The organism is Paraburkholderia sp. DD10, assembly GCF_049177125.1.
Lineage (GTDB): Bacteria > Pseudomonadota > Gammaproteobacteria > Burkholderiales > Burkholderiaceae > Paraburkholderia > Paraburkholderia terricola.
The window spans coordinates 1,818,561-2,278,303 of the sequence record NZ_CP185392.1; the positions used below are offsets into that span (position 1 = coordinate 1,818,561).

412 protein-coding genes and 16 pseudogenes (2 of these 428 cut by a window edge) are annotated in these 459,743 nt (G+C 62.7%); 162 read left to right on the forward strand and 266 right to left on the reverse strand.

Annotation, left to right across the window (positions count from 1 at the left end):
• From ACOCG7_RS08255 to ACOCG7_RS08265, 3 genes are all read left to right on the forward strand, one after another.
• Positions 1-250, forward strand: partial view of an isocitrate lyase/PEP mutase family protein gene (locus tag ACOCG7_RS08255; RefSeq protein ID WP_073429944.1) — the 3' portion only. 632 nt of this gene lie to the left of the window's left edge; 250 of the gene's 882 nt are visible here — the last part of the coding sequence; its start codon lies off the left edge, out of view; it ends in the stop codon at positions 248-250.
• A 316-nt stretch (positions 251-566) separates the two neighbouring features.
• Positions 567-2,006: an MFS transporter gene (locus ACOCG7_RS08260; protein WP_073429945.1), complete on the forward strand. Its 1,440-nt coding sequence runs from the start codon at positions 567-569 to the stop codon at positions 2,004-2,006.
• Positions 2,007-2,010: 4 nt separating this feature from the next.
• Positions 2,011-2,445: a GNAT family N-acetyltransferase gene (locus ACOCG7_RS08265; RefSeq protein ID WP_073429946.1), complete on the forward strand. Its 435-nt coding sequence runs from the start codon at positions 2,011-2,013 to the stop codon at positions 2,443-2,445.
• Between the two features lie 33 nt (positions 2,446-2,478).
• On the opposite strand, the gene ACOCG7_RS08270 is transcribed toward ACOCG7_RS08265, so the two are convergent.
• The 4 genes from ACOCG7_RS08270 to ACOCG7_RS08285 form a co-directional block, all read right to left on the reverse strand.
• On the reverse strand, positions 2,479-3,357 hold the full coding sequence (locus ACOCG7_RS08270) for a 2OG-Fe(II) oxygenase (RefSeq protein WP_073429947.1): 879 nt from the start codon (positions 3,355-3,357) through the stop codon (positions 2,479-2,481).
• A 94-nt stretch (positions 3,358-3,451) separates the two neighbouring features.
• A complete protein-coding gene (locus ACOCG7_RS08275) occupies positions 3,452-3,931 on the reverse strand; it encodes a nuclear transport factor 2 family protein (protein ID WP_073430014.1) in 480 nt (159 codons plus the stop codon).
• A 77-nt stretch (positions 3,932-4,008) separates the two neighbouring features.
• Entirely contained in the window at positions 4,009-5,211 is a 1,203-nt protein-coding gene (locus tag ACOCG7_RS08280; protein ID WP_073429948.1) for an AAA family ATPase, read from the reverse strand.
• Between the two features lie 71 nt (positions 5,212-5,282).
• Positions 5,283-5,570: a hypothetical protein gene (locus tag ACOCG7_RS08285; protein ID WP_073429949.1), complete on the reverse strand. Its 288-nt coding sequence runs from the start codon at positions 5,568-5,570 to the stop codon at positions 5,283-5,285.
• 1,368 nt (positions 5,571-6,938) lie between these two features.
• Between ACOCG7_RS08285 and ACOCG7_RS08290 the strand changes: the two genes are divergently transcribed.
• The 4 genes from ACOCG7_RS08290 (at position 6,939) to ACOCG7_RS08305 (ending at position 13,914) form a co-directional block, all read left to right on the forward strand.
• The gene (locus ACOCG7_RS08290) at positions 6,939-8,375 is read left to right on the forward strand and encodes a sigma-54 dependent transcriptional regulator (protein WP_073429950.1); all 1,437 of its coding nucleotides are present in this window, start codon (positions 6,939-6,941) and stop codon (positions 8,373-8,375) included.
• A 350-nt stretch (positions 8,376-8,725) separates the two neighbouring features.
• A complete protein-coding gene (locus ACOCG7_RS08295) occupies positions 8,726-10,417 on the forward strand; it encodes an MFS transporter (protein ID WP_073429951.1) in 1,692 nt (563 codons plus the stop codon).
• A 241-nt stretch (positions 10,418-10,658) separates the two neighbouring features.
• Entirely contained in the window at positions 10,659-11,006 is a 348-nt protein-coding gene (locus ACOCG7_RS08300; protein WP_083086365.1) for an NIPSNAP family protein, read from the forward strand.
• A gap of 241 nt (positions 11,007-11,247) precedes the next feature.
• Positions 11,248-13,914, forward strand: coding sequence for a mechanosensitive ion channel family protein (locus ACOCG7_RS08305; protein ID WP_073429953.1), 2,667 nt, complete (start codon positions 11,248-11,250; stop codon positions 13,912-13,914).
• A gap of 76 nt (positions 13,915-13,990) precedes the next feature.
• Here ACOCG7_RS08305 and ACOCG7_RS08310 read toward each other — a convergent pair whose 3' ends face one another.
• From ACOCG7_RS08310 to ACOCG7_RS08360, 11 genes are all read right to left on the reverse strand, one after another.
• Positions 13,991-16,255: an ATP-dependent DNA helicase gene (locus ACOCG7_RS08310; protein WP_421375091.1), complete on the reverse strand. Its 2,265-nt coding sequence runs from the start codon at positions 16,253-16,255 to the stop codon at positions 13,991-13,993.
• Complete coding sequence (locus ACOCG7_RS08315) at positions 16,252-18,009, reverse strand: VRR-NUC domain-containing protein (RefSeq protein WP_421375092.1); 1,758 nt, start codon at positions 18,007-18,009, stop codon at positions 16,252-16,254. The genes ACOCG7_RS08310 and ACOCG7_RS08315 overlap by 4 nt, the downstream gene beginning before the upstream one ends.
• Positions 18,010-18,095: 86 nt before the next feature.
• Positions 18,096-19,052, reverse strand: a complete 957-nt coding sequence (locus tag ACOCG7_RS08320) for a nucleotidyl transferase AbiEii/AbiGii toxin family protein (protein WP_114164497.1) — start codon at positions 19,050-19,052, stop codon at positions 18,096-18,098.
• Positions 19,015-19,440, reverse strand: a complete 426-nt coding sequence (locus tag ACOCG7_RS08325; protein ID WP_083086358.1) for a DUF6088 family protein — start codon at positions 19,438-19,440, stop codon at positions 19,015-19,017. Before ACOCG7_RS08325 ends, ACOCG7_RS08320 begins: the two co-directional genes overlap by 38 nt.
• Positions 19,441-19,582: 142 nt before the next feature.
• Positions 19,583-20,179 carry a LutC/YkgG family protein gene (locus ACOCG7_RS08330; RefSeq protein WP_421375095.1) on the reverse strand — a complete coding sequence of 199 codons (597 nt, stop codon included), beginning with the start codon at positions 20,177-20,179 and terminating at the stop codon, positions 19,583-19,585.
• Complete coding sequence (locus ACOCG7_RS08335; protein ID WP_073429958.1) at positions 20,166-21,557, reverse strand: lactate utilization protein B; 1,392 nt, start codon at positions 21,555-21,557, stop codon at positions 20,166-20,168. The genes ACOCG7_RS08330 and ACOCG7_RS08335 overlap by 14 nt, the downstream gene beginning before the upstream one ends.
• The gene (locus ACOCG7_RS08340) at positions 21,554-22,297 is read right to left on the reverse strand and encodes a (Fe-S)-binding protein (protein ID WP_073429959.1); all 744 of its coding nucleotides are present in this window, start codon (positions 22,295-22,297) and stop codon (positions 21,554-21,556) included. The genes ACOCG7_RS08335 and ACOCG7_RS08340 overlap by 4 nt, the downstream gene beginning before the upstream one ends.
• 203 nt (positions 22,298-22,500) lie before the next feature.
• Entirely contained in the window at positions 22,501-23,247 is a 747-nt protein-coding gene (locus tag ACOCG7_RS08345; RefSeq protein WP_073430016.1) for a FadR/GntR family transcriptional regulator, read from the reverse strand.
• Between the two features lie 223 nt (positions 23,248-23,470).
• Positions 23,471-24,655, reverse strand: a complete 1,185-nt coding sequence (locus ACOCG7_RS08350; RefSeq protein WP_421375098.1) for a pyridoxal phosphate-dependent aminotransferase — start codon at positions 24,653-24,655, stop codon at positions 23,471-23,473.
• Positions 24,656-24,816: 161 nt separating this feature from the next.
• Positions 24,817-26,301 carry an RNA polymerase factor sigma-54 gene (locus ACOCG7_RS08355; RefSeq protein ID WP_073429960.1) on the reverse strand — a complete coding sequence of 495 codons (1,485 nt, stop codon included), beginning with the start codon at positions 26,299-26,301 and terminating at the stop codon, positions 24,817-24,819.
• A gap of 88 nt (positions 26,302-26,389) precedes the next feature.
• Positions 26,390-26,815, reverse strand: coding sequence for a hypothetical protein (locus ACOCG7_RS08360; protein ID WP_143031985.1), 426 nt, complete (start codon positions 26,813-26,815; stop codon positions 26,390-26,392).
• Here ACOCG7_RS08360 and ACOCG7_RS08365 point away from each other — a divergent pair.
• Entirely contained in the window at positions 26,805-27,143 is a 339-nt protein-coding gene (locus tag ACOCG7_RS08365; protein ID WP_073429961.1) for a BON domain-containing protein, read from the forward strand. The two genes, ACOCG7_RS08360 and ACOCG7_RS08365, sit on opposite strands and share 11 nt — an antisense overlap.
• A gap of 166 nt (positions 27,144-27,309) precedes the next feature.
• Here the strand turns inward: ACOCG7_RS08365 and ACOCG7_RS08370 are convergent, their stop codons facing one another.
• The 6 genes from ACOCG7_RS08370 to ACOCG7_RS08395 all read right to left on the reverse strand — a co-directional run bounded on the left by ACOCG7_RS08370 (position 27,310) and on the right by ACOCG7_RS08395 (position 30,706).
• Complete coding sequence (locus ACOCG7_RS08370; protein WP_073429962.1) at positions 27,310-27,762, reverse strand: PA2169 family four-helix-bundle protein; 453 nt, start codon at positions 27,760-27,762, stop codon at positions 27,310-27,312.
• A 147-nt stretch (positions 27,763-27,909) separates the two neighbouring features.
• Positions 27,910-28,491 carry a hypothetical protein gene (locus ACOCG7_RS08375; protein WP_073429963.1) on the reverse strand — a complete coding sequence of 194 codons (582 nt, stop codon included), beginning with the start codon at positions 28,489-28,491 and terminating at the stop codon, positions 27,910-27,912.
• An 88-nt stretch (positions 28,492-28,579) separates the two neighbouring features.
• Complete coding sequence (locus ACOCG7_RS08380; RefSeq protein ID WP_073429964.1) at positions 28,580-28,924, reverse strand: DUF1488 domain-containing protein; 345 nt, start codon at positions 28,922-28,924, stop codon at positions 28,580-28,582.
• Complete coding sequence (locus ACOCG7_RS08385; protein ID WP_073429965.1) at positions 28,921-29,484, reverse strand: DUF4142 domain-containing protein; 564 nt, start codon at positions 29,482-29,484, stop codon at positions 28,921-28,923. The genes ACOCG7_RS08380 and ACOCG7_RS08385 overlap by 4 nt, the downstream gene beginning before the upstream one ends.
• Before the next feature lie 96 nt (positions 29,485-29,580).
• Entirely contained in the window at positions 29,581-30,132 is a 552-nt protein-coding gene (locus ACOCG7_RS08390) for a type 1 glutamine amidotransferase domain-containing protein (RefSeq protein WP_073429966.1), read from the reverse strand.
• A 223-nt stretch (positions 30,133-30,355) separates the two neighbouring features.
• A complete protein-coding gene (locus tag ACOCG7_RS08395) occupies positions 30,356-30,706 on the reverse strand; it encodes a chemotaxis protein (protein ID WP_073429967.1) in 351 nt (116 codons plus the stop codon).
• Between the two features lie 160 nt (positions 30,707-30,866).
• On the opposite strand from ACOCG7_RS08395, the gene ACOCG7_RS08400 reads away from it, so the two are divergent.
• Entirely contained in the window at positions 30,867-32,162 is a 1,296-nt protein-coding gene (locus ACOCG7_RS08400; RefSeq protein WP_073429968.1) for a DNA topoisomerase IB, read from the forward strand.
• Here ACOCG7_RS08400 and ACOCG7_RS08405 read toward each other — a convergent pair.
• Complete coding sequence (locus ACOCG7_RS08405; RefSeq protein WP_073429969.1) at positions 32,105-32,401, reverse strand: hypothetical protein; 297 nt, start codon at positions 32,399-32,401, stop codon at positions 32,105-32,107. The two genes, ACOCG7_RS08400 and ACOCG7_RS08405, sit on opposite strands and share 58 nt — an antisense overlap.
• Here ACOCG7_RS08405 and ACOCG7_RS08410 point away from each other — a divergent pair.
• The 8 genes from ACOCG7_RS08410 (at position 32,400) to pdeR (ending at position 43,366) form a co-directional block, all read left to right on the forward strand.
• The gene (locus tag ACOCG7_RS08410; RefSeq protein ID WP_159442574.1) at positions 32,400-32,537 is read left to right on the forward strand and encodes a hypothetical protein; all 138 of its coding nucleotides are present in this window, start codon (positions 32,400-32,402) and stop codon (positions 32,535-32,537) included. The two genes, ACOCG7_RS08405 and ACOCG7_RS08410, sit on opposite strands and share 2 nt — an antisense overlap.
• Positions 32,538-32,683: 146 nt before the next feature.
• Positions 32,684-32,821, forward strand: coding sequence for a hypothetical protein (locus ACOCG7_RS08415; protein ID WP_167363305.1), 138 nt, complete (start codon positions 32,684-32,686; stop codon positions 32,819-32,821).
• 251 nt (positions 32,822-33,072) lie between these two features.
• The gene (locus tag ACOCG7_RS08420; protein WP_073429971.1) at positions 33,073-33,600 is read left to right on the forward strand and encodes a PRC-barrel domain-containing protein; all 528 of its coding nucleotides are present in this window, start codon (positions 33,073-33,075) and stop codon (positions 33,598-33,600) included.
• A gap of 178 nt (positions 33,601-33,778) precedes the next feature.
• A complete protein-coding gene (locus ACOCG7_RS08425) occupies positions 33,779-34,189 on the forward strand; it encodes a DUF3175 domain-containing protein (protein WP_073429972.1) in 411 nt (136 codons plus the stop codon).
• Between the two features lie 166 nt (positions 34,190-34,355).
• Positions 34,356-35,675 (forward strand): cation:proton antiporter, encoded by a 1,320-nt coding sequence (locus ACOCG7_RS08430; RefSeq protein ID WP_073429973.1) that lies wholly within the window; start codon positions 34,356-34,358, stop codon positions 35,673-35,675.
• Between the two features lie 87 nt (positions 35,676-35,762).
• The gene (locus ACOCG7_RS08435) at positions 35,763-36,341 is read left to right on the forward strand and encodes an FUSC family protein (RefSeq protein ID WP_073429974.1); all 579 of its coding nucleotides are present in this window, start codon (positions 35,763-35,765) and stop codon (positions 36,339-36,341) included.
• A 97-nt stretch (positions 36,342-36,438) separates the two neighbouring features.
• Positions 36,439-41,142 carry a DEAD/DEAH box helicase gene (locus ACOCG7_RS08440; RefSeq protein ID WP_374710321.1) on the forward strand — a complete coding sequence of 1,568 codons (4,704 nt, stop codon included), beginning with the start codon at positions 36,439-36,441 and terminating at the stop codon, positions 41,140-41,142.
• A gap of 220 nt (positions 41,143-41,362) precedes the next feature.
• On the forward strand, positions 41,363-43,366 hold the full coding sequence (gene pdeR, locus ACOCG7_RS08445; protein ID WP_073429976.1) for a cyclic di-GMP phosphodiesterase: 2,004 nt from the start codon (positions 41,363-41,365) through the stop codon (positions 43,364-43,366).
• A 54-nt stretch (positions 43,367-43,420) separates the two neighbouring features.
• On the opposite strand, the gene ACOCG7_RS08450 is transcribed toward pdeR, so the two are convergent.
• The 3 genes from ACOCG7_RS08450 to ACOCG7_RS08460 all read right to left on the reverse strand — a co-directional run bounded on the left by ACOCG7_RS08450 (position 43,421) and on the right by ACOCG7_RS08460 (position 47,365).
• Positions 43,421-44,305, reverse strand: a complete 885-nt coding sequence (locus ACOCG7_RS08450; RefSeq protein ID WP_073429977.1) for a crotonase/enoyl-CoA hydratase family protein — start codon at positions 44,303-44,305, stop codon at positions 43,421-43,423.
• A gap of 419 nt (positions 44,306-44,724) precedes the next feature.
• Complete coding sequence (locus ACOCG7_RS08455; protein WP_421375106.1) at positions 44,725-45,828, reverse strand: malate/lactate/ureidoglycolate dehydrogenase; 1,104 nt, start codon at positions 45,826-45,828, stop codon at positions 44,725-44,727.
• 73 nt (positions 45,829-45,901) lie between these two features.
• Entirely contained in the window at positions 45,902-47,365 is a 1,464-nt protein-coding gene (locus ACOCG7_RS08460; protein WP_073429979.1) for a M20 family metallopeptidase, read from the reverse strand.
• A 192-nt stretch (positions 47,366-47,557) separates the two neighbouring features.
• Between ACOCG7_RS08460 and ACOCG7_RS08465 the strand changes: the two genes are divergently transcribed.
• Positions 47,558-47,869, forward strand: coding sequence for a superinfection immunity protein (locus ACOCG7_RS08465; RefSeq protein ID WP_073429980.1), 312 nt, complete (start codon positions 47,558-47,560; stop codon positions 47,867-47,869).
• A gap of 73 nt (positions 47,870-47,942) precedes the next feature.
• On the opposite strand, the gene ACOCG7_RS08470 is transcribed toward ACOCG7_RS08465, so the two are convergent.
• Complete coding sequence (locus tag ACOCG7_RS08470; RefSeq protein ID WP_073429981.1) at positions 47,943-48,215, reverse strand: YodC family protein; 273 nt, start codon at positions 48,213-48,215, stop codon at positions 47,943-47,945.
• Positions 48,216-48,288: 73 nt separating this feature from the next.
• On the opposite strand from ACOCG7_RS08470, the gene ACOCG7_RS08475 reads away from it, so the two are divergent.
• On the forward strand, positions 48,289-48,675 hold the full coding sequence (locus ACOCG7_RS08475; RefSeq protein WP_421375108.1) for a hypothetical protein: 387 nt from the start codon (positions 48,289-48,291) through the stop codon (positions 48,673-48,675).
• A 23-nt stretch (positions 48,676-48,698) separates the two neighbouring features.
• Here ACOCG7_RS08475 and ACOCG7_RS08480 read toward each other — a convergent pair whose 3' ends face one another.
• The 3 genes and pseudogenes from ACOCG7_RS08480 to ACOCG7_RS08490 form a co-directional block, all read right to left on the reverse strand.
• On the reverse strand, positions 48,699-48,899 hold the full coding sequence (locus ACOCG7_RS08480) for a hypothetical protein (RefSeq protein WP_073429982.1): 201 nt from the start codon (positions 48,897-48,899) through the stop codon (positions 48,699-48,701).
• A pseudogene (locus ACOCG7_RS08485) lies at positions 48,889-49,095 on the reverse strand (TetR/AcrR family transcriptional regulator); the annotation flags it as partial. The pseudogene ACOCG7_RS08485 and the gene ACOCG7_RS08480, both read right to left, overlap by 11 nt.
• A gap of 71 nt (positions 49,096-49,166) precedes the next feature.
• Positions 49,167-49,649 carry a cupin domain-containing protein gene (locus tag ACOCG7_RS08490; protein ID WP_073429983.1) on the reverse strand — a complete coding sequence of 161 codons (483 nt, stop codon included), beginning with the start codon at positions 49,647-49,649 and terminating at the stop codon, positions 49,167-49,169.
• 556 nt (positions 49,650-50,205) lie between these two features.
• Between ACOCG7_RS08490 and ACOCG7_RS08495 the strand changes: the two genes are divergently transcribed.
• From ACOCG7_RS08495 to ACOCG7_RS08545, 11 genes are all read left to right on the forward strand, one after another.
• Complete coding sequence (locus tag ACOCG7_RS08495; protein ID WP_310135240.1) at positions 50,206-51,039, forward strand: HalD/BesD family halogenase; 834 nt, start codon at positions 50,206-50,208, stop codon at positions 51,037-51,039.
• A gap of 43 nt (positions 51,040-51,082) precedes the next feature.
• The gene (locus ACOCG7_RS08500) at positions 51,083-51,604 is read left to right on the forward strand and encodes a GNAT family N-acetyltransferase (protein WP_159442575.1); all 522 of its coding nucleotides are present in this window, start codon (positions 51,083-51,085) and stop codon (positions 51,602-51,604) included.
• 14 nt (positions 51,605-51,618) lie between these two features.
• On the forward strand, positions 51,619-52,878 hold the full coding sequence (locus tag ACOCG7_RS08505) for a hypothetical protein (RefSeq protein ID WP_193615296.1): 1,260 nt from the start codon (positions 51,619-51,621) through the stop codon (positions 52,876-52,878).
• A gap of 3 nt (positions 52,879-52,881) precedes the next feature.
• Positions 52,882-54,069: an NAD(P)-binding domain-containing protein gene (locus ACOCG7_RS08510; RefSeq protein WP_073429985.1), complete on the forward strand. Its 1,188-nt coding sequence runs from the start codon at positions 52,882-52,884 to the stop codon at positions 54,067-54,069.
• Positions 54,070-54,163: 94 nt separating this feature from the next.
• Entirely contained in the window at positions 54,164-55,183 is a 1,020-nt protein-coding gene (locus ACOCG7_RS08515; RefSeq protein ID WP_073429986.1) for an AAA family ATPase, read from the forward strand.
• Positions 55,184-55,211: 28 nt separating this feature from the next.
• Positions 55,212-56,081, forward strand: a complete 870-nt coding sequence (locus ACOCG7_RS08520) for a DUF58 domain-containing protein (RefSeq protein ID WP_073429987.1) — start codon at positions 55,212-55,214, stop codon at positions 56,079-56,081.
• Positions 56,078-57,019, forward strand: coding sequence for a calcium incorporation protein MxaA (locus tag ACOCG7_RS08525; protein WP_143031982.1), 942 nt, complete (start codon positions 56,078-56,080; stop codon positions 57,017-57,019). Before ACOCG7_RS08520 ends, ACOCG7_RS08525 begins: the two co-directional genes overlap by 4 nt.
• Positions 57,016-58,014, forward strand: coding sequence for a vWA domain-containing protein (locus ACOCG7_RS08530; RefSeq protein ID WP_073429988.1), 999 nt, complete (start codon positions 57,016-57,018; stop codon positions 58,012-58,014). The genes ACOCG7_RS08525 and ACOCG7_RS08530 overlap by 4 nt, the downstream gene beginning before the upstream one ends.
• Positions 58,011-58,568, forward strand: coding sequence for a hypothetical protein (locus ACOCG7_RS08535; RefSeq protein ID WP_073429989.1), 558 nt, complete (start codon positions 58,011-58,013; stop codon positions 58,566-58,568). Before ACOCG7_RS08530 ends, ACOCG7_RS08535 begins: the two co-directional genes overlap by 4 nt.
• Positions 58,569-58,576: 8 nt before the next feature.
• Positions 58,577-59,659 carry an MxaL protein gene (locus ACOCG7_RS08540; RefSeq protein ID WP_227470941.1) on the forward strand — a complete coding sequence of 361 codons (1,083 nt, stop codon included), beginning with the start codon at positions 58,577-58,579 and terminating at the stop codon, positions 59,657-59,659.
• Complete coding sequence (locus ACOCG7_RS08545) at positions 59,652-60,647, forward strand: isopenicillin N synthase family dioxygenase (protein ID WP_421375114.1); 996 nt, start codon at positions 59,652-59,654, stop codon at positions 60,645-60,647. Before ACOCG7_RS08540 ends, ACOCG7_RS08545 begins: the two co-directional genes overlap by 8 nt.
• A gap of 116 nt (positions 60,648-60,763) precedes the next feature.
• Here the strand turns inward: ACOCG7_RS08545 and ACOCG7_RS08550 are convergent, their stop codons facing one another.
• Positions 60,764-61,684, reverse strand: coding sequence for a LysR family transcriptional regulator (locus ACOCG7_RS08550; RefSeq protein ID WP_073430022.1), 921 nt, complete (start codon positions 61,682-61,684; stop codon positions 60,764-60,766).
• 250 nt (positions 61,685-61,934) lie between these two features.
• Between ACOCG7_RS08550 and ACOCG7_RS08555 the strand changes: the two genes are divergently transcribed.
• Positions 61,935-62,708 (forward strand): SDR family oxidoreductase, encoded by a 774-nt coding sequence (locus ACOCG7_RS08555; protein ID WP_244745150.1) that lies wholly within the window; start codon positions 61,935-61,937, stop codon positions 62,706-62,708.
• A 42-nt stretch (positions 62,709-62,750) separates the two neighbouring features.
• Here ACOCG7_RS08555 and ACOCG7_RS08560 read toward each other — a convergent pair whose 3' ends face one another.
• The 8 genes and pseudogenes from ACOCG7_RS08560 to ACOCG7_RS08595 form a co-directional block, all read right to left on the reverse strand.
• Positions 62,751-63,599 (reverse strand): isocitrate lyase/PEP mutase family protein, encoded by an 849-nt coding sequence (locus ACOCG7_RS08560; RefSeq protein ID WP_244745152.1) that lies wholly within the window; start codon positions 63,597-63,599, stop codon positions 62,751-62,753.
• 185 nt (positions 63,600-63,784) lie between these two features.
• Positions 63,785-64,210, reverse strand: coding sequence for an OsmC family protein (locus ACOCG7_RS08565; protein WP_073429993.1), 426 nt, complete (start codon positions 64,208-64,210; stop codon positions 63,785-63,787).
• 198 nt (positions 64,211-64,408) lie between these two features.
• Positions 64,409-64,865, reverse strand: a pseudogene (locus ACOCG7_RS08570) (carboxymuconolactone decarboxylase family protein).
• A gap of 109 nt (positions 64,866-64,974) precedes the next feature.
• Positions 64,975-65,829 (reverse strand): MurR/RpiR family transcriptional regulator, encoded by an 855-nt coding sequence (locus tag ACOCG7_RS08575; RefSeq protein ID WP_421375117.1) that lies wholly within the window; start codon positions 65,827-65,829, stop codon positions 64,975-64,977.
• Between the two features lie 156 nt (positions 65,830-65,985).
• Entirely contained in the window at positions 65,986-67,404 is a 1,419-nt protein-coding gene (gene aspA / locus ACOCG7_RS08580) for an aspartate ammonia-lyase (RefSeq protein WP_421375119.1), read from the reverse strand.
• 100 nt (positions 67,405-67,504) lie between these two features.
• Positions 67,505-68,962 (reverse strand): aspartate/glutamate racemase family protein, encoded by a 1,458-nt coding sequence (locus tag ACOCG7_RS08585; RefSeq protein ID WP_421375121.1) that lies wholly within the window; start codon positions 68,960-68,962, stop codon positions 67,505-67,507.
• Positions 68,959-70,236 carry a dicarboxylate/amino acid:cation symporter gene (locus tag ACOCG7_RS08590; RefSeq protein ID WP_421375123.1) on the reverse strand — a complete coding sequence of 426 codons (1,278 nt, stop codon included), beginning with the start codon at positions 70,234-70,236 and terminating at the stop codon, positions 68,959-68,961. Before ACOCG7_RS08590 ends, ACOCG7_RS08585 begins: the two co-directional genes overlap by 4 nt.
• 178 nt (positions 70,237-70,414) lie before the next feature.
• Positions 70,415-71,329 (reverse strand): LysR substrate-binding domain-containing protein, encoded by a 915-nt coding sequence (locus ACOCG7_RS08595; RefSeq protein ID WP_421375125.1) that lies wholly within the window; start codon positions 71,327-71,329, stop codon positions 70,415-70,417.
• 207 nt (positions 71,330-71,536) lie between these two features.
• Here ACOCG7_RS08595 and ACOCG7_RS08600 point away from each other — a divergent pair, with 207 nt between their 5' ends.
• The 5 genes from ACOCG7_RS08600 (at position 71,537) to ACOCG7_RS08620 (ending at position 75,696) form a co-directional block, all read left to right on the forward strand.
• Positions 71,537-72,316 carry a GntR family transcriptional regulator gene (locus ACOCG7_RS08600; protein ID WP_421375127.1) on the forward strand — a complete coding sequence of 260 codons (780 nt, stop codon included), beginning with the start codon at positions 71,537-71,539 and terminating at the stop codon, positions 72,314-72,316.
• A complete protein-coding gene (locus ACOCG7_RS08605) occupies positions 72,313-74,046 on the forward strand; it encodes a fumarate reductase/succinate dehydrogenase flavoprotein subunit (RefSeq protein WP_421375129.1) in 1,734 nt (577 codons plus the stop codon). The genes ACOCG7_RS08600 and ACOCG7_RS08605 overlap by 4 nt, the downstream gene beginning before the upstream one ends.
• 9 nt (positions 74,047-74,055) lie before the next feature.
• On the forward strand, positions 74,056-74,301 hold the full coding sequence (locus ACOCG7_RS08610; RefSeq protein ID WP_073430002.1) for a 4Fe-4S dicluster domain-containing protein: 246 nt from the start codon (positions 74,056-74,058) through the stop codon (positions 74,299-74,301).
• A 103-nt stretch (positions 74,302-74,404) separates the two neighbouring features.
• Positions 74,405-75,400: a HEAT repeat domain-containing protein gene (locus tag ACOCG7_RS08615; protein ID WP_421375132.1), complete on the forward strand. Its 996-nt coding sequence runs from the start codon at positions 74,405-74,407 to the stop codon at positions 75,398-75,400.
• Complete coding sequence (locus ACOCG7_RS08620) at positions 75,400-75,696, forward strand: DUF971 domain-containing protein (protein WP_310120879.1); 297 nt, start codon at positions 75,400-75,402, stop codon at positions 75,694-75,696. Before ACOCG7_RS08615 ends, ACOCG7_RS08620 begins: the two co-directional genes overlap by 1 nt.
• Positions 75,697-75,746: 50 nt before the next feature.
• On the opposite strand, the gene ACOCG7_RS08625 is transcribed toward ACOCG7_RS08620, so the two are convergent.
• From ACOCG7_RS08625 to ACOCG7_RS08635, 3 genes are all read right to left on the reverse strand, one after another.
• The gene (locus ACOCG7_RS08625; protein ID WP_073430005.1) at positions 75,747-76,793 is read right to left on the reverse strand and encodes a sulfonate ABC transporter substrate-binding protein; all 1,047 of its coding nucleotides are present in this window, start codon (positions 76,791-76,793) and stop codon (positions 75,747-75,749) included.
• A gap of 142 nt (positions 76,794-76,935) precedes the next feature.
• The gene (locus tag ACOCG7_RS08630; protein ID WP_421375134.1) at positions 76,936-77,562 is read right to left on the reverse strand and encodes a hypothetical protein; all 627 of its coding nucleotides are present in this window, start codon (positions 77,560-77,562) and stop codon (positions 76,936-76,938) included.
• A 372-nt stretch (positions 77,563-77,934) separates the two neighbouring features.
• Entirely contained in the window at positions 77,935-78,207 is a 273-nt protein-coding gene (locus tag ACOCG7_RS08635) for a hypothetical protein (protein WP_421375136.1), read from the reverse strand.
• A 17-nt stretch (positions 78,208-78,224) separates the two neighbouring features.
• Here ACOCG7_RS08635 and ACOCG7_RS08640 point away from each other — a divergent pair, with 17 nt between their 5' ends.
• Positions 78,225-79,814 carry a glycoside hydrolase family 28 protein gene (locus tag ACOCG7_RS08640; RefSeq protein WP_421375138.1) on the forward strand — a complete coding sequence of 530 codons (1,590 nt, stop codon included), beginning with the start codon at positions 78,225-78,227 and terminating at the stop codon, positions 79,812-79,814.
• A gap of 452 nt (positions 79,815-80,266) precedes the next feature.
• Positions 80,267-80,515: a hypothetical protein gene (locus tag ACOCG7_RS08645; RefSeq protein ID WP_073430007.1), complete on the forward strand. Its 249-nt coding sequence runs from the start codon at positions 80,267-80,269 to the stop codon at positions 80,513-80,515.
• A gap of 51 nt (positions 80,516-80,566) precedes the next feature.
• Here the strand turns inward: ACOCG7_RS08645 and ACOCG7_RS08650 are convergent, their stop codons facing one another.
• Positions 80,567-82,846, reverse strand: coding sequence for an amylo-alpha-1,6-glucosidase (locus ACOCG7_RS08650; RefSeq protein ID WP_154873134.1), 2,280 nt, complete (start codon positions 82,844-82,846; stop codon positions 80,567-80,569).
• A gap of 510 nt (positions 82,847-83,356) precedes the next feature.
• On the opposite strand from ACOCG7_RS08650, the gene ACOCG7_RS08655 reads away from it, so the two are divergent.
• A complete protein-coding gene (locus ACOCG7_RS08655; protein WP_421375141.1) occupies positions 83,357-83,944 on the forward strand; it encodes a transposase in 588 nt (195 codons plus the stop codon).
• 39 nt (positions 83,945-83,983) lie between these two features.
• Here the strand turns inward: ACOCG7_RS08655 and ACOCG7_RS08660 are convergent, their stop codons facing one another.
• The gene (locus ACOCG7_RS08660) at positions 83,984-85,249 is read right to left on the reverse strand and encodes an IS256 family transposase (protein ID WP_421375143.1); all 1,266 of its coding nucleotides are present in this window, start codon (positions 85,247-85,249) and stop codon (positions 83,984-83,986) included.
• A gap of 160 nt (positions 85,250-85,409) precedes the next feature.
• Here ACOCG7_RS08660 and ACOCG7_RS08665 point away from each other — a divergent pair, with 160 nt between their 5' ends.
• Complete coding sequence (locus ACOCG7_RS08665) at positions 85,410-85,964, forward strand: transposase (RefSeq protein WP_421375145.1); 555 nt, start codon at positions 85,410-85,412, stop codon at positions 85,962-85,964.
• A gap of 111 nt (positions 85,965-86,075) precedes the next feature.
• On the opposite strand, the gene ACOCG7_RS08670 is transcribed toward ACOCG7_RS08665, so the two are convergent.
• Complete coding sequence (locus tag ACOCG7_RS08670; RefSeq protein ID WP_073432126.1) at positions 86,076-86,366, reverse strand: DUF1488 domain-containing protein; 291 nt, start codon at positions 86,364-86,366, stop codon at positions 86,076-86,078.
• Between the two features lie 399 nt (positions 86,367-86,765).
• Here ACOCG7_RS08670 and ACOCG7_RS08675 point away from each other — a divergent pair, with 399 nt between their 5' ends.
• Together ACOCG7_RS08675 and ACOCG7_RS08680 are read left to right on the forward strand one after the other, a co-directional pair.
• Complete coding sequence (locus ACOCG7_RS08675) at positions 86,766-88,769, forward strand: sigma-54-dependent Fis family transcriptional regulator (RefSeq protein ID WP_421375147.1); 2,004 nt, start codon at positions 86,766-86,768, stop codon at positions 88,767-88,769.
• Between the two features lie 151 nt (positions 88,770-88,920).
• Complete coding sequence (locus tag ACOCG7_RS08680; RefSeq protein ID WP_073432124.1) at positions 88,921-89,229, forward strand: 2Fe-2S iron-sulfur cluster-binding protein; 309 nt, start codon at positions 88,921-88,923, stop codon at positions 89,227-89,229.
• 54 nt (positions 89,230-89,283) lie between these two features.
• Here the strand turns inward: ACOCG7_RS08680 and ACOCG7_RS08685 are convergent, their stop codons facing one another.
• Genes ACOCG7_RS08685 through ACOCG7_RS08695 form a run of 3 tightly spaced genes read right to left on the reverse strand, consistent with a single transcriptional unit; the run spans position 89,284 to position 90,394 of the window.
• On the reverse strand, positions 89,284-89,475 hold the full coding sequence (locus ACOCG7_RS08685; protein ID WP_073432123.1) for a YqaE/Pmp3 family membrane protein: 192 nt from the start codon (positions 89,473-89,475) through the stop codon (positions 89,284-89,286).
• Between the two features lie 26 nt (positions 89,476-89,501).
• Positions 89,502-89,696 carry a DUF1653 domain-containing protein gene (locus ACOCG7_RS08690; protein ID WP_073432122.1) on the reverse strand — a complete coding sequence of 65 codons (195 nt, stop codon included), beginning with the start codon at positions 89,694-89,696 and terminating at the stop codon, positions 89,502-89,504.
• A 53-nt stretch (positions 89,697-89,749) separates the two neighbouring features.
• A complete protein-coding gene (locus ACOCG7_RS08695) occupies positions 89,750-90,394 on the reverse strand; it encodes a helix-turn-helix transcriptional regulator (RefSeq protein WP_073432121.1) in 645 nt (214 codons plus the stop codon).
• A 295-nt stretch (positions 90,395-90,689) separates the two neighbouring features.
• Between ACOCG7_RS08695 and ACOCG7_RS08700 the strand changes: the two genes are divergently transcribed.
• From ACOCG7_RS08700 to ACOCG7_RS08720, 5 genes are all read left to right on the forward strand, one after another.
• A complete protein-coding gene (locus ACOCG7_RS08700) occupies positions 90,690-90,908 on the forward strand; it encodes a hypothetical protein (protein WP_073432130.1) in 219 nt (72 codons plus the stop codon).
• A 534-nt stretch (positions 90,909-91,442) separates the two neighbouring features.
• Entirely contained in the window at positions 91,443-91,724 is a 282-nt protein-coding gene (locus tag ACOCG7_RS08705; RefSeq protein WP_073432120.1) for a hypothetical protein, read from the forward strand.
• 138 nt (positions 91,725-91,862) lie between these two features.
• Positions 91,863-92,135 carry a translation initiation factor IF-1 gene (gene infA, locus ACOCG7_RS08710; RefSeq protein ID WP_007177610.1) on the forward strand — a complete coding sequence of 91 codons (273 nt, stop codon included), beginning with the start codon at positions 91,863-91,865 and terminating at the stop codon, positions 92,133-92,135.
• A 479-nt stretch (positions 92,136-92,614) separates the two neighbouring features.
• A complete protein-coding gene (locus ACOCG7_RS08715) occupies positions 92,615-93,190 on the forward strand; it encodes an ANTAR domain-containing response regulator (RefSeq protein WP_073432119.1) in 576 nt (191 codons plus the stop codon).
• 10 nt (positions 93,191-93,200) lie between these two features.
• The gene (locus ACOCG7_RS08720; protein WP_421375153.1) at positions 93,201-94,352 is read left to right on the forward strand and encodes a CmpA/NrtA family ABC transporter substrate-binding protein; all 1,152 of its coding nucleotides are present in this window, start codon (positions 93,201-93,203) and stop codon (positions 94,350-94,352) included.
• 13 nt (positions 94,353-94,365) lie between these two features.
• On the opposite strand, the gene ACOCG7_RS08725 is transcribed toward ACOCG7_RS08720, so the two are convergent.
• Positions 94,366-95,820 carry a sensor histidine kinase N-terminal domain-containing protein gene (locus ACOCG7_RS08725; RefSeq protein ID WP_073432117.1) on the reverse strand — a complete coding sequence of 485 codons (1,455 nt, stop codon included), beginning with the start codon at positions 95,818-95,820 and terminating at the stop codon, positions 94,366-94,368.
• Entirely contained in the window at positions 95,817-96,488 is a 672-nt protein-coding gene (locus tag ACOCG7_RS08730) for a response regulator (RefSeq protein ID WP_083086414.1), read from the reverse strand. The genes ACOCG7_RS08725 and ACOCG7_RS08730 overlap by 4 nt, the downstream gene beginning before the upstream one ends.
• A gap of 139 nt (positions 96,489-96,627) precedes the next feature.
• On the opposite strand from ACOCG7_RS08730, the gene ACOCG7_RS08735 reads away from it, so the two are divergent.
• The 4 genes from ACOCG7_RS08735 to ACOCG7_RS08750 all read left to right on the forward strand — a co-directional run bounded on the left by ACOCG7_RS08735 (position 96,628) and on the right by ACOCG7_RS08750 (position 101,780).
• Positions 96,628-97,716: an ABC transporter substrate-binding protein gene (locus ACOCG7_RS08735; RefSeq protein ID WP_073432116.1), complete on the forward strand. Its 1,089-nt coding sequence runs from the start codon at positions 96,628-96,630 to the stop codon at positions 97,714-97,716.
• Between the two features lie 100 nt (positions 97,717-97,816).
• Positions 97,817-99,586, forward strand: coding sequence for an ABC transporter permease (locus ACOCG7_RS08740; protein ID WP_073432115.1), 1,770 nt, complete (start codon positions 97,817-97,819; stop codon positions 99,584-99,586).
• Positions 99,579-100,646 carry an ABC transporter ATP-binding protein gene (locus ACOCG7_RS08745; RefSeq protein ID WP_073432114.1) on the forward strand — a complete coding sequence of 356 codons (1,068 nt, stop codon included), beginning with the start codon at positions 99,579-99,581 and terminating at the stop codon, positions 100,644-100,646. The genes ACOCG7_RS08740 and ACOCG7_RS08745 overlap by 8 nt, the downstream gene beginning before the upstream one ends.
• Before the next feature lie 57 nt (positions 100,647-100,703).
• Positions 100,704-101,780 (forward strand): porin, encoded by a 1,077-nt coding sequence (locus ACOCG7_RS08750; protein ID WP_073432113.1) that lies wholly within the window; start codon positions 100,704-100,706, stop codon positions 101,778-101,780.
• Positions 101,781-101,898: 118 nt separating this feature from the next.
• On the opposite strand, the gene rhaS is transcribed toward ACOCG7_RS08750, so the two are convergent.
• The 6 genes from rhaS to rhaM form a co-directional block, all read right to left on the reverse strand.
• Positions 101,899-102,906: a rhamnose ABC transporter substrate-binding protein gene (gene rhaS, locus ACOCG7_RS08755; protein WP_073432112.1), complete on the reverse strand. Its 1,008-nt coding sequence runs from the start codon at positions 102,904-102,906 to the stop codon at positions 101,899-101,901.
• A gap of 56 nt (positions 102,907-102,962) precedes the next feature.
• A complete protein-coding gene (locus tag ACOCG7_RS08760) occupies positions 102,963-103,976 on the reverse strand; it encodes an ABC transporter permease (protein WP_073432111.1) in 1,014 nt (337 codons plus the stop codon).
• A complete protein-coding gene (locus ACOCG7_RS08765; RefSeq protein ID WP_073432110.1) occupies positions 103,969-105,027 on the reverse strand; it encodes an ABC transporter permease in 1,059 nt (352 codons plus the stop codon). Before ACOCG7_RS08765 ends, ACOCG7_RS08760 begins: the two co-directional genes overlap by 8 nt.
• Positions 105,024-106,553, reverse strand: coding sequence for a sugar ABC transporter ATP-binding protein (locus ACOCG7_RS08770; RefSeq protein ID WP_347143493.1), 1,530 nt, complete (start codon positions 106,551-106,553; stop codon positions 105,024-105,026). Before ACOCG7_RS08770 ends, ACOCG7_RS08765 begins: the two co-directional genes overlap by 4 nt.
• Positions 106,554-106,641: 88 nt before the next feature.
• Entirely contained in the window at positions 106,642-107,535 is an 894-nt protein-coding gene (locus ACOCG7_RS08775; protein WP_073432108.1) for an amidohydrolase family protein, read from the reverse strand.
• A 49-nt stretch (positions 107,536-107,584) separates the two neighbouring features.
• Positions 107,585-107,908 carry an L-rhamnose mutarotase gene (gene rhaM, locus ACOCG7_RS08780; protein ID WP_073432107.1) on the reverse strand — a complete coding sequence of 108 codons (324 nt, stop codon included), beginning with the start codon at positions 107,906-107,908 and terminating at the stop codon, positions 107,585-107,587.
• 135 nt (positions 107,909-108,043) lie between these two features.
• On the opposite strand from rhaM, the gene ACOCG7_RS08785 reads away from it, so the two are divergent.
• Positions 108,044-109,042 carry a LysR family transcriptional regulator gene (locus ACOCG7_RS08785; protein WP_073432106.1) on the forward strand — a complete coding sequence of 333 codons (999 nt, stop codon included), beginning with the start codon at positions 108,044-108,046 and terminating at the stop codon, positions 109,040-109,042.
• 48 nt (positions 109,043-109,090) lie between these two features.
• Here ACOCG7_RS08785 and ACOCG7_RS08790 read toward each other — a convergent pair whose 3' ends face one another.
• From ACOCG7_RS08790 to ACOCG7_RS08820, 7 genes are all read right to left on the reverse strand, one after another.
• Positions 109,091-109,873: an SDR family NAD(P)-dependent oxidoreductase gene (locus ACOCG7_RS08790; RefSeq protein ID WP_073432105.1), complete on the reverse strand. Its 783-nt coding sequence runs from the start codon at positions 109,871-109,873 to the stop codon at positions 109,091-109,093.
• A 50-nt stretch (positions 109,874-109,923) separates the two neighbouring features.
• A complete protein-coding gene (rhmD, locus tag ACOCG7_RS08795; RefSeq protein WP_347143494.1) occupies positions 109,924-111,102 on the reverse strand; it encodes an L-rhamnonate dehydratase in 1,179 nt (392 codons plus the stop codon).
• Positions 111,103-111,150: 48 nt separating this feature from the next.
• The gene (locus ACOCG7_RS08800; protein WP_073432103.1) at positions 111,151-112,479 is read right to left on the reverse strand and encodes an MFS transporter; all 1,329 of its coding nucleotides are present in this window, start codon (positions 112,477-112,479) and stop codon (positions 111,151-111,153) included.
• Between the two features lie 85 nt (positions 112,480-112,564).
• Positions 112,565-113,317 carry an SDR family NAD(P)-dependent oxidoreductase gene (locus ACOCG7_RS08805; RefSeq protein WP_073432102.1) on the reverse strand — a complete coding sequence of 251 codons (753 nt, stop codon included), beginning with the start codon at positions 113,315-113,317 and terminating at the stop codon, positions 112,565-112,567.
• A gap of 254 nt (positions 113,318-113,571) precedes the next feature.
• Positions 113,572-114,006, reverse strand: coding sequence for a lysozyme inhibitor LprI family protein (locus tag ACOCG7_RS08810; RefSeq protein WP_235004991.1), 435 nt, complete (start codon positions 114,004-114,006; stop codon positions 113,572-113,574).
• A 42-nt stretch (positions 114,007-114,048) separates the two neighbouring features.
• Complete coding sequence (locus ACOCG7_RS08815; protein WP_073432101.1) at positions 114,049-115,305, reverse strand: MFS transporter; 1,257 nt, start codon at positions 115,303-115,305, stop codon at positions 114,049-114,051.
• A 278-nt stretch (positions 115,306-115,583) separates the two neighbouring features.
• Positions 115,584-115,883, reverse strand: coding sequence for a hypothetical protein (locus ACOCG7_RS08820; RefSeq protein ID WP_347143495.1), 300 nt, complete (start codon positions 115,881-115,883; stop codon positions 115,584-115,586).
• 766 nt (positions 115,884-116,649) lie between these two features.
• Here ACOCG7_RS08820 and ACOCG7_RS08825 point away from each other — a divergent pair.
• Positions 116,650-116,976, forward strand: a complete 327-nt coding sequence (locus tag ACOCG7_RS08825; RefSeq protein ID WP_073432099.1) for an H-NS histone family protein — start codon at positions 116,650-116,652, stop codon at positions 116,974-116,976.
• A 21-nt stretch (positions 116,977-116,997) separates the two neighbouring features.
• On the opposite strand, the gene ACOCG7_RS08830 is transcribed toward ACOCG7_RS08825, so the two are convergent.
• The 3 genes from ACOCG7_RS08830 to ACOCG7_RS08840 form a co-directional block, all read right to left on the reverse strand.
• Positions 116,998-117,510 carry a low molecular weight phosphatase family protein gene (locus tag ACOCG7_RS08830; RefSeq protein WP_073432098.1) on the reverse strand — a complete coding sequence of 171 codons (513 nt, stop codon included), beginning with the start codon at positions 117,508-117,510 and terminating at the stop codon, positions 116,998-117,000.
• 224 nt (positions 117,511-117,734) lie between these two features.
• On the reverse strand, positions 117,735-117,938 hold the full coding sequence (locus ACOCG7_RS08835) for a hypothetical protein (RefSeq protein WP_073432097.1): 204 nt from the start codon (positions 117,936-117,938) through the stop codon (positions 117,735-117,737).
• A 129-nt stretch (positions 117,939-118,067) separates the two neighbouring features.
• Complete coding sequence (locus tag ACOCG7_RS08840) at positions 118,068-118,754, reverse strand: J domain-containing protein (protein WP_073432127.1); 687 nt, start codon at positions 118,752-118,754, stop codon at positions 118,068-118,070.
• A gap of 460 nt (positions 118,755-119,214) precedes the next feature.
• Between ACOCG7_RS08840 and ACOCG7_RS08845 the strand changes: the two genes are divergently transcribed.
• The 8 genes and pseudogenes from ACOCG7_RS08845 to ACOCG7_RS08880 all read left to right on the forward strand — a co-directional run bounded on the left by ACOCG7_RS08845 (position 119,215) and on the right by ACOCG7_RS08880 (position 128,520).
• Positions 119,215-119,877 carry an NAD(P)H-dependent oxidoreductase gene (locus ACOCG7_RS08845; RefSeq protein WP_347143496.1) on the forward strand — a complete coding sequence of 221 codons (663 nt, stop codon included), beginning with the start codon at positions 119,215-119,217 and terminating at the stop codon, positions 119,875-119,877.
• A gap of 566 nt (positions 119,878-120,443) precedes the next feature.
• Entirely contained in the window at positions 120,444-120,659 is a 216-nt protein-coding gene (locus ACOCG7_RS08850) for a transcriptional regulator (protein ID WP_073432095.1), read from the forward strand.
• Positions 120,660-120,861: 202 nt separating this feature from the next.
• Positions 120,862-121,785 carry a ferritin-like domain-containing protein gene (locus ACOCG7_RS08855; RefSeq protein WP_347143497.1) on the forward strand — a complete coding sequence of 308 codons (924 nt, stop codon included), beginning with the start codon at positions 120,862-120,864 and terminating at the stop codon, positions 121,783-121,785.
• A gap of 13 nt (positions 121,786-121,798) precedes the next feature.
• Positions 121,799-123,254 (forward strand): annotated as a pseudogene (gene iaaH, locus ACOCG7_RS08860) (indoleacetamide hydrolase).
• A 23-nt stretch (positions 123,255-123,277) separates the two neighbouring features.
• Positions 123,278-124,081, forward strand: coding sequence for a CDP-diacylglycerol diphosphatase (locus tag ACOCG7_RS08865; RefSeq protein ID WP_347143498.1), 804 nt, complete (start codon positions 123,278-123,280; stop codon positions 124,079-124,081).
• Positions 124,082-124,244: 163 nt separating this feature from the next.
• Positions 124,245-125,333, forward strand: a complete 1,089-nt coding sequence (locus ACOCG7_RS08870) for a fatty acid desaturase (protein WP_421375164.1) — start codon at positions 124,245-124,247, stop codon at positions 125,331-125,333.
• Positions 125,278-126,507: a tyrosine-type recombinase/integrase gene (locus ACOCG7_RS08875; protein ID WP_347143500.1), complete on the forward strand. Its 1,230-nt coding sequence runs from the start codon at positions 125,278-125,280 to the stop codon at positions 126,505-126,507. The genes ACOCG7_RS08870 and ACOCG7_RS08875 overlap by 56 nt, the downstream gene beginning before the upstream one ends.
• Positions 126,508-127,479: 972 nt before the next feature.
• On the forward strand, positions 127,480-128,520 hold the full coding sequence (locus ACOCG7_RS08880; protein WP_347143501.1) for a hypothetical protein: 1,041 nt from the start codon (positions 127,480-127,482) through the stop codon (positions 128,518-128,520).
• Positions 128,521-128,588: 68 nt separating this feature from the next.
• Here ACOCG7_RS08880 and ACOCG7_RS08885 read toward each other — a convergent pair whose 3' ends face one another.
• Positions 128,589-129,461 carry a hypothetical protein gene (locus ACOCG7_RS08885; protein WP_347143502.1) on the reverse strand — a complete coding sequence of 291 codons (873 nt, stop codon included), beginning with the start codon at positions 129,459-129,461 and terminating at the stop codon, positions 128,589-128,591.
• The gene (locus ACOCG7_RS08890; RefSeq protein ID WP_347143503.1) at positions 129,458-131,194 is read right to left on the reverse strand and encodes a caspase family protein; all 1,737 of its coding nucleotides are present in this window, start codon (positions 131,192-131,194) and stop codon (positions 129,458-129,460) included. The genes ACOCG7_RS08885 and ACOCG7_RS08890 overlap by 4 nt, the downstream gene beginning before the upstream one ends.
• Before the next feature lie 39 nt (positions 131,195-131,233).
• On the opposite strand from ACOCG7_RS08890, the pseudogene ACOCG7_RS08895 reads away from it, so the two are divergent.
• A pseudogene (locus ACOCG7_RS08895) lies at positions 131,234-131,389 on the forward strand (helix-turn-helix domain-containing protein); the annotation flags it as partial.
• Between the two features lie 36 nt (positions 131,390-131,425).
• Here the strand turns inward: ACOCG7_RS08895 and ACOCG7_RS08900 are convergent.
• The 7 genes from ACOCG7_RS08900 to ACOCG7_RS08930 form a co-directional block, all read right to left on the reverse strand.
• Entirely contained in the window at positions 131,426-132,595 is a 1,170-nt protein-coding gene (locus ACOCG7_RS08900) for a hypothetical protein (RefSeq protein WP_347143504.1), read from the reverse strand.
• An 883-nt stretch (positions 132,596-133,478) separates the two neighbouring features.
• A complete protein-coding gene (locus tag ACOCG7_RS08905) occupies positions 133,479-133,985 on the reverse strand; it encodes an H-NS family nucleoid-associated regulatory protein (protein WP_416448106.1) in 507 nt (168 codons plus the stop codon).
• Positions 133,986-134,165: 180 nt separating this feature from the next.
• Entirely contained in the window at positions 134,166-135,164 is a 999-nt protein-coding gene (locus tag ACOCG7_RS08910) for a hypothetical protein (RefSeq protein WP_347143505.1), read from the reverse strand.
• Positions 135,161-136,999, reverse strand: coding sequence for a hypothetical protein (locus ACOCG7_RS08915; protein WP_347143506.1), 1,839 nt, complete (start codon positions 136,997-136,999; stop codon positions 135,161-135,163). The genes ACOCG7_RS08910 and ACOCG7_RS08915 overlap by 4 nt, the downstream gene beginning before the upstream one ends.
• The gene (locus tag ACOCG7_RS08920) at positions 136,996-138,276 is read right to left on the reverse strand and encodes a metallophosphoesterase family protein (protein ID WP_421375168.1); all 1,281 of its coding nucleotides are present in this window, start codon (positions 138,274-138,276) and stop codon (positions 136,996-136,998) included. The genes ACOCG7_RS08915 and ACOCG7_RS08920 overlap by 4 nt, the downstream gene beginning before the upstream one ends.
• 33 nt (positions 138,277-138,309) lie before the next feature.
• Positions 138,310-139,575, reverse strand: a complete 1,266-nt coding sequence (locus ACOCG7_RS08925; RefSeq protein ID WP_421375170.1) for an IS256 family transposase — start codon at positions 139,573-139,575, stop codon at positions 138,310-138,312.
• A gap of 152 nt (positions 139,576-139,727) precedes the next feature.
• Positions 139,728-140,525: a Dam family site-specific DNA-(adenine-N6)-methyltransferase gene (locus tag ACOCG7_RS08930; protein WP_347143508.1), complete on the reverse strand. Its 798-nt coding sequence runs from the start codon at positions 140,523-140,525 to the stop codon at positions 139,728-139,730.
• Positions 140,526-140,861: 336 nt separating this feature from the next.
• On the opposite strand from ACOCG7_RS08930, the gene ACOCG7_RS08935 reads away from it, so the two are divergent.
• Positions 140,862-142,127, forward strand: coding sequence for an IS256 family transposase (locus tag ACOCG7_RS08935; RefSeq protein ID WP_347143509.1), 1,266 nt, complete (start codon positions 140,862-140,864; stop codon positions 142,125-142,127).
• A gap of 40 nt (positions 142,128-142,167) precedes the next feature.
• On the opposite strand, the gene ACOCG7_RS08940 is transcribed toward ACOCG7_RS08935, so the two are convergent.
• The 7 genes from ACOCG7_RS08940 to ACOCG7_RS08970 form a co-directional block, all read right to left on the reverse strand.
• Positions 142,168-142,575: a hypothetical protein gene (locus ACOCG7_RS08940; RefSeq protein WP_347143510.1), complete on the reverse strand. Its 408-nt coding sequence runs from the start codon at positions 142,573-142,575 to the stop codon at positions 142,168-142,170.
• Positions 142,576-142,760: 185 nt separating this feature from the next.
• Positions 142,761-143,423, reverse strand: coding sequence for a uracil-DNA glycosylase (locus ACOCG7_RS08945; protein ID WP_347143511.1), 663 nt, complete (start codon positions 143,421-143,423; stop codon positions 142,761-142,763).
• Complete coding sequence (locus ACOCG7_RS08950; RefSeq protein ID WP_347143512.1) at positions 143,420-144,559, reverse strand: nucleoside triphosphate pyrophosphohydrolase family protein; 1,140 nt, start codon at positions 144,557-144,559, stop codon at positions 143,420-143,422. Before ACOCG7_RS08950 ends, ACOCG7_RS08945 begins: the two co-directional genes overlap by 4 nt.
• 3 nt (positions 144,560-144,562) lie before the next feature.
• Positions 144,563-145,189 carry a hypothetical protein gene (locus ACOCG7_RS08955; protein ID WP_347143513.1) on the reverse strand — a complete coding sequence of 209 codons (627 nt, stop codon included), beginning with the start codon at positions 145,187-145,189 and terminating at the stop codon, positions 144,563-144,565.
• On the reverse strand, positions 145,189-145,656 hold the full coding sequence (locus ACOCG7_RS08960; RefSeq protein WP_347143514.1) for a TIR domain-containing protein: 468 nt from the start codon (positions 145,654-145,656) through the stop codon (positions 145,189-145,191). The genes ACOCG7_RS08955 and ACOCG7_RS08960 overlap by 1 nt, the downstream gene beginning before the upstream one ends.
• A 195-nt stretch (positions 145,657-145,851) precedes the next feature.
• Positions 145,852-146,514 (reverse strand): hypothetical protein, encoded by a 663-nt coding sequence (locus tag ACOCG7_RS08965; protein ID WP_347143515.1) that lies wholly within the window; start codon positions 146,512-146,514, stop codon positions 145,852-145,854.
• A gap of 2 nt (positions 146,515-146,516) precedes the next feature.
• Positions 146,517-147,677 carry a toll/interleukin-1 receptor domain-containing protein gene (locus ACOCG7_RS08970; RefSeq protein WP_347143516.1) on the reverse strand — a complete coding sequence of 387 codons (1,161 nt, stop codon included), beginning with the start codon at positions 147,675-147,677 and terminating at the stop codon, positions 146,517-146,519.
• A 778-nt stretch (positions 147,678-148,455) separates the two neighbouring features.
• On the opposite strand from ACOCG7_RS08970, the pseudogene ACOCG7_RS08975 reads away from it, so the two are divergent.
• Both ACOCG7_RS08975 and ACOCG7_RS08980 read left to right on the forward strand, forming a co-directional pair.
• Positions 148,456-149,290, forward strand: a pseudogene (locus ACOCG7_RS08975) (DUF932 domain-containing protein).
• A gap of 124 nt (positions 149,291-149,414) precedes the next feature.
• Positions 149,415-151,641, forward strand: a pseudogene (locus ACOCG7_RS08980) (ParB N-terminal domain-containing protein).
• On the opposite strand, the gene ACOCG7_RS08985 reads toward ACOCG7_RS08980, so the two are convergent.
• Genes ACOCG7_RS08985 through ACOCG7_RS08995 form a run of 3 tightly spaced genes read right to left on the reverse strand, consistent with a single transcriptional unit; the run spans position 151,636 to position 153,563 of the window.
• Positions 151,636-152,406: a hypothetical protein gene (locus ACOCG7_RS08985; RefSeq protein WP_347143517.1), complete on the reverse strand. Its 771-nt coding sequence runs from the start codon at positions 152,404-152,406 to the stop codon at positions 151,636-151,638. The pseudogene ACOCG7_RS08980 and the gene ACOCG7_RS08985 overlap by 6 nt on opposite strands.
• Positions 152,399-153,091, reverse strand: a complete 693-nt coding sequence (locus tag ACOCG7_RS08990; RefSeq protein WP_347143518.1) for a P-loop NTPase — start codon at positions 153,089-153,091, stop codon at positions 152,399-152,401. The genes ACOCG7_RS08985 and ACOCG7_RS08990 overlap by 8 nt, the downstream gene beginning before the upstream one ends.
• Before the next feature lie 10 nt (positions 153,092-153,101).
• Complete coding sequence (locus ACOCG7_RS08995) at positions 153,102-153,563, reverse strand: hypothetical protein (RefSeq protein ID WP_347143519.1); 462 nt, start codon at positions 153,561-153,563, stop codon at positions 153,102-153,104.
• A gap of 934 nt (positions 153,564-154,497) precedes the next feature.
• Between ACOCG7_RS08995 and ACOCG7_RS09000 the strand changes: the two genes are divergently transcribed.
• Positions 154,498-154,698, forward strand: coding sequence for a hypothetical protein (locus ACOCG7_RS09000; RefSeq protein ID WP_347143520.1), 201 nt, complete (start codon positions 154,498-154,500; stop codon positions 154,696-154,698).
• A gap of 10 nt (positions 154,699-154,708) precedes the next feature.
• Here the strand turns inward: ACOCG7_RS09000 and ACOCG7_RS09005 are convergent.
• Positions 154,709-155,787 (reverse strand): annotated as a pseudogene (locus tag ACOCG7_RS09005) (IS630 family transposase).
• Positions 155,788-156,063: 276 nt separating this feature from the next.
• On the opposite strand from ACOCG7_RS09005, the gene ACOCG7_RS09010 reads away from it, so the two are divergent.
• Positions 156,064-156,588 carry a cyclophilin-like fold protein gene (locus ACOCG7_RS09010; RefSeq protein WP_347143521.1) on the forward strand — a complete coding sequence of 175 codons (525 nt, stop codon included), beginning with the start codon at positions 156,064-156,066 and terminating at the stop codon, positions 156,586-156,588.
• 264 nt (positions 156,589-156,852) lie between these two features.
• Entirely contained in the window at positions 156,853-157,596 is a 744-nt protein-coding gene (locus ACOCG7_RS09015; RefSeq protein ID WP_347143522.1) for an SDR family oxidoreductase, read from the forward strand.
• Between the two features lie 123 nt (positions 157,597-157,719).
• On the opposite strand, the gene ACOCG7_RS09020 is transcribed toward ACOCG7_RS09015, so the two are convergent.
• Entirely contained in the window at positions 157,720-158,646 is a 927-nt protein-coding gene (locus ACOCG7_RS09020) for a LysR family transcriptional regulator (RefSeq protein WP_347143523.1), read from the reverse strand.
• 238 nt (positions 158,647-158,884) lie between these two features.
• Between ACOCG7_RS09020 and ACOCG7_RS09025 the strand changes: the two genes are divergently transcribed.
• On the forward strand, positions 158,885-160,507 hold the full coding sequence (locus ACOCG7_RS09025) for a GMC family oxidoreductase (RefSeq protein WP_347143524.1): 1,623 nt from the start codon (positions 158,885-158,887) through the stop codon (positions 160,505-160,507).
• Between the two features lie 56 nt (positions 160,508-160,563).
• On the opposite strand, the gene ACOCG7_RS09030 is transcribed toward ACOCG7_RS09025, so the two are convergent.
• Positions 160,564-161,748: a porin gene (locus tag ACOCG7_RS09030; protein ID WP_347143525.1), complete on the reverse strand. Its 1,185-nt coding sequence runs from the start codon at positions 161,746-161,748 to the stop codon at positions 160,564-160,566.
• Positions 161,749-162,509: 761 nt separating this feature from the next.
• On the opposite strand from ACOCG7_RS09030, the gene ACOCG7_RS09035 reads away from it, so the two are divergent.
• Both ACOCG7_RS09035 and ACOCG7_RS09040 read left to right on the forward strand, forming a co-directional pair.
• The gene (locus tag ACOCG7_RS09035) at positions 162,510-164,009 is read left to right on the forward strand and encodes an aldehyde dehydrogenase family protein (protein ID WP_347143526.1); all 1,500 of its coding nucleotides are present in this window, start codon (positions 162,510-162,512) and stop codon (positions 164,007-164,009) included.
• Positions 164,010-164,231: 222 nt separating this feature from the next.
• A complete protein-coding gene (locus ACOCG7_RS09040; protein WP_347143527.1) occupies positions 164,232-165,554 on the forward strand; it encodes an MFS transporter in 1,323 nt (440 codons plus the stop codon).
• A 545-nt stretch (positions 165,555-166,099) separates the two neighbouring features.
• On the opposite strand, the gene ACOCG7_RS09045 is transcribed toward ACOCG7_RS09040, so the two are convergent.
• Positions 166,100-166,309, reverse strand: coding sequence for a rubredoxin (locus tag ACOCG7_RS09045; RefSeq protein WP_073430591.1), 210 nt, complete (start codon positions 166,307-166,309; stop codon positions 166,100-166,102).
• 108 nt (positions 166,310-166,417) lie between these two features.
• Positions 166,418-168,529: a 3-hydroxyacyl-CoA dehydrogenase NAD-binding domain-containing protein gene (locus ACOCG7_RS09050; protein ID WP_347143528.1), complete on the reverse strand. Its 2,112-nt coding sequence runs from the start codon at positions 168,527-168,529 to the stop codon at positions 166,418-166,420.
• A gap of 362 nt (positions 168,530-168,891) precedes the next feature.
• On the opposite strand from ACOCG7_RS09050, the gene ACOCG7_RS09055 reads away from it, so the two are divergent.
• The 3 genes from ACOCG7_RS09055 (at position 168,892) to ACOCG7_RS09065 (ending at position 171,799) form a co-directional block, all read left to right on the forward strand.
• Positions 168,892-170,061 (forward strand): thiolase domain-containing protein, encoded by a 1,170-nt coding sequence (locus ACOCG7_RS09055; RefSeq protein WP_347143529.1) that lies wholly within the window; start codon positions 168,892-168,894, stop codon positions 170,059-170,061.
• 4 nt (positions 170,062-170,065) lie between these two features.
• Positions 170,066-170,503 carry a Zn-ribbon domain-containing OB-fold protein gene (locus ACOCG7_RS09060; RefSeq protein ID WP_347143530.1) on the forward strand — a complete coding sequence of 146 codons (438 nt, stop codon included), beginning with the start codon at positions 170,066-170,068 and terminating at the stop codon, positions 170,501-170,503.
• Between the two features lie 129 nt (positions 170,504-170,632).
• Positions 170,633-171,799: a lactonase family protein gene (locus ACOCG7_RS09065; protein WP_421375179.1), complete on the forward strand. Its 1,167-nt coding sequence runs from the start codon at positions 170,633-170,635 to the stop codon at positions 171,797-171,799.
• Between the two features lie 94 nt (positions 171,800-171,893).
• On the opposite strand, the gene ACOCG7_RS09070 is transcribed toward ACOCG7_RS09065, so the two are convergent.
• Positions 171,894-172,730 carry an SDR family NAD(P)-dependent oxidoreductase gene (locus ACOCG7_RS09070; RefSeq protein WP_347143532.1) on the reverse strand — a complete coding sequence of 279 codons (837 nt, stop codon included), beginning with the start codon at positions 172,728-172,730 and terminating at the stop codon, positions 171,894-171,896.
• 304 nt (positions 172,731-173,034) lie between these two features.
• On the opposite strand from ACOCG7_RS09070, the gene ACOCG7_RS09075 reads away from it, so the two are divergent.
• The gene (locus ACOCG7_RS09075) at positions 173,035-174,135 is read left to right on the forward strand and encodes a CapA family protein (RefSeq protein ID WP_347143533.1); all 1,101 of its coding nucleotides are present in this window, start codon (positions 173,035-173,037) and stop codon (positions 174,133-174,135) included.
• Positions 174,136-174,182: 47 nt separating this feature from the next.
• Positions 174,183-174,959, forward strand: coding sequence for an SDR family oxidoreductase (locus ACOCG7_RS09080; protein WP_347143534.1), 777 nt, complete (start codon positions 174,183-174,185; stop codon positions 174,957-174,959).
• Between the two features lie 40 nt (positions 174,960-174,999).
• Here the strand turns inward: ACOCG7_RS09080 and ACOCG7_RS09085 are convergent, their stop codons facing one another.
• From ACOCG7_RS09085 to ACOCG7_RS09140, 12 genes are all read right to left on the reverse strand, one after another.
• Positions 175,000-175,791 (reverse strand): IclR family transcriptional regulator, encoded by a 792-nt coding sequence (locus ACOCG7_RS09085; protein ID WP_235004909.1) that lies wholly within the window; start codon positions 175,789-175,791, stop codon positions 175,000-175,002.
• A gap of 259 nt (positions 175,792-176,050) precedes the next feature.
• Entirely contained in the window at positions 176,051-176,845 is a 795-nt protein-coding gene (locus ACOCG7_RS09090) for an enoyl-CoA hydratase/isomerase family protein (RefSeq protein ID WP_347143535.1), read from the reverse strand.
• Positions 176,846-176,919: 74 nt separating this feature from the next.
• A complete protein-coding gene (locus ACOCG7_RS09095) occupies positions 176,920-177,645 on the reverse strand; it encodes an enoyl-CoA hydratase/isomerase family protein (protein WP_347143536.1) in 726 nt (241 codons plus the stop codon).
• A 56-nt stretch (positions 177,646-177,701) separates the two neighbouring features.
• On the reverse strand, positions 177,702-178,745 hold the full coding sequence (locus tag ACOCG7_RS09100; RefSeq protein ID WP_347143537.1) for a CDP-6-deoxy-delta-3,4-glucoseen reductase: 1,044 nt from the start codon (positions 178,743-178,745) through the stop codon (positions 177,702-177,704).
• A gap of 46 nt (positions 178,746-178,791) precedes the next feature.
• Positions 178,792-180,927: an acetate--CoA ligase family protein gene (locus ACOCG7_RS09105; RefSeq protein ID WP_347143538.1), complete on the reverse strand. Its 2,136-nt coding sequence runs from the start codon at positions 180,925-180,927 to the stop codon at positions 178,792-178,794.
• A gap of 190 nt (positions 180,928-181,117) precedes the next feature.
• A complete protein-coding gene (locus ACOCG7_RS09110; RefSeq protein WP_347143539.1) occupies positions 181,118-181,972 on the reverse strand; it encodes an SMP-30/gluconolactonase/LRE family protein in 855 nt (284 codons plus the stop codon).
• 71 nt (positions 181,973-182,043) lie between these two features.
• Positions 182,044-182,778 (reverse strand): SDR family oxidoreductase, encoded by a 735-nt coding sequence (locus ACOCG7_RS09115; RefSeq protein WP_347143540.1) that lies wholly within the window; start codon positions 182,776-182,778, stop codon positions 182,044-182,046.
• Positions 182,779-182,846: 68 nt separating this feature from the next.
• A complete protein-coding gene (locus tag ACOCG7_RS09120; RefSeq protein ID WP_073430605.1) occupies positions 182,847-183,818 on the reverse strand; it encodes a sugar ABC transporter substrate-binding protein in 972 nt (323 codons plus the stop codon).
• A gap of 279 nt (positions 183,819-184,097) precedes the next feature.
• Complete coding sequence (locus ACOCG7_RS09125; RefSeq protein WP_347143554.1) at positions 184,098-184,481, reverse strand: type II toxin-antitoxin system VapC family toxin; 384 nt, start codon at positions 184,479-184,481, stop codon at positions 184,098-184,100.
• 40 nt (positions 184,482-184,521) lie between these two features.
• Complete coding sequence (locus ACOCG7_RS09130) at positions 184,522-184,716, reverse strand: type II toxin-antitoxin system Phd/YefM family antitoxin (protein WP_347143541.1); 195 nt, start codon at positions 184,714-184,716, stop codon at positions 184,522-184,524.
• A gap of 76 nt (positions 184,717-184,792) precedes the next feature.
• Positions 184,793-186,037 carry an ABC transporter permease gene (locus ACOCG7_RS09135; protein ID WP_347143542.1) on the reverse strand — a complete coding sequence of 415 codons (1,245 nt, stop codon included), beginning with the start codon at positions 186,035-186,037 and terminating at the stop codon, positions 184,793-184,795.
• Positions 186,038-186,039: 2 nt separating this feature from the next.
• Positions 186,040-187,584, reverse strand: coding sequence for a sugar ABC transporter ATP-binding protein (locus tag ACOCG7_RS09140; protein WP_421375184.1), 1,545 nt, complete (start codon positions 187,582-187,584; stop codon positions 186,040-186,042).
• Between the two features lie 338 nt (positions 187,585-187,922).
• On the opposite strand from ACOCG7_RS09140, the gene ACOCG7_RS09145 reads away from it, so the two are divergent.
• Together ACOCG7_RS09145 and ACOCG7_RS09150 are read left to right on the forward strand one after the other, a co-directional pair.
• Positions 187,923-188,675, forward strand: coding sequence for a hypothetical protein (locus ACOCG7_RS09145; protein WP_347143544.1), 753 nt, complete (start codon positions 187,923-187,925; stop codon positions 188,673-188,675).
• Positions 188,676-188,752: 77 nt separating this feature from the next.
• Complete coding sequence (locus tag ACOCG7_RS09150; protein ID WP_421375186.1) at positions 188,753-190,087, forward strand: NAD-binding protein; 1,335 nt, start codon at positions 188,753-188,755, stop codon at positions 190,085-190,087.
• A 257-nt stretch (positions 190,088-190,344) separates the two neighbouring features.
• On the opposite strand, the gene tcuB is transcribed toward ACOCG7_RS09150, so the two are convergent.
• The 3 genes from tcuB to ACOCG7_RS09165 form a co-directional block, all read right to left on the reverse strand.
• Positions 190,345-191,517 (reverse strand): tricarballylate utilization 4Fe-4S protein TcuB, encoded by a 1,173-nt coding sequence (tcuB, locus tag ACOCG7_RS09155; protein ID WP_347143546.1) that lies wholly within the window; start codon positions 191,515-191,517, stop codon positions 190,345-190,347.
• Positions 191,504-192,916: an FAD-dependent tricarballylate dehydrogenase TcuA gene (gene tcuA / locus ACOCG7_RS09160; protein WP_347143547.1), complete on the reverse strand. Its 1,413-nt coding sequence runs from the start codon at positions 192,914-192,916 to the stop codon at positions 191,504-191,506. The genes tcuB and tcuA overlap by 14 nt, the downstream gene beginning before the upstream one ends.
• Before the next feature lie 119 nt (positions 192,917-193,035).
• Positions 193,036-193,968, reverse strand: coding sequence for a LysR family transcriptional regulator (locus tag ACOCG7_RS09165; protein WP_347143548.1), 933 nt, complete (start codon positions 193,966-193,968; stop codon positions 193,036-193,038).
• A gap of 477 nt (positions 193,969-194,445) precedes the next feature.
• Between ACOCG7_RS09165 and ACOCG7_RS09170 the strand changes: the two genes are divergently transcribed.
• A complete protein-coding gene (locus ACOCG7_RS09170; protein ID WP_347143549.1) occupies positions 194,446-195,648 on the forward strand; it encodes an MFS transporter in 1,203 nt (400 codons plus the stop codon).
• 104 nt (positions 195,649-195,752) lie between these two features.
• Here the strand turns inward: ACOCG7_RS09170 and ACOCG7_RS09175 are convergent, their stop codons facing one another.
• The 7 genes from ACOCG7_RS09175 to ACOCG7_RS09205 form a co-directional block, all read right to left on the reverse strand.
• The gene (locus ACOCG7_RS09175; protein ID WP_347143550.1) at positions 195,753-197,117 is read right to left on the reverse strand and encodes a cytochrome c; all 1,365 of its coding nucleotides are present in this window, start codon (positions 197,115-197,117) and stop codon (positions 195,753-195,755) included.
• A 32-nt stretch (positions 197,118-197,149) separates the two neighbouring features.
• A complete protein-coding gene (locus ACOCG7_RS09180) occupies positions 197,150-199,408 on the reverse strand; it encodes a xanthine dehydrogenase family protein molybdopterin-binding subunit (RefSeq protein WP_347143551.1) in 2,259 nt (752 codons plus the stop codon).
• A complete protein-coding gene (locus ACOCG7_RS09185) occupies positions 199,405-200,010 on the reverse strand; it encodes a (2Fe-2S)-binding protein (protein ID WP_347143552.1) in 606 nt (201 codons plus the stop codon). The genes ACOCG7_RS09180 and ACOCG7_RS09185 overlap by 4 nt, the downstream gene beginning before the upstream one ends.
• A 485-nt stretch (positions 200,011-200,495) precedes the next feature.
• On the reverse strand, positions 200,496-201,656 hold the full coding sequence (locus tag ACOCG7_RS09190) for an ABC transporter permease (protein ID WP_347143553.1): 1,161 nt from the start codon (positions 201,654-201,656) through the stop codon (positions 200,496-200,498).
• Between the two features lie 98 nt (positions 201,657-201,754).
• Positions 201,755-203,293, reverse strand: coding sequence for a sugar ABC transporter ATP-binding protein (locus ACOCG7_RS09195; protein ID WP_421375191.1), 1,539 nt, complete (start codon positions 203,291-203,293; stop codon positions 201,755-201,757).
• Between the two features lie 42 nt (positions 203,294-203,335).
• Entirely contained in the window at positions 203,336-204,304 is a 969-nt protein-coding gene (locus tag ACOCG7_RS09200; RefSeq protein WP_347143555.1) for a sugar ABC transporter substrate-binding protein, read from the reverse strand.
• Between the two features lie 78 nt (positions 204,305-204,382).
• A complete protein-coding gene (locus tag ACOCG7_RS09205) occupies positions 204,383-205,861 on the reverse strand; it encodes an NAD-dependent succinate-semialdehyde dehydrogenase (protein WP_421375193.1) in 1,479 nt (492 codons plus the stop codon).
• Positions 205,862-206,651: 790 nt separating this feature from the next.
• On the opposite strand from ACOCG7_RS09205, the gene ACOCG7_RS09210 reads away from it, so the two are divergent.
• A complete protein-coding gene (locus tag ACOCG7_RS09210) occupies positions 206,652-207,428 on the forward strand; it encodes a glucose 1-dehydrogenase (RefSeq protein ID WP_347143767.1) in 777 nt (258 codons plus the stop codon).
• A gap of 105 nt (positions 207,429-207,533) precedes the next feature.
• On the opposite strand, the gene ACOCG7_RS09215 is transcribed toward ACOCG7_RS09210, so the two are convergent.
• Positions 207,534-207,809, reverse strand: a complete 276-nt coding sequence (locus ACOCG7_RS09215) for a DUF4148 domain-containing protein (protein ID WP_347143766.1) — start codon at positions 207,807-207,809, stop codon at positions 207,534-207,536.
• A 300-nt stretch (positions 207,810-208,109) separates the two neighbouring features.
• On the opposite strand from ACOCG7_RS09215, the gene ACOCG7_RS09220 reads away from it, so the two are divergent.
• From ACOCG7_RS09220 to otnK, 5 genes are all read left to right on the forward strand, one after another.
• Positions 208,110-209,003 carry a LysR family transcriptional regulator gene (locus ACOCG7_RS09220; RefSeq protein WP_347143765.1) on the forward strand — a complete coding sequence of 298 codons (894 nt, stop codon included), beginning with the start codon at positions 208,110-208,112 and terminating at the stop codon, positions 209,001-209,003.
• 346 nt (positions 209,004-209,349) lie between these two features.
• A complete protein-coding gene (locus ACOCG7_RS09225) occupies positions 209,350-210,537 on the forward strand; it encodes an MFS transporter (RefSeq protein WP_347143764.1) in 1,188 nt (395 codons plus the stop codon).
• A gap of 237 nt (positions 210,538-210,774) precedes the next feature.
• Positions 210,775-211,692, forward strand: a complete 918-nt coding sequence (locus ACOCG7_RS09230) for an NAD(P)-dependent oxidoreductase (RefSeq protein ID WP_347143763.1) — start codon at positions 210,775-210,777, stop codon at positions 211,690-211,692.
• Complete coding sequence (locus ACOCG7_RS09235) at positions 211,689-212,570, forward strand: NAD(P)-dependent oxidoreductase (RefSeq protein WP_347143762.1); 882 nt, start codon at positions 211,689-211,691, stop codon at positions 212,568-212,570. Before ACOCG7_RS09230 ends, ACOCG7_RS09235 begins: the two co-directional genes overlap by 4 nt.
• 155 nt (positions 212,571-212,725) lie before the next feature.
• Positions 212,726-213,994, forward strand: a complete 1,269-nt coding sequence (otnK, locus tag ACOCG7_RS09240) for a 3-oxo-tetronate kinase (RefSeq protein WP_347143761.1) — start codon at positions 212,726-212,728, stop codon at positions 213,992-213,994.
• Between the two features lie 27 nt (positions 213,995-214,021).
• Here the strand turns inward: otnK and ACOCG7_RS09245 are convergent, their stop codons facing one another.
• Entirely contained in the window at positions 214,022-215,440 is a 1,419-nt protein-coding gene (locus tag ACOCG7_RS09245) for an aldehyde dehydrogenase family protein (protein WP_347143760.1), read from the reverse strand.
• Positions 215,441-215,667: 227 nt separating this feature from the next.
• Here ACOCG7_RS09245 and ACOCG7_RS09250 point away from each other — a divergent pair, with 227 nt between their 5' ends.
• Positions 215,668-216,597 (forward strand): LysR substrate-binding domain-containing protein, encoded by a 930-nt coding sequence (locus ACOCG7_RS09250; protein WP_073430629.1) that lies wholly within the window; start codon positions 215,668-215,670, stop codon positions 216,595-216,597.
• A gap of 121 nt (positions 216,598-216,718) precedes the next feature.
• Here the strand turns inward: ACOCG7_RS09250 and ACOCG7_RS09255 are convergent, their stop codons facing one another.
• From ACOCG7_RS09255 to ACOCG7_RS09285, 7 genes are all read right to left on the reverse strand, one after another.
• Entirely contained in the window at positions 216,719-217,684 is a 966-nt protein-coding gene (locus ACOCG7_RS09255; protein WP_347143759.1) for a D-glycerate dehydrogenase, read from the reverse strand.
• A 72-nt stretch (positions 217,685-217,756) separates the two neighbouring features.
• A complete protein-coding gene (locus ACOCG7_RS09260; RefSeq protein WP_347143758.1) occupies positions 217,757-218,554 on the reverse strand; it encodes an HpcH/HpaI aldolase family protein in 798 nt (265 codons plus the stop codon).
• Between the two features lie 64 nt (positions 218,555-218,618).
• Positions 218,619-219,278: an aspartate/glutamate racemase family protein gene (locus ACOCG7_RS09265; protein ID WP_347143757.1), complete on the reverse strand. Its 660-nt coding sequence runs from the start codon at positions 219,276-219,278 to the stop codon at positions 218,619-218,621.
• Between the two features lie 89 nt (positions 219,279-219,367).
• Positions 219,368-220,210: a hypothetical protein gene (locus ACOCG7_RS09270; RefSeq protein WP_347143756.1), complete on the reverse strand. Its 843-nt coding sequence runs from the start codon at positions 220,208-220,210 to the stop codon at positions 219,368-219,370.
• A 269-nt stretch (positions 220,211-220,479) separates the two neighbouring features.
• The gene (locus ACOCG7_RS09275; protein ID WP_347143755.1) at positions 220,480-221,862 is read right to left on the reverse strand and encodes an MmgE/PrpD family protein; all 1,383 of its coding nucleotides are present in this window, start codon (positions 221,860-221,862) and stop codon (positions 220,480-220,482) included.
• 213 nt (positions 221,863-222,075) lie between these two features.
• Entirely contained in the window at positions 222,076-223,098 is a 1,023-nt protein-coding gene (locus ACOCG7_RS09280; protein ID WP_347143754.1) for a zinc-binding dehydrogenase, read from the reverse strand.
• A gap of 103 nt (positions 223,099-223,201) precedes the next feature.
• The gene (locus ACOCG7_RS09285) at positions 223,202-224,494 is read right to left on the reverse strand and encodes an MFS transporter (protein WP_421375199.1); all 1,293 of its coding nucleotides are present in this window, start codon (positions 224,492-224,494) and stop codon (positions 223,202-223,204) included.
• Between the two features lie 1,600 nt (positions 224,495-226,094).
• On the opposite strand from ACOCG7_RS09285, the gene ACOCG7_RS09290 reads away from it, so the two are divergent.
• Positions 226,095-226,523, forward strand: a complete 429-nt coding sequence (locus ACOCG7_RS09290; protein WP_347143752.1) for a hypothetical protein — start codon at positions 226,095-226,097, stop codon at positions 226,521-226,523.
• Between the two features lie 181 nt (positions 226,524-226,704).
• On the opposite strand, the gene ACOCG7_RS09295 is transcribed toward ACOCG7_RS09290, so the two are convergent.
• The 18 genes and pseudogenes from ACOCG7_RS09295 to ACOCG7_RS09380 all read right to left on the reverse strand — a co-directional run.
• A complete protein-coding gene (locus ACOCG7_RS09295) occupies positions 226,705-227,718 on the reverse strand; it encodes a relaxase/mobilization nuclease domain-containing protein (protein ID WP_421375202.1) in 1,014 nt (337 codons plus the stop codon).
• 1 nt (position 227,719) lies between these two features.
• On the reverse strand, positions 227,720-228,253 hold the full coding sequence (locus ACOCG7_RS09300) for a plasmid stabilization protein (protein ID WP_416448130.1): 534 nt from the start codon (positions 228,251-228,253) through the stop codon (positions 227,720-227,722).
• Between the two features lie 8 nt (positions 228,254-228,261).
• Complete coding sequence (locus tag ACOCG7_RS09305) at positions 228,262-229,797, reverse strand: LPD7 domain-containing protein (RefSeq protein ID WP_347143749.1); 1,536 nt, start codon at positions 229,795-229,797, stop codon at positions 228,262-228,264.
• A gap of 60 nt (positions 229,798-229,857) precedes the next feature.
• Complete coding sequence (locus tag ACOCG7_RS09310; RefSeq protein WP_421375205.1) at positions 229,858-231,747, reverse strand: PriCT-2 domain-containing protein; 1,890 nt, start codon at positions 231,745-231,747, stop codon at positions 229,858-229,860.
• Positions 231,744-233,483, reverse strand: coding sequence for a type IV secretory system conjugative DNA transfer family protein (locus ACOCG7_RS09315; RefSeq protein ID WP_347143747.1), 1,740 nt, complete (start codon positions 233,481-233,483; stop codon positions 231,744-231,746). The genes ACOCG7_RS09310 and ACOCG7_RS09315 overlap by 4 nt, the downstream gene beginning before the upstream one ends.
• A complete protein-coding gene (locus tag ACOCG7_RS09320) occupies positions 233,480-233,821 on the reverse strand; it encodes a hypothetical protein (RefSeq protein WP_421375207.1) in 342 nt (113 codons plus the stop codon). The genes ACOCG7_RS09315 and ACOCG7_RS09320 overlap by 4 nt, the downstream gene beginning before the upstream one ends.
• 81 nt (positions 233,822-233,902) lie before the next feature.
• Positions 233,903-235,021: a P-type DNA transfer ATPase VirB11 gene (virB11, locus tag ACOCG7_RS09325; protein ID WP_421375209.1), complete on the reverse strand. Its 1,119-nt coding sequence runs from the start codon at positions 235,019-235,021 to the stop codon at positions 233,903-233,905.
• On the reverse strand, positions 235,018-236,247 hold the full coding sequence (virB10, locus tag ACOCG7_RS09330) for a type IV secretion system protein VirB10 (protein ID WP_347143744.1): 1,230 nt from the start codon (positions 236,245-236,247) through the stop codon (positions 235,018-235,020). The genes virB11 (ACOCG7_RS09325) and virB10 (ACOCG7_RS09330) overlap by 4 nt, the downstream gene beginning before the upstream one ends.
• Complete coding sequence (locus ACOCG7_RS09335) at positions 236,240-237,064, reverse strand: TrbG/VirB9 family P-type conjugative transfer protein (protein ID WP_347143743.1); 825 nt, start codon at positions 237,062-237,064, stop codon at positions 236,240-236,242. Before ACOCG7_RS09335 ends, virB10 (ACOCG7_RS09330) begins: the two co-directional genes overlap by 8 nt.
• Positions 237,061-237,777 (reverse strand): type IV secretion system protein, encoded by a 717-nt coding sequence (locus ACOCG7_RS09340; RefSeq protein WP_347143742.1) that lies wholly within the window; start codon positions 237,775-237,777, stop codon positions 237,061-237,063. Before ACOCG7_RS09340 ends, ACOCG7_RS09335 begins: the two co-directional genes overlap by 4 nt.
• Positions 237,774-237,995: a hypothetical protein gene (locus ACOCG7_RS09345; protein WP_347143741.1), complete on the reverse strand. Its 222-nt coding sequence runs from the start codon at positions 237,993-237,995 to the stop codon at positions 237,774-237,776. Before ACOCG7_RS09345 ends, ACOCG7_RS09340 begins: the two co-directional genes overlap by 4 nt.
• An 11-nt stretch (positions 237,996-238,006) precedes the next feature.
• Entirely contained in the window at positions 238,007-238,702 is a 696-nt protein-coding gene (virB5, locus tag ACOCG7_RS09350) for a P-type DNA transfer protein VirB5 (RefSeq protein ID WP_347143740.1), read from the reverse strand.
• 16 nt (positions 238,703-238,718) lie between these two features.
• On the reverse strand, positions 238,719-239,900 hold the full coding sequence (locus ACOCG7_RS09355) for a type IV secretion system protein (RefSeq protein WP_347143739.1): 1,182 nt from the start codon (positions 239,898-239,900) through the stop codon (positions 238,719-238,721).
• Positions 239,897-242,365 carry a VirB4 family type IV secretion/conjugal transfer ATPase gene (locus tag ACOCG7_RS09360; protein ID WP_347143738.1) on the reverse strand — a complete coding sequence of 823 codons (2,469 nt, stop codon included), beginning with the start codon at positions 242,363-242,365 and terminating at the stop codon, positions 239,897-239,899. Before ACOCG7_RS09360 ends, ACOCG7_RS09355 begins: the two co-directional genes overlap by 4 nt.
• A 1-nt stretch (position 242,366) precedes the next feature.
• Complete coding sequence (locus tag ACOCG7_RS09365) at positions 242,367-242,687, reverse strand: VirB3 family type IV secretion system protein (RefSeq protein WP_347143737.1); 321 nt, start codon at positions 242,685-242,687, stop codon at positions 242,367-242,369.
• Positions 242,688-242,704: 17 nt separating this feature from the next.
• Positions 242,705-243,070 carry a TrbC/VirB2 family protein gene (locus ACOCG7_RS09370; protein ID WP_416448129.1) on the reverse strand — a complete coding sequence of 122 codons (366 nt, stop codon included), beginning with the start codon at positions 243,068-243,070 and terminating at the stop codon, positions 242,705-242,707.
• Between the two features lie 26 nt (positions 243,071-243,096).
• Positions 243,097-243,738 (reverse strand): lytic transglycosylase domain-containing protein, encoded by a 642-nt coding sequence (locus tag ACOCG7_RS09375; protein ID WP_347143736.1) that lies wholly within the window; start codon positions 243,736-243,738, stop codon positions 243,097-243,099.
• Positions 243,739-243,740: 2 nt separating this feature from the next.
• Positions 243,741-244,202, reverse strand: a pseudogene (locus ACOCG7_RS09380) (hypothetical protein); the annotation flags it as partial.
• A 41-nt stretch (positions 244,203-244,243) separates the two neighbouring features.
• Here ACOCG7_RS09380 and ACOCG7_RS09385 point away from each other — a divergent pair.
• On the forward strand, positions 244,244-244,564 hold the full coding sequence (locus ACOCG7_RS09385) for a tyrosine-type recombinase/integrase (protein ID WP_421377595.1): 321 nt from the start codon (positions 244,244-244,246) through the stop codon (positions 244,562-244,564).
• 48 nt (positions 244,565-244,612) lie between these two features.
• Here ACOCG7_RS09385 and ACOCG7_RS09390 read toward each other — a convergent pair.
• From ACOCG7_RS09390 to ACOCG7_RS09400, 3 genes are all read right to left on the reverse strand, one after another.
• Positions 244,613-245,430 (reverse strand): IS5 family transposase gene (locus ACOCG7_RS09390; protein WP_235004984.1). Its coding sequence is split into 2 segments (ribosomal slippage): positions 244,613-245,088 and positions 245,088-245,430, totalling 819 coding nucleotides; the frame shifts between segments, so codons are not numbered across the junction.
• Between the two features lie 484 nt (positions 245,431-245,914).
• Positions 245,915-246,235, reverse strand: a complete 321-nt coding sequence (locus tag ACOCG7_RS09395; protein WP_006051390.1) for a type II toxin-antitoxin system RelE/ParE family toxin — start codon at positions 246,233-246,235, stop codon at positions 245,915-245,917.
• A 5-nt stretch (positions 246,236-246,240) separates the two neighbouring features.
• Positions 246,241-246,477: a ribbon-helix-helix domain-containing protein gene (locus tag ACOCG7_RS09400; RefSeq protein ID WP_006051389.1), complete on the reverse strand. Its 237-nt coding sequence runs from the start codon at positions 246,475-246,477 to the stop codon at positions 246,241-246,243.
• 376 nt (positions 246,478-246,853) lie between these two features.
• On the opposite strand from ACOCG7_RS09400, the gene ACOCG7_RS09405 reads away from it, so the two are divergent.
• From ACOCG7_RS09405 to ACOCG7_RS09430, 6 genes are all read left to right on the forward strand, one after another.
• On the forward strand, positions 246,854-247,045 hold the full coding sequence (locus ACOCG7_RS09405; RefSeq protein ID WP_073431894.1) for a hypothetical protein: 192 nt from the start codon (positions 246,854-246,856) through the stop codon (positions 247,043-247,045).
• A 188-nt stretch (positions 247,046-247,233) separates the two neighbouring features.
• On the forward strand, positions 247,234-247,857 hold the full coding sequence (locus tag ACOCG7_RS09410) for an SET domain-containing protein (protein ID WP_084561507.1): 624 nt from the start codon (positions 247,234-247,236) through the stop codon (positions 247,855-247,857).
• 1,426 nt (positions 247,858-249,283) lie between these two features.
• On the forward strand, positions 249,284-250,117 hold the full coding sequence (locus ACOCG7_RS09415; RefSeq protein ID WP_083086313.1) for a DUF932 domain-containing protein: 834 nt from the start codon (positions 249,284-249,286) through the stop codon (positions 250,115-250,117).
• A 124-nt stretch (positions 250,118-250,241) separates the two neighbouring features.
• Positions 250,242-252,500, forward strand: a complete 2,259-nt coding sequence (locus ACOCG7_RS09420; protein WP_421375216.1) for a ParB/RepB/Spo0J family partition protein — start codon at positions 250,242-250,244, stop codon at positions 252,498-252,500.
• Between the two features lie 95 nt (positions 252,501-252,595).
• A complete protein-coding gene (locus tag ACOCG7_RS09425; protein WP_073431892.1) occupies positions 252,596-252,841 on the forward strand; it encodes a hypothetical protein in 246 nt (81 codons plus the stop codon).
• A 149-nt stretch (positions 252,842-252,990) separates the two neighbouring features.
• Positions 252,991-253,173, forward strand: coding sequence for a DUF6900 domain-containing protein (locus tag ACOCG7_RS09430; protein WP_421377597.1), 183 nt, complete (start codon positions 252,991-252,993; stop codon positions 253,171-253,173).
• A gap of 268 nt (positions 253,174-253,441) precedes the next feature.
• Here ACOCG7_RS09430 and ACOCG7_RS09435 read toward each other — a convergent pair whose 3' ends face one another.
• The 5 genes from ACOCG7_RS09435 to ACOCG7_RS09455 all read right to left on the reverse strand — a co-directional run bounded on the left by ACOCG7_RS09435 (position 253,442) and on the right by ACOCG7_RS09455 (position 259,168).
• Positions 253,442-254,164, reverse strand: coding sequence for a hypothetical protein (locus ACOCG7_RS09435; protein ID WP_421375218.1), 723 nt, complete (start codon positions 254,162-254,164; stop codon positions 253,442-253,444).
• Positions 254,157-254,861, reverse strand: coding sequence for a P-loop NTPase (locus tag ACOCG7_RS09440; protein WP_073431889.1), 705 nt, complete (start codon positions 254,859-254,861; stop codon positions 254,157-254,159). Before ACOCG7_RS09440 ends, ACOCG7_RS09435 begins: the two co-directional genes overlap by 8 nt.
• Positions 254,862-254,870: 9 nt before the next feature.
• Entirely contained in the window at positions 254,871-255,323 is a 453-nt protein-coding gene (locus ACOCG7_RS09445) for a hypothetical protein (RefSeq protein WP_073431888.1), read from the reverse strand.
• 1,124 nt (positions 255,324-256,447) lie between these two features.
• Positions 256,448-257,848 carry an ISNCY family transposase gene (locus tag ACOCG7_RS09450; protein WP_421375221.1) on the reverse strand — a complete coding sequence of 467 codons (1,401 nt, stop codon included), beginning with the start codon at positions 257,846-257,848 and terminating at the stop codon, positions 256,448-256,450.
• 309 nt (positions 257,849-258,157) lie between these two features.
• Positions 258,158-259,168 (reverse strand): IS110 family transposase, encoded by a 1,011-nt coding sequence (locus tag ACOCG7_RS09455; RefSeq protein ID WP_073432975.1) that lies wholly within the window; start codon positions 259,166-259,168, stop codon positions 258,158-258,160.
• A gap of 228 nt (positions 259,169-259,396) precedes the next feature.
• On the opposite strand from ACOCG7_RS09455, the gene ACOCG7_RS09460 reads away from it, so the two are divergent.
• Positions 259,397-260,208, forward strand: a protein-coding gene (locus ACOCG7_RS09460; RefSeq protein ID WP_114161924.1) for an IS5 family transposase whose coding sequence is annotated in 2 segments (ribosomal slippage) — positions 259,397-259,736 and positions 259,736-260,208 — 813 coding nt in all. Because the reading frame shifts where the segments join, the coding sequence is not laid out codon by codon here.
• Positions 260,209-260,398: 190 nt separating this feature from the next.
• On the opposite strand, the gene ACOCG7_RS09465 is transcribed toward ACOCG7_RS09460, so the two are convergent.
• The 15 genes from ACOCG7_RS09465 to ACOCG7_RS09535 all read right to left on the reverse strand — a co-directional run bounded on the left by ACOCG7_RS09465 (position 260,399) and on the right by ACOCG7_RS09535 (position 283,371).
• A complete protein-coding gene (locus ACOCG7_RS09465; protein WP_174430476.1) occupies positions 260,399-260,791 on the reverse strand; it encodes a hypothetical protein in 393 nt (130 codons plus the stop codon).
• 24 nt (positions 260,792-260,815) lie between these two features.
• Positions 260,816-262,057 (reverse strand): hypothetical protein, encoded by a 1,242-nt coding sequence (locus ACOCG7_RS09470; protein ID WP_174430475.1) that lies wholly within the window; start codon positions 262,055-262,057, stop codon positions 260,816-260,818.
• A 61-nt stretch (positions 262,058-262,118) separates the two neighbouring features.
• Positions 262,119-263,303 carry a hypothetical protein gene (locus tag ACOCG7_RS09475; RefSeq protein WP_421375224.1) on the reverse strand — a complete coding sequence of 395 codons (1,185 nt, stop codon included), beginning with the start codon at positions 263,301-263,303 and terminating at the stop codon, positions 262,119-262,121.
• A gap of 21 nt (positions 263,304-263,324) precedes the next feature.
• Positions 263,325-264,554: a hypothetical protein gene (locus ACOCG7_RS09480; protein ID WP_174430473.1), complete on the reverse strand. Its 1,230-nt coding sequence runs from the start codon at positions 264,552-264,554 to the stop codon at positions 263,325-263,327.
• 132 nt (positions 264,555-264,686) lie between these two features.
• Entirely contained in the window at positions 264,687-264,941 is a 255-nt protein-coding gene (locus tag ACOCG7_RS09485) for a hypothetical protein (protein WP_174430472.1), read from the reverse strand.
• 337 nt (positions 264,942-265,278) lie between these two features.
• A complete protein-coding gene (locus tag ACOCG7_RS09490; protein ID WP_421375226.1) occupies positions 265,279-265,503 on the reverse strand; it encodes a M24 family metallopeptidase in 225 nt (74 codons plus the stop codon).
• Positions 265,504-265,513: 10 nt separating this feature from the next.
• The gene (locus ACOCG7_RS09495; RefSeq protein WP_421375228.1) at positions 265,514-265,894 is read right to left on the reverse strand and encodes a type VI immunity family protein; all 381 of its coding nucleotides are present in this window, start codon (positions 265,892-265,894) and stop codon (positions 265,514-265,516) included.
• 164 nt (positions 265,895-266,058) lie between these two features.
• Positions 266,059-267,489, reverse strand: a complete 1,431-nt coding sequence (locus tag ACOCG7_RS09500; protein ID WP_421375230.1) for a DUF746 domain-containing protein — start codon at positions 267,487-267,489, stop codon at positions 266,059-266,061.
• Positions 267,490-267,529: 40 nt separating this feature from the next.
• Positions 267,530-268,492 (reverse strand): peptidylprolyl isomerase, encoded by a 963-nt coding sequence (locus ACOCG7_RS09505; protein ID WP_421375232.1) that lies wholly within the window; start codon positions 268,490-268,492, stop codon positions 267,530-267,532.
• 10 nt (positions 268,493-268,502) lie between these two features.
• Entirely contained in the window at positions 268,503-270,335 is a 1,833-nt protein-coding gene (locus ACOCG7_RS09510) for a ShlB/FhaC/HecB family hemolysin secretion/activation protein (RefSeq protein ID WP_421375234.1), read from the reverse strand.
• Positions 270,335-272,401 (reverse strand): filamentous hemagglutinin N-terminal domain-containing protein, encoded by a 2,067-nt coding sequence (locus ACOCG7_RS09515; protein WP_421375236.1) that lies wholly within the window; start codon positions 272,399-272,401, stop codon positions 270,335-270,337. Before ACOCG7_RS09515 ends, ACOCG7_RS09510 begins: the two co-directional genes overlap by 1 nt.
• Positions 272,402-272,616: 215 nt before the next feature.
• Positions 272,617-273,081: a DUF2846 domain-containing protein gene (locus tag ACOCG7_RS09520; protein ID WP_421375238.1), complete on the reverse strand. Its 465-nt coding sequence runs from the start codon at positions 273,079-273,081 to the stop codon at positions 272,617-272,619.
• Positions 273,082-273,307: 226 nt separating this feature from the next.
• Positions 273,308-273,601, reverse strand: a complete 294-nt coding sequence (locus tag ACOCG7_RS09525; protein ID WP_421375240.1) for a contact-dependent growth inhibition system immunity protein — start codon at positions 273,599-273,601, stop codon at positions 273,308-273,310.
• Positions 273,598-282,159, reverse strand: coding sequence for an RNase A-like domain-containing protein (locus tag ACOCG7_RS09530; RefSeq protein WP_421375242.1), 8,562 nt, complete (start codon positions 282,157-282,159; stop codon positions 273,598-273,600). Before ACOCG7_RS09530 ends, ACOCG7_RS09525 begins: the two co-directional genes overlap by 4 nt.
• Before the next feature lie 477 nt (positions 282,160-282,636).
• Positions 282,637-283,371, reverse strand: coding sequence for a response regulator transcription factor (locus tag ACOCG7_RS09535; protein WP_421375244.1), 735 nt, complete (start codon positions 283,369-283,371; stop codon positions 282,637-282,639).
• Between the two features lie 829 nt (positions 283,372-284,200).
• Between ACOCG7_RS09535 and ACOCG7_RS09540 the strand changes: the two genes are divergently transcribed.
• Both ACOCG7_RS09540 and ACOCG7_RS09545 read left to right on the forward strand, forming a co-directional pair.
• Positions 284,201-284,440 (forward strand): transposase, encoded by a 240-nt coding sequence (locus ACOCG7_RS09540; RefSeq protein ID WP_421375246.1) that lies wholly within the window; start codon positions 284,201-284,203, stop codon positions 284,438-284,440.
• On the forward strand, positions 284,340-284,648 hold the full coding sequence (locus tag ACOCG7_RS09545; protein WP_421377683.1) for a hypothetical protein: 309 nt from the start codon (positions 284,340-284,342) through the stop codon (positions 284,646-284,648). Before ACOCG7_RS09540 ends, ACOCG7_RS09545 begins: the two co-directional genes overlap by 101 nt.
• Positions 284,649-284,825: 177 nt before the next feature.
• On the opposite strand, the gene ACOCG7_RS09550 is transcribed toward ACOCG7_RS09545, so the two are convergent.
• A complete protein-coding gene (locus ACOCG7_RS09550; RefSeq protein ID WP_421375248.1) occupies positions 284,826-286,010 on the reverse strand; it encodes a hypothetical protein in 1,185 nt (394 codons plus the stop codon).
• A 60-nt stretch (positions 286,011-286,070) separates the two neighbouring features.
• On the opposite strand from ACOCG7_RS09550, the pseudogene ACOCG7_RS09555 reads away from it, so the two are divergent.
• The 4 genes and pseudogenes from ACOCG7_RS09555 to ACOCG7_RS09570 all read left to right on the forward strand — a co-directional run.
• Positions 286,071-286,164, forward strand: a pseudogene (locus ACOCG7_RS09555) (IS5/IS1182 family transposase); the annotation flags it as partial.
• A gap of 333 nt (positions 286,165-286,497) precedes the next feature.
• Positions 286,498-286,780 (forward strand): annotated as a pseudogene (locus tag ACOCG7_RS09560) (hypothetical protein); the annotation flags it as partial.
• A gap of 394 nt (positions 286,781-287,174) precedes the next feature.
• The gene (locus tag ACOCG7_RS09565; protein ID WP_421375250.1) at positions 287,175-287,564 is read left to right on the forward strand and encodes a VOC family protein; all 390 of its coding nucleotides are present in this window, start codon (positions 287,175-287,177) and stop codon (positions 287,562-287,564) included.
• Between the two features lie 333 nt (positions 287,565-287,897).
• Positions 287,898-288,704: an IS5 family transposase gene (locus ACOCG7_RS09570; RefSeq protein WP_083081298.1), complete on the forward strand. Its 807-nt coding sequence runs from the start codon at positions 287,898-287,900 to the stop codon at positions 288,702-288,704.
• 333 nt (positions 288,705-289,037) lie between these two features.
• On the opposite strand, the gene ACOCG7_RS09575 is transcribed toward ACOCG7_RS09570, so the two are convergent.
• A complete protein-coding gene (locus ACOCG7_RS09575; RefSeq protein WP_421375252.1) occupies positions 289,038-290,063 on the reverse strand; it encodes an IS110 family transposase in 1,026 nt (341 codons plus the stop codon).
• A gap of 176 nt (positions 290,064-290,239) precedes the next feature.
• Here ACOCG7_RS09575 and ACOCG7_RS09580 point away from each other — a divergent pair, with 176 nt between their 5' ends.
• From ACOCG7_RS09580 to ACOCG7_RS09600, 5 genes are all read left to right on the forward strand, one after another.
• Positions 290,240-290,857, forward strand: a complete 618-nt coding sequence (locus ACOCG7_RS09580; RefSeq protein WP_421375254.1) for an ATP phosphoribosyltransferase regulatory subunit — start codon at positions 290,240-290,242, stop codon at positions 290,855-290,857.
• 372 nt (positions 290,858-291,229) lie between these two features.
• Positions 291,230-292,498, forward strand: a complete 1,269-nt coding sequence (locus tag ACOCG7_RS09585; RefSeq protein WP_421375256.1) for a hypothetical protein — start codon at positions 291,230-291,232, stop codon at positions 292,496-292,498.
• A gap of 146 nt (positions 292,499-292,644) precedes the next feature.
• On the forward strand, positions 292,645-293,667 hold the full coding sequence (locus tag ACOCG7_RS09590) for an IS110 family transposase (RefSeq protein ID WP_083085584.1): 1,023 nt from the start codon (positions 292,645-292,647) through the stop codon (positions 293,665-293,667).
• A 364-nt stretch (positions 293,668-294,031) separates the two neighbouring features.
• On the forward strand, positions 294,032-295,624 hold the full coding sequence (locus tag ACOCG7_RS09595) for an integrase catalytic domain-containing protein (RefSeq protein ID WP_176035856.1): 1,593 nt from the start codon (positions 294,032-294,034) through the stop codon (positions 295,622-295,624).
• A gap of 271 nt (positions 295,625-295,895) precedes the next feature.
• Positions 295,896-296,072 (forward strand): hypothetical protein, encoded by a 177-nt coding sequence (locus tag ACOCG7_RS09600; RefSeq protein WP_421375259.1) that lies wholly within the window; start codon positions 295,896-295,898, stop codon positions 296,070-296,072.
• A gap of 307 nt (positions 296,073-296,379) precedes the next feature.
• Here the strand turns inward: ACOCG7_RS09600 and ACOCG7_RS09605 are convergent, their stop codons facing one another.
• The 3 genes from ACOCG7_RS09605 to ACOCG7_RS09615 all read right to left on the reverse strand — a co-directional run bounded on the left by ACOCG7_RS09605 (position 296,380) and on the right by ACOCG7_RS09615 (position 298,558).
• Positions 296,380-296,781 (reverse strand): hypothetical protein, encoded by a 402-nt coding sequence (locus ACOCG7_RS09605; protein ID WP_421375261.1) that lies wholly within the window; start codon positions 296,779-296,781, stop codon positions 296,380-296,382.
• 41 nt (positions 296,782-296,822) lie between these two features.
• Positions 296,823-296,990, reverse strand: a complete 168-nt coding sequence (locus ACOCG7_RS09610; RefSeq protein ID WP_161553734.1) for a hypothetical protein — start codon at positions 296,988-296,990, stop codon at positions 296,823-296,825.
• A gap of 113 nt (positions 296,991-297,103) precedes the next feature.
• On the reverse strand, positions 297,104-298,558 hold the full coding sequence (locus ACOCG7_RS09615) for an IS4 family transposase (protein WP_421375264.1): 1,455 nt from the start codon (positions 298,556-298,558) through the stop codon (positions 297,104-297,106).
• 88 nt (positions 298,559-298,646) lie between these two features.
• Between ACOCG7_RS09615 and ACOCG7_RS09620 the strand changes: the two are divergent.
• Positions 298,647-299,404: pseudogene (locus tag ACOCG7_RS09620) on the forward strand (IS5 family transposase).
• A gap of 246 nt (positions 299,405-299,650) precedes the next feature.
• Here ACOCG7_RS09620 and ACOCG7_RS09625 read toward each other — a convergent pair.
• The 21 genes from ACOCG7_RS09625 to ACOCG7_RS09725 form a co-directional block, all read right to left on the reverse strand.
• Positions 299,651-300,700 carry a relaxase/mobilization nuclease domain-containing protein gene (locus ACOCG7_RS09625; RefSeq protein WP_421375266.1) on the reverse strand — a complete coding sequence of 350 codons (1,050 nt, stop codon included), beginning with the start codon at positions 300,698-300,700 and terminating at the stop codon, positions 299,651-299,653.
• Position 300,701: 1 nt separating this feature from the next.
• Complete coding sequence (locus ACOCG7_RS09630; protein ID WP_073432629.1) at positions 300,702-301,223, reverse strand: plasmid stabilization protein; 522 nt, start codon at positions 301,221-301,223, stop codon at positions 300,702-300,704.
• A gap of 10 nt (positions 301,224-301,233) precedes the next feature.
• Positions 301,234-302,790 carry an LPD7 domain-containing protein gene (locus tag ACOCG7_RS09635; protein ID WP_421375268.1) on the reverse strand — a complete coding sequence of 519 codons (1,557 nt, stop codon included), beginning with the start codon at positions 302,788-302,790 and terminating at the stop codon, positions 301,234-301,236.
• A 45-nt stretch (positions 302,791-302,835) separates the two neighbouring features.
• The gene (locus ACOCG7_RS09640; protein ID WP_421375270.1) at positions 302,836-304,740 is read right to left on the reverse strand and encodes a PriCT-2 domain-containing protein; all 1,905 of its coding nucleotides are present in this window, start codon (positions 304,738-304,740) and stop codon (positions 302,836-302,838) included.
• On the reverse strand, positions 304,737-306,521 hold the full coding sequence (locus ACOCG7_RS09645) for a type IV secretory system conjugative DNA transfer family protein (RefSeq protein WP_421375272.1): 1,785 nt from the start codon (positions 306,519-306,521) through the stop codon (positions 304,737-304,739). The genes ACOCG7_RS09640 and ACOCG7_RS09645 overlap by 4 nt, the downstream gene beginning before the upstream one ends.
• The gene (locus tag ACOCG7_RS09650) at positions 306,518-306,919 is read right to left on the reverse strand and encodes a hypothetical protein (RefSeq protein ID WP_073432622.1); all 402 of its coding nucleotides are present in this window, start codon (positions 306,917-306,919) and stop codon (positions 306,518-306,520) included. The genes ACOCG7_RS09645 and ACOCG7_RS09650 overlap by 4 nt, the downstream gene beginning before the upstream one ends.
• Before the next feature lie 15 nt (positions 306,920-306,934).
• Positions 306,935-308,062 (reverse strand): P-type DNA transfer ATPase VirB11, encoded by a 1,128-nt coding sequence (virB11, locus tag ACOCG7_RS09655; protein WP_347143654.1) that lies wholly within the window; start codon positions 308,060-308,062, stop codon positions 306,935-306,937.
• Positions 308,059-309,276: a type IV secretion system protein VirB10 gene (gene virB10 / locus ACOCG7_RS09660; RefSeq protein ID WP_073432618.1), complete on the reverse strand. Its 1,218-nt coding sequence runs from the start codon at positions 309,274-309,276 to the stop codon at positions 308,059-308,061. The genes virB11 (ACOCG7_RS09655) and virB10 (ACOCG7_RS09660) overlap by 4 nt, the downstream gene beginning before the upstream one ends.
• Positions 309,269-310,087, reverse strand: coding sequence for a TrbG/VirB9 family P-type conjugative transfer protein (locus ACOCG7_RS09665; RefSeq protein WP_347143652.1), 819 nt, complete (start codon positions 310,085-310,087; stop codon positions 309,269-309,271). Before ACOCG7_RS09665 ends, virB10 (ACOCG7_RS09660) begins: the two co-directional genes overlap by 8 nt.
• Before the next feature lie 14 nt (positions 310,088-310,101).
• Positions 310,102-310,863, reverse strand: a complete 762-nt coding sequence (locus ACOCG7_RS09670; RefSeq protein ID WP_347143651.1) for a type IV secretion system protein — start codon at positions 310,861-310,863, stop codon at positions 310,102-310,104.
• On the reverse strand, positions 310,853-311,017 hold the full coding sequence (locus tag ACOCG7_RS09675; protein ID WP_167363322.1) for a hypothetical protein: 165 nt from the start codon (positions 311,015-311,017) through the stop codon (positions 310,853-310,855). Before ACOCG7_RS09675 ends, ACOCG7_RS09670 begins: the two co-directional genes overlap by 11 nt.
• 23 nt (positions 311,018-311,040) lie before the next feature.
• Complete coding sequence (gene virB5 / locus ACOCG7_RS09680; RefSeq protein WP_090518883.1) at positions 311,041-311,748, reverse strand: P-type DNA transfer protein VirB5; 708 nt, start codon at positions 311,746-311,748, stop codon at positions 311,041-311,043.
• Between the two features lie 2 nt (positions 311,749-311,750).
• Positions 311,751-312,929 carry a type IV secretion system protein gene (locus tag ACOCG7_RS09685; protein ID WP_421375276.1) on the reverse strand — a complete coding sequence of 393 codons (1,179 nt, stop codon included), beginning with the start codon at positions 312,927-312,929 and terminating at the stop codon, positions 311,751-311,753.
• Positions 312,926-315,397: a VirB4 family type IV secretion/conjugal transfer ATPase gene (locus tag ACOCG7_RS09690; RefSeq protein WP_421375278.1), complete on the reverse strand. Its 2,472-nt coding sequence runs from the start codon at positions 315,395-315,397 to the stop codon at positions 312,926-312,928. Before ACOCG7_RS09690 ends, ACOCG7_RS09685 begins: the two co-directional genes overlap by 4 nt.
• Position 315,398: 1 nt before the next feature.
• Complete coding sequence (locus ACOCG7_RS09695) at positions 315,399-315,731, reverse strand: type IV secretion system protein VirB3 (protein WP_421375280.1); 333 nt, start codon at positions 315,729-315,731, stop codon at positions 315,399-315,401.
• A 13-nt stretch (positions 315,732-315,744) separates the two neighbouring features.
• On the reverse strand, positions 315,745-316,086 hold the full coding sequence (locus tag ACOCG7_RS09700) for a TrbC/VirB2 family protein (protein WP_347143647.1): 342 nt from the start codon (positions 316,084-316,086) through the stop codon (positions 315,745-315,747).
• Between the two features lie 35 nt (positions 316,087-316,121).
• Positions 316,122-316,769, reverse strand: coding sequence for a lytic transglycosylase domain-containing protein (locus tag ACOCG7_RS09705; RefSeq protein WP_421375282.1), 648 nt, complete (start codon positions 316,767-316,769; stop codon positions 316,122-316,124).
• Positions 316,766-317,344: a hypothetical protein gene (locus tag ACOCG7_RS09710; RefSeq protein WP_244745210.1), complete on the reverse strand. Its 579-nt coding sequence runs from the start codon at positions 317,342-317,344 to the stop codon at positions 316,766-316,768. The genes ACOCG7_RS09705 and ACOCG7_RS09710 overlap by 4 nt, the downstream gene beginning before the upstream one ends.
• Entirely contained in the window at positions 317,337-318,185 is an 849-nt protein-coding gene (locus tag ACOCG7_RS09715) for a ParA family protein (RefSeq protein ID WP_244745211.1), read from the reverse strand. Before ACOCG7_RS09715 ends, ACOCG7_RS09710 begins: the two co-directional genes overlap by 8 nt.
• 494 nt (positions 318,186-318,679) lie before the next feature.
• Positions 318,680-318,982, reverse strand: coding sequence for a hypothetical protein (locus ACOCG7_RS09720; RefSeq protein ID WP_347143645.1), 303 nt, complete (start codon positions 318,980-318,982; stop codon positions 318,680-318,682).
• Positions 318,979-319,233: a helix-turn-helix transcriptional regulator gene (locus tag ACOCG7_RS09725; RefSeq protein ID WP_073431763.1), complete on the reverse strand. Its 255-nt coding sequence runs from the start codon at positions 319,231-319,233 to the stop codon at positions 318,979-318,981. Before ACOCG7_RS09725 ends, ACOCG7_RS09720 begins: the two co-directional genes overlap by 4 nt.
• Positions 319,234-319,505: 272 nt before the next feature.
• On the opposite strand from ACOCG7_RS09725, the gene ACOCG7_RS09730 reads away from it, so the two are divergent.
• Positions 319,506-319,751, forward strand: coding sequence for a hypothetical protein (locus tag ACOCG7_RS09730; RefSeq protein ID WP_073431762.1), 246 nt, complete (start codon positions 319,506-319,508; stop codon positions 319,749-319,751).
• A 320-nt stretch (positions 319,752-320,071) separates the two neighbouring features.
• On the opposite strand, the gene ACOCG7_RS09735 is transcribed toward ACOCG7_RS09730, so the two are convergent.
• The 8 genes from ACOCG7_RS09735 to urtB all read right to left on the reverse strand — a co-directional run bounded on the left by ACOCG7_RS09735 (position 320,072) and on the right by urtB (position 327,815).
• Positions 320,072-321,106 (reverse strand): porin, encoded by a 1,035-nt coding sequence (locus ACOCG7_RS09735; RefSeq protein WP_084561497.1) that lies wholly within the window; start codon positions 321,104-321,106, stop codon positions 320,072-320,074.
• An 81-nt stretch (positions 321,107-321,187) separates the two neighbouring features.
• Positions 321,188-321,733 carry an amino acid synthesis family protein gene (locus ACOCG7_RS09740; RefSeq protein ID WP_073431761.1) on the reverse strand — a complete coding sequence of 182 codons (546 nt, stop codon included), beginning with the start codon at positions 321,731-321,733 and terminating at the stop codon, positions 321,188-321,190.
• On the reverse strand, positions 321,730-323,145 hold the full coding sequence (locus ACOCG7_RS09745) for an amidase family protein (RefSeq protein ID WP_347143644.1): 1,416 nt from the start codon (positions 323,143-323,145) through the stop codon (positions 321,730-321,732). Before ACOCG7_RS09745 ends, ACOCG7_RS09740 begins: the two co-directional genes overlap by 4 nt.
• A gap of 54 nt (positions 323,146-323,199) precedes the next feature.
• Positions 323,200-324,378 carry an ABC transporter substrate-binding protein gene (locus tag ACOCG7_RS09750; RefSeq protein ID WP_073431759.1) on the reverse strand — a complete coding sequence of 393 codons (1,179 nt, stop codon included), beginning with the start codon at positions 324,376-324,378 and terminating at the stop codon, positions 323,200-323,202.
• A gap of 18 nt (positions 324,379-324,396) precedes the next feature.
• Complete coding sequence (locus tag ACOCG7_RS09755) at positions 324,397-325,140, reverse strand: ABC transporter ATP-binding protein (protein WP_073431758.1); 744 nt, start codon at positions 325,138-325,140, stop codon at positions 324,397-324,399.
• Entirely contained in the window at positions 325,127-325,861 is a 735-nt protein-coding gene (locus tag ACOCG7_RS09760; protein ID WP_073431757.1) for an ABC transporter ATP-binding protein, read from the reverse strand. Before ACOCG7_RS09760 ends, ACOCG7_RS09755 begins: the two co-directional genes overlap by 14 nt.
• Positions 325,861-326,934, reverse strand: coding sequence for a branched-chain amino acid ABC transporter permease (locus ACOCG7_RS09765; protein ID WP_073431756.1), 1,074 nt, complete (start codon positions 326,932-326,934; stop codon positions 325,861-325,863). Before ACOCG7_RS09765 ends, ACOCG7_RS09760 begins: the two co-directional genes overlap by 1 nt.
• A gap of 5 nt (positions 326,935-326,939) precedes the next feature.
• Positions 326,940-327,815, reverse strand: coding sequence for an urea ABC transporter permease subunit UrtB (gene urtB / locus ACOCG7_RS09770; protein ID WP_073431770.1), 876 nt, complete (start codon positions 327,813-327,815; stop codon positions 326,940-326,942).
• A 173-nt stretch (positions 327,816-327,988) separates the two neighbouring features.
• Between urtB and ACOCG7_RS09775 the strand changes: the two genes are divergently transcribed.
• The 3 genes from ACOCG7_RS09775 to ACOCG7_RS09785 all read left to right on the forward strand — a co-directional run bounded on the left by ACOCG7_RS09775 (position 327,989) and on the right by ACOCG7_RS09785 (position 330,502).
• On the forward strand, positions 327,989-328,339 hold the full coding sequence (locus tag ACOCG7_RS09775; protein ID WP_073431755.1) for a helix-turn-helix domain-containing protein: 351 nt from the start codon (positions 327,989-327,991) through the stop codon (positions 328,337-328,339).
• Between the two features lie 64 nt (positions 328,340-328,403).
• Positions 328,404-328,733, forward strand: a complete 330-nt coding sequence (locus tag ACOCG7_RS09780) for a helix-turn-helix domain-containing protein (RefSeq protein WP_073431754.1) — start codon at positions 328,404-328,406, stop codon at positions 328,731-328,733.
• Between the two features lie 344 nt (positions 328,734-329,077).
• Entirely contained in the window at positions 329,078-330,502 is a 1,425-nt protein-coding gene (locus ACOCG7_RS09785) for an amidase family protein (protein WP_073431753.1), read from the forward strand.
• A 54-nt stretch (positions 330,503-330,556) separates the two neighbouring features.
• Here the strand turns inward: ACOCG7_RS09785 and ACOCG7_RS09790 are convergent, their stop codons facing one another.
• Positions 330,557-331,393, reverse strand: a complete 837-nt coding sequence (locus ACOCG7_RS09790) for a FadR/GntR family transcriptional regulator (protein WP_073431752.1) — start codon at positions 331,391-331,393, stop codon at positions 330,557-330,559.
• 230 nt (positions 331,394-331,623) lie between these two features.
• On the opposite strand from ACOCG7_RS09790, the gene ACOCG7_RS09795 reads away from it, so the two are divergent.
• From ACOCG7_RS09795 to ACOCG7_RS09850, 12 genes are all read left to right on the forward strand, one after another.
• On the forward strand, positions 331,624-332,853 hold the full coding sequence (locus ACOCG7_RS09795) for an acyl-CoA dehydrogenase family protein (protein ID WP_421375289.1): 1,230 nt from the start codon (positions 331,624-331,626) through the stop codon (positions 332,851-332,853).
• A 58-nt stretch (positions 332,854-332,911) separates the two neighbouring features.
• Positions 332,912-333,190, forward strand: coding sequence for an acyl carrier protein (locus tag ACOCG7_RS09800; protein WP_073431751.1), 279 nt, complete (start codon positions 332,912-332,914; stop codon positions 333,188-333,190).
• Positions 333,191-333,317: 127 nt separating this feature from the next.
• Entirely contained in the window at positions 333,318-334,208 is an 891-nt protein-coding gene (locus ACOCG7_RS09805) for a 3-oxoacyl-[acyl-carrier-protein] synthase III C-terminal domain-containing protein (RefSeq protein WP_235004978.1), read from the forward strand.
• Positions 334,209-334,210: 2 nt separating this feature from the next.
• On the forward strand, positions 334,211-335,158 hold the full coding sequence (locus ACOCG7_RS09810; protein WP_073431749.1) for a 3-oxoacyl-[acyl-carrier-protein] synthase III C-terminal domain-containing protein: 948 nt from the start codon (positions 334,211-334,213) through the stop codon (positions 335,156-335,158).
• 25 nt (positions 335,159-335,183) lie between these two features.
• The gene (locus ACOCG7_RS09815; RefSeq protein WP_421375292.1) at positions 335,184-336,791 is read left to right on the forward strand and encodes an acyl-CoA ligase (AMP-forming), exosortase A system-associated; all 1,608 of its coding nucleotides are present in this window, start codon (positions 335,184-335,186) and stop codon (positions 336,789-336,791) included.
• Positions 336,788-337,996 carry a pyridoxal-dependent decarboxylase, exosortase A system-associated gene (locus ACOCG7_RS09820; RefSeq protein ID WP_073431747.1) on the forward strand — a complete coding sequence of 403 codons (1,209 nt, stop codon included), beginning with the start codon at positions 336,788-336,790 and terminating at the stop codon, positions 337,994-337,996. Before ACOCG7_RS09815 ends, ACOCG7_RS09820 begins: the two co-directional genes overlap by 4 nt.
• Before the next feature lie 24 nt (positions 337,997-338,020).
• Positions 338,021-339,106 carry an acyl-CoA dehydrogenase family protein gene (locus ACOCG7_RS09825; RefSeq protein ID WP_073431746.1) on the forward strand — a complete coding sequence of 362 codons (1,086 nt, stop codon included), beginning with the start codon at positions 338,021-338,023 and terminating at the stop codon, positions 339,104-339,106.
• Between the two features lie 25 nt (positions 339,107-339,131).
• Positions 339,132-339,740, forward strand: a complete 609-nt coding sequence (locus tag ACOCG7_RS09830; RefSeq protein WP_073431745.1) for a GNAT family N-acetyltransferase — start codon at positions 339,132-339,134, stop codon at positions 339,738-339,740.
• Positions 339,737-340,807 (forward strand): 3-oxoacyl-ACP synthase, encoded by a 1,071-nt coding sequence (locus ACOCG7_RS09835; protein ID WP_421375295.1) that lies wholly within the window; start codon positions 339,737-339,739, stop codon positions 340,805-340,807. The genes ACOCG7_RS09830 and ACOCG7_RS09835 overlap by 4 nt, the downstream gene beginning before the upstream one ends.
• Complete coding sequence (locus ACOCG7_RS09840; RefSeq protein ID WP_421375297.1) at positions 340,797-341,723, forward strand: 3-oxoacyl-[acyl-carrier-protein] synthase III C-terminal domain-containing protein; 927 nt, start codon at positions 340,797-340,799, stop codon at positions 341,721-341,723. Before ACOCG7_RS09835 ends, ACOCG7_RS09840 begins: the two co-directional genes overlap by 11 nt.
• A gap of 315 nt (positions 341,724-342,038) precedes the next feature.
• The gene (locus ACOCG7_RS09845; protein ID WP_084561496.1) at positions 342,039-342,827 is read left to right on the forward strand and encodes a LuxR family transcriptional regulator; all 789 of its coding nucleotides are present in this window, start codon (positions 342,039-342,041) and stop codon (positions 342,825-342,827) included.
• Positions 342,828-342,989: 162 nt separating this feature from the next.
• On the forward strand, positions 342,990-343,754 hold the full coding sequence (locus tag ACOCG7_RS09850) for an acyl-homoserine-lactone synthase (RefSeq protein ID WP_421375299.1): 765 nt from the start codon (positions 342,990-342,992) through the stop codon (positions 343,752-343,754).
• 2 nt (positions 343,755-343,756) lie between these two features.
• Here the strand turns inward: ACOCG7_RS09850 and ACOCG7_RS09855 are convergent, their stop codons facing one another.
• The 3 genes from ACOCG7_RS09855 to ACOCG7_RS09865 all read right to left on the reverse strand — a co-directional run bounded on the left by ACOCG7_RS09855 (position 343,757) and on the right by ACOCG7_RS09865 (position 345,720).
• Complete coding sequence (locus tag ACOCG7_RS09855) at positions 343,757-344,323, reverse strand: hypothetical protein (RefSeq protein WP_421375301.1); 567 nt, start codon at positions 344,321-344,323, stop codon at positions 343,757-343,759.
• A gap of 812 nt (positions 344,324-345,135) precedes the next feature.
• Positions 345,136-345,309 carry a hypothetical protein gene (locus tag ACOCG7_RS09860; RefSeq protein WP_159442600.1) on the reverse strand — a complete coding sequence of 58 codons (174 nt, stop codon included), beginning with the start codon at positions 345,307-345,309 and terminating at the stop codon, positions 345,136-345,138.
• A gap of 183 nt (positions 345,310-345,492) precedes the next feature.
• Positions 345,493-345,720, reverse strand: coding sequence for a helix-turn-helix transcriptional regulator (locus ACOCG7_RS09865; RefSeq protein ID WP_073431739.1), 228 nt, complete (start codon positions 345,718-345,720; stop codon positions 345,493-345,495).
• Between the two features lie 86 nt (positions 345,721-345,806).
• Between ACOCG7_RS09865 and ACOCG7_RS09870 the strand changes: the two genes are divergently transcribed.
• Positions 345,807-346,934 (forward strand): IS630 family transposase, encoded by a 1,128-nt coding sequence (locus tag ACOCG7_RS09870; protein ID WP_347143628.1) that lies wholly within the window; start codon positions 345,807-345,809, stop codon positions 346,932-346,934.
• Positions 346,935-347,433: 499 nt separating this feature from the next.
• Here the strand turns inward: ACOCG7_RS09870 and ACOCG7_RS09875 are convergent, their stop codons facing one another.
• Positions 347,434-347,757 (reverse strand): hypothetical protein, encoded by a 324-nt coding sequence (locus ACOCG7_RS09875; protein WP_421375304.1) that lies wholly within the window; start codon positions 347,755-347,757, stop codon positions 347,434-347,436.
• A gap of 452 nt (positions 347,758-348,209) precedes the next feature.
• The gene (locus ACOCG7_RS09880; protein WP_421375306.1) at positions 348,210-349,235 is read right to left on the reverse strand and encodes a hypothetical protein; all 1,026 of its coding nucleotides are present in this window, start codon (positions 349,233-349,235) and stop codon (positions 348,210-348,212) included.
• 317 nt (positions 349,236-349,552) lie between these two features.
• On the opposite strand from ACOCG7_RS09880, the gene ACOCG7_RS09885 reads away from it, so the two are divergent.
• Together ACOCG7_RS09885 and ACOCG7_RS09890 are read left to right on the forward strand one after the other, a co-directional pair.
• A complete protein-coding gene (locus ACOCG7_RS09885; RefSeq protein ID WP_421375308.1) occupies positions 349,553-350,005 on the forward strand; it encodes a helix-turn-helix transcriptional regulator in 453 nt (150 codons plus the stop codon).
• Positions 350,006-350,008: 3 nt separating this feature from the next.
• Positions 350,009-351,336, forward strand: a pseudogene (locus ACOCG7_RS09890) (type II toxin-antitoxin system HipA family toxin).
• 83 nt (positions 351,337-351,419) lie between these two features.
• On the opposite strand, the gene ACOCG7_RS09895 reads toward ACOCG7_RS09890, so the two are convergent.
• The 4 genes from ACOCG7_RS09895 to ACOCG7_RS09910 form a co-directional block, all read right to left on the reverse strand.
• Entirely contained in the window at positions 351,420-351,674 is a 255-nt protein-coding gene (locus ACOCG7_RS09895; RefSeq protein WP_412534873.1) for a hypothetical protein, read from the reverse strand.
• Positions 351,675-351,976: 302 nt separating this feature from the next.
• On the reverse strand, positions 351,977-352,651 hold the full coding sequence (locus tag ACOCG7_RS09900) for a response regulator transcription factor (RefSeq protein ID WP_073431734.1): 675 nt from the start codon (positions 352,649-352,651) through the stop codon (positions 351,977-351,979).
• Positions 352,641-354,842, reverse strand: a complete 2,202-nt coding sequence (locus ACOCG7_RS09905; RefSeq protein WP_421375310.1) for a PAS domain-containing sensor histidine kinase — start codon at positions 354,840-354,842, stop codon at positions 352,641-352,643. Before ACOCG7_RS09905 ends, ACOCG7_RS09900 begins: the two co-directional genes overlap by 11 nt.
• A gap of 220 nt (positions 354,843-355,062) precedes the next feature.
• Positions 355,063-355,449, reverse strand: a complete 387-nt coding sequence (locus ACOCG7_RS09910) for a response regulator transcription factor (protein WP_083080818.1) — start codon at positions 355,447-355,449, stop codon at positions 355,063-355,065.
• Between the two features lie 468 nt (positions 355,450-355,917).
• Between ACOCG7_RS09910 and ACOCG7_RS09915 the strand changes: the two genes are divergently transcribed.
• The 5 genes from ACOCG7_RS09915 (at position 355,918) to ACOCG7_RS09935 (ending at position 359,937) form a co-directional block, all read left to right on the forward strand.
• Positions 355,918-356,274: a DUF4148 domain-containing protein gene (locus ACOCG7_RS09915; RefSeq protein ID WP_073431732.1), complete on the forward strand. Its 357-nt coding sequence runs from the start codon at positions 355,918-355,920 to the stop codon at positions 356,272-356,274.
• Between the two features lie 55 nt (positions 356,275-356,329).
• Complete coding sequence (locus tag ACOCG7_RS09920) at positions 356,330-356,665, forward strand: hypothetical protein (protein WP_073431731.1); 336 nt, start codon at positions 356,330-356,332, stop codon at positions 356,663-356,665.
• A 172-nt stretch (positions 356,666-356,837) separates the two neighbouring features.
• Positions 356,838-357,284, forward strand: coding sequence for a hypothetical protein (locus ACOCG7_RS09925; protein WP_244745234.1), 447 nt, complete (start codon positions 356,838-356,840; stop codon positions 357,282-357,284).
• A 24-nt stretch (positions 357,285-357,308) separates the two neighbouring features.
• A complete protein-coding gene (locus ACOCG7_RS09930) occupies positions 357,309-357,560 on the forward strand; it encodes a DUF2933 domain-containing protein (RefSeq protein WP_244745236.1) in 252 nt (83 codons plus the stop codon).
• 133 nt (positions 357,561-357,693) lie between these two features.
• Positions 357,694-359,937 (forward strand): copper-transporting P-type ATPase, encoded by a 2,244-nt coding sequence (locus tag ACOCG7_RS09935; protein ID WP_244745238.1) that lies wholly within the window; start codon positions 357,694-357,696, stop codon positions 359,935-359,937.
• Positions 359,938-359,995: 58 nt separating this feature from the next.
• Here the strand turns inward: ACOCG7_RS09935 and ACOCG7_RS09940 are convergent, their stop codons facing one another.
• The 12 genes from ACOCG7_RS09940 to ACOCG7_RS09995 form a co-directional block, all read right to left on the reverse strand.
• Positions 359,996-360,313 carry a P-II family nitrogen regulator gene (locus tag ACOCG7_RS09940; RefSeq protein WP_083080827.1) on the reverse strand — a complete coding sequence of 106 codons (318 nt, stop codon included), beginning with the start codon at positions 360,311-360,313 and terminating at the stop codon, positions 359,996-359,998.
• A gap of 101 nt (positions 360,314-360,414) precedes the next feature.
• Positions 360,415-360,729, reverse strand: a complete 315-nt coding sequence (locus ACOCG7_RS09945) for a hypothetical protein (protein ID WP_244745240.1) — start codon at positions 360,727-360,729, stop codon at positions 360,415-360,417.
• Between the two features lie 132 nt (positions 360,730-360,861).
• Positions 360,862-361,041: a hypothetical protein gene (locus ACOCG7_RS09950; RefSeq protein ID WP_227470417.1), complete on the reverse strand. Its 180-nt coding sequence runs from the start codon at positions 361,039-361,041 to the stop codon at positions 360,862-360,864.
• Between the two features lie 270 nt (positions 361,042-361,311).
• Entirely contained in the window at positions 361,312-361,647 is a 336-nt protein-coding gene (locus ACOCG7_RS09955) for a copper-binding protein (RefSeq protein WP_114164440.1), read from the reverse strand.
• A complete protein-coding gene (locus ACOCG7_RS09960) occupies positions 361,644-364,847 on the reverse strand; it encodes an efflux RND transporter permease subunit (RefSeq protein WP_244745242.1) in 3,204 nt (1,067 codons plus the stop codon). Before ACOCG7_RS09960 ends, ACOCG7_RS09955 begins: the two co-directional genes overlap by 4 nt.
• Positions 364,844-366,388 carry an efflux RND transporter periplasmic adaptor subunit gene (locus ACOCG7_RS09965; protein ID WP_244745244.1) on the reverse strand — a complete coding sequence of 515 codons (1,545 nt, stop codon included), beginning with the start codon at positions 366,386-366,388 and terminating at the stop codon, positions 364,844-364,846. The genes ACOCG7_RS09960 and ACOCG7_RS09965 overlap by 4 nt, the downstream gene beginning before the upstream one ends.
• 11 nt (positions 366,389-366,399) lie before the next feature.
• Positions 366,400-367,695 carry a TolC family protein gene (locus tag ACOCG7_RS09970; protein WP_244745246.1) on the reverse strand — a complete coding sequence of 432 codons (1,296 nt, stop codon included), beginning with the start codon at positions 367,693-367,695 and terminating at the stop codon, positions 366,400-366,402.
• A gap of 93 nt (positions 367,696-367,788) precedes the next feature.
• Complete coding sequence (locus tag ACOCG7_RS09975) at positions 367,789-368,148, reverse strand: hypothetical protein (protein WP_073431722.1); 360 nt, start codon at positions 368,146-368,148, stop codon at positions 367,789-367,791.
• A gap of 449 nt (positions 368,149-368,597) precedes the next feature.
• Positions 368,598-369,077 (reverse strand): DoxX family protein, encoded by a 480-nt coding sequence (locus ACOCG7_RS09980; protein WP_421377600.1) that lies wholly within the window; start codon positions 369,075-369,077, stop codon positions 368,598-368,600.
• A gap of 8 nt (positions 369,078-369,085) precedes the next feature.
• Positions 369,086-369,862: a DNA-binding domain-containing protein gene (locus tag ACOCG7_RS09985; protein WP_342346034.1), complete on the reverse strand. Its 777-nt coding sequence runs from the start codon at positions 369,860-369,862 to the stop codon at positions 369,086-369,088.
• A gap of 1 nt (position 369,863) precedes the next feature.
• On the reverse strand, positions 369,864-370,754 hold the full coding sequence (locus ACOCG7_RS09990) for a DUF692 domain-containing protein (RefSeq protein ID WP_244745249.1): 891 nt from the start codon (positions 370,752-370,754) through the stop codon (positions 369,864-369,866).
• Between the two features lie 13 nt (positions 370,755-370,767).
• Positions 370,768-371,088, reverse strand: a complete 321-nt coding sequence (locus ACOCG7_RS09995) for a DUF2282 domain-containing protein (RefSeq protein ID WP_244745251.1) — start codon at positions 371,086-371,088, stop codon at positions 370,768-370,770.
• Positions 371,089-371,222: 134 nt separating this feature from the next.
• On the opposite strand from ACOCG7_RS09995, the gene ACOCG7_RS10000 reads away from it, so the two are divergent.
• Together ACOCG7_RS10000 and ACOCG7_RS10005 are read left to right on the forward strand one after the other, a co-directional pair.
• Positions 371,223-371,882 carry a sigma-70 family RNA polymerase sigma factor gene (locus ACOCG7_RS10000; RefSeq protein WP_244745254.1) on the forward strand — a complete coding sequence of 220 codons (660 nt, stop codon included), beginning with the start codon at positions 371,223-371,225 and terminating at the stop codon, positions 371,880-371,882.
• Entirely contained in the window at positions 371,879-372,532 is a 654-nt protein-coding gene (locus ACOCG7_RS10005) for an NrsF family protein (protein ID WP_154875033.1), read from the forward strand. Before ACOCG7_RS10000 ends, ACOCG7_RS10005 begins: the two co-directional genes overlap by 4 nt.
• 21 nt (positions 372,533-372,553) lie before the next feature.
• Here the strand turns inward: ACOCG7_RS10005 and ACOCG7_RS10010 are convergent, their stop codons facing one another.
• Positions 372,554-373,555, reverse strand: coding sequence for an SDR family oxidoreductase (locus ACOCG7_RS10010; protein ID WP_244745256.1), 1,002 nt, complete (start codon positions 373,553-373,555; stop codon positions 372,554-372,556).
• Positions 373,556-373,848: 293 nt separating this feature from the next.
• On the opposite strand from ACOCG7_RS10010, the gene imuA reads away from it, so the two are divergent.
• Positions 373,849-374,556, forward strand: coding sequence for a translesion DNA synthesis-associated protein ImuA (gene imuA, locus ACOCG7_RS10015; protein ID WP_073431715.1), 708 nt, complete (start codon positions 373,849-373,851; stop codon positions 374,554-374,556).
• The gene (locus ACOCG7_RS10020) at positions 374,486-375,955 is read left to right on the forward strand and encodes a Y-family DNA polymerase (protein ID WP_244745258.1); all 1,470 of its coding nucleotides are present in this window, start codon (positions 374,486-374,488) and stop codon (positions 375,953-375,955) included. Before imuA ends, ACOCG7_RS10020 begins: the two co-directional genes overlap by 71 nt.
• 90 nt (positions 375,956-376,045) lie before the next feature.
• Here ACOCG7_RS10020 and ACOCG7_RS10025 read toward each other — a convergent pair whose 3' ends face one another.
• The 27 genes and pseudogenes from ACOCG7_RS10025 to ACOCG7_RS10155 form a co-directional block, all read right to left on the reverse strand.
• Positions 376,046-376,204, reverse strand: a complete 159-nt coding sequence (locus ACOCG7_RS10025) for a hypothetical protein (RefSeq protein WP_244745260.1) — start codon at positions 376,202-376,204, stop codon at positions 376,046-376,048.
• A gap of 28 nt (positions 376,205-376,232) precedes the next feature.
• Entirely contained in the window at positions 376,233-376,976 is a 744-nt protein-coding gene (phbB, locus tag ACOCG7_RS10030; RefSeq protein WP_114164429.1) for an acetoacetyl-CoA reductase, read from the reverse strand.
• Positions 376,977-377,138: 162 nt separating this feature from the next.
• Entirely contained in the window at positions 377,139-377,711 is a 573-nt protein-coding gene (gene phaP / locus ACOCG7_RS10035) for a TIGR01841 family phasin (RefSeq protein ID WP_244745261.1), read from the reverse strand.
• Positions 377,712-377,958: 247 nt separating this feature from the next.
• A complete protein-coding gene (locus ACOCG7_RS10040; protein ID WP_073429157.1) occupies positions 377,959-378,159 on the reverse strand; it encodes a hypothetical protein in 201 nt (66 codons plus the stop codon).
• 682 nt (positions 378,160-378,841) lie between these two features.
• The gene (locus tag ACOCG7_RS10045; RefSeq protein WP_244745263.1) at positions 378,842-381,064 is read right to left on the reverse strand and encodes a TOMM precursor leader peptide-binding protein; all 2,223 of its coding nucleotides are present in this window, start codon (positions 381,062-381,064) and stop codon (positions 378,842-378,844) included.
• A 112-nt stretch (positions 381,065-381,176) separates the two neighbouring features.
• Positions 381,177-381,530 carry a BMA_0021/BMA_0022 family TOMM bacteriocin gene (locus ACOCG7_RS10050; RefSeq protein WP_083080862.1) on the reverse strand — a complete coding sequence of 118 codons (354 nt, stop codon included), beginning with the start codon at positions 381,528-381,530 and terminating at the stop codon, positions 381,177-381,179.
• A gap of 1 nt (position 381,531) precedes the next feature.
• A complete protein-coding gene (locus tag ACOCG7_RS10055; RefSeq protein ID WP_083080863.1) occupies positions 381,532-381,897 on the reverse strand; it encodes a BMA_0021/BMA_0022 family TOMM bacteriocin in 366 nt (121 codons plus the stop codon).
• A 34-nt stretch (positions 381,898-381,931) separates the two neighbouring features.
• A complete protein-coding gene (locus tag ACOCG7_RS10060) occupies positions 381,932-385,993 on the reverse strand; it encodes a TOMM system kinase/cyclase fusion protein (RefSeq protein ID WP_421375322.1) in 4,062 nt (1,353 codons plus the stop codon).
• On the reverse strand, positions 385,990-386,991 hold the full coding sequence (locus ACOCG7_RS10065) for an FHA domain-containing protein (protein WP_083080867.1): 1,002 nt from the start codon (positions 386,989-386,991) through the stop codon (positions 385,990-385,992). The genes ACOCG7_RS10060 and ACOCG7_RS10065 overlap by 4 nt, the downstream gene beginning before the upstream one ends.
• A gap of 419 nt (positions 386,992-387,410) precedes the next feature.
• The gene (locus ACOCG7_RS10070) at positions 387,411-388,403 is read right to left on the reverse strand and encodes a GlxA family transcriptional regulator (RefSeq protein WP_421375325.1); all 993 of its coding nucleotides are present in this window, start codon (positions 388,401-388,403) and stop codon (positions 387,411-387,413) included.
• Entirely contained in the window at positions 388,387-388,545 is a 159-nt protein-coding gene (locus tag ACOCG7_RS10075) for a hypothetical protein (RefSeq protein WP_421375327.1), read from the reverse strand. Before ACOCG7_RS10075 ends, ACOCG7_RS10070 begins: the two co-directional genes overlap by 17 nt.
• A 389-nt stretch (positions 388,546-388,934) precedes the next feature.
• The gene (locus ACOCG7_RS10080; protein WP_421375329.1) at positions 388,935-389,630 is read right to left on the reverse strand and encodes a DUF2968 domain-containing protein; all 696 of its coding nucleotides are present in this window, start codon (positions 389,628-389,630) and stop codon (positions 388,935-388,937) included.
• Positions 389,631-389,689: 59 nt separating this feature from the next.
• Positions 389,690-390,355: a DUF2968 domain-containing protein gene (locus tag ACOCG7_RS10085; protein WP_421375331.1), complete on the reverse strand. Its 666-nt coding sequence runs from the start codon at positions 390,353-390,355 to the stop codon at positions 389,690-389,692.
• Between the two features lie 165 nt (positions 390,356-390,520).
• Positions 390,521-390,709 (reverse strand): hypothetical protein, encoded by a 189-nt coding sequence (locus ACOCG7_RS10090; RefSeq protein ID WP_421375333.1) that lies wholly within the window; start codon positions 390,707-390,709, stop codon positions 390,521-390,523.
• 108 nt (positions 390,710-390,817) lie between these two features.
• The gene (locus tag ACOCG7_RS10095) at positions 390,818-392,635 is read right to left on the reverse strand and encodes an OmpA family protein (RefSeq protein ID WP_421375334.1); all 1,818 of its coding nucleotides are present in this window, start codon (positions 392,633-392,635) and stop codon (positions 390,818-390,820) included.
• A 3-nt stretch (positions 392,636-392,638) separates the two neighbouring features.
• A complete protein-coding gene (locus ACOCG7_RS10100; protein ID WP_073429167.1) occupies positions 392,639-392,929 on the reverse strand; it encodes a hypothetical protein in 291 nt (96 codons plus the stop codon).
• Positions 392,930-392,983: 54 nt separating this feature from the next.
• The gene (locus ACOCG7_RS10105) at positions 392,984-393,334 is read right to left on the reverse strand and encodes an H-NS family nucleoid-associated regulatory protein (RefSeq protein WP_073429168.1); all 351 of its coding nucleotides are present in this window, start codon (positions 393,332-393,334) and stop codon (positions 392,984-392,986) included.
• Between the two features lie 157 nt (positions 393,335-393,491).
• Positions 393,492-395,330, reverse strand: a complete 1,839-nt coding sequence (locus ACOCG7_RS10110) for a tetratricopeptide repeat protein (protein ID WP_154875041.1) — start codon at positions 395,328-395,330, stop codon at positions 393,492-393,494.
• Positions 395,331-395,364: 34 nt separating this feature from the next.
• Positions 395,365-395,685, reverse strand: coding sequence for a hypothetical protein (locus ACOCG7_RS10115; RefSeq protein WP_083080885.1), 321 nt, complete (start codon positions 395,683-395,685; stop codon positions 395,365-395,367).
• 25 nt (positions 395,686-395,710) lie between these two features.
• Positions 395,711-396,601 carry a peptidylprolyl isomerase gene (locus ACOCG7_RS10120; RefSeq protein ID WP_186814144.1) on the reverse strand — a complete coding sequence of 297 codons (891 nt, stop codon included), beginning with the start codon at positions 396,599-396,601 and terminating at the stop codon, positions 395,711-395,713.
• Positions 396,602-396,661: 60 nt separating this feature from the next.
• Positions 396,662-397,801: a DUF2827 domain-containing protein gene (locus tag ACOCG7_RS10125; protein ID WP_154875043.1), complete on the reverse strand. Its 1,140-nt coding sequence runs from the start codon at positions 397,799-397,801 to the stop codon at positions 396,662-396,664.
• A 114-nt stretch (positions 397,802-397,915) separates the two neighbouring features.
• Entirely contained in the window at positions 397,916-398,557 is a 642-nt protein-coding gene (locus ACOCG7_RS10130) for a hypothetical protein (RefSeq protein ID WP_073429172.1), read from the reverse strand.
• Positions 398,554-399,678 (reverse strand): DUF2827 domain-containing protein, encoded by a 1,125-nt coding sequence (locus ACOCG7_RS10135; protein ID WP_073429173.1) that lies wholly within the window; start codon positions 399,676-399,678, stop codon positions 398,554-398,556. The genes ACOCG7_RS10130 and ACOCG7_RS10135 overlap by 4 nt, the downstream gene beginning before the upstream one ends.
• Positions 399,672-400,814 (reverse strand): DUF2827 domain-containing protein, encoded by a 1,143-nt coding sequence (locus ACOCG7_RS10140; RefSeq protein WP_083080893.1) that lies wholly within the window; start codon positions 400,812-400,814, stop codon positions 399,672-399,674. Before ACOCG7_RS10140 ends, ACOCG7_RS10135 begins: the two co-directional genes overlap by 7 nt.
• 132 nt (positions 400,815-400,946) lie before the next feature.
• Positions 400,947-401,639: an OmpA family protein gene (locus tag ACOCG7_RS10145; protein ID WP_421375339.1), complete on the reverse strand. Its 693-nt coding sequence runs from the start codon at positions 401,637-401,639 to the stop codon at positions 400,947-400,949.
• 221 nt (positions 401,640-401,860) lie between these two features.
• Entirely contained in the window at positions 401,861-411,460 is a 9,600-nt protein-coding gene (locus ACOCG7_RS10150; RefSeq protein ID WP_421377602.1) for a hemagglutinin, read from the reverse strand.
• Positions 411,461-411,832: 372 nt separating this feature from the next.
• Positions 411,833-412,879 (reverse strand): annotated as a pseudogene (locus ACOCG7_RS10155) (YadA family autotransporter adhesin); the annotation flags it as partial.
• Between ACOCG7_RS10155 and ACOCG7_RS10160 the strand changes: the two are divergent.
• Positions 412,812-413,039, forward strand: coding sequence for a hypothetical protein (locus tag ACOCG7_RS10160; RefSeq protein WP_159442567.1), 228 nt, complete (start codon positions 412,812-412,814; stop codon positions 413,037-413,039). The pseudogene ACOCG7_RS10155 and the gene ACOCG7_RS10160 overlap by 68 nt on opposite strands.
• A gap of 59 nt (positions 413,040-413,098) precedes the next feature.
• On the opposite strand, the pseudogene ACOCG7_RS10165 reads toward ACOCG7_RS10160, so the two are convergent.
• Positions 413,099-413,359 (reverse strand): annotated as a pseudogene (locus ACOCG7_RS10165) (hypothetical protein); the annotation flags it as partial.
• A gap of 40 nt (positions 413,360-413,399) precedes the next feature.
• On the opposite strand from ACOCG7_RS10165, the gene ACOCG7_RS10170 reads away from it, so the two are divergent.
• Positions 413,400-413,720: a hypothetical protein gene (locus tag ACOCG7_RS10170; RefSeq protein WP_310117676.1), complete on the forward strand. Its 321-nt coding sequence runs from the start codon at positions 413,400-413,402 to the stop codon at positions 413,718-413,720.
• 233 nt (positions 413,721-413,953) lie between these two features.
• Here the strand turns inward: ACOCG7_RS10170 and ACOCG7_RS10175 are convergent.
• Both ACOCG7_RS10175 and ACOCG7_RS10180 read right to left on the reverse strand, forming a co-directional pair.
• A pseudogene (locus ACOCG7_RS10175) lies at positions 413,954-414,754 on the reverse strand (ESPR-type extended signal peptide-containing protein); the annotation flags it as partial.
• Positions 414,751-415,506, reverse strand: coding sequence for an EAL domain-containing protein (locus tag ACOCG7_RS10180; RefSeq protein ID WP_073429177.1), 756 nt, complete (start codon positions 415,504-415,506; stop codon positions 414,751-414,753). The pseudogene ACOCG7_RS10175 and the gene ACOCG7_RS10180, both read right to left, overlap by 4 nt.
• A 565-nt stretch (positions 415,507-416,071) precedes the next feature.
• On the opposite strand from ACOCG7_RS10180, the gene ACOCG7_RS10185 reads away from it, so the two are divergent.
• Together ACOCG7_RS10185 and ACOCG7_RS10190 are read left to right on the forward strand one after the other, a co-directional pair.
• Positions 416,072-416,653, forward strand: a complete 582-nt coding sequence (locus tag ACOCG7_RS10185; protein WP_073429178.1) for a recombinase family protein — start codon at positions 416,072-416,074, stop codon at positions 416,651-416,653.
• Positions 416,654-416,938: 285 nt separating this feature from the next.
• Positions 416,939-418,147, forward strand: coding sequence for a galactosyl transferase GMA12/MNN10 domain protein (locus ACOCG7_RS10190; protein WP_421375342.1), 1,209 nt, complete (start codon positions 416,939-416,941; stop codon positions 418,145-418,147).
• A 73-nt stretch (positions 418,148-418,220) separates the two neighbouring features.
• On the opposite strand, the gene ACOCG7_RS10195 is transcribed toward ACOCG7_RS10190, so the two are convergent.
• The gene (locus tag ACOCG7_RS10195; protein ID WP_154872688.1) at positions 418,221-418,919 is read right to left on the reverse strand and encodes a response regulator transcription factor; all 699 of its coding nucleotides are present in this window, start codon (positions 418,917-418,919) and stop codon (positions 418,221-418,223) included.
• A 608-nt stretch (positions 418,920-419,527) separates the two neighbouring features.
• On the reverse strand, positions 419,528-420,172 hold the full coding sequence (locus tag ACOCG7_RS10200; RefSeq protein WP_154872686.1) for a recombinase family protein: 645 nt from the start codon (positions 420,170-420,172) through the stop codon (positions 419,528-419,530).
• 700 nt (positions 420,173-420,872) lie between these two features.
• On the opposite strand from ACOCG7_RS10200, the gene ACOCG7_RS10205 reads away from it, so the two are divergent.
• Both ACOCG7_RS10205 and ACOCG7_RS10210 read left to right on the forward strand, forming a co-directional pair.
• The gene (locus ACOCG7_RS10205; RefSeq protein ID WP_073429181.1) at positions 420,873-421,643 is read left to right on the forward strand and encodes a response regulator transcription factor; all 771 of its coding nucleotides are present in this window, start codon (positions 420,873-420,875) and stop codon (positions 421,641-421,643) included.
• A 387-nt stretch (positions 421,644-422,030) separates the two neighbouring features.
• Positions 422,031-425,180, forward strand: coding sequence for an error-prone DNA polymerase (locus ACOCG7_RS10210; RefSeq protein WP_421375345.1), 3,150 nt, complete (start codon positions 422,031-422,033; stop codon positions 425,178-425,180).
• Positions 425,181-425,249: 69 nt separating this feature from the next.
• Here ACOCG7_RS10210 and ACOCG7_RS10215 read toward each other — a convergent pair whose 3' ends face one another.
• Entirely contained in the window at positions 425,250-426,140 is an 891-nt protein-coding gene (locus ACOCG7_RS10215; RefSeq protein ID WP_083080916.1) for a LysR family transcriptional regulator, read from the reverse strand.
• Positions 426,141-426,267: 127 nt separating this feature from the next.
• Here ACOCG7_RS10215 and ACOCG7_RS10220 point away from each other — a divergent pair, with 127 nt between their 5' ends.
• Both ACOCG7_RS10220 and ACOCG7_RS10225 read left to right on the forward strand, forming a co-directional pair.
• Positions 426,268-427,008: an SDR family NAD(P)-dependent oxidoreductase gene (locus ACOCG7_RS10220; protein WP_154872682.1), complete on the forward strand. Its 741-nt coding sequence runs from the start codon at positions 426,268-426,270 to the stop codon at positions 427,006-427,008.
• A gap of 67 nt (positions 427,009-427,075) precedes the next feature.
• A pseudogene (locus tag ACOCG7_RS10225) lies at positions 427,076-427,195 on the forward strand (methyl-accepting chemotaxis protein); the annotation flags it as partial.
• Between the two features lie 14 nt (positions 427,196-427,209).
• Here the strand turns inward: ACOCG7_RS10225 and ACOCG7_RS10230 are convergent.
• From ACOCG7_RS10230 to ACOCG7_RS10245, 4 genes are all read right to left on the reverse strand, one after another.
• Positions 427,210-427,692: a hypothetical protein gene (locus ACOCG7_RS10230; protein ID WP_154872711.1), complete on the reverse strand. Its 483-nt coding sequence runs from the start codon at positions 427,690-427,692 to the stop codon at positions 427,210-427,212.
• 114 nt (positions 427,693-427,806) lie between these two features.
• Entirely contained in the window at positions 427,807-429,348 is a 1,542-nt protein-coding gene (hpnR, locus tag ACOCG7_RS10235) for a hopanoid C-3 methylase HpnR (RefSeq protein WP_154872709.1), read from the reverse strand.
• A gap of 222 nt (positions 429,349-429,570) precedes the next feature.
• On the reverse strand, positions 429,571-429,843 hold the full coding sequence (locus ACOCG7_RS10240; RefSeq protein ID WP_421375348.1) for a hypothetical protein: 273 nt from the start codon (positions 429,841-429,843) through the stop codon (positions 429,571-429,573).
• 51 nt (positions 429,844-429,894) lie between these two features.
• Positions 429,895-430,050, reverse strand: a complete 156-nt coding sequence (locus ACOCG7_RS10245; RefSeq protein ID WP_186814038.1) for a hypothetical protein — start codon at positions 430,048-430,050, stop codon at positions 429,895-429,897.
• A gap of 320 nt (positions 430,051-430,370) precedes the next feature.
• Here ACOCG7_RS10245 and ACOCG7_RS10250 point away from each other — a divergent pair, with 320 nt between their 5' ends.
• The 7 genes from ACOCG7_RS10250 (at position 430,371) to ACOCG7_RS10280 (ending at position 440,141) form a co-directional block, all read left to right on the forward strand.
• Positions 430,371-430,544, forward strand: coding sequence for a hypothetical protein (locus ACOCG7_RS10250; protein WP_421375351.1), 174 nt, complete (start codon positions 430,371-430,373; stop codon positions 430,542-430,544).
• 131 nt (positions 430,545-430,675) lie between these two features.
• Positions 430,676-431,605, forward strand: a complete 930-nt coding sequence (locus tag ACOCG7_RS10255; protein ID WP_154872678.1) for an alpha/beta fold hydrolase — start codon at positions 430,676-430,678, stop codon at positions 431,603-431,605.
• Positions 431,602-433,014, forward strand: a complete 1,413-nt coding sequence (locus ACOCG7_RS10260) for a hypothetical protein (protein WP_421375353.1) — start codon at positions 431,602-431,604, stop codon at positions 433,012-433,014. The genes ACOCG7_RS10255 and ACOCG7_RS10260 overlap by 4 nt, the downstream gene beginning before the upstream one ends.
• A 59-nt stretch (positions 433,015-433,073) precedes the next feature.
• Entirely contained in the window at positions 433,074-433,535 is a 462-nt protein-coding gene (locus tag ACOCG7_RS10265; protein WP_073429190.1) for a BON domain-containing protein, read from the forward strand.
• Positions 433,536-434,562: 1,027 nt separating this feature from the next.
• Positions 434,563-439,338, forward strand: a complete 4,776-nt coding sequence (locus tag ACOCG7_RS10270) for a YadA-like family protein (RefSeq protein WP_421375355.1) — start codon at positions 434,563-434,565, stop codon at positions 439,336-439,338.
• A gap of 81 nt (positions 439,339-439,419) precedes the next feature.
• Entirely contained in the window at positions 439,420-439,587 is a 168-nt protein-coding gene (locus tag ACOCG7_RS10275; RefSeq protein ID WP_421375357.1) for a hypothetical protein, read from the forward strand.
• Positions 439,584-440,141, forward strand: a complete 558-nt coding sequence (locus ACOCG7_RS10280) for an OmpA family protein (RefSeq protein ID WP_421375359.1) — start codon at positions 439,584-439,586, stop codon at positions 440,139-440,141. The genes ACOCG7_RS10275 and ACOCG7_RS10280 overlap by 4 nt, the downstream gene beginning before the upstream one ends.
• Positions 440,142-440,303: 162 nt before the next feature.
• Here the strand turns inward: ACOCG7_RS10280 and ACOCG7_RS10285 are convergent, their stop codons facing one another.
• Both ACOCG7_RS10285 and ACOCG7_RS10290 read right to left on the reverse strand, forming a co-directional pair.
• Positions 440,304-440,618, reverse strand: coding sequence for an antibiotic biosynthesis monooxygenase family protein (locus ACOCG7_RS10285; RefSeq protein ID WP_073429191.1), 315 nt, complete (start codon positions 440,616-440,618; stop codon positions 440,304-440,306).
• 173 nt (positions 440,619-440,791) lie between these two features.
• Positions 440,792-441,010 (reverse strand): hypothetical protein, encoded by a 219-nt coding sequence (locus ACOCG7_RS10290; RefSeq protein ID WP_083080937.1) that lies wholly within the window; start codon positions 441,008-441,010, stop codon positions 440,792-440,794.
• A gap of 101 nt (positions 441,011-441,111) precedes the next feature.
• On the opposite strand from ACOCG7_RS10290, the gene cynR reads away from it, so the two are divergent.
• On the forward strand, positions 441,112-442,020 hold the full coding sequence (gene cynR / locus ACOCG7_RS10295) for a transcriptional regulator CynR (RefSeq protein ID WP_083080939.1): 909 nt from the start codon (positions 441,112-441,114) through the stop codon (positions 442,018-442,020).
• Between the two features lie 15 nt (positions 442,021-442,035).
• Here the strand turns inward: cynR and ACOCG7_RS10300 are convergent, their stop codons facing one another.
• Positions 442,036-442,656, reverse strand: coding sequence for a TetR/AcrR family transcriptional regulator (locus tag ACOCG7_RS10300; protein WP_421375362.1), 621 nt, complete (start codon positions 442,654-442,656; stop codon positions 442,036-442,038).
• Between the two features lie 82 nt (positions 442,657-442,738).
• Here ACOCG7_RS10300 and ACOCG7_RS10305 point away from each other — a divergent pair, with 82 nt between their 5' ends.
• A complete protein-coding gene (locus ACOCG7_RS10305; protein WP_083080942.1) occupies positions 442,739-443,872 on the forward strand; it encodes an MBL fold metallo-hydrolase in 1,134 nt (377 codons plus the stop codon).
• Between the two features lie 319 nt (positions 443,873-444,191).
• Positions 444,192-445,226: a glycosyltransferase family 9 protein gene (locus tag ACOCG7_RS10310; RefSeq protein ID WP_421375364.1), complete on the forward strand. Its 1,035-nt coding sequence runs from the start codon at positions 444,192-444,194 to the stop codon at positions 445,224-445,226.
• A 49-nt stretch (positions 445,227-445,275) separates the two neighbouring features.
• On the opposite strand, the gene ACOCG7_RS10315 is transcribed toward ACOCG7_RS10310, so the two are convergent.
• Entirely contained in the window at positions 445,276-446,145 is an 870-nt protein-coding gene (locus tag ACOCG7_RS10315; protein ID WP_083080945.1) for a hypothetical protein, read from the reverse strand.
• 373 nt (positions 446,146-446,518) lie between these two features.
• On the opposite strand from ACOCG7_RS10315, the gene ACOCG7_RS10320 reads away from it, so the two are divergent.
• The 4 genes from ACOCG7_RS10320 (at position 446,519) to ACOCG7_RS10335 (ending at position 451,097) form a co-directional block, all read left to right on the forward strand.
• Positions 446,519-447,499, forward strand: coding sequence for a chromate resistance protein ChrB domain-containing protein (locus tag ACOCG7_RS10320; protein ID WP_421375366.1), 981 nt, complete (start codon positions 446,519-446,521; stop codon positions 447,497-447,499).
• Positions 447,496-448,680 carry a chromate transporter gene (locus ACOCG7_RS10325; RefSeq protein ID WP_421375368.1) on the forward strand — a complete coding sequence of 395 codons (1,185 nt, stop codon included), beginning with the start codon at positions 447,496-447,498 and terminating at the stop codon, positions 448,678-448,680. Before ACOCG7_RS10320 ends, ACOCG7_RS10325 begins: the two co-directional genes overlap by 4 nt.
• 33 nt (positions 448,681-448,713) lie before the next feature.
• A complete protein-coding gene (locus tag ACOCG7_RS10330) occupies positions 448,714-449,973 on the forward strand; it encodes an MFS transporter (RefSeq protein ID WP_227470422.1) in 1,260 nt (419 codons plus the stop codon).
• 140 nt (positions 449,974-450,113) lie between these two features.
• Positions 450,114-451,097 (forward strand): YncE family protein, encoded by a 984-nt coding sequence (locus ACOCG7_RS10335; RefSeq protein ID WP_084561413.1) that lies wholly within the window; start codon positions 450,114-450,116, stop codon positions 451,095-451,097.
• 80 nt (positions 451,098-451,177) lie between these two features.
• Here ACOCG7_RS10335 and ACOCG7_RS10340 read toward each other — a convergent pair whose 3' ends face one another.
• Positions 451,178-451,531, reverse strand: coding sequence for a hypothetical protein (locus tag ACOCG7_RS10340; protein WP_073429200.1), 354 nt, complete (start codon positions 451,529-451,531; stop codon positions 451,178-451,180).
• Between the two features lie 326 nt (positions 451,532-451,857).
• Between ACOCG7_RS10340 and ACOCG7_RS10345 the strand changes: the two genes are divergently transcribed.
• From ACOCG7_RS10345 to ACOCG7_RS10360, 4 genes are all read left to right on the forward strand, one after another.
• Entirely contained in the window at positions 451,858-452,391 is a 534-nt protein-coding gene (locus ACOCG7_RS10345) for a DUF4142 domain-containing protein (protein ID WP_073429201.1), read from the forward strand.
• 4 nt (positions 452,392-452,395) lie between these two features.
• Positions 452,396-452,767 (forward strand): cupredoxin domain-containing protein, encoded by a 372-nt coding sequence (locus tag ACOCG7_RS10350; protein WP_073429202.1) that lies wholly within the window; start codon positions 452,396-452,398, stop codon positions 452,765-452,767.
• A 23-nt stretch (positions 452,768-452,790) separates the two neighbouring features.
• Positions 452,791-453,495, forward strand: a complete 705-nt coding sequence (locus ACOCG7_RS10355; RefSeq protein ID WP_073429203.1) for an RNA polymerase sigma factor — start codon at positions 452,791-452,793, stop codon at positions 453,493-453,495.
• Positions 453,496-453,568: 73 nt separating this feature from the next.
• Entirely contained in the window at positions 453,569-453,943 is a 375-nt protein-coding gene (locus tag ACOCG7_RS10360) for a hypothetical protein (RefSeq protein WP_073429204.1), read from the forward strand.
• A 66-nt stretch (positions 453,944-454,009) separates the two neighbouring features.
• Here the strand turns inward: ACOCG7_RS10360 and ACOCG7_RS10365 are convergent, their stop codons facing one another.
• On the reverse strand, positions 454,010-454,423 hold the full coding sequence (locus tag ACOCG7_RS10365) for a hypothetical protein (protein WP_073429205.1): 414 nt from the start codon (positions 454,421-454,423) through the stop codon (positions 454,010-454,012).
• Between the two features lie 247 nt (positions 454,424-454,670).
• Between ACOCG7_RS10365 and ACOCG7_RS10370 the strand changes: the two genes are divergently transcribed.
• Complete coding sequence (locus ACOCG7_RS10370; protein WP_421375372.1) at positions 454,671-455,873, forward strand: acyltransferase family protein; 1,203 nt, start codon at positions 454,671-454,673, stop codon at positions 455,871-455,873.
• Between the two features lie 59 nt (positions 455,874-455,932).
• Here ACOCG7_RS10370 and ACOCG7_RS10375 read toward each other — a convergent pair whose 3' ends face one another.
• The 4 genes from ACOCG7_RS10375 to ACOCG7_RS10390 all read right to left on the reverse strand — a co-directional run.
• Positions 455,933-457,198, reverse strand: coding sequence for an IS256 family transposase (locus ACOCG7_RS10375; RefSeq protein ID WP_421375143.1), 1,266 nt, complete (start codon positions 457,196-457,198; stop codon positions 455,933-455,935).
• A 139-nt stretch (positions 457,199-457,337) separates the two neighbouring features.
• On the reverse strand, positions 457,338-458,045 hold the full coding sequence (locus tag ACOCG7_RS10380; protein WP_073429207.1) for a transcriptional regulator NanR: 708 nt from the start codon (positions 458,043-458,045) through the stop codon (positions 457,338-457,340).
• Positions 458,046-458,192: 147 nt separating this feature from the next.
• A complete protein-coding gene (gene oiaK, locus ACOCG7_RS10385) occupies positions 458,193-459,650 on the reverse strand; it encodes a 3-oxo-isoapionate kinase OiaK (RefSeq protein WP_310315472.1) in 1,458 nt (485 codons plus the stop codon).
• A protein-coding gene (locus ACOCG7_RS10390) for a ribulose-bisphosphate carboxylase large subunit family protein (protein WP_073429208.1) crosses the window boundary here: on the reverse strand, positions 459,647-459,743 show its end. The gene runs 1,148 nt beyond the window's last position; only the last 97 of its 1,245 coding nucleotides appear in the window; the start codon falls outside the window, past its right edge; the stop codon is at positions 459,647-459,649. Before ACOCG7_RS10390 ends, oiaK begins: the two co-directional genes overlap by 4 nt.

The window sequence follows — 459,743 nt, forward strand, 5'->3', positions numbered from 1 at the left end:
CGTGATCGGCGGCAAGACGCCGGTGCAATCGCGCGAGGCGCTCGCGCAACTCGGCTACGGCATCGTGCTGTACGCGAACGCGGCGCTGCAAGGCGCGGTGCTCGGCATGCAGCGCGCGCTCGGCACGTTGAAAAACAACGGCCGCCTCGACGAGGACGCGACGCTCGTCGCGCCGTTCAGCGAACGCCAGCGGCTCGTCAACAAGCCGCTGTACGACAAGCTCGACCGCGAGTACGCCGCGAAAGACTGAGCGACGCGCGCGCTCGTGTTTCCGGCCGACCGGCGCGCAGGGAGCGCGCCGGTCGCCTCGGGCGCCGGGCGACTGCCCTGGCCGACGATGCAACAGCGATTACCAGGTTAGGATTCAAGGCCGGCGACGAGGCGCGTCCCTTCAATGGAGCGTTATTCGCAGCCGCGATCCTGTCGCGCATTCGCGTCGTCCGAAGGCCGGAAACACCTCTTCGAAAGGTAGTCGCAAGAACCATGAAATCCAGACCCTCTCTCCGAACCTGCCTGCACCTTCACGACATTCATGAGCCCGCACGCCGTGCGGCGGAGACAGCGCAATGACCGCCGGCGGCACACGCAACGCGCATGTCGGCTGGCTGCCGTATATCGTCGCGGCCACCTTCTTCATGGAGTACCTCGACACCACCGTGATCGCGACGGCGCTGCCGCAGATGGCGCAGTCGTTCGGCGTCGGACCGAACAGCCTGAGTCTCGGCATGACCGCCTACATGCTGGCGCTCGCGATCTTTATTCCGGCGAGCGGCTGGGTCGCCGACCGCTGCGGCTCGCGCACGGTGTTCGTCAGCGCGATCGCCGTGTTCACGGTGGCGTCGGTGTTGTGCGGGCTGTCGCAGAACGTCGTGGAGTTCACGGCCGCGCGATTGCTGCAAGGCATGGGCGGCGCGATGATGGTGCCGGTGGGCCGCCTGATCGTGGTCCGCAGCACCGAGAAGAGCCGCATGATGCAGGCGATCTCGACCATCACGTGGCCCGCGATCGCCGCGCCGGTCATCGGGCCGCCGGTGGGCGGCTTCATCACGACCTATGCGTCGTGGCGCTGGATCTTTCTGCTGAACGTGCCGTTCGGCCTGGCGGCGATGGCCGTCGCGTTCGCGCTGGTGCCGAACCTGCGCGGCAGCGAACGCAAACCGCTCGACGTGGTCGGCTTGTTGCTGAGCGGCACGACGCTCACGGCGATCCTGTACGGCGCCGAACTGGCGAGCCAGCCGGGCGAAAATCCGTGGGTGGCCGCGGCGGTCATCGGCGGCGGGTTGCTGATGGGCGTGCTGGCGTTCCAGCATGCGAAGCGTCACCCGCATCCGCTGATCGACGTTTCAACGCTCAAGATTCCCACCTTTTCCGTGACGGTCGTGACGGGCTCGTTCACACGCATCGGCATTGGCGCGGTGCCTTATCTGATGCCGCTGCTGTTTCAGGTGGGCTTCGGCTTGTCCGCGTTCAAGTCGGGCTTGCTGCTGCTCGCGAGCGCGCTCGGCAACCTCGGCATGAAGGCGCTGACCACGCGCATTCTGCAACGTTACGGCTTCCGCATGGTGTCGATCGTCGACGTCGCGGTGGCCGGCGTGTTCATCATCGCGTGCGGGCTGTTGACGCCGGAGGTGCCGCTTGCCCTCGTGCTGTTCGTCGTGTTCATCTACGGCGTGGCGCGTTCGATGCAATTCTCGACGCTTGCCACGCTGGCCTACGCCGACGTCGCGCAGCCGCAGATGAGCGCGGCAAGCACGCTATGGAGCGCGGCCGCGCAGATGACGATCGGTCTCGGCATCGCGTTCGGTGCGGTAGCGCTGCGCGCGGCGGCGTTCTTCAACGGCGAGACGACGGGCCGCATCTTCACGCTCGACGATTTCCGTCTCGCGTTTCTGTGCGCGGGCGTGCTGACGCTGGTGTCGGTGATCGGCTATATGGGCCTCGCGCACGACGCCGGCCAGAGCATCGGCGGCGGTTCGCGCGGCGCCGAAGATCCGGCCAAAGGGTGATGACGTGCAAGCAGCCGAACTAACGATTTCGAGCGACAAGGCCGACCTCGACATCGAGATGATCCATGCATTCCTGTCACGGCAAACAGCGTGGGCGCAGGGCATGCCGCGCGACACGCTGGAGCGTGCGATCGCGGGCTCGCTATGTTTCGGCGGCTATGTCGGCGGCAGGCAGATCGCCTTCGCGCGCCTGATCACCGACGAGGCGACGTTCGCCTACCTGTGCGACGTTTTCGTGCTGCCGGACTATCGCGGCAAGGGCTATGCGTCGGCGTTGATGAAGCACGTTTTCGCCAGCCCATCGCTCACGGGTCTACGCAGAATCGTGCTGGTGACGACCGACGCACATCATGTGTACAGGCCGCACGGCTTCCGTGAACTGGCGAACCCCGAGCGTTATATGGAGTTGCACGATCCCGACGTCTACAAGACGGCATAACCGCATGCAGCGCCGCGCAATGTAGAAAAAAGATCAGCCATAAGCACGCTCGCGCATCCACTTCGTCATGATCCATTTTTCGCCGCTGAGCACCGGCGCGCCGCCGTGCAAGGTCAGCGGGTCGAGTTGACGCGAGCCGTTCATATAGCGGAAATACACCGCGCCGCCCTGCTTCGCCGCGACCGAGAGGCGCGCTTCCGGAAAAATCGTTTCGCCGCCTTCGGGCACGTCGTTCAGATAGATCACCAGCGTCGCCACGCGCTGTCCGCCCTGCGCGGTATGCACCGCGCTGCCGGGTTGATCGGGCGGAAAGTAGTCGAAATGCGGGCGGTATTCGCCGGTCGCGCCGTAGCGCAGAATCTGCAGTCCTTCGCCGTTCTCGACCGGCCAGTTCATCAGGTTCGAAATGCGCCGCTCGATCCGCTCGATGAACGCGTCCTCGCCACGTTGATACCAGATGCCTTCGCTGGTGCGGTTGCGGATCACGTCTTCCCTGCCGGTGGCCGGGTCGACAATCGTCGAACGTTTCAACCGATGCCGCGAGCGCTCGATCATCTCACCGCACTCGTCGGGCGAAAGAACATCCGCGAACACGATCAACTCGGGGCGCTCGCAGCGCATCAGCACGCGGACGTCGCGATCGTGCGCGCGAATCACGTTGCCCCGCGCGACCGGCGACTGATCGTATTGGTAAGCGTGCGGCGCGGCTTTCGTCAGCACGGCCTCGCTCGCGCCGGCGGCCACGTTCGCCGCGTTCGCCGCTTTCCGGCCGAACGCGGCGTGCACGGCGGCACGCGCGGCCTCGTCGGCAAAACCGGCTTGCACCATCGCGTCGATCATCGAGTCCATGCTGCAGCCGCGCGCGACGTTGCTGACCAGCCATTCCTGCCATGCGGCATCGACTACGGGCATTGGAACTCCCATTCGTCCAGATGACGAAAATACTGCATCGACTGGCTGCGGCGTGGCAAGCGCAACACCAGGCGTGGCAAGCCTGGCCGTCGTATCAGGCGCTGCGCTGCCTGCGCCGATACAGATCGAGCCCTCGACGCGCCTGCGTCCTGATCGCCCGTTGGACCAACGGCGACCAGCCGAGCAGCGTGCCTCTGACGCCCATCGCCTGGCGCATCCACGACCACAGATCGAACGTGTCGCGATGCTCGACGATGCGTCCGTCGTGAAACACGAAACGCGCGTCGATCCGGTTGACCACCGGGCGGCCCGTCTGACTGAATACATAACTGGCTGTCCAATGGGCACGACCGTTCGTGTCATCGGCGTCGACGCCCTCGAAGGTCAGCGAGAAATCCTGTGCGCGCGCAACCAGCAGACGCCACATGTCGCGCACTTCCTCGCCGCGCAACTCGCCGAATGCGGGGTCGCTGAAAACAGCGTCGTCGGCATAGCAGGCGACCATGGTTTCGGCGTCGCGCCGCTGGAAGGCGGTGTAGAAACGCTCGATCAGTTCGGTGTTGGGGTGACTCATTTTTGTGTCGAAGAGCATGGTTGCGGGGATCGTATGAACGCATTGTAAGCGCAGGCATTCAACCTGACGCCATGCGTTCAATGCCCCGGCTTGAACCGCCGCGGCAAGCCCGGCGATATCGGAAGCAGACGGCCGAGCACGCCTTTGCGGCGCTCGGCGGCGGCCGGCCACAGCATGTCGGCAAGCAGCCCGATGCCGCGCGCCAGCGCGCTGTCTTTCGCCGACGTCACGAGCGGCACGCCGCGGTTGAGCGCCTCGTTGGCCTGCCGGTCGTCACGCGGAAGCTGATGCGCGACCTTCGCGCCGAGCGTGTGTTCGAGTGTCGGCAGGTTGATCGGCGCGTTCTTGTCGTATTGATTCACCACCACCCGCACCTTGCTGGCCGGATAACCCAGTTCCTTGAAGATGTCGAGCATGCGTCGGCCGCCGTGCAGGTAGAGCAGATTCTGCCGCACCACCATGCAGATCGCATCGCTCGCGTCGAGTGCGCGGATCGTCAGCGGATTGAGGCTTTGCCCGACATCGATCAGCACCGCGTCGTAACGTTCGCGCACCAGCGCGAGGATGCGCTCCAGTTGCGCGGGCAGCAACTCCGCGGCCTTGAGCGGATCGCCCGCGCCCGCGAGCACGTCGAGGTTCGCGTGCACATGCATCACGCATGATTCGAACAAGGCGGCGTCAAGGAACTCGATCCGCGAGCACAAATCGGCGAGCGTGATGGGCGGCGGTTTGTCGGCCACGAGCAGGCTCGCATCGGCGAACTGCTGGCTCAGGTCGATCAGCAGCACGCGCCGGTTGCCGGGCGCGGCGAGCGAGTAAGCGAGATTCACGGCGATCAGCGTCGTGCCGCTGCCGCCCTTGCTCGATGCAAGCGAGACGACGCGTCCGGCGCGGCGCATATCCATGTTCTTGTTCGCGGCGATCCTGGTGAGCGCGGCGGCGATCTGATGGGCGTCGAGCGGCCACGGCAGCACATGCCGCACGCCGATGCGCGCCGCCACGGCAAGCAAGGCGGCCGGAGGCGCCGGCGTCACCAGCATGCAATGCAAGGTCGGGGTGCAGGCCAGCGCTTCCTCGACGCCGTCCAGTTCGCGCGCGCCCAGATGCACGTCGTCGACGATCAGCAGATCGGCGCTTCTGATCGCGCGGGCGTGCACGCGCAGTTGCCGCGCCGTGCCGTGCGCCGCGCGCAGCCGGTACGGCACGCCGCTTTCGTCGAGGCGCGCGATGATGTGCGGCGCGCGTTCCGTGCTGGACGAAAGCAGAAAGACGTCGATCATGCGGGGTCTCCTCCGGTCTAACGCCGTTCGGTTGACGATGCCACGCCGATCACGATCGACGCGTAAGCACTTCAGTCTTCGAAATCGGATGGCTGAATGCCCGCCTCGCGATCGCGCGTCCATTCGGGCGACGCCGGCATCTCGAACATCGCGTCGCGCAGCGCCTCGCGCTGAATCTCCGCCTGAGCCTTGCGCTTGAGCGCGTCGGCGATCACGAGCGTCTGCAGATCGATCGAAGGCGTGGCGAACAGCGCGCGTGGCGGCGCCACATGCCGTTGATAGCGGACATCAGCGGTACGCACCGTGGCTTGACGGTCCAACGACGATGCGATGGTCGGCTTGCTGGTCAGTCTGTTCATGACAACCCCCAATGTGTTGCCCCCTTCCCGGGGCCGTTTGCGGGTGGACCGTGCTCGCGCAAATGCGCGGCACGGCGCCCGGTTCAGCTCGTAACACGCGCCTCTCTATGAAGGCTCCTGGCCCGTTCTCCCCGCTTCCTCGCGCCGGCTGGTCCTGGCCGAGCGCTGCCCCTTCCCTGTTCCATGCATCGATCGCGAACCGCATGAGCGCGATGCCTGTCGTTATTGTTTCAACTGCGGCTTCAACTACGGCTTCAACGTCGGCTGCAACTTCGGTTCCATCCAGTCGGACGAAAAAAGTGGCGGGGCCGCGTTCACGTTGTCCGTTCGCGAACGACCGATATCTGTATATCGGCAGTTCGCCCCGCTTTATTGACATCCGTTTTTCAATGGCCCCGCCGCACCCTCGCAAAACGCACTGGCTTCCCCGGCCGCGCTTGCGAAGTCTTTATTTGCCGCCGGTCTGCTCCAACCGCTGCTTCCCCGTGCGTCACATCGGGCGGCAATGCTTTCGCTGTGAATCGCTTGGTGCAACGCCCATGCCATGCGGGTCGAAAGCCTTGTCGCACGGCGATCCGCACCGCGGCGCAGACGGCCGGGCCGCCCCTTCCGGCCGCCGTTGATTCGTATTCGACACACGATTGAGTCCTCCGTCGAAGCGTTGCGCATGAACCTGGCACGCCAGGGTCTCCGGCGGCGGCGCGCCAGCCCGCTTGCAGCAGACCTGGACCGCAAGCGTCGGTCATTCGTGCCGATGCGGGTGGGCATTCAACGCTAGCGGAGCAGGCGGCCCGATATGTCGCACGCTTGAGACACGGCGCATGGCTGGACGCCAGGTCGGTTTCGCCATGCCGCAAGGCGACCTGCCGCGATGTGTGCGATAGCGCTCATAACGAATTTGGCCGGCTATCGTCGAGCGGCGCCACAGACAACATCGGCGCGAAAAATCCTTTCTGAATCCCTATTTGTTTGTATGGCATTCGAATGATCTTTCGCTTATGGTTAAGTCACGCGCCGCCTAGAGCGCCTGTATCAGATCAACGAGGTCAACGAGGTCAAGAATCGGTTGTAGTGATTCGGGGATGAAAACGCCGGGCAGGAGCCAGCACGACCGCTGTTCCGCTGTCCGCCCGACGCGTAGCACCTCGCGGCTCATGCCGCACGCATCACGCCCCCGCCATTGCCGCTACCGTGAATCCGTCACCGCCGGGCTGCCCGCAACCGGGCTCGATCGCCGTGACGAAAATCCATGCCCGGGTCCGTTCACGCGGAAGCGGGCTAGCTTGGTTGGCCGAGGATCGGCGCGCTTGCCGGCCTGGCGAGTAGGCCGAACTGCAGTGCTGAGAGCAGCATCGAACCGGGGGTAACATGAACACGACTGGCACACCTGTCGACACCGAACGCACCGTTCTCTATGTGTCGAGCTTGCCCGATCAAAAACTCGCGGACTTCCTCGCCGCGTCCGGCTGGCATGCCGTGCACGCCAAGACCGCGGCCGCCGCCGAGCGCATGATCGAACGCGGCAACATCAAGGTCGGCCTCGTCGAATTACCCGGCAACTGCACATCCCAGCATCTGTCCGCGCTCGCGTCATGCATGCGCCGCGTCGAAACCAACTGGGTCGCCCAGATCGCGCCGGGGCAGGCCGACAATGAACTGGTCGGCCGCTTCATCCTCGACTATTGCTTCGATTTCGTCACGCGGCCCTGGCTGAACGAGCGGCTCGTGTTCGCGCTCGGCCACGCGCATGGGCTGTCGAACTTGCGGCATGTGGAGGTCGCGCCGGAGCCGTCGCTCGGCCGGCACGGCATGGTCGGACAATGCGAGGCAATGCAGCAGTTGTACCGCCGCATCGACAAGTGCGCGGTGACCGAGGCGCCGGTGTTCGTCGCCGGCGAGTCCGGCACCGGCAAGGAACTGACCGCGCGGGCCATTCACGACCGCTCGCCGCGCGCGGGCCGCCCGTTCGTCGCGATCAATTGCGCGGCGATTCCGCCTAGCCTGCTGCAAGCGGAACTGTTCGGCCACGAACGCGGCGCCTTCACCGGCGCGCTTCAGCGCAAGATCGGCCGGATCGAGAGCGCGCACGAAGGCACGCTCTTTCTCGATGAAATCGGCGACATGCCGCACGAGTGCCAGGCGGTGCTGCTGCGCTTCCTGCAGGAAGGCACCATCGAGAGGCTGGGCGGCAACGCCGTGATCAACGTCGATGCTCGGGTCATTTCGGCGACCCACGTCGACCTGGACAAAGCGGTCGAGGACGGCCGGTTCCGCTCCGACCTGTATCACCGCCTGTGCGTGCTGCGCCTCGTGGAGCCGCCGTTGCGCGAGCGTGGCGGCGACATCAAGCTGCTCGCCAACTATGCGCTCAGCATGTACAAGCAGGACGGCGCGCGCAAACTGCGCGGGCTGTCGAGCGACGCGATCGTCGCGATGTCGAACTATCCGTGGCCGGGCAACGTGCGCGAGCTGATCAATTGCGTGCGCCGCGCCGTCGTGATGAGCGAGGGGCGCTTCATTACCGCGGGCGACCTCGGCTTGCCCGAGGCCGACAACGCGCCCGCCGTGACGCTGGCCGAAATCCGCAGCAAAGCCGAAAAAGATGCGATCGAGCATGCCTTGCAGCGGCACGGCTACAAGTTGTCCGAGGCCGCCGCCGAACTGGGCATTTCACGGGCAACGCTGTATCGGCTGATGCATGCGAACCGGCTGCATCAGGAACCGGCGGCCTCGCGCGCGTTGAACGGCAGCGGCGGCACAGGCGCCGACGACGAGGCCGAGCGGCGGGCGCATTCGCTCGCTTGAACTCGGAGCGCCGCGCGCCTGAACTGGTTTTGTGGGGGATGTGGGACCCGTCACGGCGTGAGCTGGCTTGCCGGGGTTGCGGTTGCGAGTTGCGAGTTGCGAGTTGCGAGTTGCGAGTTGCGAGTTGCGAGTTGCGAGCTGCGAGCTGCGAGTTGCGAGCTGCGAGTTGCGGTTGCCGGTTGCCGGTTGCCGGTTGCCGGTTGCCGGTTGCCGTTGCCGATTGCGGCTTCCCGTTGCGGTTGCCGGTTGCCGGGTTGCCCGGCCTTTCCCGACCACGCAGGCCTCGCGCGCCTATCGGATCCCTCCTGGCGTTGCTATGCTGAAAGCCGTTCATCCAGACGGGAGCGGACTTGGCCGATCAGCACATCGCGGCGCGCGCGCACCGCCACTCCTCCGCCCATCCCGCTCAGGCCAGTCCGTGCGATGCCCTCGTGATCCGCGCGCAGCCCGCGGGCTCCGGCCGCCCAAGCCGGCGCAAGAAGCTCGCGCTGGCCGCGACCATCCTCGGCTCCAGCATGGCGTTCATCGACGGCTCGGTGGTCAACGTCGCATTACCTTCGATTCAGACCGAACTGCACGCCAGCGTCGCGGCGATCCAGTGGGTCGTCAACGCGTATCTCCTGTTTCTCGGCGCGCTGGTGCTGGTGGGCGGCTCGCTCGGCGACAAGCTCGGCCGGCGCACCGTGTTCGTCGCCGGGATCAGCCTCTTCACGCTGGCGTCGATCGGCTGCGGACTCGCGCCGGGCGCCGGCTCGCTGATCGCGGCGCGCGCGGTGCAAGGCATCGGCGCGGCGCTGCTGGTGCCGAGCAGCCTCGCCATCATCGGCGCGGTGTTCGACGACGCGGAGCGCGGCCGGGCGATCGGCACATGGGCGGGCGTCGGCTCGATCACGTCGGCGCTCGGGCCGGTGGCGGGCGGCTGGCTCGTCGACGCGTTCTCGTGGCGCGCCATCTTCTTTCTGAATGTGCCGATCGCCTGCGCGACCGTCGCACTGGCGCTTGTCGCCGTGCCCGACAGCCGCCAGGAGGACGACGGCCAAACCCGCGCGCACGGGCGACGTATCGGCGAAACGCCGCCGCGGCTCGACTGGCCGGGCGCGGTCACGGCAACCGCGGGGCTCGCCGGGCTGACCTACGGACTCACCCTCGCGTCGACGCGCGGCTTCGGCGACGGCTGGGTGCTGGCGTCGATCCTTGGCGGCGTGCTGGTGCTGGCCGGCTTCGTCGCGCTCGAAGCCAACAGCCGCAATCCGATGGTGCCGCTCGACGTGTTCCGTTCACGCGATTTCGTCGGCGCGAATCTCGTCACGCTGCTGCTCTATTTCGGCCTGAGCGGCGCGCTGTTCTTCCTGCCGTTCACGCTGATCCGCGCCGAAGGCTACAGCGCGACCCAGGCGGGCGCGGCATTGCTGCCGGTGCCGGTGACGATCGGCCTGCTGTCGCGCTTCACGGGCGGTCTGACGGGTCGCTACGGGGCGCGCGTCCTGCTGAGCGTCGGCCCGATGATCGCCGCACTCGGTTTCGCGATGTTCGCGCTGCCCTGGATGCGCGACGGATACTGGCGCGGCCTGTTTCCGGCGCTCGCCGTACTGGGGCTCGGCATGACGATCACCGTCGCGCCGTTGACGACCACGGTGATGACGTCGGTGTCCGCCGCGCGTACCGGCGTCGCGTCGGGCATCAATAACGCGGTAGCGCGGGTGGCGAGCCTGCTGGCGATCGCAGTGCTGGGCATCGTGTTCGTGTGGTCGCACGATGCCGCGCTCGGGACGCGGCTCGATGAATTGCATGCGCCGCGAGACGTCCGCGAGGCGGCACGGCTCACGCAGATCGGCATGGCCGCGCCGCCGACGGCCCGCGCAACGGCTGCGCCGAACGCCGCCATGCGGGCCGAGGTGACGCGCGCTCAAGCCGATGCGCTCGCGGCGGCGTTGCAGGCGGTTGCGCTGGTATCGGCGGTGTGCGCGTTGGCCGGCGCGGCGCTGGCGGTGTGGACGATCCGCAAGACGAGCGGCAAAGCGGCCGCGCCGCATGCGCGCTGAAGCGCGAGCATCGAGACGCGGCGCTGTTTGTGTTGCGTGGTGCGTGGTGCGTGGTGCGTGGTGCGTGGTGCGTGGTGCGTGGTGCGTGGTGCGTGGTGCGGGCAGCGAGCAACGATCAACGCACCACGCCAGCCCACACTTCAGAAAGCAGTGAAACGTCACGCTCGATGAGTCGCCATACTGGCGTACCGGTGCCCGTTCAGGCCACTTCCACCCACCCTCACTCGACCAGGGTTTTCACATGACGCTGACCTGTTTCATCCGCTATCAGATCGATCCATTCCAGCGCGATGCCTTCGACGAATACGCGCGCAACTGGGGGCGCATTATTCCGCGCTGCGGCGGTCATCTGATCGGCTATTTCCTGCCGCACGAAGGCACCAACGACATCGCCTGGGGCCTGGTCGCATTCGACAGCCTCGCGGCCTACGAGACCTATCGCGCAAGGCTGCGAACCGACGACGAAGCACGCGAGAATTTCAGGTTCGCACAGACCAGGCGTTTCATCTTGCGCGAGGAGCGGACTTTCACCGAGGTGGTGGAGGGCACGCTCGGCGTGGCGCCGGTTCGCGAGGCCGGGGCGGCCTAAGCACGCGCGGCGGGGACGCGCGTGCGCCGCGCATCCCAGGCGCATTCGCGCCAGTGCGGTTTGACAGGCAAGCTTTCTGCTACCGGTGCTTGCGCTCGACAGGCCGGCAGAACGGCGGGACCCAGGACGTCCCATCGAGGAACTTGTACGACCAAAAAGGTGTCGGTTCATCATCACCCCGCCGAACCGGTCCTCGTGTCGCGGCACCGCCGCCCGCACCTTGCCTCCCGCCTTGCACCCTATGCGCAAACTACTTCACGTCTGGTTTTTCATTGTTCTGGTCGTCGGCGCTTCGCCGGCCGTCGCCGCGCTGGTGCAAGCCGCGCCCGCCTCCGAGGCCTCCGGCGCGGCGGTCACGCTGACGCCCGAGCAGGCCCGCCAGGCCCTCGCCGTCCTCAACGATCCCAAACGCCGCGCGCAGGTCGCCGATACGCTGCAAGCCATCGCCGCAGCCGGCGCCCTGAGCGCACCGCCCGCCGCCGCGGCGGGGGCATCGGGCGCCTCCGCGCCGGCTGCGGCAAGCGGTGCCGCCGCCCTTGTTCCAGCCGCCTTCAAGTCCAATGGACTGGCCTCGCAACTGGCCCGTCAAGGCGCGCATTGGGCGGTCCACCTTGGCGCCTCGCTGCGCAGTTCGGTCGCGGCGCTGCTCGACGTCGCCTCGGTGCGCGCCTGGTGGAACTGGCAATCGACCAGCTCGCAGGCGCGCAGCACGCTGGTTCACGTCGCGTGGTCGCTGCTTGCCGCGCTGGTGCCCGCGCTCGTGCTGGAATGGCTCGCGCGGCGGCTGTTGCGGCGCACCTATCGGGCGATCGCCGCGCGCCGCGAACAGAGCGATCAGGACGACGCGCCGCAAGCCGACCTGCCCGTCGATGTCAGGCCGCAGCCCGCCGATGCGCCGAACGCCGCGCCGCCGCTGCCCGCTTCGTCCGCGTCGGAAGCTGAGACCGAGGCCCGGATAAAAGCAGAAGCGATGAAGGCCGGCGCATCCCCCGCCGCTTCGCCCAGGGACGATGCCATCCAGGCCAAAGGCAAACAGAAGGCGGTGCATCACTGGACGCTCCTGCAGCGCCTGCCGCGCGCGCTGTTGAGCATGGCGCTGCGGCTGGTGCCGCTCGCGGTGTTCGTCGGCGCGGCGAGCGCGCTGATGTCGATCCTGATCGACGACGGCTCGCCGCAAGACCGCGCACTCGAGCCGCTGATCGACATCTACGTGCTGTGCCGCGTGGTCGTGATCGTCAGCGGCTCCTTTCTGCAACCGGCCGCGCCGCGCTTGCGCCTGTTGCGCATGAGCGACGCGTGGGCCGCCTTCATGCACCGCTGGATCGTGCGGATCGTCAGCGTGATCGGCGCGGGTTCGGCGCTCGCGGAGATCGCCCGGTCGCTCGGGTTGAACGATGCGGCGCATCTCGCGCTGATGAAAGTGGTCGCGCTCGCCGGCCACATCCTGATCTCGATCCTGATCCTGCAATGCGCGAAGCCGGTCGGCGAACTGATCCGCCAGCGCTTCGCCGCGCGCGAATCGCTGCGGATGTTCGGCAATGCCCTCGCGGATGCGTGGGCGTGGCTCGCGGTATTCGTCGTGATGGCGCTGTGGTTCATCTGGGCGCTCGACGTGCGGAACGGCTATCAAACGCTGCTGCATCTGGGCGGCCTGTCGCTGGCCGTGCTGGTGGGTGCGCGGGTCGTGTCGATCGTGATCTTCGGCGGGCTGGCCCGCTTCTTCGATGCGCAGGACGACGCGGAGAAGTCGCTCGTGCATCGGCACGCGTATCGCTACTACCCGCTGATGCGGCGCATCGTCTCGTGGATCGTCGGCGTGGCCACCGTGCTGGCGCTGTTGCAGGTGTGGGGCGTGGACGTCGGCGATCTGTTCCGCAACGGCACCGTGGGGCATCGGCTCGCCTCGGCGCTCGCCACGATCGGCGTGGCCGCCGTGATCGCGCTGCTGGTGTGGGAAAGCGTCAACGTATCGGTGGAACGGCGGCTGGACCGCTGGACCACCAGCGGCGACCTGGTGCGCGCCGCGCGCCTGCGCACCTTGCTGCCGATGCTGCGCAGCGCGCTGTTCTGCGCGATCGCGCTGGTGGTCGCGCTCACCGGCCTGAGCCAACTCGGCGTGAACATCGGGCCGCTGCTGGCGGGCGCGAGCATCTTCGGCGTGGCGCTCGGTTTCGGCTCGCAAAAACTCGTGCAGGATTTCATCACCGGCATTTTCCTGTTGATGGAAAACGCGATGCAGGTCGGCGACTGGGTCACGCTCGCGGGCGTGTCGGGCACCGTCGAATATCTGTCGATCCGCACGGTGCGGCTACGCGGCGGCGACGGTTCGCTGTACACGGTGCCGTTCAGCTCGGTATCGACGGTCAACAACACCAACCGCGGGCTCGGCAATGCCGCGGTGAAGGTGAACATCGTGTTCGGCCAGGACGTCGATCTGGCGATCGACACGCTCAAGGAAATCGGCGCCGCGTTACGCGAGGACGAAAAATTCAAGGACGGCATTCTGTCGGACTTCAGCTTCTGGGGCGTGGATGCCGTGGACGGCTCGGCGGTGACGCTGGCGGGCCAGATGCAATGCCGCGACAGTGCGCGCTGGGGCGTGCAGCGCGAGTTCAACCGGCGCATCGTCGACCAGTTCAGCGCGCGCGGCATCGTGATCGCGAATCCGCAACGCAATTTGCTGACGTGGGACGCGCGGAGCGCGCCGGCGAGAATCGAGCCGAAGGATGCGCCGGACGACAAGCCATCGAGCAACACACCGAACAAAACGCCGGCTGCCGGCGCTTCGGTGAAAGCGGCCGCCGGGAAGGCCGACGCGCCGGTGGAGGACCAATTGCCGGTGGACCCCAAGCCGGCCGGCGGGCCGGGAACGCCGGGCAATCCGGGGCCGACGTCGCCGCATGAATGACCCGAAGAAGCGCACGAATCGAAACCCGAGGGGTTCGCAGCGCAAGGTTTCGCGTGCGCTGCGACGGCCAAAAACGCTATCCCATCCCCCACCACCGCGGCAACAACCTGCGCACCTCGGCCCGCCGATACCGGTCATCGATCAGATGCACGACGCCGCGATCCTGCTCCGTGCGAATCACCCGCCCTGCCGCCTGCACGACCTTCTGCAAGCCCGGATACAGATACATGTAGTCGTAACCGTTGCCGAACTTCGCTTCCATCGTGCGCCGCATCTGCTCGTTGACCTCGTTGATCTGCGGCAAGCCGAGCGTCGCGATAAACGCGCCGATCAACTGCTGGCCGACCAGATCGACGCCTTCTGAAAACGCGCCGCCGAGTACCGCAAAGCCGACGCCCTGTTGCATCGTGCGAAAACGTGCGAGAAACGCGTCGCGCGCCGCTTCGTCCATGCCCGGTTCCTGCGCCCACACCGGCAACTGCGGATGCCGCTCGCGCATCATCGCGACCACCTGTTGCAGATACTCGAAGCTGCTGAGAAAGCCGAGGTAATTGCCCGGCTGCGCCGCGTACTGCCGTGCGATCAACTCGACGATCGGCACGAGCGAACGCTCGCGGTCGCGCCAGCGCGTCGACACGTTGGCGGCCACGCGCACCTGCAACTGCTCGGCGCGAAACGGCCCGTCCACTTCGAGCCATTGCGTCTGCTCCGGCAGCCCCAGCGTGTCGCGATAGAAATGATGCGGACTGAACGTGCCGGAAAACATCACCGTGGTACGGGCGGCGGCATAACGCGGCGCGAGAAACGGCGCGGGGATCACGTTGCGCACGCATAGCGTGGCGCTGGTCTTGTCGCGTGGAGCGTGGCGATCCGTGGCGAGCGTGATGTCGAAAATCGAATGCGCGCCGAATTGCTCGGCCAGCGCGACGAAATGCATCGCGTCGAAGAAAAAACGCAGCGACGCGTCGTCGATGGAAAGCGGCGCTTCGGCGAGTTGATCGGCGACCGCGCCGATCAGATTCTGCGCGGCCGACAGCAGTTTGCCGGGCACCTCGGCATAGACCTGGTACGTGTCGGTCTGCGCGCGCCTGAGCGCGTTCCACTCGCGTTGCAATCGTTCGAGCGGCTTGCGCAACACGGCCGGCGCGGTCTTGCGCGCGAGCCGGAACGCCGCCTGATCGAGCGACGCGCTATACATTCGCCGGGCGCGCTCGAGCAGATTGTGCGCCTCGTCGACGAGCACGCCGACGCGCCACTGGTTGATCTGCGTGAGCGCGTACAGCATTGCGCTGCCGTCGTAGTAGTAGTTGTAATCGCCGACCACCACGTCGGCCCAGCGCGCCAGTTCCTGCGCCAGATAGTACGGGCAGACGTCGTGAGCGAGCGCCGCTTCGCGCACCGCCGCGCGGTCGAGCCGCGGCCCTGCCAGCGCCGTGCCGCGCGCCGCATCGAGCCGGTCGTAGAAGCCGCGCGCAAGCGGACACGAATCGCCGTTGCAAGCCTTCTCGGGATGCTCGCAGGCTTTGTCCCGCGCGACGAGTTCGAGCGTTCGCAGCGGCAAGCGCTCGGCGCCTCGATGCAAGGTCTCGATTGCATCCAGCGCCAGCGCGCGGCCCGGCGTCTTCGCGGTCAGGAAAAAGACGCGGTCGATCTGCTCCGACGCACACGCCTTGAGCAACGGAAAAATCGTCGCGAGCGTCTTGCCGATGCCGGTGGGCGCCTGCGCCATCAGCGGCTTGCCGTCGCGCGCGCAGCGATACACCGACACCGCCAGTTCACGCTGCCCGCTGCGAAACCGCGCATGCGGAAATTGCAGTCCGCCGAGCGCGGCGTTGCGCGCCGCGTGATGCGCCTCTTCCTGCACGGCCCAATCGAGAAACCGCTCGCACTGTTCGACGAAGAAAACCTCGAGTTCACGCGCGGTATGCGTTTGCGTCAGCAGCGTTTCCTTCTGAGTGCCTATATCGAAGTACACCAACGCCACCGTCAATTCGCCGAGCCCGCGCGTGCGGCACAGCAAATGACCATAGACGAGCGCTTGCGCCCAATGCAGCGTGCGGTGGTTGGCGGGCATCCGTTCGAGCGCGCCGCGATGGGTCTTGACCTCTTCGAGGCGGTTCGCCGCCGGGTCGTAGCCGTCGGCGCGGCCGCGCACGGTCAGGCCGCGATGCGTGCCCGTCAGCGTGATCTCGCTTTCATAGCCGCTCGCGCGCCGCCCGGCGACCGTCACGTGGCCCGCCATGCCTTCGAGAGACGTGGGCGCGGGCGTAAAGCGCAGATCGAGATCGCCGCGCCTCGCGGTGAATTCGCACATCGCCCGCACGGCGACCACGTAAGTCATGCGGCAGCCTCCGTGCCGGCCGTTGCGCCGGTTTCATTCTGCGCGCCGGCTTCATCGGCCCAACGCACGTCGAGCACGCGCACCGGCATGCCGTGCTGCGCGCAGTACGCGAGCCAGCGAATCTGGTTGTCCTGCAAGCGGTCGCCGGGTCCCTTCACCTCGATCAGTTCATAGCGGCGCTCGGCGGGCCAGAAACGGATCAGGTCCGGCAAACCGGAACGATTACCGCGGATATCGCGCAACAGCCGCTCGAACCATAGCTTCAGATGCGCGGCCGGCAGACAGTCGAGCGCCAACGCGACGAGCTCCGGCGTGAGCAGCCCCCAGAACACGAACGGTGACTGCACGCCCGCCTTGCCATGCAGATGCCGCAGAATCGTTTCGCGATACGCACCGCTCTCCAGTTGCGCGAGGCACGCCGCGAACCGGTCCGCGCGACGCGCATGAAAATCCGGCGCATGCAGATCGGCCGGACCGCGCTGGAACGGGTGAAAAAACGCGCCGGGCAACGCCGCGAACACCGGCTCCCAGCACAACAGGCCGAACAGCGAGTTGATCAGCGCGTTCTCGACGTAATGCACCGGCGCGGCGTCGGAAGTCAGATGATCGCGTGCGACGTATTCGACCGCTTGCGCGGCCGCGGGCCTCGGTAGTACGAGCGTGCTGCGCTCGACCGGCCGCGCGGCCGGCACGCGGTCGACCCGCTCGCCGCGCTTGCGTTGCAAACGCGGCAGCATGCGCGCGACGCGCTGCGCTTCTTCGTCGCTTTCGGGCGCGGCGGCGGCATGCACGGCCAGCGCGAAGGCTTCGTCGAAGCGTTCGTTGCGCTCCAGCACGCGCATGCGCCGATGACGCGCACCAGGCCACGCGCAGACCTCATAAACGGCCAGCGCGGCGGGCCAGTTCTGCTCGCGCTCGCAATGCTGGCCGATGCGAAACAGCAGCTTCGCGCGACGCGTTTCCAGCCAGGGGTACGAGGTTTCTACCGCGCTGACTGCGGCGACCAGTTCGTCGATCGCTTGCGGCGCCGTCTCGCCGATGAGCAGCCATTCGAGCGCTTCACGGCACGCATGCAGCGCCAGATAGGCGTCGACGTCCGCGCGTTGCTGGAAGGCTCGCGACGAAGGCGCGAACGCGACCTTCTCGTACTGGAACACGCCGAGATCGGCCAGCACGAACTCCGACCAGCTCTGTTGCAGATTGCCGAAAAACATCAGCCGCAGACGCTCGCAAAGCGGCGCAATGGCGACCTGCAGCACGCGGTCGGTCGTCTGGTCGTGCCACATCGACAGCGGTTGCGCCGTGCTCGCGTGTGCTTCGTCGTCTATGTTTTGGTGGAACGGTCGCAGCGCTTCCAGCAGATCCGCTTTGCGCAGGTTTTTCGCGCCGGGCACCCATGCGATGGCATCCGCGAAGATCAGCAGCAACTCGGGGCGCGTGGTGAGCGCAAACAGATCGTCGAGTGTGAGCGGCGGTTCGGTCTCGACCCAGCCGAGCGCCGCCAACGGCGCGGCCGCCTGCAACGGGCAGCCGATCTCTTCATAAGACAGCCGGCTCGCGCGGAAGAGCGTGCCCTTGCGCATCAGCATGCGCACCAGCAACGCGCGCGATGCTTGCGGCAAGGCGGCGAAAGCACGCAGGAATGCCTGCTCGTGCGCATCCAGCAGGTCGTCGTAGCGCTCTGCGAGCCACGCGAGCGCGCGCTCGAAGTTCAGCAGGTAGTAAGGGGGGTTTGAAGGGGCATCTGTTGCCACGGGCTTTCACGGAACCTGTATGTTTATACAGTGATCATAGCAAAGTCCGTGGCGGGGTCATGCGGTTCAATGCACGATGTGTGTTGTCAAAGCGCCGCCAGAAGCTTGGTCGAGGCCTGCTTGAATACCGCGAATGCCTCTTCGAAAGTAGGCCGGACCGTTCCATAGATTAGCGGCAGCAGCACATGCTGGTATTCGCGCTTCGTCTGCTCTTCTGTTTCCGCCGTGATCAGGCTCGCCGTCATGCATTGCTTCGGGTTCTCAACGAACGACGCGTGCCGGTGAAACTCCCCGCGGTCGTATTCGACACAGTCCTTGAAGTGGGCAGCCGCCCGATCGACCAATTCAGCATTCGAGCAGACGATGCAATGGACGTCGTAGATGTGGCGCACCAACGCCTGATCCCATTTCTCGCGTACGCCAGCGCGGTGTTCCGCGTGACGCCGCAAAAACGACAGGACTTTCTCCGCAAGCGTTTCTTCAACGGCGACACACGACATCTCAGTTGGCTCGCCCTCACGATTCGCCCAACGGTCTGTCAGGTACCCGAGAGGTTTCCGCACGACGGCGAAGCTCGGCGTGCGCACTGTCAACTCAAGACTCAAATGAGGCCGCAAGCTGGTGTGCGTGGTATAGCGTGACTTGTAGTGCCAGCCCGACGCGAAGTAACGGTTTCCGTTCAGTGCACGCTGTTCTTCTTCGATTGCGCCAAAGCCTATGGCCGTCATCGCCTTGATGACGGCGTCTTTCAGTTGGCTGAGATGGTTTCGCACACCACTTTGCGACAGCCCGTGGTCGCCCCGGAGGATGACCTTCAAGTCGACGTCCTCGGACATTCGCTCGATCAGGCCGTGGGCTTTCGACAGACTCGTTCCGCCGCAAAACACAAATTGAATGTGCGGATGCCGCAGTCTCGCCAACGCGTGCAACGCGTCGGTGACATGGATGTCTTTCTCGAGAACAAACGCGGAGAGATTTCCAGCGAGTCCCTCCGCCGTAATGGAATCAATAAGCTCTTTCTGTTCTTCTGAGATTATTTTCATATTGAACAGTTTTCTTGCCGAAACCCAGTTTCCGCACGATGCGGCGATTGCCGGTATTGACCACGGTTGCCGCGGGCAGTTGGGTCGTTTTTCCCGCGTTGTACAACTCGACCTGCTTGCTCGGATAGACCTTTACGCCCAGCCTGCCGAGAGCCTCTTCAGCCAGAACTTCAACCGGCTGAACCGGAATAGGCTCGCCGGAGAGAACACTGCGCTTGGCTTTTGCGTACACGCCGACGCCGAGCTTAACGATGACCCCGCTCTCGATCAGACTGCGCAGCGCCCGGCCAAGCTGCGCCTCGCTGCCGAGACGTGCGAAGTCGGTCCGCAGGAACACGTCGGACGCTCGCTTGGCAATCGCTATCTTGAGCCGGTCTTCGAGATACATGGCAAACTCCGCTCATCATGTTCGGCTTAAAGCACCCGCAACCGTTTGATTATAAACAAATAAAAAATCCAATACCGCTCACGAGGTGAGTATAGCACGTCGTCACGGAGAGATCGTATGGGCGTGGCAGCCGAGCCGTCCGCTAACCCTTTCGCGGCTGCGCCACCCACACCACCGTCAACGACCGCACTCCCTGCGCGCCCCGAATCAGCACGCCTTCGATATCCGCCGTTGCCGAGGGACCAGTAACCAGCGCCGCATACCGCGCCTCGCGAAGATCGTCGCGTCGATACACGTCCTGCAAACCGTCGAGCAATTGCGCCGGATCGAGCAGCACCACGAGATGCTGAACGATGTACCCGAGCGCGTTGACCACGTACTCGCGTTCGCTCAACCACACCGATCCGGTCTCGGCGACGCCGAAGCGCGCCCGCACCACGCCGACGTCGATGTCTTGCAGCGAGGCCGGCTCCGTGTCGGCTGTCAGGTCACGCGTGCCGGGCACTTCCGGTGTCGCGGATGTCACGGACGCGGCATCGCCGAATCGCTCGCGGATCAACGCAAGCACGTCGCCGGCCGCGGCCGCCTCGACGCAGTGACCGCCCATTGCCTGCAACGCCGCGGCGAAACGCGCGCGCAAATCACCGCCTGCCGCGTTGAACAACGGCACCTCGGGCCGCGGCCGCGCGCTCGGCTGGGCCTGCCGCACCTTCGCCAGAAAAGCCTCACGCGTTGCCATCGCCGCCTCCACGATTTTTCTTGTACCAGGCGTGGAAGGTCAGCTTCGGCGCCTCGGGCAACTCGCGTTGCTTGCCCCAGATATTGAGCGGGTTATACAGCACGAAATTCGGCAGCCGCCGCAATGCGCTGCCCATCGACGACACCGTCGCGCGATACAAGGTCGGGCTCGCCAGCAGCCGCCCCGCCATCTTCAACACTTCCTGCTTCACGAACGGCACTTCGTGACGCTCGGCGATCACCGCCCGCCATTTGTAGATCTGCTCGTGAATATTGATCTTCACCGGACACACGTTCGTGCAACTGCCATTGAGCGTCGATGCGAACGGCAACGCGCTATAGCGCTTCAGATCGAAGGTCGGATTGATGATCGCGCCGATCGGCCCCGAGTAGGTGCCCCCATACGACAAGCCGCCGCTGCGCCGGTACACCGGGCATGTGTTCATGCACGCGCCGCAGCGAATGCACTTGAGCGAGTACCAGAAGTCTTCCATGGCGAGCCGCTCGGAGCGGCCGTGGTCGACCAGGATGAAATGCATTTCGGTGCCCGGACGCGGCGCACGAAAATGCGAGGTGTACTGCGTGATCGGCGAGCCGAGCGCGCTGCGCGAGAGCATGCGGACGAATACGCCGAGATCCGACACCTTCGGAATCAGCTTCTCGATGCCGATCGACGCGATATGCAACGGCGGCACGTTCGCGGACAGATCCGCGTTGCCCTCGTTCGTGCACACGACGACCGTGCCCGTCTCCGCCACCGCGAAATTGCAGCCGGTCATGCCGGCCGTTTTCTCGCGCACGAAGTACGGCCGCGTATTCATGCGCTGGCTTTCCGCGAGATAGTGAATGTCGCTATTGCCCGGATCGGTGCCGATGGTGCGGCCGAACAGTTCGGCCACATCGGCGCGCAGTTTATGGACCGCCGGCACCACCATATGGCTCGGGTCCTGATGATCGAGCTGCTGGATGCGTTCGCCGAGATCGGTCTCCATCACCGTGATGCCGCGCGGTTCGAGATATTCGCGCATCTTGCATTCGTCGGTGAGCATCGACTTGCTTTTGACGAGCGTGGTCATGCCGCGCTCCGACATGATCTGGTGCACCAGCGCGTTGTGCTCTTCCGCTGTCGCGGCCCAATGCACTACCACGCCATTGGCCTCGGCTGCCGCGGCAAACTGTTCGAGGTAATCGGACAGATGCGAGAGCGTGTGTTCCTTGATGCCCGACGCGAGTTCGCGCAGCGTCTCCCATTCGGCGATACCGTGCGCCTGCGCATCGCGCTTCTCGCGCAAATCCCACAGACGCTTGTCGTGAAACGCGACGTGCTCCGTCTTCTTGATGAACGCGCCAGCGGCTTTCGCGTGATCGATCCGGCTCATGCGCGCGCTCCGTTGAGCACCTGCGCGATGTGGATGAAGCGCGCGTCGGCTTTCATGCGTTCCGCACAGCCTTGCTGATGCATCAGGCACGACATGTCGCCGGACACGATGTATTCGGCGCCCGCATTCAGATGATCGCGAACCTTGTCCTGCCCCATGCGCACCGATACCGGCTCCTCGGTCACCGAGAACGTGCCGCCGAAGCCGCAGCATTCGTCGGGCCGCGCGAGCTTGACGAATTCGATGCCCTTCACGCCTTCGAGCAAGGTGCGCGGCTTCGAGAACGGCGTGCACGCCACTTCCGAGACCGACGCTTCCTTCAGATGCCGCAACGCGCTGCAACTGTTGTGCAGACCCACGCGATGCGGAAACTCGGCCCACGGAAATTCGCGCGCGCCGACCACGTCGTGCAGAAACTCGACGAGTTCGTAGGCGCCGGCGCGGACCTTTTTGACTTCGTCGGTCTGTTCGAGCGCGGTGAGATGCTCGCGCACGTGATGGATGCAGCTTGCCGACGGCCCGACGATATAGTCGTAGCCGGCGAAGTTGCGCACGAACACCCGCTCGGCGCCGGCTGCCTCGGCGTGCGCGCCGCTGTTCGCCATCGGCTGGCCGCAGCAGGTTTGCTCCTGCGGATAATCGACCTCGATGCCGAAGCGTTCGAGCAATTCGAGCGTGGCGATCCCCACCTCGGGATAGAACGCGTCGATGAAACACGGGATAAACAGCGCGACTTTCATAAGTTCATTGGGGAGATAAACAGCCGCCCTGTCCGGTTCCGCATCGCCCGGCAGCAAGACTGGTAATGTTGGTCTGACCACGAACTATAGGGAAGTCCCCGCGAGGCGTCAATCTGAAATCGGGCTGGAGAAGATTGAAGGCGAAGCGCCGCAACCGCTCACCTGTCGATGAAGGCCGCCGGGGCGCGGCCAGGCACGGCGGGTCAGGAAACCACGCTCGACGAAGACTTCGCGGCGTCTTCCTTATACATCTCGCGCACATACGCCAGATGACGCTCGGTGGCCTTGCGCGCCTTTTGCGGGTCGCGGGCCATGACGGCGTCGTAGATGGCCTGGTGCTGGCTCATCAACTGTTTCTCCATCGCGTCGTCGTAATCGATCAGCCGATGGTATTGGCGCATGCCTTCGCGAATCAGCGTATGGATGCCGTGCATCACGTGCGCGAGCGCGATGTTATGGGTGGAGTCGGCGATCGCGAGATGGAACGCGGCGTCCAGTTCCGCCAGATTCACGCGGTCGCGCGACAGCGAGCCGGCCTTCAACGCCTCGAATGCACGGGTGATTTTTTTCAGGTCGGCGGCGCTGGCGCGCTCGGCGGCATACGCCGTCGAAATCGATTCGAGCCCCTGGCGCAACTCCAGAATATCGGCGCTGGTGCGCGGGTTTTGCAGCAACAGTTCGGCGAGCGGCTTGGAGATGATCGGCGCGGTGACGTCGACCACCGTGAAGCCGCCCCGCCCCGACGTTTCGATATAACCGTCCGCCTCCAGCCTGATCAGCGCCTCGCGCAACGAAGGCCGCGACACGCCGAGTTGCGTGGCCAGATCGCGTTCGGCCGGCAGGCGGTCGCCGGGCATCAGCGAGCCGTCCGAGATCAGTTGCTTGATCTGGTCGGACACGACGTCGGAGAGTCGTTTGCGCGTGAAGGACTGGATCGGGGCGAAGGGCATGGGCAGCGTTTGGCGAAGCCGGTTATCAAAGCACAACGAGGTGGAAAACAGCAGCCTGGGACGCGGCATGGATGAAGCGCGTGAACGTGCCGTCGAGAGTCGGTGCCGTCCAGGGACGCGTCAATTATAGCGGTCAACGGCCCGCGGCGAAGCTCGCCGATGAGCCCGGCAGCGCGGATAAAAACAGCCGCCGCCCGCTTCCATCCGCGGTCGAATGAAACGCTTACGCGCGATTCAACCCCACGACGAACGCCTCGATCCGCTCGCATGCGTCGATGAGCTGCGCCTCGTCGACCACGAAGCCCAAGCGCACGAAGCCATTCGCGGTCTCGCCGAAAGCGCTCGCGTCGAGCAGCGACACGCCTTGCGCGCGAAATAGCCGCCACGTGAAATCAACCGTATCGAGGCCGGTGCCGCTGACGTCGACCATCATAAACATGCCGGCTTCCGGCAGCAGGCAACGCAAGCCCGGCACGCGGCGCAGTCGCTCGAACACCACATCGCGCCTGCGCCGGTAAATGTCGCGCATCTCGGCGGCAATGTGCGCCTTGTTCCGCACGGCCGTCAGCGCGGCTTCCTGGATGAAGCCCGGCAAGCCATACAGCATCGCGAGCGCCAGCCGCCCCATGTGCTCGATCAGCACCGCCGGTCCGATTGCCCAGCCGACGCGCCAGCCCGCCATCGCATGCGATTTCGACAGACTGCCGAGCGTCACCGTGCGCTCCGCCATGCCGGGCAGCGCGGCGATGCTCACATGCTCGCGCTCGAACGTAAGATCGGCGTAGACCTCGTCCGACAGCACCCACAGATCATGCTCGCAGGCGAGCCGCGCGATGCGTTCGAGATCGGCGCGCTGCATCACCACGCCGGTGGGATTGCAGGGCGTCGCGAAGAAAATCGCCTTGGTGCGCGGCGTGACGGCTGCTTCGAGCGCGTCACAGTCGACATGAAACGCTCGCGCGGCATCGACCGGCACCGGCACCGGCACCAGCGTCGCGCCCGCGACGCGCACGCAAGCCTCATAGGTGAGATACATCGGCTCGGGGACGATCACTTCATCGCCCGCTTCCAGCAGACACAGCGACGCGGCGAACACGCCGTTCTGCGCGCCCGCCGTGAGAATCACGTTGGCGGCGCTGACCTCGCAACCGGTCATGCGCGCGTGTTCCGCGGCAATCGCCGCGCGCACCGGCTCGCGGCCCGACACCGCGCTGTAATGCGTGTCGCCCTCGCGCAAGGCCTCGACCGCGCGCTCGACGATCGGCGCGGGCGTGGGGAAGTCGGGGTCGCCCACGCTCAGCACGATGACGTCCTCGCCCCGCGCGAGCGCTTCCCACGCGGCGCGATGGATTTCCCACGCGGACGTGCGCCTGCCTTGCAAACGCTCGACCAGATTCGAGTACTTCATGGCGCTCATCCCGTTCAACCGAAGCCGCCAATGTAATGGGGCGGGTGCCAAACGTCCAGCGACGATGGAGCAACCCCGCGCAAGGACGAAAAAAAGCCACGCGATCAATCAGCCTCGCGTGGCCCTTCAGCGCGGCCCCGTTTGCACGGGGCGAGGTGCGCCTAAATCTGGCGGCGTAGTTCCGCCGGCGGCACCTTCATCAGATGCCGGTATTTCGCTACCGTGCGGCGCGCCACCAGCACCCCCTGATCGGCGAGCATCCTGGCCAGCGTGACGTCCGAGAGCGGATCGCGCGTGTTTTCCGCGGCGATCATTTCCTTGAGCAGCGCGCGCACGGCCGCGGCCGAGCAGGTGCCGCCGCTTTCCGTGCCGAGTTCGCGCGGGAAGAAATGCTTGAATTCGAAAATGCCGCGCGGCGTGGCCATATATTTGTTGCCGGTGGCGCGCGAGATGGTGGATTCGTGCAGGCCGAGTTCATCGGCCACGTCGCGCAGCACCATCGGCTTGAGCGCGATTTCGCCGTACTGGAAGAAGGCCTTCTGATGCGCGACGATGCATTCGGCCACCCGCTGAATCGTATCGAAGCGCTGCTGCGCGTTGCGGATCAGCCAGCGCGCCTCCTGCAACTGCTGCGCGAGCGGCGAGCGGCTCGCGCCGGCCGACTGCGCGAACAGTTCCGCATACATGCGGTGGATACGCGCGCGCGGCTGCACCGCCGGGTTGATCGTCACCACCCACTTGTTGCGCACCTGGCGCACGATCACGTCCGGCACCACGTAGTTGTCTTCGGTACGGCCGTAGCAATTGCCCGGCTTCGGATCGAGCTTGCGCACCAGCGCGCAGGCCACTCGCAATTCATCGGCGCTGCAGCCGATCTGCTTTTGCAGTTCGGCCTGTTCGCGGCGCGCGAGCCGTTCCAGATGATGCTCGACGATTTGCCGCGCCACGTCGCGCCCCGGCGTGTCGGCGGGCAAGGCGTTCACCTGTAGCAACAGACACTCGGACAGCGAGCGCGCGCCGAGGCCCGGACGGTCGAGCGACTGCACGAGCCGCAGCGCGACGAGCAATTCTTCCTCGGTCAGTTCGGGTTCGAGATCGACGCTGTCGGCAAGGTCCGCGAGATCCTGGCGCAGATAGCCGTCGTCGTCGAGCGCCTCGATGACGAAGCGCGCCACCGCGCGGTCGCGATCGTCGAGCCGATAGAGGCGCAGCGCGTCGTGCAACTGCTCGCGCAAGGTCGGTTGCGAGCGCGCCCATTCGGCGGGATCGCTGCCGTCCGAATCGCCGTTCTGGCGCGTCGAACCGCGGGTGTTGTAATCGCCGGAAAAGTCGCCGGGCATCTCGTCCTGGCCCGCGCTTTCGAGCGTCTCGCTGACGGCGCTCTCAGCCGGCAACGGGTCCGGCTCGACGGCGGCGACCGTATCGGCCACCGGCAGCACGCCGGCGCCGTCCTCGTCGGGCGTGGCGCCGGCAAGCGCCACATCCTCGGTCTCCGACGAGTCGTATTCGAGGAACGGATTAGTGTCGAGCGCCGTGCGCAACTCCTGCTGGAACTCCAGAGACGACAACTGCAACAGACGCACGGATTGCTGCAGGCGCGGCGTGAGTGCGAGAGACTGCCTTGTGCGTAGTTCAATTGAAGGCATTGTAGTGAGGTCCCGTTAATGAGCTGATCGTGGTGAGTGACCTCTTCAGAGCAACTGTCATACCAACTCGCGCAACGCCCTGTTTTTCCTACGCTTTGCTTTTTTCGGGCGCGCGAATTGCGCAGGCCGCGAGCGCCATTTTTACAAGCACCCGGCAATTTCCGGTCCGCGTCCCGGCATCGCGCGCGAAGACGCGCCCGACAGGGCTGCCGCTCGCTTGTCCGTTCATCGACGAACCCCGGCATGCCTCCGCACGCGCGATGACGGCGCGCCCTCGCCTACGGGCATGAAGATTGCGGAAAGGCACGATGTGGACGGACATGGCTGCGCGCATGAAGCGCAGCGCGCTACCCAGGAGCGCGGCAATGTCCGGTGTCGATAACGGGGGCCCGGAAGGAACCGTAGCGGCAACGGCCCCACGCGACTCATCGGCGGTTTTTCGCCGCGATCGATCGCAGGTAACAAGACCGCAATTTTCATCAACACCAGAAGGAGAAAGAAACATGAAGACCATTCAAGTCCTGAAGACCGCTGGCAGCATCGCATGTGTCGCCTTCGCCTTGAACGTGAGCGCGCAAACGAACGACTCGATCCGGCCGGTAGCGTCCGAGACCATGGGCGAGCACATCAGCGACGGCACCATCACCACCAAGGCCAAGGCCGATCTGCTGGCGACGAAGAACCTCAAGTCGACCCATATCCACGTGAAGACCCGCAAGGGCGTCGTTTCGCTCACGGGGACGGTGCCGTCGGCCGAGGAGCGTTCCGCGGCCGAAGAGGTCGTGCAGAACGTGAAGGGCGTGACGAGCGTGAAGAACCATCTCAAGGTCGCCGCCGAATAAGATCGGGATCGACAACGAGCGCCGATATCGAAGACAAGGCGCCGGCTTCTGGCCGGCGCTTTTTTCGTTTGAACAAGGCGTTCCAGTAAAAAAGCCGTCACGCGGACGGCTTTCCGTTCATGCGGCCGGCGCCGGACAACGCGCCGGCCGCCCTGAACAGCGTCGATTACCGGTTAGCCGCCGCGTACTGATCGCGCAGCGCGCGCACGCGGTCGTGGTTTTGCAGCACGCCCTGATATTGCCGCTCGACTATCGCGCGGACGTCCAGCGGCAGCTCCTTTTCGAGCGCGTCGTGATAGCGCTTCTTCGCGACATCCTCGCCCCGCTCGCATTCCACCAGAATCGCGTGATCGCTGCGATCGGCCACGGCCGACTTCACGTCGACCCAGCCGCGATGCAAGGCGCCGCCCACGCTGCCGCCCGTCTCGGGCTTGCCGCCCAGACCCTGAACCGTGTCCTGCAGTTCGCGCGCGCCGAGCGCGCAGGCGTCGGCCGCCGACACGAAGACCGTCTTCAATTGCGGATCGTGCGCATCCTCGGCGGCCTTGCGGAAACCCTTCTCGCCGTCCTTCGACGTTTCGATCAGATCGTTCAGCACGGAAACAACGTTCGTAGCCATTCAATACCTCCTGGGTTTCGTTGATCGTCGAATCCGCAGCCAGGCACTTGCGTGCGGCAACGGCGTTCGCTGTTGCTACCCGCATCAGACGTGCCTGCGCTTGCCCGCAAGCTGACGCGCGCGAACTTCCGGTCTGCGCAGTCCCGATCAGGCGCGCTTCTCGCTGTACTCGTCGAGCGGCACGGGTTCCTTGAGCGGATCGAAATCGGCCCAGCGTCCTTGCTGCCAGCGCCCGCTTGCCCGCTCGATCGCCGCGCCCCCCGCTTCGCGCAAGACGCGCGCGGCGTCGAGCTGATTGTCGGGCGAAACATGCACGGCGACGAGCACGCCCGAATCGCGCAACTCATGGTGGACGGGTGGAAAGCCGTTTTTCTCGCCGTCGAGGGCGGTGCGCGCCATCGCGCCCATCAATGATCCGACGTAGGCACCGACGCCGGCCGCGATCAGCGAGACGATAAACGGCGCGGAAAACGCCGCGAAAATGCCGACGCCCACCACCGCGCCGACCACGGCGCCAATGGTGACGCCCAGACCCGCGCCCTTGGGCGCCCCCTTCGCGCCCGGATCGGTGGCGCTATCGCCGCCGATCGGATAGCGCGCGTGCTGGCCGCGCGGATTGACGAAAAACAGGGTGACGTCTTCTTCGACGAACCCTGCGTTGAAGAGCTTTTGCGCCGCTTCCTCGGCGGCGGGGAAAGTCGTGAAGCGCGCTGCGACGATGAGTGACATGAGGCCTCCTTGCATCGTTAATGGCGTCTGCGGACCATGCCGCCGCGCTGTGTCGCTCCGCCCAGCGCGCGGCCGGCATGCACCGGGGCTACCCCGCGGTGCCGCAATCCGGGTCCATGCCTTCCACCCTGAACAGTCCGCTATGCAACACTACGCTTTCGCCGCCGTTCTGGTCGAGCGCTTCCGCGCAGACCGAACGGATGCGATGGCGGCCGCGCTCGAAGGCGGCCATCAGCGCGCCTTCCAGCAAGGACTCGGCGCCGAAATGATCTTCCAGCGCCTCAGCGGTGATCTCGCACACAACCGGCTCGCCTTCGACACGCGCGGTGAAGCGCACCCTCAGATTCGCTCCGTCGAAGGTCGGTTCGTCGTCGGGAAAGGTGATCTGCATAAGGGAATCCTCATAGGCCGGCCGCGGCAGGATTGCGCTCATGGCGAACCCTTCATGGCGCCGGCGAGTTGCTGCGCCATCGCAAGATGATGCTTGATGGTGGGCAGCGCGTGCTGCGCCGCGGCCTTCAATTGCGCGTCGGTGCCGCTGCGGCCTTCCTGCTCGAAGAGGTCGACCGCTCTCTGATGCGCTTCCAGTCCGATCTGCTCGACGTAGGCCTGATCGAACTCCTTGCCCTTGAGCGTCTGCAGTTTACCGACCAGCGCGGAGTCGGCGGCCGGCGCCGCGGGGAGCCGCTTCTTCGCGGCGAGCACCGCCATGCTGCGCGAGAGTCTCATGTGCTCGTCGATCATCTGCTGCGCGAATTGCTTCACCTTCGGATCGCTTGAATTCTTCAGCGCCATCTTGCTGGCGGCGATTTCGGTGGCGTCGGCCTGGCCGGCGTTCTGCATGAACTGCTGATCCGCCGGCGAAAGCACGGTGCCGCCGGCCGGCGCTTCACTGGCCGGGGCGTCGCTCGCCTGCGCATGCGCGGTGCCGATCGATGCCACGGCCAGGCCCAGCGCCACGGTCATCACTTGTAGGGAATACTTGGGTTTCATGCATTTTCTCCCTGTTCGACGGAGCCGGCGCGCAAGCTCGATGGTCGACGGGGCGCGGCATGGCAACCGGCGCGCGCCTCGCGCATCGCAGCTCGCCTAGGCAGCGTGCCGCTTCGCCAATTGCGCGATCAGCGTCTTGTTGAAAGCGGGAATGTCGTCGGGTTTGCGGCTGCTGATCAGATTGCCGTCCTCCACGACCTCCTTGTCCACCCACGTGCCGCCGGCGTTGCGAATATCGTCCTGCAGGCTCGGCCAGCTCGTCACCGTGCGTCCCTTGATGATCCCCGCCGAGACCGGCAACCACGTGCCGTGGCAGATCACCGCGATGGGCTTCTTCGCGCTATCGGCGGCCTTCACGAAAGCCTGCGCCTGCGGCAGCGAACGGATCGCGTCGCCGTTGACCACGCCGCCTGGCAGCACCACGGCGTCGTAGTCGTCCGCGCTCGCCTTGTCGAACGTGGCATCCACCTCCACGGTGTCGCCTTTGTCGACGTGCCTGAATCCCTGGATCTTGCCGGGCTTCGCGGAAATGACGTGCACCGTCGCGCCCGCCTCGGCGAGCGCGCGTTTCGGCTCGATCAACTCGGCCTGTTCGAAACCGTCCACGGCGAGTACCGCTACCTTGTAACCATTCAACGTGTTTGCCATGCATGCTCTCCTTCGTTAGTGCGGGACCAGGCGTAGCGCGCGGCGTGGTCCCCTGCTTGCTGCTGGATCAGCAAAAGATGTGCCTATTGTCGACGTGCTAGCTCCACGCGTTCGACCGCAGCGCCTCGGCGTCGGGCCGCGCTTGCCGGCGCGGCGCGGCTCGACGCGGCGCTCGCGTTGCCGCTGGTCGCAACACGCGGGAACCGCTCGTTCTTGTCGACGGCTAGACACCGCTCGGATCTTCGTCGAGGCCGTCGTCGTCGGTAAGCTGCGGGTCGGCCGGGCCGATGATGCGGTCGGGCTCGATGTCGCGGTCGGCCTCCAGCGTGGAGTCACCGTCGGCGGCCGCCCGCTCGCCGGTGCCGGCGCGGTCGGTGTCGCTGCCGAGTTCGGCCTCGCCGGTCTCGAGCGCATGGTTGTCCAGCTCGGTGTCGACATCGAATTCATGACGCTTGGCGCCGGCGATATCGCTGCCGCTGTCGGACGAATCGCTCGGGCCGAGTTCGCCCGTCGTGCCCGCGGTGGGCTTGACGACGTTTTGCGGCTCTTCATCGGGATTCAGCGTGCTGCTCATGACGATCTCCTTGGTCTGTTGATGACGCGTAGCAAAGGTTCGCAAGGACCGTTCCGCCCGCTCGTGCCACGGCGCGCGAAACGGGCGGCAGGCATCGACCTTGCTCTAGCCATTCACCGGCGCACAGCGCGCCTCACGCTTGAAACTTCTACCCGCGACCATGGCCGCCACCATCAAGCCGTTGCAACGACCCCCCGAGCGCGAACGCGCCGCCGACAGCGCGCGGCAAGCGACGGCGGCCGCCATGCCGCCGGGCTTGCGGCACGCGGACGACAGCCGGCCCGGCTATACGCGCCAGCGTGAAAAGGACGGCTTCGCGTATTTCGACGTCGACGGCCAACGCATCGAGGACGAAGACGAAATCCAACGCATCAATGCGCTCGCGATTCCACCGGCTTACGAGAACGTGTGGATTTGTCCCGACCCGCGCGGCCATCTCCAGGCGACCGGGCGCGACGCACGCGGACGCAAGCAGTATCGCTATCACCCGCGCTGGCGCGAGACGCGCGATGCCGACAAATACGAGCGCCTGGCCGAGTTCGGCCGCGCGTTGCCGCGCATCCGCGCGCGCGTCGCACGCGATCTGAAACGCCCCGGCATGCCGAGCGACAAGGTCATCGCCGCGATCGTGCAGTTGCTCGACACGACGCTGATTCGCATCGGCAGCGTGGAGTACGCGCGCGAGAACCAGTCGTACGGTTTGACGACGCTGCGTAAAAAGCACGTGAAGATCGAGGCAGGCCACTTGCGCTTCAAGTTTCGCGGCAAGAGCGGCATCGAACACGAGGTCACGGTGAACAATCCGCGCGTCAAGCGCATCGTTCGGCGCTGCGCCGAACTGCCCGGACACGACCTGTTCCAGTATCTCGACGAGGACGGCACGCGCCGCACGGTAGGCTCGACCGATATCAACGACTATCTGCGCCGCGCGAGCGGCGCGGACTTCACCGCGAAGGACTATCGAACGTGGGCCGGCAGCGTCTACGCGATGGCCGCGCTGCGACGGCTGGTATGCAGCAGCGCGGCGGAAGCGCGCCGCCACCTCGTCGCCACCGTCAAGGACGTCGCGGACTTGCTGCGCAACACGCCGTCCGTATGCCGGCGCTGCTACATTCACCCGGCCGTGATCAGCGCGTTCGAAGCCGACGAATTGCGCTGCTTGCCGGAGGGCAAGACGCGCCGGGGATTGAAAGTGGATGAGGCGGCGTTCGCCGCATTGCTCGCGCGGGCGGAGAAGCGCGCGGCGAAACGGGCGCGTCAGTCGGGCGCGAAAGGCCGCAAGGCGCGCGAGGCGGAAGTGGCCGACAGCGTCAACGGTTCGCTCACCGCGTTGCTGAAGAAGTCGCGCGTGGCGCGCAAGCGTAAAGACGCCGGCGCTTCACCCGGCGCGAAAGCGCATCAAGCCTCTTCTTCGAACGCGGCCATCACGAGCCACACGTCGCGCTCGCCATCGTGAATCTCGGCGGCTAGCGCGTAAGGATCGCGCGGCCCGCATACGCGTTCGAGCGCCTCGTGCGCGACTTCGCCGTTATCGAACACGCGTTCCGACAACGGCCGCACTTCCTGTTTCCCCTCGAACATCCGCTGGTTCCTGCGATATATGAGCGTCTCGGACTTCCAGTTGCGAAAGCATTCGCGCACGTGACTGAAATCGCCACCGCAGATATTCATCTGGTAATGAATTCGTTGGACCATGATCGTTCTCCCCGATGCCGCCCTGCATGCGCGTTCTCTTCATGACTTCATGACGAAAGTCACACTGCATGCATCGCTCGCATCGATACAGCCGGAGCAATACCGGTTGTTGCCACTTGCCTCCATGCGCGAATGAACCTTGTGTACCGCCACCGCGGCGGCTCGCACTGTGTGTCCAGCATTCAGCAAGGGGTATGCCTCGCACGAACGCGGCGGCGGCGCGAATGGCTTTGGCATGCGGCGTGCGTGATCTTCGTCGCCACGTTCCTCAGGGAGAAAACAATGCAAGCCAAGCCGACACCCGACGACGCAGCCAACGCACCGGCATCGGAAAACGATCACGGCCAACCCGCCCCGCCGACCGACGATCGCGATCTGCCCGAACTGCCGGACCCCGCCGAAGTGGGAGAAGACGGCTGAACGTTTCACCGCAATGAACCACGCAATGAAGCCTTGCGGTAGCGGTGCAATCATCAGTTCAGTCCGTCCATTCCGACGAAATAATTGCAAACGCGTCAGCATGCTTTACGCGTTCGCCCTGCCTGGATTTCAGACGTTCTCATACGCGGCGCAACTCACTTTCGTCATGGGCGGCCGTGGGACAAGCCGCCTGGAAGGAACGCGCGTTGCTGGGTCCCGCATACATCATCAACCCTTAGAGGAGGCTCATCATGGTCCATCAAACACAGACGCAAGGCGGCGCAGGGCAAAGCCAGGGCGCGCGTATCGTCGGCAAGGGCGCCGCGACCGCGGAAGGTCCGGGCCCCGACGTGATGGCGGCGGATACCCTCGACGACAACACCGTGCTCAGCAGCGACGGCGAGGACATCGGCAACATCAAGGACATCATGCTCGACGTGCGCTCGGGCCGCATCGCCTACGCGGTGATGTCGAGCGGCGGTTTCCTCGGCATCGGCGACAAGCTGCTGGCGATTCCCTGGAGCGCGTTGACGCTCGACACGGACCAGAAATGCTTCGTGCTCAACATGACGGCTGAACGCGTGAAGACCGCACCGGGCTTCGACAAGGATCACTGGCCCTCGATGGCGGATCAGAGCTGGGCCACGAGCGTGCACCAGTACTACGGCACCGAACCTTATTGGGGCCGCGACCGGTTCACGCGACGCGACGACGTGGGCGTCGGCGACATTCCTCCCGGAGCGTCGGATGCGCCGGAGGCCGGCGGGGTGAAGCTGTAACCCGCACGCCAATCGCGGACGGGTGCGACGAAAGTCGAGTTTCGGCACCCGTCCGCTTTTCATGCGCCGGCTCGCCGCCTGGGCGGCAGCCGGCGCATTTCACTTCGCCTTAGCGAATCGCCGCATCGGCGATCGACGGTAGACGAGCGCGAAGCCAGCCTGACAAGGAGGCGAAATCATGGCCACCCGGAAAGCCACCGGCAAATCGAAACGCCCGGTTGCGCGCGGCAAGTCAGGACGACCGCCACGCCAACGCCATGCGCATGCGCACGCGGCGCATCGCGCCAAAACAGCCAACGGAGGCGGCGCGAAGAGTCCGCGCAAGTGGTCGCATCACGTGATGGAAACCAGCGACGCGATGGACCTCGAACACAATATTTTCAAAACCGGCAATGCCCAGGAGATTGCGCAATCGCTCAAGCAGTCGTCGACGAAAAGCCGCCGTCGCAAGGGCACGCCGTTCCAGTCGGCGATGTCGATGCTGAACTTCTATATCAATCGCGCGGGCAGGAATTTGCCCAAGACGCGCCGCAGTACCTTGCAACAGGCGAAGCGCAAGTTGCGCGAGGCGTTCGGACGCGCGCCTTGATGCGGCTTGATGCGGCTTGATGCGGCTTGATGCGGTTTAATGCGCAGCGAGTGCGACGCGTGTCCTGAAGAATGCCCCGACGCGCGCTGGCGCGGCGCGTTTTCCGCGCGCGTCTTTCAATCGGCCAGGCATGCGTCATCCGCACGCCGGCTCTCACCGGATCCTCATGCACGAAACGTTGTGGTTTCTCATCGTCGGCGCGGTGCTCGTCTTCATGGGCGTGGCGGCGACGACACTGCGGCGCCTGCCCGTCAGCGCCGCCATGTTCTACCTCGCGATCGGCTACGCGCTCGCATCGCCCGGCCTCGGCCTGTTGCACCTCGATATGGTGGCCGACGCGCATCTGCTGCGCACGATCACCGAAGTCGCGCTGCTGGTGTCGCTGTTCGCCATCGGCCTGCGCTTGCGCCTGGGCGTGCTGGAAAAACTCTGGACCGTGCCGCTGCGCCTCGGCTTCCTCGCGATGCTCGCCACCATTCCGCTGCTGACGCTCTTCGGCGTGTACGTCCTGCAACTCGGTTGGGGCCCCTCGCTGCTGCTCGCGGCGATCCTCGCGCCGACCGATCCCGTGCTCGCACACGACGTGCAGGTGCGCGACCCCGGCGATCACGACCTGCTGCGTTTCGCGCTCTCCGGCGAAGGCGGCCTCAACGACGGCATCGCGCTGCCCTTCGCGCTGCTCGGCCTCGCTCTATGCGCGGCGCCAGGCGCCGATGCGTCCGAGGTGCTGAACCTCGAACTCGCGGGCCGCATCGCATGGGGCGTGGCGGGCGCGATCGCGATCGGCGCCCTGCTCGGCTGGGCCACGACGCACGCGGTCGCCTGGCTGCGCACGCGCCATGCGCAGGCGCTCGGTCTCGAAGGCTTTTTCGCGCTCGGTCTGATCGAGCTTTCGTTCGGTACGGCACAACTCGCGCATACCTATGGCTTTCTGGCCGTGTTCGCGGCAGGCGTCGCGATGCGCCGCGTCGAGCATCGCGCGAGCGGCGCGGTCTCGCCTCGCCGGGCGATCGGCACTGTGGATTCCGAGGACGTCGACGCAACCGCGGCCAACCCGAGCAAGGCGCACGCGTATATGGCGGAGTCGGTGCTCGGCTTCACGATCGAACTCGAACGCATCGCCGAAGTCGCGGTCATGGCGATGGTCGGCAACGTGCTCGCCACGCTGCAAGCGCCGCTCGTCACGTGGCGGACGGTGGCGCTCGGCGCCGCGCTGTTTCTGCTCGTGCGGCCGGTAGCGGTGGAGCTGTCGCTGATCGGATCGAGCGCGACGCCCGCGCAGCGGCGTTTGATGAGCTGGTTCGGCATACGCGGCATCGGCTCGTTCTACTACCTCGCGTATGCGCTCGAACACGGCGCGGCGGCGGACGTCGTTCCGCTGGCGCCGCTCACGTTGTCGGTGGTCGCCGCTTCGGTGGTGATTCACGGCGTCTCCGCCACGCCGCTGATGAACTGGTATCACCGGCTGCGCAGCGGGGACGGTTAGGGGGACAGTGAGCGGCGACAGTGAGCGGGCGCGCAGTCACTAGAATACGGAACCTTCCCGCTGCGATCACGCGTCCCGACCCATCCGATGAGCTCAACCGACAAGCCCACACGCGGCGCGCGCGCGTCCGAGGCCAACTCGCTGTTTGCGTTTCTGAAGTCGCTGCCGCTCAACGAGCGGCTGACCGAAGGCTGCGTGATGGCCGTGCAAGCCGTTGCGGGCGCCAGTCTCGCCTTCGCGATCGGCCGCGCGCTGCACACCGAACAGGCTTTCTGGGCCGCGATCACCGCGATCGCGGTCAGCCAGCATAGTTATATCGACACCCGCAAGCTGTCGCGCGATCAGTTCATCGGCGCGATGGCGGGCGGTGTATGCGGGCTGCTCGGCGCCGCGCTGGGCGGCGGTCATTTCGCGGCCTATGCGGCCACCGTGGCGGTGGCGATCGTGATTTGCTGGGTCGTCAACGTGGGCAGCGCGGCGCGTCTGGGCGGCATCACCGCGACCATCATGCTGCTGGTGCCGGGCATCGGTCCCGCGTGGGACATCGCGCTGCTGCGCCTCGGCGAAGTGACGCTCGGCACCGTCTGCGCGCTGCTGGTGGCCTGGCTGATGTCGTCGATCGAGCAGCGCTGGTTCGGCGGAACGGGCAAGCAAACTGAGCCCTGATTACGCTTGCGCCGGTGCGCTCTCGGCAAAGCCCGCAAAACCTGCGAGACTCGGTTCTGGATCTCGCACTACGCCGTTTTTTCGCGGCTCTCTGGATATGGCACGTCGCGCCCCCAACTACGCAGGCATGACTTCGGCTTCGACCTCCGCCGCCGCCTTGCGCGCGGCTTCCGCGGGACCCGCGACCGCGGGCCCTGCCCAGGCTGACGCGGTGGATTCCCCCATCAGCGCCGCCACGGCCCGCGCGCTCGACGACTTCCATCCCGCGGTCGCCGGCTGGTTTCTGAACACGTTCCCCGGCCCCACCGACGCGCAGGCCGCCGCCTGGCCGCAGATTCGCCGAGGCCGCTCGACGCTGGTCGCCGCGCCGACCGGTTCCGGCAAGACCCTCACCGCGTTCCTCTCGGCGCTCGACGATCTCGTCCATCAGGGTCTCGCCAACGGCGGCGCGTTGCCGGACGAAACGCTGGTGGTCTACGTGTCGCCGCTCAAGGCGCTCTCGAACGACATTCGCCTCAATCTGCAAATGCCGTTGCAAGGCATCGCCGCGGAACTCGACGCGCGCGGCCTGCCGCCGCTGGACATCCGCACCGCCGTGCGCACCGGCGACACCACGCAGCAGGAACGCAGCGCGCTCAGAAAGCGCGCGCCGCATATTCTCGTCACCACGCCCGAATCGCTCTACGTGCTGCTCGGTTCGGACTCGGGCCGCCGCATGCTGTCGACGGTGCGCACCGTGATCGTCGATGAAATTCATGCGCTGGCCGGCAGCAAGCGCGGCAGCCATCTCGCGCTCAGTCTCGAACGGCTCGACGCGCTGTGCGCGCGGCGCCTGCCGCGCATCGGCCTGTCGGCCACGCAAAAACCCGTGAGCGCGGTGGCGCGCTTTCTGGTGGGCGGCGCGAGCATCGACAGCGGGCTGCCCGCCGACTGCGCGATCGTCGACGTGGGCCATATTCGCGCGCGCGACCTCGCGCTGGACATTCCCCCGGTGCCGCTCGAAGCGGTCATGCCGAACGAAGTCTGGGAGCGCGTCTACGACCGCCTCGCCGAACTCGTCGCGATGCACCGCACCACGCTGATTTTCGTCAACACGCGCCGCATGGCCGAGCGCGCCGCGCGTCATCTGACCGAGCGGCTCGGCAAGGAAGCGGTGGCCGCGCATCACGGAAGCCTCGCCAGGGAACATCGTTTCGATGCCGAGCAGCGCCTGAAACGCGGCGAGTTGCGCGTGCTGATCGCCACGGCTTCGCTGGAACTCGGCATCGATATCGGCGACGTCGATCTGGTCTGCCAGATGGGTTCGCCGCGCGCGATCGCGCCGTTCCTGCAACGCGTCGGTCGGTCGGGGCATCACGTGGGCGGCATGCCGAAGGGGCGGCTTTTTCCGGTTTCGCGCGACGATCTGATCGAATGCGCGGCGCTGCTCGATTGCGTGCGGCGCGGCGAACTCGACGCGCTGCGGATTCCGCGCGCGCCGCTCGACGTGCTCGCGCAACAGATCGTCGCGGAAGTGTCGAGCGCCGAGTGGAACGAGGATGCGCTGTTCGAGATGATGCGGCGCGCCGCGCCCTACGCGGAGCTGGAGCGCGAGCAATACGACGCGGTGCTGCGCATGCTCGTCGAAGGCTATACGAGCCGCAACGGCCCGCGCGGCGCGTACATCCATCGCGACGTCGTGAGCGGCACCTTGCGCGGCCGGCGCGGCGGCAAGCTGGTCGCGGTGACCTCGGGCGGCACGATTCCCGAGAACGCCGACTATGCGGTCGTGCTCGAACCGCAGGCGATCAATATCGGCACCGTCAACGAGGATTTCGCGGTCGAAAGTCTTGCCGGCGACGTGTTTCAACTCGGCAATGCGTCATACCGGATTCTGCGGATCGAGAGCGGCCGCGTGCGAGTCGAGGACGCGCAGGGCCAGCCGCCGAACATTCCGTTCTGGCTGGGCGAGGCGCCGGGGCGCAGCGATGAACTCTCGCTCGGCGTGGCGCGCTTGCGCGAGCAGATCGGGCGCTGGCTCGATGGAGAGGAGGAGCCCGCGACGGTTTCGCACGGCGAGCCGTCGTCGACGCGCCGGAACGCGAAGCGGCCGGCGTTGTCGGCGACGGCGAAAACGCGCGCAAAGGCGGCCTCGGCTGTTGTCGAAACGCGGGATGGGGGATCGGCGGAATCGGCATCGTCGGCGGCAATCGCCGCCGACGCGCCGCCCGCCGCAACTGCCGCAATTGCCGCAACCGACCCAACGATGACCGCCCGCATCGAACGCGCGATCGACTGGCTCGTCGATTCGCTCGGCCTCGACGAAGCCGCCGCGCGCCAGATCGTCGACTATCTCGCGCGGGCGCGCGCCGCGCTCGGCGTGCTGCCGACGCAAGACACGCTCGTCATGGAGCGCTTCTTCGACGAATCCGGCGGCACGCAGCTCGTGATCCACTCCCCGTTCGGCAGCCGCGTGAACCGCGCGTGGGGTCTCGCGCTGAGGAAGCGGTTTTGCCGCAACTTCAACTTCGAATTGCAAGCCGCCGCGACCGAAGACGCGATCGTGCTCTCGCTCACCGGCAGCCATTCGTTCGTGCTCGACGAAGTGTGGCGCTATCTGCATTCGAACAGCGCCGAGCATCTGCTGATCCAGGCGCTGCTCGACGCGCCGCTGTTCGGCGTGCGCTGGCGCTGGAACGCGACCATCGCGCTCGGCTTGCCGCGTTACACCGGCGGCCGCAAAACCGCGCCGCAATTGCAGCGCATGCGCAGCGAGGACCTGCTCGCGAGCGTGTTCCCCGAGCAGGCCGCGTGTCTGGAGAACATCGTCGGCGAGCGCGAACTGCCGCGTCATCCGCTGGTGGATCAGACCGTCGACGACTGTCTGCACGACGCCATGGACAGCGAACACTGGATCGCGCTGCTGCGCCGTATCGAACAGGGCGACGTGCGGCTCGTCGCCCGCGATCTGCCGGCGCCCTCGCCGCTGGCCGCCGAAATCCTCACCGCCAAGCCGTACGCCTATCTCGACGACGCGCCGATCGAGGAGCGCCGCACGCAAGCCGTGCTGAACCGCCGCTGGACCGATCCCGCCAGTGCCGACGACCTCGGCGCGCTCGACGCCGCCGCGATCGACAGCGTGCGCGACGAAGCCTGGCCGCAGGCGCGCAACGCCGACGAGATGCACGAAGCGCTGACGGGCCTCGCCTGCATCACCGAGGCCGAAGCGCATCGCAACGAAGGGTGGCCGGCTTGGCTCGCGTCGCTGGCCGAATCCGGCCGCGCCACGCGCCTGAACATCGCCGGCACGCACACGACGCTATGGCTGAGCGCCGAGCGCCTGACCTGCTTCGAAGCGCTCTATCCCGACGCCGCGTTCGCGCCGCCGCTCACCGCGCCGAAGGGCTACGCCGACGCATGGAACGCCGACGACGCCCTGCTCGACGTGTTACGCGCGCGGCTCACCGGCTTCGGCCCGCTGCCGGTGAACACCATCGCGCAGGCGCTGGGGTTGCCCGCGGCATCGGTCGAACGGACCTTGACGCGTCTCGAAGCGGAAGGCTACGTGATGCGCGGCCGCTTCACGCCCCGGGCGACGGAAGAAGAATGGTGCGAGCGTCACCTGCTCGCGCGGATTCACCGCTACACCGTCAAACGCTTGCGGCGCGAGATCGAACCGGTGGAACGGCACGACTTCATGCGCTTCCTGTTCGAATGGCAGCACTTGACGCCGGACACGCGCAGCGAGGGACGCGACGCGCTCGCCGCGGTGCTCGAACAACTGGAAGGCTTCCAGGCCGCGGCGGGCGCATGGGAAGAAGACATCCTGCCCGCGCGCGTGAAGGCCTACTCCAGTACTTCGCTTGACGAACTATGCCGCGCCGGCAAGATCGTCTGGACCCGGCTCACCGAGCGCGCGCGCAGCGCCGCCGGACCCGTGCGCGGCACGCCGATCGTGCTGCTGCCGCGAGCGCACATCCGCGTGTGGAGCGCGCTGATCGACCCGTCGAGGCAACCGGAGTTATCGGCGCGCGCGCAAAGCGTGTACGACGCGCTGTCGCAACACGGCGCGATGTTCTTCGACGAACTGCTGAGTGAAGTTCGCGTCCTGCGTATGGAACTGGAAAACGCGCTGGGCGAACTCGTGGCCGCCGGCCTCGTGAATTCCGACAGTTTCGCGGGCTTGCGCGCGTTGCTGAAGCCGGTCGCCAAACGCAACGCTTTTTCCGGCAGCCGGCGCGCGCGCGCGAGCGCGCTCATCGGCGGCATGGACGACGCGGGACGCTGGGCGCTGCTCAGGCGCGGCAGCGCCGCCGCCGCGTCTGCGGAAAGCACGCCGGAGCGGCGCCGGCAGTTGCCGCCGGAAGTACTCGAACACGTCGCGATGACGTTGCTGCGCCGCTATGGCGTGGTGTTCTGGCGCCTGCTCGAACGCGAGGCGGAATGGCTGCCGCCGTGGCGCGATCTGCTGCGCGTTTTTCAACGGCTCGAAGCGCGCGGCGTGATTCGCGGCGGGCGCTTCGTGAACGGCCTCGCCGGCGAGCAATTCGCGCTGCCCGAGGCGATTCCCTTGCTGCGCGAGGTGCGGCGGCACGCGAACGACGGTGCGTTTGTCTGTGTCGCCGCGACCGATCCGCTGAATCTCACGGGAACGCTGCTGGTGGGCGAACGGGTGCCGGCGGTTACGGGAAATCGTATTTTGTATCGCGACGGTGTCGTTATCGGCACGCTCGTCGGCGGGGTTTTCTGGTTCGAAGCTTCGGTCGAGGCGCTTCCGGCGGAGCGCGAACGGGCGCGCGGGTGGCTGGCGCGCAGGTTTTAGGGTTTTTCCCGCGACGCCACGACGATTGCACCGGAATCGTGCCGTGAAGTGAGCCAAAGCGCGCCAAAGCGCGCGGCCGCGCAATCGTCAAATCTTTATAAGCCTGAATGCTGCCGCTTCGCTACAATGAGACCAGTCTCAATTAAGTATGATGAAGAGACTGTTTGCCGCCAACCGGCCTTGATCAACGGCCGCCGGCATACACCGCCCGGGGATTCTCATGAACGACGACCAACACGACCAGGTGCTATTCGCCCAGTTCGGTACGAGCAGTCCTTGCTGGCGTCTGTCGAGCGACAGCAACGCACTGGAACTCGCGCCGGTCACCGGGGACGTGCCCGCCCATGTCGCCATTCCGCTGAATCCCCAGCAGGCTTCGCAAGTCCGCTGCCTCACCGGCGTCACTTCCCACCTCGTGCTCGACGTGCGTCTGTTCGGCGAGCCGCTGCGTCTGCATCTCGTCGGCAAGAAGCTCAATGGCAACACCTGGGCGGGCACGGCGTCGGCTTACGACGACACCGAATCGGTCGCGCGCGATCTGGTGCACGGTCTTTCGTTCGCCGAACAGGTCGTTTCCGAAGTCAATTCCGTCGTGGTGATCGTCGACCGGCATGGGCGCATTCAGCGCTTTAACCGGCTCGCCGAGGAACTCACCGGCGTGAAGGAAGAGAACATCGTCGGCCGCAACGTGTGGGCGCTTTTCATGTCCACCGAAGACGGCGCGGCGTCGAGCCAGAACATCGCCGGCTTTTTCAATCGCGGCGTGTCCTACGAAGTGGAGCGGCGCGTCAAGACGGTGCGCGGCGAGCGGCTCTTTCTGTTTCGCAACAAGTTCGTTCACAGCGGCAGCGGCGTGGACGAACAATTCCTGATCTGCTCGGGCACCGACATCACCGACGAACGGCTCGCCCAGGAACGGCTCATCGAACTGGCGAATACGGATTCACTCACCGGCCTCGCCAACCGCAATGCGATCCAGGACAAGATCCGCGCCGCCATCGAGCAAGCGGCCCCCGGCGAGGCGGTCGGCGTGCTGTTTCTCGATCTCGACAACTTCAAGCGCGTCAACGATCACTACGGCCACGTGTTCGGCGACCAGTTGATCCGCGACGTGTCGGCGGCCATCAAGACCTGTCTGAACGAGGGCGACGCGCTCGCGCGCCTGGGCGGCGACGAGTTCATCGTGCTCGCCGCCAAGGGCACCGCGAACCTGCTCGAAGTCACCGCGCAGCGCATTCTCGAACGCCTGCGCACCGCGTTCAGTCTCGGACTCGTCGAGGTCTACACAGGCTGCTCGATCGGCATCGCGCGCTATCCGGAACACGGCGAGAGCCTCGAATCGTTGATTCGCGCGGCGGACACCGCCATGTACGTCGCCAAGGACGAAGGCAAGCGCACCTACCGCGTGTTTTCGCCGGTCATGAACCGCAAGGTGGCGGAGTACATGTGGCTCGACACCAATCTGCGGCGCGGCATCGAGGAAGGTCAACTGTCGCTGCACTACCAGCCCAAGCTGTCGCTCACCACCGGCGCGGTGCAGGGCGCCGAGGCGCTGGTGCGCTGGAATTCGCCGGAGCGCGGGCAGATCATGCCGGCCGAATTCATCCGTTACGCGGAAGAATCCGGTTTGATCGGCGTGCTGGGCCGCTGGGTCATGGAAACGGCCGCGAAACAGGCGGCCAAATGGAAAGCCGCCGGCTACAACCTGCGCATCGCGATCAACGTGTCGGCGCGGCAACTGGTCGATACGGCGGTGGTGCGGCATTTCAGCGAGGCGCTGCAGCACGCGAACCTCGACCCCTGCCTGATCGACCTGGAACTCACCGAGAGTTGCCTGATCGAGGACGAAGCGGCGGCCATCGATCTGATCACGCAGTTCCGGCAAATCGGCGCCCAGGTTCATCTGGACGACTTCGGCACCGGTTATTCCTCGCTGTCGCAACTGGGCCGCATTCCGCTCGACGTAATCAAGCTCGACCGCAGCTTCGTGCGCTCGATCAACGCCGACACCAAGGCGCAAGCGCTCGTGCGTTCGATGGTGGCCGTCGCGCAGGAACTGGATTTCAAGGTGGTCGCCGAAGGCATCGAGACGGAATCCGAGGAAACGTTCATGAAGGGCCTGGGCGTGGATTACGTGCAGGGCTTCCTGTACGGGCAAGCCATGCCCGCCGCCGAATTCGAGCGCTGGTTGCAGGACAGGCAGAAGCTCAGGCTGATCGCCTGAGCTTCCGCGCCGCGCCCCCTTGCGCGGCCCGCTGTCGCTACGAGCGAACGCCGCTCACGCGAAACTGGCGGTGCTGGCCGTCTGCCGCAGATTCGCGCTGCGGCGGTTTTGCAGCATCACCAGCCGCTCCATGAAGGCGAGATCCTTCTCTTCGATCGTGAACGCGGCGTCCACCCAGTCCTCGGTAATTTCCATCAGTTCCGCGCGCGACAGTTGCAGCACGCGCTGACGTGCGCGCAGCATCGCGCGGATGCCGTTCATCTTCGGCTTGAGCGTATCGATGAACGTGCGCGTCGCCATATAAGCGTCGCCCGGCTCGAATAGCTGATCGACCAGCCCCTTGCCGAAGTGCCATTCCGCCGTATGCGATTCGCCCACGCCGATCAGCTCCTCCGCGAGCCGCATGCCGGCCTTGCGCGCCACCAGCGAATAGCCGCCCATGCCGGGGAACAGGTTGAAGGCGATTTCGGGAAAGCCCATGCGCGCGTCGTTCTGCGCGAGCAGGAAATGATGGGCGAGCGCCGCCTCGAATCCGCCGCCGAGCGCGGTGCCCTCCACCATCGCGATCGAGATCGCGCCGGTGTCGAAGCCGCGCGCCGCCGCGTGGACGCAATCCACGCAAGCCCGCGCGTACGAGAGCAGCGCCTGGCGCTTGCCGGAGCGGATTGTGTCGGCGAAGAAATCGAGGTCGCCGCCGACGTTGAACATGGTGGGAATCAGCGAGCCGGTAACCCAGAAGTCGATCGGCAAGCCCGAGTCTCGTGCTGCCTGCGCGAGTCCCAGAATATCGTGCACCAGATCGAGGTTGAAACAGGGGCGCGGCTGCGCCCGCAACATCATCCACATCACGTTACGGCCTTCTTCGTAATAAGCGGAGATTTGCGACAGATTGCCGGCTTCGAGGAACGGGCGGCAGGCGTGGTGGTTATGCAGATTCATTTTGAACGGTCCTTTAAAGTTAAAACAACGGCATTGCCATGCGAGCCTAAATCAGACCGGAATCGATTGGGAGCGGGGTAACCAACAGATGATTGCAAGCAGTGCCGCAAGCCGCGTCAGGCGGGGCTCTCAGGGCAGGCGGCAGGCTGGGGAAGCAATACGGGACGCAAACGCTTGCGCACCGGAGATGAGCGAAATTAGACGGTCAATAGGCGCATGACCGCAATCGGATTAGTGAACGCGCGTAAGCGGAATTTGTTGCCGATTCGAAAGAAAACGAAATACGCGCGGTTTAGGTAATGCAATCGAAAATAAAGCTTGTGGGGTTTAACTTTTATTTGTGGTCCAACAGACGGACTATTCGACCCCGATAAGCGGACGCGGGCGCTCCGCCGCGCCCGCGCTTGCCCCAGGCGGCGTTACCGCAAGCGCGCGGACCAGCCCTCGGCGTCCTGCTCGCTCATGCCGACGGTCAGCGCCGCCGCGCGAATCTGCGCCCACGTCGCGGGGTCCACCGGAATGCCTTCGGCCTCGCGTTGGGCGCGCATGATGCGCTCCGGTTCGCCCGGCTCGTAGAGACGATCGACGCCGGTCGCGAGCGGCGAAGCCTTCACCCAGTCGATGAATGCATCGGCCTCGGCTTGCGCATCGGGTGCGTCGAACGCGGCGGGATCGATGATCACCGACAGCATGCAGTTGATAATCGCGTTGGTCGTGCCGAGCGTTTCCGTGTGCGTGGTGAAGCCGCCCGAGAGCGCGCCGCCGAAAATCTCGCACATCGCCGCGAGCCCGAATCCCTTGTGGCCGCCGAATGGCGTGAGCGAACCGAACGGCGCCTCGTGCATGACCTTGGGTTCGAGCGTCGGCCGGCCTTCGTGATCGATCAGCGCGCCGGGCGGCACCGCTTTGCCCTGGTTATAGGCGACCCGCGTCTTGCCGTACGCCACCGTGCTGGTCGCGAAGTCGAGCACGAGCGGCGGCTTGCCGGGCCGCGGATACGCCGCGCAAAACGGATTGGTGCCGATGCGGCGATCCGCGCCGCCGAACGGCGCGACGAGCGGATCGCCCGCCACGTTGACGAAGTGGAACGACACCAGCCCGGCGCGCGCGCATTGCTCGGCCCAGTGGCCGATGCGCCCGATGTGATGCGCGCCGCGCAAGCCGACCGCGCAGATGCCGAGGCGCCGTGCACGCGCGATGCCCTGCTCCATGGCCTCGAACGCCACCACCTGGCCGAAGCCCTTGCCGCCTTCGACCGTCAGCACGGCGCCCACGTCCTTCACCACCTCGGCATGCCGGTTCAGTTGCAGTTGCGCGTCGGCGAGCGACGCCACGTAACGCGGGATCATGCCCACGCCATGCGAGTCGTGGCCGGTCAGGTTCGCCGCCACCAGATGATCCGCGACCAGTTCCGCCTCGCGCGGCGCACTGCCCGCCCGCGCCCAGATCGCCTTCACGTAGGCGTGCAATTGATCGGCCGGAATCCGGGGCGTGGCAAGTCGGGCAGTCTGGTTTTCGTTCATTCAGATCGATGGCGTGAGTGGCAGGATCGAAACAAGGATCAAAGCGCGGATCGACAGGAACCCGCACGAGCGCTCAAGGCGCGGCGGCGATCACTTCGGCCACCGCGGCCGTGAGCTTCTTGCCGTACGGCACGTGCAAAAACTCGTTGGGCCCATGCGCGTTCGACTTCGGCCCGAGCACGCCGCACACCATGAACTGCGATTTCGGGAAGCCCGCCTTCAGCACGTTCATCAACGGAATCGTGCCGCCCTGACCCATATAGGCGACGTCCGCGCCGTAGTGTTCGCGCGACGCGTCATTCAACGCCGTGGCGAGCCACGGCGCGAGATCCGGCGCGCTCCAGCCGCTCGCCGCACCCGCGTCCGGTTTGAACGTCACCCGGGCGTTGTACGGCGGATCGAATTCGAGCAGCGCCTTCAACTCGGCGACGGCCTTGTCCGCTTCGATCAGCGGCGGCAGCCGCAGCGACAGCTTGAACGCCGTGCGCGGACGCAGCACGTTGCCCGCGTCCGCGAGCGCGGGCAAGCCGGCCGCACCGGTCACGGAGAGCGACGGACGCCACGTCGAATTGAGCAAGGCTTCTTGCGGATCGGTGGTGGTGGGCAGCACCTGGCGGCCGTCCTGGCCGCAGGCCCACGGCAGTTTTTTCCAGACGTCGTCGCCGAGAATCCGCGCGGTGGCTTCCGCTTCACGCAGACGGTCTGCCGGGATCGGGCAGTGAAAACCCTTCGGCAGCAGCGTGCCGTTGGCGGCATCCTCCAGCCGGTCGAACAGTTGCCGCATGACGCGGAAGCTCGACGGCGCGATGCCGCCGTAACCGCCCGAGTGAATGCCTTCGTCGAGCACCTGAACCTCGAGGTCGCCGGCGACGAGGCCGCGCAGCGAGGTGGTGAGCCACAGTTGATCGTAGTTACCCGCGCCCGAATCGAGACACACGACGAGCCCGACCTTGCCGAGCCGTTCGCGCAGCACGTCGACGTAGGGCAGCAGATCGTAGCTGCCGGACTCCTCGCAGGTTTCGATCAGGCCGACGCAGCGCGGCCGCTCGACGCCTTGCGCGTCCAGCGCGGCGAGCGCGGTGAGGCTCGCGTAGATCGCGTAGCCGTCGTCGGCGCCGCCGCGGCCGTACAGCTTGTCGTTTTCGAGCTTGGGGGTCCACGGGCCGAGGTCGTTGCGCCAGCCGTCGAATTCAGGCTGCTTGTCGAGGTGGCCGTACAGCACGATGGTTTCCTCGCTGCCCGAACGCGTCGCGGCGGTCTCGAAGAAAATCACCGGCGTGCGGCCCGGCAGGCGGATCACTTCGAGCTTCAGGCCCTTCACCGGCTGCTGTTCGGCCCATTGCGCCGCGTCGGTGACCACGCGCTCCAGATAGCCGTGCTCGACCCACTTTGGGTCGAACGCCGGGCTCTTGGCCGGCACCGCGATGTAGTCCGTCAGCGCGGGCACGATCTCGTCGTTCCATTTGCGGTCGACGAATTCGCGTAGCGTGTCGGGGTTGATGCGCTGGGTCTGCTGGGTCGTATCGTCGGAGATCATGGTGGCGGTCCGTTGCGGTTCGTTTCGATGAAACGCCCATGATAGTCCCGATGCCAGGCAGGCTGCAGTCCCGCTGACTGAATGCCCGCGCCTGCCGCATGGCGAGCCGCGCCCTGGGGTTCGCATGAAGCTGCGTGAGTCGCGCAATCGCGCGACAATCAACGCATAGCTCGCCTATTGGGAGCCGGTTTCATGGACGGCAATCTATTGGTTCAGGCCATCGCGGCGGCGCTCGTTCTCGCGCTGTATTTTCTGCCGGCGATTCTGGCCGACCGGCGCAAGCGTCATGACGTGCTCACGCTCGCGCTCTTCAATGCGTGCCTCGGCTGGACGGGTTTCGGCTGGCTGCTCGCGCTCTACTGGTCGTTGCAACCCAACCCGCCGAAGAATCTCGCCGGACAGATCGTGGAGACGCGAAAGATCGTGCGGATGCGCGCGTTTTCATCGGCGCTTCTAATGCGCGTGCAACGACGCGCGACGGCGCGAGAGCGCTCGGAGAAGTAGATCAGAAGGAAGTAATCGGGCGCGCCGATCGGCCGATCGCGCGCCAGGCGAAAGCCGGAAAATATCCGGCCGATCAGGCGGCCCGGCCTACCCGGTTCCACATGACCGAGGCGGCGGGGATCGAGCGCGGCTCAGTGCGTACGCTCGCGGGCGAGAACATCTCGCGGCGCAGTTCGCCCTGTTCGTCGAACCACTCGCACATCAGCCATTCGCCGGGATTGAGCGCCACCGCACCCGCATAGGTGACCGTCATGCGCGGGCCGCCTTCCTTCAGCGTGACAACGTCGCCCACGTTAAAGCGTGCGGCTGCTGGAATCTGGAGTGCGTCAATGGTGGCGGTTGGCATATTTCAATCCCCTGGGAAACCGTCGAGCGGTATTAAGTCATTGCGCTGGGCTTTTCGACATTAAAGGTTGCTGATGGAAACTCTAAAAAGTTTGCCAAGATTAACAATCGAATTTAATCACCGCAAGTGCTTTTTAATCACATCGTTTTCATCGGCAGTACAAGGAGTATCGCATGCGAAGGCTCGTCGGATGAAACGGGGAAAACCCTTCAATGCGCCACTGGGCGCGCTCTGTGCGGCACCGCACGGTCGCAGGATTTACTGCGGCCGTATGACGCCGCGAGTAAAAAATGCGATGCGTGTTTCGTCATATCAAAAGCATGATCGATCCGCGCCACGGGTTTATTCCCGTTCGCGGCGCAAAGCGCAATTACCTGTGAACGCCCCGATCACCGGCAAATGCGCCGTGGATAAATGCACTTTGTTTAAGACGCGTGATTATCCCGCACTGCACCGTTGAAAACGATTACGCATTCGGTATTTTTAAGCCGGGCGTGCGGCGCGGCGCAGTACAAATTGCGGATGAGCACCAGCAGCACGCTTGAACCGATGCCACGCCAGCATGAGCAACGCATTGATCGCGAGGCTGAGCTGGAACGCATGCGCGTAGGCATCCGCCGTCGCGCGGCCGTCGATCGCGCCGAAGAACGCGCCGCTGATCGCCGCGGTGCCGAACGCGGGCACGCAATGCCTCGTCGCCGGGTTGCATCTCCAGCGTGGTATTGGTAATGAAGCAACTGCGCTTGCCGGTCAGCGCGCACGCGAGCCGCGCGTAATGCAGCAAGGCGTTGCGTAGCGCCTCTTCCGGCGCGGTCGGCGGGTCGGGGCGCTCGGTGAGGCGCGCCACCCAGCCTTCGGCGTAGTGATCGAGCGCGGCCAGCGATGCGTCACTCACTGCAACACCGGTATCAGACGCCTCGATATCGGCCCAAATAATCGTCCGCGTAAGCCTCAGTCCGGCATCCCATCATGGTCCCCGAGGGGTCTGGTGGGCCAGTCCATCCAGCGGTCCGCGCGAGTCAGTTCGTGCGCCTCATTGAGCGGGTAGCGAATACGGTTGTCGTCGCGCGGACGTTCGCCGATCACCATCAGCCTGACTTCGTCCTTCGTATTGTTGATGAAGGTGTGGCAGATTCCAGTGCCTGCCGGAAACGCGACGGAATCGCCTTCGGCAATGCGGTGAAGCACGCCGTCGATCCACACATCGGGCTTGCCTTCGAGCACGTACACGAACTCCTGCTCGGTGCTTTCGGCGTGCGGATAGGAGGTCCGCCGTCCGGGCAGAAGCCTGACATGATGAATGCCGATACGCGTAATGCCGAGTGCGGCGGAAAGCGGCGCGTCCAGCGCCATTGGCTCGGTATCGCCGCGATAGGAGTGTGGATCCGGTTCTTCGAGTTCGGTCCAGTGTTTGATGAAATCGGGTCGGCTCATCGGTTGATCTCCTTCAGGACGAACGTCGATGATAGCGGCTCCCGGAAAGGACAAAATTAGTTCGCGGCGCGCGGCATTTTGAATGTGGGCAGCAACCGTGGCGAACGGCCATTTTGGCCGACTAGCGACAACGAAATGCGGTTAGCGTTTATCGATTCCACGCGACTATCAAGTGGGCGACTACCAAGTGGATCGTATATGCACAAAAGAAGTTCGACGCAACGCCGAAATCGCCAATTGCGCTGCAAAGCAATATTAAGCGTTCCATTATAGAGATCCAGTTTGTCACGGGCCTTTTCGCACACTGTGCGGTGTATTCGTGACACTTTGTGTTTCAGTGATTGGGAGTACGGTTATCGATGCGATCCTTGTCAGGTTCTCGTGCCGATCCGGAAACATTTGGCACCCGGTTTCACACCCTTTCTTAAAGCGTTCCGCTTTTGGCTCGTAAGTTGCTTATGCTTGGCCCCGAAAAGCGCCCTTCAGGCACCAGCTGGGTCTTGTCCGATGTCGCGACAGGAAATTTGCATATTCACTAATGACATGGAGCGAGTCCATGGACGCACCCGAAATTGACGGAGCACGTGACCATGGCGTACAGCAGCGCACAGCGGACAACTGGGCTGCCGACTTGTACAGTATCGTTATGCCGCAGCAATACGACTGGAACATACTCCAGCAAATGCGCGAGCAATTTATGCGATTTGGGTATATTCGGTTATTCGAATTTATCTCGCCTGCTGGGTTGAAGCTGATAAAGAACGAGCTTGATGAACTTGCTCAACTCGCGATACGCAAGAGTTTTGAAATGCCAGGCTATGCGACGCCGCGAAGTCTCTCGGCGCTCGGCGGATCGATTATCAAGGCTCATTCACCGTTTCTCTATAGCCTTTATCACCATTACGCATTGCGCAACTGCGTGGAAAATATCGTCGGCCGCACGGTCTATTCGTGCACGCATCCCGAAGAATTCATGGTCGCGAATTTTCTCCATCAACGCGGTGATACGCACGGCTGGCATCTGGACGACCCGCCCTATGCGCTCGTGATATTTGCCGAACTGCCTAGTGAAAATGGCGGCGGCGAGCTCGAGGTCGTGCCGAACTGGACCGACCTGTGCCGTCGCAAGCATCGCAGGCAGGACGAAGCGATCGGCGACCTTGTCGCGTGGGCGGAGGAAAACGGTCTCGTTGACCGCCATCGCCATCAGGCCGGCGACGCCTATCTGCTGCGCGCCGACATGAATCTGCATCGCGTCGCACCGCTCGTGCGCGCCGGCGAGCGGCGAGCCGTCGTCAACCTTGCGTTTCAATGCACCGCCGTCATGGAATACGGCTCGACAGCTGACATGCTGTATGGCACGGAGAGCGATCATGCAGCGCGCTCGTGACGATGACGGAGCCACCGGCCACATCCGCAATCTGGCGTCGAGAGTGGAAGCAGTGGCGGCATCGGCTTCGCACTCCGTCAACGCGCGCGCCGACGCAGTCGCGTGGCGCTGGTCCAGCTTCGAGCAACTGCCAGTCGCGCACCTCTACGCGGCGATCAGCCTGCGGGAAAGCATCTTTGTCGTCGAACAGAATGTGCCTTATCTCGACGCGGACGGACGCGACCCGCATTGCCGTCATTTAACCGGCTTCGTCGATGGCCGGCTCGTTGCGTACGCGCGCGTGTTGCCGAAGGATCTGTTCGAGCCGGGCTTTTTTAGCTTCGGCAGAGTCGTGGTACATCCGGAGCATCGTCATGCCGGTATCGGCCGCGAACTTGTCACGCTCGCGCTCGCACATCTTGATGAAGTTCGCGGCAATACCCCTGTCAAGATATCGTCGCAATTCTATCTGAGGGAGTTTTATCAGTCGTTCGGTTTCGCGCCGCAGGGCGAACCGTACATCGAAGACCGGATCCTGCACATTGGAATGGTTCGCGGGCACTCTTCTCCCGGAGGGCGTCCATGAAAACGGTGGCCGCTATGCTTGGTAGAGCGCGGCTGCGCGTCAGCTCGCGGGTCTATCCCTGGCTTGCCGCAGCCTGGCCCATCGCGATCGTCTGGTCGCGCGCGGCCGCGTCCGCCGAGGCCGCGCTAGCGGCAAGCTTCGGCCTTGCCGCTAGCGCGTCACTACTGCCGGCTGTTGCAGTCAAAATGATTCGCACCGAGGACGCTATCGGGTTACGTTTCGCGCGCGTCACGCCTGGCCGGCTCGCGAGGCTGGCGCTGCACGCGCCTGTCGTACTGGTCGTGGCGACCCTGGTTGGCACAGCGACGGGGCAGCGCTTACTCGACGCCATGACCTTCGTCATCGCGACCGCCGCTTCGGCGGCTCTGCAATCTCTTGCATTCCGGTTTGCGTACCACGGACGCGGCGAGCGGACGAGCAACCTCGTTCTTGCGCTTGCCGTGGCGGCATGGCTCGTCGCCAGCGTCGTCGTCGAACCGGCCGTGCGATATCTCGCGGTGACCGGTGCGGCCGTCTATTTAGCGGACCTGCTCGTCGGCGCGCTCGCCGATCTTCGTTCGTTCTGGTTTCCACGCGCAGGCGTCGGCGTGTTTTTCGGCTCGTTTAATCCCGTGCACAACTCGCATCTGCGGATGATCCGCGACGCACTGGACGGGCGTCGTTTGGACACGATCTATGTGCATTGCACGACCGTGCCGAAACTGCATCGGCAGGCGCTCGAACGCGGAGAGATAGCGATGTCGCGCGAGGCCGGCATGCGCATCTATTCGAAAACCTCGTCTGCGGATCCTGGCAAGAACTACTTTCCGACGGGCAATCGCTTTTACGATTACGAAGTCCGCAGGGAACTGCTCAGGGCGGCATGCGGCGATGCCGGCCTCGCGCAACGCGTCGAAGTGCTGGATCTGCCGGACATCTACGACAAGGAAGGTTTCGTCGGCGTGTTGCGCGAGGTCCGCAGACGGCATCGAGGTCAGCCGTTGCATGGCTTGCATGGCAGCGATACGGGCGGCATGTGGGTCAGGAACCTGTTCGACGATTGCGGCTGGGTCTTTCCGTGCGCAGTCGTGCGCACCGACGGCGTGTCGGCCACAGCGATTCGCAGCGGCGCGACGGGCCTGACCTCGGAAACAGTCGAGCGGTTTCTTGTCGCGACTGGCTCGGGACAGGACTTCGTGTTCGCATCCGGATATTGCTTCGAGCACGTCCGCAATCCGGATCGCGATGTCCGTGTGACAGGCGATTGTCCCGCCGCATCTACCACGATGGAGTGACGCATGCAAGCCAATGTTGATATCGCCATCGTAGGAGCCGGCCCGTTCGGGCTGTCGATCGCCGCTCACCTGCGCGGCAGCGGCAAGTCGTTGCGGATATTCGGCACGCCAATGCAGATCTGGCGCAGACACATGCCCAAGGGGATGATGCTCAAGTCCGCTGGTTTTTCGTCGACGATCTGCGATCCGGGCCGAACCTTCACGCTGCGCCACTACTGCGAACAACAGGGCATTCCATATCACGAAGTCGGACTACCAGTGCAATTAGATACGTTCTCGGCATATGGGCTGGCGTTCCAGCAACGTTTCGCGCCCGGTCTGGAAGATGTGCCGGTCGAAACGATCGACGCGTGCGCGGAGGGTTTTGCGCTGCAACTGGCGAACGGCGGCTCATTCAGCGCGCGCAAGGTCGTGCTGGCCGTAGGCATCGACCATTTCCGTCATATTCCCGATGTGCTCGCGCATCTGCCGTCCGAGCGCCTGTCACACAGCGGCGAGCATCGCGAACTGGAGCGGTTTCGCGGACAGCGCGTGCTCGTGCTTGGCGCGGGCGCGTCCGCATTCGATCTCGCGGTATTGCTAGAGGATGCCGGTGCGACGGTCCAGCTGATCGCGCGGCGTTCAGCCGTCAGATTCAACTACGACGAGCCGCTAAACCGTCCCTTGCTCAAGCGCGTTTCGATGCCGATGTCCGGCGTCGGTCCGGGCTGGAAGCAGCGTACTTGCACCGACATATGGCCGTGGCTATACCGCTATTTCCCTGACGAGCGCCGGCTGCGGACCGTGCGGGAATTTCTCGGCCCCTCGGTCGGATGGTTCATGCGCGAACGGGCGGAGGCCGTCTCCCAACTGCTTGGCTTTGAAATCGAAGCGGCTCGCGCTGACGGAAACCAGGTGGAGTTGGAATTGCGAGGCCAGGATGGCAAGCGCCGCGTCGTAAGCGGCGACCACCTGATCGCGGCGACCGGCTACCGCAGCGATGCGCGCCGCCTGCCGTTTCTCGCGCCACGGATCGTCGACCGGCTCGCATTAATTGGATCGACGCCTCGTCTCTCCGCGCATTTCGAATCGTCCGTGCGCGGTCTGTATTTCGTCGGGCCGGTGTCGGCGACCAGCTTCGGCCCGGTCATGCGCTTCGCCTTCGGCGCCGTCTTCACGTCGCCGAGAATTGCGCGGCATCTCGCCGCCTGATGCCCGCGCCGAGAGGTAGCGATAAACAGCAGGTATCAGATACACAGCCAGCGTGCAGCAACCACTCAACCGACGTCCAGAACGGAGAAACCGGATGCTCTCTGAAGAAGCGTTGCAGGACTGGCGCAGCGACGCGCTGCAACTGGAAGCGGCCGTCGCGCAGGCGGTCATCGGGCAGCAGCAGGTGATACGCCTGATCACCGTCGCGTTGTTCGCGCGCGGACATGTGCTGCTCGAAGGCGACGTGGGCGTCGGCAAGACCACGCTGCTGCGTGCTTTTGCGCGGGCGATCGGCGGCGAGTTCGAACGCGTCGAGGGAACGATCGACCTGATGCCTGGCGATCTCGTCTACCACACCTACGTGGACGCCGAAGGCGCGCCGCGCATCGACCCCGGCCCGTTGCTGCGTCATGGCGAGCGGCTCACGACGTTCTTCTTCAACGAGATCAACCGCGCGCGGCCGCAGGTGCAATCGCTGCTGCTGCGCGCGATGGCCGAGCGGTCGGTATCCGCATTCAATCGCGAACATCACTTTCCGCACATGACGGTATTCGCCGATCGCAACAAGGTCGAAAAGGAGGAAACCTTCGAACTGGCGTCCGCCGCGCGCGACCGCTTCATGTTCGAACTGAACATGCCGACGCCCGCGGACCCCGCCATTCGCAGCCGGCTCGTTTTCGACCCGCTGTTTCACGACGTCGACACGGTGCTTGAACAGTTGCCCGCCGGCATGCTGTCGTGGCGTGAGCTGAATGCGGTGGCCGCGTCGATCCAGCGTCATGTGCGCGCAAGCGAGACGATCGAGCGATACGTGCTGCAACTCTGGGAGGCCACCGAAAAACCCGCGCAATACGACATCCGGCTCGGCGACGTCGATATCGACCGGCTGATACTCGCAGGCGCCAGTCCGCGCGGAATGAGCGCGCTGCTGCGCGCGGCGCGCGTGGTCGCGTGGCTGGCCGAACGCGCCTATCTGATTCCCGAGGACATCCATGCGGTGCTGCCGGCCGCGCTCGGCCATCGCGTGTTTTTTACACCGATCTACGAACTGCGCCGTGCGGAACTGGCCGACGCGTTGGTGCAGGCGATCATGCGCCGCGTCGCCGCGCCATGATGCCGATCGACACGGCGCGAGCGACGCGATGAGTGCGATCCACGAATTCCATTACCGGATGCCATCCCGGACAGGCGGATATCGCCCCGGCTCGCATCACGGTTCGAGCGTGGGCGGCGGCCAGGCTTTTGCCACGCACGCGCGGCTTTTCGACCATCCCGATCCGCGGCGTCTCGATCTGCGCGCGAGTCTGCGGCACGTTGGCCGCGACTGGCTGGTTCGGATGCAGCGGCAACGCACGGCCGTCACCGTGCATGCGGTCGTCGACGTATCGGCATCGATGTCGTTCGGTTCGCGCCGGGCGAAGCTCGAGGTCGTCGGCGACTTTGTCGATTCACTGGGACGCAGCGCGTTTCGGGTCGGCGATGCGGTCGGCCTGCTTGCGTTCGATACCGGTTTGCGCGACGACCTGATGTTGCCCGCGCGCCATCATCGCGGCGCCGGCGCCGCGATGCGTGCGATGCTGTCCGAAGGCGGCCGGCCGGCACTGCGCCGCGAGGGCGACGGCGCGACCGGTTTGCGTCGCGCGGCCGAAAGGCTCAGCGGACGCCAGGGACTCGTGTTTGTCGTATCGGATTTCCACTGGCCACTCGACACGCTGCGCGCATCGTTCGATCTATTGATGCCGGCCCTGCTGGTACCGATCGTCGTGTGGGATCCGTTCGAACTCGAAGCACCGCAAGAGAACGCGCTAATGATGATGCGCGACGCCGAATCGAACGGGCGGCGCACGTTATGGATGCGCCCGGCGCTACGTGCACAGTGGCGTAATGCGGTCGCACAGCGACGCGCGCGGATCGATGCGCTGTGCACCGCGCATGGCGTGCGGCCTTTTTACCTGACCGGTCCGTTCGATCCGCAGGCGCTGTCGCGTTACTTTCTGGAGTTGACGGCATGACGCGGCGAGTTTCCTTCTTGCGGCCACAGGTGGGCGACCGCGTGTCGCTGACGACGCGCGTCGCCGCGCTTCTCTGTATGTTCGCCTCAGCGTGCTTTTCATACGGCGCCCTTGCCCAGCAAAACGTAATCGCGGCAACAGCTCAGCCGCGCAGCTTCGGTTATCTGCTCGGCGATGTGATTTCGCAGCGTGTCCTGCTTCGCGCGAACGACCGTCCGTTTGAACCGGCGACACTGCCGCCGCTCGAACGCACCGGCGCGTGGCTCGAGCGGCGCGCGGCGAAGGTCGAAACGGATGCCGGCGGCGAGCGCTGGCTGGTGCTTGAGTATCAAGTCATCAACGCGCCGCAGACCCTCACCGCGATCACTCTGCCTGCCTTGATGCTGCGAGCCCCCGTCGCTTCGAGCCCGGCGTTGGCGGTCGCCGCGTGGCCGGTCAGCGTCGCGCCGCTGACGCCGCGCAGCGCGTTCGCGCAGGGTTCGCTGCAGGACATGCAGCCCGACCGTCAACCCTCACCGTTGCCGATCGCCCCGCTGCGCCAGCGCCTGATCGCGTCGCTGGCGGTGTTGGCTTTCGTTGCATGTGCGTGGCTTGGGTGGTGGCTGTGGCGCAATCGCCGCGATGCGGGCCGCTTGCCGTTCGCCCGCGCGTGCCGCGCGCTGGAGCGCCTCGACGCGGTGCAGGTCGACCGCGAACCCGACGCGTGGGTGTCCGTGCATCGCGCACTGAACGAGGCCGCCGGACAGGCGCTTCACGCAGGAACGTTGGGCGCGCTGTTCGTCCGCGCACCGTATTTGAGCCCATTGCGCGAGCGGCTCGAACGCTTCTACGCACAGTCGGGCGAGCGGTTCTTCGCAGTTTCGCCGACGCACGAGCCGTATCGGCTTCTCGAACTGGCCCGGGAGCTTCGGCTTGCCGAAAGGCGTCATCACCGATGACCGCCATGCTCGCATTTTCGTCGCCGTGGATGCTGGCGTTGCTGCCGCTCGCGCTGCTGCCGTTATGGCCCCGGCGCAGCGACACACTGATGTTTTCGCACGTCGACTGGCTGCCGCGCGACCGGCTCGGGCATGCCGCCGGCATCGCACTGAAGGCGATTGCGGTCGCGACGATGGCGCTGATCGTGATCGGACTTGCCGATCCACAGCGGCCGGAGCGGCAAGTGGCGCGGATTGCGCGCGGCGCGGAAATCGTCGTGCTGATGGACCGCAGTTCGAGCATGGACGCGATCATCCCGCCTGCCGGCGTCAAGGCCGCAGGTGCATTATCGGAAGGCATGTCGAAGAACCACGCCGCGCGTGAGGTGCTGACGAAGTTCATCGACAAACGCAACGACGACCGCGTTGCGTTCATGATGTTCGGCACGAGCCCATTGCTCGTCATGCCGCTCACTCGCGACAAACAGGCGATCGAGAGTGCGGTGGCGAGTACCGGCATCGGCCGGGGCATGCCGGATACGCGGCTCGACCGTGGGCTGCTGGCGGCCGTCGGTCAGTTCGACCAGCGCGATTACAACGGCAATCGCGTGATCGTGCTGGTCTCCGACGGCGGTGCGCGACTCGACGCCGCGATGCGCGAACGCATCGCGGCGAGTCTCACGCGCAATCGCATCACGCTTTATTTCATTTACATTCGCAGCAGCGCGAACAGCGCGGATCTGAATGCGATCAAGCCGGGCGACGAGTCGTCCGAGGAGGCCGCACTGCATCGGTACTTCCAGTCGCTGAAAACGCCGTACCGCCTCTATCAGACGGATGACTCCGGCGCGTTGGCGGCTGCGATGGCCGACATCGACGCGCAGCAGCACTTCCCCGTGTCGTATCTGGAGCGCGTGCCCGCTGGCAGTCATGGCTCGCTGTGCTTCGGGGTCGCGCTCGCGGGCTGTGCCTTGCTGGTCGGGTTGCGCTTCGCGGTATTGAGGAGCTGGTCATGAAGCGACGCACGGTTCATGCGGGCTTTGCGGCGCTTGCGCTGTGCTGCGCGGCGTTGGCCGGCTATCAGGGCTGGCGTCTCGTGGATGCGCTGCGCGGCAACGCGGCGGTGTTGCGCGCCGCGACGGCTGCGCGCAGCGTCACCGGCGCGGGAATCGACCGGACCGCGCGAGTGCGGCTCGCACAGGCCGTCGCGTTGTCGAAAACGGGAGAACACGATGCGGCGTCGAAGCTCTACAACGGTCTGATCGATCGCGCGCATCTCGACGAGACCGGGCGCACGGCGTTGTTCGATCTCGCCAACATGTACCTGCGTGAGGCGATCGCGGCGGGGACCGCGAACCCGCTCGCTTCCGCGCCGCTGATCGAACTCGCCAAGAACCGTTATCGCGAACTGCTGCGCGCCTATCCGGCGGACTGGGACGCGCGCTACAACCTCGAGCGCGCGCTCTGGCTGCAACCGGAGACCACCGAAGCGTTCGGCGACGGCCATGAGCCCCCGGCGTATCGGCGCGCGCTGACCGTGCCGGACGTCGTGTTGGGGGATCTGCCGTGAAAGACGCGATGGGGAAAGCGATAAAGCCGGCCGTGCCGCGCGTGTTCGGCTACCGGCAATACGCACTGGTTGCCGCGCTTGCCCTGCTCGCCGCCGCGTTGTGGATGCCGAAGATTACGTTGATGCGCGAACGCTTCGACTACGTCGTCACGTTCGACATCACGCAAAGCATGAACGTCGAAGATGTGACGCTAAACGGTGTGCGTACGAGCCGTCTTGCGTATGCGCGCGCGGCGATGCGCGATGCGCTGCGGCGGATGCCGTGCGGATCGCGCATCGGCTGGAGCGTGTTCACGGATGCGCGCGCGCTGCTGCTGTTGCCGCCGGTCGAGGTATGCGAACACTACGACGCGCTGCTCGCGTCCCTCGACGGCATCGACGGCCGCATGCGCTGGGCGAACGCGAGCCGCATCGCCAATGGCGGCCTTTATTCGGCGATACGGCAGGCGAAGCAGATCGGCGACCACACAGCGGTGGTGTTCGTAACCGACGGTCAGGAGGCGCCGCCGCGTCCGCCGTCCGAAACATCGCTGCCGGGCATCACGACGGGCGACGTGGGCGGCTGGCTGATCGGTGTCGGCGGCGAGCGGCCCGCACCGATTCCCAGAACCGGCAACGACGGTCGCCCGGCGGGCTTCTGGCTCGCCAGCGAGGTAGTCCAAACGACGGCGGTGTCCCCCGCACGGCCTGGCGCGCCCGCTGCCGTGAGCCGGGAAGAGTTGTCGCAGGTGCGCGAAGCGTATCTGCAAACACTGTCCGGCCAGATTGGCTTCGGCTATCGCCGGCTGTGGACGCCCGCCGCGCTCGGCGACGCCCTGCTCGACTCGCGCTTTGCGCAACGCGCGCCGATCGCCGTTGATCTGCGCTGGTGCGCCGCCGTGGCCGCGTTGCTGATGCTGGCGATCACGTTCATGCCGGAGATTCGCGTGCCGCGCGCGGCGAGGATCGGGCAAGCCGGCGCCCGCCGACTCGCGACAGCGGTCACCGCTTCGAAGACCGGACGAGCGGTCATGGTTTCACGCAACGATGCCTATTCAGCCGTACACCGGCCGTTCCAGTCCGGTTTCATCGAGGAAAGACACGATGAATGACACCGCCATCCCCGTTATCGATATCGGTGCGCTGCGGCGCCTGGACCCAGCCGGCAGCCGGCGGATTGCCGCGCAACTGGGACGCGCGTGCCGTGAGACCGGGTTCTTCTGTATCGTCAATCACGGCGTGCCGGAGGCCGCGATCGATGCCGTGTTCGAGCACGCGGAGACTTTCTTTGCCCTATCGGTCGAAGAAAAAATGAAACTGTCGCTTGAACGGCATAGCCGGTGCTTCCGCGGCTATGCCCCGCTGCTGTCGGAACTGGCGGACGGCAAACGCAATGCGTATGAGCTGATGGAGTTCAGTGTCGAATTCGCGCCAAACCATCCCGATGTCGTGTCCGGCAAGCCAATGCATGGACCGAACCTCTGGCCGGCGCTCCCCGGCTATCGCGAGGCGTTGACATGCTATATCGGCCATATGGTCGGGCTCGGTTTCGATCTGATGCGAGGCATCGCGTTGAGCCTCGATTTGCAGGAAGATTTTTTCCGGCTCGCGTTCAATGACCGCCCCTTCTGGCAGTTTCGCACCGCGCATTACCCGGCCCCCAAGGATCTGCCGCAAATAGCTTCGATTCCTGCGTCAGCAGAAAAGCTCGCACAAACAGAGATTGGGGACTATAGCTGCGGTGCGCATACCGACTACGGCTGTCTGACGATGTTGGTTGCAGACAGCCCAGGGCTCGAAATTCAGACGCGCGATGGGTGCTGGACCAGCGCACCGACACTGCCCGGCGCATATGTTTGCAATATCGGCGACATGCTCCAGTATTGGACCGGAGGCCGTTATGTGGCGACGCGCCATCGTGTGAATACCGCATGCGAGCGCCTCTCACTGCCGTTCTTCTTCCAGCCCGACTACGAGACCCTCGTCGTACCGCTCGGCCAGGTTAGGGGCGCTTCCAATAATGCTTCCGCGCCGCTGCAATATGGGCCCTATGCCTTCCGGAAATACCAGGAGATTTATCCGGGGGCGAGACTCCGGTAGCTGGCTGTGCGGCCGCCTTTATCCCGGTCTCCACGCTTTCCCGCGTCCGTTCGGTTATCTCGAACCGCATCGGTCGCCGCTGTGCGACGAAAGACCGACGCCCTGATCGACCGGCTTCATTCGCCCGCACCCGAATCGCAAACGAGTTGCGCTTTCAAGAGCGCATCGAGCCAGTCGGCGAACACCTGAACCCTGCGCGACAGATGTTGCCGATGCGGATAGAGCAGGTTCATCGGCATTGGCGCAGCCCGGTATTCGGGCATCACCTCGATCAGTTCGCCCGCACGCAGATGCTGTTGCACGTCATAGGCAGGAATCTGGATCAAGCCAAGTCCTGCAAGGCAGCATGCGATATACGCCTCCGCGCTGTTGACGGTCACGCGGCCCTGGGTTGTCAACGTTCTGACAGTCTCGCCATCGAGCCATTCCCAGGGCGCGATACGCCCGCTCGTTGGCGACGCATAGTGAACGACCTGTTGGGTTGTCATGTCGCCGGGGGTGCAAGGCGTACCGTGCTGGGACAGATAGAGGGGGCTCGCAACATTGATGAGTGGCAGATCGCCCATCGGACGCGCGATCATGCCGGACTCGTGCGGCTTGCCCACGCGCAGCACGCAGTCGACGCGTTCTTCGATGAGGTCGATCGTGCGATCGGTCAGGCTGAGCGTGATGTCGATTTTCGGATAGGAGACGAGGAATCCCGGCAGTGCGGGTGCGATGATCAACCGGCCTATACGGCCTGGCACGTCGATGCGCAAGACGCCGCCCGGCCCCACCGATGTCTGCCGAAACAGGTTCTCGGTCTCCTCTACATCGGCGATCAGGCGAAGACAGCGTTCATAGAGCGCCGCGCCGTCCTGTGTCGGCGACACCTTGCGCGTTGTCCGATGCAGCAAGCGGGCGCCGATCCGTCCTTCCAGTTCCTGGATCGCCGCGGAAACCGACGAGCGGGGCAAGCCGAGCGTGTCCGCCGCGCGCGTGAAGTTCGCACATTCGACGACGCGCGCGAAGACGCGAAACAGGTCAATACGATCCACGTTCGCTCCCACCTTCGCGAGCGCGCGGCTCGCCGTCGTATCGAGCTTTCCGCAGGGGATGCAGTCCATCGGTCCGGCACGCGCGCGCGCCGCCGGTCTCACTTATCGTCATGTGCAGGCACGCCCTTCCACTGTTCGACTTTTCTGACCAGTGATGTCAGAAACAGTAGGTTTAAATGATTTTCCTGGAATATATCATCGAGCAGGATGAGAGGCTGCATAGGGCGGCTTCGGCACTGGGGGATGAAACATGGCAGACCACAGCATCAAAGGCAAAACCGTCGTCATTGCGGGCGGGGCGAAAAATCTCGGTGGGCTGATTGCACGGAATCTCGCCGCGCAGGGCGCCAGGGCAGTGGCGATCCACTACAACAGCGCGAGCTCGAAAGCCGCGGCGGACGAGACACTTGCCGCGATCGAGTCGGCGGGTGCCACGGCAGTCGCTTTCCAGGCCGATCTGACCTCGGCCGGCGCGGTCGAGAAGCTGTTTTCGGATGTCGTCGCCGCCGTCGGCCGCCCCGATATTGCAATCAACACGGTAGGCAAGGTGTTGAAAAAGCCGTTCGTCGATATCACCGAGGCCGAATACGATGAAATGACGGCGGTGAATTCCAAGTCTGCGTTCTTCTTTCTCAGAGAGGCAGGCAAGCACGTCAACGACAATGGCAAGATCGTCACGCTCGTCACGTCGCTGCTTGGCGCGTTCACCCCGTTTTACGCGGCCTATGCGGGCACCAAGGCGCCGGTCGAACATTTCACACGCGCGGCGGCCAAGGAATTCGGCGCGCGGGGCATCTCCGTAACGGCCGTCGGTCCCGGGCCCATGGACACGCCGTTCTTCTATCCCGCCGAAGGCGCGGACGCGGTGGCTTACCACAAGTCGGCCGCCGCACTCTCGCCGTTCTCCACGACTGGTTTGACCGACATCGGGGATGTGGTGCCCTTCATCCGCCATCTGGTCAGCGACGGGTGGTGGATCACGGGGCAAACCATTCTGATCAACGGCGGTTACACGACCAAGTAAGTGGGCGAATGAAATCTCGCTCTGTCTCTTTCTGACGCCGTCTCAGCGTGGCTTCTGCCACTTCTGCGCGGCCGTGCTGAAGAGCTGGTTGATTTCGTTGCCGCTCACCGCGTCTTTCGTGTAATTGAAAGTGCCGTGATCGCGCATCTCGTGCGCCGCGCGCAGAAACGCGCCCAGCGCGGCACGAGCGAGCGAGCCGCCGACGCTCACGCGGCGCACGCCTAGCGCCCGCAGTTCGTCGAAACTGAGCACCACGCCTTGCAGTCCCATCAACACATTCACCGGCCGCTCGAGCGCGCCCACCACGGCGGCGATCTCGTCGCGCGTCTTCAGACCGGGCGCGTAAAGCACGTCCGCGCCGGCTTGCTGGTAAGCCTGCAAACGCCGGATCGTATCGTCGAGGTCGGGGCGGCCCACCAGATAGTTTTCCGAGCGGGCCGTGAGCGTGAACGGAAACGGCAGCGCGCGAGCCGCGACCACCGCGGCGCGCACGCGCTCCACGGCGGCCTCGAACGGGTAGACCGGTTCGTCGGCTCGGCCGGTCGCGTCCTCGATCGAGCCGCCGACTACCCCTGCCGCCGCCGCTTGCGCGATGGTTTCGGCGCAGTCCTCGGGTGCGTCGCCGAAACCGTTTTCCAGATCGGCGCTGACCGGCAGATCGGTGGCGCCGGCGATTTCGCCGAGGTGCACCATCATCTGCGCGCGGCCGATGGCGTTATCCGGCAAGCCGCGCGAAAACGCATAGCCCGCGCTGCTGGTGGCGAGCGCCTTGAAGCCGGCCAGCGCGAGCAGCCGCGCGCTGCCGATGTCCCACGGGTTCGGGATGATGAAGGCTTCGCCGGCTGTGTGATACGAACGGAAGAGCTGAGCTTTTTCTGATTGCGTTGTCATCTGCGGTTCCATGAAAGACCGACCCGGCCCGGCGCATGATCGCGGCGCACTGGCGGATCGTTGAGATTGCCGGTCAACGGGTAAAAGCCGGCGGCGGGTTTCGCCCCGCGCGCCGGCCGCATTGCGTCGACGGCCTGAGAAAGCCTGGGAACAGCAAGAACCCGGGTACGCACCCAGGCGCGAACTCAGGTTTCGAGTTTGGCGTCCATCGTGATCGTGGCGTTCAGAACCTTGGACACCGGACAACCCGCCTTGGCGTCCGCGGTGGCCTTGTCGAACGCGGTTTTGTCGCCGCCGGGAATCTTGACCGCCACGTCCAGATGCACGGCGGTGATGGCAAAACCGCCGCCCTCCTTATCGAGCGTGACGGTGGCCGTCGTGCCGATACGTTCGGGCGTGATGCCGGCCTTGCCCAGTTCCGCCGATAGCGCCATCGAGAAACACCCCGCGTGCGCAGCCGCGATCAGTTCTTCGGGATTCGTGCCGATGCCGTCCGCGAAGCGCGTGGAAAACGAGTACTGGGTCTCCTTGAGTACGCCGCTGTCGGTGGAAATCGAGCCCTTGCCGTCTTGCAGGCCGCCTTGCCAGACTGCTGATGCCTTGCGCTTCATCGCTCTCTCCTGTTTGTGCCCTGCTTCGCGCGCTCCACGACCTGAGCTGATGCCCGCCGCAACGGTCCCGCCCGAATGTTCCGCGGTGTCGGCATGGGTCGCGAGTCTCGCGCGGCGCGGTGGGCGCGGGCGTGGACCGGACTTCATCATAGGCGCTTCCGTGCGTCGGCGTCATGACGGGCGGCATGCTGCACTGCGCTACCCGGCGAAGGGCAAGCTGTCCTGCCCGGCCGCCCGCATGTCGAACACGTTGAGCGTCATCGCGACCAGCGCGTAGTAGCCGAGCAGACCCACCAGGTTGATCACCACCTGATGCCCGAAGCGCTCGACGGCCTTCGCATAGGTCGCATCCGATACGCGTTGAGTGTCGTACAGTTCGCTCGCGAAGTCGTGGACCAACGCGTCGTCGGCATCAGCGAAAACCGGGCGCCGCCGTGACCAGACTCGCCAGTTCCGACAGGCGCAGCGGCAAGCCTGTCCGATAGCGGCAGAACGCGCCCAGGCGCTGCGCGTGTTGCGCGAGTTCGGGACTATGAATCCAGCCGAGAAACGGACCGTTCAGATTGCCGCGCGGCCCGGACAAAATCTCGTCCAGAACCGCCTTCTGTTCGGGCGTGGCATCGGACGGTTCGAAATGAGGCAAACGTTCGGTCATCGTCGGTCTCGCAAGTTGCAGAGTTGTTTTCAAACGGCGGCAAGTGCGCTGTCGATGGCATCGAGCAACGCTGCCTGACAGCGAAGATCAACAGTTTCAGACGCGAAACTCAGGGGACGTAGGCGCCCTTGGCATGCAGCGACTGTTCGGCGATGGCGAGTTGTTCGACCGCATCCGTGCCTTCGAGCGCGAGCAGATGCGCGACCAGCGACTCGGCAATCGCCGTGGCCGCGACCAGTGACGGAAAGAACGACGGACTCTCGTGCGAAAAAATCAGCACCTTGTCCGCATTGAGCGCGATGGGGGAGACCGCGCTGTCGGTGATCGCAATCAGCTTGCTGCCCTTTTCCAGTGCGGCTTCCGCCACGCGCGCGGCCTCCACCGAATACGGCGCGAAACTGATGACGATGGTCGCGCTGTCGCGTTCGACCGTGCGCAGTTGCATTTCCAGCGTGCCGGCCTCGCCGTTGAGCAGCGACACCGACGAACGGAACAACCGGTAGCCGTACACGAGACCGAACGCCACCGCGTAACACGAGCGAAAACCCGCCACATGCACATGCGGCGCGCGCCGCAACAGCCGCGCCGCTTCCACGATCACGCGACCATTGTGCGCGGCGGTGACTTCGAGATTGTGCTGCTGTGCGACCAGCAGATTGTTCGCCAGGGCGTCTTTGGACTTGACGAGCGAACGCGCACGGCTGGTGAGCGGCTCGGGCCGCGTGCGCACGCGCGCGACGAACAGGTTGCGCAATTCGTTCCAGCCGGGAAAACCGAGTTGCTGCGACAAACGCACCAGCGACGCCGGTTGCACCTGGGCGCGCTCGGCCACCTTGCGCATCGACGAGACCGCGACTTCGTCGGGATGATCGAGCAGGAAGGCCGCCCCCATCTGAAACTGCGGACTCAGTTCGGAGAAGCGCGCGCGGATCAGGGCGGCAAGCTGGTCGAAGCTGTCTGGCATGCGATGGTCCGGGCAAGCGGCCGAGAAAGATGACAACAAATGTTACCACCCGGTGCATCGCATCCAACAGCGCTGTCACCGGGATGCGGGCTCGTCGGCATGGCATGCCGGCAACCGAAGCGGAACCCGCCCAGCCCCGGCGTGTGAATCACCGGATCAGTCGAATGCGATCGCCTGGCGCGGCTGGGTCAGCATGGCGGGTTGCAGGATCTCGTCGAGTTGCGCTCGCGTGAGAAGGCCGCGCTCGACAACGATTTCCGCGACGCCTCTGCCAGAGATGAGTGCCTGCTGCGCGACCTGGGTCGCATTCACATAGCCGATGTACGGGTTGAGCGCGGTCACGATGCCGATGGAGTTCTCGACGAGGGCCTGCAGTCGTTCGCGGTTCGCGGTAATGCCGTCCACGCACTTCGATGCCAGCGTGAGACAGCCCGCCCGCAAATGCGCAACGCTCTTGAAGAGGCTGTGTGCGATCACCGGCTCGAACGCATTCAGTTGCAACTGCCCCGCTTCCGCCGCGAAGGTGACGGTCACGTCGTTGCCGATGACTTCGAATGCAATCTGGTTCACCACTTCGGGAATAACCGGGTTCACCTTGCCGGGCATGATGCTCGAGCCCGCCTGAACGGCAGGCAGGTTGATTTCTCCAAAGCCCGCACGAGGACCGCTCGAAAGCAGCCGGAGGTCATTGCATATCTTCGAGAGCTTGACCGCCACGCGCTTCAGCACGCCCGACAATTGCACGAAGGAGCCGACGTCTTGCGTGGCCTCGACGAGATTCGGCGAAGTGGTGACCGGAATTCCCGTGATGCCGGCAAGATGGCGACACACGAGCGGCGCGTAGTCGGGCGACGTGTTAATGCCAGTGCCAATTGCCGTTGCCCCCAGATTGATTTCGCAGATCAGCGTCGAAGCCTCCATCAAGCGCGCTTCGTCCTCGCCGAGCATCACGGCGAACGTGCTGAACTCTTGACCCAGCGTCATGGGCACGGCGTCCTGCAACTGGGTCCGCCCCATCTTCAGGTCGTTTTTGAATTCCTCCGCCTTGCGCTCGAATGAAGCACGCAGCACAGCCATCGCGTGAACGAGTTGGACAATGCCCATGTAAGCCGCGATTTTCAGTGCAGTCGGGTAGACATCGTTGGTGCTTTGCCCAAGATTGACGTCCTCGTTGGGGTGTAGCGCCGCGTAGTCGCCGCGTCCATAGCCGAGGTACTCGAGCGCGAGATTGGCAATCACCTCGTTGGCATTCATGTTCGTGGACGTGCCGGCACCGCCCTGAATGACATCGACCACGAACTGGTCATGTGCGACGCCGCTACGAATCGCCTGGCACGCTTGCACGATGGCCTTCATCTTGTGGTCCGGCAGCAAACCTAGATCGTGATTGGCCAACGCGGCTGCTTCCTTCACGCTGGCGAGCGCATTCACCAGATTCGGGTAAGTCGAGATGGGAATACCCGTGATCGGGAAGTTCTGCAGCGCGCGCAGGGTATGCACGCCGTAATAGGCCTCGTCGGGGACGGGTAGATCGCCAAGGAGGTCGTGTTCGATACGTTCAGTGCGGCTTGACATGTGATGCTCCGATGCAAAAAAAGGACGAACCGGGCGCCGCCCAGTTCACGAACCGAGCGGAGAAATCGCTGTTTTTCAGGGCCCGAGGGCTGATGCGCGCTCAGTCGGCGGCGCCCATCGCGTGCGCGACGCACTGCCGCGCGAGCACTTCGGTGGGGTCGACGAGCCGCACGCGCACGCCATTGCCGCTGATGAATTCACCGTCCGGAAGAAGCATTGGAAGCTCGGTGCATCCCAGCACGATGACTTCGACGCCCTCGGCAATCAGTCCTTCGACGGCCGCGGCAATGTCCTCCTGGCACTCGCCGGTCGTGAAGCCGGCTTTAACGCCCTTCTTTCCGTAGATGGCGTCCATCACGCGCGCCTGCAGTGCGGGGCGTGGCGCCACCTGCCGCAGTCCCCGCGATTCGAGCGCCTTTCGGTACACGCCGCTGTCGATCGTGCCCGACGTCGCCAGCACGCCGACATCGCGCAAACCGGGAAACGCCTCGCGCAGATAGTCAACGGTGACAGTGAGCATGTTGACGATGGGGATGCCGAGATACGGCTGAATCCGGTCGACGAACGCGTGGGCCGTGTTGCATGGAATGGCGATGAGGTCCGCTTCACCGTCTTCGAGCTTCTTGCACGTCGCGTAGAGCGAAATGGTCGGGTCCGCGCCGTTGCCGACAAGGTTCTCCGTTCGGTCGGGAATCTGGGGGTTCTGTTCGACCAGCAATTTGATGTGATCCTGGTCGCGCGACGCCGGGGTATTGCGGACGATCTTGTTGAGGAAATCAATGGTCGCAGCGGGGCCGACACCGCCCACCACGCCGACCTTGAAAACCGTATCGGGCGAGCTGGATCGGTCTGAGACGACATATTGCGCATACGCCATGTTCGAGTCGACGAGCGGCACTTTCAGCGGACCCATTTCCTCGGCCACGAGCGCAATCTCCGTCATGCCCGGCACGATCACATCGACGCCCTGATCGGTCAGGTCATCGCAGGCGGCACGCAGCAGCGCGACGGCACGGCCGCCCAGATTGCCGCTTTTGATGCCGTCGGCACCATAGACGGCTTGCGTCACGAGGTCGGTATCGCCGAGTGCGCGCGGGTGCACGACCTCGAATCGCGGAGCGGGAAAGTACCGTTCAAAGAGCCGCATTTCGCGCACGTAGTCGGATGCGAGCACGCCGATACGTTTCGCGTCGGGAAACTTGCGCTGAACATGGCTGCGAACCGCGTCGACAATGTTCGCGATCGGCAGACTCGTATTTGCCTTCAACTCGTCGATGAAGGTATGACTGAGAAAGCATGGCAGCACGATCGTGCTCACGCCGCGCTTCTCGAAATCGCGGATCATGTCGAAGATATAAAGCTTGCGCTCCGTGGTGGCGGCGCTGCCGGAACCCGAACCCCTGAACGGACGCTGCTCGAAAATGATGTCGGCATGTTCGGCGTCGGACAAGGCCGGCGTCGCCTTCACCAGTTTGAAAAATACGTCGGCACTGGCCAGTGGACCCAGGCCGCCCACCACGCCCAGCTTGCGCCTGCTCTTCATCAGCGCGGCGCTCATCGAGCCTCGACCTCCGCCGGCTCGAACGCCATGTCGTCGGGCGCCGGTTCACGCGCGGCCTCCCATTTCGCGATCACGGCGGTGGCGACGCTGTTGCCGATCACGTTGGTCATCGTGCGGCCCATGTCGAGAACCTGGTCGATGGCGAGAACCAACGCGACGCCGGCAGCGGGCAGATGAAACATCGGCGCGACAGCCGCGACCACCACCACCGACCCGCGCGGCACGCTTGCCATTCCCTTGCTGCTCAACATGAGAATCAGCAGCATGAATATCTGCTGCGAAACGGGCATATCGACACCGAAGGCCTGGGCGATGAAAATCGCCGCGAATGCCTGGTACATCATCGAACCATCGAGGTTGAATGCGTAACCCAGTGGCAGCGTGAAGCCGACCACTTTCTTGTCGACGCCGAACTTCTCCAGTTGCTCGGTAAGACGCGGATAGGCCGCCTCGCTGCTCGCGGTGGAAAAGGCGATCATCGCCGGCTCGCGCACAGCCTTCAGCAGACTCACCACTTTGCGACCGAGAAACGCATATCCGATGGCGATGAGAATGGCCCACAGTACGAACAGCCCAAGATAGAACGAGCCGATCAGCTTGCCGTACGTGTAGATCACGTCGAGGCCGCGCAGCGTCACCGTCGATGCGATCGCACCGAACACCCCGAGCGGCGCGGCGCGCATCACGTAGTTCGTCAGCCGCAGCATGACCGGGACCATCCCGTCGATCGCCTGAATGACGATGCCGACACGCGAGTCGCGCTTGAGCGCGCTGAGACCGACGCCAAGGAAAAGCGAAAAGACCAGGATCTGCAGAATGTCGTTGCGCGCCATCGCATCGAACAGGCTGGTTGGAAACGCGTGCGTGACGACGTCCTTGACGTTCAGCGCCGAGGTGTTGAGGCCGGTGCTCACCTCGCCGGCACCCACCGTCAGATGCAGTCCGGCGCCAGGTTGCAACGCATTGGCCATGACGAGGCCGATGCCGAGCGAGACGATCGACGCGCTGACGAACCACGCGACCGAGCGCAGTCCGATACGGCCGACGTCGCCGTTGCTATCCATCCCCGCGAGGCCCGAGACGAGCGTGGCGAAAACGAGCGGCGCGATGACCATCTTGATCAGTCGCAGGAAAATATCCGTGACGATGGAAAAGTAACCGGCCACTGCTTTAAGGGTAGCGGGGTCGGTGACGGACGTGTGGCACACGTAGCCAGCCAGGATCCCGAGAAGCATCGCGGCTGCGATGCTCAGAGTAAGGCGATTCTTCATGTTCATCCGTCCCTGTGGCGGCGCCGGCGGCCGAAGTGACCGCCACGCGCGAAAGAAGGGATGAGAGCGACGCGGGCAGCGCCGCTTTCATCGTGGAACGGATGGTAGAGAGGTCAAAAAAAACGCTAATGCTGTTGCGGCATGCGCTCATGCGCGTTTCGCATAACGTTGGAAAACCCTATTCCAGCGCCGCCGCGCCGGCGCCGAGATGATGCCAGAGCGTGTCGAGAAATTCGCTGCGATTGGTCGAGTCGCGGTAGGCGCGTAGTTCGATCTGCAACTGCCAGTTCGCGGGTCCCGCCGGAACGAGTTCGCCATCGGCAAGTTCCCTTGCGATGGTGCTTCTCGGCAGCCACGCCACCCCCTCTCCTTCCATTACCAGCTTCTTGAGAACCTCCGCCATGTCGGACTCGTAGTGCAGACGCAATGACAACGCGTCCGAGGTCCGCTTCAACAGCAGGGCCTGGCACCGTCCAAAGTAGCTCGTCTCGGTGTAGGAGATAAGCGGTAGCGGACGCTGCTTCGTCCCCGGCAGGCGGAACTTCGGGCCGGCCCGCTCGTTGGGTCGGCTGGCCGGCATCAGGGTATCGAGACCGACCGTGACATGCTCGTACCTGGCGGGATCCAGATGCAGAGGCAGTTCAGGATGATGATAGGCGAACATCAGCTCGCAGTTGCCGTTCACGAGCATGAGAATCGAGTCGTGAACGTTTGTCGGGATCACACGAGCACGCACTTCGCCGAATTGAGGAGCGAGCGCCTTGAGCCACGTCGGCAGGAAGTTCAGAGCGATGGTGTGCCCCGCGCAAATCTGCAGGCTCTTGCCCGCGATGCGCTGCTCGGTACGGATGATGGCCCGCGTATCGAATAGCCGGGCCAGAATGTCTTCGGCGACTTCGCGAAACAGTTGGCCGGCGGGTGTGAGGACCGGCGGAAAGCTGCTGCGGTCGATCAGCTCGGCGCCGACCCATTGTTCAAGCGACTGAATCCTGCGACTAAAGCCCGACTGAGTGACATTGCGAAACTCCGCTGCCCGCGAAAAGCTTTGGTACTGGGCAAGGGCGATGAAATCTTCTATCCATTTGATTTCCATTTGAGCCTTCGGGTCAGCCTTTGACGGAGGCCCGATTGTAGCCGGTGCGCGAGTCCGCGAAGTCATGCAATCGATTTGAAAGCGGACAGCGACTCCAACGCGTCACCGCAGAAAAGCAAACCACAAATTCTTGGTTCGCCCGCCAACGCTCCGTCACTAGACTGTGAAGCAACTTGTCATAACAAGTACAGGCAACCCGACGACACCATGCAACAACCCACCCCGGCCATCGTGCTGCCCCTTCCCGCGCCGCCGCTCTACGAGCGGATCAAGACGGAACTGCGACTGCGCATCCTGAACGGCAGTTATGCCGCGCACGCGCGGATGCCGTCTGAAAACGAACTGTGCGCGATGTTCAACGTCAGCCGCATCACCGTGCGCCAGGCGCTCGGCGATCTGCAGAAAGAAGGCCTTGTCTTCAAGCTTCACGGCAAGGGCACCTTCGTCTCCAAACCGAAAGCCTTTCAGAACGTCAGCGCGTTGCAAGGCTTCGCCGAAGCGATGTCGTCGATGGGATGCGAAATCGTCAACCAGGTCAGACAGATCCGCTTCATCGCCGCCAACGCGCGAATCGCCGGTCGCCTCGATCTGCCGGAAGGCGCAAAGGTCGCCGAAATCCGTCGTGTGCGGCTGCTCGATCGCGAACCGGTCTCGCTCGAAATCACGTGGGTGCCGGAAGCATTGGGCAAGCGCCTAGCCAACGCCGACCTCGTCACGCGCGACATCTTTCTGATTCTGGAGAACGATTGCGGCGTGCCGCTCGGCCACGCCGACGTCTCGATCGACGCCATTCTGGCCGACGACGAAATCGCCGCAGCATTGAGCGTGGACGAAGGCAGCCCGGTACTTCGGATCGAACGCCTCACGCACGCCGCGGACGGCACGCCGATCGATTACGAATACCTCTATTTTCGCGGCGACGCGTTTCGCTACCGCTTGCGCGTCGACCGTCAAAAAGAACAGAACAGCACAAGGAACACGCAATGAACACACACGTGATCGAGTACGACGTGGTGGTGGTGGGCGGCGGGACCGCCGGTCCGATGGCCGCCGTCAAGGCGAAAGAGCAGAACCCCGATCTCAAGGTGCTATTGCTCGAAAAGGCCAACGTCAAGCGCAGCGGCGCGATTTCGATGGGTATGGACGGCCTGAACAACGCGGTCATCCCCGGCCATGCGACGCCCGAGCAATACACGAAGGAAATCACCATTGCCAACGACGGCATCGTCGATCAGGCGGCCGTGTACGCCTACGCCCGGCACAGCTTCAAGACGATCGAGGAACTCGACCGCTGGGGCGTGAAGTTCGAGAAAGACGGCACCGGCGACTACGCGGTGAAGAAAGTGCACCACATGGGCTCGTATGTCCTGCCCATGCCGGAAGGTCACGACATCAAGAAAGTGCTCTACAGGCAGCTCAAACGCGCGCGCGTCGCGATCACCAATCGCATTGTCGTTACGCGCGTGCTGACCGATGCGCAAGGACGCGCGTGCGGCGTGCTGGGTTTCGATTGCCGCACGGCGGATTTTTACGTGGTGCGCGCCAAGGCGGTCATTCTCAGTTGCGGCGCCGCCGGCCGGCTCGGCTTGCCCGCGTCCGGCTACCTGATGGGCACCTATGAAAACCCCACCAACGCCGGCGACGGTTACGCGATGGCTTATCACGCCGGCGCTGCGTTAGCCAATCTCGAGTGTTTCCAGATCAACCCGCTCATCAAGGACTACAACGGCCCCGCCTGCGCTTATGTGACCGGCCCGCTTGGCGGTTTCACGGCGAACGGCAAGGGCGAACGCTTCATCGAGTGCGATTACTGGAGCGGTCAGATGATGTGGGAGTTCTATCAGGAGTTGCAGAGCGGCAATGGTCCGGTGTTTCTGAAACTCGACCATCTCGCCGAGGAAACCATCCAGACCATCGAGCAGATCCTGCACACCAACGAGCGCCCGAGCCGGGGACGCTTTCATGCGGGACGCGGCACCGATTACCGCGAGCAGATGATCGAAATGCACATCTCCGAAATCGGCTTTTGCAGCGGCCACAGCGCCTCCGGCGTCCATGTGAACGAGCGCGCCGAGACCACGGTTGCCGGTCTCTACGCCGCCGGCGACATGGCCGCGGTGCCGCACAACTATATGCTCGGCGCGTTCACCTATGGCTGGTTCGCGGGCCGCAACGCCGCGCAATACGTCGAAGGCCGTGAACATGCGGCCCTCGATAGCGAGCAGATCGACGCCGAGCGGACACGCATCTACGCGCCGCTCGAACGGGAGACGGGGCTGGCTCCGGCGCAGGTCGAATACAAGCTGCGCCGCATGGTGAACGACTATCTTCAACCGCCGAAGGTCACGCGCAAGATGGAAATCGGCCTGCAACGCTTCGCCGAAATCGCCGCCGACATCGAGCAGATCAAGGCCGACAACCCGCACGAACTGATGCGCGCCGCCGAGGTTCGGGCGATTCGCGACTGCGCGGAAATGGCGGCGCACGCATCGCTGTATCGCACGGAAAGCCGCTGGGGCTTGTACCACCATCGCGTCGATTATCCGCAGCGCAACGACGCGGAGTGGTTTTGCCACACGCATCTGAGGAAAGACGCAACGGGCCGCATGGTCAGCGAAAAACGCGCCGTGCAACCTTACGTGGTGCCGCTCGACGATCGCGAGAGCCACGCCTATCAGAACCTGCGCATCGGCGAACCCGCGCTTGCAGACGCTTGAGGAGCGACCATGTCCACCACACCGCACGACATTTTTCAGCGCAGCGCCGCGCCCGTCACGATCGATGAAGACAAATGCATCGCCGACAAAGGCTGCACCGTTTGCGTCGACGTCTGCCCGCTCGATCTGCTTGCGATCGATCTGAGCAAGGGCAAGGCGTACATGAAGTTCGACGAATGCTGGTACTGCATGCCATGCGAGAAAGATTGCCCGACCGGGGCGGTCAGGGTCGATATTCCGTATCTGCTGCGCTAGCCGCGAAGGAACGCATGCAACGCACGCCACGCATGCAACGCACGATCGACTCGCGCATTGAACGCACCTGCTGCATCGGCTCACTTCAGACCTCTTTCAGCTCATGACCGATATTTCGCTTCCGCTTACGTTCGACCCCGATTCGCTCGATCCCGAAGCCGCCGAACTACTGCCGCGCCTCGCGTCCGCGGACGCCGCGGTGCGCCGCATCGCCCTGCTGGCGCTCGCCGACCTCGAGGACGAAGCGGTGCTCGGGCCGATCGTCGCCGCGTTGCGCCACGACGCGTCGCCGCAAGTGCGCGCGCAGGCCGCCCAGGTGCTCGGCGCGTGGGAACGCGCCGACGTGGTTCAGGCGCTCTGCGAAACGTTGACCGATCGTGCCGACGACGTGCGCGCGGCCGCCGCGCAGAGTCTGTCGAATCTGAAGGACCCGCGCTCGGGGCCGCTGCTCGCGCCGTGGGCCGGCCATCGCGATCCGTTCGTGCGCCAGGCGGCGCTGCGCGGTTTGCGCGAACTGCGCCATGCGGGTGCGCTCGCCCCCGCGCTGGCCGCGCTGACGGCGAGCGAAGACGGTGTGCGGCTGGAAGCAGTGAGCGTGCTCGGCTGGTTGAAGAGCGAGCGCGCGCTCGGCCCCCTTACCGTCATTGCGACGGACGATCCGAACGCCGCCGTGCGTCGCGCGGCGATCGGCGCGTTGGGTGTCGAAGCGGCGGACACGGAGCAAACCATCGTCACGCTGCTTCGCGCACTGCGCGACTCCGCCTGGCAGGTCCGCGAGGAAGCCGCGGCCACGCTCGGCAAACTGCGCGCGGCGGAGGCACGCGACCCGCTGATCACGGCTCTCGATGACGACTACTGGCAAGTGCGTTTGCAGGCGGTCCGGGCGCTAGGCAAGCTCCGCGATGCGACGACCGGCGCCGTGATCGCCGTGCTGCTCACGCATGCCATCAGCAATCTGCGCAAGGAAGCCGCCTTGTCGCTCGGCGAACTCCGCGACCGCGCGTCGCTGCCGCTCTTGCAGGCCGCCGCGACCGATCCCGATCCGGAAGTGCGCAAAGCCGTGCGCATCGCGCTGGCGCAGATCGACGAGGGACACTGATGCATGCGCCCGAACGCGTCACCCTTCATGCCGCGACAGCGCGACTTTCGCTGACGTGGCATGAAGGACAGACTCAATGGATCGACAACGCGACGCTCAGGGAGCGTTGCCCCTGCTCGACCTGTCGCCGCATGGCACAGTCGGGCGCGGCGCCGCGAAGCGAGCCGCGCATCGCGATTGTCGAGATTCAGCCGATGGGCTACGGCGTGCGGATCGTGTTCAGCGATGGGCACGCGCAAGGCATCTATCCGTGGGAATATCTGGCCGGCATCGCGCACGCGCCTGTTGGCCCATGATCGTTACGTCGGCCAGGCGGACCCCGCTGTTGCGCGAGGTCCGGTGACATCTAGGCGGCACGCCATTTCGCATCCGCCACCACCAGCTTCTTCGGGATCAGCTTCAAACTGGTGAACGTGTCGGCGATCTGTTGCTGGTAGTCGAGCGTCGCCGCATCGACCGGCTGCACGCCGTAGCTCGTGCGCTGCAGCGCCACCTCGAGCGTGGCCGCGTCGAGACCGACGAGCGGCGCTAACTGGCTGGCGACGGCTGGAATATTGTCGCGGCTCCATCGATCCACCTGATCGAGTTCGGCGAGGAGTTCGCGCAGCAACTGCGGCTGCGTGTCGGCGAACTTGCGCGCGGCGACGTAGTACTGCGTATTGCGCACGAGACCTTCGCCATTGGCGATCACCCGCGCGTTCGCCTGCCGCTCGACAGCGGCCAGGTACGGGTCCCAGATCACCCATGCGTCGACACTGTTTTGCACGAAGGCCGCGCGCGCGTCGGCCGGTGTCAGAAACGCGGGCTGAATGTCGCTGTATGAAAGCCCCGCATTCTGCAAGGCCTTGACCAGCAGAAAGTGCACGTTCGATCCGCGGTTCAGCGCGACTTTCTTGCCGCGCAAATCCTTCACCGAGCGAATCGGCGAATCATGCGGCACGACGATCGCCTCGCCCTTGGGCGCCGGCGGCTCGTGGCCGATATACGCGAATTCGACCCCGCCGGCCTGAGCAAAAATCGGCGGTGTCTCTCCGACCGAGCCGACATCCACCGCGCCCGCATTCAAGCCTTCGAGAAGCTGAGGCCCCGCGGGAAATTCGAGCCATTGCACGGACACGCCCTGGGCGGCCAGCCGCTTCTCCAACGTGCCACGCGCTTTCAACACCACGAAGTTGCCGTATTTCTGAAAGCCGATCCGCAAGGTTTTACCCTTGGACGGCGTCTGAGCCAGAGCCCGTTGCACGGACCAGGGCGCCCCAGCGGCCAGGGCTGCCGCGCTTGCGGCAGCGGCTTTCAGCAGCGTGCGCCGGCGTGGATCGAGCGAGTCGAAGGCTGCCGGTGTGTCCGAAGCGTCCGTTGAAATAGAAGAGCCCGATGTATCGCGAGAATCCATAAGCTTGCCAGATGAGAGGTTGAGTGAGCCGCTTGCCAAATGATTCGACGTTAGCGGGCCGCGCGGCGCACGGCAACCAAGCAAAGTTCATAAGGTTATGAGCGGCTTCCCGAATTCACGCAAACGATTCGCAACGGTCCGATCAATCTTCTACCGCGCCACAGAGATTGCCGCGGCGGCGATGCCCGACCGCGCGATTGATCGCGATGACGGCGTCATTCCGGTCCGCTGGGCGGATCAGATGAACGACATTGCTTCTGAGGTAACTGGCGAGCGAGTGCCGCTCTCTCTTCGGCAAAGCGGCAATGAGCGGCAGAACCTGCCGCAACGGTTCGATCGTATTGAGCATGTTCCACTGCTGTCCGGTATGGTAGGTTTCCGCCAACGCGTCTCTCGCCAACCCGGATACCAATTGAGTAAACCGCTCGTTGCGAGGGAGTGCCTGGACCTGATTGCACAACTCCCCGAACCGGCTGCGCGAAGCAACGATCGCCTCGTCGCCGTCGCCGCCGAATTGCAGCACGTACCTGGATACGGCAGTTTCGAGAAGCTGGGCACGACGATCGGGAGGGAGTTCGCCGATGCGGCGAAGCGCTGGCGAGGTGCCGCTCAATCCCTGGGCAGCCGGGTTGGAAAACGCCTCGATCTCGCTGACGACGGCTGCGGCAATCGATTCGATGCGCCCCAGCGCTTCGGGCAACCAGACTGTCGCCGAGCGGCTGGTCATTGCGAGCCGGCCAAGGCTCGTGGCATCCACATAGGCACTCAACGCGGTGCCTACCCCATGAGGAAGCTCACGCTCGATTGCCTCGGGTGGACTCGGGGGACGGGACGATAGGCCTGTTGGCCGCGCCCCCAGCGAGCGACTTCGCCGCTGCTCCGGACTAGCTGTCGCGGCATGGGTCGTCGTGCCCGGCGTTTCATCTCCAGCGCTGCTGGAGCGGTTCGTGGATATGCAAATCCCCATGGGTATCCCCCGGCAATCATTCGGTGCCATTTGAAACGATCATCTTGAGCAATCCCATAAGGCCGCGGAGGTCAATGACCGCAATATGTTGTACACAGGCGAAAGCTCGTCATTTACGTGGCTGCTTTTTCTGCCGATTAGGCCCGCTCTCGAATGGTCCCGCCACGCGTTGCATCAACATTCCCTCACAAGAAAATAAGGAAATCCTGAGCGAAAGCAGATGGCTTTTTTGAAAGATTGGCACGGTAAGATCGCGTACTCGATGGATACACGGCGCGCCGCTTGCGCAAAGCTTTTCGCACGATAAACGATGCGCCGTGCGCTCCGGTCAATACGGAACTCACGACGTTCTAGCGCCGCGAGCCGATATCGCGTCATGAGCCAATCGCCGTTGATTAGCTGAATCCATAAAAAGGAAAAGACAATTGAAAAAACGCGAATCGCCATTCAGGGAATCGTATTGCATGACGTCCGTATCACGCGTCACGATTTGCGCGTTGGTGCTGTCGGCTGCGCTATCCGCTGAATCCGCTTCAGCGGCGAGTGCGTGGACGGACACGTCGGCGCCCGTTACGACGCAATGGGGAACAGTCAATGAGCCGTCATTGCCCGCGGCCGTTTGCAAACCGATCGCCGCATCGCTGACACCCGTCATGGGCTCGATCGATTTCGCGGATGCGAACGCGTCATTCTCCCAGCCGGATACCGCGCGCATCCAGGCCGCGATCGACGCATGCCCGTCCGGCCAGGCCGTCAAACTCACGAAGGGCGCCTCGGGCGAATCGGCGTTTCTCAGCGGTCCGCTTACGCTCAAGTCGGGCGTGTCGTTGTGGATCGACGGCGGCGTGACGCTCTTCGCGTCGCGCAATCCCGCTGACTTCGACAATGGCGTGGGAACGTGCGGCACCGCGACGGCGTCGAACATCAAATCGTGCAATCCGCTCATTCTCGCGAAGAGCACGGCGGGCAGTTCGATCGTGGGCGACGGCACCATCGACGGCCGCGGCGGCAGCCTGCTCACCCGTGGGCCGAATGCGGGCGCGCGTACCTGGTGGGACGTCGCGTACCAGAACAAGACGGCGGGGCTCTACCAGCAGAACCCGCGGCTCGTGCAGATAACCGGCGGCTCCGCATTTACGCTCTATCGCATTACGTTGCAGAATTCGCCGAACTTTCACGTGGTCACCGATGGCGTCGCCGGCGTGACGGCATGGAACATCAAGATCCTTACCCCGAGCCTCGCATATAGCGTGAGCGGCTACGCCTGTCCGGCCGGCACCACGCCGGACGCGATCACGCCCGCCACCTGTTTCACGCCGGAGACCGCGAAGAACACCGATGGTTTCGACCCCGGCCAGTCGAGCAATGTGCTGCTCGCCTACTCGTACATCAGCACGGGGGACGACCATGTGGCGATCAAGGCGAGCAAATCGCCCGGCAGCAACAATCTGACATTCGCGCACAACCACTTCTATTATGGACACGGCATGTCGATCGGAAGCGAGACGAATGCCGGCGTGAGCCATGTTTCCGTCACCGACATGACGATCGACGGCAACGATAGTCCCAGTGGAAACGGCTTGCGTATCAAGTCGGATTCATCGCGTGGCGGCAAGGTGAGCAACGTCACCTACAGCCAGGTGTGCATGCGCAACGTTGCCCGGCCGCTGGTATTCGACCCGTTCTACAGTTCGTCGACGGGCACGCTGTATCCCAACTTCACCGGCATCACGATCAGCGGCTTGCACTATCTGGGCAGCACGCAATACGGTGGAGGCCGTATCACGTTCCAGGGCTACGAGCAAAACGGTCAAAAGAATCCGCTCGTCATTGCATTGAACAATGTCGTGTTCGACGGCACGCAGCCGCTTTTCGACAAGGACATCGCGACGCACTATACGCTCGGTCCGGGTCCCGTGAGCTTTTCGAATGAGATCGTGACGTCCACCTCGAATGACGTGACGGTGTCGGGTTCGCCGGGCAATGCGACGCCCGTCGATTGCAGCAGCGCGTTCGTTCCGCTCAACTACGTGCTGCCGGCTTCGCCTATCTGAGCAGCGGCTTCGATGAGGATCGAGCCGCGCGCGGTTCGACCTGGCGGATGCCCTTCCCGTTACCCCGGCCGCTGGCCAAATCCGCCAGCCGGCCGGCTATTGAACCCGGGCTGGCGTAAAAAGCCGCTTGCGTGCTCGCTGGCGGACCGCCACGCGAAGATTCACTACCGCTTGCGCAGCGCGCGCCCTATAACGTAGATGCAGGGCGATTATTACGTGTCGGCGGTCCACAAAATTCGTCGACACTGCCAGTTCGCACGCCACTCTCCGTCCGGCAACTCCGCTCGGCGCACTGCACTTCTCTTTTCCGACAACCTGAACCTGGGTCTCGGGCATCAGCCCCGCAGACCCGAAGGACGCGCGCGTCCGACGATCCCAGGTAGACGACGATTTCGGCGCTCGCGAATGTCCATGCGCATGGATCGAAAACCCGATGTTTTCCAGGAGCCAACATGAAAACACGATTGATGATTGCTTCCGCAGCAGGCTTGTTTGTCCTCGCCGGCTTCGCGCATTCGCAAGGGATGCCCGATACGCCGCAGCCTGCCGCGCAGCAAAACGCCACGACCCAGGATGCCGCCCCCGGCGCGGCGACCCAAGCATACGGCGGCATGCCCGATACGAAAATGCAAGCCGGCGCCAAACGTGCAAGACCCTGTGGCACGGGCCCGCAATGCGACCTCTTTTTCGGCGGGAGCTAGACACACACTGACGGCGTCCGGCACGACGACGGAAAACACCGGACGCCTGCGCTATAGCAGCGCGACCACTCGCACATCGCCCTGCTCGGCCGAGGCGACCACCTTCTCGCCGATGCGCCGGAACGTGATCGACACCGACGCATCGCCCACTCGCAAGTCGCCGAGTTCGAGCCAGTCGATACCTTCGGGAAGCATGGGCTGCTCGATCAGCACTTCGCGGCGCTCCGCGTCGATGGTGATGCCAAGGCATGCTTCGAGCATCATGAACGGCGAACCCGCAGCCCATGCCTGCGGCAAACAGGCGACCGGATAAGCGGTGGGCGGCTCGCCACGGCGCCGCGGGAAACCGCAGAAGAGCTCCGGCAAGCGCATGTCGAAGTTGACCGCGGCCTCGAACAACGCCTGCAGCAGCCGCACCGCCGACGCCTTGCCGCCGTAGCGCGACAGGCCGCGCGCGCAGATCGCGTTGTCGTGCGGCCAGACCGAACCGTTGTGATACGCCATCGGGTTGAAACGCGACTGGCTCGCGGCCAGCGTACGCACGCCCCAGCCGGTGTGGAACAGCGCGGAGTCGAGCGCGCGCACCACCGACTCGCCGCGCTCGCGCGTCGGCAGACCGAAGGCGAGCAGGTGCCCCGCGTTCGAGCCCATCACGCGGCACAGTTCGCCGTGGCCGTCGAGCGCGATGCCGTAAAAGCCCGCTTCCTCCATCCAGTACTTTTGCTCGACGCACTCGCGGATGCGCGTGGCGCGCGCCTTGTAGTGCTTCGCCGGGTCGTGCAGGCCGCGCAGCTTCGCGAAGTGCGCCATCGTGTCGAACGCGGCGCTCGCATACGCCTGCACTTCGACGAGCGCGATGGGGCCGTCGGGAAAACGGCCGTCGGCGTGAAACACCGAATCGTGGCTGTCCTTCCAGCCCTGATTCGCGAGCCCGCCGGCCGACTCGCGCTGGTAGTCCAGCAAGCCATGGCGGTTCTTGTCGCACACGCCCGCGACCCAATGCGCCGCGCGCTCCAGCGCCGGCCACAACTCGTCGACCAGCGCGAGGTCGCCGGTGCGCGCCGCGTAGGCGCCGGCCAGCACGATAAAGAGCGGCGTGCTGTCGACGCCGCCGTAGTAGAGCGCGAACGGCACCTCGCCGGTGGCGGCCATTTCGCCCTTGCGCATCTCGTGCATGATCTTGCCCGGCGCGGCGTCGCGAAACGGCGAATTCTCACGCGCCTGATGCTCGGCGAGAAAGCGCAGCACGCCGGCCGCCAGCTGCGGTTGAAGCCACAGTGTCTGCAGCGACGTGATGACCGCGTCGCGGCCGAACGGCGTCGAGAACCACGGGATGCCGGCGTACGGATACGGGCCGGTGGCTAGGTCGGTGGTCAGGAGGCCGAGGTCGGCGAACGAGCGGTCGATCCATGCGTTGAAGAGCGGATTGCTCGAACGCACGCGCGCGGTGACGCGGCGCCGTTCGCGCATGACGAGGTGGGCGTCGACCAGCGCCGCGCGCACCGCGGCGCGGCCCACGCGTGGACGCTCCGCGTCGATTTGCGACAGATGGGCCTCGCTCAACGGATGCAAGGGTTGGGAGACATCGGCGCTCGGCCTGTCCGACTTCGCGACGACCTGCACGGCAACCGACAGATAAATCGACACGCACGCCTGCGCCGGCAGTTTCACCGTGTAGTCGGCGCGATCGGCAAAGAGCTTGTCCGGCTCCGGCGAGAAGGCGATCTGGACGTTGCGCGCCACGTCGTCGAGGCCGAGATAGCCGAGCAGCACCTCGCGGTTCTCGACCCGCGCCGGCTGGATGCGGCCCTGCTTGTCGCGCGTCAGGCCGCGCACTTCGAACATGTCGCGGAAGTCGCTGGCGAAGGAGATGGACAGCGGCACCACGGCATCGCTCGTGCCGTAGTTGGTGAGTTCGATGGCTTCGTTGAGCACGGTGCCCGAGAGCACGCGTATGCGCTCGACGTGGATCACGCCTTCCGGCGTGCTGTCGCCGCCGAGCGGCGGCAACGGACGGTTGGTCAGGTGCGCGGTGAACGAGGTGTTGTCGCTGCTGACGCTGCCCGACAGCAGCGACGGCGCACGGCCGCCGAAGGTGAGGCGGAGTTGCGAGAGGACGCGGGTGTCGTTGACGAACAGGCCGTCGTCGCGGCCGGTGATATCGCCGAGGGGATCGTTGACGATGAAAGTGTCGCCCGACTTCAGCACGTGCTGGGTGGCCGCGGCGACGTTGAGGTTTTCCGTCGGGATGAATGCGCCGTCGGGCTCGGGTTCGCGGTGGTCGATTCCGCCCGAGTGGGATAGGCCGCCGAGGGCTTCTGGCTGCTGCATCAGGGTCGCTCCTATGGGTTCGCTTGCGCGGTTCGCTTTCACTTTTTACTGCCGGTAATGAGGCGTGGTGCGGTCGCTTCCGATTGTAGAGGGTCCGTTCGCGTCAGACGACGTTATCAGGGCGGAGTTTCGGGTTTTTTGTGGCACGGGATGTGCGGTTTTGTTTTTTTGCCTGGCGGCGCGGTTTTTTTTGTGGTGTTAGGGGGTTGGGTTTTTGTTGCTGGGCTTTGGGCTTTGGGCTTTGGGCTTTGGGCTTTGGGCTTTGGGCTTTGGGCTTTGGGCTTTGGCCTTTGGCCTTTCCTTGATTTGTTAGTGGTCTATTAGTGTTGCCCCTGTGCGGGGCAATGCTCTCAACTTAAGCCTCAAAGAGCTTGTAAACGAGGCATTGCCCCTGTAAACTTCATCGCATAACTCACTGATAAATCAACGATATGAACTCAAATACCAGCGTCCTCGCGGCTTCTGGCTGAGTTCTCCGATTTCCTGCTCGATCCGGCGCTCGCCGATCGCGTGCGTCGTTCTCCCACTGCCTTTACCCGCAATCGCACACTGACCTTGCCGCGCATGGCCGCGCTGATGATGTCCGGCATGTGCGCCAGTGTGCAGGCCGAACTTGACGCGCTATTCGGCGCACTGGGAAGCAGCGGCGGGCGCACCCGCGCTGTCAGCGCACAGGCCTTCAGCAAGGCGCGACGGGGAGTGTCTGCCGAACTGTTCGAGCTGGCCCGCGCCCGCCTGATCTCGCTGGCCCAACCCCATATCGATTCGATGCGCTGGCACGGCCTGAGGCTGGTCGCCGCTGACGGTAGCCGCCTGCGTGTGGGCACGCGTCGCGGCCATGAACTGCGCGCCGATCACTACGCGTTTGCGCTGTTCCTGCCGGGTTCCGAACTGACCCTGCACGCTGCACTTCATCCCGCCGACGGCGGCGAGCGGCAGATGCTGTTCGAAGCCCTCGATGTACTGCAACCGCATACCGACCTGCTGCTGCTCGATCGCGGCTATATCGGCAACGCGATGGTGGCGGCGCTCGCACAGCGCGAAATCCCGTTCTGCATGCGCGTCGATGCGCGTAACTGGAAATGCGTCAGGAGATAAGGTCAAGTCTGGTGTATGGGCGGTTAATGGCCGGCGACGTCAAGCGGCGAGTTTCTGCTGAACCGGTTGATCGCCTTGCACCGGCTCGCCGTCCCTGAAGGCAATGCCCTCCAGCAACAGCTTGATCTGCTCAGGGCCGTTGATGCGGCGCCAGGTTTTCTCGGCTTCCTCGATCAGCTTGAATGCCAGACCGAGGAAGGTCGGTCGCGACACGCAGTTGCGCGTGCGCGTGGTGCGATGACGCACGGTCGCGAACGTCGACTCAATCGCATTCGTCGTGCGCAGGTGCTGCCAGTGTTCGGCCGGAAAGTCGTAAAAGGCCAGCAGACTCTCCCGGTCCTTCTTCAGCGTCTCAGTCGCCTTCGGGTATTTCGCCGCATAGACCGTCACGAAACGATCGAACGCGACATACGCGTCGGCGCGCGTCGCGGCCATCCAGATTGCCTGCAGATCCGCCTTCGCGCGGCCTTGCTGCGACTTCGGCAGTGCATTGAGCACGTTGCCCATTTTGTGAAACCAGCAGCGCTGGCCGCGTGTCGCAGGAAACACTTCTTCCAGCGCCGCCCAGAAGCCCATTGCGCCGTCCCCAACTGCCAGGAGTGGTCCGGTCTGCAGGCCACGCGATTTCAGATCGAGCAGCAGCTCCTGCCATGACGCCTTCGACTCGCGATACCCGTCCCCGATCGCGACACGCTCCTTGCGCCCATCCGGCCTGACGCCAATGATCACCAGCAGGCACTGGCCGTCCGAGTTCTCACTACGCAGGCCGGTATGAATGCCGTCGATCCACCAATAGACGTAGCGCGACTTCGACAGATCACGCCGGCTCCAGTTGGCATGCTCATCGGCCCACTGCGCCTTCAGCCGGCTCACCACGTTGGCCGACAGGCCTTTGGCGTCATCTCCCAGCAGCACGCTCAGCGCCTCGCTCATGTCGCCCGTCGAGATGCCTTTCAGATACAGCCACGGCAACGCGGCACTCACGCGCGGCGATTTCCTCACGTACGGCGGCACGATCGACGAATTGAACTTCACACCTGATCCTGATCGATCCCGAACCTTCGGCACCTTCACCGGAATGGGGCCGGCTGCTGTCAGCACCTCGCGCTCCGGCAAATAGCCGTTGCGTACCACGGCACGCTGGCCGTGCAGGGTCTTGACGTTCTCGAACCGTTCCAATAGCGCCGACAGCTCCGCCTCGATGGCCTGCTGAATCACCTGCCGCGCTCCCTGCCGCACCAGTTCGTCCAGACCCAGACCGGCCGCCGATAGACCGACGACTTCTTTTTCCGTAAACTTGCTCATGGTGGATGGTTTGTTGTTTGCTGGTTTCCGACTTCGACAATCAGATTCTCAGCTGAAACCTCCACCGCCTTCAATCTCCCGCCTTAACTCCCCCGTACACCAGTTCCGACCTTAGCTCTGCGTCAGCGCCTTTACCCGCAGCGGTAAAGCCGAGCATGTGGTGACACTGGAAGCGCCCAGCGAACCGGATGCCCGCGCCTATGAACTGGCGCGTACGCCCACGACTGTGCGCCTGATCCGCGACGTCACGCCGGGCGGTCGCGTGCGTGTGCTGATGACCTCGCTGCTCGATGGCGGGCGTTATCCGGCGGCATCGTTCGGCGCGCTCTATCACCAGCGCTGGCGGGTCGAGGAAGCATTCAAACGACTCAAGCACCGGCTGCGGCTGGAAGCCGTCACAGGCCTCGATTACCTGGCGTTACAGCAGGACTTCGGCGCAAAAATCCTCGCCGACAACCTGTGCACACTGCTCAGCGATCTCGATGCGCCGCACGACGACAGACATGCCAGCCGTCCTAACCGGGTGTATGCACTGGGCGCACTCAAGCCCATCCTCGGCGCGTGTCTTCTGCGCATCCAGCGCTGTCTGGACGGCCTCGCCGGTGTGCTGGAAATGATCCACCAGACCCGATGCCGGATACAGCCCTCACGCTCCTATCCAAGACCACCCAGAAAAGCCAAGCCCCACTTCCATCTCGCGTACAAACTCGCTTGATGCAGCGGGGCTTAAGTTGAGAGCATTGCCCCGCACAGGGGCAACGCTAATAGACCACTAACAAATCAGGCAAAGGCCAAAGGCAGCAAAGGCACAGGCACGCAGCCAATTCTAATTCCGCCAATTAGCCTCATAAAACCTCACATACCCACTCCGCAACACAAGACACTGCGCCCGAGTCTCCGACAACAACCGCCGCGTAGCGGCCTCGATCCTGGCCCGATGCGTATCGAACGCCCCAACCATATCCTCCAGCCGCGGCGACGCCGCACCGAAATGATCTTCCAGCGCCTCCGCCGTGATCATGCATTCCACCCTCTCTCCATCGACCATCGCCGGGAATGCCAACGTGAGTTCGCGACCTGAATATTCAGGAGTTTCATTCGGGAAAAGGATCTGCATGGGGTTCACCTGGAAGGTTGATGCTGCGCATGAAGTCGCCGGGTAACGCGCACGCGGGTTGCGTCTGTCGCGCCGGCAGCTCCATCCTCCTTGTCCAATGCTGGTGGCGCGGGCTCGTCACTTCACTGCGACGGCGCCGTCGTTCGCGCTCCGCGGAAGTGATTTGATTCACTTTAGACGAGTTCGGCCGCTCCGCAAGTTTTCCTTTCGTTTGCTTGATCTCAATGCAAGGCGCGGCCCGTCGGACGTCATCGCGAGCGCCGCGACTCCGTTCTTTCCCTGCCATGCGCTTCCCGCCCGGTCCTGTAATATCGGTGTTCGGCCGCGCGCGCCTATGTTGCGCTGCGGCATGCAACGGCGGGCAATGTACCCGCCGCATCCGAACACCGGAGACATGCCTTGACCCTTCGTCCTGCCACGCCGCCCGCCATCGGTCGGCCAGATGTCATCGCGCAAGCTCATGCCCGTTCGCTTCAGATCGGCCTGCGCGCGTCGGAAACGCCGGACTTTCATCCGCTGCGCCGGCCCGCGCTGCGCGAACTGGTCGATCGCAATCAGTCGCTCTATACGCATGCGCTGCCCGTCATGGAAACGCTGCATGCGCAGATCGTCGACACCCAAAGCATGGTGCTGCTCACCGACAATCGCGGGCTGATCCTGCACAGTCTCGGCGACAGCGACTTCGTCGAAAAAGCCAATCGCGTCGCGTTGTGCCCGGGCGTTTCATGGGCGGAAGCGGATCGCGGGACGAACGCGATCGGCACCGCGCTGGTCGACGGGCAGCCGACCGTCGTGCACGCCGACGAACACTTTCTGCACGCGAACCGGATTCTCACCTGCTCGTGCGCGCCCATCGCGGACCCGTTCGGGCGCACCATCGGCGCACTCGACGTGAGCGGCGACACGCGCGGCTTTCATAAGCACACGCTCGCGCTCGTCAGAATGTCGGCGCAGATGATCGAAAATCATCTTTTCTCCAATCAGTTCGCCGACGCGATTCGCGTGCGTTTTCATGCGCGCGCGGAATTCATCGGCACGCTGTTTGAAGGACTCGCGGCGTTCGCGCCGGACGGCACCTTTCTGTCCGCGAATCGCAGCGCTTTGTTCCAGTTCGGGCAACCGCTCGCCGATCTGCAACGGCAATCGTTCGAGGCGCTGTTCGGCGTCGCCTTCCCCAAGCTGTTGCAGCAGCTCACTCGCGCGCCAGGCGAAAGCATCGTGCTGACGCTGCCGAGCGGCGTGCGCGTGCTCGCGCGCGGCGAGTATTCGGCGCCGCGTCATGTCGCGTCGGCTGATGGGGTGGCTCCTGCATTGGCGTCCGCCGGGGCGCGCCGCGCGGCACGGCTGGGTGAGCCGGCGCCGCTCGCCACGCTCGAAACGCTCGATACCGGCGACGCGCAGATGTCAGCGGTTCTGCGGCGCGTCGCGAAACTGCGCGGACGCGACATTCCGATTCTCGTCCTCGGCAAAACCGGCACCGGCAAGGAGTGGCTCGCGCGCGCGATCCACCACGACTCGCCGCGGCGCAACGCGCCCTTCGTCGCGCTGAATTGCGCGTCGTTGCCGGAGACGTTGATCGAAGCGGAATTGTTCGGCTATGAAGACGGCGCGTTTACCGGCGCGAAGAAGCGCGGCAGCGTCGGCAAGATCGTGCAGGCGGATGGCGGCACGCTGTTTCTCGACGAAATCGGCGACATGCCGCTCGCCCAGCAAGTGCGCTTGATGCGCGTGCTCCAGGAGCGCAGCGTCGTGCCGCTCGGCGGGACGGGGGCGGTTCCCGTGGATCTGCGCATTGTCTGCGCGACCCACCGCAATCTGCGCGAGATGATCGAGGCGGGCACCTTCCGCGAAGACCTCTATTACCGGATCAACGGACTCGTCGTGACCTTGCCGCCGCTGCGCGAGCGCACCGATCTCGCGGCGCTCGTCACGCGCATGCTGGCCTTGCAGCCCGACGGCGAGCGCCTGCCGCGCCGCGTCTCCGACGCCGTGCTGGAGCGATTCACGCAATGCCGCTGGCCGGGCAATCTGCGGCAACTGGCGAACGTGCTGCGCACCGCGAGCATCATGGCCGAAGGCGCGGAGCAGATCGAACTGGAGGATTTGCCGGACGACTTCCTGCAGGATTGCGTCGAGGCTCCGGCTAACGAACCTGCGCAATTGCCTGTGGCGTCAGCGTCAGCGTCAGCGTCAGCGTCAGCGTCAGCGAACGATGATGGCGCAAGCGTGGCCATTGAGCCGCCCGCTCAGGCATCGCCCGCCCGGATGGAGGAGTGGCAAGCCACGTTGATCGCGCAAACGCTCGCGCGACTCGACGGAAACGTCTCGGCGGCGGCCCGCGAGCTGGGATTGGCGCGCAATACGGTGTACCGGTATTTGCGGCGCGGCGGCACGACGCATTGAAGCGGCGGACGGCTGAGGCGTACAGGTGAATGCCGCCGTGCGCATGCTTGCGCGTTCGCATGACATGAAGCGCTGCGACGCTCCAGACGCCGGGACGTCCGCGCATTCCGCGCGCCGTGTAAAGTGACGCACTCCGTCACCGATTCACACGATGTCCGACTCCACTCGCTCGCCTCTCGTTCGCGTCGAGCCGCTCGGCACGAGTTTCGAAGCGCCCGATTCGCTCACGATTCTCGAAGCCGCCGGCTTTGCCAATCTGCGTCTGCCGCGTTCGTGCCGTAACGGCACGTGCCGCACGTGTCTATGCAAGATGACAACCGGACGCGTGCGTTACACGATCGAGTGGCCGGGTTTGAGCCGGGAAGAAAAAACGGAAGGCTATATTCTGCCGTGCGTGGCGATCGCGGAAACCGACGTGGTGATCGAAGCGCCGGAGGCGGTCGAATTGCCGCCCCGGTAAATCCGCTCGCCGCAACGCCGCGAACGCCACCGCCGCCACGAGCTATTGCGCGCTTTAACGCCCGCCCATCGCCCGGGCGATTTTCTTATCGGTGTTGTACTGGCTCAGCGCATAGACCGACCAGATCGCGGCAGGAATCCAGCCGATCAGCGTGATCTGCAAGATCAGGCAAATGATGCCGGCAAACGGACGGCCGATCGTGAAGAACTGGAACCACGGCAAAATGATGGCAAGCAATAAACGCATGCGGATTTCCTGTTTGTAATGACCCGTTAGTTGATCGGTGCGAAGCGCGGCACCTTCACGCCGTCCTGTTCGACCAACTCGAAAAACACCGAAGCCGGACGCGTCCAGATCGTACCATTGCTGGCTTTATAGACGATCATCGTGACGCTCGGATCGGACTCCAGCGTCGCCTCGCAAACCAGTTCGTAAATGCCGCCTTTGTAGTGCCGGTAGCGCACCATACGCATCTCCTTGAATTGACAACCGCTGCGCGCTGGCGCCGCGGTTAAAACGTTCAGCCGCCCTCTTTCATCTGCTTCAGAATCTTGTAGACGGTGGCGCGTCCCATCGTCAGCACGGCGGCCACGTAGTTCGCGGAACTGCGGCCGCGAAACGCGCCTTGCGCATGCAGCGCCTCGACGATTTCCCGCTTGTGTTCGCGCGTGAGCGCATTGATGCCGATTTGCCGCTCGCGCAGCCACGTGTGCAGATACGTGTTGATGCGGTCCTGCCAGTCGTCGCGGAACAGATCTTCCGCCGGCGCGTCCGTCAGATTGCCGCCCTTGATGAACAGATCGAGCGTGGAGCGCACGTCCTCGAACACCGCGATATTGAAGTTGATGCACAGCATGCCGGCCGGCTTGCCGTCGTCGTCGAACAGGATGTTGCTCACGCAGCGCATGCGCCGGCCGTCCCAGTTGAGCTTCTCGTAGGGACCGATGGTCCGCCCGCGCGCCGCATAGTGGACCTCGTCGAGCACGGACGGCCCGCCCACTTCGAGCTTCGACAGATTGTTGACGAGATACGCGATGGTCTGATCGCGCAGGTCGTGAATCACCACTTCGGCGCAGGGATAAAAGAGCGCCGCGATGCCGTCGGCGATGGGTGCGTAGCGGTCCAGCAGCAGGTCTTTCACAGGCGGCACGGTTGTCTTGCGCATTGGAAAATCGCAGTGTTCGGAGATGCCGCGCCGCCTTCCCACCAGCTAGGCGACGGCGAAGCGCGACGATTGAGCCGGCGAGCCGGCCACGCGCGGAGCTTGTCCCAAGGCGACCTTCTTCGCGCGACGACTCGCCATTGTAGCGACCCCGCTTAAGGTGCGGCGACCGCGGCATCGGTCACGTCCTCAAAACCAGCGAGCCGCGCGAACCCGCCTGCTCATGACGATTTTTGTCCGCTTGGCGAGCGATTTTTTTTCGTGCGATAAAAGAACCCTCTATTTCACGGAGCAACAGATGGCCACGCTCGAAGCGTTTCGCGCCGTGCTCGACGACGAAGGCACGCCTGAGATCATCCGCAATCACATCATTGATTCGCTGCAATACGCGTTGCGCAATCACGGGCAAATCTTCACGTCGAAGGAAGTCGAATGGCTGGCCGTGTGGGACGACGCGCGCATTCCGCTCGCGGCCTCACGTGAGTTGCAAAAGCGCGTCGCCGAAACTTCCCGCTGAGCCATCGGGCCCTGCGGGCTCTCGCCGCCACGGCGAGAACCCGCACCCGGCGCACCGCTCATGCGCCACGCCATTCAGCGCGCCGCTCTCTCGCGCTCAAAGCCCCGCCACATGGGCGGCTCGCCGGTGCGCGGAACATTTCGCTATCCAATCAGGCCCATTTAGTGCATCATATTGGAATAGCTGTATCCGCATTCGCAGCACTGGCAGCACCAGGCAGTCTCAAACCGGCATCTCCGCACTACCCCCGACTGTTCGACCGCCGCCCGTCGGCGATCCCGTCACTCCGGCAATGCGCCGCATGCATTCGCCGCCGCGAGTTGTGCAGCTGAGTCGTTCAGCTTTACGCGTCCGGTGTCCGCGCGACATCAGCGTGTTTCTTCTCCATCGAATCCGCGCTCAAGCCCTTGCCATCGGGCCTGCTGCGCCAATCTTTTTCCATGGCGGCGCGCCCCAAGGCGCTGCGCCGCCGGCCTGTCGTGCCGCGCGTAACACGCGTGACACGCCGGCCACGTAATACAGGACACATGCTTCATGAATTCAGTTGTCAAGACGTACAAGGGTTACGAAATTCATCCGCTCGTCTATCCGCGCCGCCCGGCGGACGGCCAAACGAGCCGCAATGCCGACGCAGGCTACGACGCGTCGGTGCGCATCTGCCGCGTGGGCGCCAATCCGGCTGCCGACGGGCGCGTGTTCCGTCTGCAATACCTGTTTCCGTTCGACGGCACGGGCAAGGCGCGCATCGCGTGCATGGCGCATGCTGAACAATTGATCGACGGTCGCGTGGACGGCCAGTCCGTCGCCGATCTTTGAGCGGTTTACTATCAGCGCATGGGCTGATGCCGCACAAACAGCGGGCCCAGGAGGGTCTACTGTCAACCGTATCCGATGTTGCGCCGCGCGGCCTCGCCGGCGGTCAACACCCCTTATCCCATCGACCAGGAGTTATGCATGGCGAAAGAAGAACTGCTTGAACTTGACGGTATCGTCGACGAAGTACTTCCGGACAGCCGTTACCGCGTCACGCTCGACAACGGCGTCGTGGTTGGCGCTTACGCGTCCGGACGCATGCGCAAGAACCACATCCGTATTCTCGCGGGCGACCGCGTCACGCTGGAACTGTCGGTCTACGACCTGACCAAAGGCCGGATCAATTTCCGCCACAAAGACGAGCGCGCCACCGGTGGCGGCGGCGCCCGCAACTCGCAGTTCCGTCGCCGTTAAGGCCGACGGCACGCTGAGCGCGTCCCGCGCGTTCCTTGCGTTACCCCATGCAGCTCGTTGCAGCTGTGCTGTTCGCGAAGCCTTTCGCGCGCCTTCTCCGGCTTGACTCGTTGACTCGAGCCTGAGCGGCGCGCTGCGGCGGCGCCGCGTTTCGTCCAGATGTGGTGCTCGATGGTGCATCGGCTTTGCGCCGCTGGCCGACTAGCGCTCCACTCTCTCTCGCTTCCCCTACTGTCCGAACACCGCTCCAGCTTCTTCCCGGCGGCGCTTTCGCGCGCCTGCTCGAACCTGCCGAGCCGATCGGCAAGCGGCCACACAATGCGCCGCTTCGGTGCATCGCTCGCGCATGCCCCGCTTCGGTGCGGCGGCGTCTGCCGGTATCGTGGATAAGTCCGTGATTGCGTTGCTTTCGATGCATCACGACCCCGATGGCACGCTTCTCGCTTAATTGATGTTCAGCCGTCGACGATTCCTACCCCATGCTGCGCGTTCTCCTCGTAACCGATACCGACAAGCCCATCGGCGATCTCCGTGACGCCCTCGCCCGCCTCGGCTACGAGATGCTGGCCGGCACCGCCACGCCGCAAGCGCTGCATCGCGTGGTCCAGAGCGAACGGCCCGACGTGATCATCATCGACACGGAATCGCCCTCGCGCGATACGCTCGAGCAACTCGCGGTGATGAACGCCACCGCGCCGCGCCCGGTGCTCATGTTCAGCCACGACGACAACCAGCAGTTGATCCGCGACGCGGTCGGCGCGGGCGTGACCGCGTATCTCGTCGAGGGTCTCGCCACGGAACGGCTTGCACCGATCCTCGAAGTCGCGCTCGCGCGTTTCGCGCAGGAGTCGCAGTTGCGCGAACGCCTCGCGCAGGCCGAGAGCGAACTCGCCGAACGCAAGCTGATCGATCGCGCCAAACGCCTGCTGATGGATCAGCAGAAAATCACCGAACACGCCGCCTACGCCAGTCTGCGCAAGCGCGCCATGAACCAGGGCGTCAAACTCGCCGAGGTCGCGCGCGCCATCGTGGCGGCGGCCGACCCGCCCAAATGAAGCGCCGCCCATGAACGCTCCCACTTCCCTCGCCTCGCCGCTCGCCTCGGGGCCGCTCGAAAAAACCCATCTGCGGCTCGGCTTCGTCGCGCTCTCCGACGCCGCGCCGCTCGTCGCCGCGAAGCTGCTCGAATTCGGCCACGCGCATGGCCTGACGCTGGAGCTATCCCGTCAGCCGTCGTGGGCCGCCGTGCGCGACAAGCTGCTGTCGGGCGATCTCGATGCGGCGCACGCGCTCTACGGGCTCGTCTACGGGGTGCAACTCGGCCTGGGCGGTCCGCAAACGGACATGGCCGTGCTGATGGTGCTCAACCGCAACGGCCAGGGCATCACGCTGTCGAACCGTCTCGCCGACGCGCTCGCCGAGCAGCGCACGCTGCCCAAGGCGCTCGCGACGCTCGGCCGCAAGCCCGTGTTCGCGCAGACCTTCCCCACCGGCACGCATGCGATGTGGCTGTACTACTGGCTCGCGTCGCAAGGCGTGGATCCGTTGCGCGACATCGAAAGCGTGGTGATTCCGCCGCCGCAGATGGTCGCCGCGCTCGCCGACGACAAGCTCGACGGCCTGTGCGTGGGCGAGCCGTGGAACGCGATGGCCGAAGCCGAAGGCGTCGGCAGGACGATCGCGTATACGAGCGAGGTGTGGCCCGATCATCCCGAGAAAGTGCTGGCCTGCCGGCGCGATTTCGTCAGAGCGAATCCCAACACCGCGCGCGCGCTCGTGCAGACGATGCTCGAAGCCTGCCGCTGGCTCGACGGCGCGGGACATCGCGAGGAAATCGCGCGCTGGCTCGCGCGGCCCGAGTACATCGGCATCGATGAAGCCCTGATTGCCGCGCGCCTCGGCGACGAGATCGCCGCCTCCACGCCGCGCGGCCTGCCCGTGCGTTTCTTCGACGACGGCGCCGTGAACTATCCGCATGCGTTCGAGGGCGCGTGGTTCGTCACGCAGTTCGAGCGCTGGGGCATGATCGACGCGCGCGCGGATTACGCGCAGATCGCGGCGCGGGTCAATCAGACGCAGTTGTATCGCGAGGCGGCCGCAGGCGTGGGCGTGGCGGTGCCCGCCGGTCACACCGCGCAGGTATTCATCGACGGCAAGGTGTGGGGCGACAGCACGCCCTCCGCGGGATACGCGCAAAGCTTCACGATCCGCCGGTAAGGCGCGGGAAACGTCACGCCGGCTCTAATGCCGGAAACAGCACGCTCACCACCAGCCCGCCACCGGGCGCATCGCTCAACGCGATCAGCGCGCCGTGAACGCGCGCGATTTCCCGCACGATCGACAAGCCCAGCCCGCTGCCCTCGACCGTCTGCGTCGCCTCGCTGCGATAGAAGCGTTCAAAAACCGCATCGCGTTCACCAACCGGAATGCCGGGGCCGTTGTCGATCACTTGCAGCAGCGGCTGCCCGTTCTCGCTCGCGACGCGCACGGTGATCACCGCGCCGTCGCCCGAATAACGGATCGCGTTGTCGATCAGATTGCCGACCAGTTCCGCGAGCAGATCGGTCTGACCCATGACCTCGATGCGCTCGTCCTGTTCGAAGCCGAGATCGATGCCGCGCGAGCGCGCCACCGGCGACCAGTCGAGCGTCACGCTGCGCGCCACCTTATGCAGCGGCACCGCGGCATGCTTGACCGTATAGCCGCTGTCCGCGTCGAGCCGCGAGAGCGACAGCAACTGCTGCACGATGCGCACCGCCTGCTGCACCGCGCGATTCAGGCGCCGCAAATGGACGCCTTGCCGGCGATTGCCGCTCGGGTTGTCCTCGCCGCAAGAAGCGGAACCCACACCAACGCCAGCACCCACGCCGTCGCTGTCGCGCAGCGCCAGTTCCGACTCCGCCTGAATCACCGCCAGCGGCGTTTTCAACTGATGCGCGGCGTCGTTGAAAAAGCGCCGGCGCGACAACTGCATCAACTGCGTGCGGCCAATGTACTGATTGATCGAATCGACGAGCGGCGCCACTTCGCTCGGCAGGCCCACGGTATCGAGCGGCGTGGGGTCGTCCTCGGCGCGCGCGGCGACTTTCGCCGACAAGCGGTTCAACGGCCGCAAGCCACGCGCGACCCCCAGCCACACGATGCCGAGCGCGAGCACCACCAGCAGAAATTCCTGTTGCAGCGAGCCGGTGAGAATCTCGCGCGCCAACGCCTGGCGCTGCTCGATCGTTTCGCCGACCCTCACGAGCACCACGCGCGTCTGCGCGCTCGGCACGTCGTGCACGGGCAGCCTCAGCATCGCGATGCGCAGCGGCCGGCCGCGAAACACGCCGTCATAGAACCGCACGCTGTAGGGCTCGGCCGGCGCTTTTTTCGCGTCCGGCAGATCGGGATAGCCCGTCACCACGGCGCCGCCCTCTTCACGAATCTGATAGTAGATATTGCCGCCGCCGTTCGACTCGAACATCTCGAGAGCAAGGTACGGCAGATCGACTTCGATCCTGCCGTCGCGCAAGCGGATGCCGTCGCGTATCGAGCGCAACGAAAATTCCAGCGTGCGATCGAAGGCCGCGTGCGCCGCGTTCATCGCGCGCTGATACGTGAGCCATGCGTCGAACGCGAGCAATAACAGCAGCGGCAACAGCAGCCACAGCGCCACCCGCACGCGCAGATTCGGCCGCGTCATGGGCTTCTGGCTTCCAGCAGATAGCCGAGCCCGCGCAGCGTCACGATGCCGACCGAACTGTGTTCGAGTTTCTTGCGCAAGCGGTGCACGTAAATCTCGATGGCGTCCGCATTCACCGATTCGTCGAGCCCGAAAATTTTCTCCGACAACGTGTCCTTGTTGATCGCGCGACCGTTGCGCAGGATCAGCACTTCGAGCACCGAACGCTCGCGCGGCGTCAACGCGAGCGGTTCGCCGTCGAGCGTGAAGCCGCGATCCACGCTGTCGTAAAGCAGCGTGCCGCATTGCGCATGCAAGGGCTCCTGCCCATGACTGCGGCGCAACAATGCACGCGCGCGCGCTTCCAGTTCGGTGAGCGCGAAAGGCTTGGCGAGATAGTCGTCGGCGCCCAGATCGAGACCGCGCACGCGCTCTTCCACCGAACCGTGCGCGGTGAGGATCAGCACCGGCACCGCGTTGCGGCGCGCGCGCAGACGGCGCAGCACTTCGAGCCCGTCGAGCTTCGGCAAGCCGATATCGAGAATCACCAACGCGTAGTCTTGCGTGCGCAGAACGTGGTCGGCGGACTCGCCGTCATGCATGCAATCGACGGTGAGTTTCGCGCTCGTCAGCGCGTCGGTAAGCGAGCGGGAAAGGATCGGATTGTCTTCGACGAGCAGCACACGCATGAGCAAAATCCCAGGGAAATCCATGAGGCGAATTCGACCATTGTCACTCATTTCTTTCAAAAACTGAAAGCGTTCAGAAAGCGCGCGTCTCTTACCATTCGCTCACACAAAACAAACACAGTGTTTTCTGGAGGAAGACGTGAAAATCTCTTTGAAGTGCCTCGCAGTTGCTGCTGCCTTTGCCGCAAACTCAGTGTGGGCGGCGTTTCCCGCGGGTTATCCCGGTGACTATCAGAGCACCGTCGACGCGGCGAAGAAGGAAGGAAAGCTGATCGTCTATTCGGTCACGGACACCGCGCTCGTGCGTCCGCTCATCAAGGACTTCGAAAGCCTGTACGGCATCAAGGTCGAATACAACGATATGAACAGCACGGAGCTGTACAACCGCTTCATCAGCGAAAACGCGGCCAGCAGCACGAGCGCCGACGTGTTGTGGAGCTCCGCGATGGACCTGCAGGTCAAGCTCGTCAACGACGGCCTGATGGCGACCTACGACTCTCCCGAGGCGAAGCAGTTGCCGCAGTGGGCGCAGTACCAGAAGCAGGCCTACGGCACCACGTATGAGCCGCTCGCGATCGTCTACAACAAGCGGCTGCTCGCGGCCGGCGACGTGCCGCAAACGCGCGCCGACCTCATCAAGCTGCTGCAAAACAAGCCCAACCAGTTCAAGGGCAAGGTCACGACCTACGACATCGAGAAGTCCGGCGTCGGCTTCAACTATCTGACGCAAGACGCGCGCGTCAATCCGCAAGTCACGTGGGATCTGGTGAAGGCGATGGGCGCCACCGGCCCGAAGCTGCAATCGAGCACCGGCGCGATGATGGAGCGTATTTCGTCGGGTGAAAACCTGATCGGCTACAACATTCTCGGCTCCTACGCGCTCACCAAGGCGAAGAAAGACCCGTCGATCGGCTACGTCTACCCGAAAGACTACACGCTGGTGGTGAGCCGCCTCGTGACGATCTCGAAGAAGGCGAAAAGCCCGAACGCCGCCAGGCTGTGGGTCGATTATCTGCTGTCGCAACGCGGCCAGACCTTGCTCGCGAATCAGGCGAGCCTGTTCTCGATCCGCTCCGACGTGGAAGGCGAAACGTCGATGGCTGGTCTGACGAAACAGCTCGGCGATTCGCTCAAGCCGATCCCGATCGGCGCGGGCCTGCTGGTCTATCTCGACCAGTCCAAACGGCTTGAATTCCTCAAGCAATGGCAACAGTCGATCAAGCGCTAAACCTCGCTTGACCTGACGGCGTCCACGCGAAAAGCGCGGGCGCCGGGCCTTCTCTCACTACCTGTCGATATGCGGCTTCATTCGCCGCAGGGGGACACTCATGCTTTCCACTAGCGCACCCGCACGCCGCGATAGCGCGCCGCTCGCAGCCGACGGCGGCCCGATCGGCGCCTTGCCGCGAGGCGGCTTGCAGCCGTTCGCGGGACTGCTGCGCTGGCTCGTCGTCGCGGTGCTCACCATCGCGGTGGCGCTGCCGCTCGGCTTCATCCTGTTTCAGAGCGTGCTCAACGCGCCGTTCTTCGACGCCAACCGCACGCTCGGCCTCGCCGGCTTCCAGTTCATTTTCAGCGACCCGGATTTCTGGTCCGCGTTGAAGAACTCCTTCATCATCGCGGGCGGGATGCTGTTCATCTCGATCCCGCTCGGCGGCATTCTCGCGTTCCTGATGGTGCGCACCGACCTGCCCGGCCGCCGCTGGCTCGAACCGATGCTGCTCACGCCCGTATTCGTCTCGCCGATGGTGCTCGCGTTCGGCTACGTGGTCGCGGCCGGCCCGGTCGGCTTCTACTCGGTCTGGTGGAAGGCGCTGTTCGGCACCGCCGAAGCGCCCTGGACCGTGTACTCCGTTCTCGCGATCACGATCATCGTCGGCCTCACGCATGTGCCGCACGTGTACCTGTATTCGTCGGCGGCGCTGCGCAATCTCGGCTCGGACGTCGAGGAAGCGGCGCGCGTCGCCGGCGCGCGGCCGTTTCGCGTCGCGCTCGACGTGAGCCTGCCGATGACGCTGCCCGCGCTGCTGTTCGCCGGCGTGCTGGTGTTCTTCCTTGGCTTCGAGGTGTTCGGCCTGCCCCTCGTGCTCGGCGACCCCGAAGGGCACCTCGTGCTGGCCACGTATCTGTACAAGCTCACCAACAAGCTCGGCGTGCCGTCCTATCACCTGATGGCCGCGGTCGCGGTATGCATCGTCGCGATCACGTTTCCGCTGGTGCTGTTGCAACGCCGGCTGCTCAAGAGCGCGAACCGCTTCGTCACGGTCAAGGGCAAGGCCGGGCGTCAGACCGTGCTGCCGCTCGGCGCATGGCGCTGGGTGGCGCTCGCGATCGTCGCGCTGTGGCTGATGCTCACCGTCTTCGTGCCGCTCTCCGGCATCACGTTGCGCGCGTTCGTCACCAACTGGGGCGAAGGCGTGAAGCTCGCCGAAGTGCTGACGCTCGCCAACTTCACCGACCTGTTCGAGCAGGACAACCTGGTGCGCGCGATCCTGAACACGCTCGGCATCGGCGTGTTCGGCGGCGCGCTCGCGGTGGGCTTCTATTCGCTGGTGGCGTTCGCGGGCCATCGCCGCAACGACTGGGCCACGCGCCTGCTCGATTACCTCGTGCTGTTGCCGCGCGCGGTGCCGGGCCTGCTCGCCGGTCTCGCGTTCCTGTGGATCTTCCTGTTCGTGCCGGGCTTGAAGGAACTGAAGAGCTCCATGTGGAGCATCTGGATCGCCTACACGGTGGTGTGGCTCGCCTATGGCATGCGCCTGATTCAAAGCGCGCTGCTGCAAGTCGGCCCGGAACTCGAGGAAGCGGGACGCAGCGTCGGCGGCACCCGCGCCCGCGTGAGTCTCGACGTGACGCTGCCGCTCGTGCGCTTCGGTTTGCTCGCGGCGTGGCTCCTGATCTTCATGATCTTCGAGCGCGAATACTCGACGGCCGTCTATCTGCTCTCGCCGGGAACGGAAGTGATCGGCGCGCTGCTGGTGTCGCTGTGGGCGACCGGCGCGGTCGATCAGGTCGCGGCGCTTTCTGTCATCAACATCGCGATGGTCGGCGTCGGACTCGGCGTCGCTCTGCGCTTCGGAGTGAAATTGCATGGATAAGCTCTCGGTCGACAACCTCTTTCTCAGCTATGGCGACAACCCGATCCTGAAGGGCGTGTCGTTCCAACTGAACCCCGGCGAAGTGGTGTGCCTGCTGGGCGCATCGGGCAGCGGCAAGACCACGCTGCTGCGCGCGGTCGCCGGGCTCGAACAACCGTCGTCGGGCCGCATCGAGCTGGACGGCAAGGCTTTCTTCGACGGCGCGGCGAAGGTCGATCTGCCGGTCGAGCAGCGCTCGCTCGGTCTCGTGTTCCAGTCGTATGCGCTGTGGCCGCATCGCACGGTGGCGGACAACGTCGGCTACGGATTGAAGCTGCGGCGCGTATCGGGCGCCGAGCAGAAAAAGCGCGTGCAGGGCGCGCTCGATCAGCTCGGCCTCGGCCACCTCGCCGCGCGCTATCCGTATCAGCTTTCGGGCGGACAGCAGCAGCGCGTCGCGATCGCCCGCGCGCTGGTCTACAACCCGCCGGTGATTCTGCTCGACGAGCCGCTGTCGAATCTCGACGCCAAGCTGCGCGAGGAAGCGCGCGCCTGGTTGCGCGAACTGATCGTATCGCTGGGTTTGTCCGCGTTGTGCGTCACGCACGACCAGACCGAGGCGATGGCGATGTCCGACCGCATCCTGCTATTGCGCAACGGCCGCATCGAACAGGAAGGCACGCCCGCCGAACTGTACGGCTCGCCCCGCTCGCTTTACACGGCGGAGTTCATGGGCAGCAACAACCGCATCGACGCGCGCGTCGCCTCGGTGGACGGCGAGCGCGTGACCCTCGCCGGCGACGGCTGGCAATTGCAGGCCCAAGCCCGCGAAGCGCTCACCGCCGGGCAGAACGCCCAGGCCGTGATTCGCCTCGAACGCGTGCAGGTCGCCGACGGTCCGGGCGCGAACCGGCTCGAAGCCGAACTCATCACTTCGATGTATCTCGGCGACCGCTGGGAATACCTGTTCCATTGCGGCGCCCTGCGCCTGCGCGCGTTCGGCCCGGTGCCGCGCGCCGCCGGCCGTCACTGGATCGAATTCCCCGCCAACGACTGCTGGGCCTTCGCGCAAGCCAGTTGAAACGCGGGCGGCAGCGCCCCAACCGAAGCAAACAAAATCAACCACAGGAGACTCTTGATGAAGTGGAGCATGAAGAAAGCAACCCTCGGCGCAACGTGCATGGGACTCGCCGGTTTCGCGGCGAGCGCGCAGGCGCAATCCAGCGTGACTTTGTATGGGATCGTCGATGCGGGCATCGAATATGTGAATCATGCGAGTGCGGACGGCAGCGCGACGCGCCTCGTGTCGGGCGGCAAGAACACCTCGCGCTGGGGCCTGCGCGGTGTCGAGGACCTCGGCGGCGGACTGAAGGCGGTGTTCCAGTTGGAGAGCGGCATCAACATCGCCAACGGCCAGTTCGACGACAGCGGCGGCGCGATCTTCGACCGCCGCGCGACGATCGGCCTGAAAAACCGCTTCGGGCAGATCACGCTCGGCCGCAATTTCACGACCACCTACGACTACATGTTGCAGTTCGACCCGATGGGTTACGCGCCGAACTACTCGTGGGCGAGCTCATCCACCGCGACGGGTGGGCGTAAAGACGGTTTGTTCTCGCGCTCGTCCAACGCGGTGCGTTACGACGGCACGTTCTCCGGCTTCAAGTTCGGCGCGATGTACGGCTTCGGCAACGTGCCGGGCAGCATGAAGTCGAGTTCCAAATACGACTTCGCGCTCGGCTACGAGACCGGTCCGTTCGCCGCCGTCGTCACCTTCGACAGGCAGAACGGCGCGAACGACAGCGTGACCCCCGCGGATACCACGAACTACATTCAAGGCATTCATGCGGGCTTGAGCTACGACTTCGGGCCGGTCAAGGCGATGGCCGGATATCGCAACTACCGCCGCACGTTCCACACCGCCACGCCGACCTTGCGCAGCGACATGTACTGGCTCGGCGGCCAATACGAGGTGACGCCGTTCTTCTCGCTGTTTGCCGCGGTCTATCATCAGAACATCAAGGACGGCAGCGACGCCGATCCGACGCTGTTCTCGCTGCGCGCGCAGTACGCGCTCTCGAAGCGCACCGTGCTGTATCTGGCGGGCGGCTATGCAATGGCGAAGCATGACAACGCGGTTAGCCTGTCGCGCGATCTGACCGGCGCGGCGGATACGCAAGCGGGTGTCACGGCGGGTCTTCAGCACCGTTTCTAAGGCGGTTCGACGCTTGGAAACAGAACGAGGCGCGCGGGCGGTTCATCGCCCGACGCGCCTCGCCCGTTTCATGGCGCCGCGCGCAGCTCATGACGTCGCGCGCGGCGCACGTTGCCGCTCAGAAGTTGAAGTTGTCGATATTGCTCGAATCGAACGTGGTCGGCGGTCCGAGAATGATTTCGCCTTGCGGGCCAATCGTGCGCTTGCCGAGCTTGCCCGCGTCGAACGACTCGCCCTCCTTACCCGTGATCGCGCCGGAAGCGAGGCTCGCCGCCGCATAGCCGGCCAGATAGCCGAGCTGGTTCGGGTCCCACAACTGGAACGCCTTGACCGTGCCGTTCTTGACGAACGCGCGCATCTGGTTCGGCGTGCCCAGGCCCGTCACCGCCACCTTGCCCTTGCTCGACGACGACGAGATATAGCGCGCCGCCGCCGCGATGCCGACCGTGGTCGGCGCGACGATCGCCTTCAGGTTCGGATACGCCTGCAACAAGCCTTGCGTTTCGACGAACGACTTCTGATCGTCGTCGTTGCCGTAGGCGATTTTCACGAGCTTGATCTTCGAATACTCGGGCTTCTTCAACTCCTCCTGCATCCACTTGATCCACGTGTTCTGATTGGTTGCGTTGGGCGTGGCCGACAGCACCGCGAACTCGCCCTCACCGCCGATCAGCTTCGACACGAGCTGAATCTGCCCGCGGCCGATACCCTCCGCATTCGCCTGATTGACGAACAATTGCCGGCCCTCGGGCGCGGTGTCCGAATCGAAGGTCACGACCTTGATGCCTTGCGACATCGCTTTCTTCAGATACGGCACCACCGCGTTGGCGTCGTTGGCGGCGATCACGATCGCGTCCTGCCGTTGCGTGATGAGCGTATTGATGTATTGCACCTGCGACGACGCGCCCGCATCCGACGGGCCCACCACCTTGCCCACGCCGCCGAACTCCTTGATCGCGGCCATGCCGCCGTCGTCGGCGATCACTTCATAGGGATTGTTGATCTGCTTCGGCACGAACGCGATCTTCAGGCCGTTTTTCAGGCCGGCGGCCGAGGCGGCGCAACTGATCGCCACGAGCGCCACGCAAAGCGCGGCCGTGCCGGTGTGACGTAGAGGTTTGAACATGAAGTGTCTCCTGCCTTGTTGTTGGACGTGGTGGTGTCCGGGTTGTCGATCTGACGTTATAAGGAAGCGGACTTCGCGATGAAACGCCGGTCGCGCGCCGCGCGCCAGCGGGCGACCAGATTGGGAATCAGCACCGAGGCCAGCAGCAGCGCGCCGGTGACGATCGTCAGCGTTTCGCTCGATACGTCGTCGAGCGTGAGCGCATTTTTCAGCACGCCGATGATCAGCAGCGACAGCAGCACGCCGATCATCGAGCCGCGTCCGCCGAAAATGCTCACGCCGCCGAACAGCACCGCCGCGATCACCGACAACTCGAAGCCCTCGCCGTTGTCGCCGCGCGCGCTGGTGAAGCGCAGCGTATAGACGACGCCCGCCAACGCGCTCATCGCGCCGGACAGCACGAACAGGCGCAGCCTGATCCTCGCCACTTCGATGCCGGAAAACGCCGCCGCCGTGGGATTCGCGCCGATCGCATAGAGGCTGCGGCCGAACGCGGTGGCTTGCAGCAGCACCGTGAACAGCACCGCGCCGACGATCACGATCACGAACGGCAACGGAATGAAGGTCGAGCCGAGCGTTTCCATGCCGAAGGCCGTATAGCCAGGCGGGAAGTCCGCGACCGCCTGGTCGCCGAGCAGCACGTAAGCGAGGCCGCGAAACAGCGCGAGCGTGCCGATCGTGACCGCGAGCGAAGGCAGATTGAGCTTCACGATCACGAGGCCGTTCAGCCAGCCGGCCAGCGCGCCGGCAATCAGCACCATCACGATCACGAGCGGCATGGGCAGGCCCATGTGCCACAGCACGCCCATCAACGCGCTGGACGCGCCCAATACCGACGCCACCGAAAGATCGATTTCCGCGGCGACGATGATGAGCGTCATCGGCAGCGCCATCAACGCGATCTCGGTCAGGTCGGCCAATACGTTGCTCAGATTCGCGCCGGTGAGAAATACCGGCGACAACCAGCGCCCGAGTCCGAGCGACAACATCAGCACGATCACCAGCAAGACTTCCCATTGCAGCGGCGTTTCGCGTTTGCGCGTGAGCAGCGCGGAATCCGGTTTAGCCATGATCGCGTTTCCTCATCATGCGTTTGGCGACGGAGCGGGCCAGCAAGGTATCGGCGGTGATCGCCGCGACGATCAGCGCGCCTTCGATTGCCTGCTCCCAGAATGGCGACACGTGCAGCACGACGAGCGCGATGCTGATCACGCCCAGCACCAGCGCGCCGAGCGTCGCGCCGAGTATCGTGCCGACGCCGCCGGTAATCGCCACGCTGCCGACCACCGCCGCAGCGACCACCTGCAATTCGATGCCCTTCGCGGTGCTCGCGTCGACGGTGCCGAAACGCGCGAGCCACAGCGCGCCCGCGAAGCCGGCAATCGCGCCGGAGAGCAGAAAGCCCGCCATCACGCGGCGCTCGACGTTCACGCCGGCGAGTCGCGCGGCCTCGGGATTGGAGCCGATCGCATAGTGCTCGCGGCCACCGCGAAACTGCTTGAGGTACACGGCGAGGCCGGCCAGCACGACGAGCGCGATCAGCGCGAGCGTCGGAATGCCGAGCCACGTGCCGGTCGCGAGACCGGAGAACGACTCGGGCAGACTGGTGGCGTTGATCTGCCCGCCGTGCACCCACGCGTAGTCCGCGCCGCGAAAGATGTATAGCGTGGAGAGCGTCGCCACCAGCGAGGGCACGCGCCCCACCGCCACCAGCAGCGCATTGATGCCGCCCGCCACCAGCCCGATCGCGAGTCCGGCGGCCAGCGCGACCAGCACCGGCATATGCGGGAACGCGACGTACAGACTGCCGACCGCATACGCGCTGACGCCGACCGTCGAACCCACCGAGAGATCGATGTGCCGCATCAGGATCACCACCGTCATGCCGGCTGTCAACAGGCTGATGATCGACACGTTGAGCAGCACGTCGCGCAGATTCTGCAGATTGAGGAACTGCGGTTTTGCGAGCGCCGTGCCCACGATCAGCAGAATCAGCACGACGAAGAGGGTCGTTTCGCGGCTCTTCGCGACGCCCGCAACGAAGCCGCCCGGCGCGTTGGTTGAGCGCTTTGCCACCGGCGCCTGCACCGGCGCGGGATGAGTCGATGAATGGCGCATCATGCGGCGTACCCCAACGGTGGAACCGGTTGGCCGAGCGCGGCGCCCATGATGCGTTCCTCGTCGGCTTCGGCGCGCGCTATTTCCGCGCTGATCCGCCCTTCGTGCATCACCAGCACGCGGTCGGCCATGCCGAGCACTTCGGGCAATTCGCTCGAAATCATCAGCACGGCCATGCCCTCGCGCACCAGTTCGGCCAGCGCGCCATACACCTCGGCCTTCGCGCCGACGTCGATGCCGCGCGTGGGTTCGTCGATGATCAGCACTTTCGGCCCGGTTGCGAGCCATTTGCCGAGCACCACCTTCTGCTGATTGCCGCCCGACAGCGTGCCGACTGGCGCGTTGGGGTCGCCCGCTTTCAGACGCAAGCGCGTGCCCCATTGATTCGCGAGTTGCGTCTCGCTGCGCGTGGAGATGAGACCATGTTTGACGAGCCGGCCGAGCACCGTCATCGACGCATTGCGCGCGATGCTCAGTTCCAGCGCGAGCCCCTGCTGCCGACGGTCTTCCGGCACCAGCGCGAGGCCGGCGCGCACCGCCGCGGCCGGACTGCCCGCCTTGAGTGGCTGGCCGCCGATCCAGATCTCGCCCGAATCGAGCGGATCGATGCCGAAGATCGCCCGCGCGACTTCGCTGCGCCCCGCGCCCACCAGACCGGCCAGCGCGACGATCTCGCCGGCGCGCACGTCGAAGGAAATGTCCTTGAATACGCCCACGCGCGTGAGGCCGCGTACCGACAGGCGCACGTCGCCCGGCGGCAGATCGGCTTTCGGATAGAACGTCTCCAGATCGCGGCCCACCATCTTCGTGACGATTGCCTCGGTGGTGAGATCGGCGGTGAAGCCGTCGAACACCTTTGCGCCGTCGCGCATGATCGTGACACGCTGCGTCAGCGCGAAGACTTCGTCGAGCCTGTGCGTGATGAAGAGAATCGCCACGTCGCGCTCGCGCAGCTTGCGCACGATCGCGAAGAGCCGTTCCACTTCGGGCAACGAGAGCGCGGCGGTGGGCTCGTCCATGATCAGCACGTTGGCGTTCAGCGACAAGGCCTTGGCGATTTCGATCACCTGCTGATCGGCAATCGACAAGCCGCGCACCAGTTGATCCGCGCGCAGATCCACGCCGAGCGACGCCAGCAAGCCGTCCACCTCGCGGCGCATCGCGTCGTATTGGATGCGGCCGATCCGATCGACCGGCTGCCGTCCCATGAAAATGTTCTCCGCGATCGACAGATCGAAGAACAGCGTCGGCTCCTGGTAGATCACCGCAAGACCCGCGTCGCGCGCTTCGGCAGGCGTCGCAAAACGGCGCGCCACGCCGTCCACCAGCAGCTCGCCGCTATCCGGCTGATGCACGCCCGCGAGAATCTTCACGAGCGTCGATTTGCCCGCGCCGTTTTCGCCGAGCAGCGCATGCACTTCGCCCGGCCATAGCGCGAGGTCGCCGTCCGACAACGCGCGGACCCGGCCGAATGATTTACTCGCGTGCCGCAGTTCGAGCCTGGGCACGGCGGATAGGGGTTGCTGCACTGCTTGTCTCCTTTCTTTTTGGCTTCTGTTCGCTTACCGCGGTTTTCGTGCGGTTTTAGCGCGGTTTTAATGCGGTTTTCGTGCGGCCTCAGATGCGGTAGAAGCGCTCCGCATTACGGCGAAACAGCGCTTCTTTCTCGGCGACGCTCGCACCCTCGACGATCGCCGCATAGGCGTGCCATAAATCCGTGTAAGAGCCGAACAGGCGATCGACGGGGAAGTTCGACGCGAACATCGCGCGCTCGACGCCGAACGTGTCGATCGTTTCAAGCACGTAAGGCCGCAGGCTTTCGACAGTCCATCGATGATCGAACATCGCAAGCCCGCTGATTTTCACCGCGATGTTCCGACAGCCGGCCAGCAGGCGCATGCCGTCGCGCCACGCGCGATAACCGGCCACGCTGCCGCGATCCACGAACATGCCCGCATGATTGACGATGAACAGCGTGTCGCCGTGCGCGCGCGCCAGCGCGGCGGCTTCTTCCATCTGCGACGGATAGAGTTGCAGGTCGAACGACATGCCGTATCGGCGCAGCAAGGCGAAGTGCTCGCGCCATTGCGGCTCGCGCATGAAATGACGACCGACGTAGTCGAACAGCCTGTTCTCGTGCACGTTCAGTATCTGCCGTATGCCTCGCGTGTTGGCGAACGACGCGTGCGCTTCGAGCACGGCGGGCGCGTTCGCCGCCGAGAGATCCACGGCGGCCACGATCGCATTCGGCATGCCGCGCGATTCCTTGCGATCCGCGATGGACTGCAACCAGCGGGTCTCCTCGACCGGATCGGCGGGATCGTGATTCGCCTCGACGTGCACCAGTTTCAGCACCTCGATATCGCCCGCCTCGCCGAGCAGGTCGTCGAGCAGATAGTCGTGCTTCAACGCGCGCGCGTCGCCGACGAACGACACGCCGGGGTTTTCCAGCCACGGATAGCGATGCGTCTTCAGATCCCACAGATGGATATGCGAATCGACAACCTGCATGCGACACTCTCCGCCGTGTTGTTGGCCTTGCGTTGGCAAGTCAGCAACGTCAATTCATTGAACTCAAACGAAAGACCGGTTCGAGCGGCTGTTGAAGCGGTGTATGGTCCGGCGCGGCCTGCATGATGTCGGCCATGTACTCCCACCATTTGCGCATCACGTCGAGTTGCGGCAACTCGTGCATCGCGTGATTCGTGGTGCGCGTGAGAATGGCGAAGAGATGATTCGACTCCGCGTCGAAGAAAATCCGGTACTCGCGCACGCCGGCGTTGTGCAATGCGTCAACCAGTTCGGGCCAGATTTGCGCGTGACGTCGTTCGTATTCCTCGCGCATGCCGGGGTTGAGCACCATACGGAAAGCGATTGTTTCCATGCCTGTCTTCCCTCGAAGGCGGGCATCTTCCCGCCGAAACGTGCAAGCACCCGATGCGACTATAATTCCTGCGTCGATAGCATCTCAATCCGTTGTTGGGATTGGGCGATCCACAAACCGAATCGCACCGGAACCATGAGCCAACACGCAGCCACCGTCGCCCTCGTCAATCGGCTCAAGTTCAAGCACCTCGCCCTGCTCGTCGCGCTCGACGACGCCCGCAATCTCCATCAAGCCGCCGAAGCGGTCAACGTCGCGCAGCCCAGCGCGAGCCGCATGCTCGGCGACATCGAGGAAGCGTTCGGCTTCCTGCTGTTCGAGCGCAACGCGCGCGGCATGACGCCCACGCCGCTCGGTGTGGTCACGTTGGCCTACGCGCGGCGCGCGCTCGCCGAGTTGACCCGTTTCGCCGAAGACCTCGACGTGAAGCGCCGCGGCGGCCATGGACAGTTGACCGTCGGGGCGATCATGGGCGCCGCGCCCGATCTGCTCGCGATGGCGGTTGCCGCGCTGAAAACCGAAAGCCCCTTGCTCAACGTGCGCATTCTCGGCGAAACCAGCGACCAGGTCGTGCAATTGCTGCATCGCCGCGAGGTCGACCTCGCGCTCGGACGGCTGACCAGTCCGCTGCAACACAACGATTTCAGTTTCGAGCCGCTCGCGCGCGAAACCTTGCTGCTCGTCGTGCGTTCGGTGCATCCGCTCGCGCAGCGCACGCGCGTCACGCTGCGCGAACTGATCGACTGGCCGTGGGTCGCGCAACCGGTTACGAGCCCGGCGCGCGTGTTGTTCGAAGAAGAACTCGCGCGCGCGGGACTCGCGACGCCGGTGAACCTGACCGAATGCGCGTCGATCTTCGCGACGCTGCAATTGCTTGAAAACTACGATGCGGTGGCGATGCTGCCGGAGTCGGTCGTGCGCGATCATGTGCGCGGCAAATTGCTGGTCGCATTGCCGCTCGAAATCGGCAAGAGCCTCTCCGGCTTCGGCATTCTCACGCGCAAGGAAGAACCCCTCGCCGAACCGGCGCTGCGTTTCATCGACCTGTTGCGCGGCTTCTCGCGCAAGCTCGCACGCGACGATTCCGCGCCGTCCGCGGCGGACCCCGCCAGCGCGCCGGCTACGACTCATTGAATTCGGCGTCGCGCGTTATTTCAGCGTTATTGCAGCGTGATTTCAACGTCATTGCAGGTTGACGAACAGGCCGCCGTCCACCAGCAAGGCCGCGCCCGTCACATAGCGCGCGCGGTCGGAGGCGAGAAACACCACGCAATCGGCGACGTCTTCCGGGCGGCCCAGGCGGCCGAGCGGAATGCGCTTTTCGAAGTAGGCTTTTTTCGCTTCGTCGGCAAGATCTTCCGCGTTCAGGTCGGTAGCGATGGTGCCCGGCATCACCGAATTGCAGCGAATGCCGAAGGGCCCCAACGCGACCGCGCACGATTGCATCAGCGAATGCACGCCCGCCTTGGTGGGCGTGTAATGCGTCTGCATGCCGCCGCCGACTAGCGCGCTGATCGAACTCGTCGCCACGATCGCGCCGCCCGTGCCCTGCGCCTTCATCTGCTGGGCGGCCGCTTGCGTGACGTAGAACGCGCCGTTCAGATTCACCGCCACCGTCGACTCCAACACTTCCGGCGGCATGTCGAGAAAGGCGTGAAACGGACAAATACCGGCGTTGCTCGCGAGCACGTCCACCTTGCCGAACGCTTCGACCGTATGGCGCACGAGCTGCTGACCGGTTTCGCGCGCGGCCACGTTGCCTTCGATCGCAATCGCGCGCCGCCCCAGCGCCTCGATTTCGCCGACCACTTCCGCGACGGCGGAACGGCGCCCATACGATGCGTCGTTATCGCCCCAGTAGTTGATCGCCACGTCCGCGCCTTCCGCCGCGCACGCGACGGCGATCGCGCGGCCGATGCCCCGCGAGCCGCCGGTGACGATCACGACCTTGTCCTTGAGCAGCACGTCACTCTCCTTTGCCTGGATCCATGGTGCGCGAGTGCGCCGCGCCGCGTTCAACGCGGGTACGGCCGCACCAGCTTGCATTCGGGATTGAGTCTCACGCCGAAGCCCGGCGTGTCCGGCACCTTCATTCGTCCATTCACGGGCACCGGTTCGTCGAGCAGCAGCGGCGTGAACATCGGCACGACCTGATCGGCTTTCGGCGCCATCATCAGAAACTCGGCGAACGGCGAGTTGTGCCGCGTGACGACGAAATGATAGCTATACACCGACGAACCGTGCGGCACCACCATCACATTATGCGCATCGGCCAGCGCGGAAATCTTGATCAACTCGGTGATGCCGCCGCACCAGCCCACGTCGGGCTGAATCAGATCGCAGCATTGCATTTCCAGCAGCATGCGAAAACCCCAGCGCGTCGCCTCGTGTTCGCCGGTGGACACCATCATGCCGCGCGGCACCTTGCGGCGCAGTTCGGCGTAACCCCAGTAGTCGTCGGGCGGCAGGCATTCCTCGATCCACTTCAGGCCGTATTCGTGCGCCGCTTGCGCGAGACGCGTCGCATACGGCACGTCGAGGCTCATCCAGCAGTCGATCATCAGCCAGAAGTCGTCGCCGACGCGGCTGCGCATCTCCGCCAGCTTCTCGATGTTCTGCCTGAACCCTGCTTCGCCTTCAGCGGGACCATGCTGCAACGGCAGCTTGCCGCCGATGAAGCCCATCTCCTTCGCAAGATCGGGCCGCGCGCCGGTCGCATAGAACACGAGTTCGTCGCGCACCGGTCCGCCCAGCAGTTGATACACCGGCTCCTTGCGCACCTTCGCGAGCAGATCCCACAGCGCGAGGTCCACGCCCGAGATCGTATTCAGCACCACGCCCTTGCGGCCGTAGTACAACGTGGAGAAGTACATCTGATCCCACATCTTCTCGATGTCGGTAACGAGTTGCCCTTCGAGAAAACGCGCGAGATGCTTCTCGACGATGAACGCGCCGATCTCGCCGCCCGTCGTCACCGCGAAGCCGACCGTGCCGTCGCTCGCCTCGATCTCCACGACGAGCGTGCCGAGCACATTGATGCCGAACGACTGGCGGCTCTGGCGATACTCGCGGTAACGCGCCATTGGCGTGGCAATGTGATCGTCGATCCAGTGTCCGCCGGGTTGGTCGTGATAGTCCGCACCGCCGCCGCGGACGATGAAGGCACGCACGTGCCGGATAGTGGGCATGGCCATGAAAGGGGCTCCGTGATTGATGCGTCGAACGTGCAACCCGAAATACGCCTAGCGGGCGCGGTGCAGTAAGTGTTGGAAAGCGCCGCTCGCCGGTGCGCCGTCGCGGCGCAGCAGCGTGCCGATCAGCAGCGCGGCCAGCAGACTCGACACGCCCAGCACGACGAGTCCCGCCGAGGTCGACGCAAACGCCCTTTCGGCCGCGGTACGCAAGCTCGGTGCGATGAAACCGCCGAGGCTGCCGAGCGAATTGATCAACGCGATGCCGCCTGCCGCCGCGGCGCCGGTGAGATAGCGCGTGGGGAACGTCCAGAACAGCGGTTGCGCCGCGATGAAACCGCTTGCCGCGCAGCACAGCGCGATGAGTCCGATCGACGGGTTAGGCGCGAGCCCCGACACGCCGATGCCGAGCCCCGCGACGATCAGCAGCGCGACTGCCCAGCGCCGATGACCGCCCGTGCGATCCGCGCGGCGCGGCACGTACCAGGTGACGGCGAGCGCGCACAGCCACGGCAATGCGGCGACGACGCCGACCCGCAAACCGACCGTCGTGCCGAGCAACGCGGCCACCTGTTGCGGCAGATAGAAGATCACGCCGTACACGCTCATCTGGATCAGCAGATAGATCGCGGACAGCAATAACACGCGGCGGTCCACCAGCGCGGCGAGAATGCGATGCGGACCATGAGCCGACGCGGCGCGCGCATCTTCGTCGAGCGCGTTGCGCAAACTCGTGCGTTCCCGTGCGTCGAGCCAACGCGCGTCTTCCGGGCGGTTGTCGAGATACCAGAACGCCCACACGCCGACCAGCGAGGCCAATACGCCTTCGACCAGAAAGAGCCACTGCCAGCCGGTCAGGCCCAGGGCGCCGTGCAATTCGAGCAACGAACCCGACAACGGACTGCCGAAAATGAACGCGAGCGGCGCACCGAAATAAAAGAGGCCGACAGCGCGAGCACGCGCCGCTTGCGGAAACCAGTGCGTCAGGTAATAGATCACGCCGGGAAAGAAACCCGCTTCGGCCACGCCGAGCAGAAAGCGCAGCGTATAGAACGCGGTGGGCGTATGCGCGAGACACATCGCCGCCGACACGAGCCCCCACGTCACCATGATCCGGCACATCCACGCTCGCGCGCCGACCCGGTGCAGCAGAAGATTGCTCGGCACCTCGAACAGCGCATAGCCGACGAAAAACACCCCCGCGCCGAATGCGAACGCCGCGTTCGACAAACCCGTATCGTGCTGCAACGCCTTCTGCGCGAAACCGATATTGGCGCGATCGAGAAACGCGAGAACGTACATCAGCAACAGAAACGGCAACAGCCGGCGCATGACCTTGCTGTTGATCGCCTCCAGTGAAACGGGCGCATGCGGGTTCATGTCGTCTCCTTCGCTGGGACGCGGCCAGCGGTTTTGGGCCTTTATATGCGCTGCTGCAATGAGGCTCGCAGGCGATGAGCGTGGCTCAGTAAGTGGCCCGGCCGCCCGACAGATCGAACACCGAGCCGGTGCTGAACGCGCAGTCTTCCGATGCCAGCCAAAGAATCAGCGAGGCTGCTTCTTCCGGCAACAGAAAACGGTTCATCGGGATCTTCGAGAGCATGTAGTCGATATGCTGCTGCGACATCGACTCGAAAATTTCGGTTTTGGCCGCGGCGGGCGTGACCGCGTTGACGAGGATGTTCTTCGTCGCGAGTTCCTTGCCGAGCGATTTGGTCAGGCCGATCAGCCCCGCCTTGGAGGCGCTGTAGTGCGACGCGTTCGGGTTGCCTTCCTTGCCGGCCACCGAGGCGATATTCACGATCCGGCCATAGCCCCGCTGGAGCATGTGCGGCACGACCGCGCGGCAGGTGAGATACGGGCCGATCAGATTCACGTCGATCACGCGGCGCCACACGTCGGGCTCCAGTTCCCATGTGGCGCCGTTGCCGCCCGTGATGCCCGCGCAATTGATCAGCACGTCGATCGCGCCGTGCCCGGCGACGGTTTGCGTCACCGCCTGCGCGACGCTCGTTTCCTGAGTGAGTTCGACGGTGATGGCGGTGACCTTGCCCAGTTCGCTCAACTCGCGCTGGCTGCGCGCGAGACGTTCGGCGTCGATGTCCCAGAGGGCGACCGACGCCCCTGAGTTCAGCGCCCGTTGCGCCACCGCGTAGCCGATGCCGCGCGCGCCGCCGGTAATGGCGACGACGCGCCCCTCCAGATCGATTCGATTCATCGCTGTGCTCCTGTGGCACGCCGGGCGGCGTGCCTTTGCGTTGTTGTAGGTCTGCCGGCTGCTTACCGTTCAGCCAATATACGAGCGCGGCGATGCGATAACAATTCGAGTATTTGAAAGGGTGATAACAAAAGCGAATCGGGTGACGTGGGCAGCGCCACTATCGACGTGCGGCCCTCATGCCTTTTCGGCAAGCGAGGTCGCAACGGTTTGGATAATCAATGTATAGGGCGGGCGCGTTCGGGGGCAGTTCTTTAGAACGGTCCGCGGCTGGCGAGGTGAGCGTATTCATCCTTGAGCATTTGAATGCGGTGCCGATACGCCGCGACAAGACATGCCTCGTTCGCCCCGCATTTCTTGCGCACATTCAGCCATGCCTGCTGCTCGTCCTGCATGTTGCCGCGCGCGCCCATGGCAACGAGACCCGTCAAGGTTTCGTAGCGGACGGTCATTTCGACGTCCAGTTCGCTCAGTTGCCGGGACGCGCATATCGCTTTTTCGTCAGGCAGACGCGCCTCGTTGCAGTCGAAGCCGGCAGCCAGTGCGGGAACCGACGCCAGCGTGAACGCGGTAAGGAGCGCCACGCGCGCGAGCCGCCCGATGCCTCGTTCAATCTCGTGTTCAATGCCGTGAATGCGTTGCGGGTTCATCATTCTTCCTGGCATGGCCGGACAGATTGTCCTGTTCATGTTGACCGCGCCTGCCATGCGATGTTCCGCGCAACGCGCGGTTCACGACTGACCGTCGGGACACGCCGGACATGCGATCGTCCCCGCAGCCGCCTTTCGCGCGCTTCTGCCGAAACTGGCCAGCGCGGCCAGCCCCAGCAATGCGAGGCCGCTGCCGAACAGGAAGTCGACGGCAATGCCCACATGATCGACCACCATGCCGCCCACCAGCGACCCCAGCGCGATAGCGACCTGAATGATGCTGACGAACAGCGCCGAGCCCGCTTCCGGCGAATCCGGCGTGGCGCGTTGAATCCAGATGCTGAAGCACAGCGGCAGCGCGCCGAAGGCAATGCCCCACGCGAGCACGAGCGCCACGACGCCGAGCGGCGAATGCTGCAGCAGCGGCAGCGAGACCAGCGCGAACATCAGCAGCGCGATCATCACGCCCAGCGAAATTTTCAGGTTGCGCGTGACCGTCGACGACACGGCGAAGTTCGAGATGAATCCAATCATGCCGAAGCCGAGCAACAGCCAGGTGATGGTCGGCATCGTCAGATTGGCATTGCGCAACAGGAACGGCGTGATGTACGTGTATGAGGAAAAATGCGCGCCGAACACGAGCGCCACCATCAGCATGCTTTTACGCGGATGCGGCCGGCGCAATAGCCCCACCAGATCGCGCAGGCGCAATGCCGCGCTCGACGGCAACGAAGGCACGAAGACGAACTGCGCCACCAGCGCAATGGCCACGAGCACGCCGGTCGCCATGAACGAGGCGCGCCATGACGCGAAGCTGGCAATGAACGTGCCGAGCGGCACGCCGATGACGGTGGCGCAGGTTACGCCGGTGAGGATCGTGGCCATGGCTTTCGCCGAGTCTTTCGGCCGCACGAGGCGGGCCGACGCGGCCGTGGCGAGCGTCCAGAAACCGCCCAACGCGGCGCCGAGCAATGCGCGGCCGATCAGCATGACAACAAAGCTCGGCGCAAAGGCCGAAATCAGATTCGACGCCAGCAGTAACGCGGTGAGTAACAGAAAGACTTGCCGGCGATCCATGCGTCCCGCCACCAGCATCAGACCGGGCGCGGAGATTGCGGCGATCACACCGGGCACGGTGACCATCAAGCCAGCGGTGCCGGGCAATACACCCAGTTCCGCCGCGATGCGCGGCAAGAGTCCGACCGGCAGAAACTCCGTGGTGACGAACGCGAACGCGCCGATTGCAACGGCCACGACCGCGAGCCACGAACGCAGGGACGACGCGGCCCCATCGTCGGACGAGGCGCTGCTCGCCGACAGGTTGTCTTCCATCAACATAGGATTGTTTGCGAGTTATTCAACAACGGGTGGAATTAGAGCGGCTTCACCTGACTAATCGATTCACGCACCGTAACCACGATTAAAAAAGCAGGCTCTTAATGGCCTGCCTGTGATTGCGATTCGGAAAATCAGCGGATGAAAACGAGAACGGAACACACCATAACATCGTATTAATTCGCCCGCTGACGACGCCGGAAAATCGCAGTCGGGGGTGGGGTTATTCGAAGGCAAGGCGCGAGACTTGCTCATCCCGCGCCTTGCTGCCTGCTGACGTTTTAGCGACCGAAATAGATCCTGCATTGCGAGCCGGAACCACACGGGCGGCTCTGTCCGCCGCCGGCTTCCGAACGGCCCGTGGCCACGCCGCCATATCCCACCGTTCCCGCGGCGGGCGTCGCGTTCTGCCCGGTGCCGCCAAGCGGCACATCGGTCGTGGCTTGCGCCGATTCGTTCGCGTCCTTCATCAGCGTCTGGCCCGACGTACCGGCGCCCTGCTCGCCCTGGGCCGCACCGGCCGCTGTCGGCGCGAGAAAGAGAACGGCGCTTGCCAATGCCATCAATAGAGCTAGTTTCATGTCCAGACTCCCTGCAATCCGGCGCAGCAGTTCCCGTCCTCCACAAAGAATCGGTCTGTGAAAAAGCGCCTCGTGGCCCGATCGAGCCGGCGGGCGAATCAACCTGATACGTGACTGCTGCGGCGAGTCACCGAACTAAACGAGTGATTAGTTGCCACACCTGTAACCGATGTCGAACGCTTGCAGATAGTCGGAATCGGACACTCAGGCCGGCAACGCGGAATTTTGCTCCGCAATTTCGTTATAGATCGGCCAGCAAGGAATTCAATCCCGGCGGTCCCGGCCCCTGTCGGCATCTATTTGGTGCGATAGGCCGCACGCGAAAACAAAAACCGCGCGGCCGGCGTGCATTGCTTCAACAGTGCGTTATGATGCTGGCATAATGAAAAAAATCGGCGTTCGCGCCAAACCCGCCGGGAGACGGGGCGCGGAGATCAAGCCGGCCGTTCGTTAATCAGTGCATCGTCAGCATCGTTTTCCCAATTGCGCCGTGAGGCTCATCCAGCGTGATTGCCGCGCGGCGGAACCGGTGCGCTTGTCCATCCATTCACTGATTGGCATAGCCAGATTCATGGCGGCACGAGCGGGCATTAGCCTTATGCGATTTCTTTTGAACGATGGTTTTTTAACGCTGCCAGTGGCATTTCCTTCGATCAATCACCTACCCGCGAGCCGGCCCCATTCAGATGGGTTCCACGCTTTCGCGGCTTTCCCTTGCAATCTGTAATTGACAGAACGCCGGACGCTTTAGAAGGACGAATATCTTATGGACGAAAGGAAGCGAGATAGCATGATTGCGTATCTCCGCCACCGCATGGAAGAGTTTGGTATCGAACCGGAAGACCTTGCTGCCGTGCTGGCCGCCGAGCCGGCAGCGCAAAAGGCCGAACGCTACCGGAGCGCCACGGGAGATAGCTGGGACGGCCAGGGTGAAATGCCCCAATGGCTCAAACAGGCAATCAGCGCGGGTCAATCAATCGACCACTTCGAAATGTCGGCCAAGCCGTCGCCCCCACCGCAATCGAAGAAAAGGGTGGACTGGCAAAACGACCCCTTCGCGGGCAGCCCGCTCGCGCGTTCGAATAACGGCTAAGCCGCCGGGTGGCCGGGGTTGTCATTGCGCCAGCAAAATGCCGCTGTCGCGCGCCGGCGCCTCGATGCGTGAGGCTGCTTCCCGCATCGGTGCGGCGTACTGCGGCAATGCAATGAATGCGCTCACTCGGCGCACGATCTGCCAGAACATCTTTTCGAACAGGCGGAGTCGCTGCGCGTCCGATACGCCGTCCACCAGCGGATCAGCAAGGGCCCAGTTCAAAAGCTCGGGTTCGCCGGGGAAAAGAGGCGCATGATGTCCGGCGACGCGCTCGTCCATGGCGATGACGAGGTCCATCCGCGGCGCCCATTCGCCGGTGAACTCCAGCCAGCTTTTCGGGCTGAGCGCGCCGAGCTCAGAAATGCCGGGACGCAATTGCGCGAGCGCGAACGGATGAACCGCCGCGGCCGGCTCGGGCCCCGCGCTGAACGCATCGAATCGATGTCCCGCCAGTTCGCGCAGCAAAGCTTCGGCAATGATGCTGCGCGCTGAATTCTCGCGACAGAGAAACAGCACCTTATATTTTTTGGTCACGCTTACCCCGTACCCTTGGTCTTTTCGTGTTTTTAGTGTTTTGGTGTTCCTGCGCGCCACTGTACCGACCGAGTCTTGCGCCCTCGTGACACTACGATGTCTCGATTTTTGACGCCACGGGATTTTTACCAGGGTTTCGACTAGCTGTGCAAAAGGCAAGTCTCAGCGCGCGCGATCACTCGCGCGTCACCAAAGGTCAACAAAGATCACCAAGGGGCTTCTCTTCAGACGGAAGCGTCGGTATCGGTTCCGCCTGATACGGTGCGGTTGGCGGCATCGGCGGCGGCGTCTGCCGCGGCTGCCGGCAAGGGCTCGAACAACATGGCCGCCGGCTGTTGATTGATCGCCTTGACGCCATTGGCGATGCCGGGCGCCGCCACGTAGGGAATGAACGCCGCGAGCGCGACCACAACGATGAAAGTGAACATGGCGGTTCGTCTCCCAGGACATTTTATTAATTCTAGAGTCCCGGATTCGAACGCCGAAGCCCGCCTTCCATATCAATTCGGTCTATTTCTATCGCCTGACGGCCAGTGAATGAGCCGTGCATGGCCTCATCAAAACCGCAAGCCATTCAGGAACTGGAACCAGAGGCTGCCCAATGCGCCGGCCGGGTGTGCGTCGCTGGCGGGTTCTTCGCGTTTGCCTTGATCGGCGCGGTGGCTTGCCGCTTCATGAGTCGTTGCAGCGTCCTTTTTCACCGGAGTGGCCGCAGCCTCGGTTTCGGCCTGAACCTCTTCGACACCCTCGGCCCGCTCAGCCTCGGCGGCGAGGTCCGCCTTTGCGGCCTCGCGCCGCGCTGCCTGCAAGGCCGCCACGCTGTCCGCGATCTGCGCGGCTCGCCGCGCCTCGCAGCGACGCCCCAGCAGCACGCCGAATAGCACGTCGCGATTGTGGCCTTCGTCGGCGAAACGCATGGCGAGCGAGACCATTTCCGCATACGCCGCTTCGTCGGCCGCGCGCGCCGCCGCCTCGCGTTTCGCTTGCGCCTCCTGCCGGCGTGCGCGCTGCGCTTCCCAGCCGCGCATCTGCTCGGCATAGACCGCGTCGTAGACCTTGCGCTGCGCGGCATCGGAGAGGATCGCGTACGCGTCCTTGATGTCCTGGAAGGCGGCGCGCGCCACTTCTTCCGCGCCGCTGTTGCGATCGGGATGCCACTTCATCGCGGCCTTGCGATAGGCGCGCTTGATCTCTTCGTGGGTGGCGTGCATGGGCACGCCGAGCGTGTCATATAGGGTTGTCATCGCTTGCTCGACCTCGCCTGGAATCGCTTCGCGGAGCATCGTAGCATGCGAAAGACAGCCTTATCGTGAAGCGGCCGGCGTTCGGGCCGCGCAACATCCCAGGGCAAAAAAAGGCCTCGCCACTGACGCAGCGAGGCCCAATCCCATGTCAAGGAGATGTCATGGAGGAGACGATCCGATCATAGCCGCGCGTCGTCGCGCGCCCAAACAATCGTTCTCCCTATGCTTATTCGGTCTCGATGGAAGTGCATTGCAGCGCGCGTCGCGCCTGCCTTCCGGCGCTCGCGGCAGGGCCGTGAGCGTGTCGTAAGCCGCGCGGTTATATCGTTAGAACAAAAAGTCGCTTCGTTCGGCTGCCCGCGATCATTAACATGACACTTCAAAGTCCGGTTCGCCCCGGCCCGTCTGCGCGCAAGCCCGCGCCAGCGTACCGTGAGCCGCTACCGAAGGAGCGTTTTCGTTGACCAGTTTCAATCATCAGCGCCAGCCGCTCGTCGTCGGCATCGGCGGCACCACGCGCGCCGCCTCGTCCACCGAGCGCGCGCTCGGCTTCGCGTTGCGTGGCGCCGAGGCCGCCGGCGCTGACACCCGTCTGTTCGGCGGCACGTTCCTGCATAGCCTGCCTCACTACGCGCCGGAAAACCCGCAACGCACCGCCGAACAGCTCGAACTGATCGAAGCCGTGCGCCACGCGGATGCGCTGATCATCGCCACACCCGGCTATCACGGCGGCGTATCCGGTCTCGTCAAGAATGCGCTCGACACACTGGAAGAACTGCGCGCCGACGAGCGTCCGTACCTCGATGGCCGCGCGGTCGGCTGCATCGTCACCGCGTATGGCTGGCAGGCCGCCGGCTCGGTGCTGACGTCGCTACGCTCGATCGTCCACGCATTGCGCGGCTGGCCGACGCCGTTCGGCGCCGGCATCAACACGCTGGAGACGCGGTTCGACACGGTCGATACCTGTTCCGATGCGAAGGTCGTCGATCAGCTCGCCACGGTCGGACAGCAGGCCGCGCAATTCGCGCTGGCGTTCAACGGGCATCGCACGCCGAGCGTGGCGGCGGTTGGCGGCGCGTCGATCAAGGAGGCGCAACCGGCTCGGCTGCTGCACGCGGTTTAGTGTCTTTTTTGCATGGCGTCGCGGCGCGGTGGGCCTGCGCGCTTGCGACTCGGCAATAGGGCTGGGCGTTTGCCTGGCCGCTTTCGTTGTTTCGCCCGTTCTCCGTTCTCCGTTCACCGTTCACCGTTCTCCGTTCACCGTTCACCGTTCTCCGTTCACCGTTCTCCGCTCTCCGTTCACCGTTCTCCGCTCTCCGCTCTCCGCTCTCCGTTCTCCGTTCTCCGCTCTCCGTTCTCCGTTCTCCGCTCTCCGTTCTTCCGTCAACCGCTCGCCCGCTTCGAGCCCACCCGCAGACCGTTGCCGCCCTCGTTCTTCCACAACCACCGGTTCCACGCCACACCCCGCTCACCAGAACAGTGCGCCACACAACAGACCGTGCCCGCGCAACGCCGGATAGTGTCCAGAACCTCGCTGATTTGCTTACGACGAAACATTGGTTCACCCGCTGCGCGCCACGGCCTACGCTTGACCCTGTCCGCTGATTCAGCGGCCGCCCGACGCCACGCAACGGTGTCGCATGCGCCGGCATCCGGGCATCGCATGCGTGCACATTCACCGCCACGATCATGAACGCACATATCCGCTACAAGGGCTACGAAGTCGCACCGGCTGCGCAACAACTGCCCAATGGCCTGTTCGCCGCCAACCTGACCATCGAGAAAACCACCGCGAGCCACGGCCAGGCCTACTCGTTTGACGCGCTCGATTATTTCTTCGACGAGGAACACGCGCTCGCCTACGCATTCCGCTGGGGACGCATGTGGATCGATAACCACCAGTAGCGTCGGCGACCGCCGATAGCGGCGGCGATCCGCACACCGTGGCGCGGCAAGCGCAACCTGGCGCAATCGGGCGAGCGACCACCAAGCATGCGGCGGCAAGCAGCGGCAAGCAGCGGCCCGCATTGCGTCACTCCGGCATCCTGTTTCAAGCGGTTGTGCCAGAATAGGCGACACATCGAGCTCGCTCTCTCTGTACGCCGCCATGTCCGACACACTGATAGAAGATGTTGCCGACGACCGCACCCTGCGCCATTGGACATTCACCGGCGCCGCCCGCGTGAAGTTCGGTTCAGAAGCGCACAAGCAGATGTTTTGCCGCATGCTGCTTGAAACCCACAACCCCTATAAACCAGCCGTACTCGAATGGCCAGCGCTCGAGCCGAACGCGCTCGAACGCCTGTGTTCACTGCCCATCTGGGACATCGCGGTGCAAACCGAAGGCCGCGCCTCGATCAACGTCCACACCTATGCCGCCCAAGTGAGCGACCCGCTGCTGCGCGAAGCGATCCGCATGGATGGCGAAGAGGAAGCGCGCCACAAGCGCGTGCTCTCCAAACTGATCGCCGCTTACGGCATCGAGATCGCCCCCGAGCCGGCCTATCCGGCGCCGCGCGACCCCGAGTGGGCGTGGATGCGCACGGGCTATAGCGAGTGCATCGACAGCTTCTTCGCGTTCGGGCTGTTTCGTTCGGCGCAGCAGTCCGGCTATTTTCCGGAGTCGCTCGTCGAGACCTTCGAGCCGGTGATTCAGGAAGAGGCGCGCCACATTCTGTTCTTCGCCAACTGGGTCGCATGGCATCGGCGCACCATGCCGCTGTGGCGCAGGCCGTGGCATGCGCTGCGCGTGCTGGCGATCTGGACCGTGCTGATCTGGGAGCGCGTGGCGATCGCCAAGGGTATCGACGCCAACGGCGTCGTGCACGATTCGAATTTTCTGCCGGCCAACAGCAGCGTGATCGGCGAGGCGCTGAACGCGCGCGAGATGATCGAACTATGCCTCGCGGAAAACGAGCGGCGCATGAGCGGCTACGATGCGAGACTGCTGCGTCCGAAGCTGGTGCCGGCGCTCGCACGCCTAGTGCTGCGCTTCATGAAATCCTCGCGCCGACCAGGCACGCCACCTTAAGGAGACGCAGGCCATGCCATGGACCGTCGATGCACAACTCGCGCTCACCGCCACCGAAGCCGTCGCCGCGATCCAGTCCGGCCGCCTCAGCGCCACCGACTATGCCGCCACGCTGCTCGCGCGCGCGGCGGCGCTCTCGAGCCTCAATGCGCTGACCGTGATCGATCTGGACGGCGCGCTGGCCGCCGCGCGGCGCATCGACGCATTGCCGGCATCGGAGAAAGCACGCTTGCCGCTCGCCGGCTTGCCGATCGTCGTGAAGGACAACATCCATACCGCGGGCTTGCAAACCTCGGCGGGCACGCCCGCACTCGAGCGCTTCGTGCCGAAGACGAACGCGCCGTCGGTGCAACGGCTCGTCGACGCCGGCGCGATCGTGCTCGGCAAGTCCAATATGCACGAGCTGGCGTTCGGCATCACGAGCACCAACCTCGCCCCGCATGCGGGCCCAGGTGCGCAATCCCTACGATCCCTCGCTGATTCCGGGCGGCTCGTCGGGCGGCACCGCGGCGGCGATTGCCGCGCGCATCGTGCCCGCGGGTCTGGGCACCGACACCGGTGGCTCGACGCGCATTCCCGCCGCGCTGACGGGCACCGTGGGCTTTCGTCCGTCGGTCGGCAATGGTGGCGCCGAGCGGCGTTATCACGATCCGCTCGCCGTGGTGCCGATCAGCCACACGCGCGACACGGTCGGACCGATGGCGCGCACCGTCGCCGATATCGCCCTGCTCGACGGCGTCATCACCGGCGCCGGAGCGTTGCCGGCGCTGACGCTGAACGGCTTGCGCATCGGCTTGCCCGCGCCGCTTTGGGAAGGGCTCGAACGGCAGGTGGACGACGTGGCGCGCGCCGCGTTGAAGCGGCTGGAAGCGGCGGGCGTGGCGTTGGTGCCGCTTGCGATGAGCGAGCTGGAAGATCTGAACGCGAGGGTGGGCGGTCCCATCGCGATTCATGAACCGCGCGAGGACGTGCTGGCCTGGCTCATCGCCAACGACGCGCCGGTCAGGACGCTCGCCGACATGGCGGCCCGCATCGCGAGCCCGGACGTGCGGGCGATCTACGACGCCGTGCTCGACGACGCGCTCGGCGCACGCTACGACGCGGCGCTGAACCTGTGGCGTCCGCGCTTGCAGCAGTACATTGCCGCGACTTTCGCCGACGAGCATCTCGACGCGCTGCTGTTTCCCACCACCCGCCTCGCCGCGGTGCCGATCGACGAACTGAACGGTTCGTCGACGGTCTCGATCGACGGCTCCGCCCCCATCGACACCATGGACGCGTTCCTGCGCAATACCGATCCGGCCAGCACGTCCGGCATTCCCGGGCTTTCGCTCGCCGCGGGCATGACCGCGAGCGGCTTGCCGGTCGGCCTCGAACTGGATGGGCCGCTCGGCGAGGATCGCCGGCTGCTGGCGATCGGTGTCGCATTCGAACGGTTGCTCGGCGTGCTGCCGGCGCCGGTGCTGTAACGCCGACGCCGATGACACTGCCGATGAGAACAACGACAAGCGATACGCTCGCCTCCGCCCGCACCAGGCGGCCCCTGTTGCGCAGCGCGGCCGCATGGGCCGCGGCACTCGTCGTCGCGCTCGCCGCCGGCGCGTGCGCGCGCCTCGCCGCGGTCGACTCCAATGCGTTGTGGAAGATCGTCGATCTGCGCTGCGTGCCGTCGCAACAGGCCACCGGCACGCCGGGCCAATGCACCGCCGTCGATCTCGACAAGCGCTATGCGATTCTGAAAGATATCGTCGGCCGCTCGCAGTATCTGCTGATTCCGACCGACCGCGTCACCGGTATCGAAAGCCCGCTCCTGTTCGCGCCGCATGCGCGCGACTATTGGGCCGACGCGTGGGCGGCGCGGCGTTATGTCGAGAAGTCGGTCAAGCGCTCGCTGCCCGACAACCAACTCGGCCTCGAAATCAACTCGAAGTACCGCCGCACGCAAAACCAGCTGCATATCCATATCGATTGCATGCATGCCGAGGTGAGCGCCGCGCTCGCGCGTCACGCGAAAGACGCCCCCGGCGAATGGCGCTGGGATACGCTCAACGGCAACCGCTACCGGATCATGCGCGTCACCACCGTCATGCAAGCAGGCAATCCGTTCAGCCTCGTCGCGCGAGACAATCAGAATGTCGAGGCGATGGCCATGCAAACCATCCTCGTGACGGGCGCGGGAGCATTCGCCGACAAGGACGGCTGGCTCGTCGTGAACAGCGGCATGGAGGTCGACAACGGCACCGGCTCGGCGGAAGGCTTGCTCGACCACGCGTGCCGCGTGGCGGACGGCGCCTGAGCGCCGGTCGCTTCGTCATTGCAGCGCCCGTGTAGCCCGTGTAGCGTGGCGCAAGCGGTTGCCTATGCACGATCGGGCAGATGCATTGCCGAACAAAATGGTTCTGCTGCCGCGCATTGGTCCGTAGGATCGGTCCAAACATGCACTCCGACCGATCCGGCTCATGGCGACTTACCTCGACGATACGCAACGCAAGGCGCTCGCCCGGCTGGCGACAAGCTGGACGTGGCGCACTCAATGGCCCACGTGGACGCTGATCGTCACGATCTACAGCGGATGGTTCGGGGTGGCGACGCATGCGCGCGATTTCGGCTTGCCGCTGACCACGGTGCTGCTCGCCTTGTTCGGCACGTGGTACATGTCCTTGCAGCACGAACTGCTGCACGGTCATCCGACCCGTTCGCCGTTCGTCAACGCCCTGCTCGGCGTCGCGCCGCTGGCGGTGTGGTTTCCCTACGGCGTTTATCGTGATTCGCATCTTCAGCATCACGACGATCCGCATCTGACGAATCCGCAGCGCGATCCTGAAAGCTATTTCGTCAGCCACCGCATGTGGCAACGCGCGCCTCGGCCAATTCGCATGCTGCTGATGTTGCGCAATACGTTTATCGGGCGTCTGCTGGTCGGCCCGGCATTCGCTATCGCGGCATCGGGCGTGGATGCGTTCCGAAAGATCAATCGCGGCGATTGGCGCGACGTGCCGGCATGGCTCGCGCATTTCGCCATGCTGGCCGCGCTCACGTTCTGGCTGCAACGATCATGCGGAATACCGGCATGGGTGTTTATCCTCGGCGCGGGGTACGGGTCGTTGTCGCTGGGCTCGATCCGCTCGTTTCAGGAACATCGCGCGGCGCATGCTTGCGAACATCGCACGGTCATTAACGAAGCCGCGTGGTGCTGGCGGCTGCTGTTTCTGAACAACAACTATCATCTGGTTCATCACGACTTGCCGCATGTGCCGTGGTTTGCGCTTCGGGAAGTCTATGAGATGTCCCGCCAACAATATGTTGGACGCTCCGGAGGCTTTCTAGTAAAGGGTTACAGCGAATGGTTCAGGCGATATGGACTCACTGCGGTGGCGCATCCGGTGGCTGGCGTTAGCTCCGATCGCTTCCGAGGAAATCCGCCAGCTTCCGTCAGTTTTGCAGGTAAATTGCAGGTAAAATTCATGGTAGTTGTCCGTGACGGAACTCGCCATGAAGCTCACCTATCCGCTCCTGCTGAACGCGAAACCACAAGCCAAGCCCTATAAGCTGACCGACCGCGATTCGATGTATTTATACGTATCGATCACGGGTACGAAGACGTGGAAATTCGACTACCGACTGGACGGCAAGGCTTGCACGTACACTCTCGGGCGCTTCCCCGATCTATCGCTTCATGAAGCACGAGAATTGCGAGGCAATGCCGCCAAGCTGGTCGGGGCCGGCATCCATCCCAAGGCTCATGAAAGACGACTCCAGCAAGAGACCATCGCCCATCGCAAGAACACGCTTTGGCCTATCTGTGAGGAATGGCTGAACGATAACCGCGGAAACTGGACTGCCTACTATCACGGTCAAGCCACGCGTTTCCTCACACGCTACGTGAAAAGTTCGCCACTTGGCACCATGCCGGTCCGTGACATCAAGGTGGCACATATCTATGACCTCCTGCAGTCGATTGCAAAGCGCAAAGCTCTTTCAGGAGATGAACGCAAAGCCGAGGGTGCCCCCCATATCGCAATACGTCTGCGCCAACATCTTGATGCGATATTCAGGCGAGCGATTATTAGCGGGCGAGTGGACGCGAATCCTGTCACAGCGCTCAAACCATCGGATGTGGTGACGCTGCCGCCTACGCGCCACAATCGGGCACTGCAAGCTAATGAACTCAAGCATTTGCTGGTTGCGCTCTCGGTTGCGGGAACTCCGCTCACCCGATTGGCAATGCATCTGCTGTTGCTCACCTCGGTGCGTACTGTCGAGTTGCGAGGTGCGACGTGGAGGGAGTTCAACTTGGAATCAGCAATATGGGCCATTCCCGGCGAACGCATGAAGATGGGACATCCGCATATCGTGCCGCTGAGCGCCCAAGCAATTGAGGTCTTGAAAAAAGTTCGGCAAATTACACAAGCTAAGGGCGCTGACGACTACCTATTTCCTAACGTCCGAGACAAATCGCGCCCTATGGCAGCTACCACAATCAATGCGGCCTTGGTCCGTGCTGGATTCAATCAGGAACGTCTGTTCAGAGCACACGGCGCTCGAGGTACATTTAGCACATGGGCGCACGAAGAGGGATTCGCCCCAATGGCGATTGAACGGCAGTTGGCTCACGTCGAGAGAAATCGCGTAAGTCGCGCGTATAACAAGGCTGAATTTCTTCCTGAGAGACAGAGGATGATGCAGGATTGGGGAGACTATCTGCAGCGCATAGACGATTGATTCTGTGTAGCAAGTTGCTTGCGCCTCATCCATCTCTGCGCCTCGATTCTTTAGACCGTGGGAGGGTCAGAATCCTTGTGGAGTCCTTCCACTTGAATTTCTCCCTTCACATCGGGACGACAGGTTCCCAAGTTCCTTACTAAAGCCGAGCCTGAATCGAAGTCACGCCGCCTATGTGCCGGATGCCGATCGGGCCGTCAGCAGGCATCGCCCGATCTTGTCCCGGAGCAAGTGGGCTCTCCGGCTTCGACATCTTCTGGACAATTTCGACACGTCTTCAGCGGTTCACTCGCGTTCGTGTCTTCGATCCTTACCTGACAGAGTCGAACTCTGCCTTGTCCATCGACGCTCACCACGCGGACTCTTTACCCGCGCAGCTCGTGGTTGGTTTGGAGCCTGCCCCTGCAGGCCGACTTCGAAGGGCCTTCCTTCATCTCTGGTAAAGCACCGCAAGCATCGGTCATCTGATGCTCGCGTTCTTGGCACAACCCACTCGATTGTCAATCTACAGCGTGAAGCCTTGCAAAGACGGCCGACCGCCCGTTCACGCGACGATGATACCGTCAGTGATACCGAAAAATGCCACCGGCACTTGGTGGCATTTCGTCGAACGCAATGAACGATCATACTCCCTCGGTTGAGGTTACCATCGCGATGAAGCGTCTTGAAGCGATCTGTAGCGATAGATACCGTCTTCAGTACCGTCAGGCTCCGTCCAACGCCGTCCGATCAAAGCCCGTCAACGCCGGACTTAAATGCGATAAATTCGCCGAATATGGTTCACCGTGCTGAGGGTGATGCCCCGCGATCAAGTGGCGAGCGCGAAATTTCAGCGAGACCTGTTTAAGCGCGAACATATCCCGCTTACCCCTCTCAGAGTACTACACATGACCATGATCACATGGCTATCGCTTAAAGAAAGGAGGGTTCCTCCAGGCAGACATTCTGCTCACCGGTCCCAAGAGCACCCGGATGCGCCCTTCGCAGATTCCGTCGTTTAGCCCCGATGGTGGCAGCACGTCCCTGAAGGCTCACACCGTAGCCGGGCTCTGCCAAAAGATCCTGGTAGTCAACGAACACTTCGCCGTCGCTTTTGCCGGGAGCGTTGCCGCCATCCAGGATGCTGCACGGTTGATTGATTCGCTCCTTGCGCAATGCCCCGACCTGACCGGCAAGCGTTTCGTGGACGCTCTCCTCGCTGACGAGCAACTAAAAGACGCTCAGTTGAGCGCTCTCGCACTCAGTGTCGAGGATGAAATCCAGATCACGAACCACCGCGCGGCGCCAGGAATTTCCAACGAGCACTTCGAGCTGCACGTAGGTGGATCGGGGTTACAACACGCCATTCAGCACTATAAGCAGTATCCTCCTCATGCATTCGATGTTCCTGGGGAGGACATCGCTGCGCAAGGCACCTGTATGGCTCTCGATCAGTTCGCAGGTCACGTGATTGACGAGTTCGAAAACAAATTTGAGTCCGAGACCATTAGTGACCTGTTCGGAGGCGGGTACGAGGTAGTGGCATACCACGGTGGCCAGTTCCACAAGATCTCAGACGTGGTTTACGTCTATGCAGAGGCAGAGGTCGACGCCGATGGCATGCTTCAGGTCGAACTACCAAAATTCCTGCTCAAGTCCACCTATCGCGGTGATGACCTCAAAATCAGAAGCATGGAAATTCACTACGTCGAGGAAGATGATAATCACACAACCCAAAACGACCGGACGTTCACCATTGCCCCCATCACCCGCTACCATGAAACCCACGTTGAAGAAGACTGCGAGGACATCGACCTTTCAGGGGAATTTCTTTGCTTTGTGATCAAAGTGAAGCTTCCAACTGGCAGCTTCACGATTCCCTTCATCAGGAAGTACGACGGTCCTATGGGCTTTGCGGCCAAAGCCTTCATCGTCATTGCAAGTGGGAACAATGTGTATTTCTTCTACTCGGATACCTTCAGGAGTGAGCTGCAAGCTCACGTGCTGAAGTACATGCGCCTGCGCCACCCCTAAGAAAGTGAACGAGCCCTGCTTATCTTTGGGCTGCCCATAGGTCACCGTTCGAGCTGCGATAATGGCTGCTATAGGACGCGTTTGAGTGCGTCGATGACGCCCTTGTGAGGGAGATAGCCAACAATGCCATGGGCGTTGAACGTCTTGTTATCAACGGTGCCATCGTTATCGATGTTGCTTGCGAAATTTTCCTCGTTCAACGGCTTTCCAAGCGCGACAAAGTCAGATGGGTCATAGAAGTTTATCCACTGCTCCACAAAGGCCGCCTTTCGCCGCGGCGCTCCAAGTTTCGCCTTGAACGCGTCCAGGCCCAGCGGCGATCCCATGGTTATAAGAAGTGGAATCTGAACTTCAGTGCCCTTCGCTTCCATCTCGCGCAGCAGCTTGAAAGCAATAACGGTTCCGAGCGAGTGAGTAATCAGCACCTGAGGGCCTCTTTGCAATAATGGTCGCACGATGCCATCGACAGCCTTTGTTGCCCCGGGTGAAGAAAGATAGGTATGCCCCTGCCTAATGACCCGAAGAAGGAGCGAGCCTTTGGCTGGCGAAATCTTCTCGACCACGCGCAGTAAACCGACGAGGCGCCTTGCGATGAAGTTGTCCATCGGTACTGCATCATTTCCCGCCGCATCTATCGCGGCCTCAATCTCAGCCTCTTCGATGCCATGGTCGCTGGCGATCTCCTCCATTACGGAGCTGAGGAATTTCAATTCACCAGCATCACCGACGTCAACCGTCGTGGACTCAGCGCCCATACCGACTGCATTCTTTGCCTCGCCATTTGTCCAGTCGGCAAGCGTCGTACCGTAATACGCCATCTCGACCAACGCCCCATCGAGCAAGCCTAGCTGAGTGGAGTGGAGGGACTCTCTCCATTTCTTGAGGAGTTCATCCCTAGTCGAAGCCTCTTGACCGATTCCATGAATCATCAGAACGTTCATCCGCTAGCCTCCAATTTAAATCTATCTATCAGTATTCTCGCCCCTTGTTCTCTAAATGAAGAGAATTGCGAGGGCAACAGAAAATTGGCGACATCACGCAATCCTTCCGCAGCCGCTTTTTCTTGCGGCGCTGGATCCTCCATGAATTGCCATCCCTGGCGGAGCCAAGGCCATAAGCCCGCAACCTGCCCCGACCTTCCATCGGTTGCTCTCGTAACCCAGTCCGGCAACCTACCATTTGTCGGCGACCGCGGCCTTGCTGGAATCGGCGGCACGTCCGCCACAATGCCGTCCCGTCCCATATCTTTGGTCGGAAGCAGCCCCATAAATGCCACGTCGAACGGCATGGGTTGATAGTAATGGCAGTAAAAGAACGCCATGCGGCGTATGCTATCGATGTCTCCCATGTAGTCGTACAAATAGCTCGCGATGACGCCCAAGGTTGGATTGATGTGTTTTTCTTCTCGCAGTTTTGCCGCGATATCGTCCACTTGGTCAGCAGAGAGATTACCCGCCTGAAGATCCTTGATCACGTTGATAGACGTGTTCAGCCCCCTCCTGAATTCAGCCCATTCAGAAACACAGGTCCAATTTATCTCCCCCCTTTCGTCTCGACTTATCAGCGTGATGAGGTTCTCATATACTACGGCCGACGCGAACACGCCATCGTCAAATTCGACGAGGATTTGGATGGCACCATCTGCCGTACCTCGTACTCGGTAGGCTGCTGCATCATCATCGATCAAGCTTTTTTCAACTGGAGATGTGCTCCATATCTTCGTCGGCACCGCGCCGCGGATAGCAAGGTTGAACCTCCACGGACCGAGGGAATGCAGCGATAGGCTGGCTCGGAAGTGCCGCTTGAGAGCTCGGAATGCGATATCGGGGGGACTCGCCTGCAGATCTTCGCCAGCGCTATCCCGTTCTTGATATCGGGAAGGCGGCGCAGGCCATTGAGGAATGGGTAGATCGATTGGATTCTCGCCGCGCTTGAAATAAATCGCATGCTCCCTGGGGATGCCTGTAGCGCAATCGGGAGAACATTTTAGATCGTATTTCTCGCCAATCTCCTTTAATCGCTCCATCGAGAACAACGCAAGCGACTCGGGAATCACACAATCCGGATTGTACTTGTCAAATGCCTCATCCTTGAGGCCGCACAGCCCTTCGACCAAGACAGTGGAAAAAACGCACCTGGGCGGGGCAACGTCATCTCCTTTCAGCATGTATGCTTGTTGACCATCCCCAACCGCGTTGAAGCGATCAATGATGGGAGCCACTGCATCGTACGGCCCCCTCGGGAGTACAGGGTCACCGAAAATATCCGCAGTGTCGATGTCCGCAGGTAACGATCGGCAGGCATCACCGAAGATCGACAGGTTCTTTATTCCATGCCTGTAGAGCTGCCTTTTCAGTCCTTCCACAGATATGGCGCGCATTTCCTTGTGCCAATCGCTAGGGAGCCAGGCGTTTTGTTCTGCTCCAGATCGAAACCCATGCCCGGCGAAGTGCAAAATAAAAAGCTCCACCTCGTCATTGGTAGAAAGCATTCCGAGCAGTGTTTCACGGATACGTACGATCGTGACGGGCGTTTTATTTTCATCAGTAATCACTTCCGTGACAAATCCGGACTTTCGTGCCCAATCACCCATTTCGCGAGCGACTGTAATCGCCCCCGGCAAGTGCGAAAGCGGCGGTGCCTCCGAAACCCCGATGGTCAAAAACAGCTTCATGATTGCCCCTTAATTACTGCGCCGATTGGATAGAGCGCTATCTATTGTCTTGTGTATGCCTCCGCGCTGCCGCGCCAAGCCTACGGATGGCAGCGCTGGCACAAGGGCGAGTCGCTGCAACAGATCGCTCAGTTGTTTGATCGGAACCATTCCTCGGTACAACGGATTCTGGAGGAGACAGGCGGCATGCCGCCTCGGGGCTTGACGCACGCGGGGACGTGGAGCACGGCATCATCCCGCCGCTCCACCCGGAGATACGAACAGTCCTGCCATTCGCACTCGCCGTTGCGCGAGTTCGGCCATCTGTTCGGCCGTGGGTAGATAGACCGCGATCTCTCCGGTCCAGCGCCCCAAGCCCTGAATCTCCAGCTCGAGCCGAACCGGCAGCCGCTGATTCGTCGGCGCCCCCGCTAGCAACTCAAGGTGACGCACCCGCGTCACGCACCGCAGCGGCGTGGTTTCCTGTTTACCGAGGGGATCGCGGTAAGGAACCGCAGCCTGGCGCACCACCTCGAGTTTGAGCAGCACGTCGAGCCACGGCGATCCGCGATAGGTCTGGAAGTATTCAAAGAAACGCACTCCGAACGACGGATGCAGCGGGCTCTCGCCCTGTTGCATCGACAACACCTCGCGCACACGCTGCGGCAGATAGTCCACGCCACTGACGCGGGCGATCGCACCGCGGTCGTCGAGATACAGATCGTCGGTTTCTGCGTGCAGGGCCCACCCGCTGCCGAGGTCGCGCACGTCGACGCGCGCCGTACCGGGTGCGACCGTGCACCGCAGGTGGTAGCCGTCGTTCTGTTTGACGAGGACTGCGGCCGCGGCGAGGACGCGGCCGTCGCCCAGTTCGCTGCTGAGCACATAGCGATGCCCGGGAGGCAGGCGTCCGAACCGGTCGATGTAGTCGACGACCCCTTGGATATCGCCGATCAGGAAATGCCCGAGCCGCATTGTCCATCCCTCCGCGTCGATCTGTGTCAATTCACCCGTGCAGACGATCTCAGGGCCGATCGCCAGCAGCCCCGCCGCGACCAGCGCGGCCTGCCCGGTGCGCACGGCCCGCTTGCAAGCGTCCTCGTGCGCCTGTTTCATCCCGCGCAGCCGCGGCGCGGTATAGGTGACGTCGTCGCGGTCGATCAACCGGGCGTGGTCGGCGCAGAGCCAGATCGCGTTGTCGATGCCGCCACGCGCTTCCGGCGTCATCGCCGCATCGTAGCGCCGGCCGCCCGGCGCGGCGGCATGGATATGGGCGGCCTCGCCGATCGTGGTGCTTTTGTCGGTCCCCTCGTCGCTCGGCCCGACCGTCAGCTTGCCGCAGCCGGTGAACGCGCAGTGCCAGCCGGCATTCGCCGCGACCGCCTGCCGCACTTTTTTGCTGAAATCGTCTCGCTGGCTCATCCGCGCCTCCTGCGTATCGTTGATCCGGATCGGCCAACTCGCCGCCTACGCGCCCCCATGCTCCCCAACCGTCCCAATGCGCCAGGGTCGCCGCGAGAAAGGCCTCGCATTGCGCCGGGGCCCAGCAGGTCGGCCCGTTTTCGCGCAGCAGGTAGTACTGCCGGTTGGCGCACTCCAGTTGGGTCCTGTCCGCCTCCGTCGCCAGCCAGTTATAGGCGTTGACGAAGGACTCGACGTAGCTGCCGACGAATTTGTCCACCGGCACGTTGTACAACAGGCCACTCGATTGTCAATCGGCGGCCGGGACCTTCGTGGAACGACAGTTCGGCCGGTTCGCGCGACCATGATACCGCCATAGATAGCGAAAAATGCACCCAGCACTAAGCGGTTCTCTTTGAATCGCGACGGAGGATCAATGCCCCTTCTGCAAATTATCATGGAGGTGGATTGTCTAAAACGACTTGTGGAAAGTGATACTATCGTCGGTACCGTCAGGCGCTTTCCAACACGGTCCAATCAAAGCCCGTTGATACCGCTACCTTCAACGCGGCCAATCAATTGCCGCAGATGCCAGCATGTACGCGAAGGCCCCGCGCCAACGCCGACACCCGATGCTCAAGGTCGGCGCAGTCGCGACGCCTCGCCCAAAAAATATTGGGCGTGGTGTGGGAAGTCGTCGTCGAATTCCTGAAAAAGAGCCGACTACTACCCTTGGACCTGGTTCAGGTCGTAGGACTGATGCGCAATGAGTTCCAGCGACTTCAAGCCCGCTGGAGGCGACTGCCCCCGTTCACACGACCTACCGACCTGCGTCGGGTAATTTACAACAACGCTGCATTGCCTGCTCAGGCCTCGCCACCGAAGCGTGGCCGCCGCTTGCGAACTACCTGGCAGCCGCCTTTTTCGCGGAATTCGTCGTTACTGCTGCGCTAACCCTGCCACCGATCAGGAATGCCCTACAGTCCCTCACGTTCGCAAACCATGCAGGTGCACGGCCACGTCCTCTCCAGGTAGCACCCGTTTTCGGATCGCGATATTTTGGCGACTGCGGACCGCGAATATAGTTGCCCACTCGCTTGCCGCTCTCGCGTTCGGTCGCCGGATACTGCACGCTGCCGCTAACCATAAACCTTCCTCGATCCTTCGCGCTGGCAATCCAGGCCGGCGCACGACCGCAACCTGTCCACGTGGCGCCGCTTTTGGGATCAACATACTTTGCAGAGCTGGGTTGTTCACCGCCGCCGATTTTGCTAGGTCGCCAACCACCTCTTGCGCCGCATATTTGCAACTCGAGGTCTCCCAACGTGACGCCATGCCGTTCTGTCAGCTCTTGGATCTTTGCTATAGCTGCCAGCGTCCGCTTCCTGAGCGCATCAGCCTCTGACTGCAATCGCGCAATCTTTACTTGGATGTTTTCCAGCGTAGCTATCGATGCCTCTTCGTCGTCAGAATGCCCGCGCTTTGCCTAGCGAAACACAAGGATGTCAATCTGGTAGCAGTACTATCGTTATGCAGTCACCTCAGAAGAGGAACACATGCGCCCCTCACAATGGACTGCAAGGCTTCAGCGTCAAACAGCAATCTCATTCAGATTAGTTCTTCCAGCCGAAAGCCGTACCCTTATTGTGGCGAAATACGACGATCCGGGACGCTCAACAGGTTGTTCGAGTTCCTCGCCGCTGACGTGCCAGACCGATACCTCACGATGAACGAGCGCTACAAGCAGCGACACTGCGAAAAGGATTTTTGGGCCAAATGGCAACAGCACCGGCTTGTATTGCCCCTTCATGCCGGCCACCAGACCGCCGAGCATCTGGAAAGTCTCAACCGGCTGTAAAACATCATAATCGAAGACCTGTGCGTCGCTGGCCGCACGTATCAGTTGGCGATTGTGCTGCTCGACCTTGGCTCTGTATCGCTTCTCAGGAGATTCAGGAACAAACAATACATAGTCCGAGGACTGGATATACTCCACCGCCCCCAGTGCCTTTCCCCGCTCATATCCAAGTCCGACGACTGTCCGCACAGGCAATCCAGCCCGCGAGATCCACCCCGCAAAAACGGGATGTACCGGCGCGACACGACGATTGGGTTCGAGTGAGCCGGTCACCGGCGGAACATAACGGGCCGGGTTATAGATCAACCACAGATCCACCTCGGACCATAGCGCCTGACTCGCCAGTACCGCAAACATACTTGCCACAATCCGCCGTGGCAGACAGCTTACGTCCACCAGAATCCGGAAGGGCTCCTGCCCTCTATTACTGCCTTCTGTGGTCCCTTCCGCGCTGCATGCTTCGAGAAGGCTTCGGAAAGCGCTCTCATCATAGATGAAGTACTCAAACCCGGCTCGCTCGTAAACGCTCGAAGCGCGAGGCGACGGACGGTCGTGAGTCTGGGCATGGATTGCGATTTTTCGTCCACATGAGGCTTTGATCAAACCCGGCACTTTCAACGCGCGACTCTCTCCGCTCACCGCGCAAACTGCCATATCAAATGAGGCGGCATTGTCAGCCACATCCGACAGATCGAACGCCTGCGCAGCTACCGGTATAAGGTGCTTGATCAAAACAGCGCTCCTTGGCGATGGCGTGCGTCGATAGTGTCTGCTCTCCTTCCGCTTCGCCTGGAAGCGGTGGCGTCAGCCAGGATGGTCGAAAGCGAAACGCTTTTCGTCGATCGAAGGGGTAGCCGAAATTCCGGCGCCAGCAGATAGGCAAGCCGGAACCTCTTGCCTTCCAGCGTACGGAAACCTCCCATCTCGTCCGGTTCAGACAAACTCACAACGGCTCCAAGGTTGATAGCGATCCTCAACGCCTTCTCAATTTCTCCATCAATGTGCGAGACCTCGAATGACAAGGGTATTTCTTCAATAAAGTCATCCTCCACCAGTCGGCGATTGAAATATGACCCTATCGTGGACAACAGTTCATACACCGACTTTGTTGTCGTGATCCCCATCGCCTGCTCCGTCGCTGCCGTTTGTAACATGGCAGAGAACGCCTCGGACGCTTGCTCGATCGCGTGATGCTGAACAGAGCGATCGATTGGCAACGGATCCGTTTCCCGAGTGCGCGAGATAATCATGTTGACCATCCCGATGAACCAGCGGGGGTTGCCTTCACTTATCGACGCAAGTGCCTCCCATCCCGTGTAGACGCTCAGGAGTTTTTTACGGCCCTTTCGACTGAGCACGGCACCGCGGAAGGCATTTCGAAACGCAACCAGTGGAGCAATTTTTCGAACCAGCGACAAGGATGTGTCCGGCGACGCTGCATCAAGATGCTTTTCATCAAGGAACCGGGCGAATGACTGATCCTTCGACCTCAGTTCCAGGAAATCCTGACTAAGTTTGTCCAACCGGTCGCTCGCACGGGCTCCATTGCCTTGCTCATCCGAGTCTCCTTCCCATGTTCTGCCGAAGACCTGCGTCGGCGTCTTCCCTGCCAAGGGCTTGTGATGCCCCACCCGAGAGTGAAACAGTTGATCGCAAAAACGCAGCGCAGAGACTTTCTCCGAATGCCACAGGTTGGTTTGCTTGTAGTCGTTCTTGTGGCTCGGTGGGCCGAGCGTATCAAGGCTCTCGGAAGTATGCGGTCCACAAGGGGCCAAGGCCACCTTGTAGAGCAATTTCCGGTTGGCTGAACGCAAACTGCCCAGCACCCGTCGCTGTAGCGAAGGGTGGGCAATCTCGAATTCGTCAAGCAGGAGTGCCCACTTGTGATCGATGCGCTTCGCTGCCCGGTCGATGATTGAAAGACCGACAGTCAAAGCCACGTCAAATGGCAGCGTTGCATACGGAAGGCGCGCATAGACATCCGATAGCGTGAGACCAGGTTTCGCAGCCAGCTCAAGAGCCCCGGAATGAATGTCAAGCATCCGGAATGCAAGCGCAGTCTCCAGACTGCCCATTGAAGCAATTTCGACGTCGAGTTTCCAGGCTTTCGCAATCTCGACAACCACCGACTCCAGGATTGGCCCCGGGATTGAGATTGAGCCGTGACAATCTTCGCCACTCACCGCACAGGACATTGTCGCCGCGGCAGACTGCAGAACATTGGTGCAAAAAGCAGCGGTCGTAACTGCCTCAAAACATTCATCACTCAGGCGTCCACCGCCGAGGCTTTCGACCATTGCGCCCCAGGCGATATCCGCTGGAACATAAATGCCAGTGTATCCGACCGCCGACCGCAGAGAGTCGGCCCGTTCATGACGCCAACTGCGAACCGCTTCAAGAGACAACATCCTCAGATATGTGGTCTTACCGCTACCACGAGGCCCCACGACCAGTGCATTCCAGTTGCCTGCGATTTCCCAAAATTCGTCGGACGGAACGAACGAACCGACCATTTCGTTAAGACGCAAATCTTTTGCGTTGAATGCTTCAAGAAATGAGATAGTCATGATCGCTTTCGCCCAGCTTCTTCATACTTCCCATCAACGTTGCTCGTGATGACAATGTTATGGCGTCTCAGCAGGCTTCGCTCAATCGACTTCATATCGCGTGGCGTCACATGACGCAGCCAGGGCACGTTCGAAATAATGTTCGCCCACGGCGTGGGCGCCGGAATCATTTGCGCTATTGCATCAGCCAGTTTGTCTGGATGGCCCCGCTCACCGAAACCGCAGCCCGTGTAAATGCCATCGAGCGTACTGTCCGACTGCTTCCAGCCACTTCCCAGATACCAGTTCCAAGCTCGAACCGTGCCCAGCGGGGAGCCGCCACCGGACGGAAGAACGATGTCGATCAGGTAAAACTGGTTGCGCAGCCGTAAGGATGCATCGTCGACAACCGCACCGAAGCTACTGGCAGCAAACACCACAGGCGGTGAAGCCCCGCCAGGTGCGTACGTTAACTTCCCGTGATGCTTGTGACCGTGGAATACTATCCAGTCTCCATGCTTCGAGAGTGTATCGAGCAGGCGCTGCCCGTTCTGCATGAAATCGTAGCTACCAAGGTGATGGTCTTCGTGCTGGATGGGATGATGGTGACAGACAAAGAGGTTCATTTTCGTCTGCGCTCCATCGGACCTCTCCAGGGCGTCATCAAGCCACGACAGAGCGCTTTCCGCAATGCGTCCTCGCTCATACTCCACGGGCACAGCGTTATGGCGCGCGCAACTGTTAAACACAACAAGGCGATAGCGAGGGTCGTTGTCGACGAGCACGTAGTCAGCCCCGAAGTAGTGAACTCGACGCTCGTGAGCGTGCGCTGGCGGAATCGTCGAGATGTGAACCGGATATGCCGGTTCAAGCTGTTTCAGGTTCTCGAACAGATCCGCCGCGTCATTGAGATCTCGCACCACGTTTTTCCCAGAGCCAAGTGCCCGGGACGTGACATCGTGGTTGCCCGTCGCAGACGCTGTCAACGATGCCTTTAGTTCATCACCGAGTGTGACCAGACATTTCCACGCCACATGCAGACCGACAGGATCCGCATACGTCGTGATGTCGCCTGGACAAAGCAAAACATCTGCTGTCAGACCGTGATTCTTCACAAGCGCCAGCAGCGAAGCCCACGGGTTATCACGACGCTTGAACTTCGGGCCTTCGGCGCTGACCACCTGGAGCCACGAGGCGTTTGGTTCGCCGGTGCCAGTACCGGCATAAAAGTGCGGGTCACTCAGCAAAGCGACCGTAAGTGTTACATCCCCCTGGTTCGACGATGGAGATAAGGTCAAGTCTGGTGTATGGGCGGTTAATGGCCGGCGACGTCAAGCGGCGAGTTTCTGCTGAACCGGTTGATCGCCTTGCACCGGCTCGCCGTCCCTGAAGGCAATGCCCTCCAGCAACAGCTTGATCTGCTCAGGGCCGTTGATGCGGCGCCAGGTTTTCTCGGCTTCCTCGATCAGCTTGAATGCCAGACCGAGGAAGGTCGGTCGCGACACGCAGTTGCGCGTGCGCGTGGTGCGATGACGCACGGTCGCGAACGTCGACTCAATCGCATTCGTCGTGCGCAGGTGCTGCCAGTGTTCGGCCGGAAAGTCGTAAAAGGCCAGCAGACTCTCCCGGTCCTTCTTCAGCGTCTCAGTCGCCTTCGGGTATTTCGCCGCATAGACCGTCACGAAACGATCGAACGCGACATACGCGTCGGCGCGCGTCGCGGCCATCCAGATTGCCTGCAGATCCGCCTTCGCGCGGCCTTGCTGCGACTTCGGCAGTGCATTGAGCACGTTGCCCATTTTGTGAAACCAGCAGCGCTGGCCGCGTGTCGCAGGAAACACTTCTTCCAGCGCCGCCCAGAAGCCCATTGCGCCGTCCCCAACTGCCAGGAGTGGTCCGGTCTGCAGGCCACGCGATTTCAGATCGAGCAGCAGCTCCTGCCATGACGCCTTCGACTCGCGATACCCGTCCCCGATCGCGACACGCTCCTTGCGCCCATCCGGCCTGACGCCGATGATCACCAGCAGGCACTGGCCGTCCGAGTTCTCACTACGCAGGCCGGTATGAATGCCGTCGATCCACCAATAGACGTAGCGCGACTTCGACAGATCACGCCGGCTCCAGTTGGCATGCTCATCGGCCCACTGCGCCTTCAGCCGGCTCACCACGTTGGCCGACAGGCCTTTGGCGTCATCTCCCAGCAGCACGCTCAGCGCCTCGCTCATGTCGCCCGTCGAGATGCCTTTCAGATACAGCCACGGCAACGCGGCACTCACGCGCGGCGATTTCCTCACGTACGGCGGCACGATCGACGAATTGAACTTCACACCTGATCCTGATCGATCCCGAACCTTCGGCACCTTCACCGGAATGGGGCCGGCTGCTGTCAGCACCTCGCGCTCCGGCAAATAGCCGTTGCGTACCACGGCACGCTGGCCGTGCAGGGTCTTGACGTTCTCGAACCGTTCCAATAGCGCCGACAGCTCCGCCTCGATGGCCTGCTGAATCACCTGCCGCGCTCCCTGCCGCACCAGTTCGTCCAGACCCAGACCGGCCGCCGATAGACCGACGACTTCTTTTTCCGTAAACTTGTTCATGGTGGATGGTTTGTTGTTTGCTGGTTTCCGACTTCGACAATCAGATTCTCAGCTGAAACCTCCACCGCCTTCAATCTCCCGCCTTAACTCCCCCGTACACCAGTTCCGACTTTAGCTCTCGACGATGAGGCTTGCACCGTTAAAGATCCATTTCAGTAGTTGGTCACGAGGAGTTCTTCCGCCTTTCCGCGATGCCCGCAGAAACCGGCGACGTTTCTGTGTACAAGCAGGCTGCGAATGTTCCACCCGCGTGCACTTAACGGTTCATGCAATGCGCTCGACGATGAGTATGAAATCAGGATCTTTGCCCCACGATCCGATGCTGCAAGCGTGGCATCGATAAATCGAACAAGGTCGCGGTCCCGAAAACTGTCTCGCCCGTATTCACCGCGATCCCTCTTTCCAGAAGTGGAATACGGCGGGTCCATGTACACAAAGTCCCCGGAGCGCGCCTGCTGCAAGACGGGTTCGAAATCGTCCTGCACGAGGTCTGCATGTCGCAGGTGGCGCGCAAATGCACAAAACTCCTCTTCAGACGGGATATGAAGACGGCCCCGGCCACGAGGCACATTGAACCTTCCAGCCCGATTCGTCCGGTAGACACCGTTGAAGCAGAAGCGATTGAGGTAAATAAACCTCGCAGCCTGCGAGCGTTTGCTGAGCGTCGCCTCGTCAAGATCGCGCAAGTAGTAGTAGTAGTCCGGCTCAGTCGGCATCGCACTTACCTCGCGCCAGACTGCATGCGGGAACGCCCTCACACTCCTGTACGTGGCAACCAGCGAGCTGTTCGCGTCGCCCAGGATCGCGGGACAAGGCGCAAGACTCAGGTAGAGCGCACCGGATCCCGCAAAAGGCTCAATATAGCGTCGAAACTTCGCCGGCATTGCCGCCTGCAGCACGTTCAGGATCGGCCGCTTGCTACCCGCCCATCGGATGATCGGTGTTGTCAACGCGCCTCCGCGCTTGTTGGTCTGTTATCGCGCGCTATTATATCGTCCACAGGTCCTGCCCTACTCACCAGTCACGCCGGACGACGTGCGCCCGGGGACGCAGCTCGAGATGGCACCGTCAAGGCCAGCGACGACAAAGCCGGGCTTGCCGAGATCGAGCACCGCATCGGGCTCGGTCGGAACACCAGCCTGGGCCTTGTTTGTATCTCACCATCTTCCACCGAGATAAAGTCGAAACTGGTGTACGGGGGGAGGCGGGAGATTGAAGGCGGTGGAGGTTTCAGCTGAGAATCTGATTGTCGAAGTCGGAAACCAGCAACCAACAAACCATCCACCATGAGCAAGTTTACGGAAAAAGAAGTCGTCGGTCTATCGGCAACCGGTCTGGGTCTGGACGAACTGGTCCGGCAGGGAGCGCGGCAGGTGATCCAGCAGGCAATCGAAGCAGAGCTGTCGGCGCTGCTGGAGCGGTTCGAGAACGTCAAGACCTTGCACGGACAGCGTGCCGTGGTGCGCAATGGCTATCTGCCGGAGCGCGAAGTGCTGACAGCGGCCGGCCCCATTGCGGTGAAGGTCCCGAAGGTTCGCGATCGATCAGGATCAGGTGTGAAGTTCAATTCATCGATTGTGCCGCCGTACGTGAGGAAGTCGCCGCGCGTGAGCGCCGCGCTGCCGTGGCTGTATCTGAAGGGCATCTCGACGGGCGACATGAGCGAGGCGCTGAGCGTGCTGCTGGGAGATGACGCCAAAGGCTTGTCGGCCAATGTGGTGAGTCGATTGAAAGCGCAATGGGCCGACGAGCACGCCAGCTGGAGCCGGCGGGAGCTGTCAAAGTCGCGCTACGTGTATTGGTGGGTTGACGGCATTCACACTGGGCTGCGAAGCGAGAACTCTGACGGCCAGTGCCTGCTCGTGATCATCGGAGTGAGGCCAGATGGACGCAAGGAGCGTGTGGCAATCGGCGACGGGTATCGCGAGTCGAAGGCGTCCTGGCAAGAGCTGCTACTCGAGCTGAAGGCGCGTGGCTTGCAGGCCGGTCCGCTGCTGGCAGTCGGTGATGGGGCGATGGGCTTCTGGGCTGCGCTGGAAGAAGTGTTTCCTGCGACACGCGGCCAGCGCTGCTGGTTTCACAAGATGGGAAACGTGCTCAACGCGCTGCCGAAGTCGCAACAGGGACGCGCGAAGGCAGACCTGCAGGCGATCTGGATGGCCGCTACGCGCGCCGACGCATACGCTGCGTTCGATCGTTTCGTAACGGTCTACGCGGCGAAATATCCGAAGGCGACCGAAACTCTGAAGAAGGACCGTGAGAGCCTGCTGGCGTTTTACGACTTCCCGGCCGAGCACTGGCAGCATTTGCGCACGACGAATGCGATTGAGTCGACGTTTGCGACCGTGCGTCACCGCACTACGCGCACGCGCAACTGCGTGTCGCGACCAACCTTCCTCGGCCTGGCATTCAAGCTGATCGAGGAAGCCGAGAAAACCTGGCGCCGCACTAACGGCCCCGCACAGATCAAGCTGTTGCTGGAGGGTATTGCCTTCAGGGACGGCGAACCGGTGCAAGACGATCAACCGGGTCAGCAGAAACTCGCCGCCTGAAGTCGAACGCTATCAAGCTGCCCATACACCAGAGTTGACGTTATCTCTCTTCCACCCAGGCAGACCAGACGTCGGATCGCGGCGCCATCCAGTCGCGCATCGGAGTCAGCTCGCCGCCATGCTCGCCCTCCGCCTCGGCAGGCACCCCCTGGACCACAGCGAATTGCCGCGTTTCTATCTCCTCGATCTGCTCAGGGGCCTGGGCATACTTCTGCGCGCGCACGAGCGTCAAGGCTTCGACTTTCCCAGCGGCGTCAATAAACGCCCGCGCGGCTTCTTCCAATGGTTCGGTAAAGCCCGGATGACTGCCGTGAATGACGGCGCCTGCTTCATTGAATATCGCTGCACAAAACCGTTTGACCAATAGACATATCTCCTCATTGTGGGTTTCCGGGACGGATCCCGATTGATGAACACGTACGCCCGCACGAGGTTGCCTGGAAGCCATTGAGATATCCCGTTGATGAGCGGTTGAATTCGACGAACCGGTCGCCACCGCACTGCGGACAACATCCACGCAGCCTCATTGGGGCGACGTCGTGGCAAGGTCGCCACCGATCGCAGGAAAAGCTGCAGCATGGACGCTAGCTGCGTCTGTCAAGCGACCCTGTATTCGTCAAGGGAAGTAAGGGGTCAAAACAGTGAGTCCGCCCTCGCCGAATGCCGATACAGATCGGCGATCTGCTGCTGAAACTGCGTCTGTCCTCCATAGCTGGGGTGTCTCACGCAAATCACAGGCACGGAACCGGTAATGCGATTCGCCGCGGCTGCGGCGTCGTTGCCGATGGCGACGATCCGAGCCGGCCGTAGCAGGACGATGAGTTGCTGCAGCAGTTCTTCCCCGGCACGTCGTTCGCGGGCATTATGTTGCCGGTTCGAGAAGGGATCGCCCGCATCATGCGGATGAAGCGGGAAGACATTCCACAGGAAAATGCGGGCATCAATGTGCTCCAGCATGTTCCATATCACCGCGGCAGTCCGCTCCGACACCGCGCTACCTTTCGTCGGGCGCTCTTCGGAAAGCTCAAGATTCCATCGTCTGGCATGCTGACTGATATGGACGTCGTCAGTCAGCGCCAGCCCTGTACGACGCCCCCCCCGGTATCCGAGGTCCCGCCCTATCCAGATTGCGTCCACTGGCTCCTGCACCGCGCACCACACCATGGCGGAAAGCGCGGCTGCACGGCGACGTGGCGCGTCACGCCGGTCATGCACTTCGCAACGATCCGAATAGGGATTGAAACAGTCTTCAAACTGCAGCGAGGCCACTGCCTCAACAAACGGATGGATCTTCATTCCTTTGGCTCAAGTGGCAGATAGGCAATGGTACGTTGTTCCCGACTACCAACGATCCAGCCGCCTTCATTTTCTTTCATTTTACGGAATACCGCATAGCCGTCCAGGATCGCCCGCTCCCAAAGCTTGAGCGGGCATTTTTCGACTTCGTAGCCATTCACGAATTCACCGATGGTCTTCAGGATCCCAAGAGAAACCTTCTTCTGGCTCTCGAAGAAATTGAGTTCCTTGGCCTTCGAGAAAATCCAGGCCGTGAGCCCTTCTTCAACAACGATCGCCCGCCCGCCATCCTGCTCTTCATCGTACCTCGAATTGCTCTTTCGCTTATGCTTGATCAACGCGCGTATTACCGGCGACCAGTGCAATATCGCCGCATACGCGAAATGAAAGACGTCGTGAAACCGGTAACCATCGCGGTCAGCGATATTGTCGGTCAGAGGATCCCCGATGAAAACGTCGTTGCACTGAAGGTAGCTCTTGCCGCTGCCGCGCTGGTTGACCCTGATCCGGAATTCCCTGGGCAACTGCTCTTCGCGTCCGAACGCCCTGTCGAAATCAAGGCTGGCCAGATCGGCCGTCCCGGGCTCCAGAAACGCCCCGCGCGCTTTCCGGATATTGCCACGCGCCACGTCCGAGAAAGCGAGTTTTGCCGCATGCATCGCATCCAGATAGGCCCGGGCAAATGCGACCAGACCGGCGCGATCCGGAGCGACCGATCCGAGCAGCGCTGCGGCCGACTGCCCCAGTCGCACCAACGTCGTGTCAAGCGGAACGGGAACGGCGACCGGCACCGCGATGTAGGCCATCGCGCCTTCCATGACATCGCTCGCCGCTCCCACGTTCCTGAAGTTGCCGTGATTCGCCGCCTCGGCGAACACTTCTTCAAGCGGGACATCGAGACGTCGGCAGATGGCAGCCAGATACCACAGGGTATCGCCGAATTCTTCTTCCGCCGCCTTGCGGAACCCCGGGAAGGCAGATTGCTCGCGCACGTGCTTCTTGGCCGTCGTCATGATCCCGCCGACCTCGCCATACAGCCCTTGGAGCACGGGGCTGAAATCGCTCCGACCAAGAACGTCCGTGGGTGCAATCTGCGCCGCGTAGTCGGACAACAATAGGGTGCCTTCCTTCTTCATCGATCACCTGCAAAGCGTCAACCATTCGAAAGGCGCGCCCTGATACCCCGTCGCCCCCAGACTGCGAATCCACTGTTCAAGGCCGGCGACCAGCAATGGATCGTCGAACGTCGTCAGGCCGATCCCCGACTTGCACAGCAGACGACCTTGCTGGTCTTTCAGGTCTTCGGGAAACGCGGGACCCTCGCCGCCAAAATAGATAAAGTCGTCGCTGACCAGCACCCGGTTTACACCCGTGTCCCTACACACGTGATCCGGATTGAGCGAGCCGTCGGGCAGCGAGTGGAACGAATCGCGCTGTTCCCACGGTGCCTGCGGCCCATCCCTGAAGTAAATGTTGTCGCCACAACTTTGCTTGCGGCTTCCGTGACGAAATGGCTTCTTCGGGCCGAAACGCGAATCTGCGCCATATTCATCGAATGTGAGCGTGTCCGTGACCCGCATCGCGTACACCAGATGCCCGCCACGACGCACGCTTCGATCGTTGCTGCCGCTGCCAACCACCCAATCGCCAACGGACGCGCTGCGCCGGATCGAGGGCTTGCAGGTGGCGAGTGTGCAGTAGCCGTAGAAGGGATTGGGTGCGAAGCCGCTGTCGTAGCGCACCACGTAAGAGTGAACGCGGGCCATCAGCAGGGATGCCGCTTGAGGGGGACGGGATCGCAGGAGCCGCCATCCGGCTTTTCCCACGTATCCTTGCCGTTGATCGCATCGATGATGGCATCGCCATTCCAGCCCACCATCGCATCGGCATATTGCTTCAACGCCTCGGGAAGATCGCATTCCTTCTCGCCATGCTCCCAGACGCCGACGATACGCTTCCCCTGCTTGGCCGCATATTCGATCTCCCAGTTCACCCATTCACTGTCCTTCGTGAGCGGGGAGACGTAGCAGACGAACACGCCGGCCCAGTTGATCGCAGGCGCGAGGATCTGCGTCTTGATGTAGTGCTCGTCGGTCGCATTGTTGAATTTCCCAGTGTGAATCGAGGAATCCCGGACGTCAACGCCTTTTGGCGCCAGCAGATCCTTGAACTTCTGGAGCCCCGCATCGTCCTCATGGACGTGACTGATAAATACGTTTCTTTGTTCTGCCACTTCCCGCCCCCGTAGACGTATGACAAACATCGACGATCGTCACCGCTTGCACGATCGACTGCATTTTGGAAAACTGCTCTCAATCTGATCAAAAACAGGCCGCCATCGGCCGCTCCCTGAAACACGGACAACTTGATCCGGACCGTCGCGACGACTGTCATCAGCCGCCATTTCCCGCACGGACGATGCCATCCATCAGGAGTCCTTCTTCCTAGGAGGTTTCCAGAAACGATCCTCCACCGTATCGGGCTGCATCTCAGGCGTGGGATAGCGCTCCTCTTTTACCGATATGTCAAGATGCCGATGGAACAGCGCGACATAGTCGTGATCATTCGACAGGTCCGCCGGCAGGTGCCCGATGCGTTCAGCCAGCCGCAGTGCCGCGCCGCCCGTTGAGAGCACCGGGATCACGCTGGCGTGGGGCTGATGTTGCCGGAACAGTTCATACTCTTCCACGATCCCGCCCATACCGCCGATAAACACGGCCGCCTTGAACTGGTTCTCGGAAAACATGCGCTCACGCATCAGGAGCAGGCTTTTGTCACGGTCCGCCTCCACGGCGTCGGTGAACGTGACGTTCTGGAATCGCGCGTTCTCTTCGGGAAACTCATCCCCGAAGAAGCTCGACTGATAAAGGCGGACCCACTTCTCGTACTGGACGCCAATATCCTGCGCGACGACCCAGATCATCGGCGTGATGGCGGGGTGACCGCCCCAGACCAGCGCCCGGCGACCGAGGACCACATGCACGAGCGCCGAGACGGCAGCGGCGATCGCCACGCTGTCGGCAGTCGCCGCATAGTCGGGTCCCCTGCGCGGATCTGGGACCCCGGCCGAAAGGAAGATGGCGTCGTTCATGATCAGTCTCCCCACGCAGCAAGTGTCCACCCCGCCTCGGAGACCTTGATCGCGCGAACCGCGCGGATATGCTCGTCAAGCCAGCGCAGATGCGAAGTCCAAGCATCGCGGATCCCGATGTGGTCATAGACGAGCACAGGGGCTTCGCGCTGCGCTGCACGCTGCGCCTTGTCTGCGACGTCATGAAGCGTCTCCGCAGTGGGAATCCCAACGATCGGGTAGGCCCAGATCTTCCTGTCGTCAAGCAGGCGTAGCGCGATGGCGCGGTGCGCGCCGATCGCTTCTATCGAGCCACCGATCTTTTCGACATCCGCGCGCAACTTTCCGGTGATCGACATGTACCGCGAAGCGATGCTGCGACTGCGCAGTCGCTCGATCCGCAATACGATGGAATCAGCCGTTGCATGCGCGATCGGGCCATCAGCCCCTTCGAGATCGCCGACGTCAAGGTACACGGTCTCTGACAGGTCAGTGAGTTTCGTCGGGACGTGCTCCGGCCAGATGACGCGCAGAACCTGAATTTCCTTGGCCCTCGCCCGCCCGATTTCCTGACGGGTCCATCGGCTGTCGAAATATTCGGGTGTATCGAGCATGACCATGACGTCCGAGTCGACGAGTCGATGCCAGAGCACATCCTGGAACGGATCACCGGGCCGGATGTCGTGCGTGTCGAGAAACACATCGAAGCCCCGCGATGACAGCAGGTCATGCAGTTGCAGGGCCGCCGCCCGCGACTCGGTCCGGCGATAGCTGACAAATACCCGTCGCTGGCGACGCAGCAGCCCGACGCATTCCAGCAACGCCGAGGCAAGCGCGGTCATTTCGGCGTCGTCGTCGCGACGCGTCAGGCCATTCGCCGACTGGAGGAAGTCTGGAATCACTGCACCAAACGGCTGACCGGGCGAAACGGTCGGAATCACAGGCGCGCTTGCGGCGACGATCTCCCGCGCCGGTTCGACATCCCCCAGCGGCGCGCCGCCAAAATAGGCTGCTGCAAACGCAGCACGGACATCACGGGTCGGGATGGACGCCCCGTCGTGGATTACTACGTCGGCACCGAGCGTCATGCCGAAATCACCGATCATGCCTTCGATAGTTGCGCTCAGTCGATGCCGGTCGGCAGCCGTGGGGCTGCCCAAGATAGCCAGTTCGTACAGGCTCATAAGCTCAGTAACCCGCGGCCTTCGCCGCGGCCTCGATCCGTGAGGAAATATTGTTATACCGACGCTGACTCGTCTTTTGTGGCCCGACGGCAGCAGCCCCCTACGAAAATCCATTCAGTTTGCATTCGTTCGTCTTGTGCCGCAGTCGAGGTAAGTGGCAAAAATGATAGATGATCTGCTGCGAAAAAGGAAAGAAGTACTTGCTCTGCTTCCGATCTATGCATAGGACATAAACCCGACCGAAGGGCCGTGTGAAGAAAAAGCGAACTTGAGAAAATGCCCTAACTCAAATCACGCTCTGACCGACGCGATTCCATAGTTTCGCCCCCCGGTCTTGATAGAGCAACGCCCCGCATCAGCGAAGGTCGCAAAGAACAGAGCATATTAGCGGCGTAACTGGCTTGCGGGCGGCGCGTCGAGATGCTTCCCGCTTCGCCACCACCGAGCCGCAGTCAAACCCGTGCCCATCGCGTAGTCCCTGCCCGGTCAACTCGCAGCATGGCATGCACCCGACTCCCAGGTTCCCGCCCTTGACCCGCGACCGTAGCCGATAGCGGGCAGGCATCAAGGGGCGAAGGACCGTGTTGCCCGCACCCCTCCCTCGCCTTTTTTCCTTGACGCCTGCCCGCTATCGGCTCCTTCAGTCGCACGGGCGGGAACCCGGGAGCTTGGCGGCAGCAAAGCCAACCCCGAGTTCCACCGGGAGGTGTCCAGCCGCAACGGCAAGTCACATCCCGTCGCCCGGTTCAGGTCCTCAACCTTGACTGTGGAGATTGCCATGCAACTCGCTTCCTCTTTCCGTTCCGGCTCCCCGATTCTTCGCGCCGACTCCCCCCTGTCGGATGACCAGATTCGCCGCGTTGCCCCATCCATCTTTGCGGACGGCAAGCACGAAAGCCGCTCCGAACGCTACATCTACATTCCGACCATCGACGTCCTGCGCGGGCTGCGCAACGAGGGTTTCCAACCTTTCACGGTCTGCCAGACGCGCGTGCGGCAGGACGACCGTCGCGAGTACACGAAACACATGCTTCGGCTTCGTCACGCCGACCAGATTACCGGCGAGGAAGCCAACGAAATCGTGCTATTGAACTCGCACGATGGCACCAGCAGTTACCAGATGCTCGCAGGCATGCTGCGCTTCGTCTGCCAGAACGGCATGGTGGCAGGCGAAAACGTCGCCGATATCCGCGTCCCGCACAAGGGCAACATCGTCCAGAACGTGATCAACGGTGCATTTGACGTGCTCGACGGCTTCGACCTGATCCGCGAGCAGAAGGAAGGCATGCGTGCCGTCACGCTCGACCGCGACGAACAGCATGCATTCGCCCGCTCCGCACTTGCGCTGCGCTACGACCCGACCGACGGAGAGGCACCGGCCCCGGTTACCGACAGCCAGTTGCTCGCCCCGCGCCGCTTCGAGGATCGCTGCGACGACCTGTGGACCGTCTTTAACCGCGTCCAGGAAAACCTCACCAAAGGCGGCCTGCATGGACGTTCGCGCACGGGGCGGTCGATGTCCACCCGTCCCATCACCGGCATTGACCAGAACGTGAAGCTCAACCGCGCCCTCTGGATGCATCGCGGATGCAATGCGCCAGATGAAGGCATAACAACGACAGGGGCGAGAAATCCGCTTCGACTCATCATCCATCAGGACTCCTCTCCGGGTCGAGTCCTGATGAAATCCGTTAGTGCCCGGTCCGGACCTTTCCTTTCTACATTTTGGAGTCAGTTATGCAAGCCCAATCCGAAACCATGACGGTAGATATCGCCGAACCCGTGGCCGTGCTCGAATCCCACTTCGGTAACGAGCAGCCCATCGTGACCGTCCCGTATTCCACCCTGCGGCCTTCGCCACTTAATGCGCGCACGAAACCCCTGTCGGGCATTCCTGGCCTTGCCGCCAATATCCGGGCGAAGGGTCTGCTGCAAAACCTTGTCGTCCACGAGATAAAGGGATCGCGCGGCAGCCAGCACAAATATGGCGTGTGCGCCGGTCAGCGCCGCGAGGCTGCCCTCGACCTCCTGTTCGAACAGAAAGACATCGCAGCCGACTATCCGGTCCCCGTACGGATCGTCAGCAAAGGCGAAGCCCTCGCCGTTTCCCTGATCGAAAATACCGAACGCGAAGGACTCGATCCCTTCGACGTGCTGCGCGCATACCAGATGCTAGCCAAGGAAGGGCGAAGCATCGATTACATCGCCGCGCTCTTTTCCGCCTCGCCGCTCACCGTCAAACGGCGCATGAAGCTCGCCAGCGTATCCCCAAGGCTGTTGGCCCTTTTGCGCGAGGACGCGATCACGCTTGACCAGCTTGCTGCAATCGCCCTCGCGGACAACCACGAAACGCAGGAACACATCTGGTTCGATGCAAACGAGTGGCAGCGTCAGCCCAACTATCTGCGGCAGGCCATCACGCGGGCCGAAATCGACGCGAGCCGCAGCCGCCTTGTGCGCTTTATTGGCCTCGACACCTATGAAGCAGCAGGCGGGTATATGCGCCGTGACCTCTTCAGTGAGGACGGAAATGCGGGCTACATTGCCGATGCCGAACTTCTGCAGCGGCTCGTCGCGCAGAGGCTCGACGTCGCATCAGAAGAAGTGCGCGCCGAGGGCTGGGGCTGGACAGAAACCCGAGTCGAGCGTGACGTGTTGGAGCTTAACCGCTACGGCAAGCTGCGCCCCATCCAGCGCCCCTTTACCGACGACGAGCAGCGCGAAATGGATGCGCTTACCGCAGAGCAGGATGAACTGGCCGGGAAGCTGGAGGCGCTGTCTGAGGACGACGAAAATGCCTATGAAGAAGCCGACCGCCTCGATGCTGAAATCGAACGGGTCAGCGCCGCAATCGTCGCACTCGAAAGCCGCGCTCTCGTGTGGGATGCACAGCAGATGGCGAAGGCGGGCGCGTTCGTGATCATCGATCCGCAGGGAAAACTGCTCATCGAGCGCGGTCTCGTGCGGCGCGAGAACAGTGCGGCGCTGGACGCGTCGGGTGCGACTGTCACCGGCACGCCGCAGGCGGAAGCGGCGGACCCGGCAGACTGTCCTGTTACGAAGATCAAGCCAGTCCACAGCGCGAAACTCTGCCAGCGACTCACCGCGCACCGCACCGTCGCCATCCACGCCGAAATGGTCGCGCAGCCCGCCATCGCGCTCGCCGCCCTGTTGCGGCATCTCGTTCCGCAGGCTCTGCCCGAGCAACTACGGTTACACGTCCACGCGCGACTATCTGGCGCTATCAGGCGACAACAATCACGACAGCCTGCTACGCGCGGCGGATGACCTGCCCACCAGCGCAGCATGGAACACCATTGAGGCACAACGGGCCCGATGGGCCGCCGAGCTGCCCGCGAAACGCGCCGACCTGCTGCCGTGGCTCGCGAAGCAGGATCCCGGCACGACGATGCTTGACCTGCTCGCCTTCTGCACCGGCACCCTGCTCGACGGCATCGTGGGCGAAGAAAAGCCGCAGGCGATCAGCGCGCTCGCGGGCGCGCTAAACCTGGACATGACACGGTACTGGACGCCGACCCGTGCCACGTATTTCGATCATGTCAGCAAGGCGCGCATCGGGGAAGTCGTGTCCGCAGCCATTTCGCCAAAAGTCGCCGCCGACCTCGGAAAGATGAAGAAGGCAGACGCCGCTGCCGCAGCCGAATTACGTCTGGCGAAGGTCGCATGGCTCCCGGAAATCCTCACCGATACGGAGATCCCGGTCTCGCCGTCCTGGCAAGCCCACGACGATGAAGACGGAGACGCCGAGGCGGACGAACACGGCCCGGACACCGGCAACGGTCCCGACGAGGCGCAGGAGGATAACGACGGTGCCGCCGAGTCCGGGAGCGATGACAGTGGCATCAACAACACGGCTTACGATGCGTCCGTGTCTCCCGCCGCAGCCGGCACGCAGCCGCCGTGGCCCTTCCCGACCGCTGCTGGCTTCGCACACGCTTCATGATGCCCTTGCGCTCATGAAAGGCGACATCAACAACGCATGACCCGTGCGGGCAGACGGCAAACCGTCTGCCCGCACCATATAAAGACCGGAATAGCGACCCGCCAGCCCACCCGCTGCCGCCGCGAGCAGAATTACGATCAGCGCTCCTGCCACCAGCGCGCGGAACGCCTTCGCTACACGTCGCGCCGCCATCTGGTCAACCTTTGCAGCGCGCGCCGCCGCCTCGCTCATCTCCCGTTCAAACAGAGCTACCACTGCGTCGAGCTGCTGCCGGTGCTCGCGAGCCGCTACGGCTACCGCGCCAACCACCCGGTTTCCCGCTATGCGCGCAATCCGGTCAGCTGTGCGCGCCGCCTGCGCAACCAACGCCTGCTCATTCAGCACCGCGAGTGTCGCGCGATACCTCGCCTCCTGTTCAACGGCCATGCGTTCCGCGAGTTCGATAGTCGCCTTGCAGCGCGCGAGCGCGTCACGGTGCTGCGCCATCAGCGCGTCCGTCGCCTCACGTGCCTCATCGCGCATCGCGTCCAAGTTGCCCTTGCCTGCCCGCTCGATGCGCTCCGGCATCGCTTCGTAAAGCCGCGCATAGTATTCGAGCACCGCGAGCACCGACCACAGCGCATCGTTGTCGCGCAGATTCAGAGCCGTCGACACCCGACGCATGCGCAGCAGGCTCGCGTCATCCGGCTTCTCCCCGGTCACGTCGTAAAAAAGCCGGGCGAGCGGATCGACGGGGCGGCCTCGCCGCGCTCGCCGCTCAGGCATTGCCCGTCACCCCGGCAAACATCGCGTCATAGAGCGCTCGCCAGCGCAGCAGTTCCGCGCGCTGCCCGATGGGCAGCGACTCCGCCGCCTTGCGCACCGACAGGCGCTGACTGCGCAGATCGTCCGCCACACGATCCGCGAGTTCGGGAAAGTCGAGCGACTTGCCCTTCGCCTCAACACTCTTGCGGATTTTCGAGTCCTGATACAGCACGAACCTGTCCGGTGTGCCGTAGTGGCCATTGCGCACGACGTGCGTCATCGCATCCGGGAAGGTTTCACCGAACTGCCGCAGCAGTTCCAGACTGTCGCGCTGCCGGTTGATCACCCAGAACACGACCAGCCGCCTGCCAAGCTCGCCCAGCGTGCTGGCCAGCGTCGCACCGTAGCGGGCAACGCCGTCCTGATTGCGGGCTGCCGTGCTGACCACCACCACTGCGTCGCGATGCTCGTCGCAGTAGTTCACGAAATTGATCCAGCCGTCCGCCTCGTCCAGGTCAAACGCGGCGCAATCAATCTCGCCCTGCACGGCCTTCATCACGTCGGGGTTTGACGTGTCGTTCTCTACCAGCACGGGCTTGACGCCGCGCCGCTGCAGATGATCGACCAGCGCGAGCGCGACAAGGCTCTTGCCAACGCCGCCCTTGCCGCCGCCCACGAGATAGATGGTATTGACTGCCGTATCCATCGCGACTCCTCTACAGATCGTCAGTGTCGGGCCGGATCGCGAATCCGAGTGCGCCCTGCAACGGCTCGGATTGCGGTCTGGCTTCCGTCTTTCCCCCATCCTTGCGAACATGCTTGGGCTGAGACGTCGCATCCTGCGCGCGCGATTGCGCCTTGAACGTCTTCTCGGCCGCAGGCGCGCGTGCACCTGCTGCGGACCGCGCAACGGAACCAGAGCTACCGCCTTTCCCGGTCGAGCGCAGTGCGTAGCGAATCGTCCCAGCCGTGATGTCAAGACCCTGTCGCTGAGCCTGCTCTGCGATCTGCTCCAGCGTATAGCCCTTCGCCTGCGCAGTCCGTACGCGCACACGCATGTCTTTCATCGCATCGCGCACGGTCACGCCATGTTCGGTATCCGGTTTCTCTGGCAGCGCATCGAGTGCGCGACCAAACGCCTCCCATTGCGACTTCGTATAGACCTTCGCAACAGGCATCGTTACCCTCCTGAACATTGGCTACGCATCGCTGTGACATCATCGTGCGCACATCCTGAACACGCGTCAACACGATTTTTGCGCACGACTTACTCATGCAGGAACACATCGGCAGTGAAGGGAAAGTAGGAGAACAACGCACTCTTTTGCGTATGTGGTGCGCACGCGACACACGACACCAACGCATCACGGAACGCCAAGGCGTAGAAGCTTCCCGTTCACTTGAGGTCATCGCCTTGACGCGGGATTCTGGCATCGCTTTCGTCACGTGTGCGCGTGCGATTCCAGCCTTCTACGCCGGAATTACTCACCGTGCTCCACGCCGAACCGAGAGACCCACACTCAAAATAAGCGCGTCGCCTGCATATCAACGCACGCAGATCTTCGTCTGCTCTGTGCACTACGTTGACGGCCTAGGCACGAGACTAGGTTTTTTATGCGGTCCGCGAAGCGCGTCGCTCAGCGCAATTACTCAACGAATCATTCGCACTTTTCGCGCGCGCCAAACACGCCAAAGAAGGCACATTCCACACGTCCGGTTCCCCATTCGTCAGCAGTTGATGGCGCGGCGGCTACGCATCCCTTAAGACATGGCTCTGCACAATGCGTTGACTCTGGTGCCAACCCTACATCGCATCGTCTTCGCAAGGACAACGCACGTGGTTCTACGAGGATCGATCGGACGTTTTCGCGAAGGCAGAAACCTCTGCGCACAGGGTTTGCTTTGGGCCACAAAAACGCACGGAGAACAAGGGATGGCAGGATAGGCTACCGCCGGTTTTGGGCGCCATGTGCGAAACACTTCTACTAGTACAAGATTCCTCAAATAGGTTTAGTAATTATCTGGCTGCAAATAAGGCTGCAGGAGCGTGACGACCAGCCGTGCCATCTCATCCAGGATGCCGGCGCCTGGCAGGGGCTCCCATCGCCCGCTATGGCTACGAAAGGCCGCACCATAACGATTGCGGCTGAGTTCGCTCAGGCGTGCCACAACGGTCGGATCCTGGTCGTCCAGGCGTTTGATCAGCAGATGATGCCCGTAAGCTTGCGTGACAATCTGCTCGTGGCCCAGGAGGGCGCGCAGTTGACGCTGCAGTTCGCTCGCGTGATGTTTTTGCGGGTAAGGCAGGCATGACGGCTCCGGCTCAGGATGCGCCAGTTTGCAACGGGTACCCCCGAAAAGTCCAACTGAAGGGGCGTGCCGTCTGGTTGCGCTCGCGGATGAAGCGCTCCGTGCGCTCGCGCAGATGTGCGGTGCTCTCGTGGCTGGCGTGACGCAGCACACGCCCGGTATAGACGGCAAACCACAGTTCGATCTGATTCACCCAGCCCGCGTGCAGAGGCGTGAAGTGGAAGTGAAACCGCCCGCCGTGCCGCGCGTTAAACGCCTGCCACACGGCGTGTGCACGATGCGTGTTCAGGTTGTCCCAGATCACATGTACCTGCTTGCCCGGATACGCGGCCGCCACATTGCCCATGAAAGCCACCAGGTCGTCTGGGTACGTTGGTCGCCGCAACGGCCCAGTACCTGCCCGGTATGCACGTCCAGCGCAGCAATCAGCGCCTGTGTGCCATGACGGATATATTCAAATTCGCGACGACGCAACCGTCCCGCTTTGGGCGCGCGTCCAGGATGCTTGCGTTCAATCGCCTGGATGCCGGTCTTCTCGTCAATACTCAGCACGACTGCGTTCTTCGGCGCCTTGCGATACAGCCTGCAAATCACATTGACCTTCTCGCGAAAGGCCGGATCCGGACTGTGTAGCCACTGCTGCACCCGATGCCGACGAACATCGCCGGCCTGCAAGATGCGCTGCACGTGGCTGCGGCTGATCTGTTCAATCCCGCGCTCGACAGCGCGCGTCATGATCTCATCGAGCGTTGGGGTAACCCGACCGTGCGCGTCCTGGACCTCGCAGGCCAGCGCGATCAGTTGCAGCCGCGCTTCGTGCGTGATGCGCACCGGCCGAGCGCAACGCTCGCCCTCCCGGATACCTCGGGCACCTTGCCGCGCAATGCGCTGGCGCCACAAGCTGACCGTTTGAACGGACACGCCCGGTTCCTGCCCGATCGCTGCGCCTGAGTAGCCCTCATGCGCCATTAACGCGATGCGCGCCCGCGTCACATCACGCTGGGCCGCCGTCGTGCGCCTGATCAGCGCCTGCAGCTCCTCTCTGTCCTTCCTGGCCGGCGTCACTGGCGTTGCATGACGACCTCGGCTCATGACGCCAGGATAAACCATGTAACTAATTATCAAAAATAATTGCGGGATGTTGTACTAGCGTCTGCTCGACTAATGAGCCCCAGTCATAGCTTCAAGAAAGCAGGGCAACTTAATCTCTATGAAGAAATTCGATACAGTAAACAGCAACGTCCATCCGGTCGACTGCGGCGGCACCGCGATGGATTGAGCCAGCCCCGAGCCGAACTCCGCACGCGCGCATTTCGGGCATCGTCACCTTGGGAGGTGCGCATAACTTCCCAAGCAAAGGAGCAGAATTTGGACACGAAGGTTTGCCGATCGGTTGCGCTAGCTGTTGCATTGGCAACGATTACTCTCCCTTTTGTGAGCCATGCCGCGTCTCCATTAAAGAGCCAAACCAATCCGGGTAACGTACAGACCGCTTCAGCAAAACAAGACGCAACCATGTCGAACAAATCAACCGCGCTGACCCGAATCAAGCTGAGCTTCGACGGGAAGCAAGCGGTGGTGGAACTCACCGACAACCCCGCCAGCCGCGACTTTGTTTCCATGCTGCCGCTAACACTGAACTTCCGGGACTACAACGGAGTCGAGAAAGTGGCCTATCCGCCGCGCAAGCTCTCGACCAAAGGCGCGCCCTTTGGATTGACACCGTCAGTGGGTGACTTTGCCTTGTATGCGCCGTGGGGAAACCTCGTGGCCTACTATCGCGGGTTCCGGCACTCCAACGATCTGGTCCATCTCGGTCGTTTCACTTCGGGCATAGAAGAACTGTCAAAGATGGACGGCGAATTCAGCGTCCGTATCGAAGCTGTGCAGTAATCGGCTTCTGAACGGCTTCTGAAATTTCGAAGCTGTTCCGCCGTTTTCTCGAACCGCAGGTGTGATCCTCGGTGCGGAGTTTGACTCCGCACACGTGCCGTCCGTGGCCCGGCGGAATTTCCGATCAATGGCCGCAACTTCCGAGCCGGGTCATAGTTCCTATAAGGCGCGGCCACTCAATCCTTGGCGAAAAGCCTAATAAAGCCGGAACCTGACTTACACAGCCCGACAAAATGCTCCCGCAACCATCCTTAGGTATCAGACATGATTGAAGATAAAGTTGTAATCATCACCGGCGCCTCATCTGGAATCGGCGAAGCGACGGCGAAGCTGCTTGCGCGCGGCGGCGCCAAACTGGTGCTAGGTGCACGCCGTATCGACAAGCTGGAGAAAATTGCCCGCGACATCCGCCACGACGGTGGCGTCGCCGTTTATCAGGAGTTGGACGTCACACAACAATCAGCCAACGACGATATCGTAAAGCTGGCGCAAGATACCTTCGGCAAGGTCGACGTTATGTTCCTGAATGCGGGCGTGATGCCGAATTCACCGCTATCCGCCCTGAAAACAGACGATTGGCACCAGATGATTGACGTCAACGTGAAAGGCGTCCTGAATGGAGTCGCGGCAGTGCTGCCCGTGTTCATGAAGCAGAAATCTGGACACATCATCTCGACGTCTTCAGTTGCGGGCCTTAAAGCGTATCCCGGCGGCGCGGTCTACGGCGGAACGAAGTGGTTTGTGCGCGACTTCATGGAAGTTCTTCGAATGGAGTCTGCCGCCGAAGGTACAAACATCCGGACTGCTACTATTTATCCCGCTGCCATCAACACTGAACTGTTGAAAACTATCAGTCAGAAGGAAACACTCGAGCAGATGCGAGGGGTGTACGACAAGTACGGAATCGCGCCAGAGCGCATCGCCAACGTGGTCGCTTTTGCGATAGACCAGCCCGAGGATACGACGGTCAACGAGATCACGGTCGGCCCAGCCAATCAACCTTGGTAAGGCGAGAGAGATCGGTGGTGCCCGACTGCCGCGTTGATTACTTTCGTGCGCGAAGTTAGTTGGTGCTGCCGAATGCGTCACCGTTTCGGCGTGTCAGCACGGCTTCGGGCGCGCGTTGTTAATTTATATTGCTGACCGCGACGTAGCTCGAAGCACGTCGAGAAAATGTGATACGAGCGGACTTGCTCGATTAGGGTCCCATATGGCCCCGATGTCGGGAAAGCACATATCGGGCTCAACTCGCACTTTCTCGAGCCCTTGCGACTGGTACAACTGCAATTCAGAGCCCAGCAGAACGGACAGGTAGTTGTTCTCGCCCATAAGAAGCTGTGCCCTGATGGATGAGCTTGCCTCGACGCAAGGCGTTGGAGGCGCCAAGCCTTGTGCAGCAAACGCGGCGTCGAAGATGCCCCGCATCACGGCGCCCGAAGGTGGAAGAAGCCACGAGTATTCGAGAAGCTCGTTCCATCGGGGCGCCCCATTCCGAAAGCATGGATGCCCTTGCCGCGCGACCATCTGCACGCTGTCGGGTATCAGCGCTTCGGTGGCAAATCCGGAACCGAGTGCGGTCGCCCCCAGTGCCGCAATAATCACATCGATGCTTTGATTCGCGAGCATCTCCAGCAGCGTGGTGAATGGCGCTTCGACAACGGAAACGAAGATGCCTGGACGAGTTCCCTGCAGGTTGGCGATTGCCTCAGGCAAAAGCACGCGGGGCAGACCCGTGCCCACGTGTAGCCGTCCATGCAACCCCGACTGTACCGCCTTCAATTCTGCGTCTGTCCGATAGACGTCTCCCAGCACTCGCTCCGCGTGCAAACGCAGCACCTCGCCGGCCCAGGTCAACTCAAGGCGGCGATTACGCAGAAAGACCGCATGCCCTACGACGCTTTCCAGATCGGATAACCAGTGGGACAACGCGGGTTGCGTCATATGCAAGCGGGTAGCTGCGGCTGTGATATTCCGCGTTTCATGAAGCGCCAGCAAAACTTCGAGGTGCCGCAGCTTCAGCTTGCGCGCCCATGGAACGCTGTTGAGGGTCTTCTCCATCGATCAATCATCCCAGGTCATGCGTCATTGTTTATGGACGTATCCAGTTTATTCATTTCCCGGCGGTCCGGCCAACCTGGATAATTTCCCGGCGGTTAGATAAATGTGACTGCACGTCGAGCCTGATCAATTCGCAAGAGGTCTCCGACGGATGCAGTCGTCGAGCGGGCACCGGCCGTCAAGGTGCTCCACGGCATCGATTGAAGTTCACGGCACCCGATCAGAAAGGTACATAACCATGGAAGTCTACGACTACATCATCGTCGGTGCGGGGTCGGCCGGATGCGTCGTCGCTCGAACGCTGACCGACAATCCCGCGAACAAAGTCTTGTTGCTGGAAGCGGGACCACCGTCGAACAAATTTTGGGTACACACGCCAGCAGGAATGGCGAAGCTCTATTTCGACAAAAAGCTCAATTGGAACTACTTCACGGAGTCCATGCCCGCATTGCGCAACCGGAAGATGTACTGGCCGCGTGGCAAAGGCCTGGGCGGCTCGAGTTCCATCAACGGCATGATTTATATCCGGGGCCATAGGAACGATTTCGATAACTGGAAGAATCTTGGCAATCCAGGGTGGGGTTACGACGACGTCTTGCCATATTTCAGGCAGATCGAGCATAACGAGCGTGGAGCCGATGAATACCGCGGCGCTGCCGGCCCGCTGTGGATCAGCGATCCGGCTTTGAAGGCTCCCAGCTCGTTTGATTTTATAGCGTCCGCGGAACGTGTTGGAATTCCACGCACAGAGGACCTGAACGGTGCGCTTCACGATGGCGTCGGTTTCATGCAGCACACCATTCGTGATGGACGGCGCCAGTCGGCATACGTCGCTTTCATCGAGCCCGTTCTTGATCGCCCAAACCTGACCGTTCGCACGGACTGCGTGGTCAATCGCGTTCTGATTGACGGCAACCGGCAGGCGACAGGCGTCGAAATTCTCCACGGCGGACAGCTTCAGTCGATCGCTGCCGCGAAGGAGGTCATCCTGTCAGCGGGCTCGTTAAATTCTCCTCAAGTGCTTATGCTTTCCGGCGTGGGGCCCGGGGCGGAACTCAAGCGACATGGTATCCAGCAGATTGCCGACGTTCCAGGCGTGGGTCGAAATCTGCAGGATCACTTTTATGTGCACACCACATATACGTCGACGGCATCGAGTTCGTATAACCGCAATATCCGTGGCCTCTGGAAGTACCTCGAAGGTGCTCGCTATCTGCTGACGCGCAACGGTTACCTTGCGTTAGGCTCGTCACAGGTCGCCGCATTCGTGAAGAGCGGCCCCGAGGTCGAGTACGCCGATCTTCAGATCAGCTTCCGGCCAATGACCTTCACTTACCACTCGAGCGGACACGTCGAAGTGGACCGGCAACCGGGTCTGGGCGTCTCGGCATTCATATTACGTCCTCGTACAACCGGCGCGGTGACGCTTCGGTCCGCCAACCCCGCCGACGCGCCCGTGTTCACGCCAAATTTTCTGACGAACGAGGACGACATCCGCGTCATGATGAGTGGTGTCCGGCAGATTCGTCAGATCATGGCTACGGAGCCCATTGCTTCACGAGTTGTGAGCGAACATTTACCTGGGGCGCAGGTTCGAAGCGATAAGCAATTGCTGGATTTCATGGCAGAAACCGGCAATACGGCTTCTCATCAAAGCGGCACCTGCAAGATGGGACGTGACATGCTCTCGGTTGTGGACGAGCGACTCCGTGTACGCGGCGTGGAACGGCTGCGCGTGGTGGACGCTTCGATCATGCCTCACGTCACATCGGGCAACACCAACGCACCAACACTCATGATCGGCGCCAAGGGCGCTGACATGATTGCGCAGGACGCTGTTGCGCGCCGCCCGATTGACTAGCGAAGCCAGCTCCGAGTCGAGCAAGTGGATTTCCCGACAACCGCGACATCCGCTGGCTAGAACAACGTCATAACACCCGCGATCGCACCGAATTGACTGTGACCGTAGTTAGGCGAGACGTTTCCGGCCGCGCCGCCTTGCGTTTGGTTCGGCCCATACGGATCGATGTAGCCATTGCCCAGTCCGAGATTGGAAGTCGAGCTATTGTGCAGATACGCAAGCTCTGCATAAAAGAACGTCCGTTTCGATAAGTTGTACGTTCCTCCGAGCGTGTACATTGTCGCGTTGCCGTTGCCACCGTTTGCATTCGCGTGGAATACGGCGCCTGTCACATAAGCAGCAGGGTTGATTCTGTAGCCAAGACCGATCCACTCATGATCCACTGCTGTCGGCACACCGCGCACGCCGGATGGCAAGGTTCCGCTCGCGACGCCGTAGCTCGATAACGATGCGTCCGGCGCGCTCAGATGCTGATAGCCGGCATAGGCTTTCAGCGGTCCCCACATGTAGGTGGCGCCGGCCAGCGCGGACCGCGAACTCACATACACATTGCTGAATTTCCCATTCGGGTCGCGCGTTTCATCGTAGATCGCGAGCAGTTCGATATTGCTGGCGTTGTACACCGCCTTGATGCCGTCGGCGCGTCCCTGTGCGCCCCCAAGCTGGTTCGGCCCTGAACCCGAAACTCCGGTGCTCGACGCCGCCGTATTCCAGCCGTTCGCATTGTTCGTAACATCGTACTGCCCCTTCAACGCGAAGCCGCCAATAGTGGGCGACGAGTACTCTATTCCATTTCCCGCCTGGGACCAGTTGCGGCCACGCACCAGCGTGGAGAGCGCGAACTGCTGGAAGACCTGCGGATCGAGATCGTAACTGTCCTGCATGATTTCGCCGGCGCCCAGATTGCCCATCTTGAACGTCCCGTACCGGTCGTTGGCCACGCCAACCCATGCATGGCGCCCGAACAGGCCACCGTTCTGAACGGCTCCGTTAAGCGTGTTGATCCCGCTTTCGAGCTTGAAAATCGCGCTATTGCCCCCTCCAAGATCCTCCGTGCCCTGGATGCCCCACCACGACTCTCCAAAACTCCCGCTCTCCGCCCCGATCAGGTGACCGTCGGCGCGGCCGCTCCAATAGGTCAATCCGTTATCGATACGGCCGTACAGCGTGACGCTGCTTTGTGCATGCCCGATCGCCGCGAATGCAAGCAGCAAAAGCCCAATAGTCCCCTTTGTTTTCATGCGACTTCCTCAGTTGACGTGTCTCCATCCCGATAGACAGGGCCTGCAATGAGCCCTCTCCTTGTCGATCCGCGCTGACGCAGCTCGTGGCGAACTATATTTATCGAGGAGTCGTTTTGTGATTTAGAGAAACCGCTAATCAGAATCCTGTTGAGTGTTCTTTTTTTCTCTTCGACCTTGCGCGTTATGACCACATAACGTGACCACAATCGCCGGACAAGCTCGATGCGTCGTTGGGGCAACTGCAACTGATCGAGTCGGCTGAGATTGGGCGAACGCACGCGCCAACAGCACCAGCGCGATCCGCTTTCGTCATCGGACGTTGTTGTTGCAAACAAGCAACTTCAACGGTCGAGATTTCCGCTCCGTGCTAACCCCACGATGACTGCATCAAGCCGTGAACAGCCGTGTTTCTTGACCAGGTGACTACGCGCGGTCAATACGGCGTCGACGATACGCCGGCGGTGCGATTGGGGCGTGGCGCCGCACCTCCGATACCCGCGTTCCATTCACCGGAACTGATACTGATCACCAAAATACATGCTAGTATGAATCACACCTGCTCGATAAATCGTGCTCGTCACCATTGTTCTCAGGCCGCGCATTTAGTCAGACAAAGAAAACACCATAAATCGACACGTAGTACTGGATCGTTGTTCAGGAGCAGATGTGCGTAGAGGGAACGAGCGTGAGAACTCCATGTTGATACTGCTGACGTCAGGGTCCACGCCACGATCGATATTCATTAGGAGATTGAAATAATGTCGTCTTCATCAGGAGCTCAATCACCTGTCAGCGCTGGGCATAGAAAGGCGCTTGACTGGCTGAATTCCAGCCCTAAGCGGCTGCTAATCGGTGGCGAATGGGTCGAAGCAGCATCGGGCCGGAGATTCACGACGAGTGACCCGGCAACGGAAGAAATACTCGCTGAAGTTGCCGAAGCGGATAGCGCCGACATCGACAGGGCAGTGATTGCCGCACGTAAGGCGTTCGAATCCAGTACCTGGAGCGGCATCTCTCCTCACACACGCGCTCGCTATTTGCTCAGGATTGCGGACACGATCGAGCAGCATGCGGAAGAACTGGCGGTGCTCGAAACCCTCGACATGGGCAGTCCTGTCGCGGCCTCTCTCGGTCGGGTGGGTGCAGCTGCTGATCTGTTCCGCTACTACGCCGGCTGGGTCACGAAAATCCACGGCACGACCAGTCCAACGGACGACTCCCGATTCATCTACATGCTGCGGGAGCCGATGGGCGTGTGCGCGCTGATTAATGCCTGGAATGTGCCGATCGTCATGGCGGCGTCCAAGCTTGGCCCGGCATTGGCGTGCGGCAACACCACTATCCTGAAGCCGGCCGAACAGGCGCCGCTTTCCACTGTGCGCCTTGCGGAACTGATCCATGAACTGGGTCTGCCACCGGGTGTGGTCAACGTCGTCCCCGGGTTTGGAGCGACCGCCGGCGCGGCGATGTCGGCTCATCCCGACATCGACAAGATCGCTTTCACCGGCTCCACCGGCGTCGGAAAACAGATCTTGCAGGCGTCGGCGGGAAATATGAAGAAAGTGACGCTCGAACTTGGCGGCAAGTCACCCAACATCATTTTCCCCGACGCCGACCTGGACAGGGCCGTCGAGGCTGCCGTCGTCGCGTTTTGTCGAAATTCTGGCCAAATTTGCTCGGCGGGCACGCGCCTGTTCGTACACGAAAGCCTGCACGATGAAATCGCGCACCGCGTTTCGGCTATCGCGTCGCAGTACCGGATCGGTTCGCCGTTACAGCACGATACCCAAATGGGTCCGCTCGTCTCCCAAAGGCAAATGGAGCGCGTGCTTTCCTACGTCGACTCGGGCAAGTCAGATGGAGCACGCTTGAACATCGGCGGCCAACGCGTCGGCAACGTCGGGTATTTCGTACAGCCCACGGTGTTTTCCAATGTCTCCAACGACATGCGAATCGCGCAAGAAGAGATCTTCGGCCCCGTGCTGTCGATCATTCCGTTCCGTGACGAAGAGGACGCCGTTCTCAAGGGCAACGATACGCTGTATGGGCTGGCGGCAGCGGTCTGGACGCGCGACATCGGCCGGGCGCACCGCATCGCACGGGCGCTCAAATCCGGCCGCGTCTGGATCAACACCTATGCGGAAACCGACGCGGTGATGTCGATCGGCGGATACAAGCAGTCAGGTTACGGGCGAGAAATGGGCGCCGAGTCGATCGAAGCGTACACCCAGACGAAATCGGTTCTCATGCGCCTTTGATTGACAGCTGTCACCAGCTTGCAATCGCGCAAGCCCGTCGCAGTTATTTTGCGCTGCGAAATGTTGTCGACGCGGGTCCGGCGCAATAGCGGCTCTGGCCCCGCGCGGCATCCCGGACCGAGCCGGCAGGCGCTTTGCGTCTGCTGGCCATCCGCTTTCGCGTAAGTCATCTGTTCGCAATATGCATTAGCAAAACCAACCCAAAAATTGGGGGAGACAAAAATGGCTAAGTCCAGTACTCGGCGCACCCTGGCCGCCGGTTCCATCGGAAACTTTGGCGAGATATACGATTTCGCCGTTTTCGGATTTTCCGTACCGGTGCTGGCCGGACACTTCTTTCCGGGAAGCAACAGGACCGCGGCAATACTCAGCACGTTCGCCGTCTATGCGGTCGCATTTCTTGCCCGACCGCTTGGCGGCCTGATGTTCGGTATGCTCGCGGACCGAATCGGGCGAGTCAAAATCATGGCGATGACGGTCTGGCTCATGGCGCTCGGCACCGCGCTCATCGGTTTGCTGCCGACGTACGCCGAGATCGGCCTTGCAGCGCCGATCTTGCTGGTGCTGTGTCGTGTCGCCCAAGGGCTTGCGCTGGGCGGCGAGACATCCGGTACAACGAGCTATATCATCGAGGCCGCGCCAAGCGATAAACGGGGTCAATGGCTAGGCTTCACGCTAGTCTTTTCTCACCTGCCGAATGCAGTTGTCGCAGGACTCCTGATCGCGCTGCAGGCTGTAGGTTCGGCCGCATACACGGAGTGGCTCTGGCGAGTGCCGTTTCTGCTAGGCGGCCTGATCGGCGTGGTCGGTTTCTGGCTCCGGCGCAGCATTGAAGAGCCTGAGGAATTCAGGCAAGCCGCGCGCAAGAACAAGCTGGATAGCCCTTTGCGCGCTGCGCTCAGTTCCGGAGGCCTGAAGGGCATGATGCACGTCATCATGATCCAGCCAGTGTATGCGGTCGGCGCTTACCTGCTGCTCGGCTTCATGTACACGTTCCTCGTCAGAGTGGCCAAGCTCCAGCCGATGTCGGCGCTCCTGTCGAATGCGGCCGCGGTGGTCGTGCTCTCTATGATGCTTCCATTGGGAGGCTTCCTGAGCGATCGATTTGGTCGCAAGCGAGTCATGACGTTCGGCGCGGCCTGGCTCGCGCTCGGCGCCTACCCGGCAATATATCTTGCGGCTTCCGGCACACTTTCGGGTGCCATGTTGGGGCAGATTCTGTTAGCGATCGGACTCGGAATTAACGGTGGTGCGAGCTTCGTGACCGCTCCGGAATTTTTCCCTACCTCGTTTCGGGCAACCGGACACGCGATCTCATACCAGATCAGCGTCGCTGTGTTCGGCGGCACGAGCCCCTTCATCGCCACGTTTCTGACGCAGGCAACCGGTACACCGTTCGCGCCGGCGCTCTATGTCACGATGATCGCAGTAGCATGCCTGATTGCGACGCAGTTCGTGCCTGAAACGCGGGGCGTCCGGCTTCGGACGTCGGTCGAAGAAGATCCGCACGACGCACGCCCGGCAGTGCTCCACGACGCGCCATGATCTAGCACCGGCCGCGCCGACGCTCCCGCCGGCCGATCCGCTTGCACTATGCTCGACAACGCCAGGAATCGCATGGACGTCGGCTTTAGCGCAGAGGCGATCGACGTTACGAAGCGGAGCTGGTGGAGCAGCTTCGCACGCAGTGGCGAAAATGGATGTAAGAACGAACCTGATTGCCAGATTGCGGGACGTGGCCATCCATGACGTTCCTCCCAGGATAGCGTGCTTGGCGGATAAGCTTTTCATTGGAGCGCTGCTGCCTAAATACCCGCCTCCCACACGGCACGTCTATCTCTGGGCGGCGATACGCACCACGAACCGTCATCGTGCCGAAAGAAAAATATCGCCAATTCGCGCCCCGCCACAGTCGTGACTACGCGAACACAGCGTGCCTCATAGGGACGGCCAAGGCCCGAGCGCGTCAAACGTATGCCGCGTCCGGCCGTTCCGCCAAACCATTTTTCGACCAGACAGCGCAATGATTGACCATTCTGCATCGTCGCGACTCCCGCTCTCACGAGCAGCGAGCCCAGATTGTCTCGCGATCAAACTTCGATCATTTCAAAGTCGGCTTTTGTCGCCGAGCACTCGGGGCAAATCCAATTGTCAGGGACGTCTTCCCAACGCGTTCCAGCGGGAATGTCCTCAGCCGGAAGTCCTTCGGCCTCGTCGTAAACGAATCCACACAAAACGCATTGCCAGACCTTGAATTCCGTCTGCGCCGGCTGCGCAGGAGAGTTATCGCCGGTTACCATGTTTTCCACTTTTGCACCTGCCTATCTGAACTGCGAACAAACCAACTTTCGGATACGGATCACGGCGGACGAGGCAACCGAGAGTTGCCCGTCCGGCACATGGTCCTTCTATTGCATGCGCCCCTTCACATCGCGCAGCAAGCCACCACTTTGAGCCATTTCCGCCAGCAGACGACTCGGCTCCCAGCGCTTGCCGTATCGCTCGTGCCACTCGCAGACCTGTCGATAAATCTCTTTCGCGCCAATCGAATCGGCCCAGTACATTACGCCTCCCCGATGACGGGGAAAACCAAAGCCATACAGCCACATGACGTCGATGTCGCTCGCCCGATATGCCTTGCCGTCTTCGAGAATCTTGCAAGCCTCGTTAATCGAAGCGAACAACATCCGTCTCAGGATTTCCTCGTCAGTGAAAGTGCGTTGCGCAATCCCAAGTTCTTCCGCAACGCCCGCAATGATCTGCCTGACCTCGTCGTCCGGATATGGCGTCCGGTCACCTTCGTTGTATCGATACCAGCCGGCACCCGATTTCTGGCCCTTTCGACCCATTTCGACCATGCGATCCGGTACATGAAGCTTGCGATAGGTCCGATCCGCCGCGGCGCGACGCTTGCGCGTGTCGTAACTGACGTCGAGACCGGACAGGTCGCTGACAGCAAACGGCCCCATCGGATAGCCGAATTCGACCATCACCTTGTCGATCTGCTCCGGCAGCGCGCCCTCCTCGAGCATCAACATCATTTCCGTGACGAGCAGCGCGCGGCTGCGGTTTGCGGCGAAGCCGTCGCACGTACCCGACACTACGCTTACCTTGCCGAGATCCCTGCCCATCTTCGCTGCCCGAACAATCGTCTCGATCGACGTCTGATCGCCTCTGACGACCTCGCACAGCTTCATGACGTTCGCCGGAGCGAAGAAGTGCGCGCCGGCCACATCGGCGGGCCGTCCGGTCATTGCGCCCATTGTGTTGATGTCGATCGCAGACGAATTGGTGAGCAGCAATGCGCCTTTTTTCATCACGGCGTCGAGCTTCGAAAACACCTCTTTCTTGAGATCGATTCGCTCGAACACCGCCTCGACGACCACATCGCAATGGCCGATTTCTTCATAGCGCCCGGCTGGCTCGATATAGCCCATCCGCGCATCCATTTCCTGTTGCGTGAGGCTGCCCCGTTTGACCTTCGTCGCGTACGTGTCGCGAATGCGCTTCAGACCTCGCTCCAATGCTTCGGGCGTGGCTTCCAGCAGTTTCACCGGAATGCCCGCATCCGCGAAACACATCGCGATGCCACTGCCCATCGTGCCGGCGCCTATCACGGCCGCCGAGCGCATGCTTTCGGGCTTCAAAGCGGCGGGAACGCCGGGGATCTTCGCAGCCTCCCGTTCCGCGAAAAACGCATAGCGCAGTGCCTTGGCCTGGTCTGAAGTCTCCAACTCGGCAAACAATCGCTGCTCCAATTGAATGCCTTCTTCGAACGGTTTATCGAGTGCGGCCTCGACGCAGGCAATCGCACAATGAGGCGCCTTCACAAACTTTGCTCTGCGGGCTGCCTTCTCCCGCGCGGCGTCCCATTGCGCACGCTCAAAGCTCGTTGCTCCGATGCGCTCTGTCCTGTCACGTAGGCGCGGTAATGGTCTGACGTCAGCAACGCGCTTTGCCAAAGAGAGCGCGGCCGGACGCAATTGATTCAAATGCACGACGTCCGTAACGATACCCAGGCGCAGCGCCTCGTCCGCCAAGACATGACGCCCCGTCACGATGATGTCCAACGCAGCCTCCGGGCCGATTAAGCGCGGAAGTCGCTGCGTGCCGCCGCCCGCCGGGATGACACCGATCGCGACCTCGGGCAGGCCCACCTTCGCATCCTCCGATGCAATCCGGTAATGGCATGCGAGCGCGTGTTCAAGCCCGGCCCCGAGTGCGTAGCCGTGTAGCGCAGCAATCACAGGCTTCCCGCTCGCGTCCAGCGCGGCGGTACTCACGCTGCTAGTCACGGTGCGCGCCTTGCCGAACTGCCGGATATCGGCGCCCGCGATGAAATTGCGACCCGCTCCAATAAGCACAATCGCCATCACGCCCGAATCGGCGTTCGCACGTGCAATCCCGTCGATGATGCTTTCGCGCATGCCTGGCGCCAGCGCATTGACAGGTGGATTGTCGACCGTGATGACGGCAACACCGTCTTCCACCGTGTACTCCACTTGCTGAACTTCGCTCATCTCTCTTCCCTATCGTACGAACAAACCGGTCACGCACCGCGGCTGCCGAGAATCGCGAACCGCTCCCGCGTCCGCCGGCGCGTGGATGCAAGAACGGGATGCGAAGCTCCGTATCCCGCTATCGCCGTGTCCGTTTTTCGCTTGCTCGCGCATCGCTGTGCGACGTCGAACCAATGGTATCATGTGTTTTACTGTACAGCATCGATTCCATTCACTGAAACCCTGAATTGCGGACACCACGGCACGTCTGCATCAGCAGCGCGGCGCCGCAGTCGTCGGAAATGCGCCGCGGTCACAGAGGCAAGAGCGCCAATCAACGGCTGATCGAATGTTTTCCAAGCAGCATTAAGGAGTGTCGAGATATGACTATCAGAGGCAAGGCTTACATCGTAGGCGCGTACGAACACCCTTTGCGCAAGGCGCCGAACCACTCGGTCGCTCAATTGCACGCCGAAGTTGCCAAAGGCGCGCTAGAAGACGCCGGGCTCTCGAAGGACGATATCGACGGATACTTTTGCGCCGGTGACGCGCCTGGGGCCAACGCATGGTCGATGTCGAACTACCTCAACCTGAACAAGCTGAAACACATCGATTCGACCGACATGGGCGGATGCTCTTATCTGATCCATGTCGCGCACGCAGCCCAAGCCATCGCAGCCGGCAAATGCAACGTCGCGCTGATTACACTCGCTGGACGTCCCAATTCGGAAGGCATTTCAGGCACTCAGGTGCGCGTGCGCGGAGTGAATCTGCCGGATGCGCCGTACGAAATTCCATACGGCCCGGTGACGGTGAATCTGTACGCGATGGCCGCGATGCGGCATATGCACGACTACGGCACCACCAGCGAGCAACTTGCATGGGTCAAGGTGGCTGCATCGCAACATGCGCAATACAACCCCAATGCGATGCTGCAGAAAGTGGTCAGCGTGGAAGATGTCCTCAATTCGCCGATGATCTCCGATCCGTTACGCAGGCTGGACTCGTGCGTGGTCAGCGATGGCGGCGGCGCCGTGATCGTCGCGCGGCCGGAAATCGCGAAGTCGCTCAATCGTCCGCGAGTCAAGGTGATTGGCAGCGGCGAGTCCACCAAGCATCAGATGGGCGGCAAGATCGACCTCACGTATACAGGCGTCGCATGGACCGGCCCGCGCGCGTTCGAAGAAGCCGGCGTACAACCGTCCGACATCCAATACGCGTCGATTTACGATAGCTTCACGATTACAGTCGTTATGCAACTGGAAGATCTGGGCTTCTGCAAGAAGGGCGACGGAGGCAAGTTCGCTGCCGACGGCAACCTGATATCGGGGGTGGGAAAACTTCCGTTCAACACCGACGGTGGCGGCCTTTGCAACAACCATCCTTCCAATCGCGGCGGGATCACGAAGATCATCGAGGCGGTCCGCCAACTGCGCGGCGAAGCGCACCCCAAGTTGCAGGTTCCCGATTGCACGCTCGCGCTTGCCAGTGGCATCGGCGGCGCAATCGGACACCGTCATGGCGCAGCAACGCTCATCATGGAAAGGGAATGAACAAATGACGACCGACTATATCGACCGAAAGATCAACGATCCCGCGCTGAACCCGGGTGATGAGCCGTATTTCGACGCCGCGTCGGAAGGCAGATTGGTGGTCAAGCACTGCAACGCATGCAAGCAATCGCACCACTATCCGAGAGCGCTATGCCCATTCTGCTGGAGCTCCGACGTGGAATGGACGACCACGAACGGAACCGGGACCATCTACACGTTCAGCGTTACTCGGCGTGGAACGCCCACGCCGTATTGCATTGCCTATGTGACACTCGACGACGGACCGACGATGCTGACCAACATCGTCGACACGGACCTCGATCGCGTCAGGATCGGCCAGCGCGTGAAAGTCGTATGCAAGAAGTCGGAAGGCGGCTTCTCGATTCCGATGTTCACGTTGAGCCACGATCAGCAGGCACGAGCTGGCCGCCGGAAACGTTAACTTCGGGTTCCTTATAATATTGCGAAGAGAGACCGCTTGCCGTGTTATGTAATCAGCCGCGTGCGGGACGCGTACCGTGAGTGACGGTGCGCACACCTGCTGCAGCGGAGCCTACTACCGGAGAATCAAATGGCAGGTACAGCTTTGTACAGCGCAGTCGACGACGTAATCACGCACTATGAAGTCGACGTCGACGCGGCCACGCTCACGAAGAAACACACGATCACCGTCCCCGCGAAGGTACAGTATGCGTGGCCTCATCCATCGGGCAGGCATCTATACGTTTCCACGAGTAACAGCGGCCCGAGAGTCGCGTCCGACTATAACCATGTGAGTTCGCTCGCGATTGCGCCAGACGGTTCCTTGTCGCTGCATGGTGAACCGAAGCCGCTCAAGCGTCGGGCTGTCCACATGTGCGTCGATCCTTCTGGTCGATTCATCCTGAATGGCCACAACTTTCCGACGAGCGGTATCACGGTGCATCGCATTTCGCCTGACGGTGCAATCGGTGATGAGATCGCGCAGACGGCAGACCTGGACTACGGAATTTATCCGCATCAGGTCATGGTGTTCCCCGCCGGATCGCCCGCATTGATCGTCGATCGCGGGAACAATGCCCAGGGCGAACGACCGGAGCAGCCAGGCGCGCTTCGAACCCTCGATTTCGTAGACGGGAGATTATCTGCGAGCGCTGTGGTCGCGCCCGACGGCGGATACGGGTTCGGCCCCCGGCATATCGATTTCCACCCATCGAAGCCCTGGCTCTATGCGTCAGATGAAAGAACCAATCGGCTGTATATGTTCCGCTTCAATGACGGCTCGATCGAGTCACGACCGGCCTACGCATGCGACTTGCTCGCGGCGCCGCAGCAGGTGAATCCGCGGCAACTGGGCGGGCCCGTTCACGTTCACCCGAGCGGGCAATGGGTCTATGTTGCCAACCGCGCCGATCACACGGTGGAGGTCGATGGCCGGAAGGTGTTCGGCGGCGGCGAAAACAATATCGCCGTCTTTCGTATCGATCCAGAGTCCGGGCAGCCGACACTCGTTCAGCACGCAGACACGCAGTCGTTTCACGTTCGCACGTTTGCTTGCGATCCGGGTGGACGCCTGCTGGTCACCGCAAGCATCAAGGCGCTTGCTGTCCGTAACGGGGCGACGACGGCGTTGGTGCCCGCGGCACTATCGGTATTCCGCATCCTGCCGACCGGGCATCTCGAGTTCATTCTGAAGTACGACGTGGAAACGACAGGTGCGCAGCTTCAGTACTGGATGGGCGTTGTGGGCCTGCAATGACGCGTAGCGGACCCGCTCGACACGGCAGTTCGCGCATGAACACAGGCGGGCAGGCGGGGCGCGCAACTGCTTCGCCCCGCCTGCGCTGAGATCGTCAAATGCGGTTCAGAACGCGTCCGCCGTCGACGAGCACGGAAATGCCCGTAATAAAGTTCGCCTCGTCCGACGCGAGAAACAGCGCAGTGTTTGCAACGTCCCAGCCTGTCCCCTGTCGGCCCAGCGGCACCTTCGCATTGCGCTCGGCCTCGACCTGCTCGCGCGGCTGATTCCATTCGCGCACTCTCGTATCGACCGCCATGGGCGTCGCGATCAGTCCCGGCAGAATGCAGTTCGCCCGAATGCCGAACGACGCATTCTGAAGCGCCAGTTGCTCCGTGAATGCGATTACGCCCGCCTTTGTCGCCTTATAAGCCGCATACGGATATTTTCCCACCGCCGCGGCGGACGAAACATTGACGATGACCCCCGAGCGCTGTTCACGCATGATCGACACGGCATGCTTGCAAGCGAATATCGTGCCGCGCAGGTTGATCCGGCAGACGTTGTCGAACCGTTCTTCCGTCAGATCCATCAGATCGGCATCGCCGCCGCCAAGGCTTACGCCGACGTTGTTATGCAGGATGTCGAGAGAGCCCCAGCGTTGCCTGGCATCGAGCATTGCCTGGCGGAGTTCGCTCTCGCGCGTCACGTCCGCTGCAAATGCGACCGCTTCGAAACCTTCGCCACGGATCAGCGCGGCCGTTTCCTCCGCAGACTCGATACTTCGGTCGACAGCGAGTACACGTGCGCCTTCACGGGCAAAGCGCATCGCCGTCGCGCGGCCGTTGCCGAACCCTTCGCCGGGGCTCTGTCCTGCGCCGATGACCACGGCCACCTTGCCGTCGAGCCGCTTCTCAGGTGTCCAGCCGGGGCCACGATCAGATGAATTCATCCTGTTCTCCTCTTGCTCCAACGATTAATTTCACCGGCTCGCCATGGCCGCGAAACGCAACGCACCGCCTCGCCTCGCTGCGCAAGCAACGACAACCGCGCATTTCGCAGACCGACTTCGCGCGAGACCGAAAGGTACTCCTATCCAGCGTAGGAAGTGATGCTATCATAGGTTCTGGTTACCAGCATGCGTTCCGATCAATGAAACCAAAATACGTTGCCCGGCCTGCCTTGCATGCGTGAAAATGTGGTCTCGGCAGAACGGCTTACGGCCCTGAGGAGGAGCAGTGACAAAGCTATCATCGTTGTTGATCGCAGGGGATTGCGGTCCGGTTCACGGCCCGGCGGACGGCTTTCCGATCGAGGGGTACACCGAACTCGTCCGGCCCGCACTGGAGAGCGCCGACTTCCGCTTCATTAACTGCATGCGCGCCTATTCGGCGCGCGGCGTGAAGACGGACCATGCGCCTCAGGTCTGTCAACCGGTCGAGATGGCGCAGATCTTCACCGGCGGGCTGTTCGACGCCGTGACGATGGCAAACAATCATAGTCTGGACGCCGGCGCCGAAGCGATGCTCGATACGAGAGCGCTGATGACCTCCCGCGGCGTACTGGTGACGGGTGCCGGCAGGAACCGCGCTGAAGCCCGCCAGCCCGCGATTGTCGAAAAAAACGGCATAAAGGTCGGTTATCTCGGGTACACGTCGGTTGCCGCCCGCGGCACCGATGCCGGCCCGGACAAGCCGGGTGTGATGAATATCGGCATCAAGACCTGTTACGAAACCCGTGGACCTCATGAATCGGTTCGAATTAGAACCGAACCTGATCCGCGCGACCTCGAGATGTTGCTGGAAGACCTGACGGCGTTGCGTCGCCACGTCGATATAGCCGTTCTAGCTTTTCATGCCGGCGTGATTCGCCTGCCCCGCATCATCCCCGACTATCACGTCGCGGTCGCGCATGCGGCGATCGACGCGGGCGCCGACCTTGTCGTCGGGCATTCTCCGCATATACCGAAGGCGATCGAGGTGTATAAGGGCAAGACTATTTTCTACAGCCTCGGCGTATTCGCAATGACCAAGCCGTTCGCCGCGCCGTCCTGGCGAGAAGAACCCGCGTGGGCGCATGGTGCCGTGCGAAATCACACGGATCTCGATCCGGATTACCCGCTGATGCCATATGGGAAAGCGTGCACGTTAAGCTTGCTGGCAAAGGCACAGGTGTCGAGAGAAGGCATCGTGCGTACATCGTTCCTGCCAATGGCGATCGACAGGCAGTATCGTCCCGAGGTGCTCCGTCCGGACGATCGCCGGTTCAACGAAGTGCTCTCGTACATGGAGTGGGTGTCGCAAGACATGCCGCACCGCTTTAGCGTCGAGGGTGACGAGGTGATCGTTTCCGCTTGACGAGGCCTGCCCCGCATTCCTTTTACATCAGCTTTGAGAGCATGAACATGGACTTAGGGATCAATGGAAAAACGGCCCTCGTGACTGCGTCGAGCGGCGGAATGGGCAAGAACATCGCGCACGCGCTGGCTGCGGAAGGCGTGAACGTCGTGCTGTTTGCGCGATCGGCCGACACGCTGCACACGGTAGCCGACGAGATCGAACAGAAATATGGTGTCCGAGCCGTGGGGGTGCCGGGCGACATGCGCGTCGAAAATGATGTACAGCGGCTCGCGACCGTTCTCGAGGGCGAATTCGGTGGCCCGGACATCGTCGTGCTCAACACGAGCCGCCCGCCGAACCCGATCCGCGCAACGGTGGACGAATCGGACGAGGCACGGTGGGACGAGGCTTATCGGAATCAGTTGTGGAGCGCCATTCACGTACTTGGCCGGATGGTTCCGCTCATGCAGGATCGCGGCTGGGGCCGCCTCATCGCGGTCACGTCGGCTTCCGTGAAGTCGCCAATGCCGCACCATAGCCTGTCGACCGTGTTCCGCGCGGGCGTGACCGCCTACATGAAGCATCTGGCGAATGAACTCGGCTCCAAAGGCATCACCGCCAACTGCGTGGCGCCGGCGCTCATTGAAACGCCGCACCGCACGGGGACGGCCGCCTACACCGCGGATCAGGCCACGGCTCGTAAGAAGCTCACGCCGTTGGGACGCATGGGCACGCAGGAAGAACTCGCCGGCGTGGTGACGTTTCTCGCTTCCATGCAAGCGGGATTCATCACGGGGTCGACCATCGCCGTTGAAGGAGGCATGGTCGGCTCGCTCTTCTAACCGTGGCCAGAGGAAGGCTCGGACACGGGCTTTCTTTATGTCAGGTTTTTCCGCCGAATTGCCGCGAAATGTCCTTGGCTGCATTCACGGCGAGCTTGATGAATTCCTTCTCGTGCATTTGCATTCTGACGGTTGGCGCACCGACTGACAGACAGTAGTGCACCTCGTCGTTGAAATCCCTGATCGGCGCGGAAATCGCCGAGATGCCGAGGAGCCGCTCGCCATGGGAGACCGCATAACCCTGCTCGCGAACCCGTTCCAGTTCCTCGAGCACGTCACTCTTGGTTCGCTTGCCGGCGCGCGCAACGTTGGTGACGATCGGCGCCAGTTCCGTTTTCGGCAAATATGCCATCAGCACCTTCGATGCCGAACCCTTCAGCAACGGAATATGTTCTCCCGCCTGAACGACAGCACGCAGCGGCGCCGACGCCGTTGAAACTGAATCGATGCAGACGCGATCCGTGCCGCTGATCGTATGGATAGAAACCGTTTCCTTCGTTTCCTCCGCCAGCGTCAGCAGGAACGGACGGGCAATCTCGCGAATGCCGAGCGTGCTGCGAACCAGACCCGCCAGGCTCGTGAATCGGAACGACAGGCAATATTGACTGTCCTCCAGACGGACCAGATACCCCGCGCGCTCCAGACTTTGCACGATCCGGAACGTGGTGGACTTCGGCAATTCGATCCGGTCTGCGATCTCCTGGAGCGACAGACTGCTTCGCTCGGCACTGAAACTTTCAAAAACGGCGAGGATACGTTGAACTGAGCGCATCATATCGGCAGTATTCCATCGTGGGATTTGTTTAGACTTGGTGTGCCAAGTGCCGGCCAACGCAAAAGACGGCGACCGGCGAAACGGGCGATGTAGCCCGCATATGTTAGCACGTGGTTCCACTGACCGGGATACGTTTCATTGAGCCATCGTCGTTTGGCGGTGGAATTGCCCCGACCCGGCTCTGGTAGCCGCGGCGCTCATGTGGCGATGACAGAACACAGGGCAACCGTCAGCGGCTAGAACCAGGCCGCAGCGCCGCGCTCGCATCAGCTCGTATCAATCGCCCGATTCCCTCGCGACCGGACCACCGGCCTCGTCACTTGCCCTGGAATGTCGGCTTTCGCTTCTCCTTGAAAGCCTGGATCGCTTCCTTGTAATCGGCAGTCGATTGCACGACCGCCATGTGCGATGCGACGGATTCGAGGCTCGTTCGCAAGTCGGTTTTCATCGACTGATACATGAGCTTCTTGATGTCACGCAACTGGATCGGCGGTCCGTCGGCGAGGCGCTTCGCGAATGCGAGCGTTTCGTCTATCAGGGACTCGTCGCTGAACACGCGATTGACGATCCCGATCCTCAGAGCCTCTTCGGCGGACACGAACTCACCCGTCCATAGAAGCTCGAGCGCCTTCGCGGGACCGACGAGCCGCGGCAAAAAATAGCAGCCGCCATTGCCGGGTAGCAACCCGACACGGATGTACGCCTCCGCGAATCGGGCGGAAACGCCGGCGAAACGCATGTCGCACATCAGCGACAGATCCATCCCCGCGCCGACCGCGGCGCCATTCACCGCCGCGATCAGAGGCTTTTCGAATTCCTCCACCGCGAGCGCAACCTTGTGCGTAACGTTCTGCAGGCGATGCCTGCGTTCGAGCGGCGTGGGGTCGAGCGCCGCATCTTCCGCCGAGCGCCGCCCGAGATCGCCGCCCGAGCAAAACGCATCGCCCGCTCCCGTGATGACGAAACAGCCAATCGCGGCGTCGTCATTGGCCGATCTCAGCGCGTTTCGAAGCAGTTCCAGCATGTCTTCGCTGAGCGCATTTTTCGTTTGCGGCCGATTCAACTGCGCGACCATTACGCGATCGACGATACTGATTTCAAGATCCGCCATTCTGAACTCCCTTCCCCTTTTTGAAATCCTTCCGTAGCCTTTTCCGGGAGTACCTGCCCGGTCCGGATTTAACGTTACTGCGCGGCACGTGCCCGATGGCGTGCGTGTTCTTCCCGTGCCTCGGCCAGCGCAGCCTTCAATGCGCGATTAATCCAGCGCTTGTTGTCCGCGAACACCGCGGCATCCTTTCCGCCGAGCTTTGTGGCAACCGCCATCGCCGCGCTCGTGAGGCCGTCGCGCGACGCCACGCTCTGCAGCAGACCGCGGCTCATCGCCTCACTTGCGGGCATTCTCCGCCCGCTCTGTATCAGATCCAGGGCCAGCGCACGTCCACCAATCGTCGCGAGAATGTTTGCGCCGGAATAGGTCGCGATGCCGAGATCTATTTCAGGCAATGCGAGTTCCGCCGTGTCCACCGCGACACACGCGTCGGCGAGAAGTGCGAGCATCGCACCGCCGCCGATTGCTGCACCGTTGAGCACGACCACCACGGGTTTGGGCGCATCGATCACCGCATCCTGCAGTGCCGCCAAGGCGCGCGAGCGCCGCTCGCGTTGGCGCGCGACGTCGCCGTCTTCTGCTTTCTCGCGGACGTCCACACCTGCTGTAAAGAGCCGCTCGCCGGCTCCCGTCAGCAATACCGCCCGGATCGTCGGGTCCCCGCCACTCGCGACGATTGCCTCGCCTATCTGCTCGACCATTGCGACCGTCATTGCATTCGCTTTCTCCGGACGATTGACCCTAATCCAGAGCACGTCGTCGTGTCTGTCGACAATTACATGGCTCACGGCTGTTTCCATTTCGAACCCTGTTGATCTCTGATTGACTTGCACATCGCAGCGCCAGGCCTTCCCGCTTACGGATTCGACGGTGTGCTCGACACGAACATGTCCGCGTAGAACTCGCTTTCCGGAAGCTTGCACTCCGCGGTGAAATCCTGCTGTGCGGACTGAACGACGATGGGTGCACCACACGCGTAGACCTGATGGCCGGACAGATCCGGAAAATCCTCCATCACCGCGCGATGCACGAACCCCGTCCGCCCGGTCCATCGATCTTCCGGCCGAGGATCGGAGACAACGGGGACGTAGGTGATGCCGTGTTCCTTCACCCACTGTTGCGCAAGCGTATCGAGGTAGAGGTCGGAGGGTCGCCGGCCGCCCCAGTAGAGCCTCATCGAACGACGACTTTGCTTGCGTACTTCGTGTTCGATCATCGACTTGATCGGCGCGAACCCGGTCCCGCTTGCGACAAAGACAATCGGCTTTTCGCTTTCACCTCGAATAAAGAATGTTCCCATCGGGCCCTCGATACGAAGCAGATCGCTGACCCTCATCTTGTTGAACACGTGGGTGCTGAACGGGCCACCGTAGTTGCGCAGGTGAAGCTCGATGAATTCGCCGTCGTTCGGCGAGCTGGCCACCGAAAGGCTGCGGCGAATTCCGCCGTTCATCAGGATGTCGATGTATTGACCCGGCAGATACTTGATCGGATCCTTCGCCGGCATCTTGAGCCTGATGCGCATCACGTCGTCCGCAAGCCGGTCCAGTTCGTGAACGCGGGCGGCAACGCGCCGGAGCGGCAAGCCCTCGACGGCATTGACAACCTGGCAAACGACCGTCACCGCGGAAAGCGGCTTTGCCTGACAGAGTAACGCGAAGCCCTCGCTCTGCTCCTTTTCCGAAATGCCGCGACACGCCGTTTCCCCGTGATCGACCAGACCTTGCGTGACCTTCGCCTTGCACGAGCCGCAGACCCCATTCCTGCAGTTATATGCCAACGGGTAACCGCTCGCGAGCGCCGCGGAAAGTATTGCCTGCGCCCGCCGCACGGCGAGAGTGCGGCCGAGCGGTTCGAACGTCACCGGGTAGCTGTCGTCCATCGCGAGTTCATCGTTCATAAGAAGGTCACCTGAATTTGCCACATCTCTCACCGCTCATGCTCCATCATTCCGAACGCGCGCCGGCGGTCCCGCGAGCAACGATGAGTGCATCGGCTGCGACGACACCCTCGGGCAGTGCAAAGAGCGGATTGATATCGATCTCCTGAACGCTTTCCCGGTTCTCCCATGCGAAGCGGGACAGCGCGGCCAGTGCGGAAGCAATCGCGTCGACGTCGAGCGCGGCGCCACCCCTTGCGCCGTCCATGATGCGGCGGCACTGAAGCTCATCGACCATTTCGCGCGCGGTTTTTTCGTCGAAAGGAGCGAGCCGGCAGGCCGAGTCGCCGAGCAGCTCCGCATAAATTCCGCCCGCACCCACCACCACGACAGGACCGAACACGACATCGTTCACGATGCCGGCAATGAGCTCGAACCCACCGCGCACCATCTCCGATACGAGTACGCCGTCGATACGCGCGGTCGGGACATGTTTTCTCGCATTCGCGAGAACTTCGTCGATCGCTTGCTTCAGGTCGGCCCTTGTTTGAATGCCAACCTTGACACCGCCCACCTCGGTCTTATGTGGAATGTCCGCCGACACGACTTTTACGACCAACGGCGCCTTGAGGTCGTCGAACACCGCGCCGTCGGCGGTGGTTACAATGACGTCCCTCGTTACGGGGATGCCTGCCGCAGCCAACATCTTCTTTGAATCATTCTCGGAGAGTGGCCCGCCAGTCGCCGTAATGCGTCCGTCCGCCGGGCTCGTGGCAACGGAATTCGCCCCCTGCTCGCGAGACACGCGACGCTTCGCCTGTTCATACCGTGCAAGCATCGCGATCGATCTCGCGGCGCGCGACGGCGACGGAAGAACCGCAATGTTTGCCTCGTCGAATCGCGCGAGCGCGTCGCCAACTTCGCTTGCGGGTGCGGACGAGAACACGACGATCGGCTTGGTTGCCGCCGCTGCCAAGCGGGCGAGCACTTCCGCCGCGGCGAGACTTCCCACCTTGCCGGTAGTGGCGAGATTGACACAGACTGCATGGACATTCGGCGCGTCCAGCACGGCCTGCACCGCCGTCGCGAGCTTCTCGCCGTTATTCGGAGAAAAATAGCCGGCCGTAAGATCGATCGGGTTATGCACCGCGCCGATGTTCGGCACGACTGCCTGCAACTTGTGCTGCGTCTGTACGTCGAGTTCGCACAACGACAGCCCTTCCGGCTCTCCCGCATCCGCGAAAACAATCGCAGAGCCGCCTGAAACGCCCATCACGGCAACACCATTTCCCTGCGGATATTTAGCGCCGGCGAGTACTTTGAGATAATCGGCCGCCTCGTGAATTTCATTGATCTCAATGATGCCGGTTTGCTTGAACAGCGCTCGGTAAAAGTCGTAAGTACCCGTCATGCTGGCTGTGTGCGACGCGGCCGCGCGCGCACCTTGCTCGGTAACGCCCCCCTTCCAGAGCAGCACGGGCTTTCCCACCGCCATCGCCCGGCGCCCCACGTCGAGCAAAGCGCGGCCGTCGCGGGTTCCTTCGATGTAGGCGAGGATGATTTGCGTCTCGGGATCGTCGAGCAACGCATCGATCAGTTGAACGGTGTCGATGTCCGTCTCGTTGCCGGTCGCGATCACGTGACGAAACCCAACTCCCGCCGCGGAACATGCCAGTGCCAGGCTGTACCCGAAACCGCCGCTTTGGGTAACCAGCGACACGCCGCCGCGTTTCAGCTTCGGCTCCCGCGTGATGCTGCCGAAGGCCGCGTAAACGTTCGAATGGATGTTTGCAAAGCCGAGGCAGTTCGGCCCGATAATGCGCATACCGCCACGGCGGGCGAGCGCAAGCATGCGCTGCTCGCGTTCGATGCCTTCCGGACCGCTTTCGCGGAATCCGCCGCTCAGCACAACGGCGAAGGGAACGTGCTTCTCCACGCTGGCTTCGAGAACCGGCAACACGCCGGCTGCGGGCACGCCAACGACAACCAGATCAATCGGCTCGTCAATCTCGGACACCGAGCCAAAGCATCGCAGTCCTTCGAACTGCTCATATTTCGGGTTAACGGGAAAGATCTTTCCGGCGTAGCCATTCTTCAGGAGCGCACGGACAGCCTGCGAACCGGGCCGCCCTGCATCGTCGGAAACGCCCACCACGGCAATCGACCGCGGCTCGAACAGATATTTGAAATCTTTATCGCTCATGTCGTTACTGTTACCACATCATGAATTAGAAATCGGAGGGATCGGGACACGGAGTCAGACGCGCGCTGCTACGTCGATGTCGCATCCCCATCGCGAAGACGCGCTGGAACGATCTGCAAGACCACGTCGATAAAACCAACTGTAGACCGCTCGACGACGGACAGCGCGCGCCTGGCAAGATAGAAAGCCGTCAAGCTCCGGAAGCGGGGAACGCCGGCACATCAACCTGTACTGTATGAACGACGCCGTTTCTTTTGCGCGCAACCAGTTCGTCGAGCGTGCCGCTATAAGATGTGCAAAAGAGCTGGCGTCCATCTTCGCCTCCCAGCGTGCAGGAGATCGCATGCCCCTTCAATTCGATGACATCGGTGATCGCCCCTTCAGCACGCACGCGAAGGAACTCGCCGGTATTGAAGGAAGCGGTCCAGATGCCGCCATCCGCGTCTGCGCAAATGCCGTCCGGCTGACGTTCGCCGAGTTCCGCAAACACGCGTCGATTTCCGAGCACCCCGTGTTCGTCTATGTCAAACGCGGTCAGTCGTCCGATCCACGTCTCTGCCACGATAAGCGTCCTGCCGCCGTCGACGATGACCGCCCCATTCGGGAAATCCAGTCCCACCGCCGCGACGCTGATCGAGCCATCAGGGTCGACCCGGTGCAGTGCGGTAACTGCTCGCGGCTCGCCAGCGTCGTAGTCGTAACCGAAGTTGCCAACGTAGATCCGGCCCAGAGCATCGACGGCGAAATCATTGAGGTCGCCCGACGCGAATCCTGACAGGTCCGCGTACTCCACAATCGTATCGCCGACGATCTTCATCAGCCTGCGGTCTTTCGATGACACAACGACCGGTGTTCCGTCCGGCAGAAAATCAAGGCCGGAAGGCCGATGCGGCACAGTGCAGACTTTCTCGCGTACGCCGTTCAAACCGAGCGCGTATACAGTGTGATCGAATACGTCCGAAACCCAGAGCCGGTTATCTCGCCAACGCGGCGCTTCGAGGAAAATGAAATCTTCTGCGAAAAGCAACGGCTGGTATGTTCTCATGTCCCCTCCCGCTGTTTTCTCCACAGCGCTCAAGATGCGCCGGCCACCCGGACCAGCGGCCGGTTCTTGCGTTACCAACCTCCGTCGATCTGGATGTTTTGTCCTGAGACTGCGTCGGACTGCGACGACGAGAGAAAGACCGCGAGGTTCGCGACGTCGACCGCCTGAATCCGCCGCTTCAGGCTCTGGTTCTCAAGAATCCAGTTATGGTATTGCTCGCGGGTGTCCGCACGATCACGGAATTCGGCTTCCGAAACAACGGCTCCCGGTGAAATGCCGTTCACGTTGATGCCATGAGCGCCGAGTTCACGCGCGAGCCCCTTGATCAGCCCGTAGAGAGCACCCTTCGAAGCGATGTACGGTACATAACCATCCCAGCGGCCCGTCAGCGTGAGCGACGTGACGTTGACGATCTTCCCGTATTTTTTCGCCTTCATCGCGGGGCTGCACGCTCGTGCCAGCACGAACGCGGCCGAGGAATTGATCCGGACCTGATCTTCGTATTCCTCGATCGAAAAACTCTCGAACGGTTTCATGATGACGAGCGCCGCGTTGTTGATCAGCACGTCGATTCCGCCCACCTCGTCGGCCAGTTTCGACACGGCAGTCTCGGTAGCGGACAGCTGGTTCAGATCACAGCCGAAATATCGCACGTCCTTGCCTAACGTTTCCTGCGCACTCGCGGTGTCCGGCCGGTCGAGCGCGATGATCGTTGCGCCTTCTTCTGCGAAACGCGATACCAGCGCACGTCCGATCGTGCCCAATGCACCGGTGATGAGTACCTTCTTGCCTGCCAGTTGAGTCATTGTCCTTTGCTCTCCAATTTCCTTCGTTGCGCCCCGGTACCGTCAGTACAGCAGGACTCCTGCACGGATCACCATTCGGCCGGACAAACCGAAAGATTTTCTTTCGTGATTGCCGGCGTGTCATAGGTGATGAATTGCGCCTTCGCCGTGTTCTTACCGGTGGCGGCGTCATAAAGCGCCTTGGCCGTCAGCCTGCCAAGTGTCTCCGGTTTGGTACAGACGGAGCCGTAGATCCGGCCGCTTTTGATTGCGTCGTTGCCCAGACGGGAGCCACCGGCCGTGGCAATGATCTTCGTTTTGGCATTGCTCGACCGGACGGCGCGCGCGCAGCCAATCGCCATGTCGTCGGCTTGACTAAAGAACAGGTCCAGGTCCTGATGAGCGACCAGAACATTCTGGCAAACGGACTCGCCTTTCTCGGGCGTCCAGTCCGTTGGCTGCGATGCAACGATCGTATACTTGATCCCTGCCTTATCGAGCGCTTCCTTAAAGCCGGCGCTACGCTGCCGAACCGCCGCAAATCCCGGCGCCCCTTCGATGACCGCAATCGTTACAACGCGATCCTTCGGCAGCACTTTCGCGGCAAGTTCGCCCGCCCGGGCGCCCGCGGCAACGTCATCGGTGGTGACAAGCGCGGTGAGTTTTGTGTAGACGTCTTTGAGCGGCGTCTTATTCGGGTCGCCAATCTGCGCCGCAGCCGACACGATCGGGACGTTGTTTTGCGCGGCTTTGTCCACCGAAGCTCGTGCGGCAACCGAGTCAACCGGAATCATCGCGATGCCGTCGACCTTCTGGGTGATCAGATCGTCGACAGCGTTCGCCTGCTTCGCGACGCTAGCCTGCGCGTCCAGCACGAGCGCCTTGCAGCCGAGTTCCTTGCACGCCTCCTGAAACCCCTTCCCTAGCGAAACGTCATACGGGAACTGCATGCTGTCGGCTATATAAGCCAGCGTGATCTGCTTTGCCTGCACCACGCCAGCCGTCAGCGAAACGATGGCAGTCAGTCCTGCCAACTTGATTGTCCTCGACATCCTGTTCATGTTTGTCTCCTGAATTGTCATTTGTTTTTGCCGATGTAGCCGAATGCCGAAGCATCCGCTGCCCAGTACCACGGGAACCTCGCTACGCCCGCGCCTGTCACCCCGTATCGGCATTCTGCGATTACCGACTCAGAGACTGTCACCACTCTAGACTTGCCGATATCAACCGTCAACATGAATGAAATACGTTTCAGTCACCGAAACTTCTGCGGCAGCCAAGCGGAAGCGACATGTATCTGATTCGCTCCCTACCCTCGCTGCAGCGGCTTTACCCGTGACTCACCAGATCGTCTCCACATAGACGAGTTTGCGCAGTCGCGCGTCCGGCGTAACAAGCTCGCAACCAAGCATGATCGCTGTGGCGGCAATCAGTCGTTCGTTTGAAGCAAGCTCGGACGGAAACACCGCAGCCCGGAGCGTGACCGCCATATCGACTGGCATCACATGCAGACCTTCGATCGACGTCAACGCCATCAGCCATCTGCGCTTATCTATCGACAACTGAAGCCTGCCGTCGTCGATGTAGCGGCCCAACTCCAGAACGCTGATTACCGAAATAGCGGTTTCCCCCGCCTCCCGTTCGCGCTCGATCTTCTCGCGTGCGGCAGTGCTCAGTGTTCCATGGCCGGTGATCCACGCGACCAGTGCCTGTGTATCGAGCATGATCACGGTTGATCTCCCGGGTTGCTGGACGCGAGGCCTGTCAATCGGTGACGCAACGCACGACCGCGGCTCGCAGCACGTCGAAAGGATTCTCTTGCTGCACCGGATAACGCCGAACCTCGATAGTCGGCCGTCCGTGATCGGTTACGATTACACTCTCGCCCAGCATTTCTACCTGCCTGAACAATTCGCAGGCCTTTGCTTTGAAGTTCGCTTTCGACACCCGTTTTTCCATCGCCGATCTCCCGTCGCTCCCGCCACCATCAGGCGCTGCATATCGCTGCAAAGCAGCGCATAACCGCGCTTCCCAATCAATGTGATTTTCCGCCCCGGCGCGACCCGCCGACCGTGTAGATGGCGGCCGCAATAATGATGACGGTGCCTTCGATCAAACCTTGATAATTCGCACCGAGGTTCAGAATATTGAAGCCGTTTGCCAGCGTGACGAGCAGCAGCGTCCCGGCGAGGGTCTTGATCACGCTGCCTGAACCACCGTAGAGCGAGGTGCCGCCAAGGATCGCCGAAGCAATGACCGCAAGTTCCTGGCCCTGCATCGCCGTCGGGTTGATCGCGCCGAGCCGGCTGCCGAACAACACACCGCCCACGCCCGCTACCCCGCTGCAGAGAATGAACGCCGCCATCTTGTAGCGCTTCACATTAATCCCGGACAAGCGCGCTGCCTCAGGGTTGCCGCCGACGGCATAGATCCTTCTGCCCGTCGTCGTGAACGTCAGAACAAACCAGACAACTGCCGTAAAGGCCGCCATGTAAACGACGGGCTTTTGAACGGTCAGCTCCGAACCACCAAGCGCGGGCATCGCGATCAGGCACAGGCCGCCTACGATCGTGAATACCGAGGATGTCATGCCACGCCCTGCACGCCGCGCCCGCGAAGCAACCAGCAGCCCTCTCGCGACCAACGCAACCCCGAGAACGAGCAGCGTCAACGCAATGTGCACCCGTCCGGCCTCGAACGTTTGCATGGCGGATAGCGCGTCGGAATCCGACACGGTCAACGAGCGGCCATCGGTCACGATCTGCACGACGCCGCGTATCGCAGTCAGCGTGCCGAGCGTCACGATGAACGCATTGATACCGAGATACTGGACGATCGCGCCATTCAACACGCCGACCAGCATGGCGACGAAAACGCCAAGGAACGCCGCGGGCCAGAAGCCGACGGCATCGGCAGCAGTGACCATCACGGCAGCCGACAGCGCCGCTACCGATGCAACCGATAGATCGAAGTTTCCCGTAATGAGAATGACTGTCATGGCCACCGCGATCATCGCGACTAGCGATGACTGGTAAAGCACATTCGTAATGTTGTTGACGGAAAGATAGTTCGCCTGTCCCGTATAGGCGGTGATTGCCGAAAGAATAAGCACCAGAAAAATCAGTGCGTAATAAACGCCCATCTCCCGAACACCCAGCAGGCGGCGCAACGGCACGGACGGCGGCTGCGCGCCCGCTCCGCCGGTGCGGTTGACGGCCGGCTGGCCGCCGGCGTCATCGAACGATTGGATCGGCTGGTCTTTAGAAGTCGAAAGATTCATGGTCACACACTCTTCATGGGTTGCGCAGCGTCGGTGCAGGCCGTGCTCTGGCCACCGGCAAGCAGTATCAGTTCTTGCTCGGATGTTCCGTGCGCTTCGCGTTGGGCAATGCAGCGCCCGTCGCGCATCACTAGAATCCGTTGGCTCACGGCCAGCAATTCTTCGAATTCCGAAGAAACGATGACGACGGATTTGCCTGCCGCCGCGAGTTCACGAACGAGCAGCAGAATGTCGGTCTTCGCGCCGATATCGATACCGGAGGTAGGTTCGTCGAGTAAAAATACCTTCACATCGCTGAACAGCCATTTGGCGATCGTCACCTTCTGCGCGTTGCCGCCGCTCAACTCCGTGACGAGTGAATCGGGCGATGGCGCCTTGATCTTCAATCGCCGGATCGCATCTTCACCACGTGTCCTCTCGGTTTCCCGGCGTGGAAAAATGCCGCGCGAAGACACGCCTTCGAGCGCCGGCAGCGTGGTATTCCGCCAAATCTCGAACCCCGGCACGAGGCCCTGTCTCATCCGGTCCTCCGGCACGAGCCCGATTCCCGCTCTCACGGCCGCCATCGTGGAACGACGCACCGCTTTGCCGCACACCAACACGTCGCCGGTGGCGTCGGGATCGGCGCCGAAGATCGCATGCAGCAATTCGCTGCGACCCGAGCCTAGCAGGCCTGCAATACCGATCACTTCCCCCGCCATGAGCTTCAGCGAAACAGGGCTGAGCCTGTCCGGCGACGCCAGGTTGCGCAACTCCAATTGCACCGGGGCACTGGCGCTGACCTGTTTGACGGGCGAGCGTTCCAGCGCGACGAGTTGCCGCCCGACGATCGCTTCCGCGAGGCGCGTCTCGTCGAGATCGCACGTATTGGCGCGAACGACTACCTCGCCGTCACGCAGGATGGTCACGCAATCGGTCAACGCCATCACTTCGTCGAGGAAGTGCGAAACAAACAGGATCGCCTTATTCTCGACGCGGGACAGATGACGCACGATTCGATAGACGACTTCACGTTCCTCGGTCGCAAGCGAAGCCGTGGGCTCGTCCATGACGATGAGTTCCGCACCGGTGCCAAGGGCCTGGAAGACGGCAACCATCTGGCGCTGCCCGATCGACAGATCGCTGACGAGCCGATCGGGATCCAGCCAATAGCCCGTACGCGCGCAGATGTCGCTGTACCGCACGTGCAGCGACGCGTCGCGCCGCCAGCGGCCACTCGCGCCGAGGAACACGTTTTCGATGACCGACAGCGCCGGAACGAGAGGAATATGTTGATGAATGGTCGCGACACCCATCTCGTTCGCTTCCCTCGGGGTCGACCACTGGACCGGCGCACCGCGCCATATGATCTGGCCGCCCGACGCCGGAAACGTGCCCGAGAGGATCTTGATCAACGTCGACTTTCCCGCGCCATTCGCCCCGAGCAATCCATAGACTTTTCCGCGGGCGATTTCAAGGTCGACACCACGTAGTGCGACCAGCCCATTCGGGAACGTCTTTGTGATTCGCTCCAGACGCATGAGCGGAACCTCTTCCGCCAATTGCATCTCGTCTCCTTACTATTTTTTGACTGGTGGCGGAAATATTCGCCTGCCGCCGGTGCGCAATGCCGCGCGTTGACTTGAACTGTAGTCGGCATCAAGTCCGTCGTCAACATAAATGAAATGCGTTCCGATCAACGAAACTAAGTGGCAATACGCTGACGATTTGCCACGCTCGATTCAGGTCCCGACACAGTCTCGTGTTTAGTTCCAATGACTGAAACTTATGCCATTGGATAAAACATATGCTACGATTCCGCCACCGGTCGCCGATAGCGTCAGCGGCCACATGATCCGTCGGGGATCGAGTCAACAGGCAACGCAAGACCTAAGGAGAAAGACTGATGATTTACACTCGAAGCGGCGCAGACGCGCTCGCGCAGCGCCAGACCATCGTTTCCCCAGGAACCGGGAACCAGCATTGGGGAACGGTGTATTTCGGGCCCCGCTCGTCGTCCAGCTCGGCTCCGGGGCCGCAAGCCACGATGTCCGAGTTGAGGGCACACGAGACCATCGTTCCGCACTTCCACGGTGTCAGCATGTTCCAATGCTTCATCTCCGGATCCGGCACCCTCGGTGCGCGCAAGCAGGTGATCGAGCCGCTCACGGTCCAGTTCAAGGATCACCACACCGCGTACGGGCCGATCATCTCCGGCGCGCAAGGCCTCTCCTTTGTGGCTATGCGCATGTACACCGGCAACTCGGAGCCGGTCTATCTCGACAAGCCTGGTTACCGTGACAGACTGGAACCCAGCAAGCGCCGCCATCTGACATCGGAGCCCGTGCGCTTTTCCACTGCGCCGGTCATGCAGTCGCGCACCGAAACGGTTTGGGAGACTCTTTTCCAGGACGTGGAGGACGGCATGCATGCGCAGGTCGTGCGGATCGGCGCGGGAATGTCCGTCCAGGGTCCTGATCCACGTGCCGCCGCCGGGTACTATGTGTTCGTAGGCAATGGCAGCCTGCTTCACAATGATGAGGAGCTCCCGCTCTGGTCCATGGTCGTCGTCGAACCTAACGAAGAAAAATTCGAACTCCGCGCCGGCGAATTCGGCCTCGAGGCGCTCGTGCTCCAATACCCACGCGAGCAACGGTAAGCACTACGTACGCACCGTTCCCGGCAGTCGCCGGGTTCGGGCGCACGCCCTTCATGTCATCCCGGAGACGATGCGAAATGAAGATTGGCTATATTGGGCTGGGCGCACTTGGCAGTCAGCTCGCACGCAGATTTCTGCCGGACCATAGTCTGTGCGTTTGGGACATCAATCCGGGCGCGGCGAACGCGTTTGCCGCGCTCGGCGCCGACGTCGCGCCGACCGCAGCCGAATTGGCTCGGTGGTGCGACGTCATTTTTCTCTGCCTGCCGCGCAGTTCGGACGTAAGAAACGTTGTTTTTGGAGAGAACGGGCTCGCAGCAGGACTGAGCGCCGGCAAGCTCGTCGTCGATCAGACCAGTGGCATTCCGGAAGAAACGCGGCGCATCGCGGACGAGTTGCTGCAGTCAGGTGTCGAAATGATGGATGCAGCGGTCTCCGCGAGTCCACACATCGTCATGAGCGGGGGCGCGACGTTAATGGTCTCTGCTTCCGACCCCGTGTTCGAGGGCGCGCTGCCTGCTCTGCGCGCAATTACTGCGACCATCTATCGATGTGGTTCGCGTGTCGGCGACGGCCAGGCAATGAAGACGGTCAACAATGCGATGAACGCGGGTTGCCGTCTGGGAACGCTCGAAGTGGTGGCGGCCGGCAGGAAGGCCGGGCTGTCGCTCGCGTCGATGTCGGATTTTCTGAGCCGCAGCGAGGCGCGCAATCAAACGACCGAAAAAATGCTGCCGGCACTCGTGGAAGGTAAGCAGTCCACCAACTTCGCCCTTTCGCTGTTGCTAAAAGATGTGACGCAGGCTGTGTCGCTCGGGGTGTCCAATCGTGTGCCGATGCCACTGACCACCATTGTTCGGAGCCTGCTACAGATTGGCGTCAATACGCTCGGCGACAACGCGCAGTTGGAAGATATGGTCGGCCTCATCGAGTCGATGGCGGGCACGCGCATGGCTGACAACAGCGACGCGCCGTCGCCCACGGAGGCGAACGCCAAATCGATCGAACACGTTGGCCAGCACGACATTGCCGATCTCATCACTAGCGCGATCGCCTCGCTCTGCCGACTCGTCACCTACGAATGCATCGCAGCGGGTCTGAGGTATGGACTGCGGCTCGAAGACATGGCTGAGGTCATCAGCCGAGGCTCCGGCTGGAGCGACGCGTCGAAGTCCGTCTTCGCGGAGTTGCTCGGCGGCACGGGTGGTGCCCACACGGACTTGATGTCGATCACCGACAGTGTCGAAGCCGCATGTGCGCTCGGCGATCGCCGGGGAGCCCCGATGCTTATCGCCAATACCGTCCGCTGCCTCCTTGAGCAGGCAGTCAATCAGCTTGGCGCCGCCCGGCTCGAAGATCTTGCTGGACTTTATGACGCGATGACGGGCGCCCGCCTGAAGCGCTCCGCTTAAACACCCCCGGTTAAATCGGAACCGGCGCTGCCCGGCAAGTTGCTGTTCTCTTCATCATCGAATCGGGATCCATCCCGCAGATCTAGCGGGCAGCCGTCGGGCGGCCAACTCCACGCAGATTCCCAGCGTCCCAGCGCCGGACGAGTTCACAACATGTCGCGCCATACCGTCCTGATGGCGGTCCAGACCCGCTGGGGTGCTCGTGCTTCGAGCAAGCGCGCCACCAACCAGAAGGCGACGCGCGAAGGCTTTTCAGGTCACTCTTCAACGAGCAGATTCGACGGTCGGCGCTTTTCGATTGCCCACTTCAAAAGTGCTGCGGTCCGGTAAATACCGTGGGCGAATTTGCCGTATGGCAAGGTCATGAACAACGCCATCACAGTGCCGAGATGAAGCGTCAACAGCGTCGGCATCAAAGCGGTACTCCGAAGTCCGACAAGCACAAGGCCCGTCAAAGCGACCAGGATCAGAAGCACGATGAACGCTCTGTCCATCGGCTTCTGGCCGGGGTCGCCGTGAAGCGGATGACGGTTCACATTAAGCCAAAGCAGACCGCACGTACCCAGCAGCAGGCTCACACCGCCGACCGTCCCGAGCACCACCGGCAAACTCGTATACGCATACGGGGCCTCGAGACTGAACAGATAGTGATACAGCGTGGCGACACACGTCGAAGCGAAACACAACATGAAGCCGTAGAAGGTGAGGTGGTGCAATCGCCTGCGCTTCAGAGAAAAAGCGCCGTCTTCGTTGTTGCAACCGTCTCCGTGACCGCCGCCGAGATATCTCAGTGTCAGCACATCTTTGGTTGTTTCCAGAGCCGCAGCCAGCGACGCGTCGCCAGGATCCTCGTCGCGCCAGAATCGCCGCACGCCGATACCAAGAGCGATCGCGGAAAACAGGAAAACCGCGCCAAACACCATCGCAAGGAAATTGTGCGGAAAGATCGCATAGAAATTCGCACCTACCGATTCTCCGCCCTGAGGAACAATCCGGTTCAAGAGCGCAAGGAAAACCGTCAGCGCTGCAACGAGAGCAAATGCAATCGTCACGCCGTTTCGCTTGTAAAGCATGCCTAACGCTTTCGGCCACGCATACTCGGTATAGGTGTTCACCCGAACCTGCGCCATCGCTTGCGGCACATTTACGCTGAATTCATGCGGCGGCGCATACTGGCACGAATGCAGACAAGCACCGCAGTTATGACACAGGTTTGCCAAAAAATGGACATCTGCACGTCCGAACTCAAGACGGCGGGTCATGGCCGGGAACACTGCGCAGAATCCCTCACAGTATCGGCACGCGTTGCAGATCTGCATGATCCGACTGACTTCGCCTTCGCTTTCCGAGAGCGCGACGCCACGCATGATGACGGGTTGGTTTTCGGCGAGCGCCCTCGCCTCGCGTGCCAGCGCTTCAAGCGACTGCATGGTCTTGCTCCTTTTGATTGATCCGTTGCGCAGCAAGCGCCGCCTCCGTGCCGGCGATCCGGCCGAAAGCCGTACCGATCGCCATGCCGATGCCAGCGGTGTAACCCTTGCCAAGAATGTTGCCGGCCATCATTTCCCCTGCGACGAACAGGTTTGGCGAGGGCTTTCCGCCGAAATGCACGGTCGCGCGTTCGTCGACTTTCAGGCCTAGATAGGTAAACGTAATGCCCGGCCGCAATGCGTAGGCGTAAAACGGCGGCTTGTCGATCGGCTGGGCCCAGTGCGTCTTCGGCGGCTCGATCCCCTCGGTGTGGCAATCGTCGAGTACGGCATGATTGAATATGCCAACTCGGCAGGCAGCGTTGTACGATTTGATCGTCTCGACGAAGGTCACCTCGTTCAAGCCCGTCAAGCGCGCCAACTCCTCGAGCGAATTGGCACGAATGCCGGGGAATACGGGGGGCATGAACCGCCCGATCGCTTTCGAGTCGATGATCGAATAGGCGATCTGGCCTGGCTGAAATGCCACCAGCCGGCCCCAGATTGCGTATCGTTTGGGCCAGAAGTCCTCGCCCTCGTCATAGAAGCGCTGCGCCTTGCCATTGAGCACAACACCAAGCGACACGCAGTCGACGCGCGTGCAAATCCCACCGTCGTAAAGAGGAGCGCGTGCATCGATTGCGACGCAATGCGACTGCGACGGGTCGCCAATCGCGTCCGCGCCGGCGTCGATCATGTGTTTCAGGACGACGCCGTTGTTGAACCGCGTGCCGCGAATCAGGAAATTATCGGCAACCCACTCGCCGTTGACCTGTCCCCAGGCGTCGCGCAACCATTCCCGGTTCGACTCGAACCCGCCGGCAGCGAGCACGCATGCCCGTGCCTGAATCCGCTCGCCGCCGACATGTGCCGCCAGAAACCGATTGCCGTCGAGCTCGATCTTGTCGACCAACGCGTCGTACCGGATGCGAACGCCGAGTGCCTCTGCGCTCCGGTAATACGCATTCACCAACGCCTTTCCGCCGCCCATGAAAAACGCATTCGTGCGGGCGACGTGCAACGCGCCCGAAAGCGGCGGCTGGAATCTGACGCCGTGCTTGCGCATCCAGTCACGGCAACTCGACGATGCACGTATGGCTATCCTTGCAAGCTTTTCGTCTGTTAATCCGCCGGTTACTTTCAACAGATCGTCGAAGTACTCCTCTTCGGGATAGGCTTCCACGAGAACATCCTGTGGTGCATCGTGCATGCAGCGCAGATTTCGCGTGTGCGACGAGTTTCCTCCGCGCCATTCGCGGGGCGCTGCCTCGAGCAGCATTACCGACGCGCCCGCTTCACGGGCCATCAGCGCGGCACAAAGCGCGGCGTTACCGCCGCCAATTACAAGTACGTCCAGCATGGTCACCCCTTTTGCGCCAATTCTCGATGCAGTCTAGATGACGCAGAGGAGCACTGACACCAGGGTCGGCTGAACACCCCTTCACGAATCGTGAAGAGGTGCCGTGCCGTCAGATGGTGTTACGAATCGTCGGAGACCAGCTTTGCACCCGCCCATTTTCCTGCGCTGACGAGTTCACGTGTGATGCTCTTGAGGATGACGCGCGCAGCGAGACCGGCAGGCGATAGCTCGTCATCGGAAAGGCTAGCGAGTTGATTGAGCCGGGTCAGATAAGCGCTATGGACAGGCACTATCCGAAACGCCGTGGCGTCGCACCGCGCCAACGCCGCGCCAGGCTGGATAGTGGCACCGAGCCCACTGCCGACGGCTTCCATAAGGGTTGCAAGCCCGTCGATCTCCGCGGCCAGGTTGATCTGGCAATTCGCTTTCGCGAAGGCCGCATTGATCAGTACGCGCAACCCATGATTGCCGCTCGGCACGATGAGCGGGAATGCCGCAAGCTCCCGGATAGACAGCCCCTTCGCATTCGCCGGCAGGCCGGATCGCGCAGCCGATATCGCAAATAGCCGCTCATCGAGTAGCGGCACGGTGCTCAATCGCTTTCCCGTAGCCGACCCGAAAAGTATGGCCAGGTCGATCTGCCTGGCGACAAGCATGGACTCCAGGTTTCCGGACAAACTCTCGACCACGCGCAAACTGATGTCCGGATACCGTTCACGCATTGCCCGCATGAACGGCAAGGCAACGACGCCCGAGGTACTGGGCGCAAAGCCAACGGCGACTTGACCGGCGAGCCGACCCGCCTTTGCGACGCGCGCTGCGTCATCGGCGTGACGCAATACCAGTTGAGCGCGATGCCAGAATGCGAGCCCCGCTTCCGTCGGCTGTATTCCTGTCTTGGTGCGCTGTAACAACCGGACAGACAACTCGCTTTCCAGCCGGCTGATCTGCTGACTGAGTGTCGACGTTACGACGTCCAGCTCGATAGCGGCACGCCCCATGCTGCCGCACTCGACGATACGAACGAAATAACGAAGTTGCCGGAGTTCCAAGAAATGTCTCCCTCATGGGCAGAACCACTGTAGTAATCGTGAACGCCGTTGAGTTACTTCTATGCGCGCGAGGTGACGCTATTGCCGAGTTGCGCGAAGTGGTTTGCCTCAGCTTGAGGGCGTGAGATGCAGCTCGGTGCGCACTCCGCCGCTTGCGGTCTAACACACCGCGATTGCACTTTAATCAGTGAGGTGCGCGACTGGGACCGCTCGCCACCTTCCGCAAATCATGCCTCAATTTCCAGTTACGGTCACGCTCGTAATGCGTCGTCAGGCTTCGACGACCGAGGCCTGATGTGAACGTGCGGACCGATGTGTCACGGATCCGTATGGTTGTCGGCGGAAGCCATTCCGGTCTATTATGAAGCATGTTCCATTTGTTAAATTATGTTTCAGTCAATGAAACACCCCGGGATTCGTCGAATGTTTGACTTATTAAACAACAAACCCCCGCATACAGAATGAGAGGCGCATCGTATGGCTGAGTCACCTTTGGCGGAAGCTGCCCGGCAGTCCGTTGTTGCAACGCTGGCACCGGTAATGACCGCCGTGCTCGCCGGTTTCCTGATCATCGGCGTAGCGCTTCCGGTACTGCCCTTACACGTGAACAACGATCTGGGCTTCGGTCCATTCGTTGTCGGCTTCGTGGCTGGGGCGCAGTTCGCAGCATCCCTGTTCTCGCGTGTTTGGGCAGGCTCGCATTCGGACCGGCGCGGCGCAAAGCGCGGCGTGCTCGTCGGCCTCAGTGCCGCAGCCGCGGCAGGGCTGCTCTACTTGCTGTCGCTCGCCTTCGTGAAAGTGCCGACGGTGTCTGTTTCGATTCTGCTTGCCGGCCGTGCGGTTCTCGGCGGGGCCGAAAGCTTCATCATTACTGGCGGCGTCGCGTGGGGGCTTGGTCTCGTCGACAGGCAACATGCCGGGAGAGTCATCGCCTGGGTGGGAACGGCCATGTTCGCAGCGATGGCGCTCGGCGGTCCCGTCGGAACGATTCTTTACACGTCGTTTGGTTTCCTGGCGATCGCGCTTGTGACCACGCTGCTGCCGTTGATGGTGCTGGCTTATCTGGCCGGAACACCCGCAGTCGTGCCGCAGGCCCACGGCGAACACGCGTCGTTCAGTACGATCATGCAGGCCGTCTGGCTGCCTGGACTCGGCGCGGCACTCGCCAGTATGGGTTACTGCACAATCCTGGCCTTCAGCTCGTTGTTCTTTACCGTTATGCACTGGCAGCCTGTATGGATGGCCTTCACCGCCTTTGGCGTCGCACTGATTGCGGCACGTGCAATTGCAGGCCACCTACCGGACCGGTTCGGAGGAGCAAGAGTTGCTTCCGTGTTCGTCATCTTCGAAGCTGCAGGTCTGCTGCTCATGTGGCTGGCCAAGACGAGCCTGGTCGCGTCTGTAGGGGCGGCCGTTGCCGGTTTCGGCTATTCACTCGTTTATCCGGGACTCGGCGTCGAGGCAGTCAGCGGTATTGCGCCAAAGAATCGCGGAATGGCAATGGGCGTTTACACCGTCTTTCTGGATGTCGCGATGGCAATTGGAAGTCCGGCGCTTGGATGGGTGGGCGGGCACGCAGGACTGCGTGCCGTCTTCATGGTCAGCGCGGTGATCGTTGCCTGCACCGCTGGCGTATCTATTCAGCTGCTTCGCAAGCCCAAGCATCGGGTGGCCGCGTGATTGCATAACGCGGCCCCGTTAGTGCTCCAACAATCTGTAGTCCCAGCCGCGCAAGTGCTGATTCCGGCAAAACGCGAGGTCGTGGCCGGCATCGGAATTGAACGTCAGCGCATTTGCAGCACGATCACGTTACTGCTTGCAGGATTGGTCCGCTCGCGCAGGTGCTTCACGTCATCGACATTGACTGCGCCGCCCGCGTTGCCCCACGAAGTTCGAACGAAACCGAGAACCTCGGCGATCTCCTGATCGGAGAGTTGCTTGCGAAACGGCGGCATGCGGTAGGCGTCCGGAATGCCATCCGCCACAACGCGGGCCGAACCGTTCAACGTCACATTGATGGACGAAGCGCTTTCCTTCACCATCGACGACGCCGATCCTGCCAGCGAAGGTATCCACTGCCCTTGTCCGCGGCCGTCCACGCCGTGACACGAGCTGCACTTTGCCATGTATGTCTGCGCACCCGGCACCTTCGCGCGCTGCTCGAGCGCAAGATGGTTATTGGACGCCGCATCGTACTGCCACGGCGGCCCGTCGCGCTTCGGATCACCCGGCAGTGATTTCAGGTAGTGGGCCACCGCCCGCAAATCGCCGTCGGTCATGTACTGCGTCGAGTTGTTGAACACCTCGGCCATCGATCCAAATACGACGCCATGCTGGCTGCGCCCCGTTCTCAAGAACCGGAACACGTCGTCCTCGCTCCAGCGGCCCAGTCCGGTATTCGCATCGCTTCGCAGGCTCGGTGCATACCAGCCGTCCAGCAAAGCCCCGGAAACATAGAGCGAACTGCTTTCATCGAGTGCCTGTTCATTCATGGTCACGCCACGAGGCGTGTGACAGCTGCCGCAATGACCGGGCCCCTGAACGATGTATGCACCGCGATTCCATTGTGCATCGCCGGAAGCTTTCGTCTCGTAAGCACGCGGCTCCGCGAAAACCGAGTTCCACAGCGCAAGGGGCCAGCGCATATTCAAAGGCCACGCAATCTCGCTCTGTCTGTTCTCCTGACGGACGGCCTGCACGCCATGCATGAAATAGGCATAGAGCGCGCGAACGTCGTCCCCATCCAGCTTCGCATACGACGGATACGGCATGGCCGGATAGAGCCGGTGGCCGTCGCGTGCGACGCCCAGGCGCACGGCCCGGTCGAAGTCCGCGAGACTATAGCGGCCGATGCCCGTCTCCTTATCCGGCGTGATGTTGGTGGCGAAGATCGAGCCCATCGGCGTCGCCATTTCGAGTCCGCCGGCAAACGGCGCGCTCTCCGGAGTGCTATGGCACGCCACGCAGTCGCTGAGCCGGGCGACGTACTCGCCGCGGCGGATCATGTCAGCCGATGAGGTCGCCGTGCCGGCGACCGCATCGAATGGTGAGGCGGGCGTGCGAGTCACGAACCATGTGATACCGGCAGCCGCTATCAGACACACCGGCAACAGCAGGGCAAGAGTTTTTCCAAACCAGCGTTTCGTCATTGTTGGTCGCTGTCCGTGGGTTGGCAGCTTTGTCAGCTATTGAACGTGTATCGCGAGAGCGGCATGCTGCGAACACGTTGACCTGTGAGCCGCGCTACCGCGTTCGCGACCGCAGGAGGGACGGCCGGCAATGGCGGTTCGCCAATGCCGCCCATCTCCGCGCCGCTTTCGATAATCCGCACATGCACCCGCGCCATGCGAGCCGGCGGCAGGATCGGATACATGTCGTAGTTGCGCGCGACCGGCATGCCTTTTTCGTACACCGCTTCCTCGAGCAGAACCTCGGAAAGCCCGAGCGCTACCGCCCCGTTTACCTGCGCCTCGATGATGGCCGGATTGACGATGCTGCCCGGATCGATTGCTTCCCAGATGTCATGCACCTTCACCTGCCCCTGTTCGACGGACACCTCGGCGACGACCGCGGTCTCCGTCCCAAAGGCTCTTGCCATCGCCACACCACGTGCGCGCCGCGTGCCGTCCGCAGCGGTGAAGGGGCCGCGCTTCCAGCCGCCCGACAAATCACCGACCGCGCGCAGCAGCGTGGTCAGCCGCGCGTTGCCTTGCAACAGGCGCATGCGCAATTCGTAGGGATCGTGTCCGGCTTCGTCGGCCAGTTCATCGACAAAGCTCTCGTAGAAAAAATCGTTCATCGAACTGCCGACCGAGCGCCAATAACCGAGCACGACTGGTGTCTTCACATAGAGTCGCGCGATGCGGCGATTGGCAATCGCGTAGTGTTTGCCGACCAGGCCTTCGACAGCACTGTCGTCGACTTTCTCGCCGCGTTTGTTCGCTAGCGATTCCGTCGGCCCCTCGGTGACCGTCACTGCTTCGATAGCAGTCGGCATGCCTTTATCGTCGAGTGCGGCGCGAAAGCGCACGGCGGCCATGGGGCGCAATGCATCGCGCAGAAACTCTTGCTCACGGCTCCAGATGACTTTCACGGGACGCCCGACTTCCTTCGCCAACTGGATCGCCTGCGGGTGAACCAGAGCGGGTCCATAAGGAAAATGACGGCCGAAGAATCCGCCGAGAAGCGGCGAATGAATAATGATTTTTTCCGGCGCGAGGCTGATGCGTTTTGCAATGTCGGCCTGGTACAATTCGGGCGCCTGATTCGGCGTCCACACCTCGACGGTGCCGTCCGCGTTGAACCGCGCAAGAGCCGAAGGCGGCTCCAACTGCGCATGGTTCAGGTACTGGCTGTGGTAGGTTGCGCTGACAACCTTTTTCGCACCCGCGAATGCGTCGGCAGCATTACCCGCAACTTCCGCGTTGTCGCCCGCGCCTTTCTCGTTAGCGAGGCGTTGGGCAAATGCCGCCGTCGAGAAGTCGGCAGGCATATAACGCACCGCGGAGTCAGGCCCGGGTTCCTGCCAGTCGACCTGAAGGGCCTCCGCTGCACGCTTCGCATTCCACCAGCGCTCTGCGACCACTGCAACAGCGCCAGGCAAGCGGTGCACCGAGTGCACGCCTTTCATCGTGCGGACCTGATCCTCGTTCCGGATCGCGCGCACGGTCAGGCCGAGCCGCGGCGCGTGCTGAACCGCGGCGTGCAGCATGCCGTCGACGCGGCAGTCGATCGCGTAGATCGCCTTGCCGGTCGATTTATCTCGCACGTCAAGGCGCTGGACAGATTTGCCAATCCAGCGGAACTGACCGGGATCCTTCAGTTTGACGGTCGACGGATCGGGCACCGGCATATCCATCGCGCGCGAGGCGAGCTGCCCGTAGCTGAGCGATCGGCCGGAGGCGACATGCACGACTTTCCCCGGCTCGGTAGTGAGCGCATCGACCGGCACGCGCAACTCCGATGATGCGGCTTGCAGCAGCATCCGGCGCGCCGACGCGCCCAGATGGCGCATCGTCGGGTAACTCATGCGGATCGACATGCTGCCGCCGGTGAAGCGCATCTGGTTCGGCAGGATCTTGTAGTCAGCGCCGGGAGGCGCATGCTCGACGACAAAGCTCGCAGGATCCGCGTCGAGCTCCTCGCCGACGATTTGCGCGAGAGCAGTGATGACGCCCTGCCCGCCTTCCATGAAAGGACTTTGCAGACGGATCGTGCTGTCCGGCCGGATCTCGAGATAGGCGGGAACGCGCGTGCCGGGCTTCGGCGCCGCAGCAGTGCCTTGTGCGCGCGCCTTACCGACCGGGATGCCGAAGCCGAGTACAAGCGCGCCTGCCGCGGTGCCTGCGGAAGCAAGGAGAAAACGGCGCCGCGAGATATTCGTCGGCTCGCCGGTCGGGAACGCCTCGCGTTGCTCGGGAGTATCGAAGAGATTCGTCATGCTTCGTCGCTCCCGTGTTTCGCGGGCTTGGACTTCTTGCCCGCTATGGCGCTCACCACGGCGATGCCTGCGAGAGCCGTCGCCGCAGTGGCGGCCTTGCGCGCCGGATGTTCCGGCGTCGTGTTCGACGAAGCGGCCGCTGCGCTCTTTGCGGCCGGATTGCCGGCGAGGTCATGAACCGCGGCGCGTATCGCGTTATAGGTTCCGCAGCGGCACAGATTGACCATTGCCGTCGCAATCTGTTCGTCCGTCGGGTTTGGAGTCTGCTTGAGAAGCGCGGTGGCCGCCATAACCTGACCGGACTGGCAATAGCCGCATTGCGGGACTTGATGTTTGATCCACGCGGCGACCACGCGCTTGCCGATATCGTCCTGCTCGATTGCCTCGATCGTGGAGATCTTCCGCCCTGTCACTCCCTCCACAGGCGTCACGCAGGAGCGCATCAGCACGCCGTCGATCATCACGGAGCAAGCCCCGCATTGCGCCAACCCGCAGCCGTATTTCGTGCCCGTGAGCCCGAGCTCGTCGCGGATGACCCACAGCAGAGGCGTATCGCCGTCTGACTGCACGTCGTGAGTGTTTCCGTTGATCTCAAGTAGCATGACCTGCAACCCCCTCCCTAGACTAGAATCTGCGCGCGACGTCCCGCCGGCTACTGCCGGATCGATGCGAACCGTAGCCGTCGCGATGCTAGCACCGCATGCGCCCGGAATTAACGGTCCGCAAGAGATAGGGTCTATGAGGACACTTCACGAATGCCGATCAGCGCATAGTGACCGGCACATGCATCCATGGAAAAGGGGCACCGGCATGCTCATTTGATAAAGCTATCCGGCTAGCACTGCGCTTCGTTTCACGCACGGAACGGCGTCAGAGGCACTGCTCATTTGATAAAGCAATCGGGTTGGCGCTGCGCTCACAACGCTGCCGCGCGGTCGCTTCCCGGGAAGAAGTGCGCCGACAGTATCGGACCCGAAAATCCGAATACGGCGAAATCGTAAAGCTCTCCGAAGTTGCCGATGGAACCCGCCGAGAGCGTTCGGATTGAACTTTGCTTTGCCATGTCTCACGCCCAGCAACATGACTTTTACGCGTGGCGCTTGCCGCGCCGCGATCCGCCGACGGTATAGATAGCGGCTGCCGTCACCACCACCGTTCCCTCGACGACGCCTTGATAGTTCGCTCCGAGGTTCAGGATGTTGAATCCGTTTGTTAGCGTAAAAAGAAGCAATGCACCCGCCAGCGTCTTAATGACGGAGCCTGCGCCGCCGAAGAGCGAAGTCCCGCCAAGAATGGCCGAGGCGATCACCGTGAGCTCCGCGCCTTGCATCGCAGTCGGATTGACCGCGCCGAGCCGGCTGCCGAACAGAATGCCGCCAAAACCTGCCGCCGCGCTGCAGAGAATGAAGCCGGCCATCTTGTAGCGCGTTACATTGATGCCGGACAGACGCGCCGCCTCCGGATTGCCGCCCACCGCATATAGGCGCCGGCCGACATTCGTCATGCTGAGAACGAACCAGACGATCAGCGTGAAAACGGCCATGTAGACGACAGGCTTCGGCATCGCCAATGTCATCCCGCCCGCGTAGACGAGAGCGAAGCAGCACACGCTGGCGACGACCATGCCAATCGACGTGGGAGAAGCGTGACGCGTTTCACGGCGCGCTCGCACCAACAACCTGAGTCCCGCTATAAGCAGCGCCGCACCGATCAGAAGCAACGGAATCGCAATCGGCAGACGGCCCGATTCGAAAAACCGCATCGCCTGCAACGCCTCGGGTGTTTCGACCGACAACGAGCGGCCATCCGTATAGATCTGCACAACACCGCGAATTGCGGTCAAGGTGCCGAGCGTAACGATGAATGCATTGATCCCGAGGTACTGAACGATCGCACCGTTTAAAAGACCAGCCAGAATGGAGACGAGCATTGCGACGAGCGCGGCCGGCCAGAAGCCGAGCGTATCCGCAAGACCTACCAGCACGGCCGCCGAAAGGGCCGCCACCGAAGCGACGGACAGGTCGAAGTTTCCCGTGATAAGAATGACGGTCATCGCGACCGCAATGATGGCGACGAGAGACGACTGATAGAACACGTTCGAGATATTCGCGACGCTCAGATAACTCGGCCGGCCCGTATATACCGTGACCGCGGAGATCACGAGCACAAGCAATATCAGCGCATAGTACACACCCATCTCGCGCAGACTGAGCACCCGGCGCCAGTCAATGGCCTCTTGTTGTGCCATGGCGGGCGCGTCGTCCGTCGGGCTACCCGCGCCTCCCTTGGTGCCGTGCCGAGGCCCGGAATGGGTTGAAGTCGTAAGGTTCATGATCACTCGCTTTTTCAAGGTGGCGCGCCAGCTTGCTGCGCGCTAGCCGAGTTCGCACTCTTGCCGCCCGCCAATAAAATCAGTTCATGTTCGGACGTCTCGTGGCCCGCGCGTTGCGCGATGCAACGCCCGTCGCGCATGACAAGTATCCGGTTGCTCACGGCCAGGATCTCTTCGAACTCGGAGGAAACCATGATCACCGCTTTGCCCGCTGCGGCGAGTTCGCGCACCAGCAGCAGAATGTCGGTCTTTGCTCCGATGTCGATTCCGGCGGTCGGCTCATCCAGCAGGAACACTTTCACGTCGCTGAACAACCACTTTCCGATAGTGACTTTCTGTGCATTGCCGCCGCTCAGTTCGGTCACGACGATGTCCGGCGAATTCGCCTTGATCGACAGGCGCCGAATGGCCTCCGCGCCGCGCCCGCGCTCACGGAACGGATCCGGAAGCCAGCTCCATCGCGACACACCGTCCAGAGCCGGAAGCGTCGTGTTGCGCCAGACCTCGAACCCAGGCACGAGACCCTGCGCCATCCGGTCTTCGGGAACCAGACCCATGCCGGCCCGCACGGCCGCTGCAGTGGACCTGCGGATCGGCCGGCCTTCCACGCACACCTCGCCGGTGGCGTCAGCGTCGGCGCCGAAAATAGCATGAAGAAGTTCGCTACGGCCCGACCCGAGTAGTCCAGCAATTCCGACGACCTCGCCCGCGCGAACCTTCAATGAAATCGGTTCGAGCTTGTCGGCAGAAGCGAGGTTCTTGAGTTCCAGCAGCACAGGAGCGGCCTCGTCGACCGGCTGCACTGCCGCCTTCTCGAGCGCGACGATTTGCCGGCCCACGATTGCTTCGGCGATCCGCGACTCGTTGAGATCGCAAGTCTGTGCATCGACCACTGCCTGGCCATCGCGCAGAATCGTGACGCGGTCAGTGAGCGCCACCACCTCGTCGAGGAAGTGCGAGACGAACACAATGGCCTTGTTTTCGACGCGCGACAGATGCTGCACGATGCGATAGACAACCTCGCGCTCGCTTGCGGCAAGTGACGCTGTCGGCTCGTCCATCACGATCAGGTCCGCTCCCGTACCCAGCGCCTGGAGAATTGCAACCATCTGACGCTGACCGATGGACAGATCGCTGACAAGCCCATCGGGATCGAGCCAGTAACCGACGCGCTCGCAAAGGTCCGCAAAGCGCTGCCGGATCTTCGCGTTACGGCGCCAACGGCCTTCCTCGCTCAAGAACACGTTTTCAAGTACGGAGAGCGTCGCCACAAGCGGGATATGCTGATGGATCGTCGCAATTCCCATATCATTCGCGGCTTTCGGACTCGAGTACGATACGGCGGAGCCCTTCCAGACGATCCGCCCGCCGGTAGCCGGAAGCGAGCCGGAAAGGATTTTGATGAGCGTCGATTTACCGGCGCCGTTTGCACCGAGCAAGCCATGCACTGCGCCGCGCGATACTTCCAGGTCGACTCCGCGCAGTGCGGTCAGCCCATTGGGGAATGTCTTCGTCACCCCTTCAAGCTGCAATAGCGGCATCTCATTGACCATTTGCCTACCTCCTGCTACTACCTCGGTTGAGAGCACGCTTGCTTACCACTCGGGCACGCAACTGGACAGTGTGGCCTTGGTGACTTCGGGAGTGTCGACGTCGATGAACCTGGCTTTTTGTGTGTCGGGACCTGTCACCGCGGCGTAAAGCGCCTTGAACGCGCGCTCGCCCATCTTTCCCGGTTGAATGCAAACCGTTCCGTCGACATCGCCCATCTTCACCGCGTTGATGCCGAGCTTCGATCCACCGCGGCTGACGAGCTTCGCATGCGATCCCGCTGCGCGCACAGCGCGGGCGCAGCCGATCACCATGTCGTCGGCCTGATTGAAGATCAGGTCCACATCCGGGTGCGCGACGAGCATGTTCTGGCAAACGGATTCGCCCTTTTCGGGCGTCCAGTCAGTCGGCTGCGAAGCCACGATCTGATATTTGACGCCGGCCTTATCGAGGCCTTCTTTGAAGCCCTTGGTGGTCTGCCATACAGTCGGATAGCCTGGCGCCCCCTCGACAATCGCGATTTTCGCGGTGCGTCCCTTCGGAAGCAGTCTTGCCGCAATCTGGGCCGCGTCGGATCCGACGTGCACTTCGTCGCTCGCAACGAGTGCGGTCAGCTTCGGATAAACGTCGCTGATGGCGTGCTTCTGCGGATCGCCGATCTGCGTGGCCACTGCAACGAAGGGAATATTGTGCGATGTGGCGCGGTCGACCCACGATTGAGCGACGACTGCATCGATCGGCAGTACTGCAATGCCGTCCACCTTCTGCGCGATGAGATCGTCCACGGCGTTACCCTGCCGCTCGACACTCGTCTTGGCGTCGAGCATGATCGTCTTCACACCTGCCGCCTTCGCTGCTGCTTCGAACCCCCTCGCTGCCGCGACATTGAACGGATACTGCATACCCGCCGCGACGTAGCCGAAGGTGACGTCTTTGGCTGTCGCCGCGCCGGCGAAAAACGCCGTGGCGCTCGCAAGGCCGATCAATCCCAGCCTCCTGAATTGCTTGTTCATCATCGTCTCCAACGTGTTTATCGAGCTATCAAGAAGCTTTGCGCCCGCTGAAGCGCGAGGCTGCCTCCTAATGCTTCGCTATACAGATACTGTCTTCTGCAACACGGTCTTCGTCACCATGTACGCATCGAGCGTCGACGGGCCTCCTTCCCGTCCAATGCCGCTGTCCTTGACCCCACCGAAAGGCGTATCGGCGTCCGGTGTGCCGAAATGGTTGATCGAAAGCACGCCGCATTCGATCTCGCGGCTGATACGCTCGGCATCTTGCAACGAGTTGGTGAATGCGTACGCCGCGAGGCCCACTGACAGGCTGTTCGCAAGCTTCAAGGCGTCGTTCAGATCGTCCACTCGCACGCACGCGGCGACAGGACCGAAGGGCTCAACGGTCATTGCATCGGCGTCGAACGGGACGTCGGCCAGCACGGTCGGCGCGAAGAAATAGCCGCGTTCGCCAATGCGCCCACCTCCCGCGGCGACACGGGCGCCACGCTGCCTCGCATTCGCGACGAGCGACTGCATTGCGGAAAGCCGCCGGGCACTCGCCACCGGGCCCATTTGCGCCGTCTGGCTGAAGCCGTCGCCGACGCGCACCTCGCCTACTGCACTGGCAAAAGCCGCGACGAATTCGTCGTACACGCTGCGGTGAACAATGAAACGCGACGGAGATGCGCAGATCTGGCCGCTCGCGTTTGTCTTTCCGCGCGCAGCAAGCCGGCCGACTGCCGCACCGTCGACGCCTTCGCAGACGAGTACTGGAGCATGTCCGCCCAATTCCATCAGCACCGGCTTCATGGCCGCGGCCGCGAGTTGCGTGAGATGCTTGCCGACACCGACCGAGCCGGTGAACGTCACGAGTCGAATGATCGGCGAGGCAATCAACGTGGAAGATATTTCCGCCGGATTGCCGAAGACGAGATTCAGCACGCCGGGCGGCAGGCCCGCTTCTTCGAAGGCGCGCACAAGAAGACATGCGGTGGCGGGCGTCTCTTCCGCGGCTTTCAGGATGACCGAGCAACCCGCCGACAGCGCCGCGCTCACCTTGCGTGCCGCAGAACTGATAGGCACATTCCAAGGTGTGAAAGCGGCCACCGGCCCAATCGGCTGACGCAGCACGAACTTCTGCATCTGCGGTTCGGCCGGAACAATCAGGCCGTAATCGCGCAATGATTGCGCCGCGTTCCATTCGAAGAAGTTCATCGACCGGTCGGCTTCCGCATAGGCGTCGGCGTAGAGCTTGCCGTTTTCGAGCGTAATGGTCGATGCAATCAACGGGAGCCGCTCGCGCATCAAAGCCGTGGCTTTCTGGATTATCTTGACCCGCTGTTGAGAGGGCGTATCGCGCCACGTCACGAAGCCCCGCGCTGCTGCGTTCAATGCGCGCGCGAGGTCCTCGCCAGTTGCCTTCGGCACCTTGCCCAACACCTCCTCTGTTGCGGGATTTCTTACTTCGACGGCAGTTTCGCGGTCGTAAATCCACGCCCCGTCAATGTAAAGTCCGACGCGAGGATATTCCGCCCGCACCGCGCTCGTCTCGTTTGGAAGAACTGAAGTCGACATCGATGAAATCCTTTTTGCCTTAGCTAGAACACGTGCGCGGTGCACCCATGGGCGGCGGCGACGTTAGGTGTGAGCGGCTCAGCGCCACGCTTTCAACTTGCAACGGCTGCTGGCTTATCTGATGATGTAGCCGTAGATTTCCATGCCGATGAGCTGCTGTTTGAAGAGAGGTCTCTCCGTTTATTGAAGGTTATTTCTGAGCACACGGTTAGGTCTAGTTGGTTTTTCTGCGGTCGAGGGTAAGCATTGCTAAACCGCGATCTCCATGGCCGAAACACCGCCCTCGGAGGTCCACTGCGGAGCCCTCGGCGAAGAGGAGCGCGCTGTCGCCCAATACGGGTGATTGCGGGGTTAAGGGAAAATCCCTAATGCGACTGTCCCTGCGCAATACGCGCCAGCGGATAAATCGCCGTCAGTTCAGCTTACCTTCAGGCAATAAAAACGAACTGGACCCGGCAGCCGCCGAGGCAATAACCTACTCTGGAATAAGACACGCCACCGCGTCATTTGCCGGGCGCCCTGGCAAAGAGATACTCATCCGCGACAGTACCGGAAACACGCTGTATTGCTGTGTCTATCTCGGGCACAGGTGAACAACTGCAAGTGCGCGACGCAGCGCAGCGCCATCTATAGAGCCGAGCCAGGCATCTGAGCGAACCGCTCGCGTCAAAGGCATGGCAATTGACACTTTCGCGACGAGCGCCCGGCGAACTGCCATTGATGTAACGAAGCGCTTTCCGTACCCCGCTCGCCTCCGGGCAAGCAACCAACTTGATGGAGACACGAATCAATGGCGACTCATCGCAAATGGAACTATGAGGGCAAAGTGGCCTTCGTAACAGGTGCAGCGGCCGGCATCGGACAAGCCACCGCGTTGGCCTTTGCCCAGGAAGGCGCCGATGTCGTCGCGGTCGACCTGTCGGAAGAAGGTGCCCACGCGACAGCACGGCTGATCGAGGAGCAAGGCGTACGCGCGCTCGCTGTCAAATGCGACGTCTCGAATCCCGATGGTGTGCGGGCGGCTCTTGCGGCCACCATGGACACCTTCGGCAAACTTGACTTCGCGTTCAACAACGCGGGCATCGAGCAGGCGCTCGCCTACACCGCTGATATCAGCGACGAACTCTTCGAACGCAATCTCCGCGTGAACCTGGGCGGCGTCTTTTACTGCATGAAGTACCAGATCCCTCTCATGCTGAAGAACGGCGGAGGTTCCATCGTGAATACGTCTTCGGGCGCGGGTGTCGTAGGTATTCGCGGACAGGGCGCCTACTGCGCAGCCAAACATGGTGTGCTCGGCCTCACGAAGTCGGCGGCACTCGAGTATGCAAAAGACGGTGTCCGCATCAACGCGGTATGTCCCGGCATCATCGATACGCCGATGATTGGCCGCTTTACTCAAGGCACAGAAGAAAACCGAAAGCGGATGATCGCGCAGGAACCGATCGGGCGTCTGGGGCGGCCAGAGGAAATCGCCAATACGGTTCTTTGGCTGTGCTCGGACGTCGCCGGTTTTACCATCGGTCATGCGGTCGTCGTGGATGGTGGGCAAACTGCCGGTCTGTAAGCGTCGCCGACTGCTTGGCATACACAAAGAGGCTATGGGGCTCACGTCCCATAGCCTCTTTTGCTCGCGAGCGTCTATAGACAGCTACATCGCGGAATACAACGATTAGTTGCAGTGAGCGTTGTCTTCACTCTTATTGGCCGCGAGTTGATTGGAGGCGCCTTCCGCTCTCGCGAGCATAACCTTCGCGGACGCCGCGTGCGCGTCGTCCACCCAGGTCCGCGGATTCATACGCGCGGGATTATACCCTGCCGCTGCGTAGTCAGCCGTTTCCTGACGGACTTGCTCACGCGTCAGACCTTGAGCAGACGATTGCGCCGAGGCCAGCATAGGCACCGACATGGTGAGTGTGATAAGAAGAACTTGAAGTTTGCGTTTCATGGTCGTAGCTCCAGAAGAATGGGCAATGTGTGCCCGATAGCTTCGATGAAGCAACGGGCGTCGGCAGCGATGTCTTGAATCGGGCCATGCATATTGGTCCCGTGGCCACCGCGCACGGTGGGTGACTCACTTCGATTCATGCACACTATAAGGGTTTCCACCAATCCAATTAAGTAGACGCCTTCACTTGGGCTTATTAGTATCATTCATGAATCGCGACGTAAGAACGGCGCTCGAACACGACAACGTGCTGCTCCGGCCGGCAGCGGATGTTTGCCCATAAAGAATGGATAATGCGAGATGCCTCGAGAAAACCTGAATGACATCCTTGTGTTTATCGCGGTTGCACGCGAGAAGAGCTTCACGCGGGCGGCGGCAAAACTAGGCGTCTCTCAATCGGCGTTGAGTCATACCATCCGCGACCTTGAAGCACGACTCGGGCTGCGCCTGCTCACGCGAACTACCCGAAGCGTTTCGACAACAGAAGCGGGCGAGGAACTCTTTCAGGCGGTGGCTCCGCGCGTCGAGGAGATCGATGCAAGCATTGCCGCTTTATCCGACTTCAGGGACAAGCCCGCCGGGATCATCCGCATCACCGCAGCTGACCATCCTGTGGAGACGGTCATCTGGCCGAAGCTGCGAAAACTTTTGCCCGCCTACCCGGATATCAAGGTGGAGGTCACCGTCGACTACGGTCTTTCGAACATCGTCGAAGACCGCTATGACATTGGCGTCCGATTCGGCGATCAGGTCGCAAAGGACATGATTGCGGTCCGTATCAGCCCGGACATTCCGATGGCTATCGTCGGCTCACCCGGCTACTTCGCAAATAGAGACCTCCCAAAAACGCCCGAGGACCTTCTCCGCCACGAATGCATTACCTTGCGCATGACGACCACGAAGGCGTTGTACGCGTGGGAATTGAAAAAAGGAAAGAGGGAAACACAAGTGCGCGCTACAGGACAAGTCACCGTCAACACCCAGCCTCAGATGGTCCAAGCCGCGCTGGACGGCTTCGGACTGGCTTTCGTCCCGGAAGATGCAGTAGTCCAACACATGCGCAATGGTCATTTGCAAAGCGTTCTGAGGGACTGGTGCCCAGTCTGGCCCGGCTACCGCGCCTACTACCCGAGCCGCCGCCAGACCTCACGTGCGTTCTCGCTTGTGATCGATGCACTGAAACACCAAAGCTGATCTGGCCACCGGTTTGCCGGACCGATTAATCACAACAGCTCATAAGTCCAATCGGCCTACTCGGGTTTATCCGAACTAGCCGCTTGGCTAGAATACGATCAACCAGTCAGGCATTCACTCGCTGACTTCAGTCTTTAATCAACACACGCGCTAGCTGCGTTGCTCCAACGGTTCGCAGCACCCGCGACTCGCACGTCAATTCACTGCTTGAGCGCGTATCGTCGCGCCTGAACGCCGTAGTCCGGCATCGTCGACTGCCAATTCATTGGCCGGTCGTGGATTGCTTTTGTCGAAGCACGTTCAAGTACCGCTGCGAGTAGGTGCGCAAGATGAACGAGGAAATCCGATGTCCACAGTGCCGAGTCAATCAACTATTCCCAGAAACCAGCTATGGAGCGCGGTCGCCTCGATGGCGATGTGCGCGGCCATGCTGATAGCGTCCGAATTCATGCCGGTTAGTCTTCTGACGCCGATTGCCTCGGACCTCCGTGCCTCCGTGGGCATGGCCGGCAAGGCCATCTCGATCTCGGGCCTATTCGCTGTTGCGACAAGCCTGATCATTCCTTCAGTGACGAGCCGTCTCGATCGTCGCCATGTGTTGGCCGCGCTGACAGGACTGATGCTGGTGTCGTTGGTGCTAACCGCCGAGGCCGGCAGCTTCACGATGTTGATGGTCGCTCGCGCGCTTCTCGGCGTAACAGTAGGTGGCTTCTGGTCGCTTTCAACCGCAACGATCATGCGACTGGTACCTGAGGAATCGTTGCCGAAAGCGTTAGGCGTTCTCTATACGGGCAACGCCGTCGCAACTTCATTTGCAGCCCCCATTGGCAGCTACCTGGGCAGTGTCATTGGATGGCGAGGTGTGTTTTGGGCACTCGTCCCGATCGTGGCAATCAACCTGATCATGCTGCTGCTGACCCTTCCGCCTATGACGAGCCGCCCATCGCAACGCGGCGGCGAAAACGCGCTTGCACTTCTGCGGCGCCCGCATGTGTCGTTTGCAATGCTGGCCGTCATGCTGACGTTTGCCGGCGCGTTTACGGTTTTCACGTACTTCCGGCCGTTCTTTGAAACGTACACTCACGTTGACGTGCCACGGCTATCGATCCTTCTGCTCGGCATGGGGCTGGCCGGTTTCGCGGGCACATACGGTGCGAGCGCACTGATCAGCAAACGCCTCTTCCATCTGTTGATGGCCTTGCCCGTTGCACTAGCTGTCGTGACGCTTACCATGCTCCCCGCCGGTCACTCCTTCGGCGCAGCAGCATTTCTGGCAATTGCGTGGGGTGCGGTTAATGCGGCGATCCCGGTCGCATGGTCGACGTGGCTTTCAAAAAGCGTGAAGGACAAACCGGAAAGCGGAGGAGGCCTGATGGTTGCCTCTATCCAGCTAGCCATCATGGTTGGGGCGGAACTAGGCGGCACGCTGCTCGATCATTATTCAATCGGCACGACCTTCTTGTGCGGCGCGGCGCTGCTGATTCTTTCGGCGATTGTCGTTGGCAGCGGCAGGCGTCTCAGACCTGCCGTCTAGCAGACGATGCAGAGTACCCTCGCCGTCACCGGGTACTTGCCTGATCTGCGCGAGTGTGAAGGGCCTAAAGCGCCAATGTAATCGCATCCTTGAATCCAAGGTAAGTGCCACTTACCGGAGCCTCGAGAAAATGCGACTCGACGTGTACCGTGGCAAAGCGCACGATAACGTAATGTCGCATTCTGATGCGACGGTCCGCCGGGGACAGCATCGGCAGAAGAAGTCAGGAGAAGACAAATGCGCGTCGGGTATATCGGGTTGGGTGCCATGGGTGGTGCACTTGCCCGTCATCTGATCGGCAAGTTTCCGTTGAGCGTGTTCGATCTGAATAAAAAGGCGGTCGACTCGTTCGTCGAACTCGGCGCGGCAGCGGCGGCGACACCGGCGGAGCTTGCGCGTAACAGTGATCTGATATTGCTTTGTCTGCCAAGAAGCTCTGACGTTCAGGCGGTGCTTTTCGGCCCGGACGGTGTTGCACAGGGGGCAAGCGCGGGCAAGATCGTTATCGATCAAACCAGCGGCGTTCCCGCCGAGACAAGAGCCTTTGCCCTACAGCTCGAGGAAACAGGCGTATTGCTGTTCGATGCGCCCGTCTCCGGCGCGATGGCCACAGCCATCGCCGGTACTATCTCGATCATCGCATCAGGGCCACGCGATGCTTTTGAAAGGGCTCTACCTGTCCTGCAGTCGATCAGTCCGAATGTCTTCCACTGCGGTGAACGCGTAGGTAACGGTCAAACAATGAAGACCGTTAATAACATGATGAACGTGAGCTGCCGTCTCGCCACGCTCGAGGTTGTTGCGATGGGAAAAAAGCTCGGCCTTTCCCTCGAACTCATGACGCAGGCCATTAACGCTACTACGGCACGAAGCTACACTTCACAGGGCATGCTGCCCGCCATTGCAGAAGGACGCCAGTCCACCAGATTCTGGCTTGCGCTTCAGGTAAAAGATATTCATCAGGCGATCAGTCTCGCTGCCGGGCAGAAGGTGCCAATGCCTATCGGAGGAGCCGCTCGGTCACTTCTTCAAATCGGGTTGAATTCTCTGGGCAAAGACGCTCAACTCGAGCAGATGATTGGCGTCATCGAATCGATGGCCGACACGAGGTTTGTCGACGCGCCGACAAGTAGCGATCGCCGGGAGGCAGAATGAATAGGATCGGAGTGGCAGGAAGCGGGAAAGTCGCCACGTTCGTCGTGCATCAACTGGCAAAGAGGTATTCCGTCCGCGTTCTCCGCGCAGCGAACGATTCGCTACTTTGCGACGGCGTTGAAGAAGTGCATGACGTCGCTGACCTGGTGGCAGGTTCGGACATCGTCATTCTGTGCGCTGACTCCGACGAATTGCGAGCAACGCTGCTCCGAAGCCCGGATTGGGGCAAGCAGGCCTCCGCGGAAAAGCGGGTTGTTATCGACATGGGCCAGGGCGACCCGGACGAAACGAAGATTATCGCCACGGCATTAAGTGAGGTGGGGATCACACTCGTCGATGCACCGTTGCATACGGAAAATACCGCAGCGATAGAGACAGCGTCGGCCATTCTTTTCGGAGGCCCTCCAACGGTACTCGAATCCGTTCGAGGCGTCCTGGAATCGGTCTGCCCCACGATCATCGCTTGCGGCGATGTCGGCAATGGACATGCGATGCGCCTCGTCGTCGCAGCGATTGCGGCATGTAATCGTCTCATCACCTACGAGTGTGCCGCGATGGGCGCGACAAACGGGCTCGCAATCGCCGACATGGCGACCGTGCTCAACAGCAGCTCCGGCTATAACAGCGCGTCCGCCCGCGTATTGCCAGCACTTGCGACCAATGAGCGAACGGCAGACGTCACTTTGAGCAATTGGGCAGACGATCTGAGAATGGCGTCGGCCGCCGCAATGCGCTATGGCGCACCGATGCTCGTTGCGACGATGGCGCGCTCAACGTTGGACGCCGCGGCGAACCGGCTCGGCGGTTCAAGTTCCGTCGATAGACTGGCTGAAATATGGGAGATCGATGCGGGCCTTCCCGCGCCAGGGATGGGCTGACCGGCTTTTCCGACGGCATGTAGTCCGATGCTGTAGGGGCGTGCGCGCTTGCGCCACAGGTATCGCACACCAACCCGCTTGCAGCCATACCCGTCTAGCAGTCAGCGATGTCGAACACATTTTTCTGGGCCGAAGTCCAGAAGGGAGCCAGGTAAATGGCGCAGGCACTGCTCGGCTGCATTGCCGACGACTTCACTGGCGCGACGGATCTCGCCAACATGCTCGTACGCGGCGGCATGCGTACGGTGCAAACCATCGGCGTCCCCGATCGAAGCGCGAAAATCGAGGCCGACGCGCTCGTCGTCGCGCTGAAGTCTCGCACGGTTCCGGCGAAGCAGGCCGTGCGCCAATCTCTGAACGCACTTGAATGGCTGCGGGCGCATGGCTGTCGCCAGTTCTTTTTCAAGTATTGCTCAACGTTCGATTCCACTCCAAGAGGCAACATCGGCCCGGTCGCGGATGCGTTACTCGACGCGCTGAAAGACGACTTCACGATCGCCTGCCCCGCGTTTCCCGAGAATGGACGCACGGTGTTTCGCGGCAATCTTTTTGTCGGCGATGTTCTTCTGAACGAGTCCGGCATGGAAAGCCACCCGCTCACGCCGATGTCCGATGCCAATCTCGTCAGAGTGCTGCAACGACAGACGAAATCCAAAGTCGGCCTGATCCGATACGACGCAATTTCCGCAGGTGTAGAGGAGATTCGCGCTTGCATCGACGAGCTAAAGCAGGATGGCGTACGGCTCGCGATCGCGGATGCACTCACCGATCGCGATCTTTACATGCTCGGCAAAGCCTGCCGGGATCTTGCGCTCGTCACGGGCGGTTCCGGCATGGCGCTCGGTTTGCCGCAGAACTTTCATTCGGCGGACCTGCTCGTGTATTCAGGACAGGCCGCCGATCTCCAGCAAATCGACGGCGGGTCTGTCGTGCTGGCCGGCAGTGCATCGCGAGCCACCAATGCGCAGGTGGCGGAGTGGCGCGCCGGCAAACCGAGTTTCCGAATCGACCCAATGGCGCTTTCGCGCGGAGAGCCAGTAGTCGACAACGCCATTCAATTCGCGCGCGCTCACGACGAGACGGTACTGATTTACGCCACGTTGTCGCCGGACGAAGTCAAGATTGTGCAGCGCGAACTGGGCATTGAGAAGGCAGGACATATCGTCGAAGAAGCGCTTGCATCGATCGCGTGCAAGCTGCGCGACGCCGGCGTGCGCAAGTTCGTCGTCGCGGGCGGCGAAACTTCTGGCGCCGTGGTCCAGGCGCTCGGCGTGCGCTCACTGCGTATCGGGCCGCAGATCGACCCGGGAGTGCCGGTAACTCAGTCTGTTCCCACCAACGGTGAAGCGCCGCTTGCACTCGCGCTCAAGTCCGGCAACTTCGGCGCGACTGATTTCTTTGCGAAGGCATTGAAGGCGCTCTAAAACAGCCCGCAAGCGGGCTGCTCTCGCTTACCCAAAACCGATCATAGCCTTCACCTCGAGATACTCCTCGAGGCCGAAAATCCCCATCTCCCGCCCGTTTCCTGAGCGCTTGTATCCGCCCATCGGCGCCTCGGTGTTGCTTACCGCACCGTTCAGGAAGACGCGTCCGGCCTGCAGGCGGGCTCCGACTGCTCGACCGCGTTCCTGGCTCGACGAGAACACGTAACCGCCCAGGCCATAGGGCGTTCCGTTTGCGATGTCGATGGCTTCGTCTTCGGTGCGATAGGAAATCACGGTGAGCACCGGACCGAAGATCTCTTCCTGTGCGATGCGCATATTAGGCGTCACATTGGAAAAGATCGTCGGCTTCACGAAGTAGCCATGCTTGAGCCCTTCGGGCCGGCCAGGACCGCCAACCAGAACCGTCGCGCCCTCTCCCATACCGATTCTGATGTATTCCTGCACGCGTTCGAACTGGAGCTTGTTGACCACCGGCCCCATCGACACCTGCGGGTCCAGCGGGTTTCCCACTTTCACAGCTTCTGCTTCGCTACGAAGCAGCGCCAGCACCTCATCCATCTGGTCCTCCTGGACGATGATTCGAGTCGGGGCATGACACGACTGACCCGTATTGGAAAACGCGCGGGTAACGTTCCACTTCGCGGCCGCCTTCAGGTCCGCGTCGTCGAGGATTACGTTCGCCGACTTCCCACCCAGTTCCTGAGCAACGCGTTTCACTGAAGGCGCCGCCGCCTCTGCGATCAGCACACCGGCTCTTGTGGAACCCGTGAACGACACCATGTCGATGTCCATGTGCCTGCTGATAGCGTTGCCCACCACCGGACCGTCGCCCAACACGAGGTTGAAGACGCCCTTCGGCACGCCTGCTTCGTGAAGCACTTCGGTAAGGCGGATTGCGCTGAGCGGTGTAAACTCGCTCGGCTTGAGTACGACCGTGCACCCCGCGGCAAGTGCATAGGCGAGCTTAGTGACAAGAAGCTGGAGCGGCCAGTTCCATGCGGTAATCAATCCACAGACGCCAATCGGCTCGCGCCGAATAGTATTAGGTCCAAGGCGGTACTCGAACTCGTACTCCTTCAAGGTAGCCAATGCCTGTCTGAAAGAAGCAAGCGCGGCAGGAGCGTGAATCTTCTGCGAGACGGGAGTGCCGAGTTCGAGCGTCACGACGTCAGCGAGTTCGTGCTCACGGCGGACAAAGCAGTCGATTATCTGTTCGAGCAGATCGATACGGGCGGCTTTCGAGGTCGCGCCGAAAGAACGGAACGCGGCTCTTGCGGCGTTGACGGCCGCGTCGACATCTTCGGCTCCGGCCAGCGCGACCGTCGCAAACGGTTCCTCGGTAGCGGGATTGATCAAAGTCCAATCCTTGCGAGTCAGCGGAGTAACCCATTCCCCGTTGATGTAGCACTTCTCATACGATTGCATAAAGTCTCCTGTTATTCACCCGCGACCGGGAGTGCCCGCAGTAATCGCGGCGATGATAGAAGTTTGGAATCGCACCAACGTAGGGTCAAGTCAGCTATTATGGTGTCTCGGTAAGCGGCGCTAACCGGCCACGCTCAGCCTTGGAATGGAACGTTGAATGCGGTCCACGCCGGGACCAAGGCCACGGTTTTTGCGGGCCGCCGCTGTTAAGGAGGAGACAGAAAAAGATGGAACTCCGACATCTTCGCTACTTTATCGCCGCCGCGGAGGAAGAACACTTCGGGCGCGCTGCGGTGCGCTTGCACATCACAAGACCTGCGGTTTCTCAAATCATCGCCGACCTCGAAGGAGAACTCGGCACACCGCTTTTCGAACGCCTCGCGCATACGGTCAAGCTAACGGCCGCGGGCCGCACACTGCTGCCGCAACTCGTCCGTGTAATGGACGATCTCAATGAGGCCATCGTCCTCACCAAGCGCGTTGGGCATGGCATGACCGGGACGTTGAGGATCGGCTATGGATCGCTTACGCTCATGCATTCGATCTTTCGGGCAGCCGTTAAACAGTTCCGCGAAAGCTACCCGGAAATCAATCTTTCGCTCGTGGAAATGTCGACGTCGCTACAGCCCAAAGCCCTCGCGGACGGAAAGATAGATGCCGGTTTCATGCATCTGGGGCCAAGCCCGCACCCGGGCAAGCGGCGCACCGAAATCAATATGGAGCGCGAAGGCATTGTGCTGGATTCGATATGCATTCAGACAGGTAGCCTCGGTGTCGCCGTACCGCACGATCACCGGCTGGCGCGCAGGAAGTCGCTCACACTCGACGATCTCGCCAACGAGTGGTTCGTGGTCGTGCCTAAATCCAGCAGCAGCTTGAGTTACGGACAGCTCTATTCGTTCTGCCAGGCGGCAGGGTTCGAGCCGAACATCGTTCAGGAGGTGAGCACTGTCGCCTCGCAACTGAACCTGATTTCGGTAGGCATGGGAATCGGACTGGTGGTCATGGGAAAGAACTTCCAGTATCCGGGCGACCTGACGATCGTTCCGCTGACCAATTTGGATTACTCGACGCGCTTTATCTTTGGATGGGTGCGCCGGCAGAACGACCCGGTCCTCGACAAGATGATCGACATCGTGAAGGACCTGTCGAAGTAGCATGAAAAGATGTCGCCCTCTGAACGCATCGAGCATTGCAGAGGGCGTAGTTTCTTACAGGGCCGGGTTTCGTGGCAGTGGAAAACGCTTTAATGCTTTCGCATGCACGACATGACTCGGCCTAGCGCCTCAGCACCTCGGGATTGACGATGTTTGTGTTGAGCGTGCCATTCAGCGCGCCGATGAGATTTTCAGCTGCGTTCCTGTTCATCGCTTGACGCGTCTCGTGCGTCGCCGAACCGATGTGCGGCAACGTAACGACGTTGTCCATGCTGAGCAGCGGCGATTCCACCGACAGCGGCTCTTCCGCGTACACGTCGAGTCCCGCCCCCGCGATGGTGCCGTCTTTCAGCGCCTCGATCAGCGCTGGTTCATCGACAATTGGCCCGCGCGAAGCGTTGATGAGAAACGCACCGCGCTTCATCGCCTTCAGTTGTGCGGTGCTAATGAGATTTTTTGTTTCTTTGGTTAATGGCGCCTGCAACAGAACGAAATCCGATTCCTTGAGAAGTACATTCAGGTCCACTTTCTTTGCACCGTACTCACGTTCGGCCCGCTCGTTGACGCCTTGGTCGACGTACAGAACATTCATCGCGAAGCCCAGAGAAGCGCGGCGAGCCACTGAGGTGCCGATACGGCCAAGGCCGACAATACCCAGCGTCTTATGGTGAACGTCGACGCCGAACTTGTCCTCGCCGATTTTTTTCGTCCACTTTCCGGCCTTCACAAACGCCGCCAGTTCGGCGAGGCGCCGCGCCGTCAGAAGAACCAGCGAGAACGCCGTGTCAGCGGTAGATTCGGTCAGCGCATCCGGGGTATTGGTCAGCAATATCCCGCGCCGGTTCAGATAATCGATGTCGAACGCATCGAAGCCTACCGATACCGTAGAAAGAACCTTGATCCGCCGCGCGCCCTCCAGCGTCTCCGCGTTCATTTTCACACCCGTCCCAATCGCGCCGTCAGCGTCCTTCAGTGCTTCAATGAGCGCGCCCGGTTGCTTCGGGTCGACGATGGTTACTTCTGCATGCGAGCGAAGGTAGTTGATCGTTTCTTCGGGCAGCGGTTTGTACACTACGACTTTATTCATTCGAGATATCCTCATATATTGCGACACTGGAGCCGGCCTCGCCTTGGGCTTGACCGGCCCGGCGCTCACAGATCACAGATCGCGCATGACGGCGGCCTTGGCACTCGCTGCGCTTACGAGAAACGAAATGTCAGTGCCGGTGGAGATATATCGAGCACCCATTTCGACGAATTGCGCGACCAGTTTCGGGTGAGCATTGAGACCGCCGACACCGAGATGCTTGCCATGCTTTCGGCATGCGGCCATGGCCTTCGCGTAGGCCTCGCGAATCATCTCGTGCTCGAATTGCCCCTCGATTCCGAGCGACGCGCAAAGGTCGTTGGTACCGATGAAAAGCAGATCGACACCTTGGATCGCCGCAATTTCATCAATCGCGGCCAGCGCCTCCCGGGTCTCGATCATTATGACAACCATCGTGGCATCGTTGACGGCCTCGCCGACCTCTGAACTCGGAAACGAGCGAAAACCCATGTGCGGAAGCACGCCACCATGCGAGCGCTCGCCGTGCGGCGGGAACTTGGCCGCGCGAACAACCTGTCTCGCCTGTTCAGCAGACTCGACGTGCGGCGCGATTACGCCCAGCGCACCACCATCCAGAATCCGGGCGATGACATCCGGAGCCAGATTCGGCAGACGAACGAACGGCGCGATGTCAGCGTTCATGGCGGCCATGCAGATTTGAGCTGTGGTCTCGAGAGACAGCGTACTGTGCTCGAGATCGATATAGAACGTGTCAAAACCCGCGGTCTTTGCGATCGTCACGATCTCAGTTGTTCTGACGAGGCGGACCGTCATGGAAAGCGTAACTTCATCGCGCGCCAGTTTCTCCTTGACGACGTTGCGGACCAGATCTTTTGCGGCTACTTTCATTTTGTCTCCTCAATCTCGGACGCGGAACACAAGCGACTGCTTACACCGCGCTGCACCGTGTTACTTAACGCACGCTTGACAGCGCGAGTTTCAGGGAAGCAACACCGCTACGCGGGCTAGAGAGCACCGGCACACGCAGGTCTTTTAGCTGAGGAACAAGTCGCGCCATCGACACCTGAGCCACGACGACGACATCCACGCTCGCCGCCAATGCCGAGATAGTGCTCTTGACGATCTCGTCGTGTTTCGCGGCGTCGCCCGCGAGCAGCGCGTCAAATGCGCCCTCAGCAATCCGCTCGGCAACTTCAATGTCGCGGCCGAGTTCGCCGGCTTTCCTTTTGATCAGCCGAACGGTCGGCTCCAGTGTGGTGGGCACGGTCGCGACCACTCCGATGCGGCGGCCGATGGAACTGGCCTCCTCAGCCATCGCTTCGTCGATCTTTACGATCGGCGTACTGACAAACTTACGCACCGAATCAACGGCCTCGCCGACGGACGAACAGGCGTTAAGAATAATGTCCGCACGCATTGCCTGTGCATTCGCCATGTACGAGTGAATCCGGCTCGCAACCTCAGGCGTCAGATGTCCTGCTGCACGCACGTCGTTGAGCAGGCTATCGTCGATGATGTTGATCACGCGCGCCTCGGGAATCTGCTCGCTGATCTGTTCCTTGATCGGCTGGACCGTGACTGGTCCGGTGTGAATCACGGCAATGGTAGTCATAGTTCGTTCCGGCTTGGTCGTATGTGAGAGGTAAAAGCAGGCGCCCGCATCTGCGGTGTGCGCGGCGCGACCGCACACCGCGCACAGCGTTAGAACCTGGGAAGCACGAGACGGAAGAACTCTGTTTCCTCAATTGCTCTGAGCGGCACCGGGCCCTCGTTCGCCTCGAATTCGAACGCCGTATGGAGGCCATATTCCATGCCTTCGAAGCTGACTTTACCTTTGCTCAGGAAAAGCAGTTCGATCGAAGACTCTATACCCGCCGGGAGCGACGCACCCGCGTCTATTTTGACGAAGCCGATTCGCGTATTTCGCTCAGTGAAAGAGCCAAGCCACTTCGAAAAGACGCCGCGCGTTTCTTCCGGAATCCATTCGAAGTTTGCGGGGTTCATGAGGATCAGATCTTCATAACGCGGCTTGGCGTATTCCAGCTTGCGTCCCGTCACGTGTTCGAAGCAAGCTTCGAATCCATCCTGGTTGTGCTTTTTCCCCGACTCGTCGTACCACGTAAAGATGCCATCCTTGAACTCGCCCTTGGCCTTCAACGCCTGGTTTGCGGCTTCGCGCTCCTCGACGCTCACAAAGCCGTAGCCCGCCGCACCGCCGAACTGGCAGACCATCATCTCCAGCCCTTCAGGACGTTCCTGCGGACCGTAGTACACGCTCTCCGGGAAGTAACCTACCCAACCCTCCGGCATCCTCTTTCCCTGCGCATAAGGAAAGTCGCCCTTGATCACGTAGCGGACCTGATCGAAATTGTGGCGGTGACTGGGCGCGACCCAGCCGCCCGCGCCCGTGCGGCCGACGTTGATGAGGTAGTTATTCGGAGAACCCGGTTTTCCCTGCAGCAGGAACTTCTGCTCGAGGACGCCCTCTCGCATATTGCTGCCGATTCTCCCGTAATCTGTTGTCGAGGCCTCTGAAACTCGCATTTTGACCCTCCTATGGTCACTGTCTGGCCGCCTTTCTATCGCGGGGTTCGCCTGCCGGCGCCAGATCAAAGGATGAGTAGGCGAACCAAATCAGTTCTACTACATGTTTAAACAACATGTCGGGCGACTCAACATCGCGACACCGACATGAAGAGCTGTCAGCTGCTTAGTGAAGTGCGCATTGCGCCGCGCCACCTGCAAACTCTCGACTCATCTACCCATCAATGCGCTGTGCAGTTGCCCAAACAACTGGGCAAGGCACCGCAACGCTACGTGAGTGCGCGAAGTATCCCGGTCGCGTCAGTCAGAGTTTCCATCTCCCGAATCAGCATCTGAGCCCTGGCAATTCCCGCGTCCGACGGCGCAATAGCTGCAACAGAGGCGCAACTCACGAACTTTTCCGACAGTTGCTCCCAGGTTAGCGGGGCCTCTGCATTACCTGGGATCTTGTCTCCAAGGCGGCCGAAAACACGGCCGTCCCGCGTCACAATTTCGATCCGGCCGTCCGGCAGCTTGAATGTCCAGTTCTGATCCGGATCCTGCACCGGAACGACCTTCGCCGCCATGGATAGAACGTCGGGGTCTTTCAGCGCCGCCTCGCTGAAATCGGCGATAGTCATCTTGCCCCTGCTCGCTGCAATTCCGAGTATGAACGGCAAGCTCATCTTTGCGTCGACGAGCGTGGACGGCGCACGCCGAACTTCCAACGGCGTACACATGGTGTACGTGAAGTCGCCGACGAAGGCGCGGATGGCTTCGACGTCCTTTGCTGCGATGCCTTTTTCTTTCATCAATTCGATGGTGGCGTGAATATAGGTGTGAGAGTTGCCCACCGCCGGCCATGCCTTATACAGCGTCGTGCCTCCGAGGAACCGCACGCCCAGCCCATCGAGCATCTTCTCGCGGTCGTACTTTCCGCCGAAATAAACGTTGAAAATCCCGGCCTTTCCCTCAAACAGAGTATCGATTCCGGTAATGCCCTTCTGCGCGAGGAGCGCTGCAATGACGGCGCCTTTCGCAGTGAACCCAGCGTACATTCCTCGCAGGTCACTGCCGGTTGCAAAGATGACTTCCATGGTTCCGCAAGACTGCTGGCTGGCAATGCCGAGAGCGTGGGCAGTCTGTTCGGCCGACAGTCCAAGCACATGTGCAGCCGACGCGGCCGCGGAAAAAGCGCCCACCATCGACGATAAATTCCAGTTCTGATTCCAGCCAACGTTGCAGCGCAACCGGGCGAAGAGGTCCTGCCCAATCGCTACCGCGGTGATTAGCGTACGGCCTGGCACTCCACCCATTCGTTCAGCGATCGCGAAGACGGAAGGAACGATTGAACTCGCCGCATGCGCGCCCCACGGAGTCTGATCATCAAAATCCAGACAGTGAGACATGGACCCGTTGGCGAAAGCCGCCGACATTGCAGGCAATTTCCCGCCGAATCCGAGGACCGTACTCTCCGGCTTTCCACCGCTTTCCTGCAGCAATTGCACCAATGCCTGAACCGCGGGCTCGACACCGCTTGCGGCCAACGTCACGCCCAATGTGTCGAGAATCGTCTTCTTCGCGCCTTCAATCGCGTCTTCTGGCAAATCGTCGTAGCCAATTTCTGCCGCGAATTTCGCGAAATGATGGCAGAGGTCCAAATGGTCGGTCATGAAAGTGCTCGGGAAAGACGGCACAGCAAAAAGTGACTCATGAATGGCGTTGCTGCTTACGCTTTATCTTCCTGATCATTCTGCGCGTGGGACTCCTTCTAGTACAGTTCGTTTTCATCGATAGCCCGGTAAGTTTGGCTAACGGTCCGGCGCGGACATCACCGCCATACAACGCCGTTTTCGGCAGAACTATCTCGACGTTAATCTCCACCGCTACATCAAGAACACGCCCTTGCCGCCGCTTTGACGGTTAAAGACCTGATACGCTTCTTCCGCCTGATCAAGGCGCCAACGGTCTGTGAAGAGCGCGTCGAGGTTGAGCTCGCGCTCGACGATGAACTCGGCGCAGGCTCGCTGGCCCTGAACGGACATCGTCCACGAGGTCAGAACGCGGAGTTGAGTGCGCAAATAGCTGGCCAGCGAAAGAGTGAATTCCGACCCAATACCAACGAGGCAAATCGTGCCCCAAGGACTCACGGAGTCGAGAGCATCGCGGTTTGCGGCGGCTGCGCCCGAAGTCTCGAGTGCAACGCTCGCACCCCTGCCGCTGGTGAGCTCGCGGATTGCATCGGCGACTCCTCCATCCAGCGGATTAATCACAGCATCGGCGCCAAACTTTGCCGCTGTCTCGCGACGACTTGCGTCGACGTCCAACGCGATAACGCGAGCGCCTTGAGCCTTCGCGAGCATCGTTGCAGAAAGGCCGACTGGCCCTTGCCCGAATACCGCAATGGTATCGCGCCCCGTGAGGCCGATTCGCTCGAAAGCGCCCCAGGCAGTACCCGTTCCGCAGGAAATGGCAGCGCCTGCCTCGAAGCTGAGCCGTTCGTCGAGCGGCACCAGCGTGTCCGCGCGAACCTTCATGTAAGGGGCATGCGCGCCGTGCGCATCGGTCCCATACACAATGATCGGCGCAGTCCTGCACATTTGCGGCCAACCCGAGCGGCAGTCGGGGCATCCCATGCAGCCACTGTAGTGATGGACCATGACGCGCGCACCGATGCGCGCGTGCGGCCCCACGACGCCTTTTCCCACAACGACGACAACACCGCACGGCTCGTGACCAGCGATGACTGAAGGAACGGGCGAGCCTGCCGGCCGGCGATAGAAGTGAAGATCGCTTCCGCACATGCCAGAAGCCTTGATTTCCAGAACGACTTCGCCGACGCCCGGCGTCGGATCGGGGAAAGTCGCGAGCTCGACTTTGCAGTCACCGCGAAAGACAATGCCACGCATGCCGTGTGTTCCTCAGTGCTGTTAGGTGAAAGATGAACGACTGCGAACAGCGATACATTGCGTCGAACGCACCGCTGTTTTCAGCGCGCATTTGATTGGATGGCTAGTGCCGGGACAACGTCTGCGGAATCGCGGCATGCGCGTCGGCGATTTCCTCAGGCTCCAATGCCTCGAGCGATTGCTGGTTGGTCTCGATACCCGCGACCATGACGAGGATTGCAATAAAGATGTAGGCGCCTGAGATGGCGAGTACCACGCCGGTGATTCCATAGCGGCTAAAGAGCCCCAGCACGATGAATGGCGATCCGATCAGACCCAGGCGTCCGAACATCTGCGCCACACCGCCGCCGCGGAAGCGATATTCCGTCGGGAATAATTCCGGCGTCATGCCGAGGCCGAGCGTCAGGAAAATCGCCACGGCCGAGACGAGCAGGAAGCCGCAAATCATAATTGCCGTTGCCGATGTCAGGTTGGGGTAGATCGCCCCGAGGCATGCACACAGCGCGGCGAACATCACGATGCCCGTGCGGCGTCCAATCCGATCCGAGATATACGAGAGGAACAATGGGCCGGCAATCCAACCCGCCATCATTGCGGCGGTAAAGCCAAGCGAGTGAGTGACGCTCATTCCCTGTTTGACGAAGAACGTCGGCATCCATCCCGTCAGACTATAGGAGCCGAACAGGCAGATCACGTTGATGACAATGGCAAGCAAGGTGCGCCGAATCACAGTACGCGAAAAAAGCGTGGAAAGCGGCACCCAGTGCGGCTCCCTGGCCGGGCTCTGCGGCGCCGGAGGCAGTGGTGCAGTGACGCCGGAGTCCCTTTCGATCGCCTGCATGACCTCTTCTGCCTCGTCATTGCGCCCGACGCGCTCGAGCCACCGCGGCGATTCGGGCAGATGACGGCGCATCCACCAGACCCACAGCGTACCGATGCCACCAATGATGAACATTGGACGCCAACCGAGCCACGGAATGACGAGCGTCGCGACAACCGCCGTGACGAACACACCCGAACCGCCAATCAACGCAAGGAGTCCCAGGTAGCGCCCACGATGCGTGGGAGGCACGAACTCGATGATGAGGCCGTAACCCATCACGTACTCCGCGCCCATCCCCAGCCCCATGATGAAGCGAAACGCGACGAGCCATGACATCGACGGCGCAAATGCGGACACGAGTGCCATGCCACCGAAGATCGCCAGGTTGAATTGATAGGCGAAGCGACGGCCGAACCGGTCGCTCAACCAGCCGGCAAGCGCTGCGCCGATCGTCAGCCCGACAAACGTCGCTGACATGAAAATCGAATTCAATTGCAACGTCGACCAGCCGCTCTTCAGCATTGACGCAAGCACCGAGCTGGATAGGGTATTGTCGAACGAATCGAAGAACATACCCAATCCGACTAGCCACAGGACCCTAGTATGGAAAGATCCGATAGGGAGCCGATCAAGTCGCGCGCCAGCATTTACTCTATTGCTCATCCGATGTCCCCTGATAACAGCATCACACTAAACGGTTGCGTTGATGTCCGGCCGCTCGCTTTAGGAGGTCGTGGCAGGCTTCCTTACGGCGGCACCCGTACGAACACAAAGCGCGATAGTCCGCGCCCCACAAGTTGCGGGTAGCGAAGGCACACAAGTTATCGAACAAAATGCCGCCACAGGCGGGCGATTGGAGCGACTAGCGCTATCCTTCGAAGGCCCGAAGAGGCCTCGACGCCTGGCTTGCCTGAAGCCAGCAGATTTAGGCGACGTATTCGGTCTTCGTGGGATTTACCGTGTCTGCGTGCCGTTCGACTCGTCGTCGGACGCCGCAGCGCACGTTGCGTGCGGATGCTTTGCGGGCAGATCGTCTCCATACTTATCCGGCTAATGGCCATTTTTGTGATTCTAGTTTGCGCGCCCGAGTTCTGCCGCGTACAGTCGATTATTCTTCTTGGTGCGTAAGCTGAGCTAACCGAAGGCGTCGGGCTGATGTGTCGATAGTGGCCCTTTTCCTCGCGCGGCGATGCTGCACGCACGCCGGCCACCTATCGGTGCACGGCGGAGTCACGCCAGCTGCCATCCGGCTAGCGTCATCCGGTTCCTATAAGGGCCAGTGTCCGCAAATGAAGGGGTCGATAGCTCGGACTATCGACGCCTTCACTTACGCCACTTTTCTGCGTTTTTTCTCAGTTCCTTATACTTCGCAAGTCCTCGTCCCAAGGAGCGGGTGGGATCGGTGCCCGCCCGTGGCGTGGCGCGGCTGAAAAATCCGGCCGCGGGCCGGTGCAGTGACTATCATGTAGATGTGGTCCGTGCTAGCGACACGCGACCGCAAAACGGGGCAAGGCGGGGCTGGCGGGAGACTGGCCGCCCGTCCTTGCTCCGCCAGAACCGGGTCCGCGAAGGTGCGGGCCATTTTTTTGCGCCCTTCCAACCCTGATAACTCCACGTATCGGGATTGCTTTTAATGGCGAAAAGGCGAGATCCGCGGCCGCTCATCATGGCGGTTCCCCGCGCCGAGGTCCAGTTTCAATGGTGACGAGTCGTATTAGCTCCATCACGTTTAATGGCGCATCTGCTTCGCTAAAAATCCTCTGTGTTAGCACCGCAATCCATGTGGCCCGAGCTAGTCCCGCGGGGATCCTACGGCTGGCTCCCGTCGCCTCTCAAGGCTCTTAATGGTCTGGATCAGCACCAAGCCGAAATGCCAATGTCACATCCGCACAATTGTTTCCGCATCACGGTTTTCCCAGTGCGCTCATGACCCAGCACACCGTCACCGATTGGTAGAGACTTTGTTGTGCGTCGATAGCGACACTCAGGCAGCCCCTCGCAGCGTCTGCGCAATTCCCATCGTCTTCGTGACTGATCCAAACTGCCTTTGTCCGAGGCAACCCGACCGTCTATATTGGATAAAAAGCAACGCAAGGACTGCGTGCACCGAATCACGCCCTCCATCGGCAGCCGTCCGCATATCTCCACAATCCAACGATCAAGGAGTGAGGTAGTGGAAATCCTGAAATGTGCCGTTACCGCTGGCGCCCTGATCGGCCTTGTGAAATGTATCCAGTTGTTCAACGGCCACTGCCGTCGCCGTTTCGGCCATCGCTTTTTCACGCTTCGCGCATTCTGGTTGGCAGCACTCGCGATCAACCTCATGTGGCTGGGACTCTATTGCTATGCAAATGCTGTACGCGATCACGCCTCCATTAATGATGGCCTCGTCCTTGTCGTTTTAAGCGTCGTCCCCATTGTCTGGATGGCTTACGAAAACATCCGCGAGACGGATCTTGTCCACGGACTAGGCGGTTCGGCACTGCAACTGGCGTTGTTCTTCCCCGTGGCTCTCTACAGCCTCCCGCTCCTCCTGGCTGCTATGGTTTTTCTGCTTTTCGCATCCTTCAAGGCGGGACCGGCGTGGCTCGTCGATCGTTAAGCGGCGGTTAGCCTTGCGTACCAGCGCCCTATATCGCGTCGCCGCACTCCCCGCGCTCCCCCTGGAACAGTCCCGCTGGGGCAACTGACCGATTCCACCCATAGAGGATCAGTTCCTCGCACGAAGCGGTACTGTCCGCGCCTCCGACCGTGTACCGGATGCCCATCACCATCTCCGCCGATCAGCGTTCCACATCCGGCCCGGCATTGCTCGACCTGCCACTGCGTCCCCGTGCGGGGTGATCCGGCCGCTCCGGTTCGGCATCCCGCCCTCGTTCCGCCGCAGGCCTGTCCCGCTGTACCGGCATGGCGCCAACGAAATACGCCATATCAACCGCCATTGCACGATCTTCGCGTGCACTGGATCTCGCCATCGCGAAGGCCACCTCGCGCCATGCGGCAAACACCCCGCCGTGTGCAACCCAACCGGCCTCGCGCTGCGCATCGGTCGGGACGGCCCGCCAGAAACCTGGCGTCTCGCCGCGCTCCATCATGTGCACGACGGCCGGTTGGGGATAACGTTGTGTAACGCCGCGGGTTCGCCGGGATGTCGCGTTCGCGTCAACACCATGTTCTCGTAGTTGCATGGCAAAGCGCTCACGCCACCGCTGAAGATCCTTGTGACGTGGATTCAACCGGTGCCCGTCCGGCCCCCGCACCTGCACACTCAAATGCACATGTGGATGGGCCTCATCGTCGTGCGCTGCAAAGACATACGCGCGTCCGTCGCCAAACTCGAGCGCTGCAAAGTCACGCGCCGCATCGCGCACGGCCTGCCGGTTCGTTCCCGGCGGCATCGACAGAAGAATATTGAATACCTCGCGACGAGTGCTGGTGTCGGGGATTCCCCATCCGCCGAGCTGCCAGGTTTTCGTGAGGTCACGCAGTGCATCGACGCCGGAAATCGTGTCGCCGTTCTGATCCTCCAGATCGACCTGGCCATTGCGCGAGATATAACGAAGATGCCGACGCACGGCGCCTATGCCTTGCGCACTGGATGCCTTGTTGGTGATCTTGACCATCACCTCCGGGGTACGTTTGAGCGTCCGCGCCAATTGATTACGCATGCGCGCTGCCTCGTCCCGAATGCCCACACGTGAGAGCCGCGATGCCCTCGCGTGCCTGAAGGGCTCTGCAAATAACCGGTCACCCCAGTTCAGAAGCATCGCGTCGATGTAGATTTTCGGGTAAGGCATGTTACCGGCTCCATCGGTCGAGATTGGTACGAATCACGCCTGCGACAGCACGCAGATGCCCGTCAATCTGTTCCCGGATGCCCCCTAACTCGGCCAGGCTCTGGCGTTTAAGTTCCGCGTCACCACCGCGCATAATCTCTCCCAAGGACCGGCTGATGACTGCAAGCTGCAGGTTCGACGCCGATAGCAAATGCATCTCAAGTTCGCCCAACTGCGGCTCCCGCGTCAGTTGCGCACGAATCAGCGCCGCGATCCACCGATTGCAGTTCAGGCCCGACGCCACCGCGCGCTGCTCAACCGCCGTCCGCTCTGCGACGGTCAACCGGATTTCGACACGACTGCGCGACTCTCCGACTATCGGCTGGGCCAGTCCAGATTCGATCGCAATGGAGCGATCGCCAGCCTCTGCGTTGACTGCGGCAGCAATCAACTGCCTCACGCCATCGCCCGCCGTCACGCCACGGCGCGCACACCATGCGTCCCAGCGCGGTCTGACCGCGCCCAGCTCGACGCACAGGCGCTCACGGACTCTCACAGCTCACCCTAACGCGCCGGCATTGATGGCTCGGCCGGCGTCCGGTCGATTTCGCGAGTCGATGCACGCTCAGGAGCAGTGCGCGTCCGACGATCACGTGCCGAAGGCGCCTTGGGATCGAAGACCTTCGGTGTTGGCACCGGAATGCCCTCCTTGTCAAACGCGACCAGCATGCTTGCGGCACGCCGCTGCACACGAGAAATAGAGCGTTCGCTAAAGCCCTGTTCCCGCATCGCAGCGGTCAGGACGGCCAGGTGCAGCACACGCGCCTCATCGGCCGGCTGCGCACGACGACGCTCCGATACGCGCTCTGCGGCGTGCTGTACACGCTGGTCGGCATGCGGTTGAGCCGCATCGCCCGATGACCTGTCGGCTCGTGATGTCGCCTGAGAGACCGCCCGTTCGCGCTGGAGGACATCCACCTGCCACGTGTTCCGGTAGACGTCTTTCCCTTCCTCGCCCACTACGACACCATCGCCATCCAGGATTGGCATCTTGACCCTTACGAGGCGCTTGCCGAGGTTTTCAAGCGTCACCCGCTGTCCAATCTCCGCCTTCGACTCAAGAACGGCACGCTCGAGATCCACGCCCCATACCACATGATCGACGTCCGCCTCATCGCGGAACACTACGTAGTACGACTCGCTCCGTGCAGGATTATGTTGATACGGTGCCCCTCCGTGCTCGCGAAGCTCGCCGACGTACCGTCGTGGCGCGTCGGGTTCGTCATTCGCGGAATTCAGGCTGTCCAGGGCAGACGTCGACGTGGGGTTCCCTTCACGTGCAGGCCCAGCGGGTAATCCGTCATTCGAGGCTGTACGCGCATCAGCCGGGGGCGTTGGCGATAGCGGCGCAGCATGGTGTTCACTCGCACGCCCATTTGAGTCAGCAGCAGCCGTTGGCTCCGCCTCCGGCCCAGCTTCAATGCGAATATTCAGCCGGGCCTGCCGGGCATCCGCAAGGCGGGCCAGATCCGCCGCCTTCGGCCCGTAGCCGTTCACCTCGATCCCGAGCAACGTACCCTGCAGCCACACCTCGCTACGGAATGCCTCGTGCCCCGACACACGGATGCGTCGCCACGACTTGGCATGCACCATATCGACCATCGATTCCACAACGTCCGGCCGGTTGTGCTCGGTAACGAGGTACGGCCCCAAGTCCTCGAAGGCGAGCTGATAAGGCGCCTCCTTCAGGAAATACTGGTTGCCTGCACGCAGATACCGCTTGCGGACACGCTCCGGTGGCTGGTCGAGCGGCACGCGTCCCGTACCGGTATCCTGTCGCGACACATCAGCGACCGCTCGTACTCCAGTTTGCCGCGATGCCCCGGCATCGTCGCGAATCGCCTGGTCTCGCAGCCTTGTCCGCGCCGCATCGAACTCCCGGCGACGTCGCGCCGACACCGCTTCCATTGCAGCCGAATCCAGGGCGTCATCCCGGCCATTGCCGCCTGATGGAGCAGTTGCGCCACTCACGCCCGGCACATACTGCTCGATCACATTGATGACCGGATCGGAATCCTGGGCCGAAGATGTCTGTGCCATGATGCAACCTCATACTGTTCAGCGAAGGTTTTTGCGAATGGGTACCGCGACTGCGATACGCTACCGATCGGGGTCTGCCGCCGGTTCAGGCGACGATGCCTGTTCCTTCGACTTCTCCAGTGCGGCGGCGCGTGCCTCCCTGATTCGCGCCCACGATCTCGCCTGCAGCTGATCGAGCATCGTCTCGAGGTTCGGACTGAAATTCAGTTCACGGGCGGATTTCTTCAGTGACCCTACCGTCCGGTCAAGCAGATCGCGGGCACGGTCCCACGGATAGACTTTCGGCCGATCGCCGTCGTACCCGACCTGCACCTCGGAGCCGTTCAGCCGCGCATTCCCGTCCATCCACTTCAGACGATCGGAAGCAAACTCCATCCGGTCCTTCTGGTGAAACACGACGCTGCGCGTCGCAACTTCCTGGATCAGGTAGTGCTCCGTGTTGAATACCTCTCCACGATACGGGCCGCCGTTCTCGCGCGGCGTTCCCATCCGGAGCGGTGTGCCGAACCGGTGTTCCGCCAACGCCTTCATTTCGTTGGGAACGTCACCCAACCCAAACAATGGCTCGCCAACCGGCGCACGCGTCGCCGCAAACCGTGGTGGATCGGCCGCGGAGGGTACTCTCGCCAGAGACCCGGCGGCTGAAGTTTCAGCAGCCGGAAGTACGGTCGTTGCAGTCGGCCCCGACGCAAGCGGCGCAGCAGATTCCAGCGCCGCCTCTTTGGCCGCGCTTCGTTTCGATGACCGAGGCTGGCTGTCTGCGGCGTCGTCCGCCTGGTTCTCTTTGACGCGGTTCATTTTTCCCTCCTCATTCCGTTCATCACTCTCACCCAATTGCACGCCGGAGATGACGCTCATATCCACCTCCCGCGATCCGTCCACTCTCTTGACGGACTGAAACGCCACTTCACGCAGATGGTCGCCCACGACATCGAAACCCGACAGCACCGCCATGTCGCTGAAATCGTTCGGCATCTTGCCGTCGATGCGCGCATCTTCGGCAAACACCGGCCAGGCCAGATGCGCCATTGCGCCTTCCGCCGCCCGCCGGGCATCCGCTTCACCCCGCCCCAGTTCACCAAGCACAATCAGATCGCTGTCGGGATAGCGCTCGCGCAAGGCCGCGGCCACCTGGCCCAGATTCCCGCTCGAGAGTGCCGCTGCTGCAAACCAGCGCGTCGCGCGGTATGCGGACAGTACCGTCGCCATGCCCTCACCGACCAGGATCGGCACGGATGCTTCGTCCGGCGTCGGCGTCGGCGTCGGCGTCGGCGCCGGCCCGGCCATCCAGGACCCGCCCTTCTTGACGCCCCCCGCCAACGATGATTTCCGGCCGTGCTCATCGATCAGCTCCAGCGTGGAGATCGCATCGATCCAGACCGGCACAATCAGGACGCGCCCCACCAGCGGCTCCTCCTCGCTCATTGGCGCGTACCCAAGGAGCGAGCGCAGCTCCTGCGCATCCAGTTCACGTAAGGTCCCTACCGGATCGAGGTGCTTGCGCGTCAGGTAAGGATGCTGCGGCCCAACTGGACGCGCCCACTGCCAGAGTGCGGCCGCCTCGTGGGCCACTGTGGCATGACGGGCCTGCCTCCGTTCTTCCTCGCGCGCGCGACGCTCGAGTACCTCGGGGGAAGGCACCGGCGCAGTCGCCATCCGGTCCGGGTAGTGCGATCGCTTCAGATCGAAACCGTGCTGGCGCGCGAGCCAGAACAATGATGCAAGGGTCTTGCCGCCCGACGCATCGGCTGAGCGCCACGTGGTCCGCGCTGCGCGCTCGTTGTAGTTACCGGCGGTGCGGCTCCATTCGTCCCAGATCTCGAAGCCCTCATCGCCGAATCCCTGCTTGAGCGCGAACGCCATGTCCACCCACGTCCCGTAATCGTCCGCAGGAATCACCGCCAGCGCTGCGCGTGCGCGCACAGCCTCATCGACATGTGACGCGTTCATTGATCACCTCCCTGAATCGGCACAACATTCGACGGCACGCGCCGCGCAGATGCGCGGCGGGTTCGTGATGGTTCAACCGGGGAAAGCTCCGCCACGTCGAGATCGGCAACCGACAGACGGCGGGTGGTCTTCCCGACCCTTTCGGCGGGCACCCCAAGCAGCATGAAATGGCGCTCCACATACGCCACAGCATCGTCTTCACTGATGTCAGCAAGGCGTGGCGGGAGATCGCGCGGATCCCATGCCTGCAGCACTTCCAGATACTCGGCGGGCGGATTGATGAGCCCAGTGCCTTCCGGATCGATCTCGTCAGTCCGCAAATCGCGCAACCGTCGTTCGACCACCGCGCTGAAGTGCGCCAGATTCATGACTGGCACCGCGGGGGCCGCCATTACGCGCGAAACAAACGCGGGATCGCGCCAGTAGCAGATCTTGTCGGCCAGGATCGGCTTGGTGTTTTCGAGCACGATGATCTCCTTGTCCCGCCCAAGCTCCTTCAGTTCCTGCGGTAGCAGGAGCGGTCGGCGCTGCTCGGAAATGCTTTCGCTCGTTCCGCCCCGCCCCCCGAAGGTCGCACTTGAGCGGCTAACGCTGCGTGACTGGTCGGTAAACGTGCCGAGCATCTCGGAATAGTCGTTCGCGTCCTTCTGCTCGCGTGGCGCATAGAGAATCTGCATCGCGTGGTTCGTGATGAAGGTGCGCGCATCGGCCCGTCCGTAGACCGATTCGAGCTGTGCGATCGACTGGACAATGGACAGCAGACGCAGGTTATAGCCCGCCATGTAAGCAACTGCCCGCGCGATGATGTGGATCTTGCCGATCGCCGTCATCTCGTCGAGCAGGACAAGGCACTGGAATTTCAGTGTGGGATCGGCCTCGGGCAACTGCTTCGTGTTGAGATTGACGAGCTGCGAGAACACGAGATTAACGAGCAGCGCCGCCTCAGACAGATGGTCTGGCGTGATGCCGATATAGACCGACATCCGGCGGCGGCGCACGTCACGCAGATCGAAGTCGTTGGCGCTTGTTGCAGCATCGACGATGGGATTGGCCCAGATCGTCAGTGGCGCGTTGAAGGTTGCGAGAATGCTCGCCAGTACCTTGTCGTCGTTCGACAGGAAACGGTTCAGCGCATCGACGCACGATCCCGTCAGCAGATTGCGATGCTGGACGAGTGCCCGCTGAAGGTAAGCCTTCACCGGCATGCCATTGCCCGATGATTGTCGCAGCACCTCGCCCATCGTCACCGGATAATCGGGAATTGACGGTCCCTTGCCGGCCCGGCGAGCATCATGCCACTCGCACAGCAGCAGCACGATGCCAAGAAACAGGTTCCTCGCCTGGTCCTTCCAGAAATCGTCGTGGCCGCCCGGTGAATAGAGCGCGTATCCGATCGCGAGAATGTCACCCACGCGGAACAGTCCATCCGAGATCGCCGACAGTGGGTTGTAGCGATGCGTGCGACCATCTTCCGCGAACGGGTTGAACAGATAGACGTCCTGCCCGTGCGCACGCCTGAAACCCGCGGTGATGGCGTAGTTTTCCTGCTTGACGTCGAGCACCACCACCGAATCAGGGAAGCTGAGCAGATTAGGGATCACAACGCCGACGCCCTTACCCGAGCGCGCGGGCGCTGCCAGCAGCACGAACTGCTGGCCGGTGAAGCGCAGGTAGCGCCCACGCCACACACCAACAACAATGGCCGGTGTGGAATCGATACTTGCGAGCGTGCTCATAGCAGTCCCGCCTTGCGGATTTCCGCATCGCTGGCAAACCGCGCGCTGCCATAGAGGCGTCGCTGCCCTGACCGTTCCCACAGGACGCGCAGGCCGACGGCCGGGCCACCGAACGCCAGCAATACGCCAAAGAGCGCTGCACCGGCGAGCCGCCGTCCACCGTTCGGCATCACCCCGTCGTGCCAGGCGAGCGCCGCCTCGAGCCAGCCCCACAAGCCGGCACGCAGGGGATTGATCCGCAAGCTCGCGTACAGGAAGAACGATGCCAGCCAGAGTGAGGCTGCAAGCCCTCCCGCCAGGACAGCCAGAGTGACCAACGTAATGGCGGCGGTCCTCACGTGATGGGCTCCAGTCTGACCGGCAACAGACCGGAGAAGATGGGATGCAGGAGAAAGTAAGTTCATCACGACGGCTCTCTCCTACGCAAACGCCGTGTGCGCCTTGCGCACCGGGTTGAACCAGATTTCGGTCATGCCCCAACGCTTGCCGGACTGCTCACCGGCTCCGTTGAGAATCGGCTGCGCTTCCATGTGCGCGACGACATCGATGGTGAGAAACAGCAGGCGCTTCAGCGCGGCATCGTCGTAGGCCGCAGCCTCGGGGTGTTCCTTCGCCATCAGCGCAAATCGCTCGATCGCGATCGCCGCGCTTGAAGCGTGATAGCTCGTAATCGAACCGGCGTGCCCTGTCGTCAGGAGTTTGAGGAAGTCGTACGCTTCGGCACCGCGCAGCTCGGCGAGCAGCACGCGATCGGGACGCATGCGCATCGTGCTCGCGATCAGATCGGCCGGCGTCACGCGCGCGTGGCCGTGACCGCCCTTGCTGTACAGCAGATGCACACAGTTTTCGATGTGCCGGATAAAAAGCTCGCGGACATCCTCGATCGTCACGATGCGCTCGGTCGGCGGGATCGACCGGCACAGGGTTTTCATGAAGCTGGTCTTGCCCGAACCCGTGTTGCCGACGATCACGATATTCAGGCGGCCGGTAACCGCCAGCTCAAAGAACGCACCCCAATCCCGCATCTCCAGGCACTGGATGAGTTTGCGATCTTCGGGGCGCAACACCGGCAACGCCACATCGAGTCCATCCGGGCGATGCCATGCCGTATCGTCGAACAACCCCTCGTCGCGGTATGCATCGAGGGTCCTCTCGCGCGCGGACGGCCGGCGGATCGTAATCGAGACCGTGCGCGGTGGCACAACCGGCGGTACTACGATCTGGATGCGCGCGTCGCCAGGCAGCAGCGCCGAGAGTACGGGATGTTGGGCCGACACCTCCTGGTTCGTCAGCGTGGCGACCGCCACCGCGAACGACATCAGGCGTTCGAAGTCGAGATCGTGGTAGTCGTAGCTGCGCCAGCCACGATGTGTCTCGGTCAGCACGCGCTGCGGCCGGTTGATGACGAGTTCAGTCACATCCGCGTCGTCGAGCAGTGGCGCGAACGGCCGCATCAGCTCCCGAACCGACGCATCGTCAGGCAGGCGCGCCAGCACCGCGTCATATGCTTGATCCGGTCTGTCCGTACGGGTATTCATGGTGCGGACTCCGGCTGTAGCGCATAGACCGACCCGAAATCCAGATCACGTGCGGTCACGATCGTGAACTCCGCGCCCTGGTTCTGCGTCAGCGTCGGCGGGATGTTGATCGTGCTGTCGAGCACGCGCGTGGCCATGTCGTTGCCCTGCTGCTGCGTGTTCGCGTAGACGACTGACCCGTTACTGTTTCCCCCTCGCGTGGCGAGATAGCCGATCGCATCCTGGGTCATGCCGAGCATCAGCGCGGCACCGATGCGTTGCCCCCAGTGGTTATCGATATGGCCATCGATACCCATGCGCCCCAACGCATCAGCTGCCGGTGAATCGATCTCGACCGTTACGCCATTGGGTGTCTTGATGCGGGCGGACAACACGAAGACCCGCTTCTGGCCCGGTGACAGGTTCGAGCGATACTGGCTGTTGATCTGCGAGCCTCGTTCGATCAGTACGACCCGGCCATCGTCGGAATACACGTTCTTCGTCACCGTGCAGGTTGAAATGCCCGCCTCGGTGGAATCGAACGCCGTATCGCCCACACAATCGATCTTGGCGCCTTGCGCGAGCACGAGACTGCGATTCCCCAGCGTCCCGGCACTCACACGTGGCGTCACAAACGGCGTCAGGGCCTGGGCCAACGCGCCGCCTGCCTGATCCATCTTTTGTCCAGACAGCCCAGTTCCACCGGACACAGCGGCCACCGCCGGGGACGCCATACCCGGGACGCCGTCCGCCGCGTCCTGACTGCCCGCACTGCCTGCCGCAAGCAGCGACGCGTCGTAATAGCTGCGGCGCGTCCCAACGGGCATGGCGCCGACCGGCCCCGACGCAATGCCCGGCCCCGGAGCCTGTGCGGGATGCACTGCTATGCCGCTTGCGGCAAGTGGTGCAGAGGCGACGACACCCACCGCAGAGGCAGGACCATCCTTGAACACACGTCCCTGGGCCGACGTATCGGCCACTGCATCGCGGTGCGCCTTCGCATCTGCGTCATGACGCGCAAGGAAACCATGCACAGTCCACACCGCGCCGGCCCCGACCATGAGAACGATCACAATCGGCGTCAGCCACCAGGCACGCGGGCGAGCGCTGCTGTATTGGCCCAGCGCCGGCATGCCGCGATCCATGAACATCCCCGGCGAACCGGTACCGCCCTTTTCCCACCCGGACTGCGCACGATCTGGCGGGCCATCGGGCTCAATCGTATTGCGAGGCGTATCGTCATTCATCGCCGTGCCTCCGCAAGACGCGCTTTACGCCGCTGGCAGTCGTGCCGTCATGGGGCGGGACGCCATCCATGTCGTAAGCGTCGTTCCAGATTCCGACGACTTCGTCCGCGAGCCGCAGCGCGAAGCGCTTCCCAATCTCGTGCACGACGGTCGTGTCGCCCTGCACGTGTTTGTCCACAACGCTCTCCGTACCGTCATCGGCCACCCGGAAAATCGCCGGCATCCGCCGGTTGTTCGGAATGCGCAGATAGGTAAACCGCCCGTCATCCCACGCAGCCGTTGGCGCAATGTCGTCGGAATGCAGCATCACCTCCATCGAGTAGTGGGCATTGCGCACCACGGGCGGCTGTGCGAAACGCTGCTCAACCAGCGCGGCGTCTGACCTGGCGTGTGCCTGAGCCTTCACTTCATCCGGATAGGTGAAAGTCACCCGGTACATCACGTCGTGGTTGCCAAATTTCGCCTTGAGTGGCAGTACCACCAGATCGAAGCTGTAGCTGCGACGGTCGGTACGGATCTCCAGGTTCGAATTGTGTGCAGCAAGCTGTGGCTTCAGGTACACGTCGTGGTCGCCTTTGTTCGCCACCACCTGCCAGCCGTCCCGATCACCAGGTGCAACTACCTGGATCCGTTCGTGTGGGTCGAGCGCGATATGCGTGGCAAAACCCCGTTGAGCCTGAATGCACACGACTTCATCCGCGCGATACACCACCTGTCGCACACGCGAATCATCGGACCAGCCAGGTAAATCGAAAGCGTGCGCGGTGTAGGTGATTAGCAGGCCCGCCAGCATGACGCAGGGAGGAAGCGTTTTCATGGTGCGCCTCCCGCCGTCGAGGCCGGAGCCGAAGAGGCCACCGGCGGCGTATATTCGGGGTCCCGGCTGTATGCCGTCACCTTAAAGCCGAACGGATTGGCGATCGCGACGCTCTCGCGCGTCAATACGGGCGGGCGGTAGGTGTAGGCGAGCGTGATGACGAATCGCTGCGTCGGCTCCGCGTTCGCCACCCCGTTCCTGAACGACGTGCGCTCGATGTGCACGACGGCGTGTCCGGTTTCGTCGGGCGGCAGAGTGGTCGAGAGAATGCGGACGCGCCGCTCGGTGCCCGGCCCCAGTTGCCGGTCCAGCGCATCGGGACCGCCATAGATGCCGCGATAATCGCGCGCGACCACGTCATCGCTCATGACGAGCACGCTGTCGTAATCCATCTGCAGCAGCCCCCAGTCGTACCGCTCGCGCGAACGCACATACGCCTCGACCCAGTGCTTGTCCTGGATATCCTTCGTGTGTACGTGGCGGGCATCGAGCACGTCGATCACCTGGGATTCGCCGCTCAGGCGATCGACCTCAATCGGCAGCGGCACGACGCGATAGAACGGCACCATCATCGCAAGCGCCGTGGCGCTCAGTATGGCGACGCCGACCGCCGCATAGGCGACATGCCATGCGCGCCGCTCGGATCGCTCCTGCAGGTAGGTAAGCGATGCTTCGATATCGAGCACGCGCCCATAGTCGTGTGGCACGCTCACGACCGGGCTCCTGCGCCCGACGACGCGGGCAGATTCCGGGAAGCCGCCGCTGCAGGTGGCGATTTCTCAGATGTCGGCACTTCGGGCATCGGCAGAATGCGGTTGACCGGTACGCGGTGCAGACCATCCGGCAACACGGGTTTCGGTTGCCCGCTGCTGCAGGCGGCAAGACTCCAGGCCAGACACCCCGCGAACGTGACGGACGTGAGCGTAGCCATGGCATTCCTCCTCAGTTCCCGAACGACGCCGGCACCATCTGGTCCTGCAACCGGGCCGTCTTGCCCGCCCGGCTCAGTACCAGTTCGCTCTGCTGCTCGGCGACGAGCTTGTCCTCTGACTCGGCCAGCATCTGGAAGAGCTGCAGCTTCGTCATTTCGTTGCCGACCGCCGTGTTTTCGGCCTGGATGCGCGCCTGCAACTCGGCCACGCCTTTGGGATCCTGCGTCACGTCTATCTGCTGCATCAGGCTCTGGATCTGGTTCAACTCCTGCAGTTCGGTCTGGTACGCCTGAAGGCCGAACGCCTTGTCCTGAAACGGCTTGTTCAGCGCGCGCTGGCACACCTGCAGGTCAATGCCGGACTGGTCCTGACAGTTGTAGAGCTGGCTCGCCGAGCGCAACGTCTGGGCGCTGCCCGTCAAGCCCGCATAGCCACCGTTCTGGATCGCCGTGTAGACGCTCTGCCAGTCAGATGGCAGCGAGTTGGCGACGACCGGATTGCCCAGCAGCGCACCGAAGCCACGCGTGCCGACAGTCGACTGATAGATCTGCATTTCCTGCTGTACTTCCTGCTCGAGCCGGGCAACCGTCGCGATCGCCTGCACCACGTTCTGCGCGTCGAACACCGGAATGCCCTGTGCACGAGCGCCGGAACAGAGCGCCGCCCACACGATCACGGCGCCCGTCAGCCTGGTTCGTCCTGTCATGGCCATCACCTCACATTCATTCGCCCTGCTGCCCCAGGTTTGCGCGCGCTGCACGCTGGTAAGCGGGCATGGGGCCGTTCGCCGAAGTTCCCCCGCCTGATCCGTTGCTGCCGCCACCACCTGAGCCGGTACGGTCGCTAATCTTTCCGCCAGGCGATGAGCCGCCACCGCTCCGGGAAAACGCCTGACTAAGTACGCTGGCCACGCGTCGAGCGGCAAACCCCGCCACGAACGCGCCAAAGCCGGACAGCGTGGCACCACCGGAAAGTCCCGATGCCACCGACGGCAACTGCCAGCCAACCATCGCGAGAAAGACTCCAGTTGCGAACAGGCCGATCGCTGCAGCGCCCGCCGCGGCATCGTTGAGGGCTGCGGTAATGCCCTGCATCACGGCCGATGCATCCGCGCCGGGCGATGCACCGGTGGCATTGAGGGAAGTCAGATCGGCAGAAAATGCCGTGAGCGCCATGCCGAGAAAGGCGGCGACGAGCACCTGCAACAAGCCGTAATTGGCGACCTTCGCGGTCCAGGCCTCGAAGAAGCGCGCGGTCGGCGCAAACGCCGCGCAGGCAATGAAGATGGGACCAAGCCCGAGCACGAGGTCGAGCAGCATCCTCGCCATCGCCACCTCGAAGGCCAGGACGACGAGGAAGACCGAGCCACCAAGTGCGGCAATGATCCCGCACAGGAAATCGCCAATGGCGGCGGCAAGGCCGCTGACGCTGATCCCCTCGTGCGTGGCCTTGTCGAAGTAGGCGTCCATCACGAGGTCGATCTGCTGGTCGTAGCAGTCGAGGGTCTGATAGATACTGGTCGCGCTCTGGGCCGTCACGCTGCCGCCGTTGACCGACCCGCATCCGGGATTGCCACCGCCCGACGTATTGGCCGCGTTCTGGATCGTCTGGGCAAGCCCCGACGTCGCACCATTGATCGCCGTTACCACCTGGTGCTGGTAGATGCCGGCGCTCAACGCGACCGCGAGCGTGATGGCAACCTTCAGTCCCCGCCAGGCAAATGCGGGGACGGCTTTGTGGGCTTCGCCCCGCACCACTGCAAGACCGTAGGCGACGATCCAGATCGTCACGGCGGTAGTTACGACAGGCACAAGCGCGCTGGACAGGGCCGACGACACGTTCGTGATGTAGGTCGACATGCCGTTTTCGAGGGTGCCGCCTACGGCGGTAAAAAGACCGCTCATCGCACACCTCCCGCCCCCGGCACCTGCGGAGGACGTACTCCGCCATTCGCCGCGCGCCGCCGGGCAAGCTGCTCGTGAAAAAGAGGCAACCAGTTTTCCGGCGCATCGCCCACCTGTGCGCGAATCGTGTCGAGCAGTTCGACGTTGTCGGTCGTGCCCGACAGCACATCGAGCACATCACCGAGACCGGCCAGATCAAGCCGGCCAATGGCCGAGCGATGGCCCTGCTTGACCAGGAACAGGCGACTGTTTTCGCCGAGATTGCGCACGATATTGAATTCGGCTTCGGTCAGCTTGAAGCCACGCACGTAATCGTCGTAATCGGCCCGTGGGTTCGGCAGGAAGAAGAGCGTGGCGCTCTGCTCGATCAGCGCACTGGCAATCTCGCTGTGCAGCACATCGGTGGGCGATTGCGTATCGAAAATCCCGAGCCCGTTCTGCTTGCGGATCGTCTTTTGCCTGTTCTTCGCAAAGTCGGTGAAAACCGGATCGGAGAGCCGTTTCCAGAATTCGGTCATTACATAGATGAAGCGCCGACCGTCGATCAGGCTTTCGGTCCGGTGCAGCAGATACATCGTGACCGGCGTCGAGACCTCCGCATCGTCAAGCAGCTCGGTATCGTCGAACCCGAACAGGCCCGGGCGCGCAAGATCAGTGCAGTCGATCGGGTTGTCGAGCACCCAGCCAAGGCGCCCGCCCGCGCACCATTTGGCGAGGCGCGCATGTAAGCTGTTCTCGCCCACGTTCGGCAAAAGTTGCCGCACCATCGACAGGCGTCGCAGCGGCTTGTCCATGCGGGCAACTTCCCGCACGGCCCGCGAGATATCGAGTTCGTCCTTTGCGGATAGCGCCACACCCATATCGACGAGCTTGCGCACGAGCCGCTCCCAGAAATCGAGTACCGACCCCTTCGGTTCGATCTGGAACGGGTTCAGGCCGGTTGGCTCCCCACGGCGGAACACGGTATACGTGCCGCCCATCGCGCGGATCGCGATCTCGGTACCGCGATCCTTGTCGTACAGCACGGCGGTGATGCGGTACTTCATTGCCATCGCGAGCAGGAACAGTTCGAGCACCGTCTTGCCCGCGCCGGCCTGGCCGATGATCTGGGTGTTGGCGAGTGCCTTCTCGTCGAGCGAGTCCCTCTTGTCAGGCGTGACGTGGAAGTTCAGATACAGCGGCTGGCCACTGGGCGTCTTGACGATCGTGATCGCTTCGCCCCACGGATTGCCATCGCGCTTGCCCGTCGCGAAGTTGTGCAGGCAGGAAAGGCCGCAGAAATTGCGCGACGTGAGCTTGGCCTCACGCGGCCGGTAACGCCAGTTTCCCGGCAGCTGCGCGAACCATGCCGCATCCGCGACGAGATCGATGAGCGCCGTCTGGAAACCCGCGTCAGCCAGTTGCGTACGTGCCTTCGCCACATTTTTGGACACTTCATCCAGCGTGTCGCCGAGTACGGCAAGCGAATAGTGGTATTCGCCCAGCGCGAAATCGCCGTTGATCAGGTCGTTGAGCGCCCGATCCATCGCTGCTACCTGCGACACTGCGACATCCTCGCCGGCAATCAACTGATTGCGCTGGCGCTCCAGTGCCTCTTTCGCGCTGGGCTTGTCGAGGATCGTGAAGCTCTGCGTCTCGATGTACTCGAAGTCGCCGTATAGCAGCCCGTTGAGCATTCCAGGCTCTGTGTCTTCCGGGTAGTCCTTCAGGTCGAGCATCGCGGCAAACCGGCTCGCGGCCGGCATGCGTATCTCAATCTTCTCCGCCCCGACGAACAGACGCGACGTTGGCAGCGCGTCTCGGATCGGGCCAGCCGGGACTGGCTCTGGTTCCCATACCGCGTTCACCAGATAGCCAAACAATTCCAGCGCCGACGAGTACCGGCGCGGACGCTCGGTATGGCTGCTCTGTCTGGTATAAACGCCCAGCCCGACCGGATCGTAGGGTTTGAGGCTCGATTCGATCTGAGTCGCCAGCTCGGCTATCGTCTTGAGGGCATCGTGCTGATCGCGCCGGATATCGTCGCGCGTGCGGCGGGCGGCGCGGCTGAACACGCGGCCAAGCTTCGTGCGGTTGGGACGGTAGACGAGCGTCACATACAGCTCGTTGGTCATCATCCGGTAGCCGGCGAAGCTCGCGTAATAGCGCGTGGCCAGTTCCTGGCAGAAGCGGTTGCCGTAGGGCGCCGCGAAGTGATCCGAGACGCGCCGGCGCAGGCGGTGTGACCAGAGCGCCACGTGGCCACCAGCGAGGCCGCGCACGAGCTGGTTGAATCCGTCGTGGCGCGCGAGAATGTCGGCCGGGTCGGCTGCCTCGAACGCGATGCCCGCAACCTTCCAGATCCGGAGATAGTCGCCTTCGCGCGTCTTGATGACGTGATCCGTCACGTGCGTCGAGTACGGGATGTAACCGGCAAGCGGGACTTCCCGGTTCGCCACCGCGACAAGTTGGGGCTCGGCACGCATGTCACGCCCTCCTTTTCAGGCGAACGGGCACGTAGGCGTGCGCTCCCCAGAATCGGCGATTGCCCTGACGGAGCATCAGACTAAGGCGCAGCGCGTACTGAGCGAGGCGCTGGTCATCATGGCGCGTGATCACTCGCATCGCGACGAACACCAGAACCATCAGAAAGAGGATGGCAACGCCCAACGGGGGACTCGCCAGCAGCGCCCAGATGGCCGGGATCAGCATGCCGGCTCCGACCATCAGGGCGGACACGAGCGGCACGCCCCACAGCATCGCCGGCCGGGTGCAGCCCTTGAAGACGGGATCCTTGAGCAGGTTCATGACTCGGCTCTCAAAAATCAGCTCGTCGGGATAAGCATGCCGGCGATCACGGTCGCACAGCCGACGAAGAGACCGCCGATGAAGACGTTCGCGATGTCGCCGAACCGGGCGTGCTGGAACATCATCCGGAAACCCGCCCAGATGATGGAAATCGAGCAGATCACGCCCCCGACGCCGAGCAGCGTCGTCTGGATCGTGTTCAATAGCGTGTTGACCTGCGAGAGTTGTGCCCACGCCGGCGTCGAGAGCAGTAGCGTCGAGGTCGATACCGCAAGATCCTTCGCCAACTGACGCTCCGAGACGATACGACGTAACCACGAAAGTTGACCAGATACTTTGATATGTAACCCTAAATACATGATTGACTCCTTTGCGTCTGCCATCTGTCCGCCATAACCTGGATCGCGGGTTAGAACACCACTGCGCTACTGTCCGGTTCACTCCCCTTCCCATCCGGCGATGCATCGTTTCGATCCGGTCGCACCGGAGGACGGACCACCGGATGCGGCCGGACGGAACTGGCAGATATTCCGGAATCGACGGGCACCACTGGAATCGGCGCGATAGGAGGAATGGTGATCGGTAACATCGGAACGGGCTGCTGCGCGTTATTCACCACGCGTCGGACGTAACCTGTCCGATAGCCCGTCGAAAAATCGCCGCTCGCATAGCAGGACAGACTTGACCGAAGCGCCGCCTGGGTATCGGCTTGTATACGACGTGCGGATGCGAAGCAGCGTTGCAGGATTGCGGCGCCGACGGCCACATTGCGGCAGGGCTCGAATGCGTTTTGGTCCGTCAACCCGAATAAGGACCAGTTCGCACGATTCACCTGCGCGAGCCCGACACTGAAATTCCAGCCATCGTTCTCGAGTGCCCGCGTTGTGACGATTGCTTCGATTTCATTCAATGGTTGCTGCAGCAGCCGGCCATGCACCACGCCAATCGCGTAGGGGTTAAATCCAGACTCGGTGCGCACAAGCGCCGCCATTGTGGTCGGGGCGATCTGCGGCGCGCACTGCTGCGCGAGCGTCATGAAGTCGAGCGGCATTTTCAGTGCCTCCCGCCGAAGTCGTTCTCCTGCAGCTCCATCTGCTGCAGGAAAAACGCTGCGGACTGCGTCGGGTCGTAGGGCACCTGCGCACTGCCGGCACCATAGAATTCGGTGATTGTCGGCACCCGACCTCTTACGCCCCACCAGACACGGGTATAGAGGTGATTGTCGATGTCGACATTGATCGCGCCGGAAGCGTCGCACAGCAGTTCACTCTGCTCCCCACCGCCCCAGTACAGCAGGTCTTCACGGCAATAACCACTGCTCGCGAAGGTGTTGGTCGCAAGCGTTCCTTTCGAGCTGCCGGCACCGAAATCGCAGGTCGGAAACGGATCGCCGTGGCGCAACGCTCTCCATAGTTTTTCAATGGGCGGCACGCACTGGCTGTACTGCTCCGGTCCGCCGGGGTTCGAAAGGCACAGAAGTACTTGGCAACCCCAGTCGTCGGCATAAGCGATCCCTGAGTGCGCAGGCAGTTCAGGTTCTGGAGCAAATTCAAAAAATAACTGGTACTAAGGCCGCAGACGACCATCTGTTCCCGAATGTAAAAGACAAGTCTCGCCCGATGGCGGCGACCACAATTAATGCTGCGCTCATTCGCGCTGGATTCAACAACGAACGGCTATTCAGGGCGCATGGCGCACGTGGTACGTTTAGTACATGGGCGCACGAACAGGGATTTGCTCCACTGGCGGTTGAACGTCAGTTGGCCCACGTCGAGAAGAACCGGGCGAGCCGAGCATATAACAAAGCAGAGTTACTTCCTGAACGACGGAAAATGATGCAGGATTGGGGCGACTATCTCCAGAGCGTAAGCGGTTGATCGGTTTCCAGCAGTCGCTTGCGTCTCTGCAGCTCTTTAGAGCATGTTTCAAAAAGAGTCGTCCGAGCGCTGAAGCGTTCGCCAGCAGATCAGGCAACAGGCGAGTTTGAGGAGCCCTTCATGGATGTCGGCACGACGCTCAAATCGCGTGCGAAGACGGCGGAATCCGTGCAGCCACGCATTGGTGCGCTCGACGACCCAACGTACTTTGCCAAGTCCGCTGCCGTGAGGTTCGCCGCGCCGGGCAATCGATGTAGGAATCCCGGCAGCGTGCAACGGCCGGCGATACCTGTCGTGATCGTAAGCCCGATCCGCATAGATTCGGCCTGGCTTGCGCAGTGGCCGACCACGCATACCGCGAACCGGTGGGATGGCGTCGACCAGTGGAAGCAGTTGCGTGATGTCGTTGCGGTTCGCGCCCGTCAGGATGATCGCGAGCGGCGTGCCGTTGGCGTCGGTGGCGACGTGATGTTTGGAACCGGGTCGCGCACGATCGGTGGGGTTCGGTCCAGTTTTTCGCCCGTCCCAACCGCTCGAACAGAAGTGGAATCGATGACGACGCGAGAGAAGTCGATCCGATCGGCAGCGCGCAACTTCGCGAGCAGGATCTCGTGCAGCCGGTCCCAAACGCCAGCCTGTTGCCAGTCGCGCAGGCGACGCCAGCAACTGATGCCCGATCCGCAGCCCATCTCGGAGGGTAGTTCGCTCCAGCGAATGCCGCTCCTGAGCACGAACAGTATTCCGGTCAGCGCAGCCCGATCGGCTACAGGCTTGCGCCCCGGATACCGGAAGCGCCTCGGCCTTGCTGGCGGCAAGAGTGGTTCGATCAACGGCCACAATTCGTCGTCGATGATTGGCTTGGCCATCTCCTCGTTCCGCTTGTCACAACGGTCGAGGTTAACAGCTTTGCGTTTGAGTTAACAGGGGGTTAAAGCTCTTTTTGAAACACTCTCTTAGACGCATAGCGTTCCTCTCTTTGGCTTGCGCCTTAATTTGCTGGAAACGCCTAAAGACTCTGTTTAACTAATTTCGCAACAGCCTCTTAGGCTAGTCCACTGCAGCGATAGCCGGCTAAAACCTGTCGTCCACCGCGTGCGCCAAGGACATTTCGGCCATCTCCGTGGGATAATTCGTACACTCGGCCACCCGGTCGCGAAAAGTCGAGCGGAGACGGAGGGATGCCGAATCGCCCGGAAAGCCTTTACAGGCAAGGCTTTTATAAAACGCCCTTCCACTACCCATACTTCTACCCATACTCAAAAGACCCGTTTTTCCGATTTTTGGAGCGGTCCCATTCGTGATTTCACCGGGCCGAAACACGGTTTTCCGTCCCCGCCCCCGGCGATCAAGTCACAGACCAAAATCATCCCGAAAACGATCGATTTGATGCATCCGCTCGTGCAGGATGGTGACGATGCCTACGTTACCGTCGGAGAGAAGGCGCCAATAGACGAAATGGTGTTCGTAACGGAAAAAATAGCCCTGAATGCCGAATTCCGCCGGAACGGGACGTGAAGGCGTTCGGTGATCAGCTATGCCGTCAAAGGCATCGAACAAACCAGCAATGTAGCGATCGGCCTGCTGCCCGCCCCACCGATCCCGCGTATACCGATAGATTTCGTCGATTCTGAAAGACGCCGCTTCCTGTATGCGGACCTGTACCCTTGGCATTCCTGTCAGGTCCGATTGCGCGCGATCACATCGGCCGCCGTCAATGGCTTATACGACGATTCAGGAGCGGCGTAGGCATGGGCCAGTTCAGCCTTGAGCCGCTCGAATTCCTTCGCCTCCCTCTGTTCCTTATCGCGACGAATTAGATCCCGAACGTACTCGCTGACATTCTCGTAGTCGCCATGTTCACCGACGTTCGCGGAAACAAAGTCGCTGAGCGGGCCGCTAAGGCGAACCGTCATCGTGGTAGGGGTCGTCCGAGACACAGTGCACTCCTAGTACATTATCGTATTCAATATACTCAAAAACGAATACGAAGGCAACCATACGACCGTCCGCGGACGGCCCCCGTATCGGCGGAATAGATACGGTAGTCTGGCCTTACCCATTGCGTCGCGCGCAGCTTTTGCCATCCAGCGTGTCGACTGACATTAGATACGGATACAAAACGACATTAGATCGGTATTGTGTTGGCGCGTAACCTCGGAATTTCGCCGGCCATTGGAGCTCCCCTCTCTCTCTGCATTCGCCGGAAGCCGGCTGCTCGATCACCAATCGTCACGCCAACTGCTGATAGAATCAGTAGCACAGAGAATATCCGTCGGAGCGCGGCTGATCATGGAGTACCGAGTCAGTTTTGAGCACAGTCTGGCAAGCGCCCCCAATGACTTTATCGCGCGTATCACCTCGCATCGGGTCGACGACGTCCCCGCGAACATTCCACGCGCCCTGCTCGCCGAATTCATCGCAGACCTGATCCTGAAACGATCACCCCAGATCGGCAGGATCCGTGACCTGAGAATACTGTAGCGCTTCCCGGCCACACGGCCAACTGCTCCGCCGCCCGGTTAACGCCGCGCGGCTGTTTCCCTGCCATCGTCTGCGTTGACGTAGGTAACACGCTGCACCGGCTGCAACGGAAATTTCGGTCGTGCAATCCATGTTTCTTCCGCGGGTCGATTACGTCGGCCCCCGCAACCGTATCGACGATGCCCCTGATGAACGCCCTTGATACCTTCCCGGTGAAACATGCCAATGTCCTGCGTCCCCGCAGCCGGATTACTGTGCGGCGGTCGCCCGTTCACGGCAGAGGGGTGTTCGCGACGTGCGCGCTTGTGGCCGGCGAACTCATCTGTGAGTACCTGGGCGAACGGATCTCATGGGACGAGGCTCTGCTCCGTCACCCGCGCGATCCGGCACAGCCGGATCACACCTTCTACTTCGACGTCGGCAACGGTACCGTCATCGACGGGGCGATCGGCGGTAACAGTGCCAGATGGATCAACCATGCATGCCGTCCCAACTGTGAAGCCGCGGACCGCGACGGCCGGATCTTCATTCGCACCGTGAACCCGGTGCCCGCCGGCGAAGAACTGTGCATCGATTACGCGCTCTTCGTCGAAGGACGGCACACCCGTCTGCTTCGGAAGCGGTACGCCTGCCACTGCGGCGCGCCGGACTGCCGGGGAACCATGCTGGCCAGACGGGGAAAGCGGTCATGGAAAGAGCATATTTCAGCGCCTGCCCGTGAGCTGGTCGAGGACAGTGTGCATGCGGATGTGGCAACACGGGCCGCAATCCACATTCGAACGACCATCACGGACACGCTGATCGACGCATAGCGGGAAGCTCCCGATGCTGCTTCGTCATGGAGCAGCGGAATTCACAGGGCGTCGTGCCCGACGTGAACCTCCCGGGCAACGCCGGGGGAGAACACTGACACTTCCGGCATGAGCATGGTCGACACCGCCGATCCCGTCCGGCTGCCTGCGAGCGCGTTGGTCAGGAGAATCCATGTCGCACGCGGGCTGTGCTTCGCACAGCCCTCCCCAGAGTTCCCCCGTGCGGGCGATGCGCCTGCCTCCCGATCTGCTGAACCTCGAACGCCAAAGACGTCATCACGATCTGCCCGAACGCCGCAAGAATCTGCGTCAGCATGCGAACCCGGTCGGTCGCTTTAGGTCGCATTCGTGTGCACGCTTTAGCCACGCGTGAGCAATCGGCATGGGATCTCCCGCCTGCTCACTGTTCAGGCCACTACTTCGCAAACCTCCCAGCGCGTCTTGATGATTGCGCCCACCCGTACGGCCTGCGCGCCCACCGATCGCGCGCGAAATGTCACGGTGACGCCCTGCGCATGCGCGAACGGTCCAACCTCGACCACCATGAGTTCGTGGTCCCGGAACCTGATACGCGATCCGGCGAACGCGCTGGTCCGTGAACGGCTGGGCGCCGGGCCATGCGGTTTCGGTGTAGCACCCTGGGAATGCATACTCAAACCCGCGAGCAGTTCAACATCGGCTGGCAAAGGCATCGGTCGTAAGGGTCTGTTTTCCAGTCCGGCATTCTAGCAACGACGCGGGCGATGCCGGCTCTGTCGGCAGGTACAGGCGCGGGCATAGGCTATCTGTTCGTACATACCTTGAAGATCTCGTCGCAAAGGGGCGTGTCCAGCCGAATGTCGCCACCGCCTGTCATGGCGTTGTCCTCAACGACCAGTGTCAGTGGTTTGGTGCAGCAGGCTGTGTTATCGCAGTCCTGAAACCCTCACTGGGCGCCCCCGCGCCGCGCTGCGGGCGGGCTTTCGTGCTTCGCACCGGGCCGCCGGCGGCGTCCCGGCCCTCCCGGGCTTCAATCCCTGGCGCAAAACCTCAACCCCCGACACCCAAGACCTTTAACCCCCAGTCAGGTGAAGGCCACAGGCGGCCTCCACATTCGCGCTCGCCGCGCGGCGGCTCATCCCGGTGAAACCCGACGCTTCGCATCCACCAGTCTCCTGGGTTCCCGCCCGACACCCGCGACCGTAGCCGATGGCGGGCAAACGTCAAGGGGCGAGGGACCGTGTTGCCCGCACCCCTCCCTCGCCTTTTTTCCTTGACGTTTGCCCGCCACCGGCTCCTTGAGTCGCACGGGCGCGAACTCAGGAGACTGGCGGCGGTAAAGCCAACCCCGGGTTCCACCAGGACGAGCCCAACCCTTACAACGGGGCGGAATCTTGGAGCCCGGTCAGCGCAACACCGATCAACCTCTTTTGTTGTGGAGAGTGCCATGCAACTCGCTTCCTCTTTCCGTTACGGCTCGCCGATGCTCCGCTCCGACTCCCCCCTGTCGGACGACCAGATCCGCCGCGTCGCCCCGTCCATCTTCGCGGACGGCAAGCACGAAAGCCGCTCCGAGCGCTACACCTACATCCCCACCATCAACGTGCTGCGCGGCCTGCGCAACGAAGGCTTCCAGCCGTTCATGGTCTGCCAGACGCGCGTACGCCACGACGACCGCCGCGAATTCACCAGGCACATGATCCGCATGCGGCACGCCGACGAAATCACCGGCGAAGAAGCCAACGAAATCATCCTGCTCAACTCGCACGACGGTACGAGCAGCTACCAGATGCTGGCTGGTGCCTACCGGTTTGTCTGCCAGAACGGCATGGTGGCCGGGGACACCGTGCGCGATATCCGCGTCCCCCACAAGGGCAACATCGTGCAGAACGTCATCAACGGCGCGTTCGACGTGCTCGACGGCTTCGACCTGATCCGCGAACAGAAAGACGGCATGAAGACCCTCACGCTCGAGCACGACGAACAGCACGCGTTCGCGCGCTCCGCGCTTGCGCTGCGCTACGAGCCGACCGACGCAGAAACGCCCGCTCCCATCACCGAAAGCAGCCTGCTCGCCCCGCGCCGCTTCGAAGATCGCCGGGACGACCTCTGGACAGTGTTTCAAAGAGTCCAGGAAAACCTCACCAAAGGCGGGCTACATGGGCGTTCGCGCAGCGGACGCTCCATGTCCACCCGCCCCATCACCGGCATCGACCAGAACGTGAAACTGAACCGTGCGCTGTGGATGCTCGCCGAAGCGATGCGCCAGATGAAGGCGTAAGTACCGCAGGGGCGGCGTTTCCGCGCCGCCCCCCAATTCGATCAGGACTCCTCTTCGGGTCAAGTCCTGATGCGTCCAGCAGCATCCGACCCGGAACCTTCTTTCCAACCTTCTGGAGTCAGTCATGCAAGCCCAAGTTGAAGCCGCCGTGGCAGAAGCCACTGAAACCGCATCGCCGCTCGAAACCAGTTTCGGCAACGAGCAGCCCGTCATCACCGTGCCGTATTCGAGCCTGCGGCCCTCGCCACTCAACGCCCGCACCAAACCCCTTTCGGGTATTCCGGGCCTCGCCGCCAACATCCGCGCCAAGGGCCTTTTGCAGAATCTCGTCGTTCACGAAATGAAGGGCGGACGCGGCAAGCAGCGCCGCTACGGTGTCTGCGCGGGCCAGCGCCGCGAGGCCGCGCTCGACCTGCTGTTCGAACAGAAGCACATCGCTGCGAACTATCCGGTACCGGTGCGCATCGTCAGCGAAGGCGAAGCCCTCGCCATTTCGCTGATTGAGAACAGCGAACGTGAAGGGCTCGACCCGTTCGACGTGCTGCGCGCGTACCGGATGCTGGCCGAGGAAGGGCGCAGCGTCGATTACATCGCTGCGCTGTTCTCCGCGTCGCCGCTCACCGTCAGGCGCCGCATGAAGCTCGCCAACGTGTCACCAAAGCTGCTCGCGCTGCTGCGCGAGGATGCGATCACGCTCGACCAGCTTGCGGCCCTCGCGCTCGCGGACGATCACGAAACGCAGGAACACATCTGGTTCGATGCGAACGACTGGCAACGCCAGCCCAACTATCTGCGGCAGGCCATCACGCGCGCCGAGATCGACGCGAGCCGCAGCCGGCTCGTGCGCTTCGTCGGCGTTGCCGTCTACGAAGCAGCGGGCGGCTACGTTCGCCGCGATCTGTTCAGCGACGACGAAAACGCCGGGTACATTGCCGATGCCGAACTGTTGCAGAAGCTCGTCGCGCAGAAGCTCGACGCCGCCGCAGAGGAAGTGCGCGCAGAAGGATGGGGCTGGATTGAAACACGCGTCGAGCGCGACTTTCTCGAACTGAACCGCTATGGCAGGCTGCGTCCGGTCCAGCGTCCGTACACCGACGACGAACAGCGGCAGATGGACGCGCTCACCGCGCAGCAGGACGAACTCGCCGAAAAGCTGGAGGCGCTGTCGGAGGATGACGAAAACGCCTACGCGGAAGCGGACCGGCTGAACGACGAGATCGAGCGCGTCAATGCCGCCCTCATCGGGCTCGAAAGCGTCGCACTGGTATGGGACGAACAGCAGATGACCGAAGCCGGTGCGTTCGTCATCGTCGGGCCGCAGGGCGAACTCGTCATCGAGCGCGGCCTCGTGCGCCGCGAGAACGCCGACGCGCTCGAAGCCGCAGGTGCGCATGTCACCGGCACGCCCGAAGCCGAAGCGCACGATGCGGTGTGCGCAACAACCCCGAAGGTCAAACCGGTCCACAGCGCAAAGCTCTGCCAGCGCCTCACCGCGCACCGCACCGCCGCCATGCGCGCGGAACTAGCCGCACAGCCCGCCGTGGCGCTCGCCGCACTGCTGCATCACCTGGTCCCGAAGGCGCTGCCCGGGCACTTCGGGCACACGTCCGCGCGTGACTTCCTCGCCCTGACCGGTACGAACAATCACGACGGACTGCTGCGCGCCGCAGACGACCTGGACACCAGCCCCGCATGGAGCGCCATCGAGACCCAACGCGCGCGATGGATCTCGGAACTGCCCGCGAAACCGGCCGACCTGCTGCCCTGGCTCGTCCAGCAGGATCCCGGCACGACGCTGCTCGATCTGCTCGCGTTCTGCACCGGCACCCTGCTTGATGGGATCGCGGGCGAAGAAAGGCCGCATGCAATCAACGCGCTCGTAGGTGCGCTGAACCTCGACATGACCGGGTACTGGACGCCCACCCGCGCCACGTATTTCGACCATGTCAGCAAGGCGCGCATTGCCGAAGTCGTCGCTGCCGCCGTATCGCCGAAGGCCGCAGCCGACCTCGACAAGATGAAGAAGGCTGACGCTGCAGCCGCCGCCGAACTGCGGCTCGCGAAAGTCGCCTGGGTGCCCGAAATCTTCACCGACCGGGAAATCCCTGCCGCACCCTCATGGGAGAGCCGCGACGACGCTGAGGATGAGGATGAGGCCGGGACCGACGGTGCGGACACCGGAGCCGATGCGGAAGAAACGCCGGAAGGCGAGGACGCCGACACGGAAACAGATGCCGGTCACGGCACGGAACACGTCAATGACACCGCGCCCGATGCGTGCGCCGCGCCCGCCTCCGCTAGCGAGCAGTCACCGAGGCCTTTCCCGACCGCTGACAGCATAGGCACCGTGAGTACCGGGCAATCCGGCCCGCTCGCGGCGTAACCCCGCCCCCGCCCTGGCAACGGGGCAGCGCAGGCGGAGCGGCACCCCATCACGCCCTGCCGCCTGCGCATCCCACCTGAACCGGAGAGTCCGTCATGTTCAACCATATCCGCATGGTCGTGCTCGCGACCAACGCCGCGGGTTCGCCCGATCTTTTCCTCACTTCCGTCGAAGCAACCAGCACGCAGTACCAACACGGGCGCCATTACGACATGGCATTGCTGCGCGCCCGCGATGAAGGCTACAGCACTCCGATGATTGCCTTCGACCAGCACGACGCGGCGGCTCGCATGCTCCGCCGCGCCGCAGCGTTCATCGACGGCGACGCCGCCGGGGCCTGATCCGCGCAGGCAGACAGGCCGCCGCCTGCCTGAACCGGGAGCCTGCCCGCGCGGTGCAGCCGGTCCGGACAAAAAACCCTTGAAGTTCCTCCGAAACAACGCGTGAATGATGTCGTCACAACCCAACCGGGAGATCACCGTAAACGCTTCTGACCTTCCCCGCAAGGCAGCGGCTTGCCGAAATCGCCACAAGGATACTTTGCGTGGAAACCCTCGAAACCCGCCACTCCAACCGGCTCGATTTCTACGATACTGCAGTCTGGTCCATCAGGGCAGCGCTTGAAGCGGCTTACCTGGCCGGTGTCGCTAGCGCGAAATCCGGTGCAGCCTGAACACGACCCCAGCCGCTCGCCATTCGGGTGGTCTCCAATACGACAGGTGCCGAAACGCAGACCGTCCGGGCTTTTTCCGACAGTCGTCACGGTCGCCGCACGCTCGCCGCCTTACCGACGAAGTTCACAACAGCCTGACCTTTGGACCGACCCTGTCCGACGCCGTCGCCAGCGTCATGCAGAAGCAGCCGGCCAGGAAAATCGGCAGCAGGATGTGCCGCCAGTGGGGCTTCGCGCACGGCAAACCCTGACTGACGCGCTTCGTGATTCATTGCGGCTTGACGGAAGGTGATCCCGGCGCGACGTAGCCTGTCCGGGCAGACAGCAGGCCGTCTGCCCGCACCCAGTGGTCCCCTGCCCACCACCCTGCCACGCCGCCGGCGAGAGCCGCCAGCAGCATCACCACCAGTCCGCCAGCCACCAGCCCGTAGCACGCCTTCGCGAACCGCCGCACAGCGACCCGCTCGAATGACACAAGCGCCGCATCGAGCCGTTGCCGCTGTTCACGTGCCGCGACCGCCGTCGCCGCGACGAGCCGGTTTCCGGCAGCACGCCCAATCCGGTTCGCCGCCCGCTGGGTGAGCGTAGCGAGCGCCTCATCGTTCAGCGCAGCAAGCGCTGCCCGGTAGCGCACCTCGTGCTCGGCGGTCATCTTCTCCGCCAGTGTGATCGTTTCCTTGCAGCGTGCAAGCGCGTCGCGATGCTGCACCATCAGCGCCTGCGTCGCCGCCTGCGCTTCGGCGTGCGCCGCATCGACGCCGCCCGTGCCCGCCTGCCGGATGCGCTCCGGCATCGCCTCGTACAGACGCACGTAGTATTCGAGCGCCGCCAGCACTGACCACAGTGCATCGTTGTCACGCAGGTTCAGCGCCGCCGACACGCGGCGCATGCGCAGCAGGCTTGCGTCGTCCGGCAACTCGCCGCTCACTTCGAGAAACAGCCGCGCGAGCGGATCAGGCGGGCGGGCGCCCCGCGTACGCCGCTCACGCATCGCCTGTCACCTGCGCGAACATCGCGTCATAGCAAGCCCGCCAGCGCAGCAGTTCCGCGCGCTGCCCGATGGGCAGCGTCTCAACCGCCTTGCGTACCGACAGCCGCTGGCTGCGCAGGTCATCCGCAACGCGGTCGGCCAGTTCCGGAAAATCCAGCGAGCGGCCCTTCGCCTCGGTAGTCTTGCGCAGCTTCGAATCGTGATACAGCACGAAGCGTTCAGCCGTACCGTACAGGCCATTGCGCACGACATGCACGGTCGCATCGGGGAACGTATCGCTGAACTGCCGCAGCAGTTCAAGACTGTCGCGCTGCCGGTTGATGACCCAGAACACGACGAGCCGCCGTCCGAGTTCATCAAGCGTACTGCCCAGTGTCGCGCCGTATCGCGTGACGCCGTCCTGATTGCGTGCCGCCGTGCTGACCACCACGACCGCATCGCGATGCGCGTCGCAGTAGTTCACCATGTCGATCCAGCCGCCCGCCGTGTCCAGATCGAATGATGCGCAATCGATTTCATCGTGCACCGCGCGCATCACGTCCGGGTTCGATGTATCGTTTTCCACCAGAACCGTGTTCACGCCCCGGCGTTGCAGGTGATCCACGAGCGCAAGCGCAACCACGCTCTTGCCGACACCGCCCTTGCCTCCGCCGACGAGATAGATGGGATTGACTGTCATGTCGACTGTCGTGTTCATGGCGGCTCCCTACAGATCGTCGGTGTCGGGCCGGATTGCAAATCCGAGCGTGCCCTGCACCGGCGTGGGTTGTCTGGTTACGGTCTTTCCCCCGGCCTTGCGGACCCGATTCCTGGGCGGCGGCGCATCGCGCTGACGCACCGCTGCGACGCCTGCCTGCCCTGCCGCGCGCGCGCCCGGTGAAGGGCCTGCGCCATTCCCGGCACCGCTGCCCCTCCCGGCTGTGCGCAGCGCGTATCGGATCGTTCCCGCCGTGATGTCGATGCCGTGCGGTTTCGCCTGCTCCGCGATCTGCTCCAGTGTGTAGCCCTTCGCCTGCGCCGCGCGTACGCGTGCGCGCATGTCTTTCATCGCATCGCGCACCGTGACGCCATGTTCAGCCTCGGGCTTCTCAGGTAGCGCATCGAGCGCGCGGGCGAACGCCTCCCATTGCGATTTTGTATAGACCCTCGCGACAGGCATGAATCACCCTCCTGCGCACACCATTACGCATCACCGTTCGCACCACCTCCACACCATCCTGCGCACAGCGGGCACACGCGTCAACCACCCTTTTCCGCATGGCAAGCGCACATGGGAACACCTGGGAAGCGACGGGAACCCGTGAGAACAACGCACTTTTTCGCGTCTGTCGTACGCGTGCGACACATCCTTCGTTACGCATCCCGGCTTACTCCTGACACGCATGCTGTTCGACCGGCATCGTCCCCGGTGACGCACGGACGTCGACCAGCAGTACGCAGCGTATGCACATCGAACAAGGGGAACTCAGGACGCGCACAAGCGTAGCGAATCGAACATCAATGCGTCAGTCACGCGCACAGCCTTCGACACCGTCAGCGAAGCTGATACGCACGCAGCCGTGCCGACCCTGAACACGTTACACGCGTGCTCATTCGAAAGACATGCACACAACGGCACGAACGCTTTACGCACGCGATTGACACCTGAACGCGAAAGCATCACGCACGGGTTACGCATCCTTTAACGCACAGGCATGCGCATGCCGTTTACTCCAGAAGGAAGACCTCTGCGCAACGCCTTTGCTCACCCATTCGCACACGATGGTGCAGGGCCTGAACGGACGTTTACGCGGCGACGGGAATCTTAACGCAGAACGTTTACGCGGGGCGACAAAATGCGCACTGAAAACACGGTATTGCAGGATAGGCTATCGCCGGTTTTGGGCGTCATGTGCAACGCACTTCTACTAGATGACCATGGTCGCGACCTCAGTAACCTTTCGCTTGCCAACAAGCGCCCTCGCATCGACGGAAATTCCGTTGCGTATTCCGGTAATGTGATCGATCAGATCAACGAGAATATGGCGAACTGTATTCGTGGCCACCGGAATAGCTCGCCGTCTCGAGCGGAGTTAAGGAGCTGAGAAGTCGTCACAGTTATGCCATTTTGGTGTCGAGGCCATTTCAAGATGTCGTGGCGGCAGCCAAATACAAATGTCGTGTTTTCAGGGTTAAAAGGTCGGTCTTTCATCGGTTACTGATCACCCAGTGTCGAAGGATCCGCCGTGAATGGGCAGGGCGCTGACGTCTGTTTCGACTGACCCTGCAGACCACCGGCCAGGTTTACGGGTTGCGGGTTATCTGTCTTTGCTGGGCAAGATCCACGATCACATGCTCGATGTCAGTCTGCGTGAATTCGCGTTCTTTCTTCTTGCCCGGCGAGCTGCCCTCAGCCCTGGTTGCAACCCCCAGATGCGTTCGTGAAGGCGCCTTGCCGATCCGGCTGTTATCGCGTTGAGCCTGAATCACCTGCGCGACCTGCAGCACGTGGCTCAAACGTTTATGCTCGACGATCGCGCCCTGATCGATTTCTGTCAGCCGGTCATACTGCCTGCACGACAATGCACCGCCATCTGCCCGAAGTTCGATTCGCCCATCCGGATACTCCCAGACCTCGATATACCGGTCGATCAGCTTGCGATGCGCCGGCGTATCGTCCAGCAGATACATGACGCGGTCGTACTGCACGGTCAGCGCCTTCGTCACCTTGCGCGGCTCGCGCCACGTGAGCACGAGTTCAAGGTTCTCGTCAGCCCTCGGCGGACGGTGTGCGTCAAAGTCGCTCTTCGGAGGCTTTGCGAAACGCGCGTTGTAGGCCGCCATGAAGGAGGGCACCCAGGCATTGGCCGCAGCGAGCGTGCGGATGTCGCGCAAGCGCATTTCCTTCACCATCCGGTCCTGCAGCGTCAGGTGCGCGCGCTCGACACGGCCCTTGGCCGCGCTACTGTTTGCACAGATCGTGTCGATGTTCAGCTCGTACATCGCGCGACCAAACTGCGTCACGCTATTGCCGGTCCTGCTTGCGGCCGTGTTCCGGAACACGCTCGCCTTGTCGCTGTAGAACGCCACCGGCTTGCCGTGACGCTCGATGTACGCACGCGTCGCCTCGAAGTAGCTGAAGGTCGATTCCGTGGCCGTGAAAAGCACGTGCATCAGCCGGCTCGTTGCGTCGTCGACGTACACCAGCAGCGTGCACTGCGGCGCCCGGTCCTCGAACCAGGGATGCTCGCTGCCGTCGATCTGGATCAGCTCGCCCAGGCACGACCGCCGCGCGCGCGGCTGGTAGACCTTCGGCGGCCGCTGCCGGCGCGGCACCCATAGGCCCGCGTCCGTCATCAGCCTGCGGACCGTTTCCTTCGCCAGACGTGTGCCGTGGCATTCGTGCAGCTTCTCGCAGGCCAGCGTTGGGCCGAAATCGGCGTAGTACTCGCGGATAATCGCCAGGGCGCGCTGGGCCTCGTCGTCGTCCAGCCGCCGGTTACCCGGTCGGCTACGTTTGCGTGAGACCAGGCCCGCTGCGCCTGATTCATGATACCGGATTACCAGCCGCTCGATCTGCCGCACCGTCAGGCCCAGCCGGTCGGCAGCACGTCCAGGTTTCAGACCGGTGTCCACCACAGCCTGGATCACCTTCAGTCGGTCGAGTTCGCGCATGTTCAATGTCACCAGTGTCGCTGGATGCATGGCCGGCTCCGTAATCCCGCGGGGAACCGGCAAGCATACCCAGAGCAGAACACGACATTTCTTATATGGTCGCCTCCCATTTGCAAGGTAATTGTTCGTAGCGAGAAGGGTGGTTGCGGACTTATATCCGGACTCGATTGCGGAACGTACCCGCCGGCCCCGATGGATTTCGCCGCAAAGGTCCTAATCTAAATAACGGACTCGAAGTCCGAGAAATGTCTCAGGCTTGCCTTCACGCGGTCCAACCTGTCTTGCCATCGTTCAATACACCTGTGCAACCGTGGATGGGTTAAAGGCTACGGTTCGTGCTTACTGCGCTGGTGCTGCCTGATACGTTCGACCATACGCGAGCAGCGCCCAGATTGTTCGCGCCATCTTGTTGGCGAGCGCAACGGCAACGACATTCGTTGGACGCCGGGTCAGCATCTGGCGCAAGCGCTCCGGCAAATACCTTGAACTTGAGATGACCGATCGCGCGCCGTGGATCAGTAGCGTTCGCAAGTACACGTCCCCGCGTTTGCTGATCCCGCCAAGCTTTACCTTGCCCCCAGAGCCGTTCTGTCGCGGCACGAGGCCCAAATAGGCAGCGAACTCCCGGCCGGAGCGAAAGGTCTTCGCCTGTCCAATTACCGATACTGCAGCAGTGGCCGTGAGTACTCCCACGCCGGGGATTTCGGAAATGCGTCTGCATGCATCGTTGTTGCGTCGCCACTCGAGAATGCGCTGTTCGATCCGGGCAATCTGCTCGTCGAGTCCACGTAGCCGCGAGATCTGGTCCTGCAGGCTGTCTGCCAGCATAGTGGGCAACTGCTCAGCCATCGACGCCAGCGCGACTTTGGCTGCCTCTATCGATGCACGGCGACCTGCCGGCAGTATCACGCCAAATTCGTAGAGCAATCCGCGAAGCTGGTTGACCTGCATGACACGGATCCTGACGAGTTGCTGGCGTATGCGGTGCATCGCAAGCATGGCCTGCTGGTCTTCCGTCTTGACAGCTACGAAACGCATGCCGGGACGTTGGGCCGCTTCCCAGATCGCCGCGGCATCCGCGGCATCGTTCTTGTTCGACTTCACGAACGGTCGGACGAACTGGGCTGCGATGAGCCGCACGTCGTGGCCAAGCCGCGCCAGGACACGGGCCCAGTGATGGGCGCTGCCGCAGGCCTCCATAACGACACAAGTCGCAGGCCGGTTGGCGAAGAACGGCACGAGCTGGGCGCGTTTGAGCACCTTGCTGCGAATCGCGCCGGTCACAGGCTCGACGTAGTGAATCTGGAAAACGCGCTTGGCCAGGTCGATGGCAATAGTCGTGGGTTCCATCAGCTTTCTCCTTAACGGGATATCCCAACGGAGACGATACTCGGGCTCGACATCGTCGCCGGGGTTGCTGCGGCGTCGGTTGGCCCGTTAAGGCGGGAGGCGACCATTCCATCTAAATGGCTAGAACGCGACATTTCTATAAGAAGCTGTTGCGAAATTAAGTTTTGGGTCTGTTAACTTTTCTGACTTGGTGTTAACTTCTTGTCTTGTTTTGCCTGACAGGAAGCAATGCCTAAAGAACTCATAGACGACGAATTGTGGTCACTCATCGAACCGCTTCTGCCCGCGCGAGCACCGCGCAATCGCCAGTACGCGGGCCGCAAACCGACGCCAGACCGAGCAGTGCTGACTGGCATCGTGTTCGTGCTGCGCTCGGGCATTGCGTGGAACCTGCTGCCGCAGGAAATGGGTTGCGGCTCAGGCACCGCCTGCTGGCGACGGCTCGTCGCATGGCAGAAGGCCGGTGTCTGGCAACGTATCCACGAAACGCTGCTGGCCGAACTGCGCCGCCGTGGCGAAATCGACTTAACGCGTGCCATCGTCGACAGCTCATCAATTCGCGCCATGCTGGCGGGAAAAAAACCGGCCCGAATCCCACGGACCGGCGCAAGCTCGGCAGCAAGCACCACCTCATCGTCGACGCGCAAGGCATCCCGCTCGCGGTCATCCTGACCGGCGCAAACCGCCACGACATTACGCAGCTCGATGCACTGGTCCAGGCCATTCCACATATCCGGGGCAAACGGGGACGTCCCCTGCACAAGCCGCAAATCGTTCAGGGCGACCGGGGCTACAGTTCCGAGCCACATCGGCAGCGCTTGCGCGAACGTGGCATCACGCCCGTGCTCGCAAAAATTGGCTCGCCCCATGGCAGCGGACTCGGCAAAACGCGTTGGCAAGTCGAGCGCTCGATTGCCTGGCTTCACTCGTTTCGACGCCTGAAGATTCGCTATGAACGCTACGCCCATATCCACGAGGCTTTCCTCTCGTTAGCTTGCGCCTTGATTTGCTGGACGCGCCTCAAGCCTTGGTTTAACTAATTTCGCAACAGCTTCTAAAGCTACTACATTTGGGATTTTGCATAATTCCTTTTATGTCAACTAAAACAAACAAGATCACAGCGTCGACTCGGGCAATATGGATTCCCCTGACCGGGATCGTTGTTTGCCGTACGCACGGCGAAGACGGCGGCAACGGGCGCCCTGGCCGGCACGCCCGTTGCCGTCCGGCTCAGGATGCGGCCACGGTCACGGTGATCGTGGCTTGACTGCCCGAATTGTCGATGTTCACGTTGATGACATCCGGATTGGTGTTGCTCGCCACCGTCCAGTTCGCGCTCGAATCGGCGAACGAAACCGTGCCGATGATCACGCCGTTCGCGTCGTCGGTCACTTTCAGCTTGAAATTCGCGGACTCGAAGAAGCAACTTCCGCTGTTCTTCGCCTCGATGTAGATCCGGCCGCTGCCCGGATACCGGCTGTCCGCACCAATCAGCAAGTTGTCGAAATACTCGAGATGGCTACCGTCGCCGCCGTTCTCGTACATGCAATTGACGTCGGTGACGAAAGTCTTGATCGCGGTCGACCGGTTGTTCGTCACCGACATGAATGCGCCATATCCCATGTTGAACGCCTCCTTTACGTGTTTTCAGCTGTTAGGCTCGATGTGGACGAGCACGCCGTAGAAATACTGACCCTTGGTCTCTCCGCTCAGCTTGGTGATCGCGACCGTCACCTTGTATTGGTCGAATGTCGAGGAGACGCTGAGCTGTTCGTTCGGCGCCGAGTGTGCGTCGTAGGTGGACTGCGCACTGCCCGAGGACGAACCGACCCAAACCGTGTTGTCGCCGGACCAGGGCACCGAAACCAGCAGGTTCGCGACCGACGTCGCGCCGCCGGACGGCGTCAGCGTGATCAAGTTGCCAATCGAGCCGTAGTCGCTCGAATTGATGAACTGGAAGTTCGCCTCGTAAGCGCATTTGACGGATGTCTTGTCACCCCACATGTCCGTGTAATAAGCCATCTTCGGGATGACCTTGCCATTGTCGGATTTCGGGCTGACGGAAGTCTTGCCGGACGGCTGATACGCGATGTCCCAGGTGAAATCGTAGTCGGTCTCGTTGACGATCAGCACCGACGTGACCATGTTGTGACCCAAGTACGAGACGATCATCGGGACGGCGGCGAGCGCCCCCATACCCGCCACCTCGAGGGCGCCCGCGCCCCAGTTGATGGTTGCATACTCGACTCCCTCCTCGGCCAGTTCGCCGCCCACATCTTCCAGTTCCTCCGACGCGTCGGACAGCGCGTCGTCGGCGGCGTCTTCCGGGTCGACATCCGGGTCCTCGACGTCGGCGTCCTCTTGAATGTTGCGCGCGTTCTTCGTGATCCACGTCTTCATGTTCGCGTACAGCGGTGACAGCAAGTCGCCGAACAGCGCCTTGGTCAGCAGGATACCGGGCGGGAGGCCGGCAATCGAGAGCGCGAAAGACAGCGTCTTCGACGCCCGTGTCGTGGTGTTGCCGGTCTGAATCGTCGCGACGCCAACGACCGGTGGCTCGTCGTCTTCGGCTTTGGCCGCTTCGGTGTCGCCGCGATAGAACCCGCCGTAGCGCATGTCGACATTGCCGCTCGAGCCCATCATGATCGGATCGCCGTTAGTGTCGTGGCCCGGCGCGAACGGATTCAGGTTGTCGCCCGAGTTCTCCGCGAGCCAGCCCCAGAAATCCGCTGTCTGGTTCATCGCGTCGTAGAACGACTGCAGCGCGTCACCGCCCGCTTTCGCCTGGTTGATCGCGTTCTTGAAGTAATCGTCGACGACGTTCGGGAAACCGCCCTTGGTGATCGGCGTCGCGACGAGTTTCGCGGTGTTCTGGTCGTTGCTGGACATGATGGGTTCCTCTGGTTGGGCGGCCGGGTGCCGCGTGTGAGATCGAGCGAATCGAATCGCGTCAGGAGATGACGATCAGCATTGCATACCAATAGACGCCATTCGTTTCGCCTTGAAGCTTGTTGGTCGCCATGCGGACCGTGTAGTCCGCAAACCGGGCAACGTAGCTAAGGCTGCCGTTCGACGCGTTGTGGTCACGCCACGTTTGGCCTGGGCTCGCCGACGGCGTGCCGGCCCAGATCGCGTTTTCGCCGGACCACGGAACGGACACGACCTCCGCGGACCGCGCCCCGCCCTGCTCATCGGTTTCCAGCACGATGCCGATCGAAGACGCTGTGTTCGTATTGATGTATTGGGACAGGCCGGTTTGCAGCAACGCCGGGTTGTCCCCCTCCCCGAGCGGAAAGTCGACGTGCGAGATCGCGGGCAGCGTCGCGGCAGGCCAGTTGACGGATGCCTGGCCGTGCGGCTGTGCCGCGCACGAGAGCGTGAAGTCCAGACGACTGTTGTTGATCACGAGCACCGACAGGTACATCGGATGCGCGAGATAGGACAACACGAGCGGTACTGCCATCAATGGCGCGACGACGCTCAAGTTGAACGCGAGCGCATCAAAATCGACGAAGAGCTTGCCGAGACCCCACGCCGCCAGCGACCCCAGCAGGCTGATCGCCTTTTGCGACGCCGCCGACAGCACGGTGACGATGAACGTCTCCGGATCGATCGACGGATCTTCGGTATCCGCCATTACCGCGAGCTGGGCAGCCATCGACTTCAGGACGTCGGCGAAGCTGGAGTAGAGAAACGGCCGAAGCGAGGCGAACAACGCGTCACCGACGGCGCCTTGCGCCGGCGCCTCGTCGAGACGTATGGTGAACGCCATCACCTGCTGGATGTCGGTCTCGCGGTTGCCGAGCTCGACGACCATGGTTCCGAACGGCGTGGAAATATCGGTGGCACCGGACCATTCGGCGATCAGGCGCATGTCGACATTGCCACTCGACGCGATCAACACCGGCACGCCGTGCGGATCGTTCCCGTTGACGAAACTCAGTGTGCCGTCGGCGATGTCCGCCCAGAAGGCCGCAGTCTCGTTGAGCTGCTCGAAAAAAGCCTGGGTTGTCTCACCGCCCTCGAGTGCGGCGTCGAGGGTGGCGCCGAGCGTATCGGTCTCCACGATCGGAAAACCCGTGGTAATCGGCGCATAGCTGACATGAAGCGTATCGGTGTCGGATCGAACGTGCATCGCGCATACCTCGGGCGTGGATCAAAGCGGCTCGATCGTGAGCACGCAATAGTACTGGTCGTGATTGCCCGTCAGCGCATTGATGGCAAGCCGGATGAAGAACTTGAGGTTGCCGTGCTCGACAGCCAACTGGCTCGATGCGCCGCTTGCCCGATCGTAGATCGCGCTCCAGTTCGGATTGCCCGGCACGTCGCCCAGCCAGACAACGTTGTCTGCGATCCACGGGATCGAAATCACGGCGGCAACATCGGAACCGGCGGGAGCCCCCTTGGGCGTCAGATGCAGCAGGAGGCCGATACCGCTGAAGCCGCTCGTGTTCATGGACGAGTAATTCGCCTGGTATGCAACCTGAACCGTCGTCTGATCGCCCCAGATGTCGGTGGCATAGCCGAGCTTCGGCACCGTGTCGCTTTGGGGCTGGGACGTCATCGTCCCTTCGTCCATGTATTCGATCTTCCATTCGAGGTCGTAGTCGGTGAAGTTGTCGACCTCGAAATGAAGAACGAACTTTTTCTCCAGCGCGCCGATGATGAACGGAATCGCGACGAGCGCGCCGAGCACGGCAAGCGGCGGCGCGGCGGCGGCCAGATCGATAAAGGCTTCCGCCGCGACCTCGTCGACGGCAATTTCCGCCGCTTCTTCCCCGACGGCATCCGCTGCATCGGATGCGCCATCGGCAATGGCATCGCCGGCAGCATCGATATCTTCGCCGAGATCCAGCTCGGCCCAGTTGTCGAGGCATGTCTGGACGAACTGCGTTAGCTTGTCCACGATCGGCTTGAAAAGCGCGTCGATCAACGCTTGTCCGGCGGTGAGGCCGGGCGGAATTTCGGCAAGGCTGATTGCGAGATTGACGATCCGGTCAATGGATTCCGGCGACGGCAATTGCAGCTTCACGGTCGCGATGCCGTGCACCGGCGGCCGGTCGTCATCGGCCATCTCGTATAGCCGCGCATCGCTCTGGCCGGCCAGTCGGACGTTGATCGATATCGTGGTCTGTCCATCGGTCGCGCTCGCCTGCTTTGATCCCTTCGGACCGTCTTCGTAGCGATAGGCGCCCGATCCGGCTTTTTGCAGATAGACAGCGAAATCCGCGAACTTCTGCACGTGCGACAGATAAAAGTCGGTGCCGGCACCACCCGACGCCGCCTGCTGCAACATGGTGCGAAACACTTCATCGTTGGTCGACGGAAATCCGTCGCCCGTCAGAGCGGATACGGACAATTGCAGCTGGGGCTTTTTCTCGGACATGGGTCGCTCCTCATGCGTGACAGAAGGTGCTGCGCCGACGTATCGGTGAATTCGGTCAGAGTACGTCCTTTCGCCCCGGCGAATCCATTACACCCGATTACACGTGCAACACGCGCATATCGCGCCCCACGATCACTTCGCGTTGTGCAAGCGCATGCCCATGCGCTCAAAAAAACCGGCTGATCGATACCTTTGCGTTAGCCGCTCTGCCATGTCCGAGTCCAGCGCCGCCTCGGTCACCCAATGCGCGATCGACGGCGCGACGGCCGGCACAGCCTCTACGAACCAGCCGTCGGCGTGCCAAGCCACGTTGATAGCCTTCACCACTGCGGTCGGCTCACTCGGCACGGCAATGCGCCGAGCCGATACAGCCAGTGCCGGAGACACTCTCCGTTCCTGAGGGTAGACAGCACCCCATTGATCTTTACGGGTAATTATTCCGCGTCTCGAGGCAAAGGCTTGCCAGGATTGAAGACGGTTAACCGGAAAAGCACGGAAATCGAAACGATCCCTTTCGTGCGTCTGGTCGATGTGCGCGACCTGGGTTTTACCGATGGTCGCTTCGACCTTTGCGCGAGTGGCGACCGGCGATGGCCGTCACGATATCGGCGACCGTGACGCCATGCCGACTTTTCTCGCGGCCCGACCACCATCGCGAAGGTATCGGGTCGCGGCCGCTTCGACGGTCAGCCGACCGCATGCGACGGCGACGGCCAACCCGCCCTCAGGACTGCATCGGAAGCGTCAGCGCATCGATATCGACTGGACCGCCAGTCAGCATGACAGGACCGTTATCGCCGATCAGCACGGTGTCGGAATGGCGAAAGCCACCGATGCCTTCAAGATAAACGCCGGGCTCGATGGTCAGGCACATGCCTTTCTCGATAGGGCGCTCATAACCGTCATCAGCACGGTGGATGCCGCCAGCGCCTATCGCGACATCGCGCAATTGATGGATCTCAACAACGGCCGGACCGCGTACTTCCCGAGCGAATACGTGAAGGCCAACGGGACCTCGCCGTATACGGGCGCGGCATGGGCCCGCAGCTCAACGCCGACCTCGCCACCACCGGGACGATCGATCGCCAGAGCAGTACCGGCACGCATCCGGTCTTTCCGTACGTCTGGCCTCGCGGTAGTTCGCTTCGTAGCGCGGAGATTCCACCCACCTGCTCCAACAGCGTCTTGTCCAGACACGTTAGCCAAGACACTGTTGTAAGTTTCGAACGCAGGTGCGTCGCGTTGAGCAGCGGATTACCGACATCGAGCGCCAGGTAGCGCCGGGCTAACCAGTATTCCGTGGGCGTGTTGGCCTCAGCTTCCGTCAAGCTCAGATTCACCGCGAACCCCGGCTAGATATAATTATGACAAATTAAGGATCACTAAGTTATGTTGATCTGAAAACTGTTCCCGCTTCCTGAAGAATCCTTTTCCGACCCGCAGACCTCGCCCTGCGGGTCGGCAACGGGGACACCGGAAGCCTTCGGTCCACGCATGGAATGACTCAGATATCCGTCCGCGCCAGCGCGGTCGCCCGGAATGCCCGCTCACACGCCGGACACCGGTACTGGCGGATGCGCTGCTCCTGCGGCAGGGGCGTTTCGCTCGCGAAGCCGAACAGCTGCATGGTGCCCGCCCAGCCCCACTTCGGGCACGTCATCGGCGGCGCCTGAGGCTTCGCGCCAAGCTGGACCAGCCGCTCCATGCCTCCGCCCGGATCGAGTTCGAGCAGCCACCGCCGGAATTTTGGCACCCAGTGGCGGCTCACCAGCAGCGTCGAGACACCGAGTGCTTCCGCGGACTGCGTGTACGACAGCGGCTGCGAAAGCAGTTGCACGAAACGCGCGAGCCTGTCCCTATGACGCATGCCCGAGAGCGGCGTGCCGGTGAGCCGCGTGAAGACCTTGCCGCACTGCGGGCAACCGTATTGCGGGACGCCCTGGCCGTTGTGTTCGGGCCGTACGTGCCACGCGCCGCACCACGGACAGGCCGGACGCGGCTCGATATCCGGCGCATACGCGCGCGTGATCGCCTCCGTCAGGAACGCCGTGAGCGCCTCATTCTCCTGCTCCGGTAACGCAGCGGGCGCCGCATCCCTGCGCTTCGCCCACACCGGCAGCCCGGCTCGGGCTGCTGAGGTGCGCGCCGGCAGGTCGCGGGTGTCCAGCCGGAACTTGCGCGGCTGCCGGCGCCTGGGCGCAGTTGCGGCGAGCGGCGCCACTTCCGTGGCCGGCGGCAGGGCGAACGCCATGGTACGGCCGTGCCGCGTCTGCTGGCGCAGCACGGTATCCGCAATGTCGCGTGTGATGGTCATGTCAACCGCGATACCGAGCGCCTCGAGCTTCGCGGGTTGCAGCGTCGCCCCGCATGCCGGGCACAGGAACTTGCGCGTGCGATCGGTGTTGAAGCCCCCATGCAGCACCGGCCCACGAAAATCGCACTGGTAGCAGGTCGTGCGCGCCGCGAACCGCACGCCCAGGCGCACGCGCGCCTCCCATTTGCCGTCCGGATCGAGCTGCAGCAGCCACTGGCGTATCGCGGTCACCCAGTGGCTCACCGCGCCGCGGCCCGCACCGAGGCATTCCGCGACCGATCCGATCGACGCCTGCTGCCCGAGCCACGGAATCAGGTGGCGCAGCTTTTCGGGGCGACGCAGCCCGGCGAGCGGTGTGCCGGTACGCCGGTTGAAATCCTGCTGGCACGTCTGGCACCGGAAGCTGGGACTCGCCCGGCCGCGGCTGGAGCGACGCGCCTTCAGAACCGTGTGGCGGCTGCCGCAGCGCGGACAGGCGAATGGCGTTTCCGACCGCGAAAACGCCTCGTCCCACGCGCGCTCAACATAGCCGGTCAGTTCCACGTCCTCGTGATCGGGCACGACCGCACGCGCCCGCGACAGCGGCACGCTCTCCTCGAAGACCCGCACCGGCGACTTCATGGTGCCGTCCGCCGTCCGGCTGACCATCGCCGCCCCGGCGTCATTGCTGGATCGTCGCGTGCTTCATCAGCTCGCCGGTGAACTGCGCGGCGGCCTTCTCCAGCGCGAGCGCCTGCAGCTGCTGGCGGATCGTGTCCTTCGCCTGGTCGAACGACGGGACCTGCGTGGGCCGTTTCGCGTCGACCTTCACGATCACGCGCATCGCGTTGCCTGCTTCGCCGGTCGCAATCGCGGCCGGCGTGACGCCACCGGCTGGCAACCGCGTGATCGCCTGCGCCACCGCGAGCGGCAGGCCCTGGGTATTACCTTCCGTGAGCGGCGATTTAAAACTCACCCACGGCAGTTCGCCACCCGCCGCCCTGCCCGGCGCCACGCTGTACTGGCGCGCCAGCGAATCGAATGACGTGCCGGATTTCAGTTTAGCGAGCACGGTGGTCGCGGTTGCCTCGTCAGGCACGGCAATCACACGCGGCTTGTACTCTTCCCTGCCGAGCGAGGCAACAATCTGGTCATAGCGGGCCTTCACCTGCGCGTCCGTCACCGGCTCCGGACGGATGCTGTCCTTCAGGTACAGCTGCGTTTCCGCGTTGACCTTGGCCGCATTCATCGCCTGCTGTACTTCGGGCTTCGCGTCGTAATGCGCCTTCTCGGCGTTCTGCCGGAACAGTTCGCGCGCGATCAGCTGGCCCTTGATCGCCTGACGCAGTTGCGGCGTGTCCGGCTGTCCCGAACTGCTCACGGTCATGCGCACCGCGCTCTCGAGTTGGGTGGCCGGGATATCGACGCCATTGACGCGCGCGACGACACCCTGCGGCAATCCACTGGCGCCGGCGGCCTGCAACCCGAACGGATGGGCGACTGCCATGCCGGTCTGGCTCGCGGCAGCATTCATATCGTCTGCATGGGCGATACCCGGCAGCGCGATGCTCAGCGACACGGAAGCAAAAGCCGTCACGCACAGCATGTTGACGCTCGAGCCCAGGCGGGAAGTGTTTTTTTTCATGGTGGTTTCCTCAATAATTCCAGTTGGCTGTGGCCAGCAACAGGGTCGCTTTCGGACCCAGGCTGGCGGGTTGAGTGAGTGCGCGGCCGAGCGTGACCTCGCCCGACAGGATCTGCTGGTGCCATTGCCACTGCGCGCGCAGACCCGCGCCGGCACCCGCCAGTGTCGGAAAGCCCGGCACCGCGACGAGACTGGCCTTGCCGGCATCGAGAAACACATAGGGCTCGATACGGCCGTCCTTCCACGCGGGCGCATTCACCCACGCGATTTCGTTGCGCGACCAGAACCCGCGGTCGCCCGCGATCTCGCCCGAGCGGAACCCGCGGATCGTGTCCATGCCACCCAGATACAGTTGTTCGGAGCCGTACAGCGCCACATTCACATACTGGCCGCCTAGCGCACCGCGATAGGCGAAGGCGGCCTGGCCGACCGGTGTGTCCAGCTTGGGCAGCGGCACGGTGAAGTTCACCGTCGCATCGAGCTTCGTGAACTGGCTGTGCGCCGCGGTCCGCGCGATGCCGTGTGCGTCGTGATCCGCTTCGAGCCAAGGCAGCCCCTGCGAGAGGCCCGCGTCGAGCGTCACGTTGCCCGGCGCGTCGTTCATCACGAATTTTCGTAGCCAGTTGCCGCCGACTCTCAGCACCACAAGATGTTGCGGATCGAGGTCGATGTTGTTGACCTCGCGGTCGGTACGCCGCCAGGACAGCGTCGCGTCCAGATTGACGATATTGGCCTGCGTGCGCCCGAGCGTGTAATTCCAGCCGAGGATGTGGCTGAGCGTGCGGCCATACACGAGCGCCGTGCTGTCCACCACCTGCTGGTATTCCGAGTCCGACAGCGTGTAGCTGAACGTGTGGCGGCCAAACGGGATCGCGAACGAACCGACGAGCGCGTTGCTGTCCAGGCTGTCGATGAAGTTCAGGCTGAGCGATTCCTGCAGGCCGATCAGGTTGTCGGCCTCGACGCCGGCACGGTAGCGCGTCACGCCCGTCGCCCGGCTGCCGTAGTTGTCGACACCCAGCGTGTAGTACGTGCGGTCGCCCGGCTGGTTACGGATCGCGACGACGGAATCGCCCGGGCTTTGCCCCGGCAGGATCTGCACGGCCGCCTGGTTGCGCCGCAGCCGGTTGATCTGCGAGACGCCCTGGTCGAGATCCTCCAGCCGCAGCGGATCGCCGGGTGCGGCCGGAAAGGCGTTTTCGTAACCGGCATCGGTGAGCCAGCCGCCACCTGCGGCGCCCTCGTCCTTCTTCAGCCGCTGCACGGGCCGCCCGTTAACGGTGTACTGCTCCACGTGACCGACCTGCACGGTGACCTTCAGCGTACCGGACCCGAGGTTCTGCGGGCCGAGGAAGGCGCGCGTCGTCACATAGCCGGCCGACACGAACGCATCGGTGAGCCGTTTCAGGAGCACGTTCAGGCGGTGCGAGCCCAGTTCGTGGCCGGTGAACGGCGCCGTGATCGCGTCGAGCCTCGCAGACGGCAGCACCGTGTTGCCATTCACCTCGATGCGGTCAACCCGGAAGGTCGGGCCGCTTTCGGCAATCTGGTTGATGGGAGTGCCGGGCGGGACGTCGAGCGTCTGCGGTGCAGGTGGCGGCACCGTGATTGATGCGGGCGGCTGGTTCAGCTCCTGCTGCCTCGCGCGCTCCTTCTGCTGGTCGATCAGTTGCTGCGCCGGGTCCTGGACCGGGCGTGCAGCCGGCAACGCCGGGACACCGGCAGGTACCCCCGAAGGGGGCGTCTGGGCATGCGCAGCGGCGATGTGAAGACCACAAAGCGCGATACCGCGCAGCAGCGCCGGGCGTACCGCCCAAGGCACGCTCCTGGAAGATTTCCGCATCAGCGCCACCACCAGGTGGTGAGGCCCAGGTGCTGGCCGATCTGCACCGGCGTACGGCCAGGCGCGCGCACGGTCGTGAGGCTGCCCGTCGCGGCAACACCCTTGCCGCCCGTGATGTAACCGCCGTCGATTACGCCGTCGCCCGTGAGCGTCACGAGGCCGTTCGCGGTGAAGCCGCCGCCCACGTCCGCGGCGATGATCTGCGCCCAGCTGCTGCCGAAGAACGCCTTGAAGCCGCGGTCCTGGTTCAGCGCCGAATAGCCCGTCACGCCCTGTGCGTAGGTCAATGGTGCGGTGACGTCGATGTTGCCCAGCGCGAACACGTTGCCGCCGACGTTGCGCGCCACGATGCCGGCGGTAATCGCGATATCTGTTCCCGACTGGATCGTGCCGCCGTATGGCGTCACGCTGCTCGATGCGCTCGCATGACAGACGATCCAGCAGCCGCGCGAATAGCTCGCCTGTCCGGAGAACACCGCAGCATTGGTGAACGCCTGCTGCGCCGTGATGTTCACGGCGGCGTCGTTCGACTGGATGATGCGACCGCTGTTCGTGACGTTGCGCCCCGAGATCGTGACCGGACCGCTGGTGGACGCAATATACGCGAGCTGGTCCGGCTGGCTGACGGTGCCGTAATCGACGTCAAAGCCGCTGGTCGTGTGCGTGAAGAAAAGGAAGCTGCCACCGCGGCGGGAATATGCGACCGGTTCGCTACCGGAGGCGGCGCCTGTATGGTCGATCGTGTTGAACACGTCGCCCTGCGCGGTCAGGCTCACGGCCTGGTTGGCGAGCATCCGAGCGTTGTCGTTGGTGATGTCACCCTGTGCGGTGAGCAGCGTCGAGCCGTTGGCCGCGAAGACGATCCCGAGGTTCGCCGGGGTCGAGCGGTTCGTGATGCTGGCGGCGGCGGTGAGCGTCACATCGCCGCCGTTCGAGGTGCCGTCGGAAGCGACGGAGCCGGCCTGGATCAGGCTGCCGGTGTTCGTAATGTCGCCGGCGCTGGTCAGGCTGACCGCATTGCCAGCCGTCAGCGTCGACGGACCGGTCGCGTTGTCCGCGAGAACGATACCGTTCGCGCTGACTGTGACGTTGTTGGCGGCACTGATCTGCGCACCCTGCAGCGACAGTGCGCCGGTCGTCGTGAGATTGATGTCGTGCTCGGCCTTGATCGAGCCCTGGGTGGCGCCTCCGCCGGCGCTGATATCGCCGCTGGCCGACACGAGCACGTCGCCGGCGCTCGCGTAGAGTTGCCCGAGGTTGCGCACGCCGGCGCCCTTGTCGGTCACGATGAGCTGCACACGGCCTGCGGTCAGGCCACCGAGCGCCGTGATGTCGATTGCCACGCCGGACGCGCTCGTGCCAGGCGACGTGGAACTGACGAGCCAGTCGTGCCCGTTGTCGCCCGGCGAAAAGCTGGTGTCGTACGTGTTGGTGCTGTCGCCGACGATCGCGCGAATTACGCCTGGTGGTGAACCTGGGCTTCGATAGCTGTTCGTCACCGGGCCGTTCACGGCCAGCTGCTTCGCGATCAGGTCCAGGTTCACCAGCGTGCCCGAGAGGCCGCCCGCGCCGATCGCGATCGTTCCGCCGTTCGTCGTCAGCACCACATTGCGCTGGATGACGCCGGGTGCGAGCGTGAGGTCACTGAAGCTCACCTGCCCGGTGGACAGCACGACATGCCCGGCGTTCACGAAGCTGCCGCCATCCACGGTGATGCCGTTCGGGTTCGCCAGGATCACATTCGCGCGCGGACCCAGCACGCCGATCGCGCCCTGGATCAGCGATGGGTCCGTGCTGGTGACCTGGTTGACGATCGTCCGTGCGTTGATGCCCACGTTGTTCAGGTCCGCACCCGCCTTCGACACGTTGAACGACGAATAGGTGTTGTTAGAGACACCGCCGGTCGCCGGCGCGATGTTCACCGTCTGGTGGCCGCCCGCACCGGTTGACACCGAAGTCGCGGTGCCGCCATCGGCGACGATCGCGGCAGCGCCAACCGATGCGGCGAAAACCGCCAGCATCGTGCCGAGTGCAATCGCGCTCAGTGCCTGTTGAGGAAGTTTCATCCGGTTCTCGTCAAACTGTTAATTAGCAAGCCTAAGTTGATGACGTGACCATCTGGATCTGGCGTATGGTCCGACGCACTCGTCGAACTGCCCTGATTGATGCATCACCATTGAACAACCGCGAGCGGATTCAAAGGACCTGGACCGACTCAAGTTGCGCCCCCCCGGAACCCCAACTGACCTCACCAACCTATCGGCGTTTCAGGAGCGGCGTCTCAGCGCAGGTTTTTGTCACCGTCGGCACGGCCGACGTACTTGAGCGACTTCATGTCCTTGGTGGCGGTTTCAGGCATTTCCACATAAGGCCGTACATGACCCACGATGAATCCCGGAGTCACGATAGTCCTGACATACTTCGTCTCGCCGGCAGCCAGAGAAAACGTGACGGTGTTTTCCGCTTCCGTCTTGACTGAAACCGTGTGCGTGCCAGCCGGTTCGTCGACGTAGAAATACTGCCCTGCCAGCGACTGGCCAACTGCAATACCATCAACGTTGATGACCGCACTGACAGCCGCACCGACAAACGAGTTTTCGCGGAAGAAATACACACGTCCGTGATCTGGCTGCAATGTCGGTATCGTTGCTGCATCCATCTCCTTGAACTGGGGTCCGGAGGCGCAGCCTCCTGCCAGCAGTGCAATGCTGCCTGCGAGTAACAGATTGCGGAAAATCTTCATCATTCGGGGTCTCCAAAAGTACAGGTGACGGGGAACCGGTGTTCGACGTGAGACGGTCTCTCAACGTCGTGCCGGCACCCGCCATGGTGTTGAATTTGATATCAGATCTTCGTAAAGGTGATCAACGCACCGTTGGCGGTGGTGAACAGCAATTCCAGGTAGCCGCCGTGTTTGTGGCGACTCTTCAGTCGAACCGTCGTGATTAGGTGTGCACGGCGCGACAACGCGTCTAGCTAACTAGTAGCGCCAACACGTGCTCCAACCAAAGCTGAGCCGAAGCCCATTCAGCTGGGTAGTAATAGCAGGAACCTAAGTCTTGAAGAATGACCTTCTGCAATTCTTCCTCCGGTAACTGCATTGCTAGGATTGTTCGGATTTCGTGCTTCGCCCGCGACACCTCATCTGGAGCGCTGTGCTGCACGAAAGCACGAATAGCATCATCGACCGTACCAAACACCAAATCGAAGTCTTGGTTGAGGTACGCCGAAAACATGTTCTTTACTGTCTGAAAAGTTGCCGTCATTGGTGAGGGTACCCCGTCACGATTCTGTAACCTGTCGACATTGTAGGATCCTTCGTAATCACTAGCCGCACGTTGTTCACCGGCGCAGAGCTGGTCGCGCCACGGCTGAGGGTGGTGCCAACCGGTGTTGGCGACGTGTACTCAAGCGCCAGATAGCCTTTCGAATTTCCGGCCAGATAGCTTTGAATGGCCGATTGATTCGAATTGATCGCCTGGGAGACCGCGGTTTCAGCCGTCGCACGGTCAGCGAACGTCGATGCCGAGGATACGTTCGACGTCGCCAAGCGGTTCGCGAGATCCGCATCCGACATGCCGACGTGCCGTTCAATCAAGTGACCGCCCGCATCTTCATACACTTGTAGTCCACCGCCATCGGTCAAAGGCGTGAAAGGGCTGTTTGTGGCCCGAGAAGTAGACGCCAAAGAGCCATTCCTCGGCGCCGCGGGCATCGCAAACCCTGCCGCCCCTGCAGCAATCCCCTCTGTTGCCAGGCCGATCACTGACGCGTAGTACGCATCAGTTGCTGAGGCACCCGTCGCGTACATCAGTCCGCCAAAAATCCCCGCCAGCGGACTCCCCAGCATATTGTCGAGCGTTGCTGCCGCCTGACCCGGTCCGTTAGAAGTGGGCGATGGTGTCTCCACGGCCACTGTCGTGCCGCCTGCGGACCGGATGGTATTGCCTGCCAGATACGCCAGGGACTTCTGGTATGCGCATGCCGCAGACCCGGGCGACTGGCAGGCTGTGGCAAGCGCCTGGTCGCGCGAGGTGGACTTCTGCATCAGTGTGCCCGCCGTCGCGCACGCAGCCGCGTTGCCGCCATCGCATCCGGCGAGGGCCTCCGTGAGTTGCTGTGTCTCCGACTTCTGCCCCGGCAACACCGTGACGTGATTCAGCCAGTTGTTCAGCGTCTCGTTCTGCGCCGCCGTCACCGCGCCGCTTGCGTTGTAGCCCAACGCTTCCGCGATGCCGCCACTGACCCCGGTTGTGATCGCCGCCAGTACTGCCGGCGGCAGGTTACCGTTGCTGTCGATGAGCGGATTCAGCCCGGCCGACACCGCCCCGCCAATGGCCCCGCCCGCGCATCCCGTGCCACTCGCCGCGCCCGCCGCGCAGCCCAGGGCCGCGTGCGCCGCCCAGTAGAGCGGACTGCTCGTGGACAGCAGCGCACTCGAGCCGTCGAACGCTGTGCCGATGTCGTAAGCCCCTGCTGCCGCCACGTCGCTGATGGCATCGTTGCGCAGGTTCGTCAGGAAGCTGCCATCGCCGAGCGCCGTCTGAACACCCGCGTGAAGCGTTGCCTCGACGCCGATGGCCAGTGCCTGCTGCGGCAGGTTACCCGCCATCGAGGCTGCCGACTGCGCCACCGACGTGCCCGCGCCCGGCGCGGCACCCGCGAGCTGACCCAGCGTACTCACCCCCGCAGGCAGGCTGCTCACGTTCTGGGTCATGCTGAAACCCAGCGAACCGGTATTGCTGTCGACCGTGATCCCGCTCGTCAGGCCCGCCGTGATCGCCGCAATCGCCACCGACTCGAGGATGCCCTTGAAGCTGAACTGGCCGTTCATCGTCTGGCTGGCCAGCGAGCTGACCAGCGCGGCGAATGCGGCGTTCGCGGCCGCAGCGGTTGCGCTGCCCGCCGTCGCACCGGCGGCCACCGCCATGCTCGCGCCGGTTCCCGCACCCGCCGTCATCACCGAGATCGCCACGAGCATCACCATCTGCACGACGATGATCGGCCCCATCCCGCCATCGGAGATGATGCTGGTGTTCAGGTGATCGCTGACGCTGCTCTGCGTGAAGTTGCCGCCGAGCTGGTTTTTCAGGTTCGCGAGCAGTTGCGCGGTCGCGGCCTGATCGACGCTGCCATCGGCCGTGACCTGCTGCAGCGCCCCGCCGATCTGGTTAATCGTCTGCGCGTTCATGTCGTAGTTCATCGCCGACATGAAGCCGCCCTGCTGCAATACCGTCCCGGTCGTGACGGCAACCCCGCCCTCGACGTTCTGATAGATGGTGCCGATGTTGGTCGAGCGCTGTTCGTTCGTCAGGCTCGCCGTGTTCACGGTCAGGTTCTGCGCACTGACCGATCCGGTGTTGAGAATGCTGTTGGCGTAATTGAGCGTGACGTCGTTGCCGGTAATGGTTCCGTCCGCATTCACCCGGGCGAAGTTCTGCGGCAGCAGCACTTCAGGCATCAGCGCCCGCACGGTCGGGCATGCGCCATTGCCTGTTACCGTGCAGCCCGGCTCAGGCACGCTCTGCTCCGTGTACCAGAGCATCGGCGTATTGACCTGCGCGAGCTGCGCCGCACTCAGTTGGGTGCCGAGCGCGACATTGTGCTGCTCGGCGTACTGGAGCGCCGCGCCATAGAGCGCCGCCTTGTCCTGGTTGCCGATCGACGCCTGACTGGTGCTGTCGGTAGCGCCCGTCGTACTGTAGAAGCTGCTCTTGCCGGTCGCCTGCAACGCCGCCTGTTCGATCTGCTGGTTCTCGGTATACGGGTCGTAATAGAACGGCACCTTGCCCGGTTGCAGGGTTGCCGGCAACGCATTCAGCAGCGCCTGTGGGCTCAGCCCGCCCATCACCTGCGACGCCGGGTTGTTGATCAGATAGGTCGCGCTTGTCGATGCGCCAGCAAGGGTCTGCACGGACGACGGGGACGGGCTGCCGGTGGTGGCGACAGTGGGCGCGACCGGCTTGCCGACCGTCTGCACGCCGATCGGTGTATTCGCGGGCAGGCCTGCCGCGCCCGTGACGGACACCGGCTGACCGCCGAGTGTCGTCACCCGCCCCGCGTCATTGATGGTCGTCGTGGCACTCGCCGATACGGCCGGCGGCCCGAGCGAGATCACCTGCCCCGAAATGGCCGGCGGCGGTGTATAGACGTTCGGGTTCGTGATGCCGTTGACGAGCTGCGAGCCGCTCAGCGTCACCGTCTGGCCAATCACGTTACCGGTGTTGGTCAGCGTCGGCGAATTCACCGACAGCGTATTGCCTGCCTGGATGGTGCCCGGCACGAAGTCCGGCAGGCCGACCGACGACGGCAGGCCGGCTGGATCCTGCGTCGCGCCGCTGCCGTACGCACTGCCAAAGAGCTGCTGGCATAGCGCCGGATTGCTGGCACAGCCCCATGCCGGATACGAGGTCGTGTAGTGCATCAGATTGCTCGCCCAGTACGCGGACAGATACTGGTTGTCCGAACTGGCGGCATTCGTCGCATTGATCGTGACGTTGTTCAACGCCGTCACGAGGCTGCCGGTATTGCTGAACGTTCCCGCGCCCAGCGTCACATTGCGGTTGGCGGTAATCGTCGAGGGGCTGCCCGACTGCACATCGACGTAGGCTTCACAATTGTTTGTGCAGCCGGCATAGGGCGTCGCCGTGCCATAGTTCTGGTGGATCTGCACGGGCGCAGCAATCGTGTTCGTGATGGTGGCTGCATTGATCTGCACGTCGTTGCCAGCCGCGATCGCGCCCGATGTATTGGTCACGCTCGCAGCCTGGGTGGGCGACACGGCCGTCGTGCCGGCGCCACCGATCACCACGTCGTGCGTCGCCGCCAGGTCGCCGTAGGTATTGTTCACCGTGCCGGCCGCGATCACGATGTCGTGGCCCGCGGTGACCGTGCTGTTAATCTGCTGGTAACTGTAGGTTTCGGAGTTCGGGTTCGTCGTCGTGGACGTTGTGCAGCCGGTGAAGCCCGAAGCGCAACCCGCCGTCACCGTTTTCGTCCCCGTATTGGTGCCCTGATTCGTGAAACTGGCCGCGGTGATATTGACGTCGTTGCCCGCCGCGAGCGTGCCCGCGTTGGTCAGGTTGCCGCCCGACAGGTTCAGGTCGTGGCCCGCCACGATCTGCCCGGTGCTGCCCTGTACCGTCACCGAGGACGACGTCGAGAGCGGCGTCACGGTACCGGGCGACGCCAGCTTGATCCCGGACGGGTCAATGCACGCGCCCTGCACATTCGGACAGACGCTGCTTCCGCCCGTCGCCGTGCTCCAGATCGAAATGACCGCGGGGGCCTGCTTCAGGAAGCTGCTGATTGAAGCGACATCGATGGTGTCGGTGACCGTGGAGCTATAGCTGGAGCCGCCGTTGTTCAGCGACTGGAGGTTCAGCGTCGCGTCGTTACCCGCGCTGAGCGTGCCGCCCTGGTTATTCAGGCTGCTGGCGGTGACCGTCACGTTGTGGCCCGAGGCGATGACGGAACTGGCTGCCGTCGTACCACCTGTCGTGGTGGTGGTTTCAGTCGCGCTGGGCAGGTCCACCGTGACGGTCGCGATCGCAGCCGATGCGTTGTCGGCCGTCTTCACGAACCAGAGGTTCTGGGTAACCGGGTTGCCCTGGGCATCAACCGTGGTTACCGGCACTTCGACAAACGTTGCGGTGTTGCCCGTGACCACCGGCGCGCTGCCGGTCAGTTTGCCCCACAGGAACCGGCGCGCAGCGAAAGTACTGTTGATTGACGTGGCGTCGGCCACGCCATCGACGGACAGCGCGTCGGCCAGCGTGACGTTGTTGGAGAACGAGCCCACGACGCAGCACAGCCCGTCGCTGCCGATTCCATAGTGACTCGCCATGTCGATAATATCGGTGCCGACCGTTAGCGCGAGCGCGAGCGCGGTGTTCGCGACGGTCATGGTCGTCGTGGTGGTCGTCGCCGCGCCCGAAGCGCCCGAGTTGATGACATCGTTCGCGGTGATCGCGAGATCGTTGGTAGCCGTGAGCGTGCCGCCCGCATTGCCGAGGTCGCCGGTCAGACTGATTTTGGCGTTGCCGCTGCCGGCCGGGCTGCTGCTGTTGCCCGCCTTCGTGATCCCATTCGAGTTGTCGTAGCTCGCGCCGGTGATATTGAGCGTGTTCGCGGCTTCAACGGTGCCGGCATTCGTGCCCGAGCCGTTAAGCGTCAACGCGTTATTCGCCTGTACCGTCGCGTTCGCCTGGTTCGCCAGCGACCCGTTGATGGTCAGATCGTTCGCGGTGAGCGTGCCGGCATTCGACACCGCGCCATTCAGCGCGAGCGTACCGGCGCCCTGGTTAATCGTGCCGCTGTTGTTGATGCCCTGGCTCGCGGTGACCGTCACCGCCGTGCCGGGCAGCGTCCACGCGCCGGTGTTATTGACCGACTGCGCCGTCAGGTTGAAGGCGCTGCCGCCGTTCAGCGTTCCCGTGGTCGCCGCCGACGGATCGATCGCCTGGTTGGGCAGGTTCACCGTCAGACTGTCCTGTGCGAGGATCTGGCCGGCTCTGTTGTTGAAGCTGCCATTGCCGCCGTTCACCGTGACACGGGTGTCACCGACGACCGCCGTCGGGTGATTCACATCCCCCGCGAAAATCAGCCCGTTGCTGTTGTCGAGCGTGCCGCTGGTGAGCGCGAGCGTACTGGTCGCGAGCAACGCACCCGGATTGACCGTGCTGTTCGCCACGTTCAGGGTGTTCACCGGTCCGTAGATCGAGCCGCTGTTATTGAGGTCCGTCGCGTTGATGGCCGTCGTCGTGAGCGACGACAGCGCGCCCTGATTCGTGACCGTCGAACCGGAGACCAGCAGGTTGCCAGCGGCCATCTGCTGGCCCACGTTCGTCACCGTGCCGCCGGTCAGCGTCGCATCACCCTGATAGGCGGCCGTGCCGCCGGTCGTCAGGCTGGTCGTGCCCGTGGCGCTGTAGGCGTCGCCAATGACCGCATTCGCAGTCATGACGGTCGCCCCTTTCAGCGTCGCATTGCCGTTCACGGACAGCGCGGGGGCGCCCGGACTGAACGGTGCGTTCAGCTGGCCGGCGGACGTGTCGAGACTGTTCTGCGCCGTGGCGCTCAGGTTGCCGCCGACCGCCAGCCCCTGCGTCGTGATGTTCGCGCCGCTCAGCGTCGCGTCCTGCGAGACGGTCGTCTGGCCACCCAGCGTGAGATTCTGGCCCGCGTTCAGGGTCGCCGTGCCAGCCGTCTGGACGCTGCCCGCCGTGGCCAGATTGCCAGCCTGCGCATTCAGTTTCAGGTCGCCCAGGCTCGTGACGCTGCCCTGCGCGGTCACATCGGTGCCGGCCGTCACGTTCAGGGTGCCGCCCGAAAGCGCGGCGCCCGCCAGCGTGGCGCTGCCATTCGTCGCTGTGAGCGTTCCGGTGCCCACGGCGGTGGTCGCGCCAACCGAAAGATTCTGCGCCGCAGTGGCGCGCAGGTTGTTGCCGGTCTGGACCGTGCCGGAGACGGCGATATTGTTGCCGGCATTGAGCGTGGTGTCGTTCGCGACGCTGATCGCGCCTGAGCCGTTGATGTCGCGGCCCGCCGTCACGCTCGCGTTGCCCGTATTGCTGACCGCGAGCCCACCATTCAGGCCCACATCGCGCGCGGCTGCGATCGTCGTGTCCTGGCCACTCTGGACGGTGTCTGCGACGCTCGCGTCCTGCCCGGCAAGGATGCTGATCGCGCCGGGGCTTGACATCGCGCCAGCCACCGCGACACTGCCCGCCGCGGAGCCAATCTGCGCGTTGCCGCCGCTATAAACCGTGCCGCCGAGGCTGACACCTTGCCGGCCGGTCGCATTCAACGCACCGAGCGAGACCACGTTACCGGTCGTGGTCAGCGTCCCGCCTTCGGCAACCAGATCGGTGCCGCCGATTGACGCGGTTGCGCCTTGCACGGAGGTGTTGCCGCCCGAGGTGACGCCCAGATTTCCGCCGCTCGTGACGTTGCCGGCCAGCATCGTGTTCTGTCCGGCGTGAATCGTCACCGCGCCGGGTGCGCTCACCGTACCGCCGAAGTTCGCGTTCGTGCCCGCCGTCGCGTCGATCGTGCTGCCGCCCTGCACAGCGCCGTTCAGCGCAATCGCCTGTCCTGCATTCAGGTTGATTGAACCTTGCGACGACGTGAGATTGCCCTGGCCCGTGATCGAACCACCTTGCGCAGCAATCGTTACCGGCCCCTGCGCCTGCACCGTGCCGCCGACAGCAGCGTCCTGCCCCGCCGTCACCGACAGCGCACCGTTCGATTGCGCGTTGCCGTTCACGGTCGCCGAGCCTGTTTGCGCGGCGATTGTGGTGTCGCCGACGCCCGACACCTGCCCGTTGATTGTCGCATTGCGCCCGCCTGCGAGCGCCACCGTGCTGCCGCCCTGTACCGCGCCGTTGACGGTCAGGTCCCGCCCGGCCCTGGCCGATACCGTGCCCGGCGCGCTCAATCCACCCATCGTCAGATCGCCGTTCGCCGTCTGCAGCGCGATGTCGTGCGCCGATAGCGAGCCGATGATCATCGACTGGCCCGCTGTCAGGTTCGCGCTACCATTCGCGGCAACCGACGCCGCATTCAGGTTGCCACCTGCATTCAGTGTTGCGTCCTGTCCGGCCGACACCGGGGCCGTCGCATTGATATCACCACCGGCGTTGACCGTGTAGTTCTGGTTCGCGAGCCCGGCACCTGTAATCGTCGTGCTGCCGGTACTCGCCAGCGTGACGTTCTGGTTCGCGAACGTCGGACCAGCGGTGATGTCGCCGTTCGAACTCACGCTGACATTGCCCGCGGTCGCCGCGAGCGCGCCAAGGTTGCGCGCCCCCATCCCGGCGGCCGTGGATACGATATAGATCTGCCCCGAGGTAACCGATCCGTACTGGCTCGCGTCGATCGCGACACCACCGTTGCCGATCGCCGCTGACGTATTGAGCGCACCATTCGGTGCCGTCGTGTAGGTCGTCCCGGTTGCCCCAGTCGCGGCGGGTGTCACGCTCTGGTTGCCCGCGATGACATTGACACGCTGGTCGGCGTACAGCGGCGCATTGATGGAAACGGACTGGCCGATCAGGTCCAGATTGCCGACCGTGCCTTCGATGCCGGCCCCGGGCGTTCCGTTCGCGCCCGCTGGTCCGCTGATGCTGATGTCGCCGGATGTGACGGAATAGCCCAGCGCGCCTGCGTGAGCAAAGTCGGTTGACGTGCCGCCGGCGCCGGTGAGAAACTGCACGGCGCCTGTTGTGAGCGTCAGGTTCGAAACGTTCGTGACGCTCAGACCGTTCACGCTGATGCCATTCGGATTGCTCACGATCAGCGCAGCGGGCGAGCCGAATATTTCGAGCGGACCTGCCAGGACACTTCGGTACTGCGTCCCGGTCGACGTCACCTGCGCGAGAATCGTACTCGCAGTGCGTCCTGCCAGATTTGGGTTCGCGCCAAGCGTGCCACCCAGCAGCGGGGTCCCACTCACCAGACTGTTATTGAGCACGAGGCCCGACGCGTCTACATTCAGCGTCTGGAAGCTGTTGACGCTTATCCCGTTTGCATTGGGTTGCGCGATGTTCACCGTGGGCACGCCCGTGCCCGTCTGCGTCACGCTAGGCTGGAACTGGACCGGCGCGCGCGGATCGACGATGGGGGCCGCCAGGGCGACCCCGTCGAACAGTACCAGTAGCGGACTCAGGTACATCACGGCCGCCATCAGCCAGGCGGTCGACTTCACCCACACCGGATGACGATGCTCGCCGGCGGCCTCACCGCTCAGCTCGAAAATCCGGGACTGCCGCGCAGCCTGAGCCTGCGTCAATCTGGAAAGGGATCTTGGCAACACCGCGCGCATGGGGAATCCGGAATTTATTGTTCGCGCAGTGAAGTTAGCAGTGAGTTCAATCAGGCACTGTCAAGGTTTGTCAGTTTTCATTTTTAGTACAACACATTGTCAAATATCCGGCGGGAAATTCGGATATTCGACGAATGACTATCGGAAAATGCTGTCGAAACATCCGACAGGGGACTCAGTAACTGCGCTTTTGGGCGAGCATCCACGACGGCCTCCAGTCGGCATAGCCGCGTGGCGCAACAGACCGAACGAAGTTGATATTTTTTCCGCTGCAGGTGACAGGCGCGCATCAATATCAGGCAGCGTGGGCCAGGCTGCAGCACGTTGTGAGTAGTGACGCACATCCGGCATCCTCCTGTTGGCGGCCAGAAGTCGCGCATGCTGTTTCTGATGTGCGAGGCCGCCAGTCAGCCGTTGCTTTCCGTGGACCACAGCCTGTAGTGCCGCACGCCAGCTACGCTGCATGCGGCGACCGGTTCAGCCAGTTGCAGCGCCAGCGTTACCCTGGCGCTCCGTCATATGCGCTCTCTCCAGCTTTTCCAAACGATAACCGTAGCCGTAAATGGGCATGATGCAATAGCCGTTTTCGGGTCTCAGGCGAAGCTTCACTCGTACCGCGGACATGTGAGTATCCAGCGTACGAGTCGGAATGTCCGTCGAATGTTTCCAGATCATTTCCAGAATATGCGCGCGGGAGAGTGGTCTCGCCAGGTTACGGAACAACAGAAGCGCCAGCTGGAATTCCTTTTGCGACAATGCAATTTGCTCATCGCTCAAAAATACCCGCCCAGCCTGAGGTTCGAAAAGATAGTCGCCAAATTGCTGGGTGGTGGCAGCCGCATCCTGCCGATAGATTCGTTGTAAAAGCCGGTTGACGCGAGCGAGCAGAATGGGTGGGGGAACAGGCTTGACCAGGTAGTCGTCCGCTCCGGCATTGAGTGCATCAACAATATCTGATTCGCGCGCCCGACACGTCATGAATAAAACCGGCAGATTGGCGTCGTAATTTTCACGAATCCACGCAAGGGCAACGTCGCCCCGCACGTCCCCGACATTCCAGTCGAGCGACACAAGATCGAACGTCTCGCGCTGCATTTTACGAATGAGCGCACGCCCCTCCTTGAATAGATAGCACGTATGCCCGCCCTGCGTCAGAACTGCATTAATGAACTCCGACTGCTCCGGGTCGTCCTCAAGAATGGCGATACGCATGACAAAAACCTACATTCATTGTCGGACGTCCTATTTCTTATAGGAAATAACGTCCGAACGTTCTACGCGTTCACTAATGAACGACCGAGCTCCTCCCTGAGGAGGACCGCCAATCTCCATATAGCCAGTGATTTCACTCCTATTGATCAGATGTTTTATTTGTCAATCATCTTCAAATTGCACTTATCGCCGTACCTGATTCCAGCCATTGAAGGCCCCTTCGCTGCAACATGATTTTTAACATTCTAGCAGCACATTTTCCGATAGTTATGCGATGTCGTATAAATAAAACGCCAAATATAATAGGGTCGATACATATTTATTTACGGTGCCTCACACTCCTGGCACACAGCCGGTCGTCTTCCAGGGAACCGACGACAGTGCGAATAGAAAGCAAAGCGCTTCCTTTCGCGACAGCTGATATCAATTCGATTTGAGAGCGTGTTCCGCGCTGAGCCAGGGTTTGGTTTTTACAGAGGTTGTATGTGATTGAAACTCAATGCGCTCTCTCACTCGTCGTCGAGTGTTACGCCGCGATGTCATGGTTGAATCCGAAGCCGAAAGCGCGACCATAATCGCAGCATCAGCGTCGATCGACGGTGCCGGAGTCGCCTCGTTGAGCACTCACCGGCGTGAGGAGGCGCGCAGGATGCCCACATTGCCGCGCCGCAGTTTTCGGAATACTGCCGCCTTATTGCCGTTTGCGTGATCTGGTTAATGGTAAGCGCGCGGTGATGGCATCTTGAATCGACGTAGCAGCCTTGGGAGCATCGTGTCCACTTAACGATGGACTGACCCCCGGAAGTTGGACACTTCTGCAGGGAGTCTTGTGGGCAAGTATTCGGAAGAGACGAAGCTCGCGGTCGTCAAGGATTATTGTTCGGGAACGGCGGGTCTCAAGGTCGTTGCTCGCCGCCATGATGTGGATGTTACGTCGCTACGCAAGTGGGTGGCTGGTTATCGTTCGCATGGTGCTGCAGGCGTTAGGGAAAAAGCGCGGGCTACCTATAGATCCCGACCAGATTCTGACAGGCATGTTGGGCTACTTTATCAACGGTGGGACGGTTGAGCCAAAGCTAAAATTCAAGATCGCACCACTGGACGGTGCAGCTGCTGGCGGCGTCACGCTGGAACAGCTTGTAGCGAAGATCATCCTTGGCCCGAACGGCGCGTCTGTCCGCTCAACCATGGCTGTCCGGCGAATGCTGGAAACCCTTGGCAAGCCGTTACTCGCAGAGCGCGTCGTGACGTCGTCCACGCCATACCGGGCGAAGTAAAATCGCGTCCGCGCTGATGTGATTACCGCAGGCGGATCGACGGAAAGATGTCGCGTTTTCGGCGCGTCAATGGACATAATGCTAGGTTTTTTCGCCACCCCTGTCCGCTCCTCAGAAATGCGTCGAGGACCGCATGCCAGAAGGCGAACGCGGTCCTGCAAGCTCAACAGAACAACGTCACTTCAGATAAACGGTGAAGTAGGATTTTGAGGGGCCCTCGCCGCCTGATTCCATTCTCCATGCGGTTTTCGAACCGTCATCGGGCATTCCGTCGACGGCGATAAGGCCTTTCTGCAACATGCCGGCGAAGTCAAATGCGCTCCCAATGCCCAGGAACCTGAATTTGCTCCTGTTGGCGCCTTCCTTGGTGATGAAGTTGAATAATCCTTTGGGATATTGCGTGGCCGTGTCCTTGAAGTCGAACGGCGCTGGCCCATCGCTTGCCCCGGTGAACGTGATGGCCGCCGATCCCTGGCCCGCGGCGAAAATGGTGCCGGTTTCGAAGGCGGCGGAGCCGTCGGGCACGATGGCGCTGTCGAATGCAATCGAATTGCAGGCGATGGACAGGGACGCTGTGTCTTCGACCTTTATGTGGGTGCTCGTGCAGGACATGGAGATTGCCCGCAGCCGGCTCACGGAAGCTGATCTACAGGATATGCGATGATTGGCGATCAGGAAGGCTCCATCGCGGTTGCCCCCCTCACCAGAGGTCGGGGAACCCTGCAGCTTCGCCGCGGGCAAGGCGGCGATTTCCAGGGATGAGTTGGCTGCTGTAGAGAGCCCGCCGATTACGTAGGTTCCGCCGGGCAGGTCGACGAAGCTTGCCGTTACACTCATCGAGCCTAGATCATGCACGTTGATATTGAACGCCCCGGTGAAATTCGTTACCAGTGTGGAGTTTTCCCAGCCGACGAGAAACGTGCCGTATGGATATACATTGATTGTCGAGCCTGGCCGCTCCGATGGCACAACGGATCCTGCGACGTTTATGTCTCGAACGATGAAAGTGCCGGTGATATCGACCTCTGTTACCGCATCCTCGGTGCCAAGCCCCAGCACCGCGACTGCGGTAGGCTCCAGTTCGCCGCACACTAGCTTGAGTGTTCCACTATTGATGGCGATTCTCGTCACGGCGGGGTTATCAATCCAGGGGCCAGGCGTCGCCCCCCAATCCACAAAGACATCGATATCCTGGGGGATTGGCGCAAGCGTCAGACTCCCATCGCCAGTCATGGTGAAACTTTTCCCAACTCCCTTGCGGAAAGCGCTGCAGGGACGGTCGTCCAGGCGGGTGTCTCCATACACGTCGCCATCGTAAACATCATCTTCATCGGGATGCCAGACAAAGGTTTCTTTACTCACGGTTCGCTCCCTTGACCACGTTGTTCAAAACTTCACCTTGTCACCGAAGTGCAAGGCTTCCCTGTTCGAGCTGGTTCTGACCGGCGCCGACCGTTATGACGTCACGCGGCGGCTGCCGCTGATCGATGACATCCCGCCGATTCGCGGCGGGCGAAGCTGACTGCTTGAAAGCAACTGCAGCCAATCTCTGACTGGATTGTCAGACGCAGGTGTGAACAGAACAACTACCAACATAGTTAGTTGTGGCGATTCGCGAAGCGATCAAGAATGGACCGGAGGCTTTGATCGATCCACTGACCGGGACTGCACGATCGCACTTGCTCCATGCGGCGTGGTTCACGGGCCGGATCAGGGTCGATCTCTGATGGTCGTCACGCTGAAGGATGAAACCGGACAGGTCAACGTCATCATCTGGCCATCCCTGCTGGAAAAGCAGCGGCGCGAAGCGCTCGGCCCGTCACCGCTTGCCGTGAACGGACCGTCCGGCAGAACGACAAAGGCGGCCACCGAGAGCAAACGGATCGCGACCGACAAGACCGAGTCGACGCTCGCCGGCTTGATGACGTCCGGCGGACCGAACTGAAGGAACGCGACGCGCGGATCTTTCCGGGCCACTACGCGCCCGGGATGATCGAGGAGGAAGGCCGACGCGTTGTGAAACCGATGCGCTACCAGTGCCGGCCGGCGGGCATGCCGGCGAACTACGACGTGCGCTTCCCAAGGACCTATAACGCGGTCGGGACAATCTCGAGGGCTTCTGGAAGTCACTGGGCCCGGACGGAAGGACGGGAACTTAAAGATGGGGGAAAGGACGGGAACCGTAGACCGTATTAATTCTGTCACCGTTGCGACAATAAATTTGTCAATCTGCGGTCGTGCGGCGCGTCATCGCCTGAAAAGCCTTGCTGCATACGAATTCGATGGAGCGAAATAAAAGTGTCAACTGCAGGCGCAGATGTGAAGAAGCGACTGCCCGGTACGCGCCACTCCACATCGAAGGCAATCGGCTTGTCTCACGCCCCGCCGCCCCGGCCGCCGGACTTCCGAGCTCGGCCACAACCGGTCACTCGGCAAGGCAACGAGATTTGGCGACAGTTTAGTTCGGCGTATCCTTGAGGATCGATTTTTTGACACCCTTGGCCACGATCCCGATAACCAAGCCCGATGCAAGCACATCTCAGAATCGCCAGACCTGTCAGCGACCTTTCGCGGGCGGAAAGCATGTATTGCGCAGCGCTTAAGCTCGTTGTCTTGGCAAAATTTCAAAACCATCAGGGGTTCGATGGCGTGATGCTCGGACGTCCCGGCACGGACTATCACTTCGAGTTCACACAGTGCCTAGAACATCCGGTCGCGCCGACACCAACGCGCGAGGATTTGCTGGTCTTTTACGCACCGGATCGCGTTGAGTGGCAGTCGACTTGCGATCGCCTCGCCGAAAGCGGGTTTGTTTGCGTGACGTCGCTCAATCCTTATTGGGACGTGTTAGGTAAAACATTTGAGGATAACGATGGCTACCGCATCGTTTTGCAAAACTCGGCGTGGTCCTCATGATGCATGCGTAATGCATTTGGGTGCCACCTCGACCGCTTTGTAGCAAGTCGCACGGTCCGCGTGAAAGGCGAGCCCCGGCCTCGATTAGACGTTCGACATCGGTGCAAAAATCGTCAGTTGCACCGACGTCAGTTTGTATGTCAAGATCGACGCTATGGAAATTCGTAACGTATCAATCAAGTCTCACCACCATCACGGTCGTCGTTCGATGCGCCGTGGTACGTTACGCCCATAGCAGGAGATCCGGGATAGCAGTTTCCCGCTCTATGCACAACGACCAAGGCGCCTTAGAGGGTGTTAGGCACTTTTTGTCAGACCTGGTATCCTGGCAGAATGAAAAAACGCAGGCCATACCCAACGGATGTATCGGATGAAGAGTGGTACTTCGCCGCTCCGTACCTGACCTTGATGAACAAGGACGCACCGCAGCGCCGCTACGAACTGCGCGAGATGTTCAACGCGCTGCGCTGGATCGTACGCGCGGGTGCACCGTGGCGTTTGTTGCCCAATGACTTTCCACCTTGGGAACTGGTCTACCAGCAGACGCAGCGCTGGATTCAGGCCGGCTGTTTCGAGGCCATGGTGAATGACCTGCGTTCGATCATCCGGATCGCGCAGGAGCGTCGTGGTCAACCCAGCGCGGTCATTCTCGACGGGCGGACCCTGCAGTCGACCTGCGAGAGTGGACCTCGCGCCGGTTACGACGGCTACAAACGCAAACGCGGCAGCAAGGTCCACATGGCGGTTGATACTTTGGGGCAATTGCTTGCTGTGCATGTTACGCCGGCCAACGAACAGGAACGCGCGCAGGTCGGTGAACTGGCGCGTCAGGTTCAGCAGGCCACGGGCCAGACGGTCAAGGTGGCGTTCGCCGATCAGGGATATACCGGCGAAGAGCCTGCGCAGGCGGCACTCGATGAAGGAATCGAGCTTCAGGTAATCAAGCTGTCGGAGGCGAAAAAGGGCTTCGTGCTGTTGCCGCGTCGCTGGGTGGTCGAGCGCAGCTTCGGCTGGCTCAACCGCTTCCGTCGACTGGCCAGAGACTACGAGCGATTGCCCGAAACCCTGGCTGGTTTGCACTTCGTCGTCTTCTCCGTGCTTATGCTTATCCACTTTGCAGCCCTTAACAAAAGTGCCTAACACCCTACAAGGGCTCCCCGTTGAGCACAAGCTCAATCGAAGTTCGCTGTGATACATGCTGCAATGCCGTGCGGGTGCATGTGGGAAGGTGAAGGACTGCGGTTCTACAACCGGTCATGTTGGGCCAATGGCCCGGACCCTGATGAAAGACGCGCGCAGAGGCCTCATTCTCTAGCCGGGAATGGATATCCCCGCCGTGTTATCCAGGTACGCTCCGCGCGGGTCCAACCCGCTTCACATCACCGCTGGCAGTGCAAAGTGATCGTTTCTACTTGCTCATGGCGTCTGCGCTCCCGTCGCGTTGCCGGTTGATCGGCAGGCCCAGATCGAAAGTTAGTCCGCCACGGGCTGGAGCTTGAAGTCATCGCCATACTTCAGCGAGGCCCACGCCAATCTCGCGTTCTTTGCTGCTATCGCGATGGCGGCCCGCCAGTAGCCCCGGCGCTCGACCAGGGCTCGGACCCACCGGCTGAAGCGATCCTGTTTCTCGCCGAGACTGGCAATAACGGCGCGGGCGCCGTTGACCAGCAGCCCGCGCAGATAGGCGTCGCCTGCCTTCGTAATGCTGCCCAGCCGCGCCTTGCCGCCACTGCTGTACTGACCGGGCGTCAGTCCGATCCATGCTGCCACCTGCCGGCCGTTTCTGAAGTCGTGCCCGGCGCCGATACTGGCGAGCAACGCACTGGCCGTGGTTGGGCCGATGCCGCGCAACTGCATCAGCCGCTTGCTACGCGCATCATCACGCGCGATCCCGGCGATCGCGCGATCGTATTCAATCAGGCGATCCTCAATGTTGCCAGCATGATCGAGCAGATCGCTGATACTGTGCTTCGCCCAGCCAGGCAATGTGTCCAGATGTTCTGTGATGTGCCTGCGCAACTTCTCCGGGCTCTGTGGCAGCACCACGCCGAATTCCGAGAGCAGGCCTCGCAACCGGTTGTAGGTCGCGGTCCGCTCTTCCACGAAACCTTGTCGTGTCCGATGCAGGCAAAGCGTTGCCTGCTGATGTTCGTCCTTCAGCGGCACGAAACGCATGCTCGGACGCGTCACCGCTTCGCAGATCGCAGCAGCATCCGCCGCGTCGTTCTTACCGCGCTTGCCGGACATGCGATAAGGCGCAACAAGGTTGGGCGCCATGAGCTTGACTGTGTGGCCGTGTTGCTGGAACACGCGTGCCCAGTGATGTGCGCCGGAGCACGCTTCCATGCCGATGAGGCACGCCGGCAACTGCGCGATCAATGTCACCAGCTGATCGCGCGGCACTCGCGGCTTGATCAGCATCGCTTTACCTGCTTCATCTACACCATGAATGGCGAATACATTCTTGGCAAGATCGATTCCGATAGTGACAATAGGCATGGACTTCCCCTCTCGCTGGTGTTGATGAACGTTCGAAACTTCATCATGGCACGTCGATGCCGACTCGCGGCTTCCGCCGCAGCCTCGGGACGGGGAAGTCCCTTTCATTCTCTAGGCGCCTTTTTTATTTTCAACACCGGAGAGAATTCTCATGACTATGATTCGCGGAACACGTTTTGTCGTTGGCAAGGAAGCCGCGCAAATTCGAGCTCTCGAAACGCAATTCCGGAGCTATCTTCATTAACGTTGGAGCAGAGGAGGCAATTGTCCCCGCTTTGTGGTCGCAAGAAACGTTCATTCAAAAGGCCGGCGGGAGCGAGGTTATCGGCCAGATGTGGGCATTTCCGGATAAGAAGGGACGGGCTTGCTGCCTGATTCCTGAGGCGACCGCACTCTTCCAAGAGCGATGCAGCGAATTGCTGGGCCGCCAGCGGGAGCGGATGTTGTTTTATATTGCTCGATGTTATCGCTACGAACGACCGCAAGCCGGTCGCTACCGCGAATTTTCCCAGCTGGGATTTGAGTATCTCTGCCCCGATCCAAAATCGGCGGTCAAACGTAGCCAGGAGATAGCGACCGGGTTTTTCGATTCGCTTGGGCTCCGCTATGAAATCGACGATTCGGCCCGCAGAGGCCTCAGCTATTATCTGAACGGTCGGGGTTTCGAAATGCGTTGTACGGAACTCGGAGCCCAACAGCAAGTGGTGGGCGGTGGTGCATATCAAGAGGGTGCCGGCTTTGGTATCGGCGCTGAACGACTTTTGTTGGCGATGACCGCTCAAGGGCTTATGTAGTGGAGGCCTTGACCCGAAGTGGCTTATGGTCTGGAACCTCCGCAAGCCTCACGCCGCAAGTCAACACGTAGTGAAGCGAAGACGCGAACGTCCGTTCCCGGCGAGTTCGACCGTCGCTTGTGGGTCGACAAGCGTCTTCCGCGACATCCGCCTCCGAGCTTTTGAGACGCTCGGCGCGCTGATCGTGTTGGCTGCAATCAACGCAGTCCGATTGTCTGGAGCCCTCCATTCGTCAGCGTGACGCTGGCTTTCGCGTCGCGGCATCGACTTCTTTCGCCAATCGCGACTACCGAGTGGCCATCGTCCGCGAAGGCCGCAACGCGCCGCGCGAAATCGCCTACCCTTGTGTATCGAGACGACACCGGAGTCACGATGAGACGACGTTCACAGTTGCGAGCATGCGCTCATGCGCAAAGTGCCGGTCTGGACCCGGGCGACATCGATCTCGCAACCTGGCCCGGAGTCGACAGAGTTGCCCTCTCCCCTGAGCGTGAAGCGTTGTATGCGCGACGAGAGCGCGCTATCCACCTGTACCTCGACGGCGCAACTGACGCGCAGCTTAAGACGGCATGCGCGATGGGCCGGGTCCAGACCTATCGCTTGCTCACCGAGCGCTGCCTCGCCGCCCACCCCGACGGAGAGGTTCACGGCTGGCGCGAACTGCTGCCTTATGTGCGCGTTAAGTCCTACGACAGAAAGGCGCCCATCAAGCCTGACGCATGGGGAGGCGGAGCGGCCGGTGCACTGCAATGGGTTTTTGAGTCCCCGGCAGGGCGTGGGTTCGAAAACCAACTGCGCGAGCACATCCTGCGCAAACGCGGCGTCCTCGAATCTCCACTTCGGCCGCGAATGGCGGTGTTCCGATGGTTTCTCACTGAATTGCGCGACCGCGGATTCGAGCGCCGGGGCGAATGGCCTTTCAATGTCGAGAAACGCGGTTACGTGACTCTCTCTCGCTTCATCGATCGCGTCCTCGCCAAAAACCCTGCAAGAGCACGTCAACTCGCCGGCGACGACTCAGCGTGCAAGGCAGCCAGCGGCGACGGAACACGTCGACCACTTCTTGCGCCATTCGAGCGCGTCGAGTGCGACGCGCACAAACTTGACAGTCGGATGATGGTGCTGGTGCCTTCACCGCATGGCGGGAGCGAGCCGCGGATGATTCACCGTCTGTGGGTCGTCGTGCTGATTGATGTAGCGTCGCGCGCTGTGCTTGGTTACCACCTGAGCTTGCGTCGGGAATGTGCAGCCGAGGACGTGCTGCGCGCCATCCGCTGTGCCCTGCAGCCTTGGGCACCACGCGAACTGCAGTTTGGCAATGAAGCCTATCTGCCAGGCGCTGGCCTACCCGCTCACCGCTTTCCTCAACTGGTCGGTGCATGCTGGAACGAGTTCAGCGTCGACGGGGCGCTTGCCAATATATGCGCACGCGTCGAAGACGTCCTGCGCGGAGTGGTGGGGGCAAGGCTCGTCAAGCCGCAGGACCCTGCGAGCTTTAGCCGCCGACGCAGCAAGGACGACCGGCCGTTTATAGAATCGTTCTTCGCACGTCTGGCCGCCGACGGTTTCCATCGACTCTGGACCACAACCGGAAGTTCGCCAGTGGCGCGACGCGGTACTGATCCTGACGCAGCTGGATAGATGGTATGAACGCCGCCCCTCTCCCAGCAGGGATTCGCGCGCGGCGCAGATGCGACTTTGGAGGGATGTTGGGTCCCTCCAGAACCGAACGGCATCTATGTGCCAGAGTGGAAGTGTCACGACCACTTAGGAACGGAGGGACCATCATGAACACTACGACGTTCGGGCTTGACATTGCCAAACGCACTTTCCAAATGTATTGGGTGGAAGCGGAAACCGGGGAGATCGTAAATCGGCGGTTTTCGAAGCAACAACTTATAGAATTGCTTGGTCAACGGCCTGCCGGGCTTGTGGCATTGGAAGCCTGCGGGAGCGCGCACTGGTGGGCACGTAAGATCGTGGCGCTGGGTCATGAAGTCGTATTGCTGCACGCGAAGTTCATCCGCCCGTTCGTCCAGAATAACAAGACGGATGCGACTGATGCACGTGCGATCTGGACAGCAGCACAGCAGCCAGGCATGCGTTCGGTTGCACCGAAGTCAGCGGAGCAGCAAGCCACTTTGGCCTTGCATCGCATGCGCTCGCTGATGGTCAAGTCACGTACCATGCAGGTGAACCAGCTACGCGGCCTGTTATACGAATTCGGCGTGACGCTCAAAGCGGGGCGCATTGCCGGCCTGGCCGAAGTCCGCGAGCGGCTCCCGGAAATTGAGCAGGTTGTTCCGGGCACGTTGTTCTCTGCTCTACGTGATCAACTTCAGTTCATCGATCGTATCGAAGACGAGATCAAGAAACTGGAAAGGCAGATCGTTGCCTGGCAGCGCCAGGAGGTGGCATGTCAGCGAATCGCTGCGATTCCAGGTATTGGACCATTGACGGCGACAGCCCTGGTCGCGACGATTGGCGATCCTTCCGCATTTAAATCGGGACGTGAACTTGCCGCGTACCTCGGCTTGGTCCCCAGACAAAACGGCACGGGTGGCAAGACCCGATTGGGCGGAATAAGCAAGCGAGGCGACGCCTATATACGCATGCTGCTGATCCATGGAGCAAGGGCCGTTCTGTTCAAAAGCAGGAGTAAAGGTGCCTGGTGCGAACAACTCTCTCTGCGGCGTCCGACGAATGTCGTTGCCGTCGCGCTGGCAAACAAGATGGCGCGAACCGCGTGGTCGCTACTCGCGCATCAAAGCGCTTATCGGAAAGACTACGTAGCACGAGAAACCGCGTAAGAAGCGGGGACTCAAACAAGAGTTTCCAGACCGGTTGCGAAGGTCGATAACGGTGTGATGGCGAGACAGGTTGGTCCGCAAGAACGTGAACCTGATTGACGCTGAGCGCTTTGAGCGCGTTAGATAGCAGAGGTCGTTCTTGGCGAATTCCATCAGGGCGCGCAGGCTGGCCTGTAGACGCCGGATATAAGCGTGCAACCAAATCCTCGTCCAACTTCTCAACGGTATCACCTTGCAAGCCGGGCGGCGTTCATATAAGCGTCAAGCAGGACGTCCGGCGCATTGACTCAGGTTTTTTGTTACCGAGCCAGGGTCGTTGCCTCATGTAATTTGCTACCCGTCAGAATGCTGGCGGGAGCGACTTATGGCGAGGCAGCTCAGCATGACAACACGACGGGAATTGACCGAGGCAGTCGGTGAGCGGTACCGCCGTTCGGACCGGAATGAGAAGCGCGAGATACTGGACGAGTTTGTTCAGGTAACCGGCTATCACCGCAAGCACGCGATCCGCGTTCTGTGCCGGGAGCCTCAACCTCCGAGCGCGAGGCCCGGCCCGCAACGGCGGTATGACGATGAGGTGCGGGATGCCCTGATCACGCTATGGGAAGCCGCCGACCGGATCTGCGGCAAGCGCCTGAAGGCGCTCATCCCTACGCTGATCGACTCGATGACCCGGCATGGTCACCTGACCCTATCGAAGCAACTGCGCCAACGCATGGACCAGATCAGCGCCGCGACCATTGACCGGCTGCTGCGTGACGTCCGCGAACAGGCCTTCGCCGGTCAGCGCCGGCGCGCTGGTGGAGTCGGCAACGCAATTCGCCGCGCGGTGCCGATCCGCACGTTCGCCGACTGGAGAGATCCGCTACCCGGCTATCTCGAGGTGGATTTCGTCGAGCATTGCGGTGGCACCAAGATCGACGGCGACTTCGTGCACAGCTTCGTGATGACAGACATCGCGACCGGATGGACCGAGTGCCTGGCCATGCCCTATCGCAGCGGTGCATTCGTTCTTGAGCACATCGAGCGCGTTAGCCGTGCCTTGCCGTTTCCGCTGCGCGGTATCGATTGCGATAACGATAGCGCCTTCATGAACGAGGCCATATTCGATTTCTGCAAAGCGACGGGTATCGAACTGACCCGCTCGCGACCCTACAAGAAGAACGACCAGGCCTGGGTTGAGCAGAAGAATGGCTCAATCGTGCGCCGCCTCGTGGGGTATGGCCAGTTGCGTGGACTTGATGCTACCGAAACCCTCGCTTCCCTCTATGAGGTGTCGCGGCTGTACATCAACTTCTTCCAGCCGTCATTCAAGCTGAAATCGAAAACACGCCATGGTGCACGGGTGACCAAGCGCTACGAAGCGCCTCTGACTCCCCTTGAGCGGGTCTTGCGATCGGCGTCGATACCCGAGTCAACCAAGCGCAGGTTGCGTACGCGGTTTCGGGCGCTAGATCCATTGGACTTATTGCGCCGCATGCGCGAAGCACAGCAGCGCGTCGCACGATGCAGCGCATCGGGTACGGCGCCGATGGAAACACAAACGGCCGATCAAATCCCCCTCGCTAACTTCCTGGCGAGTCTTGGAACAGCATGGCACGAAGGAGAGGTTCGAGCGACGCATCGCCGAAAGGCGCACGTCGCACACACCTGGCGCAGCCGTGAAGATCCGTTCGAGCATACGTGGCCGACCATACAGCAATGGCTTGAGAGCGAGCCCGGGATTACGGCGAAGAAGCTGCATGAACGCCTCGTCGCGATGGCTCCGGCGATGTATTCCAGTGCCCAGCTTCGGACCCTGCAGCGCCGTGTGAAGGCATGGCGATCGAACCGTGCGAGAGAACTGGTCACAAGGATACTTGGTCATGCGGATGCGGATGCGGTGAAGGCTGGCGCCGCTACGCAGCGCCAGCCTTCACCGCAAAACAACGGGTCCGTGACAACTACCCGGGAGTAACATCATCCCGTGAGGCAACACGACCGGACGTAGTCATTGTCGCCGCCCACCTCCCACTTCATGGTCATCGAAAACGCTCATGCCGTCGATTGGCGATCTTCGAGGTGGGCGCTGGTGATTGCGTTTGCGGCTCGAACCGGGTTTCGGGAGGCGCGGCAGCCTGAACATCTACGAAAGCCGGTCAACCGGCGAACGGGACCAGAAAGACCATGTCGAATTTGACCTTGGCACTGGCATTCCGGCCACGTGTCCGGCACAAAAGGAGAGATACGTGATCATCAGGATTGAAGTTTCGGATGCGGAACTCGAAGAAATGAACTGCTCCTCGGCGGAAGAATTTGAGGAACAGATCCGTGACCAGCTGGACAACGGCGTCGTGACCAGCGACGGCGGTGCCGGCTCTGACTGGATGGCGGAGTACGAGCTCGAAGTCGTCAAAGTCCGCTGACAGCGCTCGATGACCAGGCGCAATACTTCCACATTGGCTTCCCAGGAAGCGGCAAAGCACCGGATCTGCGTGCGGCCGAGCCGCTGTTCGCGGCGACACGTACGGCCGTGAAGACCGTGCGCACAGCGCAGACGGCACACCGACCGAAAGCACACCACCGGCGGATGCGCGTGAGTGGCCGGCGTTCAGCGACGCCGCTCAGCGCCTCGCCTTCGCGGCGCGCATTCCGAGTCCGAACGCGATCGTGGCGGCGGTGGACTGAGCCATAGCAGCACGCGCGGCGCTCGAAGCGTCCGACTTGATGGGTTTATGGCGACGTCTTCCTGGCCAGAACGTAGTAATACGATCGGCCGCCCTGATCGGAGTATTCGAGAAGGTAATCGCCATCAGGAACCGTCATGGGTTCGAACGTGGTTATGATTCCGCGGTCCTTGACTGTGCGATCCAGATCCGTTGGCGTACTCAGGCTGTAGAAATTGACCCCATAGGCGGGCGAGTCGCACGTCATGGCCGAATAACTCCTGCTTGCCCAACCGCGACACTTCTTGCCGGACAAAAGGGCGGATCCGGAAGTCGGGCTCGTCAACGTGATGTCGAGCCCGTCAGAGCCATAGGCTTTGCGAATTACCGCACCCGTGAAGTGGCGATGATTGCGACGGCTATCGACAATGTCGTAAGTACCAGCCAGGTTAACCGTGGCCGTATGCAAATCGGATTTCCGTTCCCCAACCGGGCGCGGGTCGTGGTAGGTCAGGCAACCGTACAGAGCAAGTGGCAGGCAAAGCGCTGCGAGGTAACAAAGGCGCATAGTTGTTGAAGTGCTGCGCGGCTATCAACGATGCCGCTTTCAGGATCATCGTCGAGCACTTTTCGAATTTGATCGAGGGCGTGCTCCGATGGATTTTCAACTATTTTCATTGGTCTTTTAAAATATCACGTTGAGGTTCAGCGTGCACTTTTGAGGAAGAGTATCACCAGAATAGCAGCGCGATCGCGCCGTCACCCTATGGCGGGCTGTATTTTGCTTGTGATTACCCACTATTTTCACGCCCTAGCCAGTATCCGATCTGGATGTCGACAAGCCGATGCATGCCGCGCCAGATGACCTTATTGCCGGGCGGTGGATCGTTGGCGCGTGCGAGATAGCCACCCAGCTGGGCGAGCTTGATGAGGCAGCGTGACAGGGGAGGCGCCTGTGCGGTGCGTGCTGTGTCCTTGACGAGCTGCTCAAGGAGCGTCACCTCGGTTGCAGTAAGCGCCACCTCCGATGGAGCCTCTGGTGCAGATCGATTGATTTCGGTGAGCCAGAATACGCGCCAGGCAAGGATGCAGAAGATGGCGATCAGGTTGGTCAACCGGCTGGCTGTGCGTAACTGCGACTCTTCAGCCTTGCAGCCCGACTTCAGGTTTTTGTGAAACGTTTCTATTTTCCAGCGCATCGCGTACCAGTCGATCTTTTCGATTGCATCCACCCGTGAGTTCACCGGCAGATCAGTGAGCAACTTCCATTCGATACGCTTCCGGCCCGCCGGCTCGCTGCGCTCCGTCGCATGGATGACCGTCAGTCTGAGCGCCGGATAGTGCCGCTGCTTTGCGAGGGGCGGCCAAACCGTGAGGCGCCGGTATCTGATCTCCAGAAGCGCCTGGTGAGGGTGCCCTTTGGCGTCGCGAAATTCGATCCGATGCAATCCCTTCACCCGCACCTCTGACATTTCATCCGCAACGGTATGTCCGCCGTCGCCGGCCAGCCTGTTCGTGCAGGTACGTACCAGAAAATGCGTGCCGAGCTCGCAGGCAGCGCAAAACAGTTCAAAGATGTCGCTTTCCCGGTCACCGATATGGACACAACGATCGGGATCGCCGAGTCGAGTCGTTGATTGCCGCAAATTCTCAATCCAGCGAAAGCTTTCCTTCTTCTCGATCGGTATGCGTGTGAAGTTGACCTTGCTGCGCCTGGTCGCAGTGTCCTTGAACTCCTTGCGGCTCCAGAACTTGATGGCCGCCAGCCCGAGCGGCAGGCCTTGCGGCGTCACCGCGAGACTTGAATGCATCAGGATGCCGCACTGCGAGCCTGCCTTGTCGCGACCGTATCTCCCGGCTGCGGTCAGCGTGTTGCTTGCGTAACCGATGAGCTCGGGACGTTCCCTTTCGTACGAAAACGTGGTGGTGTCCTGAAGGACAAGAACCGGTCCATCGGTCGAGGAAAAACGCTGGGCAGTTGCCTGGAAATGTCCACTCAGAATGTCTTGTTCACTGACGCGATCATTGTCCATGAAACGATAGGCTGCCTTGGTATTGGCCCAGTCCTGGCAGGCAAGTGGAATGGTCTGCCCCATGCCCTTCCACAGTTGCTCCAGCAGCATTCCAAACCGCTTATGTAACCGCGCGTCCTGGAATTCGCTTCCTTCAAGCTCCCGCTCAAACCACGCCCGATCTTCTACCTGTCGTTTCCCGGCCATTCTTCTCGCACGCTCGTCGTGACGCACGCCAGGTTACCAGGATTCGCGAAAGAAGTGGGTAATTACAAGTTGCTGAAATGTGTTTACATCTTGTCTTTCGCGTAAGCGGGACAGGATGATTCGAACGCTGCTGAGTGACGACGTATGGAAGAAAGTCGACGCGATCCTGCCGGGCAAAGAAGGCGATCGTGGTCGAACGGCTACGGACAATCGCTGGTTCCTCGAAGCGGTGCGATGGATAGGCCGCACCGGCAGCCCCTGGCGCGATCTGCCGGCCGAATTTGGTCGCTGGCACACCGTGTGCATGCGCTTTTCCCGATGGCGACGCAAAGGCGTCTGGCAGCGCGTTGCTCTCGCGATGGCAGGCGAGACGGAGGTCGACCATATCCTGATCGACTCGACGATTGTGCGAGCACACCAGCATTCGGCCGGTGCATCAAAAAAAGCGGCCCGCAAGCGCTCGGACGGTCTCGAGGTGGCCTGAGTACCAAGCTGCATCTGGCCGTGGATGCGGCAGGCAGGCCGTTGCGACTGGTCGTGACCGAAGGACAGGTCCACGACATCTCGTGCGCGAAGGAGCTTGTCGAGCATCTGCGTGCCAAGGCCGTCATTGCCGACAGGGGCTACGATTCCGATGCCTTTGTACAGGCGGTTCGCTCCACCGGCGCCAAAGTTGTCATTCCGCCGTGCTCTAACCGCAAGTCGAAACGCCGCTACAGCCGGATGCTGTACCGCACACGTAATGTGGTCGAGCGCTTCTTCAACCGTATCAAGCATTTTCGTCGAGTCTCCACTCGTTACGACAAGCTCGCGGACAGCTACCTGGTGTTCGCGTCCCTTGCCTGTGCGTTTGGGCCATTCGTGAAAATGTGAACAAAGCCTAGTCAAGGCCCACCTGAATGCCTCACGAACTCATCGAGATGATGCGGCACCACAAGGCAAAGATTCACAAGGTCATCGTTCACCCCGGTTGGCGCATGAAAAACAGCCCCACCGCATTGGCAAATACCTCACCATGGCAACGGTGCGGAGAAAATCGCGAAATAAGCACGTCGGCGAGCCGCCGCTTCTGCCGCCTATCCACGGAATGATCGGCATCGTCGTTGACATCTCATCTGCTCAGCGCTCCATCCGCACATCCGGATCGTCGGGAAACAGTTCCCGCTGGATCTCGCTTCGCTCTGCGCCACGTAATCCGCGCTCGTGCAACGGTGCACGACGACGCTCGACTTCATTCGAGTGGGTGCGACCCATGCCGGGCCGATCGCACAGAATGGGCATCGTCTGAACGAAGTCCGTGACCACTGCTCCGAGGCCCCGGTCATCGGCACTCTGCGATCCAGCCATCGCATGAACCACGCCTTGCCATGCTTCGAGCGACCCAGCGTGGGCGTCCCACAAGGCGCGACGGGCCCGCTCACCCAGCTCCGATCGCCAGTAATCCGCTGTTTCGCCGCGCGCCGTCATATGCACAACAACCTGTTTCGGATAGCGCCGGGTCTCGCCCCGAGCGAATCGCCTCGTCGCATTGGCCTCCACACCGTGCTCGCGCAGCTGCCTTGCAAACCGCTCGCGCCAGCGTTGCAGGTCGCGCTTGCGCGGGTTGAGACGCTTCCCATCCGCTCCGCGTACCTGCACGCTCAGATGCACGTGCGGATGCGCCTCGTCATTGTGCGCAGCAAAAACATACCGTCTGCCGTCGCCGAATTCCGCAGCCGCAAACGCGCGCGCGGCGTTGCGCACCGCCTGCCGGTCCGTGCCCGGCGGCATCGAGAGCAGCACGTTGAAGACCTCCCGCCTGCGGCTTTCTTCCGGGATACCCCAGCCACCGAGGTGCCACGCATCCGTCAGATCGTACAGTGCCTCGCGGCCGAGAATGGTCATCCCGTCCTGATCCTCGAGTTCGACCTTCCCGTTTCGCGAGATGTAGCGCAGATGACGACGCACCGCGCCCATGCCCTGCGCGCCTGACGCCCTGTTCGTTATCTTGACCATCACCTCGGGGGTACGCCTGAGGGTGCGGGCAAGCTGCTCGCGCATGCGTCGTACATCCCGTTGGAGCTCGCCACGTGACATGCTCGGCGCACGCACGTGCCGTAGCGGATCATGAAAAAGCCGGTCCCCCCAGTTCAGCAACATCTGGTCGACCCAGGTTTTCGGGAACGACATGCTAGCGGCTCCAGCGATCCAGGTTGGCGCGCAGCACCTGCGTGACTGCGCGCAGGTGCTGATCAATCACGGCACGCGTGTCTTCGAGCGCGTGCGCCGCGTCGTGCGCACCACCGCTTGCCTGCAACCGACCGAGCAACGTCACGATCATGGCCAGATGCTGGTTTGAGTCCGCAAGCAGTCGCAGCTCGCGCTCGCCCAGTTGCGGCTCATGCACAAGCTGCGCGCGGATCACCGCAACTATCCAGCGATTGACATTCATTCCACCAGTCAAAGCACGCCGTCTGGCCACTTCGAGTTCCTCCTGGGTGAGACGGATTTCGATGCGTTCGCGATGCCCGTCGCCCTGCAGGCGGCGATGTTCAGGGCCAGGCACCCCGTCTGGCGACTCGTCCTGGCTCAGTACACCGTGGACCAGGTGCCGGACGCCATCGGCCGCCGTTACACCGTGAAGGGCACACCATACCTCCCAGCGTGATTTCGCTCGCCCGAGATCGACACACAGTCGCGCACGCGTGGCCATGCCTGTGCTCCTACAGGGACGGCGGCGCGGGTTCGGACGGTCCACGTTCGACCTCCCGGGTCGGGACGCGCTCCGCAGCCGTGCGGGTGCGGCGACTGCGCGTAGAGGGCGCCTCGGGATCAAACACGCGGGGGCGCGGAACGGTGACGCCCTCAGACTCGAACGCGGTCAGCAGCCGCTGCGCACGTTGCTGCACGCGCGCAATCGATCGCTCGCTGAAACCCTGCTGTCGCATCGCGGCGGTCAGCACCGCCATCTGAACAGCACGTTCCTCGGGCGACGTGACGGAAGGTTCACGCCGCCGTGCGGCCTGCGCCTGCTCCGGCGTCGGCGGCAGTGCGGTTTCACTTCTTCCGGCTTCGCCCTGTCTCTCCGTCGCCCCGGGCCGCGACTGCGTCCTCTCCTGCCCAACCACATCGACCTGCCACGTATTGCGATAGACCTCCTTTTCCTCTTCGCCGATCACATTTCCCATCGCATCGACAACCGGGACCATCACTGTCACGAGCCGCCGGCCAAGGTTTTCGAGCATGACCTGCTGTCCGGCAAGCGCGCCGGACTCCGCCACGGCCCGTTCCAGGTCCACGCCCCACAGCACGTGGTCCGCACCACCTGTATCGCGATAGACGACGTAATACGAGTCGCTGCGTGCAGGATTGTGCTGATAGGGCGCACCGCCGTGCTCGACCAGTTCGCCCATATAGCGCTGCTGCTCCGCCCCCTCGGACTCGGCAACGCGCGGCCCCGTTTCGGAGGTGGGAGCGGTTCGGGACGGCTCCACAGGCGCGGGCGGAGCCGGCGCACGAGCCTCTGGCTGTCTGGGAGCATCGCGCCTTGCTGGTTGCGCCGCCTGTGATTCCGTGGGGCCAGGCGCCGCATCGGGCGCTTCCGGTCGATTCGCAGGAACTGGCGCGGCCGGAGGCGTTTGCGTCACGTCGATGCGATTCGTCATCCGGTCACGACGGGCTTCGGTCAGACGCGCCACGTCGACTGCCTTCGGCTCGTATCCGCTCACCTCGATGCCGATCAGCGTGGCCTGAACCCACACCTCGCGCCGGAACTGCTCGTGACCCGATACACGGATACGCCCCCATGCCTTCGCATGGGCCATGTCCACCATCGACTCGACCACATCGGGGCGGTTGTGCTCCGTCACGAGGTAAGGACCGATATCCTCGAACGCGAGCCGATGCGGCGCGTCTTTGAGGAAATACTGGTTACCCGCCCGCAGGTAGCGCTTTCGCACCATCTCCGGCGGATTGCCAAGCGGCGCCCATCGCATGGTGGATGTGTCGCTGCTACGATGGAGCACCTCCTGCTGCGGTGCCCGTTGCTGTTCTGCGGCCTGCGACGGCGCGTCCGCCTGGATGGCCTGATCGCGCAGCCGCGCCCGCGCTGCATCGAACTCGCGGCGCCGGCGTGCGGCCAGTGCGTCGGCCGCAGTCTGATCGACGCGCTGCGCGCCCGCGCCCTGCGGATCCGGGATAGGCGGCGCGTCCGGCTCAATCACGTTGATGACCGGTTCGTCTGCACGCGGGCCTGAAGAAGTTGCGGTTTCGTCCATCATGGATCTCCCTCTGATCGCTGCGCTGGCGGGCAGAGCGTCGCACGCTCAGCGTTGCTGCCCCAGTCCCTGTTCCTGTTCGCGACCGGCGCGCTCCTTCGACTGCGCGAGCACCGCTGCCCGCGCCTCCCTCATCCGGGTCCACGACGTGGCCTGCAACTGATCAAGCGTCGCGTCGAGCTCGTTGCCGAAACCCACCTCGCGGGCGGACTTCTTCAGCGAGGCCACCGTGCGCTCGAGCAGGTCGCGCGCACGGTCCCACGGATACACTCTCGCCCGTGCGCCGTCGTAACCGACCTGCACCTCCGCCCCATTGAGGCGCTGGTTCTCATCCATCCACCGCAGGCGGTCCGAGACGAACTCCATGTCCGACTTCGCATGGAACACAACGCTACGCGTGGACACCTCCTGGATCAGGTAGTGCTCGGTGTTGAACACCTCGCCGCGGTACGGGCCACCGTTCTCGCGGGGCGTCGCCATGCGGGTCTGCGCGCCGAAACGGTGCTGTGCGAGTGCCTTGATCTCGCCCGGTACCTCGTCGAGTCCGTACAGTGGTTCGCCTACCTGACGGCGCGCCGGCGCGGGAGCAGGCTTCGGCGCATCGCCTTCCCGCCGGTCCGGTTCCGGCTGCTGCGACTGTGCCTGCGCAGTTGTCGGTTCCGGTGCAGGTACCGTGCTTTCCTGCTGCGTCGGTTCCGGCGCGTCCTGATGGCCGGTCCGACGACGCGAAGTACGGCGCCGACCCGACACCTCTCCATCACCCACGAGTTTCTCTTTCACATTGCCCATTGCATGGTCCTCCTTCAGTGCATGCTCTTGCTTCGGTGCATCGTCCGATCCCTGTGCAACCACGGCCTGTCCGTCGGCTTCTCCACCCGCTACATCTCGCTCCGGTGCTCCGTACAGCGACTCCCGTAAAAGCTCACCAACGACACCCGGCCCGGACAGCACCGCCATGTCATCGAAATCAGTCGGCACGTCACCGGCAATCCGTGCCTGCGGCGCGAAGCGTGGCTCGGCCAGCAGCGATGACGTGCCGAGCGCGGCCTGCCTCGCCTGCTCATATCCGGCACCGAGATCGGCGAGCACGAGCATCTCCGCTTCCGGGTACCGGCCGCGCCACATCGCCGCCACCGGCCGAAGGTTGCCGCTCGACAGTGCCGCGGCGCTGAACCAGCCGGTCGCCTGCCACACTGCCAGTGCCGTTGCGACGCCCTCGGCAATCAGGATCGGTGTCACAGCACCGTCGCAGAACTGGCCCGGTTCCACCACCCAGTAGCCGCCCGACTTCGCACCGCCCGCGAGAGCCGACTTGCGTCCTTCGGCATCGATCAGTTCCAGTGTCGAAAGGGTCTCGCCGATGCGGACCGGCACCACCAGCACGCGCCCCGTGAGCGGCTCCTCGTCACTACGCGGCGCGTACCCAAGCAGCGCGTGCAGTTCTTCCGCCTCCAGCTCACGCAGCGTCGGGACTGCCCTCACCTGCTTGCGTTCGAGATACGGATGTCCGGGGCCTACCGGCCGCGCCCACTTCCAGATTGCCAGCGCCTCCCGCGCGACCGCAGCCTGTCGCGCGCGCACACGAGCCTCGCCCCTGCCGTCCTGCCCCGCCCGGTCCACCGACGGACGGGGCGGCGACATGCGCGACCTGTCTGCGGGATCCATCGCCGCGCGCGAGCCCCTGACATCGAAACCGTGCTGCTGCGCGAGCCAGAAGAGAGACGCGAGCGTCTTGCCGCCTGACTCGCCGGCCGAGCGCCAGGTCACGCGCGCCGCACGCTCGCTGTAGTTGTGGGCGGTGCGGCTCCACTCGTCCCAGATGTCGAAGCCGGCCTCGCCAAAACCCTGCTTGAGCGCGAACGCCATATCGACCCACGTCGCATAGTCCTCGGCAGGGATCATGGCCAGCGCCGCGCGGGCACGTTCCTCCTCGCCCAGATATCGCGTATTCATCTGCGTTCTCCATGGAGCGGCACAACGTTCGGGCCGTCTGCCGTGCGCGATGCGGCTCGCCCACGTTGCGTACGCGGTGCGCCGGAGGAGCGCCTCGCCTTGCGCCCCGGCACGCCTTCCGCGGGGCGCAGCTCCGCGACATCAAGATCAGACGCCGACAGCCGCCGCGCTGCCACGTCCACGCGCGCGGCCGGCACACCCAGCAGCATGAAGTGCCGCTCGACGTAGGCGGCCGCCTCTTCGTCGCTCACGTCATTGAGATGCCGTGGCAGATCGCGTGGATCCCAGGCATGCAGCACCTCCAGATACTCCGGAGGAATGTGCATCACGCCGGCTTCGTCCACCTCGCCCGGTTGCACATCCCTCACCCGCCGCTCGACCTGGGCGATGAAACGCACGATGTCTATCGCTGGTATGACTGGTGCCGTGCGCAGGCGCGAGGTGAAGACCGGATCCCGCCAGTAGCAGATCCGCTCGGCCAGGATCGGCTTCGTGTTTTCGAGCAGGATGATTTCCTTATCGCGTCCGAGTTCCTTTAACTCCTGCGGCAACAGCAGCGGCCGGCGCTGCTCGGAAAAACTCTCGCTGGACCCACCGCGGCCGCCGAAGATTGCGTTTGACCGGCTCACACTGCGCGAACGGTCTGTGAAAGTGCCGAGCATCTCCGAGTATTCGTTCGCGTCCTTCTGCTCACGCGGCGCGTAGATGATCTGCATCGCGTGGTTCGTGACGAACGTCCTCGCGTCCGCGCGGCCATAGACCGATTCGAGCTGCGAGACCGACTGCACGATCGAGAGCAACCGCAGGTTGTAGCCCGCCATGTAGGCGACCGCACGGGCGATGATGTGGATCTTGCCGACGGCGGTGAATTCATCCATCAGCAGCAGGCACTGGACCTTCAGCTCCGGATTGTCCTGGGGCAGTTGCCTCGTATTCAGGTTGACGAGTTGGGAGAACACGAGGTTGACAAGGAGCGCCGCCTCGGTCAGGTGATCTGGCGTGATGCCCATATAGACCGACATGCGGCGCCTGCGCACATCGCGCAGGTCAAAGTCATTGCTGCTTGTTGCGGCATCGACAATCGGATTGGCAAAGATCGTCAGCGGCGCATTAAAGGTCGCGAGGATGCTCGCGAGCACCTTGTCGTCGTTGGCAAGAAAGCGGTTGAGCGCATCGACGCACGCACCACTGAGCAGCCGTCGGTGCAACACCAGCGCCTGCTGCAGGTAAGCCTTAACCGGCATGCCGTTGCCCGACGACTGCCGCAGCACCTCGCCCATCGTCACCGGGTAGTTGGGCCCATCGGTGTTGCCTGCACGGCGCGCATCGCGCCACTCGCACAGCAGCAGAACGACGCCGAGGAAAAGGTTGCGAGCCTGGTCCTTCCAGAAGTCATCGTGACCGCCGACCGGATACAGCGCGTAGCCGATCGCCAGGATGTCGCCAACGCGGAATACGCCATCCGAAATCGCCGACAGTGGGTTATACCGGTGCGTGCGACGGTCCTCCGCAAACGGGTTGAAAAGGTACACGTCGTGCCCGTGCGCACGACGGAAGCCCGCGGTAAGGTTGAAGTTCTCCTGCTTGATGTCGAGCACGACCACCGAATCCGGGTAGCTGAGCAGATTGGGCACCACGATGCCCACGCCCTTGCCAGAACGGGCCGGCGCGGCGAGCAGCACGAACTGCTGGCCCGTGAACCGCAGATAGCGGCCACGCCAGACACCCACGACCAGCGGCGGGCCGCTATTGCAGATACCGGGGTTCGCCGCCGTGCTCATAGCAGCCCAGCCCGGCGGATGTCCGCTTCGTTTGCGAACCGCGCGCTGCCGTAGAGACGCCGGTGGCACGAGCGATCCAGCAGCGTGTAGACGCCAAGGGCGGGCGCACCAAAAGCCAGCAGCATGCCGAACAACGCGGCACCGGCAACCCGCCTCCCGTGCTCTGGCAGACGTCCGTCGTACCAGGCCAGTACGGCATCCGGCCAGGCATGCAAGCCCGCGTGAAGCGGATTAACATGCAGGCTCGCAACAAACAGGAACGAAGCCAGCCACAGCGCGAGCGTCAGTCCTGCAGCAGCGATGCCCGCGATCTCAAGCGTGACCAGCGCCATGAAGGCGTGGTACCGGATGCGCCTGCCCGACTGAAGTCCCGCTCCGGTTCTCTTTCCGCTGTCCATGACCTGTTCCCCTTTTTACCGGAAGTGCGCCTGATGACGGCGCAGCGGATCGAACCAGACTTCCGTCATGGACCAGCGCCGGCCGGTCTGCGCTCCGGACTCGTCGAAGAGCGCGGTGGCTTCCATGTGCGCTACGACGTCGATCGTCATGAAGAGCAGCCGGCGCAGTGCCGCGTCGTCCCAAGTGGCGGCCTCGGGATGCTCCTTCGCCATCAGCGCGAACCGCTCGATGGCAATCGATGCGCTCGACGCGTGATAGCTCGTGATCGAACCGGAGTGCCCTGTCGTCAGCAGCTTCAGGAAGTCGTACGCTTCGCTGCCCCGCAATTCGGCGAGCAGCACACGGTCAGGGCGCATGCGCATCGAGCTTGCGATCAGATCCGCAGGCGTCACCCGCGCCTGGCCGTGCCCTCCCTTGCTGTAGTTCAGGTGCACGCAGTTCTCGACGTGCCGGATGAAGAGCTCGCGCACATCCTCGATCGTCACGATGCGTTCGGTGGCCGGAATGTACCGGCACAGCGTCTTCATGAAACTCGTCTTTCCCGAACCGGTGCTGCCCACGATCACGAGGTTCAGCCGGCCGCGCACCGCCAGCTCGAAGAACGCCGGGAACTCGCGCGCCTGGAGGCACCTGACGTGTTCACGATCTTGGGAGCGCAGTGCCGGCATCGCCTCATCAAGTCCCGCCGGACAGTGCCACGTAGTCTTCGCGAACAGGCCCTCAGTTTCGTAGGCGTCGAGCGTCTTCTCGCGCGAAGACGGACGGCGGATCGTTACCGACACAGTCCGCGGAGGCACCACCGGCGGGATCACGATCTGGGCTCGCGCATCACCGGGCAGCAGCGCGGAGAGCACCGGATGCAGCGCCGAGACCTCCTGGTTCGTGAGCGTGGCGATCGCCACCGCGAATGACATCAGGCGCTCGAAGTCGAGGTCCGCACAGTCATGAGCCTGCCATCCGAGATGGGTTTCGGTCAGCACACGCTGCGGCCGGTTGATCACCAGCTCCGTGAGAGCCGGGTCTTCGAGCAGTGCCGCGAGCGGGCGCATCAGCTCGCGCACCGACGCATCCTCTGCCAGCCTCGGCAGCGGGGCGTCGGCCAGTACCGGCGCTTCGCTCAGGATCTGGGCCGGCGCGTTCATCGCGTACCCCCTGGTTCCAGCGCGTAGACCGGACTGAAGTCCAGATCCCGGGCGACGATAATCGTGAACTCGGCCCCCTGGTTCTGCGTCAGTGTGGGCGGGATGTTGATCGTGCTGTCGAGCACGCGCGAGGCCATGTCATTGCCCTGCTGCTGCGTGTTCTCGAACACGACCGAGCCGTTGCTGTTGCCGCCACGCGTCGCGAGATAGCCAATCGCATCCTGCGTCATGCCGAGCAGCATGGCCGCGCCGATACGCTCGCCCCAGTGGTTGTTCACGTAGCCGCTCACGCCGATGCGACCCAACGCGTCCGCCGCAGGAGAATCGATCTCAACCGTGACCCCTTCGGGCGTCCTGATACGCGCCGACAGGATGAACACCCGCTTCTGTCCGGGCGCCAGGTTCGAGCGGTACTCGCTGTTGATCTGCGAGCCGCGCTCAATCAGCACAACATGGCCGTCATCCGAATAGACGTTCTTCGTCACCGTGCAGGTCGAGATACCCGCCTGGGTCGAATCAAATGCCGTATCACCGGCGCAGTCGATCTTGGCGCCTTCCGCGAGGATCAGGCTGCGATTACCGAGAAAGCCCGCGCGTACTTTGGGCGTCACCGTCGGCGTCAATGCCGGGGCGAGCGGACTGCTGCCCTGCGACAGGCCGCCGGCCGCGGGCATCACGTGTGGCTGCGTGCCGCCCGAGGCGCCGGGTGCTGACGCAGCCGAATCGGCCTCGCCGTTGGCCAGGCCACTGGATCCGCTCGAGAGCAGTGGCGCGTCGTAGTAGCTGCGCGCGGGTGCGGAACGTACCGGTGACTGGCGCGGTGCCACGGCAGCGGGTGCCGACGCACCCGTGCCCACTGCCCCCGGCCCACTCGCCACTGCGGCAGCCGCTGACCCCGGTGCGCTGCCTTCCGCGAATACCCGCCCCTGGGCCGGCTGGTCCTGGACGGCATCCCGCCTCGCCTTCTCCGCCGCATCGTGCCGCGCGAGGAAGCCGTGGATCGTCCAGACCGCTCCGCCCATCACGAGGACGGCAACAAGTAGTGGCGCGAGCCACCAGGCACGGGGGCGACCGCCCTGCTGTCCAAGCTCCGGCATGCCGCGATCGGCCGGCTGTGCGCCAAGGTCACCGTTTATGGTACCGGTGACCTTGGCCGGGTCACTCCCGGGCATAACTCCGGGCGCAATCACATTGCGCGGCGTTTCCTCATTCATGGCCGTCGCTCCGCAGGACACGCTTCACACCGCTCACCGTCGTGCCGTCCACCGGTGGCACCCCGTCCACATCGAACGCGTCGTTCCACAGACCGACGACCTCGTCGCCCAGACGCAGCACGAAACGCCGTGCCACCTCGTGCACGACGATCACGTCGTCCTCCATGTGCCGGTCAACGACGCTCTCGCTGTCGTCGTCTGCCACCCGGAAGATCGCCGGGATGCGGCGGTTGTCCGGAATGCGGATGTAGGTGAAGCGCCCGTCGTCCCACGCCGCGGTCGGCGCGATATCTTCCGAGTGCGGCATCACCTGCATCGAGTAAGCGGTGTTACGCACCACCGGCGACTGGGCGAGGCGCTCGCGCACGAGCGCCGCATCGTCTGCAGCCTTCGTCTTCGCAGCCTCAGCGTCGGGATACACGAACGTGATGCGGTACATCTCCTCGTCGTTGCCGAAACGGGCCCTGAGCGGCAGCACAACCAGGTCGAAGCTGTAGCTGTGCCGGTCCGTGCGGATTTCGAGATTCGTGTCGTGCGCAGCAAGCTGTGGCTTGAGGTAGACATCGTGGTCGCCACGGTTTGCGACTACCTGCCACCCATCCCGGTCGCCTGGGGCCACAACGAGAATGCGCTCGGCCGGATTGAGCGCGATGTGCGTGGCGAACCCACGTTGCGCGATGACCCGCACCACCTCGTCCTGCCGGTACACGACCTGTCGCACGCGCGAGTCGCCAGACCAGCCGGGCACGTCGTAGGCGCGGGCACCGGGAGAGCCCGCACCCAGCACTGCCGCCAGCGCGACGGTTCCCATCAACGTGCTCGCTCTCATCGCGCACCTCCCGGAGCGGGTGACAATGTCGGCGACGATGCCGGTGCCGACACCGCAGGCGTGTATTCGGGATCGCGGCTGTACGCCGTCACCCTGAACCCGAAGGGGTTCTCGATCGCCGTGCGTTCGCGCGTGAAGACGGATGGCCGGTAAGTGAAGGCGAGCGTGATAACGAAGCGCTGCGGCGGCTCCGCGTTATCGATGCCGTTCTTCCACGTCGTGCGCTCGATATGCACGACAGCACGGCCCGGTTCGTCCGGCACGAGCGTCGTCGAGAGAATGCGGATGCGCCGCTGCGTGTTCGCCCCGAGCTGGCGGTCCAGTGCATCGGGGCCGCTGTAGATCGCCCGGTAATCCCGCGCGACACGGTCGTCGCTCATGTCGAGCACCCGGTCGTAATCCATCTGCAGGAGACCCCAGTCGTAGCGCTCGCGCGAGCGCACGTACACCTCCACCCAGTGCTTGTCCTCGATGTCGCGCGTATGCATCTGCTTCGCGTCAAGCACATCGATCACCTGCGCCTCACCGGTCAGACGGTCGACTTCGATCGGCAGCGGCACGACCCGGTAGAACGGAACCATCACGGCCAGTGCGACCGCGCACAGGATCGCGATCACCACGGAGGCCGACGCCACGTGCCATGCCCGATGCTCCGAGCGCTCCTGCAGATGCGTGACCGACACTTCGAAATCGAGTGCCCGGCGATAATCACCTGATTCACGGGAGTCACGCTCACTGGAGTCACGCTCATTGCTCATGGCCATCTCCATCGGACAGGGAAGCCGGTGCCACGCGGTTCACCGGCACACGGTGCAAGCCATCAGGCAGGACAGGTTTGGGTGGATTTCCTGAACATCCATTAATCAGCATAACTAACTGGATTGCAAAGACTGCAACGACGGACCGGATCATGTCAGCCTCCTTGGTTTCCGAACTCAGTTACCAAAGCTGGCAGGCACCATCTGGTCCTGCAGCCGTGCGGTATTGCCGGCGCGCTTGAGCACGAGCTCCTGCTGCTGCTCGGCGATCAGCCGGTCTTCGGAATCGGCCAGCATCCGGAAGAGCTGCAGCTTCGCCATCTCGTTACCGACCGCCGTGCTCTCGATCTGGATGCGCGCCTGCAGTTCCCCGATGCCCTTCTGATCCTGCGTCACGTCAATCTGCTGCATCAGGCCCTGGATCTGGTCGAGCTCCTGCAACTCCGTCTGGTACGCCTGGATGCCGAAGGCCTTGTCCTGGAACGGCTTGTTCAGCGCGCGCTGGCAGACCTGCTGGTCGATGCCGCTCTGATCCTCGCAGTTGTAGATCTCGCTCGCCGAGCGCAGCGTCTGTGCGCTGCCCGTCAGACCCGCATATCCGCCGCTCCGGATCGCCGTGTAGATGGACTGCCAGTTCGACGGCAGCGAATTCGACAGGACCGGATTGCTCATCAGTTCGCCAAACCCGCGCGTGCCGCTGAGCGACTGGTATAGCTGGAGTTCCTGCTGCACTTCCTGCTTCAGTTGCCCAACGGTCGCGATGGCCTGAACCACGTTCTGCGCATCGAAGACCGGGATGCCCTGTGCATGGGCCGAGGGCATCGTCAGCACGACCACAGCCGCCGCGACAGGGGCAATACCGATATGGATAGGTAACCTGATCATGACTATGACCCTCCTGCGTTATCCTGGTCGCCGAGGTGCTCGCGGGCTACGCGCTGGTAGGCGGGGATCTGACCGGCACTGCCTCCCGCATTCGCGCTACCGGCTTCCCCGCTGCCGCTGGAAATCCGCCCCCCAGCCCGACGCGGGCCGTGTCCAAGACTTACGAGCGAGCCGAGACCTCTCACGGCATCACGCGACGCAAATCCGGCAACAAACGCACCGAACCCCGACAGCGTGGCGCCGCCGGCAAGCCCCGAGGCGACAGCCGGCAGCTGCCAGCCGATGGTTGCCAGCAGCAGGGACGTGATGAACAGGCTGAATGCCGCACCCCAGGGTGCTATAGCGGTGAGCACGGCCTGACCTGCTGCAGCGAGCACCGAAGCGTTAGTGTCGGGCGACGAAGTCGTGACGTTGAACGGCGCGAGATTGGCGGAGAACGCCGTGAGTGCCATGCCAAGAAATGCTGCGATCAGGATCTGCAGCAGCGCATAGTTGGCAATCTTTGCGGTCCACGCCTCGAAGAATCGTGCGGTGGGGCCGAATGCCCCGCAGGCGATGAACAGGGGGCCAAGACCGAGCACCAGATCCAGCAGCATCCTTGCCATCGTGACCTCGAAGGCCAGAACCATCAGGAAAATGGCTCCGCCCAGCCCCACGATGAACCCGCCAACCAGATCACCGATGCCTGCGACGATGCCACTGACACTGAAACCTTCGTGCGTCGCCTTGTCGAAGTAGGCATCCATCACGATGTCGATCTGACGGTCATAGCAGTCGAGCGTCTGGTAGATGGCGGACGCGCTCGTGCCGGTCACGCTGCTGCCACTCACCGTTCCACAGCCAGGGTTGCCTGCACTGGCATTGGCCGCCGCGGTCTGGACCGTCCGGGCGAGGCCCGTCGTCGCCCCTTCGACTGCTGTGACGACCTGTGACTGATAGATGCCCGCGCCGAGCGCAAAGGCGAGCATGATGGCGACCTTCAGGCCACGCCACGCGAATGCAGGTACCGACTCATGAGCCTCGCCGCGCACGACGGCGAACCCGTAGGCGATGATCCAGATCGTCAGGGCGGTTGTGACCACGGGCACCAGCGCGCTGGAGAGGGCCGAGGACACGCTCGTGACATACGTCGACATGCCGTTCTCGAGCGTGCCGCCGACTGAAGTGAAAAGGCCGCTCAACGTGCACCTCTTGCCGACAGACGCCCGGCCGGCGCGTTCAGGGCGGCCCCGATCGCACGACGCTTCGCCAGCCGCTCATGAAACACGGGAAGCCACGCGAGAGGATCGTCGCCGACCTCGGCACGGATCCCGTCGAGCAGTTCGACGTTGTCCGTCGTTCCCGACAGCACGTCGAGCACGTCGCCGAGCCCGGCCAGATCCAGCCTGCCGATGGCCGAACGGTGGCCCTGCTTCACAAGGAACAGGCGACTGTTCTCGCCAAGAGACCGCACGATGTTGAATTCGGCCTCGGTCAGCTTGAAGCCATCCACATAGTCGTCGTAGTCGGCACGCGGGTTCGGCAGGAAGAAGAACGTCGCGGTCTGCTCAACCAGCGCCCGCGCGATGTCGCTGCCCAGCACATCGGCCGGGGACTGCGTATCAAAGATGCCCAGACCGTTCTGCTTGCGGATCGTCTTCTGCTTGTCCTTTGCGAAATCCGTGAAGACCGGATCGCCCAGGCGCTTCCAGAATTCGGTCATCACATAGACGAAGCGCCGCCCGTCGATCAGGCTTTCGGTCAGCTGCAGCAGATACATCGTGACCGGCGTCGACACCTCCGGATCGTCGAGCAGTTCCGTATCATCGAAGCCGAACAGCTGGTTGTGGCTGAAATCCAGCAGGTTCGACGGGTTGTCCAGCACCCAGCCGAGCCGCCCTCCTGCGCACCATTTCGTGAGCCGCGCGTGCAGGCTGTTTTCGCCCACGGCGGGCAGCAGTTGCCGCACCGTCGACAGGCGCCGCAGCCGCCGTTCCATCCGTGCGACCTCGCGCACGGCACGCGAAATGTCGAGTTCATCCTTCGCCGACAGCAGCGTGCCGGTGTGGACCAGCCGGCGCACCAGCCGCTCCCAGAAGTCCAGCACCGCTTCGTCCGGATCGAGCTGGAACGGATTGAGTCCCGTCGGCACGCCCCGCCGGAACACCGTGTAGCGGCCACCCATCGCCCGGATCGCGATCTCGGTGCCCCGGTCCTTGTCATAGACGACGCCGGTGAAGCCATACTTCATCGCCATCGCAAGGAGGAACAACTCCAGCACCGTTTTGCCGGCACCCGCCTGGCCGATGATCTGCGTGTTGGCGAGCGCCTTCTCGTCAGCGGACTCCTTCTTCTCCGCGGTCGCGTGGAAATTCAGGTATAGCGGCTGGCCACTCGGCGTCTTCACGATCGTGATCGCCTCGCCCCACGGATTGCCGTCGCGCTTGCCGGTGGCGAAGTTGTGCAGGCTCGCGAGTCCGCAGAAGTTGCGCGAGGTGAGCTTCGCCTCGCGGGGCCGGTAGCGCCAGTTACCAGGCAACTGGGCGAACCAGGCGGCGTCCGCCACCAGGTCGACCAGTGCCGTCTGGAAGCCGACATCCGCGAGCTGTGTGCGCGCCTTCGCCACGTGCCGCGCGACCTCGTCGGGCCGGTCGCCGAGCACGGCCAGCGAATAATGATATTCACCGAGGACGAAGTCGCCGTTGATCAGGTCATCGAGCGCCTCATCCATTGCATTGACCTGCGACACCGCCACGTCCTCGCCCGCGATGAGCTGGTTGCGCTGACGCTCGAGCGCCTCTTTCGCCGTGGGACGGTCGAGGATCGTGAAGCTCTGGGTCTCGATGTATTCGAAGTCGCCATAGAGCAGACCGTCGAGCATCCCGGGCTCCGTTTCTTCCGGGTAGTCCTTCAGGTCCAGTAGCGCCGCATAGCGCGTCGCCCCCGGCATGCGGATCTCGACCTTTTCGGTGCGGAAGAAAAGCCGCGACGTCGGCAGCGCCTCCGCTATCCGGCCGGCCGGCACCGGTACCGGCTCCCACACAGCGTTCACAAGATAGCCCAGGAACTCCAGCGCTGCGGAAAACCGGACAGGCCGCCGCGTGTAGCGGATCGGCTTCCTGTAGACGCCAAGCGCCACCGGATCCCACGGCTTCAGGCCGGATTCGACCTGCGCGGCGAGCTCTGCCATCACTTTCAGGGCCTCATGCTGGTCCCGCCGGATATCATCGGGTGTGCGCCGCGCCGCCTGGCTGAAAAGACGCCCCAGGCGCGTGCGGTGCGGCCGGTACACGAGCGTCAGGTACAGCTCGTTGGCCATCATCCGGTAGCCGGCAAAGCTCGCGTAGTAGCGCGTCGCGAGCTCCTGGCAGAACGGGTTGCCGTACGGCGTGGCGAAGTGGTCGGTCACGCGCCGGCGGATCCGGTGCGACCACAGGCCGACGTGACCACCCGGCAGGCTGCGCACGAGCTGGTTGAAACCTTCGTGACGCACGAGGATGTCACCCGGATCCGCCGCCTCGAAGGCGATGCCGGCGATCTTCCAGACACGCAGGTAGTCCCCCTCGCGCGTGCGGATTACCTGGTCGGTAACATGCGACGAGAATGGCACGAAGTCCGCGAGCACAACCTCACGCTCGGCCACGTCGACAAGTTGCGGCTGTGCGCCCATGTCAGCCCCTCCTCCTGGCGCGGAATGGCACGTAGGCGTGCGCGCCCCAGAAGCGGCGGTTGCGCTGGCGAGACACCATGCGAACGCGCAACGCGAACTGCGCCAGGCGCTGGTCGTCGTGGCGCGTGACCGAGCGCATCGTGACAAAGATGGGGATGAGGACTAGCACGATGCCGACACCCACCGGCGGGCTCGCGAGTAGCGCCCAGATTGAGGGGATCAGGACGCCGCCGCCCGCCATGAGGAATGGCACGAGTGGCACTCCCCAGAGCATCGCGGGTCGCGTGCAGCCCTTGAAGACGGGATCCCTGAGTGGATTCATGCGTGGATTCATGTGCGCCTCCGCATCAGCTTGTCGGGATCAGCATCGCCGCGATCACCGTGGCGCAGCCCACGAACAGGCCGCCGATGAACACGTTGGCGATGTCGCCAAAGCGTGCGTGCTGGAACATCATCTTGAAGCCCGCCCAGATGATCGAGATCGAGCACACCACCGCGCCCACGCTAAGGAGCGTGGTCTGGATCGTCGTGAGCAGCGTGTTGACCTGCGAGAGCTGCGCGTATGCCGGCGTCACCGTCAGCATCGCCACGGGCACAATCGCGAGACTGCGCCAGGCATGTCGCGCCGATCCGTGCGAGGGAAACCGTGACAAAATTTTTCCGAATTTGATATGTTGTCCTGATTTCATGGATTACTCCTGTCACGCATGTTGTCTCTGCTTTCTCAGAACACCACAGCGCTTTCCTGCGTCATGTCGTCTGCCTGACCGGCCTTCTGGTCCGTCCTGCCGTCCCCGGGGGACCCGAAGCCAGCGCGACTACGGGATGGGTCGGATCGCGCGGCCGTCGGTCGGGAGGGAATGACGGGAATGGGCGAAACGTCGGTGGCAATGGCCGGAACCACCGGATCCGGCCGCGCAACCTGGGCGACGACCCGCTGCACATAGCCCGTCCGGAATCCGCTGGAAAAGTCGCCGCTCGCGTAGCACGAGAGCCCCGCGCGCAATGCGTTCTGCGCTTCCGGATGCCTGAGCCGCGCGCGCTCGAAGCAGCCCTGGAGGATGGCCGCGCTGGCGGCGAGATTGCGGCAAGGATCGAAAACGGCCTGCGGCGTCAACCCGAGCCGGACCCAGTTCGCGCGGTTCACCTGTGCGAGTCCTGCGCTGTAATTCCACCCGCCAGCCTCCAGTGCGCGTGTGGTCTCAACGGCCTCATCGAGGTTCGCGGGCTGCCGCTGGAGGCGACCGCGTACCACGCCGATTGCGTACGGGTTGAAGCCTGACTCGACCCGCACGATGGCTGCCATCGTGGCGGGCGCCACGGCCGGCGCGCACTGCTGTGTCAGGGCAAGAAATGCGGCGAGCGGAATCATTCGCCACCTCCCTGTCCGCCCGAGCTCCCGGACGCCCGCTCGAGAAAGAGGCGCGCCGACTGCGTCGGCTCATACGGAACCGCCGTACTGCCAGCCCCATAGAACTCCGTGATCGTGCGGTCTGCACCTCCCGCATCCCACCAGACCCGCGTGTACAGTGCGCCGTCGATCTCAACGTTGATCGCGCCACGCGCATTGCACAGCAGCTCGCTCTGCTCGGAGCCACCCCAGTACAGCAGATCCTCGCGGCAGTAACCGGCACTCGCAAAGATGTTCACCGCCGACGTTCCCCGTGAGCCGCCTGCTCCGAAGTCGCAGGTCGGAAAAGGATCGCCGTGGCGTAAGGCCACCCACAGTTTCTCGACTGGCGGGACGCACTCACCGTACTGTTCAGGCCCACCGGGATTGGACAGGCACAGGATCACCTGGCAGTCCCAGTCGTCGGCACGGGCGGTGCCAGGCACCAGAATTGATACACCGATAATTGCAGCGATGACGGCTGACCAGCGGCGCAACGCCCGCAGCAGCGCGTGACCGGGGACCGCAATATCGAATGGGATGGCAGCCTCATGCATCGCACACCTCCGCATCGCGAAGGCCGTGCACCGCATCGTTCCCGATTACATCAAGCCGCCGTGTGAGCACATTCAGACAAGCGGTCACCGTCCGCGACGCTTCGGCTACCCCGACGTCCTGCGCGGCAGCCTGGCCGTACGGCACCAGGGGGGGGTCAATGCGCCCGACGGACCGCAGACGAGGCAGCCAGGCGTATCCGTGGGGAAAGGCCCGGTCCACGATCAGCCACTCACGCAACGTCGCTTCCATCATCTTCACCCAAGCCTCTTCCATCGGCGAAGGGACATCGACCACCGGCAGAAGCCCGGCAAAGCGCAATGCCGGATTCAGCCGCGCGCGGACATTGCGTATTCCGTATGTGCCGTTGATGACCGCGGACGCGCATTCAACACATTCCGGTGACATCGCGAGAGGGCTCAGCACCGCATCCGCCAGCGCCTCAGCACAGACAGCGCGCAGGTCCGGCAGGATGGGCGCATCGATCAGGCACACGTTGAACCGCGGCGCCACGACAGACAGCAGATGACGAAGGTTCGCATAATAGCGGGTGCGTGCGGGATCATCGCGCGAGCGCAGACCGTCAATGGCGTCGGCGCTGAGGACGCGAACGCACCCACCCGTTATCCGGTTGGTGCACTCAGGCAGATCCGGCGCACGGTTGCCGGAGCCTGTCGTGTTATGCCCGCGGCTGGCGAGCATCTGTGCGCAGCGCGGCGGCTCAGCAAGGTCCAGCACGAGCACGCGCCTGTGGTTGATGCGATGCAGGTGACGGGCAAGCAGGCAGGTCAGCAGCGTCCTGCCCGAATTACCCTTTGCCGAAATGATCAGAAGCGATTTCATGGTTCATCGTCCTCAGCCGCACCCGAGGTCGATGAACCTGCGAAAAAAAAGAACCCGCGGCGCCAAGGAGGCTGACCGTGGGCTCAACGGGGGATCATTGCATCAGCGCCAGAAAGCAGAAAAGCCTGCAGATGCAGGCTTTTTGCGAATGCGTCTCGGCACACCACGTCGTCGCACAGACATCGAACTGCGGGGCCGCTAACGCGTACTCGGTCGTGCGTGGCACGTTGACCGGATCAGATTGTTGGCTTCAATCTAGGCGAGTACGTCGCTCAATGCAAGGGACCTCAGGCGCCGCGTCGTCCTTTCATTTACCCATGTGTTCCCGGGTGTTCCCACTTGTTCCCAAAAAAAATTTCACGTCCAGCCGTTCGCCTCAACGTTCCTTGCTGCAGCGGCGTCGCTCAACAACACAACGTGCCGGCTGCGGACCAGCACGAACCGGCTCGGCGATGCGCCCACTATCTGCCTCCGTCCCGGTCGATCAGCCATCTTCACGATCCTGGGTAATCCTGGGTCCAGCCATCCAGGACCCGTGCGAGCGCCGTCCGTGCAGCGGCAAGTTCCAGCTCAAGGCATTGAGCCGGGCGCCGCGGTATACGCAGTCGACGGCAGACCACGTCGCGACGCGCACGCCAGAGATAGACCATGCGGAGCAGGTCACGATGCCGGGGATGCAGGGTCCGCCATGCTTTCGTGATCCGCGCCGCATCGACCGGATCGTAGGCGCCGCGCGATGCGTTACCCCAATTCTCCAGCCGCCGGCGCAGAGGTGCAGAAGCGAGATCGCGGCTCATGGCGCGCCTCCTGACGCATGCCCCATTTCGTCGTCGCGCGCTGGCACAGGCACCCGGTAACGCGAGGGATTCTCGAGAAACGTTTCAATGTCCGCCGCGCGCCATCCCACCAGGCGACCACCCAGTGGCACGGCCGGTGGAAATGTTCGGGCCTGCATACGCCGGTAAATCGTTGAACGTGACAGCCCCGTTATCTCTTCGACCTGACGGCGGCGCAGGATCCTGTGCGCCTCACTGTTCGCAGTTGACATGGCCTTCCCCCAGAAAAGATGCCGGTCTCGGGTTGCCGGCACATGAGGGCATTCAAGCAGCAGTCGCGTCCGGATTCCAAACCCGTCTTATCGACGGGAAGCACCCGTCGGGCGTGGCGAACGACGTATGGGCGACGCGGAACGTATCAGCCATCGACGGCGGTGATTATCGCGGTCAATCTCGCGAATGCGAAGCGTAGAATGGCCAGCATCAGACGTACGGGGGTAGTCTGGCAAAGGTCGTACCCTCGCATCGACCAGGAGAGACGTTCGTGCTGTCTTCCGATGAATGGCAAAAGCGTACGGTTGAGGATGGCGTCGTGCGCTGCCCGGCATGCGAGTCGCTGAATGTGACGATGGGGGCTTCTGCTGTAGGCACGTACACCGTCTACCAGGAGTACGTGTGCGAAGACTGCGGGTACGAATTCCAGGCCATGTTTGGCCTGATCGGGTGCGTGCCCGGAAGCAACAACCAGGACGACGATGCGCGAGGCATTGTTCCGCCAGCAGGCAACTGAGTACATCGGCCTGGAACCCGGGATACGGTTACAGGCATGCAGGCGTTGCGGTCCTGCAGAGCCGCTGGCGCGCGCTCGTCCGAAGCGACTCAACCGTGCCTGGGAGGAAATCTCCAGCGACGCCGGGCGGCTGCGCGGCATGCGCTCCAGAGATTTTTCGTCACGCTCCGACTGCCCTCGCGGCTTGAGTGCGACGCATTGCAACACGCGACGCCGGGATCCGAGGCGTCATCCGCCGCGTTATGGAGGGATTCCGATGCGCCGACGTGCCGGTTTCGTCACCGGTTTTCCGGGCATCCAGGCATGCTGGACAGGGTCGGCTAGAACTTCATCCTGATGCCCGCACCCACGCTATTGCCGGACGACACGCTGGTCATCGTGTCGTACCGCCATGCGGCGTAGACGTCCGTGCGTTTCGAGAGCGGGTAGTCGTATCCGAGCACCACCGTCGACCAGCGGATATCGGCGCCCTGTGCAGGCCGCCGGAGCGTGCCCGCCCAGGACACCAGTATGCTACCCGTGCCGGCCTGGGCGCTCAGCCCCACCTGAATGGTATCGTCGGTGAGCTCGTTGTTGTTGGTCACCCGTTCGTACTGCAGATAAAATTTGACGGTTTGCAGACGATATGCCGCTCCGGCCAGCCACGCGGTCTGTTCCGTGGCGCCGTTCAGGAAAAGCGACGCGGTGTGAAGACTCTGGACGGCGGCGGTCGCAGAGAACGGCCCCGCGAAATAAAGCACGTTCGCACTGTAGTTCGCCTGCCCGACATGCCCGGCGATGCCCGCATTGCTGTACAGCACACTTGCTGTCAGGCCGCCCGCCTCTGGCGACTGGTAGACGATCGAATCGTCAATCGCCGTATCGCTTTGTACCGGCGCGGCTCCCATCGCGGAACCCAGAAACGTGTGGACCACCATGGGCGAGAAGACGAACGAGTTGCCGAACGGGTTGAACAGCAGCGTGGAGACGAACAGCAGTGAATCATTACGCCCCAGTGTCAGCTGACCAGATTCCCCGCTCAGGCCAACGAACGCCCTGCGCCCAAAGAATGACTGTCCGTTGTATGCTCCTGACTGGCCACCGTTGATCCGGTAAAAGCTTTCGAGCGTGAAGATCGCCTTTGTGCCACCACCCAGGTCCTCGGCGCCTGACATGCCCCAAAACGATGTCGAAAGCCCTCCTGAGCCTACCTCCCACGCGTTGCCCACCGAGCCCGGTGTACGTACCACCCCGGCGAAGGCATCAGCCAGTCCGTAGAGAGAAACGGACGACTGCGCGTGCGCCACGCCCACGGTGGCGCACAACGATAGCGCGGCCAGCCCCTTGCTCCATCTTCCCCGCACGTCCCTGCACATTTTCTTCTCCTTCATCGTTTGTGAGTGTTCGTTTCTTCGTTTGAAGTGCGCCTGCCTGACAGCACGGTTTATCGCCGCGCGTCACCCCGGCCTGACGCGTGCGAGCGGCCTTCCGCGCTCGGCCAGTGCAATGGCGATGAGCAGCTCGCCCGGTGCCGGTGAGTCGGGTACGCAGAGCGACACCGTGTCGAAGTGGTCGAAGCTCCACATGTCTGTGACGCTGTGCACGGGAATATCGACGCATGCGCCAGCGGGCCCGCGCTTCGTGACGGATGGCATGATCGAAGACGCGCCAGGCAGGCAGTCGCGTACTGCCTTGCCGAGTCGTGGATGCAGGAGCGCCGCTCCCCATTCAAGCGGTACCCCTGTCCCAACAAGCGCCGCCTTCCCGTAACCCTGGATGTCTTGCCCCGTGCAACCGAGCGCAAGCAGCGCGCGTGCGGTGAGCAGCTGGCCGAGTTCGGCGCCCGTCGCATAGAGCGCCTCAAGCTCGCAGGCGGCATCCGGGCCGGTCGTCTTCAGTACGGCAGCGGCCACTATCTGACGGTGCGGCGGAGTCACTGGCGTGCCGAGTTCCGCGCACCGTTCAACGAGATGGAGCACAATCCGCGTGATCCCGGCGTTCATGGCGCGATCTCCGTGTCGCCCGCGTTCTGCAGTTCGGGACCCGGTGCCGGAAATTCCCCCCTCGCCAGTTCGTACGCCCGCGCTGCGCGCAAGACCAGGGCATCGCTGCCCCGACGCCCGATAATCTGCAGGCCGACAGGCATGCCCCCCGCGAATCCGCACGGTACGGATATCGCAGGCACGCCAGCCTGGTTGCACCACGCTGTCAGGACGGGTGCCTGACGCAGATGGGCGGGCAGACCGGGAACCGGAGGTGGCCCGCAATGAAACGTCGGTGTGAGCAGCAGGTCGTAACGGCCGAAGAACGTTTCCATCGATGCGCCGAGTGCGTGACGGGCAAGCAGTGCATCGGCAAACGTTGCGGTGTCCACCTGTGCTCCAGCATCCGCCAGTGCCTTCAGATCGGGATCGAGCAGTGTCCTGTCCGCCTCCTCCATATGCCGGACTCGCTGCGCGAAGAACACGGACCACTGGACCGAATGCATGCGGCCATTGCCGTAGTAGTCCGCAATCGGCCCGACATCGGCCTGACTGACCGTCGCGCCGAGTGCACTAAATACGCCCGCTGCCCTCTCGACACACTCCGCGATTTCTGACGCCACCGACACACCGTCCGGGACGGGGCACCAGGCGACCCGCAGACCCGCGACGCCGTTGTCGAGCGCGTCGCAATAGCCGGACGGACTGCCCGCTCCAGGAGGCCTGTCGTCATTCGCCCAGGTCACCGCATCAAGCATCAACGCTGCATCGCGCACGGTTCGCGCAATCGGGCCAAGTGTGGACAGTGCAGTCCACGACGCCGTATTGCCCGCCGGCACGAGCGCGAACGTAGGCTTGAACCCAACCACACCGCTCCAGCAGGCCGGAATCCGGATGGATCCGCCCCCATCGGTCGCAAGCGATAGCGGCCCCATGCCCAGCGCAACCGCGACCGCCGATCCGCCGCTGCTACCTCCCGGTGAGAGGCGCGTATCCCACGGATTGCGCGTCGCGCCTGTCAACGGACAGTCGGTCACAATCTTGTTGCCGAACTCAGAGGTCGTGGTCTTGCCAAACGGTATGGCGCCCGCACGACGCAGCCGTGCGACGGCCGGCGCATCGGCATATTCGCGGTCCGGCGAGGCGGTCCTTGACCCGTGCTGTGTCGGAAGACCGGCCACGGCGACGAGATCCTTGACCGATACCGGTACGCCATCGAGCGGACCACACGGCTCGCCGCGCATCCACCGGCGCTCGGCTTCGCCGGCCGCCGACATCGCCCCTTCCTCGTCGAGGGCGCAGAAGGCGTTGACTACCGGATCGAGCTTCGTGACCCGGTCCAGTACCGCGCACATGACCTCCACAGGCGAGAGGCTGCGCTGCCGGAAGCCGACAACCAGCTGACCTGCATTCAGCGTGAGAATTTCGCTCATTCTGTAGTCCTTATCTATTAGCACACAACATTCCAAAGCGTGAGGAGGGCACGTCTATCCTTCACAGACCGGTGTAACGGGGCCAGTGGATTCCAGGATCGAAAAGCTGTTATCGGCAAGCGCCTGCCCGATCCGTGTCTGGCAAAGCACATGGCCCCCGTCGTGACTCACACCGGTTTTGCCACGCGGCAGCGCAACGGAGACGGCGGCCAACGCAGCCCTCACGCGCCCGGCGTCGACACTTCCCGCCGACCGGACGGCTTCGGCGAAAAGACGAATGCCCGCGTAGGTGTTCTCGCCGTGCGGGAGCACCACGGCATAGCGGCCGAGGCGGGGGTCGCGTGCGTCGGCGTAACGGGCTGTATAGCGCGTGAGGAACGCCTGGTTTTCCGGGTTGTCGATGCTCATGAAGTACGACGACACGCCGATCGTTCCGGTCGATGCACCTGTAGTTGCAATCGACAGGGATTCGTGCGCGATGTCCGTCACCAGCTGCGGTTTCATCGCGAACGAGCGGTACTGCTTCACGAACGTCACCGGGTCGTCCCCGATGCTGTGCCACACGATCTGCGGATTCGCGCTGGCGACCTGTTGCAGGACGGCCCCATAGTCGCGCGTGCCGAAGGGCAGCCAGTAGACGCCGAGGAACTTGCCGCCGTGGCGGGCCACCGCCGCCTGCAGTTGCGGGACCAGCACCTTCCGGTTGCTGCCGATATCCGACACCACTGCGCAGACGGACCGCCCGCCCTCACGCATGAGCCACGCAATGAGCGGCTCGATCCGCTGGCTCGCAGCGAGCCCTGTCGTGAGCAGTTGCGGGTCGCACCGCCCTTCATCGAAGTTGGGATAGACGATGAGCTTTCGCGCTGCCCTCGCAGCCTGAAGGGCCGCCTCGCGCTCAGACGGCAGCACCATGCCCGTGATCATAGCCACGTCGTCACGCATGAAAAGCTGCCGCGCCTTCTCCAGCGTCACGGCCGTCGACATCTGCGTGTCCTCCACGCTCAGTTGCAGTGGCCGTCCCAGCAGCCCACCCGCCGCATTGATCTCATCCACCGCCAGGGCGGCACAGTTACGGTTGGTCTGTCCCACGCGCGTCAGGGGACCGCTGAGCGGCGCGAGCAGGCCGATCTTCAACGGCTCGGCGCCACGCGCGAACGGAGCGACAGCCGATGTGGCGAGGGAGGCAGCCGCGCCAAGCAGCAGGGTTCGGGAAAATTCACGTCGGTTCATGCTTTTTCTCACTGGATTTCACTGGATGTTTTCAGGGCGGAAGTCCGGCACGACCACGGCGGCCGGAGAGAGATAGCGCGCAAGCGGGTGTTCGCCCTTTCTGCCATGTCGCGGCTCAACGGCGCCGGCATGCACGAGCCGCCCGTTGCTGAGCACGATGCAGCGGCGCGCGCTCTGAAGGACGAGATCGAGGTTCTGTTCGACCAGGAGCACCGCCAGCTTCGAGCGACGGCAGAGCTCGGGAATCACCTCGCCGATACGCTCGACCAGATTGGGCTGCACGCCGTCGGACGGCTCATCCAGCAGGAGCAGTTTTGGCCGTCCGCACAGGGCGCGTGCGATGGCGAGGACCTGCTGCTCGCCGCCCGAGAGCGTGCCGCCCTGCTGCGACAGACGCGTCCTGAGCACCGGAAAGTAGTCGAATACCTCGTCGAGAATGTCCGCCCCACCGGCGGCCTGCGTGCCCATCAGCAGGTTCTCGCGCACGGTCAGTTTCGGAAAGATCCAGCGCCCCTGCGGCACCAGCCCGATACCCCGGCGTGCGATCTCGTGCGTGCGCAGGCCCTTCAACGGCTGGCCCAGGAAAGCGATCTCTCCACTCACACGCGGCAGCAGCCCCATGACTGCCTTCACCAGCGTGGTCTTGCCGGCACCGTTGCAGCCGAGCACACCGACCACCTCGTTCGGCAGCACGTCCAGCGTGAGGTTGTGAACCACATCCACGTCGCCGTATCCGGCGCACAGATTTTCAATGTGCAGCATGTGTCGCCCTCCGCCCCAGATAGATGCGGCGGATCTCCTCGTCGTCCGCGATTTCCGCATACGATCCCCGTCGAACCACCTCTCCCCGGTGCATCACCCACGTCTCGCATGCGAGGGACTGCACGAAGCCGAGGTCGTGTTCGATGGCGAGCACTGCGCATTGTTCACGCAACCGGTGAATAAGCCGCACCAGCCGCTGTGCGTCCTTCGCGGACAGGCCGGCTGCGGGTTCGTCGAGGAGCAGCAATGCGGGCTGGCACATGATGGCCATGCCGATCTCAAGCCACTGGCGCTCACCATGCGGCAGATGCGAGGCGAGCTCGCTCGCCTGCCCCGCCAGACCCACCTCTTCCAGCACTGCGTCGGGATCCGGCATCGGCGTAGCCCGGTAAGCCGCGACGCCAAGACCGGCCACCACCAGATTGTCGCGCACGGTCATCGTGAGGAAGGTGTTGGTCCCCTGGAACTTGCGCACCACGCCATGCCGGCAAAACGCGTGCATCGGGCGGCCGGTCATCCGTTCGCCATCGAGAGTCAGCTCGCCGGAGCCGGGGGCGATCGCGCCCGACAGCAGGCCAACGAGCGTGCTCTTGCCCGCCCCGTTCGGACCGATCACGCACAGCAGGTCGCGTCGCGCGATGGTGATGTCGACGCCCGCCACGGCGTTGATTCCACCGAATGCGCGCGACAGGTTGGTGCCCTGCAGAAACTGGCCGTCCATTACCGTTCCTCCTGAGCGTGTCCGGCGCGGTGAACCGGCGGCCTGCCCCAGACCGCTCGACCAGCCCGATGCGCGGCCTCCACCAGTTCATGAAGTCGCAGTCCTTTCGGCATGAACAGCACACAGGCGAGAAACAGACCGCCGAGGATCAGGGGCCAGCCGTCCGTGCTGTAGCTGGAGACGGTCTGCCTGACCAGTGTCAGAACGACCGCGGCAATGACAGGACCGCCAATTCTTCCCCGGCCGCCGATGGCCACCCAGAGGATCACTTCGGTCGCAAGGAGCGGCGAGAACACGTCCGGGGCCACCACCCCGGAGCAGGCCGCCATCAGCGCGCCCGCGATTGCGGCAAGCGCCGCCGAGGCGACGAAGACGAGCAGCAGGTGAAACGACGTGTGATAGCCACACGCTTTTGCGCGCCACTCGTTGCTCGCGATCGCATCAAGCACCTTGCCGTAGCGGCTGCGGCACACGAGCCATATCAGGGCAGTCGCGGCAAGCAGTACAACGGCTACCGTGTACCAGGAGGCGCGAGGACCGCTCATGTCGAGCGTGTGGCTACCCACGCTGAATGACAGTCCCGGGATACCCAGGATGCCCGTGTCGCCCCCGGTAATCGACTGCCAGCTGACGGCGAGCTGCTGGGCGACGATCAGCACGGCGAGGCTGATGATGGCGAAGAAGTGAAGCCTCACCCCCGCAAAGAGCAGAAAATACCCAATCACCGCGGCGACTGCCACAGCGCAGAACATACCCACCGCCAACCCTGTCACGGCCGCCTGTCCGAACTGTACGGTCGTGATGGCAAATCCGTAAGCACCGAGACCCAGGAACGTCGTGTGCCCGAGCGTGAGCACCCCGGCCCGCCCCCAGAGCAGGTCATAGCTCAATGCGAGGATCCCCATGACCAGCGCATCGCGCACCGTCGACAGCAGCCAGGGTCCGGCAAAAAAAGGCACGATTGCCACGGCTGCCATTGCCACGCTCCACATCAATAACGGCGAAACATCCCTGGGGCCGAGGGCGGGCTGTGAGAGCCAGAGCCGCAGACAGCCTGCGTGTTTTCCAGACATACGCTTTATCCTTTACCGAGAAGCTGATGAGCCGCGCTGAATCCTGGAATCAGCCCTTGCGGTCTGAACCGGATCACCACAATGGAGAGGACCAGCACCACCGCTGAAGCGAGAGAGGGATCGACGCGATAGCTCAGTAACGTCTCGGCCGTACCGATGACTGCGCTGCCCAGAATGCTGCCCGCAATCGAGCCGATGCCGCCCAGCACGATCACGAAGAACGCCTTGGCGAGATAGGAGACGCCCAGATGCGACTCCACCGAAACCATGGGCGCAACGAGTACGCCGGCAAGCGAAGCAAGCGCCGCGCCGCCGCAGAAGGCAATACGATTCAGGCGCCGGGTGTCGATGCCGGTGGCCTGAGCCATCACCGGGTGCTGGATCACGGCACGCAACTGCATACCAAAGCGCGTACGGGCGAAAAGCAGCCAGCACCCTGCTGTTACGATGAGCGCAACAGCGATCACAAAGATCCGGTAGGCCGGATAGCTCCCCCCGGGGACCGGAACCGCTCCGCCGAACGGCGCGTACACCAGCATCGGCTGCGTGCCGAAGATAAGCTCCAGTGCCTTCTGCAGGATCAGGCTGACGGCGTAAGTCGCGAGAAGGGTGTCCAGTGGCCGGTCGTAGAGCAATCGGATGATGAAACGCTCGAGGCACCATCCGAGGAGTGCCCCGGTTAAGGGAGCCGCCAGCAAGGCGAGCCAGAACGCCTGCTTCCCCGCCATCGCCTGCACGACAGCCAGCGTGTACGCGCCGATCGTGACCCACTCGGCGTGTGCAAGGTTCACGATGTCCATCATGCCGAACACGATGGCAAGGCCAAGCGCCACCAGCGCCAGAATGCTCACGTAACCAAGAATGTTCAGAATTGTCGTCATTGGCATAGGTCCAGGTCTTCATATCTGCGAGGGCGTCACCCCCATCCGTACAACTGGCAAACGAGCGGCTTTTCGGTCCAGACACCCCGCCGGTCATCGCCCGAAGAATTCCTTAGAACCGCTACTAAGAAAATCTTAGTAAAAACGGCGAGAAATTCCCAGAGACTCGCAGGATGCCGGGTAACCACACGACATCCTCCGTTTTTGCTATACGCCTGAAACAGGCCCGGTTACGCTCGGGCCTGACCCAGGAGCAACTTGGCATCCACGCCGGCATCGACGAGTTTTCCGCCAGTGCCCGCATCAATCAGTACGAGAGAGGCAAGCACTTGCCCCATCTCGCGATGGGGCAGCGTCTGGCGAGAGCTCTGCACGTCCCGACGTCTTTCCTCTACGAGGAGGACGACCTGCTTGCAGCCCTCCTGGTAACTGCGGCCGGACTCACGCGGGGAAAGAAGAAAATCCTCCTCGCAAATGCCGAGACGCTGACACAATCAACTTCCACAACCCGAAAGACAAGGTAATACTTAGTCTTTCGACTAAGAGTTACTTAGTAAAATCCCTGAGCGAATCCGGGAAACTCACCGGATGCCGCGCGATATACCCACTCCTGATGCCATTTTCCCCAGACGCCTGAAACAGGCGCGGCTGCGCTCGGGCCTCACCCAGGAGCAGCTTGGCATCCAGGCAGGCATTGACGAGTTTTCCGCCAGTACCCGCGTCAACCAGTACGAAAAGGGCAAGCACACCCCGGCCATACAGACGAGTCAGCGTCTGGCGCGGGCCCTGCTTGTCCCCACCGGTTTCCTCTACGAGGAGGACGACCTGCTCGCGAACCTGCTGGCGATCGCGGGCAGGCTCAGCAAGGAAAAGAAAAAGGCACTCCTCGCTAGTGCAGAAAAGCTGGCGCAGGAATAAACTAAGAATTCCTGAGTCTCGGGGCCAGCCACCTGCGACACCACGACTGGCGCCCTATCTCGTTCGGAACATCAACCCTGATCCACCAGCAACCCGTGCGAAATCCTTCGTGATGCTCCAACGCGATGTCCGTCAAACTCCCGTCATGTCCTGAGCCGAAACTATCACTCCGGTGGCACCGCACTTGTCATCGCTATTTATGATGATTAAATTTACGTCCATAAAATGAGTGTGTCAACGTCGCAGAATTGCTCGTTTACCCTGTAATTTGTCATATCTCCGGATGCTTGACATAGGCGATAGCTGCACCTAATGTCTATTTATGATGATTAATTGGAGACGACATGAGCAGTGATCTTTGCGATCTGACAGTACAGGAGGTCCACGCGCTTTATGAGGCTGGCGGCACCTCGCCAGTGGAAGTCATGGAAGCCGTACTTCATCGCGTTGAGCAGCTCGACCCGGCAGTGAATGCCTTCTGCCAGATCGCCGGAGATGCACTCGATATGGCGCGGGCGTCCGAGACACGATGGCATCGCAAACGGCCCCTCGGCCCGCTGGACGGCGTGCCGGTCAGCATCAAGGATAACGTCGCCGTCTCGGGCCTCGCCACGCGATACGGCTCACGCGTTACAGACGAAGTACCGGCGTCTCACGACAGTCCGTGCGTGGCGAGACTTCGCGAGTCAGGAGCGATCTGCTTTGCCAAGACCACCCTGCCCGATTTCGCCCACAAGATCGTCACCGACAGCCCACTGACGGGCGTGACACGCAATCCCTGGGATAGGGAGCGCACACCGGGCGGCAGCAGCGGCGGTGCCGCCGCCGCCGTCTCGTTCGGCATGGCGCCAGCCGCGATCGGCACCGACGGTGGCGGGTCCATCCGGATTCCCGCCGCTTTTACCGGCACGTTCGGCTTCAAGCCGAGCTTCGGACGTGTCCCGCATGCCCCGCGCGGCCCGTTTGGCCTGTTGAGCCATATCGGCCCTCTGACCCGGTGCGTGGCAGACGCCGCCCGCATCCTGACCGTCATCAGCCGGCCTGACAGCCGCGACTGGTACGCGTTGCCATTCGACGCCAGCGACTATGAACGTGGTCTCAAATGCAAGCCGACGCCCGGCGGCATCCGCATAGCGTACAGTCCGTCTCTCGGACTCGCCGTCACGCCGGAACCCGCTATCCACGAGGCGGTCATGCAGGCGGCCGATACCTTCCGTCAACTCGGTGCGCGAGTCCAGCCGGAAGACCCGCCCGGTATCGATCGCTGTAATGCAATCCACGCGACTCTCTGGCCGGCATGTTGCCGCCAGCTCACCGAAGGCATGGTCGACGGCGGTGCTGCACTCGATCCGTCATTGCGGGCCTACTCCGACGCGGGCGCCGGAATTTCGCGCCAGGCGCTGCTCGGCGCGCTGATCGAGAGGGGCGAACTCGGCGCCGGCGTCAACGCATTCTTCGAACGGTACGATCTCGTCATCTGTCCGGTTTATCCGCGCGTGGCGATGCGACTCACTGAACTCCAGGCCGGCGACGAACTGTTCCCCCACTTCACTGCATGGTGCAATCAGCTCGGGCTTCCCGCTGCCAGCCTCTACGCTGGCACAACGGCCGAAGGCCTGCCTGTCGGGATACAGATCGTCGGTGGTCGTCACGCGGATGCACTTGTGCTCTGGGCAAGCCACATCCTCGAACTCGCCTTTGGAAGGGCTCCGTTAGCCGAGCTGGCACGTACGTTTTCCTCATCCGTTGCCGGCCATAAAACGCACTGAGACCTCGTATCTGGCGGACATCCGGGCCTGCCGGACGCGGGTCCAGCCGTCGTATCACGACCCGCCCTTCCTGCCCGCATGCAGACCCAGATCCGAATCCAGTACCAGCTTTTGCCGTAAGGCTGCATGCACCTTGCGAAGCTGCGCTTCCGCTTCTTCCATGTGCGCGGCCATGAATTGTCCGACCGCGCTGGCGTCGCGCCGCCTTGCGGCATCCAGAATCGCCCGGTGCGCGGCGACGGTCTGTCGCCCGAACGCCTGGTACTCCTGCTGCGTGACGTTACCGGCCACGATCACGAGGCTGTGCAGCATCTGGTTGATGATCTGGCACGCGCAGCGAAGGAATGCATTGGGATTGGCCGCCGCGAACACATCATGAAAGTGAATGTCCTCATGTCGCTGGTCAAGCGCATGCTCATGACTTGCGACAAACGGCTCGCACGCCTCCACGCTACGCTCCAGCGCATCAATATCCGCATCGGTCAGATGTTCCACCGCGCCCGCGGCAAGTAACGGCTCCAGCACACGCCGCACGGCGTAAATGTCCTCCAGACTGATGCTCTCGAAAAACAGGTAGTTCTGCAGCGCCTGGAATGCGCGGGCAAACGGCACGCGTGTGATCGTGGCGCCGCCATCCGGTCCCGTACTCAGACGCACGAGCCCCTGCACCTCCAGTGCCTTGAGGGCCTCCCGTATGGAACCCCGGCTAACACTGAATATTTCCTGGAGCTCGGCCTCCTTGTTCAATCGCATACCGGAGCGCAGCCTTCCATCGGTAATCCAGCTCTTTATGAGCTCGGCCACCTGATCGCCGCGCTTGGTCGTGCGCGGCCCCCTGTTGTCCGGCTGCAGCAACGGCTTTTTTGCTGTCGTCTGTTTTCGCCCTGCCATTCGTCACATCCGTAGTTGGCCAGTCATCGTTCGGTATGGACGTCATTATCGTTCATCTACTGCCGACCTGGCCGCCTCACGTCACGCTGGCCGGCACCCTCCTAATGTTCGGGGGTGGCGATGCGACGTACCTGCTCCTACGCTCTAGACGAACGGCACGCGGGCAACTGCCCCGTGATTTCGGTGCGCGCGACGCCTCAGCGCACGCGCCCCATATGGGAGACCCGCTCATGACCCGAGACGAACAGACGTCACAACAAGTCCATACGATCGAGGGCATCGGTAGGGCCCTCGCGGATCGGGGACTCGATATCGGACGGCTTGCCAAGAGCATGCGCGCCGTCAGTAGCGAATCGGACGTAACCGGCCAGATCGACGGTCCCCCCTGGCGTGCGGGTGACGTGCGAGCTCTGAACATGAACCTCGTGCCAGCCGACCACGGAGGCTGCCCGGCCCTCCAGTCTCTCGTGGCGCGGGCGACATTGATGGCCTACCTCGGTGAGGCCGACGCAAGCCTCGCGCTTGCGTTGCCGGGCCCGGGACTCGCCACGCCACCTGTCCTCGCGCTCGCCTCGGCGGAGCAGCGAGCGCAGTTCTTCCGGCGATTCGAATCCGACACGCCGCGCTGGGGAGCCTTCGCCATCACCGAGCCCGACTGCGGCTCCGACGCCACCGCCATGCGTACCAGCGCAAGGAAGACGGACCGTGGCTGGGTACTGAACGGCACGAAGTGTTTCATCACGAACGGCGCGCGTGCCGACTGCGTGATCACGTTTGCAACCATCAACCGGCAGATGGGACGCTACGGTATCCGTGCATTCCTGGTGGAACGCAGCGCGCCGGGGTTCATGGTGTCGCGCATCGAGCGGATGGCTGGCCTACGCGCCACCCAGCTTGCCGTGCTCTCGTACGCCGACTGCGAGCTCACCGATGACGCGCTGCTTGTCCGCGGCGACGAGAAGCCGCTCGACGATGCCTTCTCGGGTGCGCAGCGGTCCTGGGACTACTTCAGGCCGCTGCTTTCCGCAGTCATGGTCGGTACGTGCCGGCGCATTCGCGTGGACCTCGTTGCCTGGCTCGACGCGGGCGGCAAGCCCGCCGACAACCGGCAAGGCTCGGCCGGCGTGTCAGCAGCCCTGCTCGACATCGACCGCCAGATCACGGCCGCATGGCTGCTCTGCCATTGCACGGCCTGGAAGACCGACCAGGGAACCGCCACGTCGATGGATTCTTCAATGACCAAGGCTTTTGCCTCCCGCGTGGCCGCACGGGTGACACGCGCTGCAATTGACCTTGCGGGTATCGATGGCGTCACCGCCTGTCCGTCGCTCGAACAGGGCTACCGTGACGCCAGGGCTTTCGACATCATGGAAGGCACCGGCGACCTGCAGCGGCTCATGATCGCGCGAGCCGCGCAACGATCGACGTCGCGTCCATGGAACATCGCGGAACCTGCCTAGCGACTGCATCGCCATGCCTGGCGACCAAAGTCCATAGACCTGATCAGGAGATACTCCCATGACCCATACCACCTCCGGTCCCGAACGCGAGGAAATCGCCGCTACCATCAAGTCATGCCTGCTGTCGGCCATCGGCAGCACCACGGCTGCGGAACTGGTCGCGGATGACACGAACCTGTTCGACGTCGGCGTCGACTCAATGAACATGACAGACCTGCTTCTTCAACTCGAACAGCGCTTCGGCTTCACGCTCGCGCCCGAAGATCTCTCATCCGACCTCTTTCTGCGTTTCGGCAATCTGGTCACCTTCGTGGAATCCCATGTACGACGCAACTGACCACGGGCACGGGCACGGGCAATTCTGCATCGCGGCAACGGCGCGGTACGTACCCCGGACGCGTGTGCGACCCGAAGTGCTGGTACGGGAGCCGGCGGCCACGCCCACCTCCGTGCGGGAAGCCGTCATGCAATCAGTCTATGCCGACACGCTGCGCTGGCGCCGGCAGGCGACAGCTCCCGTTGCCGTGGATCATCCGTCCGGGCGCGCCACAATGCCGGCACGCGTCACCAGCGAGCCACGCCTCAGCCTCTCGGAAATGGCGTCAGCCGTAGCCAGGGAGGCTGTCCGGCGATGCCCCCCGAAGGACAACCGTGCACCCGACCAGATCATCGTATGTGCCAACAGTTTTGAACATGATCTCTCGCTCTCGTGCGCGGGTCGCCTGCACAGCGAACTCGGATCAACGAGCGTGCCGTGTGCGATCGGACAGATCCAGGGCGTGTCATTTTTCCTGGCGCTGCAGGTGGCAACCGACATGATGGCCAGCGACGAGCGCATGCACGCCGCGCTGATTGTCGCGGCTGAACGGTGGCTGCCGCCATTCTCCCGCCGGACCGGAACGCTCACCGCATTGGGTGATGGGGCGGCCGCCGTGCTGGTCAGGCGCCACGCCGGACCCGGATGGCACCTACGCAGCGTTATGGTATGCACGCCCTCCACCGCCGTTTCCATTGCGCCGCACGAGACCTTTGTCGACGAAGCGGCCGTGGTCGAAGTCATCGGGAAGACGTGTGCGCAGGCGGGCCTGAAACCCGCTGCACTGGACTGGATCGTGCCTCCGCGCATCAACGCGGCCCTGGCATGCGAGGTCAGCGCCCAGGCCCGACTGCCTGCCGGGCGAATGTGGTATCCGGATCCGGGAGACATCGGTTACCTGTGTGCCGCAGACGCGCCCACGCAACTCGACCTGCTGTTGCAATCAGTTGCTCCGGCGGACGGTCAACGCATCCTGATGTGGTCGGCCGGCTTCCAGGGACAGGCCGCCTGCGCGATCCTCGAGTTTCGCGGGAGCTAGCGATGTCTGCGCCCCTGCCCGACTCCATGCTGTCCCTGTCCGGAATCGCATTCAGCCTTCCGTCCCGCACGGTCGATGCGATCACGTGGGCCAGTCGTTGCGGATTGCCCGAGGCGCGCGCGAGCGCACTGCTGCGCAACGGTGTGCAGCAGTTCCACGATGCTGCAGCGCAGTCACCGGTCATCTTTGCATGCGAAGCGGTTGCCGCCCTGCTCGAGGATACCGGCACGACACCCGCAAGCATCGATGCGCTCGTGTGCACGCACACGATCCAGAGCAGCGTCATGGCGCCGCCTGCCGGTACTGCCTCGTTCATCCAGTCCCGTATGGGCCTGACCCGCGCACTCGCGTTCTCGGTGATGCAGCAGAACTGCGTCTCGCCGATCGCAGCCATCCGCATGCTGCGAGTGCTCGCCGTCAGAGGTCGGCCCATCCGGCGGGCGATTGTTGTCTGCGCAGATGTGATGGGCTCGGGCTGCGATCATCTGCGCGCAATCCAGGACCTCGCCCTGCACAGCGACGGCGCATGCGCAATCCTGCTGGAGCGCGGCACCGACCGCAACTGCATCGCGGGACTGCATCTTTATACGGACGGTCGCTACTTCCGCGGCACCGACGACGATCTGCAGCCCGTGCCTGATGACCGGTACTACTGGTCGGCATTCACCACCATGCGCACGGCACTCGGACAGGCGGGCATCACGGGTAACGAACTCGTCCATGTCCTGCCCCACCACGTCAACCTTCCCGGATGGTCTCGCCTCGTGACCATGCTGTCCGTACCACAGGAGTGCCTTTTCACCGTGAACTTCGGGCACCTCGGCCATGTGTTCGGAGCAGACCCGTTCATCAACTTCCACACCGCGCCACGCGGGCAACCGGGCTCGCACTCCCTGCTGTTCTCCAGCGGGTTTGCCGGCTGCTTTGGCGCAATGGTGATCCGCCATTGATCCTGAACTTCATAGCGATCCGGCCATGAGAAACCTCCTTGACCTTGTGCAGTCGGCAGCCCGCCGCACACCTGATGCGCAGGCACTCGTTTGCGGCGATGTCCGCGTGACCTACGACGAACTGCTGCAACGCAGCCACACGTTCGGGCAGGTATTGCCTACCCTCGGCATCGCTGCGGGGGAGCGCGTCGCGATCTTTCTCGACAAGCGTATCGAGACCGTCGTCTCGATGCTTGGCGCCTGCGCGGCGGGTTACGTATTCGTCCCCCTCAATCCGCTCCTGAAACCGAACCAGGTGGCCCACGTGCTTCGCGACAGCGGTGCCCGGTGCCTCGTGACCACCGCATTGCGCGCCCGTTCACTGGCTGCGGAAGGCCTTGAGCCAGTATCCGAGCTGATCATCGTGGATGAGCCTGAACTGGCATTCTCCAGCCTCGGGAACACGGTCAGGATTCATCGCTGGCCAGGCCGTGACAGCGGCCGCCCCGACGATGCCCATATCGCGGGACCGGCGGTATCGTACGTTGATACCGACCTCGCCGCCCTTCTGTACACATCCGGCTCGACAGGGCTGCCCAAGGGCGTGATGCTCAGCCACCGGAACCTGCTCGAAGGCGCCTGGAGCGTAGCCGACTATCTGCGCCACGAGCCGTCTGACCGCATCCTCGCCGTTCTGCCCCTGAGCTTCGATGCGGGGCTGAGCCAGTTGACCTCGGCCTGGTCTGCGGGCGCAACAGCGGTCCTTCTGAATTACCTCAGCGCGCACGATGCCGTCCGCGCGTGCGAGCGCGAGCACATCACTGCGATTACCGGTGTGCCGCCACTATGGATGCAGCTCGCAGCCGCAACGTGGCCCGACGGGTCGCGCAACAATCTGCGCTACTTCGCGAACACCGGAGGTCGCCTTCCGCTGCCTGTGCTGCAGAAACTCAGGGCGCTGTTTCCGCGAGCCACACCCTTCCTGATGTACGGGCTGACCGAGGCGTTCCGTTCCACATATCTCGACCCTGCGCAGATCGACCGACGGCCCGACTCAATCGGCAAGGCCGTGCCCAATGCGCGGGTGCTCGTCGTCCGGGAGGACGGCACACCGTGCGCTCCCGATGAAGCCGGCGAGCTCGTGCATGTGGGCGCATGCGTCACACTTGGCTACTGGAACGACGCGGCACGCACCGCTCAACGCTACCGTCCTTCGCCCGAAACGAAACCGGGCGGAGCGCCGCACGATATGGCGGTCTGGTCCGGTGATCTCGTGCGGCGCGACAGCGAGGGTTTTCTCTATTTCATCGCCCGCAACGACGCCCAGATCAAGAGTTCCGGCTACCGGATAAGCCCGGAGGAAATCGAGGAAGCGGTTCACGCAAGCGGCCTCGTCGTGGAAGCGGTTGCCCTGGGTATCCCGGATGATCGGCTTGGCGAAGCGATCGCGCTGCTCGTCGTCCTGGCAGGTGGTTCAACACGTGTCGGCGATCTGCGCGACTGGTGCATGCAGCGCCTGCCGCGCTATATGGTCCCCCGGGACATCGTGAGTCGTCCGGAAATTCCACGCAATCCCAACGGGAAGTTCGACAGGGCGGCGCTGCGTACCCGGCTTGCCTCGCTCGCAGGCGGTTCTGGGGAGAAAGCATCGTGAACCTGACTTTCATCCGGCGGCCCTCCGGGCTGCAGTTCGGCGGCGTGGACGTGCGTCAGCTGGCCGACCGCGCAGGGCGTACGCCGTTTTTCGCCTACGACCGCGCAGCGATCGACGCCCGCATCCGGGAACTGCGCAGCCTGCTGCCCTCCGGCATGCATCTGCACTACTCGATCAAGGCGAATCCGATGCCAGCTTTGGTCCACTATCTGGCCGCATGGGTGGACGGGTTCGACGTCGCCTCGGCGCAGGAGATGGCCGTCGCGCTCAACGCCGGCGCCGCCCCGGCGGATATTGGCTTTGCCGGTCCCGGCAAGTCTCATGACGACCTGCGGCGCGCCGTCGCCAGCGGTGTGAACGTGCACGTTGAATCGCAAACCCAGCTACGGCTCGTCACGGCGCTCGGATGGGAACTCGGCGTGCAGCCCAGCGTGGCGATCCGCGTCAATCCCGACTTTCAGGTCGGGCAGAGCGGCATGCGCATGGGTGGCGGCGCGGCGCCGTTCGGCGTCGATGTCGAGCAGGTGCCGGCGCTGCTGCGCGAACTCGAAGCGCGGGAAGTCGCACTCGCCGGCTTTCACGTCTTCTGGGGCTCACAGTGCCTGCATGCGGCAACCGTCGTCAAGGCCCAGCGCCAGAGTGCTGAACTCGTCCTCCGGCTAGCCGGCGGTCTGACCGAACCGCTGCGGTTCGTGAACCTTGGCGGCGGCTTTGGTATCCCCTACTTCCCAAGCGAAACACCGCTCGACGTGAAGGCAGTCTGCGAAGCGATGCACGACTGGCTGCCAGGGATGCGCGCAGGTCTGCCCGGAACGACGCCGATCCTGGAGCTCGGGCGTTACCTGGTGGGAGAAGCGGGCATCTACGTGTGCCGCGTGATCGACCACAAGGTCTCGCGCGGCAAAACGTTCGTCATCACGGATGGCGGCCTGCATCATCACCTCGCTGCCTCCGGCAACTTCGGCCAGGTCCTTCGGCGTAACTTTCCGGTCGTCATCGGAAACCGTCCCGATGGTGTGGCACGCGAACGCTGCCACGTGGTGGGCTGCCTGTGCACGCCGCTCGACCGACTGGCGGACGACATTGAGCTTCCCGAAGCTAATATCGGCGACTTTGTCGTGGTGAAACAGTCGGGCGCGTATGGGCGCTCGGCGAGCCCGCTGCATTTCCTGAGCCATCCCGAACCCGTCGAAATGCTCGTGTGACGCCGCAACAGCAGGAGAAACATCATGCCATCCAGTCGATCCGTCGTAACGGACCTCACGCCAGCATCGTGGGCGCTCAGCGACGACCAGCAGGGGCTGCGTGCGACCGCAAGACAGTTTGCGCGCGAACGCCTCGAACCGCTGCTCGTCCATCAGCCAGACGCTGCCCTATGGAGCGAAACGGTCAGGCTCGCTGCGACGCTCGACCTCGCGGCCATGATCCTGCCGGAGCAGAAAGGAGGCATGGGAATCAACCGGCACGACCTGGCGCTTGTCGTTGAACAGTTCGCGGCGGGTCCGCTGGAACGCGCGGCCGAACTGACACTCAGCAGCCCGGCACTGATGACACTGCGCGAATACGATGCGCTCGACCGGCTATCCGACCGGGATACCCGGCATTATTTCGACGGCAGCACATCGATCGCACCGGGTATTCCGGACATCGATGCCTCGGGTCTCTGGATATTGCGCCGGCACCCAGCCTCGCCAGTAATGATGGTCCGCATGGACGACAAACGCCCGCAGCTCGTGCTCGCGACGCTGCCTGCAGGGCAGGAAATCCGCGGTGCCGCACCTGTTGCCGTGCTCGGCGCGCTATCCATCGAACGATATACCGCCGTGCCTGCAGACGATGCCCCGATCCCGGTGGCGACCCGGGACGAAGACAACTTCGGCCCGGATCCGGTTCGGCAGTCGCTCGTCGACACAGCGATCTACTTCGCCACGCTGCTTTCGGGCGCCGTGCAGCAGTGTGTGGACTTCGCCCTTGCCTACAGCGTGACCCGACAGACGTTCCGCAAGCCGATCGTTGCCCATCAGCTCGTCGCTGCCCGGCTCGCCGACATGCTCGTGTCCGCGCACACCATCCATCTCGTGCTCCGGTCGGTGGCAGCGCAGGATACGCAGGCGCAGATCGCCCCCGTATCGCAGATGGCTCGCCACGTTGCCACCGAAGCGATGGACGTTGCGCGCGAGCTTGTGCAGCTTTGCGGTGGCCATGGCTACGTGGAAGGCCCCCCGCCGGCGGCACGGTTCCAGACGGTGCACTGGTTTGCGATGCTGTTGATGAAGGTCGAGGCCGCGCTGCGTACGTTCATCGCGTCTGCATGAGGCATTCACCGGCCGGAGATTCGACGTGGACAGCCAGGGCCAGTCGCGAACACCCGCGCAGCAGACTGAAGGATCCCACCAGACGGATGGAGGATCCGGCTCATGCTGGCTTCGTGAACCTGACAGCAACGATGTGAACGACATCGCTGCCTGGCTCTCCGAACCGGACATCAACCAGTGGTTCGATTTTGGGCAGGGCCGCCAAACGCTACCCCTGCTTGCCGTGCAGCTCATGGTGCAAAGCGGTCGGCACCGCCTGCGCATGTTCGGACCGGCCGGCCATGAGGTCGCAAGCGGCCTTGTGGCCATCAGCGATCTCGCGCATGCCTTTGGCACCGCCTCGTTCTGGGTATTGCGCGACAGCCGGCGCCCAGCGTGCAGTGACATGACGTTTGTGGCCTCGACCACGCTTCTCCACGAGGCGTTCGCAACGGACCGGCTGCATTGCGTCACGGCGTGGGCCGTGGACTGCAACGTGCGGTCACGACGCCTGCTCGAGCGGATCGGGTTTCGGCCGGCCGGCCTGCAGCGCGATTGCCATGTCATGCGTGGGTCGCGGTTTGGGCGCGTACTCTATGACCTGCTACCAGCCGATCTCGCCAACGGCTCGGGCCCGCCCGCAGGGGGCGCATGAAGCCGCCCGTCATCACCGCAGTGACGGCCTGGGTGCCTGAGGCCATACCGCTCTCCCGATGGACGGCGATCGAGTCGGCACTGCGCGCAACCGGACATCCAGGCTGGGATGCGTGGATGAGATCGTGGCATCCCGACTACGGCCACTGGCTGGAGGCGGGGGCAGGCGAGGAAACCGGTGGTTCACGCCCTGTGCATTCCGGTGTGCCAACACCCGACGTGACCTGCATGGTGCCGGTCGAAACCGGTACCGATCTTTCCGGACTCGCCGTAAAAGTGGCGAATGCGCTCTGCGCTGCACGCCCCCCGGACGCCCGCCCGGTCGATGTCATCGTGTTCTGTCACAGCAGCCTCGATGAACACGTTTCGACCACCGTTGCCGGACGGCTGTGTGCCGAAGTCGGCACACCGTGCTTTCCATTTTCCGTCTCGCAACAGCATGGCGTGTCGCCATTCACGGCATTGAGGCTTGCGGCCGACCTGCTCGTCGCTGAGCCGCACATCCATACCATACTTATCGTAGCAGCGGAGAAATGGTGCCCACCGTTTTCCAGAATGTGCGGAACTTGCATGGTGCACGGTGACGCCGCCGGCGCGATGCTCGTTGAACGAACCGACCCCGGCACAGATGGTGTGCACCTGCTTGATGTCGCAGCCCGGCACGTTCCCGTTGACATGGTGTGCGGTGACGCAGGAGTCGCCGATGCCCGGACATTCCCCTTGCTATCGATGATCGACTCGCTCCTCGCGCGACACGGCCTTCACGACGAGAATGTTAACGACGTTGTGGGGCACCCAGGTATTCCGTCGCTCACGGCCGCAGTATCCGACCTGCTCGGCCGGCCGGACACAGGTGTGCAGCATGAAGATTGCGTTCATCTCGGCGCTGCCGAATCCATCGTGCGCCTCGCACAGATACTCAACCGCGCCGCCTGTGGCCGGAGACACCGCGCGCTGCTGTGGGGCTACGGGACAGGCGGCTTTATCGGCACAGCACTGCTGGGGATGCACGGCGCACCCTCCCTCCCTATCAGCAAAACGAGGTCCAGTCCGTCTCATGATCCCTGATCTCGGCATAACGCACGTCGCTTTCCATCTTCCTCAATGCGTCGACGATGTCCGCAGCTGGGGACAACGGACCGGACAGAGCGCCACTACCGTCGTGCAGCTGGAACGGGCGGGGATGCGCTATTACCGGAAAGCGAATGGGCAAACTGCGATCGGTCTCGCGGCCAGCGCGGTCCAGCGTCTCCTGCTTACCTCAGGTATTGCGCGTCGCGAAGTCGACTGCATCGTGTACGTGCATACACTGCAGGGCAGCGTTGCTCCGCCGCCGCACTCGCTACCCGGCCTGCTCTGTGACCATTTCGGATTCACCAACGCAGAGGCGTTTTCCTTCGCGCAGCAGCACTGTGCGTCCGCCCTCGCCGCACTGCGCGTGATTCGCGCGATGTTCATCGCCCGACCCTACATGAAACGGGTCCTGCTTGTCGGCGCCGACGTCATGCCGCTGGCATCGGAAAGGTTAATGCGAGCCGAGGGGATTCTGGGTGATGGTGCGTTTGCTGCATTCATCGAACGCGGTGCTGCCGTCAACCGCCTGCTCGCGATCGGGATGCACGCCAGCGGGCTGGGCTGGCGAGGGGTACTGGCAAATGACGAATCGCGCCTGGCAGCGCAGAACTTCTTCACCGCGCGCAGTCTGATCAGGCAGACCGTCCAGCAGGCACGTTTCACACTGGACGACATCCAGCGCATCCTGCCCCACCATCTGGACCTGCCCGCGTGGCACCGCCTGCTCGATTCACTTCAGGTTCCGCACGACCGGCTGTTCGCGGAGAATTTTGCCCGCGTCGGCCACGTCACCGTCAGCGATGCATTCATCAATCTCGCCCAGTGTGAGGGGCTCGTGACGGGCAGGCCGCTCCTGCTCTTCGCGCGAGGCATCGGAGGGTTTTCAGCGGCAGCCTTGCTGGTCCGTTAGCCGGCCGACTCAGCCCCGTCTCGTCCGCTTGCCCCAACCCCATGCAGTGGGTATGTTTCTATCCCTTATATGAATCGTCGGGCGGTAATCGGCACACTATAATAAATGTTTAAATGCATTCGGGCCCGTGCATAGTACGCGTCCAGTTGGCCATCACCGGTGTCGCAATCTGCGGCAATCGTATGCGCGACTCTGATTGGCCCCTCACTCCTGAAACGCGTGTCGCATGAATCGCACCGTCGTTGCGCGCGGGCCTCGTTCTCATGCGGCACCTGGAGTTCCTGACTCTGTTGGGGCAGCGGCGGGGTAGTGAACATGAAACATGTCTCTGGACGCCGTCTGAACGAGCGTCAGCACAGGCCATCACTCATATCTAATCGTCTGCAAACCGGCGCACCGGCACCGGTGATGCGTCTTGCATGTGCCGCCGATATCCCTTCCCTCGTCGAATCTTTCGGCCATGCGGCCGGGAAACTCGGCTTCCCGCATTACGTGATCAGCCGCGTTACCCGGAGCCGTTCGACCTGCACCCGGCGAACGGCGCTCGAGATGATCGGCTCCCACTATCCGCAGGAGTGGGTGCGGCACTACCAGCGTCGGGATTACGCGTCCAGCGACCCCGTTCATCGGGCTGCGTTCCTCCAGTCGGCTCCCTACCGGTGGCATGACATCATCGGCTTGAGCAAAGCCGAGCGTCGTCTACTCGACGAAGCAGGAGAGGCCGGATTGCGCGCGGGACTCAGTATCCCGGTCCACCAGTCCGATGGCAGTATCCTGCTGTTCAACCTGTCCGGCCCGTTGCGCTCCGTCAACGACGCAATCAACTCCCGGCTGGCATACCTGATCAGCGCGCAGTTTCACTTCGAACTGCATCGCCTCGCTCAAATGTCCCCGAAAAGGGCGGCCCACCTGCTGACACCGCGTCAGCTCGAATGCCTGACCTGGGTCGCCCGGGGGAAAACCTCGGCCGAGATTGGCGAGATCCTCGGGCGCTCGCGCTATACCGTTGACTACCACATCGAAGAAGCGATGGAGGCGCTCAACATCCGCAGCAGGACGGCCGCCGCAGTCCACGCGACCGTACAGGGCATCATCAAACCCTGACTCCGCTTTTCCCGCAATTCCACCGCATGCCCTGCCCGTCGCCGTAAGCGGCCTGGGCCAGTGCACGCTCGCGTGCGCGCCGACACCCTCCCAAAGCTCCGAGTTTCTGGGCCAGAGACACGCTGATAGCGTCACGTCAACGGCTAACACGAGGAGGAGCCCATGTCATACATCGTTGCCGGCCGGCTTGATGACCTGCCATCAGATATCCGTCACCATCTCGGAGTCTTCCGTCACAGGGTATTTGTCCAGCGCCTGCACTGGGAAATACCCGGCGTGTCACACGATGCGACGGGCGAGTGGGATGAATTCGACGGAGGCGCTACGGTCCACCTGGCCGCGCTGTCCGCAGACGAAGAGGTGTGCGGATGTGCGCGGCTCATGCCCACCACAGGACCCTATCTGCTCCGTGACGTCTTTCAGGAACTTGCAAGGCCAGATTCCTTGCCGTCATCACCTTCGATATGGGAGATGTCGCGGTTCGCAGGATCTGGACTGCCGGACCATCGAACTGGCTCAATGTCGGGCATGTCGTTGTTCCCTTACGCAATGGCGCTCGCCCTCTCGTTGGGCGCGACACGCGTGATCGGCGTGGTCTCCCGCTCCGTTGCGCGCCTGTACCGACGCTTCGGGCTCGATCTGCTCGATATCGGCGTTGGCACGGCGCCGGGCTGCACGAATATCGTTGCGTGCTCAATCGATCTAGCCCCTACCACGTTCCACAAACTCCAGTGCGATCCTGTCACGCTGCTGAATTCGATCACCCGCGTCGGACAGCACCAGTTCCTCGGACCTGGCATGCCGGCTCATTCGCCTCCGACTGAAGCGAATGCGCCCTCCGTGCGCCCTCATGGCGACGTGCCCCTCGCAGTTTGCGACAACAGTACGGTACACACACAAGCGACAGTCTGGACGACTGGCCCCTGACATTAGCGCATGCCTGCAGGCCGGCAATGGTGCCGGTTGTCGGCCTCCTTCATCCAGTCCGGCCTGATCGCCGATGCGTAGGCCTGCCCGCTGCGCGAAGCCTCTCCATTCTGCTGTGAACTCAAGCCCAGGCGATCGTCGATCGCGTGCGCGACGGTCGCAGACTTCGGAGGATGATCGTGATCGCCGTCCGCCCAGAACGTACACATCGCATCGAACAGAACGGACAGTATCGACGTCACGTAGGGCAGTTTCACGACGATGCCTTCCTCTGGCTGGTCGCTAGCAAACTTGCCACAATGCTCCTGGAACCCGTTCACGGGTATCATGATCCGCAGGGCATCGAGTTCACGCTGCAGACGATCTTCAAATGAGTAGTGAACGGTCGCCGAATGCGCAAGCGCCTTGCGCATCTGGCAGAGCTGCCGGTCCTTCATCTCCATGCATCTGGTTAGCCGACGGACTTCGGCTTCTGCCCGCTGCAAACGCTGATCGGGAGTAGCGCTTGCCGGTAGCATCGGAGGGGCGTGCTCCATGCCAGTGACTGGCCATGCATCGAGTTCTTTCATGATGTTCCCTGCCTCAAATGCGCATGCCTGTACCGTTCCGGCTGCGCCCCTTCCCCGCCGTCAGACGCGCACGGAAGGCACCTGGAGTCTTCACCACCGGTCAATCGTGACCGTTAATCGCGGCAGAGTCATCGGGCTTCAGCCACGTATCTTTTTTCGGTTTTCTCAGACGAAATATCAACTGCGAAAAAAGACAGGGCGTGCCATATCGGAATCAGCACGGATATGCAGCAGGAGTACCGACAGTTCTGGTGACCGCCGGTCACCGGATCGACGGGGCCACCGTCAGGCAGCGTGCACTATCCTGCCATTAAGTCGCAAACATGCGGAACCCGCTGTCGAAAGGCCGGCATAGTTCGCGGAAGGTTGTGGCAGGAAGACCTCTCTATGACTTGCCACAGCAATGCTCAAAGATCGCCCAAACGGTCAAGCACTGGGGCACGCGCAGGTGAGCGCCGGGTCGGGCGATAGCGTCAGCACCGTCATGCGGCATTGGCACGGCCACGGCCTAAAGCCGCACGTCTAGCGACGCTTCAAAGTCTCGCGCAACCCGAAGTTCGCCGAGAAACTCGAAGACATCGTGGGCCTTTGTATGTCTCCGCCCGAGCATGCCCCCGACAACAAGGGTATTGGCACGACTACGCTGTTTTGCCACGCTCAATGTGCCGGACGGCCAGGTCATCGGCCAGTGCCGCAGCACCATACCCACATCAAGTAGCTGAAATTCCTTCGCCAGATCGATCCCCAAACGCCAACGACAGGACGCCGCGTGTGATCGCCGACAACTAGACCACGCACAAGCAGCCGGCCGTTCAGGAGTGGCTGCGCAGGCATGCGCGCGTCAACATGCACTTCACGGCGACTTCGGCGTCGTGCCCGAACATGGTCGAGCGGTTCTTCCGCGACGTTACCGCCGAGCGGTTGTGCTGAGGTTTGTTCACCAGCATGCCCGAACTGTCGCCGCCGTCGATGGGTACGTTGCACATCGCGACATCAACCCCAAGCCGTCCATCTGGACCAGGAGCGCTCGCGATATCCTGCAGAAGGTCACTCGCGCCAACAGCCGCTCAAGTTCCCGTCAGAACGGAACACCGCACTAGCGCTGCGAAGCATGGGTACAACGTGGCGCCCGGTAATAAGGTCGTATCGCAGTGACAGAATGAACCGCATTATCCCGCCTCGCGCCGTTCGGCTTCCAGGCGACTGGCAATCCACGCATCAATCTCGCTTTCAAGCCACGCCACCCTGCCGCCACCAATCTCGACCGGCCGTGGGAATTTCCCTGTTGCCAGATAGCGGTAGACCGTGCTTGCACCGAGACCAACGCGGGTACGCACCTCGCGAAGGCGAATCAGGCGCGCGTTCGCGCCCGCGCGCTCAACAATCTGTTCAGCCATCGCTAGTGTTCCGTCCCAGAAATAACTTTACATAAATTTAGATTGTTCTATGATCGACATCGAACGGTGATGGACAGGAGGCGATCATGGGACGCAAGGGGATCGAGGTTGTGGTGTCAGAACTGGAGCGAGAACAGTTGCTGTCCATGAGTCGCTCGCGTTCGTTGCCTCATTCTCTGGTCCGTCGGGCAAAGATTGTCCTGATGGCCGCTGACGGTCACACGACTAAGGAAATTGCGATGCAGTGCGAAGTGACGCCACCGGCGATCACGCACTGGAAGAAGCGGTTTGTCGCTCAGGGGCTTGCGGGTCTGCATGATGAAGCTCGCCCAGGCCGACCGCGCACACATGACGACGAGGCGGTCGCGGAATTGCTGGCCAGGGTGTTGCACGAGAAGCCGGACGGGGCAACGCACTGGAGCGTGCGTTCTGCGGCCGCGCAGACAGGGATTTCGAAGAGTTCGGTGGCCCGGTATCTGTCGCTGTTCGGTATACAGCCCCATCGTTCAAAGAGCTTCAAGCTGTCTACCGATTCATTCTTCGTCGAGAAGGTGCGCGATATCGTCGGACTGTACCTGAGCCCGCCCACCAACGCCCTGGTGCTGTGCGTCGACGAGAAGAGCCAGTGTCAGGCGCTGGAGCGCACGCAGCCGATGCTGCCGATGGGGCTGGGCTATCTCGAAGGGGTGACGCATGATTACGTCCGGCATGGCACTACAACCCTGTTCGCTGCGCTCAATGCAGCAACGGGCGAAGTCATTGCTCAATGCAAGCCGCGCCACCGACATCAGGAATTCCTGGCGTTCCTCAGGCATATTGACCAGGCGGTGCCGGCTGATCTCGATGTGCATCTGGTCGTCGACAACTACGCGACACACAAGCATCCGAGGGTCAGGGCGTGGCTCGCAAGGCATACGCGCTACCACCTGCACTTCACGCCGACCTACTCCAGCTGGCTGGATCAGGTTGAACGCTGGTTTGGCCTGATTACGGAGCAGGCGATCCGTCGCGGGTCATTCAGAAACGTGCGCCAGCTCATCGCCAGCATCGAGCGTTATACCGAGCAGTACAACCAGCACAAGCGTCCGTTCGTATGGACCGCGACAGCCGATTCCATTCTCCAGAAAGTGGCCCGGCTATGCAAAGTTATTTCTGGGACGGAACACCAGGTCCTCCTGACTAGACTCGGATCACCCCAGATGCCACCAATCTAGCTTCTTGCTGACGGCATCGCAAATGCGCTGTGCGGAATAAAATTGCTGGAATCCGGACTGATCGCCCGAAGACGATGTACCCAGAATTCCCTGCGGTTCCCGCACCCAGTGACGACCGGTTAAACCTTGCTCTCACAATGCTGGCAGGGAGCAGGACCTTGCGATTCGTAGGGATGCAACTATCGGGCCTATGCAGATGAAATCCAGCCGCAAGCGAAGGCACGGCCTGTGCACCCTGCCGCACCGTTTCGCGCCATCCGAGCGGAGAGCCTACACAACATCAGGCCGCTTTTGCCTTTCTCGCGCAGTACAGCGCCCAGTCGCACATCATCTGTCTGCGTCGCCGGAACATGTCCCCCGACGATACGCGGCCTCGACTTTTGTCATCCACGGCATGAGCGAGCGTCATCTCGGCTATTTCGTTTGGGGACGTCGTACATTCCGCCCCCCCGGTCGCGGAAGATCGAACGAAAGCCATGCACCGTGAGGTCGTTTCGTTTCATGCGCGAAGCACGCCGAGCACTGCCATGTTGGACAGTGATTTGCCTTTCTTCGCGCCCGGAAAGACCAGATCGCTGTCAGCCTCATCAAGCAGCGTGCGCATGAGCGAGAGGGCCGATGCGGACAGTAGAATCCGGTGCGGACGTTCGGCCTTCATCCGTTCTGCGGGAATCGTCCACGTGACCCCGTCAAGGTCGAATTCGCCGCGCACTGCACCGGTTACCTCATTCGTTCTGCCCGCAGTGGGAATCAGCAGCGCGAGTGCGCGTGCCGGGAGACCGTCCTGAGCCTTCAGGGCCTTCAGGGCCTTCAGGGCCTTCATGGATGCGGATGTTTCGCCGTCGGGCAGCGCAGGTTAACACTGTTGTAGAGCGCCCATAACGAAGACTCCGCTGCCCCGACAGTCCCGCGGAAACGATCGAACCGCCACTGAACACGCATCGGAAAGCCCTCCCCGTAAGCCTTTTCGACGAAATGGGCTGCATGCTCATCCGCTGCAAACGTGGCGGCTGCGTGTACTGCTCGAGCGCCTCGTCAGTCTGACAGGTTCGTCGACGTCGATAGTGTTCGTAATTGCCGCGGCTCGCGCGGACTCACAATCCTTCAGCGCGGGTAAATTGCGGGTAAAAACGCAATTTTCGGACCTCCCACACTAAAACTATTAAATAAAAACAATTGCTTACTTGTCTTTGTTGTGTTTCTGAACAGTAACTATCATCTGGTTCGTCACGGCGGTTGTCCGTCGGCGAGAACGCCATGAAACTCGCGCATGCGCTACCGTTGAACGCCTTTCGCGTTGAGTTCCGCAAGACGCTCGTCGATCGTATCGAGGTAAGTCTGAGCCTGCGCGGCCATCACCTGCCGAGGATGCGGCGCATCGAGGCTTTCGAACATCTCGATCACGTCCTCTCCGCGCAGCCGCTCCGGGAGCCTGGCGAACGCTGCCCGGATCGTCTCTTCCGGAGATGCTTTTTCCTCGGTGATTCCGTCGGCTTTGTGATCATGCGCCTCGTGCACGTGCGTATTCCGCACGATGGCGGGAAGGATTTCTCTCACCTCATCGGCGGACGTGGCTCCGAGTGTCTTCAGACTCAAGGCGATCTGGCGCAGCAGACCCTGATTCTGCCTTCTCTGAAGCTCTCCCAATTCGTGGACCACGTCCGCGTGATCGAGATGGTCGAGGTCCGCGCCTTCGAGCGCTTCATGAGGCAAGAGGTCTTGCTGAATGGTGGCGTCGAAGGTCCCCTCAGGATGGCTTTCGATGAGCTCGGAGAGATTTTGCGCGACATGCTGCGCGCTCTGCCGTCGCGCGGTGTTGCTGCGTGTCAATTCGGGCGATCGCTCCTCCACCACCTTGTGTGTGTCCAACCGCTTGGAGTCCACCCTGCGAAGCTTGCCGGCTCCATCGACGACCCTCGCCCTAGCGGCGAACGTCACGCTTTTGGGAGCATGCGTCTGCTCCTCGCGACGAAGAAACTCGGTGGTGACTTTCGTCGGCTGCTCGGCATGCATCAGTTTGCCGAGCGCGTTCTCGGGAAGCGGCTTGCGCTTGAGCACACCGCGAGGCGGCATCGACGATTTCGCAGCAGATGCGGACAACTTCGCGCCGCGCCCCGTCAGGCCCGGCAATGAAAAGTGGAAAGACAGGCCCTTCCTGCCACCTGTCTGGGGAGACTGTGGTGTGCTGGCGTCCCTGGTCGAGGAAGCCTCGGCTGTACTGCCGCGAAAAAAGCGGATGGCGCGCATGGTCGGAGATTCTCTCAACGTAGGCGACGTCTGAAATGCGTCGAACGCCTTCATGGTCCTCGTTGCAAGAACGTAAGGTTTCCGCGCTGGCGAAAAGGGAGCGACGTTCGCAAATATTTGATGCGGGTTGAATAGGAAGGGGCGCAAAGCGATCGGGGCTGGCAGTTGTCATTTCGAGCCCACTGCGCGGCGGGTCGGCATCGCCTCTACTTCGTGAGTCGGCGGCTATCCTCCAACCGCCGAAGCTATCTCAACAAGATATCTCCTGTATCTACCAATTACAGTACAAAACTTGTATTCGCCCGATACAGGAGATATACTGTTCCGACCGTTGCAGACCGCCTCTTTCCTCGCACTACCCGAGGTCGCCCGTGGACTATCCCGTCAAAACCCCTCGCCAGTTGCGGCCGCTTCTTGTCGGCTTCCGCAAGGCCGCCGGACTCACGCAGGCGCGCATGGCCAGCCATTTGGGTGTCACTCAGCAGACCTACGCCCAGTTCGAGGCGAAGCCCGAAGCCGCGAGCATGGATCGGTTATTTCATGTTTTGAAGGTGCTGAAGGTCGATATCGTTCTGAACCAGGCGCTGGCGTCGGCGAATCTCGAAAGCCGCGTCCCCGAACGTCCGCGGACAGCGAAGCCGCCAGTCGCGGCGAAGCAGAGCGTGGCAAAAAAACGAGCGACTAGCGGCGCAGCAAAGACGGCTGGCAGCCGGAAACCCGCCGCCACATCCGCGCGCGGTGGCGAGCAAGGCTCATCGAAGCCGGTCACACGGAAGCGAGCGGCGCCAATCGCCGCTGTCATCAGGAAGCGGGAGGACTGGTAACACATGGGCCGCCGCGCACAAGGAAAAAGCCTGACTCTGTGGATGAACGGGTTGCCTGTAGGTACCTGGGAGACCACTCGGGACGGGGAGAAACTCACTTACTTCGAAGATTGGATAGCAGACGAACAGGGGCGCCCCCTATCGCTCTCGCTACCTTTCACGGCCGGTAACCAACCCTACCGGGGCAAGCTCGTTTCGGACTGGTAACCTGCTGCCTGATAGCAGGGCTATCCGCGAGCGCATCGCAACGCGCTACAGAACCGGTGGCACATCACCCTTCGAGTTGCTGGCCGAGTTGGGAAGAGACTGCGTAGGCGCTATCCAGATGCTGCCTCCGGATGAAACCCCGGTGGACCAGGAGAAGATCAGCGGGCGCCCGCCTCGACGAGGCGGAAATCGCGCGGCTACTGCGGGAGGTAACGGCCCCGCCTGCGTTGGGTCAACACGAGCCCATCGACGATCTGCGTCTGTCCATCGCCGGCGCGCAGGAAAAGACCGCCCTTCTATGGCACGGCGACCAGTGGTTTATCCCTGAACGCAGCACGCCGACCACGCATATCCTGAAGCTGCCCCTCGGACTGGTCGGAAACATGCGCGCCGACATGCGCACATCGGTGGAAAACGAGTGGCTGTGCTCGAAAATCGTCGCCGCGTATGGTTTGCCCATCGCCAGATGCGACATTGCAACGTTTGAGGACCAGAAAGTACTCGTGGTCGAGCGATTCGATCGCAGGTATGCGAGCGACGGCTCATGGATCCTGAGGCTTCCCCAGGAGGACATGTGCCAGGCCACCGCAACGCCCGCCGCAGCCAAATATGAATCGGATAGCGGACCCGGCATACAGAAGATCATGGAAGTCCTGGCCGGTTCAGAGCGGTCCGCGATCGATCAACGTAATTTCTTCATGACGCAAATCGTTTTCTGGATGCTTGCAGCCATCGACGGCCACGCGAAAAATTTCAGCATTGCGCACCTGAAGTCCAACCGCTATCAGGCCACTCCAATCTATGACGCTCTCTCCGCGCATCCGATCATTGGAAACGGACCGAACCTGCTTTCCCCGCGCCGGGCGAAACTGGCAATGGCGGTACGTGGTGAGAACGCGCATTACCTGATCAACGATATTCGACGTCGACACTGGATAGCGCAAGGGCAACGAGTCACGCTGGCGCCGGCCGACGTCGATGAGATGATCACCACCCTGACCGACATGACGGAAGATGTCGTCGCCGAAGTCGAGCCGCTGCTGCCGGCCGCTGTCCCGAAGGACGTGTCAGACAGGATCTTTAATGGACTGCGGCAACACAGCGCGAAGCTCGCGGCACAGTAAGAATCAGCCCGCGGCAATGCCGTCATGCAAATGCTCGCGATAGATACCCGTGAAACCATCACCGGCTCCACGGGTATCCGCGATCAGAACCGGACGCGCATACCCACCGTAACGGCGGCTTGCTGATTCGAATCGGAAGCGCTCAAGCCGTTGATCACCGCGTGAATGCCGCTGTCGCCGGTGCCGCTCACGTGCTGATACACGCCTTGAAGATAAACGTCCCCCGTGTTCATCTTGCGGTAGGTCGGCGTTTGCGTGAGCGTGGTGGGCAACGAACCGCGCGCGGCGTTGATCGCCGCCTGCACGTCGCGCGCCGCGCCGTCGACGTCTCGATCCATATCGAACTACAACACGATCTGCGCGGAGCCGCTCGAGCTTTGCGAGGTCACGGCGCGGTCCTCGCCGTCTATCAGATCAAGCAGCCGGTCGCCTTTACCAACAGCACGACGAATAGCTATGAAACCGACGGCTCGCAACGGCACCGGGGCGTCGAACTGTCACCGATTTCTAGTGCTCGGTTCCGTTCGCTCGTTCCGTTATTAACGGGCGCCGACTTGCAACGCAATGAACCGGAATGTTGGGGCGAGTGGACGGCGGCGCCGCCGCGTCCAGTTCGTCACGTTCTAGCGCTCGCCATCGATCAGCTACGCGAGACGCGCGCCGCCACTCCCGACTCCTGCGGCGCCTTGACGCCAAGCGCCTCCGCCTTCAGAACGAAATCCGCGAGCGAGCGCGACTCCATTTTCTTCATGGCCTGCCCTCGATGAATCTTCACGGTGATCTCGCTCAGATTCATTTCGGCGGCGATCTGCTTGTTCATCAAGCCGCGCGCGACGAATCCCATCACCTCGCGCTCGCGCGGCGTCAACAGTTCGTAGCAGCGGCGCAGGTCGGCCACCGAGCGGTCCGCATTGCGCCGCGTTTCGTCTTTCGCGAGCGCGTTCGCCACGGCGTCCAGCATGTCCTGATCGCGGAACGGCTTGGCCAGAAAGTCCATTGCGCCGGCCTTCATGGCCTTCACGGTCATCGCGATGTCGCCATGCGCCGTCATGAAGATGATCGGCACGTGAATATGCCCCGCCGCGATCTGCTCCTGCACGGCAAGCCCGCTTTGCCCTTTCAGGCGCACGTCGAGGATCAGGCAACTCGGCACGTCGGGCATCTCGAATGCCAGAAACTCCTGGGCCGACGCGAACGTTTCGACGCGCAAGCCGACCGAGCGCAGCAGCATGCTCACCGCGGCTCGCATCGAATCGTCGTCATCGACCACATAAGCAATGGATTGTCCCGTGGCGTTTGCGCTTTCAACGTCCATCACACGTGTCTCCATCGAGCGGTAGTATGAATTGCATCACCGCACCCTCGCCTTGCTTCGATTCGGCCCAGATCCGCCCGCCATGCATTTCCACGATGGACCGGCAGATCGAAAGCCCCATTCCCATGCCGTCCTTCTTCGTGGTGAAGAAGGCGTTGAAAAGGCGCCCGAGGTTCTCCTCGCTAATGCCGGTGCCGGAGTCCTCGACGATCACCTGCGCATGCCGGCCGTCGAAGCGCCGGGTGCGAATGCGCAGACGCCGCGCGCGCCCGGCGACACCCGTCATCGCCTGCACGCCGTTCAGCACGAGATTGATGATGACCTGCTGCAGTTGCACGCGGTCGGCGCACACCTCCAGGGCCGGCAGTTCGTAAACGGTTTCCACTTCGACGCGTTCACCATCCAGCTCGCGGCGCACGAGTTCGACGGATTCCCTAGCGATAGCATTCAAGTCGAATACCGCATGGCTCGGATCGCGCTTTTGCGCCATCGCGCGTATCTGGCGAATGATGTCCGTCGCGCGCTTCGCGTCGCGAATCATCTGATCGATCGATTGCGCCGCTTCGCACAGTTCCGGTTGCGGCCGGTTAAGCCAGCGCGACGCCGCGTCGCCGGCCGTGACGATCGCGGCAAGTGGCTGCGTCACCTCGTGCGCGATCGATGCCGCCAGCTCGCCCAGCATCGTCACGCGCGTGGTATGGGCAAGCTCGGCGGTCGAACGGTCGAGGGCTTCCTGGGCGACGACGCGCTCGGTGACGTCCATCAACGCCCCCACGTACTCGATATTGCCCGACTGCGGCGCGGCGATATGCGCGACGTAGTGAACATGCTTGACGCTGCCGTCCGGCATCAGCAAACGGTGCCCGGTGTCGATATACGGCTCGCCCGCCATCGCCTGTTCGTAGGCCTCGCGGGCGAGCGCGAGATCGTCGGGATGCGCGCGCGCGACGATCAGATCGATGCCGGGTTTGGCGTCCTCGGGATAATCGAAAATCCGGTATGCCTCTTCGGACCACCACATCTCGCCGCCCGGAAAACTCGTGGCGATGCTGCCCGTGCGGCTAAGCCGCTGCGCGTCCGACAGAAACGCTTCACTGCGCTCGAGCGCCTGTTCGGCCCGCTTGCGCTCCTCGATGTCGGTATTCACGCCGTACCAGCGCAAGATTTTGCCGGCGGCGTCGCGCAACGGTTCCGCGCCAATGTGCATCCACCGGTAGACGCCGTCGCGGCGCCTGATGCGTGCGACGTTTTCGAACGAGGCGCCGGTCGTGACCGCGCTTTGCCATGCCGCCTCCGTCGCGGGCAGATCGTCGGGATGCACGATCGAGCGCCAGATGTCGCCGCTGTCCTCGGCGACCGTCACGCCGAACTCGCTCCAGCGCCGGTTGATGTAGCTGAGCCGGCCATCCGGCGACGAACTCCATACCATGCCCGGAATCGCGTCGATGGTCGCGCGCAGTTCTTCCTGCTGGCGCCGCAGCTCGCCTTCCATGCGCTTGCGCAACGTGATGTCGTTGTTGGTCGCGAGGATCGCGCGCGGCTTGCCGTTGCGGTCGCGCCATAGCGCCCAGCGGCTCGAAATGGCAACGGTCTCGCCGTCCTTGCGCACGCGTTCGAGCTCGCCGTGCCAGCGCCCGACGCGGAGCACTTCGTCGCGGATCTCATCGAGGGAAATGGCCGCGTGGGTCTGCGTCAGTTCGTGAATCGGCTGGCCGAGCGCCTGCTGCGCGGTCCAGCCGTACAGTTCCTCCGCGCCCTGATTCCAGAACGTGATGCGGTCGTTCATGTCGTAGGCGACGATCGCGTCGTGCGTGAGATCGAGCAACTGAAGCTGTTCGCGCAATGTGGCCGTGTTGGCCTGGTTGCGCAGCGCCAGCACCGAGGTGGTGACGATGGCGAGCAGACTGACCGCGCAACGCGCCACCGCGCCGCCCGAATAGTGTTCGTCATGCGACAGCACGAAGGCGAACAGCGTGAGCACCACGCAGGTCCATGCGGCGGCGACCGCGGCCGGCCGCGATCCGGTCGATGCCACCAGCAGCACGACCACCACGTACAGCACGGCGATTGCAATATCGAGCGGCGTGAATGCGTCGATAACGAAAACGGCAAGACCGATCACGGCCGCACAGGCGTATAGCGCCCGTGCGTTGTCTCGCAGCGGCCTGCCGGCGCCCTGGTTGAATTTCACGGTCTGGGAGCGCGCCGCGCGGAGAAGATACGGATGGAAGGACACGAATTTTGCATAGGTGTTCCAGACAAGCGTTTGTTGGTAAGCAGCGCGTCCCTGCCTTTGTCGGACCGGTCGTGCATATCGGTCCGGGATGCGGGACGTCGACCTTTTTTATCCGGCTCTGATTCTATCGGAGACATGGCTGGCCGATGCGTGCGCATTCGCGCTTCGGTGGCCCTCAAGCCGGCATGCCGTCACCACCCGTCCTGATCGTTTCCAGACGGCGCGACACCTCCGCCGCATCGACGGGCTTGCTCAGCACGCACATCGCGCCGATGTCGAGCGCCTGCCGGCGCACCGCATCCGACGCAAAGGCGGAGATGAAGATGACCGGCAGCGTCACGCCCCGCTCGATGAGACGGCGGTACATGTCCAGCCCGGAAATCCCCGGCATCTGCACATCGGAAATGATGCAGGTCACGGCGCCGATGGAGTCGGACGCGAGGAACTGCTCCGCCGACGCATAGAGCCGGACGTCCCAGCCAAGCGAACGAACCAGGCTCGACGTCGCAACGCGGACGGACTCGTCGTCGTCGATGATCGAAACGATTGGATTGTTGTACAAGCGACGGGTCCTCGGCCTTGAGTGCAAAAACGGCGGTGCAACATGGGCTGCCACCCGCTCCGGTTCGACTATACGCGCCGCGCGCCTCGCGAACCATTCTACGAACGCAAGCGCGGCACCAAACGTTCGAATGGATCGCTCATACCTCCGTATAGGTGCGAAAGCCGCGGCGAGCGCAGCGCGCTCCGCAGGCCTCACCGGGCGCATAACACCTTCATATGAACGCACCGGACCTCGGAGCGGGGTGGCTCATGCGCAGGCACGAGACCCGTTCGTCAGACCGGTTATCGCGCGGCGCATGGCTCATCCGAAGGTTCAGCCAACGCACCGGCCGTTGGCCGGCCGGCGTACCGATGTATGTCTATTTCGATGCTGCTTGCGGGACTACATTTCAATCGCGGCTCGATAAACGATTCGCAAACGATTCACCAACGATCCGCCTTCTCTCATCCATCAAGGAGCCTCATCATGAAAAAGATCGTACTTTTCCTCGCTATCGCAACCGGCGCACTCGCCGCTCCCGCACTGAGCTTCGCGCAAACCAATGGGCCGATCACGCGTGCCGAAGTGCGCGCCGATCTGGTTCGCGTGGAACAGGCCGGCTATAACCCGTCGGTGGCCAACGACATCAACTATCCGGCCGACATTCAGGCCGCCGAGGCAAAGATCGCCGCGCAAGACGGACAGCAATCGGGTACTCAGGGATACGGCGGCGTCACGCAACACGGCAAATCCGCGGCCGGCAAGCGGGCATCCACGCATACGGCGATGCAATCGTCCTGCGTGGGCCCGGCGAGCTACTGCAATCCGTACTTCGGCAGCTGAGGGCAAAGTGCGAAGTTCATCATTCGGTCGACGCCCGCATGTCAGGCCGATGCCCATGAAAGCCGCCGGGACACTGTATTTCGCCGCAATGGTTGCGCTGGCGGTCTCGGCAGGCTATGGGGCGCAGTCGGCGTGCTTCATCGAGGTGTTGACGACGGTGGGCAAAGCCTCTGAATTACCGCTGGAACGCATTGCGGCGGACAACGCGATGGAACGCGTTATCGAGGACGGAGCGCGTTCGTTAATTCAGCCGTCAGCTTCCGCCCAATCGGGAGCGGCACGTCTCGACGCATCTGAAAACGGGTTCGGCGCGTCCGGTTCGCCGCACCGACCGCCCCGCCTCGTTCCCGGCTACCGCACGTCCGTCACCGATTCGAAGTACTGGACCTGACGCATGCAGCGGAAATCGCCGCAGCCAATCCCACGCCGCCACTTTTTGCCCGCTCCAGATCGGTAGCCGTCAGCCAGCCGTCCAGGATGCCTTTTCGTTGCGCCAGATCAACAGAGCCGACGTTCCCGCCAGTACAGTCAACGATAGGGAAAACAACAACCTGGAGAGAATCATGAACAGCCGGCGCAAAACCCCGACGCTCGCATGGCTCGCTGCGTCGCTCATTGCCCTGTCGCTTTCGTTCGGCCCCGCAATCTCGAGAGGCGCCGCGCCCGCGGTCGACGAACACGCGCACGGCACCGCAACGTCAGGCGCCGCAAGTGCCGCCAAGCCGAAGGCGCTCGGCGCCGCCGATGCGCAAATGAAGAAAATGCAGGAACTGCACGCGCGCATGATGGCGGCAAACACGCCCGAGGAAAGAGCGAAGCTGATGGATGAGCAGATGCAGGCCATGCAGCAGGGCATGGCGATGATGAACGGCATGAAAGACCATCACGGACACATGGGTTCGGGCAGCGCGCAGCACGACATGATGGAAAAGCGCATGGACATGATGCAGATGATGATGACCATGATGATGGACCGCGAGGCCATCGAGAACCCGCCGGCCGCAAAGTGATACGGCGCGCATAAGGAGCCCAGCATGACAATCCCCGTTCAGCAGGCGCGGCCCTTCTGGAAGTCGCGCGGCGCGATCGCCCTGGTGGGTTTCGGCGCGATGGCCGCTTTCTTCATGTTTTCCGGGCATCGCGCGCATTTTCTGGGTGCGCTGCCCTATGTGCTCCTCCTCGCATGTCCGCTGATGCATCTGTTCATGCATCATGGGCATCACGGCGCAAGGGGTGGCACGCAGCATGCGAAGCCCCACCAGGGAAACGATGAACGCCCTCACTAGCGGATAGAACTTTTGGGGGCTGGTTGTCACGGCGACGCGCGGCGCGATGACGCGCGGCGCACGCCGTGCTTTGTCTCGAGGTTCACCACGCTCATGCCGCGCACGCCGGCTGACTCCTAGTGGAGGGTTTTCCATGTCGCATTCCCATGCTCACGCGCCGGCGCCGGTCCACGGCCGCCCTGCCTTTCCGGCTCGCCATCGCGGCGACAGCGGCAACACGCCTGGCGTGGTCTATACCTGTCCGATGCATCCGCAGATACGCGCGTCGGCCCCCGGCAATTGCCCTATCTGCGGAATGACGCTCGAACCCGTCACGCCGCTCGCGGTCGAGGAACGCAACGTCGAGCTCGAATCGATGACGCGCCGGTTCTGGGTCGCGCTCGCGCTGTCGATACCGCTGCTCGTGATGACCATGGGGCCGATGTTGACGTCCTACGATGTGAGCGCGGTTATCGACCGGACCGGCAACTGGCTGGCCCTGCCCCACTGGATGCCGGCGACCTGGTCGCAATGCGTGCAGGCCGTACTCGCCACACCGGTCGTGCTGTGGGCGGGCTGGCCCTTTCTGGAGCGTGGCGCGAAATCGTTCCGCACGCGCCAACTGAACATGTTCAGTCTCATCGCGCTGGGCGTCTCGGCTGCGTACTTCTTCAGTGTGTTCGCACTGTTTTTCCCCGATGCCTTGCCTCACGCGTTCCGGCGCGGGCATGAATTGCCGCTGTACTTCGAGGCCGCCTCGGTCATCGTGACGCTGATACTGCTCGGGCAGGTGCTGGAGTTGCGCGCCCGCTCGCGCACGTCGAGCGCGATCCAGGACCTGTTGAACCTCGCGCCGCACACGGCGGTTCGCGTCGGCGCGAATGGCGCGGAAGAAAGCGTGCCGCTGGAAGCCGTCGCGATCGGCGACACGTTGCGGGTGAAGCCCGGCTCGAAGGTTCCGGTCGATGGCGTCGTCACCGAAGGCCGTTCGAGCGTCGACGAATCGATGATTACCGGCGAATCCATCCCCTCGGAAAAAATGGCCGGCAGCAAGGTGACCGGCGCGACGGTCAACCAGACCGGTACGTTTCTGATGCGCGCCGAAAAGGTCGGCGCGGACACGTTGCTTGCAAGAATCGTCCAGATGGTCGCCGAGGCCGGCCGCTCGCGCGCGCCGATTCAGAAACTGGCTGACCAGGTGTCGGGCTGGTTCGTGCTGGCCGTCATCGGCATCGCCGCGGTGTCGTTCGTCGTCTGGGCGGTTATCGGTCCAGCGCCCGCGCTCGCGAACGCGCTCGTCGTCGCGATCAGCGTGCTCATCATCGCGTGCCCCTGCGCCCTCGGTTTGGCGACGCCCGTCTCCATCATCGTGGGAGTCGGGCGCGGCGCGAAGGAAGGCGTGCTCATCAAGGACGCGGAAGCACTCGAACTGATGGAGAAAGTCGACACGCTGGTGGTCGACAAGACCGGCACGCTCACCGAGGGCAAACCTCGTGTTCAGACGGTCGTCGCATTGGCGGACCACACCGAGGCATCGGTGCTCGGCTACGCGGCCAGTCTCGAAGGACCGAGCGAACATCCGCTGGCGCAGGCCATCGTCTCGCGGGCGCAGGAGAACAACGCGGCGACGAAGCCGGTCGACGGGTTCGACGCGATCGTCGGCAAAGGCGTGAGCGGCAAGATCGACGGTCACGCCGCCCTGCTGGGAAACACGGGGCTCATGGACGATGCGAAGATCGACTGCGTGGCCGTCAACGCGGACGTGGACCGGCTGCGCGAAGCGGGCCAAACCATCATGTATCTGGCCGTGGACGGCAGACTCGCCGGTTATATCGGCGTGGCCGACCCGGTCAAGGGCACGACAGCCGAGGCCGTGCAACTGCTGAAGGCCTCGGGCATCAGGATCATCATGCTGACCGGCGACAATCCGGTAACGGCCAACGCGGTGGCGAAAACGCTGTCGCTCGACGGGGTCAAAGCGGGCGTTCTGCCGCAGGACAAGTACAAGCACGTACAGGAATTGCAGCAGCAAGGGCACGTGGTCGCGATGGCGGGCGACGGCGTCAACGACGCGCCCGCACTCGCTCAGGCCAATGTCGGGATCGCGATGGGCACCGGCACGGACGTCGCGATGAACAGCGCCCGCGTCGTGCTGGTCAAAGGCGACCTGCGCGGTATCGCGCGAGCCCGCACCCTGAGCGTCGCAACGATGAAGAACATCCGGCAGAACCTGTTCTTCGCGTTCGCCTACAACGTCATTGGCATTCCTGTCGCGGCAGGCGTGCTGTATCCCTGGCTCGGCATCCTGCTCAGCCCCATCATCGCGAGCGCGGCAATGGCGCTGAGCTCGGTATCGGTCATAGGCAACGCGCTTCGCTTGCGGGCGGCGCGCACGTAGCCGCGCCTCCTGCCGGCGAAGGCGGCGCGGCGATGCGCCGCATCCACCGCCGTCTGGTTCACGGAGCCGCCTCGGACGCGGTACTCACGCGTAGAAAGCGCTCCACCGGGAGGACCGCGACGATTCCGTCTTCGCCCGCAGTGCCGTATGCAATGTTCAGGATTTCCCGAACCAGCGCATCGACAGCTTCGCCCTGCGTGAAGACCTCGATCTTGATATGCCCGGTTGTCCAGTCGTTAGAGAACGGGTTCGGGTGCGCGCCGAATCCTTTTACCTGGGTGATGGTCAGTCCATGAACATGTACTGCGCCCAACCGGCGCTCCAGCACCTCGAGGACTTCAGGCCGAACAATTGCAACAACGCATTTCAGTTCCATGTTGCCCTCAATGACCGAGGAAAACAGCGAGAAACGGTGCGACGACCGCCCATGTCGCACCCGCCGTGTCATGCCGTCAGAAAAGATGAATGCCGAAGCGCTTATTTCGACGGGGTCGCTCCGGCCTGACCGGCATACTTGAGCATGATGTCGCTCATCGCGCGCATCATGTCGGCGTGCATGCGCATCGCGGTCTTGGGGTCCATGCCCATATTGCCGCCCATCATTGGACAGCTACCCATCATGCCGCCGCCCATTCCTCCCATTCCTCCCATTCCCATCATGGAATCGCCGCGTTCTCGTGTTTGCGCTGGCGAGCTTCCGTCGTTGCGCGCGCCACCAGCCGACACGGCGACAGTGGCTGTCATTGACAGCAGCGCCGACAGCGCCGCTGCTCGGATAAATTTCGTGATCATGTCAGTCTCCGGATTCGGTTCGATCGTATCGCCGAGAAAGCAGTCTCCAACGTGCGGCGCGACGCTAGTTTCGTGCGTGGCGGACGTGCGCGAGCCACGGTGCGGAACCATTCGTCCCTGCCGACGAGGGAGTTACAGCAAGCGCGGTGGAGGTGCCGGCAGTTCGGGGATGAACTGTTCCGTGAAGGTACGGGCGACAGCCCGGTAGACAGGCGCGGAAGGTACGACGATAACGGCGTACCTCGCCGGTATGGCGGGCACGCCGCAGGCGAGGCCGCCCATGCCGCCGTGGCACGCAGCTTGGGCATTCATGGTGTGATGCCTTGCAGGTTGCTCGCACGCAGTCATGTCGGATGCGTGCGAAGCTTGCCTCTGTTGATGCGCGGCCACCGACGCCGCCATCGGACACAATGCCGCCTGCGCCGGGTAGCCGAGCAGCGGCAACCACGCAATCAGAAAGCACGCGACGAATTTGGCCCACACTTTCATGAATCCCAGTATAGGCGCTGCCGCGGCGCATCGCTACGGCCCGCGGCCGGACCTGTTGCGTGCTGGCTCGACGAGTGCCGTATCAGTACCTCGTCAATGCTTTTCCAGTTTCACGATGGTCAGCGTACCGTCAACGTTTTCGACGCGGACCTTGACCTTGTCGCCCTCGTGAACCTGCTTGACCATTGCAGCATCTTTCGCCTTGAAGGCCATGGTCATCGGCGGCATGCCGACGTTTTCCAGCGCTCCGTGCTTTAGCGTGACCATGCCGGTGGCCGGATCGACCTTCATCACTTCGGCATTGGTGAGCGCAGTGTTGGATGACGTTTTCGAAGTCGACGGCTTGGACATGTCCATACCTTCTTCAGCAAACGCGGGCGCCGCAACGATGGCTCCGAAAGCAACGGATGCAATAATCAATGTCTTCATTGAGTCTCTCCAGTTTGGGTAGATGGCACGTTCATGCCGGAAGTTGCATGGTGTGACCGCGCATCACATTCCTGTCTCGCGCGACGGCGCTGGAGCAGAAACCAGGCGGCGGGAATCACGAACATCGACAGCAGCGGCGCGGTGACCATGCCGCCGACCATCGGCGCGGCGATGCGCTGCATCACTTCCGAGCCGGCACCGTGTCCGACCATGATGGGTATGAGACCCGCGAGCACGACCGCGACCGTCATGGCTTTCGGCCTCACGCGCAACACGGCGCCTTCCCGGATCGCGTCGAACAGCAGCGCCTCGCTCAGCGGCTCGCCGGCTTCGAGCCTGCGGTTCAGCGCGCCCTTCAGGTACAGCAGCATGACCACGCCGAATTCCGCCGCCACGCCCGCGAGCGCGATGAAGCCGACGGCGGTCGCAACGGATACCGCATGCCCGAGAATCCAGATGAGCCAGAAACCGCCGACCAGCGCGAACGGCACCGTCGACATCAGCAGCAGCGCATCGGCCACCGAATCGAACGTGAGAAACAGCAGCACGAAGATGACGGCGAGCGTCACCGGAATGACGGTGCGCAGCTTCGCCGCCGCGCGCTCCAGATACTCGAACTGCCCGGACCACGCAATCGAGTAGCCGGGCGGCAGCACGACTTTTTCCGCCACGGCGCGCTGCATCGCCTTCACGGCGGATTGCAGGTCCGTGTTGCGGATATCGACGTAGACGTAACCGGAGAGCCTGGCGTTCTCGCTGCGGATCATCGGCGGGCCATCGGCAATCGTGATGCGCGCGACATCGCCGAGCCGGATCTGCGCACCGCGCTCCGTGACGACCGGTAGCTCACGCAGCTTCTCCAGCGAATCGCGGATTTCACGCGGATAGCGGATGTTGATGGGAAAGCGCTCCCGCCCCGCAATGACTTCGCCGACCTTGTCACCGCCTACCGCCGACGAAACCACCGACTGGATATCCGCCACGGCAAGCCCGTAGCGGGCCGCCGCCAGCCGGTCGATATCGACGTCGATGTAGCGGCCGCCATTCAGGCGTTCGGCCAACGCGGATGTCACGCCCGGAACGTCCTTCACCGCCGCCTCGACCTGCGCCGCGATGCCGTCGATTTGCGACAACTCGCTGCCTGAAATCTTCACGCCCACCGGCGTCTTGATGCCGGTCGACAGCATGTCCAGGCGATTGCGGATCGGCGGCACCCACACGTTCGACAGCCCCGGCACCTTGACGGTCCGGTCCAGTTCATCGACGAGCTTCTCCGGCGTCATGCCGGGTCGCCACTGGTCGCGCGGCTTGAACTGGATCGTGGTCTCGAACATCTCCAGCGGCGCGGGGTCGGTGGCCGTGTCGGCGCGTCCCGATTTGCCGAACACCGTGGCGACCTCGGGCACCGTCTTGATGAGCCGGTCGGTCTGCTGCAAGAGTTCGCCCGCCTTCGCTGCTGAAATGCCGGGAAGCGCGGTCGGCATGTAGAGCAGGTCGCCTTCGTCGAGCGGCGGCATGAACTCGCCGCCGAGCCGCGATACAGGAACAAGCGTGATGACCAGCGCGAGAACGGCGATGCCAATCGCGATCCACGGCCGGCGCAGCGTCGCTTCCAGCCACGGACGGTACAGCCGGATCAGCACGCGGTTGATGGGATTGGCGTTCTCGTGCGGAATGCGGCCGCGGATCAGGTAGCCCATGAGGACCGGCATCAGCGTCACCGACAAACCGGCCGCAGCCGCAATCGTGTAGGTCTTGGTGAACGCCAGAGGCGAAAACAGCTTGCCCTCCTGCCCTTCCAGCGAGAACACCGGGATGAACGACAGCGTGATGATGAGCAGCGAGAAGAACAATGCCGGCCCGACCTCCGTTGCGGAAATGGCGATGAGTTCCCAGCGCCGTGCCGTCGTGATCGGCTTGTCAGGGTGGTCGTGGTCGTACGCTTCGAGATGCTTGTGGGCGTTCTCGATCATCACGATGGCCGCGTCGATCATCGCGCCGATGGCAATCGCAATGCCGCCCAGCGACATGAGGTTCGCGTTGACCCCTTGATAGCGCATCACGATGAACGCGGTCAGCACGCCGAGCGGCAGCGACAGAATGGCGACGAAGGCGCTGCGCAGATGAAACAGGAACACCGCGCAGACGAGCCCGACGATGATGAATTCCTCGATGAGCTTGTCCTTCAGGTTATCCACCGCGCGTTCGATTAATTGCGAGCGGTCGTAGGTCGTCACGACTTCGACCCCCGCCGGCAGTGAGCGCTTGAGTGCGGCCAGTTTCGCCTTCACCGCGTCGATCGTTTTCAGCGCGTTCTTGCCGGAGCGCATCACGACCACCCCGCCCGCTACTTCGCCCTGACCGTTCAGTTCCGCGATGCCGCGCCGCATCTCCGGTCCGATCTGGATGCGCGCCACGTCGCCGAGCAGCACCGGCGTGCCGGCATCGTTCGCGCGCAGCACGACGTTGCGGAAATCGTCGAGCGTATGCAGGTAGCCGGACGAGCGGACCATGTATTCGGACTCCGCCATTTCCACCACCGAGCCGCCCGATTCCTGATTCGCCTTGCCGAGCGCGTCGGCCACCGTCGTCTGGGTGATGCCGTACGCCCGCAGCCTGTCGGGGTCGAGCACGACCTGGTACTGGCGCACCATGCCGCCGATGCTGGCCACCTCCGAAACATCCGGCACCGACTTCAGTTCGAACTTCAGGAACCAGTCGTTCAGCGCGCGCAGTTGTCCGAGGTCGTGCTGCCCCGTCCTGTCGACCAGCGCATATTCGTACACCCAGCCGACGCCGGTCGCATCCGGTCCAAGCGAGACGGTCGCTCCTTGGGGCAGACGGCTCTGCACCTGGTTCAGGTACTCGAGCACGCGCGAGCGCGCCCAGTACTGGTCGGTCTTGTCGTCGAACAGCACATACACGAAGGCATCGCCGAACGACGAATACGCGCGGATGGTTTTTGCACCAGGCACGCCGAGCAGCGTGGTGGTGAGCGGATACGTGACCTGGTCCTCGATCACCTGCGGCGCCTTGCCCGGATACGACGCCTTGATGATGACCTGGGTGTCGGAGAGGTCCGGCAGCGCATCGAGCGGCGTTTGCGTGACCGAGTAGACGCCCCACGCCGTGACGAGCACCGTCGCCAGCAGCACGAGGAAGCGGTTATGGATCGACCATCTTATGAGGCGTGCAATCATTTGGCGCCTCCAAGCGGTTCGACCTTGGTCAACTGGTAGCCGTCATCCGACTGCCTGAACGCGAAATGCACCATGTCGCCCGCCTTCACGTTCGCAAACGCATTGGGCGAGGGCTTGTTGAACGCCATCGTCATCGCGCCCCAGCCCAGGCCCGGAACGGGTTGATGCGAGAACGTGATGTCCTCGGCGGTCACTTTCTCGACCTTGCCGGTGGTCTCGTAGGTTGGGGCCACTGCCGCAGCCGCTGCGGACGCAGGCTCAGGAGCGCCTGGAGCCGTGCCCGCGCCGCCCTCCAGCCGCGGCAAAAGCGACTTCAGACTGGCTTCGGAATCGATCAGGAACTGACCGGACGCGACGACCTGCTCGCCGTCGCTCAGGCCGCTCAGCACTTCGGTTTCGTTGCCGATGTCGTTGCCGACCGTGACCGCAACGGGCTGCAAGCGGCCATCGCCGTTCCTCGCGATGACGACCGAGCGCTTGCCCGTGGTGATGACCGCCTCGGCCGGAACGAGCAGACGCGAGACCGGCTTCTGTGCGCCCACACGCACGCGCATCAGCATGCCGGGCGTCAGTTCGAGCGCGGCGTTGTCGATTTCGAGGCGCGCTTGCAGCGTGCGGCTGGTGGTGCTGATGCCGGGCAGGATCTCGCGAATCTGCCCGTTGAAGTGCCGGGCCGGGTCTCCGGCAAACGTCGCATCGACGGTCATGCCTGGCCGCACGCCCAGCGCAAGCGCTTCGGGAATTTCGACGATGAGCCAGAGCTTCGACAGACCGGCGACCTTGGCGAGCGTTTGCCCTGGCGTCACCATCGCGCCGTCCCTGACGTTCAGTTCGCTCAGCACGCCGGTTTCCGGCGACGACAGCACGACATGTGTCTGCGCCTTGCCCGTCCGGTCGAGAGCCGCGATGACGCCATCGGGAATCGACAGCGCACGCATGCGCGCGCGCGACGCTTCGAGCATGCCGCTGTCGATGCCGCTGCGCTTGAGCGCGAGATATTCTTCCTGCGGCGCGAGCCAGTCGGGCACGAACAGCGACGCAATCGGTGCGCCCTTCGCGATCGGCTGCATCGGTGCGCTGGCATGCAAACGATCGATGTAACCCGTCACGCGCGACTGCACCACCTCCGAGCGCGATTCGTCGAACTGCGTTGTGCCGACGGCATCGAATCCTTCCATCGTTTCGTGCCGGCGCACGGTGGCGTAGCGGATGCCGAGGTTTTGCTGAAGGCCTGGGTCGATCCTGATGCCGCCCGCGGCACCTTCGTCGGCGTAGACCGGCTGGAGTTGCATGTCCATGAAAGGCGACTTGCCCGGCTTGTCGAAGTGCTGGTTCGGCACCATCGGGTCGTGCCAGTACAGAACCTTGCGGCCCGTCTTGGGGTCGATCGTGTTTGCGGAGGCAGAGGTGGAGGCGGAGGCCGCCGATGCGCCGGAGCCCGTCGCCGGCGCGCGCCGCGTGCCGGCGAGATAGCCCGCGCCTAACAGCGCCCCGGCGATGGACGTCATCAGAACCGCGCGCGCCAGTGGTTTCGTTTGCATGGTGTTCTCCTTCACTGACTGACGGACATCGAGGCAGGCACGACCTGGTATTCCAGTTGCGCCCAGGTCTGCGAGACGTCTCGCTGCAAGTCGAGCACCTGAAGCTCGGCGTCGAGTTGCGCACGTCTCGCGGCAAACGTGTCCGCGAGCGAACCGGTACCCGCCTTGTACGCCGCCACCGCCAGGCGCACGCGCTGCTCCGCGAGCGGCAACAGCGCGTGCGTGAGATTGGCGATGCGCTCGCGGCCGCTGGCAAGCGTCGCGGACTGAGTCTGGATGTCCGCTGTCACTTGCCGTTGCGCGTCCTCGTACAGCAGGCGCGCCCTGGTGCCGAGCTCGGCTTTCTCGGCCGCGTCACGGTCCTGATAGTTCTTGCGATGGATCGGCAGCGGAATGCTCACCCCGACCGACACCATGTTGGAGAATCCGCCGCCGCGCTGCTGGTAGGCGACTTCCCACGTCCAGTTGGGGCTGCGGTTGCTGTTCGCGACGGCCGTATCGGCGTCGGCCACGGCGATGTCGCGCGACGCGGCGACCAGCACCGGCTGCACCTCGCTCAGTTCTTGCGGCGGCAGCGCTGGCACATACGACTGCGGCGCCGGCGGCTCGCCGCTCACGTCGGCAACGGCGCTCGCCGTCCACCGGGACAGCGCGATGAGCGCGGTCTGCAAGGTCTGCCGGGCCTTGAGCATCTGGTCCTGGGCCTGAGCGAGCAGCGCCTCGGCCTGGGTCACGTCGGCCGCGGTCGACTTCGCGCCACGATAGGACGCCCTCGTCGCATCCAGCTCATGACTCATGTGCTCAACGAGTTCCTGCTGCAGCGAAACCGCCTTCTTTGCATAGACCGCGTTCAGCCACGCCGCGGCCGTCTGTTGACGGGTGTTCGCGAGCTGCGCGAGATAGCCGGCCCGCTCGCGGTCCACCACGCCGTTCGCGAGCGCGGAGCGCAGCCGGCGTTTGTCGCCGGATACCCATTCCTGTTCGATGCCGACGCGGCGCATGGTCATGAAGTCCTGACCGATGGTGAATCGTTGCGGCCCGTTCACCGGCAGGTTATCGACGCCGGCCTTGAGCATCGGATCGGGCAACTGGCCGGCCCGCACGGCCGCTTCCGAACCGGCGCGCACCGATGCCTGCGCCGCCGCCATGATGGCGGAGCGGTCGGTAGCGGCCTGAAGTGCCGCATCGAGCGTGACGGGTGCTTGCTGCGCGCGCGCAGCGGCGCTCGCGAGAATCAGCGCGGCGCACAGCCAATGCGCGCGCAAGGGTGCGCGCCGGCATGACGGCGCGTCAATGGTTAAAGGCATGTTCGAACCCCAACGGCGGACTCCCATAGGGAATCCACGTCCTGAACGCAGGACGACCCTCACCGCGAACGCGGTGAACCTGTCAGAAAGGGATTAGATGACGCGAGGAGGTCGCCAGGGACCGGCCGGTTCACGGACGGGCAGCGAGTCGGCGTAGTGGAAAGCAACCGGAATCGAGAGTCCGGCGGGACGGGTGACTTCAGTACGGGAGACCGGGTGATACAGGCTGCCGAGCTGGCATTGCGCCGTTGCCTTGCAGAAGCCCTTGGCTTTCTCGGGTTGCGACGATTTCATGGTCTCGCACCCAGGCATTTCCGCGGACGTCGCACCGCCCTCGTCGGCGCCCATGCTCATTTGCATTGGACATTCTCCCGTCAACCCGCTCGCCGCCAGCCCACTGATGGGCAGCACGGCGCAAAGCAGCAGGAGGAGCAATGTCCGGAGCAATTTCATGGCCGGAATTATACGGGAGCAGTCTTATCCATGTTCGGGGAATTTATCGCCGGCGTGACTTGTCGCACGCAGCCGGCTGCGGGCTTGGGCGATGCAATTCGCGCGCCAGGCCCATGTCATCTCGGCGGGCAAGCCGGCATTTTCACGTGCAGGTTCTGGCAGGGATAGGACTTCGGCAATTGCGGCGAGTCGCCCGAGCGTGGGCTCACGGCCAGGCCGCTCACGACGGCTGAGCGGCTCGACGTGGCCGCGCTCTGACAGCCGGCGAGCGCGACGACAGCCGTCGCTATTGCAATGACGAAGCGAACACGGGCTATGGATGGTGTCTTCATCTCTGGATGATGGAGCGCGGCGCCTGAACGAGCCGTGACGCCGAAATGACTTTCTGGTCACCGCAGCGACATGCTCGACCCATTGCTATCGTGGCGGCCGGCCGGGCGTATGCCACGTCATGTCCGTGATGCGCAGCGGATGCCAAAGCGTCTGAATAACCATTGATCCAATGACCACTTGCCGGCGCCCCGGCACAGCAGGACCAACAGCATCGCGGCCCATTGAATGTGCGTGGGCCATGCCTGCGGATACACGAACACCTCGATGACCGTTGTCATGCCGAGCAGGACGAATGCCACGGGTCGCGTCGCGAGGCCGAGCACAAGCAGCACAGGCGCGGTCAGTTCGATCGACACAGCCATGTAGGCGGCAAGCTCGGGCGGCAGCAACGGTAGTCGATAGTCTTCCCTGAACAACTGGAGCGCGGCATTCCAGTCGGCCAGTTTGGTCATCGCCGAGTTCCAGAAGACCGTGGCGACAGCAAGCCTCAGTGGAAGCGCGAGAACCGTATACGGCACGCGCTCCAGCCATCCCACGGTGCGCAGGATGCGCTCAGTCAGTATCGAACTGCGATGAGCGGATCGAGATTCCGGCATCATGGGGGCTACCTCTCGGCTGTTCGGCTGGATGCCTCGTTCGACAGACGGATATCGACAAAGCATCCAGATACAAGAAGGTGTGCGAGCCAGACGGAAGTTTCAGCGTCCGGCGCATCGGCCAGGGCGTCATGCAAAGGGCGTCCCGCAAGCAACGCAGCCGTGAAGCGGTATTGCCCTTTCGTCATCCGGTTCACGTCGACGCCGGAAGGTGCCCGTTGGATAGACAAACAGACCGGATCAGCCGCCAGATCGATGTCCGCCAACGCGCTATCGTCCCTTGACAATACCGCGTGCCAGATGGCGTCGATGGGAAACGCCGACTCCATCATTCGTATTGCGGGACTCGGCAAAAACCGTACGGCTTGCATGCCGGCTTCATCCAGTTGTTCGAGGCGGCGTAGATCGAGCGGCGTTGCGTCGGCTGCGTGCAGCGCCTCATTCACGGCCCATTCGAGTCGTGCGGTATCCGGCAGATAGACGAGCGACGCCGCTTCCGGCATCCGCGCCAGAAAATCCGCGAACCTGTCGCCGTAGCTATCCAGGTGCGCGCTCGACGGTGGGCATTGCTCGATAAAAAGTCGAGCCGCGCCTTCGAAGAATTCGTCTCCAACCAAAGCCCGCACGGCCGGATAAGTGAGCCGCAATGCCGTAAGCAGCGTGCTATTCGCCGTGTTCCGATAAATCGCGAGCCGCGCCTGCGGAGCGAGGCCATCGGCTATCACATACGCGGCTGCATCGCCATCGGCAAGCCCAAGCAAGTCCCGGCGCACCGCGCATTGCAAGTCATGCAGCGTTGGCGCACAAGTCGTCATTTCCCTGCCTCCCGATAGCGGCATCCGCAAGCGCGGCTTCTTCCATCAGAACCTCGAGCGGCGGCACATCGGTGTCCCATTCGATCAGCGTGGGAACCGGTCCGAAACGCCTGAGCGCCAGTTCGAACAGGTCCCACACGGCGGGCGCGACGCGTGAGCCGTGGTCGTCGATGCGGATTATTCGGCCCTCGTCGAGCTGACGCACGCTGTGTCCGGCCAGGTGAATCTCGGTCACCGATTCGGGCGGCAAGGCATCGAGATAAACCTGTGCGTTCCAGCCGTGATTGCCGGCACTGACATAGATGTTGTTGACGTCGCAGAGGATGCCGCATCCCGTGCGCCGCGCGACCTCGGCGAGAAACGCCCACTCAGGAATAGTCGAGTGGCGAAAACGCAGATACGTGGACGGGTTTTCCAATGAAATGCGCCGCCGCAAACAGGTTTGCACCTGGTCAACGTGACTGCATACGAGGGTCAGCGCTTCTTCCGTCATCGGCAGCGGCAACAGGTCGGCGAGATAGACGCCACCGCTTACGCTCCATGACAGGTGTTCAGAAACGAGGCCGGGCTCGACCCGCTCGATGACGGCGCGCACACGCTCGAGATGCCGGGCATCCATGCCGTCGACGCTGCCGGGAGAAAGGCCCACCCCGTGAAGCGAGATCGGGTAATCCCGGCGAATCGCATCCAGGTATCCTGGCGCGAGGCCGCCGCCCATGTAGTTCTCGGTATGCACCTCGAACCAGGCGGCGGGCGGATGCCGTTCGACAACCTCGTGATGGTGCCGAAAGCGCAGCCCGACGCCGGCGCACGCCGGAATCAGGCCGTGGGCATAGTGCGAGGCGCCGGAAGCGGCATCCATGACCCTTCCCTCCTCACGCCGGCTTCAGCTTGCCGCCCTGGATCTTGCTGCAATCGCCGGCGGGCAGCAAAACGAATGACTTGGGGTCGCGCGCCTGGGTGGATTGTCCGGCGCAGGAATGGGCGCCTTCAGCGCAGTCGTTTTTCGACACGGCGTTGATGCCGTAGCACTTTTGCAGTTTGTTCGCTTCCATCCGGGCCATGTTGTCTTTCACGACTTGCGGCATCGTGCTCATGTCCTTCATGGCCTGGGCCTGAACAGGCGCGATCTGCATGGCGAGCGCCAGGCCGATTGCCGAAGACAAGGTCGAGGCCGTCATCCTGTGTTTGTTCATCACGCATCCTCCTGAGGGTTGCGGCCGGACATTGTGGGCCGTGCAGGAAGGTTCGGCCGAGCGCCGCAAAAGGTTACGGTCCGCTCAAACTTTTTCCGCGTGACAATCCGGGCTCCCCGCCACAAAATTTCGGCATGCAACGGCATCCCCCCCCGCCGAGTCCCGTTCCTGGTTCCGAAAGAGAGAGCCTGGCGTCGATCGCGCCGGCCGCTCGGCAAGCGCCGGCGACCCGTCGCGCCGACGGCAAACTCGACTGGTCCGCCATGATGGCCAGCGCGCAAATGGGCGACGCCCAGACCTATCGCCGGTTGCTCCAGGACATCACGCCCTACCTTCGTGCGCTCGCGGCACGACACATCCGCAATGCCGATGACATCGAAGACACGGTTCAGGATGTGCTGCTGACCGTGCACTCCGTGCGCAACACGTATGACCCTTCGCGTCCGTTCGGGCCGTGGCTGGTCGCCATCGCAAACCGGCGCATCGTCGACGGTCTGCGCCGGCGCGGCCGTGTTGGCTCGCATGAATCGTCAACGGAAAATCAGTTGGAAACCTTTGCCGCCGATGAAGCGAACTTAGAGGAAGAGACGGTGAATGCCCGCCTGGTCAGGGAAGCAATCGAGCAATTGCCTGTCGGACAACGCGACGCGATGCGCATGCTCAAATTGCAGGAGATGTCGCTGCAAGAAGCCGCGGCTGCAAGCGGAACGTCGGTTGCCGCGTTGAAAGTCGCCACGCATCGGGCCATGAAACGATTACGGGAGATGTTCCCGCAGCGAGGTAGCAAATCATGACCCGCACCTCCGACCTGATCGACGTGCTCGCCGCGGATGCCACGCCGGTGCGGCGTCTGCGCTCGCCAGCGGCGAGAGCCGCGTGCTGGTTGCTGTTTGCCGCGGTTGTGATGCTCTTCGTCGGTGTCGCGCATGGAGTGCGCGCCGACCTGGCGGTCAAGCTGCATCAGCCGCTATTCGTCATCGGCATGGCCGCGGCCACGGCCACCGGCATTCTGGCCGCCGTCGCGGCATTGATTGCCAGCGTGCCGGGCCGGTCACGCCATTGGCTTCTGTTGCCGGCACCGGCTGCGCTCACGTGGGTCGCCACGATTGGCTACGGTTGCCTGACCAATTGGATCGCGATCGGACCGGAAGGCATGTCTGTCGGCGAAACGGCAAGATGCTTCGCGACCCTGGTACTGGTCGGCATGCCGCTATCGCTCGTGATGCTGATCATGCTGCGCCACGCCGCCCGGCTGGCGCCGGGACCGGTCGTGATGGCGGGTAGTCTCGCGGTCGCTGCAATGACCGCGGTGGCCTTGTCGATTTTCCATCCTCTCGACGCGACCGCGATGATCCTGCTGTGGAACCTCGGCGTCGCCGCGCTTTATCTGGCGTTGAGCGGCCGCTACGGTCAGCGGCTGCTGGATTGGATCGCGCTGCGCTGACGAGCCGACCAGCCACGCCGGCTAGCGGCGCGGCCAGCGCCGCCATGTCAATGCGGCCAGGCTCAGCGCGGCGACAAGCGCAAGCGGACGATGCGTATCGAGCCATAGCGCGCTGCTGTGACGCTTCGCCTCGCCGTCGAATGGACCATGAACGCGATGCGCGCCGGCAACCGGTTGCCATAGATTCGAGGGCGCGGCATCGCTTGCCGGCGCGGCTCTTTGCTGCGCCTGATAGCCGGTGCGGCCGAGATATCGGTCCAGCCAGCCGGGCACGACCTGGTTGGCGACAATCGCCTTGACCGTCGATATCCCGACATACACCTCACGCCGACGATGCGTTGCCGCCCAGACGATCGCGCGCGCGGCGACTTCCGGCTGAAAAACGGGCGCCACCGGCTGCGGAGCGTGGGGCATGCGGTTCTCGGCCCAGTCGAATTGCGGCGTATTCAATGCGGGCATTTGCACCATCGTCAGATGGACGCGGCTGTGATCGTGAAGCAGTTCGCAGCGCAATGCGTCGGTAAAGCCGCGGATCGCATGCTTCGCGCCGCAATAGGCCGATTGCAGCGGAATCGCGCGATAGGCGAGCGCCGAGCCGACCTGAACGATGCAACCGCGATTGCGCGCGCTCATGCGCTTTAACGCGGCCATCGTGCCCCAGACGTAACCGAGGTAGGTCACGTCCGTCACCCGCGCGAACTCCTTCGGCGTCAGGCTTGCCATCGGTCCGAACACGGTGAGCATGGCGTTGTTGACCCATACGTCGATCGGACCCAGCTCCGCTTCCACGCGCGCGGCGGCGGCTTCGACGGCGTCGGCGTCGCTGACGTCGAGTGCGATCGGCAACGCGCGCACGCCGCATGCGCGCACTTGCGCTGCCGTGTCGTCGAGCGCCGCGGGGTCGCGCGCCAGCAGCGCGACATGCACGCCGCGACGCGCGAACGCGAGGGCGGTAGCGCGGCCCACGCCCGCGCTGGCGCCGGTGACCACCACGATTCGCGGTCGAGCAAGCTTGCGCCACATGGTTCCTCCGGTCGACGGTGAATGCGGGCGGGTTCGCGTGGGTTTTGAGTTGGCAGGTTCGTGCTGCATGCGTTGCATGCGGCGTGCCATGCGTTCAGGCGTGACGATTTTGTCGTCTGGGTGCGATTGGGCATTCGGGCAGTCCGCTTGGCGAGTGGCGAGTGGCGTGAGGTTTTCTAATGGCCGTGCCAGCGCCCTCTCCCTGAAAATTTCCCGAAAAAAGTGCCTGTTCGTGGCTACGAAAATCCGTGTAGGATACTGTACATGCATACAGTGATTTTTCCGCAACTCCAATGACCACCGCGCTGCCCGTCCCCGAAGCCATCCACCCGTCGCTATGGCGGGCGTCGCAGCTTGCGCGCAGCCGGGGGCATATCGTGGATACCGGCTATCCCGCGCTATCGGCGGAATTGCCCGGCGGCGGATGGCCGGTCGGCGCGCTGGTGGACCTGCTGGTGCAGCAGGCCGGCGTGGGCGAAATGCGGCTATTGCGCCCCGCGCTCAGCGAAATGGAGAAGCGGCCGATTGCAATGGTGCAGCCGCCGCACGTACCGAACGGCCTGGGCCTCGAATACATCGGGTTGTCGTCCGAACAATTGATGGTTGTCCAGGCTCCGAAGACAGCCGACGCGCTCTGGGCCGCGGAGCAGATTCTGCGCGCCGGCAGTTGCGGCGCACTGCTGTTCTGGGCGCAACACGTTCAGACCTCGTCGCTGCGGCGGCTGCATCTGGCCGCCCAGTCTTCGGAAACGCTGTTCTTCATGATCCGCCCGCTGGCGTCGGCACAGGATGCCTCTCCCGCGGTTTTACGGCTGGCGCTGCGACCCGAACGCGACGGCCTGACCGTCGACATCACGAAGCGACGAGGTCCGGCACGCGCAGAGCCTCTGTCCATTCCCCTGCAACCCACACCTGTTCTGTTTTCGCACCATGCGCGTATTTCTCGCCGTTCACCTGCCCCGGTTGCAGCTCGAGGTCTTCCGGCCGAAGTGGCTGCCTGAGCCCGCGCACGGCTGCGTGGTTCTCGAACGGGACAAGGTGCTCATCGCGGATGGCGTCGCCAGGTCCGCGGGGGTGCGGGTCGGCATGAAACGCGGCGGCGTGCTGACGCTCGCGCTGGAGATCGAAATTTACGAACGCGACGCCGGCCGCGAGCATGCCGCGCAACGCGAGGTCGCCGTGGCGCTCATGCGGTTCTCACCTGATGTCGCGGTTCTCGACGAAGCGGTTGTCGTGGTGGACATCGGCGCGAGCCTGCGTCTCTTTGGCGGACTGCTCGCTGTATGCCGGCAGGCGAAAGCGATCCTCGAAGCCATCGGACTGACCGCGCGGATAAGCGCTGCGCCGACCGGGCAAGGCGCCTGGCTGCTCGCGAGGAACCGGAACCGGCGCGTGCTCAAGGTCGATTCGCTGGAGCAGCAACTGTCGGTGCTGCCATTGGAATCAGTGCCGGAAATCAGGCCGTTTGCCGACTGGTTCACCGGTCTCGGCTGCGAAACGATTGCCGACGTGAGACGGCTGCCGCGCGCGGGCCTGCAACGACGTTGCGGCGAACATCTGCTCGACTCGCTAGACCGCGCTTTCGGCACGGCGCCGGAACTGTTCGAGTGGCTGGCGCTCCCTCCCACGTTTTCCGCCCGCATTGAAATGCCCGATCGTATCGAGCATGCGGAAGCGGCGCTTTTCGGTGCGCATCGTCTCATCGTGCAACTGTGCGGCTGGCTGTGCGCGAAGCAACTGGCGCTGACGGGCGCGACGCTTCTGCTCGAACACGAACGCGGCAGGCAGGCCATCGAGCCGACGCCCATCGAGATTGCCCTGGGCGAGCCGACATGGCGGGAGGATCATCTGGTCCGACTCGTCAGGGAGCGTCTTGGCCGCATTGAACTGACCGCCCCCGTTATCGCGCTGCGGCTCGATGCATCGAACGTGCAGCCCGCCGCACCGGCATCCGATACGCTGTTTCCCGAGCCCGGCGGCTTAGCCGCGGACCACGCCCGTCTCGTCGAACTGCTGGTCGCGCGGCTCGGCGAGGACAACGTGCTCAGGCCCGCGCCAACGGCGGACTACCGGCCCGAAATCGCCAACCGATGGGTGCCGCTCGGCAGCACGTCGGAAAGCACACGGTTGCCGAAAGCGCTTCCGCGGCCCACCTGGCTGCTGGAGAAACCCGTGCGCCTGCTAATGCGAAAACACCGCCCGTTTTACGGTTCGCCGCTGCGCCTCGTGTCGCCTGGCGAACGCATCGAGAGCGGGTGGTTCGATGGCGAACTCGTCACGCGCGATTATTTCGTCGCTCAGGGTGACGACCAGAGCTGTTTCTGGATATACCGCGAGCGCATGAGCAGTCGCGATGCGGAAGAAGAGCCGCGGTGGTTCCTTCATGGCCTGTTCGGATGAAGCGCCACGAATACGGCCTTCGACGGCGCCTCGCCTGCGCGAGGAACGCCGTCAACCCGATCTTCACCACAGGTTAGCGAGAGCGAAAGCTCAACGCCGGGCGCTGCCCAGGCCGTACGCGTCGCGATGATAAGCCAGCCGTCCAAGCAGGTTTCGGCGCATTTGCTCCCGGCGATAGTGAGCGACGACGAATGCTGTCGCCGTCACCAGCACGAATGAACCTACGACGATTGCCACTGCTTCACTCATCGGAACCTCCATTGCTGATCTCCCGGGTTCACTGCAGGTGCTGCCCTCCGTTGATCGCGATGTTGGCGCCGGTCACGAAGCCCGCTTCGCGCGAGCACAGGTAGAGCACGAGCGCGGCAACTTCGTCCGGCTGCCCGAGCCGGCCGACCGGAATCTGCGGAACGATCTTCGTCTCGCGGATTTCCTCGGGCACGGCCATGACCATTTTCGTGGCGATATAGCCGGGCGAGATCGTGTTGACCGTGACGCCTTTTTTCGCCACTTCGAGCGCCAGCGATTTCGTGAAACCGTGCATGCCGGCCTTGGCCGCCGCATAGTTGGTCTGGCCGAACCCGCCCTTGGAGCCGATGATCGACGACACGTTGATGATGCGGCCCCAGCCGCGCTCGACCATGCTGTCGCACACGGGCTTCGTCATGTTGAACACCGAATCGAGGTTGGTGCGGATGACCGCGTCCCAATTGACCTTGTCCAGTTTCTTGAAGCTGGCGTCGCGCGTGATGCCGGCGTTGTTGATCAGGATGTCGACCGGTCCGACTTCGGCCTTGATCCGCGCCGCGCATTTTTCGCAGGAGTCGTAGTCGGCGACGTCGACGCCATACGCGCGGAACTGTCGTCCCTCGGCTTCCATGCGGGCGAGCCACTCGTTCGCACCGGTGTTGCCGGGCGAATAGGTGACGGCGACCGCGTAACCGGCGTCATGCAACTTGATGCTGATCGCCTCGCCCAGTCCACCCATGCCACCCGTTACCAACGCGATCTGCTTTGCCATTGAATCGTCCTCGCAATTACCGGCGGCGTGCCCGTCGGGAGCAACACCGCCCTCAGTCAAATGGGATGTATGGGAATGCCGGATTCCTCGCCAGAGTGGCTAAAAGGAATGCTGTCAATAAAGCTGGAACCGATAACGCGGGCATTGCTGCCCGCGTCGGTCTTAATGCTTCGCGCTCGCGGCCACGATAGCCGACTCGGCACTACGTTTGGCGGACTTGGACGCCGAGGCCGTCACGGCTTCGAGATTGGTCCCGGCCATTTCCACGGCCTGTTGACCCGTCTTCTGCAGCGATTCGTACAGCGTGGCGGTGGCGCTGATCGCGGACTTCCATGCGGCGATCGCCGCTTCGGAACCGGCGGGAGCGCTCTTCGCCGCTTCCCCGATGAGTGCCTGCAGGTTCGCGTTGTACCGTTCGCAGTGCGTCTGCGCGAGTTGCGCGACCTCCGCCTGCGTGGTCGACGCGATGTCGAACAGTTGACGCGTGTATGCCAGTGATTTCTCCGCGAGCGGCGCGGCGAAACCGGCTTGCAGCGTGAACCACTGCTGCGGCTCCGCTGTGCCGGGCGCCTTCGTCAGGCTTTCCCGCGATTCCGCCAGCGTGGACTTGACGACCTGCAGGTTCAACGCAACCAGTTTTTCGACGCCTTCAAAGACCTTCCCGGTCAATCCGAAGAATGCGTCGAGGCCAGCTTTCTGCGATGCGGCGATTTGCTCGGGACTCGATAGAGCCATTATTGAAATTCCTCAGGATTCAATTCGCCGCACAAAGCCCGATCGATCGGATGTGACCGGATGCCGCACGACGAATGGCGATGATGGATGAACCGAAGCGCAAGGACGCCTGCCAGGCAGCATGCGTCGCGAATACTTCGGAGGGTCGTTAAAACCAGGGGCACTTACACATTAAAGTCCAACTAAAGCCACTTCGCTTACTTTCTTGGGCGCGCTCGCCGCGTGGCGCGGCGGCACACGCCGCAATTCAATAACGCCTGCGCGCGACCGCCTTGAGAATGGACGCGCCTTCGCTCGTGACGTGAGCACGGGGATGGCCCGACGCGAGACGCTCGAGCGATATGAGTTGACGTTCCAGCAGCGTGTCGAGTTCGACGCGCTCGAGGTCGATCTGATCGGGCGCGTCCTTGAGGAGCATCAGGGTGGCGAATTCATGGGGACTTAGCATTGTGTCTCCTCGATTTAATCTGTCGGTCCGGAAGCATTAATTACCGTTCCGGCGGCAAATGACGGGAAATATTTCCCCTCTCATTTGCGAAGCAAACGTTCGGGAAATCCTTACGGAGACGTCATCATAACCGCTCAATTTTCAATTGCAATATGGTCCGTACTTTTTTAATTCGTCTGGTTATTTATTCTGCATATGAATGGCGGTGCGGGGGCGTCTTCCCTGTTGAATGCGGCGACCTTGTTCGCCTTGATGGGCGTGGGTTCTGGCGGCATCGTGGCATGCCGGCGTGTGACGTTGGCAGGTCCAACAATGGGCCTTCGAGCCGCCATGATTCATATCTGAATATGGCGTTTATAGGCTAGCATTGTCTTTATCGGACATGGCCGCCTTATAGGGCCAGCCCATATACCGTAATTAAGAAATAATTATTACGCTGATATGCGAGTCGCCTGTTTTCATAATTTTTACTCGTAAAAGGCATAAGCGTCGACTTCCTCGCTGTCGCGAAGGGCCACGGTTACTACCGGCAAAGCGCAGGCGAAGGGTCGTTTATCGACACCCTTCCGCCGTGACTTTGATTCACAGAGGCCCTGTGTCCATGTTCAGCGAACATGGACACGGGACCGCCTGTTAGTCGAACGAACACAACCACAACAGCCCCTGCAAAACGACAAACACCTCAAAGAAACAGCAGCGCCCCATTCAACTCCGATTCGCGGCGCGTCGCCTCGCGCCATCCCATGCGCACGGGAACCGAATAAAGACGCCGCGCGCCAAAGCGCGGCCAGAAATGGCAAAGACCCGGCACGATGACCTGCACCACGGGCAAGCCGATATCGGGCCGCGTCTTATCGACAACCAGCACGTCCATTCCAGCCGAGGCGATTCGCGCGACGCAATGTTCGACCGCCGCCTTCAACGTACCCGCATCGACTGGCGGCCATGTCGAACTCGTCGTGCGGAGCATGTCATTTGCCGGATACAGAAACTCGGTGCGCGATAGCTTCGCGTGATCCCAGGGCGGCGGGCCGTCGGCTGCGAGATCGAGCAACTGGTTGACTTCGGTCAGCGCTCGCTGCGTGGCGATACGCGCGTCCAGATGGCAACCGAAGCCGATCGAGAACCGTCCGTTGGACGTATTTTCCGCAAGCGCGACGACCGTCGGCACGGCCAGGTCATGGCTGATGTCGAGCGCCCAGAGACGCCAACCGAGCGCTTCGTATTCACGCACGAGCGCATCGAAATACGGGTCCGCGAAACTCGCCAGATCGATTCCGGGGCGGCGTACCTGGTTGTACCACCAGATCGCGACGGCATCGCGTTCGATCAACTCGAGCAAGCCTTGCAAAATCGCCTCTTCGAGGCACGATCCGGCTGCGCAGCCATTCGGGTTATGCACGCACGGCACGTCGGGCTGCGCGCTCTCGGGCGTTTCCGCATAGCAGTAGCTCAACGGTACGAGCCGGCGCCCGCCCGTGACGAGCGACCACGCGAGAGTCCAATCGATGACGTCACGTGGCGAGAAAGGCCGCGGCACCTGTTTTCGAACATCGTCGGTCAACGCATTGATGGCATCGCGCTCGTCGAACTGGCGTGCGCTGAATTGCTGAAGATCGTTGACATGGATAGGCGGATCGTCGGGAAGGTCTTCCATGCATGCGGTCACCCTCATCTCGTCACCCTGATAGACGCTGCTGAAACGCTCGAGCGCCTCGCACAATGCGCTCACGCGCGCTTGCGTGTCGGTGGCGCCCTTGCCGGAGCAGACCCTGTCGAAGCGATTGTCGCGCGGCACGCCCGCGGGACACACGAGAAAACCGGCCGCATAGACCTTGCGCAGCCCGGCGTGTCGCTTCGGCATGGGATGGAGATAGGCGATCGGCCCGCTGACCGGCGACACCAGGTGCGCGTAACGCTCGAACACATCTTGCGCATCGGCATTGCGGTAGCCGCCGCCATCGCGCTTGAGCGCCGTGCCATCCGCAAGCTGCGGCGCGCGCGCCGCCTGCTCGCGCATCCACGCGGGATTGCCGCAGCGCGGGCATTGAGGCCGCCTGAGCACGCGATGCCGCGCGGTGGCCAGCGTGTCGAGGCGCAACGAGACGATGTGCGTTCGCGCGCGCTCCGATGCCGCGGGGTCGACCGCGATCTGCTCGATCGTTGCCGCGACCAGCGCCGCCGTAGCCGCCGCGCCCGCGCGCGAGACGGCCGCTGGAACGCGCGCCGCGGCGCGGCCGTGATGGCGCGCGAGCAGCGCCTCGACGGGCCGGTTGAGACGGGTCCAATAGCGGACGCATTCAACGCAAGGCGCGCTGTCACACACGGTATCGGCAACCAGCAGCGGGCCGATTAGCGGCTGCACACCATGGGCGACCACGATGAGCAGCGCGCCGCCGCGAAGCGATACGCGTGCGGCGAATTCGGCGAGATCGTCGCGGTCATGGGAATCGGCCAGGGCGACTGTCAACCCGGCATCCGGTTCGATGTCGATGCCTGCTGTCGCCAGCGCGTGTCTAAGCGGCGCGTCGTCGACACCGAACGTTTCGACAGTCACGCGCTTGCGGGCAAGGCGCTCGCAAGCGGCGTCGCCATCCAGTCCGATGCGCTCGAAGAAGCCGCGCGCCGCATCGTGTTCGCCAGGCGAGTCGATGCGCACGTAGGCTCGGCGCACCAAATGATCGAGTGCCGCGAGCACCTGCCACTCTCCAAACGTCACGGCGAGCGCTGTGATGATCTCGCCGATCGTCACGCGCGCGCGCAAGCAGGCGGCGATTTGCACGAAGACGGCGCCGGACAGCATCGTGCGCTTGAATTCGTCGACGACGAACAGCCTCTCGGCGCCCGCGTCGAGCACGAGCAAATGCGGCTTGAAGCGCAGCACGCGCGAAAAATCGTCGAGCATCGTGTGGGGTTCCGTGCAGGGAAAACGGCGGAAGGAAGCGTGCCCGCGCCGCCGATGCCGGCCCGCCCGCCAGGCGCGGGCCGCATCGCCGTGCGGGCTCGGACCGCCTGCGTCAGCAGCAGGTGAAGACGTAGTTCGGCCCGGCGTCGCTATAGGCCGCGAGCGCGACGGCTTCCTCGCCCGGAAGCTCCGGCCGTGCCGGTATGCCGACGGTCATGGTATTGGGCGGCAGGTTCCAGCGTTGGTTGTGTTCATCCCATCCGTACTGGCCGCCCGGATCGACAACTTCCAGATCGATCAGCCACGGGCATCGGTAGTCCAGGTACCGGGCAAGCGCATCGGCGGGATTCTTCAGCAATTCGTTTCTGAAGCTCTTGTCTTCCCACGAAAGCGCGATTGCGCGCAGATAGACCTGCTGGAACTCCAGCATCGATTCGAGCGTTGGGGTCGCGTTGTCCATTGCCATCTCAAACTCCCGGTTGGATGTGGTGATCCATGATGTAGAGGTGTTTCGCGTTGTAAAAGGCGAGCGCGAGCGCGTGCTGCTCCTGCTTCGCCGGTGCCGGCGGCAGGACCAGCGTGAACCTGTTCGTCTGCTGGGTGGTCCAGCCGCCGTTGATGGCGGGCGTCCATGTCGCCGACTCCGGGTGCACCTTCAAGTCGATCTTGAACGGATACTCGTATCCGAAACGGTTCTTCAACGTCTCGACAGGATGCTTCGTCAACTCCTGGAAGAACGCCTGATCGTGCCATGCCGTGGCAATTGCCTTGATGATCACGGCTCGGTATTCGATAAACTGCTCGTAGGTCGGCGAGCGAAGATTCTGAGTCATCGGTTTTCTCTCCTGAAAGAAGGAATGGGACCACTTACGGCAATGAATTCAACGTCTCTTCAGCGCTCTTGACGATGCGGGACATGCCCGCCTTCGTTGCAATCTCGAATGCGCGCCGGCACGCATGCATGGCGGCGGCGCCATTGCCGCGCGGCTCGATCCGGCGCAGGTACTCGCACTTTTTCAGCAGCAGTTGCGCTTCGTAATACCGCTCTCCGATCGAATCGCACAGCGCGAGACATCGTTCGACCTGCGCTAGCGCGGCCTCGTAGTCGCCGCGCCCCGCATCGATCTCGGCGATCAGCGACGCGTAGTAGGTCAAGCCGAGCATCCCGCCCGATTGGCGCAGCGCACCGACATGCGCGACGGCGCCTGCGCGATCCCCTTCGGTCCATGCATGAATGATCGCGGCGTAGTGCCTGACCGCATGCAGTTGGTGAACCTGCGAGAGGCGCAACGTTGCCTCCGATGTGGCACGCGCGGCGTCGCGATCGCCGGCCCACTGCTGGGTGCGCGCGAGGTACAGAAGCGTGACGCCGAGGGTCGGCAAGTGGTCGAGGCAGGTCGCGCGGTACACGGCCTCGCGCCCCATCGCGAGCGCAGCCTGCGGCGCGTCGTCGACGCACCAGAGCACGCTCGCGAGCGACGCCATGGTCCAGGCGCGCGTATCGAGTCCCAGGATGCGCCGATGGTCCGCATCGCGCCGCACGTCGTAGCCGGCGAGCGTCGCCTCGAACGCATCCCGCGCACGCGTGTAGCTGCCGTCGATCCACAGGCTCATGCCACGCATCGCATCGGCGGCGACCCGCACGCCGGGATCGCCGCAATCGGCCGCCAGCTCGTCGAGCCGCATGCTGATGCGCTGCACGGTGCCGCGGTCGCCTGCGACGTGGTAATAGGTCGACAGCGTCCACAATGCGCCGATGGCGAGCTTCTGATCGCCGAGCGTCAGCACCAGCCGCAAGAGCCGCTCCGCATGCTCGCGCACCTGCGGATCGGCCCAGCCGAAGCGGGCCATCGTCGCGTGCGTCAACGTGGAATGAAGGTGGGCGCTGTCGTGTTCGCGCTCCGCATAGTCGGCCTTGTCCAGCCAGTCGCAGGCGGACTGCGCGTAGCGGATCGAGTCGTCGTAGAGGGAGCGGTCGAGCGCGCGCCGCGCTGCCTCGATGCCATGGCCGATGGCCTCGGCGAAGACGCCCGCATGCGCGAAGTGCTGCGCGACGCGAAAAGGTTGCGCTCCGGTACCACGATCGGTTTTCATGGCTAATGCGCGGGCTACCCGCGTGTGGTTGCTGCGTCGCAGGGTGGGCGGCATCGATTCATAGGCGGCGTCGCGAATCAATGCGTGGCGGAACGTGTAGAACACGCGGTCGAGCCGATGCCGCGCGTAGACAATCCGCGCTTCGATCAGAAGCCGTAGATGATCGTCGAGCACGCAGGGCTCGTGCGGCGACGCGTCGGCGAGCAGTTGCGCATCCACTTCGAGCCCGATGGTCGCGGCGAGCTGCGCGGTGTCGCGCGCTTCGTCGATCCGGTCGAACATGAGGCCGAGCAGACTGCCGAGACTGACCGGAAGCGGATGCGGGTCCGTTGCCCGCAGTCCGGACAGCAAGCCGTCCGGCTCGGTGGTCGTGCCGCTCGTCATCAGCTCGCGGACGATTTCCTCGATGAAGAGCGGGATGCCCGCCGTGCGCTCGGCGAGCAGGCCGAGCGAAGCCGCATCCAGCGACTTCTGGTCGAACAGTGCCGAGACCAGGCGCTGCGTGTCGTTGCGCGACAGGCGGCGCAACACCAGGTGTTCCGTGCCGGCACGCCAGCGCTCGAGGTTGCCGGGCCGCGACGTCAGCACGATGCAAACGGTCCGGGCCCGCGGCGAGCGGCGCAGCGACTCCAGAAAATCCTGGGTCGAGCGGTCGATCCACTGAACGTCCTCGACGACGAGCAGGATTTCAGCGCCGTCGCCAAGCGAGACGATCAGTTGTTCCAGCACGTCGAACAGCGCCTGTTGTTCGCGCACGCTCGACCATAGAAAGCCGCGGGCATCGCACGGCAACCCTAACCATGCGGCAAGCGCCGCGCGTGCCGCCACGTGGTCGCACGCGAGCGGCGCGATCATTGTGTCGATCGCCGCGAGGGCGAGATCGACGGGGCCGTCGGCCTCGATGCGCCAATGGGCGCTGATAAAGCGCAGTATGGGAAACAGCGCATGATTCGCCCGTTCCGGCAAGCAGGCGCAATACGCGAACGCATGACCTTGCGTTTGCACCGCCTCGCATAGCTCATGGACGAGCCGCGACTTGCCGATTCCCGCCTCGCCGACCACCAGCGTCGAGGGGTCGTGCGAAGCGCCCTCGCCCGCCCTTTCCCGAAGATTCCGTGCGCGCGTCGCGTGCCAGGCGCGCAGCAATATATCGAGTTCACGGTCGCGACCGAGCATCGGCGCGGTCGCGCCGTCGTCCAGCCAGTCGAATGGGATGGTGCTGCGGCGCTCGCCGAGCAATTCATGAACGCGCTGCGGCATCATGCCCGCCCGAGGCAGTTGCAGCGGGGTCGGCCGATAATCGACGTGGCGCTCGAGCGCCAGGCGCGCATCGTCGCTCATCAGGATTTGGCCCGGCGTCGCGAGGCGCAGCAGTCTCGACGTCGCGGCGGGCGTCGAGACGCCCGACATCAGCGACGCGCGGGCATGCACCTGCCCGACGTGAATAGCCGCCGCGACCTCGACGCGCCAGCCTTCGCTCGCGGGCCGCGCACCTGCGGCCCGCGGCTCCGTCAGCCGGGCGCGTGCGGCTTCCCTCACCATCTCGAACGCCGCTCGTGCCGCGCGGCGCGCGGGCCGGTCGACATCGCCCTGCAATCCGAAATAGAGCAACAGTGTGTCGCCGAGCCGCCCGCCCACCTGTGCGCCGTAGCCCACGGCGATATCGGTGCACCTGGTCAACCAGCGCTCCTCGTAGCCGTCGAGCGTATCGCGGTAGTCGGCGTTTGCATGCCGCTGCGGGCCTTCTCCGGCGATCGTGACGCTGCAGCACAGCGTGGTGATCTGCCGGGATACGCCCATCGTGCCGGCGGTCCCGGCATGCGGCGCGAGGGTGCCGGTGCGAATCCGGCCGCTCGCCTCGCGGGAGTCGAATTCGCCGACGAGCGCGGCGAAGTTGAGCGTGCGGAATTGCGTCGCGAGTTCGTCCGCCGAAGCGGCACGCTGCTCCGGGTTCTTGTTCAACGCCCGGCGCAATACCGAGCCAAGCGGATGCAAGGCGATCGACGGGGGCAATGCGATGTCGACCGGGCTGAGCTGCTGATAAAGAATCTCGGCCACGCTTGCGCCTTGCATGACCGCGCGACCTGTCAGGCATTCGATCACCAGCAGTCCCCACGCATACAGATCGCTTTTGAGCGTCGGCGCCTCATTGCGCAATTGCTCGGGCGAGCAATACTGCGGCGTGCCCAGCACTTCGGTCGCCTGCGTCGAGGCCTGGCCTTCGATGCGCTTCGTGCCAGGCAACGCGGCGCCAATGCCGAAATCGAGAATCTTCGCGTGCAGACCGTCATCCGCCGTCGTGATCAGGATGTTGCGCGGGTTCAGGTCCCGATGAACGACGCCGTGCCGATGCACGACCGCGAGCGCGTCGAGCACCTCGGTCATCAGCCGCCCCGTATCGACGGCCGACAGCGCGCCCTCTGAAGCCAGCCAGTCACCCAAGGTTCGGCCCGGCACGAACTCGAAGACGGCAAAGAGGCGTCCGTCAGGCGCCTCGCCCTTGTCGAGCAACGCCACCACGTGAGGGTGATGCAGCCCTTCGCAGAGATGCGTCTCGCGTCGAAAGCGCGCACGCTGGCGCGCGCGCCCGGCCGAGGTCTTCGTGATGTCTTCCCGAATGAGCTTGATGGCGACGTCTTGACCCGTGTCGCTACGGGTTGCACGGTAGACCACGCCGTTTCCGCCTTGGCCCAGCATCGGGCCGACGTGGTAACGCCACGTGCCGGCAAGCTCGGTGAACGGCGCGGCGTGGCTGGCCGGCGAACCGGCGTGTTGCGGCTCCAGCGTCTGCGGCATGCTGTACGGTGGCGACACTGGCGCTTCCCTGGCGTTCATGCGGGTTGTAAGACCGGGTTTGCCGTTAGGCCGTGGAGGTTGATGCGCTGCTGCGCGCTCGACACCGATTCGCATTCGAGCTGCTCGCCGCGAAAGACGCGAAACGGGAAGTCGCCCATGCGAACGCTGCCGCGCCGACGTTCGACGAGCTGGCTTGCATCGAGTCCGGGGACGGCGGCGAATTGCGTCCGCGCGCGGTGAATCTGCACGTTGACATGGGATGGATCGAGGCCGAGCATGCGCGCCAGTTCGTCGAGTTCGATCCAGCCTTGCGAGGCGGCTTCATGGCCCGCATGCATGTCGGCCGAGCGGGCTCGCGCGAGCATGACGAGGCTGTAGTGATGGACGCGCTCGCCGAGATCGACTGTGCCACCGCGAATATGCAGCAGCGCGCGCACGTGCTCTTCGTTCTGGCTAACCAGGAAGTCGAGCCGTTGCGTCGCGCCCCCAAAAACGCCGGGCAACGTCAGCACCGACGTCGAGCCGCTACGCGCCAGCGCGAGGCGCCAGGCAGCGTCTCCCACGGACACTTCGTCGCCGTGACGCAAGAGACGCGGCGGCGACGTGTCGTCGCAGAACCATTCGCCTTCGGGTGATTTGAAAATCGCAATCGACGGGGTGACGTTCGCGAGCAGCACATGGCTCGCTTCGAGCACGATCGGCTGCACCGCGCCGCCTATGGGCCACAGCGTATCGGCGGGGTCGTCGAGCGAGTCGATACGCCAGGGGGCGACGCCCAGCTTTCCGAATCGGATCACGTCGCCTTGTTTCAGGACCGCGTGTTCGCCATTGCGCAGCAATGCGCCCGATATCGACGTGCCGTTACTGCTGTGATCGTAGAGTTCCCATTGCCCACCGTTCCAACAGATGTGGGCGTGGACGCGGGAGACCGACGGATCGCGAACGACCGTGTCGCAGCGTGCGGCGTCGCGACCGAACACGTGGTACGCGTGCAGCAGGCACGCTTCTCCGGAAGCCTGGTTCTTGAGTGTTGCCATGCGCCGCCCCGCGATAGGTTCGCCCGGTGTTCGACTGGCAAATCGAAGCGGCCGGGCCGGCGCACTTCATGCCGAAATGCCGCTGACGCCAGTACTGAACATAGTGGCTTAAATCGGTTTTGAACAACGTTCCTAACGATTTCCGCAAGTTGCTTTGTAAATCACCGTTTAGTCGCCATGCATTTTTCTAAATAACCTTTAGCACTGAGTTTTCATGTTAGCAAATTGCCAGGAGGAGAATTGTCAAACTTTACTAAGCGAAAATTTTAAATAAATCCATTCCGCATAAACGATTCGCGGCATTGAATGAATCGTTAAAAACCCGCTTGAAAAACGCTGCTCGGCTCGGCTGAAGATGTTTTGGACCGCGCCCCGCGCGTCCGCTACTACCTGCCCGCGCGCAGAGGCGGAATCCGCGCTCAGGACAAATTGCCTGGAGACGCTTCTTCGCGTAGCCGATAGTCGGTGGGGGTCGTGTCCAGATACTTTCTGAACAGCTTGGCCAACTGACCGCCGCTGCCGATCCCGCAACGCCGCGCGATTTTATCGACCGGCAACCGCGATTCAACGAGCATCCGGCAGCTCATGTTCAGACGCGCACGAAGCAGATACTCGGAGGGCGTCATGCCGATTTCGCGCTTGAAGCGCCGCAGAAAATTGCGCTCGCTCATTGCCGCGACTTGCGCGGCGTCGTCGATCGAGATGGGCCGATCGACGTTTGCGTCCAGCCAGCGCGCCGACGCCAGGATCTTCTCGCTGACCCGATGCGCCGCGCTGCGCGTAATGGATGAGTCGAAGGGCGTCTCGTGCCGCGGCTCGACCGATTGGGCAACCCGCCGCGCCAGTTCAAAGCCGAGATCCGCTTCGACAATGCGCAGTGCCGTGGGCACGGCATCGGATACTTCGCTCAGCAGCACCGGATAAAGGCCGCCCGCTTCGTTGCGGCGGTGGAGAACCGGGATGGATCGACTGGGAAGCCCGGCCGCTTCCAGAAGCAGTTTTCCTTCCGAGATCGGATGAACCATCTCGCTGAACGGATACCTGCGGCGCAGCCAGTTGCCAAGGCGTTCATCGCGGCACGCCTGCTGCGCGCCGGCCCCGCCTGCGATGAACAGCAGGTGCGTGTCGTTCGTGCCGCGGTGCGACGCGACGTCCTGGGTCCAGACGAAAATGGACGATGAACTCGCGATGCGGCCGCCCGAAGCCGAAAGCAGCGAGACGCGATAGCGTGCGGAATCCGATCGCTGGGATACGGCGAGCGCGTTCGCCTTTTCGAAGATCTCGATGATCGCTGCGACCTCAGGCAGCGCAAAGCCATCGAACAACGCTATGTCGACGCGAGTGGTTTTGCTCGTTTGCCCCGGCACGGTTGCTTGCCGCGAGCAGCACGACGGACTATGAGCCCGCTGCATTCTTTTCCCCCGGAGTATGACGGCTTGCAAAGCGCTCCGGGTTAAATGCGCCGATATGAATTGCCTCGATTGACCAATTTCTTATATTCGTTGTATTTGCCGACGCAATAAATTCGGGTTGTGCAATAACGACAGCTTCCATTTTTGAATCTCCTCCAATTCGAGTTACTGGACGGAGTGGTCGATGCGGGATTTCTTGCGAGCGGTAGCGAGAGATTGCCGGCATTTAACCGGTGATACTGTCGGCGCGGGTTTCGCCGACGGGTATCTCGGTCATGATTGGAGGCCGGCCAATCCGGGAAAGCACTCGCTAGAACTTAAAACTAGTCCCGAGGGCTGGCCCGATCAATTACATGCGATTACACGGCGGCGGGATTGCGGCAAAAGGCGAGGTTCAGACTGGGGTTAGACGTGCGATCGCCTGCTTTCAGAGGCTTTCAGCGCGTCGTCCACCCGCAACGAAGGCGCGACGCCCTCGCATCGATCGTGCGAATGAATCAAGCAGCGCCGCCAGCGCCACCCCGTTGAACGTCACGAGCCCCTCGACCCACGTTTCCTCCGAACGGCAGGCAGTCCCGCATCGAGTTGATGTTGCAGCTTGCCGAGTTGACCTTGCGTCTCGCGCAACTGCGCCTGGGCCGCTTCCTGCTGCGCGCGCAATCCCGTCAGTTCACTGCGTGCCTGCTCCTGGCGGCTCGTTGCGAGCGTCTGTTGTTCCCTGGCGATATCGATATCCGCCTGCAGACGGTTCTGCTTCGCCTGCGTGATCGCCAGGCGCTGTTCCGTCTGCACCTTCTGCGCTTCCAGCTTGATGCGACGCATCTCGACTTCCGCCAGGCGCTCGGCCTGCCGCGAGAACGTGGCGTAGACAGCCTGTGCGCGCCGCTCGTCCTGCGTCTTCACTACGCGCCAGAAGTCTCGTTGCTGCAGGAGTGCAACGTAGTACGTGCCGAGCTTGCCGTCGAATAGAAGGTCGGCGCCATAGCTGCCGTTGCGCGACGCGCGCAGCACGTCGAGTGCATTGCTATTCGTGAGTCGTTGCAGTTCCGCGATATCGCCCGCCGGCGGCACGCCTGTCGGTTCGGTGATGAACCCTTCTTCTGCTGGTGCGCTCGGCGGCGGCGCCGACGCCGCGCCCGGAGACGACTGTGCATGGGCTCCGGTGCAAATACCAATGAGAACAAAAGCTGCGAGCGCGAGCACGCGGTTATGCGATATCTGATTCATGGGTTGCATCGTATTGTTAAAAATCCGGTGAAGACCCGCTATTGATGAAGCGTGTCCGTTCATTTCTTGATGTTCTCGTCCCGGCGGCTCTGAACATGCCGGATGCCGTCATTGTTCGTCGCGCTCAGGTGTTGAACCTGCCGAAGGCTCACGTTCAATCGTGCCTGCCCGGCCACGCGCTGCGCTTCGAGCTGCGCGAGTTCCTTACGCACCTGATGCTGTTTTCTGGTAACGCGCTGCGTCTCTACCGCGTCGCGCTCGAGATCGTTGCGAAGCCGTTCGGCCTGCGCTTCCGATTCGCGGATCATGCGGGCCACGTTGTCGTTTTGCGCGAGGAGTTGGGCGCGCCGGGTTTCGCCCTCGGACAGCCGTGTCGCCTGCTCCTGAAGATGGCGAAAAGCGGTCTCCGCTGCGTCCAGCCCGACTGCCGTCAGCACTCGCCATAGCGAACCGTCGTGGTAGAGCGCGACGTAATAGCAAAGACCCTCGCCGTGAAAGTGCAGAACGACCGAATAATCGAAACTGTGGAATGCTCGCAATTGCGTGAGCGCGCCGCTTTCCGCCAGCCGCTCGACTTCCGCAACGTCGGCCATCTGAAGCGCGCGCACGCCCGGCTGCGACGTGACGATCGACACGGCCCGAAGCGACGCGATCGTCTCCGAGGCTTGCGTGGCGGCGTCATCGGCATCGTCGGGCGATATCGCTGCGTGTTCGAGCGGCGGCACATCGTTTTCGATCCCGGACGTCTCCGCCCGCGATGGAGCGGCTGAAGTTGACAGGCTTCGCCGGTTCAATAGATTCCTCAAGACAAATCCCATAAGTACTGCGCTTCACGATTAGAAAAACGTCGTCTAACGAAACCGTCGAGTCCTGCATCGCAACGCCATGTCTTAGCGAGCAACGAGCGTGGACGGAAAAATCAGCGCGAGAAGCGTGTGAAGCAACGCCCAGGCAAAGACGAGCGACAACGGAACGGCCATGATTGCCGCGACGATCTTCGCTCCCGCATACCGCCTGGGCAATAAACCGGCTTCTTCTCGCCGTGAATTGCCCACGCTGCATGCCTTCATGTCGCGCAAGCCTGCGCGTTCTGTTGGAGTCGTCCTCATGGACAGATAAACCTCATCATGCGATTGGCCCCGCGCCTGCATCGAGCCGGCTGCACGCCGCCTGCGCGCTAACCCGCTTCACGATGCCGCCGGAACAAATTCGACACGCCGATTCGCGAAGCGGCCGCCGGCGACCAGATTGCTCGTCACCGGCCGTGCCGCCCCGTAACCCTTTGCGTCCAGCAGATTCGCCGGCGCCCCTGCGTCTACGAGAAACGTGCGCACGGCATCGGCCCGCTTTTGCGAAAGTTGCAGATTGGCCCGCGGCTCCCCAACGTTGTCGGAAAACACCGCGATGTCGAAACGCATTGGCTGAGCGCGGTTCGCGCAAGCCTTCATTAACTGCGCCGTCACGCTCAGGTTCTCTCTCGCCGATGAAGGAACGTGTCCGCTCGATTTCGCGAAATTCACCACCTGGAGATTCAGCACCTTGGCCACCTCGGTTGCCGTGCACGGGCTGCCGGCGTCGGTAAGACGAGTCATCGCTCGCAGAAAGGCATCGGTCGCGGCGAGGACAGTTCGATCGGCGTTGAACGCGGCAATGTCCCACGACGAACCGAATTCGCGCTGCAGGCGCTCACGCCAGCCAAGGGCCTCGCTCGTCGCCGCGCCACCCAGTTCCATGCGTCTTCCGTCGATCCTCGCCTCTGCTCGCGGTAGCGTCATCAGGAGCAGCAGGTCGTCCATGTGACCGAGCCACTCCGCAGGCGCCGTGCGAGCTTCGACGGTGACGTCGCTCGTAAAACGTCCCGCGCCGAATTTGCGGGTCAAGGCATCGACGAGTTGTTGTTTCTCCGCATCGCTGCCTACCACCGCCATCAATTGAGGGACACCCGTCCGGTCCACGCGGAAAGCAAGCTGTGAATTCGTCGTCGGGGCGGAAACGACTGGCGACGAAGCGGCCGCAACGGCACCGGATGAAACAACTGCGGCCGGCGTAGCCGAAGCAGCAGCGGCTGACACAGACGACACAGACGACACAGGCAACGCAGGCGCCGCTACCGCCGAAAGAGCGGCAGATGGCGAGGCGGCAGGTTCCGGTGCAACGCCGGATGCCGCGCGGGTCCGCTCGGCAACAGGACGCTCGCTTGAGGCCGCCGCCGCCGCGTCCGCCTGCGTGGGGTGAAGCTGGACATATGCAAAAACCGCGGCCAGAACCAGCGCGAGCGTCGCAAAGAGCGGCCACACCCATTTCGGAGACGACTGCCTGCGCGGAGTCGAAGCGGCTACCGCCGGCGGCGTGGCGACCATCGCGTCGACGGCGGCACCGTTGGTAAGCGTCGGCGCTTGCGGCGCGGCACGGCTTGTCAGCGCATCGAGGCGAGCGGATATCGAATCGTTGAAGTTCGCCGCGTGATCGAATCCAAGCGAGCGGGCCACGCCATCGGTGACATATCCGGCGATGGCGGGTAGCTGAGCGTCGAGCAACGCCGGAAGCTGCTCAACCTCGCCCTGTTCGATCAGTACGTGATGTTTGAGCATGCCGAACAGCACGGCGCCGACCATGCCCGAAAGCACGTGCGACGCTTGCGGCGGCACGCCCGCCTGGCCGGCTATCTGGTCGCTGAGAACGGCGATGCGGCGGCCGGTGGCCCGCGCGATCAGGCTGTCCCCGGACGCCTCCAGGTCCTTGATGCCGGCCACGGTCGTCACGATGTGCGCGAGTTCCTCGGCGATGCGCGCGTTCGATTCGGCCGACCTGAGCGTCGAAAACTCCGTCGCGGCGCCCTCGGGCGTGGTCGCCCCGGCCATCAACGCGGCAATCAGCACGGGCGCGGCATGCGCGACCACGCGTTCGATGAGCTCGGGCGAAAGGCCGATCTGCCGTGAGAGCTGTTGTCTCACTGCTTCCGTGAAGGCCAGGCTGATCGACTGCGCGAGATTGATTGATTTCAACGACTACTCCCAGGTTATTTTGTTTTTGACGGGTGGTCTGCCGCGAGGCCGCTCGCACCTTCGCTGCAGCGTGGCCGCACGCAGCTCCGCCTCGCTCGAAAACCGCCAGTCGCAGTTTTCCGACTGGATACGCACGCATCCCGCGTAAATCTGGATGACCGCTTCCTCTCCCCAGGCATCGCGCATGCAGCGCAGCCACGCGCGCTTGCGGCGGTCGAGGTAGAAAGGCCAATCGTCCCGGCGCGGCGTGGATGAGGCCGGCACCGGAAAGCGAAACTCATTGGAGAGGTCCATATCGGTCGTCAATGCAACGCCACGAATTGCGCTTGCTGCTGAACCGCCGGTTCGTCACGCAGTCTGCTGGTCCGTCGCGAGTTCATCGTCGTCAACGGTATTGCCCGCATGCGCATGGGCGGGCGCGAGCCTGAACCGCTCACGGTCCTTGCCCCGAATCCATAGCGGCTCCCGGCCAACGCCGGACCACGTTGCGCCTGTCTGCGGATCGAAATATCGCGCGGGGCGTTTTCCGCGGACGGTGCTATTCGCGTCGAACGCAAAAATCTGCGCGGACGTGAATCCGAACTCCTGGACACAGGCGCGCACCTCGATCAGCACCGCATGCGCGGCAGCGCGTCGCTCAATTGCAATCTGCTCTTCCAGACTGAGCTTCTTCTCGATGTAACGGCGATATGTTTCCATGACTGACCACCTCTTCAACATGCCTGCTCTTCCAATCCCGGCGCCATTCGTTCCTGCGTTCGATCCCCTCGGAGCGGCGACGAGCGCAGGCCATCGCGCCAACTGCCCGTGAGGTCTTTTCGCCCGGCCGCCCGTCGCGGCGAGCGGATATCGCACGTTAATGCACCGACATCTCCATCGATGCAGATTCGTCGTCGCGAGAGGCGGCGCCTGGATCGGGCGCTCCGGCAAATGCGGCGAGTTGCGCCGCAACCTCGTCGAGCACGGGTTGCCACTGTCCGAACGCCGGTTGCCGGTACAGCGTGACCGTGGGATACCAGGGACTGTCGCGGCGCTCCGTCATCCAGAGCCAATGCGGATTGACGTCGAGCAGCACCCACGTCGGCACACCCAGGCCCGCGGCCAGGTGCGCGACGGATGTGCAGACGGTAATCACCAGGTCGAGGTTCTCGATAAACGCCGCGGTGTCGTCGTAGGTGGCGAACTCTTCTGTGTGATCGATCAGACGCAGCCCTGCCTGCCCGGCCTGCTCCACCTCGCCGTCCGCGCCGACTTGCAGGCTGAAAAACTCCACCCCCCTGATCCCGCCAAAGGCTTTAGCGATCTCGGCCGGTTTAACGGACCGCCGCGAATTGCGCTGGTGCGTGCGGCTGCCGCTCCACACCAGGCCGACCTTGAGCTTGCCGTCGTCGGGCAGACGCTCGCGCCACGCGCGAACCTTGTCGGGGTCGGCTTTCAGATACCCCGAGCGCAGCGGCAGGTCCTGCAGCGTGACGCCGAGCGTCAGCGGCAGACTGCACAGCGGCAGGTGATAGTCGAATACCGGCAGCGGCCGATGATCATGGGCAATGATGGTGTCCGCCACGCCGCCGAGGCTGCGCTTCAGAAGCGGCAGCAGATTGCCGAAGCAGCAGTAGATCAGCTTTCCGCCTTCGCGCTTCACCCGCTCGGCGATGAGCGGCACGAACCGCACGAACTGCATGACATCGCCGTGTCCCTGCTCGCCCCACACGAACAATGTTTTGCCTTCGAGCGGTTCGCCGTTCCAGCGCGGCGCCGGAACGTTCGGCGATACATCGCGCAGTTCGGGCGAACCGCTCCAGCGCGCCTCGTGATTACGCCAGCCGTTCGCATAGTCGCCGCGCAGCAGTTGGAGCATGGCGAGCGTCCAGACGAGCGACAGGTTGGCGGGCTCGAGTGCGAGCGCCCTCTGTGCGACAGCCAGTGCCCCGTCCCACTGCCGATGTTCGCGCAGTACGTAAGAGTACGTCTGCAACGCGGTCGCATAGTTGGGCGCGAGTGCGCACGCGCGCTCCGCCGCGACGAGACTGTCGTCGATCTGTCCGCGCTTGAGTAGCACGGTGCCGAGATTGGTCCACGCAAGCGCGTTGTCAGGGTCGTCCCGCAACGTCTGTTCGAACAACGGCTGGGCGCGGTCGTATTCGCTCAGTTCGAGGTGGGCCGCGCCCATGTTATTGCGCAGCATCGGCAGGGCCGGGTCGATCCGCGCGGCGTGCCGGTAAGCGTCGAGTGCCTGAAGTTGATGACGTGCCTGCTGATGCGCGAGTCCCAGCCTGAACCACGTACCGGCCTGCTCCGGTGCGCGCTCGCACCGCACGGTAGCGATATTGCGCGCCGCGTCGAATTTGCCCAGACGCAGCAATACATCGATCCAGTCGACCATCCAGTCGTCGCCGGGTGCGCCCTCGCCCCATGCGCATTCGAACCACGCGTCGGCGCCCGCATCGTCGCCGAGCCTGATCGCCAGACGCGCTCGTTCAATCAGCGCTTCCACGTTGGTCGGATCCGCATGCAGCGCGCGGTCCAGCAACTCGCGCGCATCGGCAAAGCGCCCCCGCAGGCACCACAGACGGCTTGCCACCACCAGCTCGCGCGGGTTGTCCGATTGTGTCGCTCCGCGCGCATCCAGGAGGTGGGATGCCGCAATCAGATCCCCGCGCGCAATCAGCGCCTCGACATTTTTCAGATTCGACATCGTTGCATTCCCCATTGATGTATTCACGCCCGCGTCAAATTCCCTGCACCGCGATACCGAGCAACAAGCCCAGAACGAAACCGATCAGACGACCACGCCACGCGGCCTGATCGGTTTCGGGATCGCGGAAAATGCTGCGGCGCGCGCTCGGCACCTGGCCAAGCAGCACGGGCCCGGACAGCAATATGAATGCGGCCACTCCGGCCGCCACCGCGACCACGATCGCGGGCGCGGCATTGTCTAGCGCCGGCAGATCCGGTGCGAAGAAGAAGACCGCCAGCACCGTCCAGCATGCAACCAGCCCACTCACGATCAGATTCCGGATGAATCGATCCGTATAGCTCGATACACTCATATCCGCTCCGCCGTTCCGGTTGTTTTCAATCCTGGCGACTGTTGCGTGGCGGCACGATCACCGCCTTTGCGGCAAGCGTGCCGACCAGTTGCGTGAAGGCCCGCTCACTCGCCTGCGATTCCATCCTTTGACGCAGCGACGCTCTCGCCTGTTCATACGATGGCGTCACCACCGGCCGTTTCGCGTCGAGCTTCACGATCACGCGCTGATTGCCGACGGCAACTGGCGAGCGGCTTATCTGTCCGACATCGAGCATCGAAACGGCCAGCGCAAGCGGCAGCGCCAGGCCCTGCGTATGCCCTTCGCTCACTGGCGTCCTGAAGCTGAACCAGGGCAGCGCGCCACCGTCGGTGCGGCTGGGCGCAACACTGTTCTCAGCCGCCAGCGTCTCGAACGGCACACCGCGGTCGAGCTTCGCCAGCACCGCTTTCGCCGTGAGATCGTCTCGCACGGTAATCACGCGAGCCTTGTATTCCTCTGTACCGAGCTCGGCCACGATCGCGTCATAACGAGCGCGTACCTGCGCCTCGCTGATCGCCTCGGGACGCATGTGCTGCGCGATGTACAGCCTGTTTTCAGTGTCGACGCGCGCCTTGCGCACCGCCTGCGCGACCTGTTCCGTGTTGCCCAGCTTTTCCTTCTCGGCCGCCTGGCGAATCAGTTCGCGTGCAATCAGTCCCTCGGTCAGCGTTTGACGCTGGGCCGGCGTGTCCGGCTGGCCGCTCGAACGCACCGCTTCGTCGAGCTGCGCCCGCTGAATCGGCATGCGGTTGACGGTCGCGATCACGTCCGCGTCCGCGCCCTGTTGCGGCGGCGTTTTCGCCACCGCAACAGGGCCGGCGATCATCATTGCCGCCATACCCGAAAGCATCGCTACCCGGCGCACGCCAGCCAGCATCATGTGTTTGCTCTTCAATTTCATCTCCGTGGTGCTACCGTTGATTTATCCATCGCCAGGGCTGCATGTGCCGGGACGTCAGCTCCCGGCGCCCGGATCGCCCACCAGCGCAAAAAGCAATTCGTCATAGCGGGCGATGAGCGGTTCGTGCGTCGACAGAAACGGCCGGATGGCCTTTCTCTGCCGGGCGCGATACGCCTGCCAGTCATCGTTGTGATGTTCGATTGCACGGACAAGCTGGTTCGAGCCCTCCTCCACATCGTTGCCGGGGTAGAAGTAGCCGACATCCCGGCATAAATGCGCGTTGTGCACGAGCGCATAGCCGTTCCAGCAGGCGTCGAAATAGAAGTAGTTCAACGCGAGCCCCCACTGGTGCGAGACCACGATATCGGTGTGTTCCGACAGGAACTGCGGCGTATCGTGACGGCCGACGAAACTGACCTTGCCGTCGCGCACGAGATCCAGGTGCTGCGCAATTCCAATGAACTCGGGACTGTTGCGTGCGAGGTGTTCCGCGTTCGTCACGTGGACGAAACTGATGCCACCGCCCACCTTGCGATACGCGCTCTCCGCAATCAGCAGCGGATACAGGCAGAACTTCAGCACGTTGATGTTCGCCTCCATGATCGACAGGCGCTTCGGCGTGTTTCGCGGACGGTACTCGCCCGAAAATGGCAATTCGCGGGTTCTCATGTCCAGACACATCGGGTCCCACACGAAGGGCACTTCCCGCACCGGCTGTCTGCGCAACACGCCGAAAAAATGCGCGCTCGTCTCCATGACCTGCGGAATGACCCAGACCTGGTCATATTGCTGATTGATGAATACGGAATCGCACATGCGCCGTGAAAAGATCATCGCCTCCATCATCTGCACGTATTCCGGCCCGCAGCAGTAACTGACGATCTTCGTGCCGCGCGACCTGAGATACGAGGTCTGTTCGCGATCGATCTGGCCGCCCAGTTCGATCAGCACGTCGAGCGAGTCCTTCGCATCCGCGAAGCTGCGCACCGGAAAACGCTGAAGATCCCACGGCAACCGCGGCGTGATCTCAACCGCCGTCGTATTGACGAGCACGACCTCGTGCCGATGCGGCGAGTGCTGGAAAAGCTTGGCCAGGTACAGCGCGTTCTGCTTGATACCGTTGACCCACATGCTTTCCGCCGCATCGCGCAAACCGATCGTGATACCGATCCGAAGCGAACGTATCTTTGTCATGCCTTTCCCCCGAACTGCATACCAGACTGAACAACCCTCGCTGTGCTTCAGCGAGCCCTGTAAAAGACGAACAACCGGCACCTTCAGTCATGTCGGCCGCTCTCACTGTCCCGCTCACCGGCCGAACTGCACCTGGCGCCGCACGATCACACATGACGGAGGCGCATCGATCAGCGTGACCGTCTCACGCGACCGGCCAGGCGTGGTGTAGACCGTCACCAGTTTCACGAGCGTATTCGCGTGATAGCCGCCGAGTTCCGAGCGCGCCACGTCCTTGCAGGGCATCGGGGCGCTTGAAATACGTTCGGCGAGGATCGCGCACCCGCCGTTCGGCACTGGCGTCGTCGTGAGCGAAAGCACCGCCGAGTTCTGTCCGTATTCGAGGCCGGCGAGCGAGAAGAACGGCGCACTGTCCGGATCCTGGCGGTCCCAGTCCAACACGACGTCAGTGCGTTCGGTATTCAAGAACGTTCGGCTCGATACGACATTGATCGCCTGATAGCAACGACGCACGCCCACCTTTTGCGCGGCCTGTGCAAGCACGGTTGCAGGAGCCTCCACGGGGGGCGGCGGCGTGCCCGGATTGACCGCCGTTGCCGAGCCAGGCGAGACGGGAAGCGGCTGGGCAAGCGACGGTCCCGACAGGCAAGCGAGCATCGTGCAAGTCCACATCGCCCGCGCGCGCCATCGTGCGGCACGCGAACTGGAGACGTCGAAAGCGCGCCGCTTCGCGGGCATGTTCTGTCTCACCATCATGGGTAAAGGTCCCCGATCGCCGCCGTGTACAGCTCGACGTTGCGCTCCGACTCGGGATCGAGCGTCGCCAGGAATGCGCGTGCCGCGCTGCGATAGTCCGCAAGGCTGGCGTCGTGTGCCGCGAACGCCTGGCGCAGTGCAAGGGCGCCGTCCTCGCAGTCGAAATCGGTGTAGCGATAACCGCAGCCGCCGAGCAACGTGGAGTTGTGGATGAGCGGATAACCGCCGTAAAGCGCCTCGTAATAGACGTAGTTCTGGGCGTTCTCCCAGTGGTGCGAGATCAGCGCGTCGGCCTGCTGCGTCATGATTTCGTAGACGGGCAGGCGCGGCTCGAAGGTCGCGCGCCCGTGGCGAACCAGATCGAGGCTGCGCGCGAAACCGACGAACTGTGTATCGCCCTTCAGATGCAGCGTGTTATAGACGCGCAGGTAGTCGATCATGGCCGGCTCTTGCCGATACGCCTGGTCCGCAATCAGCATCGGCAACTGCGATGTCTTCACCATGCAGATGTTCGGCTCGAGGATCGCGAGGCGCCAGCGTCTGCCGCCGGGCACATAGCCGAAGGCGGGAGCCGCCTGCGCGCCCGCCATCGAACGTTCCAGCAACGCCGGGCTCCAGAGGTGCTGCATCGCCCGCACGGGTGCGCGCAGGGCCGACGCATAGTAGCTCGCGCAGGTGCGCTCGAACGCCGGCAGCGTCCAGATCGCGCTGTACGGCGTGCCGGAAACCAGCATGCCGTGCGGCAGATCGAACATCATCCGCTCGATGTCGATCACGTAGTCGTTGGCCACCCGCATGCCGATCACGTGTCCGCCGCGGGCACGAAAATCCCGCGCCCAGTCGGGATTGAGCTGCGCGCTGAGTTCGATGATCACGTCCAGACGCTCGCGTGCCGCTTCAAGGTCGATGAGCGGCACCGGCGCAAGTGCGAGGAACTGCGACGCCTCATTCGGCGAACCGTCTCCTCCATTGACGAGGTACACGTCCTCGATCAACGGTGAGCGCTTGAGCAGCATGGTGAGGAAATAGCAGTTCTGGAAGATGCCGTTTTCCCAGATCGACTGCTGTCCGGCACGCAGATAGATGGTGACGCCGACTTTCAGGCGCTTGCCGTTCAGCATGACGCCCCCTTTGCCGTCTGACGGGTGCCCAGGTCCAGCAGTCGCCGCGCATACTGTGCGCGGTTGTCCGCGTCGAGCGGATTCAAGCGTGCGAGAAACGCCCGCGCGCGGCGCATATAGGCGTCGTGGTCAGCATCGTGATCGCGGGCGGCTCTTACCAGTTGCGCCCCGCCGGCGGCGATGTCGGAGTCGGCGTAGTAGTAGCCGAGTTCCGCGAGCCACGGCGAGTTATGAACAAGCGGGTAGCCGCCATACAGTGCATCCAGGTACGCAATGTTCTGGGCGTTATGCCACTGGTGGGCGACTACCGCGTTCGCATGCTGGCTCATGTACCCGACAAAATCATGCCGCTGGTCCAGGTGAATTTTTTCGTGTTTATGGAGATCCAGTGAGCGCGTGAGGAACGCGAAGCTCGGATGGTCTTTCATCTGGATACTGTTGAGTACGTGCATGCGCGCAATCGCCGCGGGATCCTTTCGAAATGCCTCGTCGCACACCAGCATCGGAATCACGCAGCACTTCACGACGGAAATGTTGGGTTCGAAAATCGCGACGCGCAGCGCGCGCGGGGTGTCCCGCTTCGGCGCCGGTTCATAGCCGAAATGAAACCCCGCCTGCGCGACCAATGCGACGCGCCGCTCGATGAATACCGGATTCCACAGGAACGGCACCTCGAATACCGGGCAACGGTGCAGCGTCTGAAGCATCGGCTTGAAGGCGAGGTCCTTCGCGAGAATCCAGATCTCGTCGCAGCGCTGCGCGCGCGAAAAATAGCCGCTCTTCTTGAATACGCTTGGCTCGACAAGCCCCGCATAGGGCTGGCCGCAGCAGAAAAAAATGACCTTTTTGCCGAGCGCACGTATATGGTCGAGCCACTCGACGTCGAGGCCACCTCCCATCTCGAACACGACGTCGACGAGATCGGTCGCCTCCCGTGGAGGCACGAGCCGGAATTCCTGTGCGAGGTTCACGGCCTCGGGCGGCAGCTCCCTTTGATCGCCGCAGTCGAGCAACACGACGTCCGTCACGAACGGCAGTGCGCGCAGCAGTTGCGCAAAGAAAAAAATGTTCTGTCCCAGCCCGTTTTCCCAGACGCTCTGTCCGGTGTGGGTGAGTACTGAAATTCCGATCCGCATGTCGCCTTGATTGCCGCTCGGGCACTTCCGCTGATTGGTCGAAAAAATCAGGACCGCATGCGGGGAGTAGCGGTCCTGCCTAAGGTCCGGTCGATCATCCGAAGCGGACTTCCCTGAGGGATTGCTTTTTTATTAGTCGAGCGCGATTTCCACGCGGCGGTTCTGTGCGCGTCCGCTGGCCGTCGCGTTCGACGCCACCGGGTCCGCTTTTCCATAACCTTTCGCGACGAACTGCCGCGCCTTCAGTCCGTGTTCCTGCAGATATTGCGCAACGGTCTGCGCGCGACGTTCCGACAGCGCCTGGTTGTGCGCGGCCGAAGCGGTCGAGTCCGTAAAGCCGCTGACTGCGACCGTATTGAACGTCATGCCTTGAGCGGCTGCGATAAGCGCATCGAGACGAGTACGCGCCGCGGCGGTCAATGTCGCCTTGTCGACTTCGAAATTCGCATCACCGCTCAACGAAAGCTTGCGCGGCACCGGCGGCGGAGCCTGAGGCGCCGGCGCGACTGCCACCGGCGCAGGCGCAGGCTGCGGTGCAGACGCGGCGCCGCACTGGAACGTCAGGACACGCACGTCGCGTTGTCCGCCGCTGCCCGCCAGCGGCGCAATTTCCTGGACTGGACGGACAGGCGTATTGCCGCAAATTTCGCGTGCTTTGGAGTAGCAGGTTCCCTGGCCCTCGAAGAGGCCGTAGCACTCAACGCGAAAAGCTTTTTCGTTATTCGGCAAGCTCACCGAATAGGCGCTGAAGGTGGGACCGGTTGCCGCGGAACATCCAGCCAGTACGGCGGCAATAGATAGCGCCGCTAGAATCTTTCTAAGCATTTGGAACCTCGATGTCATACCGGCCGATGGCCGTGCGAAAAGTTTGCCGTGTTCGCCATGCGTTACCACCAGACACGCGTCGATGGTACGTGAGCACGACTGCCAGGACTGTCAGAACACGTCAGGGAAACTGGATGACAGGCACTGCGCAGCAGGGGAATTTCCGACTGCACCCGGAACGCACTTTCTCCGTTCCGGATGCAGCCTTCAAACCTCCCTCGTTACCACTGGTAGCTGACACCACCGCCAACCGAGTACCCAGCACTGCTGCTGCTTACCCCGCCCTTGATCTTGACGTTGTTGGTGATACGCGCGGTGAAGCCGAGTGCCACAGCGCTGTAGCCCTGATAGCTGGCCGCCCCGATACCCACCGCGATGGTTTTGCCCAGGTCCACCTCTGGAATCATCGTCAGCGCGGTGGCGCCCGCCACACCCGAATAGGCTTTCCGGGCGATCGAGTTCACGCTCTGCTGCACGGATCTCAGTTGCGACACGTTCACCGCATCGGTGCCATTGACGCCCGGTCCGACATTCGTGATGCGACGCTCGTCGCCCGCCGATCCGACCGAAACCGTATTCGCTTCGCTAGCCACCGAATTCGCGCCGAGCGCCACCGAGTTAGCCGCCGAAGCCGTGGCATTCGAACCGAGCGCCACGCCTTTACTGCCCGACACGATGGCATTCGCCCCGATCACCGTGGCGCCGTCCGTGCCAGCATTCGCGCCATTGCCGAGCGCGACGCTGTCCGTGCCGGCAGCCGTGGCGTTCGGCCCGATCGCGATCGCGTTCACGCCCGTAGCGCCGTCATTGGCGTAGTTCGACTGCTGCTTGCCGTTGTCATTCACGCTGTAGTAATGCGGGCGTGATGTCGAGATCAGCGTCGACAAGGACAAGGCGGACGTGGAAGTCGAGGTCGAAAGCGACGCCACGTTGTTGTCGGTGGTGGAAAGCGCGGTGGACAGTGAACCGATGCCCGTCGAGGTCGACGTGGACAGCGACGCCACATTGCTGTTCGTCGTGGAAAGCCCGGTGGACACCGAACTCACCACCGTCGACATCGAAGTGACACTGCTAACCGCCGTGCTCGTCACCGTGGACAGCGAACCGATGCCCGTCGAGGTCGACGTGGACAGCGACGCGACGCTGCTGTTGGTCGTGGACAGACCGGTGGACAGCGAACTCATGCCGGTCGACAGCGACGCGATATTGCTGGTCGTCGAGCTGACCGTCGTGGAGAGCGATGCCACGTTGCTGTCGGTCGTGCTCAGCCCGGTGGAGAGCGAGCTGGCCGTCGTCGAAGTCGAGGTCGACAACGACGCCACGTTGCTGTTCGTCGTGGACAGACCCGTCGACAGCGAACTGATGCCGGTCGAGGCCGAGGTCGACAACGACGCCACGTTGCTGTTCGTCGTGGACAGGCCCGTCGACAGCGAACTGATGCCCGTCGAGGCCGACGTGGACAGCGACGCCACGTTGCTATTCGTCGTGGACAGGCCGGTCGAGAGCGAGCTAATGCCGGTCGAAGCCGAGGTCGACAACGACGCCACGTTGCTGTTCGTCGTGGACAGACCCGTGGACAGCGAACTGATGCCCGTCGAGGCCGAGGTCGACAGCGAGGTCACGTTGCTGTTGGTCGTGCTGAGGCCCGTGGACAGCGAACTGGTCGAGGTCGAAGTCGACGTGGACAGCGAGGCCACGTTGCTGTCGGTCGTGGAGAGGCCCGTCGACAGCGAACTGATGCTGGTCGAGATCGAACCCGTGGCGGTGGACAGCGAGGCCACGGTGCTGTTCGTCGTGGAGAGACCCGTCGAGAGCGAACTGATACCGGTGGACGTCGAAGTCGACAGCGTATCGATTGCCTGGTTCGTCGCATACAGTTGCGAGCCGTTGATCGCGTCCGTGCTCGTCTGGCTGATCTGCCCCGCCGCCACGTTCGTGATCTGCCGTTCAGCGCCCACGCTTCCCACGCTGACCACGCTGACCGGGGTCGTGCCAGCGAAGCTGTAGGTCTTGCCGCCGATCGTCGTGCTCAAGGTCGGATTGGCCGCCGCTGTCACCGAGCCCGAGCCCAGCGCCACGTCGCCGATGTTTATCGCCAGCGAGCCCGCGCCCAACGCCAAGGTCTTGTCGGCGCTCGCGCTGGCGCTGTCGCCCACCGCCACACTGCTCGAACCCGCTGCGGTGGCGCCCACGCCCGCAGCGAGCGCGTTCACGCCGGTCGCGCCGTCGTTGTCGTAGTTGCCGCCCTGCACGCCGTTGTCGTTGACGCTGTAGTAGTGCGTCTTGCTGCCCGCGACTACCGTGCTCAGTTGCGAGAGGTTCACCGCATCGCCCGGGGCGGTGCCGGCCGCGACGTTGTGGATCTGCGAGGCACTGCCGCCCGGATTCAGCGTCACGCTGCCGTAGTTGACGGTGCCGTCCGGGTTCAGGTCGTACTTCACCGCCTGGCTGTTGAGCGCGCTCACCGTCGTCGATACCGATGCGATGCCCGTCGAGGCTGACGTCGACAGCGAACTCACGTTGCTGTTGGTGGTGGACAGGCCCGTGGACAACGAACTCACGCCAGTGGACAGCGAGCTTGCCGTGGTCGAAGTCGAGGTCGACAGCGACGCCACGTTGCTGTCCGTGGTGGAAAGACCCGTCGAGAGCGAACTGATGCCCGTCGAGGCCGATGTCGACAGCGAAGTCACGTTGCTGTTCGTCGTGGACAGGCCGGTCGAGAGCGAACTCACGCCAGTGGACAAGGAACTCGCTGTGGTCGATGTCGAGGTCGACAGCGAGGCCACGTTGCTATCCGTGGTGGAAAGCCCCGTGGACAGCGAACTGATGCCCGTCGAGGCCGACGTCGACAGCGACGTCACGTTGCTGTTCGTCGTGCTCAGGCCCGTTGACAGCGAACTGACACCAGTGGACAGCGAACTCGCCGTGGTCGAGGTCGAGGTCGACAGCGACGCCACGTTGCTGTCCGTGGTGGAAAGACCCGTGGATAGCGAACTGATGCCCGTCGATGCCGATGTCGACAGTGACGTCACATTGCTGTTGGTCGTGCTCAGGCCGGTCGAAAGCGAACTGACACCGGTGGACAGCGAACTTGCCGCGGTCGAGGTCGAGGTCGACAGCGAGGCCACGTTGCTGTCCGTGGTGGAAAGACCCGTGGACAGCGAACTGATGCCCGTCGAGGCCGACGTCGACAACGACGTCACGTTGCTGTTCGTCGTGGACAGACCCGTGGAGAGTGAGCTTGCCGTGGTCGATGTCGAAGTCGACAGCGAGGCCACGTTGCTATCAGTCGTGGAAAGGCCCGTCGAGAGCGAACTGATGCCCGTCGAAGCCGACGTCGACAGCGAGGTCACGTTGCTGTTCGTCGTGGATAGACCGGTCGAGAGCGAACTCACGCCAGTGGACAAGGAACTCGCCGTGGTCGAAGTGGACGTGGACAGCGACGCCACATTGCTGTCGGTCGTGCTCAGGCCCGTCGAAAGCGAACTGGCCGTCGTCGAGGTCGACGTGGACAGCGACGCCACGTTGCTATCCGTGGTGGAAAGCCCGGTAGACAGCGAACTGATACCCGTCGAGGCCGACGTGGACAACGACGCCACGTTGCTATCGGTCGTGCTGAGGCCGGTGGACAGCGAACTCGCCGTGGTCGAGGTCGAGGTCGAGAGCGAGGCCACATTGCTATCGGTCGTCGACAGACCCGTGGACAGCGAACTGATGCTGGTCGAAATCGAACCCGTCGCAGTCGACAGCGACGCCACGTTGCTGTTCGTCGTGGAAAGCCCCGTCGACAGCGAACTGATACCGGTGGACGTCGAAGTCGACAGCGTATCGATTGCCTGGTTCGTCGCAAACAGTTGCGAGCCGTTGACCGCGTCCGTGCTCGTATCGCTGAGCTGCCCCGCCGCCACGTTCGTGACCTGCCGCTCCGCGCCCGGCGCGCCGACGCTCACCACGCTCGTCGGGCTCGTGCCCGCGAAGCTGTACGCCTTGCCGCCGATCGTCGCGCCCGAGCTCGGGTTGGCCGCCGCCGTTACCGAGCCCGAGCCCAGCGCCACGTCGCCGGCATTCGCCGCCGTCGCCCCCGAGCCCAGCGCCACTGCGCCGGTGTTCGCCGCCGTCGACGTGCTGCCGAGCGCCACCGACCCCGTGCCCGTTGCCACGTTCGAGCTGCCCAGCGCCACCGCGCCCGTGCCATTGGCCGTGTTGTTCGCGCCCACCGTCACCGCGCCCGTGCCCGTCGCCGAGTTCGGGTCGCCGATCGCCACCGCGCCGTCACCGCTCGCGGTCTGCTGGAAACCCAGCGCCACGGCGCCCGTGCCGCTGCTCACCTGCGACTGGTAGCCGCCCGCGATCGAGCCCTGGCCCGCGGCCGCCGCCACCGTGTTGCTGTCGCCGATCGCGACCGTCGAGGCCGCCAGCGCCTGCGAGCCGTTGCCGATCGCCGTCGCATTCGCACCCGCGGCCGATGCGCCCACGCCCGCGGCGAGCGCGTTCACGCCGGTCGCACCGTCGTTGTTGTAGTTGCCGCCCTGCACGCCGTTGTCGTTGACGCTGTAGTAGTGCGTCTTGCTGCCGGCGACTACCGTGCTGAGTTGCGAGAGGTTCACTGCATCGCCCGGCGCGGTGCCGGCCGCGACGTTGTGGATCTGCGAGGCACTGCCGCCCGGGTTCAGCGTGACGCTGCCGTAGTTGACGGTGCCGTCGGGGTTCAGATCGTACTTCACCGCCTGGCTGTTGAGCGCGCTGACCGTCGTCGATACCGAAGCGATGCCCGTCGAGGCCGAGGTCGACAGCGAGGTCACGTTGCTGTTGGTGGTGGAGAGGCCCGTCGAAAGCGAACTTACGCCAGTGGACAGCGAGCTTGCCGTGGTCGAGGTCGAGGTCGACAACGAGGCCACATTGCTGTCCGTGGTGCTCAGGCCCGTGGACAGCGAGGCGACGTTGCTGTTCGTGGTGCTCAGCCCTGTGGATAGCGAACTCGCCGTGGTCGAGGTCGAGGTCGACAACGAGGCCACGTTGCTGTCCGTGGTGGAAAGACCCGTGGACAGCGAACTGATGCCCGTCGATGCCGACGTCGACAGCGAAGTCACGTTGCTGTTCGTCGTGGACAGGCCGGTCGAGAGCGAACTGACGCCAGTGGACAGCGAGCTTGCCGTCGTCGATGTCGAAGTCGACAACGACGCCACGTTGCTGTCGGTCGTGGAGAGTCCCGTCGACAGCGAACTGATGCCCGTCGATGCCGATGTCGACAGCGAGGTCACATTGCTGTTCGTCGTGCTCAGGCCCGTCGAAAGCGAACTGACACCAGTGGACAGCGAACTGGCCGTGGTCGAAGTCGACGTGGACAACGACGCCACGTTGCTGTCGGTCGTGCTGAGGCCGGTGGACAGCGAACTCGCCGTGGTCGAGGTCGAGGTCGAGAGCGAGGCCACATTGCTATCGGTCGTCGACAGACCCGTGGACAGCGAACTGATGCTGGTCGAGATCGAGCCCGTCGCAGTCGACAGCGACGCCACGTTGCTGTTCGTCGTGGAAAGCCCCGTCGACAGCGAACTGATACCGGTAGAAGTGGAAGTCGACAGCGTATCGATTGCCTGGTTGGTCGCAAACAGTTGCGAGCCGTTGACCGCGTCCGTGCTCGTATCGCTGAGCTGCCCCGCCGCCACGTTCGTGACCTGCCGCTCCGCGCCCGGCGCGCCGACGCTCACCACGCTCGTCGGGCTCGCGCCCGCGAAGCTGTACGCCTTGCCGCCGATCGTCGCGCCCGAGGTCGGATTGGCCGCCGCCGTCACCGAGCCCGAGCCCAGCGCCACGTCGCCGGCATTCGCCGCGGTCGCCCCCGAGCCCAGCGCCACCGCGCCGGTGTTCGCCGCCGTCGACGTGCTGCCGAGCGCCACCGACCCCGTGCCCGTTGCCACGTTCGAGCTGCCCAGCGCCACCGCGCCCGTGCCATTGGCCGTGTTGTTCGCGCCCACCGTCACCGCGCCCGTGCCCGTCGCCGAGTTCGGGTCGCCGATCGCCACCGCGCCGTCACCGCTCGCGGTCTGCTGGAAACCCAGCGCCACGGCGCCCGTGCCGCTGCTCACCTGCGACTGGTAGCCGCCCGCGATCGAGCCCTGGCCCGCGGCCGCCGCCACCGTGTTGCTGTCGCCGATCGCGACCGTCGAGGCCGCCAGCGCCTGCGAGCCGTTGCCGATCGCCGTCGCATTCGCACCCGCGGCCGATGCGCCCACGCCCGCGGCGAGCGCGTTCACGCCGGTCGCACCGTCGTTGTTGTAGTTGCCGCCCTGCACGCCGTTGTCGTTGACGCTGTAGTAGTGCGTCTTGCTGCCCGCGACTACCGTGCTGAGTTGCGAGAGGTTCACTGCATCGCCCGGCGCGGTGCCGGCCGCGACGTTGTGGATCTGCGAGGCACTGCCGCCCGGGTTCAGCGTGACGCTGCCGTAGTTGACGGTGCCGTCGGGGTTCAGATCGTACTTCACCGCCTGGCTGTTGAGCGCGCTGACCGTCGTCGATACCGAAGCGATGCCCGTCGAGGCCGAGGTCGACAGCGAGGTCACGTTGCTGTTGGTGGTGGAGAGGCCCGTCGAAAGCGAACTGACGCCAGTGGACAGCGAGCTTGCCGTGGTCGAGGTCGAGGTCGACAACGAGGCCACGTTGCTGTCAGTGGTGGAAAGACCCGTCGAGAGCGAACTGATGCCCGTCGAGGCCGATGTCGACAGCGAAGTCACGTTGCTGTTCGTCGTGGACAGGCCGGTCGAGAGCGAACTCACGCCAGTGGACAAGGAACTCGCCGTGGTCGAGGTCGAGGTCGACAGCGACGCCACGTTGCTGTCGGTCGTGCTCAGCCCCGTGGAAAGCGAACTGACGCCAGTGGACAGGGAACCGACGCTCGTCGAGATCGAGCCGGTGACGGTCGACAGCGAGGTCACGTTGCTGTTCGTCGTGCTCAGCCCCGTAGACAGCGAACTGATGCCGGTGGAAGCGGAAGTCGACAGCGTATCGATTGCCTGGTTCGTCGCATACAGTTGCGAGCCGTTGATCGCGTCCGTGCTCGTATCGCTGATCCGCCCCGCCGCCACGTTCGTGACCTGCCGCTCCGCGCCCGGCGCGCCGACGCTCACCACGCTCGTCGGGCTCGTGCCCGCGAAGCTGTACGTCTTGCCGCCGATCGTCGCGCCCGAGCTCGGGTTGGCCGCCGCCGTTACCGAGCCCGAGCCCAGCGCCACGTCGCCGGCATTCGCCGCCGTCGCCCCCGAGCCCAGCGCCACTGCGCCGGTGTTCGCCGCCGTCGACGTGCTGCCGAGCGCCACCGACCCCGTGCCCGTTGCCACGTTCGAGCTGCCCAGCGCCACCGCGCCCGTGCCATTGGCCGTGTTGTTCGCGCCCACCGTCACCGCGCCCGTGCCCGTCGCCGAGTTCGGGTCGCCGATCGCCACCGCGCCGTCACCGCTCGCGGTCTGCTGGAAACCCAGCGCCACGGCGCCCGTGCCGCTGCTCACCTGCGACTGGTAGCCGCCCGCGATCGAGCCCTGGCCCGCGGCCGCCGCCACCGTGTTGCTGTCGCCGATCGCGACCGTCGAGGCCGCCAGCGCCTGCGAGCCGTTGCCGATCGCCGTCGCATTCGCGCCCGCGGCCGATGCGCCCACGCCCGCGGCGAGCGCGTTCACGCCGGTCGCACCGTCGTTGTTGTAGTTGCCGCCCTGCACGCCGTTGTCGTTGACGCTGTAGTAGTGCGTCTTGCTGCCGGCGACTACCGTGCTCAGTTGCGAGAGGTTCACTGCATCGCCCGGCGCGGTGCCGGCCGCGACGTTGTGGATCTGCGAGGCACTGCCGCCCGGGTTCAGCGTGACGCTGCCGTAGTTGACGGTGCCGTCGGGGTTCAGATCGTACTTCACCGCCTGGCTGTTGAGCGCGCTGACCGTCGTCGATACCGAAGCGATGCCCGTCGAGGCCGAGGTCGACAGCGAGGTCACGTTGCTGTTGGTGGTGGAGAGGCCCGTCGAAAGCGAACTTACGCCAGTGGACAGCGAGCTTGCCGTGGTCGAGGTCGAGGTCGACAACGAGGCCACATTGCTGTCCGTGGTGCTCAGGCCCGTGGACAGCGAGGCGACGTTGCTGTTCGTGGTGCTCAGCCCTGTGGATAGCGAACTCGCCGTGGTCGAGGTCGAGGTCGACAACGAGGCCACGTTGCTGTCCGTGGTGGAAAGACCCGTGGACAGCGAACTGATGCCCGTCGATGCCGACGTCGACAGCGAAGTCACGTTGCTGTTCGTCGTGGACAGGCCGGTCGAGAGCGAACTGACGCCAGTGGACAGCGAGCTTGCCGTCGTCGATGTCGAAGTCGACAACGACGCCACGTTGCTGTCGGTCGTGGAGAGTCCCGTCGACAGCGAACTGATGCCCGTCGATGCCGATGTCGACAGCGAGGTCACATTGCTGTTCGTCGTGCTCAGGCCCGTCGAAAGCGAACTGACACCAGTGGACAGCGAACTGGCCGTGGTCGAAGTCGACGTGGACAACGACGCCACGTTGCTGTCGGTCGTGCTGAGGCCGGTGGACAGCGAACTCGCCGTGGTCGAGGTCGAGGTCGAGAGCGAGGCCACATTGCTATCGGTCGTCGACAGACCCGTGGACAGCGAACTGATGCTGGTCGAGATCGAGCCCGTCGCAGTCGACAGCGACGCCACGTTGCTGTTCGTCGTGGAAAGCCCCGTCGACAGCGAACTGATACCGGTAGAAGTGGAAGTCGACAGCGTATCGATTGCCTGGTTGGTCGCAAACAGTTGCGAGCCGTTGACCGCGTCCGTGCTCGTATCGCTGAGCTGCCCCGCCGCCACGTTCGTGACCTGCCGCTCCGCGCCCGGCGCGCCGACGCTCACCACGCTCGTCGGGCTCGCGCCCGCGAAGCTGTACGCCTTGCCGCCGATCGTCGCGCCCGAGGTCGGATTGGCCGCCGCCGTCACCGAGCCCGAGCCCAGCGCCACGTCGCCGGCATTCGCCGCGGTCGCCCCCGAGCCCAGCGCCACCGCGCCGGTGTTCGCCGCCGTCGACGTGCTGCCGAGCGCCACCGACCCCGTGCCCGTTGCCACGTTCGAGCTGCCCAGCGCCACCGCGCCCGTGCCATTGGCCGTGTTGTTCGCGCCCACCGTCACCGCGCCCGTGCCCGTCGCCGAGTTCGGGTCGCCGATCGCCACCGCGCCGTCACCGCTCGCGGTCTGCTGGAAACCCAGCGCCACGGCGCCCGTGCCGCTGCTCACCTGCGACTGGTAGCCGCCCGCGATCGAGCCCTGGCCCGCGGCCGCCGCCACCGTGTTGCTGTCGCCGATCGCGACCGTCGAGGCCGCCAGCGCCTGCGAGCCGTTGCCGATCGCCGTCGCATTCGCACCCGCGGCCGATGCGCCCACGCCCGCGGCGAGCGCGTTCACGCCGGTCGCACCGTCGTTGTTGTAGTTGCCGCCCTGCACGCCGTTGTCGTTGACGCTGTAGTAGTGCGTCTTGCTGCCCGCGACTACCGTGCTGAGTTGCGAGAGGTTCACTGCATCGCCCGGCGCGGTGCCGGCCGCGACGTTGTGGATCTGCGAGGCACTGCCGCCCGGGTTCAGCGTGACGCTGCCGTAGTTGACGGTGCCGTCGGGGTTCAGATCGTACTTCACCGCCTGGCTGTTGAGCGCGCTGACCGTCGTCGATACCGAAGCGATGCCCGTCGAGGCCGAGGTCGACAGCGAGGTGACGTTGCTGGTCGTCGTGGAGAGGCCCGTCGAAAGCGAACTGACGCCAGTGGACAGCGAGCTTGCCGTGGTCGAGGTCGAGGTCGACAACGAGGCCACGTTGCTGTCAGTGGTGGAAAGACCCGTCGAGAGCGAACTGATGCCCGTCGAGGCCGATGTCGACAGCGAAGTCACGTTGCTGTTCGTCGTGGACAGGCCGGTCGAGAGCGAACTCACGCCAGTGGACAAGGAACTCGCCGTGGTCGAGGTCGAGGTCGACAGCGACGCCACGTTGCTGTCGGTCGTGCTCAGCCCCGTGGAAAGCGAACTGACGCCAGTGGACAGGGAACCGACGCTCGTCGAGATCGAGCCGGTGACGGTCGACAGCGAGGTCACGTTGCTGTTCGTCGTGCTCAGCCCCGTAGACAGCGAACTGATGCCGGTGGAAGCGGAAGTCGACAGCGTATCGATTGCCTGGTTCGTCGCATACAGTTGCGAGCCGTTGATCGCGTCCGTGCTTGTGTCGCTGATCCGCCCCGCCGCCACGTTCGTGACCTGCCGCTCCGCGCCCGGCGCGCCGACGCTCACCACGCTCTTCGGGGTCGTGCCCGCGAAGCTGTACGTCTTGCCGCCGATCGTTGCGCCCGAGGTCGGGTTGGCCGCCGCCGTCACCGAGCCGGAACCCAGCGCCACGTCGCCAGCATTTGTCGTCGTTGCATTTGCACCGAGCGCGACAGAATTTGCGGCTGCTCCGCTTGCCGCGTCACCCAAGGCCACCGCACTTGCGCCCGCTGCCGTGGCGTTCGTGCCGATAGCAATTGCGTTCGTGCCCGTCGCGCCATCGTTCGCGTAATTTCCTTGCTGCGTGCCGTTATCGTTCACGCTCACGTAGTGTGTGCGTGTCGTGGAAACGACCGTGCTGAGCGACGACACATCGCTGTTCGTCGTGGACAGCCCCGTCGATAGGGAACCAACCCCCGTGCTCAAGGAGGCGATGCCGCTTTGAGCCGTGGACAAGCCGGTCGAAGTCGAAACGCTGAGTGACGAAATTCCCGTCGATGCCGAGGTACTGAGCGACGATACGCCCGTCGATAGCGAGCTTACGGCAGACGAGGTCGAGGTGGACAGAGAAGCGACGTTACTGACCGTGGTGGATAGTCCGGTGCTCAGACTGGAAATGCCGGTCGATGCGGAAGTCGAGAGACTCGAAACGCCGGTACTCAGCGACGAAATGCCGGTTGACGCGGAAGTCGAAAGGGCATTTACCGCAAGATTCGTTGCGTTGAGTTGCGAACCATTAATGGCATCCGTGCTTGTTGCGCTGATGCGGCCAGCGGCCACATTCGTGATCTGACGTTCCTTGCCCGCGCTACCGACGCTTACCACGCTGGTCGGCGCCGTTCCTGCGAACGCATACGTCACACCGCCGATTACCGCACTTGTTGTCGGGTTGGCGGCCGCCGTGACCGAACCGTTTCCTAGTGCGACGCTATCGGCGTTTGCGGCAGTCGCGGCGTTACCAAATGCCATCGAATTCGCGGCTGATGCAACTGCGCTCGTGCCAATTGCAACCGAATTTCCTCCCACTGCAGAAGCGGCATTGCCTAGAGCGATGTCATTGACGATCGTCGTGCTGCCGCTCACGCCGGCTACCGCACTCGATCCGCCCGCAAATGAATTTGTGCCATAGGCAGTCGAATTCAAACCGTTCGTCAGCGAACGATCACCGATCGCCTTAGAGCCGCCCCCAACCGCCGTTGCAAAATCACCGCTAGCGCTGGCACCTGTGCCGACGACCACCGCGTTCACTCCGGAAGATTGGGCAGCGTTCCCAATTGCAATCGAACTTGTGTTACTCCCAACGGCGGAACTGCCGATTGCCATTGCACCGGAGCCGGTTGCTTTCGAATACGAGCCGATAGCCGTGCCGTTTGCACCGGAGGCGAGAGCGGTGGTTCCGAAGGCAGACGAATTTTGTCCGCTGGCCGACGCCGCTGCGCCGAGTGCCATACTCGCGGTTCCACTTGCAATCGCCGTATGACCGAGCGCGATGGCATTTGTGTTCGATGCCGTCGAATCAGAGGCGAGAGCAATCGAATATCCGCCGGTTGCTGAAGCGGCATTTCCGAGCGCAACGTCATTGACGATTGTCGTGCTGCCTGCGATGCCAGCTATTGCGTTCGTGCCGCCCGCGAAAGAGTTCACGCCGTTCGAACTCGCGCCGAAACCAGCAGCCATGGAACCATTGCCAGAAGCAGTAGCTGTTTCACCCAACGCAGCCGAATCGTCACCCACGGCGTTTGCGAATTTACCTACCGCCGTGCTTTTTAATCCGTTGCCATACGCATTAGCGCCAACGGCTGTCGCATAGTCAGCGCTTGCGGACGCGCCTGCGCCGACGACCGTCGAAGCGCTCCCTGCCGCTGTCGAATAAATGCCAAAAGCAGCTCCGTTCGAGGCGGAAGATGTAGCATGCGCACCGAATGCAGCGGAACCTGACCCGCCTGACGCAACAGAGGCGATACCTATCGCTAAAGCATTACCGCCGGATGCGGTTCCGAGCATCGCAGCCGAATTGAGGCCCGATACGAGGGAGCCGTTGCCTACCGCAACGGAACCGCCGCCCGAAGCGGTTGCCTGTACTCCGAACGCGCTACTAGCAACACCGCTCGCTTGCGCGAGGTGTCCTACTGCAAGAGCATCAACATCCGTAGCAGCAGCACCGGAACCAACCGCGATTGCGCCGCTACTGTTTGCGCCCGCAGCCGCTCCGACCGCGACGGAATTCCCCCCCGTAGCGCCAGCTCTAGTCCCAACTGCAACATCGTTGACGAGTGTGGTGCTGGCAGCTGCTACGCCCGCTACGGAACTCCCACCGACTGCGACAGCGCCACTTCCCAATGCTTGTGCCCCACTGCCCGCAGAGAAAGAACCTGCTCCAGAAGCCCGCGCCCCCGCACCGAACGCGGAAGCCGCTTGCGCTGACGCTGTCGCAGATAAGCCAACTGCTGTCGCATTTACGCCTGATGCAGTGCTGTTGCCCCCCACAGCGGTTGCGCCCGAAACCGATGCTGTCACGTTACAGCCGAGCGCCACGTCCATCAGGTTCGCGCCGAAAGATGCATTCGTACACCCGGTGCCCTGATAAACGGCGTTCTGCGCATACGCCTCGTCGGGCGCACTCAACCCGGCGGCAACGGCGACTGCCGCGACGGTTATCACACGGAGTGCCGGCATGCCGTCCAAGAAGCCATCCACGATGCCGGCACCCATGGCACCGATACTTGTACCCGGTGAACTGGTGACGACACTGCCGCCACTTTTGCCGCGCGCTGAGTCTAATTCAGACACAGCGACCCACGCGCCGAGAGCATCATTCCATATGGATCGATAGTTTTTATTCATTCTCTGATTCCTGTTGACGAAAATTGCGCGCGAACAGCAATGCGCCCCGGTTCTCTCCCCTGTACCCACGTCGCGCCAGCCGCTTTCGCTGAAGCGAATTGCGATTCCGACTGCACGCCCTCAACGACAACCGTATCGGCAATCGAAGCCGCCATCGAAACAATCCGCTTCAATCTGGCCTGTGCGGAAGCGTTGCCGTCGGCGGCGGTAACAAACGAGGCGTCGATTTTGATGATGTCGGGCGAACGAATTTCCATTGCCGTATCGACGCCATATCCGGCTCCGAAATCGTCTATCGCGACAAGACAGCCCGTCGCGCGCAATCGGTCGGCGAACACCCGCGCGCGGCCGCGCGCGACGGGTTCTGTTTCGGTAATCTCAACGACAAGCCGCGCGGCGATCGAAGGCTCGAAAGCGAGGCAGAGAAGCGCCGCTTCCCATATCACGTCCAATACGGCGCTGCGGCCCGAAATGTTCACGCCCAGGCGAATAGCCGCGGTTGACCGCAGCAGACCGATCACACGCCGCACGACGTAACGGTCGTACGCACGAATCAGATCGAGCCTCTGCAATGCCGGCACAAAGGTCATGGGATCAATACGTCTACCTGTTGCATCGGTAACGTCAGTCAGGCATTCGTGGTAGAGCACCACGCTGCCGTCGACCGCGGAACAGACTGGTTCGAACCTCAATCTCACCCGGTCTTCTCGCATTGCGGCGAACACCGCTTCTGCCACTTCCGTGTCGGTCATTGCCCCCTCCGATTTATCCGACGCCACTCGTCCGCCTGCACTCACGGATGCTGTCAAAGCTCTTCTTCGGGGCGGACAAAAGGGAACCCTTGTGCCAAATTGCTAAAAAACTTGTTTCAAGACGTGAAAGCCATACTGGGCCGGGAAAGGAAACAGTGAGAAAGGACCGGACAAAAGGGTTCCTTTTTGTCTAGTAGAATGCGACCAATCTTGCGATGTCTGACACTTTGCAATTCATGCCGCAAGCCAGAGACAGTCGACCTTCGAAACAAAAAACCGGTCGCTAGCAACCAATACAGTCGAGTTCCAGGAGCACGCTTTCCTTTTCGATAGGCGAAACGAAAACGGCTCATGGACAGCAAGCCCGAAACGCCTCCGAATGGCACGGATGCAACGCCACTCATGGTGTCGCCCACAGCACTCCCGGACTTATGCCGTACTGCATGCTTCTTTTTTTTCTTGATTGCGTAACCGCTCAACGGAACGGCAGCGGCTCACGTTCCTGCTCTGAAAGTGATTTTTTTTACTATCCGTACAATGTGCCGCCCAACACGAGGAGTCTTCTGTGAAAGTCGGATACGCGCGTGTTTCGACGGAAGAACAGAACCTGGCGCTCCAGAAAGACGCGCTAATGCGCGCCGGATGCGACAAGCTCTTCGCGGATCAGGGGATATCAGGCGCACAATTTTGCAGGCCGGGGCTGAACAAGGCACTGGCCACGATGTCTGCGGGAGATACGCTGGTGGTATGGCGGCTCGACCGTTTGGGGCGATCGCTCGGCAAGCTCATCGATCTGATTGGACAATTGGGGAAACGAAAAATCGGCTTCATCTCCCTGAACGAATCGATCGATACGACATCCGCAGGCGGAGTGCTTATGTTTCACATGATGGCCGCGCTCTCCGAATTCGAGCGGCGCCTGATCAGCGAGCGCACGCGCGCGGGAATGGAAGCAGCGCGGGCGCACGGCAAGAACTTCGGTCGCAAGCCATCGCTTACGCCGGCGCAACGTAGTCAGGCCGTGGCATTGTTCGAGACGACGCCCATTAGCGAAATCGCGCGGAAGTTCAACGTGCATCCCCGCACCGTCAAGCGAGCCATAGAAACCAGCTCGGCGAGCGCCCCGAAGTCGCAATGCAACAATTAGGCCGTGGTGAACTTTTTGAAAACGATCGACAGGCGCCGATCGCAATGAGAAGTGAGAAAGCAGATCGACCGTTTACAAGCACGAACGGTGCATGGAAGATTGAGTTTTTTCTGGAGATAGGTCGATGAGCTCGTCCACGGTTTTGAGTTACTTCGTTGAGCGTTCGCCGCACAGCTACGCAAATCACCGGGAATACGCGTTAGCCAACGGATACCGCCATGAAGTCGTGGACGCCAGCGAGGGCCCAGGGGCCCGCAAGTTCAGGCGTTGCACAAATACGAGGCATTGCTCGAAGCCTTGCTGCGTGTAGAAGATGGTCACTTCGTTTTGCTTCTCACCGAAAACGCCGCAATCGTCGACCCGGCGCCACTCGCGAATTTGATGAATGAGCGAGAGTACCTGCTTGTGAGTACATCAAGCGCATTGCCGCAGACCGACGTGCAAATCTGGCGCAGTAGTACGTGTTCGCGCGCTACGGTCCACGATCTCGTCAAGCAGTGCAAGCTTGGGGGAACGCCGTTTCCGGGGGAGGCCGAGGTGCTGGCTACCCACGCGTTCCAACCTTGGCACTCGCTCGTCAATGGAATGTGTCCGGTCATGCACACGGGTCCGAACGTCGACCCGCGCTGGAGTCTTGCCCCAACTTTTGCCATCAGCATCGACAAATCAACCCATTCGCCGGTTGAAATGGGCATCGTGCCGGACTTTCGCAATGCGCTCTTTCGGCATGTGAACCATTGCAAGCAACGTGGCAAGCGCTTTTTTTCCTTTGCCGATTCGCGTGCCGAAAGTCAGGGCACGCGGAGTTCGTTCAACCCCGGAAAGTCAATCGCGTTTGTCACGCTCTATACGCCGGAAATAGCGGCGTATGGTCGCATCGCCGAGCGCAATTTCAGGGAATATTGTGACCGGCACGACCATACGCTGTACGTGCACCGCGAGATTCCGCCAGAAGTCGGACTGCGCGGCACAGGGAACTGGCTCAAGCCGTGGCTGCTGCATGCCTATTTGAACGATCACGACTGGATCGTCTGGCTCGACGCGGACGTTCTCTTTACCGACATGGCACGCCGTATCGAGCCGCTTCTGGAGCGTCGCGACCGGCTGTTGGCACGCGACGTCGGGCAGTGGCCATTCAACTCCGGCGTCATGGGTTTTCGCAAGACAGAAGCCAACGCCTCGATGCTCTACGGTCTGATGCAACGCATTGCCGGCCTCGCCGACCGCTCAACGGTTTATGCCGGCAACGGAGACCAGTTTCATTTCATCAACGCACTCAATGAACACGGCCTGCTTGCGGAGGCGGAGATCCTCAACCCGATGATTATCAACACGCCCTGGTTTCTGCGCCGTCCAGACAGCTTTGTCGTGCATTACCTCGGCATGTGGACTGAGATGCGGGCACTCATGATGGACCGCGATGAACGAGAGCGTATCGCCGGCACCGAAAAAAGTGATGACGACCTCGCACTTTCGGTGGAGCACATCCTATAGTGCCGCCCGGCAACTGCGCGGCATGTGCCGACAGTTCAGCCAGTTGCTGCGCCAGGGTTACCCTGGCGCTCCGTCAAATACGCTCTCTCTCGAGCTTTTCCAAACGATAACCGTAGCCGTAGATGGGCATGATGCAATAGCCGTTTTCGGGCCTCAGACGAAGCTTCACTCGTACCGCGGACATGTGAGTATCCAGCGTACGAGTCGGAATGTCCGCCGAGTGTTTCCAGATCGTCTCCAGAATATGCGCGCGGGAGAGGGGTCTCGCCAGGTTACGGAACAACAGAAGCGCCAGTTGGAATTCCTTTTGCGACAATGCAATTTGCTCGTCGCTCAAAAATACCCGCCCAGCCTGCGGTTCGAAAAGATAGTCGCCAAATTGCTGAGTGGCGGCAGCCGCATCCTGCCGATAGATTCGTTGCAAAAGCCGGTTGACGCGAGCGAGCAGAATGGGTGGGGGAACAGGCTTGACCAGGTAGTCGTCCGCTCCGGCATTGAGTGCATCAACAATGTCTGATTCGCGCCCCCGACACGTCATGAATAAAACCGGCAGATTGGCGTCGTAATTTTCGCGGATCCACGCAAGCACAACGTCGCCCCGCACGTCCCCGACATTCCAGTCGAGCGACACAAGATCGAACGTCTCTCGCTGCATTTTACGAATGAGCGCACGTCCCTCTTTGAATAGATAGCAAGTGTGCCCGGCCTGCGTCAAAACTGCATTAATGAACTCCGACTGCTCTGGGTCGTCCTCAAGAATGGCGATGCGCATGAAAAAATCCTGACATTGGATAATAGGAAGTCACATCTCCTATCAGGAAATGACTTCCCTCTGCTCTCATATTGGAGCTACGGCGATTTAATAGACGGCCGCATTCCTCCTTGAGGAGGATCGCCAAATGTCTAAAGAGCCGGTACTTTTGCTATTGATCACATGTTTCATTCGATCAGCTTCAATCGACTAACGCATTGCAGTCATCGGATGATCTGCCGCTGCAAGCGTTCTTCCTTCCAAACTTGCCAGCATTGACGGCCTCCTAGGCCGCTGCGGGTTACGTTTTTTAACATTCTAGCAGCACATCTTTCAACTGTCATACGATGTCACATTAATTATCATTAATCGTAATTGGGGCAGATACAAATCGTATTGCGTTGCTTCAAGGTCCGGGGCACCTAGCCTCTGAAGAGAGCAACGCACTTCTTCTCGCGACAGCCGCTATCAATTCGAGTTGGGAGCACGTGCCGCGGTGAGAGCTTCGCGCCGTCTCTTCCTCGGTGAACCTCTACCCGGCTTAGGTTGTTGCTAATGCGGCCCATGGGTTTCGTTCGTACAGAGGTGTAATTGAAACTCAATAGCGCTCTGTCACTCGCCGTCGCGTGCTACGCGCGCGATACCAAAGTTGAGTCCGAAGCCGAAAGTGCGGCCGCGATCGCAGCATCAGCGTTAATCGAGGGTGCCCGCTCTGCCTTGTTTAGATAGCGCCGAAGCGTTCGAGGGTGAACGCTGAAGCTCTTCGCGACGAACGCCTGGGAATGATGCTTCAGCATACTGCGCGCCTGTTCGCACTGGTGAGTGCTTAACGCACCCGGTCGCCCGATACTGCTGCCGCGTTCGCGTGCCGCGGCCATTCCGGCACGCGTACGTTCGCCAATAAGGCCACGCTCGAATTCCGCAATCGCCGCCAGCATGTGAAAGGTAAAGCGTCCGCTCGACGAGCGCGTGTCGATGTATTCCGTGAGCGAAACGACGCGCACCTTTCTCTTGTCGAGGTCACCGATAATGCTGGCGAGATGTCGCAAGGACCGCCCCAACCGGTCCAGCCGCCAGACAACCAACGTGCCGCCCTGCTGGACCGCCTCCAATGCCTGCTTCAAACCGGGCCGGTCGAAACGCGCGCCCGATAAGCCCTTGTCTGAAAAGATGTGGCTACAGCCGTAACTCTCCAGCGCCTTCAACTGCATATCGAGGTGTTGCTCGTCGGTTGACACACGTGCGTACCCGACCTTGATCTTCTCGAATGGCATTTCTTTCCCCGTAAAGCCTGTTGCTATCTTTTCCGCTTGCGAAACGTTATCGACGAAGTCGTGGTGTCTGGCGACTCGCGATGTACGGATACACGATCACGAAGAACCCCTTTCGCGGAGTCGAGGCGGTAACGAGTACCTGTATCGCAGGCTCATTCGACGTCATGTTCATCGCGCTACCGCCGGTCCTTTCACCGAGACTGGAACGGATTGTGTGGCACCCGGAATAAAGACAATGTCAGAGAAGGTCATGGTCGTACGGCATTTTTTTCGAATTTTTCGGCTAATTTGATAAATGAAATTTTCATATTTTCACGGCTATCATCGTTTTGCATGGAGCGGACGCGGCGATAGTTGTGCATGTCGCGAGTGAGCCGTTACGCGCCGCGGCAGGCACACATTTCCGGTAATGCACAAGGAAGAAAGCCACGTGAGCTTCAAGCAGCCCGGAGAGATGTTCGTCGACGTGGTAATCGATAGCGTTTAACGCTTCGACCATTCGCCGTGTCGCCCGCGCTCACTTCCTTCCTGACAGTCCCTGACCATTGCCATTTATGAACTATCGGAAAATCCGTACCAGGTTGGGTGGCCGCATCATCATCGCGGCAACGTTTACTGAGAACTTAAATAAGAACCGTCCAGGCTAACGATTGGCATTGGATGTCGATATACGTCCCGGTCTGTCGAGGAACCATCGCTCATGCACATCGCCATTTTTAATAATGATCCGGCCGAATTGCGTTTCGTAACCGACACGCTCATGTCAGCCGGTTATAGCTGTCAAACCTTTTCGGAAGTGAGATCGCTGCTTCACGCTTTGCAGCACGGGACTTTTGATCTTGCGATCTTCCGTTGGGACGCTGATATAGAAGTGGTCGCCATGCTCGCAGGCATTCGCCATCATTGCGACACGGAGCTCCCGATACTGGTTATCTCATGTCATTTGCGCGAGCGTGATGTCGTCGACGCGCTGAACGCCGGCGCCGACGACTTTCTCGTTCAACCCATCGCCGCTCCGATTCTCCTCGCCCGAATCACCACGCTGCTACGCCGCTGCGGTCAGCGCGCATCGGCCGTCGCCAGGCAGCAGCAGTTCGGCGAATATCGCTTCGATCTCCAGGAAGGCCGCGTATCCTGGCGGGGCGAGCGCATCGCTCTTTCACAGAAGGAATTCCGGGTCGCCTTGCTGCTATTTCAGAATCTCGGCCGGCCGCTTTCTCGTGCCAGTCTCATCGAGAGCGTGTGGCGACATTCGGCAGACGTGCCCTCCCGCACGCTCGATACACACGTTTCCTCGGTGCGGACGAAACTGCATCTGCGTGCGGAGAACGGATATGTGCTTATTTCGATCTACCGCTATGGGTATTGTCTTCAGGCGGCCGCGGAGGGTGCGCAACGATCGTCGGTTCATAGCGGCCAATGCGGAACGCGCGCTAACGGAGAACATCTTGCGGAAGTCGCCGCCGCATAACTGGTTCTGTCGCGATGTGGAGAGAACCAGGCGGACGAATCAATTGCTCGCAATGCCATAGCGTGACCTTATACGTGAGCGTGAGCGTTTGGAGAGTGGGCGCGCTCTTTCGTATGACGTAAGTTAGATTGCGATTGCGCAGGAAACTGCTATTTCCTCGCAATGTCGTGCAGGTCCAAATTCAGGCGTATGATACTGTATGCATATACAGTATTTGCACTCATGTCGTCCGTCACTCTCCCTACCGCCGATATCCACCTATCGCTCTGGCACGCAACCCGGCTTGCCCGCGTGAACAGCGCACTATCGGCACCGGCTCTCCACCGTAACCGCCCTGCTCAAAAAGAGCAGAGCGGATTCCCGCACGGCCTGTCCGGATGATGCGCAATGGACACGACTTTCACCGCGCTACCGGCCTACGCCGAGCTGTTCTGCTTTTCGAACTTCACGTTCCTGCACGGCGCCTCGCATGCGGAAGAACTCGCCGCACGCGCGTCGCAACTCGGTTATGCAGGGCTCGCCGTCACCGATGAATGCTCGCTTGCCGGCGTCGTGCGCGCGCATGTCGCGGCGAAGGAAATCGGGTTGCCGCTCATCATCGGTTCGTATTTTCAACTGCGCAATGCCGACGGATCGCCGGCGTTCGGCTTGATCCTGCTCGCGCAGAATCGCGAGGGCTACGGCAACCTGTCCGAATTGATCACGCTCGCGCGCACGCGCGCGCCGAAGGGCGAATATCGTCTGACGCCACACGATCTGTCGCGCCCCGATCGCGACTACGCGCATTTGCGCGGCATGCCCGATTGCCTGGCGATCCTGGTGCCCGAATTCCCGGCAAAAGAAGAAACGCTCGCAGCGCAACTCAAATGGCTCGACGACACGTTTCCCGCCCGCGCGTGGTGCGGCCTCGTGCTGCATCAGCGGGCAATGGACGACATCCATCGCGGCGCCGTCGAATACACCGCTGAGAGGCATGGCATACCGGTCGTCGCGCTCGGCCACGTGGTGATGCACGTGCGCTCGCGCAAACCGTTGCAGGACACGTTGACGGCCATCCGCGTCGGCAGGCCGGTGCATGAATGCGGCTACGACCTCGCGCCGAACGCGGAGCAGCATCTTCGCTCGCGGCTGCGGCTCGCGAACCTCTATCCGGAATACGCGCTTCGCGAGACCACGAACATCCTCGCGCACTGCACGTTCTCGCTGGATGAACTCCGGTACGAGTATCCCGATGAACTGGTGCCGAAAGGCTTCACGCCGGCGACTTATCTGCGGCAGGAGACGTACATCGGCGCGCAGCGACGCTTCCCGTCAGGCATTCCGTGCAACGTTCAGACGCAGATCGAACACGAACTCGAACTGATTGCGGACCTGCAATACGAGCCGTACTTTCTCACCGTTTACGACATCGTGCGGTTTGCGCGCAGCCAGCACATTCTCTGTCAAGGCCGCGGCTCGGCCGCCAATTCGGCGGTCTGCTATTGCCTGGGTATTACGGAGGTCGACCCTGCGCGCGGCAACATGCTGTTCGAGCGTTTCATCTCCAGGGAGCGCGGCGAGCCGCCCGACATCGACGTCGACTTCGAACACCAGCGGCGTGAAGAGGTGATCCAGTACATCTACTGCAAATACGGCCGCGACCGTGCAGCGATTGCCGCGGCCGTCTCCACCTATCGTGCGCGCGGCGTGCTGCGCGAAACCGGCAAGGCGCTCGGTGTCGACATGCAGATAGTCGATGCGGTGGCGAAGTCGCATCACTGGTTCGATAACAGCGCGGACCTGCTCAAGCGCTTCGAGGAATCGGGGCTGAATTCGCAGACGCCCATCATCCAGGCGTGGGCGTCACTGGCCGCGCAACTGTATGGCTTTCCACGGCACCTGTCGCAGCACTCGGGCGGCTTTGTCATCAGCAGGGGAAAACTCACGCGCCTCGTGCCTGTTGAAAACGCCGCCATGCCGGAGCGCAGCGTTATCCAGTGGGATAAGGACGACCTGGAGTCGCTGGGGCTGCTCAAGATCGACGTGCTCGCGCTCGGCATGCTGTCCGCTATCCGCCGCGCCCTGGACCTCGTGTCGGCGCAGCGCGGCGAGCGCTTCGAGATGCAGGACATTCCGGCGGAAGACGCCGCGACCTACGAGATGATTTCGCGCGCGGATACCGTGGGCGTGTTCCAGATCGAATCGCGCGCGCAGATGTCGATGCTGCCACGGCTGAAACCACGCATCTTCTACGACCTCGTTATCGAGGTCGCCATCGTCCGCCCCGGACCGATTCAGGGCGGCGCCGTCCATCCGTACCTGCAACGCCGGCAGGGATTCGAGCCGGAGACTTACCCCAGCGAGGCGCTGAAAGCCGCATTGGGCCGCACGCTTGGCGTGCCGATTTTCCAGGAGCAGGTCATGCAGGTCGCCATCCTGGCGGCGGGCTTCTCGGCCGGCGAAGCGGACCAGTTGCGAAGAGCAATGGCGGCATGGAAGCGCAAAGGCGGCCTTCAGAAGTACTACGACCGCATCGTCAACGGCATGCTCGAACGTGGGTACGACAGGGCATTCGCGGACGGCATCTTTCAGCAGATTCTCGGTTTCGGCGAGTATGGCTTTCCGGAAAGTCATGCGGCCAGCTTCGCGCTGCTCGTGTACACAAGCAGCTGGCTGAAGTGTCATGAGCCGGAAGCGTTTCTCGCCGCAATGCTCAACAGCCAGCCGATGGGCTTCTATTCGCCGTCGCAACTCGTTCAGGATGCGAAGCGCCACGGCGTTCAGGTGCTGCCGGTGGATGTCACGATAAGCGGCTGGGATTCGTCGCTCGAACAGGTCGACGGCGCGGCGCGGCCTGCTGTCAGACTGGGTTTGTCGCTGCTTCGGGGCATGCGCGACGGCACCGCCGAACGTATCGAGAATGCGCGAGCCGTGCGTCGATTCACGACCGTGTCCGACCTCGCGCGGCGCGCGCAACTGGACCGTCGCGACCTGCAGGTGCTGGCCGCGGCCAACGCCCTGTCCTCGCTTGCCGGCAACCGGCGCGAGGCGCTGTGGCAGTCGGTTGCGTCCATACCTGACAAGGACATGCTCTCGGTCGCGAAAGTCGAAGACGAAACGCCTGAACTGGGCGCGCCGTCCGAGGCGGACGATATCGTCGGCGACTACCGGTCGATGGGACTGACACTGGGCCGGCATCCCCTCGCGCTACTGCGCCGACATTTGCTGGCCGGCAAATGGATGCCGGCATCCACGTTGCAGACCTACCGCAACGGCCGCCTCGCGCGCGGCTGCGGCATTGTTACGGTGCGTCAACGGCCCGATACCGCGAAGGGCGTCATCTTCATCACCATCGAGGACGAGACCGGCAATGTGAACGTCATCATCTGGCCCAAGGTGCTCGAACAGCAGCGCCGGGAGGTGCTTGGCGCGTCGTTACTCGGCGTGCTCGGGGTGTGGCAGTGCGAAGGCGAAGTACGCCATCTGGTGGCGCATCGCCTTGTCGATATGTCGCATCTGCTGGGTGGGCTGGTGACGGCGAGCAGGAATTTTTGTTGAGTCATTCATGCTAAAGCGTCATGAACTGCGTCTCGCAGCGACGCGTGACGCGCCGAGGATTCCGTTTGCCTAAACGCGCAGCGGGAGGGCCGCGGCAAAAAAGTCCGTCACGCGGCGCACGCGCGCCGGTACAAACCGACGCCTTGGCCAGATGACGCTGATGTCTCTCACGTCGCCTATAAAGTCCTCGAGAACGGCGATCACGTCCGGATGCCGGAGTTCGTCGGCAAGCGACACTCTCGCAAAGAGGCCGATTCCAACGCCGTCCAGCACACCCGCCCGGATCGTTTCGACGCTGTTCGACGAAAGATTGCCGCGAACGGCCACACTGAATGGACCGTCCGGCCCGACGAACGGCCAGTTCGCCGACTCCGTCAGACCGCCATATAAAAGGCAGTTGTGGTCGACGAGCTCGGCGGGTGTCCTGGGTATGCCGTGTTGCTCGAAATAGCGACGCGATCCGACGCACACGAGCGGCGTGGTCGCCACGCGCCTGACGACCGCGTCAGGATCGTTGACGGGACCTACCCGGATCGCGAGATCGATCCGGTCTTCCACCATGTCGCGCACGAGGTCCGAAAGAACAAGATCGACCTGAAGGCCGGGATTGAGCGACAACAACTCAGGGATGAGCGGCAAGACGTGAAGGCGACCGAACGTGGACGCTACGGCGATCCTGATCAAACCGGAGACATCGAGCGTGCTGCTCGTCAGTTCGCTGTCGGCTTCATCCATCTCATCGACGAGCGGCCTGGTCCGATCGTAGTACCGCTGCCCCTGATCCGTGAGGGTCACGTTGCGCGTGCTGCGGTTGAACAACAGCACGCCAAGGCGCTTCTCCAGCGTCCCGATGGCCTTGCTGATGGCGGATTGCGATTCTCCCGTTCTACGCGCCGCAGCCGAAAAGCCACCCGCCTCGGCCACGGCGATGAAGGCGTTCAATTCGTGAAACCGATCCATTGCCGTCGCCTCCGAGCGCTCCAGCTATTCCCCGAGAGAATAGATCTTATGAAAAATCTCCGCATTATCATTCCCGCCGGCCGCAATTACCATCGTTCTGTCATTCACGAACAGATAGAAGGTTTCGATGTCCACTCTCGCAGGCAAGACCGCCGTCATTAGCGGCGCAACGACCGGTATCGGTTTGGCGATCGCCCAACGCCTGGTGGCCGAAGGCGCGCATGTCTTTATCTTTGGTCGCCGGCAGGCGCAGCTCGACGAAGCCGCCCGACTGATCGGCCGCAACGTCACCGCTATCCAGGCTGACGCGGCGAACCTCGATGATCTCGATCGCGTCGCTGCAACAGTCAGGGAAGTAAAAGGTGTCGTCGACATCGTCGTGTCGAACGCGGGTTTTACGGAGCAGGCTTCGATCGACACCCTCACGCCCGAGCATTTCGACAAGGCCTTCAACCTCATGGCTCGCGGCCCGGTCTTCCTGGTTCAGAAGCTGTTGCCGCTGATGACAGCGGGCGGATCGATCGTTCTGGTCTCCTCGGCCATGCACGGCATGGGCATTCCCGGCCATACGGCCTACGCGGCGACCAAGGCGGCGCTACGTTCCTATGCCCGCACGTGGGCCGCGGAATTCAAGGATCGCGGCATTCGCGTCAACCTGCTCAGCCCTGGCGTCACCGATACTCCGATTCTCGATTCTCAATCGGCGACGCGCGAGGAACTGGTGAACATGTACCAGAGCATGATCCCGATCGGTCGACTCGCGCGGGCCGAGGAGATTGCCAATGCGGCGCTCTTTCTCGCGTCCGACCAGAGTTCCTATGTGACGGGGGCGGATTTGATGGCCGATGGTGGTGTCGGTCAGGTCTGAAAGGCGACGCTCGCTGACGCGATCTCCACGCATACGGGCCAACGACGCCAACGACGCCTCGGGGCGGAACGTCACCGGCACGATCGAAAGCATCGCGTTTCAGACCAATATTCTTGCGCTTGATGCTGAAGTGGAGGCGGCGCGAGCGGCAGAGGAAGGACGCGGCTTCGCCGCGGTCGCCTCTGATTCGTATGCACGCAATCAGTGATACGTCGTCGTCGACGACTGCAGCTTCGTCAGCATGCCGCGCTTGAATCGGAACCAGCCTTGCGAGCCGTGCATCACGACTTCATCGCCTTGCCAGAACACGCGCCTGACCGTCATGCGGATACCGGAGCGCTGCACAAGCGGCGGACGGCGGCGAAAGTCGTACAGCACCGGGCCGGAATCGGTCTGCACGAGCGTGCGCGTGACCGTGTCGTTTGCGTTGCCCACGTCATCGAAATGCGCGAGCGCGTTCGCGCCGAAGCGATCGAAAACCTCGTTGTCGAGCATCGCCGTCCAATCGTGGTCGGCGCGCACGAATTGCAGTTGACCCGAGGGCGTGCCGAGCGGGCCGGACGCGTTGCTTTGCGCATGAACGCAGGTCGCGAAAGAACTCGCCGCGAGCGCTGCGACGAACAGTCGTCCGAGGTTGACTTTCAGGTTCAGCGGCGTCTGCCGCAACGAAGCGCGACTCGCCATCGTTCGTTGGAACATTGTCATCGATCTGGTCCACACCGTCATTGTTATTAACGAAGCGGCGATGGTACTTCACCCGGCAATCGAAGGCGACGCGAAGCGGCTACTTCCCCACTCCTACTCCGCCCCCATCCGCGTCCCGTCCACGAATCTTTCGGTGGCGTCGTCGATCCGGCGCCCTCGGCGACCCGTCGGCCCATAGACATAAATCGATTTCACGTCGACCCGCTCGTCCGTCACGGCGGGCGGCGGCGACATGGCATAACGCACCATGCGTGCATGATCGCCGAGTTGCAATCGCGGATCGAAAACGGAATCGAATTTCCACAACATCCGCACGAAGTTGGTCTGGCCGCGCAGCAACAGCTTGCACGCCTGCCCCGTCGCGCCCCGCAATGCGGTCCAGCCCAGGTGCTTGCGATTGAGTACCTGCTGCGTGCGCACCAGTTCCGTATAGAACTCATCGAGCGGCAAACGGGTCGGCAAAACCGCATGCTGTATGTCATACAACCGATAATCCAGGCTGGTCAGCCTGCGTTGCTCGCGCAGCCAGATTTCGGTGCCGGGGTAAGGCGTGTTGACGCTGATATTGACGATCTCCGGTATCTCCAGGCACCAACGCCGGATGGTTTCGAAGCGCTCGCAGTCCCAGTCGGGGTCGGCAATCAGATTGATCGCGACGGTGATCCCCAGCGAGCGGGCAAACTCCAGCGCCTCGAAGTTTTTGTCCAGCGTGATGCGTTTGCGGAACGCCTTCAGGCCCTCCGCATCGATCGCCTCCATGCCGATGAACATGTACTCCAGTCCGAGGCGGCGCCAGAATCGAAACACGTCCTTATTGCGCAACAACACATCGCCGCGTGTCTCCAGGTAATACCTCTTTCGAATTCCACGGCGCTCGATCGCCTCGCCGATCTGCATGCCGTGCTCGGCATGAACGAACGCCACGTCGTCGACGATGAATACGCCCGGCTCGCGTATCGTCGCCAGTTCGGCGACGACCTGTTCCGGGTTGCGCGCGCGGTAGCTGCGGCCATAAAACGTCCACGCGCTGCAGAACGCGCAGTCCCAGGGGCAGCCTCTCGCAAACTCGATTGAGGCGCAGGGGTCCAGCACGCCGATAAAATATTTTCTCCGATGCCGCAACAGATCGCGCGCCGGGCGCAGCGTATCGAGCGACTGCGCGAAGCACGGCGGCGGCCCTTCGCCATCGCGCGTGACCACACCGGGCACACGCAGCAGATCGCCGCCGCGGGCAACCGTCTCCAGCAAGGCGGCGATCGAGGCCTCGCCTTCGCCGCGGAGCACGCAGTTCACCGCGCCATCGGCATGCCGCAGCAGATCGGCCGCGACAAACGAGGCGCTGTGTCCGCCGACCAGCACGAAACACTGCGGCAGCGCAGCCTTGATCGCTTTCGCGAGATCGATGATTTCGGGGATGTTGGCGAGATAGTTGCCCGAGAAACACACTACGTCGGGTTGCCAACTTCGTATCATGCGGTGCAGGTCGCGGTGCGTCTCGGCCTGCAGGTCGATGAGGCGGACCTCGTGACCGGCGTCCCGCGCGACGGCCGCCACATACTCGAGTCCAAGCGGCTCCAGACGCAGGAACACGCGCGTGTACATCAAACCGCTGGGATGAACCGCAAGCACCTTCATGAAAATCTCCCGCAAGAGATAAACCAGCGGTATTGCGCCCCCAGACGGCCGCGCGCCCTCAAGCGTGCGCACCCGCCCCCAGCGGATCTTCGATCATCACGCGCCGGTTGCGTGGCACGCGGCTTTGCCGATCGCCGCGGCAATCCCGGCCAATCCCCGATCTCGGCGATGCCGCGCGCGCCAGGCTTGTTGCCAACCAACGAGACGTCGCCAGCCGGGCATTCACGATTGCCCAGCCCCGCGCAGATGCTTGATAAACAGGATTGCCGCAGCCGGCACATGAACAGTGCCGAACGCGACGACGAACACGAGCCACCGGGACTCCGCGAGTCCCGGCACCAACACGCTGACGACACCGCAAGCACCGCCCACCAGTATCAGGACGCCATGCGCGATTACCCTGTGCCCGGCGCCGCGGGTGAACATCGGGATTGCGTAATGCACGTGACAGACGACGCCGATCAGAACCAGGCCGACAACGAGCATCGGCGCCATGCCGCGCCTCCCGGAACCCGCATCGCGCCGCGCCGGCGCAACTCCGATCCCTTACTGACTGGCGCCCGAAGCAGGCGCCATCGCCGCCGGACCGCTCGCAGCGCCCGGCGCCCCGGCGGTATTGTCGGCCCGCTTGCAACCCGCCGCACCGAGTATCGTCGCTGCAATCAACGCGCCCATCCAGAATCTCTTGGTACCAGGCTTCATCGCTCATCTCCTGTTTTGCCGCTGAGGTGCCTACCCGCTTGCATGGTCCGTACCCAGTGACACGCGACTCACGTCCCGCCTGCGTTTCAGGCAGGTATCGCCACGCCGCGGCGTCGCGGATTGCTGCAATGCTCCACAGGCAACCATTCGGAATTTGTAGTTGTTGCCTACCGGCTTGCACATCTGACCGATGCGGGAACGCCCGCGCGACGGCGAGCGACTCCGATACGCAGCATGGAACGCACGATGCTTGCCACAAGTGAAATGGCCGGTCACTGGCCTTCACACTCCAGCGAGTTGTGGCAATACGCGAGGCCTTTATGTCATCGAACCCGTCATCGAACCCGTCATCGAATCCGTCGTCCGATCCGCCGATCCCCGATCAACCCGCGATTCCCGATGCACCGAGCCCGGGCAAGCCCACCGATGTACCCGACGTCGGCGCGCCTGAACCGGAGCCGGATCAGACACCCGACTCGACCCGCCGCGGTTAATAACGCAGGCGGCGAATCTGGACGACCGGGTTGCGCGCGGGGATGCGCGCGGGGGTGCGTGATAAGCATGACGCCGTCGCGGTAACAGCGCGTTCGAGTGCAACCGGTCATTCAATGTGGAAGCGCACACCATGCAGTTGCAAGCTTCGGTGCTCGCCGCCTGCATGGCGGCGGCGGCGGGCGCGGCCGCCTGGCTCGCGGTGCGCTGGCGGCAACTCAAGCACGCCCCGGCGCTGAGCGAAACAAGCCGCCGCGCCGGCATCGACGGTCGCTACGTGCAAGCGGGAGCGTTCCGCATGTTCTACCGCTTTCATCGCGGACCGCCGGATGCCGCGGATCGTGCGCCCGTGGTGCTGGTTCATGGCTTGGTGATTTCGAGCCGCTACATGGAGCCGCTCGCCGGCGTGCTCGGTCGCCGGTTCCGGGTGTTCGCGCCGGACTTGCCGGGCTTCGGCGAAAGCGCGCGGGTTCCACCCGCGCGCCGCCGTGCGCTGTCGATTGCGGAACTCGCCGACGCGCTGCATGCATGGATGCACGCTTGCGGGATCGAGCGCGCGATGTTCATCGGCAATTCGTTCGGCTGCCAGATCCTCGCGGAATTCGCGATCCGTTTTCCCGAAGCCGTCGAGCGGCTCGTCATGCAAGGGCCGACCACCGATCCGCGTGCGCGCACCTTGCCGATCCAGGTTTGGCGGGACTTGCGCAACGGTCGCCGCGAACAGCCGCGCTCGCCGGCCCCGATCGGGCGCATCGACTATGCGAAGGCCGGCCTGCCGCGTGCGATCGCGACGATGCGCATCCTGATCCGCGACCGGATCGAAGAGCGGCTGCCGCGCGTCGCGGCGCCCACGCTGGTCGTGACCGGCACGCGCGACCCGGTCGCATCCTGCGCGTGGGCGGCGCGCGCCGCGCGGCTGCTTCCGCACGGCGCGCTGCTCATCGTCGACGGCGGCACGCATACGCTGAACTACGTGTACCCGCACGCGTTCGCGCTGCTGATCGCGCCGTTCCTGTGCGGCGACGCGCAGCCGGTCGCGCGCGATCTGGAGAACGCTCGATGAACCGCCCCCCGCGCGGCCTCGCCCGCTTCGATTCCGCCGCCGGCATGGCGCTCGCGCTGGCCGACTATCTGCACGGCCGGCCATTCACCAGCCCGAGCCAGTCGCCTCTGCTCGACCGCGTGATGCCCGCGTTCAATCTGCTGCCGCGCCGCGCGCGCGAGTGGGCGTACTCGATCGGCGGGATGACCGAGGGCATCGACGCGCGGCGCGCGCGCCACTTCGATATGGAACGGGTTGCCGAGTGGCTCGTCGGGCTCTATCCCGAGCGGCCGTACCCGGCGGTATTCGTCGGCTCGTCCAACGGCGCGCTGACTCATCTGGCCGCCGCGCTCGGCGTGCCGTGGCTGCCGCAGACGTTCCTCTGCCCCATACGCGCGCCGTTCAGCGATCCCGACGACGCGCAGCGCGGCTTCGAAAAAGGGCGGCCCATTGTCGACGCGCTGCTCGCGGCCGACAGCCGGATCGCGGTGCATCACATGCAGGACCCGAATCAGGACCGGCTGATGTTGCGTTCAATGAGCTATTTCCGGTTGAAGTACCGCGCGCTTCCGCTCGGCTACCGGGAGTTTCTGTTACGCAATCTCCCGCGCGGCGCAACGATCTACGTCGACGCCTGTTCGCGTTCGTGGCCGGTCACGCGCACGAGCGAACGATCGGTATACCAGTTCGGCGCGACGGGTGGCGCGACCGAGGACGAATACCTGCATGGCGGCGCGCGCGTGCGCGAGTATCTGGCCCGCTACGGCCGCGCGCGAACGCACTGGCGGCCGCCCGAGCCGAACGACGTGTCGCCTGAGGCGGAGTGGGGATTCGACACGGCGCTAGCCGACGACGTCGCCGCGCTCGCGCGGCAGATGGACTGGCGCGTCGTCCGAATCGACTTTTACGAACCCGAAGCGTTGAGCTTCGCCGCCGCCGCCATCCATCGCGAGTGGTATCGCGACGCGGAAATCCGGCCCACGCGGCTCATCGTCGATTCGTTTCTGCTGATGGACCCGCTGACAACGCTCGAACTGCACGCACTGCCGTTCTGGCTGCTGTTCTGCGTGGAGCCGTCGGCCGATGCGCTGCAACGCTTTCTCGATGCCGAAGGACCGTTCGACGAGATCGACCTGATGCTCTTCTCGCACGGCACCGAAAGCATCGGGCTCGCATCGATCGAACGATGGCGCGCGCTGCTGGACAAGGCGACCCGCAGCGGACGTTTCATTGGCGTCGATACCGCGCGCTATCCGCGGGACTTCGCGACGTTCGTTCAGTTCGGCCGCGCGCTTGCCCGAATGCAACCTCGCTCGGCGGTGCCGCCGGCCATGACACTGGCGCGCTTCGAAACGTTGCTGCGGCAGCATGGCCCCGCGTATGCCGTGCATTGCGCCGAGCTTGCGCCAAAAACGCGCGTGCCGACATGAGGGGGCATTCGGAATGCTCGTGAGTGAACAGGCTTGTCAACGGACGCAAAGGAGGCAACATGAGAGCGCTTTTACGATCTATCGCCGCTGCCGCGCTTGGCGCAGCGGCAATGTACTACCTCGACAACAACTCGGGCCGTCGGCGCCGGGCCATGTTGCGTGACAAGCTCGGCTCCACCGGCAGGCGGATCGTGAAGCGGTCGCGCTCACAGGCGAGGCGGGTGGCCGGGTCCGCCTACGGCATGCTGCATCACGCGGTATCGAGCGCGCCGACTTCCGATCAGCAATTGACCGAGCGCGTGCGCGCGCGCCTCGGTCGGACCGTACGCACGCCTGGCGCGATCGACGTGACGGTGGACGGCCATGTCGCGTGCGTCGGCGGCCATGTGCTGGCCGACGAGCACGACAAGGTGATTCGCGAGATACGCGGAGTGCCGGGCATCGAACGCGTCGACGACCGCTTGTGCGTGCATCAGCAGCCGGGCAACGTGCCCGAGCTACAGGGCGCGGTAAGGCACTAATAGGAGCGACGCGCCATTCGCGCGTGCGTGCGAAGGTCGGCACGACGCGCGACGCGTACTCGATCGATCACGCGGTGTTGGCTCGCGCTCGGGCTTCACCGCGCATCCCGTCGGCGGGCGGCGTGCATCGAATAGCACGTCGACGCCGCGCTCCGATCCACTGAAATTCGATCCGCGTGACGGCGACCGGCTCGCTTGCGGCCCCATGCCGAAATCCTTACAAATCCATTAATCCATCCGCACGGTTATTCAATAGCCGGCTTCATGAATGAATTCCCGACTCTCGGCAATCCGCCTCGGCCCACTTCATGGGATGGAATTGAAATTCGTAAAGCCATGCGCTTTCTAATTGCAGCAATTGTTAAACATAGCAATGCTCGGTCCTGACCTAGGGGTTTTAGTAGACAAACCAAAAACCATATGCGAGAGTTTCGCTTAACACTTACTGGAACTTTCCGGCTTGCGCCAAGTCAAGAAACGCCCACTTCGAGGTCAAGATTTGCGTGGTCGGTTCACCCGGTGCGGAACATGTTCGGAACAGAAAAAATGGCGCCGGGAGCGCATGCATGGGCGTTTTCCATGTAGCGCCGGCATGATCGCAGCACTTCATTGGGGCCGGTCACTATGAGCATTCCGGGTAGAACAATTCAAGGAAAACGTTTGGCACGCCAACGACCCCGCTCAGCCAGGCAATTGACGCCCCTTCACGCAATTGACATCAATATGCCGTTGCCTCTCGGACCTTCATAAGCTGATGGTCCGCCGCATTCCGCATCGCAATGCGAATGCAGAAAAAATAGAAACTGTCTAGCCGTTTTTTATCCATACCTTCCTTCTGTGAATTTAACAGTCAGGAGGATGGCGCACGTCCGCTTTTAGCATCTCCAAGCATCAAATATTGAATAAATAAATACAGCTCCCGTTAATAACGCGACGCAGCGCCGAGGTCTTTTCTTTCGATTCATGCATGTCCTCATTCGAAAGGAAGGTGGAAACGCGCGGGCGCAAAACATCGAACAGGAAAAACATGAACAAGGCATATCGGACCATCTGGAACGACGCATTGGGCAGCTTCGTGGCCGCGTCGGAATTCGGCAAATCGCGCGGCAAGGGGAAATCGGGTGCCGGGGCCGCCGTCTGTGACGGCCGTGACCTACATGACGGGCGAAGCAATCAGCGCGACAGGCACGGCGCCAATCCGCGCGCCGTCACTTTATTGTTGTTGATGGGCCTGGGTGGATGGGGTGTACAAGCGCAGGCGCAGGTGAGCTGCTCTGGCGCACCCTACTACTTCTTTAGCGGCAGTGCGTCGTGCATGGGCGTTCAGTCCTCAGCGACCGCCGGCGGGGCCACTGCGGTAGGTTATGGCGCCAGCAGTAGCGGACTCAATGGCGTCGCCGTCGGCTTTCAAGCCATTGCCTCCGGCGTCAACTCGATTAACGTGGGCGCGCGCACCGCTCCGGGTACCGGCGCGACCGCACAGGCGGCGATCGCTATCGGTACGGACGTCACCGCTAACGGTTCGTCGGCCATCGGTATCGGCCTGCAAGCCGTCTCTAGCGGCAACGTGTCGACTGCCGTCGGCCCCTCGGCGAAAGCAACCGGAGACAACAGCGTTGCACTGGGTGCGAGCGCCAGCGCTGCCGCGTCGGGCGCGGTGGCACTGGGCAGCGGAGCCATAGGTTCGCAAGCCAACGGTTTAGCCGTGGGTTCGGGAGCCAATGCCACGGGTGTCAACGCCATTTATCTGGGATCGCGCACCGGCGCGGGCACCGGTTCGTCCGGCACGTCGTCCATTGCGATTGGCACCGACGTCACCTCCAACGCCGACTATGCCAACGCGATCGGCTTTCAGGCGGTGGCCGGCGGGCCCGCCTCCATCGCGATGGGTTATACCGCCAACGCCTCCGGCACACATGCCGTCGCGCTCGGCTTTCAGGCCATCGGCAGCGGCCTCAACTCGGTGTATCTGGGCGCGCGTACCGTCGCGGGCACGGGCGCAACGGCGGACGGGGCCGTGGCCGTCGGCACGGATGTGAAGTCCAGCGGGCTCTCCTCGCTGGCCGCGGGCACGATCGCCGTCGCCTCGGCGCAGAATGCGGTGGCGCTGGGGGCGGGAGCCCACGCCACCGGCCTCAACGCGCTCGGCATGATGGTCGGCTCCAGCGCCAGCGGCGCAAACTCCATCGCGCTGGGTGGGTCCGATTCCGTCGCGGAAGGCGGTTCGTCGGCGCCAGCGGCGGTGGGCGGCGCGGCGGCGGCGGGCATTCGCGCCATTGCGATTGGCGCGGGCGCCAGTTCGGCGGGGGCCTCGTCCATCGCGATCGGCGATTCGGCTCAGACGGGAGCCAATCCCAACGCCATCGCCCTGGGCACGAATGCAACCGCGTCGGCAGGCAGCGCCGTCGCGTTGGGCAATCAGACGGTTGCGAGCAACGGCAATGCGACGGCGGTTGGCTTCACGTCGCAAGCCCTCGCGGCGTCGACCGTGGCGATCGGCGACAGCAACACGGTCGCAGCCGCAGCCGGCGCGGGTTCGTTCGCCGGCGGACAGAACTCGCAGGTGCTCGGCGGCACGGGCGCTGTGGCGCTCGGTCAGGCGCAAACGGCGAGCGGCAACGGCGCGGTCGCGATCGGCGATCCCAATAGCGCGGTCGGCAACGGCGCAATCGCAGTGGGCGCGAACAATACGGCGACAGGCGATGGCGCGGTGGCCGAAGGCAACGGCAATATCGCCAACGGCCAGGGCGCGGTCGCGCTCGGCAACGCCAGCAACGCGAGCGGCGCGAGCGCGCTGGCATTCGGCGATACGGCGGTGGCGAATCAGGCCAATGCGATCGCGCTGGGCGCCGGCGCATCGGCCGGCAATGCGAACGCGGTGGCGCTCGGCTCGGGCAGCACCACGGCGACGGCGGTGGGGACGAGCAGCATCACGGTGGGCGGCATCACGAGCGCCGTGGCGGGCACGACGCCTGGCAGCACCGTGAGCGTGGGTTCGGTCGGCAGCGAACGCACGATCACCAACGTCGCGGCGGGCCGCGTGAGTTCGGGCAGCACCGATGCGGTGAACGGCAGCGAGTTGTATGCGACGAACCTGGCCGTCAACAACCTGACCAACGGCGCCACCGGCCCGTTCGTGTCGAACAATTCGGTGACGTCGGTACAGCCCGTATCGTCGGGCGCGAACGCCGCCGCCGGCGGCTTCGGCGCGTCGGCGACGGGCGCCGCCTCGCTGGTGGTCGGCAATCAGGCAACGGACAATGGCGTCGCCAACTCCACCGTGCTGGGCCAGGGCGCGAGCATCGCGAGCGGCGTGAGCGGCTCGAACGTGGCGCTGGGTCAGGGCTCGTCGGTCACCACCGCCGCGGTGCCGACGGGCAGCGGCGTCATCAACGGCACCACGGTGACCTACGCGGGCGGCACGCCCGCCGGCGCGGTCAGCGTCGGCACGGCGGCCGCGCCGCGTCAGATCACCAACGTGGCGGCCGGCCAGGTGAGCGCGGCGAGCCTGGATGCGGTGAACGGCTCGCAGCTCTTCGCCACCAATACGGCGATCACGACGGTCGGCACTCAGGTCACGAACCTGGGCAACAGCGTGGCGTCGAGCCTCGGCGGCGGCAGCACCTACAACAGCACGACGGGTGCGCTGACCACCAGCCTGAGCTACGGCGGCAACACCTATACGTCCGTGCAGAGCCTCGTCAACGCGTTCACCGGCGGCGGCACGACGCCGGGCATCAAGTATTTCCACGCGAACTCCACCGCGCCCGACAGCCAGGCGCTCGGCGCCGACAGCGTCGCGATCGGCCCGAATGCGGTTGCCAACAACGCAGGCGATATCGCGTTGGGCTCCGCCTCGCAGACCACCGCGGCAACGCCCACCCCGAGCACGACGATCAACGGCACGGTCTACGGCTTCGCGGGCGCCGCGCCGACCAGCGTGGTGAGCGTGGGCGCGCCAGGCGCCGAGCGGCAGATCCAGAACGTCGCGGCGGGTCAGGTGAACGGAGCCAGCACCGATGCGGTGAACGGCTCGCAGTTGTACGCGACGAATCTGGCGGTGGACAACCTCGCCAGCGTCGTGACGGCCAACAAGACGCACTACTACAGCGTCAACGACGGCGGCACGCCAGGCGGCAACTACAACAACGACGGCGCCAGCGGCAGCAACGCGCTGGCGGCCGGCATCGGCGCGACCGCAACCGGGGTGAGCAGCTTCGCCGGCGGCAACGGCGCTGCGGCGCAGGCGGACAACGCGCTCGCGCTGGGCGCGCTGTCGAACGTCTCGGTGACCGGCGGGGTCGCGATCGGCTCCGGCGCGATCTCCGATCGCGCGGTGCTCTCGGGCGTTGGCTCGATCGCCAACGGCACGCACGCGATTCCGTTCAACACGTCGGATCAAACCTTGCTCGGCGCCGTGTCGTTCGGCAGCGCGGCGGGCAACACCTATCGCCAGTTGACCAACGTCGCGGACGGCACGCAGGCGCAAGACGCCGTCACCATCAGGCAGCTTGCCGGCGCGCTGTCGTCGTTCGCCGTGACCGGGCAGTTGTACTTCCACGCGAACTCGGCCGCGGCGGATTCGCTCGCCGTGGGTGCGGAGTCGATCGCCGTCGGTCCGACGACGGTGGTCAACGGCGACAACGGCGTGGGCATCGGCAACGGCGCGATCGTCGATGCGACCGCGCCGGGCGGCGTCGCGATCGGCCAAAGCGCGAACGCGGCGCAGGCGGACGCGATCGCGCTCGGCAGCGGCTCGATCGCCAGCGGCGCGCAATCGATCGCGCAAGGCGCGAGCGCGAGCGCGGCGAATGCAGGCGGTATCGCGATCGGCTCGGGCGCGCAAAGCAGCGCGATCGACGCGCTCGCATTCGGTTCGGGCGCGCAGAGCAGCGCGACCGGCTCGGTCGCGCTCGGCTCGGGCGCGAGCGCGTCGATGGCGAACAGCGTCGCGCTGGGTGCGGGATCGGTGACGACGGTCGGCGCGTTGAGCAATTACATCGCGTATGGCTTGAGCAGTCCGCAGTCGTCGGCGGGCGAGGTCAACATCGGCAACCGGCAGATCACCGGCGTCGCGGCCGGCAAGGCCGGAACCGATGCGGTGAACGTGTCGCAACTGGATGCCGTCTCGACCCAGTTGACCTCGCTGATCAACCAGCGGACCAGCAATACCGGCGGCAGCTTCACGTCCACGCCGGGCACGCCGGCGCCGCCGGCCTCCAGCGGCTCGAATTCGTCGGCGGGCGGACAAGGCGCGACGGCTTCCGGTTCGAACAGCACGGCGGTCGGCAACAGTTCGCAAGCCAGCGCGACCGGCGCGACCGCGGTCGGCGTGGGCGCGGCCGCTACCGGGAATAACTCGGTGGCGCTCGGCGCGGGCAGTACCGACGAGGGCCGCAGCAACGTCGTATCCATCGGCTCGACTTCCGATCCGCGGCAAGTGGTGAACGTGGCCGCGGCAACCCAGGGCACCGACGCGGTCAATCTGAATCAGCTCAATGCCGGGCTTGCGCAAGCGAATGCCTATACCGATCAACGGATCAATCAACTGCAATCGGGCGTGAACTCGGTCGCGCGCAACGCCTATTCCGGCATTGCCGCAACCACTGCCTTGACGATGATTCCCGAGGTCGACAAGGACAAGACCTTGTCGTTCGGCATCGGCACGGCGGGCTTCCGGGGTTATCAGGCGGTGGCGCTCGGGGGCACCGCGCGCATCACCGAGAACATCAAGATGAAAGCGGGTGTCGGCATGAGCCCTGGCGGCACCACCTTCGGCATGGGTGCGGCCATGCAGTGGTAACGCGCGGACCGTCATCGCTCGAATGCGAACGCGATCGTGCGTTCGCAACGCAAGCACGAAACAACAAGTGTGGAGAACAACATGAAGCAGCTTTCTGGATGGGGCTTATCGCTGAGCCTTGCTTTTCTTGCCGGATGTTCGGCTGCCTCCGGGCCGACCTTCAACGCTTATACCCTCACGGCCGAGGACGGTTCGAAGCTTCATCAGGTCGAATGTCATGGTCTTTTCGAGGGCCCGCGACCTGCATGAAGGTGGCTCAAAAGATCTGCCGCGGAGAACCGGTTCGCGCGGTGCAAAAGGTGGGGGCCCTGCAAGCGGACAATGAGGAAACCGATGTCACGCGGCGACTCACCTTCGCGTGCGGTGCCGCGCCGGGTGCCGCGCCCGCTGCGGCTTCGCAGCCCGCCGCAGCCGGGCCGCAAACGGTCGCCCGCTTCGCCTTGCAAACCGATGCGCTGTTTGCCTTCGGACAGTCGAGCCTCGCTTCGATCTCGCCTGGCGGAGCGGCAGGCCTCGAACAGGTCGTCACGCGTATCAAGCAGTTGAAAGGGGTGGAGTCGATTTCGGTCGTGGGCCACACGGATCGCATCGGGCCCGAGACGGTGAATCAGCGGTTGTCGCTGGCACGCGCCGAGACGATACGTGAATACATGATCGATCACGGACTGAACGGCGAAACGATTCACACGGCGGGAGCGGGTTCACGCGAGCCGGCAAGCCAATGTCCCGCCGGCGAAAGCCGCGCGGTTATCGCTTGCCTTCAACCGGACAGGCGCGTCTCGATCGAAGTACGGGCGCAGTGAACGCAGTGAAATGACTCAGGACTCAGCGCCGAACGGACTCGCGATGAACGCGCGAGCCGCCAGCGCTGATCGGAACGGCCCGGCTTGCGCGCATGCGACGGGCCACTGAAGCGGCCTGCCTGCGTTGGCTACAGATGGCGCAACGCGAGCCGCAAGGCCGGCTTACTTGACTGTCTGCAGCACTTCGAAGCCTTCGAATTCCGGGTGGCCGAGATACAGCGATCGGGTGCCGCCGCCGGCGTTCCGGTGCGCAGCGCGGAATGCCTCGGATTGCGTCCAGCCTTCGAACGCCGCATGGTCCCGCCAGATCGTATGGCTGGCATACAGAACGTGGTCTTCTCTTTGAGGGCCCTTCAGCAGATGAAACTCCACGAAGCCCGGCACTTCCTTCAGATGCGTGTCGCGGCTGGTCCACAACTGTTCGAACTCGGGTTCAGCCCCGAGCGCCACCTTGAAACGGTTCATGGCGATGTACATGTCCGATGTCCTTTGACGAAATGATGCGATGCTGGATGCACGACGATGACCGCCTGATTCTAATCGGTCTTGCTAGCCGTTGAGGCCGTGCGTCCAGCATGAGCGCATCAAGGCGCGCCTGCGCGCCACGCGCTCAGGTTGCGCCAGGACAATCGGATGGCACCTGTCCCCTGTCATCCAATCCCGACATTGGACGGGCGATGCCGTGGGAGCCGCCGATCCCGCCGTACCGCCCGCCGTGCCGGATTCACATCGTCCTCGCCGAGATGGGCGTACCGGCCGTGACGCGTGCCCTTCTGTATGACCTCGTCGGAAAGGGACTGCGCGATCAGCCACGTGGCCAACGCACCCGCAAAAATTGCCGCCATTGAAGCAACGATCAGGTTTTCCATGCCGAACCCCCGTGAACTTTCAATCGATTGTGGGCGCGCTTGTCTATATAGTCCAAGACGCGTTTAAAATGGATTCGATAAGCAAATCTTATGGGCCGCGCATGATACTCCGCCACATCCGTTATCTGCTCACGGTCGCCGACTATCGCAACTTCACGCGCGCGGCCGACAGCCTGCATATTTCGCAGCCGGCGCTGTCGCAGCAGATTCGCCAGTTGGAAAACGATCTCGGCGGTCAGTTATTCGACCGCAGCGGCCGTGTGGTACGGCTGACGGATTTCGGCGCCATCTACGTGGAATATGCGCGCCGCGCGCTGCTGGAACTGGAGGCCGGCCAGCGCGCCTTGCATGACGTGCGGGACCTGTCGCGCGGACAACTCAGGCTCGCGTTCACGCCCACGTTTACCGAGTACCTGGTAGCGCCCGCCGTCGACCACTTTCACTCCACGTATCCCAACATCGTGATCGACATGATGGAGATGTCGCTCGAAGCGATCGAAAGCGGATTGAGTGAGGACCGGATCGACCTGGCGATCGGATTCACGGACCTGCGTTCGGACGATATCGATACGCAACCGTTGTTTCTGGAGCGGATCACCCTGGTGGTGAGCGACCGGCATCCCGTGGCCGCACAGCATGCCCCCGTCGTGCCGGCGCAACTGGCCGCGCTGCCTCTTGCGCTGTTGGGCGGCCAGTTCGTTTCGCGCTTTTATATCGACAGCTATTTCGAGTCGCAAGGGATCAAACCCAGCGTTGCGTTGCAGGCGAATTCGATCAGCGCGCTGCTGAAGATCGTGCGCGGCGGGAAGGTTGCCACGCTGCTCCCCGGTGCGCTGCGCTACGAGCATCGCGATCTGAAGTACATCCCGCTCGAACCGGAATTTCCCGCTCGAACGGTAGCCTTGCTCACGCGCAAAGCCGCCTATCGGACAGCGGCCGCCGCCGCGTTCTCCGACGCATTGAAAGCGATGCTGGAAACGGGCGCATTGTCGTCGCTGCGTGCCGAATAGAAAGCGCGCCGCCCCTCACGTATAGCGCGCAAGAAACATATCGGCCGCGGACTCCGCGACATCCTTCTGTTCCCGTTGACTCAGACGCGGTTGCCCCATCGTCACCTGCGGCCAGAACGCGAACGCCTTCACGAGACCTTGCAACTGCTGCGATGCGAATTGCGGGTCCGGCGTTTTCAGTCGGCCGTCCGCGGCGGCGGCGCGGATCCATACCGTCAGGTCTTCCTCGCGCTCGCCCATGCGCGCCACCATGTCCCGCGCGCGCTCGGGTGAATGAATGCCCGCCGCGATCGCCACGCGCGCGAGCGACAGAAACGCGTCGTCGTTCAACAGGCTCAGCGTGCGCGACAGCAGCCGCAGCAACTGCGCGCGCAAGGGCTTGTCGGCGCGATAAGCGGGCGCCTCCACCGCGTCGCTCGCATTCCATAACTGTTGAAGGATCGCGGCGAACAGCGCTTCCTTGCTTTCGAAATGGTTGTAGACCGTGCGCTTCGACACGCCCGCGCGGGCCGCGATGCGGTCCATGCTGGTCGCGTCGAAGCCGGCGGCGAGAAATTCCTCGATAGCCGCGGCGATGATGGCCGCGCGCTTGCGATCGGTCAGGCGTTCAAGGGAGAGGGAGGCAGCGTCGTTCATCGCTAAATTTTACACCGGACGGTTTACTTTTCCCTGAAATAAATTACACTGGCCAGTCTACTTTTGGCGAATGGACATTCCTATGACCTCGATTACCGGCTTCCTCGACCGTGCGTTGGGCCTGAACGCGGCGCGACGCGGGCGTGAATTGTCGCGCTCGTCGCCACAACACGATGGCGAGCGCTTTCGCAACGTGAAGCCGCGTCCGGTCGAAGGCATCGGCAAGACCTTGAAGATTGCGTGGAACGTGCTGTTCCGCAAGCCGGACGGCACGGTGCCGGCAGGCACGCTGCCCGTCGACGCGCTCACGCGCGAGCAGCTCGAGGCCGCGCCCGACCGCAGCCTGTACCGTCTCGGGCACTCGACCATGTTGCTCAAGCTGCGCGGCCAGTTCTGGCTGACCGACCCGGTTTTCGCCGAACGCGCGTCGCCGTTCCGGCGCTTCGGCCCCAAGCGTTTTCATGCGCCGCCCATCGCGCTCGCGGATTTGCCGCCGCTGCGCGGCGTGATGCTGTCGCACGATCATTACGACCATCTGGATCGCGAGACCGTGCTCGCGCTCGCCGCCACAACCGGCGTGTTCCTGACGCCGTTGGGCGTCGGCGACCGGCTGATCGAGTGGGGTATCGATGCCGCGAAAGTCCGTCAGTTCGACTGGTGGCAAGGCGTCGACATCGACGGCCTCGCCTTCACGGCCACTCCCGCGCAGCACTTTTCCGGGCGCAGCCTGTTCGACGGCAACAGCACGTTGTGGGCTTCATGGGTCATCGTCGACGACGATCTGCGCGTGTTCTTCAGCGGCGACACCGGTTACTTCGACGGTTTCCGGACCATCGGCGAACGGCTCGGCCCGTTCGACGTCACGCTGCTGGAAACAGGGGCCTACGACGCGCAATGGCCCTATGTGCACATGCAGCCGGACCACACGATCCAGGCGCACGTCGACCTGCGCGGCCGCTGGCTCGTGCCGGTTCACAACGGCACCTTCGATCTCGCGATGCACCGCTGGCAGGAGCCGTTCGAGCGCGTGATGGGGCTCGCCGCCGCGCAGGGCATTCCCCTCTCGACGCCCCGCATGGGCGAGCGGCTGGACCTCGCCTCGCCGCATCGCGGAGAGCGGTGGTGGCGCAATGTCGTCGAGGTTCTGGATGCAGCCGGCACGCCCCGGCGACGGTTCTCCTGCCGCAATGCGGGCGAGGCCAGGCTCCAGGACTAGGTTCAGGGCGGGATGCGCGTGCGCATGAGCGCGCCTGCGTTGCAATCGTCCAATCAGGAAGCCGCCGCTTGGCGCGAGCGGCGGCGCCGTCGGCTCAACGTAGACGTAGAATGCGCGGCATCCGGTAAGCTGTCGCAATGGCGCCGCGCGTCGATTCAGCGGCACGCGGTTGGGAGCATCCGCATCGTCATGCCGGAATCCCGTTACCAAACCGAACGTCTCGACGTTCCGGCAAGCTGGCGGTGCGCGTTCGCAACGGTTCTCGGCTGCACACGGCCGCCGGTTTTCCCGAACGAATCGAGACCGATGGAAACACTCAATGATCAACTATCTGGATCCGGTATCCGCACTCACGAACGCCGGCTCCCTGCTGTCAGCCGATGACAGCATCGTGGCGTCCTACGACCTGGAAGTCGGCGGCGTTCCCGCCGAAGGCTACCGAAGCCTGACCTGCGATCCGGCAATCAGAAACGCCAACGCCGCGCCGTTCGAAATCGACTACGCGCGCGTCGCGAGACTTCACGTGATCAACGGAATGGGCGTCACGCTCGGCGACTCGATCATCGGCCTCACCGCGCTCGCCGCGATCAAACGCGCGCATGCGGGAATCTCGATCAGCCTTTATCGCCCGCACAAGACGCCGGATTACGTGAAGCAACTGTACGAACTGGCCCAGCCGGTGATCGGACAGACGATCGATCTGCCCGTGCCTCTTGCGTCGATCCCCGACGACGAACTACGGATCGATATCGGCAATCATCTGTTCTGGCCGAACTTCTCGCGGATGCCGATGATCGACTTCTTTCTGTGGTCGTTAGGCGTTTCGCCAGACAAGGTCGATGCCCATGCATGCTCGAATGACTGGCTGAGGGAAGTTGCGCTGCCTTCGTTGGAAAAAGACGCGCAGCCCTGCAAGTACGTGCTCTTTTGTCCTGCGGCCAGTACGCCGGTTCGAAGTATCCCCGAGCCGGTTCACGCGGAACTCGTCGAGCGGATGTGGCGGAAATTTCAATTGCCGGTGCTCGGATTCGGACGGGTCGAGCACCCTCGCTACACCGACATCACGCACCGCTCTGCGAACACCGCCGCGTTTCTCGCATGGGTGAAGGGCGCGCGATTTCTTCTGACATCGGACACGGCCGCGGTGCATATCGCGGCGGGCTTCGACGTTCCCACCGTTGCGTTCTTCACGACGATCCCGGCGAAGATGCGGGTTCGCGACTATCCCCACTGCGTTCCAGTGGATCTGCCGCTTCCTGAACTCGCGGGCATCCAGGCAAGCGGACGGGAGGCCGACCTCCAAAGCGTGAAGCAGGCATATCGTGCGTTGCTCGATACGCACTGGGAAATATGAACGACAACGGACCACGGCGAGCGCTGGTACGCCGTGGTCCTCGAGCGGCTTACTGCTTCAGCAATTGACCGTAGGCGACCAACGAGTTGTCGGTTGCCTTGATCAGATACATGATTGTCCGCTGGTACAACGTCGTGCTGCCGGAAACCGGCAGGAACGTGATCGCCGCATTACCCGTATAGGTCACGCCCGAAGCCAGCGTGCAGGTGCTCGTCGTGCCGGTCGTCGTCATCGTGTAAAGGTTCTTGTTCGAGCCTGGCGTGGTCAACACCAACGTGCCCGAGACACCGCAGCCGAGCAGGTTGCCGGTGAAGCCGCCCGCGTCGTCGATGGTCAGGCTCGTCGTGTTTTGCGCCCACGTGCCCGTCACACTCGACTGCGTGACCGCGAGCGCGTTCGCCGGGTCGTAGTTCAAGGACAGATTCACGGTGTTGCCGTTCGCGACGTAGCTGCCGGTCAGGGTCTGATTCGCGCTGAACGTGCCGCTTCCCGACGTGGCCGTAAAGCGCAGGCCGCCGAAGGTCTCGAAGCCGCTCGTCAAGGTCCAGTTCGGTGCAGCGGTCGTTGCCGTGCCGAAGAACGTCGACGTGACGACGTTGAACAGGCCGCTCGTGTACGAGAGGTTGTTCGCCGGGTCCACGAAGGCCGTCGTGCGGGACGACGACGATTGCGTCCAGATGCCTTCGAAGCCATTGCCCGTGGCGGCAGTCGAACCGGACTGCGGAGCCGTCAGGCTCGGCAGTGTCTCGCCCGAGACGACGGGCGTCGACACGGGCGCCGAGGCCGGCGCCGGTGCGCTGGCGCTCGAGGCCGGCGCAGCGGCGGACGACGAACTGTCGCCCCCGCCCCCGCCGCACGCGGCGAGTGCGAATGAACCCAACAAGGAAATTACTAAAGGTAGTCTTTCTTTCATTTTCATTATGGTATTTAGCGTGCGGATTGTTAATCCGGCAAAATGATTGTTCAACTCTCGATATGCCCGCGCAAAATCGCGCAGCCGTTTAAACGGCAGGAAAATAGAAATCTTTAGCGTGGGCTGAGGAAATATTCTCTCAGCGGTGCTGGTCGGATCTTCGCGGTCCGATGGACGTGTGCCGGCATTGAATGCGAACTGCATAAAACGTTTGCACGCGTTTTGAATAAACAGCCCGGTATAACGGGTGAAACTACTCATCGGACGGCATGAGGTTTCGGGAAGGCGCGGGCGACACGCCACCGAAAACCGATAATCCTTGCCTGGACGAACATCAAAAATCTTGTAGAACCTGCAACACAGATGTAGTTTACGTCACATGACTACACTCACCACCTGGTCCCTGCTGGTTCTCACGCTCCCCACCGAAAACGCCACGGCCCGCATGCGTTTCTGGCGCGCGCTAAAAGCGAAGGGATGTGCCGTCCTACGCGACGGCATCTACCTGCTGCCTTATACCGAAGAGCGCGAGCAGATGCTGCGCGAGCTGGCGAGCGCCATCGCGGACAGCGGCGGCAACGCGTATCTGCTGCGCGCGCCGAGCCTCGATGCCGTGCAGGAAGCGGAATTCCGGGCGCTGTTCGACCGCGCTGAAGACCACGCGGCGTTCATGCGTTCCCTGAAAGACGCACGCAAGACGATCTCGGGCCAATCCGCAGCCGATCTCATCCGGTTGCGGCGACGCTTGCGCAAGGACTACGAGACCATCGTCGCGACCGACTACTTCCCGGGCGACACCGCAACGCGTGCGCAAGCCGCGTGGCAAGACTTCATCGGGCTGGTCGACACCGTGCTTTCGCCGGGTGAGCCTCATTCGGCCGAGCAGCCCATTCGAAGCCTGTCGGCCAGCGACTATCAAGGACGCACCTGGGCCACGCGGCAGCATCCGTGGGTCGATCGTGTCGCGAGCGCCTGGCTGATCCGGCGCTTCATCGATCGCGACGCACGTTTCATGTGGCTCACGTCACCCAGTGCCTGCCCCGCTGACGCACTCGGTTTCGACTTCGACGGCGCCGCGTTCACGCACATCGGCGAATGCGTGACGTTCGAGGTGCTGATCGCGAGCTTCGGGCTGGAGAAGGAGCCCGCGCTGCTGCGGATCGCAGAGATGGTTCACGCGCTCGACGTGGGCGGCGCCGCCGTTCCCGAGGCCGCCGGTTTCGAAGCCGTGATGGCCGGCGCAAGCGAACGCGCGGCGCACGACGATCAGTTGCTCGATGAAATGAGTCGCGTGCTGGATTCGCTCTACACGCACTTCACGTCGGCCGCGAAAAGCCGGGACGCCGGAGGGCGATCATGACTACCACGACGGTGACGGCGCCGGGCTACACGCTCGGCCAGTTGGTGCTGTACATGCTGCGCCTTGGCGCGTTCGGGTTCGGCGGACCCGTGGCGCTGGTCGGGTACATGCACCGTGACCTGGTCGAGGAAAAGAACTGGATCAGCGAGTCGGATTACCGCGAGGGACTGGCGCTCGCGCAGATGATGCCGGGGCCGCTGGCTGCGCGACTCGGCATCTACATGGGCTACGTGCACTATCGGATCGTGGGCGCGACGCTGGCCGGCATCGCCTTCATCCTGCCGTCGTTCCTGATGGTGGTCGGCCTCGGCTGGGCCTACGCCCACTTCGGCGGACTCTCGTGGATGCAGGCCGCCTTCTACGGCGTGGGCGCCGCCGTGGTCGGCATCATCGCGATGAGCGCGTACAAACTCACCATCAGGACCATCGGCGGAAACAGACTCCTGTGGGCGATCTACCTGACGCTCGCGGCGGTAACCGTCATCACCGAATCCGAGATCGCGTGGCTTTTCATCGCGGGCGGCGTCGTCAACTGGTTCGTCGCGGCTCCCCCGAAATGGCTCCGCAAGGGCGGCCTGAATGTCGTTGCCGCCACGCAGTTGCCGGCCGCAAGCGGTGTTCTCAGCGGTATCGACTGGCCTCTGCTCGGCCAGATCGGGCTGTTCTTCATGAAGGCGGGCGCGTTTGTGTTCGGCTCGGGACTGGCGATCGTGCCGTTCCTTTACGGCGGCGTCGTCACCGAGCATCACTGGCTCAACGACAAGCAGTTCGTCGATGCCGTGGCCGTCGCGATGATCACGCCGGGACCCGTCGTGATCACGGTTGGATTCATCGGCTATCTGGTCGCGGGACTGCCGGGCGCCTGCGTGGCGGCGCTCGGCACGTTCCTGCCTTGCTATCTCTTCACGGTGCTGCCGGCGCCGTACTTCAAGAAGTACGGCAAGCTGCCCGCGGTCAAGGCCTTCGTGGACGGCATCACCGCCGCTGCCGTAGGCGCCATTACGGGCTCGGTGATCGTGATCGCACGGCGCTCGATCGTCGACTGGCCGACTGTTCTGCTCGCGCTCGCCACCGTCCTGCTGCTGTGGCGCTTCAAGAAACTGCAGGAGCCGGTCGTCGTCATCGCCGCCGCGCTCATCGGTCTTGCCGTGTACCCGCTGATTCATTCGCACGCCATTTGAGCGCGCGCGCGGACACCCGCGAGGACGACATTCATGGTCACGCGTACGGCGATGAGAGGACTCAGGGCACGGCTGTCCGCCTTGCTCCTTCCCGAAGGCATCGAGCGAGGCGCTTCGATTCTGCTTGCGGCTCGCGCCTTGCGCGGCATCTGCGACGGTTTTATCGCGGTGCTGCTGCCCGGCTATCTGCTGGCGCTCGGCTTTGGGCAACTGGCCGTCGGTCTCATCAGCACGACCACCTTGTTCGGGTCCGCCATCGCAACGGTGCTGGTGGGTTTCGCGGGCAATCGCTTTACGCAGCGCGGCCTGTTGCTCTTCGCGGCGGCGCTGATGATGGCGACAGGTCTTGCTTTCGCAGGCGTGTCTTCGCTATGGCCGCTACTCGTGGTCGCGTTCGTCGGCACGCTGAACCCGAGTTCCGGCGATGTCAGCCTGTTTCTTCCGCTCGAGCATGCGAGGCTCGCCGAGTCCGCAACGGGAGACGCACGAACCGCCCTGTTCGCACGTTATAGCCTCGTCGGCGCGCTCTCCGCGGCAGTGGGCGCACTCGCGGCTGGCCTGCCCGAGTCGATCGCCGCAGGGTCGGCTGCTTCTCCGCTCACGGCGATACGGGCGATGTTCGTCCTCTATGCCATCGCGGGAGCCGTGATCTGGTTCCTCTACCGACGCCTACCGGCGCGCCGGTCCAGGCCCGACACGCCGCGCGTGCCGCTGGGTCCCTCGCGGGGAATCGTCGCGCGCCTTGCCCTGCTCTTTAGTGTCGATGCGTTTGCAGGCGGACTTCTCGTCAACTCGCTACTGACCTTGTGGTTGATCCAGCGGTTCGGACTGTCGCTTGCCGCGGCCGGCCAGTTCTTTTTCTGGGCGGGGCTGCTGAGCGCGGGCTCTCAACTTGCCGCCGCACCGTTGTCACGCCGGATCGGCCTGCTCAACACCATGGTGTTCACGCATATCCCTTCGAGCCTATGCCTGATTGGCGCGGCGTTTGCGCCATCGCTCACGCTGACCCTGGCGCTTCTGCTTGCACGCAGTGCGCTATCGCAGATGGATGTGCCCACGCGCAGCGCCTACGTGATGTCGGTGGTGACGCCCGGCGAGCGTCCCGCCGCGGCCAGCTTCACGGCGGTGCCGCGAAGCCTGGCAGCCGCGCTCGCGCCCACCCTCTCAGGGGCACTGCTGGGCCTTGGGTGGCTCGGCGCCCCGCTTGTCGTGTGCGGCGCGCTGAAGATCGCGTACGACCTGTCGCTGCTCGCCGCATTCCGTCACGTCAAGCTCGACGGAGGTTCATCATGACCGATCGTAATGGCATGGGTCGCCGCTGCTTTGCCTCGTTGTTTGCCTCGTTGTTTGCCTCGTTGTTTGCCTCGTTGTTTGCCTCGTTGTTTGCCTCGTTGTTTGCCTCGTTGTTTGCCTCGTTGTTCGCGGTGGTCTCGATGGCCGCGGTCGCGGCGCTTATCGTCCATGACAGCGCGGCGGCTCATGACAAGCCGGCGGCGACGACGCTGCCGCTGACGCACGTCGCCGACATCCCGCTACCCGGCCGCGCCTCGCGCCTCGATTACGCGAGCTACGACCCGGCCCGGCACCTGCTCTTCATCGCGCACCTCGGCGACAGCGAAGTAATTGTCTTCGATACGCAGACCTCGCGTGTCGTCGGCCGTATCGGCAACATCGCCGCGGTGCACGGCGTTCTGGTGGTGCCCGAGGAGTCGCGCCTCTACGCGTCCGCAACGGGCACGAACGAGGTCGTCGCCATCGACGAGGCCACCCTGAAAATCACCGCGCGCATGCCGGGCGGCGTCTATCCGGACGGAATGGCCTATGCGCCGGAGAACCGGAAACTCTATGTGTCGGACGAGACCGGTGAAACTGAAACGGTGATCGATACCCGGTCCAATCGCCGCATCAACACGATCGCGTTGGGGGGCGAAGCCGGCAACACCCAATACGATGCCGCGTCCCGTCATATCTTCGTCAATGTTCAGACCCGACGGCAACTCGTCGAAATCGATCCGGCGAACGACGCGATCGTCGCGCGGATCGATCTGCCGGGCGCGCGAGGCAACCACGGCCTCCATATCGTTGCGCAATCGCACCTCGCCTTTATCGCGTGCGAAGGCAACGACAGATTACTGACGCTGAATCTGCTCACGAGGCAGGTTGTCCAGTCATTCGAGGTCGGCGGCGATCCCGATGTGCTGGCGTTCGATCCCGGACCGGGCACGCTTTACGTTGCTGGCGAAGCCGGGATCGTATCGATGTTCGCCGTTGGCGCTTCAGCCGTGACGAAAATCGGCGAAGGTCGCATAGGGCCGAACGCGCATGTGGTCGGCGTCGATCCATCGACGCATCGCGTGTATTTCCCCCTGAAAAACGTCGACGGGCATCCCGTACTGCGCGTGATGGCGCCCCGTTGAGGTGTTGTTTCGAAGGAAAGCGATGACAGGCGACTCGCTGATCCGCACCGGGGCATCCTGTGGTCGGCAGTTAATCGCGCTCACTTCCCCGCACCCGTCGCCGGCACACAAGTCAGCATCAACGCGCTCCCGTTGCCCGCTTCGGCACTTAGCATCGCGCGATGAAACTCGCGGTGATCGCATGACCATTCGGCGATGAAGTCCGCGGCACACGACGCATGGGGCGTGCGAGCGGGCCTGGCCTTCACCACGTAGCGGCATGTTTCGCGTTCGTTGCAGCGCCTCGCGAGATCGCGCGTGACGTTGCCCGTTGCCGCGCCGCAATTCGCGCCATAGGTTGCCGATTCGACACGTATGTGCTGCGCCTGGCCGGCCTGCGCGGCGATGCCGAGCGCGGCCGCACTGACGATTGCAATACGCCCAGGAATGTTCATGCTTGCCTCCCGCATCGGGACGTTGCCTTCGACGGCGCTGCAATGATCGGCGCGCCAGATCGCACTACCGCTACGCGCAAAAGGCAACGCCGGCGATGCCGGCCCGGCGTTCGCGGGTCGCCGCCGTGCATGCGGTAAACGTTAGCGTGGATCGCGTATTCGCGAAAGCGCGAAGTAATCCATCGCTACGGACCCCTGCGCGGAAACCCAAATTCAAATCCGGAACGGGGCATCGACACGCGACATCTAAGTTCATATCCGCGTCGCTGTTTCGTCATCGACGACACCAACCGACGCGACGTGTCGTTATCACCGGGAGAATTCGTATGAGCATCATCAAGACGGGATGGGTCGGCGCGCTGGTCTTGTCCAGTTTCGCTGCGTGGGCGCAAGGCGCCGGGCCAACGGACCCGCAAATCGCGGCGATCGTCGTTACCGCAAACCAGGTCGATATCGACGCCGGCAAGCTCGCGCAGTCGAAATCCAGCTCGAAAGACGTGAAAGCCTTCGGGCAACAGATGGTCACCGACCATGGCGGCGTCAACAAGGCGGCCGTCGACCTGGCGCACAAACTGAACGTCACACCGGAGGAGAACGCAACGAGCCGGAGCCTCAAGCAAGGCGGCGAGGACAATCTCGCGAACCTGAAGAAGCTCGACGGCGCGGCGTTCGACAAGGCGTATATCGATCACGAAGTCACCTATCATGAAAACGTACTCGATGCGCTCGACAAGACCTTGATTCCGAACGCACGGAATGGCGAACTGAAGGCGCTGCTCGTCAAGGTGCGGCCGGCCTTCGTCGCGCATCTGGACCATGCGAAGCACTTGCAGGCTTCGCTGGGCAAGAGCGGTGGCTGAGCGCATGAGTTGGCATGCCGCGAACTTGCGTCGGCGCGGCGGTCCACGCATCGGACCGGCCTGGCTCGCGGGCGCGTTGCTGGCAAGCGTCTGCTTCGCGGCAACGGTCGATGCGAGCGCGTCGCCCAGGACTTATGTCGTCAGCATCGAAGGCATGCGCTTCGATCCGCCGAGGCTGACGGTGCATCGCGGCGACAAGGTCGTCTGGACCAACCGCGATCCGTTTCCGCACACAGTGAGCGCAAGCTCCCATGCCTTCGATTCGCGGAGCATCGCTGCAAACGCATCGTGGACCCACGTCGTGCGCCGATCGGGCAGCTACCCTTACCTATGCCGCTTCCATCCCACGATGCAAGGCACGCTGACCGTGCAATGAAACGGCTGACTTCAGGAGCCATCATGACGAATCCCGCAGCGCGGACGGCGAACCAGGCAGACGACGACCCATCGATCGCCCGTCGCATCGCGGCAGGCGACCGGTCGGCGTTCGAACTGATGATGCGCCGGTACAACCGGCGCCTGTTTCGCCTCGCGCGCGCCGTGTTGCCATGCGACGCCGATGCGGAGGACGCGCTACAGGACGCGTATCTGTCCGCCTATCGGGCAATCGGACAGTTTCGCGGCGACGCCACGCTCTTCACGTGGCTTTCGCGGCTCGTGCTCAACGAATGCTTCGGTCGGGTGCGCCGGCATGCGCGGCGTCAAAACATCATCCCGCTGGTGGACACGAACCCCGATACCGATACCGATACCGAGGCCGATGCGATGGCTGAGCACGATCACGATCCTTCCTATCATGCCGCGGCACGCGCCGAGGTCCGGGTTTTGCTGGAACGTAAACTGGACCGGTTGCCCGCCGCGTTTCGCATCGTATTCATGCTGCGTTCGGTCGAGGAAATGAGCGTCGAGGAAACCGCGTCGTGCCTCGATATTTCCGAGGCGACCGTGCGCAGCCGGCATTTTCGTGCGCGGAGCATGCTGCGCGAGTCGCTCGCGCGCGACCTCGATCTGGCCGAGCGCGATCTCTTCGAATTTGGCGGCGGTCATTGCGACCGGCTGGTTGCCGCGGTGCTGTCGCGCCTGGAGAGCGGCGAGAACGGCTGACCTTCGAGCCATGCCGTGCTCGTTGTCCTGCTCATTGCCCTGCTTTATCCGGCGTTGGATTGGGAGCTACATCATGGAACCCGCATTGGTATTGAAAACGGCAACGGTATTGCTCGCGCTGGGCGCGCTCGGCGGGCTCGTCATGGCCGGCATGCGTTTCGCCGGCCAGCCTCATCCGCCGGCATGGCTTGCCATGCTGCACGGCTCGGTCGCCGCCGCGGCGCTCACGCTGTTGATTTATGCGGCCGCCACGGTCGGATTGCCCGCGCTCGCGCTTGGCGCACTGATCCTTTTTCTGATCGCGGGCGCGGGCGGCGCAGTGCTGAATCTCCGCTATCACTGGAAGATGCTCGCGTTGCCCAAGTGGCTGATCGTGGTTCACGCGGGCGTCGCCGTGTTGGGCTTCGCGCTATTGGTGATCGCGGCGTGGGCCGCGTCCGGCGCATAAGCGGCTCTGGATGCCTGCCGGAGCAAGTGCGCCGCTCGACCGCCGTGCGCCGGTTCAGAAAGAAAGTCAGCGCACGGGTTGACCGACAATCCACGCCCATGCCGCCCGCAGGCGTCGCGCGCGGTCTTCGAAGAGATACGACGCGGCCAGCGCGAATAGCGCTGAAGCCACCCCCGTCAACACGTGCTCGACAATGGGAATGCGATAGTGACTCGCATGCGAATAGGCGTCGCCTAACGTCGTCAGAAAGCCGACCATCAGCGCATTGCTATATCGGTGCGCGAAGAATTTCGCCGCGGGCGTGAACGTCAGAAGTATGGCGAGGAGTCCGGTGAGCAGCCCCGTCTGGAACGCGATGGTCCAATGAGCAAGGCTCATGACATTGCCCCAACTCCCCGGCATGCAGGTCATGCACGCACTGGTCGGCTGCCAGAAACGCTGAATAAACAGCCTGACGCGGCGCTTCCATTCGCTTGACATGATGTATCCCCGTCGAGCCTGCGCATCCATGCGGACATGCTGGAATACTACACCGCGATTGCCGCCGTCCAGACCCGGACCGCCCGCCAATTGTCCGGCTCCAGATGCCATGCGCGGCAGGCGCTTCACGCCGATCAGCCGTGAGTAAAAACGCGGGCTTGAATAGCGGCTCTGCATTGTTTATCGGCTTCGCAATACTTTCGCAATACCTTCGCAATACCATTAATTTCAGCTTTTTTTTCGGTTTTTGTTCTTAACCGCGGAGGTAACATCGTCGCAGCCTGAAAAAGAGGGGCAACCCATGACGATGACCTTGACTCCGCCGGCGTCCGCGAAAATAAGCAAGTCGTTGAAAATAGACGCCATTCGATTCCTTGCGGCGTTCTGGGTCCTGATGTATCACTTTCGTCCGCCCCTCTTCAAGGAGCTTTTGCCGCATCGGCTCGCTTTTTTAGGCGGCGCGTTGTGGTCGGGATCGACCGCGCTGTTTGCGGGTCCGGCAGCCGTCATCGTGTTCTTTGTCATTTCCGGCTATTGCATCCACAACGCGTATCAGAAGGATGTCGCCCTCAAGCCGATCAACTATTACGCGTCCCGATTCGTCCGCATCGGATTGCCGCTCGCGATCCTGCTATGCCTCGTTCAACCTTTGCCGACGGGGCAGAATTATCTCGAGTCCGTGTTGTGGTCGCTTTACTGCGAAATGGCGTATTACGCCGTTTATCCCATCTTGCGCCCGCACTTTCGCTACATCGGCGAAATGATCGTGGGCAGTGCAATGGCGGCCGCGGTCATGGTGACGGTGGTTCGCCAGTTCGGGCATCCCGCCTGTTACGGCTGCGTCTATGAGACGTATCGAATTCCGGGTACGGCTTTACTCTATGCATCGGGATGGATTTTCGGCTGCCTGATCGCGGAAACGCAGCGCAATGCGGAGCAATTCCAGGTTCGCGGCGCGTATTCGCCGCTCACGATGATGATCAAGAACGGGCTTGATCGGACCACGCATTACCTGGCGAACTACCTGATTGCGCTCAGAGTGGCGATTGTCGTGGCCGGCGCGGCGATCATGATCCTGCTGTCCGAATCGAATCTCAAGCCGGCGATCGTGCCGTTGATTACGCCTGATATCACGCTTCCGCTATTTCAGTTTCTCGCGGCAATCTGGATCGCGACGGAAACCGCCACGCCTTCCAAAGCCGGCATCTGGTCCGCACTCGCGGCTTTCGGGGCGTGGTCGTATAGCCTTTATCTTTGCCATAAGATGGCGCTCGCATTGCTGGAAATGAGCGGCTTCGACGGCACGTCACGATTCGCGTGGTTCGTACAGGTGCCATTGGCATTCGCCATCAGTTACGCGTTCTACCGGATGATCGAAAGGCCCTCGCATACGGTTTCGCAACGGCTGCGCAAATACACGCCGAATTCGCCGGCCGCGCCCGTGGCCTGAGCCGCCGAGCCGAGAGATAAGGTCAAGTCTGGTGTATGGGCGGTTAATGGCCGGCGACGTCAAGCGGCGAGTTTCTGCTGAACCGGTTGATCGCCTTGCACCGGCTCGCCGTCCCTGAAGGCAATGCCCTCCAGCAACAGCTTGATCTGCTCAGGGCCGTTGATGCGGCGCCAGGTTTTCTCGGCTTCCTCGATCAGCTTGAATGCCAGACCGAGGAAGGTCGGTCGCGACACGCAGTTGCGCGTGCGCGTGGTGCGATGACGCACGGTCGCGAACGTCGACTCAATCGCATTCGTCGTGCGCAGGTGCTGCCAGTGTTCGGCCGGAAAGTCGTAAAAGGCCAGCAGACTCTCCCGGTCCTTCTTCAGCGTCTCAGTCGCCTTCGGGTATTTCGCCGCATAGACCGTCACGAAACGATCGAACGCGACATACGCGTCGGCGCGCGTCGCGGCCATCCAGATTGCCTGCAGATCCGCCTTCGCGCGGCCTTGCTGCGACTTCGGCAGTGCATTGAGCACGTTGCCCATTTTGTGAAACCAGCAGCGCTGGCCGCGTGTCGCAGGAAACACTTCTTCCAGCGCCGCCCAGAAGCCCATTGCGCCGTCCCCAACTGCCAGGAGTGGTCCGGTCTGCAGGCCACGCGATTTCAGATCGAGCAGCAGCTCCTGCCATGACGCCTTCGACTCGCGATACCCGTCCCCGATCGCGACACGCTCCTTGCGCCCATCCGGCCTGACGCCAATGATCACCAGCAGGCACTGGCCGTCCGAGTTCTCACTACGCAGGCCGGTATGAATGCCGTCGATCCACCAATAGACGTAGCGCGACTTCGACAGATCACGCCGGCTCCAGTTGGCATGCTCATCGGCCCACTGCGCCTTCAGCCGGCTCACCACGTTGGCCGACAGGCCTTTGGCGTCATCTCCCAGCAGCACGCTCAGCGCCTCGCTCATGTCGCCCGTCGAGATGCCTTTCAGATACAGCCACGGCAACGCGGCACTCACGCGCGGCGATTTCCTCACGTACGGCGGCACGATCGACGAATTGAACTTCACACCTGATCCTGATCGATCCCGAACCTTCGGCACCTTCACCGGAATGGGGCCGGCTGCTGTCAGCACCTCGCGCTCCGGCAAATAGCCGTTGCGTACCACGGCACGCTGGCCGTGCAGGGTCTTGACGTTCTCGAACCGTTCCAATAGCGCCGACAGCTCCGCCTCGATGGCCTGCTGAATCACCTGCCGCGCTCCCTGCCGCACCAGTTCGTCCAGACCCAGACCGGCCGCCGATAGACCGACGACTTCTTTTTCCGTAAACTTGCTCATGGTGGATGGTTTGTTGTTTGCTGGTTTCCGACTTCGACAATCAGATTCTCAGCTGAAACCTCCACCGCCTTCAATCTCCCGCCTTAACTCCCCCGTACACCAGTTCCGACCTTAGCTCCCGAGCCGAGCTTCGACACCGCTACGTCTGCCCCAGCGTCCGATACAACTCGTTCGCGCGATTCAGATGCGCGCGCATCGCTTCGGCCGCTCCGTCGCCGTCGTGTCTGGCAATCGCGTCGACGATTCGCTGATGCTCCGACAGCGTCAACTCCTCCGCGCCGGGCGCGCGCACGAGCGGCCGGTAGTACTCGCCCGCCCAGCGAAACAGCGATTCGACAATCGACGGGAAAATCGGATTGCCGCTGATCAACGCGATCTCGCGGTGAAACGCCATATCGCGCTCGATGAACTCCTCCAGATTGACCATCGAGGCACGATGCCGCGCCACGCTGAGTTGCAGACGCGCCACGTCTTCCTCGGTCGCGCGCTCCGCCGCCATGCGCGCGGTGCCCGTTTCGAGAAAAACCCGCGCCTCTTTCAGATGCGCCAGCATGTCGGGATGACTGCGCAGCAGGTGCATCGCGCCGCCGGCGATCTGCGCGATCAACCGGTCGGCCGTGGGCACGACGACTCTCGCGCGCTCGCCGTGCACGATCTCGACAATGCCGGAGCGCTCCAACGTTTGCAGTGCCTCGCGAATGGCGGGCCGGCCCACGCCATAAATTTCCATCAACTCCCGCTCCGATGGAAGCTGCGCGCCGGGCGCGATTTCGCCCGAACGGATGCGTTCCATGAGCCGGTCGACAACTTCCTGATACAGCTTTCGGCGCTGAATGATCTCAGCCATGACATGTCCGCGTAAAACCAAGTGGTGTAATGACCTTACCACGGACACGCCGCCCGATGGAAGGGCGCGAGGACAGCGCGGAGCATGATCCGGCGAGAGCGGCAGCCTGCGACGCAACCGCTCTCTCGCTCGACACGCGCCCGAACGTTATATCGCCGACACGCGCCCTTCCCTGACCGCGCCGAAGAACGCGGCATCGCCGATCTGCCCGCCTTTCAGCACGATTTGCAGACCATCGCGCCGCGGTTCGGCGGACCATGCGCGGCACAGCGGCGCGCCAGGCGCGAGCCCTGCCACGACGCTCAGCGCATCGATACCCAGCGCGCTCGCCACCTCGCCGGAACTGTCGCCACCCGCGACCACCACGCGCGTCAGCGCGACGCTATCGAGCAAGCGCCGCATCACCTCGGCCAAGGCACGCCCGACCTGGCGCGCCGCATCGTGCCGCGCGAGTCCGGCGGCGCACGCAATGGCGTCGAAGCCGCTTACCGCCGGATCGTCCGGCCCTTCGGCGCTATGCACGATCACGCTGACGCCACGATTCAACGCCTGCGTGGCCGCCATCACGACGCGTTCGATCTCGGCGGCGCCGTCGCGCGAATCGAGCGCCCTCGGCAAATCGAGGCGCTCGGTGTGAAAACCGTGCGCGCGCGCCCAGCCGATTTGCGCGGCCGTCACCGGCGAGCAACTGCCGCTCACTGCCGCAATCGCCTGCACGGGATCGGCGACCGGTAGCGACGGCGTCGGCGGCAACAATCCACACGCGCGCCAATGCGCCGCCAGCGCGTATTGCAGACCCGACGACGACGCCGTGAATATCCCGCCGCCACGCTGCTCCCAAACCAGACGCCCTGCCGCAGCCAGGGTCGCTTCGTCGAGCACGTCGATCAGGACGACCGGCGTGTCGGGCGCACTCAGCGCTCGCACTCGCGACGCGACATCGGCGCCGCGCAGTTGAAGCATGTCGATCAGTTCGATGCGCCGCGCCGTTTGCCTCGCGAGATGCAGGCGAAGATCGGCCTCGTTCATCGGCGTGACGGGATGCCGCGACATGGTCGGATGCCGGTCGAGCCGGTAGCCGACGCCATCCACGGCGGCGAACAGGTTGCCGAACATCTGATAACGCTTCAGGCGCGGTGCGCCGATCACCATCGGCGACCAGTGGCCGGGGCTATGCCTGACGCCGATGTCGATCGCGCGGCCGATCGACCCGACCTCGGCGGACGAATCGAAGGTCGAGCACACCTTGTATTGCAAAATCGGCGCACCGAGCGCGGCGAGGCTTGCAAAGGCATCCGCAAGCTCGTCGTCCATCCATGCGCTCGAACGTCCACGCGACGAACCCGCCATGCCCACGCAGCGCACTTCGGGAAAACGCGCCAGCAACTCGCGCGTCGGCTTTTGCAGACACAGCACGGTCGGCACGCCGGCGGCTTGCATGGCTTCCATCGCGTCCGTCGAGCCGGTGAAGTCGTCGCCGTAATAGGCGAGCAGCAACCCCGCGGGCCACGCTGTCGCGTTCGTCGCGTTCGTCGCGTTCGTCGCGTTCGTCGCGTTCGTCGCGTTCGTCGCGTTCGTCGCGTTCATCGGCTCGGTCCCGTTCATTTCCAGAACTCCAGCGCGGCGTTCAGTGCCGGATGCCTCGAAGCATGCTGCCTGAGCGGCACGCCTTCGATCGCCGCGACCCACGCCTCGCGC

Excerpts from the sequence above, each read along its gene's own strand:
- ACOCG7_RS08815 (WP_073432101.1), bottom strand. The coding sequence starts at position 115,305 with ATGTTGATGGAAGACAACCTGTCGGCGAGCAGCGCCTCGTCCGACGAT.
- ACOCG7_RS08440 (WP_374710321.1), top strand. The coding sequence starts at position 36,439 with ATGGCACGTCGCGCCCCCAACTACGCAGGCATGACTTCGGCTTCGACC.
- ACOCG7_RS09475 (WP_421375224.1), bottom strand. The coding sequence starts at position 263,303 with ATGCACGTTCGATCCGACACCGATACGCTTCATGTCAGCTATGCGCCG.
- ACOCG7_RS10220 (WP_154872682.1), top strand. The coding sequence starts at position 426,268 with ATGTCCACTCTCGCAGGCAAGACCGCCGTCATTAGCGGCGCAACGACC.
- ACOCG7_RS10065 (WP_083080867.1), bottom strand. The coding sequence starts at position 386,991 with ATGGCAACACTCAAGAACCAGGCTTCCGGAGAAGCGTGCCTGCTGCAC.
- ACOCG7_RS10285 (WP_073429191.1), bottom strand. The coding sequence starts at position 440,618 with ATGTACATCGCCATGAACCGTTTCAAGGTGGCGCTCGGGGCTGAACCC.
- ACOCG7_RS08260 (WP_073429945.1), top strand. The coding sequence starts at position 567 with ATGACCGCCGGCGGCACACGCAACGCGCATGTCGGCTGGCTGCCGTAT.
- ACOCG7_RS10205 (WP_073429181.1), top strand. The coding sequence starts at position 420,873 with ATGCACATCGCCATTTTTAATAATGATCCGGCCGAATTGCGTTTCGTA.
- ACOCG7_RS10365 (WP_073429205.1), bottom strand. The coding sequence starts at position 454,423 with ATGTCAAGCGAATGGAAGCGCCGCGTCAGGCTGTTTATTCAGCGTTTC.
- ACOCG7_RS08650 (WP_154873134.1), bottom strand. The coding sequence starts at position 82,846 with ATGCAGCAGCCAGAAGCCCTCGGCGGCCTATCCCACTCGGGCGGAATC.
- ACOCG7_RS09080 (WP_347143534.1), top strand. The coding sequence starts at position 174,183 with ATGGACTTAGGGATCAATGGAAAAACGGCCCTCGTGACTGCGTCGAGC.
- ACOCG7_RS09275 (WP_347143755.1), bottom strand. The coding sequence starts at position 221,862 with ATGACCGACCATTTGGACCTCTGCCATCATTTCGCGAAATTCGCGGCA.
- ACOCG7_RS09645 (WP_421375272.1), bottom strand. The coding sequence starts at position 306,521 with ATGAGCACGGCGGCGAACCCCGGTATCTGCAATAGCGGCCCGCCGCTG.
- ACOCG7_RS09195 (WP_421375191.1), bottom strand. The coding sequence starts at position 203,293 with ATGGTCAATGAGATGCCGCTATTGCAGCTTGAAGGGGTGACGAAGACA.
- ACOCG7_RS09805 (WP_235004978.1), top strand. The coding sequence starts at position 333,318 with ATGCAATCAGTCTATGCCGACACGCTGCGCTGGCGCCGGCAGGCGACA.
- ACOCG7_RS10200 (WP_154872686.1), bottom strand. The coding sequence starts at position 420,172 with ATGCCATTCGAGAAGATCAAGGTCGGGTACGCACGTGTGTCAACCGAC.
- ACOCG7_RS09610 (WP_161553734.1), bottom strand. The coding sequence starts at position 296,990 with ATGAAAATAGTTGAAAATCCATCGGAGCACGCCCTCGATCAAATTCGA.
- ACOCG7_RS10320 (WP_421375366.1), top strand. The coding sequence starts at position 446,519 with ATGACTACACTCACCACCTGGTCCCTGCTGGTTCTCACGCTCCCCACC.
- ACOCG7_RS08725 (WP_073432117.1), bottom strand. The coding sequence starts at position 95,820 with ATGACGCGGCCGAATCTGCGCGTGCGGGTGGCGCTGTGGCTGCTGTTG.
- ACOCG7_RS08615 (WP_421375132.1), top strand. The coding sequence starts at position 74,405 with ATGACCGATATTTCGCTTCCGCTTACGTTCGACCCCGATTCGCTCGAT.
- ACOCG7_RS09255 (WP_347143759.1), bottom strand. The coding sequence starts at position 217,684 with ATGAATAAAGTCGTAGTGTACAAACCGCTGCCCGAAGAAACGATCAAC.
- otnK (WP_347143761.1), top strand. The coding sequence starts at position 212,726 with ATGGCGCAGGCACTGCTCGGCTGCATTGCCGACGACTTCACTGGCGCG.
- ACOCG7_RS09585 (WP_421375256.1), top strand. The coding sequence starts at position 291,230 with ATGAGACGACGTTCACAGTTGCGAGCATGCGCTCATGCGCAAAGTGCC.
- ACOCG7_RS10135 (WP_073429173.1), bottom strand. The coding sequence starts at position 399,678 with ATGCTGAACGGCAAGCGCCTGAAAGTCGGCGTCACCATCTATCTGCGT.
- ACOCG7_RS09725 (WP_073431763.1), bottom strand. The coding sequence starts at position 319,233 with ATGTCAACTGCGAACAGTGAGGCGCACAGGATCCTGCGCCGCCGTCAG.
- ACOCG7_RS08320 (WP_114164497.1), bottom strand. The coding sequence starts at position 19,052 with ATGAAAATAATCTCAGAAGAACAGAAAGAGCTTATTGATTCCATTACG.
- ACOCG7_RS08365 (WP_073429961.1), top strand. The coding sequence starts at position 26,805 with ATGAAGACCATTCAAGTCCTGAAGACCGCTGGCAGCATCGCATGTGTC.
- ACOCG7_RS08330 (WP_421375095.1), bottom strand. The coding sequence starts at position 20,179 with ATGGCAACGCGTGAGGCTTTTCTGGCGAAGGTGCGGCAGGCCCAGCCG.
- ACOCG7_RS09650 (WP_073432622.1), bottom strand. The coding sequence starts at position 306,919 with ATGGACAGCGGAAAGAGAACCGGAGCGGGACTTCAGTCGGGCAGGCGC.
- ACOCG7_RS09045 (WP_073430591.1), bottom strand. The coding sequence starts at position 166,309 with ATGGTAACCGGCGATAACTCTCCTGCGCAGCCGGCGCAGACGGAATTC.
- ACOCG7_RS08610 (WP_073430002.1), top strand. The coding sequence starts at position 74,056 with ATGTCCACCACACCGCACGACATTTTTCAGCGCAGCGCCGCGCCCGTC.
- ACOCG7_RS09205 (WP_421375193.1), bottom strand. The coding sequence starts at position 205,861 with ATGTCGACTTCAGTTCTTCCAAACGAGACGAGCGCGGTGCGGGCGGAA.
- ACOCG7_RS09055 (WP_347143529.1), top strand. The coding sequence starts at position 168,892 with ATGACTATCAGAGGCAAGGCTTACATCGTAGGCGCGTACGAACACCCT.
- ACOCG7_RS10255 (WP_154872678.1), top strand. The coding sequence starts at position 430,676 with ATGCAGTTGCAAGCTTCGGTGCTCGCCGCCTGCATGGCGGCGGCGGCG.
- ACOCG7_RS10345 (WP_073429201.1), top strand. The coding sequence starts at position 451,858 with ATGAGCATCATCAAGACGGGATGGGTCGGCGCGCTGGTCTTGTCCAGT.
- ACOCG7_RS09520 (WP_421375238.1), bottom strand. The coding sequence starts at position 273,081 with ATGATGAAGATTTTCCGCAATCTGTTACTCGCAGGCAGCATTGCACTG.
- ACOCG7_RS09790 (WP_073431752.1), bottom strand. The coding sequence starts at position 331,393 with ATGGCAGGGCGAAAACAGACGACAGCAAAAAAGCCGTTGCTGCAGCCG.
- ACOCG7_RS08760 (WP_073432111.1), bottom strand. The coding sequence starts at position 103,976 with ATGGCTAAACCGGATTCCGCGCTGCTCACGCGCAAACGCGAAACGCCG.
- virB10 (WP_347143744.1), bottom strand. The coding sequence starts at position 236,247 with ATGAATGACGATACGCCTCGCAATACGATTGAGCCCGATGGCCCGCCA.
- ACOCG7_RS09840 (WP_421375297.1), top strand. The coding sequence starts at position 340,797 with ATGATCCCTGATCTCGGCATAACGCACGTCGCTTTCCATCTTCCTCAA.
- ACOCG7_RS10020 (WP_244745258.1), top strand. The coding sequence starts at position 374,486 with ATGCGCGTATTTCTCGCCGTTCACCTGCCCCGGTTGCAGCTCGAGGTC.
- ACOCG7_RS08450 (WP_073429977.1), bottom strand. The coding sequence starts at position 44,305 with ATGAATCTGCATAACCACCACGCCTGCCGCCCGTTCCTCGAAGCCGGC.
- ACOCG7_RS08690 (WP_073432122.1), bottom strand. The coding sequence starts at position 89,696 with ATGGTGCGCTACCGGCACTACAAAGGCGGCATTTACGAACTGGTTTGC.
- ACOCG7_RS08345 (WP_073430016.1), bottom strand. The coding sequence starts at position 23,247 with ATGCCCTTCGCCCCGATCCAGTCCTTCACGCGCAAACGACTCTCCGAC.
- ACOCG7_RS08430 (WP_073429973.1), top strand. The coding sequence starts at position 34,356 with ATGCACGAAACGTTGTGGTTTCTCATCGTCGGCGCGGTGCTCGTCTTC.
- ACOCG7_RS08605 (WP_421375129.1), top strand. The coding sequence starts at position 72,313 with ATGAACACACACGTGATCGAGTACGACGTGGTGGTGGTGGGCGGCGGG.
- ACOCG7_RS09415 (WP_083086313.1), top strand. The coding sequence starts at position 249,284 with ATGCAACTCGCTTCCTCTTTCCGTTACGGCTCGCCGATGCTCCGCTCC.
- ACOCG7_RS09745 (WP_347143644.1), bottom strand. The coding sequence starts at position 323,145 with ATGAGCGAAATTCTCACGCTGAATGCAGGTCAGCTGGTTGTCGGCTTC.
- ACOCG7_RS10075 (WP_421375327.1), bottom strand. The coding sequence starts at position 388,545 with ATGGAAGCTGTCGTTATTGCACAACCCGAATTTATTGCGTCGGCAAAT.
- ACOCG7_RS10100 (WP_073429167.1), bottom strand. The coding sequence starts at position 392,929 with ATGGACCTCTCCAATGAGTTTCGCTTTCCGGTGCCGGCCTCATCCACG.
- ACOCG7_RS08410 (WP_159442574.1), top strand. The coding sequence starts at position 32,400 with ATGATCGTTCTCCCCGATGCCGCCCTGCATGCGCGTTCTCTTCATGAC.
- ACOCG7_RS09640 (WP_421375270.1), bottom strand. The coding sequence starts at position 304,740 with ATGAATACGCGATATCTGGGCGAGGAGGAACGTGCCCGCGCGGCGCTG.
- ACOCG7_RS09285 (WP_421375199.1), bottom strand. The coding sequence starts at position 224,494 with ATGTTCTTCGATTCGTTCGACAATACCCTATCCAGCTCGGTGCTTGCG.
- ACOCG7_RS09860 (WP_159442600.1), bottom strand. The coding sequence starts at position 345,309 with ATGTGCAACGTACCCATCGACGGCGGCGACAGTTCGGGCATGCTGGTG.
- ACOCG7_RS09750 (WP_073431759.1), bottom strand. The coding sequence starts at position 324,378 with ATGAACCGACGTGAATTTTCCCGAACCCTGCTGCTTGGCGCGGCTGCC.
- ACOCG7_RS09125 (WP_347143554.1), bottom strand. The coding sequence starts at position 184,481 with ATGCTCGATACACAGGCACTGGTCGCGTGGATCACCGGCCATGGAACA.
- ACOCG7_RS08455 (WP_421375106.1), bottom strand. The coding sequence starts at position 45,828 with ATGAACGAAAACCAGACTGCCCGACTTGCCACGCCCCGGATTCCGGCC.
- ACOCG7_RS10060 (WP_421375322.1), bottom strand. The coding sequence starts at position 385,993 with ATGAACGCCAGGGAAGCGCCAGTGTCGCCACCGTACAGCATGCCGCAG.
- ACOCG7_RS08505 (WP_193615296.1), top strand. The coding sequence starts at position 51,619 with ATGCTTGGTAGAGCGCGGCTGCGCGTCAGCTCGCGGGTCTATCCCTGG.
- ACOCG7_RS09305 (WP_347143749.1), bottom strand. The coding sequence starts at position 229,797 with ATGGCACAGACATCTTCGGCCCAGGATTCCGATCCGGTCATCAATGTG.
- ACOCG7_RS08925 (WP_421375170.1), bottom strand. The coding sequence starts at position 139,575 with ATGAACAAGTTTACGGAAAAAGAAGTCGTCGGTCTATCGGCGGCCGGT.
- ACOCG7_RS08520 (WP_073429987.1), top strand. The coding sequence starts at position 55,212 with ATGAGTGCGATCCACGAATTCCATTACCGGATGCCATCCCGGACAGGC.
- ACOCG7_RS08850 (WP_073432095.1), top strand. The coding sequence starts at position 120,444 with ATGAACGCACATATCCGCTACAAGGGCTACGAAGTCGCACCGGCTGCG.
- ACOCG7_RS10280 (WP_421375359.1), top strand. The coding sequence starts at position 439,584 with ATGAAGGTGGCTCAAAAGATCTGCCGCGGAGAACCGGTTCGCGCGGTG.
- ACOCG7_RS09690 (WP_421375278.1), bottom strand. The coding sequence starts at position 315,397 with ATGGGCGCACAGCCGCAACTTGTCGACGTGGCCGAGCGTGAGGTTGTG.
- virB11 (WP_421375209.1), bottom strand. The coding sequence starts at position 235,021 with ATGAATACCCGTACGGACAGACCGGATCAAGCATATGACGCGGTGCTG.
- ACOCG7_RS09945 (WP_244745240.1), bottom strand. The coding sequence starts at position 360,729 with ATGATCACGAAATTTATCCGAGCAGCGGCGCTGTCGGCGCTGCTGTCA.
- ACOCG7_RS09190 (WP_347143553.1), bottom strand. The coding sequence starts at position 201,656 with ATGGCACAACAAGAGGCCATTGACTGGCGCCGGGTGCTCAGTCTGCGC.
- ACOCG7_RS10290 (WP_083080937.1), bottom strand. The coding sequence starts at position 441,010 with ATGGAAAACCTGATCGTTGCTTCAATGGCGGCAATTTTTGCGGGTGCG.
- virB11 (WP_347143654.1), bottom strand. The coding sequence starts at position 308,062 with ATGAACGCGCCGGCCCAGATCCTGAGCGAAGCGCCGGTACTGGCCGAC.
- ACOCG7_RS10325 (WP_421375368.1), top strand. The coding sequence starts at position 447,496 with ATGACTACCACGACGGTGACGGCGCCGGGCTACACGCTCGGCCAGTTG.
- ACOCG7_RS10355 (WP_073429203.1), top strand. The coding sequence starts at position 452,791 with ATGACGAATCCCGCAGCGCGGACGGCGAACCAGGCAGACGACGACCCA.
- ACOCG7_RS08695 (WP_073432121.1), bottom strand. The coding sequence starts at position 90,394 with ATGCGCAAGACAACCGTGCCGCCTGTGAAAGACCTGCTGCTGGACCGC.
- ACOCG7_RS08285 (WP_073429949.1), bottom strand. The coding sequence starts at position 5,570 with ATGAACAGACTGACCAGCAAGCCGACCATCGCATCGTCGTTGGACCGT.
- ACOCG7_RS09105 (WP_347143538.1), bottom strand. The coding sequence starts at position 180,927 with ATGAGCGATAAAGATTTCAAATATCTGTTCGAGCCGCGGTCGATTGCC.
- ACOCG7_RS09295 (WP_421375202.1), bottom strand. The coding sequence starts at position 227,718 with ATGCCTTACCCGAAAATCTACATCGACGCGATGCTTCTGAACTGGGGT.
- cynR (WP_083080939.1), top strand. The coding sequence starts at position 441,112 with ATGATACTCCGCCACATCCGTTATCTGCTCACGGTCGCCGACTATCGC.
- ACOCG7_RS09420 (WP_421375216.1), top strand. The coding sequence starts at position 250,242 with ATGCAAGCCCAAGTTGAAGCCGCCGTGGCAGAAGCCACTGAAACCGCA.
- ACOCG7_RS08935 (WP_347143509.1), top strand. The coding sequence starts at position 140,862 with ATGAGCAAGTTTACGGAAAAAGAAGTCGTCGGTCTATCGGCAACCGGT.
- ACOCG7_RS10055 (WP_083080863.1), bottom strand. The coding sequence starts at position 381,897 with ATGACTCAGAATCTTCGCTCGCCGACCTACGAGCAGTTTATCGAATAC.
- hpnR (WP_154872709.1), bottom strand. The coding sequence starts at position 429,348 with ATGAAGGTGCTTGCGGTTCATCCCAGCGGTTTGATGTACACGCGCGTG.
- ACOCG7_RS10330 (WP_227470422.1), top strand. The coding sequence starts at position 448,714 with ATGGTCACGCGTACGGCGATGAGAGGACTCAGGGCACGGCTGTCCGCC.
- ACOCG7_RS10215 (WP_083080916.1), bottom strand. The coding sequence starts at position 426,140 with ATGGATCGGTTTCACGAATTGAACGCCTTCATCGCCGTGGCCGAGGCG.
- ACOCG7_RS09025 (WP_347143524.1), top strand. The coding sequence starts at position 158,885 with ATGGAAGTCTACGACTACATCATCGTCGGTGCGGGGTCGGCCGGATGC.
- ACOCG7_RS09850 (WP_421375299.1), top strand. The coding sequence starts at position 342,990 with ATGTCATACATCGTTGCCGGCCGGCTTGATGACCTGCCATCAGATATC.
- ACOCG7_RS09735 (WP_084561497.1), bottom strand. The coding sequence starts at position 321,106 with ATGTGCAGGGACGTGCGGGGAAGATGGAGCAAGGGGCTGGCCGCGCTA.
- ACOCG7_RS09900 (WP_073431734.1), bottom strand. The coding sequence starts at position 352,651 with ATGGACGTTGAAAGCGCAAACGCCACGGGACAATCCATTGCTTATGTG.
- ACOCG7_RS09785 (WP_073431753.1), top strand. The coding sequence starts at position 329,078 with ATGAGCAGTGATCTTTGCGATCTGACAGTACAGGAGGTCCACGCGCTT.
- ACOCG7_RS08875 (WP_347143500.1), top strand. The coding sequence starts at position 125,278 with ATGAAGCTCACCTATCCGCTCCTGCTGAACGCGAAACCACAAGCCAAG.
- ACOCG7_RS08300 (WP_083086365.1), top strand. The coding sequence starts at position 10,659 with ATGACGCTGACCTGTTTCATCCGCTATCAGATCGATCCATTCCAGCGC.
- ACOCG7_RS08370 (WP_073429962.1), bottom strand. The coding sequence starts at position 27,762 with ATGGCTACGAACGTTGTTTCCGTGCTGAACGATCTGATCGAAACGTCG.
- ACOCG7_RS08600 (WP_421375127.1), top strand. The coding sequence starts at position 71,537 with ATGCAACAACCCACCCCGGCCATCGTGCTGCCCCTTCCCGCGCCGCCG.
- ACOCG7_RS09695 (WP_421375280.1), bottom strand. The coding sequence starts at position 315,731 with ATGAATCCACGCATGAATCCACTCAGGGATCCCGTCTTCAAGGGCTGC.
- ACOCG7_RS08595 (WP_421375125.1), bottom strand. The coding sequence starts at position 71,329 with ATGGAAATCAAATGGATAGAAGATTTCATCGCCCTTGCCCAGTACCAA.
- ACOCG7_RS09965 (WP_244745244.1), bottom strand. The coding sequence starts at position 366,388 with ATGCAAACGAAACCACTGGCGCGCGCGGTTCTGATGACGTCCATCGCC.
- ACOCG7_RS08855 (WP_347143497.1), top strand. The coding sequence starts at position 120,862 with ATGTCCGACACACTGATAGAAGATGTTGCCGACGACCGCACCCTGCGC.
- ACOCG7_RS10340 (WP_073429200.1), bottom strand. The coding sequence starts at position 451,531 with ATGAACATTCCTGGGCGTATTGCAATCGTCAGTGCGGCCGCGCTCGGC.
- ACOCG7_RS08985 (WP_347143517.1), bottom strand. The coding sequence starts at position 152,406 with ATGCCTGAGCGGCGAGCGCGGCGAGGCCGCCCCGTCGATCCGCTCGCC.
- ACOCG7_RS08490 (WP_073429983.1), bottom strand. The coding sequence starts at position 49,649 with ATGAGCCGACCCGATTTCATCAAACACTGGACCGAACTCGAAGAACCG.
- ACOCG7_RS09765 (WP_073431756.1), bottom strand. The coding sequence starts at position 326,934 with ATGTCTGGAAAACACGCAGGCTGTCTGCGGCTCTGGCTCTCACAGCCC.
- ACOCG7_RS08540 (WP_227470941.1), top strand. The coding sequence starts at position 58,577 with ATGGGGAAAGCGATAAAGCCGGCCGTGCCGCGCGTGTTCGGCTACCGG.
- ACOCG7_RS09185 (WP_347143552.1), bottom strand. The coding sequence starts at position 200,010 with ATGCTACTTGAGATCAACGGAAACACTCACGACGTGCAGTCAGACGGC.
- ACOCG7_RS08870 (WP_421375164.1), top strand. The coding sequence starts at position 124,245 with ATGGCGACTTACCTCGACGATACGCAACGCAAGGCGCTCGCCCGGCTG.
- ACOCG7_RS08415 (WP_167363305.1), top strand. The coding sequence starts at position 32,684 with ATGCAAGCCAAGCCGACACCCGACGACGCAGCCAACGCACCGGCATCG.
- ACOCG7_RS08425 (WP_073429972.1), top strand. The coding sequence starts at position 33,779 with ATGGCCACCCGGAAAGCCACCGGCAAATCGAAACGCCCGGTTGCGCGC.
- ACOCG7_RS08350 (WP_421375098.1), bottom strand. The coding sequence starts at position 24,655 with ATGAAGTACTCGAATCTGGTCGAGCGTTTGCAAGGCAGGCGCACGTCC.
- ACOCG7_RS09970 (WP_244745246.1), bottom strand. The coding sequence starts at position 367,695 with ATGCCTTTAACCATTGACGCGCCGTCATGCCGGCGCGCACCCTTGCGC.
- ACOCG7_RS09545 (WP_421377683.1), top strand. The coding sequence starts at position 284,340 with ATGGTGCTGCAGGCGTTAGGGAAAAAGCGCGGGCTACCTATAGATCCC.
- ACOCG7_RS09020 (WP_347143523.1), bottom strand. The coding sequence starts at position 158,646 with ATGGAGAAGACCCTCAACAGCGTTCCATGGGCGCGCAAGCTGAAGCTG.
- ACOCG7_RS08385 (WP_073429965.1), bottom strand. The coding sequence starts at position 29,484 with ATGAAACCCAAGTATTCCCTACAAGTGATGACCGTGGCGCTGGGCCTG.
- ACOCG7_RS09700 (WP_347143647.1), bottom strand. The coding sequence starts at position 316,086 with ATGAAATCAGGACAACATATCAAATTCGGAAAAATTTTGTCACGGTTT.
- ACOCG7_RS08590 (WP_421375123.1), bottom strand. The coding sequence starts at position 70,236 with ATGAAGAATCGCCTTACTCTGAGCATCGCAGCCGCGATGCTTCTCGGG.
- ACOCG7_RS08545 (WP_421375114.1), top strand. The coding sequence starts at position 59,652 with ATGAATGACACCGCCATCCCCGTTATCGATATCGGTGCGCTGCGGCGC.
- ACOCG7_RS09130 (WP_347143541.1), bottom strand. The coding sequence starts at position 184,716 with ATGGAAAAACGGGTGTCGAAAGCGAACTTCAAAGCAAAGGCCTGCGAA.
- ACOCG7_RS09940 (WP_083080827.1), bottom strand. The coding sequence starts at position 360,313 with ATGGAACTGAAATGCGTTGTTGCAATTGTTCGGCCTGAAGTCCTCGAG.
- ACOCG7_RS08745 (WP_073432114.1), top strand. The coding sequence starts at position 99,579 with ATGGATAAGCTCTCGGTCGACAACCTCTTTCTCAGCTATGGCGACAAC.
- ACOCG7_RS08620 (WP_310120879.1), top strand. The coding sequence starts at position 75,400 with ATGCATGCGCCCGAACGCGTCACCCTTCATGCCGCGACAGCGCGACTT.
- ACOCG7_RS10300 (WP_421375362.1), bottom strand. The coding sequence starts at position 442,656 with ATGAACGACGCTGCCTCCCTCTCCCTTGAACGCCTGACCGATCGCAAG.
- ACOCG7_RS09250 (WP_073430629.1), top strand. The coding sequence starts at position 215,668 with ATGGAACTCCGACATCTTCGCTACTTTATCGCCGCCGCGGAGGAAGAA.
- ACOCG7_RS10260 (WP_421375353.1), top strand. The coding sequence starts at position 431,602 with ATGAACCGCCCCCCGCGCGGCCTCGCCCGCTTCGATTCCGCCGCCGGC.
- ACOCG7_RS09920 (WP_073431731.1), top strand. The coding sequence starts at position 356,330 with ATGAAAGCCGCCGGGACACTGTATTTCGCCGCAATGGTTGCGCTGGCG.
- ACOCG7_RS10040 (WP_073429157.1), bottom strand. The coding sequence starts at position 378,159 with ATGCTAAGTCCCCATGAATTCGCCACCCTGATGCTCCTCAAGGACGCG.
- oiaK (WP_310315472.1), bottom strand. The coding sequence starts at position 459,650 with ATGAACGGGACCGAGCCGATGAACGCGACGAACGCGACGAACGCGACG.
- ACOCG7_RS09775 (WP_073431755.1), top strand. The coding sequence starts at position 327,989 with ATGCCGGGTAACCACACGACATCCTCCGTTTTTGCTATACGCCTGAAA.
- ACOCG7_RS09880 (WP_421375306.1), bottom strand. The coding sequence starts at position 349,235 with ATGAAGGCGTTCGACGCATTTCAGACGTCGCCTACGTTGAGAGAATCT.
- ACOCG7_RS08730 (WP_083086414.1), bottom strand. The coding sequence starts at position 96,488 with ATGCGTGTGCTGCTCGTCGAAGACAATCCGATCCTTTCCCGCTCGCTT.
- phaP (WP_244745261.1), bottom strand. The coding sequence starts at position 377,711 with ATGGCTCTATCGAGTCCCGAGCAAATCGCCGCATCGCAGAAAGCTGGC.
- ACOCG7_RS10005 (WP_154875033.1), top strand. The coding sequence starts at position 371,879 with ATGACCCGCACCTCCGACCTGATCGACGTGCTCGCCGCGGATGCCACG.
- ACOCG7_RS10335 (WP_084561413.1), top strand. The coding sequence starts at position 450,114 with ATGGCCGCGGTCGCGGCGCTTATCGTCCATGACAGCGCGGCGGCTCAT.
- ACOCG7_RS09060 (WP_347143530.1), top strand. The coding sequence starts at position 170,066 with ATGACGACCGACTATATCGACCGAAAGATCAACGATCCCGCGCTGAAC.
- ACOCG7_RS08670 (WP_073432126.1), bottom strand. The coding sequence starts at position 86,366 with ATGCAGATCCTTTTCCCGAATGAAACTCCTGAATATTCAGGTCGCGAA.
- ACOCG7_RS09220 (WP_347143765.1), top strand. The coding sequence starts at position 208,110 with ATGCCTCGAGAAAACCTGAATGACATCCTTGTGTTTATCGCGGTTGCA.
- ACOCG7_RS09465 (WP_174430476.1), bottom strand. The coding sequence starts at position 260,791 with ATGGGATATGGCGCATTCATGTCGGTGACGAACAACCGGTCGACCGCG.
- ACOCG7_RS08885 (WP_347143502.1), bottom strand. The coding sequence starts at position 129,461 with ATGAACGTTCTGATGATTCATGGAATCGGTCAAGAGGCTTCGACTAGG.
- ACOCG7_RS08435 (WP_073429974.1), top strand. The coding sequence starts at position 35,763 with ATGAGCTCAACCGACAAGCCCACACGCGGCGCGCGCGCGTCCGAGGCC.
- ACOCG7_RS09590 (WP_083085584.1), top strand. The coding sequence starts at position 292,645 with ATGAACACTACGACGTTCGGGCTTGACATTGCCAAACGCACTTTCCAA.
- ACOCG7_RS09310 (WP_421375205.1), bottom strand. The coding sequence starts at position 231,747 with ATGAACGCGTCACATGTCGATGAGGCTGTGCGCGCACGCGCAGCGCTG.
- ACOCG7_RS10210 (WP_421375345.1), top strand. The coding sequence starts at position 422,031 with ATGGACACGACTTTCACCGCGCTACCGGCCTACGCCGAGCTGTTCTGC.
- ACOCG7_RS09260 (WP_347143758.1), bottom strand. The coding sequence starts at position 218,554 with ATGAAAGTAGCCGCAAAAGATCTGGTCCGCAACGTCGTCAAGGAGAAA.
- ACOCG7_RS08625 (WP_073430005.1), bottom strand. The coding sequence starts at position 76,793 with ATGGATTCTCGCGATACATCGGGCTCTTCTATTTCAACGGACGCTTCG.
- ACOCG7_RS08270 (WP_073429947.1), bottom strand. The coding sequence starts at position 3,357 with ATGCCCGTAGTCGATGCCGCATGGCAGGAATGGCTGGTCAGCAACGTC.
- ACOCG7_RS09630 (WP_073432629.1), bottom strand. The coding sequence starts at position 301,223 with ATGGCCACGCGTGCGCGACTGTGTGTCGATCTCGGGCGAGCGAAATCA.
- ACOCG7_RS08685 (WP_073432123.1), bottom strand. The coding sequence starts at position 89,475 with ATGCGTTTATTGCTTGCCATCATTTTGCCGTGGTTCCAGTTCTTCACG.
- ACOCG7_RS08420 (WP_073429971.1), top strand. The coding sequence starts at position 33,073 with ATGGTCCATCAAACACAGACGCAAGGCGGCGCAGGGCAAAGCCAGGGC.
- ACOCG7_RS09015 (WP_347143522.1), top strand. The coding sequence starts at position 156,853 with ATGATTGAAGATAAAGTTGTAATCATCACCGGCGCCTCATCTGGAATC.
- ACOCG7_RS09875 (WP_421375304.1), bottom strand. The coding sequence starts at position 347,757 with ATGAAGGCCCTGAAGGCCCTGAAGGCCCTGAAGGCTCAGGACGGTCTC.
- ACOCG7_RS08970 (WP_347143516.1), bottom strand. The coding sequence starts at position 147,677 with ATGAGCCTGTACGAACTGGCTATCTTGGGCAGCCCCACGGCTGCCGAC.
- ACOCG7_RS09470 (WP_174430475.1), bottom strand. The coding sequence starts at position 262,057 with ATGTCCAGCAACGACCAGAACACCGCGAAACTCGTCGCGACGCCGATC.
- ACOCG7_RS08990 (WP_347143518.1), bottom strand. The coding sequence starts at position 153,091 with ATGGATACGGCAGTCAATACCATCTATCTCGTGGGCGGCGGCAAGGGC.
- ACOCG7_RS09335 (WP_347143743.1), bottom strand. The coding sequence starts at position 237,064 with ATGAAAACGCTTCCTCCCTGCGTCATGCTGGCGGGCCTGCTAATCACC.
- rhaS (WP_073432112.1), bottom strand. The coding sequence starts at position 102,906 with ATGTTCAAACCTCTACGTCACACCGGCACGGCCGCGCTTTGCGTGGCG.
- ACOCG7_RS08995 (WP_347143519.1), bottom strand. The coding sequence starts at position 153,563 with ATGCCTGTTGCGAAGGTCTATACGAAGTCGCAATGGGAGGCGTTTGGT.
- ACOCG7_RS09635 (WP_421375268.1), bottom strand. The coding sequence starts at position 302,790 with ATGATGGACGAAACCGCAACTTCTTCAGGCCCGCGTGCAGACGAACCG.
- ACOCG7_RS10010 (WP_244745256.1), bottom strand. The coding sequence starts at position 373,555 with ATGTGGCGCAAGCTTGCTCGACCGCGAATCGTGGTGGTCACCGGCGCC.
- ACOCG7_RS08400 (WP_073429968.1), top strand. The coding sequence starts at position 30,867 with ATGGCCGCCACCATCAAGCCGTTGCAACGACCCCCCGAGCGCGAACGC.
- ACOCG7_RS09565 (WP_421375250.1), top strand. The coding sequence starts at position 287,175 with ATGCAAGCACATCTCAGAATCGCCAGACCTGTCAGCGACCTTTCGCGG.
- ACOCG7_RS10115 (WP_083080885.1), bottom strand. The coding sequence starts at position 395,685 with ATGAGTGTATCGAGCTATACGGATCGATTCATCCGGAATCTGATCGTG.
- ACOCG7_RS09175 (WP_347143550.1), bottom strand. The coding sequence starts at position 197,117 with ATGACGAAACGCTGGTTTGGAAAAACTCTTGCCCTGCTGTTGCCGGTG.
- ACOCG7_RS09395 (WP_006051390.1), bottom strand. The coding sequence starts at position 246,235 with ATGCCAAGGGTACAGGTCCGCATACAGGAAGCGGCGTCTTTCAGAATC.
- ACOCG7_RS09070 (WP_347143532.1), bottom strand. The coding sequence starts at position 172,730 with ATGAATTCATCTGATCGTGGCCCCGGCTGGACACCTGAGAAGCGGCTC.
- ACOCG7_RS08525 (WP_143031982.1), top strand. The coding sequence starts at position 56,078 with ATGACGCGGCGAGTTTCCTTCTTGCGGCCACAGGTGGGCGACCGCGTG.
- ACOCG7_RS08340 (WP_073429959.1), bottom strand. The coding sequence starts at position 22,297 with ATGAAAGTCGCGCTGTTTATCCCGTGTTTCATCGACGCGTTCTATCCC.
- ACOCG7_RS08700 (WP_073432130.1), top strand. The coding sequence starts at position 90,690 with ATGGCCACGCTCGAAGCGTTTCGCGCCGTGCTCGACGACGAAGGCACG.
- ACOCG7_RS09265 (WP_347143757.1), bottom strand. The coding sequence starts at position 219,278 with ATGACTACCATTGCCGTGATTCACACCGGACCAGTCACGGTCCAGCCG.
- ACOCG7_RS10315 (WP_083080945.1), bottom strand. The coding sequence starts at position 446,145 with ATGAAAATGAAAGAAAGACTACCTTTAGTAATTTCCTTGTTGGGTTCA.
- ACOCG7_RS09530 (WP_421375242.1), bottom strand. The coding sequence starts at position 282,159 with ATGCGCGCGGTGTTGCCAAGATCCCTTTCCAGATTGACGCAGGCTCAG.
- ACOCG7_RS09505 (WP_421375232.1), bottom strand. The coding sequence starts at position 268,492 with ATGAAAAAAAACACTTCCCGCCTGGGCTCGAGCGTCAACATGCTGTGC.
- ACOCG7_RS09210 (WP_347143767.1), top strand. The coding sequence starts at position 206,652 with ATGGCGACTCATCGCAAATGGAACTATGAGGGCAAAGTGGCCTTCGTA.
- ACOCG7_RS08555 (WP_244745150.1), top strand. The coding sequence starts at position 61,935 with ATGGCAGACCACAGCATCAAAGGCAAAACCGTCGTCATTGCGGGCGGG.
- ACOCG7_RS08355 (WP_073429960.1), bottom strand. The coding sequence starts at position 26,301 with ATGCCTTCAATTGAACTACGCACAAGGCAGTCTCTCGCACTCACGCCG.
- ACOCG7_RS10275 (WP_421375357.1), top strand. The coding sequence starts at position 439,420 with ATGAAGCAGCTTTCTGGATGGGGCTTATCGCTGAGCCTTGCTTTTCTT.
- ACOCG7_RS09535 (WP_421375244.1), bottom strand. The coding sequence starts at position 283,371 with ATGCGTATCGCCATTCTTGAGGACGACCCGGAGCAGTCGGAGTTCATT.
- urtB (WP_073431770.1), bottom strand. The coding sequence starts at position 327,815 with ATGACGACAATTCTGAACATTCTTGGTTACGTGAGCATTCTGGCGCTG.
- ACOCG7_RS08495 (WP_310135240.1), top strand. The coding sequence starts at position 50,206 with ATGGACGCACCCGAAATTGACGGAGCACGTGACCATGGCGTACAGCAG.
- ACOCG7_RS08575 (WP_421375117.1), bottom strand. The coding sequence starts at position 65,829 with ATGCCAGACAGCTTCGACCAGCTTGCCGCCCTGATCCGCGCGCGCTTC.
- ACOCG7_RS08890 (WP_347143503.1), bottom strand. The coding sequence starts at position 131,194 with ATGAAGCTGTTTTTGACCATCGGGGTTTCGGAGGCACCGCCGCTTTCG.
- ACOCG7_RS08470 (WP_073429981.1), bottom strand. The coding sequence starts at position 48,215 with ATGCCAACCGCCACCATTGACGCACTCCAGATTCCAGCAGCCGCACGC.
- ACOCG7_RS09405 (WP_073431894.1), top strand. The coding sequence starts at position 246,854 with ATGGAGTACCGAGTCAGTTTTGAGCACAGTCTGGCAAGCGCCCCCAAT.
- ACOCG7_RS10230 (WP_154872711.1), bottom strand. The coding sequence starts at position 427,692 with ATGGCGAGTCGCGCTTCGTTGCGGCAGACGCCGCTGAACCTGAAAGTC.
- ACOCG7_RS09435 (WP_421375218.1), bottom strand. The coding sequence starts at position 254,164 with ATGCGTGAGCGGCGTACGCGGGGCGCCCGCCCGCCTGATCCGCTCGCG.
- ACOCG7_RS08705 (WP_073432120.1), top strand. The coding sequence starts at position 91,443 with ATGAATTCAGTTGTCAAGACGTACAAGGGTTACGAAATTCATCCGCTC.
- ACOCG7_RS09810 (WP_073431749.1), top strand. The coding sequence starts at position 334,211 with ATGTCTGCGCCCCTGCCCGACTCCATGCTGTCCCTGTCCGGAATCGCA.
- ACOCG7_RS10180 (WP_073429177.1), bottom strand. The coding sequence starts at position 415,506 with ATGACCGACACGGAAGTGGCAGAAGCGGTGTTCGCCGCAATGCGAGAA.
- ACOCG7_RS09135 (WP_347143542.1), bottom strand. The coding sequence starts at position 186,037 with ATGAATCTTTCGACTTCTAAAGACCAGCCGATCCAATCGTTCGATGAC.
- rhmD (WP_347143494.1), bottom strand. The coding sequence starts at position 111,102 with ATGGCCATGCCCACTATCCGGCACGTGCGTGCCTTCATCGTCCGCGGC.
- ACOCG7_RS08535 (WP_073429989.1), top strand. The coding sequence starts at position 58,011 with ATGAAGCGACGCACGGTTCATGCGGGCTTTGCGGCGCTTGCGCTGTGC.
- imuA (WP_073431715.1), top strand. The coding sequence starts at position 373,849 with ATGACCACCGCGCTGCCCGTCCCCGAAGCCATCCACCCGTCGCTATGG.
- ACOCG7_RS10145 (WP_421375339.1), bottom strand. The coding sequence starts at position 401,639 with ATGCTTAGAAAGATTCTAGCGGCGCTATCTATTGCCGCCGTACTGGCT.
- ACOCG7_RS09375 (WP_347143736.1), bottom strand. The coding sequence starts at position 243,738 with ATGCCGCTCGACTTCATGACGCTCGCGCAGCAGTGCGCGCCGCAGATC.
- ACOCG7_RS09525 (WP_421375240.1), bottom strand. The coding sequence starts at position 273,601 with ATGACGGCAACTTTTCAGACAGTAAAGAACATGTTTTCGGCGTACCTC.
- ACOCG7_RS09050 (WP_347143528.1), bottom strand. The coding sequence starts at position 168,529 with ATGAGCGAAGTTCAGCAAGTGGAGTACACGGTGGAAGACGGTGTTGCC.
- ACOCG7_RS08640 (WP_421375138.1), top strand. The coding sequence starts at position 78,225 with ATGACGTCCGTATCACGCGTCACGATTTGCGCGTTGGTGCTGTCGGCT.
- ACOCG7_RS09990 (WP_244745249.1), bottom strand. The coding sequence starts at position 370,754 with ATGGATGCCGCTTCCGGCGCCTCGCACTATGCCCACGGCCTGATTCCG.
- ACOCG7_RS08825 (WP_073432099.1), top strand. The coding sequence starts at position 116,650 with ATGGACGAAAGGAAGCGAGATAGCATGATTGCGTATCTCCGCCACCGC.
- ACOCG7_RS09975 (WP_073431722.1), bottom strand. The coding sequence starts at position 368,148 with ATGAAATTGCTCCGGACATTGCTCCTCCTGCTGCTTTGCGCCGTGCTG.
- ACOCG7_RS09065 (WP_421375179.1), top strand. The coding sequence starts at position 170,633 with ATGGCAGGTACAGCTTTGTACAGCGCAGTCGACGACGTAATCACGCAC.
- ACOCG7_RS10050 (WP_083080862.1), bottom strand. The coding sequence starts at position 381,530 with ATGGCAATGGACAACGCGACCCCAACGCTCGAATCGATGCTGGAGTTC.
- ACOCG7_RS09225 (WP_347143764.1), top strand. The coding sequence starts at position 209,350 with ATGTCCACAGTGCCGAGTCAATCAACTATTCCCAGAAACCAGCTATGG.
- ACOCG7_RS08405 (WP_073429969.1), bottom strand. The coding sequence starts at position 32,401 with ATGGTCCAACGAATTCATTACCAGATGAATATCTGCGGTGGCGATTTC.
- ACOCG7_RS10270 (WP_421375355.1), top strand. The coding sequence starts at position 434,563 with ATGAACAAGGCATATCGGACCATCTGGAACGACGCATTGGGCAGCTTC.
- ACOCG7_RS08955 (WP_347143513.1), bottom strand. The coding sequence starts at position 145,189 with ATGGCCCGCGTTCACTCTTACGTGGTGCGCTACGACAGCGGCTTCGCA.
- ACOCG7_RS08360 (WP_143031985.1), bottom strand. The coding sequence starts at position 26,815 with ATGGTCTTCATGTTTCTTTCTCCTTCTGGTGTTGATGAAAATTGCGGT.
- ACOCG7_RS10375 (WP_421375143.1), bottom strand. The coding sequence starts at position 457,198 with ATGAGCAAGTTTACGGAAAAAGAAGTCGTCGGTCTATCGGCGGCCGGT.
- ACOCG7_RS10195 (WP_154872688.1), bottom strand. The coding sequence starts at position 418,919 with ATGCGCATCGCCATTCTTGAGGACGACCCAGAGCAGTCGGAGTTCATT.
- pdeR (WP_073429976.1), top strand. The coding sequence starts at position 41,363 with ATGAACGACGACCAACACGACCAGGTGCTATTCGCCCAGTTCGGTACG.
- ACOCG7_RS09245 (WP_347143760.1), bottom strand. The coding sequence starts at position 215,440 with ATGCAATCGTATGAGAAGTGCTACATCAACGGGGAATGGGTTACTCCG.
- ACOCG7_RS09100 (WP_347143537.1), bottom strand. The coding sequence starts at position 178,745 with ATGAACGATGAACTCGCGATGGACGACAGCTACCCGGTGACGTTCGAA.
- ACOCG7_RS10110 (WP_154875041.1), bottom strand. The coding sequence starts at position 395,330 with ATGTCGAATCTGAAAAATGTCGAGGCGCTGATTGCGCGCGGGGATCTG.
- ACOCG7_RS09515 (WP_421375236.1), bottom strand. The coding sequence starts at position 272,401 with ATGAAACTTCCTCAACAGGCACTGAGCGCGATTGCACTCGGCACGATG.
- ACOCG7_RS08375 (WP_073429963.1), bottom strand. The coding sequence starts at position 28,491 with ATGTCACTCATCGTCGCAGCGCGCTTCACGACTTTCCCCGCCGCCGAG.
- ACOCG7_RS08945 (WP_347143511.1), bottom strand. The coding sequence starts at position 143,423 with ATGAAGATCCATCCGTTTGTTGAGGCAGTGGCCTCGCTGCAGTTTGAA.
- ACOCG7_RS09270 (WP_347143756.1), bottom strand. The coding sequence starts at position 220,210 with ATGCGAGTTTCAGAGGCCTCGACAACAGATTACGGGAGAATCGGCAGC.
- ACOCG7_RS08840 (WP_073432127.1), bottom strand. The coding sequence starts at position 118,754 with ATGACAACCCTATATGACACGCTCGGCGTGCCCATGCACGCCACCCAC.
- ACOCG7_RS09455 (WP_073432975.1), bottom strand. The coding sequence starts at position 259,168 with ATGGAACCCACGACTATTGCCATCGACCTGGCCAAGCGCGTTTTCCAG.
- ACOCG7_RS09855 (WP_421375301.1), bottom strand. The coding sequence starts at position 344,323 with ATGAAAGAACTCGATGCATGGCCAGTCACTGGCATGGAGCACGCCCCT.
- ACOCG7_RS09930 (WP_244745236.1), top strand. The coding sequence starts at position 357,309 with ATGACAATCCCCGTTCAGCAGGCGCGGCCCTTCTGGAAGTCGCGCGGC.
- ACOCG7_RS08460 (WP_073429979.1), bottom strand. The coding sequence starts at position 47,365 with ATGATCTCCGACGATACGACCCAGCAGACCCAGCGCATCAACCCCGAC.
- ACOCG7_RS10240 (WP_421375348.1), bottom strand. The coding sequence starts at position 429,843 with ATGGCGCCGATGCTCGTTGTCGGCCTGGTTCTGATCGGCGTCGTCTGT.
- ACOCG7_RS09140 (WP_421375184.1), bottom strand. The coding sequence starts at position 187,584 with ATGCAATTGGCGGAAGAGGTTCCGCTCATGCGTCTGGAGCGAATCACA.
- ACOCG7_RS08380 (WP_073429964.1), bottom strand. The coding sequence starts at position 28,924 with ATGAGCGCAATCCTGCCGCGGCCGGCCTATGAGGATTCCCTTATGCAG.
- ACOCG7_RS08310 (WP_421375091.1), bottom strand. The coding sequence starts at position 16,255 with ATGACTTACGTGGTCGCCGTGCGGGCGATGTGCGAATTCACCGCGAGG.
- ACOCG7_RS09995 (WP_244745251.1), bottom strand. The coding sequence starts at position 371,088 with ATGAACAAACACAGGATGACGGCCTCGACCTTGTCTTCGGCAATCGGC.
- ACOCG7_RS08530 (WP_073429988.1), top strand. The coding sequence starts at position 57,016 with ATGACCGCCATGCTCGCATTTTCGTCGCCGTGGATGCTGGCGTTGCTG.
- ACOCG7_RS08720 (WP_421375153.1), top strand. The coding sequence starts at position 93,201 with ATGAACGCTCCCACTTCCCTCGCCTCGCCGCTCGCCTCGGGGCCGCTC.
- ACOCG7_RS09450 (WP_421375221.1), bottom strand. The coding sequence starts at position 257,848 with ATGCATCCAGCGACACTGGTGACATTGAACATGCGCGAACTCGACCGA.
- ACOCG7_RS08275 (WP_073430014.1), bottom strand. The coding sequence starts at position 3,931 with ATGAGTCACCCCAACACCGAACTGATCGAGCGTTTCTACACCGCCTTC.
- virB5 (WP_090518883.1), bottom strand. The coding sequence starts at position 311,748 with ATGATCAGGTTACCTATCCATATCGGTATTGCCCCTGTCGCGGCGGCT.
- ACOCG7_RS09315 (WP_347143747.1), bottom strand. The coding sequence starts at position 233,483 with ATGAGCACGCTCGCAAGTATCGATTCCACACCGGCCATTGTTGTTGGT.
- ACOCG7_RS08820 (WP_347143495.1), bottom strand. The coding sequence starts at position 115,883 with ATGAAACTAGCTCTATTGATGGCATTGGCAAGCGCCGTTCTCTTTCTC.
- ACOCG7_RS09665 (WP_347143652.1), bottom strand. The coding sequence starts at position 310,087 with ATGGGAACCGTCGCGCTGGCGGCAGTGCTGGGTGCGGGCTCTCCCGGT.
- ACOCG7_RS10080 (WP_421375329.1), bottom strand. The coding sequence starts at position 389,630 with ATGAATCAGATATCGCATAACCGCGTGCTCGCGCTCGCAGCTTTTGTT.
- ACOCG7_RS08950 (WP_347143512.1), bottom strand. The coding sequence starts at position 144,559 with ATGAAGAAGGAAGGCACCCTATTGTTGTCCGACTACGCGGCGCAGATT.
- ACOCG7_RS09980 (WP_421377600.1), bottom strand. The coding sequence starts at position 369,077 with ATGCCGGAATCTCGATCCGCTCATCGCAGTTCGATACTGACTGAGCGC.
- ACOCG7_RS09500 (WP_421375230.1), bottom strand. The coding sequence starts at position 267,489 with ATGAAGTCGCCGGTGCGGGTCTTCGAGGAGAGCGTGCCGCTGTCGCGG.
- ACOCG7_RS08635 (WP_421375136.1), bottom strand. The coding sequence starts at position 78,207 with ATGGCGATTCGCGTTTTTTCAATTGTCTTTTCCTTTTTATGGATTCAG.
- ACOCG7_RS10250 (WP_421375351.1), top strand. The coding sequence starts at position 430,371 with ATGTCATCGAACCCGTCATCGAACCCGTCATCGAATCCGTCGTCCGAT.
- ACOCG7_RS08865 (WP_347143498.1), top strand. The coding sequence starts at position 123,278 with ATGAGAACAACGACAAGCGATACGCTCGCCTCCGCCCGCACCAGGCGG.
- ACOCG7_RS09150 (WP_421375186.1), top strand. The coding sequence starts at position 188,753 with ATGAAGATTGGCTATATTGGGCTGGGCGCACTTGGCAGTCAGCTCGCA.
- ACOCG7_RS09795 (WP_421375289.1), top strand. The coding sequence starts at position 331,624 with ATGACCCGAGACGAACAGACGTCACAACAAGTCCATACGATCGAGGGC.
- ACOCG7_RS09780 (WP_073431754.1), top strand. The coding sequence starts at position 328,404 with ATGCCGCGCGATATACCCACTCCTGATGCCATTTTCCCCAGACGCCTG.
- aspA (WP_421375119.1), bottom strand. The coding sequence starts at position 67,404 with ATGTCAAGCCGCACTGAACGTATCGAACACGACCTCCTTGGCGATCTA.
- virB10 (WP_073432618.1), bottom strand. The coding sequence starts at position 309,276 with ATGAATGAGGAAACGCCGCGCAATGTGATTGCGCCCGGAGTTATGCCC.
- virB5 (WP_347143740.1), bottom strand. The coding sequence starts at position 238,702 with ATGACAGGACGAACCAGGCTGACGGGCGCCGTGATCGTGTGGGCGGCG.
- ACOCG7_RS09230 (WP_347143763.1), top strand. The coding sequence starts at position 210,775 with ATGCGCGTCGGGTATATCGGGTTGGGTGCCATGGGTGGTGCACTTGCC.
- ACOCG7_RS08880 (WP_347143501.1), top strand. The coding sequence starts at position 127,480 with ATGCGCCCTTCGCAGATTCCGTCGTTTAGCCCCGATGGTGGCAGCACG.
- ACOCG7_RS09895 (WP_412534873.1), bottom strand. The coding sequence starts at position 351,674 with ATGGATCGAGACGTCGACGGCGCGGCGCGCGACGTGCAGGCGGCGATC.
- ACOCG7_RS08785 (WP_073432106.1), top strand. The coding sequence starts at position 108,044 with ATGAGCCAACACGCAGCCACCGTCGCCCTCGTCAATCGGCTCAAGTTC.
- ACOCG7_RS09955 (WP_114164440.1), bottom strand. The coding sequence starts at position 361,647 with ATGAAGACATTGATTATTGCATCCGTTGCTTTCGGAGCCATCGTTGCG.
- ACOCG7_RS08560 (WP_244745152.1), bottom strand. The coding sequence starts at position 63,599 with ATGACAACGCAATCAGAAAAAGCTCAGCTCTTCCGTTCGTATCACACA.
- ACOCG7_RS09110 (WP_347143539.1), bottom strand. The coding sequence starts at position 181,972 with ATGAGAACATACCAGCCGTTGCTTTTCGCAGAAGATTTCATTTTCCTC.
- ACOCG7_RS08805 (WP_073432102.1), bottom strand. The coding sequence starts at position 113,317 with ATGAATCGAATCGATCTGGAGGGGCGCGTCGTCGCCATTACCGGCGGC.
- ACOCG7_RS09675 (WP_167363322.1), bottom strand. The coding sequence starts at position 311,017 with ATGATCCGGTCCGTCGTTGCAGTCTTTGCAATCCAGTTAGTTATGCTG.
- ACOCG7_RS09370 (WP_416448129.1), bottom strand. The coding sequence starts at position 243,070 with ATGGCAGACGCAAAGGAGTCAATCATGTATTTAGGGTTACATATCAAA.
- ACOCG7_RS10105 (WP_073429168.1), bottom strand. The coding sequence starts at position 393,334 with ATGGAAACATATCGCCGTTACATCGAGAAGAAGCTCAGTCTGGAAGAG.
- ACOCG7_RS09280 (WP_347143754.1), bottom strand. The coding sequence starts at position 223,098 with ATGCGTGGCATTGTCTTTCGCGGTGACTGCAAAGTCGAGCTCGCGACT.
- ACOCG7_RS09575 (WP_421375252.1), bottom strand. The coding sequence starts at position 290,063 with ATGCCTATTGTCACTATCGGAATCGATCTTGCCAAGAATGTATTCGCC.
- ACOCG7_RS09355 (WP_347143739.1), bottom strand. The coding sequence starts at position 239,900 with ATGAGCGGTCTTTTTACCGCCGTAGGCGGCACCCTCGAAAACGGCATG.
- ACOCG7_RS10140 (WP_083080893.1), bottom strand. The coding sequence starts at position 400,814 with ATGCGGATCGGAATTTCAGTACTCACCCACACCGGACAGAGCGTCTGG.
- ACOCG7_RS09000 (WP_347143520.1), top strand. The coding sequence starts at position 154,498 with ATGGCTACGAAAGGCCGCACCATAACGATTGCGGCTGAGTTCGCTCAG.
- ACOCG7_RS10170 (WP_310117676.1), top strand. The coding sequence starts at position 413,400 with ATGGCATTTGTGTTCGATGCCGTCGAATCAGAGGCGAGAGCAATCGAA.
- ACOCG7_RS10350 (WP_073429202.1), top strand. The coding sequence starts at position 452,396 with ATGAGTTGGCATGCCGCGAACTTGCGTCGGCGCGGCGGTCCACGCATC.
- ACOCG7_RS09595 (WP_176035856.1), top strand. The coding sequence starts at position 294,032 with ATGGCGAGGCAGCTCAGCATGACAACACGACGGGAATTGACCGAGGCA.
- ACOCG7_RS09670 (WP_347143651.1), bottom strand. The coding sequence starts at position 310,863 with ATGAGCAATGAGCGTGACTCCAGTGAGCGTGACTCCCGTGAATCAGGT.
- ACOCG7_RS09200 (WP_347143555.1), bottom strand. The coding sequence starts at position 204,304 with ATGAACAAGCAATTCAGGAGGCTGGGATTGATCGGCCTTGCGAGCGCC.
- ACOCG7_RS09800 (WP_073431751.1), top strand. The coding sequence starts at position 332,912 with ATGACCCATACCACCTCCGGTCCCGAACGCGAGGAAATCGCCGCTACC.
- tcuB (WP_347143546.1), bottom strand. The coding sequence starts at position 191,517 with ATGCAGTCGCTTGAAGCGCTGGCACGCGAGGCGAGGGCGCTCGCCGAA.
- ACOCG7_RS08965 (WP_347143515.1), bottom strand. The coding sequence starts at position 146,514 with ATGAACGACGCCATCTTCCTTTCGGCCGGGGTCCCAGATCCGCGCAGG.
- ACOCG7_RS08765 (WP_073432110.1), bottom strand. The coding sequence starts at position 105,027 with ATGATGCGCCATTCATCGACTCATCCCGCGCCGGTGCAGGCGCCGGTG.
- ACOCG7_RS08750 (WP_073432113.1), top strand. The coding sequence starts at position 100,704 with ATGAAGTGGAGCATGAAGAAAGCAACCCTCGGCGCAACGTGCATGGGA.
- ACOCG7_RS09445 (WP_073431888.1), bottom strand. The coding sequence starts at position 255,323 with ATGCCTGTCGCGAGGGTCTATACAAAATCGCAATGGGAGGCGTTCGCC.
- ACOCG7_RS09345 (WP_347143741.1), bottom strand. The coding sequence starts at position 237,995 with ATGGCTACGCTCACGTCCGTCACGTTCGCGGGGTGTCTGGCCTGGAGT.
- ACOCG7_RS09400 (WP_006051389.1), bottom strand. The coding sequence starts at position 246,477 with ATGACGGTTCGCCTTAGCGGCCCGCTCAGCGACTTTGTTTCCGCGAAC.
- ACOCG7_RS10305 (WP_083080942.1), top strand. The coding sequence starts at position 442,739 with ATGACCTCGATTACCGGCTTCCTCGACCGTGCGTTGGGCCTGAACGCG.
- ACOCG7_RS08325 (WP_083086358.1), bottom strand. The coding sequence starts at position 19,440 with ATGTATCTCGAAGACCGGCTCAAGATAGCGATTGCCAAGCGAGCGTCC.
- ACOCG7_RS08515 (WP_073429986.1), top strand. The coding sequence starts at position 54,164 with ATGCTCTCTGAAGAAGCGTTGCAGGACTGGCGCAGCGACGCGCTGCAA.
- ACOCG7_RS10245 (WP_186814038.1), bottom strand. The coding sequence starts at position 430,050 with ATGAAGCCTGGTACCAAGAGATTCTGGATGGGCGCGTTGATTGCAGCG.
- ACOCG7_RS08680 (WP_073432124.1), top strand. The coding sequence starts at position 88,921 with ATGTCCGACTCCACTCGCTCGCCTCTCGTTCGCGTCGAGCCGCTCGGC.
- ACOCG7_RS09960 (WP_244745242.1), bottom strand. The coding sequence starts at position 364,847 with ATGATTGCACGCCTCATAAGATGGTCGATCCATAACCGCTTCCTCGTG.
- ACOCG7_RS09870 (WP_347143628.1), top strand. The coding sequence starts at position 345,807 with ATGGGACGCAAGGGGATCGAGGTTGTGGTGTCAGAACTGGAGCGAGAA.
- ACOCG7_RS09755 (WP_073431758.1), bottom strand. The coding sequence starts at position 325,140 with ATGCTGCACATTGAAAATCTGTGCGCCGGATACGGCGACGTGGATGTG.
- ACOCG7_RS08915 (WP_347143506.1), bottom strand. The coding sequence starts at position 136,999 with ATGACTATCTCATTTCTTGAAGCATTCAACGCAAAAGATTTGCGTCTT.
- ACOCG7_RS08290 (WP_073429950.1), top strand. The coding sequence starts at position 6,939 with ATGAACACGACTGGCACACCTGTCGACACCGAACGCACCGTTCTCTAT.
- ACOCG7_RS09760 (WP_073431757.1), bottom strand. The coding sequence starts at position 325,861 with ATGGACGGCCAGTTTCTGCAGGGCACCAACCTGTCGCGCGCATTCGGT.
- ACOCG7_RS09705 (WP_421375282.1), bottom strand. The coding sequence starts at position 316,769 with ATGATTCCGCTCGCCGCATTTCTTGCCCTGACACAGCAGTGCGCGCCG.
- ACOCG7_RS09095 (WP_347143536.1), bottom strand. The coding sequence starts at position 177,645 with ATGGAAACAGCCGTGAGCCATGTAATTGTCGACAGACACGACGACGTG.
- ACOCG7_RS09835 (WP_421375295.1), top strand. The coding sequence starts at position 339,737 with ATGAAGCCGCCCGTCATCACCGCAGTGACGGCCTGGGTGCCTGAGGCC.
- ACOCG7_RS09440 (WP_073431889.1), bottom strand. The coding sequence starts at position 254,861 with ATGAACACGACAGTCGACATGACAGTCAATCCCATCTATCTCGTCGGC.
- ACOCG7_RS09215 (WP_347143766.1), bottom strand. The coding sequence starts at position 207,809 with ATGAAACGCAAACTTCAAGTTCTTCTTATCACACTCACCATGTCGGTG.
- ACOCG7_RS08395 (WP_073429967.1), bottom strand. The coding sequence starts at position 30,706 with ATGAGCAGCACGCTGAATCCCGATGAAGAGCCGCAAAACGTCGTCAAG.
- ACOCG7_RS08660 (WP_421375143.1), bottom strand. The coding sequence starts at position 85,249 with ATGAGCAAGTTTACGGAAAAAGAAGTCGTCGGTCTATCGGCGGCCGGT.
- ACOCG7_RS10000 (WP_244745254.1), top strand. The coding sequence starts at position 371,223 with ATGCAACGGCATCCCCCCCCGCCGAGTCCCGTTCCTGGTTCCGAAAGA.
- ACOCG7_RS09710 (WP_244745210.1), bottom strand. The coding sequence starts at position 317,344 with ATGCATGAGGCTGCCATCCCATTCGATATTGCGGTCCCCGGTCACGCG.
- ACOCG7_RS10265 (WP_073429190.1), top strand. The coding sequence starts at position 433,074 with ATGAGAGCGCTTTTACGATCTATCGCCGCTGCCGCGCTTGGCGCAGCG.
- ACOCG7_RS08280 (WP_073429948.1), bottom strand. The coding sequence starts at position 5,211 with ATGATCGACGTCTTTCTGCTTTCGTCCAGCACGGAACGCGCGCCGCAC.
- ACOCG7_RS09425 (WP_073431892.1), top strand. The coding sequence starts at position 252,596 with ATGTTCAACCATATCCGCATGGTCGTGCTCGCGACCAACGCCGCGGGT.
- ACOCG7_RS09145 (WP_347143544.1), top strand. The coding sequence starts at position 187,923 with ATGATTTACACTCGAAGCGGCGCAGACGCGCTCGCGCAGCGCCAGACC.
- ACOCG7_RS08335 (WP_073429958.1), bottom strand. The coding sequence starts at position 21,557 with ATGAGCCGGATCGATCACGCGAAAGCCGCTGGCGCGTTCATCAAGAAG.
- ACOCG7_RS09170 (WP_347143549.1), top strand. The coding sequence starts at position 194,446 with ATGGCTGAGTCACCTTTGGCGGAAGCTGCCCGGCAGTCCGTTGTTGCA.
- ACOCG7_RS08940 (WP_347143510.1), bottom strand. The coding sequence starts at position 142,575 with ATGGCTTCCAGGCAACCTCGTGCGGGCGTACGTGTTCATCAATCGGGA.
- ACOCG7_RS09040 (WP_347143527.1), top strand. The coding sequence starts at position 164,232 with ATGGCTAAGTCCAGTACTCGGCGCACCCTGGCCGCCGGTTCCATCGGA.
- ACOCG7_RS08475 (WP_421375108.1), top strand. The coding sequence starts at position 48,289 with ATGGAAACTCTAAAAAGTTTGCCAAGATTAACAATCGAATTTAATCAC.
- ACOCG7_RS08305 (WP_073429953.1), top strand. The coding sequence starts at position 11,248 with ATGCGCAAACTACTTCACGTCTGGTTTTTCATTGTTCTGGTCGTCGGC.
- ACOCG7_RS10025 (WP_244745260.1), bottom strand. The coding sequence starts at position 376,204 with ATGAGTGAAGCAGTGGCAATCGTCGTAGGTTCATTCGTGCTGGTGACG.
- ACOCG7_RS09365 (WP_347143737.1), bottom strand. The coding sequence starts at position 242,687 with ATGAACCTGCTCAAGGATCCCGTCTTCAAGGGCTGCACCCGGCCGGCG.
- ACOCG7_RS09935 (WP_244745238.1), top strand. The coding sequence starts at position 357,694 with ATGTCGCATTCCCATGCTCACGCGCCGGCGCCGGTCCACGGCCGCCCT.
- ACOCG7_RS09950 (WP_227470417.1), bottom strand. The coding sequence starts at position 361,041 with ATGAATGCCCAAGCTGCGTGCCACGGCGGCATGGGCGGCCTCGCCTGC.
- ACOCG7_RS08510 (WP_073429985.1), top strand. The coding sequence starts at position 52,882 with ATGCAAGCCAATGTTGATATCGCCATCGTAGGAGCCGGCCCGTTCGGG.
- ACOCG7_RS09720 (WP_347143645.1), bottom strand. The coding sequence starts at position 318,982 with ATGAGCCGCGATCTCGCTTCTGCACCTCTGCGCCGGCGGCTGGAGAAT.
- ACOCG7_RS09865 (WP_073431739.1), bottom strand. The coding sequence starts at position 345,720 with ATGGCTGAACAGATTGTTGAGCGCGCGGGCGCGAACGCGCGCCTGATT.
- ACOCG7_RS09510 (WP_421375234.1), bottom strand. The coding sequence starts at position 270,335 with ATGCGGAAATCTTCCAGGAGCGTGCCTTGGGCGGTACGCCCGGCGCTG.
- ACOCG7_RS09740 (WP_073431761.1), bottom strand. The coding sequence starts at position 321,733 with ATGAACGCCGGGATCACGCGGATTGTGCTCCATCTCGTTGAACGGTGC.
- ACOCG7_RS08775 (WP_073432108.1), bottom strand. The coding sequence starts at position 107,535 with ATGCAGGTTGTCGATTCGCATATCCATCTGTGGGATCTGAAGACGCAT.
- ACOCG7_RS09480 (WP_174430473.1), bottom strand. The coding sequence starts at position 264,554 with ATGTCCGAGAAAAAGCCCCAGCTGCAATTGTCCGTATCCGCTCTGACG.
- ACOCG7_RS09925 (WP_244745234.1), top strand. The coding sequence starts at position 356,838 with ATGAACAGCCGGCGCAAAACCCCGACGCTCGCATGGCTCGCTGCGTCG.
- ACOCG7_RS09035 (WP_347143526.1), top strand. The coding sequence starts at position 162,510 with ATGTCGTCTTCATCAGGAGCTCAATCACCTGTCAGCGCTGGGCATAGA.
- ACOCG7_RS10125 (WP_154875043.1), bottom strand. The coding sequence starts at position 397,801 with ATGACAAAGATACGTTCGCTTCGGATCGGTATCACGATCGGTTTGCGC.
- ACOCG7_RS09845 (WP_084561496.1), top strand. The coding sequence starts at position 342,039 with ATGAAACATGTCTCTGGACGCCGTCTGAACGAGCGTCAGCACAGGCCA.
- ACOCG7_RS08465 (WP_073429980.1), top strand. The coding sequence starts at position 47,558 with ATGGACGGCAATCTATTGGTTCAGGCCATCGCGGCGGCGCTCGTTCTC.
- ACOCG7_RS08390 (WP_073429966.1), bottom strand. The coding sequence starts at position 30,132 with ATGGCAAACACGTTGAATGGTTACAAGGTAGCGGTACTCGCCGTGGAC.
- ACOCG7_RS08810 (WP_235004991.1), bottom strand. The coding sequence starts at position 114,006 with ATGAACAGGACAATCTGTCCGGCCATGCCAGGAAGAATGATGAACCCG.
- ACOCG7_RS09115 (WP_347143540.1), bottom strand. The coding sequence starts at position 182,778 with ATGACTCAACTGGCAGGCAAGAAGGTACTCATCACCGGTGCATTGGGC.
- ACOCG7_RS08715 (WP_073432119.1), top strand. The coding sequence starts at position 92,615 with ATGCTGCGCGTTCTCCTCGTAACCGATACCGACAAGCCCATCGGCGAT.
- ACOCG7_RS08645 (WP_073430007.1), top strand. The coding sequence starts at position 80,267 with ATGAAAACACGATTGATGATTGCTTCCGCAGCAGGCTTGTTTGTCCTC.
- ACOCG7_RS09410 (WP_084561507.1), top strand. The coding sequence starts at position 247,234 with ATGAACGCCCTTGATACCTTCCCGGTGAAACATGCCAATGTCCTGCGT.
- ACOCG7_RS09180 (WP_347143551.1), bottom strand. The coding sequence starts at position 199,408 with ATGACGAATCTCTTCGATACTCCCGAGCAACGCGAGGCGTTCCCGACC.
- ACOCG7_RS10310 (WP_421375364.1), top strand. The coding sequence starts at position 444,192 with ATGATCAACTATCTGGATCCGGTATCCGCACTCACGAACGCCGGCTCC.
- infA (WP_007177610.1), top strand. The coding sequence starts at position 91,863 with ATGGCGAAAGAAGAACTGCTTGAACTTGACGGTATCGTCGACGAAGTA.
- ACOCG7_RS09090 (WP_347143535.1), bottom strand. The coding sequence starts at position 176,845 with ATGGCGGATCTTGAAATCAGTATCGTCGATCGCGTAATGGTCGCGCAG.
- ACOCG7_RS08800 (WP_073432103.1), bottom strand. The coding sequence starts at position 112,479 with ATGAACCCGCATGCGCCCGTTTCACTGGAGGCGATCAACAGCAAGGTC.
- ACOCG7_RS08565 (WP_073429993.1), bottom strand. The coding sequence starts at position 64,210 with ATGAAGCGCAAGGCATCAGCAGTCTGGCAAGGCGGCCTGCAAGACGGC.
- ACOCG7_RS09825 (WP_073431746.1), top strand. The coding sequence starts at position 338,021 with ATGCCATCCAGTCGATCCGTCGTAACGGACCTCACGCCAGCATCGTGG.
- ACOCG7_RS08835 (WP_073432097.1), bottom strand. The coding sequence starts at position 117,938 with ATGTTCACTTTCATCGTTGTGGTCGCGCTCGCGGCGTTCATTCCCTAC.
- ACOCG7_RS09360 (WP_347143738.1), bottom strand. The coding sequence starts at position 242,365 with ATGCGTGCCGAGCCCCAACTTGTCGCGGTGGCGAACCGGGAAGTCCCG.
- phbB (WP_114164429.1), bottom strand. The coding sequence starts at position 376,976 with ATGGCAAAGCAGATCGCGTTGGTAACGGGTGGCATGGGTGGACTGGGC.
- ACOCG7_RS10380 (WP_073429207.1), bottom strand. The coding sequence starts at position 458,045 with ATGGCTGAGATCATTCAGCGCCGAAAGCTGTATCAGGAAGTTGTCGAC.
- ACOCG7_RS09915 (WP_073431732.1), top strand. The coding sequence starts at position 355,918 with ATGAAAAAGATCGTACTTTTCCTCGCTATCGCAACCGGCGCACTCGCC.
- tcuA (WP_347143547.1), bottom strand. The coding sequence starts at position 192,916 with ATGCTGGACGTACTTGTAATTGGCGGCGGTAACGCCGCGCTTTGTGCC.
- ACOCG7_RS08585 (WP_421375121.1), bottom strand. The coding sequence starts at position 68,962 with ATGAGCGCCGCGCTGATGAAGAGCAGGCGCAAGCTGGGCGTGGTGGGC.
- ACOCG7_RS10045 (WP_244745263.1), bottom strand. The coding sequence starts at position 381,064 with ATGCTCGACGATTTTTCGCGCGTGCTGCGCTTCAAGCCGCATTTGCTC.
- ACOCG7_RS09235 (WP_347143762.1), top strand. The coding sequence starts at position 211,689 with ATGAATAGGATCGGAGTGGCAGGAAGCGGGAAAGTCGCCACGTTCGTC.
- ACOCG7_RS10360 (WP_073429204.1), top strand. The coding sequence starts at position 453,569 with ATGGAACCCGCATTGGTATTGAAAACGGCAACGGTATTGCTCGCGCTG.
- ACOCG7_RS09030 (WP_347143525.1), bottom strand. The coding sequence starts at position 161,748 with ATGAAAACAAAGGGGACTATTGGGCTTTTGCTGCTTGCATTCGCGGCG.
- ACOCG7_RS09570 (WP_083081298.1), top strand. The coding sequence starts at position 287,898 with ATGAAAAAACGCAGGCCATACCCAACGGATGTATCGGATGAAGAGTGG.
- ACOCG7_RS10070 (WP_421375325.1), bottom strand. The coding sequence starts at position 388,403 with ATGCAGCGGGCTCATAGTCCGTCGTGCTGCTCGCGGCAAGCAACCGTG.
- ACOCG7_RS10130 (WP_073429172.1), bottom strand. The coding sequence starts at position 398,557 with ATGATGGTGAGACAGAACATGCCCGCGAAGCGGCGCGCTTTCGACGTC.
- ACOCG7_RS09120 (WP_073430605.1), bottom strand. The coding sequence starts at position 183,818 with ATGAACAGGATGTCGAGGACAATCAAGTTGGCAGGACTGACTGCCATC.
- ACOCG7_RS08740 (WP_073432115.1), top strand. The coding sequence starts at position 97,817 with ATGCTTTCCACTAGCGCACCCGCACGCCGCGATAGCGCGCCGCTCGCA.
- ACOCG7_RS09815 (WP_421375292.1), top strand. The coding sequence starts at position 335,184 with ATGAGAAACCTCCTTGACCTTGTGCAGTCGGCAGCCCGCCGCACACCT.
- rhaM (WP_073432107.1), bottom strand. The coding sequence starts at position 107,908 with ATGGAAACAATCGCTTTCCGTATGGTGCTCAACCCCGGCATGCGCGAG.
- ACOCG7_RS09625 (WP_421375266.1), bottom strand. The coding sequence starts at position 300,700 with ATGTCGTTCCCGAAAACCTGGGTCGACCAGATGTTGCTGAACTGGGGG.
- ACOCG7_RS08900 (WP_347143504.1), bottom strand. The coding sequence starts at position 132,595 with ATGAGCCAGCGAGACGATTTCAGCAAAAAAGTGCGGCAGGCGGTCGCG.
- ACOCG7_RS09715 (WP_244745211.1), bottom strand. The coding sequence starts at position 318,185 with ATGAAATCGCTTCTGATCATTTCGGCAAAGGGTAATTCGGGCAGGACG.